We start from the raw sequence: 461,373 nt of genomic DNA, 5'->3' as shown, positions 1-461,373 counted from the left end.
CTGCAAGCGATTGCAATGGAGGCACTCCTTCTGAGGGAAACACTCTATATTCTTTTCCTTCAAGGTTTGATATTCACGATTGAGAAGGTCATAGACTTCATTTTCTATAAGGAGAAGATCTTTCTCCGATATCTGTGGTACATGAGTCTGTAAAAACTCCTTAAATAGTTTTTGTACCGAAGCTTTTGTTTTGATCTGATCATAGAGTTTTGGAGCTGTGACCGAAGGGTCGTCACTTTCATTATGACCATACTTGCGATAACAACAAAAATCTATAATCACATCGCAGCCGAAACGCTCTCTTACCTTTAGAGCATGCTCCATAGCTTCCAAGCACGCAAGGACATCTTCTCCGTTCACTCTGAACACAGGGATTCCGAGCATCTTGGCAATGTCTGTGCAATATGGAGTAGATCGAGACTCACGAGAATGCGCTGTAAAACCAATATGATTATTGATAACAATATGTAAAGTTCCCTCTGTGGAGTATCCTGGAATCTGGCTTAACTGAAAAGTTTCATAGACTACTCCCTGTCCTGAAAATGCCGCATCTCCATGAATCAGCACTGCCAAGGTTTTCTTCTCTTCTCCAAATTTCCCCTGATGCTGCATAGCTGCAACAACCCCCTCCACTACAGGATCTACAGTTTCCAAGTGGCTGGGGTTGGGGAGCAACACCAACGTGATCTCTCTACCATCGCGAAGATGCGTTGTAGAGACATATCCCTTATGATACTTTACATCCCCAACAGCGTCTAAACCGCGAGCTTCGGGATCATCTTCAAACTCCATAAACACATAGCGATAAGGCTTAGAAAGCACGTTTGTTAAAACGTTTAGTCTCCCACGATGTGCCATCCCTAAAACATAGTTCTCAATTCCAATAGAAACCCCGAATTCCCTCATATGCTCTAACATTGCAATAAGAGCCTCGCCTCCTTCTAAGGAGAATCTCTTTTGTCCTGTGAACTTTACCTGCAAAAACTCCTCAAAAAACACTGCCTTACATAAGTCTTTATAGCAACGCAGCAGCTTTTTAGGCTCTCTATGAGGCTTTTCTCCTTCCATAAGCTTCCAGACAAACTCCTGAATTTCTGGAGGACATGCAAGGGTTTCTACAGACAACCCGCGACAATAGTGTTTCTTTAATACCTGGATCAGCTCTTTAGCTTTTACGAAGGGTTGCGGCAACAGTCCACAGGAAGAAACTTCCTCTTCAAGGTTAATTTTGGAGAGTTTTTCCCGAATTAACGGAGACTCTTCAGAGGGTACTAGCGGGGAGATTTCACTTTGAAGATAGCCATAGCAACGATAGATCATGCAGAGAAACTGTGCTTTTTTCTCTTTCAAACCTATGCTTATGTCGGAGTTATAAGAAGAAGAGTTGGAGTCTAACTGCCCTAGCTGGTATCCTTCAAAAAAATGCTTCCAAGAAGGGTCTAGAGATTCGTGATTTAAAAATCTTTCATAAACAGACTCAATCCAATCCACATCCAAAGAATGGGCCTGCCCTGAGAACTTGGAATCCATAATAAAAAAATATTTTCTAGACGCAATAAGTTTGCTTAATAACAAATTTTTATTTTTCAAAAAACAATCTTTGTTTTTTCTAGGGTTGAAAAAAACCTCGGAATACTGTACACCTGCTCTCGAACATAGGAGGGGGACCCCCAGATGAAAAGTGAACGCCTGAAAAAGCTCGAGTCTGAGCTACACGATCTAACACAATGGATGCAACTCGGTTTAGTTCCTAAAAAAGAAATCGACAGGCACAAAGAAGAAATCCGTCATTTAGAGCATAAAATCCACGAGGAAAAGGCGCGTCTTCAGCTACTTAAGGAAAATGGAGAAGTAGAAGAGTATGTTACTCCGAGACGCAGCCCTGCAAAGACGGTCTATCCTGACGGTCCTAGCATGTCAGATATTGAATTCGTGGAGCCTACAGAGACAGAACTCGATATTGGCAGTCCTGGAGAAACTATAGAAATGGAATTCCCTGATGAGGATAGGGAAGAAGGAATTGTAGATATCGATTACTCTCACGAAGACGATGAAGATCCTTTCAGTGATAGAAATCGCTGGAGACGTGGAGGCATTATCGATCCCGACGCGAATGAATGGTAAAACTCCTCTAGCTCTTTACATTCACATACCTTTTTGTTCCAAAAAGTGTCATTACTGTAGTTTCTACACGATCCCCTATAAATCAGAAACTGTAGAGCTCTACAGCCAAGCCATTATCCTCGAAGGGGAGCATAAGCTTGCCCCCCTTCGAGACTCTCACTATATAGAGACAGTGTTTTTCGGTGGGGGAACTCCTTCCCTTCTTTCTCCTTCTCAGCTTAACAATATCCTCTCCAAGCTCGCACCTAATGCCAAAGAAATTACCCTAGAAGCAAATCCAGAAAACATCACTAAGGAGTATGTGGATGCTTTAAGGCACACTCCCATCAATAGAATTAGTCTAGGAGTACAAACCTTCGATGATTCCCAACTGCAGCTTTTAGGACGGACTCACTCCTCTTCTCATGCTATTGAGGCTCTCTCTCTCTTAACCTCCTGGGGCTTTTCCAATCTCTCTATTGATCTTATGTATGGACTACCTACCCAAACTCTAGAGGGCTTTCTTAGTGACTTAAATCGTGCTCTAAAGCTCCCTCTAACGCATCTCTCTCTCTATAACCTCACCATAGATCCTCATACCTCTTTTTACAAACATAGGAACGCCCTCGCTCCGACTTTTGCTAAAGAAGAGAGTCTTGCTGCTATGAGCTCCCTAGCGGAGGAGCTCTGTACCTCTCGGGGTTTATTACGCTATGAGATTGCCTCCTATGCTAGAACTTCCTATCCTTCTAAGCACAACCTATATTACTGGACAGATCGTCCTTTTTTAGGACTTGGCGTCTCGGCATCCCAGTATCTCCATGGGGTGCGCTCTAAAAACCTCTCAAGGATTTCCCATTACCTACGTGCTGTATTCAGACACCTTCCTCCTGAAGAATTTTCAGAAACTCTTCCAGAAAAGGAGCGCCTCAAAGAAGCTCTAGCGCTACGCTTAAGGCTTACAGAAGGAGCCCTGTGGAAGGATTTCCCTCAAGAACTTTGGAATGCTTTGAAGCAGTGCTCTTCTATACAACCTCTCCTTACCTACTCTGCACACTCCCTGGCATTAAATTCCCAAGGGAGACTGTTTCATGACAGTGTAGCTGAAGAGATTATGGCGTTAACTTTCTAAAGACACTATTGTGGGATAAAAAATACGAACACTGTAGGGACTTTGGTGATCTTTGCTTTAACCTCATTGAGATCCTCAGATTGCCCCCATATGCTTATGGATCTTGTACTCACAAATTCCTCCTCTCCTGTAAGGTCTGAAGCAATGCACAACTGAGCATAGGAAGGTAATGAATCTATAAGAAACTGCAGCGTGTGAACATTACGATAAGGAGTTTCTATACAGAGAAATGTCTGCCCCTTTCTCACAACTTCTCTGAGGTATTTTTCACGTTCTCTAGGGGATTGAGGGAGGTATCCTAGGAAAGAGAAGTTCTGTGCAGGGAGTCCTGAGAGCATCAAGGCCAACGTCATAGAACAAGGGCCAGAAAAAGCTCTTACAGGGATCCCCAAGGTTCTAGCTCTGTGTACCAAGCCTGCTCCAGGATCCGCAATACAAGGAAGTCCTGCATCAGAAACGACTCCCCAGTTTTCCTTATGCTTGAGAATGGGCTCCAAGTAGAAATCCCAAGCTTTTGTGTTATAGTGTTGCTTACTAAGGATCGCTAAGGGGAATTTATGCACCTCGGGGATTTTCCATAAGCTTAAAAAGGCTCTCCCTCCTCGATCGCTCTCTACGATAAGGCCTGAGATCTCCTTTTGGATAAACTCCCCCACCACTGAGGGAAGAAGCTCTACCTTGCGATTTCCTAAAGTATTAGGAAAGAGATACAATGTCATAATTTCGTCACCCTGAAAATCATAGTTTCTATAGCAATAATAGGATCCTGGAGGTTATTCTTAATGAGACTTTCAGTATAAAATAGAGAGCTTAGCACCTGATAGAGCCGCTCCTTCCCATAGGACACAAACAAACGAAATTTCCCCTCTTCAGGTTTCTCTTCAAGTCCCCGCAGCCCATACAGACATTGCGTTCGCAAAAAAGCTATAATCCCCAAGGGATCTTCACCATGCTCCTGCAATAATGCGTGCAGTTGCTGTAAGCAAGTTTCTGTATGTCTTTGCAAAAGCGAATCTCGTAATCTCCACAAGGACACCCGTTCTTTTTTTTCTATAAATCCTTCAATATCTGAGAACTCCAAGCTTGTTTTCTTGCCAATATGACAGATGAGCTTGTCGAACTCGTTGCAAATCTCACAAAAGCTTGTATCTACAAGCTTTTTGATAAAGGCCCTTGTAAGGGAAGGAGCACAGGATATTCCAAATCTCTCAGCCCTTAGGGACAGTAGAGCTCCGAGTCTCTGCTCACGCTCTACGGCACGCTCTCCGAATAAGCCAACAGCAAGAGCAGAAGGCAAAGCCTTCAACAGCTCTTGAAAATACGCCTGTTTCGTTGTAATAAGAAGAAATTTTAGATGAGGAAGGGGGGCTCTTGAGTACCCTATCAGGAACTCTTTAGTTGCTACTGTAAGCTTTTCTGCTGGGAAAATCCCTAGAGTTTCCAAGGTTGCAAACAACCCATAATTTTCTGTTTTTTGCGATAAAGCCCCAACAGAAAGTGTTTGAGCATCAACATCATGATACTCCCCAGAAACCAACAGCTCGATAAACATCTCCCTATCTTCTCCTGAAGCTGTACCAACTACAGCAATTGCAGGTAAGGACTCTCTGTATCTTTGAGAAAACGCATCGAAATCGGTGAGGTACGCTGACATATCCCTAAATCTTTAAAGATCTCAAGGATAACTATACCTAGGTATTCTGTAACTGTATAGAAGAACCGAAAATTCCTCTATATGAATAAAAAAACGGTAAAGAAACTCTTCTTTACCGTTAAAGACATTTCTATATTCTTCTTTCGGAAGAAATCCTATTTCGCCATCAATCTCATTAATTGCTGTCTCCAGCCATGCGCTGTTCTTACGCGGCTCTTAGACCCTACTTTTCTCGTAGCTGAAGAAGAGCAAACTTTCTTACAAGCTGCTGTGTGCTTGTGATTTTTATGACACGCTACAGCACAAGAAGCCTTTTTTACTGAAGAACTACGAGATACTCTAGGTTTCTTAGCTACAACTTTTTTCGTCGCGACTCTTTTTACTGCTTTCTTCGCAGCAACTTTTTTCACTGGAGACTTACGCACTGCAGGCTTGTGAGCAGCAGTCTTACGAACAGGCTTCTTCACTGCTGACGTCGCAGCCTTCTTGACTGTTCTCTTTACTGCTACTTTTCTAGCTGGAGCTTTACGAGAAGATGCAGCTTTACGTGTCGCTACAGACTTGCGAGATGATACAGCCTTACGAACAGGCTTCTTCACTGCTGACGCAGCTTTTTTTACTGTTTTCTTCGCAGCAACTTTTTTCGCTGGAGATTTACGCACTGCAGGCTTGCGAGCAGCTCCACAAGCTGATTTCTTGCTGCAGCGTCTTTTTTGTGTGCCTAACATTTTCATTCCTCTAATTAGACAGGTAATTACTTACCTGATCTATCGACAAGGAATCTGAAAACTTTAGTAAAAGAATGCTTTTATTTTATTTTTTTATAAACAGAGAAATAAAACTTATAATAAGAAATTAAAAAACAATTACTTGGAAACAAAATTTTCTAAGTAAAAAAGTATACTACGCACACCAAATCCTGAGGCATATTTAGGGAACAGACCTTCTTCCTTCTCACGAAATGCCGTTCCAGCGATGTCAAAATGAGCCCAAGCTACAGAAGCACCTTCTAAAAAGCGTTGCAAAAAGAGCGCGGCTGTAATCGCCCCTGCACGGTTATTCCCTATATTTTTCATATCCGCAATATCGGACTTCAAAGCCTTATCATAGCTCTTTACTAAAGGCATCCTCCAAATAGGTTCCGCCGTCCTTTCAGCAGACTCACGTAAATCTTCAAATAAGGCATCGTTGTTCGAAAATACTCCCGCAACATCCTCCCCAAGAGAAACCACCATGGCTCCCGTTAAGGTGGCAAAATCTAAAATCCTCGTAGGGTTGCAATACTTCAACGCATAGGAAATCGCGTCAGCAAGGATCAGCCGGCCTTCAGCATCAGTGCTCCCAATCTCTACAGAAAGCCCACTCATGCCTACGTAAACATCCCCCATCTTATACGCAGCATTTCCTATAGCATTCTCCGTCGCAGGGATAATTCCTGTTACATTGACTGGCAATTCTAACGCTGCTAATCCTGAGATAATCCCTAATACCGTAGCAGCTCCTGCCATATCTTCCTTCATGGTCAGCATCGCCTTGCCAGGCTTAAGGTCTAACCCACCACTATCAAAGGTCACCCCTTTCCCTATAAGCACCGTATGATCCTTAGACTTGGGCTTACCTCGATAACTTAAAATAATAAAGCGAGGATCTACAGAGGCCCCCTTGGATACTGCCGCAAGCAACCCCATTTTCTCTTTCAGAATTGCCTCTTTCTCCAATACCTTCACATCTAAACTAGGGAACTCCTTAGCAAGGCCTTGAGCGATCTCAGCCAGTCTCTTTGGTGTCACCTCATCAGCATTACGATTCACTAAATCTCGAGTGAGAAAGACTCCTTCAAAAATCGCCTCTTCCTTTTGGAAAATCCGATTGGCAACTTTAGGCACAATGCCAAAGACTGTCACTTTCTGAAGAAGCGGATCCCGAGAGGCAACCTTACTATAGCAAGGATAATCATAGTTTAATGAAAGTACCCCAGCTGAAAACCCTGTAAGGAACTCCTCTATGGAAATACGCAAATCTGAAACTGTAGGCAAAACTACATGTACTGTTACGCACTTTGCCTTGCGCAGCTCTCTAGTGAGCTTCGCATAGGTCTGAAGGACTTCTTCAAAAGATAACTCTTTACTCTCGCCCAACCCTAAAAGCACGACACGCTTTTCTTTGCCCTGCCCGTAGAGAAACTCAATCTCTCCAACCTTTCCTGTAAAATCCTTAAGAGAAGGAAGATACAAAGATTCATACTCCTCTAGGCCTGTAGCAGCTTCTATAGCGCCTTGCTTGCTGTTCCAGAAAGGCAAGACAATCGCGTCAGCTTTACCTCGTTTACTACAAGAAGCTTGAGCATAAAACAAAGCCATCGTTCCTTCTCCCTAAAATTCTATGATCTCTATTTTATCTTAATTAAAAAGGAACATCTTCACAGACGTATTGCTGTTCTTGTCCATAGCCTGCATACATATCCTTATCGCTAATAGACTCAGCATCTAAAGCTTCTCCATCAAAACCATAAGAAACAGCTTCATAAGGAGCAGCTGCTCCTACGGAATTACTGTCTCCCACAGATTGAGAACGCCCTCCCCCATCACTCTTCCCAAAAGGACTAAATTTAATAGAATCTATACTAATTACTAAAGAAGACTGAGGTGTTCCATCCTTACTTAGATAGCTCTCAAGAGCTATATCTCCTGCCACAATGACAGCAGAGCCTTTTTTTAGATAAGGAAGCATTTTATCATAACGGTTATGCCAAATATTACATTTGCACCATAGAGTTTCGTCTTTTGCACCAACACGTGTTTTAACTCCCAACCGAAAAACCACTACACGCTTCCCCTTAGAAGTCATTCTCTCTTCAGGATCCGTTCCTAAATACCCAGCAAAATATCCAAACATCATAAACTTAACCCTAAGATTCTTATCCTTGAGATCTTAATTCCAAAAGATACTTCCAATGAAAAAGCGCATAAAGTCACATAAGAAAAAAACTCATATGCTTCAAGCATACAAGCTAGACTCCACCATATCTATGCACGAATTCCTGTAGGAGGTGGTTGCATTCCTCCACCAGCTTGTGGCATTTGAGGCATCGTATCTACGGAAGGCTCTCTACCAGCACAAATATCTGCACAAACGGTTCTCCATTTTACAACAGTTTCAATAAACAACTGCGCAAAAGCCTTTAAAAGGTTCGCTTCTGCATACTTCATGTCAAGAACACAGTGCATGAGAACCAGCTGTTCTTTAACCGCAACACCAACTCCTCCACCAGCCATCTGGCCGCCTAACATAGAGCCTTCTAAAAGCTTTTCATATAAGGCTAACTTACGTTGAGTGTTATCTGGAAGGCCGTCGAGCAAAGGAGCGTAGACATAAAGGCGATCAGAATGTTCTTCATAAGTGAGGTGAAGAGAGAACTCACCGTCGACAAACAAAATGCATGTATTATTTTGATCAAAAGCAACATCTGGCAGCTTAAGCTCTTTAGCAAAATTTTTTAGATTTTCCTCTGCATTCTGTCTAGACATGAGGGAATCTCCTTATGATGAATTATTTTTGCTTAAAGTTATCATATTACTGAATTGTTAGTAAATGATTTCAAAAGCTTGAAATCAAAAACCTTCTTGTGTTTACAACTCCATTATGCTATTGGGTTAGCGATGCAGAATATCACGTACTACCGGGGAACTCCATATCCCCTAGGAGTAAAAAAACTCTCTGATCATAGCTATTGCTTTGCCATATTTTCTTTGCAAGCTATAGAAGTAATCCTTGCTTTAGCAAATCCTGATTTCGAGATTTTTGAATTTCAGCTTTCCCCCCGCACTCATAAGACGGGAAATATTTGGCATGTAGAAGTAGATGGCATTTCAGAGAAATGGTCATATGCTTTTCGTATTCGTCTTCCTAAAAAAAAATCCTTTCAAAGCAACTTCAAAGCCTATCTTGCAGATCCTTACGCCAAAAATCTCCACTCTCCTCAAAAATTCGGTTCCTGTAAAAAAAACGGTGATTATGCATTTTGCTATTTAAAAGAAGAAGAATTTGACTGGGAAGAAGATTCTCCTCTTCTTCTTCCTAAAAACGAGCTCATTATCTACGAAATGCATGTGCGCTCCTTTACACAGTCGCCTACATCTCAAGTCCAAGCTCCCGGAACATTTCTAGGGATTATAGAAAAAATCGACCATCTAAAAATGCTTGGAGTCAATGCTATAGAACTGCTTCCGATTTTTGAATTTGATGAAACCTCTCATCCCTTTAAATCCCCTCAATACCCTTACTTATGCAACTACTGGGGCTATGCTCCTGTGAATTACTTTTCTCCCTGTAGACGTTATGCGTACGCTACAGATCCCTGTGCTCCAATTCGAGAATTTAAAACGCTAGTGAAGGCTCTGCACCGTTCTGGAATTGAAGTAATTCTTGACGTCGTTTTCAATCACACTGGTCCTAACTGTTCTTTTCCCTGGATTGACCCTGCATCATACTATATCCTAGATCATGAAGGCTACCATACGAACTATTCTGGGTGTGGGAACACCCTAAACACCAATCGTTCTCCAACAATGCAGCTTATCCTAAGCTCTTTGCACTATTGGGTCAATGAAATGCACGTGGATGGCTTTCGCTTTGACCTTGCTTCGGTATTTTCTCGAGGCCCCAATGGAGAACCTCTATCTTTACCTCCTATATTAGAACTCATTTCCCATGATCCCTTACTTGCCAATACCAAACTAATTGCGGAGCCTTGGGATGCTGGAGGCTTATATCAAGTAGGCTACTTCCCTACACTATCGAAACGTTGGAGTGAATGGAACGGTCCTTATCGAGACAATATGAAATCTTTCCTTAATGGAAACCCTGATCTTATAGGAGCTTTTGCCTCCCGTCTTGCTGGATCTCAAGATCTCTATTCCCAAGGCTTCCCCGCCAACTCGATCAACTATGTGAGTTGCCATGATGGCTTCACGCTCTATGACACTGTAGCCTACATGCAAAAGCACAATGAAGAGAATGAAGAGCATAACCTTGATGGGACAAATGCAAACTATAGCTACAATTTTGGAGAAGAGGGAGAAACAAAAAATCCTTATATCTTGGAGCTCCGAGAACGTCAATTAAGAAACTTCTTCCTCGCTGTGCTTCTCTCTCAAGGGGTCCCAATGATCCAGTCAGGAGATGAATATGGCCATACAGCGTATGGAAATAACAATCGTTGGGCCTTAGATAGCCCCAAAAACTATTTTCTCTGGGACAAGCTTGTAGAACACGCTGACCTAAACAAGTTCGTTAGCGAAGCCATCGCCTTTCGCAAAAAGCATAAGGAGCTCTTTAATCAAGGTTTTCTAACGAACGATACTGTCTCTTGGCTGGATTCTTCTGGAAATCAGCAACAATGGCAGCCGAGCTCTTTTATTGCTTTCGAGCTCATCTCTGCACAGTTTAGCCTATATGGGGCTTTCCACACTGCAGAAAATGAAATGACTATCAAACTTCCTAAGCTCCGCCCAGATTTCCTTACGTATCAACTTATTGCAGATAGCTCTCGGGGATTTTTCTCCTGCACTTTAGAGCCACAACTTCGCCTTCTCCCCTATACTAGTCTAGTTGCCATCAGTTATGCAAAAAAGATTAACTAATATCGCTCTCGAGGCTTTCATTCCAAGACTCGATCACAACGAACTCTGCATCTTTATAAAATTTTTCTAAAATTTGCCGAGCATTATATCCCTCAACAGCTAGACGCTCAACATTTTCACGAAGCAGTCCATCTGCACTGATAAACAAGCCTTGGGGGCTATCTACAACTAGACGAGCTGTCCAATCTACAGCTTCTTCCACTCCATAAAATTGCTTAGTCACTCCGTAACCTATGTACCCTTCTTCATCTGCTTTAAGATGCCAGAAGTTTTGTGGATTTGTAGCTAAGAGCTTTTCATACAATGCTGTTCTTTCTAAAATTACACATGCAGACAGAGCTTCCTTATCAAGCTCGCGGAGATACTTAATAGAAAGCACAGATTTAAGGTAGTCCTCTATCGCAACTTCATTTGAAACCATGATACAATGGTTCGCAGTTCTGTGAATGTATAACGCTCCGTGATACTGTATCCCATTTAAAAACAAAGATGCAGAGCCATCCAAAGGTTCAATTTTTAAACATTGCACGTCGGAATATTGCTCTCCCCAATGGATACCATCATATAGAGCATGAACAGCGCAGCGCAACCCTTGGCTAGATGTTTGCTTATGTATGGAATCCCCATAAATGCGGTGAGGGCCTTTAGCTTCTATCAAAGCTGTTGTACTTTCATCCAAAAGAAGAACGCGTACTTTAGGTTCAGAAACCACAGCTTGTTCTATAAACGTATCTGAAACTCTAACCTCTGAGATTCCCGTCACGCTCATACCAAGGGAAAGACTTAAAAGTATGTACTGTAATTTTTTCACTGCCTGTCCTTCTCCTCTAATCTCTATAAATTCTGAGAATGTTTTTTTAAGTGATCATAAGCTAACTGAGTTACCATTCTTCCTCGTGGAGTTTTTTTTATAAGCCCTTTTAATATTAAAAAAGGTTCATACACATCTTCTAGGGTTTTGATATCTTCTCCAACAGCTACAGAAAGTGTCTTAATTCCTACTGGGCCACCTTGGTAATACTCAATCATTGTGGTAAGAAGCTTTACATCTACCTCATTTAATCCCCAATCGTCTATTAATAGCATAGCTAAAGCTTTTTCTGCTACGTCACCATTAATACAGTTTCCTTCGCGCATCTGAGCAAAATCTCGCACCCATTTCAGAAGATGGTTTGCAAGTCTTGGTGTTCCCCGAGATCTCCTTGCAATTTCCAACAGTGCAGCAGGTTCTGCTTGTATCCCCAAAAGTTTTGCGGAACGGGTTAAAATATCTATAAGGTCTTGATCAGAATAATATGATAACCTCGCACTAAAGGCAAAGCGCGTCCGCAAAGGCTCACTCAACATCCCAGAGCGGGTAGTAGCTCCTACGAGAGTAAAAGGAGCAAGATCGATGCGAACTGAACGTGCCCCAGGGCCAGAATCAATGGTGATGTCTATTTTAAAATCTTCAATTGCTGGATAGAGGTATTCTTCAGCAGCCTTCCCCAAACGGTGAATTTCATCGATAAAAAAGACATCTCCCTCTTGTAAGCTTGTTAACAATCCTATCAAATCGGAAGGTTTAACTAACTGTGGCCCTGATGCTGTAACTAATCCCTTTCCCACAGTAGCAGCAACAATATGCGCTAATGAAGTCTTCCCTAGCCCAGGGGGACCAAAAAACAAACAATGTCCAGGAACTTCTTGACGCTGCAAAGCTGCTTGCAAAAACAGATCTAAACGTTCCTTTACATGTGCTTGGCCATAAAATTCTTGAAGCCCTTTAGGCCTAAGAGAAAAATCTAGTTTTTTATCTGGATTTAAGACTGTAACTTGATAAGTCATATTGCGTCCTGTATTCTCCTAGTCTCCTAAAGGCTCTGGAATTTGTAAACAATTAAAAACATTCTCGGAGAAAAATAACGTTTGCTTTTTCCTATAGCATTATCTAACATCGCCGTTAAAAGACCTCACTGAGAAAGGTAAAACTAGGATAATCAAAGGGTTTTGTGTTGAATTATTGTGTGCATCTGTGGAAAACACAAAACTCTTTTATACCAATAATTAAGGTTTTAAATGAGCATAAAAGAAGATAAGTGGATTCGTGAAATGGCTCTAACCCAGGAAATGATTGAGCCGTTTGTTGACAGACTCATCAACGTAGATGAAAATACCAATAAAAAGCTTATTAGCTATGGTCTATCCAGTTACGGATATGATTTGCGCTTATCTGAAGAATTCAAAGTTTTTACTAACGTGTATAACTCTATTGTAGATCCAAAATGTTTCTCCGAGGATACATTTGTTTCCATCACTAGTGATGTCTGTATTATCCCTCCAAATTCTTTTGCTTTAGCACGCAGTATTGAGTATTTTCGAATCCCTAGGAACGTTTTAACTATGTGTATAGGAAAGTCTACCTATGCCCGTTGCGGAATTATTGTAAATGTGACCCCTTTTGAACCAGAGTGGGAAGGCCACGTCACTATAGAAATTTCCAATACAACGCCACTTCCTGCAAAAATTTATGCAAACGAGGGTATTGCTCAAGTTTTATTCTTTGAAGCTGATGCTCCTTGTGAAATCTCTTATGCTGAGCGACAAGGGAAATACCAAAAGCAACAAGGAATTACTATTCCTTTTGTATAGTTCTTCTCTATGAGAAAAATGTCTTGGCTGAAACTCCTAGGAGAAACTGTTCTTAATTCTTGGTGGGTAATTTTAAGTGTTTTTATTGGAGGGTTTATTTATGACCGAGCAAGTATACAGCTAAAACATGAAGAGTTACGTTTAAAAAAACGCGTATCTCTGTTACAAGAACAAATTACTCATGCACAAGAAAAACAGCAGTCTTTACAACAGCATCTTTGCCATTGGAATGATCCTATCGTTATAGAATCCGCTTTAATTCAAAAGCTTGGCTTAATCCCTAAGGGGTACACAAAAATTTGCTTTTTTCCTAGGAGTGAGACTCAAAACAACGAATAGCTATGGTTACTGCATTTATTTTTCTTATAGCTTTCTTAACGTTCTGTTCCGCTTTTATCTCTCTATCGCAAATCGCTCTTTTCTCTATTCCGACAAGTTTAATCTCACACTACAAACACTCAAGATCTCAAAGCCATCAGATGGTGGCTGCACAGTTATCCCATCCTCATCAACTACTGCTTACTTTAGTATTCTGTGATGTAGGGTTAAACATTGCCGTTCAAAACTGCGTGGCAAGCCTTGTGGGGGATCAGGCCTCCTGGCTACTTACTGTAGGGATTCCCTTAACAATTACGCTCATTTTTGGTGAGGTCTTACCTAAAGCTGTTGCTCTCCCCTACAACACACAGATTGCAAATTTCATTATTCCTGTAATTACGTTTTTCACTAAAACCCTCCGTCCTATTCTGTATTGGGCTATTGTAGGGATTAATCGTGCAGTGCAATGGATTCTCCCTGCACAGAAAAGGGAAGAGATTATCCAGCCTCAAGAGCTCCAGGAGGTCCTAAGGAGCTGTAAAGATTTCGGCGTGATCTCTCAAGAAGAAAGCCATTTGCTTTCAGGCTATCTTTCCCTTAATGAATGCAAGCTAAAAGAGCGCATGCAGCCGCGTCAAGAAATTCTATTTTATGATATCCAAACGCCTATCAGAAATCTCTATAAGCTATTTTCTGAAGAGCACTGCTCTCGTGTTCCCGTATGTAATGAGAACATGCAAAACCTTCTAGGAATTTGTACAGCAAAAACCCTATTACTTTATAGCAGGGTAATACGCTCTTCTGATGAGCTTCTCCCTTTATTACATAAGCCTTATTATCTTCCTGAGACTATCTCAGCAAAATCCGCACTATGCCACTTAGTTGCAGAAGATGAGACTATGGGGATCATTATAGATGAGTATGGCTCTATAGAGGGATTAATTACCCTAGAAGACCTTTTTGAAATTGTCTCTGGAGAAATTATCGATCAACGAGATGAAAAACTTCTCTATACAACCTCTGGGAAAGATGTCATTATCGCCTCAGGGAGTTTGGAATTAAGTGACCTTAGTAATATTTTTAATATCCATCTACCAACTCATAATAACATCACGACTCTTGGGGGCTGGGTCATAGAGCAGCTAGGAGTCATCCCTGCTGCTGGTGCAAAAATTATCTGGAATCATCTGTTATTCCAAGTTTTGGATGCTACCCCCAATCGAGTGCAAAAAATCTACATAAGAAAACTCTATGACTAACTCTCCTTTTTTCTGGCTAGGGATTAATTTTCTTTGTATTACCCTTCAAGGGTTCTACTCAATGATGGAGATGGCATGTGTTTCCTTTAATCGTGTGAAGCTCCAATACTACCTCATCAAAGACCATAAGAAAGCTCGCTATATTAATTTTTTAATCCGCCGTCCCTACCGCCTTTTTGGGACAGTTTTACTTTGTGTAAATATTGCCTTACAAATTGGCTCAGAGTCCTCAAGAAATTGCTACCGCACTTTTGGGCTTCCTCCTGACCTTGCTCCTTTCACGCAAGTCTTTCTCGTGGTGATCTTTGCTGAGTTGCTTCCTCTTACTATATCTAGAAAAATTCCTGAGAAGTTAGCTCTTTGGGGTGCTCCTATTCTGTACTATTCCCACTTCATTTTCTATCCCTTGATTAAGCTCCTTGGGGGGATAACTGAGGGAGTGTACTATCTTCTTAACATAAAAAAAGATAAGCTGAACTTTACTCTTAGCCGCGATGAATTCCAGAAAACCTTAGAAACTCATCATGAAGAACAGAACTTTAATGTCATCGCAACAAACATTTTTTCTCTCAGCGTTACCTCTGCAGATCAAGTCTATCAGCCCTTAGACCAAGTGACCATGTTACCTTCTTCCGCAGATGTCCAAGATTTGTGCCAAGTTATCGACACACTAAGCACAGAGTTTATTCCTATTTACCATAAGATCCGCAGCAACATTATTGGTATTGCCCTTCCTAAAGACTTCGTACACAAATCCCCACATGAACCTATCGTCCACCACCTCCACTCTCCGTGGTTCATTACAGGAAAATCTACACTCATCAGCATCCTTAAAGAATTTCGAGATAACCGCTGCTGTGCAGCGATTGTCTTAAATTCTTTAGGAAAGCCTATAGGAATCCTAAGCTTAAACTCGATTTTTAAAATTCTCTTTAACACATCAAATATTGCCCAGAAAAAGCCGAAAACAGCCCCAATAATAGAAAGAACTTTTCCAGGAAATACACGCCTCAAAGATCTAAAAAAGGAGCTTGGCATCCGTCTGCCAAGTTACGGGGCTGAAACTCTCGCCCAGTTAGTTCTGCAACTTCTTGATACTCCTGCAGAACCTGGGGCCTCCGTGATCATCGCGAATTTTCTTCTTGAAGTGAAGGAAATATCTCTATCGGGAATTAAAAATGTTTCCATCAAAAATCTCCCTTCATAAGAGCTTCATATGAGTCACGACCTTCTCTATAGCCTTTATAGCACGATCTACCTCTTCCATAGAGAGCCTATGACTAAAGGAAAATCTTAATGTTGCGGTTGCCAACTCCTGGGAAACTCCCATCCCTACGAGGGATTTAAATGCTGTGGTAGCTCCGGAAGAGCATGCTGAACCATAACCACAAGCGACGCCTTCCAAGTCCAAGGAGATTTGTAATACCTCTCCTTCTAAAGGAGGAAAGGCGATTGCAGAAACGTTGTTCACTCTAGGCTGGTTTTCACAATGGAGTATACTCTCTGGAAGTGCAGCCTTCACCCCCTGTTCAAAATGGTTCCTTAGCTTAAGTAGTGCATCTGCGATGTCTTTTTGATGTATGGCTAAGTTTTGAAAAACATATAATAAAGAGGCTATGCCCCAGAGGTTCTCTGTTCCCGAACGTAGGCCGTTTTGTTGCCCTCCGCCAAAAATACGTGGGGAAATCTTCACTCCTGGAGATACAAGTAACGCCCCTATTCCTGTAAGCGCATGGAACTTCTGCCCACTAAATGCCAACATAGAGACCCCCTTAGGGACGTGAATGACCTCCTTGCCAACGATTGCCGTGGCATCTACGATGAAAAGAAGATGATGTTGTAACGCTAGCTGCGCTATTGCGGCAATGTCTTGCTTTGCGCCGACCTCACTATTTACCCATCCTAAAACAATTGCAGATGTTGTGGGAGTAATAGCAGCTTCGATTTGCTGCAAAGAGAGGGCGCAAGCTCCCTCGTCAGGATCTAAATAAGAGACAGAAAGATCCGCATGTTTTAAAGGTTCTATCACTGCAGGATGCTCTATGCTAGAGGTAACGACATGACTTCCCCTAGGGAGACTGGAAATCGCTAAGTTGAGACTTTCTGTAGCTCCTGAAGTGTAGATCACCTGTCCATGAAAATCCAAAACTTTACAGATACAGGAAGTTGTTTCCCTCACCATATGGTGAGATTTTTTCCCCAAGCTATGAGCACTTGAGGGGTTAGCATAACACTCACCATCTACAAAACTCTGCTTTAGGAAGTCTATAAGGCCGGGCTCAGGAGAAGTAATTGCATTGTTATCCAAATAAATCATGAAAGTCCCACGTTCGATTATTGTATGCGGACTAACACGACGGTAATATTATCAGAACCCCCACGGCTATTTGCCAAAGAAATCAACGTATTTCCGCATTCTTCGAGAGTTTGATACTGAGTTAAAATTGTGCGAATATCCCTATCGGAAACCACGTTTGTGAGTCCATCCGAACACAAGCAAAATAGATCCTCCTGTTCGCAGGGGATATCCCGGATGTCTGGGACCACATAGGGACGACTTCCCAAAGCGTTAGTCAAAATATGACGATAAGGATACACTTTCTTTGATTGTTTAGGAAGCTTATACCGATGTTTTAACTGGTTTGCTAGGGAATGATCTTCTGTTAGGCAACACAGTTCTTCTCCACGTAACCGATAAATACGGCTATCTCCGATATGGCATATCCACGCTTTATTTTTACGAAACTGCATAAAACTTAGCGTCGTTCCCATTCCCTGAAGATGTGTCTCTACAAGACCATGCTCATAGATTATCCTGTTGATTTTAGAGAGAATGCCCTGTACACTCTCCTTGTACCATTCATCTTCACAAGCCATTAATTCGGCATACTTTTGACTCATAAGCTCGATAAGGTGCAAGACAGCCTCCTGAGAAGCTATATCTCCACCTAAACACCCCCCTAAGCCATCTGCAATGGCAACAAGTTGAGAAGATATATCTACTTTCCAGAAATCTTCGTTTCTTGCACGAACCTTTCCAATATCACTCAAGCCAAAATAATCAAAATTCACAATTTCATCGTAATTTTGGTAGTTATCCTTAGGATCTTTAAGATCTTTTCTCTCTTCCTTCGAAGATATACCAAAACTTTTTTATTTAAAGAAGGTGTTCTAAAATTCTCTTCAACATACACCTAAAACAAGGTATGAAAAACATAATGAGGGAAAGTACGCTTTGCTCTTTAGAAAAGCTGGGAATACCTTTTGCGATAAAATCCCTAGGGCCTTATAACCTGAAAAAAGAATTTACTTTGAGATCCACATGAAATCCCTATTGTTTGCGATTATTGTTTCTCCTTTTGTTCTTCTTCCTGGTTGCACTCTGATCCCTAAAGAACGCGTAACAAAGCATGCCCTACCAAAAGCTTCTTTAAAAATTCTTCAACCTTAAGTCATTCTTGTAAAGTATTGCCATCTCCTCTTCTTGCTTGTTTTTATTTTTTTCTTTGGTGTAACTTAGCGTAAAAGTATTGGGTGGCAAAAATCACATACGAAGTGTATTCGTAGCTTCGCCACGAGACTTCTAAAAGAGCTTCATGCGGATTGTAATCATGCGAAAAGTATTTGTTATAGCCTTTTCAGGACTATTATCTTTAGGTGCTTTGAATTTATCTAGTTGTGCCTCCCTACATACTCCTGGAAGCTACCACCCCAAACTTTATAAAACTGGTGGAAAGGCTCGAGGCGTTGTGGCTATGTTACCTGTATATTATCGTGCAGGGAAAAGTACAGCTGCCCTTCCTTGGAGCTTACAAACGGAGTTTTCCGAAGAAATTAGCAAGAGATTCCTCTCATCAGAAAAGCTCCTTCTAATTAAGCATAATGCTTCTCCTCAGGTAATCTCGCAATTTTATGCTCCCCAAGTGACGAATCTCCCCACAACAATCATTGGGCAATTTCTTCCTGCAGAGTTTATTGTTGCTACAGAACTCTTAGAGCAAAAAAGCACTCAAGATGCTTTTGGCAATGACTCTTTATCAGTCTCTGTAAGAGTCCGGTTGTTTGACGTTCGTCGTAATAAAATCTCTATGATCTATCAAGAAATTATTGAAGCAAACCAGCCAGCGATCTCTGTCATTAGCGACTATCATCGTTGTAGATGGCAAACTAAGCATTTTGAGTCTACCCCTATGGGGCTCATGCATCAGCGCCTCTTTAGAGAAATCGTTGCAAGAGTAGAAGGTTATGTTTGCGCAAATTACTCTTAAAACACCCTAGCTTTCAATGCAAACCTCTTTATTCTTTCTTCTCCTCTTTCTTCTCCTTGCAGCCATACTGTCAAAAAATTTCTTTGTTTGGCCTCCAAAATCTGATCAGACTCCCTTAAAAGCACGTCATGTTCTTAGTGCTGTAGTGTTATATTTCTTTGCGACTTTTTTAGCGCATGTATTAGCGGCTCCTTCTTCTCCGGAGCTTATTCATATTCTCGTGGGGATCACTTTAGCTTTTTCTTTTTTAACTTATATTTTTTTCCTTCCTATTGAGGTGTCACGAGCCATTCTATTTTCTGGAGACCAGCCTATAGCGCATGTAGGGAAAATGCTTCTTTCTTCCTTGCGCATGTGGGTCATTACTACTTCTGTAACGGAGCTTATGGGGATTCTTCTTAATAAATTTCTTATGTTGTCTCTTTCCCTTCAAGGAGTTCGGGCACAGGCAATAACAGAAGAGATTCAAAGCAGAGCTTCTAGCGACAGTCTCATTTTTATTCTTAGTATTGGCATTCTCATCCCTATCGGAGAGGAGCTTTTTTTTAGAGGGATCTTACAGACTTTCTTAAAGGGAAAACTTGGCAGAATATGGGCACTAGTTATGACCTCTGTAATCTTTGCTCTCAGTCATATTGAACACTCTTTAGGTAGCCTAGTATTTATTCCCATACTTTTTGTTTTTTCTCTATGTGCAGGATTTTTGTACGAAAAAGAACGCAATATCCTTGCGCCGATCTTTCTACATGTACTTTATAATCTTACGAGTTTGGGACTTTTGTTCTTGGGATAAAAAAAGAGTAAGTTGGAGAGTAAAACTTTTAGCAAAGAAAGCGCTCCTTAGAGCTGCTACCTTCCGGTCCTGACTCGATTCGTAGGCATCCTTTCTTAAAAGGTCCCCAACTTACCCTTTTATTCATACCATAACTTAGTTTTTTTCAAAAGAGCTGCATAAACTCCTATGTCGATCTACTCTTGATTTTCTTTTTCTTTACATTTTGCTAGCTCCCAAAGATAGGCAGCCTCTTCAATAGAGACGGGATGTGCCCCCTCTTGAAAGATATAAGGAGCACGACGGCGTAGCTTTGCAATTGCCTCATTAATGATCTCTCCGACAGAGCACATGCCCTCCCTTTCCAAAAGGAAACATAAGGCCAACGTCAATGTCAATACATCTCCAGCCTCAGAAATCACCTCTTTCTTAGGCTTGGCTTCCACAACTGCTTCTGAAAATTCTTGACATTCCTCCGCGAGACTTTCAGTAATAGAGAGCAAGGATTGTCTACGCATCCAAGGACAACGCCCCTCCAAGACCATAGAACGCACAACTTGAATTAAAGAGGAAAAGACCTTGTCTTCCATGATGCCTAACTTCCTTTACGTTTTTGTGCCACAGCCACATAAGTATGTTAACATTGAAGTCTTTATTTTTTTATGCCCTGAAGAAAAGGGAAGAGCATCCAAATCCTGAATCTTATGGAGAAAACCAAACTGAGGTTTGGTCTCTGCATGAAAAATTCTAGGAAATAAGCGCACTTTATAATGGGTAAATGCTTGACGTTGCTCTTCCAGTTCTCCTACGAACATTAAGTTTGCCCCTACACGCTCTTTCATCTCTTGAAGTAACTCATGGGTTTCTAAAAGGACATCTTCTGAGGCAATCTCAATGTAGGGAAATTCATATAATCCTGCCATCATTTCTTTAGGCTGTCTCTGCTCAATTACAACGCTATCTTCAAAAAGTATCACCGCCACCCACCGATACAAAGAAACTGTTCTCTTCCTTGCATGCCGAATGGGGAGTTTCTTATGCTTCCCTTCCTCAAAAGCTCCGCAAAACTCCCTAACAGGGCACACTTGGCATTGAGGAGAACGCTTGCAAACACATGCCCCCAATTCAATTAATGCCTCTGCAATAATCTGCGGATCTTTCGTGGGAAGTATTGCCTGAGCAATCCTTGAAATCCAGACCTTCGTGGATTCTAAGTCTATAGAGTTTTCTATAACAAACATCCGACTAAGTACACGTAAGACATTTCCATCAATTGCAGCTGTACGTTGCTTAAAGGCAAAAGCAAGGATAGCTTGGGTAGTGTAAGGTCCAATCCCTCGGATTTGTGATAGAGAAAAAGAGTCGTCAGGGATTTCCCCATGAAAATTTTTTACAATTATCTTAGCCCCTTCTAAAAGGAAGCGAGCTCGTGTATAATATCCTAGTCCTTCCCAAGCTTTGATGACTTCTTCTTCCCTAGCCTCTGCTAAAGCTTGAATCGTAGGAAATTTCTTCATCCACCGGATATAATACTGAACTACAACTTCAGCTCGAGTTTGCTGAAGCATAACTTCAGAAATCCATACCCCATAAGGAGTAGGATTTTCCCTCCAGGGGAAACTTCGTTTATTTTCTATAAACCATTTTTTTAAAACTTCAGAAGGGAACTTCTTCGTTCGTTCAGAAAAAGCTATCTTTGTCATAGTCGATTCTTGTAAAATTTATAGAGGTTGTTATTGTTTCATACAGGAATTCATACCATATGCATACGTTTTCCTGGATAGCTGAGAATCCAGAACGGCTATCATCCTTTCTCTGCGCTCGACTACCGAACCATAGCAAACTTACTGTGCTACGCTCGATTCGCTATCAACACTGCCGTATCAACGGCAGTATAGAGCGCTTTGAATCCTACAAAGTACAACCTGGAGATCGCGTGGCTATTTCCATAGTCCACAACCAACAACAACCTTCTTTACTTTGGGAGGATGCTCATAGCTGTATCTATGATAAGCCTCCCTACCTTACTACGGAAGAGATCGCAAAAACTTTAGGTAGGAATCTTGTCCATAGGCTAGATCGAGATACCACAGGATGCTTGTTGTTTGCAAAAACTCAAGATGCCATGCAGAAACTCTCAGATTTATTTAAACAACGAAATATTCATAAACAATATATTACTTTGGTTTTTGGCCTTCCCAAACAATGCTCTGGGACCTTAACTACATTTACAGCTCCCAAATACAAACGCTGTGGTGCTGTACTCTTTGGGACGACAACCCCATCCCAAGGGAAACTTACTATAACGAAATGGACAGTTTTACAGCGCTATAAACACTATTCTTTGCTTCTTTGTGAACCTATAACTGGAAGAACCCACCAAATCCGTCTTCATATGAAGCACTTGGGCCACCCCATTGTTGGAGATATTGACTATGGCTCAAAACAACAGCCTAAAGGAGTTTTTCGTCCTCTTCTTCACGCGCACTCTTTAAAATTTGTTTCTCCTTTTTCAGGAGAAACAATATACGTGACAGCTTCATCTAAAAAAAACCCTAGAGTACTTGCTGCACACCTACTTAAAGATTAAACATTCATGTCTGGGTCAACAATCTTCTTCATCAAAAGTTTGATTATAATGACCAGAATCAGTCCAGCATATTCTTTTTAATGCTAAGGAGACTATCCCTCCTCCTGATCCTCCAGTAGAAGACGTTTCTGCATTGCTAGGAGAACCTCCCGAAGATGGTTGTTGTGAAATTACAGTAGCTTCAGATTGCTGATTACCACCTACTGGAGTCGATGGTGGTGATATCCTAGGCGTCGCAAGTAGAGAGGCGGCAGGTGTTCCTGCTCGAGAGAGGGAAGGGCGGATACCTGCTGCTGCTAGCCAGCTCTGAGACATTCTTAATATCAACTCATCGCGCTCCGATACATTATTAGGATCTTGCAATATCGTGGCTCTTCTTCTTTCTTGCTTACAACACAAGTTTGCAATAGAGACAAACTTATCCTCAACTATCCTCTTCTTGTCACGAGGATCTGTCTCCATGCTACTCTGAGCCTTTTGGAGTTTCTTCTGACAAACTTCTGCCATAAGGAGCTTGATCTCTTGATATATAGGAAGATCCTCTTGATCTCGAGAAACCAAGTGATATCCACTTTGGACTAGCACTACAGAAATAATACTCATAAGCTGTTCTTTAGAAAGCCATACAGGACGCTCACCTCCTCCTGTAGCGTTAGCAAAAATCTTCGCAACTAGCTGTATCAAATTAGCAACTTGCATCACTCCTAAGTTCCTAGGGGTGTCCTCCTGATCTGATCTCACCTTAATGCGAGGTAGTGCATGTGCAACTTTGACAAGCTCAAACGGAGCACATACTAGCATACTCTCGGATAAAGGAGTGGTGACAATAACTTTCTCTGTAAGGAGATTTTCATCTAAATCACAAGAGGGATCCACAAGAGCTCTAACAATACACTCTCTCCAGAAAGGTATAGAAAGCACTTCACTGCTGTTTACAAAAGCACAGAGCCAAGCAGATTCACTTTCATGCTGCAAGATTTCTACAAAATCTGTAGAAACGAGGCTACAAGCAGATTCAATCTCATCTATAGGAGGCAAGTTTATACTCCCTTGCCCAGAGAGCACATCTACAACATTTATATTTAAATTACTCAGAGCCATTAAAATTACAGCCTTTCCGTAACGAGCCTCTAATTCCTCTAACTTTCTCCTCAGCTCATCATGTTTATCTGCACCACAAATCATCCCCCACCATCTGCAAAAACAGGAACCAAACTTCCCGCATCCACATTCACCATTTGCACAACCACATCCTGGGCATCCGCAATTTCCTGCACATTTATCACTACATTCCTGATAGCAAAATATCCCGGTCTGTCGTGCAGCTTTACTGGTTGCCGCAGTGTAAATCAACCCAGAAATAGTCATTGCAGCATTAGCAGCAGCACTATGATCCGAAGCACCTCCTTGAGATTGTTGTGGCATCGTAGAAGAAATCAAATTAGACAATGCTGCGGCTAAGGTCGAAAAACCTTGACTAGCAGACTCAAATGCATTCAATCCTGCTGCTAAACCTCCACCCCTTGAAGACATAGGCGTCGGCTGTTGCATCACCACCTGTGGATAAGTAATAAGTTGATTCCCAGAAATAATCGCAGGAGTCCTGTTTCCCCCCGCCTGCCCAACAGATCCAGCTGTCTGCACATAAGATAATAACAAGCGTAATACCTCCGGAGATATCTCAGTGTTCGCATTCCCTGCTGCTGCCCCAAGCATAGAGGAAATTACATTCCTAGAAGAAAGAACCTCTTGATCGTTAAAAGAAGGATTTGTATTCCCCCGACCTGTAGGATTCGTCATAATCCAAACTCCTTAATGTAAATATTTTATTTGACTACCAAAGTCGAAAACTACGGAACAGATTACAGAAACCCCCTTTATTGTAAAAAAATTTTTTTAATTTTTTAGGTCGCTTATGCTAAGAAGCTTCCGCAACTTCAGAGAAATATAGGAGACATGCACTAAAAAAATTATAACTGGCATATACGCTTTCTTTTAAGAGTCTGAGATGTTAAGAGAAAAAGAAGTTAGATAAGAATCTCATCCTCCTGAAAAAGAACTTTAAGAAGGAAATCCTTTTCTGAGTTTTGTCTAGAAAGAAGTTTGAGGCTACGACTTCTTAGCTGAAGTTGCAAAAACTCATGGAGGAAAGAAGAGAAGGCATTTAAGATATCTCTGAGTTGTCTTGCAAAACACAACGTGCTCTTAAGGCTTTATTCCTGCAGTGTGCCAGCCTCTGCTGCAAAGCGTTTTCAATGAGAAGTTGGAACTTCACTGTTCTACAAATGTGACTCCGTTCAGGATCTCCTGTATGGGGAACAATGGAATAGTCATAGTTTGCTAAGGCGATGCTTACCAAGCTTAAAAGCTGATGCATATGAAGCCATAAAGACCGCTGTCCTTCTTCTGTTGCAAGGTAGAGCATCTTTGCAACTAGCTGTACTATGTAGGCTACCTGCAATGCTCCTATAGATTTTTCTGAAGAGTCTTTATGGGAGAATACGGGAAGGTAAAGAAGAGCCACAACTAGCGCTCTAACTTCAAAAGTATTGCATATTTCAGAGCCATCTCCTAAAGGAACAAGAATACGCACCTTTTCGAATAAGGCGCGTTCATTCACCTCGCCTTCAGGGAAAGCAATTGCAGAAATAATACACTTTTTCCACACAGGATCATCTATGAAAGCTTCATAAGCTGCTGCTGCTGAGCACCAAGAATCTGGAGTTTGTACCACGAGATTATTTAAAAAGCTCTTTGCCACCTTGAGACAAGCGAGCTCCACCTCTGAAGAGAGAACTTTCTTCTCTCCAGATAAGACCTTCTCAGGCTCCACACCTAATGAACTTAAAGCTAAACAAAATAAAGGAAGACCATAGCGATCTTGGACTTTCTGCATGCTTTTTTTAAACTCTTGAGAAGAGTTCTGTAAACCACAGCACAACTCCCACCAACTGCAAAAAGACCTCCCCAGACTCCCGCAACCATGCGCCCCTTGAGGGCAGCCACAAACAGAACTTCCACAATTCCCAATACACAAAGAACGAGCTTTCCTTACACAGAATGCCCCACAACATCTGAATGCCCCACTTGCTACCGCAACGCAACCTATATGGGCCGTAGAGAATATTGCAGCTACAACAGAACCCCAAAACTCCAACGTAGAAACAGAGGAAATGACATATGCTATGGACAAAGCTAAGTTGGTCAATGAGGAGATTCCTTCTAAAGCAACCTTCCCTCCTACAACACATCCAGAACTATTACAAAATATACAATCTACCCGATCTATATCCTCCTCTTGCGCTACTCTAGAAGAAACCACAGACCGAGCTACTCCCCCCCCCTCCCCCAATTCCATCTACATTTTGCCTTACTAAATTTAATACCCTCTGTAGCGCTTCGGCATCAAAAGAATGGCTTCCTCCTGTCGTGAAGGCGTCTCCCCTATTTGCCCCAAAAACTGCCTGCACGATATTCTGTAACGTCTGTACAGACGATAGGTGCCCCTCTTCCAAAACAAAAGAGAAATTCTCACGTCCTCCTACAGGATGACTCATAATCTACGCCTTAATAAAAGGCTATTGTATGTAACATAAATTAAATTTGTAGATTACTTTTCAAAAAACTTTTTCTTTTTAAATAAACATTATTTTAAATCTTATGTTTTACTTGAAAATTCTCCTTAACAAAGAAAGGTTTCTTTGGTTTTAGAAGATATGTTGAAATTTTTATAGCTCTCTCTTTCTAAAATATCCCCCATATCTTCATCTCCCCCCCTTTAAAAAAGGACCTTCCCTAAGTTATGATTTCTACAATCTCACTATCTGCTGTCAGCCCCTCTTCTAAAACTTCTGTAGAAGCATTTATAGCGCTTGGCTGTTGGATGATTGTTTGCGGAGAGCGGATGCCTGCTGCTAAGAACCACCGATTTGACATACTCAAAATTAGAGCGTCGCGCTCACGTACATTCCTAGAATCTTGTAAAATCTCCTGCTTTTGTAAAGCTTTCCCAAAGCATTTTTCTGCAAGCTGAACAAACCTTCTCGAAATTTGGAAAGGTTGTTTTTCTCCTTGCCGATCTTTTCCCCGCATGTCCGCTTCAAAGAGCTCTTTTACCATAGTTTTGTCAAAGATCTTGCTTTCTTCTGCTGTGCCATCTCGTGACGCAAATGAAAGATTGGAACGCGCGAGTACAACTGCTACTAACGACATAAGTTTCTCTGTAGAGATCGATATAGGTCGATTGCCCTCATCTGTCGCAATCCAAAGTACCTTTGAGACTAGCTCTATCATTTCAGCTATCTGAAGAATCCCTAGGCTTGTCACTTTTTCCTGGCATACTATCTTAAGGCCATGCATAGACTCTGCCATGCATGAGATGTTATAATTGCTACAAACCTTCCCTCCTACCCCAGTAGAAATCACGCATACCTTATTCCCTAAAAGCTCCTCATTCATCTTCTCTGTAGGATATGCTAATGCCTTGACTATGCATCCTTTCCAAAAGTTATCCTCTGTTATAGAAGAGAACCGTGCCGCTGCTGCGCACCACATATCTGCTGTCTGTTGTTGTAAAATATTTACAAAATTTGTTGACGCTTTCCTACACGCCTCTTCTATCTCCTCTATAGGAGGAAGGGATACTGCAGCGCTTCCTGCAAGAATCCCTACCACATCCATGTTTAAGTGACTTAAGGCCATAAGCAATACAGATTTGCCATACACCTTTTCTAACCTTTCTAACTCTGTTTGTAGTGTCTGTGAAGTGCGATCTACACCACAAATTAATCCCCACCAATTACAAAAGCACCTTCCGAACCATCCACAACCACATTCTCCTTTGGAGCAACCACATCCCGGACAACCACAATTTCCTATACATGAAGGCCCACACTCCCTATGGCAAAATTGCCCTGATTTTCTTGCTGTCTCACTCGTTGCAGCTAAATAAATTAACTGTGCTAAAGATAGTGCCGTATTAGTAGCTGCCGCCGAAGTCTCCTGCAAATTTGTTGCAGAGAGTAGATTTGAAATTGCCTTACCTAATTCTGACATACTGTTTACCGCAGCAGCTAGCGTGGAATTTTCTTTTCCATTCAGTGTAGAAAGCACTGCAGATAGCTGATCTTTAGTATCCTTATTCCCTAAAGCTCCTAGTAAAGAAGAAAGATCATGAGTTCCCCCTAATATTCCTGAGCTTGTTATTCCTCCCATAGAGGAGTCTGATGTTCCTCTAGTTCCAGAACTTGGTTGCTGCACTTGTGATGACTGCTTCGCTAGATCTAATAATTTCTTCACATCTTCAAGAGACAATCCTCCTCCTCCTGAAGTCGCAGGAATTCCCCCTGAACCCGAAGTAGAACTCTGCGTAATAATACGCTGTATAGGACTTATTGATGTAGTTGTTGAGGTCGTGGTGGTAATAGTAAGACTGTCCCCTTCCAAAGAAAATGCTGGGTTATCCGAACCACTTGCTATAGAACTTGTTGGTGTTGTCATAATCCTTCTATTGTAAATATTTTTTTAACTTCTCCAATGAAGGACAGGCAGCGTAATGAAAACCCCTCAAAAATGTATATGATTTTTTTAAACCTTCATGTTTAGAGTAGAGGGAGAAGAAAGACATTTTCTTAATAATCGAAGAATCTGCTAACCTCCTCAGATAGAAAAAGGAACAAAGGTGAATGCATGTTGAAGATAGATCTTACAGGTAAAATTGCGTTTATTGCGGGTGTTGGCGATGATCAGGGTTACGGCTGGGGAATTGCAAAAATGCTCGCAGAAGCTGGAGCGACAATTATTGTAGGGACCTGGGTACCTATATATAAGATCTTCACGCAATCTTGGGAATTAGGGAAGTTTGATGAATCCCGAAAACTCTCTAATGGTCAGCTCTTACAAATCGCTAAGGTCTACCCTATGGATGCCAGCTTTGATTCCCCTGAAGATGTTCCTGAAAGCATTGCTGAAAACAAGCGTTACAAAGGTATTTCTGGCTATACAGTCTCGGAAATTGCTGCGCAGGTTGCAAATGATTTTGGCACTATTGATATTTTTGTGCATTCCCTAGCTAATAGTCCTGAGATCTCCAAACCCCTACTGGAAACTTCCAGGAAAGGATATCTTGCAGCAATTAGCACCTCTTCATATTCCTTTGTTAGCCTCTTAGCTCATTTTGGTCCCATTATGAACTCTGGGGGGTGTACCATCTCACTTACCTATCTTGCCTCTATGCGTGCCGTTCCAGGATATGGTGGAGGAATGAGCTCAGCAAAAGCTGCCCTAGAAAGCGATACAAAAACCTTAGCGTGGGAAGCAGGAAGGCGCTGGAACATCCGCGTAAATACGATTTCCGCAGGGCCTCTTGCTAGCAGGGCTGGGAAGGCCATTGGCTTTATCGAAAATATGGTCTCCTATTACTTAGAGTGGGCTCCTCTCCCAGAAGCCATGACTGCAGAACAAGTCGGAGCTGTAGCAGCATTTCTTGCTTCTCCTCTTGCTAGTGCCATTACAGGAGAAACTCTATACGTAGATCACGGCGCTAATGTCATGGGAATCGGACCAGAAATGCTCCCTAAACCTTAGCAATCGCGTTAAAATAGTGGTCTCCCGCCTCCCAAGCTGGAAGAATGCCCTTTTCTTCTGCTGGGGGCGCAAGGAAATCTGCGATCCCATGCAGTTCTTGGGGCGCAGAGTTCATGACAATCCTATAATCTCCCCTTAAAATTAGATCGGTATCATTATTGTCATCTCCTGATGCCATAATGAAGGGTTTTTTCCCTCCATAAAGACGCTCTATTACCCGATCTAAAGTGTGGCCTTTGGAAACATGCTTCTCCGTGATAAAGACAATACTGTACTTTGGGTCAAAGGGCCATCGTATAAGGACTAGGTTCACCAAAGCAAGGAGTCCTTGATTTCTAGAAAGGGATTTATAGATATCTCGAACAACATTTTCTTCTCCAAAAATTTTTGCCGCAGCAAATGAGGGGAACCCATAGTCAGTGCTTAAGTCTTTTACGTGTACAAGCTTTGTGCGCTCCTGAGCTGTTGGGAAATAGATCGGATCTAAAAGCTCATGCAAACACTGCGATTCCGAAGTAGGAGAAAACCGATAGCAGTAATCTTGATGCTGAGCTCCAGACTCTATAGACATAACTACTGGAAACCCTCCTAAAGCTTCCTGAAGGGAAGCAAGCACCTCACGACTGAGATTCTGAGAGTATATCCATGACAGGGATGTTGAGGACCATACAGAGGCACCATTTTGACATCCTAGAAGATAGGGGACAGGAAAGTTTTGAAATAACTTCCGGGCATAAGAAAAATACCTTCCTGTAAGAAAAAATAAGTCCCAGCCAGAGCGGTTCAAAGAAACTAAAGCATCAATCACCTCGGAATCCAATCTGTAGGCTTGATCTGTAATGGTTCCATCAATATCTGTGACTAATAACTTCTCCATGAATGCTTCCTCAGTCCTTTTCCCTTTGAGTTTTTCTAATCTAAATCCCCATAAGTATACACCCCTTCATATCTGAAACCCTAACTAAAAGCACATTTAAAAAAAAATGTATTCTTGTCTCTCCAAAGACAAGAATATGTCGCTTGCATGAATATAAAGCTTACGCTTTAATTTGACAGAGCGTCATCTCTACGGTAGGCGCTTTTGGACCAGCTGCAAGATGTGTTTCTATCATGTTCACTAGAGGGGCTCTGTAGAGTATGTTTCAAAAATTTTTTGATTTTCTTATTTATCTTTCAGATGATCTCGCATTAGTGGATGCCATCCAAGATCAGGTTTCCTTTCAAGAGATTTTCCCTCCAGGGAATCTGAAAATAGAAATCGCTAAAATGCTTTTATCTTTGTTTTTTTTGCTGACGATGTTTGGGATCGGTGCGTGGGCCTTTAAGAAATTTGTAAAATCTCGAGGGCAAGTCTTTTCTGGTTCCTCTATAATAAAAGTCCTTGATAAGAGAGCTCTCACTCCAAAAACGTATATTTACCTAATTCAAGTTGCAAATAAGATTCTCATTATTGCGGAAAACTCGGAAAAAACAACGATGCTTTCAGAGTTTCCTCCAAATACGGACATAGGTGAACTCCTCCAAAACCAAAAGGATAACCAACTCCCCTCTTCAACTTCAGAATTTCTAAATAAGGCTATTCAAAAAATCCACAAGCATCAAAATCCTTAGGATGTTTACAATATCCCAAGATAATTTGGAGAGTTCCTCTATGACAACATGGATATTAAATCAAAATAACCTTACAAGATTCCTTAAAGAATCTAACTTAGAACCTTACTTTGAAAAGTCTAGTGGTTTGATCTATATCAATATTCTTGCCAACGATCATGAACTCCCTCTATTTTTCGTTATCCGTAGTGAGGGAGAGGTTCTCCAGTTAATCTGTTATTTCCCTTATCAGCTTTCCGATACACATCAGGGCGCCACAGCACGACTTTTGCATCTTCTCAACCGCGATATTGATATTCCAGGATTCGGAATGGATGAAGAGCAAGGGCTGATCTTTTACAGGCTGGTGATTCCCTGCCTAGAAAAGTACATCAGCGGTCCTTTACTTCGGGTTTATATTGATACCGTTAAGATCATTAGCGATAGCTTCTCCCATGCAATAGGGCTAGTTTCCACAGGAAATATGAACTTAGATGAAATGAAGAAGCTTGCCAAAGAAAAAGCTCAGGAATCTTAGGGTTGTTTCGTCATGTCTGTATTGATTTTTTATGACACCGAAACTACAGGAACGCAAATTGATAAAGATCGAGTGATAGAAATTGCTGCCTACAATAGCTCCACAAAAGAATCTTTTGTCACTTATGTAAATCCTGAGATTCCCGTTCCTGAAGATTCTTCTAAAATTCATGGGATTACCACTGCAATGGTATCTTCTGCACCGACTTTTCCTGAAGCCTACCATAATTTTAAGCAGTTCTGTGGCAGTGCAAGCATTCTTGTCGCTCATAACAATGATAACTTCGACCTTCCTCTGCTTCAAAAAGAGTGCCAAAGATATTCCTTAGAGCCACTAAACTTGCGCACAATAGATTCCCTAAAGTGGGCAAAAAAATATCGCCCAGATCTTCCTAAGCATAACCTACAGTATTTACGACAAGTCTATGGCTTTGCAGAAAACCAAGCCCATAGAGCTCTAGATGACGTTATTACGCTACACAAGGTCTTTTCTGCTTTAGTCGGAGACCTAACCCCCGAGCAGATTCTAGCTCTTCTAGAAGAGAGCTTCCATCCTAGAGTCTTTAAAATGCCCTTTGGGAAATACAAAGGGAAGACGCTATCAGAGATCCCTGCCTCTTACTTAGAGTGGCTTGAAAATCAAGGTGCTCTCGACAAACCTGAAAATCAAGATATGAAAGCTGCGATTGCCCTACTGAAGCAACCTGTATGATACTTACTACTGCCTTCTCTCCCTGTCCGAATGATATTTTTTTATTTCGATCCTTTTTGAACAATGAGGTCTCTCCTGTCCTGAATCAAATTACAATTACTGATATTCAAACGTTAAATCAGCTTGCTGTAAAGCGTCAGTTTTCTCTTATGAAAATGTCGGCATCTTTATTCCCTGAAGTTTCGGACTACTACAATCTTTTAGAGGTAGGCAATACCCTTGGACATAATTGTGGCCCCATTCTTCTTTCCAAAGATCCTGAAGCCCCTCTTCTTACCATTGCCACACCAGGAGACGCTACAACTGCCCATACACTTTGCAAGCACCACTATCCTGAGGCAAGGTTAATCCCTATGCCTTATGGGAACATCCTCAATGCGATTCTTTCTGATGAGGTTTGCGGAGGAGTTCTGATTCATGAGGAACGTTTCAGCTACGATCCTTGTCTACATTTACGCGCAGATTTTGGAAAACTCTGGCAAAGAAATACAGTTTTTCCTCTTCCTCTTGGTTGCATTGCAATCGCTAAGGACGTCCCTCAACCTCTCGTGCAACACCTGACAAATTCTCTGAGAAAATCTCTTCTTGCCTCTCTACAAAACCCTGACTCTGCTGCATCTCTAGCAACACAATACTCTAAAAACAAAGACCTTCAGGTAATTCATCAATTCATAGCGACTTACGTAAACAAAGAAACCTTCTATCTTTCTAAAAGTGGAAAAAAAGCGTTTCACATGCTATGGCAGTACGATGTCTAGTCAACCTGTCCGCGCTCTTTGTTTCATCGCAGACCCCTGTGAATCTCAAGCATTATTTTCTCTTCTTCCCTTTACAGCCCTCTATCCCCCTAGGATCTTTCGTTATCACACCCCTCAGCTTACCCTAGATCTTTGCTTACTCCATGCCTGGGGAAGTTCTGCTGTCCACCATGCCATTCAAGACTACCCTCAAGCTCTAACCTCTTATGATCTTTGGCTCAACCTAGGCTTTGCTGGAGCCTGTTCTCCTGCGATCCCTTTAAGCACATGCTATCTCATAGAACACCTTGGGAAACTCCATCCCCACGACCAATCCCTATCTGAGGCTCCCCAGCTTATATTCACCCCCAAAGCAACAGCTCTTCAAACAACCTCTCTAGTGACTGCAGACGCTCCTTATATCTTGGGATTCCATAAAACTTTCCAGCTCGTTGACATGGAAGGCTACGCTATAGCTACTCTTGCGCACTCTCAAGGGCTTCCCTTATCCATAATAAAAATCACCTCGGATTATACTCTCCCTAGGAGGAAAACTTTCGTTCAAGAGCACAGCGCAGCCTTAGCCTCTGTTCTTGCAAAAACTTTACTATCCTCTCTTCCTGAAATTCTTGAAAGCGCTACGATTCCTAGAAAACAAGACCGCCTTTTAGATTCTACCCCTGATTAGGTCTAACAGCCTAATTCTCTCCTCAAACTGTAGATAGCTCCCACATTCTTGAAAACTCTGGACAGCTCCTGCAAAGCTCTTCTTTTGTCCCTTCGGCTATTTTCTCTCCATTTTCAAGATAAAGAATCCGATCGACATGCTCTAAAGTAGAAAGCCTATGAGCAATGATAATCTGCGTGTAGCGGCCTTTTAACTCTCCGATGATCTCCTTGATGTGGTTTTCACTAATCGCATCTAAGGAAGAAGTCGCTTCGTCTAAAATTAAAATAGAAGCCTTTTTCAATAATGCTCTTGCTATCGTTAAGCGCTGAAGCTGTCCTCCAGACAGGCTTTTCCCAGCTTCTTCTAGCAAGCTGTGAACCCCTTGGGGAAGGTTCGAGACAAAGTCATATGCATGTGCCTGATGAAGAGCCTCATAAACCTCCTCTTCAGGAATATCTCTTCCAAAAGTGAGGTTGTTCCAAACAGTATCGTAAAATAAATAGGGAGATTGCAGAACACACGCTATATGGTCTCGTAATGAAGATTTACTATAAGAAGTGATTGGCTCAGAGTTAATGAGAATCTGCCCCTCCGAAGCCTCATAAAGACGCGGCAGAAGTTTTGTTATTGAGGTTTTTCCTGATCCCGTAGGGCCAACAATCCCTAGTGCCTCGCCTTGTCTTAAGGTGAAACTAAGGTTCTTAATCACATGTTGATTCTGATGATAGCCAAAGCTGACGTTTTTAAACTCTAGAGAAGTTTGTATTCCAGGAAACTCAAAAAGAGCTGAGGATCCCGAGGTAATATCAGGATGAGCACAAACCTCATAAAATCGCTCCGCAGCTGCACAGCCCTTCATGATATTGACATTCTCATCACCAAACTTCTTTATAGGATCATAAATAAGATATAACAGACCACAAAAAACCAAGAGCTCATCGGCAGGGATGGCAAATTGATACATCCCAATAATAATTACAAAGGCAAAAAATAAGGAGGCGATCAAATGCAACAAGGGTCGTGGAAGTAAGCCATAAGCAGCACTTTTTTCTTCTAAAGAGGAGATCTGGTTATTCTGCTCACAGTATTTATTAAAGGAAAAAGTTTCTGTATTGAACACTTTCGCCGTAACTATTCCTGAAAGAAAATCTAAGAGAACCGAAGAAAAATTATCTTGGCGCTTTTGGATATCCTTAGCGAACAATTTAATTTTTCTTGCTATAATCACAATCGGCAAGAGAAATACAGGGAAACCTACACATACTAATAAAGAAAACTGCCAAGAAATAGATATGCACACAGCAAGAGCAAAAATTAATGTAATGGGAGTATGGACATAATTTAGCATTAAAGAGTTCACAGCCTGCGCTATAGTCGTGGAGTCCATAATCACTCTGCTGCTTAAGTTCCCCATATCGTGAGAATGGAAAAACGTCATGGGAAGCCGTTGTAAAGCCTGAAAGTAGTCCTGACGCAAATCTCGACTTATACGAATCAAGACTACCTGAGAAAGAAAACGCTGGAAAAACAACGATATGGCCTTAAAGATCGCAATGCAAATAAGAAAGACAGCCAACCCCCAAAAGTTTGTAAGATCTATATGCTGAGTAATAAAACGCGATGCCTTTCCCGTAATCGATACGGCTTTGTTGCCATGTTTGGCAATATAAGCATTTGCTTGCGTCACTGTGATCTGCCCTGAAGAGCCAGAAATCGCATTCCAATTATCGATAATATCTTGTTGATTTAACTTCGAGACCTTAGTAAGCTTCCCTGATTCGCGACTCCCAAATAAAACAAACGCATCAGGTCCCGTCTTTGCAATCATCCCTAAAGAAAAAATCTCTGCTTGGGAAGAAATTGCCAGTCCTACGATAGAAAATAGAGAACACGCAAGAACGAAAAGATGCTTTTTATGCCTCAGAACTGCTTTCAGGAGGAGTTTCATCATAAAGACCTATAGTTCGAAATTTCTGATAGCGTTTTTCTAAGAGTTCCTCGACAGATAGGTCTTTTAATCGCAACCACTCTTGAACAATAAAGTTCTGAACATGAAGATACACAGCAGCAGGATTATGATGAGCCCCACCAATAGGTTCCTTAATCACAGCATCTACAATAGCAAACTGCTTAAGATCTTCTCCATGCATTTTTAACATAGCTGCAGCTTCACTATTTTTCTTTGGATCTTTCCAAAGGATAGAAGCGCATCCCTCAGGAGAAATTACAGAATAGTAGGAATGCTCTAGCATTGCAACCGAATCCCCTACAGCCATGCCTAGAGCTCCTCCGGAACACCCCTCACCAATAATCACTACAATAATAGGAGTCGCCAATCTAGAAAACTCTAGCAAATTCTGTGCTATCGCCCATCCTTGCCCACGTTCCTCAGCATTAAGGCCAGGATAAGCTCCAGGAGTATCTATCAGACAAACTAGGGGAAGCCCAAACTTCTGAGCAAGCTTTCCGAGACGTAATGCCTTCCGAAAGCCCTCAGGATATAACATTCCAAAATTTCTATGCACACGAGAAGAGGTGTCACAGCCCTTTTCCTGGCCCACAAGGATAAAACGGTGCCCTTGAATTTTCGCAAATCCTCCTACCACAGCAGGATCATCACGAAATGTTCTATCCCCTCGCAGCTCAACAAAGTCCTCACACATTCCCTCGATATAATTCACCGTCCGAGGACGAGAGGGATGACGACAGATCTGCACCCTTTCCCAGGGAGTCAAATCAGAATAGATCTTCTCTTTTAACTTATCTAATCTTCGTTCCAACTTCTGGATCTCTGAAGAGGAGAGTAAAGAATTTTTTTTATTTTTTTCTTTAAATTCCGCTATGGTTTTCTCATATTCAACCACTTGCTTTTCATGTGGAAGAAGTTCCATAATCTAGTGCTCTCCTCTTACAAAAAGAACTATTTTAGTACAAATAATTCTTAAAAACAATTATCGATCATCTGTGTAAAAGAATTTAACACCTAAAGTGAATATTTTTTTTCAAAAACCAAGAGAACTTCAGAATCCCTATAGGGGATATTGATTAGGAAATTTCCTCCCCAGAAACTCTCTTCTCCTTGTAAAGAAAAAATTTCCATTCGAGGTGCTGCAGAAAGTACTCGGATAGCTCCTTGATCTCCGACAAGGAGCACATCGTTTGTAGGGCCTTTGTAAGAATCTAGGGAGTGAGAACGCAATTTAGGGCCATTTACGACTTGACAATGTTTTGCGCGGCAAAATACAGAAAAGCTTATCCTTTCTGAAGGCTCTTGGATAAAAGAGCGTACCTGGCACTGTTTTTCTGAAACATTAATTTGATGTCGGACTTTTACACCTAGATAGGCATCTTGTAGATAAGAAAATCCTGTGAGACGAGGGTATGGTACAGCTATAGAATTTAAAAAGGAAAATTCTGAAGAAACATTGTGTACAACACAAGAAAACTCCTTAGCAACTCCGCACAAGCCGAACCCTTGACAATCGCTAATCTCCCCATAACTAGGCCCGCAAGCAATGATTCCCACATCTCCCCAGCAATAGGAGCATACACTACTTTTACATCCTGATGCTGACACATATGCTGAAGAAGAATGTGTCCGCATCATCCAAAATCCCAAATTTGGATCGCTAAAAGTGTACTCTGGGAGGACTTGTTGATCCAAACGATAGAGAAAGGATTTGCTTAAAGAAGTCTTTTCTAAAGAAGAACGCGTGTTCTCCTGGCTCCAAAGGGAGGGAAATATTCCATGTTCATGGGTAAACATCGCTTGATGAAAAGCAGACATTTTCTCCGCATTGGATAAACTCTCATGATAAAATTCTGCGACTTGCAGTAAAAGCAAGCCGAGTTCAGCATGTTCTGCAGGATAAGGCAATCCCCCCCAAGGAAACCCCCCATGAGAAAACAACTTTACAGCACCGGAGAGATCTTGAGAAAGTTTGAGAAAACCCAACCCTAAATCCTGTCCTTCTTCTAAGGCAATAAGGAGGTATACTGCTCGGGCGATGTCATGAGCTTTGAGTAGGGGATGATACCGGAAATACTTAAGAACAGACTGTCTTAAGCTCTTATCTTGACATGCACAAATAAAGAGTTTTAATTGGAGGTCAAAGTTCGGATTTGGGAACACTCGGCCATATTCTTGCAAATTAAGCTGCGATCCCATCGCTATTCACATTTTATCTGAACGTACGTTCAAAACAATAATCACAAAAAAAATTAGAGTCAAGCCCCTAAAGATGTTTAGGGGCTATGTAAAGACCCAATAATAAGAGATCGGAGGAAGTAACAACTAAGATTGTTTATTAGGAGTTTCAATCAAGCGCTTCATTCTTTTTCCAGGCGTAAATTTCACAGCTTTTCTCGCTGGGATATGTATAGGCACTGCAGCATTTTTAGGATTACGACCAACTTTAGGCTTTCTTTCTACAACTTGCAACACACCAAAATCTCGAAACTCTAACCGATCACCTTTAACTAAAGCATCAGTCATCTTATCCAGAAAATTCTGAATTACTGTACGAACATGATTAGGATGGATCTTATGATCCTGAGAAATCGTACTAATCAGTTTCTTTTTAGTCATGGTAGCCATAGAAACGTTGCCTCCTATTAAGTGCCCTAATAAAGAACTTGGCCCTAAATAATAAACTTTTGAAGTCTAAGCTCATCATATGCATTCATTCATTGGATTCAAGAGATTTTTTAAAAAACACACAACTATATTAAAACCCCTAGAGAGAGAGAAAGACCTCTTCACTCCGTATTTTCTCTTAAACTAAAAAAAAGAAATAACAAAAACACACCTAAAACTATAGCAATACGTGACTTCTTTCTCTTAACTTGATACAGTATCTTTAGTGTCCTCGTAGCTCAGTAGGATAGAGCGGTTGCCTCCTAAGCAGCAGGCCATGCGTTCGAATCGCATCGAGGACGATGCTAGAGGATTTTCCTAGTTTCATTTGGAGCTCTTCTGGCCTTGAAACCCTTGTCTAGAAAGAAAATTGTGGATGCCTTCAGCGATCCCCTTAGCTAAGTGCATGCGATAACGTATGTCCAATAATGCCGAACGTTCCCGAGGGTTAGATAAAAAGCCTGTTTCAATAAGGATTGCAGGCATGGTAGTTTCCCGGATAACAGCAAAATTCCCTACACGAATCCCTCGAGATTTTAAAGAACCATGTTTCTTCATTGCAGCCAAAACGTCTTTCCCTAGGGCTTCTGATTTCCGACTTCTCGTAGCACTCCCCTTGCCATTATAAAAATAGATCTCCGTACCATACGCTTCAACATTAGGAGAATAGTTACAATGGATGCTTACAAAAACATCTGCTTTTCCTTGGTTCGCCAGCTGGGCTCTTTTTGCCAAATCCACATAAACATCTGAAGATCGCGTGAGCACGGGCTTATAGCCCATTCTCTTAAGGTAACTTTGCACATACAAGGATAACGACAATGTTAAAGATTTCTCCTCATAGAATAACTCCTTGCTTGCCGTTCCATGATCTTTTCCTCCATGTCCTGGATCAATAAAGATCACTTCACCCTTACGTATACGGCTAGGTTCACTAGAAAATAAGGAAAACGAGGCTCCTAAGAACATCCAGGAAAACAACGCAAAACGCTTAAACATAGGAAGCAAGTACCTCATTCACAACTTGCTTATCGCTAAAATATAACGTTTGGTGTTTAAAAATTTGATAGGTTTCGTGGCCCTTCCCTGCAATAAGCACGACATCTTTATCCGAAGCCATGGAGATAGCTCGCAAAATCGCTTTTTTTCTATCTTGCTCTACACAATACTTCTGCGAGGTAAAGCCTTCACAAATCTCATGAATAATCACCTCTGGATCCTCCTTTCTAGGATTATCCGTCGTGACTATAGAAAATCCATAACGCTCTGCAACTCGCGCCATAAGCTTTCTCTTAGAGCGATCGCGATCTCCTCCACAGCCAAACACTATTATCACCCTCCCCTGACACGACATTAGCTCTTTTAGAGTAGCTAAAACGTTGTCCAAAGCGTCTGGAGTATGTGCATAATCTATGTATATAGGACAAGGCCCTGAAAATACAGGCTCCAAACGCCCCTTGGGAAGGGGAGCATTCTCTAGAGCTACTAACAGTTCAGGAAGTTCCTGATTACTGCGCTCATGCACTGCTGCAATCGCAGCTAACGTGTTGTACACATTATAGCGCCCAATTAAAGGGCTTTTACAGAGGTAGCTTTTGCCCCTATGCACTAAGGTATAGCGCGTCCCTAGCAACGATAACTGAAGATCACAGGCACGATATTCCGCCGCCTCCTCGATACCATATGTTACACAACGCGAAGAAGCTATAGAACAAAACCGCGAGGCATAGGGGCTATCTGCATTAATCACCGCACAACCATTTTTAGGAAGCTGAGAAAAGAGCTTTTCTTTAGCAGTGAGATAATTTTCTAGCGTTCCATGGAAATCTAAATGGTCTAAAGTCACATTTGTTAAAATCCCAACATCAAATGACGTTTGCGCTGTTCGATTCAACTCCAAGCCTATAGAAGACACTTCCATCGCGACAGCCTTTCTACGGTTTTTCACCATTTCTGCAAAATACTTTTGCAATAAACATGCAGAAGGGGTGGTAAAGCTATCGTGAATACTTCCTTCTCCTAAGATATGCTCAATGGTTCCAATTAACCCCGCAGGCTTATGGCTATGATCCAACAAGGCCTTGATCATATAGGTAACTGTAGTCTTCCCATTCGTCCCTGTAACTCCAAACACCTCAAGTTTTTCCGAAGGCCTTCCGTAGAACTTTGCGGCAAGTTCAGCTTCTAATTGTTCCACACAAGAAGTAACAATCTGTACTATAGAAAGAAAGGGGTTGTAAAAAGAAGAGAGGATCGCAATCGCTCCACGCTCCACTGCGTCTGCAGAGAAGTCATTGCCATCATGCTGCTCTCCCCGACATGCGATAAAAATATCCCCGACACCGACACATCGAGAATCTCGCGTAAAGTTGCGCACCTCTAAAGTGGGAACTTTTCCATAAATTTTTGCAGATATACCTTGAAGGAGTTCTTTCAAGTTCATTTTCACCTAAAGAGCGCGCAAGAACTATTCCCTTACGTATTTCACTCTCCTATTTCTCTATATATCTAAATGCTCTCTATCTCTACTCTCTTTAGAGGCATTTTCAGAACCAACTATAAAAATCAATTCTATAACCCCACAAGTTTACTCACAACCTATAAAAGCCTTATCACCTCTATATCAGGGAAGGTCTTGTAAACAAAACGTCTCTTTTTGTCTAAGGCGTCTTTGCACGGTTCCACTCCTCATATAACACTTTTAATGCAAAAACTTCCTCTTTATTTGCGTGTTTCTCCTTATCTGGAGGCACTCCAAGATAAGAAAATACACGATCAACAACACGGGAAAATACCGGAGCTGCGCACCTCCCTCCCATATAATTTTTTGTCCCATCTTCGCGTAAGCCATACTCAGGGTCATCTATAGATATAAGAATAACAAACGGAGGGATCTCTTCTATCTGCTGTAGAGGAGCCACTCCTATAAATGAAGAAATATGCCTATGTTTATCATACTTTCCTTGTATCATTTTTTCTGTAGTTCCTGTTTTTCCTCCGCTAGAATGGTGCTTCAGGCCAGCGCGAAATCCTGTTCCCCCTGGAAGCGTAGTAAAGCGCATGGCATGAAGCACCTCCTGAGCTACCGAAGAAGAGAGCACTCGTTCTCTAGAAAAAGGAAGCACATACTCCTCTCCTGAAGGCTTCACAATCTTTTTTACAAGCGTAGGCCTCACTAAAAATCCTCCATTTGCAATGACAGCATATGCTTGAACCATTTGCATTCCAGTTGCCAAGATATTATAGCCCATAGCTAAAGAATATGGCGTGGATAACGACCACTCTGGAGAGCCATTAATATGGAAGCGTTGCAACGAAGGCACTAGCCCAGGAGTTTCTGCTGGAAGCTCTATGCCGGTCTTTTTCCCAAAACCAAATGCCTGGAGTTTTTCCTGATACCATGAGCTCCCCAATGATTGCACAATACGATCCGCAAGCTGTGCAACATAGACATTTGAAGATTTCTGTATGCCCATATACATATTTAACTTATTGTTCCTCACAATATCCTTTAAGGGAGACTTTTGCCTTCCTGGAAAGGAAGTTCGCGTCACATCGATTGCCTCCTGAGGATCAAAGAGCTTTCCTCTAGAGCTCTTTTCAACCTCTTCATTTGCCTGCAATGCAATCGCTATCGTAATGGGCTTCATGATTGATCCAGGCTCAAACGCATCAGTAACCATAGAAACTTTGGTGTATTCTACCCTTTCCTTATCGTTGAAAAACTGCTTATAGTTTGCCGGATCAAAGAAAGGATACTGCGCTAAAGCCAGAATTTCTCCTGTATAGGAGTTCATAAAAATCAACCTTCCTCCATGTGCACGAGCTTCCAACACCCCTCGTTCTAACTCCTGCTCTGCAATGGTTTGAATTGTAGGATTGATCGTTAAATAGATATCAGAGCCATCCTTCGGGATCTTTACAATGCGATCTAAATCCAAATGATTTAATGGCGAACGCAAGAGCTTACGCTCTCCTGCTTCTCCTTCAAGAACATGGTTAAAGTAGGCCTCAAGGCCCCCTGTAGGGAAGGCCTTCCCAGTCTTTTCGTCCTTCACTTCCCTAAGGGTGTGGAGAGCCTGCCCTAACAGGCTACCAAAAGGATAGGAGCGTTGGGAATCCGTTATGAAAAATAACGCGTTTGACGGAAGCTTATGCTGTGCCGCATAGGCTTTCCACCACAAAAGAATGCGATCATGAAGGGAACGATCTAACCAAAGAAACGCCTTGCAATGACGAGATCTCTTATCAAATTGCGCACGAAGATGCTCATAACTTCCTTCACCAACTAAGCTCCAGAGTTTCTTTGCGATCACATCACGGTGAACCTCCGGAATCGCAACAGAATCTAAACATAAATGAAACTTTGTCACATCAATTGCGAAAGGCTGAGGGAGGCCAAGATCTCCCTTACGCAAAGAAGTATTTGCGAAAAAGGTCCCCCGAAGAAAAGGATCCCGCACCCGAAATTCATGTTGTCCAATAGCTTCTGCAGCCCAACGCTCCCCTTCACAAATTTGGATTTTATAATAGCGCAAAATGAGAAGAGAGTAGCAAGAGAGCAATCCAAGAGAAATCAACGTTAAACGCTTACGGAGACTCATAATATAATCTGTGGACAGTATCTTCCTTAGGATATTCCAAGTATTGATATTCAGGAAGTGCTGCGATCTCTATTAAATGATCTGGCCTTTCAATTTTATGAAGTAAAAAGCTTAACGAAACATTTTCCTGTTCCAATTGACGCAAGAGCACCCATAATCTTGGGATATCCAAACGTAGCTTAGTAATGGTATTTTGCTTGTTAATGTAACAATATAAAAGGCTCCCAAAGTAAAAAAAACAAAAAAACAAACGAACAAAACGGCTTTTATTCATACAGAAGCTTTTTCAAAACAACGTAACTTCGCAGAACGAGATCTAGGATTTCTGCGGATCTCCTGAAATGTAGGCATTATCACCTTCTTTGTAACCACCCTCCCAAGTCCTGTAGCTTCTGCATGCCTAAAAAACTGCTTTACAGGGCGGTCTTCGGAACTACAGAAGGAGATAATCACAACTCTCCCTTGAGGAGCAAGCCAACGCATTGCAGACTCTAGCAATGTACGCAATTGTTGATCTTCTCCATTAACAAAGACACGAAGCGCTTGAAAAATAAGCGTTAGAGGATGGATTTTTTTTCTTAAACGATATGAAGGAAAGACACGAGAGGTGGCTTCCTTGAGATCCCGAACGGTCTCTATACGCTTATGCTTCCGAAAATGCACGATAGCTTTTGCTGCTTGTCTCCATAAGGGCTCTTCTCCATACTCGCGGAAGATCTTCCCTAGTTCTTCTTCTCGTAGACACTGCAATACCTCACTTGCAGAAATCCCCTGGGTAGGATCCATACGCATATCTAAATAATGCTCTTCCCCCTGGAAGCTAAATCCACGAGAAAGATCATCTAGCTGCATAGAAGAGACCCCCAGATCTGCAATCACCCCATCATAAACATGTTCTTCTAAACTATGAGAAAGATCTTGAAACGAGGCATGGCGTAAATGCACACGCTCTTTAAAAGGTTCTAGGGCCTGCGAAGATAAAGTTAAGGCTAAAGGATCTCGATCGGAAGCGTCATAAGAAGTAATGGAAGGATATGCAGTAAGAAACGCTTTAGCATGTCCTCCTGCCCCTACAGTGACATCACAGAATTTCCTAGGGGTGCTTTGGGAAAATAACGAGAGACACTCGTGCACTAAAACAGGAATATGGGAAGGGGCCATCTTTTTACTTCATTTTATGAATTTCCCCATCATCTCAAAGAATAGCAAAAGATTTCACTAGAAAAACAAACTTTCTCTTAAGGAGGATTCCGCATTCTAAAGACTATTGACTTTTTCCTATCCCCTATTATGATCTTAATAAGGGAATCAAAGGCTCTATCATGGTAGAAATTTTCAATTACAGCACCTCCATATACGAAAAGCACGCCTCCAACAACAAGATTGTTAGCGACTTCCGAAAAGAAGTTCATATGGAAGGGATTTCTATTCGTGATGTTGCCAAGCATGCTCAGATCCTGGACATGACCCCCAAACCTTCAGCATTAACTTCGTTGTTGCAGACCAATTGCAAAACTCAATGGGCCATGTTCTCCCCACCAGAAAATTTCTATAAACAACGGTTTTCAACACCTTATCTTGCGCCTTCTTTAGGTTCTCCGGATCAGCAGGACTTAGATATGGAAAGGATTTCTGCTTATTTAAAAGTGCTCACAAGAGGGAAATTTTCTTACCACAGTTGCAGTGTTCCTTTTTTATCTCATAGGGAGAAGCGGGAGAGCCACCAAGACTCCCATGAAGAAACTGAAGAAACTGAAGAGGATGAACGTATATCTCAAGGGAAAACCTTACTTAAAGTTTTAGATCTTGGTGTGAAGTCTTCAAATATTATGATCGATTACATTATTTCTCGGATTTTTCAATTTGTCCAAGGCTAAGGCTTATGCTAGATAATGAATGGAAAGCAATTTTAGGCTGGGGAGATCAAGAACTCGAAGATCTCAGAATCTCAGGATATTCTTTCTTAAGACAAGGACATTATCAAAAAGCTATTCTTTTCTTTGAAGCTTTGGTGATTTTAGATCCTTTAAGCATTTATGATCATCAAACTCTAGGGGGTCTCTATTTACAAGTAGGAGACAATGTTAAAGCTCTACTTGTCCTAGATCAAGCGCTTCGTATGCAAGGGGACCATCTCCCTACACTACTGAATAAAACCAAGGCGTTGTTTTGTCTTGGACGCATAGAAGAAGCCACCGCCATTGCCCACTACCTTGCCTCATGTGCAGATGCCGTTATTGCAGATGATGCAGAAGCTCTATTAATGAGCTACACTCTTAAAACTGTAAAAAAAATCCCTGCAGTTCGATAATTTTTCTCTCGCTCTCCTAATTTTCTCGACAGAGAAAAAGAAAAAACACACGGTTTCTTTTTAGAAAAACTGTTGATTGCTTATCAATAGCAATGCTACATTGGCATTTTCTTCCTTAAAGAGAAGATCGTCTGCTGAGATGAAGATGTTTTTAAACGAAAGAGAACAGCATGTTAACCTGCAACGATTGTAACACTTGGGAACAGTTTGTAAATTATGTAAAAACACGCTGTTCAAAAACAGCTTTTGAAAACTGGATTTCTCCTATTCAAGTAGTTGAGGAAACCCAAGAAAAAATTCGTTTAGAAGTTCCCAATATCTTTGTTCAAAATTACCTGCTTGACAATTACAAAAAGGATCTTTGTTCCTTCGTTCCTTTAGATATTCATGGGGAGCCAGCTTTAGAGTTTGTCGTTTCAGAAATTAAAAAACTTCCTCCCTCTTCCACTGTAAATGAACCACGGGAAGTATTTGCAGAATCCCCTGCAGAAGAAACTAAGGAGTTTCAACTTAAATTAAACTCTTCGTACCGTTTTGATAATTTTATCGAGGGCTCCTCCAACCAATTTGTTAAGTCTGCAGCTGTAGGGATCGCGGGGAAACCCGGACGTTCTTATAATCCGCTGTTTATCCATGGAGGTGTAGGGTTGGGGAAAACCCATCTTCTCCATGCTATAGGGCATTATGTACGTGAGCACCATAAAAATTTAAAGATCCATTGTATCACAACGGAAGCGTTTATCAATGATCTTGTATATCATTTAAAATCGAAATCTATTGATAAAATGAAAAATTTTTATCGTTCTTTAGATCTTCTACTTGTCGATGATATTCAGTTCTTACAAAACCGCCAGAATTTTGAAGAGGAGTTTTGCAATACCTTCGAAACTCTCATTAACTTTAGCAAGCAAATCGTGATCACTAGTGACAAACCTCCAGGGCAACTTAAGCTTTCTGAGCGCATTATTGCTCGTATGGAATGGGGGCTAGTGGCACATGTTGGCATTCCAGATTTAGAAACTCGCGTAGCGATCTTACAGCACAAAGCTGAACAAAAAGGCCTGGTGATTCCTAATGAGGTGGCGTTTTACATTGCCGATCATATTTATGGAAATGTGCGTCAGTTAGAAGGAGCTATCAATAAGCTTACAGCCTATTGTCGCCTTTTTGGCAAGGGAATTACAGAAAACACTGTTCATGATACACTGAAAGAACTCTTTCGCTCTCCAACGAAACAAAAAGTTTCCGTAGAGAGCATTTTGAAAAGTGTGGCTACGGTATTTCAGGTGAAAATTCAAGATCTCAAAGAGAATTCTCGAGCGAAGGAATTAGTCTTAGCACGTCAAGTTGCCATGTATCTTGCCAAAACCTTAATCACGGATTCTTTAGTAGCTATCGGAGCAGCATTTGGAAAAACTCACTCTACTATCCTCTATGCATGCAAAACGATAGAGCACAAATTGCAGGAAGATGACACATTAAAACACCAAGTAAATCTCTGTAAAAACCATATTGTTGGCTAACTTAAAGGAGACTCTATGTTTCGCAGAACAAACAAAAGTCCTTTTGAAGATGTGCAGACCTTATACGAAGATGAAAGTTCACTAAGGTCAAGCTACCCAACATATTCTCGATCTGAACGACTAGATACTCCCCCAAGCCTGTTTGATACGCCAAAAACTGCAGAAACTCGCCCTTTAATGCATAATGGACAGCAGCAAGAAACTCTCTCACCTCAAACTTCCTGGACACCACAAGGAGCCGCAGATGTTGACCCTCTTCTTCCTGAAGAACCTGAAACAACGTTAGGCGAAGGCGTAACCTTTAAGGGAGAGCTTGCTTTCGATCGGCTGTTACGTATTGATGGAACGTTTGAAGGGATCTTGGTATCTCAAGGAAAAATCATTGTCGGCCCTAAGGGTGTGGTAAAAGCAGATATTCAACTTCAAGAAGCCATTATCGAAGGGGTAGTAGAAGGAAATATCACCGTAGCAGGAAAGGTAGAACTTCGAGGAGAAGCAGTCGTAAAGGGAGACATCCAAGCTACTACATTATGTGTAGATGAGGGCGTGCGTATTCTTGGTTATCTTGCAATCTCAGGGGCTAAAGCTGCTCCTCAGGAAGAAATACACTTGTAATCCATACTGGCCCAGGAGCGTTATTTTCTAACCATGCACGCTGTCTCCATGTTAAAGGAAATGGAGAGAGAAGATGAAGGCTTCTTTCCTTTGAGCAGCTCTCCCATAGGCGTTTTTTTCTCCAAAGAGCACTATATCTTAGGTTCTTTATGCATAATGCCTGAGCTAACTCTTTCAACTCAGGAGCTGTATAAAGAAGCCCCTCCGGGACAAGGCCTAAGATCTCCCATTGCTTTCGAATGTGTACTGCAAACACTTCTCTAGTCAGAGCCTTTCCCCAGCAGACGTTTTTATATAAGGATAAGGCTACGGCTGTCAGAGGAAAGATGCAATGCATATGGATCTTTGAAAGAGAGGCACAGCGTGAACAAACATGACTTTCTTGATAAGATAGCCCCCCAAAACAGCGTGAGCATCTCCCCTCGCTAGATATACAGCGCAACATTCCTAAGCAGCGCTGGCAAAGGAGAGCTCCCTCTCCTTGACATCCATAGCAGAGCTTAGGAAAAAGAAGCTTAAAAAACAAAGATCCCAAGCGCATCATGGAAAATTTCTATTCCTAAAATTCTTCTCAATTTGTTACGTTGTTGCATGTGTGAACGTTCAACTTTTTCCCCTGCATAATGCTTAAACGACTCGTAGATACTCTCTGGAAAACCTGTCAAAAAGAGAAATTCCAACGTTTTACTCCTATAGCTGATGCTGTTGATACGTTTTGCTATGAACCTCTTCATATCACCACTTCTCCTCCTTTCATTCGCGATGCTGTAGATATCAAGCGGTGGATGATTCTTGTTGTCTTTGCTCTTTCTCCAGCAATATTTTTTGCCATCTGGAATTCTGGACTGCAGTCTTTAATCTATAGCTCGGGAGATCCCCGGCTTATGGAGACATTCTTACAGATCTCCAATTTTCAAAGTTATCTTTCCTTTGCATTTTGTGATATAAAAGCTCTGCCAATCTTGTGGGAAGGATGTAAAATTTTCTTCCCTCTTCTTCTTATCAGCTATGGAGTTGGGGGACTCTGTGAAGTCATCTTTGCTGTCGTGCGTAAGCATAAAATTGCTGAAGGGCTCCTCGTTACGGGGATCCTTTATCCTCTAACACTCCCTCCTACTATCCCCTATTGGATGGCTGCTTTAGGAATCGCTTTCGGTGTGGTTATTAGCAAGGAACTCTTTGGCGGAACAGGAATGAACATCCTAAATCCTGCATTGTCTGCTCGGGTGTTTCTCTTTTTTACCTTCCCAGAAAAGATGAGCGGAGATACTTGGGTCGGGAGCAATCCTACAGTAATCAAAGAAAGTCTTCTAAAAATGAATGCCTCCCTAGGCAAAACCTCTATTGATGGCTTTTCCCAATCGACATGTTTGCAAACCCTGAATTCCACACTTCCTGACGTGAAGAGGATTCACGCTGACGCCATTGCTACGAACATCTTGCATATCCCCGATATTGCCTGTCAAGATGCCCTTAATGCACAGTTTTCCCTATGGGCAGAGACTCACCCAGGAAAAGTTTTATCTAATCTTACTCTCCCTCAACTTCAGGAATTTGTTACAAGTCCTCTTCATGAAGGAGGCTTAGGATTGCTCCCCACACAATTTGATTCGGCATATGCCATCTCCGATGTGATCTATGGCATTGGGAAGTTTTCTACAGCAAATCTCTTTTGGGGAAATATCTTAGGTTCTCTTGGAGAAACTTCTACCTTTGCCTGTCTTTTGGGAGCGCTCTTTCTCATAGTTACAGGAATTGCCTCATGGAGAACTATGGTTGGTATCGGTCTAGGAGCGTTCATTACAGCTTGGGCATTCAAGGTGATTAGTATCCTGATTGTCGGCAATCATGGCGCTTGGGCTCCTGCAAGGTTCTTCATCCCAGCATATAAACATTTGTGTTTAGGAGGCTTGGCTTTTGGAATGATTTTCATGGCGACAGATCCTGTAACCTCCCCAACAATGAAGCTAAGCAAATGGATTTATGGATTATTTATAGGCTTTATGACGATTGTGATTCGCCTGATCAATCCGGCTTATCCTGAAGGAATGATGCTTGCGATCCTTCTAGGAAATGTCTTTGCTCCTTTCCTAGACCATCTCACCCTTAGGAAGTTTCGAAAAAGGAGGGTTTAGGCAGTGGCTCCCTCAGAATCCTCAAAATCCACACAAAAACGCAAAAATCAGACGTGGTACATTATTACCTTCATCTTGGGGCTCAGCCTATTTGCAAGTTTTGTATTATCTCTTGTGTATACTGTGCTTTCCCCCGTTCAGGAAAAAGCCAAAATCTTCGATCGTAATAAGCAGTTACTTATGGCTGCGCATGTTTTAAATTTCGATGGAAGTTTTCAGCTCTATAACAAGGGATCATGGCAACCTGCCATCTACGATAAAAGCTCTCATCTTCTCAAGCTTACCTCTGAAAAACCTTCCGCAGCATCCAGCACTACAATAGAATCCTATGTTCAAGACTTCGTTCGTCCCTTATTGACAAACCGAAAAGGAGAGATTTTCTCTTTTGAAGATGCCCATATAGATCTTCAGGAGTTTCTAGAGCAACTTCAAGATACCCCTGCGTACAACCTTCCCTATCTGTTATTTTTTGCTATTTTAAAAAACAGTGAAGAAGCACGTTCGATGACAAACTCACAGCTAAGCTCCTCCCCGGAGCATATTCAATCTCTTGTTCTTCCTATTTCAGGATATGGCCTGTGGGGTCCCATAGATGGCTATCTCGGCATTGCTAATGATGGGAATACTGTATTAGGAACCACCTGGTATGATCAGGGAGAAACTCCTGGTTTAGGGGCGAACATTGCCAATCCTGAATGGCAAAAGCAATTCTATGGCAAGAAGGTATTTCTAAGTACCAGCTCAGGAACAATAGATTACTCCCAGGCACCCTTAGGTCTCAATGTAATTAAGGGTTCCGTGCAAGCAGAGTTTGGGGATTCCCCAAAAGCTTTCTCTGCAATTGATGGGATTTCAGGAGCAACCTTAACGTGTAATGGTGTTAGCGATGCATACACACAATCCCTTGCTCCCTATCGTGCACTCTTAAGCTATTTTGCAACCCTCAAGGCCTCAGGTAAAAAATGACACTACAAAGGTCTTATAAAAGTTATTTCCTCGATCCTCTTTGGCGCAACAACCAAATCCTCACTTCTATTTTGGGGATTTGCTCTGCTCTAGCTGTCACTACAACAGTAAATACAGCAATAACTATGGGCCTTGCTGTAAGCATCGTTACAGGAAGCTCTTCCTTTTTTGTTTCACTCCTACGTAAGGTTACTCCAGATAGCGTAAGAATGATCACCCAGCTCATCATTATCAGCTTATTTGTGATTGTGATTGACCAGTTTCTCAAAGCCTTTCTTTTTACTATCTCCAAAACGCTGTCTGTATTTGTGGGGTTAATCATTACAAACTGCATTGTCATGGGAAGGGCAGAAAGTTTCGCAAAACACTCCCCACCGATCCCTGCATTCCTAGACGGTTTTTCCGCAGGGCTAGGATATGGTTGGGTTTTGGTCTTTATCAGCATTATCAGAGAGCTTTTCGGCTCAGGAACGCTCCTAGGCTACCGGATGATTCCCCTAGCTTTCTATGGATCTAGTGCTCATCCTGACGGCTATCAAAACCTAAGCCTTATGGTCTTAGCTCCATCAGCATTTTTTATCCTAGGGATCATGATCTGGATTGTAAACATTTTTGACTCGAAGAAAACAAAAAGGTAAGCCCATGTGGTTAGGTGAGTATACTTGGCTAAACATCTTTGGAATTTTCCTTCAAGCAACGTTTATTCAAAATATCCTTCTTTCAAACTTCCTTGGGATGTGCAGCTACTTAGCCTGTTCTTCTAAGGTCTCTACAGCAAATAGCCTGGGAATGTCCGTAGCTCTTGTTCTTACCATAACAGGAAGTTTAAACTGGTTTATCCACCAATTTCTTACAAAACCCAAAGCTTTAGTCTGGATCTCTCCCTCCCTTGCCTCTATAAATCTGAGCTTCCTAGAGTTAATTATTTTCATTGTCGTCATCGCAGCGTTTACACAGATCCTAGAGCTCTTCCTAGAAAAAGTCTCTAGAGAACTCTATCTTTCCTTGGGGATCTTTCTTCCCCTGATTGCTGTGAACTGTGCCATTCTTGGAGGTGTCCTCTTTGGCATCACTAGAAACTACCCATTTATTCCCATGGTGATTTTTTCTTTAGGATCAGGGTGCGGATGGTGGTTAGCGATCGTCCTTCTTGCCACGATAAAAGAAAAGCTTGCCTATTCCAATATTCCCCAAAACCTAAAGGGAATGGGAATTTCTTTCATCACTACAGGACTCATGGCGATGGCATTTATGGGTCTTACAGGGATAGATATCTCCCAACCCAAGAAGGTCTCCTCTTTTTACCAAGAAGAAACAGAGCAAGCACCTATACTACAAGAAGAAACACTTTCTTTATTAAAAAAAGCAAAGTCTAGAAAAAAGATAAGCTTACAAAAGTTAAAGTTCTTTTTTTTAAATAACAAAGGCGTTTCATAAACACTTCAGGGAATCTCTCGAGCACGAGAGGGTTTTGCTTCCTAAGGAAAGAGGCTCAGGACATTGGAGTAAAATAACGATCGCCAAGCACACGAAGACACAGCATAAACACAGGGAAGCAAGGGAAAGAGATAACCAAGCCCCTCCTGGGACTCGTAAAAAGACCATCATAAACATACAGATCATTGCAAAAGCTAACAGCACAGATATCACACGATAAAAGACCCTAGTACACGAAGACTCTTGCTCCCGAGAATCTACATATTGCTGATTCGCTACCCCTACTCCTTGTAAGCTTACGCACTCATGTGAACTTGCTGTCATAATCTATTCCCCATTCCCATGAGGGGTATTTACAGCTATCTGAGGCTTCCATACTACCCTTATAGAGTTCAATAGAAAATACCGATAACAAGCGCATGCCCATGCTACAAGAGTCAAACAACAAGAAACTATCCAGATGAGCAGTTGTATAGGAGCTGAAGTAACAGCAAATAACCCACAAGTTAACAAACCAATCACAATCGCAGAAAGCGCCAGTGTAATCGCATATAACTGCCTTATGCAAAGACGACGCGCAATAAACACAGGATCTTGTAAATGTGTTATGGTGGAGCCACTCGAGAAGACTGTGGACATAAGAATATTCTGAAAACCCTAATTTAATTAGAAAGATTTTAATGGTTTAGAAATTAAAAACCTACCCTATCTAAATTAAAAATCCCGTTCTTAAAGAAAAAATTAAAACTTTCATTGTAAAAACTGATAGAAAGCAAAGGAATTTTTTAAGAAAAACCTTTCAGAGAGTTTTTTTTGAAAATCTCCCATCATCAAGAGGTTCATTTAAACGTAAAACAACAAACCAACCCTCTTCTTCAGGAGAGGAGTTTAGTAATGAAGTATCTTGGATTAACTCCTGATTTACTTGAAGAATCTCTCCAGAGACGGGGCTAAGGACTTCAATAGCGGACTTTGAGGACTCCATAACCACGAGGATTTCTCCTTCTTCACAGCGTCTTCCTACAGAAGGTAAGTCTACATGGAGGATCTGCCCAAGGTTTTTTTGCATTTCTTCTGTTAACCCCAGGCGTACAACATCAGAATGCATAGGAAGAATCCATACGTGATAGTCAGAGAACAACATTTCCTTCACTCCTTATTCTATAAACCGCTGCAAGGAATTTCCTATCAGCTCCTCATCTAGTTGGCTCTTTAATAAAAAGAGTTTTTCTACCCCAGCAGGGGAATCACAAACATTATGAGATAAACATTGGTAATAATATAGCCCTTCGAGATCCCTAGTAATCTTGGAGAGCTTCCCAAGCTCAAGCTTAGAGAGCTCCTCAAAAGGCAAAGGAAGATTCTGATTCCCACGGGACAAACTCTTAGTACTTTTCTCTAAATTCCAGGGCAAGGAACCTGCCTGATATGTCCCCGTCCTATGCTCTTCGAGCAATTTCTCACAGCGCCTTTGCCAAAAGGCTGGTCCCTCTTCTTCTTGAGGATAGCGTATTCGCAATTCCGCAATCACACTCGCAATCTTTGAGGGGATCTTATGCGTTGAAGCTAATATTTCTGCTAATCCCTTTTTCAAGACTTCACGATAGGGAAGAACCTCTTCTTCTGCGAAACTCATCTCTACATGAAAGGCATAGTACCTCTCCTTATCTTGACTATACAGCTCTAGAGTTTCATTTTCATAAAGAAGCTGAGCAAGCTTTTCCCCTTCAATAATACCATCAAGAACACTATCTTTCCCTGCAGACAAAAAGATCTCCCGAGTTTCCAGAGGGCGCTGATTAAGCCCAGCCTTTATTCTTTCAGGATGTGCACGTAAGATCGCTTTTCGCGTAAATGCACAAATCTTATCCTTTATAGAAGGCTTAAGCTTTTGAAAATCCTTGTAGGAACTACATGTTTCCGCTTGGACAAATTCACGAAGGATTTCCTGGAAATGCTCGGGATTTTGCTGCCACTGAAAGACCTCCATCATCGGAACAGAAGCTTCAAGATCACGTAGCGCTATTGAGCGGTAGCTTAATGAAAACCGCCTTCCTACCAACCTCGGCTCCTTTGCTTTGATTTCTTGTATTGGCAAGGAAAAATGTGGAATACCAAGAGGATCTTTCAACGGTGCACCTACAAGATGCAAATACGTCTCGAAAGCCTCAAGTTCTTTTTGTGTCTTAAATTGTAACTCCCTAGGAAGGCGGAAGATCTCCACATGGGAAGTATCCCTCCCCATAGCAAAAAACCCTCCCAAAGGGAAATAATCAAAAGAAACGCTTCCTTGCATCTGCAAAAAAGCTCTTCTACACAAAAGGATATCACGGTACATTTTGAAGAATTGCCCTTCAGAAACCCCTAAAAAACGAAAATAGGACGCGACAAACTGATCAAAGCTTATTGCAAGCTTTGCATGCTTATGGAGCTTTGTAAAGGCCTGCTGTGCCTTATCATAGAAATCCTCTCGGGCCTCCTGCACAGAAGGATAGGTCATCTCTCTCTTCTTTTCATCCACAAGTCGCAGTAATGCCTCAACAGCAGCAGAAATATACGCTTCCCCCAGCCAATCTTGGAGGTTGCCGTAACTAAACAAACGCAAGTCCTTCCCTTGAGCTAACGCATGATCCTGAGGAAGGGAAAATAACTGCCTGCGATACTCCAGCATCTGCTTGAGTACATAATGAGGAAACTTTCTTTCTTCTAGGAATAACCTTATGCGCGCTGCAAACCCTTCAGAACTTACAGGATTTTCAAGAGCTTGAAATGTATGCAATGCCTCTAGCAAGTGTGGTGCTGAGGATTTCCATATTTCCTCTGCAGAAATAAAGGGAGCATCAAAACGCCGATACGGCTGATAAGTTTTTTCCTTTAAAAAAGCCGGAAACCCTTGGGAATAGACTTTAAGGAACAGCTGTTCTCCGAGCTTTGTTGTTAAAAACCGCTCCGTAAGCAACCCTTCATTCAAAAAGTTCCACTCATAGGGATTTCCTGTAAAGGGATACGCCTCATGAATAAAAAATTTCTTAAATGCAAAAAACTCACTCTCTCGAATTTTTCTCCCAGACGCTGTGGTAAAAACTACCTTCCGAGATCCCCCGTGTCTCTCACTTCCGGAATGGCGTCCCCAGCCGATACCAAGACCAGAGATACACACAACAGCAATAACAACACCGATAAACTTTTTCTGATGCTTATAAAAAAATCCTAACAAGGACTCCCCCTATTATGGAGATTCATGAAGTCCCAGTGTAAACAATCGTCAATAAAAAAACCAAGGGGGATCCCACTCCTATGTAACGAACTTTATATAAAAATTCTTGATAAAGGTTCCCCTAAAGCAAGAGAAGATTAAAACGGCATGAAGTTTAACTGAAGGTGGCCAATAACATGGTGTAAGGGGTGAAAATACCACGAAAAAATTTCTGCTTCTGAAACTTTCCTAGACAATGTACGGTCCTTCTCGAAAACTTTCAGAGCTTTCTTAGCCACTTCTTCTGACTCGATTACGACTAAGCTCTCGTAATCAAACTCATCACTTTTCATGCCGAAATTGTAACTTCCAATTGCGAATGTCGCGCCATCAACAATCATACATTTCTTATGCAGCTGAGTTTCACGAATAGCAAACTCATAAAAGGAAGCAAGAGCATTAGGCTTTTTCCCTTGCCAAAACGACTTTTTCCATAGGGAAGTGTGCTCTCCAAAGCTCACAGCAAAGTAGTTCATCCGATTTCCCCATGCATAGGCTTCTGTCATGCTGGGGCTCAATTCATGACATCCATTGGTGATTACCTCTAAACGGACACCTTGTTTGCCAACAGCATGAATAAGCCCCTGGATGATCTCTTTTTTAGGGACAAAATACATTTGGGCAATATGCAAAGAAGAACGAGCAGAACGTATTAACCGGACAAACTCCTGAGTAATTGCATTCGGTTGTCCCTCGTGAGGACCGCCGAAAATCACTCGCACTTGCGAAGGCTTTACAGAAACTACATCAGGATGTTCATCAAACGCTAAACATGTAGCTTCTAAAACTTCCTCAGGCATTTCTGGAACCTTTCCAGAAAATTCCTCAAGATTCTCCTGAAACCAAAAATGCTCAGCATAATACTCCCACATACGGAAGTATTTATGAAACTCTTCCCGCAACATCTTTCCTAAACTTACAGAACATAGAGTTACATCTTGATCCCGAAACGCTAATGGCCTGCGAATCCCACTTACAATAATCCTTGGAGAATCCGTATCTTCAGGATCTACATCTCCAGGAGTACACATAAAATCTTCAAAATTGCTTCCTCCTAAAATAAAATATTTCCCATCCACTAAAGAAAGCTTCACATGCATTTCCATGACATTGGGCTTTAAGACATTCGTAGAAGAAGGACATCCTGTGTATACGTAGAAAAACCTCTCAGGCCACGACTCCTTCATCTCAGCAAGAATACGACGATCCTCGCTATCAATAAACGTCGGCTGGATAATCAAATAGGTCTTTAATAAAGGCGCTTGGTGCATACGCTTATCTAGGCGCGTAAGCATTTCCTTAAGTAAGTTCCCCCCCGTCATACAAGGACAGAGCTCAACATAGGAATTTGCAGAATCTATGCATTGCATAAACATCTGGAATGCTTCAAGCCCATGATCGTGGACTAATACCTTCACAGGCTCTTCTCCAGAAACAGAGATCTCCTTCGCACACACATGCCCAGGAAGAGCACCTACTAATATTAATGCTAAAAGCAGATAAACCTTCCTCATAACCCCTCATGACAAAATATATGGATAAACGTTTCTTTAATCTCCCCTCTAGCCCTATGAAGCTCTTGTAAAGATACGTCCATACCTAAAGGGAAAAATGCATGAGCATCTATCTCTTGGGTAATCTCATCTAAAATCTCTGGAAGTAAAAACTTTTCATAAAACTCTCGAGAGCTTCCAGATAAAAACAAGGATCCTTGATGTAAAAATCCTTGGGAAACTTTTCTTTGAGCAGCTCCTCCGATCTTTTTTCCTCCCAACAAAACATCATATTTCGAGGTTTTTGCCATGCAAAAGTTCTCAGAAACCCTGCGACAGCAAAGCTCTTCTTCTTTAGCTAAAGCTCCCTGCACACGAAACACTTTATGAAACACTTTAAGAACTAAAGAATTTACTCTACAATAATTTGCCAAAACCTCAGAGGAATATCCAGGATACGAAGAAGACATCAATAAAGAAAAAGCATAATCTCCATGATGGAAAACAAATCCCCCTCCTGTAGGGCGTCGCGACATATCTAATCCTAAGGAGAAAGCCTCTTTAACAAGGATTTTTTCCGGACGCATGAAATATCCATAGGTCATAGACAAAGGATTTTCCCACTCATAGAGATGTAGGATCACCTCTCCTTCTTTAAGCCCTTCTAGCAAAGCTTTATCTTTTGCCATATGGGCTTCTGCAGAACCTATTCCAGAATCTATGATACGAATTTTCATAAAATAAACTTTATAGAAAGATGCTACTTCGCTCTTAAAAAGCGAAGCTATTGTATCATATTTGAAAGTTTGTGTACTATTTTCCAGTACATTTCAAAAATTACCTCCTTTTTCCTCTAACTAGATCGAAGAGTTGCATCATTATTTTAAATTTCGTATATGCTTTGCTTAAGGAAAGTTCTAGCCCGTCTTTTAGGTTTTTATGTTTGAGAAGTTTACTAATAGAGCTAAGCAAGTTATCAAATTAGCTAAAAAAGAAGCCCAGCGTTTAAATCACAACTATCTAGGGACTGAGCATATTTTGCTAGGACTGCTAAAATTAGGCCAAGGCGTAGCTGTAAATGTCTTACGTAACCTCGGGATAGATTTCGATATTGCTCGACAAGAAGTAGAACGCTTAATCGGCTATGGACCTGAAATCCAAGTGTACGGAGATCCCGCGCTTACAGGAAGAGTAAAAAAATCTTTTGAATCTGCAAATGAAGAAGCAGGGATTTTAGAACATAACTATGTTGGAACGGAACATTTACTTTTAGGAATTTTAAATCAAACAGATGGTGTAGCGCTTCAAGTATTAGAAAACCTCCGCATTGATCCTAGAGATGTCCGTAAAGAAATTCTTAAAGAGTTAGAAACTTTTAATCTTCAGCTTCCTCCTTCTTCCTCTTCTTCCTCCTCCTCAAGGGGAAGCTCTTCCTCCTCCTCGAAGTCTCCTTTAGGCCATACTTTAGGCGTAGATAAGAGCGAGAAATTATCTGCATTAAAAGCTTATGGCTATGACTTAACAGAGATGTTTCGTGAGTCTAAATTAGATCCTGTGATTGGGCGTTCTTCTGAGGTGGAAAGGTTAATTTTGATTCTTTGCCGAAGAAGGAAAAACAACCCTGTACTCATTGGAGAAGCTGGTGTAGGGAAAACTGCCATAGTGGAAGGTTTAGCACAAAAGATTATTTCCAATGAGGTCCCAGAAGCTTTACGTAAAAAGCGTTTAATCACTTTAGATTTAGCATTGATGATTGCGGGAACAAAATACCGAGGGCAGTTTGAAGAGCGCATTAAAGCAGTAATGGATGAGGTTCGCAAGCATGGAAACATCCTCCTCTTTATTGATGAGCTCCATACAATTGTTGGAGCTGGAGCTGCAGAAGGAGCTATTGATGCTTCAAACATCTTAAAGCCAGCATTAGCGCGAGGGGAAATTCAATGTATCGGAGCTACAACTATTGATGAGTACCGTAAGCATATAGAAAAGGACGCTGCTTTAGAGCGTCGTTTCCAGAAGATTATTGTTCAGCCTCCAAGCGTAGATGAAACTATTGAGATCCTCCGAGGTCTCAAGAAAAAATACGAAGAACACCATAATGTCTTTATTACAGAAGAAGCATTAAAGGCTGCAGCTACTCTTTCAGACCAATATGTCCATGGGAGATTCCTTCCTGATAAAGCCATAGACCTCTTAGATGAAGCTGGTGCTCGTGTACGAGTCAATACGATGGGCCAACCTACAGAGTTAATGAAGCTCGAAGCGGATATTGAAAATACACGAATCGCCAAAGAACAAGCAATAGGAACTCAAGAATACGAAAAAGCAGCGAGTCTTCGTGATGAAGAGAAAAAACTCCGGGAGCGCCTGCAAACCATGAAGCTTGAGTGGGAAAACCATAAGGAAGAGCACCAGGTTCCTGTAGATGAAGAAGCTGTTGCTTCTGTGGTTTCCTTACAAACAGGTATCCCCTCAGCGAGACTTACAGAAGCAGAAAGTGAGAAGCTGTTAAAATTAGAGCACACCCTCCAGCAAAAAATTATTGGCCAAAACGATGCAGTTTCTAGCATTTGCCGAGCAATCCGCCGTTCCAGGACAGGAATTAAAGATCCCAATCGCCCTACAGGTTCTTTCCTTTTCCTTGGTCCTACAGGGGTAGGGAAAACCTTATTAGCACAGCAAATTGCCATTGAGATGTTTGGGGGAGAAGATGCGTTAATTCAAGTGGACATGTCAGAGTACATGGAGAAATTTGCTGCGACAAAAATGATGGGCTCCCCTCCAGGGTACGTCGGCCATGAAGAAGGTGGCCACCTAACAGAGCAGGTCCGACGTCGTCCTTACTGCGTCGTTCTCTTTGATGAAATCGAAAAGGCCCACCCCGACATTATGGATTTGATGCTTCAAATTCTAGAGCAAGGCCGCCTTACAGACTCTTTTGGACGTAAAGTAGATTTCCGTCATGCCATCATCATCATGACTTCTAACTTAGGTGCAGATCTAATTAAGAAAAGCGGGGAAATTGGCTTTGGGTTCCGCTCCCCTATGGATTACAAGGTGATCCAAGAAAAAATCGAAAATGCTGTGAAGAAGCATCTTAAGCCAGAATTTATCAACCGTTTAGATGAAAGTGTGATTTTCCGTCCTTTAGAGAAAGATTCGCTCTCCCAAATTATTCATCTAGAAATTAATAAGCTCGATACACGTCTGAAAAACTACCAGATGGCTTTAGATATCCCAGATTCTGTAATTTCCTTCCTTGTTACGAAAGGTCATTCTCCAGAAATGGGAGCACGCCCTTTACGTCGGGTGATCGAGCAGTACCTTGAAGATCCTCTAGCAGAATTACTTCTTAAAGAGTCTTGCCGTCAAGAAGCGCGAAAACTCCGCGCCACACTGGTTGAAGATCGCGTTACCTTTGAAAAAGAAGAGAACGCGCATACTGAAGAAGTTTCCGTCTCTACACAAAATATGGATTCATAGGAATATCAATCACGCCACTCCCCAAACAGCGATCACCTTGATAAAAGGCTATTGTTTGTCCGGGAGTGACGGCTTTAATTGGTGTAATGAAACACACTCGTAAGCGATCTTCAGAGACAAACTCTATGGTGCACTGTTCATCTTCAGAGCGATAGCGAACCTGAGCAGTGCAGGTATGAACACTCTTAGGATCGACAAACCAATTTAACTCCTTTGCAAAAAGCTCTGTTCTATACAACAAGGGATGATCTTCTCCTTGCACGATGTAGACAAGGTTTTTCTCCATATCCTTACCAACAACATAACAAGGCTTACTTGTTCCTCCAAGATCTAAGCCTCGCCGCTGCCCGATCGTATAGTAATGTGCTCCCTCATGCTTCCCTAGTATCGTTTGAGTATCCCAATCTACAATGTCTCCTTCCTTTTTGGGAACAAACTGCTCCAAAAACTGTTTAAAAGGGCGCTTTCCGATAAAGCAGATTCCTGTACTATCTTTTTTCCTTGCTGTTGCTAGCCCTGCTTCTTCTGCTAGAGCGCGAACTTCGTTTTTTTTCATCTCCCCTAAAGGAAATAATACATTAGCCAATGCTTGTCTTGGTGTCCCCGAAAGAAAATAACTTTGATCTTTGTTACGATCTACCCCTCGAAACAAAGACACTCCAGAGGCATCCAAATTTGAACGACAGTAATGCCCTGTAGCAAGGAAATCCCCACCAAGCTCTCGAACTTTCTTCTGCAATAGAGCAAATTTAATTTCTCTGTTACAAAGAATATCAGGATTCGGCGTATACCCTAAAGAATACTCCTTTAAAAAGCGGGAGAATACAAGTTCTTGATACTCCCTAACAAAGGATACTGTGTAATAAGGAATATCTAATTGAGAGCAGACCTTCTCGACATCTGCATAATCTTGAGCAGAAAGACAAACATCATCGTGCGTCTTCTCTTCCCAGTTCTTCATAAATAACCCAACAACATTATACGAAGTATAACGTTTCAAAAGATAGGCAACGACAGAAGAGTCCACACCTCCAGACATTGCGACAACAACAGTTTTATTCATTGAAAAATATAAAATAATTTTAACAACACTATACTAACTTATTAATTGAAATAAAAAAACTAGTTCCTTAGATTTTGTTTTTTTAAATTAAGGAATTATTGTGTCAATTGCATCTGGAGGATACGCTCTAACTCCGCTTCCTAAAGAAAATTCTTTTTTCAAGGTAAATAAGAATGCAACGGTCATTCAAAAGAAAGTAGATATTTTAATAAATAGGTCCTTGAATACCTATGCTTTTGCTATTGCCCTTTTAATTCTTATTACTTTAGGAGGAGTTGCAATTACATGCCTTGGCTATTATACGCAAAATATTTTAGAAATTGCCTCAGGAATTGTTCTTGCGGTAATTGCGATTACATGCATTGTAGTTTTTTCTAGTTTAGTCGAGTGGGTGAATATTCTGCCTTCAGCGGCAGAACGGTCTTTGACTCTTATAAAAAGTAAGGCCTCTTCTTCTCAATCTATCCAATTAGTTCAAGAGGCTACACAACGCCTCGTTGCAGCTACTTTAGAACAAGACAATCTAGCAAAAAAATTAACAGAACAGGAAAAAGCTCTACGGTCAAAGAGCTCTTATAAAACCTAAAAATCTCATTTTATTAAAGAGAACATTAAAATCATGTCAACTCCAGTTCCATCTTATATAGCAGAGATGTCTAAGGTAGAAGATTTTTCCCCATTAAACACTAAAAATCCCTCTCCCTGGGAAACATGCAAAACATATTTTATAAAACGCTCTTTGATTTGCTTAGTTCTTACTATTCTTCTAGCTTTGGGCTCTTCAGCACTCGCTTGTTATGCTGTTTTAAACAATAACTGGTATGTATTAGGCATTAGCCTATCAATCACAATATCTTCCATTCTCATTGCTCTACTTCTTGCTTTCCCTATAAAAAATAAAATTTATGGAACAACACTTCTTGATGAGATTTCTCAAGATATCGACAATGTAGGAGTGCAAACACTTCAATCTTTTGAAGCGATGCTCCAACAAATACACTATACACAGCTTCCAGAGCTTAAACAACTGCACCGCTCTCTCTTAGTGAAAAGACAGGAAAACGTTCGGAAGCAACACGAACTCAAAGATCTTGAGACATCTTCATCTAAAGAACTTTCACCTAAAGAGCCTTCACCTAAAGAACCTTCACCTAAAGAACCTTCACCTAAAGAACTTTCACCTAAAGAACCTTCATCTAAAGAACTTTCACCTAAAGAACTTTCACCTAAAGAACCTTCACCTAAAGAACCTTCATCTAAAGAACTTTCACCTAAAGAACCTTCACCTAAAGAACCTTCATCTAAAGAACTTTCACCTAAAGAGCCTTCACCTAAAGAACCTTCATCTAAAGAACTTTCACCTAAAGAACCTTCACCTAAAGAACCTTCACCTAAAGAGCCTTCATCTAAAGAGCCTTCATCTAAAGAACCTTCAAAGTTTTCCTTTAGGAACCCTTTTAAACAATCTGCACAGCTTCCCCCTCTTCCCCCAGAAAGTCCTTCCCCAGAAACTTACAACCCCATCCCTATATTCGGGAGGACAACTTTTCAAACTAAAAGCTGCTTGAACAACAACAATAAACAAGGTGACTCTTCAGGGAGTTCAAATATATTATCGCTTTTTTCTGATTTTAATAAGGACGACGACGACGATGGCGTTTTGTCATTTGATGATGACGTCTTCGTAGAAAAAGAGCTAACGCCATCCAGGAACTACCAGACATTTGATTGTGAGGAACCTAGATACCAAAACCCTGGTTTCATGGGAAACATGTATAAGAGCATTTCACTGTGGTTCAAAAAATCAAGAAAGAAATAGCTGTTAGCTATTTCTTTCTACTTTCTTAATAAGATCGTTTTGCATAGAGATTGCGATACTAACAACATTTTTTGTATACTGAAGGAAATCAGAGAAGTAGCCGTACAGCTCTATTAGATCTTCTTGCATCTTATTGGCCTCGTTACTTTTAAGAAGCTTTTTCTCTTCTTCTTCCTTAACAAGAACCGCATTGCGCAAACGACTGTATTTCTGTGATAAGGCTTTTAATGTCTCATCCGTGTGCAATAGATCACTGCTATAGACATCATCCTCTTCTCTTATACGAAGCTCTGCTAGCCTTGCTCTTATGTTTTGCATGATTTCTCCAAAATCTCCGAAATCCCTAGCAAGACTACTTTTGAGAATAGCCATTCTCCTCTGCACATCCTTGTACTTCAAAGCTGTTTTTTTTTCTTTTTCTAAAGCATATTGAAGTGAAATTAATAATTGCGCCTGTAAATCTGAGATCGCCTTTAACTGATTGAAATCTAAAGACCGTTTAATCCCTTGAATAAGCTCTCGTCTATTTTTTTTAGTTTTACTTAGTAGATATCTTGTTAGGTAAGAAAAAACGACAACAAGAAGACCTCCAGATACAGCAACCGATGCCAAAACAGGTATGAAGAATGCTCCTCCAGAAGCAAAAATCGCTGCTAGAACAATAGCTGTAACTACGCTAACCATGAGTACTGTTGTTACAGCAACCCAAACTTTTTTCATATTGGGGCTGAGTGTTGGGACCTTGATAGAAAAGACTCCTCCTGCTGCAGATAAGCCATCGATAATATGCGAACAAATTTGGGTAAGGTGTAGGTTTCTATGTTCTACACCAGGAACATGAAGAGAAGAAGAATGTCCTTCTGTTATAAGTAGATCCTTTCGTTTCTCTAAAAGCTCTATACACTGCTTATGGTTGTCCACAATATCATCAACAATCTCTTTCAAAGAAGTATGCTCGTCTAAAAGAAGCTCGCGAAGAGAATCTCTGTTCTCACCTCTCTCAGCCCCTGAAACAAAATGCTTCTTGTAAGAAAAACTACTCGAAGAGTTTTCTAAAATCAAATGTTGCAGTGGAGGAACCTCTTTATCATCTAGACAAATTTCTTCTAAAATAGATGACGTATGAGAATCTACTGAAAGCTTATAGTTAGAAAGCAAATCCTTAACGCGATCAAAAAGTGGCCAAGTATTAGGAACATCAAAATTCAATTTAGGATTACACTTCTGAATTCCTTGATAATTCCATGTCTTTGAAGATATTAAATTATTGCGATTGCGCTCTTTCCAAGAGGTAACTGCATTCTTGACTAGAGAAACTGCTCCCCCCAGCAAAACAGCGCTCCCTAATCCCAGTAATACAACACTTATAGGAAAGCCACAAGAAACTCCCGTTACAAGAAGAACTGTTGCAGCAGCAATGGCAATAATTCCCAACACAATTCCCATAATCCGTAGAGCTGCTGCAGTCTTAGGACACCTCTCTCTAAAAGAAACCGGAACTCGTATAGGATTAATATGAGGGTTTTTTAATGAAGGATCTATGTTATGAGACATGACAAAAAAAATCTTAACTATATAAAACAATTATACACAGATAAGGGAAGAAAACTAAGAGCTTGTTTCGAGAATAATTTCAGGTCTAAACCAAATCCCTCAAAAACTCAACAACTTAAAGGCAACGCTACCCTTTAATGCTCTTAGGGATTTGTAGCAGCTCCAGAACCTGTGGAACCAGAACCTGAAGAAGTAGGGCTATCGCTCGCATTCGAGATAATTAAGGCTCCTACAATCATAGCAATGACAGTCACAACCATCGTGCACACGGAAATGCTTGCATGAGCTCTACGCTTAGAAACACAGGAAGGACAGGGCCAATCTGTTTCTGAAGAGTCACAGCGGCTCTGCTTGGCATCAAGATAGGAACCTATATTTGTATTCTCTTTTGCCAATACGTTGCCATAGAAATCCTCTACACGGCTAGCTTCAGCACTTTTCTCTTCTTTTTGAGGAATCTCAGATTTAGAAACACCTGATTTTCTTTCTCTTCTGGCATAAGAAGACTTTTCTGACCGAACTCGAGGATGTATAGAGGCTTTGCGTTTTTCCCTAGTAGCAGCAGCCTTTTCAATATCATAGCGCAACGTTGAAGTTACACGACCATCCCTAGCAAGTTTTACACCTTCTCGAGCTTCGAGAGTTTGTCTTGCTGATTTTCTTTTTGCAGCTTTTTGATCTTTAATTAACTCCTGCAAAAGAAGTGCTTTCTGGCTCTGCTCCATTGCTGAGAGGTTGGGAAGCAAAAACACAGGAAGAGAGACGTTACTTACTAGCTCTTGCAAAGAAGCCTCTTCTTCTTTTTCTTGAGCACTTTCAGAATTACTCAGAATTTGAGGACGGAACTGAATCTGAGGCTCTACTTGTGTAACACTGTCACCTGTTTGAGGAGATTTTGCTCTAACAAGAGCTTGTCTCGACTTTACTGTTTTCCGCGAGAGTGTTTCTACTGATTTATCACTTCTCCCTTGAAAAAAGGAAAAAAGCCCTTTTTTTTGACGTAAAGACTTAGCATCTTCACCTTGAACAAACTTCCTTGGCTGTCTTTTTCTGGCCTGAGGTTCTTTTTCAGCCTTTGATTCTGCAGAAGGCCTTACATAGGTCATACTTGAAGTTACCGCAACCCCAGAACTCGCATAACCCACATCATGAGAAAATATCAAAAAAACCGAAAGCAAAGCCAGTTGTGAGGTACGTTTAGAGGTCATCATGCCACTATAATCTCCTAGAGGAACCTATGAGATCAACATAACAACAATAGGGTTTTTTTCACAACTCGGACGTACAAATCTTTTATAAGCTTTAAAAATTAATGAGTTTGCGACTCCCACTCCTTAATATAAGCAAGAAGCTGATCTTTATCTGGAAACCCGTTAAAAAATCTTCTAGCTTCTAAAGACATCCCCAAATGCACAATTTTATTGACTAAATTCAAATGACTTTTATCTTGGCAGGCGAAGAGGAAAAATAAGATATGCACAGGCTTCCCATCTAGTGCCCCGAAATCTACAGGCGTGGAAAGAAATACAGGAACTACTATATCGTAATACGCATTCAATAGAAAATCTTTAGCATGAGGAAGAGCGATCCCTTCTCCAATACCTGTAGACATTAAACTTTCCCTATAGGAAAGCATTTCATAAAGTACTGTCGCATCCAAAGCAAACTTTTCTGCAACATACTTGGAAACATACTCTAGAATTTCTGCCTTAGAGTTTGCGGAGACATTACAAAGCACACCACCACGATATACCGCCTTATATAGGCTGTACTTTAAAAAAGGATCTCGCCTTTTTTCATACAGATCTTCTGGCTGTTCTTTGATCACAGAAGATTGATGGTGCAAGATCCAATCTTCAATCTCTTCACGATTAAACCACAGCTCGTTATTCATCTGATAGCTAGGAATAGAGCCTTCCTCTAGCCACTGACGCATAGTATGTTCGGAAACGTCTAATAGAGAAGCTACCTCTTCTAATTTTAGATCCATAACGCTACGTTCCTACAAATACATTCATAACTTCTTCTACAGTTTTTGCCTGTAAAAGCCCCTGCCTTCTCGATTCATCTCTTAATACCAGAGTCAGCGTGGATAACAACTTAAGATACTCCAAAGGCGCATTTTCTGGGCCTCCAATTAAAAACACCAAGCGAACAAGATCCCCATCTATAGAATCCCAAAGAATCCCCTGAGAAGGAATCCCTATCGCAATAAAAAACTCCGAGCTATTCTCTAACTTCCCATGAGGGATAGCAACCCCCATTCCAATACCTGTAGACATGATGCTTTCACGCTTCAACAGAGCTTGGAAAAATGCTGCCTTATTCTCAAGCAAACCAAGGGCATTTACATGATCTGTAAGCTCATAAAGAATTTCATCCCGAGAAAGCTTACCTAAAAAACGAACCAATTTTGGCGACAATAAAGAAAACAAGGAAAACTCTTGTTGCTTTTCACAAGAAGGCATGTTAGCATTCTCCAGTATGCCCGAACCCCTTTTCTCCTCGAGCTGTCGCTGTCAAGCTCTCTTCCTGATTTATAGAAACGAATCTTGCCTGTACTACAGAAGTAAACACAGCTTGTGCTATACGCATCTTGGGTTCAATGATAAACGTACTTTCCCCAAGATTTATTAAGATGACTCCAATTTCTCCTCGATAATCAGAATCTATGGTTCCTGGAGTATTTAATACGGTAATCCCATGCTTCAAAGCCAACCCACTCCTTGGCCGGACTTGCAATTCATAGCCTAAGGGAATTTCTACTCTTAGCCCTGTGGGGATAAGAACTCTCTGCCCTGGCAACAAAGCAATGGGTTCTTCAATATTGGCTTTCAAATCAGCTCCTGCGGCACCTTCCGTGGTATATTCAGGAAGCAAATCTTGAGCTTCTAATTCGCAAAATATAGTCATTCACACAGATAGTGTTATGTTACCAATGCAACATAATGTTTTATTCACTATCATCTGTCAACAAAAAAAATCTTTAAGTTTCTTAGAAAGATCTCGAGGTGTTTTATCTTTTCCACCCGAGTATTCTTGTACAGAAAAGTAGCTCAGCAAGTTCTGTAAAGAAGCTTTCAAGTCTTTTCTTTCTACGATCTTATCGATCATCCCATGTTCTAATAAAAACTCAGACTTTTGTGCTCCTTCAGGGAGGTCTTCCCCAATCACTTGAGCTACCACACGAGGCCCTGCGAAACAAATTAACGCTTTAGGCTCTGCAATAATAACGTCCCCCAAAGCAGCAAAGGACGCTGTCACTCCTCCAGAAGTTGGATTCGTGAGAATAGAAATGTAAGGCAATCCTGCTTCACTGAGCTTTGCCAGTGCAGCAGAAGTTTTTGCCATTTGCATTAAGGAAAACACAGATTCTTGCATCCGAGCTCCCCCAGATGCACAGACAATAATCACGGGGAGCTTAGAATGTATTGCTTCTTCTATTAGGCGGGTAAGTTTCTCTCCAACAACAGAACCCATAGAGCCGGCCATAAAATTAAAATCCATAATCGCAAGAGCTACGGGATACTGGCCTATCGTACATACCCCAACTAATACTCCTTCACTTTCAGTATTATCCTTTCTAGCTTTCTCTAAACGATTCACATAGGTATCCGTATCAGAAAAACTTAAGGGATCTCGAGATTTAAGATGAGAATAGAGAGGACGCCAGGAATCTTTATCTGCCAACAGAAGAATTCTTTCCTTTGCTGCAATACGATAGTGATATGAACATTTAGGACAGCAATTATAATTCTGTCCTAATTCATTAGCATGGATCATTTCGTGACAACTGGTACACTTCAACCATCCACTAAAACCATCTGCCTTAATCTTCTGCACTTTTATCTTGGGTTTGTCATAAGAAAATAAACGCACAAGCCACCTGTCAAGGATTTTTATGGGAAAATTTTAAATAAAAGTTATTAACTTTTCAATTAAAATTACTTATCCCAACTACTTAGCAGAAACTATCTCATTAAATCTATATTCAATATATTCCCAATTAATTATTTTAGGAATTGCTTGCAAATAATCTAACCGACAATTCTTATATTGAAGATAGTATGCATGCTCCCAAACATCAATTCCAAGAATGGGAAGTTTCCCTGTTGTAGCTTCTAGAGGGTCCTGGTTTACTGTAGCATGTAACATAAGCTCTTGTTTTGAGGGACAAAAACCTAGCCAAGCCCATCCTGATCCTTGAATTGCCACTGAAAATTCAATAAATTGCTTTAAAAAGTTATCTAAGGTCCCCCATACCTTTTCTATAGCCTTAAGAAGTTCATGTTTTGGGGGAACTCCTCCTCCCTGCCCTGGAGGAGCAAGCATTTCCCAAAATAGAGAGTGGTTGATATGACCTCCTCCATTAAAGCGCAGGCTGGGCTCTAAGGCAATCATTTGGTTAAGATCCTGACGGGCATCCGCGGCATTCATTTTATTAAGAACTTGATTAAGGTTATTTACATAACCTTGGTGATGCTTCTGGTGATGTAGCATCATGATTTCTGCACTAATCACAGGCTCTAGAGCATCGTAATCATAGGGGAGATCTGGAAGTACGTAAGGGATAAAGTTCATGAGGTAGCGTCCTTTCATCATAAAAATTCGATATCGAGGGAAAGCATAAATGAAACTTTCTTTCCACAGCGTATCTTGTTTACGCCTTTAAAAAAGCATCGTTTACGCTTTGTTTTTTGAGTCTAATTAGCTCACTTATATTCCCACAAGGGAATTACTGCTAAAGAGCAAAAAATAGATTCTTAAACTCTGAAATAAACCTCTCTAAAATTCCCATGCTCTCCTGTTCCCTTCGAAGTTGTTCTTCTTTATTTTGAGCACGTTCCATATAACGCTGAATAATTTCAAAGTAAAACTTAATCTTGGGCTCGGTTCCTGAAGGGCGAACAATCAATCTTCCTCCATGGGAGAAGTAATAGCATAGCATAGACATTCTAGGAAGCTCCAAGGGATAGGTTGTTCCTGAAACTACATCTAAACCAAAGTTTTTGTGGTAATTTTCATATTTTAAAAGTTCAAAGTTTCCTAGAGAGGGGAATGCCTTTCCTAGCTGTTCTAACTGTTGAAGTTTGCTGCGTATCTTCTCTTCTTCTTGCCGCACAAACGCTAGGGATTCCGTAGTATTCATAACGTATCCATGTAACTCATATAGTTCCAAAAGCACATCGCGAAGAGTTTTTCCCAAAAGCTTTTGCTGTAGGGCAGCTTCAGCAAGCAGTGCTGAAGAAGAAACCGCATCTTTATCCTCAACATACGTTCCACAAAGGTATCCGTAAGACTCCTCCGCACCAAAAAGAAATCGCTCAGAAGAGCCTCTCCAGCTCTCGATTTTCTCTCCAATATACTTGAATCCTGTCCCCACATTTACAAGATCGGCGCCGTAATGTTGGGCAATTGCTGTTAGAAGCTCTGTGGTAACCAAACTCTTTACAACCTTATCATTTTTCGTTAAAGGAGCTTTAGCACTTTGGCCTTTTAAAATATGGTCTGCAAGCACACACGCAATCTGATTCCCGCTAAAGCGGTAAGACTGTCCCTCTTCTAAGCAGACAATTCCCACACGGTCTGCATCTGGATCCGTAGCAATGAGCAGGTCATCCTGATGAGTAATTAGCTGTTGTATTCCTAAAGTTAGTGCTTCGGGATCTTCAGGGTTAGGTAAATGCACTGTAGAAAAGCTCCCATCAGGAATCGCTTGCTTCTCAACAAGCTTTACAGAGCAAAATCCCCAATCGTGAAGCACACGAGGAATCAATGGCACCCCCGTGCCGTGCAGCGGTGTATAGGATATCTGCAGAGCCCTTCCTGAAAGGCGATTTTCATTGGGATTTTGCTGTAAAGCTTGTATTGTACGCCTATATATTGTTTCATATTCCTCCCCTATCATATGAATATGGGGATCGCGGATAGAAGCTACAGAGAGCACTTCCTGAACTGCAGCATACTCTTTGACAATCTCTTCATCTAAGGGAGGCAACACCTGTCCTCCGGAAGCCATATACACCTTATAACCGTTATATTCTGGAGGGTTATGAGAAGCAGTAATCATCACCCCCGCTGCGGCTTGTTCTTGACGCACAGTAAAAGAAACCAACGCTAAAGGCTCTGGGCACTTAAAAAGAAGTACGTGGATCCCATTTCCTGCAAACACCTTCGCAGCTTCATGAGCAAACTCTTCGGAATGGTGACGAGTGTCATAGCCAACCACTACCTTGAGTGTGCTCGATGAGAGTAGCTGATGACGACGCAATACTAAGGATATCCCCTGGGAAGCTCGAGATACCGTAAACGTATTCATTCTGTTTGTCCCCATCCCCATAGGACTCCGCAACCCTCCCGTCCCAAAGGTTAGCGTTTTCCCAAACAGTTCCTTTAGCTGAGAAGGATCATCTTGAAGCAACTGTACAATGGCATCTTTGTCTTCTTGAGGAAAATCCCCATAGAGCCACATTAAAATATTCTTTGCTGTGGTGTCATCATAAAGAGCTTTCACACGTTGCTGCAACTGCTTCATTTAGGGACCTACCTCGCAATAGCTTTTGAAAGCTTCATAAACATAAAAGACCTCGGGTGGCAAGCATTTTCTCAAAAGCCAAACCCCGATTAAAGAATTGCATGTCCTGCAGAAGAAAACATCAAGAGTAAACCACTCTTAGCTTGGTTATCCCACTCATAGAGTTCTTGTGGATAGGGGCCGATAAAGAAAATCCCTGACCCACATCCTCTTCCCGATAAAGGAAGAAAAAGCTGGCAATCTTCATTTCCTTGAGGGATCTCTTCTCCAGGAAACAACCAGTAATCTCGCACTAAAGATAACTTGGGACGATGCACAAGTTCTGCAGCGAATGTAGAAAGACGTCGCTTCTGAATCACAAAGGAAATTTCAGGAATAGAACGAAACACACTTTCTCTCCAACGCACGTTTTCTAGATTATTTTTTGAAATTTTACGTACAAACTGTGAGATTGTTGTTTCCAATAACGAACAGTCTGCAGGAGTGATCAAAGCTTCAAATAAAATAGACCCGTGATTTTGGAAGTGTCGTAGGTGCTCGAGGTGTAAAACAAACCTCATACTCATCCAAACAAGGTGACAAACTCTAAAAGTACTATAGACTTTAAGCCCTTTTCCACCTATAAAAAAACCTCCAAAACAACTACATGTTCTACTAAGAATCCTTAAATACCTATGAACCCCATAGTAAATGTTAAAGAAATCGAATCTAAATTAAATTTTACCTTTACTCAGCCACAGCTTTTAGTGACCGCTTTTACCCATCCCTCTTATCGGAATGAGTCCCCTGTTCCGATAGAAGACAGCGAAAGGTTAGAATTTCTTGGCGATGCAGTGTTAGGTTTAATCGTTACGGAGCACCTCTTTCTTCTCTTCCCAAACTTAGAAGAGGGTGTGTTATCTACAATACGAGCTTCTCTTGTGGATGCCTCGGCATGTAGTGGTTACGCTGAAAGCTTAGGAGTTTGTGAGAACTTGCTCATTGGAAAAGGAGAGCGCCTACAAAATCAGCGTGGCAAGCTCTCCTCTCAAGCAAATCTATTTGAGGCAATTTTAGGTGCCATTTACCTTGATGGGGGACTATCCCCCGCAAGACAACTTACTGTTCCTCTACTTCCTTCTAAAGAAAAGCTTCAACCTTTGATGTTTGGGAACCCTAAAAACCTTTTACAGCAGTTTACTCAAAAACACCTACGCACCCTTCCGAAATACCAAGCAACTCAATATGTAAGTAAGGAGGGAGTCATGAGTCATCACGTCCAAGTCTTTATTCATGATGAACTTTGGGGAGAGGGTGTGGCGCACTCCAAAAAAGAAGCAGAAAAACTTGCAGCACAACACGCTCTGGATACACATGACTACAAAAAATAAAACACGATGGACATGCACAACCTGCAACGCACAAATGTTAAAGTGGCAAGGACAATGCTCCCATTGCCATAACTGGAACACACTTGTAGAAGAACTACCAACTACACATCAGGACTCCTCCTCCTGTGCTGTCTCCCTAAGTGATATAGAGCTTCAAGAGCAAGAGCGTCTGCAAATTGACAAAGCAGGTTGGGACAGAATCCTTGGAGGCGGTGCAGTACGAGGAAGCATCACGCTGCTAGGAGGAGATCCTGGGATTGGGAAATCTACTATACTTTTACAAACTGCAGAAAAACTCGCTAAACAAAACCTTAAGATCCTCTATGTCTGTGGAGAGGAGTCTGTAGCGCAAACTTCTCTTAGGGCCAGGCGCTTAAACATCACCCATCCCTTGATCTACCTCTATCCAGAAACTAATTTAGATCATATCAAGCAGCAACTCTCTCTCCTATCTCCCGATGTGCTAATTATTGATTCCATCCAGATTATGTTTGACCCCAAGTTAAACTCTGCTCCTGGATCGGTAATTCAAGTGCGTGAGGTTACTGCAGAGCTCATGCGCATTGCTAAGCAATCCCAAATTACCACATTCGTGATAGGCCACGTGACAAAATCCGGAGACATTGCAGGGCCTAAAGTTTTGGAACATCTTGTAGATACTGTTCTCTATTTTGAAGGAAATTCCCATGCACATTACCGCATGGTACGTTCCGTAAAAAACCGCTTTGGCCAAACCAATGAACTTCTTATCCTCTCTATGCATTCCGATGGACTTAAGGAAGTGCTAAATCCTTCTAAGCTATTCTTACAGGAGAACTCTATCACTACTCCAGGCTCTGTCGTTGTCCCTATTGTTGAGGGCTCGGGAATCCTACTTATCGAACTCCAAGCTCTCGCCTCTTCCTCTCCCTTCTCTAACCCTATTAGAAAAACCTCCGGCTTTGACCCCAACCGCTTTTCTCTTCTCTTAGCAGTCTTAGAGAAACGTGCACGAATTAAGCTTTTCTCAACAGATATATTTCTCTCCATTACTGGGGGACTCAAAATTACAGAGCCTGCAGCGGATCTTGGAGCTCTGCTTGCTGTAGTTTCTTCTCTGCAAAATACCCTTCCTCCGAAAGATTTTATCTGCATTGGGGAGGTGGGCCTAGGAGGAGAAATCCGCCAAGTTCCCCACATAGAGCGCCGTCTGAAAGAAGGAAAGCTTTTAGGCTTTAAGGGAGCTGTCCTTCCCGAGGGGCAAGCTGCATCTCTCCCTGAGGAAATCACCAAAAACTTTACCCTAAAAGAAGTTAAAACGATCCAAGATGCCATCCACCTCCTGCTCTAAGTTTTTTGAAGATCTCCGTGAAGGAAGACTTCCTTTAAAAATTGCCTCTCGAGATTCTAACCTAGCAAAAGCACAGGTAAACGAATGTCTTCAGCTTCTCCGCACTTCCTATCCCAAGCTTCAATCCCTACTCATTACGACCAAAACACAAGGAGATCGCGACAAACTTACTCCCTTGCATACTATAGAAAACTCCGACTTTTTTACTCGCGATGTAGATGCTCTTGTCTGTCAAGGTTCGTGCCATATTGCTATCCACTCAGCTAAAGATCTCCCCACACCTTCACCTCTCCCCCTCGTTGCTCTTACACGCTGCCTACATCCCGCAGATCTTTTAGTCTACGCGGATCATTATACAAAAGAGCCCTTCCCTTCCAATCCGCGCTTGGGGAGCTCCTCTATGCGTCGAGGAGAGGTTCTGAAACAACTCTTTCCCTTAGGGCAAATTTTAAATATTCGCGGAACGATCGAAGAGCGCCTACAACAACTTCACAATAATACCTACGATGCGGTTGTTTTAGCCAAAGCCGCAGCTTTAAGATTAGGGCTCTCCTTCCTTTACAGCGAACTCCTTCCTCCTCCTTATCACCCTCTTCAAGGCCGCCTTGCCCTTACCGCCTACGAATCCATTGATCTATGGAGAACCTTCCTCTCCCCAATTCATGATACAAACCTTAGATACTCCATCTAAACGCCCTATTTATCCCTAAATCTATAGCTTCTTGAAAGAATTGTCCCTTAAAAAAAATTTTAAAAACCCTCTCTAGAGGGTAGGTTTACTTTGACAAAAAACAAAAATCTATTTTAAAATGTTTCATTTAAGTTAGAAGACCTATGCCATTTTTTGTAATTCCTGCTCATAACCATACTGACCCTAGTGGTGCCACGAGTTTGGTGAGCGAAGCAAAAATTTATCTCCCGCTCCAGCATAAATGGGATCCTTTTTTCAAACTCACTCCAGTTATTGGTCTTGTGTATGCAGTTTATCTTGCTTACCGAGCATATCAGACAAAAGCATACGTTTGTTGCCAGACCTCTTATGTTCCAAATGGGAGGTGTGGCAATATAGAATGCAGTATGATCTTACGAAAGCCTTGGGGAGACTTTGTTACATCTGCACTTGGTGGAACCGGACTCTTAATTTTAGGAGTGATTATTTTCGTTATCGCATCTGTCGTGTACAGAGCTTTAAAGGCCTGCTGTTGTTAATATACTTTAGGAAACATTCTTTTCGGATGTCGCTAAGCAGTGTTCTTCATCTCCTTCAAATTGTTTTTTCTGTTCTTTGAAAGAAGTCTGTAAATTGGTTGTTTTTGAAGCAGAAAAAAAATAGCTTTTTCCTTAAGGTTAGAGGTTTTTAGCTCTCTTCAATAATAAGGCGATTGGATTACAAGCCTATGACTTATCCTCCCTACCAAGTATCTTCTCGAAAATATCGTCCTCAAGCCTTTAAAGAAATCTTAGGTCAATCTGCCGTAGTTACAGTATTAAAAAATGCCCTACTTTTAAAGCGTGTAGGGCATGCCTATCTATTTTCTGGGATTCGCGGGACGGGGAAGACCACACTAGCAAGAATTTTCGCTAAAGCATTGAATTGCTTAAAACTCAGCCCCGAAGGAGAGCCTTGCAATGTGTGTGCATCGTGTAAAGAGATTTCTTCTGGCTCTTCCTTAGATGTGATTGAGATTGATGGAGCTTCCCATCGGGGAATTGAAGATATCCGACAAATCAATGAGACGGTAATTTTTACTCCAGCAAAGTCTGCCTATAGGATTTACATTATTGATGAAGTACACATGCTTACAAAAGAGGCATTCAATGCCCTACTGAAAACATTGGAAGAGCCTCCACAGCATGTAATTTTCTTTCTTGCAACAACAGAAATTCATAAGGTCCCTAATACCATCTTAAGTCGCTGCCAAAAACTTCACCTTAACAGGATCCCTGATGCAACGATTGTAGAAAAGCTCTTTGCCATGGTGCAAGATACCCCCACACTACAGGCTTCTAAAGAAGCCCTCTTGCCTATAGCAAGAGCTGCTCAAGGAAGCCTCCGAGATGCGGAGTCTCTCTATGACTATGTTGTCGCTTTGCTTCCAGATAAAATGACTCCCCAGGAAGTATCAAGAGCTTTAGGCCTAGTCCCTCAGGATATCCTAAAATCCCTAGATATAGCTATAAGGAAAAACTCTCCTGCAGAGGCTTTAGCCCCTATTACCCAACTTGTCGACTCGGGAGTTGCCCCTACGGTGCTCTTGCATGACTTAACCCTCTTTTACCGAGACCTTCTCTTAAATCCGCAAGCTACTGATGATCCTGAACAAATCTTAGAAGTTCTTGATTACCTAGGGGAGTCTTCTCGACATATACACAATACAATCTTTGAAAAAATCTTTTTAGAGACTGTGATTATTCATATCATGAGGATCTTCCATAGACCGACATTGTCTCAGCTAATCTCCTCTCTTCCCACTTCTCCCTCCCTCCCTCAGGAACCTCCACCCCCCCCAAAAAAGCCACCCATAGCTCCGATCTCCCCTGAAAAACCTCATTACCAAGAGAGCTTTTTACCAAGTTTTTCTACGGAATCTGTTCCTCTATCAAACTCAAGAATCACAAAAGAGTCTTCTGAAAAACACGATTCTATTTTAGAATCTGCAGCAATAGATACGTTGCTACAATTTGCAGCTGTAGAATTTTCCGGAATTTTAACAAAAGAGTAATCCTTTATGGGAAGCGGGTACGCAAAGAAGAAAAAAGAAGCCAAAATGATGGAGCAGCAGCTTATGGAAATGGAGGCTTCTTTATTAGAGAAACGCTATGAGGGACAATCTGGGAATGGATTAGTGACTATAGTCATCAATGGAAAACATGAGATCATTTCTGTTCAGGTACAGCCGCAATGCTTAGATCCCGAAGATCCTGAAGCTATCGAAGATCTCTTTCGTGCAGCCTTTCAGAAAGCAAAGCAACTCCTCGATGAAGATATGTCTACAATGCGCTCTGTCTTTCCATTTTAATCTAGCAGAGCACGAATTTCTCTGCTTGTTTTTGCCTGGGCTGCCTTCTCTGCAAGCTCCAGGCATACTGCCATATCTAAGGTCGCAAGGTGCTGACGTAATTTTGAAATTAGCGGCATAGCTACAGAGAGCTCTTGAATGCCCAACCCTACGAATATGGGAGCAAACTGTAGTTCTCCCGCAGCTTCTCCGCATACACTCACGGGGATGTTTCTTTGATTAGCACACTGAGAGACATGACGAATCATCCTGATGATAGCAGGAGGAAGAGCAGTATCTAAATAGTCAGGAAGAGAAACATCTCGAGAAGCACCCAAGGTATATTGCAAAAGATCGTTTGTTCCTATAGTGACAAAATCACACTCACTGAGAATGTCTTCAATCATCCATACTGCAGAAGGGAACTCTATCATGCTGCCCCAAAGGAGAGATTGATATTCCTGTTCTTTTCTAAGTTCCTTTGCGATCTGTGCACAGAGAGTCTTTACTTCTATAATCTCATATACCTCTGACACACCAGGAAGCAGCACCTTCATTCTCCCATTCTCAGCAGCTTCTAAAATAGCCTCTAACTGCTCTCTTAACACCTGGGGCGTTTGTAGAAGATAGCGCACCGAACGTTCCTTGCTAGCGTGCTGTTTCGGACAGGGCTTGTCATGGCCAAAATCAAACAGACGCAAAACAGGCATGTCAGAAAGACATACTAGCTGTTTATATAGGGAGATCTGTTCGTGAAGAGTTGGCAGACGTCCTAAGACTATAGCTAGAAATTCTGAGCGGAACAGCCCTACAGAGGTATTAGGGAAGCTCTCAGCCAAGATTTGAAGGTCTTGAAGACTTCCAGCCTGAGAAGAAACAGAAGTTTTCACAGAAGTTTTTGAAGTGGGAGAAGAAGATACCCATACGGAAGAATCTTTTTGTGCATAGCGCTGCTGCAGCGTATGTGATTTGGGATTAAAGATGAGCTCCCCATGAATCCCATCTACCAAAACCAACTTTCCACTATACTCCTTTGTGTTTTCCCAGATTTCTTCGGGAAGGTTCGCAACATAGGGAATATTTTTTGCTCTAGAGACAATTGCTGTGTGTGATGTTACTGCTCCTAATAAAGAGACAAACCCACGGATATATGCTGGATTCGCACTGGCAACTTCTGAGGGAGTTAGCTCCTTAGCAAACACGATAATATTTTGATCCGATTCCCCCAAAGAGCTTTTATGCTGACAGCAAAGATGGCCAATCACACGATTCGAGATATCATGGATATCCTGAACACGATCAACAAGGCTAGAACTTTCACTTTGAACTGAAAATAAGGACTCTTCGATTTTCCCCATGACGGAAGAAAACACATACTCGGCATTTTTACGATCCTTACGGATGGTATTTACGACCTCCTCAGTAAGCAGAGGATCTTTGATAATCTCTAAGTGTGCTTGTAAAATTGAAGAAACTTCATGGAGCTCCTGCTTCCCTAAAATCTCCTGCTTTAACGCAACAATGTCTGACTTGGAGCGTTGTAGAGCTTTGTAGTACCTGTGAATCTCATGCTCCACTTCCTCCTGGGGAAGCGTAAGCTCATGAACTTGCAAAGGAGAGGTTTCTAAAAAAAACGCCCTTCCAAGAGCGATTCCAGGAACAATACTTTTCCCAAAAACACGATATTCTTCGCTAGTTTTTTGCATCATAGATCTAGAAGAAACATCACTCATGGATCTCTCCAAAGCCACTTTCAAAAGCATCTTGCAACTTCTTCAACACCCGCTGCGCATCTTTACCTTGAACACTTACCATAACCTCCCCTCCCTGAGGCACTCCCAACATGAGGATACTCATAATACTCTTCGCATTAATTGTTTTCTTCCCAAAGGTAAAGCTTACCTCACACTCTTCACCTTCAAGTAAAAGAACAAGAGTTCCTGCAGGGCGCACATGAATCCCAGAGGGGTTTTTCACTACGCATACAGCGAAGCATTCATTAGCATCTGCATGTGCACTACTATATACACAATCTTGAGCGTTACTATTCACTAAACTCCTCCTCACTATGCACATACCCTTCCAGCCAAGAAAGAAAAGAAGTAGCATATCCTGTACATAACTGTACTACCTCTAAATCTCTCGAGCTATAATGTTCTAGTTCCTTCTCACCAATACGTATGTTTGGAGAAGGAAGGTTGCGACACACTTCAGGATCTAAAAGAAAACACTGATATGTTAAGGGCTCCTCATAACCGTAAAAAGGAAAAAGCCCTAAAGAACAGAAGGTGTCATCAGCTATATAGTGTAAGCTCTCACAATGCTGGCGTAATTTTTGCTGAGCCTTAACTAAAGAACGATAAGAAAGAACCCCCTCATCTTCCCACTTTCCAAACCCATCATGTATGGAGAAAAAACGTTGATAATGCGTATCTCGTAACGGAGGAAAGTTCCTCTCTTCCGCATTAATTAAAGGAGGCTCCCCATGAAACCCATAGCGGCCATCCTCAAAGATATAAAACATTTTGACCTCAAAAGGCCCTTGGGGAACGCGAAAAATGTAGACCTCTAGAGTCTCTAACAAAGAAAAAAAACGACAAATTCCAGGGAATTCGTTATCCTCTAAGGACAGAATAGAACTCCAATATTCCTTAAAAAAATCTAAGCGGTCACGCTTAGATAATCCCATAAGCTCAAACCATCCCCTAGGCAAGCGAGGAGCCATCTGCGATATGCTGTCCCAAGAAATCTCTTTATGCAGCTGCTCTACAGAAAATACCTCCAAAGAAGAACCCTGGGAAATCCCCGATGCTAAAATATTTTCAAATCTTTTCATCTCTTCTCCAAGTTTTAAATCCTTGGATTACCCTAGGAAAAGCTAAATGTCAGCAATTCCAAAAGCAACATCCTCTATGTCTCTGCGCTCTGTATTGGCTTGCAGGATCCTTATCCCGAAACCATACGGGATGTGCTATTCTTATCCTTGTATGTCTTCATCCCTTTCTTTCTCGCCACCCAAAACAATGGATATCCCAAGGTTTATGCTGGCTTATCCCCCTAATCTGGACCCCTCCCTCGACTCTCCCCCACGAGGGACCTGCTTCAGGAACGTTCAACATAAAGTATGCAGGATATGGCGATGTTTATTATGGTGAAGCAACAGAGCTCTGTACGCTCTATGGTAGAAAAACAAATCCTCTTCCTTGCAAAATTTTCTCGAAAACCCGTCTACAACCGAATCTTACCTATCGCTTACAAGGAGCCCTACATCATACACCTCAAATTATTTTTAAGTCTAATGCTTGCTGCGAAGAACTCTTCAAACCCAACCCCTTAACTTTAAAACAAAAACTACGCCGCCATGCCCATACCTACCTATGCACACTATTCCCAAAAGGAAACTCCGGAGCCTTCGCCTCTAGTCTACTTTTAGGAACCCCCCTCCCTAAAGAATTGAGTTCCTTATTTCGACGTAAAGGGCTCTCTCACCTCTTTGCTGTTTCAGGATGGCACTTCTCTCTTCTTGCTGCTCTTCTAGGAGTGCTCTTTTCTACATTTCCCCTAAAGCTAAAAAACCTCCTAAGCCTTGGGATTCTCACCCTAGCTACTCTTGTGCTTCCCTCCTCACCCTCGGTATTTCGTGCTTGGATCTCTATTACTTTAACAAGCCTCTCCCCATACGTTCTAGGATCTTGCTCCGGCCTAAACCGCCTAGGATGCGGCTTCTTTCTTTGCTCATGCTTCTTCTCTTCGCTCTCTCCTGCTTTTGCTCTTAGCTTCCTTGCCACCTTGGGAATCCAGTTATTTTTCCTTCCGATCTTTTCCTTTCTCTATACCCCCTGGACTATCTTGATTCCCTCACGCTATCTCACGCTATGGCGTTATTTTTTAAGCACCCTCTCTCTAACTCTCTCCGCACAGACTTTCATCTTTTTCCCTATCATAGGTTTCTTCGGAAGCTTTGTTCTGGACGGCCTTATCTATAACCTCTTCTTTCCTCTAATTCTCCTGCCGATCCTCCTTCTTATCCTTAGCTCTCTTCTCTTTCCCTTCCTTGCTCCACTTACAGAAACTCTAATTTCCTGGGTTCTATCTCACCCCTATCTCCATAGCAAAGAAATCCTTTCCCCCCTCAGTTTCACAGCGCCCTCTCCTTTCCTTCTCACTGGGATTTTCCTAACCCTCTTTTTCCTAGGTGTATTCTTAATCAAGCTTGCCCCCTCGCACCACGAAAACTCTCCAACACTATTAAACTATATCTAACCTCTCTTGCCTGCATTCTTATGAGACTCATTAGATAAAAAATAAGATTCTTCCCTTTCTTATTAAGATTGACATTATCCTTCTCAAAAAGTAAACTAAGATATTAAAATTCTTTTCTAAAAAATTAAAAAATCTAAAAAAATTAAAAAACCTCTCCTTATGACTCCTCTCCCAGGTCTAGATCCCTCTCTCCCTCCATCATCCCCCTCTCCCCACCAACCCCGTCCCCCACACAGCTCTTCCTTAGTCACCACCTTAGCCCTACTTGTTCTAGCTTTTGCCTTTTGTCTCCTTGGTGCTTTATGCTTTATCTTTGGGGCCCCCTCTCCTATAGGCGTAATTGCTCTTTCCCTAGCGGGTGGCTTTCTTGTTTCTGCTCTTCTTACCTATATGCGCTCTTTTCTAAAGCCCCTTCCAGAAAAGCCTTGTATTCCTCAACTGCATCCACAAGCTAAACCCCGAGAAGAAGCTATTCCCCCTCCTAAGATGTCTCCTACTAAAATCCCCCCTCAGAAGATCCCCATTATCTGTCCCAGAAGTTGGACTTTAGATACCGTAGCGGAAAAACTTAAAAGTCTCTTTGACTTGCCTTCACCTTCTTCAGAGATTCCAGATAAAAAAGTCATGTTTTCTCTCAAGGGGAAATGCTTTCCACAATTTATTTTAAATTGCTTCGAAGGACATCCTTTTGACCAACCTCTTCCAACTTCTACTCGTGGAGCCTTTGTTGTTCAGGTAAACTCCTGCATGAGTTACGATAACAACATTGGCAGAACTTTGGCCATCCTTACACGTGTGGATAAATCTTGTTGGGAAACAATCTGTAAACAGGTTCCCTTAATTCAAGGGGTACGTACGCTACGTCATGGACAAAGTATTTGTGGAGAATGGGAACAAAAAGATAAAAAAGTACACTCTCCAGCAACACATTTAATCTTAGTATATCCTCCTACTTTGTCATCTCTTCTTTCCCTAGAACAAACTCGAGTTCTTAAGGAAAAAGCTTTAACTCTCGCAAATATTAATAAAGCACAAGCGTTTTGCGCCCTTGTTAAGACCTACACGAATATCTTTGAAACCTGTAAAAACAACGGCATAGAGCACCTTCAAATAGACCTTTTTGGAACTAAAGACCTCTATTCAGGGCAGGAAGATTATGATACTTGGCAATGCGGATGCCAGCTAGCCTTTCTTGAAAGCCTACGGCATCTGTTTATTCAGGGACAGGAAACGCCTCTTCTTTCGATAACTCTACAGAGTTACCAGGAAGTCCCCTTACTCCAGGGAGCACGCAAAGCCTTTCCTAAAGATTGAAAAAGATCTTTAAAAATCTGCAAGAGCTTTGGCTGCCTGCAGAAGTTTTTCTTTTTGTGGGAGCACTTCGTTTTCTAAGATCTTAGAATAAGGAACTGGCGCATGAAGACCGCAAACACGGCGGATAGGAGCATCTAAATAGAGATATGCCTGTTCTGCCATTGTGGCGACAAGCTCACTTCCAAATCCACAAAATTCCGAAGCCTCGTGGGTTACTAGCAACTTCCCTGTTTTCTTTACCGACTCAAGAACTGTGGCAAAATCACAAGGCACAATTGTACGCAGGTCGATCACTTCTACGGAAATCCCCAAAGCGCTAAGCTCTTGAGAAACCTCGACGCTTAATACTAACGTCATGCCCCAGGAAACTATCGTGAGATCTGTTCCAGGATGGACAATCGTAGCCTTACCAAAAGGTAAAACATAATCCGAAGAAAACACGGGACATGCACTGTAGATCCGCCGTTGATACAGAGCCTTATGCTCTAGAAACACCACAGGATTCGGATCACGAATTGCAGCCTTCAATAAGGCTTTTGCATCTGCAGCGTTGGAAGGATAAGCAATCTTTAACCCCGGACAGTGGGCTAAAAACCCTTCGATACTTTGAGAATGATACGGCCCACCTTGAATATATCCCCCTGAGGGTGCCCGAATTACTAAAGGCACCTCCCACTCTCCTGCAGAACGGTAATACATACTCGAAGCTTCAGAAAATAACTGGTTAATTCCAGGCCAAATATAATCTGCAAACTGAATCTCCGCCACGGGTCTATGGATCCCATCCAAAGCCATACCGATGGCTGTACCTATGATCGTAGCTTCTGCAAGTGGCGTATTAAAGCAACGCTGCTCTCCAAAATGCTTCGTGAAATTTCGGGTTACCCCAAACACCCCACCCTTATCTCCAGCGACGTCCTCACCAAAGACCACCACCCGAGAATCTCGAGTCATCTCTTCGATCAAAGCTTCTGAAATAGCATCCCGCATCACCTTTGGCTGGGTGTTCCGTAATGCCTGTGCTTCTTGAGAGCTCTCATAATCTATCAAAGCAACTGTATGGGGGGAGAAAACTTCGTGACTTGACCCTCCCTTACACGGAAAAGGCTTAGCCTCTGCAATTTGAAACGCCCGAGCCACCTCCTCCTCAGCCTGAGCATAAATCTCTCGCAACTCTTCAGAAGAACCTCCATAAAGCTCTACTACATCACGCTCTAAACGTTTTAAGGGGTCCCTTACATAGCTCTGCTCTAAATCTAAAGGAGAGCGGTATTTTGTATGATCATCAGAATTGCTATGAGGCTGCAAACGCACGACATCTACAAGAACTAATGCAGGCGTAGCGTTTTCCCTAGCCTGCTTCACAGCAGTTGAAAAGGTTTCAAGAAGAGCCATATAATCACTTCCATCTACCTCATGCACTGCTAATCCCTGATAGCTTCTCCCCAACTGAACAAAATCCATAGCACTCTGCTCCTTCCAAGGAACAGAAATCGCCCATTGGTTATTCTGGATCACTGTAACCAGGGGAAGCTGATGCAAAGCTACATAGTTGAGCATCTCATGAAACTCTCCCTGAGATGTTGCCCCATCCCCTCCAGAAACATAAACTACCTCATCTGTCTGAGCATGCTTCACAGCCCATGCGCGCCCAGCAGCTTGAAGGAATTGCGTACCCACAACACTAGACTGACAACAAATGCGTAGCTTTTTATGGGAGTAGTGATAAGGCATCATTCTTCCTGAAGAATGATTGCTTGAAGTTCGCGCAAGAAAGGCTGCGACAATCTCTGCAAGATCCCCACCTAAACCTAAAGGGAACCCTTGATCTCTATAATACGGAAATGACCAGTCTTTTTCAGGAAGCAAACTCTTCCCTGCAACAATCCCTGCAAGCTCATGTCCTGCACAAGACAGCTGAAATGTCCCTCCCGAATCACTCTGCCTTGAAAGTAGAAGCATCTTGTTTTCTGCTAGCCTCAAAATCCAAACTAGCTTCAACACCTCTCTTATCGAGGCTTCTACTTGATTTTGCAACAATACCATGATGTCTGTTCCCAGCCGAGTAACCTACACCTTTCTATACAGTGAAGTCAGAAAAAAAACCTTTGATTTTATCTAGAAAACCACGTTTTTTAGGAAAATTCTCAGCCTTTTCTGTAGAAGCAAATCGCTGCAATAACTCTTTCTGCTCTTCAGATAAATGCTGAGGAGTCTCTACAGAAATCCGAACCAACAAGTCTCCCCGTCCTTTACCATGAATATTAGGAAACCCTTGATTCTTGACCTTTAAAATTGTCCCACTTTGAATCCCTTCAGGAATCGTAAGACGGCAGGTCCCTTCAGATTTTAGTAAGGTGGGGATCTCTTTCTTCATTCCTAAAGCAGCATCTACAAACCCTATAGGCAGCTCTAAAAGCAAGTCATCTCCCCTACGCTCAAATACAGGGTGAGGTTCAACATCAATAAAAATATATAAATCTCCAGAGGGAGCCCCGTTTTGTCCTGCGTCTCCATACCCCTCCATCTTCAAGCGCATGCCTGGACCAACACCCGCAGGAATATGCACGTGAACATTGCGCTTCTCCTTCACACGCCCTTGCCCGCGACACTCTCGACAGGGATCTGTAATAATACGCCCTTCCCCTCCACACTCAGGACATGTAGAAGCCATGGAGAAAAATCCCCGACTTTGAACGACTTGGCCAGAACCTTTGCAGCGCTCGCAGCGCTTAATCCCTTGAGGGGTTGCAGCACCACTCCCAGAACAGGTTTCACACGTTTTATAACCAGAGACTACCAGTTCCTTGTCTACACCACTTGCGGACTCTTCAAAAGATAGTGTAATATGGACCTTCTTACTCGCCCCTTGCCGTGCTCCAGAAGGATCCGAACGCATTCCAAAAGCTTCTCCAAGACCACCGAAAATCCCCTCAAAGAAACTTCCGCTCCCTCCAAACTCTCCTCCAAAGGCTCCCATGAATGTCCGCAAGGCATCTTCCATGTTGCCCATACCGCCGGCTCCAAAGCCTCCAGCTCCAGCAAAAGGGCCTCCTTTTCCGAAGCGATCGTAAGATTCCCGTTTTTGAGGATCACTAAGCACTTCATATGCCTCAGAAACTTCCTTAAAACGAAGTTCTGCTTCTGCATCTCCCGGATTTTTATCAGGATGATACTTCACAGCCAGCTTACGATAGGCCTTTTTAATCTCTTCCTGGGATGCGGTTTTCGCAACACCTAGAACTGAATAATAATCCATACGTTAAACCAAATAACTCTAACGATTTTTTTGATTAACGACCACGATACTTGGCCGCAGCTTTAGACTTAGCGCGCTTTTTCACAGATGGTTTATCATAAAAACGATGGGATTTTGCGGCTTTTAAAATCCCCTCTTTGTCGATTTTCTTTTTTAAAATGCGTAGAGCGCGATCTACAGGCTCTCCAACTCGAACTTTAACACTGGGCATGCATTATCACCTTAGTTATGCAATAAAATATTGATTGTCTTGTAGATTAAAACAGTAAAAATAATTCATTATCTACGCTAAAGAACTTCGGATTGTAACACCACGCCTAATAGGCTTCAAGAGTTACTTCACCTTCATCCCTACAGATTCCTTTACAACAGACCTCTCTAAAACTCTAGAAAAAGCAGGAGCAACTGCGATAATCTGGCACAAGAGCTTCATTACAATCTAATAGCAACTGGGGAATTAGACTACGGTGCACTCTGTCAATAGAGGGACCAGTCTCTTCAACAAAAATCTTTTCTGAAAAATGTTCTATAAATAATTGAGGTTTTGGAGAAATTACATGATAGTAGCCATGCGCTAAACAATACTCTGAAGCTTCTGCATAAGAAAGAAGATGCCCAGGTCCTACGCCTTGGGTTTTTTTGAGCATAAAGTTGTGATCCGAAATTTCCTCACTTAAGGTTAAAACCCCCCCACGCTTACCCAAAGGAAGCATCAAAGCCTTCCCCTTATCTTCAGGAGTCAAGTACCCCTCTAAGGAGCTATAGCCAAGCAAGGGCATATTGCTTGCCATGGCAAGACCTTGAGCAAAAGACAATCCTATCCTAGTGGCGGAGAAATTTCCAGGACCAACAGCTACAGCAATTCCCTGAAAACTAAAATTCTGATTTTTACACAAAAACTCTAGGACAGGCCCTACATCAGAACCTACAGGTAAATCCCAATATTGAAGCACCCTTTGGCTATCTACATATGCCAAGAAAGGATGATACCCGGAAGTGTCTATTATAAGATATCTAGGATGAAAGTGCATGCATCAAAATCTAGAGCAAAGAAAAAAGCAATATAGCAACAAAAAAACTTTTAATCAAAACAAAATTTCAACAAAGAATAAACAATATGTTTATTTGTTTTGTTGTTTTTTTCAAAAAACAACCTCTTTTAAAAAGAGGTTGAAAAAAATTTATATAAATAAAAAAACAAGAAAACATAAGACTTTCTATAAAGAGAACTATAAAAATCTTAGAAAAGACGGTTTGCGTTAAACCCTCGTCTTTTTTAAGCTTTACTGTTCTATAGGTCTTATTAGAAGTTGTATAGATGCACTAATTTCCTCTATTTAGTATAACGAAAGACAAGATCTTTTTGAATTATCCCCCTTACTTCTACAAAAAGATCTCAGAGCATTAAATAAACGCAGCCGACTATTTAAGGACACTTGTGGACTCTACAATAAATACTGACACTCCAATTTTAGACCCCAATTCGGATGAGGTTGAGAAACTCCTAGATGAAACAGAGGATTCCGAAGAAAAAACTAACAATCGCTCCCTTCCTAAAGAACTATTTATTCTCCCTCTAAATAAACGTCCTTTTTTTCCAGGTATGGCTGCACCTATTCTTATAGAGTCTGGCCCATACTATGAGGTTCTTAAGGTCTTAGCGAAGTCCTCTCAAAAATATATTGGCCTTGTCCTGACGAAAAAGGAGAACGCAGATATTTTAAAGGTTGGCTTTAACCAACTGTATCACATTGGAGTTGCTGCACGCATTTTAAGAATTATGCCCATAGAGGGAGGAAGTGCTCAAGTTCTTTTAAGCATAGAAGAGCGCATCCGCATCATTGAACCGGTCAAAGACAAGTATCTCAAAGCTAAGGTCTCTTATCATCCTGATAACAAAGAACTTACAGAGGAGCTGAAGGCATACTCTATTAGCATTGTTTCCGTCATTAAGGACTTACTTAAACTGAATCCTCTCTTTAAAGAAGAGTTACAAATTTTCTTAGGACACTCTGATTTTACTGAACCTGGAAAACTCGCTGATTTTTCTGTAGCGCTAACTACAGCAACACGTGAGGAGCTTCAAGAAGTTTTAGAAACTACCAATATGCACGATCGCATAGACAAGGCTTTAATCTTACTAAAGAAGGAGCTGGATCTTAGCCGTCTTCAAAGTAGCATCAATCAAAAGATAGAAGTCACGATTACGAAAAGCCAAAAAGAGTTCTTTTTAAAAGAGCAGTTAAAAACAATTAAAAAAGAACTCGGGCTGGAAAAAGAAGATCGTGCAATTGATATAGAAAAGTTCACAGACCGGCTAAACAAGCGCCATGTTCCTGAATATGCTATGGAGGTTATCCAAGAAGAAATTGAGAAATTTCAGACTTTAGAAACCTCTTCTGCTGAATACGCTGTATGTCGGAATTACCTTGACTGGCTAACGATTGTCCCTTGGGGAATCTACAGCAAAGAGTACCACGATTTAAAGAAAGCTGAGATTACGTTAAATAAGGACCATTACGGCTTGGAAGATATCAAGCAACGCATCTTAGAACTTATTAGCGTAGGGAAGCTTTCTAAAGGACTTAAAGGAAGCATTATTTGTCTTGTTGGTCCTCCTGGAGTAGGGAAAACTAGCATAGGAAGAAGTATTGCCAAGGTTCTTCATCGGAAATTCTTTAGATTTTCCGTAGGGGGGATGCGTGATGAAGCAGAAATTAAAGGGCATCGCCGTACATATATTGGAGCTATGCCTGGAAAGCTCGTGCAAGCGTTAAAGCAAAGTCAGTCAATGAATCCCGTGATTATGATTGATGAAGTGGATAAAATCGGCACAAGTTATCATGGAGATCCTGCTTCTGCACTACTTGAGGTTTTAGATCCTGAGCAAAATAAAGACTTCTTAGACCATTACCTAGATGTACGTGTAGATTTATCTAATGTACTCTTTATCCTCACTGCAAATGTTCTGGATACTATCCCCGATCCTCTCATGGATAGGATGGAGATCTTACGGCTCTCAGGCTATATCCTAGAAGAAAAGCTTCAGATTGCCACAAAATATCTTGTCCCTAAAGCACGTAAAGAAATGGGCTTAACAGCTCGTCAGGTAGTATTTCAGCCTGAGGCTCTAAAGCACATGATTAATAACTACGCTAGAGAAGCTGGAGTACGTTCTCTTAATGGCAACATTAAAAAAGTACTAAGAAAAGTTGCTTTAAAAATTGTACAGAATCAAGAGAAGCCAAAAGCGAAAAATTCTTTAGTGAAGATTACCACGAAAAACCTTCAAGATTATCTTGGTAAACCTGTCTTTTCTAGTGACCGTTTTTACGAACATACACCGATCGGTGTTGCTACAGGTCTTGCCTGGACTTCTTTAGGAGGAGCAACGCTATACATAGAGAGTGTCCAAGTACCTTCAGGGAAAACTGATATGCATCTGACAGGTCAAGCTGGGGATGTCATGAAAGAGTCTTCACAGATCGCCTGGACCTACCTTCATAGTGCTTTAGAAAAGTATGCTCCCGGCTATCCCTTCTTTTCTAAATCTCAAGTACATATCCATATTCCCGAAGGAGCCACCCCTAAAGATGGGCCTTCTGCAGGAATCACTATGGTTTCTTCATTGCTTTCCTTACTTTTAGATACCCCGATCATTAACAACTTAGGAATGACTGGGGAGATTACTCTAACAGGAAGAGTCTTAGGAGTAGGGGGAATCCGAGAAAAGCTTATCGCTGCACGAAGATCCCGGTTAAACATTTTAATTTTCCCTGAAGATAATCGCCGTGATTATGAAGAACTCCCGGACTATCTAAAAAAGGGCTTAAAAATTCATTTTGTTTCGCATTATGATGCGGTCTTCAAAATTGCCTTTCCTCAGAAATAGCTCTGCAAAAAGCTGGAGCTATTTCAGGATCTTTAGCAAGTAAAAAAAGTCTGTATATTTACAAACAAAACACATCAGAGCAATCTACTTCTTTTTAGACGCTTTGTTTTCATATGCTATCGCTATCTTCTTTGATCGGGACCTTCTCATCGAGTAAAAAGTCTGCTGTCCAACTACAACCTATTCACAAATGTCAACGAATTCAGAAAATTACTTTAACAGCACTGCTTATACTGTTAGTCTTATCTCTCGTTGCAATGATAGGAGCCTTTATTTCTACTGTCTTCACCCCCGCAGGTATAAAAGTTGGTTTGATCCTGTTGGGAGTCTTCCTTACAACAGCCCTGCTTACGCTTTTTTGCCTCTGTGCCATCTTGAAGCCCAAAGCAATCTCAGGTAAGTCTGTAACCAAACCAGAGGTACGTCCTAAAGACCTAGACTTAACTAAGCTTGACACCCGCTATAACGCTCTCCTCCATGAAAAAATTAAAGAAGATGTTAAAAAATCAGAACAAGACAGCACCGAACGAGCAACTCCAACAGGAAAAACTCGCAAACTTAAAACGGCTCGTCCCTCAAGAAAAACTCGTATAAAGACCCCGATATCTTCGAGCTCTTCTGATTCTGACTCAGAATACCACTCGGTTTCGAGTTCCGATTCTGAGTATTACTCTGCGAGATCTTCTTCTACCTCTTCTACCTCTTCGAGATCAAGATCTCCTTCACCAACCCCCTCGAGTTCCTCCTCCTCACAATATGCATCTACAGATTCTTCACGAATTTCTTCGAGATCTCCTTCTCCTGCCTCTTCAACAGCATCCTCTCTGACTCCTCCCTCGACGCCGACACCAGTTAAACGAAGATTTCTTATACTTAAACGTCATAAATAATCGAGGCCGCGTTCTCTCTGTAGAGAAGAAGTTCTTGTAGAGTATATTTAGCCATATGATTTATTCTGCTTGTTTAAAAGTACATCCCATGAGTTCCAGAGAGTTGATTATTTTAGGTTGTTCTAGCCAACAACCTACCCGAACACGTAATCAGGGAGCCTACCTTTTCCGTTGGAACAACGAAGGCCTTCTGTTTGATCCCGGAGAGGGGACTCAACGACAATTTATTTTTGCAAATATTGCTCCTACAGTTGTCTCAAGGATTTTTATTAGCCATTTTCATGGGGACCATTGCCTAGGGCTGGGTTCCATGCTCATGCGCCTAAACCTAGATAAAATCTCCCATCCTGTGCACTGCTATTACCCAGCCTCGGGGAAAAAATATTTCGATAGATTACGTTATGGGACAATCTACCATGAGACAATTCAGGTGATAGAGCATCCTATTAACGAAGAGGGAATCGTTGAGGACTTTGGGAACTTCCGCATAGAAGCACGAAGATTACAACATCAAGTTGACACTTTGGGATGGAGAATCACAGAGCCCGACACTATAAAGTTTCTTCCAGAAAAACTCCGAGCCCGAGGGTTACAAGGGCCTATCATGCAAGAGCTCATCAAACATGGCTCTGTTCATCATTTAGGGAAAACCACATATCTAAGTGAGGTGAGCTACCAACGTCCCGGAGATAGCATTGCAGTGATTGCTGATACACTTCCTTGCCAAGCAGCAATAGATCTTGCAAGAAATGCGCGTCTTATGCTTTGTGAAAGCACCTATCTTGAAGAGCACCGTCACCTAGCAGAAAGTCATTACCATATGACAGCAAAGCAAGCTGCAACCTTAGCAAAAAAAGCACAAGCGCAACAGCTTGTGCTTACCCATTTCTCTGCGAGATATGTCAATACACAGGATTTTTATTTAGAAGCTGCTTCTATTTTCCCAAATGTGGCTGCTGCTGAAGAGTACTGCTCCTATCCCTTCCCTAAAAACCCAGCTTCTAAATAAAGAACGTGATTGAGATAATTAAAGAAAAGACCATGTAACGGCTTATGATCTCAGCCTTTTATTCTTTCCTAGACTCCCTCAAAGCAAAATCTGTATCTCTTCATACACTAAGAAACTATAGTATCGATTTCAGCAAGTTTAAAGAGTTCATTGAAACACATAAACAGTTGCCTACTACGCCTAAAATAACACTGCATATGAAGTTTCAAGAGACTTCTGATCTTCCTCTCTCCCTGTTGACTAAAGATCTTATCCGCCTCTATATTTCCTATCTTATAGAACAGGGAAAGTCTAAGCGTACCATTAAAAGACGTCTCTCTACACTAAAGAGCTTTTCACGTTATTGTCTCAAGATGCAACTTCTTTTCGAAGACCCGACAGAAAATATTCAAGGGCCAAAATTACCCAAAGAACTCCCCTCCCCAATTAGCTATGAACAGGTGGAGATTCTCATGACAATGCCAGATGTTTCCAAATATACAGGTCTTCGAGATCGCTGTCTTCTGGAGCTGTTCTATAGCTCAGGATTAAGACTTAGCGAAATCACCGCTATTAACCGCCAGGATATTGACTTTGAGGCAGCTTTGATTCGTATTTTTGGAAAAGGGAAAAAAGAAAGAGTTCTTCCCGTGACGCCCTGTGCAATACGATGGCTACATCACTACCTTTACCATAGCGAAAGGATGAGCATCCAAAAAGATACACAAGCATTCTTCTTGAACCGCTTTGGCACGAGGATTTCCCCACGCTCTATAGATAGAAAGTTCCAACACTACCTACAGCTCTCTGGACTCACAGGAAATATCACCCCTCATACGATCCGCCATACTATAGCCACGCACTGGCTAGAAAATGGCATGGATCTCAAAACTATACAGGCGCTTTTAGGCCACAGCTCTCTAGAAACCACTACAATTTATACACAAGTCTCCATTAAGCTAAAAAAACACACTCACGAAACCTCCCACCCTCTTGGGAAATAGCTAAGTCAAAGCTCTTGTGCTCTAAGTATCTCTTTGTTATTGTAGGTGCTATGAGCATAGTATTAGATAAAATCGGCAAGTCTTTAGGCTCCCGCATTCTGTTCGATGACGTTTCTATAGTTTTCAATCCTGGAAACTGTTACGGTCTTACAGGACCAAATGGCGCTGGAAAATCTACATTATTAAAAATCATCATGGGGATGGTAGAGCCTACAAGGGGATCTATATCTTTACCTAAAAAAGTCGGGATTCTCCGCCAAAACATTGATAGCTTCGGAGAGGTTCTTGTCTTAGATTGTGTGATCATGGGAAACTCTCGGCTATGGCAAGCTCTCCAACGTCGAGATGAACTCTATGCCCAAGAGTTTACAGATGCTATTGGAATGGAGTTGGGAGAGATCGAAGAGATTATCGGAGAGGAAAACGGCTACAAAGCAGAAGCTGAGGCTGAAGAGCTCCTTATAGGAATCGGGATCTCTAGTGAATACTTTTCTCAAAAGATGTCTACAATCCCTATAGATTTGCAGTTTCGGGTTCTTTTATGTCAGGCCTTATTCGGACAGCCAGAAGCGCTACTGTTGGATGAGCCTACAAACCACTTAGATCTTTATTCCATTAGCTGGCTAGGGAATTTCCTCAAGAACTATGATGGGACTGTGATTGTAGTAAGCCACGACAGGCACTTCCTGAATACAATCACAACACACATCGCAGATATTGATTACGACACTATTATTATTTACCCAGGCAATTACGATGCCATGGTAGAGATGAAAACAGCATCTCGAGAACAAGAAAAAGCAGACATCAAATCTAAGGAAAAAAAGATTGCTCAGCTTAAAGAGTTCGTAGCAAAGTTTGGTGCAGGATCGCGAGCAAGTCAGGTGCAATCAAGAATTCGTGAGATTAAGAAACTTCAACCTCAAGAGTTAAAGAAATCTAACATCCAACGTCCGTATATACGCTTTCCTCTATCTGATAAGGCCTCAGGAAAAGTGGTCTTTTCTCTAGAGGGAATTACTAAGAACTATGAGGAAAAAGCTGTAATTTCTCCATTTTCTTTGGAGATTTACCAAGGGGATAAGGTCGGCGTCATTGGAAATAATGGTTTAGGGAAGACAACCTTGATGAAACTTCTTGCTGGAGTTGAAAACCCCTCTTCGGGGGCGATTAAAGTAGGACATCAAGCAGTGTTTTCTTACTTTCCTCAAAACCATGCGGATGTTCTGAAAGACTGTGGGCAAGAGACGCTTTTTGAGTGGTTAAGAAATCGCAAAACAGGAATTAATGATCAAGAAATCCGCAGTGTTTTGGGGAAAATGCTCTTTGGAGGAGATGATGCCTTTAAGCAAATCTCTGCCCTTTCTGGAGGAGAAACTGCTCGTCTTTTGATGGCGGGGATCATGTTAGAAAACCACAATGTCCTCATTCTTGACGAAGCAAATAACCACCTGGACTTAGAGGCTGTGTCGGCCTTAGCTTGGGCGATAAATGATTATAAAGGCTCTGTAATTTTTGTTTCCCATGACCGGGGCTTAATTGAAGATTGTGCGACAAAACTTCTCATTTTTGAAAAGGAACGTATTGTCTTTTTTGATGGAACCATGGCAGAGTATACGGCAAGTATTAAGTCATAGCGCCTTTCCCTACAACAAAGCGAGTTTTCAAAGAAGAGGCCGTTTTTATGCTGCAGCACATTGTTCTTGGCTCTTCTTCAGCACGAAGGCAGGCCATTCTAAAAGACTTTCGGGTTCCTTTTATTAGTGTTTCTCCAGATTTTGACGAAAGACAAGTTGCCTTTTGTGGAGATCCTGAGAACTATACAAAACATCTCGCTTCTAAAAAAGCATATGCTGTGGCCGAGAAAATAGCGGATCCTCAGGCATATATCTTAGCAGCAGACACTGTAGTGATCTATCAGAATCGTCTCTTTAACAAGCCCAAAGATGAAGAAGAAGCCATAGAGATGCTAAAAACGTTGAGAAACCAAACGCACTCTGTGATGACAAGCCTGGTTCTTCTCCATAATGGAGCAGTATTTCAAGGAACAGAAACCTCTCAGGTAGTCTTTACATCTATCCCTGACGAACATCTGAAAACCTATCTTAACATTGTTGGAGGGTTAAATAAATGCGGAGCGTATGACATCGCACATGGAGGAGGCTTGCTCGTAAAAGAGATCCGAGGGTGTGCTTATAATATTCAAGGTCTTCCTATTCAAACCTTAAAACATCTCCTGCTACAAGTAAATATTGACCTATGGAACTTCGTCGTTTAGCTCTTTTGGGAGGATTTTGTTTCTATTTTCCTTGTTCTCTCTTAGGGCAATTTCCAAGTACGCTCAGTCAAAAGCTTTTATATACCAGCACACAATCTGCTCAAAAAGCACTCTCTCAATATGTTGACGCTTTGGAAGACCATCCCCATGACTACGCTCTCCTAAAAAAGATCGGCGAAAACCTACTAAAACAGGGGTTCCTCTCTACAAATCCCCAGGTAAGGAAAAGTGCGATTCTTGGAGCAGGCCTTGCAAATTCCGAAGAAGCCTTGGATATTCTTACCCACGCAATGAATACCGAGGACCCTGAGCAGCAGCTTCTTGTGCTCTCTGCCGCAACTTCACACCTAAGTAAAACCTCAGACTCCCTGTTATTTTCAGCTCTAGCTTCCCCCTATGTCCTAATCCGCTTAGAGGCTGCTTATCGCTTAGCAGCACTAAAAAACACCAAAGTTATCGATCACCTCCATGCACTTATCCCTCTTCTTCCTGAGGATATTCAGGCGTTATCTGCAGCGATCTTCCTACATCTAGAAACAGAAGAGTCCGATACGTATATTCGGAAACTGCTGACCTCTACAAAAAGTGCGGTTCGCAGCTACACAGCCATGCTGATAGGAGAATACCAACAAAAGCGCTTCCTCCCTTCTCTAAGAAACCTCCTTACTAGTGCCTTCCCTCAAGATCAGGAAGCAGCCCTCTACGCTCTAGGGACATTAAAGGATGGCCAAAGCTACACCGCCATAAAACGTCTTTTATATCGTCCTGATCCTGAGGTGTCTCTTGCAGCGGCTCAAGCTTTGATTCTTCTAGAAAAGGAAGAGGACGCTCTTCCTATTATGAAGAAGCATCTAAAGGAGGAGCGCCCCCAAGCTCTCTATCTTGCTAGGTTGATGTCTTCGGATGCGGCGGTTCCCCTACTTCTTCCAATTTTTCTCCATACGGAAAATAAAGAGGCAAAGCTCAACGCGGCTCTTGCCTTGCTCAAGCTGGGGAATGCTCATCCTCAACTTCTTGAGTTTATCACCTCATGGCTTATCCGACCTCACTATACCGAAGCATGGATGTTAACCTTTTCGAAAGGAAGGGCTCTACAAAGCTGGAAACACGTAGGAGTGGTTCTTCCTGATGATCCTAAAGAACGCACGCAAGTTTTAACCGCTATCCATCATGTTGAAGAGCAGATTCTCTCGTGGATTTTTGCCCTCCCTAAGGAGGCTTACCTTCCTTGCATCCAAAAGCTCCTGACCAGCAAGAACACTACACTTGCAGCAAAAGCGTTGCTCTTCCTTAGCCATACCTCTCATCAGGAAACTCTGGATTTACTCTCCTTAGCTTCTTCTCTCCCTGGAGAACTCATTATCCGCGCATATGCGGATCTTGCCTTATATAACATCACAAAATCCCCAGAGAAAAAACTCTCGTTACATCGCTATGCGAACCACCTCATCCAAGAAACCCTATTATTTATCGATACGGAAACTCCCTATCCCCAACCAAAAGCTCCCTACCTGCGCTACCAGATCACTCCTGAAGTGCGAGCAAAACTTCTCTTAGATATTTTAGATGCCCTAGTAATCTCTAAAACTTCTGAAGATATTGCCCTACTCTCCCGCCTAATCGTGCAGGGAAATGAGAAAAATCATCCTATCCTTGCAGGATTCCTTCTGAAAATTATAGAGTAGGTGCCACCTATGAGCTTTCGCTACATCTATATCCTATTGTCAGCTTCTGTTTTTTATACTTCCTCTGCATACGCCCTTACACACAAGGAAGCCGCAACAAAAAAAAGCTCTTATCTCAGCCAATTTAAAGACCTTACGGGAGCTCTTACTGTAGAAGATGGCGTTCTCTATATTCACAAAAACCTACGCGTTCAAGCAAACAAAACCTTTGTGGAAAACACCTCAGATCTAGGCATGAAGCTTGTCGCTCATGGCAACGTTATGGTGAACTACAGAGGGAAAACTTTCGTATGTGACCACCTTGAGTATTATGAGAATACCGATACTTGCGTGCTGACAAACGGAAGATTCGCGATGTATCCATGGTTTCTAGGAGGCGCTTCCGTAATGCTTTCTCCAGAAACTCTGATTATCCACAAAGGATACATCTCCACATCAGAAGGCCCAAGAAAGGACCTGTGTCTATCAGGGGATTACCTAGAATACTCCTCAGATGGCCTTCTCTCCATAGGGAAAACGACATTAAAATTGTGCAATATCCCTTTAATGCTTCTTCCTCCCTTTTCTATTATGCCTATGGAGATCCCCAAACCCCCGATAAATTTCCGCGGAGGTTCGGGAGGGTTTCTTGGTTCGTATTTAGGGATTAGCTACTCTCCCATTGCAAAAAGCCATTTTTCTTCGACTTTTTTCCTGGATAGCTTTTTCAAGCACGGCATTGGAGTCGGCTACAACATGCACTTCTCCCAAAAGGAAACACCCGAGAATACTTTCAATCTGATGAGCTATTATGCCCATCGCCTTGCCATTGACATGCCGAAAACCCAGGACCGCTACCGCCTACATGGGGATTTTGCATTTTCCCATAAGCAGACGCATTTTTATGGAGAGTACCACCTCAGCGATAGCTGGGAAACCGTTGCGGATATTTTCCCCAACAACTTTGTCCTGAAAAATACCGGCCCTACGAAAGTCTCCCTTTCATGGAGAGGAAGACTTTTCGAAAGTACCCTTACCTCCTCCTTTAAGGTAAACTCCTTCCAAAGTGTAAACCAAGAGCTTCCCTACTTCACTCTAAGACAGTTCCCCCTACAGATCCCCAAAATAAAACTGTTCTTAGAAAACACTCTAGAATGCGGATATTTAGATTACGCTTTTGGAAATCAAATCCCTGGCAAGGACTTCTCCTCATTAAGGGTCGCCTCAACCCCTAAGATCTACCGGAGTATTCCTTTACCTATAGGAGTGTTTACCCCTTCCTTATCAGGATCTGTGATCTACTATAGCCACCTTCCTGAAACCTCCTCTCAACACTACCAAGCCTCTGGGAAGCTCTCTTTAGATTATCGCTTTCTTCTATATAAATCCTGCATCAACAAAAGGCACATCTTAGAGCCTTTCATTACTATAGCTATGTACTCTCACCCCTTAGCGAAGAACAATGAACACTATATCTTCTCTATCCAAGATGCCTTTCACGAATTAAACCTCATCCAGATAGGTGTGAAATCCTCATTTTATCATAAGCTCTCCCTAGCACCGCATAAGGAAATTTCTGCGAAAATCTGGACCACACACATTATGGAAGGTCCCCATGCCCAAGAAGTGTTTCCTAAAACTTCAGGAGTCATTACCCTTCCTTTAGGGAGAAGGAGTCTTTTAAGCTTTGATACAGAATGGATCTGGAAAAAACATTGCTGGGATCACCTCAATGCCCGCTGGCAATGGGTGGGAAATGAAAACCTCGCCTTGGAAATAGAAGCTCTACATAGAAGCAAATACAGCTTGATGAAGTGTGATAGAGAAAACTTCATTTTAGATGTGAGCTACCCTATTGAGAAGTTCTTCCATACCCCCCTAACAGACCGTAGAAATCTGATTTTAGGAAAGCTCTTTTTCCGTCTGCATCCTTTATGGAACTATCGCCTTGCCCTAAGATACGGATGGCACCGCACAGACACCCCCAACTACCTAGAGTATCAGATGGTTCTGGGCACAAAAGTCTTCGAACACTGGCAGCTCTATACCGTATATGAAAGGCGCGAAGCCGATAACCGCTTCTTTTTCTTCCTAAAGCTTGATAAATGTAAGAAACCTAAGAAAACCCTGTGTTTTTAGGATACTAAGCTATTTTTATCCAAATGCGTGTTATAACGACGCTTGATTTTCTCCAACGCCACCTTAAACTTCTTGGCATCCCTAGGTTCTTCCATACGATCAATATAGAGAATCCCGTGAAGATGATCCGTCTCATGCATCACAATACGCGCAGGGAATCCCTCTAATGTCTCAGAAAATTTCTGCCCATCGAGATTCATGGCAGTTACGGTAACCCTATCGGGACGAAAAACTTCCCCGCGAAGTCCTGGGATGGACAGGCAGCCCTCATAAGCAATCACAAGATGCTCAGAAGGAGATGAAAGCACAGGATTGATGAAGACCTTAGGAAAATCACAGAAGATCAACTCCCCATCAGGGGTTTCTCCTTCAACACACATAACAAACAAACTTAAGCTCTTTCCTATCTGAGGAGCAGCCAAACCTACGCCCTTATGTGCAATCATGGTTTCATACATATCCTGAACAAGCGAACGAATATCCTCGGTAATTTCTGTGATTTCTTTCGCTTTTTCCCGAAGTACAGGGCTACCATAATACTCTAGTCTTCGAATCATATCCCAGTCTTCTCTTTAATTCTTACACCCTAGTGAACTTCTATCTTACTCCTCTCCCTTTTCCTAGACTCCCACCGTCTCTTCTCAGTGACTTTCAAAAGGAAAAGAGGAAAACTCGAGAATTTGGAAACTTAAGAATTTCCCGAAAAGACAGAAAGTCCTGTATATCCTTCTGTATACACTAAAGTACACAAAAGAAACCCAGTCTAATTTCCAGTTGATGTTTTAAGCTTCCCTTCCCCTCTAAGAGATGGAGGAGCGCCAAACATAGCTAGTTTTCTTCAGTAACTTTACTTTCTTGAATCTCTGAAGTGCCCTCCTGAAAAGAGGTCTCTGCAACTGCGAACTTTTTCCCTAAAAGATTTGTAGAAAACGAAAGTATCAAGCAGCTCAAACAAAATGCTACAGCACACCATGCTGTGACTTTCTTTAAAATATCAGGAGTAGACACCCCAAATACAGAATCTCCAGAATCTACTCCAAATGAAGATCCCAGTCCCATGCTTTTACTCTCTTGAATTAGAATTAAGCCGCAAAGAACAACACACAACAGAAGAAACACACATAAAAACATATAAAATACATAAGTCATAACATTCTCCTAATTACGCATAGCAACGCAAACCATGCAGCTTACGACTCTCTAAAAAGCACACAAGTTCTCACTCGAAGCCCATATTCTGCTCTGTATTCTCTTATAAAATCCAATTATTGACCATGTGAAAAATCACACCCAAATAAAAGAAAGAATTAACAATGGGAAAAACTCCTAGGCAAAAGCTCTCAGATAAAATCTAGAATAAAAAATTCAACATGCAGAATCTGCACTGCAGAAGTTTTTGATCACCTCAAAAAACTCTGTAGGTTTTAAGGAAGCTCCGCCAACCAACAAACCATCAACATCATGGCATTTCCCGAAAAGTGCGGCATTGTCAGCTTTTACGGATCCCCCATAAAGAATCGAAATCTCTGTAGCCTTTTCCTCAGAAAAGATTCTTGCTAATATACGCCTACAAAACTCATGAATCTCCTGCACCTCACCTGCTTCAGCAACTCTTCCTGTTCCGATCGCCCAAATAGGTTCATATGCAAGCACAACCTCAGCATCTTTGGGGAACTTTTCTAATCCTGACATCAGCTGCTCTTCCAAATAAGGATATGTCTCCCCCTTTTCTTTGGTTTCCAAACTTTCTCCGATACACAATACAGGAAGAAGCCCGGAGTTCGCAACAGCCTGCATTTTGGCAGCGATAATAGCATTGTCTTCATGAAACTTCTGTCGACGCTCCGAGTGGCCAAGCAATACAAAAGAAGTATAAAACTCCTTTAGCATGGCTAGGGAAATCTCTCCAGTAAATGCCCCTTCTGGCTCTTGAAAAACATTTTGAGCTCCCAACTTAAGAGTAGAATGAAACTTTTCTATTTGCAGAGAACAGCATTGGAGTGCAGTGAAAGGTGCAGCTATGCCCACATGACAAGGAGGCTCTTCCTTTTTTAATAAAGGACAAAGAGTCGTCATGTATTCTTCCGCACTCTGACATGTCTTATGCATTTTCCAATTCCCTAAAACGTAGCGCTCACGAACCATCCTCTTCCCCTTAGTAAAAGATCTTTTCACTATCTCAATCTATCATAGAAAAGATTTTTTCATAGTTTTCTATCTAGGGATTCTCTACCCTAACCTCCTCTAGTATTCACAATTCATAACATAGAGTTTTTTATGTCCGTCCCTCCTCAGGCTGTGACATCCCTAACAGAAAACATAAAAACCCTTTTAGAATCCCATTTCTGCCACATTGTAGTGAAGGGGGAGCTCAGCAATGTCTCTCTACAACCGAGTGGGCATCTCTATTTTGGCATCAAAGATGAAAAATCTTTCCTAAATGGGGCATTTTTTCATTTTAAAAGTAAATTTTTCGGCCGTCGCCCTAAAGATGGCGACGCCGTCATTCTCCATGGCAAGCTCACAGTATATGCCCCCAGAGGCCTTTACCAAATCGTCGCACATGCCCTAGTCTATGCAGGCGAAGGAGACCTACTACAAAAATTTGAAGAACTTAAAAAACGCCTGACAACAGAGGGCTACTTCGCCATGGAGAAAAAGAAATCTCTACCGAAAGCCCCCAAATGCATAGGTGTCATCACCAGCCCTACAGGAGCTGTGGTTCAAGATATCCTCAGGGTTCTTTCCCGAAGGTGTTATAACTATAAAGTTTTAATTTATCCCGTCACTGTACAAGGAGAAAGCGCGACAAAAGAAATCTGCAAAGCTCTCGAAGTCATGAATGCCGAAAACATTGCAGATGTCTTGATTCTTGCCCGAGGAGGAGGCAGTATCGAGGATCTGTGGTCCTTTAATGAGGAAGCTCTGGTCAAAGCTATACATGCCAGTAAGATTCCCATTATCTCTGCTGTAGGCCATGAAACCGACTATACCCTCTGTGACCTTGCTGCAGATGTTCGTGCTCCCACCCCTTCTGCTGCTGCAGAAATTGTCTGTCCAAGCAGTGAACAACAGCTCCAACAGCTCCAAGGCATCTTAAATCACCTTCTCTCCCACTCGCAACAGTTTTTCCAGGGGAAAAAAGACCAACTCCTTGTCTGGAAACGCCAGCTAAACCGTACAGAATTTTTCCGCACAGCCCAACAACAGCTCGATTTTGTAAGAATCGCGATCCATCGCGAAATGCTTGGGAAACTCCTCCACTATCAGCAACGCTGTGAGCACTTCTCTCGTTGGCTGCAAGGAGACCTTCTTAACAAGCTTTCCTTCCGCTTACAAGATGTCAAAAAAATGCTAAACCACGCCTGTACCCATAAGCTCTCTTCCTTACAAAACCACTACGACCTCACCAAAAAAAAATTTAGCACTCTCCCTCAGCTGCATGAGAGTGCGCAAAGGCTGATTTCCTTAAAGCAACAGCTAGACACCCTTATCTTCCGGCGTCTTTACCTCTATTCTCAAGCTTTTGCACATAAACGCAGTTTACTGAAACATGTAGAAACAACACTATACCAACAGCTTCATACGCATAGGCAAACCTTAGATCTCCTACAAAAACGCCTATTTTCCCATGCGCAAGTAGTGCTTGCAAACAACAAAGCTACCCATGCACATGTAAGAGATCGCCTATCCGCAACAATGCAGCAGCGCTTAGAGAGTGCAGCAGTCCTTTATAAAAATGTCTGTAAGCACCTCCTAGTTTTAAACCCTAAAAATGTTTTAAAACGAGGGTATGCAATGCTCTTTGACTTTAATGAAAAAATTGCTATTCTCTCTGTGAAAAGCTTGCAACCAAGCTCTCGAGTAAGGGTTCAACTACATGATGGCGAAGCTATCCTTGCTGTAACAGAGACCAAATCTTTTGAACCTACAGAGGGTTAGATGATGGATGAGATCCCTTTTGAAACAGCGATGCAACGATTGGAAGAAATTGTTGATTTGATGAATCAATCTTCGACCTCGTTAGATGCTTCTTTGGCTTTATATGAAGAAGCTGATGCTCTTATGCGTATTTGCGAGGCACGCATTCATCAAGTTGAACAGCGGGTTCGAGAGCTTTCAAAAAAGCGTCTTGAAAGCTCTTTAGTTAAAGAAGAAACTGCCGTCCACTAAAAAGTCATGACACAATTTGTTTCCGTGGATTTTCTTTTACAAGAGCTACAGGTTCTTCAGCAATCTTTAGAAACTCTTAACTCCTTAGAGGCAACATTAGAAACTTACGAAAGGATGTTTGCTTTAATCCATGAGGGTTTTTGCATGGTGTTACATCGCTGCCAACAAAGCCACCTACTTTCTTTGCACCCCCAGGGAGACCTTCTTAAAGACAACTCAGGAAATCCTGTTACAACAACCTTTTCTATAAATCCTAATAATTAAAATATGATGCATGCGTCTGATCTGCTGTTAAGTCAGATATCTTCTCCTCAAGATTTGAAAAAGCTTTCTATTTCTCAATTACCGCAGCTTGCGGATGAGATCCGAGGAAGGATTGTTTCTGTACTTAATCAAACTGGAGGGCACCTTGCTTCGAACTTGGGGATTGTAGAGCTTACAATTGCGCTACATTATGTCTTTTCCTCTCCTCAGGATAAGTTTATTTTTGATGTTGGCCATCAAGCCTATACCCACAAGCTCCTGACAGGAAGAAATACCTCAGCCTTTGATCATCTACGTCATGATGGAGGACTGAGTGGGTTTACCAATCCCCAGGAGTCTGAACATGATTTGTTTTTTTCCGGACATGCAGGAACAGCGCTCTCCCTAGCTTTAGGGCTAGCAAAAACTACCCCCGAGGAATCCCGCGCTCATGTTCTTCCTATTTTAGGAGATGCTGCGTTTTCCTGCGGGTTAACATTGGAAGCGTTAAATAACATCTCTACAGATCTTTCCAAGTTTATCGTCATTCTCAATGATAATAAAATGTCGATCTCAGAGAATGTCGGGGTGATTTCTCAGATGTTTGCCCGTTGGCTACACCATCCCAAAACGAACAAGCTTACAAAACACATTGAAAAGCTCTTAGAGAAAATTCCTCGTTATGGGAACGGTTTATCCAAACACAGCCATAAGCTCTCTCAGTGCTTAAAAAACCTCTTCTGCCCCATGCCGCTATTTGAGCAATTTGGCTTGTCCTACATCGGCCCTATCGATGGGCATAATGTAAAAAAGCTTGTTTCTCTATTTCAGACAGTTCAGGAACTCCCATTTCCGATTCTGATTCATGTATGTACCACAAAAGGTCAGGGACTACAGCAAGCGCAGAATAACCCCTCAAAATATCATGGCGTAGGAGCGAACTTTGATAAGAAAGAACACGATCCCTCCTTGGAAAAGCACCTTCCCGCGATCAGAACAAAACCGACCTTTCCTGAAGTCTTCGGGACAACGATTTGTGACCTTGGAAAAAGATTTCCTTGTTTGCATGTGGTGACTCCTGCAATGTCTTTGGGGTCCAAGCTTGAAGAGTTTAAAAAGACCTTCCCTGAGCGTTTCTTTGATGTTGGTATTGCTGAGGGTCATGCGGTGACTTTCTCTGCGGGCATAGCAAAGGCGGGGAATCCTGTGGTTTGCTCTATATATTCTACCTTCCTACAACGAGCCTTTGACAATATCTTCCATGATGTCTGTTTACAAAAGCTTCCTGTAGTATTTGCTATAGATCGTGCTGGGCTTGCATACCATGACGGCCCTAGCCATCATGGTATTTATGATATGAGCTTTTTACGTGCTATGCCCAATATGATTCTTTGCCAGCCAAGAAGCGGCATTGTTCTCCAGCAGTTGCTTTTTTCTTCCTTGCATTGGGACGCTCCAAGTGCGATTCGCTATCCTAATGTTCCTGTCCCTCCTGCAGATCCTCTAGCAGTGGAAGCTTTTGCCATGCGCTCTCCAGGAACAGCAGAGATTCTCTCCCAAGGGGAGGACTTCCTCATTATTGCCTTAGGAAACCACTGTTTCACTGCTCTATCTGTAAAACATAAGCTCCTGACTTTTGGCATTTCTGCAACTGTTGTAGATCCAGTATTTGTGAAGCCCTTAGATAAAAACCTCTTTAGCATTTTGCTCATGAACCATAACAAAGTGGTCCTTATCGAAGAGCACTGTGCCAGTGGGGGCCTTGCTTCAGAGTTTCATGATTTCCTTGTGACCTTCAATTTTAAAGTCGATGTGATTCATTTTGCCATCCCTGCAGCTTTTCCTGCACATGGAGATCAAAATACCCTACTTAAAGCTGTAGGGCTAGATGAAATGCTAATTATAGATCGCATTTTGACCTACTTTAATTTACGTACTAAGAGATTCACCCCTAGTTCTTCAAGAAGATAGAAGATTTTTCCTTAAAGGAAATAAAGCGCACCTTTGAAAGACATCTGAAAGACATCTTGGCCAAGCCCTGGTGTTCCTTCTCCTAAGGCTCCTATCTTTAACGAATAAAGCTTTGCATTTATAAAGAATAAAAGGCCATCGCAACTCACAGAGTTCAGATCCTAAAAAAACTCTAGACTTCCTACATGCTATATCTAAACACCATGAGCTTCCTAAACATAGCCTATAAAGCTCAAATTCGACCTTATGTTTGCGAAACACCCCAAAAAAACTTGAAGTGGTTTAGCCTAAAACCCTAAATATAAATCTAGAGCCCCCCCTACGTGTCAAGTAAGAGAATAACAAGAAACTTATACAAAGATGCTAAGGGAAGTCAAAAGACCAGATCAGATAAGATCAGTGGTGTCTTGCAATATCGATGGAAAGGAGACAAATACAACTCCGGAAGACACTCTCCAGTATGGAGAGTTATAGAACAAAGAAGAGGCAAACAAGGTTTATAGCTTTTTTTTTCACCAGTTGGGAAGCTCCATTGAGAATAATAAAACCAGGTGTCGTCCACATTAAACTCCTTTTATCAGCAGCGATTGCCTTATAGAAACTGAAGACCCTATAATAAAAACTGTAGCTCACATACAGTTAAGGGAGGCAATGATAACAGAAATCCCATTCTCTTTTGTATGTTTTTTCAAAAAAGCTTCGATTTCTAAACAGCTGAATACGAAAAAAAATTCTTAAGAGAACGACAACAGCTTAAACAGAGCTAGGTAATCTTCAAGGCTTAACGTTTCTGGGCGTGCTTTGTCTGAGATGCGTAGCTGCTGAAGAGCAGAGAGCAAAAGCTCTTTAGGAAACAAATCTTTAAGGGTATTGGTAAGGTATTTCCTACGTTGCTGAAATGCTGTGCGTGTTAGGGTGAAAAAATCCTTAAATACAGTTTCCGGCAAGGGAAAATGCTCCTTAACTTCCATATGGACAACAGCAGAATGCACCTGAGGCTGAGGATAAAAACAGGAAGCGCGGACTTTAAAGGCATAGCGTACATGTGCAAAAAACTGCAGGAAAATCGTTAGGGATCCGTAATCTTTATTTCCGGGCTGAGCGATGATTCTCCTGGCGACCTCATCTTGAACCATCACCGTAACAGACTTCCACATATGCGGAGCTTCAGAAAAGATCTTGATCAATAAGGGTGTGGTGATGTGATAAGGGAGATTCGCGATCATTCTTCCCTTCCCTTCCCATCCTAACTCTGAGAGCTTCTGCAAGGGATAGGTCCTAGCATCGGTAATTTCTAAATGGGAAAGGGGAAGCTCCGATAGCGTCGTTGCGAACTTGGGATCTTTTTCTAAAGCAATGACATGCGCTCCTGAAGAGACTAATCCCTCTGTGAGCGCTCCAAAGCCTGGGCCGATCTCTAATACCCACTCTCCCTCCTGCACCTGAGACTCTGACAAAATTTTTCTGATGATGTTCCCATCAATTAAAAAATTTTGAGAAAGGCCTTTCTTAGGACTCTCTCGGATTTCCGCAAGAAAACGTGTCAGCCTCTCTGGAGAACTTCTCGACAAAACCACGCCCCTCTATAATAAAGAAAACAAAGGAGGAGCTTCTTCAGAAAGGAGCTTCGCAATGATGGAAGCATCAAAGCCATAACGAGCTCGAAGTTTCTCTTTATATTGCTTTTCTAACTCTACAGCTTCAGAGGCAAATAGGCGCTGCTTAATCTGAGCTTCTAGCTCTTCCAATGGCGCTACAGACCCTACAGATTTATCTACCAAAACAAAAAGCTTATATCCAGATTTCGAAGCCTTAGGTAAACCACACCACTTCTCAGGATACGCCACTTCTAAAAGCTCTTGCTTATGGCTCTCTGAAAGTTCATCATCATTACGGCAAAACTCATCAGAACAGGTGAACTGTCCTCCCTGAGATAAGACAAGAGATAACAAACGCTCCTTATCCCAGCATTTGGTTTCATTTAACCGGGTACTGACCTTCTCCGCAATAGAGCTCGCTAAAGATTCTGTAGCCGCTTTAATCGTTAATACCCGATACTTCCACACAAACCTTTTTTCTGCCTCCCTAGCGAGTTTATCATAGGCCTCTTTAATCTTCCCTGGCGTTACCTTCAACATCGCTTTCGATCGTACCATCATTCCCATGACCCTCTGTGCTGTCAACGTACGCTCGATCACTTTGACAATATCCTCTGGAGTCATGTCAAAGTGGGAATAAAACGGAGTCAAATCCCGCCCTAAGATCTTCTCGATTTCCTGATTTACCGTTGTAGGATCCACATCGAGTTTTTTCTCCTTAGCATCGGCATACATGAGAAACTCATCAAGTATAGATTCTAAAACCACAGGCCACATCGCAGAGTAGTATTGTGAGCGTGCAGGATAGGAATCTATAAGGTGAGGATAGGAAGTATAAAAAAGAATATTCAATTTTTGAATGACATCTAAAGTGGTAACGACATTCTCTTCATCTACCTTAAACAGCACCCGATCATGGATGGCTAATCCTGTGGGATCTTTTTTCCCCAAGATGTTTTCGTAACTTGAAGAGGGGGATCCGCTATCCAAACCCAAAGCTCCAATTGGCACGCTTAGAAGGCTTGGGAAAAGAGCTATATATAGAACATAGGAATATCGTTTCATGAGTTTGCTGCCCTAAACCTTTGATCTGCTTAGGGGCTAACTATACGTGATTGGCCAAATTTTGACCACTTAGAGAACATTCTTTACTTTCCACAGGGAAAAATCCCTGCTACAAAGAGGAAAGGTATTTCTTTAACTCCCCTAAGTCCTGGATTTTCCTCCCCTTCTCTACATCTAACACATAAAAAACTGTAGTGGTTTGGTCGTCCTTAGGAATCAGCATGTGTTCATATTCAGGGAGAGAGGCCTCTAGGATATCTCTATCTTTCTTAGTTAACCAGACGATCGTAATACAGGGAAGATAAAGCCCTGCAAAACTTTGGAAGATGCGTTCATGCTCCTCCTCGTTTCCAAGGGAGATGATTAATTTGATATGCTTATGAGAAAAATAGTGCTGAGCTGCAAGTAGATTTCCTAAAGAGGAGAACTTATGAGTCCTCCAATAGGCTTGGGCGAACTGTAAAATTTCTTCAGCATGGGAAAGATAATGGCGTTTTTCTGTGAGCAAATGCAAGGAGAGCAGTCCTAAACAAATTAGGGCATTTCCAGAGATTAACTCACCATCAGAAAGTTGCGATTGCTGTAAGGGGAAGAAAGTATCTCTTCTATCGGTATTGTAAAAGATCCCCTCCTGAGAGCGAAAAGAAATCAGCACTTCCTGCATAAGTTCTTCAGCAAAAGCTAGCCAAAAAGCTCCACATCCCGACTCATAAAGAGATAAGGCTCCCAAAATCATTGCAGCGTAATCTTCCAAGCCTCCGCGATACTTAGCCTCGCCATCTCTCCATCTTCTCAAAAGCATGCGGTCTTTATACAAGCAGCTCGCAACAAACTGTCCGCATTTCTTTGCAATATGCAAGTATTCTGTATTCCCTAAAATCCTCCCCGCCTGTACTAAAGTCGTGATCATCCATCCGTTGTTAAACGTAATGGAAAGATCATCTTTAAATGGCTTTTCTCTGCCATCTCGAGATTTCTTTAATACCCCACATTGCTGAGCTAGCAGTTCGTCGAGATCCTCTTTAGAACAGAGATGTTTCTCTACAAACGCTTCTGTATCTAAATGGGTAGGAATATGAAGGATATTGCGTCCATTGCAAAATCCCTCGTGGGAAACCCCATAATACTCACAGAAAAGCTCTGTGTTTTCCCCTAAAGCACTGCGAACTTCCTCTCTAGACCACGTATAATAATTTTGCCCTTGACTTCCCCAATTTTCCGCATGCTCGGAGGTGTAAAATACCCCAGTATGGCGATCATAAAGCTCCGCAAGAATATAGGAAATAATCTGCTTTCCTATAGAACGATAGGTCTCATCTTTCCAGTAGGCCCAAGCCTCTAAATAACTCAAAGCCATAAAAGCATTATCTATCAAGCGCTTTTCAAAGCAAGGAATCAACCACTTATCATCTATAGTGCAACAGAAAAACCCTCCATCAAGATGGTCTCGGATACCTCCAGAAGAAACGAGATCTAAAGAGCGATGAACAAAAAATAAGCTTCTGCTATCACTATATTCAGAGCCATATCTTAAGAAAAATCTTGTAAGCAAACTTGGGAGCCTCTTAGGGAACGCCTTCACTCCCCCATAGTGGGAATCCACATCACAATATAATGCCTCTACGGTTTGCTTTAATGTGTGCTCGTCTACAAGCTCTTTTCTAGAGCACCCCTCTAAAAACGAGGCGATCTCCATAATTTTTGAGCCCTGATGAACAAGAACCTCCCGCTCTTCCTCATCCTCCCACATAATATGAAGCTTTTCAATGATTTGAGGGAATGAAGGCAGCCCGAGTTTTCCTTGAATGCTAATGTAGTTTGCTGAGAAAAACGGCAGCAAGTCAGGTGTTAAAAACACATTCAAAGGCCAAGAGGGAAACTCCTGGGGAGCTCCGGAAGTTGCAAGCATCTGCGCAAGATCAAAATATAGCTTCGCCAAATGCGGCAGCTCCTCCTTGTCCACCTTAATATTAATGAAATACTCGTTTAGCATCGCAGCCACTTCAGGATTGCTATAGCTTTCCTGAAGCATCACACGACACCACCGAGAATAAGCACACCCTATAGAAAGAAATATCGGCTTATCCTTAGAGGCTGCGAGCTGAAATGCCTCTGCTCCCCAAGGATACCAATTTACTGGAGTATGCGCATAAAGAAGAAGATAAGGAGATTTTTCCGTAATGAGCTTATTCGTATATAACGGCTGAGACATGTCCATACAAAAAAGTAAAACTCTATTCTTTATTTTAAAATAAAGTTTCGACTTTTAATATATTTTTTATAAAAACATTACAGTTTAAATAAACATCTCTTTTATTTAGAAACTTATGATAAAAGAGATGCTCCTAATTCATTTGTGAAAAGCATATCTGCTATGCTAAGAGCTTGAATCCATGTTATTAAGGTTTCAAGAAAGATTCTTGATTTCCTAGGGAAGGATCTCGTACACTATTTTTCGCGATGGAAGAGTGGCAGAGTGGTCGAATGCGTCTGATTCGAAATCAGAAGTTCTCTTACAGGAACCGGGGGTTCGAATCCCTTCTCTTCCGTGTTCTTTTTCGTAAAAGACTCTAATAAAGCACTATAAAACTCCTCTGAAAACAAGGACAGCATCCGTGTTCTTTGCAGCTCAGCAACTTTAAAATGAAACTTCTCTGCGCGTTTTTGTGCTGGCGTATAGCATAGCCCTACAAAAGGCACCTGCATCTGCTTGCAGGCTTTTTCTGTAGACTCTAAACGCTGAAGGCTATGATCTACATAAACGATCTGCGTAGGCAGAGGTTGTGCTGTAGAAAACAGGGCGAGCATTGCCTCTTCCATCGTGAGTTGGTTCGCAAGGATCCCCGTAAAGAATATGTTCTTTTCCACAACTGGAGTCTCCAAAGGCTTCCCTAAAGTTTTAGGGTGTGAGATCCACCCGTTCTCAAAAACCGTAGGGAACTGCGTAAAATCTAGAGAAAGTCCCTCTAAAATGGAAAGAGAACGCGGAATGAAAGGCAAGGGACATAGGGACACTCCCAAAACAGAAGCCCCAGAAAATGCTAGCTCAGAGAATACCGAAGGGAGGTCCGGAGTTCCCAGCTCAAAGGTTGCCAACATAGAAATTCCTAGCCATTCCCTTAATGCCTGCTCTCGAGCGATATCCTTTCTGACATTCTTCTCCAACTGTAGATTTTGATGCTCATACCAACGAAGATGCCCCAAAGATTCCTTAGCAAATATTAAGGTTTCTTCAATACAAAGACACACCACGCCCCCGTCCTTAATATAAGGATGCACAGCACGAAGATCTGAGATGTGAAGAATTGCAGCATGTATTGAAACCACGTTTCCGAACACACACATCGAAATGAAAAAAAGAAAACCCCTCATATCTACGCCTCCGAAAAATCATCCGCAAAAATTTTACGAAGAACGTAGTTTTTGTTAAAAATATTATTAACAAAAAAAAGGCCCTAAATACCCCCTCTGGGGGGTAGAGAGGATACTTAGGGTTTGACCTAAAAAACTCACTCGATCACAAAGACAACGCCTTAAGAGCGATCTCTTCAGAAAGCAATGTTAGTGCTTGTCTTTCTTGAAGCTCCGCAGCTGAAGAATAGGGAGGCATATAAGAAAACATATTTTCCGTAGCAGGATAATATACTAAACCTAAAAAATCCATCCCTTGCTTCATGCATGCATGGCCTATAGCTTTAAGAAGATCTGGGTTGTCACTTACAAAGATTACCTTTTGAGGCCATACGCCTTCGTGAGCAAACAACTCCAACAGCGTGCCCCCAAGTGATAGACCACAACAAAAAAGTATACCGCGATAAACAAAAGGAGTCGCAGATGGTGCGCTACCTCTTAAGAAAACATCTGTATAAAAAGGAGAACCAGAGACAAAATCCATGCCTTGCAGCGCTAGAGTTTCAGCTAATGCCAAAGCAGCTCTTGCTTTACATGAAGACACCCCCAAAAGCTTGCACGAAGAACTTGCGAGCCCTGCAAAAGCCTCAGGCAATGAGACCTCTACGCATTTTCTCACTTTAAACGTATCTACAGCTACGAGCTCTTCCTCTACCCTTTCCTGCGACTTCTCCTCACTTAAAGAACTTTGAACATGGTGACGAAATCGCCGTTCCGCCCACGCAGGGCTTCCCAAATATGGATGCTGAACCAACGCACGATCTACATCTATACAAACTAAAATTTCACTAGGATTCCGTTCTTTTTTAAGAGCTTGCAACACATCAGAAAAAGAGGAAACAATGTTCACAGGAACCCTAGCTGTCTTTTTTTTAATAGGAGCAGCATCAAGATGTCCTGGGAAAAAAACCCTTCCCCCCAAAAAAGCAACCGCAACACAAAGCTGTAAGCTTTTTACACATGCAAACATTAAAAAAAATATCTTTAATTTTCATAGCCTGCAAAAGGGTAACATACTATTATTTTTTTGAGGAATTTTTTTTATTGAGACTCTCTAAAGAGAATTTCTCTTTAGAAGAGCTCTAGAAACCCTTTTTATTAACATACAAACATGCCGGGACACAACGCCTATTGCAAGATTATCCTTTTGATTATAAGCTACTTATAATTTTAATTTATAAGCTGCTTAGCTTAAGTCTGTATGACTTCTTCTTAATCACTTCTTATCAGAGAAAAAATTATGTCTTGTTTTGGATGTCCTTGCCCTGGAGGCTCTTGTAGCCTTAATTATACTGGTAGGAGTTCTTCCCCAGAAGAAAGCACCTCTTTATCTAGTAGCGGATCAACGCCTCCCATTACAACGCAGCCAGGAAGAGCAGGGGGAAGAGAAACACACCTAGAATTGAAACTATCATGGGGTGAAGACTCTGTCTTAGCTTTAATTGAGAAAAGTGGAACTATCTTTGATAACTTTCTGAAGAATCCTCGTGTACAGCGTACTACTCATTATTGCAATGAAACAGTGACGCCTTGGTGTAGAGATCACTGCCCCTCGCTATGTAATTGGATTTGGGGATGTTGCTGCAGCTGTTGCGATGGATATGACAATCCTCTAACTCCTGAGCAAGCAAGAGAGTTTCTTCAAGAAATGAAAGATAAGTACGGCGTTATCGTTGTAGGGGCGACTTTAGGATCAGGAGGAGGAGAAATGCTCTTGCAAGCTCAGGGTAACGATCCAAATGCTCCTTGGAAACAGGCTTTTGAAGATCTTTGCCTATCCATTCACCAAGAACTAAGCAAAAAACTTAACCTCCAGATCTCTAAGGAGCTATATCAAGAAGTTAGCAAACCAGAAAATGCCCCCTCAATAGACGCTCCCATTGTAAAGGCTGTGGCAGAAGCTAAGGATGATCCTACAGCTCCTTCAAATCTTCCTACGTTTTGGGTACTTTATGACGATGGCGAAGCACAAGAAGGAGCTCAATCCGCAGGGGGTTCCTCATTACCAATATGTAAACAGGCTGTGAGATTAAACTTCAACAAGCTGCAAGTTCAACTCTCAAGAGCCTTTGCGACAAGTGTCTCGAGTGGGTACAAATACAAAGGGCCTTTAGGGGAAAAATCCGTAGAAGTAGTTGATCTCCTTAAAAAAGTCCTATCTTCCCTTACTAAAGGTTCTCATTTCCTAAACATTGAAGGAACTGGACTCAGCCTTAACAAAGAATTATATCTACAAGTGCTTGCTCTTTGTGTATTTGCTGTAGGTTATATCCCTCTGGACAAACAAGCCCCAGATACAATGCCGTTTGATCCACGACAACCTTCGCCATGGGCTCAGGTACTTGATCTCTTTTGGGATACAGCTACTGAAGTAGATCTATCACAAGATGATGATACTACAGATGGTGCACATGGCGGCGGCAGCGGCAGTGGGACTGCTCCACTGTGTTTCGATGATGGTAATGAGATATGGAGTCCTGAAGACCAAGAAGCACTACTCAGCCTAGCGCATAGAGTGAACTCTTTCGTTCTTGGTTAATCCGTGAATTTAGAGGGATAAAAACAAATTTCGATTAAGTTCAGCCTTTAAAAAATGGAGAACAAAGACCCTAACCACCATAAGAGTCCTCCTCCAAGAATGATCGCGCCAGCGATTCCCAGGTAGCTCCAAGAATGAATCGCTTTTTCTGGAGAGTTTCTTCCTCCCATAGACTCCAAATCTAAGAGCATCTCCATGTTCTGCTCTGAAAATTCCTTGAGGAGCTTCACAACATAAGGATGTTCTTGGAGGAGCTTCTCTCCATTAAGGCCTAAGTAGGAAGCGTATTTCTTTATGAATCCCTGAGCATATACTGGCGAGATCAGCTTCCCCAAGTACCCTTGTTCAATAGCTTCTAAGCAAGAACAACGTATGGAAGTTGCTGCTTCAACATCTTTTAATGACAGCGACTGTTCTTCACGTCGCGAACGAAAAATTTCCCCTAAATGCAAAAGTTCTTTATGCACGTGTTCTGTCATTCCTTACCTTCGCTACATTGCTTTATCTTTCATGGGAAGTTTTCCTTCTATGGGGCCACTTGCAGGAATATATATAAATACCGTTTAATTTGTATCTGGAAATCTACCCCGTAGTTTCGCATGTCCGCTCCCTTTGTCACGACCATATCTTTAGAGTCCCAAAAGAGACTAAAGCAGACGCTTGAAAAAAAGAATTTTGTGTTTTCCTATCCTCAATACACGATATTTCAAGCGAAGTCCCCGACAGTCTGCTGTACGTTATATTCTTCAGGGAAGCTTGTAGTTCAAGGAAAGGGTTCTCAGGAATTTATTGAGTTTGTCCTAGAACCTGAAGTCCTTCATGTAATCTCCAGTCACACCTTGGAACAGAACCTCCGCCCACGTATTGGAGTTGATGAATCTGGGAAGGGGGACTTTTTTGGCCCTTTATGTATAGCAGGTGTCTATGCTCCAGACAAGAGGATTTTGCAGGAGCTGTATAAAACTAAAATTCAAGATTCTAAAACTCTTCGTGACACAACTATTCTCTCTTTAGCGAAAACCATTCGCTCACTGTGCACTTACGATGTCATGACCTTATATCCAGAAAAGTATAACGAACTTTATGGGAAATTCCGTAATCTGAATGCTCTTCTTGCTTGGGGACACGCTACCGTGATTGACAACCTTGCCCCTTGCCCTGCACAGGAGGTTTTTGCTATTTCTGACCAATTTGCCTCCTCAGAGCAGCTCCTCCTTGAGGCTCTAAAAAAGAAAAACTCCGAGATTCTACTTATACAAAAGACCAAGGCAGAAGCAGATATTGTTGTTGCTGCTGCTTCAATACTTGCTCGCGAAGCTTTTATTACCTCAATGAAAAAACTCGAAGCTCTATATAAGGTTCAGCTTCCCAAAGGAGTAAGCGTTCGCGTACTTGAAACAGGGAAACATATTGTACACTCCTACGGAAAAGAAGCTCTAAGAAAACTCTGTAAGATGCACTTTAAAACCTATGCTGAAGTCTGTGGTTCTCACTAGCAACCCTAAAACAGGCTTCTTTATTTCTACGTATAATCACACCCTTTTCTATTCTTTCCTCTAATGACAATCCCGATAAAACACTGATATTCTTCACAGGAAATTATTTAGATGGTATTGTGAAGATCCAAGAACTTTTTTACCTCAAGGGAAGGGTGTTTTCCTTGAGAGCTACCTGTTAAAGACTACGAATTATGTTCAAACTCCTTTTTCAGCTCATCACATTTGCAGGCCATGTTCTCTCAACACCGATTTTCATTCTCCAAGATGCTCTCGGCATAGATCAAAAATCTTGTGAGTCTTCCTCTCCTAAAGCTGTCTCCTGCCAAACGCAGTATATTCAAGTTCAAGATGCGCCATTTTCACATTTGCAAGGCCAAACTCTGGGCTATCGTCAGTATGACGCTACTCTTCTTTGCACTCTTCCCCTAACGACACAATCGGGCCTCCTCTTCTCTACAGGCTACGTAGGAGCAAAGATCTGTTGGGAAGGCCCTACAGCCCCACCTTTAGGCACACCTCAAACCTTGGGACTGGCAACGTTCCAGGATAAATCTTACTATAGCTATATGCTCTTTTCCTTTGGGGCGTACACTTTAGCAATGAAAAATTGGCAATGGTCCGTAATCTTTTCCGGACTTATAGATCCGGAAAATGTAGAGGTGGGCTATGGGTTATATCAAGGGGTGCTGTCAGGGAAGTACCAAGCTACAGACAGGCTCTCTGCGGTCTTTGGAGTCATTAATGAAACAGGACTGCACCAAGAGAAGGCCTGGCCTCTCGTTGGTGTGACCTATAAGTTCGATGACAATCTCACGTTAAACTGCATCTATCCCACGAACTTCTCTTTGGAATACCGCTGCACTTCTGTCTGTGATATAGGTGCTGCCTACCGCCTTACAAGATTCCGTAAGAAACTCCCTAAGAATTCCCTCCCCTCTTCACAGGGGATCTTTGAGTATCAAGGCAGAGCTATCGAGGCGAACATCAAACTTACCCCCTGGCCGGGGAGTTTCATTCGTGGGTTTTATGGCTGGTCTTTAGGAAGTGATATTTCTCTTGCTGATGATCATAACAACAACAAAAATACCTATCCCTTTAAGTCTTCAGCATTCTTTGGTGGCTCGGTAAAAATCTCTTTTTAAAAAAAGCTCTATTCTCTGCTCCTCTCAATATTCCAATTGTATAAAAACCCTTTTTCAACTTAAACTTTCTCCGTAAAGCTTTCTTTTCCAGGTAAATATGGATTCTTGCACTACTTGCCAAACTTGTCAAAACGGTGCTAGTCTTTATCTCAATTACCTCTTCCCAGAACGGCTCATCGCCACGAAAGCACAAAACTACGCCATGCGCTATCCTAAAGTTGCTATGACAATAGAAGTTCTTGCTTCTGTAGTTTTTGGGGTCTTGAAGATCTTAACAATTCCGATCATGGCAATATCGGCTTCTGCTCTTCTTCTTTTACAAGCTGCAATTAAGGGATGCATGCACAAAGGCCAAGAAGCCCTCTCCTATCTTACAGCTTGGGGGATTAACCTTCTTGTTCTTGCGTTTCTCGTCATTATGATCTTTGCTGCCATCACGGTACCTCCGGAGGTTGTGTTCTTCTCCCTTTGTCTTGGGGTCTCCTTAGGAGCAAGCTCCACGCTGCTGCAAATTCATAAACGTCTCTTTCCTGTTTTAGACACTCCCCCACCACCATCTCCCATTCCTGTAGAAAATAAAAGTGAATAAAACAAATTTACTTTTTTAAAGAAATTAATAAAAAAAACAAACTCCTTAAAAAGAAGATTATAGATTTTTTATTAATAACGCTAAGGTTTATACTATTGGTATCTACAAGTGTTTTTTAAATAATTCATTCTCCACATCCTATGAGTTTCTCTTGTGATGTGGGAACTTCTATAGTAAAAAGAGTGTTAGTCTATGAGCAACTCTGTGGGTTCTTCAACTCCTCAGGCTCCTGCTTCTTCCTCAGTAGTTTCTCCCCAAAGTGGTGGAGCTCGAGAGCGTTTACAACGTCATACTCAAGGAATTTTTCAGAGGTTCTTTACGATCCCGGACCGCCATCCTAGAATGCGGGTGGTCTTTGACATTGCGATCATTGCGCTTTCTTTGATTGCGATCATTTCGATTTTAGCTGTTACCCAAGGGCAAGGGCTTCTTCTTTATGGGTTAATTCCAAGTGCTTTAGTTGGAGTGTTTGGAGTTACCTTATTAATTTCAGATCTTGCCACCTCTGAAAGACTTCAGAGAGTTGCCGATACTGCCACGGCAATACTACTTCCTCTGATTGTTTTAGGAATAGCGACAGCTCTTATTGCCTCTGCATGTCTCAGTGCAGGAGGGACAGCCCTGCTCCTTGCGAACCCACAGTTTATCATGGGGGTAGTGACCATTGGCTTGTTCTTTATATCTTTAAGTAAGGTGTCTTGTGCGCATATTAAAAGAGAGCTTCTGGATACAACAAAAAAAACAGAGACGATTTCGCGAGCTGTGTCTCCAGAGCCAAGTCTTAAAGATGCCAAAAAGATCGCCGAGGAAAGAAAAACTCCTCTTTCTCAAAAAGATATGTCAAGGCGTCATTTCGATACTGAGGCGCGAAAGCACCGAAGATCACGAGAAACCCTCAAGCGCTCCCAAGGGGGAGTTTCTTCCGAAGATATACAAAGGCCTCAAGAGTCCTCCTCCCCAAGAGTCAGTAGCGATTCTTCTTGCTCCTCCAGCTCGATATATTGTACTCCTCCTGGCTCTCCGGTCTCTCCCTATGCTACTCCTATCCCTATAGCTGAGTTACAACAAGAATCAAGCTCATCCTTCGCACCTATTGATCCTGCACCTGTAACATCAAGCAACGTTCAGATTGTAGTTCCTACTCCTGTTTATCCTCCAGTGCCCTCTTCAACTCCTATAAAAAGCTCTTTAGGAAGCTTCCGAACAACACCAGCATCTTCTAGTAAAAAACTAGATAAAGAGAAGCAAGACGATTCCCAACAAGACCAAGATAGCGATAAAGAGAAAAATAAGAAGAAAAAAGGACCAAAGAAGTCCCCTAGAAATAAAAAATAAAGAGCTTCTTTATCTATGGAATGACGTGGTTCTTTATTCAAAAAAGATCTGGAAAATAAAGAACCCTGAGAAAATTCCCTCTTTAAATAGAAAGTAGATAAAGCAGCTTATAGAAGTTTGGATAGCCTAAGGTATCCTAGAAAAAGAAGGGTGCATCCTTGAACACGACAAAACTCTAGAGTATACAGGCATGCAACACTAGAGTACCTTGTTACAGCGAAAGCACTCTCTTTAAAGCCCTAGGGAGCTATTAAGACTATTTACTTAGCTCTGAAAGAATCAGTTCATTTACTCTTTGGGGTGGAGCTTTTCCTGAAGTGCGCTTCATAATCTGCCCAACAAGAAACCCTAAAGCTTTGGTTTTGCCGTTTTTATAATCTATGACCGATTCGGGGTTCGCCTGAAGGACTTCAAGAACAATAGCTTGCAAAGCTTCCTCATCCTTCATAGGAAGCAACTCGGGGTTCTCTTTTAAAATCTCCTCAAAAGACTTTAATGGAGAAGAGATCATGATATCTGCAACATCCTTGGCAATTTTCCCTGTCAAAATTCCCGAGTCAATAGCATTGACAAGCTGAGCGACACTCTCAGAGGAAATCCCTGAATTAGCTAGGGTTATGCCGAGATTCTTACAGCGCCCTCCAAACTCTACAGTAATCCAATTGGATAACGCACGGAAGTTTTGGCAGTGTGTACATGCGGCTTCAAAAAACATCGCCGTGGGCTTATCGCTGATAAGAATCCCGGCGATGTCCTCAGCAAGAGCATACTCTGCCAAATACCTTAGGTATTTATCATGGGGAAGCTCAGGAAGAGAAGCACGCACCTCCTCTACATAAGCCTCCGTAAGCTGGAGCATAGGAAGATCTGGTTCTGGGAAATATTTGTAATCTTCCGCACGCTCTTTAAGACGCATCAATACGGTTTTTTTCTTTTCAGGATCCCAGCGGTAGGTAGCTCCCGGAACCACAACGCGAGGGTCCTCATCTGAACGCGTAATATACTCCTCCACCTGACGAATCTTCTCAGCCTCTAGAGCCTGAGCCATAAAGGCAAAGGAGTTCATGTTTTTGATTTCGACCTTATTACGAAGTTCATGACTTCCTTTAGGACGTACGGAGATGTTCACATCAAAGCGTACTGATCCCTCTTCCATATTACAATCGGAAATCTCAAGATACTCGATCAATGATACTAAAGCCGTAGCATAGGCTACAGCATCCTCAGCGCAGAACATGCACGGCTTTGAAACGATCTCTATCAGGGGAACGCCTGCACGGTTATAATCTACACCTGCAAACTCCCCGAAATGCTTTAACATCCCAGCGTCATCTTCAAGATGCGTCTGGGCAAGCTCAAACTCTTTCTCTTCCCCTCGAACGAACGTCTTGATCTTCCCGCCTCTGACAATAGGATGGTCAAACTGGGTAATCTGGAAATTCCTCGGGCTATCGGGATAAAAATAGGACTTTCTATCAAAACGACTGCGAAGAGAAATCTCTCCCTGAACTGCACAGCCAAAGCGCACAGCTTTTTGTACTGCAGCTTTATTCAATACAGGAAGAGACCCTGGCAACCCCGTACATACTGGAGAAATATTCGTATTGGGCTCATCTCCAAAACGATTTAACGCAGCACTAAACAATTTTGATTGGGTATTTAGCTCTACGTGAACTTCTAAGCCAATTACAGATTCCCAATTTTCGTAAGTATTCCCCATACCGCTCTTATCCTTTCTAATCTACTCTTTGCCCAAACCCACTAGGACATAAATTCTTAATTTGAGCATGCTCTTGGAAACTATAGCCTACCTGACATACCTGTATATCCTTGCCATGCTCTCCAATGATCTGCAGACCTAAAGGTAATCCTTCGCGAGAAAATCCTGAAGGCACAGCAATTGCCGGAAGATAAGCCAAGTTCATCGCTACAGTATAGATATCCTGCAAATATAGTGCTAAGGGATCCAAAATATCCCCCGCTTCAAATGCAGGGCAGGAACACACAGGAAGGGCAATCACATCACACCGTTCAAATGCTACAGAAAATGTTTGGACGATCTTTGCCCGTATGGATGCTGCTTTTTTATAGTACACACTCTGTCTCTCTGCAGAAAGAACGTAATTGCCAAGAAGAATCCTTCGGATGACCTCCTTTCCGAATCCTTCTGTTCGCGAACACTCATATACCTCTTGTATAGACTGCCGTTTCGCACGATAGCCATAGCGGATACCATCAAACCTCGCAAGGTTTGTAGCAGCTTCTGCAGAAGCAATAATGTAATAGATAGAGACCGCATGATGGAGAATATCCAAATCCACATCTACGATCTTACTCCCTTGACGCTCAAGCACTGCTAAAGAATCAAAAAAGTTCTTCTTAATATCTTCCCTTAATCCCTCTAAAAAGTTTAAGGGGACCCCAATTAACTTTGGGACTTCTAAAGATAAACCATCTAGAAAAGATGAGGTAAAAAGCTCTCGAGAAGTGGCGTCTTTAGGATCTTTCCCCCCTAAGACATCCATAGCTAGGGCAATATCTTCAACTACAGTGGTTATAGGGCCAATCTGATCCAATGAAGAGCCAAAAGCCACAAGACCATAACGGGAGACTGCTCCGTAAGAAGGCTTAAATCCTACTACACCACAAAACGCTGCTGGCTGCCGAATCGATCCTCCTGTATCTGAACCTAACGCAATAGCACAAAAGCGCGCAGCAATAGCCGCAGCGGATCCTCCTGAAGATCCCCCAGGGACCCTCGAGAGGTCCCAGGGATTGTGTGTCGGATGAAATGCAGAATAACGTGTTGTGGAGCCCATAGCAAACTCGTCCATATTGAGCTTACCTAGGATAATGCCGTCTTCTGCTTCTATATTTTCTATAACAGTTGCATGAAATGGCGCTTGATAATTCTCCAGCATCCGAGATGCACATGTGGTGTTTAAGCCTAATACATGGATATTATCCTTAACTCCAATAGGAACCCCTGCAAGTTTTCCTAGGGGCTCTCCCCTTGCTCGCTTAGCATCTACATGAGCAGCTTTTTCCTTTGCGCGCTCTTCACATAGGGAAATAAATGCGCCGATTTCCTTTTCATTTTCTCGGATACGAGAAAAGAACTCTTTGGTAATTTCAGAGGCAGATCTTTCTCCAGAAACTACAGCTTCTCTCAACTCTAAAGCACTCTTACTATACATGAACTCCCTCTGCTTACTTTATGACCGTTGGGACCTTAACCAAGCCCCCTAAAGATTCAGGAACATTATGTAGAAACTCCTGACGAGAGAAGCTCTCATCAACGACGTCTTCTCGCAAATCTTCAGGCCCTAAAACATAGGCGAAGAGCTCTTCGGTACTCCCCTCTCCTACCTCGACTTCTAAAGCGGTTTCCATAGCGCTGATCACTTCATTTAAAGAGTCTGCATATTCCTGAGCTAGGGAGTCATTCAAATTTAAAGCTGAGCTTTTTGCTAAGAGTAAAATTTCATGTTTGTCTATGTAAGACTTCGTCATCACTAATGACCCTAATGCCTATTTATTAAAAAAGAAGAAAACACAAGAGCTTGCATCAAAGCAAAAACTCTGCCTTTAAACTTAACTCTTTGTATGCAAAAAGTCAACGCCACCTCTGCCATCGAAATGAGCCCTAAGCTAAAAAAAAAAGTTTTTTAAATTATAAATAATGATTAAAAGAGGGAATTAAGTATACACCACTTAGGAGAAAAGCAATGCTAGGCAAACTCGTTCGAGGAATTTCCTCTCTTATAGTAGTTCTTTCCGCATTGAATGTAGGAATTAGAGGAATCTCTCATCATCAAGTAAACGTTATGGCAAGACTAGGACTTGAAGGTCCCTCTCTACTCGGACGCATCGTTTCCATCATCATTGGACTTGCTGGAGTAATTTGCCTATTAGGTTTTTTCGGTTGCTGCCGTAAAAAATCCTGCCATTCTCATTGCCACGGAGAAAGCTCTAAAAGCTGCTGTCATCACCATTCTGATAAAGAATAGGAATGAACTGTACGAGAGATCATCTCGCTATAGCTGTATAGCGAGATTAAAAAAAGTTACATTTGTTTTCACTTGTTTTTCCCATATTTTATATGCCAGCACATTTAAAATAGGAATGCCACTTCCTATATTTTTTTACCTTATTTTTTTATTAAAATAATTTTTATTTTGTTGAGTGTGAAATATGAGGCGTTTTCACTGGTTGCCAATTTCTTTGGCTCTTTCTGGATCTCTATATTCTACAGAAACCCAACCTGCAGACGAAACAAAGCCTAAAGAGACCAATCTCACCGAAAGCGACAACTATGACGGCGCCAAAGAACCTCAAAAGCCATTTGTAATTAAACAATCCTCAGAGCCCAAGGGAACAATATACACTCTTACTTCAGACGTCACTATCCAAAACGTCTCATCAGCTACGGAAGCCTCTTCACAAGCTGATCCAGAGCCAGAGTCGCAGTCGCAGCCTCAGTCGCAACCGCAACAGGATTCTTCTTCTAGTTCATCCACTACTACTACCGAAACGCCTACTACCACAACCCCTCCAACAACAACAACGGAGACAACAACTCCAACAACTACGACAGAAACTACTGCTCCCACTCCTACAACAACTACTACAACGGGAACACCTACGCCCACGCCTACTACTAGCATTGCCACGAGCATTTCTGCGCCTGCTCCCATTCTATCAATTACAGAAACTCCTACACTCACACTATCAACCACGGAAACAACAACTCCCACAACCACTACAGAAACCACAGCCCCTACGACTACGACAACTACAGGAACACCTACGCCTACACCTACTACTACGGAAACTCCTACACCGACACCAACGACAACGACTACGACAGAAACTAATGGACAAGGACAAAATCAGGAGAACAACGGAGGAGGAGGGAATGGACAGCAGCAGCCTCCTCAACAGCAACAACAAGAGCAACAACAAGAGCAACAACAGCAGGAATCACAAGTTCAAGAGAGTACTGTACAATCTGAAGCTAGCCAAGATCAAGCAAAGACAGATACAAGCTGTTTTATCAATAGCAAAGGAGATCTTACTTTTAAAGGCGGAGGATTTTCTCTTACTTTTGAAAATATAAGCCTGACAGGAAAAGGCGCTGCAATTTCTAATGATGTTCAGTCCTCTGATTCTAGCTCTGATTCTTCTGAAGAGGAAGATTCTCCTGAAGAAGAAGCTGCAGCAGAAGAAGAAAATGGTGAGGAAAATTCAAGAAATGGTTCAAACGGTGGAGTCTCTTCCAACAGCAATGGTGAGACTGGTCAGAATGGAACCCAAGGATCTGTCTCTTCTTCCGTTCCTTCCGCTACAGACTCTTCTGATTCTAGTGATGGTAAAAGCGAAGGTGACTCTGTTAATGGCAACACTGACAGCAGCGGAGAAAGATCTGAGCAAGCACGAGGTGAAAATGGAAACAATAGAGGTGATACTCCTGAGAGTGATGTTTCAACTAACAAATCCCCTTCTGTTAATAATGACGGTGTAAGCAGCATCCAAGGACCTAGAGCAACCACAAATCAAAGTACTAATGACGGTCGAGGTGATGCTGTTTCCTCTGACAGCGAGGGAAGAGAAACAGAAAATAGCGACAGCAGTGTTGGTAATGGTGTTGATGGAGAACAAGAAACCGAAGAAGAGGTTAAAGAACCTGTAATTGAAGAGCCTGCAGCTGGAGAACCTCAAGATGCTGCTTTAGTCTCTTCACCGGCAAAGGCAGATTCACCCAAAGAAGATACTCCTGAGCATCTGACTACTCTAACCTTTACAGATTTTGCAAATCTTTCCTTTATCAATGCCCCTGGGGATTCTGTTAAAGGAAAAGAACAGGAGGGAGCGTCTGCTTCAGGAGGTCAAGGAGCCATCTTTGTTACAAACTCTGGGAAAAGCCTTACAGTATTTTCTAACAATGATTCTGTGCTTTTCCAAGGCAACTGCTTTAAAACAGGCTCTGGAGGAGCTATAAGCACGGATCAACTCCGCATAGAAAATACTAAAACAAAGCTGACGTTTGAAAATAACATCGCGAAAACTGGTGGGGCGATCTTCCTTTCTGGAGGAGAGGGTTCCATTAACAAAAATGCCTCTATACTCTTTAGTGGCAACAAAGCAGAAGTCTCTTCTGAAGCTAAAGCTAAAAATGCAGATCAGCCTTCAGGAACTTCCAACCGTGATGGCTGTGGTGGGGCCTTATGTAGTTATATCGATACAAGTAATGGGGCCTCTCAAACTGGAGTGCATCTCTCTAATAACCAAGATGTGACGTTCTCTGGCAACACAGCCTCAGAAAAAGGTGGAGCGATCTACGCTACAAAGTTCACTTGTGACAATAACAAGGAGCTGATCTTCTCCAACAACACTGCAGGAAGTGAAGGTGGAGCGATCTATGCTAAGACTCTCATCATTACTGCTGGGGGAACCACAACGTTCTCTAATAACTCTGCGGGTCCTAGAATATCTCCTCCTGAAGCCTCTGAGAAACCAGAAGAGGCAGTCGAGCAAGCAGAAGATGACGGCCAAGTTGCTCAGAAAGTTTCTGGGAAAGGTGGAGCTATTGCTATTGAAGCTGGAGGATCTCTGACGCTCTTTGCTAAAGATGGAGACATTATTTTTAAGGGAAACACGATTACAACCTCTGATGGAGAGACTATCCCGAATGCGATCCACATAGGAAGTGGTGCAGACATCTTCTTGCAAGCCTCGAGTGGTCATACTATTTATTTCTATGACCCTATTACTATCGAGGATCCTAAAACATCTGACACGTCTAAGTTTGTAATTAACCCTCCTACAGTTACACCGGCTAAAGTTTCTTCTCCTGAATCTTCTTACTTACGTATGGCTGCCACAGCTGCTCAAGGTGCGGGAGCTGTAGCAAATACAGGAGCTGTTGTTTTCTCTGGAGAGCAGCTCTCTGCAGGATTAGCTGGAGGAGCAACAAGCACGATCAATCAAGCTATAGACTTGCAAAATGGAACGCTGGTGCTTAAAGACGGCGCAACATTAGCGGTACAGTCATTAACACAAAATCCCAACTCCATGATTCTTATGGATGCGGGAACAACTTTGGAGGCAATAGCACCAGCAGCAAAAGCTGGTGGTGCTGCTGCTACTGGCGGAAACTTGACGATCACAAATCTTGCTGTGAACCTTGATTCCGTTACTCCCACAAGTAAGCCTATAAAAATTGATGCGAAAGGCGGAACGCTGACGCTCTCTGGAGATTTACAATACCGTAGCTCAGATGGGATGTATCAAAATCCTTTGCTCGCCAGCAATATGAATGTTCAGCTCTTTGATTTACCTGAGAATGCCAATATTTCAAACTTTAGAATGGTCCCTTCGGGAGCTGGTGCAGATTCTGGATACCAAGGAACTTGGGCATTACAACCTACGAAAACCCCAGACGGGAAAACCGTACTTACAGCGGTTTGGAAAGCTGCAGGCTATCGTCCAAATACTACGCAAAGTGCGTTCTTAGTTCCTAATTCTCTTTGGGGTCTTTCTCGCGATGCTTTAGCGATTCAAGAGGCTATCTCTACGAGCATCAATGCTAAAATATCTCGAAGCTTATGGTCTTCTAGTGTTTCCAATTTCTTCCATAGAGACCGCCAGCAAGATCTCGGAAGTGGCTTCCGCCATATCAATGCTGGCTATCTTGTCGGAGGAAACATTGAAACGCATTCCCATAATGTGTTTGCGTTTGCTGTAGCTCAGCTTTTTGGAAAGTCTAAGGACTACAACTTATCTGACATTAAATCCCGGACATATGCTGGAGCTCTCTATGCTCAGCACATCCATCCTCTTGTGCTTCCAGAGTTCCTTAGGAATCACCTCTTCTCTAGAGTTCTTCCTAAGTTCCCTAAAGATGTGGACTCTATTATGAAGGCTCAAGTGGTGTATGCAAGAACGTACAACGACATGAAAACGAAGTACACTACGACTCCAGGAAAGAGCTCTTGGACAAACCATTGTGTCGCTGTAGAGGCTGCGAACTTCGTGCCTATGCAAACGCGGCATCACTTCGTAAATACGGTTTCTCCTTTTGTCAAACTCCAAGTTGTCTATGCAAACCAAGATAGCTTTGCTGAAGTTGCAGATACTAATAATGCGCGTACGTTCTCCAATAGCCACTTGGTTAATGTCTCGATTCCTTTTGGGCTCTGTATGGAGAAAGGATCGCCATCCTCTCCTCATACTCTATCTCTTAAGCTCACCTATAACATCGATATTTACCGTAATGAACCTAAGTGTCTCGTTTCGATGCCAACTTCTGGGATCTCTTGGACAACGTTCGCTACGGATCTTGCAAGACAAGGTGTTTCTGCTCAAGCCTCCTCAAGGCATAGAGTCAGCAAAAACGTTGAGTTATTCTCTCATGGAGGATGTGATCTTCGTTCCTCCTCTAGAGGTTACAATGCGGATTGCGGAGCAAAATACTATTTCTAAAAAAACGAAGAGCCCCTATCTTGGGGCTCTTCTTTCCTATAGTAAACTTTCTTAGCCTCTTGTATTTCTCTTGAATTCTTTTTTTCTTTGAAGTATGGGCTCAAAATATCTCCTAGTTCAACAAAAGCATGCACGTATGAATCCTATGTCTTCTCGGCTACTGATTTCTTCTACTTTACTCTCTTTTTCTTTGGGGTTTTCAGTATATGCTGCTAATGTAGACCTTAAGGAAAGTTTTAATGGATCCGATGGAGGAACATTCACACCTAAAGCAACCACGGATGCCCAAGGAACTACCTATACCCTTCTTAATGATATTTCTATCTCTTCTGCTGGAAATACAACTACCCAATTAACCTCTAGCTGTTTCAATGATACAGCTGGAGCCCTTACCTTTCTAGGTAAGGGCTATTCCCTTATATTCAATACGATCAATGCTGGGGCGAATCCAGGCGCTATAAAAACCACTACAGATAAAGCAATTTCGCTATCAAATTTCTCTTATCTTTCCTTTATCAAATCTCCTGCAAGTACTGTAAGCACAGGAACTGGAGCTATAGTTTCTGGAGGGGCGTTAACTATAGAAAACTCTGCATATCTCCTTGCGTTGCAGAATTTTTCGACTAATGAAGGTGGAGCATTTAACTCCAAAGGCTGTACCCTCTCGGGGATCTCTGGTTATGCTACATTTCAAGGGAACTCCTCAAGTAAGGCTGGAGGAGCGCTATACTCTTCTGGAGATCTCTCCATCACTAACAATTCTGGCCCTATACTTTTCACCCAAAACTCTGCACAAGAAACAGGTGGGGGTGCGATAGCTTCCACACAAACAACAACGATATCTAATAATGGGGCAATAGTCTTTAGCCAAAACACCGCCACAGGAACTAATGCCAATGGCGGAGCTATCAGCTGCACGACCACCACCGCTGGTGGTGGGGGAGGAGGAGCTCCAGCAGCGCCAGCACCAAAACTCACACTAGAAGGGAATGCTTCCGTAACGTTTAGTAACAATACTGCCCAAGGAAACGGAGGAGCAGTTTATGCAAATAGCCTCTCTGTAGAATCTAATGGCGAGGTTTCTTTTTTTAACAATACAAGCGGCAACACTACTACAGCAGGTAAGGGTGGGGCGATTGCAATTGCTGACAATGGAACACTGACTCTCTCTGCAGATAAAGGGAACATAATTTTTAATGGCAACACTGTCATTGCCACTGGCAATTCACCTACTACAACACACAACGCTATAAATCTTGCTAGCACAGCAACCATTACAAATTTACGTGCATCTTCAGGAAATAGCATTTTCTTCTATGATCCGATTACTAATGATCCAACAGCAGGAAATCCCCCTAACCCACCAGCAACGCCCCTAGTTTTGAATGAAGCTTCAAATTCTCAGTCTTATTCTGGATCTATTGTTTTTTCTGGGGAAAAGCTCAGTGAAACAGAGGCTGCAGAAGCAGCTAATCTCACCTCAACGATAAATCAACCAGCGACTCTTGCGAGTGGGAGTTTAGTCTTGAAATCTGGGGTGACGACGAAGTTTTCCGGTTTCACTCAAGATCCAAATGCTTTTGTTGTTATGGATGCGGGGACGACTCTAGAAACTACAGCTGAGGATCTCTCCCTCACACGTTTAAATATCAATGTAGATTCTCTAGATGGGACAAAAAAGGTCACCGTAAAGACCTCAGGATCTAATAAAAATGTGACGATTTCAGGTCCTATTAGTCTGGTAGATGCCCAAGGAAACTTTTACGAGAGTCACAATCTGCAAAATCCCCAGGTATATTCTCTTCTTGATGTTACGGCAAATGGCACAGGAACAGCAACCGTAGCTGCGATTCCTACGACAATAACTCCTGCAGAACACTATGGCTATCAAGGATACTGGTCCTTAGCTTGGACCCTATCGGGAACAACACAGTCTGCAAAGGCAACTTGGACACAAACAGGCTATACTCCCAATCCTGAAAGAAAGACTGCATTAGTTCCAAATAGCTTATGGGGGAACGCTATCGATATCCGTTCTCTTCACAAGCTTATGAAAAACCATACGGAAGATGCCTCTGTATATCAGCACTTCTGGGTGTCGGGAATGGCGAATTTCTTCCATCAAGATCGCAGGGATTCCCGTCAGGGCTTCCGTCACCTCTCTGGTGGTTGCGTTGTTGGAATTAACGCGTTGATGCCCTCGGAGGATCTTCTTTCCCTAGCTTACTGTCAGCTTTCAGGGAGAGATAAGGACCATGTTGTTACGAAAAACTACTCTGACATTTATGGTGCGACCCTACATTACCAACATACAGCAAGTCTCTTTAATATTTTAGATACCTTCTGGGGACATGCGCAAACACCACCGAAGATTCTTTCTTTAATCTCGCCAAGTCAACATGTCGTTTTCGATGCACATCTTACCTATACGCATGCTGACAACCATTTAAAAACCCTCTATTCTTCTCTCCCCATGGTTAAAGGATCTTGGAGAAACAACAACTTTGGTATCGAATGTGGTGCTGCCTTAGCTGCAGAAGCCTTGTCCTCTCTTCAGAAGATTTCTTATGCACCCTTTATTCATCTGCAATATTTTTATGGCCGCCAACAACGTTTCCAAGAAGTACGTTCTCCCGAAAGTCGTTACTTTACACCTAGCGAGCTGATTAACTTTGCGATTCCTATTGGGATCACATTCGAAAGAACATCAAAAATTACCCCCAGCAAGCAATCTCTCACGTTTACCTACAGTGTGGATGCCTATCGTAAAAATCCCGAAGGGCTTGTGGGGCTTGTTGTTAGCGATGCTTCCTGGACAGTCCTAGGAGCAAACCTCGCAAGACAAGCAATCTCAGCACAGCTTTCCAACCACTTCCTCTTTAATCCATTTTTTGAAACTTTTTACCAATGTGCTTTTGAATTTCGAGGCTCCTCGCGTCTCTATAACTTCGATATAGGAACTAGCTTTGTATTCTGATGGGATGTTTAAATATATGCTACGCCCCCTTATCCCTAGAGCTTTCTTCCTTGATTTCTTTCTTTTGTTTTTGTATTCGCTCAAATAAATTTTAAACCTCAAAGATTTTTATGAGAACTTCGTTTTCTTGGTTGTTTGTTCCTTCCTTAACCCTTTCTCTTCCCTTCTCTCTTTCTGCCGCAACCACGAACCTCTCCTCACAAAACAGCTTTAATGGAACAGGAACGTTCTCTCCAACAACACTCAACGATTCTACTGAGGATATTTTAAATTTTCTTGGAGATGTTTCTATCTCCAATGCTGGCTCTGGTACAGCACTAACTGCCAGCTGCTTTGGACAAACAGCTGGAGACTTTACTTTACAAGGAAACGGCTTTTCCTTAAGTTTTAACTCCATTACTGCTCAAGACTCTGTTGATGGGGTTGCTATTAGCGCTACAGCAACAAATCCAGGCAAAGCCTTATCTCTTTTAGGGTTTTCCAATCTCTTTTTTACGCTATCTCCAGCATCAGGAGGAGGAATAGGGACAGGAACAGGGAAGGGTGCAGTAAACTCTACAGGATCTGCTCTCCTTCAGGGAAACAAAAACGTCATCTTTTCTAAAAATACAACAACGGAAAACGGTGGGGCTCTTCATGCTGCAGGGACAGTCACCTGCACAAACAATGCTTCTCTTTCATTTCAACAGAACACTGCAACTACCAATGGCGGTGCCTTATACACTACGGGAGAAGTTATTCTTAGTGATACCTCGGGTTCGGTAACATTTATAGGAAACTCCGCAGCTTTAGGTGGCGCTCTGTATTGTCAAGGCAATGGCTTTATCACCAATAACTTCCTTGTTGATTTTGAAGGGAACAGCACTACAGGAACGACAGGAAACGGCGGGGCGATTTACTGCAGCCAAGCAACACCAACTCAGCCTCCTCAAGCTCCCGCAACGCCAGCTCCTGTATTGACAATATCCGGGAACCAGTACGTAAACTTCCTCAACAACTCTGCAACCAGCAATGGCGGAGCGATCTACACCAACAAGCTGGTTTTGTCTGCGGGAGGGCCGACGCTCTTTCAAGGAAATACAGTTACGAATGACACCACAGCGAAAGGAGGCGCCATTGCGATTGCAGAAAATGGTGTAATTAGCCTTTCTGCAGATTCTGGAGACATTACCTTTTCAGGGAACAAAACCATCACAGGAACTGCAGGTTCTCAGCAAACAACTACGAGAAACGCCATAGACCTTGGAAATGCTGCTACTTTTTCTCAACTTCGCGCCTCTGCAGGGAATGCGATCTTTTTCTATGATCCGATTACCTCTTCCACAACACAAACACCAACTCCAGCTCTGTCTACTTTAAATATCAATGGTCCAGATACTACAAACAATCCCTCCTACCAAGGAACTATTGTTTTCTCTGGAGAGCAACTGAGTACAGAAGAAGCGGCTCGAGCAGAAAATCTCAAATCAACAATTAAACAAAATGTGGAGTTGTCAGGAGGAAGTTTAGTCCTTAAACAGGGCGTGACTCTTGTGGCCTCTTCATTTACCCAACAAAGCTCCTCTTCTCTCATTATGGACACAGGAACCACATTGGAGAGTGAAGGGGATTTAACTGTTACCAATCTCGCTATTAATGTCGCTTCCTTGGATCCTAGTAAACAGGCCAAATTAAAAGCAGGCTCAAATAAAAAAATCACTCTATCTGGGACTGTGACTCTTTCCGACCCTACGGGGAGTGCTTACGAAAACCTGATGTTTGATAAAGACGCAACGTTTTCCTTTTTATCTTTGGAGGTCACACCTGCAAATGCCGATACTGCAGGCTTGAGTTTAACGCCATCATCTCCAGAGGGGCATTATGGCTATCAGGGGACGTGGTCCTTGACGTTAGGGAGCGGTCAAAATCCACAAGCAGCAACGTTATCCTGGGTGAAATCGGGGTATACTCCTAATCCTCAAAGGGTGACCTCTTTGGTCCCGAATAGCCTTTGGGGATCCTATAGTGACATGCGAGCTTTTCAAAGCGTCTTAGAAACATGTTGCTATCATGAACACGACGCCTGGGAACTCTGGGGAGCAGGAATTGCGAATTTCCTCCATCGCGATCATACAGCAACAAACCGCCAGTATCACCACACTAGCGCTGGCTATGTTCTTGGAGCCTCAAGGTCTTTATCTTCACAAACGTTAGTGAGCTTAGCTTTTGGTGAGCTTTATGGAAATGATAAGGACCGCTTTGTTGCACAAAATCATGCAACAATCTACGGAGGTTCTTTATACCTTCAACATGTTGGGCAGTACTCCCCCTTTAGGTTCTTTTTCAATAAGCTGCTCTCTGAAAAACATGCACAGAAGTGCATTTTCAAAGCTCAGCTTAGCTACAGCTATGCTGATAACTCCCTAACAACACGCTATACTTTTGCTCCTAAAGTTCAAGGGAGTTGGAGTAATGACTGCCTAGCTGCAGAGCTTATCAGTACGTTTCCAATGGATTTCTACAAAGGAACTCATGGGTTCTATAGTTTTTCTCCTATAGTAAAAGCAGAAGTGATCTATGCCCACCAAAAAGATTTCAAAGAATCCGGAAATAACGGAAGACATTTTGCTAGCAGTGATCTTCTGAACTTTTCGCTTCCCATAGGCTTAACCTTTGAAAGGAAGCTCCATGCAGTCACTCTCCATACTACGCTTCTTTACGTAGGAGATGTGTATCGGAGAAATCCTCATGGTCTTACTACCCTCATACAGAACAATGCCTCTTGGGAAACTTTTGGAACAAATCTTGCCAGACAAGCCTTCATTGCACGTGCGGGCGCCCACCTAGCCATGACACAAAACTGCGAAATCTTTAGCAAATGTGCTTTTGAGTTGAGAAGCTCTTCTCGAACTTATAATGTACACCTTGGCGGCAAGCTCTTTTTCTAAAAAAGAAGAAATGATTTTTTAGTTGTTTTTTTTTTTTTTTTTGTGCATCAGGAAAAATATTTTAATTTTTTATAGATATTGCCATGAAATGTTCTCTGCATAGGCTGTTGGTTTCTTCAGCCATAGCCCTCCCTTTTTCTAGTTTTTCTTTATTTTCTGCAGAAACCCCTTTAGGCTCTGCGGATAGCTACAGCGGAAGTGGAAATACAGTGCAGTTTACTCCTAAAGCCACTAATGACAGTGCAGGAACAACGTACTCCTGTACTGGAGATATGTCTATTTATAATGCAGGAAGCAGTGGAAGCCCACTCTCTTCTGCGTGTTTTCAGGAACAAGCTGGAGACTTAACATTTGATGGCAATGGCTATTCCATGTCCTTTAACACTATTAATGTGGCAGCAAGTAATCCTGGAGCTATAAATGCTAAAGGTGCGGATAAAACCTTGACTCTTATGGATTTTTCTACCCTATCCTTTATTGCTTCTCCATCAAGCACTACAGGAACTGGAGCGATTGAATCTGCAGGGACTATTAATCTTACGAACAATAACTATGTTACCTTCATAAATAACGCTTCCACAACTACTGGAGGCGCCACCTGCTCACAAGGAAACTGTACGATTTCAGGGAATCAAACTGTCCTCTTTGATAGCAATAAAACCTCTGGATCGAATATCAATGGCGGAGCTATTTGCTGCTTCAAGCAACCACCAGCAGTTCCTCCTCCAGCTCCTATACTCACTATCAAAGACAATAACGAAGTTACCTTTATAAACAATACTGCTTCAGGAAGTGGAGGCGCAATTTATGCACAAAGCCTTACCCTATCTAGTGAAGGTAAGGGTGTGCTCTTTACCAATAACACTGCAAGCGCAACGTCATCACCAAAAGGTGGGGCGATTGCGATTGCTGACAATGGAGAAATTAGTCTCTCTGCAGATGGAGGTAATATTACCTTTAATGGCAATACAACTAATACGACTGGAGGAGCAGGAACCCCTACTAGAAACGCTATTGATTTAGGGAGTCAAGCCAAGTTTACTGTCCTTAGAGCTACTGAAGGAAATTCGATTTACTTCTATGATCCTATTACAGGAGATTCTGCTGCTTCATCAGGCGACTTAAACATCAATAATCCTGAAAGTTCAGCAACTTACGGAGGCTCCATTGTTTTTTCAGGAGAAAAGCTCTCTGAAACGGAAAAACAACAAAGTTCAGGTGCAAATCTTAAGTCTACGTTTAAACAACCTGTAACTTTAAAAAGTGGCTCTCTAGTTTTAAAAGATGGCGTTACAGTAGATACAAATACATTTACTCAAGAATCAGGCTCTACCCTGCTAATGGATGCGGGTACTACCCTATCTGCAAGCACAGCGAGTGTTACAGTGACTAACCTTGCTGTGAACATGAGTTCCTTAAACGGAACAGATAAAGTGACACTTTCAGCTACTGCTAGCAGTCAAAACGTAACACTATCAGGTCCCATTACGTTAATGGATGATGGTGGCAATGCCTACGAAAATCCCGATCTAAGAAATTCTCAAGACTTTAGTTTTGTAGAGCTCTCTGCAGGTTCTACAGGAGGAGCAGGAACTGCAACTCCACCTGATAGTAACAATACTAATCCTCAGATAACAGAGCAAACTCCACAACACTATGGCTATCAAGGAACATGGGCTGTGAAGTGGGTCCCAGGCACTGGCGCGGGAGGAGGAACTGCTCCACAAACACAAACAGCAACTTTGTCTTGGGCAAAAACAGGATATATTCCCAATCCACAAAAACGAGGAAACCTTGTTCCCAATAGTCTTTGGGGAGTGTTTGTAGACGTTCGCTCTATCCAAGAGGTAATGAAAAGAAGTTCAGACTCTCTAAATGAAGGAAGGGGCATCTGGGCTTCTGCTATTGGAAACTTCTTCCATAGGGATAACATTAACAAGGGCTCTGAAATCCAACAGGGATTCCGTCATCGATCTGCAGGGTACATTATCGGAGCAAGCACACCTACAATAGAGGACAATGTCTTAAATCTTGCTTTTTGCCAGCTTTTCGGAAGAGATAAAGACCGCCTCGTTACGAAAAATCATATTACTTCGTATGCAGGCTCTATAAACTTCCAACACGAAGGTCGTTTAGACTACATCACAAACCTCCTTCCTCAAGGGTCTTATAGTGCTTGGGGGCCAATAGCTCTAATGCTGAACGCACAATTAACTTACTGTCATTCTAGCAATGACATGAAAACATCATACACACAGCCAACCCCCCAAGAAGTTCAAAGTAGTTGGGGAAATGATGGGTTAGGGATGGAAATAGGAGGGCTTGTTTCCATTCCTACTCAACATTTTCGATGGTTTTCATCCTACTCACCTTTTGTGAAAGTACAACTCACCTATGCTCACCAAGAAGACTTTAAAGAATCTGGAGAAGCAGCTCGCTCTTTCGAAACTAGCGATCTTTTCAACTTCGGCATGCCTATAGGAATAAAACTAGAGAAATCTATGGGATTGTCCTCATATGATCTTTCTATTGCTTATGTTCCTGATATTATTCGAAGTAATCCAGATTGCACAACTACGCTCATCATTAGTGGGGATTCTTGGCAAACCTTCGGAACAAACTTGGCTAGAAATGCTCTACTTATTCGTGCGGGAAATTACTTTACATTTTCCGACACTTGGGAAATGTTTAGCCAGTTTGCCTTTGAACTCAAAAGCTCTTCCAGAAGCTACAGTGTAGATCTTGGAAGTAAAATTCGGTTCTAACTCCTAGGGTTCTTTTCCTTAAAACCCTCTTATTCTTATTTCAAGAATAAGGGGGTTTTTCATTTACGAGTCCCTACAGTCATGTCTAAAAAACTCTTTGAATTGTGCTCTCGTCTTTTTACAAAAGATATTCGTAGCCCCATCTCACTACACGCATCATCAGATTCCTGGCAAATCTTTATGCCAGACACTCTGCTCGTTCGTATAGGAACCCCTGACATCCTCTCCAGAAATGTTTAATCCGGGAAACTTTGCATTCAGAGTCTCTTCACAAAACTATAGTGTAACCGTGAGAATAAAGTTCATGTTTGGCTTTAAATAGTTTTCTCTTGATTCTTGAGAACAAGGGCTTTTTGAATGCGACTGAAAGGGAAGCTCTTGCTTTCATTTTTTCCTTTTTGTTATGAATGCGATAATCTTTAAAGTAAAAATTTCAAGGTATGAAAGCCTCCCTTTCTTGTCTTTTTCTCTCCTCTCTAGGTCTCTTTTATTTCCCTTCTTTATGTGCCACTGAAACCCTTCTTTCTCCCCAAGATAGTATAGATGGGGAAAACACCACCTCCTTTACAGGAAACGCCACTACAACTGATACTACCTATACCCTCACTGGAGATGTTTCCTTTGCACATTTAGGGGAGACTACGGCCCTTACAAACAGTTGTTTTTCTAATGCCTCCGAAAGCCTTTCTTTCCTTGGAAACGGCTTCTCCCTAAGCTTTGATACGATAAAATCCTCTGCTGAGGGTGCTGCCATTAGCGTCTCTGCCTCAGATAAGCACCTATCCCTATCTGGATTTTCCAAGCTCTCTTTTCTTAGTTCTCCTACTAGCAGTTCCCCTGCTAATAATAGTGAAAAAGGAGCGATAAAATGTGGGGGCAATGTTGAAATTGCCGATACGACTTCCGTAGTGTTTTCAAAGAATGCCTCAGCAAATGATGGTGGGGCAATCTCTACCAAAGCCCTTTCTCTTTCTAAGAATTCTGCAGTTTCCTTTTCAGAGAATACTGTAGCCACAGGAAAAAAAGGCGGTGCGATTTATGCCTCTGGGCAGGTAGAGATTTCCTCAAGCTTAGCCACTGTTTCTTTTGTGAATAACAGTGCTGGAGTCAGTGGAGGGGCTATCTATACGGAAACAGGATGTTCCCTTATAGGGAACAACAGTCTTGTGTTTGATTCAAACAAAGCTACTGAAACTGATGGAAATGGTGGGGCGATTTACTGCATAGCACCTGCGGCAAGCCCAACAAACCAACCCTCAAATCCTGCTCAAAACAACAGTGGGGGTTCTGGAAGCTCTGGGGGAAGTTCAGCCCCAGCAAACTCTGCTCCTGGAACTGGAGGAAATCTTGATCCCTCTCAACAAACCAACGGAGCAAATTCAGGAGCCTCTACTGGAGCTCCAGCAGGAGGAGCTTCTAGTGGGGCTCCAGCATCAGGGGCTGGAGCCCCAGCAGGGACACCTGGAACTCCTGGATCAAGCTCTAGCTCTCCAAGTCCCTCCTCTCCAGCGAGTCCTCCCTCTTCTCCTGGAGGGACTACAGCACGAGTCCTCCTTGGGAAACATGCAAGCGTACCAGCTGTAGGGGCTGGAGCGACAGCTCCAGAGCTCATTCTCTCTGGGAACCAATCTCTGGTCTTTACGAACAATAGCGCAACAGCTAACGGCGGAGCGATTTACGCGAAAAATCTCACCTTATCCTCAGCAGGAACCGGAGCGTTTTTTGTAAACAACCGCGTAACTAATGCAACAGCTCCCAAAGGTGGAGCTATTGCCATTGCTCAAAGTGGCACAATTAGCCTTTCTGCAGAAGGCGGAAACATTACTTTTGATGGGAATATTGCCCATACTTCTGGAGTAACTCCAGCCTCTAAAAGAAATGCTATCGACCTTGCGGACTCTGCCAAGTTCACAAACTTACGCGCAACAGCAGGAAACAGCATCTTTTTCTATGACCCGATTACCAGCTCCACAACAGGAAATACCGGGAATACTACTACCGACATATTAACTATTAACCAGACAGACCCAACGACAAAGCAAGAGTATGGAGGGACGATTGTATTCTCAGGAGAAAAGCTCTCCAAAGAAGAGAAAGCTATACAAGACAATCTCAACTCTACATTTGCGCAAGCAGTCACATTAAGTAATGGGACTTTAGCTTTAAAGGAAGGTGTCACCCTCACAGTAAATAAAGCTTTTGTTCAAGAGGAGTCTTCTCTTCTCCTTATGGATGTCGGGACAAAATTAGCCTCAACGACAGAAGATATTACAGTCACCAACCTCGCGATAAACGTAAATTCTTTAGTTTCTGGAGATCCTACACGCCGTGCTACGTTGGAAGTTTCTGGATCAGGAAAAAGTATTAATCTTTCAGGGCCGATTACTCTTACAGATCCCTATGGGAATGCCTATGAGCAACATGAGCTAGGCGCCTCCAAAGTTTTTGATTTTGTTGAATTTATCACTCCTGCTGCATTAACAACTTCCAATTTTCCTATTGCTCAGGATACGCAAGAGCACTTTGGCCACCAGGGTACATGGTCGATTCTTTGGAGCAGTGCTCCTACAGCTCCAGGAGCAACACCAATAAAAACAACAGCAACTGTAACGTGGACAAAAACAGGATATGTTCCGAATTTGGAACAACGAGCCTCTTTAGTTCCCAATACGTTATGGGGGACGTTTATGGATATGCGCGCGGTGCATCATCTTCTGGGGATATGCTCCGTAGGAGAACAACACCGCCAGGGATTTTGGATCGCAAGCGTAGGGAACTTCTTCCATAGGGATGGGACAGAAAGAGCAAAGCGTTACCGACATATTGCTGCGGGTTATGCCCTAGCAGGAAGTGCCCTTACACCTAAAGAAGATGCGATTACCCTAGCATTCTGTCAGCTCTATCTTAGAGATAAGGATTATGACGTTACCAAAAATAAAGCGCAAACTTACGCTGGATCTTTGTTCTTCAAGCATTTGCATACCCTACACCCTCGAGATTTCTTTACTTTAGGAAGATCCAAGCTCCCTAAAGAACTGACGTCAAAACTCCCGGAGGAATTTCCAGTTCATACGGATATACAGGTGACCTTCGGCTATACAAGCAACACCATGAAAACCCGCTATACCAGGTATCCTGAAGCGGAAGGCTCTTGGGATAACGAGTTCATCTCGGGAGAAGCTAGTGCATATATCCCTGGAATACAGGTTCATCCTCTGCCTTTTCTTCCTATACTCTCTCCTGTGGTTAAGGTTCACCTTGCCTATGCCCATCAAGGAAGCTTTTCTGAGATTTCCTCAGAAGGTAGAGCCTTTACAAATAGCCGCTTACTGAACCTTGCTCTCCCCGTAGGGCTAAAGCTAAAGAGAGAATACACCCAGACTGACGGGGGCTATTGCCTTTCAGTATATTATGTTCCTGATGTGTATCGTCATAATCCCCACTGCTTAACGACATTACTCTACTCTGGGGACTCGTGGAAAACCTACGCTACAAATCCTTCTAGGCAAGCTTTCCTCATTCTTGGTGAAAACCACTTTATTTTTGATCCTCGCTGGGAAGTATTTGGACATTGCGCAGCGGAAATCCGCAGTTCCTCTCGAAACTACAGTGTAGATTTGGGAAGCAAAATCCGTTTCTAATGTGTTCTCCTAAGGTAGACTCTATATCTACCTTAGGTTCCTTTTCGGCATTTCCCTTGATTTCTTTTTTTATCCTTAAGTAAAGTTCCCCCTTCATAACTTAACAGTGATTAGAACATGCGCAGATTTCGTTTCTCATGTATTACCTGTCTCCTATCTTCCTACAGCCTTTCCGCTAGTGTGATCTACTTATCAGAACTGGACAGCTACAGCCCTAACCAAAACCTTCATCTTTTATCTCCGAGGATCTCTAAGGATTCCGGAGGGACCTCATACGTGTTCTCAAACAGTGTCGAGATTTCCCATGCCCTTTTCCCTCTAGATAAAACCGCAAATTGCTTTACCAATACGGAGGGAAATCTTGCCTTTATTGGAAATCAACACGCATTAATTTTTGACCATGTCCAATCAAACGCTATAGGAGCAACGATCAGCCACCAAGCCTTAGGTCATAGCGTCACACTCTCAGGCTTTTCCATGGTGTCCTTCATTCAAGCGCCCTCCTCCACAACCTCAGGAACAGGACAAGGGGCTCTCTATAGCTTAGGGCCTGTGCTTATCCAAAATAACCATAACCTTCTCTTTTGCAACAACACCTCAACAGGAAACGGCGGGGCGATTTACTGTCCGTTCCTTTTAGGCTCTAAGGAAGCTGTTCCCTCTGTTAGCTTTTCTGGAAATGAGATACTGACCTTTTCTCACAACAGTACCTCCCAAGGCAATGGCGGCGCGATTTACGCCCATCATCTGACGATTTCTTCAGGGCTATCCACACTCTTTAAAAATAACCATGCCCATAGTGATACCCATCCTGGAGGAGGAGCAATCGCCATTGCCGCTGGAGGAACGTTAGCGTTATCTGCAGATTATGGGAATATTATCTTTGAAGGAAACACTGTCTCCTCACAACCTAATAAACGCATGCGCAATGCGATCCATCTTCATCATGGAGCACGCATCACACAATTGCGCGCTACAGAAGGAAATCATATTTCTTTCTATGATCCCCTTATCCAAATTGGAAACCCTACGGAAGAGCTTGTCTTGAATGCTCCTGAGGGTTCACATAAGTATCGAGGAACACTACGTTTTTCTGGGGCTCAGTTCTCCAACAAAGAGAAAACTCTTGAAGATCTCACCTCTATTTTCACACAAGATGTCCGTTTAGCCTCAGGAACGTTATCTTTAGAAGATGATGCTGTAGTAAATATGCGCTCATTTACTCAAGAGCAAGATTCCTGTGTGCGTATGGATAAAAACACCATTTTACAATGTGATAAGGATATCTCCCTTGCGAATCTCTGTTTACACCTTACCAACACCCCTCCCCAACAAGCAGCAAGCATCATCTCCCAAGGGGGAAGGCTCTCTTTACAGAACCCTATCATGTTAAGTACTCCCCATCATAGCTTTTATGAGCATCCTGATTTACAACATAGCTTTACCGTAGATATCTTAGAACTCAAAGCAAAAGAGTCTGAAAATATTCAGGTTTCAAAAATAGAGGCTCTTCCTATAGGGAAGCCGGAATCCCATTACGGCTATCAGGGAAATTGGAATATCCAATGGAAGGATACCCAAGATCCTAAGGGAGAAGCTGCCATAAAAAAAGCTTCAATTACTTGGGAACCCACAGGCTATGTTTTACATCCCGAGCGTAAGGGAACGTTAGTGCCGACGAGTGCTTGGGATGTAGCCATGGACATGCGTGCTGTTTTTTCCCTCATAGAGTCTAGTGTTGAAAATCCTTTTTCCTCCTTAGGAGTCTGGTCTTCAGGAATTGTCAATTACTTTGAGCACAACGATGGGGATAAAGAAAGCCATAGATACGAAAGCCTCGGCGGGGTTTTAGGATTGAACTGCCGGCTGTTTTCCTCCCACCTCTTAGGGATTTCTGGAGGGCAGATCTTTGGAAAATCTCAGGATTTTTCTGTATCTCAAAATCTCTCTGTAACGCAATTTGGCTCTGTATATGCACAAGTTACAGATGAGGCGACATTAGCAACACTATGTTCTGCAAAAGTTAGCTTCAGCAGAACTTCTCATACCCTAAAAACCCACTACACCTTTACGGATTCCCAGGAAAGTCCCTGGTTGAGTACGTGTTGGTCTGGAGAGTTCGCTACAGGAGTCCCCATTACTGGAGGACATCCAAGATCCCCATGTAGAATTACTCCCTTTATCAAGCTTCAAGGAGTGTTCTATGACCAGCAGGCATTCGAAGAATCTGGAGAGGAAGCACGAAGTTTCGATGATATGCGTCTGATGAGCCTGTGGATCCCTACAGGGATAAAGTTCGAAAGACACGGATACAAAGCAAGAAACTCTATGAATTTCTCTTTAGCGTATGTTCCCAATGTCTTTCGTAAGCACTCCCATGGGGAAATTTCCCTCCTTTCCAACGGGATTTCCTGGAAAGCAGAAATGTTAGACCTAGAGCCTCAAGCTGTTCTTGTGCAATTTACAAACCACTATGTTCTCTTCCATCGCGTGGAGCTTTTCGGAAACGCCACCTGTGAATTAGGACATAACGCACAGAAATACCACGGCAGCGTCAGCATGAAAATTCTCTTCTAACTCTCCTAAAAGATCGGCATCTAGCTGCCGATCTTTTTCTCTCTTTGAGAGAAAATTCTATCCTCTTAAAACATCCAAATACACATGCATGCGGGGAACCCTCGCTCAGCATTGCTTTATTTGCTCAGGTCTTCTATGTATACAAGAAACTTCTGAGGGCGATTATGCATAAAGCTCTACCGTGTTGTTGGTTATTTCTGAGTTCTTCTCTGCTGGCGATATCTCCCTTAGAAATCCCTATAGATAGGCAGAATCTTCCCTCACTGTATGCCCTGTGGGAAGCTCCCGAAGGCACAACATTCGCACTTCAAGATCATCTTGTTCTCTCCCATTTAGATAGCTCACAATCTCCTCATCCTCTGAGCTGCTTTACCAATACCCAAGGGCCTCTAAGCTTTTTAGGAAACTCCTATTCAGGACATTTCCATTATCTAAATGCATCCTCGCAAGGGCTTGTTATCCATCAAACCTCCCTCTCTCCCGTGACTTTTTCCTCTTTTGATACCCTATCCTTTACTCACTGTTGGATCTCCAAAACCCCTAGCTCCTCATCTTTGATCTACTCTGAGGGCCCTGTACACTTTGTTAACAACTGCTATCTAAAGTTTCTACAAACATGCTCTTTAGGCTCAGGAGCAGCGATTTATGCTCCTAACCTCTCCATACAAAATACCTTAGGCTCTCTAAACTTCGAGAACAACACGACACAAAATCACGGAGGAGCTCTGGCGATTCTCTCCTCAGGAGAGATCTCCGAAAATTTCTCTCCTCTTCTTTTTTCCCAGAATTCTGCAGAAAATCATGGGGGAGCCATCTACCTTGAAGGGCCCTTTGAAATCTCAAATAACGCCTCTAGTGTGATCCTCTCTCAAAACAAAGCACAAAGTGGAGGAGCCATCTACACCCTTGGGGAGCTCACACTCTCAGGAAATACCTATCTTTCCCTACAAGGAAACACCGCCTCCTCAACATCCTCCAAAGAAGGCTGCGGAGGAGGGATCTATACCCCTTCAAAACTTACCCTATCTAAAAATCACTATAGCAGCTTCTCTAGGAATCTCGCAGATTCCTATGGTGGGGCAATATGTGCTCATCAGCTGACGATCGCTTCTACAGGACCTACAATATTTATAGACAATCACGCCTCCAAGGGAAGCGCGATTGCAATACAACCCTCGGGAGAACTTCAGCTCTCTGCAGATTTTGGAGATATACTCTTTCAAGGAAACACTTCATCTCAAACGGGGATCCATAATGCTATACATCTTGCTTCCCAAGCGAAGCTCTCCAAATTACAGGCAAGAAAGCACTCTACGATCTGTTTTTTTGATCCTATTACAAGTGAAGCCCCACGACAAACCTCACCTCTACCTACACTTACTCTCAATCCCCAAACGCCACAAGAAGCTTATATAGGAACGCTTCTCTTTTCAGGAGAAAAACTCCTTCCTAAGGAGCGTGCTCTCCCTGAAAATCTCACCTCTACTCTCCATCATAAAGTGGTTCTCGCAGGGGGGACCCTCTCCTTAAAAAAGGAAGCCCAACTCCATGTCTCTTCTTTTTCCCAAGCTCAAGAGTCATTGTTGATCATGGAGATCGGCACCTCACTCGCAACAACAAACCTCCATAATCCCCAAGAAGGAATTTCTATACAGGCACTTGCGATTCCCCTAAGCTCTCTTGATGGCTCACGCTCTGCACATGTAAATGTCACTACCCCCCAAGGAAAACTCCAGCTCTCGGGAAATCTTAAGTTTCTCAATACCTCCGAGGAAAATTTTTATGAAACCCACGACCTCCTAAACCACCCCAAGGTAACCTTTCCTCTTCTCAAGATCCCTTCCTCTAGCGAAAGGACAAAGTTCCACCTCGACCCTCAGGGAGACACTTCCTCTCCCTATGGATATCAGGGAACCTGGAAGCTCTTTTGGGAAGATTCTGAAACACAGACTTCTCTAAAAGCTATTTGGGAAAAGACAGGGTATCTTCCCCATCCGGAACGGCAAGCTTCCCTTGTTCCTAATACCCTATGGGGAATAGCCATGGACCTACGTGCAGTTCAAGATCATATCCATACATTAGATGTGGGAGCTTCACAAACCCTAATGGGATTATGGGGGGCCTCCTTCTCGAATCTCTTCTATACCCAGATTCCTGGAAACACCTACCATCATAATAGCTGGGGACATCTCTCGGGATTACATCTACATTACGAAGGGAACATGATCGGAGGCCTTGTTGCTCAGATCTTTAGCAAAAGCCATGACAACTTCATAAACTCCTGTAAAGCCACTACCCATATCCATGCTGCCTATGGGAAGATCTCCTCTCCATGGATCCACATTACCGCAAGCTTCGGCTATGCGGAAGGCTCCCAAGCCTTAAAAACCGCTTACAAAACCTTTACCTCTAAAGGCTCTGCCTCCTGGGGAAACCTCTGCAGATCTGGAGAACTTTCTGCAGCACTTCCGTGGATGTTTTCTGAAACACGACTTTTCAGCTCTATGCGGCCCTTTATCAAGCTCCAAGCATTTGAATCCAAACAAAATGCCTTTGAAGAAAAAGACAACCCAGAAGCCCGCCATTTTGAAGAGAGCTCGATAAGGCATGTCTCCTTACCCATAGGCATCACTTGCGAGAAGCGCTCCAAACACTACCCAACCCTCTACAAACTTGAAGTCGCCTATTCTCAAGATCTCTACCATGAAGCGGTTACAGGAGCCACAATGCTAGCGATCAACCAAGCTTCTTGGCTCACCCCTAGTGTGGCTCTTGGAGAACACGCTTGGATCTTTCTTGCCTCTGGATATAAAGGAGTGAACCGCCACGTGGGGATCTCAGCAAACTTCTCAGGAGAACTCCGTAAAAACTCCCGAATGTTTAACTTCAGCTGCGGAAGCAAACTCCTCTTTTAAAGAGCTCCTCGCTAAATAAAAACATCCCTAGAAATGCTTGGAAACTTTGCTCCCCAATGATGTGACTTTACCAGATAGGCTATGTTTTTTCTTTTCCTCTAAACGAGAGTTTAAACTTTTGACAGACTCGTTCTCTTCACCCAACTCTCGACACTTAGCTTCAAGAGACTCCTTCTCCCCAGCTAGCTCATTATAACTAACTACCCATGCCTCGTTTTTATTCACAACATGTAAGGAGAAATATAACGTCAGAATAATAAGTACAGCTACCACAGTAGAGATTGCTACCACTATATACTCAGAGAAACCAAAAAGAAGACTCCCTAAAAGGGCTACAGTTGCAAGTAGTAACTCCAGATTTCCTAGAACAAGAAACGTAACTTTAGAAGCCGCAAGACGGGAACAGCAAGAAGAGGTTACGCTCGTTGTGCTCGGAGGGGTTTGTGTTCGGGGGGGGGGGGGGAATGAATACGTCTTGCATGAGATACTTTATGATTAAAAGGATCTATTAAAGTGGAAAAAGTTTATTTTGTTTTTTTTGAAAATCAAGAAAAGATTTCTTTCTAGTTTATATTGCCTTCCTATTCATAATAAAAACCTAGAGAGCAAACTTCTTTGAAGAGTCTTAAAAAGATTTTATGTAAAGGTTAACCCTATCTACCACTACTCTTGAAAAGCTCTTTTGGACAAAGAGCTAGTCTAGAAAAGATATTAAGGATGTTTTTATACATACCCACACTTTGAGGCTTGGGATCCCCTTAGCAAAAAGAGTTAGGAGAGCCTGTTAAAGTAAAAATTTATGAAAAGACATGTCTATTCACAAGGAAGTCAACCTTACCCATAGGGAAAAGCGCCATTCTTCATAAAAAAGATTTAAAGCTTATCCCAAAGATGGAGTTTTTAAAACTCCAAAAAGCTTTTTTTTAAAAACACCTGGGGAGGTAAAAACTCCCTAAGCAACAAGAAGCTTACCAAAGCAAGAACCATAGCTAAGATAGATACAAAGTCCCATTCAAAATAAAGAATATTTTAAGACTCTTCAAAGAAGTTTTCTCTCTAGGTTTCTATTATGAATAGGAAGGCAATATAAACTAGAAAGAAATCTTTTCTTGATTTTCAAAAAAAAACAAAATAAACTTTTTCCACTTTAATAGATCCTTTTAATCATAAAGCATCTCATGCAAGACTTATTACCCCCCCCCCCCCCGAACAGAATAGCGCGCTTACAAAGCATTCTAAGTGCATTTTTTACCTTTTTCCTAAGAACACCCCTCAACTTTTTAATTTCTCGATGAAGACTTCTTTGTTGCTCAAGGAGTTCTTGTCCTTGGGCTTTGCTTGCAAAAGATAAAGCTTTTTCTGGTTCCTTCAAAAAAATTTAAAAATCTTTTACTAAGGTAAAAAAGTTATGACGACTTCACCATCCTCTGTTTATTCATCAAGCTATGAAGGAAATTCTCATAGTATAGAAGAAGTATCATCTCGTAAGCACGTGACTCCTGGGATTCCCACTGTTCCTGAATCTGAGTATGAAGGTCTGCCTTTGGAGGAAATTCCCAGTGACTTCCCTCCTCCGCCTTCTTCGACATATATCCCGCCATGTAAAACGGACACCTCCCCTTGCTACACACGCTTTGCAACCTCTAAAATTACGTTTCTAGCTCTTGGAGTCCTAGGGCTACTCCTTGTAGCTGTAGCTTTTTTGGGGGTTCTTCTTTGTTTTCTCCCTAGCTCTATAGTGATTCCAATCTTTGCTACGGGAGCTGTATTGATTGTTTTGTCGTTATGTTTCTCCCTATATGCTGTGACTAAAGGGATAGATTCACGTGTTTCTAGAGAAACCGTCGTGCTGAAGTTAGAGAATGCCTTCCTCGATGGGCAAAATAATGAACTCCTAGCTAAATATAACGAGCTTATAGATGAGTATAATGAGTTAGTAGAAGATCAGGAGAATCTCAAAAAAGAATATGACACGCTCCATGAGAACTATTCTGCGTTTTATCAATGTTACGTTGATCTTCAAAATGAACTAGAACAGCAAGAATGGGATCGAAAAGAAACAGAAGCACAATTAGCTGACAACCAACAAGATCTAGAAGCAAAAGAAGCTGAGCTTCAACAAAAACTTGTAGAGTTGCAAAATGCGCAAACCTCCCTGCAAAACGAAATCCATACACAACAACAACTCAAAAACGAACTCGCTAATTTAGAAAGCAGCTCAAAAGCATTAGAAAATCAAATTCAACAACTAGAACAATTACGCTCCTCTCTTGAAGAAGAACAAAAGAAAAAAGAAGAACTCCAAAAACAGCTAGACCAATCTACTCAACAACAACAACAACAACTAGAACAATTACGCTCCTCTCTTGAAGAAGAACAAAAGAAAAAAGAAGAACTCCAAAAACAGTTCTTCAATTTAGAAACAATGAAACAACAACTAGAACAACAGATTCAACAATTAGAGAGCGAGTCTTCAGCTTTACAAAGTCACAAAAATCAACTAGATAGTGAGAAACAACAACTTCAATCTACCTTGTCCTCATCACAACTATCCTTAGCGTCATCAGGTTCAAATGTAACAGAAAAAATCCGTACGGTTCTCTCAAAAACGGAAGGAAGCGGGGACCCAAGCAAAAGTAAGAAAAAATCCCTCCTCGCCAAACTCTCTGGAACACTTGGCAAGAAAAAAACTAAACTAAGCAAATCTTCTCAAGGTCCTAGTCAAGAACTTGAGGAAGATGATGAAGAATGGTAACCTTCATTTTTAGTATGGGGAATTCTTAGATCCTAGGCTTTTTTTTCTAAAAAAAGCCTTTTGAAATTTTAAGTACACTATATATCAGAGATAAGATTTAAATCTTTCTTCTAAAGGTTATTGCTTTTTTACTATTTTTTGACTATGGGTAGGGCTATCTGATTTCATTGTTAATGAAAATAGACATGTCCTTTCATAAGTTTTTTATTTGCTCTTCATTAGCATTCTCGCTTACCTCTCCTGTTTTTGCTGAGACTATCCCCATCCCATCTAAAAATTTCAACGGACAAGAAGGGCGTGTCTTTCCCTATACTACGCTTTCTAATCCTGAAGGAACTACAGCGATATTCTCCGGAGATCTGATAATTTCCAATATAGATAATGCCATTTCCGAAACATCATCAAGCTGTTTCTCAAATAAAGCAGGCTATTTTACCATCTTAGGACAAGGGTATACCCTATCTTTTAACCAAATTCGCTCTGCTTCTAACGGCGCAGCAATTAGCGACTCTGTTACAGATCTCACCCTTCCTTTAACCCTTTTAAATTTTAAGAACATACTCTTCATTAATAGCCACACACTAACCTCCACGGAGGCAGGAACTGGAGGAACCAGCAATACTGTCAAAGCGAATTCTGCTATGCTCTATTCGACAGTCCCTGTGATCTTTAAAGACAACCAAACTATTCTCTTTCAACAAGATCGCTCTGCAGGTCCTGGAGCAGGAATTAATGCTGCAAGCTTAACAATTACAGGAACAACTACTTCCTGTTCTTTTGACAGCAATGCTTCTAGTTCTTTCGGAGGAGCTTTAGCTAGTGTGGGGCCTGTAAAATTAGTGAATAACACTGCTCCGCAAACGTTTTTAAGTAACGGTGCTGCGTATTACGGTGGGGCTATATACCTTGGTACGTATCCTCCTGCAGGAGGAACAGGAACCTCAAGCACAGGAAGCTTAACAGCAAGCGCCAACTCTGGAAAAATCACTTTCCAAAATAACAGTGCACTTACCGGAGGAGCGATTTACTCTCTAGGGAACTTAACATTCTCTAACAACAGCAATATCCTATTTGCAAATAACACAGCCTCTCCAGCAAGCAACATAACCCTATCTTCAACCTCAACCCAGCCCCAAACCAACATTACAATTACTGGAGGATTCGGAGGAGCGATTTATTGCATAGCTCCGCAGGCTCCTACAGGTGGTGGCACTGGTAGCGGAACAACTACGGATCCTACGTTAACATGTACGGGACAAACTTCTTTATCTTTCCAAGGAAACTGCGCTGCTTCTGAAGGAGGGGCGATCTATGCTAAGAAGATCGTCATCTCTGACAATGGCTCTACACAATTTATCGGGAACGTTTCTGCAAAGGGAGGGGCGATCTCAGTAGCCAATTCTGGCACCTTAGCTCTTACTGCAAACGCAGGAAATATCATTTTTGATCACAACCTGACTGTAAATACAACTACAAATACAGGGACAACTAGCACTCATAATGCTATCCACTTTAACGAGGGAGCTACATTCTCTACACTTGCAGCCTCTGCAGGAAATTCTATATATTTCTATGATCCTATAACTACGGATATTTCTACGACAGCACCCCAACCCCCTGCACAACCTGCAGCTCTTACTATCAATCCTTCCTCAGGAAATTACCAAGGAAATATCGTATTTTCTGGAGAAAAATTACCTCCTAACGAAGCTGCGGAAAAAAACAACGTAACCTCCACAATCAATCAGCAAGTCACCTTCGAAAATGGGTCCCTTATTTTAAAAAAGGGGGCTGTTCTTAAAGTCTATTCCTTCACTCAAAATTCAGGGTCTACTGTAGTGATGGATCTAGGAACCACTCTAAGCACAACAAACCAACAAAATACAAACGGTGGCATCACCTTATCTAATCTAGCGATTAACCTTGCCTCTTTGGGAGAGAATAATTCTGCTGCTGTGGAAATCGCTTCAACTTCAGGGCAACTTAGCGTCACAGGTCCTATAACCTTTGTAGATAGTTCTGGGACTTTTTACGAAAATCATGAATTACTCAATGAAAATACTGTGGAGTATACAATTGCAACTTTTACAGGAAATACGAATCCTCCACCTAATATAAATGCAACTGATATCACTACAGTCACAGGAGCGACAAGCTCTCCCTATGGATACCAGGGAACCTGGAAGCTAGAAACATCTCCAGGGACACCAGCAAATACGCAAACCCTCACCGCCACTTGGACAAAAACAAGCTTCATTCCCGGCCCTGAGCGTTTAGCTCCTTTAGTTCCTAATAGCCTATGGGGGAACATCGTAGATCTACGCGCAGTCAATCAAGTGATGGAAACCTGCTCGCGAGGGCTTCCCTATGGGAAGGGGCTGTGCTTAATAGGAATTTCCAGCTTCTTCCACTGCAACCATACGCAAGCTGCGCGTAGCTATAGACATATCAGTGGGGGTTATGTTCTTCATGCCAATACGCAAACCCTTGCGGATTCCGTGTTTGGCTTCGGTTTTGGCCAGCTATTTGCAAAATCCAAGGATTACCTCGTTGCTAATGACAAATCTAAAGTGTATGTCATCACTGCCTACACAGGATTTACAAAGCCCTTCTTTAATATCTCTAATCTTTTTGCTTCGATGGCAACAAGAGCAAGCTACTGCAGAAGTAACGAACGCCTAACAACAAACTATACCTCCCTGGGGACAGCCCAGGCAGGATGGAGCAATAACGGCTGGCTAGGAGAACTTGAAGCAAATTTCCCTGTGGTGCTCTCTTCCAGAATCTTAAATCTTAAGAAGCTCATTCCCTTTGTTAAAGCGGAAGTTGCCTATGCCAATCAAGGGAGATTTAAAGAGAAAAACACCGAAGGCAGAGCCTTCGGGCATGGCCATTTAATGAATGTCTCAGTTCCTGCAGGAATAAAGTTCGATAAAACCTCCCATCATGCTCCAGATTTTTATAGTATTTCTTTATCGTGTATCTCTGATGTGTACCGCTACAACCCCAATTGCAGCACAGTGTTAATAGCAAATGGAGCCACCTGGACGACAGTGGCAACAAACCCATCCCGATGGGGGGTAAAAGTGCAGGCATCAAGCCATAACAAAGTAAATAACAACATAGAGATATACGGACACGGAGGATGTGAAATTCGTAGATCTTCTCGTCAATACACAGTAGATTTAGGAAGCAAATTTAGATTTTAATCTTTATAACGACAAGGTTGCCACATGCCTCCTTCTTTTAAGCACTCTTCTTTCTGCGTTTTCGCTTGTCTTTGTAGTGCAAGCTGGTCTTTTGGCTCGCATCACAACCACAATGTTGCTCTACCTATGTTTAATCAAGGCAACACTGTGACTCTCAGCTCCGACTACACATTCAATCAAGTTTTAGGAACAGAGTTTGCAACCTCATTCATAGGGAATGCTAACAATCTTACTCTTCAAGGAAAGGGGAATTCTCTAACGTTCTCCTTTTGTCAAGCGCCACTTGCTGGCTCTTCAGGATTTATTTCCGCTACGGAAACCCTAATCCTAAAAGGGTTCTCGAAACTCCTTTTTGATAGCAACCAAGCCTCAGGGGAAAACGGAATGATCCTCAGTAAAGACATCCTCTTTACTGACAATAAAAACCTAGTCTTCCTCAATAATAAATCCCCCTATTCTCCTCCTGCTGAAGTAACTCCAACAAATCCCCCAGCAAATCCTCCTACGCCCACACCGGCAACAAAAATAAACTTGGGGCAATCCATTTTTCGAGTAGATACCTCCTTAAAGATTCTAAATACTTCTGAAAAGATCTCCTTTCTCAATAACTGTGCAAACTTTGGCTCCGTAATTAGTTGTGTTAATAGCGCCACTTCTACAGTTACGATTGCAAACAACTCTGCAACTATGGAGTTTTCTCAAAACTTCAGTACGTGCAGTGGTGGGGTAATTCATAACGGAAAACAGGTTACATTTAGCGATAACACGGGAAACATCACCTTTTCTGGGAACTCCTGTGCGAATAGCTTGTCCGGGATTTCCGCCCCAACAGGGGAAACTTTTGCTTTTGGAGCCGGAGGGGCCATTTGTATCCCTAACGGATCTTTAATCCTGGAAAACAATTCTGGATCTTTTACATTTAGCTACAATGCCACTCCAGGTTCTGCTGGAGCGATTTATGCACAAACATGCGAGATTTCCAATACAGGCCCCTTAACTTTCCACAGCAACACAGCAGCACAGAAAGGAGGAGCAATTTGCGCTAAGGTGTTCGAGCTCAACTCTTATGGGATGACAACCTTTAAAAATAACCGCGCCACATCTGGAGGGGCGATCTTCGTCAGCCCTACTATAGGAAATCAAACAACTCCCCCTACAACTGAATCCACGCTGAAGATTTCCGCCTATAAGAATACGATCTCCTTCGATGGAAATATGCTCAGCTCTGTTCCTAGCGTGCGTAATGCGATCACCGTAAAAGAAGGAGGGAAAATCTTAGCTTTACAAGCGCAATCTTCCTCAAAATTGCTATTTTACGATCCTATTACACATGAACTTCCAACCACAACACAAGGAGGACAACAACAACCTGCGACTCTTGAAACCATTACCATTAATAACTCAGGATTTTCTGGATCTGTAGTATTTTCTGCTGAGAATCTTTCTTTAGGGGAAAGCCTCATTCCTGCAAATAAAACCAGCACTCTACTTGGAAACGTTCAAGTACAAGATGGAGAACTGCGCATTACACAAAATGCTATTGTCAATGTTTTAGGCTTTACCGCATCTACAGGAAGATTAACCCTAGGATCCGGAGGAACCTTGGGGGTAGCGACAACAACACCAGCAAACACCCCAGCAGCAGAGAGTTTCACTATCGGCAAGCTAGGAGTGGATATTCTTTCGTTTCTTTCTCCGAACTTCTCTTCTGCAACCATAGCAGGGCCATCCACTACTGGTGCTCAAACTCCAACAACCACCTTAACGGGCTCCTTAGAATTGGTGTACGATGATGATTATGACCTCTACGATAACTCCTTCCTAAAAACCTCCACTGCCATCCCTGCAGTAAACCTTACTGGAACAGGAACAATTACAAAAGACGCTTTTACTCCTGGGGAAATCCCTGTATCTAAACATTATGGCTATCAGGGAAGCTGGTCCTCCACATGGACACGACCTTTATTCGCCCCTACCCCTAGCGGAACCTTCCCAGGAGGAGCAGGAACACCTCCAGCAAACATGCTCTATGTTCTCTGGACACCTTCCCCTCAAGATAAAGCTACCTATATCTTTGCTCCAGAGCGCCGTACGGAGCTTGTCACCAATACCCTATGGATGTCGTTCTTGGCAAGCAAGGCCTTCTCAGATGCTCTGCAAGAAACCCTTCTAGCTCAAGAAGGGGGGGTCTCTATTGCACTAAGGGGAATTGGAAATTATATCCATCAAGGAATCCGCCAGGGACGCGAAGGGTACTCCGGAAGATTCGGAGGATATCAAGCAACTCTCGCCATGCGCTATCCAGATGATGCTACCGTAGGTATGGCCTTTGGGCAGCTTTATGGCAAAGCTAACGCCCATCCCTATAGTGCTAAAGTCTCCGAATCTATGACGCTATGCTCGTTCTTCGGAAGGTTCCCCATAGTTACGGAAAAAACCGAAGTGCGACTTTCTTGGGAAGCTGAATATGAGTATACTAGGAACCATCTCACGACAACCTATACTACACCAAATAGCACAAGACAATCCCAGGGAAATTGGTATAACAACACTTTCCATGTTGTGGTTGCTGCTGAACATCCCTTTTTGTATTGGTGTAAGTTAACAAATCGCCTTGCAGAAATCCTCAACCTCACAGGATTTATCTCCGCAGACTTTCTTGGAGGATGGCAGGCCGCCTTTACAGAAACTGGAGACCTAGCAAGAAGCTTTTCACGGGGTGCAGGATACAACGTCTCCCTACCTATAGGCTGCTCAACACAGGTATTTTCTCCGTTTAAAAAAGCTCCTTCAACGCTAACTCTAAAAGTGGCCTATACCCCAGACATTTTCCGAGTAAATCCTCATACTATAGTGTCTATTGTCTCTAACCAAGAAAGCACGAAAATCTTTGGAGCCAACCCTTCTCGTCATGGGATCTTTGTGCAGATCCATAATCTAGTTTCTCTTGCTTCCTATACCAAAGCTTTCCTAGATTACACCTTAGAAAATAAACGCGGATATACTCATCAAAGGGTCTCTACAGGTCTCCATAGAAAGTTCTAGCTCTCACTTTCTACGAAAAGGACATCAGCACTAGGATACAAACACTTTGTAGGAATCTTCATTCCCATTCCATGCCTACATCACCAAAATTCTAGACAATGAGAAGTACATACGTTATAGGAAAAGTTCATAGATACTCTATTTTGTACAGATTTATGCGATCGGTAGTGTTCTATCTCCTCTTCCCGTCGTTTTATTGTGCTACTCTGCTAGGAAGAGATACGCCTCTACAATGGCGTTCTTTTAAACAACATCCCAGCCTTTCACAAATCCTAAGTGCAATACCCTCCTCAAATCAAAATTCCCTTTGGGATGAATACACTCTATTAGGTGAAAACTACCCAGAAACTCTCCCAGGGTTTTCCCGTGACGAGACTCAAAATATCGTGCTTTCAGAGAAAAATCGTCAACTTTTACTGTATGGAATATTTTCAAATGACTTTGGTGGAGCGATCTACTGCAACAATATCGAAATCATTAATAATCCCTACGGCTTCTATGCTAGAGAAAATATTTCTTGTAAAAATGGAGGGGTAATTTGTGCTACAGGAACATGCTCAATAATTAACAATAATGATTTCTGGTTTTCTCAAAATCTAGCGTCCAGACTTAACCTATCTAATGTGAATCAAAATCAAGGAGGAGCAATCAAAGCAACAAATTGTGTTATCAAAAATAATTACGGCAGCTGCAATTTTTTGAACAACATTGCAACGAATCATGGAGGAGTAATATATTCCACGACAACCTCGATAACAAGTAATACTGGGGACATCATTTTTAGCAATAATTCCACAAGAGATAATGAAGGAGGAGCTATTTATGCGTCTACCTCCATCACGATCTCTGAAAATAAAGGAGCTATTGTATTTACTAAGAACCACGCGGGAAATGGTAGTGCATGTTATGCTTCCAATACCTGCTCTTTAACAAATAATTCTGGTCCCATAACTTTCTCTCATAATTTTGCTTTTTCTAAAGGAAGTAGTCGAAACGGCGGAGCAATCGAAGCTGAAACTGTTATTCTTGAAAACAATAGTTCTCCTATTACTTTCAAAGATAACCAATCCTTGGAAAATGCAGGTGCATGTCATTTCGCTTCACTTACAATTCGTAATAACGGTCCTGTAAATTTCTTAAGAAATATTGCATGCTGGGGAGGAGCCCTTCTTAACTATAGTATCACGAATGGCGGTACCTTAGTGTTATCTGCAGATAATGGTGATATCACCTTTAATGAAAATTATAGTTTTAATGTCAATAGTACAACTCCTCCATATCGCAATTGCTGTCACTGGACACAAAATTTAAATGCTATGCTCAGCGCACGTGCTGGCTTTAGCATTAAATTCTATGACCCTATAGAACACAAATATCTCACGAACACAGCTTGTCGTTTCAATCCTGAACCTTACCATCAAGGAACCATACTCTTTTCTGGAGCGACAGTAGACAAAAATCATACCGATGAAAAAAATTTCTTCTCTTACCTTCAAAACACCTACGAGCTTCATAACGGAGTTCTTGCCATTGAAGATAATGCTGGAATTGCCTGTTATCAACTTTTCCAACAAGGGGGAACGGTACGTCTAGGACAAGGGGGAATAGTTACAACGAATCAAAAAGCTTCAACAACCTCTAATGGCAGTAATATAATATTAAATAACATAGCAATTAACCTCCCTTCGATCTTAAAAGCTAATGCTCAGCCCCCCAAAATTTGGGTTTATCCTGCTAGCAGCACAACTAGTAATGTAACGACTTATACAGAAGATAATAATCCTACTATCACTCTCTCTGGTCCACTAAGCGTAACCAATGAAGACAATGCTAGCCCTTACGATAGCACAGATCTGTCATTGGCTTTAAAGCGAGTTCCTCTGCTCTATCTTTTGGATAATAGCACTCCAAAAATTGATACTACGAACTTAAATGTTGACGCTCTAAATTCTACCACTCATTACGGCTACCAAGGCCTCTGGACCCCTTATTGGATAGAGACAATAACAACAGCTGATCCTTCATCATCACTTACAGCAAATACACGCCATAAAATTCTTTACGCAGATTGGACTCCTGTAGGTTACATCCCCGATCCTAAAAGACAAGGAGACATTGTTGCCAATATCCTATGGCAATCTGCCTATGCCACTACTGCAAATCTCCGTAGTCTGTCTTTAACAGATACTAATGCAACCTTTTCTGCTGCAGGCCATGGCTTAGGACTTTTCATTCACCAAAGAAGTTCTAAAAACCTCCATGGATTTCATAGTCATGCTACAGGCTATGCTGTCAACACTACAGCAACTTCTGTAACAAATCATAAGATCTCTGTAGGATTTTCCCAATCCTTTTCTAGGCTAAAGGAATCCCAAACCCATAATACCATCATCTCTCATGACTACTTTGCTGGAGCCAAATTCGATGCTCCTTTCTTCCATGAAAAACTTTCTACCTTTCTTTCCTTTGCGTACGCATATACAGCCCATAAACTCACAAATGTTAAAGCTTCCCGAGCTCTATTTCATAGTCATACATTAGGATCTCAGCTCTCCTTAGCTCTCTCTCCCCAAAATGTGACGCGATCACTACAAACAACTCCCTTTGCTACGCTACAAGCAATCCATGCTTCAAACGAAGCATTCACTGAAGAAGGGGCACATGCCCGGAAGTTTTCTACTTTAGATCCTCTTATTAACCTTTCTATGCTTTTAGGGTTGCGCTCTTCATGGGAAAAATCTCATCATGTTCCTATGCTTTGGGAATTAGAGCTTGCTTACGTCCCAACTCTCTATAGACAAAAGCCAAAAATCTACACGATGTTACTTTCTAGCCTCGGAACATGGAATACATTTGCCGCTCCAGTAGCTTACAATGCACTCTATGCAAGAATGAAAAGCACCGCAAAAATTTTTGATTATATGAATATTTCCATCCAATACTCTGGAGAAATCTCTACCTCTACACAAAGTCATTTCTTACAAGCTGGTGGACAACTACAATTTTAAAAATATCGATAATTAACAGAATATATTCTTAATGAAATCATTACGTTCCTATTTCTTTAAAACCATTTGTATTGTCTTTGTGAATATGATTTCTTTCCGTACGTTTGCCTCTTTATGGAATATCCCCGATTTCATGAAAGACTTCCTAACAATCTTTCCCAGGGTAACTAATTTAACTCCTAAGTTCCGGGAAAATACTCTCCTAGGAGTTTCCCATTCTTCTACAGAAGATGTGATCCTGCACAATTATGATAACCTTACCTGTTATCTAGAAACTTCTTCCGCACCTGGGGGATACCTCTCCTGTCAAAACTTTACATTAACAAACTGTACGGGAGAAGTATTTTTCTCAGAAAATTCTTCAACTGCACAGGGTGGAGCTCTTTATGCTTCTCAGAAACTTACCATAACTAAAAACTCCTCTGAAACCATATTTAATAGTAACACAGCATGTAATGTCTATGTAACAAGCAACCAAAATAGAGGGGGGGCTCTTTATGCAGGTACAAACTTAGAAGTTAGCAACAATAAAAATTGTCTATATTTTACAAACAACTCTACCTTGGGAAATGGTGGGGCAATTTTCTCAGCTTCTGATAGCTCTATTCAAAATAATCAGTGTTCTATACTGTTTTTAAATAACTCCAGTTTTTCAGGAGACGGAGGTGCTATCTCCTGCTCCAACTTGAATATCTCAGGAAATTCTAGTCCCATCTATTTTGTCAAAAACAAATCTCACAAAGGAGGAGCTTTAGTATGTAGCGCTAACATCTCCATAGAAAATAACTCTGAAAACGTTATCTTTCATCAAAATATGGCAATAGGTAGCTCTGGTAATCGAGGTGGTGCTATATTTTGTAACAATTTTACAGTACAAAACAACCCAGGAACTCTTGTTTTCAACAATAATTTCGCCTCTAGAGATGGAGGAAGCTTATGTACTGCAAACTTTACAATCCGTAATAGTGGTCCTATATACTTTACAAACAATCACGCAAACTGGGGCGGAGCATTTATGCTTCGGCAAAATAGTATATGCTCTTTATTTGCGGAGCTGGGAGATATTATATTTAACAATAATACATCTTATGCAACCCTCTGGACAGGGAAACGCAATGCTATACACTGTACTGCCGGAGTTTCTCTAAGCCTAGGAGCAAGTGCAGGAAGAACGCTTGCATTTTATGACCCTATTGAACACGGTCATACAACCAGCACCCCCCTTGTTTTCAACCCTGAATCCTATCACCAAGGAACTGTACTTTTTTCAGGAGCTACAGTCCCTAAAGATCTTATAGGCAAAGAAAACTTCTATACAGAATCTAACAATACTTCAGAACTACGTAATGGTGTGTTAGCTATAGAACGCAGTGCTTGGTTAGGTGTTTTCAAACTTTCACAAACTGGAGGAACTTTACGTTTAGGAGGAGGGGGAACTCTTTCAAACAACACAAATGCCGCAACTGGATCTACAATTACAATTACCAACTTGGCTTTAAATCTACCCTCTATTCTATCTACAGGGGTAGCTCCAAAAATCTGGATTTATCCTTCTAGTAGTACACAAAATAGCGTGACTACTTATACAGAAAATGCCAATACTTCCATTACGATTTCCGGTCCTCTTTCTCTCCTCGACGACGATAACCAATCTCCTTATGACAGTGCAGATCTTGCAGAATCTCTAAAAAAAATTCCTCTTCTCTATTTAAGTGACGTAACAGCACAACGTATCAATACGGATAATTTCTTTCCTGAAGGACTTAATACAGGCACTCATTATGGCTATCAAGGTCTTTGGTCCCCCTACTGGGAAGAAACAAAGACAACAACAGATAACTCATCAGACCTCACTGCAAACACTTTACATCGCCATCTCTATGCTGACTGGACAGCAATAGGGTACGTCCCAAATCCTGAATATGCTGCCTATATTGTTCCTGCTACGTTATGGCAAACTTTTTATACTCTCCAAGCGGGATTACAAACCTTTGACAACTTTCAGACTCCCTCAAATTACTTGTTCCAAACACGAGGAAATGCTCTAGGACTCTTTGTACATCAAAATCCTAAGGGAAAAATTCCTGGATTCCGTATGGACTCTATAGGGTATAGCTTAGGACCTTCAACAAAAACAGCACATAACCACAAGGTCTCACTAAGTTTTGCAAAGTTCCATAGCAATGTTAAAGAGAAGAATTCTCAGAACAAGTCAGCATCGCACATTACCTTTGCTGCCTTAGAGCTCAAAATGCCCTGGTTTCACGAATGGATCTATACTTCTACATCTTTAGCCTATAGCTATGGTTCTCACCATATCTCAAGTATATTTCCCACTAGAAAAGAATCTGCAGAGGGAAAAACATTCAGCCATTCTTTAGGTGCCTCAGCTTCTCTTTACTTACCCATACAAGCTGTGACAAAACGCTTTTCAGCAACACCCTTTATAAAAATCCTTGGAGTACGTTCTTTCCTATCTTCCTTTACAGAGACAGGTAGCAAACCAAGAAAGTTCCTTACAGACCAGCCCCTATGTAATGTTACTGTTCCTTTAGGAGTACAAAGTTCTTGGCGAACGCAATTTCATCTTCCTTGCGAGTGGCATTTTGAAATTGCCTATGAACCTATGGTATATCAAAACACGCCTGATATCAGCACCACACTCATCGTTAGTGGAGGAACATGGACAACAGAAGGCCCTACCATTGCAAGAAACAGCTTCGTATTCAAAGGAAGTAGCCTCACCTCGATTTTTCCCAATGTGCATATCTTCTTGAACTACCAGGGCTCTGTATCTTCCTCTACTTCCTTGCATTATCTACAAGCTGGAAGCCAAGTAACATTCTAAGTTAAGAACTCTCCCCGCTTCTAGACTTTCCTTGAGAAGACCTTATTATGTCTTTAATAAGACCCGAAAGATTTCTAAGATTTTCTATATCTGATGAAGATACATTTCCTTCAGAAATTTCAACTGCATCTATTTTCCCTAGGGTTTTTTCCACAGCATCAGCAAGCATCGACGCCACTACCTCTATTCTAAACCCTGGAGATGTCTCTATAGCTATAGCTTCAGCTCCTCTTCCGGGTTCATTACCAACACGCGGAGGTAATGCCGGAACAGCAGATGCTTTCATAGAGGAAACCACATCCTCTGGACGTATCCAAGCATATTCTTCAGAAGCTCCTGGAGCTGGTACAGATAACCCCTTCAAAAATCTTGATTCTACCGGAACATTCTCAATTGGAGGCGTACCTCCACGAGGTGGAGTAGGAGGAGATCTTAGATTATCATAATCTTTTTCATTTCCTGAGGGTGTTTTAGGAAGAGGCCTCTCATACTCTGAAGGATTTCTTGGAGAAATTGGAGGAGACTCTGTATCACTAACGTCTCCTTCATATCCCTCCTCCTGATCAGGAAATACAGGAAGATAAATTTCCTTGGCTAATTCTGCATAAATTGTTTCTTTACTAGGGAAAAATATTCCAGGACGGGGAGGTAATGGAGGACTCAAATCTACTTCTTCATAAATAGATTCTGACGAAGACTCAGAATCAAGATCAGCACTTCGAGGAGGAAGAGGAGGACTTGGAGAACGATGGGGTTTTGCATAAAGAGCATTAAGCTCTGCAGCTATAGGGCCTAAAGTATGCGGAGGACGAGGAGATACCGGAGGAGGCGTAGGGGTGTCGCGTGAAAAAACTTCTTCCGCAGATTGATACACAACATCGCTCCATCCTGAAGAACTAGAACCACTTCTCCGATCTTGCCTATCTATATTAGAACCGGAGGAGGAAATACTTCTTATATTGTTATTTCCTGGCACGATTTGCAAATATATCCTATTATCATGACCATCCGTATCCTGGCCTTCTTGAGGCACATCTGCAGGATGCACAGAAATCTCCGGATCCTCTCCTTGCCATGAGGCTGCTGCTTTCGAAGAAATTCTGTCTGTCCCAGACCATTTCTCCAAAGAGTCTTCTAAATCTCTATGTCTACGTGAAGATTGAGAGCGTAACACTCTCACACTAGCTTTAGGGTCTATATCGCTACTGCTATCATCATCTCCTCCAGAACAACAACAACATCTCTTGAAAGCCTCTGCAGCAGCACGACGTGCATTACCTAAAACACACCGAATATTGACAAGAACTCTCAACACAACACGAAGGAGGAATGAAAATACATTACAAATACTTCGGAAAATTTTCTGCGCAGTTAAAGATGCAGAGCGTGATAATTTTGCTGACGTCCTACCTGAAGAGGATGCTGGTGTTGCAGCTCGAGACATCCGACTTATACTCTCATTCGCGTCTTTCAATACAGGGGAAAGCTTCCCGCCAAGATCCTTTAAAGACTCTTTAGCAGCTTCTCCTTCAGTTATGATATTAGCAACTTCTTGATCTGTTAAACTCGCGATATCTTCGTTACTTAGCCTTATAGCTGTTCCTCTTAAAACCTGAGTTCCCCCAGCTCCTCCTAAATCTGCAATTTGATCTTGTGTAGTCTTAATAAGATCTTCCAAATTCTTTCTGTCTTCCTCAGAAAGAACGGACTTATCTAATTCTTGGAGATTACTTAAACGAGAAGATAAATCCTCCAAACTTAATGGATCAACTTCAGGAGGCGGCGTTCCTTGAGGAAGAGGAGTCCCCCTATCAAAAATCTTGCGAACATTCTCGGCAAAATGTTGAAAAACTCCTTTAAAGTGGTGAGTAGCCCCTACATGAACACTCTCTGGAGATTGTTGAGAAACATTCCCTATTACTCCTTGAGCTCCCGAGCTTACACGAGCTGCCAATTCACTTGCTGAGGAAGCCCCTGACCCTGGATTTGACACAGACGAAGGTCCGCTCCCAGACACTGTGTGCTCTCCTACTCTTCCCTCATTGTTCGGTTGTTCTTGAGGGAATTTTCCCGGGCCTCTAGGACCTGTAGGTCCTCCTACTCCTGATGCCATGTTAAAAATCTCTGATATTTAAAAAAGTTGTTTATAAAAATATCTTGCCACACAAAAAAAGAGCCTGTCAGGATCTCTCCAAACACGCCCTATCGTTTAAATCAAAACCCCTACTTAGAAAACCCTACTGAAGGTAACCAGCTGCTTATATTGCTAGTAAAAATTCTCAAGACGTTAACAGCCTTAGAAGTAGGTGCAATATCTTTTTTCTCGGTTTCCTCTATTAACCTTTGGAAGTCTCTGAAGTACCCTTCTATAGTATCTTCATCTCCTCCTAAGGACGAGCCTTCGGATAAGTGGTTCACAGTTTCTTCAGAAAAGACAAAACTCCTCCCTGAGCCAAAGTGCCTCTCAACCCATTGAGCAGTTCTTAGTTCTCTATCAGCTTCAGAAAAATTTACTTCATATTTCCCCCGTGTACAAGGACACGTACGACGGATCCATTCCATGGATGCTTGACATGCAATTCTCACTTTCTGGGATGCAGAACGAAGGAAACCAAGAACTAAACGTAATAAAGTTGCAAGTAACCTCCTTAAAAAGTTACACGTTCCTTTTTGATCTACACCACTAGAGCTGACCTGTTCTGTTTTGAAGCTTTCTTGTGTACGTACGCTTCTTTCAGAACTTGATTTTTCAGGTTCTGAAACTTCAGAATCTACTTCTCGAGAAGCATCATCTAAAACTCTATCCAATTCTCGAATAGCATCTTCAATAGCCAGCCCTTCAGCTACAGCACGTTGAAGCTCTGCATCTGAGCACCTCATGACGTCAAGTTGTTCTTCACGATTAACACCATCTGAACCAGTTAATCTTTTTCGATCTCTCTCTACTGATCCTTTCCATTTTTTTAATTGTGCTCGTCTTGCTCCTGACGAGGACTGGCCTATGAGGTCTGAAAGTTTTTTTTCGACGTCCAACATCTCTTGTAAAGTTAGTCCCGTAACTGGACCCGTAGGCTCATTTGTAACTATCTCTGAACTCTCTGAACGACTTGTGATAACAGACCCACTTTCACCAGAATGCCCTGGCTTATCAGAAAAGATCCTCTCCACCCTTTCTGCAAACTTAGTCATACCTTTCGCGTCTGACTGTAATGCTCCTTTAAATCCTGAGGCTCCTGCTTCCGTTTGAGAGGGATTGTTTGATCCTGTTTCTGAAACTGAAGATCCTCCTCCAGGAATCTCTTCTCCTGAAGAACCTCCTTCTTTCTTCTCTACAACAATATGAGGCTCTCCTTGACTGTTTCTATGAAACTTCACCTTTAATTCTTCTAAGCCAGGAGAGCGAACTCCAAATTTTACAAAGCCTGGAAGTTGAGGCTCGGAAATGTCTAATTTAGGTTTCTCTCTCCTTCCGAATACGCCTTTAACTCCTTCCCAAATATCTTTTAAAGCATGCTTCACGCCTTTATTTGGTGACGTTGATTTTCCTCCTCCTGAAGAAGGACGACCTGGTTTTTCTTGACGAAAATGCCTCTCTAGTTTGTCACGTGCTGATAAAAAATCGCTAGAGAGTTTGTGTTCCCCTAAATTACCTGAACTAAGATTGTCCCCTTCACCCTCATTTTTATTAGAAAATCTATTCGGACCGCTTGCCCCCCCTGCACCGCCAACTCCAGAAGCCATAAATCCACCAAATACTTATTAAAAAAATGTTTTTTTATTTCTAATAATTATTTTAAACAACAAACGCGATAGTTTGTAATTAAAAAAATTAAAAAGAATCATAAATAAAAATACTTAAAAAAACAAAACAAAGAAGAACTAAGAATCTAGAACATCAAAGTCTAAGTCCTCACCGTCAAATAACGAGGAGTTATCTGCGGCAATTCCATCCACAAGGATGTCATGATCAATGACTTGCAGCGGCATGGATTTCTTGCTATATAGGCGTTTTTGTCTAGATCCCCAACGATCATGGAGTTTTACTAACTCATCATAGAGCCAGCTGACAAGCTTTTGGAGTAGGATCGCGCCTCCTATGGAAAAGGCTGCTCCCCCTATAGATAAAAATCCAGACATTGCTGGGGTAAATACAGGAATTAACGTAAGCAACATGATCCCTACGCCTACGCCGATAAGTATCCCTCCGAAAATTGCACTATTGACCTCCTTACCCTTTTCAAAAGCTCGAACCTCTTCGCGGATAGCTTGGTCTGTTTCCAAAACGGAGCGTTTATAGACAACCTCCCAAGCCTTATCGAACTCTTTGTCAGTATAGGTCATTCCTGCTTCTTCTAAACTCTTGCGGACATGTCTCTTTTCTCGCATTTCCTTCCAACGCAACCTACTAATTTTTAGCCGTGCCTTTAGCTGAAAAGCAACATAGGAAATTCCTGAGGAAACCAGAGGCAGCGATGTTGATGCTACGGTAGAACCTATGGAAGCGACTAAAAATGCCTGAACACCTACAAGCCCTCCAAACCCTGAAGCAAGCAGTGCCGCGCAGGAAGCTAAAAGTAAAATCGTTGTGAGAGCAAAAATTACCTTCTGACGTGAAGTTAATGATAATCTTTGATCTACCTCAACATCAGAAACTCTTTCTATACTTTCGCTGATATTTTCATAAATCCTAGGGATTCCGTAATCTTCATAATCTTCTTCTTCAGAAACAACTTTTATAGAGTCATCTCTATCTTGAATTCCCTGCTCATTTTCAGGAGATGAGAACCTTTGAGAGCGGATATCTTTCAATGAAGAATCTATCAGGAGATCTCCTTGAGCTTTTGCCTGTAAAAAGTTTTGCCATTTGCTCAAACTACTCTTTAGAAAAGTCCTTAACACTGTAGAGATCCCTACAGATATCAAGGGAGGAGCAAATACCAGAGCAATCATAGCTGGAATCCCTGACAACATTACCGTACCTATGATCGCAAGAAGGACACCAAGAACGATAAAACCAACGCCAAGCATTGCTAAGCTTAGGGAGATATTATGAAGTTTCCTAGCCTCTCGCATGACTTCTTCAGGAGTAAGTGCTTCTCCCCTAGCGACCTTTTCAGAACGCGCAAACTTCATATAGAGAAAATGAGACAACCCCACCAAAGTGGACTGCATTCCCCTAGAATACGCACTAGTTCCAAGATTCCCAAGAATGTTCCCATATCCTCCAGGGATAAAGTTCGATCCCAGCTTCATCGCTATGCCAAACCCAGAAAATCCTGCTCCAATAGCTAAGGCACTTTTCAGTCTTGTTTTCTCCTTCATTTTTGGGGCAATCAGATCGCGGATAGTATAGACTAGGTTTTTCATGACCGTGAACCCCCCAAGGCTCACTCCAGAAAAAGCTATTCCTAATAAAATACTCTGAGGAACTCCAGGAGCTAGGATCGTCAAAGCAATAACAACAACACTAATGGCAACTGTTAACACAGTCAGGCCTGCCAAAATCCCCACAGAATGAGAAAACAACCGCTTTTCTTTAGCTTCAGAAGTATTTGAAGGGGAGACAAAAGAACCCCTAGGAAGGTGTGGTGTAGGCGCCACATGAGGATCCAACCTTACAGGGAAAGATCCAGAGTCTCCGTAATTTTGCACACCTTGAATTGAAGACATAGAAATGAAAAAATAAACATCTATGTTTTCATTATAAAACAGAAAAGATCTAACAATCTACAGCATCAAAATACAAACAAACTCAAACAAAACACTATAAACCACTTATAAATTAAACAGAAAAACTCACAATAAATATCACTGTTGCTAAAGGAGGAAGTTCTATGTCTATTCCCCAAACTTCTCCGGAATCTCTACAGAGTATGGGAGGTCTTGCTCCTTTTCCTGAGCCGCCATATTCCTCATCGTCGGTATTAAAAAGTAGTGAGCAGCTCTCTATTCTCCCACAAGTAATTACATAGGAAGGGAAATATCCCGAGCTGAAGTGGTGCACGCAAAGAAGTGCTTGCGAGGGAGTATCAGAAAATCTGAAGTAGGAGATCACATTGTTACTTGTATCTTTAAAATCCACCCAACGGAAGGAACTCTCATCTTCCTTTTTCCATAAGCCAGGGGAGGATATATAAAGAGCATTAAGCTTTGCGATGCAAAGCTGCAGCGCTTTATGCTCGGGAAGTTCTAAAAGATGCCAATCTAAAGGACAATCTGGTGCCCACTCGCGCATCTGGCCAAATTCCCCTCCCATAAAGACCAACTTTTTCCCCGGCTGACACAACTGATAGCTAAACAACAGGCGCAGCTGGGCAAAGCGTGACCATAGATCCCCAGGCATTTTTCCAAAAAGGCTTCCCTTCCCATGGACTACCTCATCGTGGGATAGCGGCAAAAGAAACTTCTCATGAAACGCATACCAAAGGCTAAAGGTAAGGAGATTCTGATGATACGCACGATATATGGGATCCTTAGTGAAATAAGCAAAGGTGTCGTGCATCCATCCGAGGTTCCATTTGTAATCAAATCCTAGCCCTCCATGGCATACAGGTGCAGTCACATTAGGAAATGCTGTAGACTCCTCTGCAAACGTAAGCACCCCAGGGAAATACTCGTGAAGTATTGCATTAAAGTGTTTAAAGAACTCTATAACCTCAAGGTTCTCCTTCCCCCCAAAAACATTGGGAAGCCACTCTCCTTCTTTACGACCATAGTCTAAATACAACATCGAAGCGACAGCATCTACACGCAGGCCATCGATATGCATCTTGTCACACCAAAAGAGCGCACTTCCTAGGAGGAAGTTCTCAACCTCCTTAGAAAAGAAATCAAAGGTATACGTGTTCCAATGGGGATGAAGAGGAGAGGGATTACGAACACATTCATACAAAGGCTCTCCATCAAAGGAAGAGAGCGCAAAAGAATCTGTAGGAAAGTGTCCAGGAACCCAATCTAAGATAACACCAATATTCGCATTATGTAAATAATCTACAAAATACTGAAAGTCCTCGAGAGAGCCATAGCGCTGTGTAGGGGCATAAAATCCCGTAACTTGATAACCCCAAGATTCATTTAAGGGATGTTCCGTTATAGGCAAAAGCTCCACGAAAGTGAAATTCATAAGCTTACAGTATTCCACAAGCTTCGGGGCAAGCTCACGATACCCCAAAGGTCGATGTTCGTCCTTGTGCCACTGCCAAGATCCTACATGCATCTCATAAATCATCATAGGACGCTCCTGGACCTTCTCCCTCTCAAGCATCCATTTCTGATCTCTCCAGACATAGCGATCGGGATCAGCAACAATAGCCACCCCCTGGGGAGGGGTTCCAAAAGCCTTCCCATAAGGGTCTGTTTTGATAAGGATCTCTCCAGATGCTGTAACGATCTCCCACTTATAACATGCTCCCACATCCAGACCAGGGATAAACAACTCCCAAATCCCTTTCGAAAGCTTCCTAAGGGGATTGACTAAACCATGCCAAAAGTTAAAGTCCCCAACAACCGAGACCCTCTGGGCATGGGGAGCCCAAACAACAAACAGCACCCCAGAAACCCCAGCAACCTCTAAAGGAATCGCGCCCATCTTCTCATAGATGCGATAATGCGTCCCCTGATGAAAGAGAAAAGAATCTGTCTCTCCCCACACGGGAGGAAACGCATAGGGATCATGAGCAAGAAGCCCATTTTGATGATATACGCGGTAATCTTGAAGTCCTACCCCCTTAGGGACAGAGAGAGAAAATACCCCAGAATGATAAGGATGCGCGTACTGTATCTCCCCTTGAAACTCCACAACTACCTCTTCCGCCCCAGGGCGGAAGAGAATAATCCGATCCTGCTCGGGAGTTTCAGGGACGATCCCTAAAATCCCATGGGGATTGCTTTGCCTTCCCGACACGAGCAAGGTTAAATCCCAAGGGTCTAGAAGACGATCAACCATACAAAGAAAAACTTACTTACAGAAACAATCCCATAGATACGTTGTTCCTGCTTTTATCTCTACACTTTCCCCTAGAGAAAGGCTCTTTGCTCCGGGAAGTCTCTTCCCTTGCCATTCCCTCTGGCGACATGTCCCCCCTTCCGTCCCAGCACAAATTACGATCGAGGTAGACTGACTTGCAACTAGCACCACCCGACGAAGAGTTTTTTTAGACCACTCAAAAGAAAGCCTCCCGATCTGGGGAAGATGCACCCCTACAAGACGCCCGCAAGGAAACTCTGGGGGTAAGGAAGGAAGAATCTCTAAAAAGTTATCCTGAATACGCACAAAGATCTCCATCAAAATAGAGAAGCTCTTACGCAATAACGCAAAGGGAACCTCGGCATCCTCTTGAAACACCTCTGTTAAAATTCCCTGATGTTCCGCATCAAAACGCCGAGGAAGAAAACACTCCGAATATCCCGAGAGAAACAAAGAGTGTAATTTCGAGACAATTTCTGTTTTCTCTTTGGAAAGGATACTTTGCTGTACCTGAGTGAGGAGTTTCCCTGCCCCTAGAGTATACAAGGACGCATCCTCTTCCCCCTCAGGAACCATTGCCCCTAACCGCAACCAAAATGGCAGGATTTCCTTAAGATCTTGGCGCTGGCGGATCTTTTGCCAATCAGCATGCTTATGCACCCCTAGGGAGAGTAGAGGAAACCCAAAGGATGCCGAAGGCAACCCCTTGGGAGAAACCTCACACCTCCCCGAGGGATGAAGGTAGTATTTATAGCATTCCGAATGAACAGCAAGACCTCCACGATGCAAATCCTGGAAAACCGCAAAGTTCTTCAAAGGACCGGGAATCTTCATATCTCCCTCAAAGAGAAGGTAATGAGAAGCGGAAAACACTCTCCAACGCTCAGGGAAAACCTGAGCGTAAAGGAGAGAACCCGGGATGGGAAGATGCTTGCCAGGAACTCGCGTATACGGCTTGAACTTTTGCGTGATCGATATCATCATCACACCTGCTCTCCTGAAAAGCTTTCTTCTTTTACCTCCCGCAACACTACGGGAACCATCGTATTTATAGAAACCTCTCCCTTTATAGGAAAGCGCACCATATCAAAATATGGCGTATGTCCACAGGCCTCACCACAACTTACCTGCTCCACAAGCACCGTAGTTCTTGTCCCTAGGCGCTTCTCCATCTCCTTTTTAGCGACAGTTTTCGCTACCTCTGCTAAATACTTCTTGCGCTCTGCAAGAATCTGTGCAGGAACCTGTCCCTCATAACTATAAGCTCGCGTGCGAGGACGTGGACTATAAGGGAAAATATGCACCTTAATAAAACCCACATCTTCGACAATCTTCACAGTATCTTCAAAATCCTGATCGCTCTCTCCTGGGAAACCCACAATCACATCCGTAGTGAATGTATAGTGAGGATCGAAACTCCTTAACCTCTCTACGCAATCTAAAAACATGTTTCTCGTATACTTACGGTTCATCCGCTTTAAGATCGCATTGGATCCAGATTGCAATACCAAATGCGACGAGGGACAAGTATGCTTGCAAGATACTAATGCCTGACAGAGATCCTCCTGGACATCATCGGGATCTATTGAGGATACCCGAAGTCTTTCCAATCCCGGAAGCATATCGATTTTTCTAAGAAGAGAAGCTAGGGAATCCCCCTCATGGCTATAGTCTCCCACGTTAATCCCAGAAATGACAACTTCACGATAGCCTCCCTCTATAAGAGTACGGATCTCCTCAAGAATCTCTTGGGAAGGACGAGAAACAGAACGCCCACGCAAATAAGGGATAATGCAATACGAACAGAAAGAGTTGCAGCCATCTTGAACCTTTATAAACGCCCGAGATTTCCCTTCAAAGCTACGAATACAAAACTCCGGGAAATCTTCCATCTGGGGAAAGAGCTTTTCTATAAGCAGGTGCTTTTCCTTATTTGGAACAAGAAGACACTCCCTCCCTAAGGAAGCAAAAAAACTCTTGTCTGCCTCTCCTAAGCACCCCGTTACGACCAAACGTGCCTCAGGATTCTGCCGACACATCTGACGAATTGCATGACGCCCGGAGCTCTCCGCAGAGGAGGTCACGGCACAGGTATTGACAATACAGATATCCGCAGGAGTTTCAGGATCGGTAATTTCCTCACATCCCAGTAAAGTTAGCTGATCTCGGTAACCTTGAACCTCATACTGGTTCACGCGACACCCTAAACAGACCAGTTTAAAGGTTTTCTTTGCTTCGCTGTTCATCCTTCTCAATTGCATAATAGGTTAAAAAAAGAGGCATTTTAAAAGATCCTCCCTTTTCCTACCCAATAAAGAATACTTTCGCAGACATCTCCCCTTAAAAAATCATCTTTTCCTCAGGGGAAACTCCTTACATACTGCAAAGGGAAGAAATTTTTTTTGAAATTCCAAAGGCAAGTACGCCTTAGCAACAATATACTCTTCCCGTGGCTCCATGGAAATCACCAGGCCCGCATCGTAAAGCTCTGCAAACCTCCCATACTCCCCATAGGGGAAATGCAAGAGGGCTTCGCAGCAGCCCTCTTGAATAATCCTGGCCATAGCCTCAAGAAGATGTGGGATTCCCTCTCCTGTTTTTGCTGAGACCAGCACAGTTCTAGGAGAGAGCAGCCGTAATTTCCCAGAAACGCACCTGTCAGGAAGCGCATCGACTTTGTTTAACACTGTGATCATCTTAGGATGCTCTATATGCAGCTCCTTTAACAAAGCAAAGGTAGTCTGAATGTGCTCTTCCGCTAAAGGATGAGAAGCATCTACAACGTGCAGAAGCACATCTTCATGCAAAGCAGCCTCTAGTGTACTCTTAAATGCCGCCACTAATGTGTGGGGAAGCTTCCGTATAAACCCTACAGTATCTGTAACAAGAACACGCCGTCCCCCAGGAAGTACAGATGTTCTCGTTTTGGGATCCAAAGTGGCAAATAACTTATCCTCAGTGTAGGTATCGGCGGCAGTTAAAACATTTAATAACGAACTCTTCCCCGAGTTCGTATAGCCAATCAATGCAAAAGTAGGGATCCCACTGCGAACTTTAGCCTTTCTCCTTCCCTCACGTTGCTTTTCAATCTCCCGTATCTGCGCTGAGAGCTTATGGATCTTCTCCTGCACCATCCTCCGATCCAGCTCTATTTGCTTTTCTCCTTCTCCCTTGACAAACCCTCCAGCTCCTCCTCCAGATTTCTGTCGGGAAAGATGCCCCCACATTCTCTTGAGTCTTGGAAGTAAATACTTCGCCTGGGCAAGCTCTACCTGAAGTCCCGCCTCTAAAGATAAGGCCCTACTCGCAAAGATCTCCAAGATCAGCTCTGTCCGATCCAACACTGCCACCCCTAAGCGCCTCTCTAAATTCCTCTGCTGCGATGCAGAGATCTCCTCATCCACAATCAAGGTGCCTAAAGAAGGATAGGCCTCAAGGATCCCCTCTATTTCTAAAAGCTTCCCTTCATTTAAAAATGTCGAGGCGGAGGGAGTTCGTAAAATCCACGTGCGCGTGCTTATTACGGTAATCTCACAAGAGTCCGCAAGAGAAACCAACTCATCAAGATGCTCCTTAGCAATCTCTGGAGAGATTTTGTTCCCATAACATACCACAGCTAAAGCTTGAGAAGGATCCCTCTCCTTAGGAATCACACGACTACATGCAGGTTCTATCTTTTTCTTTTTTATTGGCTCCAAATGACCTCCATCCCATCATAGGCAAATGTCCTTCCAGGATACTGAAGGATCTCTTGTTCTACAACATGCCCAATATGTGTAAAGATCACATTCTGAACTCCTAGATGCTCTGCAAAGCTCTCCGCCTCCGAAAGGGTAAGATGCGAGGAAGCCCTCCCCATAAACCCTGAAGATGCAGATACAGAAAGAATTAGCGTATCTATATGTTCTAAATATCCAAAGATCTTCCGTTCATATCTTGAAATGTCGGTGAGGTAAGCAAGATTCCCAAAGCAAAACCCCGTCACCCCACAAGAACGCTGAAAATAAGAAACATACCTATAAGGAAGCCCCTCGAAAACTCCTTCCCCATAGGGCTCATTTAATAATCGAAAATCCAAAACCGCAGGGAGGGAGGCCTCCGCATTTTGCGGGGTAAGAAGATACCCCTTGGAAGATTGTATATAGCGGTAGGTACTTCCAGACATGACCACAGGTAACGGACGCTGAAAAGTCAAATACCACGACCGCAAATCATCAATCCCCCCAATATGGTCATAATGCTCATGAGTAAAAAACACTCCAGAAAGCTCTCGAATGCCATAGCGCAGCATCTGCTCGCGAAAATCCGGGCCCACATCAATCAGGTAATTCTTACCTTGATATTCAATCAACACTGAGGGACGCAGACGCTGTACTTTTCCTCCAGAGCATACAGGACATGAACAGAAGGGCACAGGGATCCCTTCGGGATTCCCTGTCCCTAAAAATATTAACTTCCCTGAAGTCTCATGTTCCATAATGCGCTCAAACGGCTTTCCTTCTTTAGTTGTACCCTGAGTTCGTATTAAGAAAAAGAAGGTTCTTGAGGACTTTCAGCAAGACCCGCTGTATTATCAAAAGGAGCCTGAAACGTAGGAGATAACGAACATGTTGGAGGAAAGCTCGTAAGAACAGCATATTTCTCTGTTCCTAACTGCACTTGCCGCAAAAAACTATGCTCTACATATTCCCGAGAGTATTTCTGCCAAGTCCGAATATGGCTCTTAGAAAAATACGTACACATCACGCCAAGAATCCCTAAAGCCAACCCTACACCTGTAACCACTACAGGAATCACCCAATGTGCTACTGCTAATGTCAAAGGCCCAGCAATTAAAAAGCCTAGGATTATGCTACCAAGAAAGCACATCGCACTAGCAAAAATACTCAACATGGCGCAGATGTCAAAATTACGCACGCGAGAGCAAACCTCAAACATCTTTTCCCGTAATTCTGTAGCCCTAGAGTCCTTTCCCTCTAACGCCCATAAGGAAGTAATCGGACCGTAAAGCCCCAACCCCCGAATCCGATGTTGCTTACAACGAAGCACCTTCAAAATGTCCGTTGAGACTCCTTGAGCGTCTACAACGACAACATCAACAAAACATGGACTCACAACCTCAGAGCATAAAGTACAGTAAAAATGACGTCCTTTATACTGCTCTTGATCTCCCACTCCAGGATAGCATGGAAAAGAACCCAGCATAATGTTTCTCTCCTAAAAAATCCCTGATACTTTAGCTACCTAAAAACAAGATCCCTTTAAAGGAACACTTGAATTTCCTATTGTGTTACGGTTGTAACCCCCAGGTTCTCTGTAGCTTTGCAAACTCACCACTCTCCTTAATCTCATGAAGCGCCTTAAGAACCTCTTCTTTATGCTCTGGGCGATCTTTCGCTATACCAATCCCATTACCTAAAACCCAAAAGCTCTCAGGGAGAGGATAAACCGTAGGATGTATCTCTGGAAACTCATTAAGGGCAAGACGCGCCACTGTAGGCTCAAATATCGCTACGGGAGATTTATTATAACGCACCTCCATCATCACTTCTAAGGCAGTATCAAAAGAACGGATCCGCACTCCCGGTAAGGTACGTAGAAACTCCTCATGGAAAGTTCCCGTCTGCACAGCAACCGAGGAGTATTTAGAAAGATCCTTATTGGGATGTTTATTTTTAGAAACCAAGGTAAGCTCCCGAAGCTCCTCTCCCTCATAGGGGATCATATGGATTTCCTTTAACCGATCCTGAGTTATCGACATCCCCGCAAGAATGGCATCTATGCGATGCTGCTTTAAATTCAAAATCAAGGCGTCAAAAGCAAACTCCTGAACCTCAAGTGTTTTCCCCAGCTTCCGACTCAACGCCTGAGCAAGGTCCACATCAAACCCAACTACCTTTCCTTGGCTATCAACAAACTCATACGGAGGATAAGTCGCATTGGTCCCCACAACCCATACATCCTGCCTCTTCTTCTCGTGGCACCCACAAAGCAATACTAATAGGCTTATCACACCTACAGTGATCAAAACTCGTTTGAATAGTTTCATTTTTTAATGCCCACTTCAAATTTGACAAATGTCCACTTCAAATTTGACAAAAGAACAAAGTCTACCTTAAAGTAAATAAAATTACCTAACTCAAAAAAAGCTAACGAGTTTATAATAATTTAAAAAATAACCAAACTTTCTTTACACTTTTTTTAAATTCCATGCTAGGAACTACGCCGACCTCTCCATGCCCTGCACCAGAGAGCAACAACAAATATCACCTTACTACGAATCCCTATGCTCCTCTGATTCTTCGAGTACTACGTGTTGTAGGCTATATCCTCTTGCATATTCTTACTCTAGGAATTTTACTCCTTATCCACTACTGTAAATACCACTGCTTCCAGGAGCGCGGGCTACCCCGGCCTCCATCCCCCTCCTACGCACCCTCAGAAAAAACGCTCTCCCAAGTGAAAAAAAAACCCGGTGGGAGGGAAACTCCTCCAACACCTCCCCCTCCTTTAGACCCCCAGGAACTTCGTATCCCCACTATGGCGCTTCCCAAGCTCTCTAAAATCCCCAAGATCCTCTCTAGACCCAGGCATATTATCCCAGGGTCTTTACAAGATATGGTGTGGCAACAAACGCAGGGGAAGGTCCCGATTGCAGCACAGATGCTTCTTCCTACGCATCTGGACATCAACCCCGACTTCTTAGCTTCCTATCCTACCCCTATTGTCAACGATCCTTTGATTCCTTTCAGGCACTACATCTCTGATCCTCAAGATCCTAGCATCCCTAGACACCAAAGTTTGTATGCTCAGCAAATGCATTATCTGAACCAGCACTACTACATTGTAAATGTCCCTGGGGATGGACATTGTTTTTATCGTGCCTATACTATCGGATGGCTATGCTCCATCTTTGAAAGAAGTAGACACAATCCCCAAGCTTTTGCTAACGAAGCAAATATGATTTCACGCCATCCATTCGCTCAATCTTCAGCACGTGCAAACCAACTATCCACAGAACTTGCCAACCTCCTTTACTTCTGCTCTCACCTCACTTCCTTACAACAACTCTTTGATAGCATTTTGCATTCTGAAAAGCATGTAGGGCTATGCATTGTCTATCTAAGGCATCTTGCTTCCTATGCTGTACATCAGCAAATACAGGTCTTAGGAGAAGAAAATGCCCGTGTAGCCTATATTTTGGATCTTGAAGAATTGCTTCCGGAAACTTTAGGCTACTTTAGAGAAAAGGCAAAAAAGTCCTTGTGGAGCAATATGATCTCATCCCGGCCTCTACCTCCCACTTCGGCTAAAGAACACGCCTGTCTACTCATAGAATTCCTCCCCTGGATCCTCTCCACAGAAGAAGAAAAGAGAAACCTAACGCCTCAAGAAAGAGAGGCTCAAGAGCTCTTGGAAAAGCGTTTTCAACGTCTATTTACTTCTATAGATTCCCATCTAAAGTTAAAAGAGCCGAAATTGGCAAGGGATCTAAACCAGATTTTAGCGAAGCTCTCCATACAAGAAACCATAAATTTTCAGTATTACCTAAATACCTTAGAACGACGCCATCCCCATGTGAAGAAACAGTATTCTCCACTCTTTTTATGGGTGGCATTTTTACATACATGCCCACATCTACAAAGCTCTCCTCTAGCTAAGAAAGCCATGAGTGCGTTTCAGCAAGCCCTAAAAGCATGTGTAGGAAACCAAAACTCTCTAACTCAGGCATTAAGTTTTGATAGCAATTCGCCTCAAGAAGCTTCTTTAAACAGCACTCTCGATCATTGTTGGCAACAGCAAATCACCGAAGAGGTCATCTTGCATCTTTTCACCACTATAAATAGCTTGAAAGATGCCCATCGGATACCCCAGCTAGAAAGGCTCTATCGTCGTTTGGCAATTTTAATGCACAAACGCTTAGTCTCGCTCCTTCAGAAAGACCCAACGATTATTGATGGACTCCTTAAAAACGTAAATTCCATAGAGAACAACTTACCTAAAGAGTTGCTTTCAGAATATAAGAATTTGTGTTCGTCCCCCTGTCTTCACATGCGGAAACAACAACATCTTAATGACGAACAGCAGAAAAATTGCAACAAGGGCGTGTACATGCTGTTCTTTATTTTGCAAAACCCTTCTCTTCTTTCACATCCTCAATGCCAAAACTTTGCAAAAAACGTTCTAAACCTACTTTTCCCCTACCTACAATGTGTGTTAAAAAAACCTGAAAATCTAGAGATTCTACAGGGATTAACCTCATCAATCTTAGGAAGCATCACCCTTCCCCCTCTTCCCCTTCCTGAGGATACATTTAGTCACGATATAGCTAGATATGCAGGGCAATTTGCACAATATTTCGCCTCTCATCCTGAAGTTCTACCTCTAAATGCTCCTCTTGCTGCCCAACTTCGAGAACTTGCCCAAACAGCTTTTGCTGATTTGGAAGAGACCGCGCAAAATCTCTATCAAGAAATCTCTCAACATCATCCTCAAGAATGGGAAAAATTTGTTGATCGGTTAAATATTCTAGGTTATCAAGGAAGCAGGTATCCTCAAGCCCGCCCTCCTTTAAAAGATTCCTTTGCTAACTCTTTGCCTATAGGATTTCTTCTGTTTAGCTTTTTAAAAAACTATCCTGGGCTTCTTCAAAGAGGGTCCCCCTTAGAACAACAGCTAAAGACTTTCTTCACTACGGCTTCTCAAAAATTTAGAGACACCCTTCATTGCATGCCCAAGTTCCAGGAAACATTTGCACGGGAACTACCGAAGCTAAAAGATTTTGTAAACACACAGGAGACGATTATCCGTGCATTATTTCGAAAAGCAGACGCGACACCTTTCCCACTTGTAGCATTTAGAAAGAGCTTTTTAGATTACCTCTGCTGTGTATCTGCTGAGGAGCTCCATCGGATTTTGAGTGAGGTCAACACGCAAGCTGAAGGCTCGCATGTTGCTGCGTTAGCAACTACCCTCAACAGAACTCCCGCCTTATGTCAAGTGCTGAATGACCCTGAGGTAAACCTTGCTGTTTCTGCTCAGACAGTAGAAAATCACGGCTTTCTAAGTGCGGGATTTGCTAATGAAAATGAAGCTGAGATTTTCCTTATCCGCTTCCCGAACCACTACGGCTGTCTCCTCCCTAAAACACCTAAACCCCCACAATAAATAGAAGTCTCTTGCGCTTCTTAAGGAGAGTTCCCATTCCAACATTCACCTATCCTTTACCACACTCCTTAAAAAAACATCCTAATGATACTCCCTCTCTTCAGCTCTCCCCAGAGGTTTCTCTAGGAGAGGGAGGGCTTCCTATTCTTATTGCAGGCCCTTGTGCTCTGGAGAGCTATGAACATGCTGTCTCTGCCGGCCTCGCTGTGAAGCAGGCAGGAGCAACAATCTTCAGAGGCTCTATACGAAAACCTAGGACGAGCCCTTATACCTTCCAGGGCTGGGATCCGGAGTGTGTCCTGTGGCATAAGGAAGCGCAGCGTATTCATGGTCTGCTTACAGAAACAGAAGTTCTCGATGTCCGCGATGTGGAGGTGATTGCGGAACATGTCGATATTCTTAGAATCGGCGCAAGGAATATGCAAAACTTCCCTCTCTTACAAGAGGTAAGTCTTGCACAGCGACCTGTGATTCTCAAACGCCACCCTTCCGCCACCTTGGAAGAGTGGTTATCTGCAGCGGAATATCTTCTTTCTTCTACCTCTTGTCCTGGGGTGATCCTTTGCGAGCGAGGCATCCGCACCTTTGAAACCTCCACGCGCTATACCCTAGATCTCAACACCCTAGTGCTCCTTAAGGAAATCTCCTCCCTGCCAATCATTGCAGATCCTTCACATGCTGCAGGGAAGAGCTCCTTAGTCCTCCCCCTTGCGGCTGCAGCTCTTGCTGCAGGAGCAGATGGGGTAATGATCGAGGTGCATCAAGCTCCCCAAACAGCCCTTTGTGACGGGAAACAGCACATTACGCCACAGCAACTCCAAGAGTTTTCTCAGAAGTTCCTCATGCCAGCCTACAGCTAATGCTTAAGTTGCTAAAAATGAAAATTTTATATTGCTGAGAAAATCCTATTTTCACTATGTGCTACTTAAAATAGAAAAACTGCGTGTTTTCTCTTGGAGGTTTAATGTTAAAACAAGCATGCAAATATTATGTCTTACAATGCCTACTCTATATCCTCTCTTGGATCATCCACTATAGCAGGGAACTCTTAAAAGGGATTCTCAACCACTCTGACGAGACGTTCTCACAAGCTGTGCTCTCTTCTCTTATCGATATCCTATTACAGCTTAAACACTCCCCCACCCTACGTCTTGAATAACTCTTAATCTTCCATCTCTTGGCTTGAGCCAAGAGATGGAGCCTTTATTCACCTTGGGCATCTACACGCTCATTGCATAGATACTGTCTGCGCCTTTTTAACATCCACATTCCCTCGGCAACACTAAAGGCAAGTAAAGAACACCCCCAGGAAAAAAGATCACTAAGGTTTAAAGGGGTGTAGTGGCCGAGAATGTAGCTTCCCCCGCCACAAAGAACAGCAGCCCAGCCCGAAAGAGACGCAGGGCGGTAGTTAAAAAATAAAGAAAATCCTATAGGGACAGAAAGACAACAGACAGAAAGGCTATAGCTTAGGATCAATACATCGACGATATTGGTAAAGCCGATAGCCGCAAGAGGAGCCGCAGCTGCTAAACCTAAAACTATATAACGATCGTAGCGCACGCGCAAAGCAGGGATCTCCTCACTGATGAGCTGTGCCAAAGCGCTAATTAGTGAATCTGCAGTAGAAAGAATCGCCACGCCAATTGCTGCAGCTATTACAGCAGCAACAGAAGGACCACAAAAATACCCTACGGTACCAATAAGGGGGCATGTCCCTAAAACTCCGACCTTTCCTCCAAGGGAGCCTAAGAACAACGGAACAAAGTTAAAAACCAAAATGATGCACCCTGCAGCTACTGCAGCGATCCTTAATCCCCTTGGGGAAGCTGCGGCCATACACCTTTGTACCATATCTTGCTCAATAAGCATAAAAAGCATCGGCATGACAATCCAATTGGACAACTTCCCCTTAGGAAGAGGCTGAAACTCCCGAACTACCTCTAAAGTTTTTGGAGCGCAAAACCATACAGCAACCCCACAACCCACAACGGCCACAAGAAGAAACAAAGCCTGGATCATATCAGTTTTGACAACCCCCCGAAAACCTCCTGTAGAAGTGTAGCATGCGAGGATCATCCAAAATCCCAATACTAGGGATCTGCCGTAGGGGAAGGTACAAAATAGCTTGTCCAAAGCCACTACCTGCGCAACGAGAATAAAAAATAACGACACTGCAGAGAGGAAAAAGGCGATCTTCCTCAAAGCCTTAGACCTATAAACCACCTCAAAAATCGCTACAACAGTAAACAAAGACCCCGAAGCAAGTTTTCTCCCCGGCCCCATCCCTAAAAGAATCAGGCCTAAAGATACCCCAAAAGGATAAAGAACCACACCATACCCGTAGGAAAACGCCTCTTCAGCAGCGCCAAGAAGTACCCCTCCTCCTATTTGCGTCGCAATGAATGTCATCATCAACGGAAAGACCTTCAAGCTCCTCCCTGCTAGGAAATAACTCTCGCGATCACTGGAAACTCCTGAGCCACAACGATGCCCAACATAAAAACAAAACACCTGAATCCCTAATAAACAAAACAAAAATACTGAAAAGTTCATATCCATATTCCTTGCCAACAAAACACTTCTTCCCCAAGCTCAACCAAGCTCAAGGGACCCTAAGGAAAAATAAAGAATGAAAAAAGAAGACTATGGATGGAGATAGCGCCCAGAATGGCGAAAACTTAAAGAAAATCCCAGGGAACTGCAGGAAATTTCAAATACAGTGTCGTCTTGCATGACACAAAGATCCTAGAGTTTTATCTACCCCTAAAGGATACGAAAACAGATATAAAAAATCTATAAAAATTCTTTTTGAAAGAAAACTTTACATTGTTAAAAGCAGGAATTAAAAAAACTATTATCATGAAAAACAAAACTATAAAAAAAAGATTTTCGTCGTTTTTAACATTACTTGTATATAACGGAATAAGTTTTTTAGATGAGCTTTTAGGGAGTTGTGAGGGGTTCTATGAGAAAGGCTCCATAGAGGAGAAAAGAGATCTCCTTATCGATAGTGTAGTTCAAGTATTGTATGAGTACAAACACCACCTTGCCAAAAGCCAGAAAAAAATTGATCATCCTAAGAACACCCCCAATTCTCCAACCTAGCCACTCTCTATAATCTTATTTATACAGAGCAAATATTGCCCCCGCTGCGGCGCTGCGCAGCGAGGGGGATTCATTTAGGCAACACTCTAAAAGAAAAGGGAGGGCATCGAGGTTTTCAGAAAACGCTAGACTTTCGAGAATGGCAAGTTTATCTTGCCAACGACTCTTAGGGTAAAATTGCAAAAGGGCATGCAAGGATTCTTGATCTTTTTTTTGGCCAAAGTCTGCAAGGGCATATTCAAATTGTGAAAGATAAGAGTCATTATGGGAGAACATCTCTGAAGTTTTCTCATCCCCTTCCTCCCAGAAGACTCCGGAAAAAAAGCTCCAGCCTTGTTGCTGTCCTGTGAGGAATTTTGTCGCCACAGCTCGGGATTGGCTATAGTGAGCCATGGTTAAAAGATGGATAAGTTTTTTCCCAATTTCACGCTTAATAAGATCTGCATATAGAGGGAAGCCCTCTACATGTAGTCCCCAACGGGCATCCCAGAGGAAATGCTGAATCGCCCAGCACATCTCGGGATTCTCAAGATACTCCGCAAGGATATCTCCAGCATTTTCAACATCTTCACGGCACACGAGCAGCAGCACAGCAAGGTTCGCAGAAGCTCTCCGAAAAGAGACACTAGAAAGAGCTTCTCTCGCCAAGGGAGCAGCACGCACTCCTAAGGAGCACAGAGCAACAGAGGCAGCCTCACATACCGAAGAGGAAGAAGAACGCAAGCCTTCCATAAGAAGCTGCTGTCCTAGAGGATCCTCATGGATATAAAGAACAGCTGCTGCCTGCAGCTGCACCTTAGGAAAAGGAGAGCCTTTTGCTAAGTTCCGTACACGAGATAAACACTCCTCATCAAAGGTAACCTCCCGGTGGCATGCCAACATAGCAAAAAGAACAGCCTCCTGAACCTCAGGGTGTTCCATAGATAGCAACTCTAAAAATCTTGAGCAATTTTTAGGAGCCTCCGAACGCAAAAGCATCTCACAAGCAAATAATGCCTGATCCAAGCCTTCTTGAAATTCCTGTGTATCCCAAGACTGGTCCTCTAGAGTCAATAGAACCCTAAAAGCTTCCCTACGTTCCTCTCCATCTATACAGGGGTTTCTTATACGCTCATGTAACCAAGAAGACAGCTCTTTCATATGCAAGGCAGCTGCCACTTGATACGCTGTAATCCTTACATGAACAGAGTCATCTCTGCGGGCAAGAAGATTTATCTCTCGTTTTAAGCGCTCCGAACCATATGCTGCCGCAACCTGAAGAGCTAAAGTCCTCACCACGACGCTATCATCACGAAAACCCCTTAAAAGAACAGGCTCTAAGCGAAAGTCCCGAGCAAGGCCAACCGCAAGGACACTCACAGCACGGACAGTAACTGAAGAATGCCTAATGCCACTTTCTAAAATCTGCAGCCCAAAATCCTCCATCACATCGCGGTCTTTCACAAGAGAAGGATAACGCTGACAGCATGTCTGAAAACTCGAAAACCACAAGCGATAATCTCCCCTCTGAACGAGGGCCTTAAGGATCCACCTTGCTTGTGCTAGGGAATACTGTTCTGAAGCGAGTAAGCGCAGACTCTCCTTTGAAGCTTCAGAAACATCATGGACAAGTAAATGCTGACGTAGCTCACCTCCTTGAGCTACGCAGGCGCCACAGGAAATTATGCAATAGCCCCCAAAGAGCGCCCACCTAAAAGATGAATGTGAAGATGGAATACGCTTTGTCCTCCCGGGGTCCCATTATTAATTACCACACGATAGCCATCAGCAATTTTAAATTCTTCAGCAAGCTGTTGGATAATTTTCCCTGCCTCAGCAAGAAGCCCTAAACTCTCCTCTGGGAGATCCTGAAACTTTTCAATATGCTTCTTGGGGATAATTAACAAATGCACGGGAGCCTGAGGAAAACGGTCTTTTATTACAATGAAATTTTCATTTTCGAAAACCTTTTCGCTAGCAACCTCCCCATCAATAATCTTTTCAAAAATTGTTGTCATACTCAACCCCTAGTTTCTAAAGTTACCTGCAAAGCACGCTGGCAACCTTCTCGACTTGACCATACAGAAAGGAACCTTCCCTTATGGCAAAATACTGCTCCGGGAATCTGAGACACCTTGGATAGCTCTTCTCCAAGAAGGCCTGCCCAACTCTCCGGAAAAGGGATACGCACTTCCATCCTACGCTCAAGATTCGGAGGGATCCCCCGCAAAATCCATTGATCACAGGAAGGGAAACACACAAACGCTGCGGGATGCGTAGCCCCCCCAAGGAAAAAGAAATTCTCCTGCCAAGCAAGGGGACGATCAAAAAACAAACACAAATCGCTCCCTTCCATAGCTTCTTTAACAACCTCACGACAAGCGCGATCATAACGAAATTTCTCCCGCAAACGACGAAGGAAATCTACAGTAAAGCGCAAAGCCAAAAAGAAGTCCTTATCAGAAAACTCTTCCTGTTCCTCACGAGGGTTATAAATCTTAATAATATCAGAGAAAGAACAAAATCCTTTTTCTGAGAAAAACCTTCCGTTATCCTGGTCATCAATCCCACGAACTAACGTATTATTAAAAAAGTGATATTCCTCAAAATCTAAATGCCCACTTTGCAAAAGATAATGCAAGACCATTCCTGCACTACTCCAAGGACCTTCATAAGAAAGCTGATGGTGATCAAAACGCTTGTCCTTTAAAGAATACACCCCTCCGACATCGCATACGTACTCGCATTTTTTCAATTCCTCAAAATTACGAGAACGAACGATCTTTTCCTCATCTACAAGATCAAAAATGATCAGAAGAGCACACGCAGTTACCTCATCAGCATGAAACGAACCGTCGTGTGTCCCTACACTTCTCGGAATTTGCATATTTGTTTTTCCTCTTAAGAACATTCCATTGTATTCAGAGGAAAATAATTCTCAATCGCAAAGACAATTCTTTCCATTTTCTTAAAAAGATTTTTCCTCTAAAACTAATTCTTCACTCCCAAATACGGACTCTATGGACTATAGACTTCATTCCCAACACGATACGATATCCCCAGATGGTTATCTTTATTCCCCTCTACGCAAACTCTCACATGATCTCTACGAAGGGGAAGTCCGCATTCATAAAATCCCTGAATACTTCCTAGGGTTCCATCTACCCCAAGACTGTATACAACTCAATGTAAAAAGTTCCTTAGCACAGTTAGGGGTCGAAGCAGTACTTACCCATTGTGAACTAGATAAGCGTCATAAAGAAGCTCGCCTCTCCGTACACTTCTCAAGTAAAGACCCTGTCGCTAACGCCATGCTTACCCTCCTCCAGCCAGGAAGTTTTATTGGAAAGCTCTTTGCTGCTGATGACCGGCGTCTTGTCCGACTTCCCCGATACTTAGAAACCATGATGAAAAGCTTAGATCGTGAAGGTCTGCCCCTTCTATGCTTTGGGAAAAAGCTTGAGAAGCTCATCACCTTTGATATTATTGATGATAGACTTGTGGTATCTCTCCCAACACTTCCTGGAATCATTACCTATGAAGACATGATCTACGGCTTTCTTCCCTTTATCAGTAAGGCTTTGAGCCGCCCAGGACTGCAAGTCAGGAAATTTCTTTCTCTCTATCAACACCATCAAAATCTTCCTAAGCTCCCTCAGCAGCACAGGATTCTTTTAATTAAAACAGAACCGTTACATATCCGTACAGTCTTTGCCCGCGTAGTCCAAGAACTTCTTCCTAAAGGTATACGCCATACAGCTGCAGATATTTTGGAACCCACAACACGAGAATCCGGAGATATCTATGAATTTTATGGCTCCACATCAGAGCCTGTAGAGAGGATCCCCTTAGAATTCTTTACTCTCGAGCCCTATAAGGAATCCTCCTTTTTCTCCAATCGCGATCTCCTTCAAACCTCCCTAGACTCCAAAGAGGCAGTCTTTAAGATCTTCCAAACAGCCCCGGGAAATCGTGAAAAAACCGCTCTCTTTATCTCCAAAGGAAGTGAAATTCCCGAGCTTACCCCAAACTCATGGATCACCTCTACAAACACCTCACTCCCCCCTCAAGAAACTACTCAACTTCGAGAGGAATATGTTCAACAAGAGCCGTACTATCCCTTTTTAGAAGCTATGGAAACAGGGACCATTACTAGCCAGGGAGTGCTTTTCACAAGGTATTTCCCCACTCCCTGGCTGAAGGGGATGTTTCTGTCACATTACGTGTCCCACACTCTCAAGCGGATCTATTTTCTTATCCCTTCCTATACCCATGGAATCTACTTCTCCCAAAGAGATAGAAACTTTCTCTTAGACCTCTACCTTGCGGGAATTTCTACATTTTGGGTGGATCAAGATTCCCATACTGTCTTACAGTATGTAAAACGCAAAAATAAAGACGTTGGGATGTTTGTCCCTCCACATAAACTCTCAGAGTTTCGCTCTGCCTATTTCATCGGCATTCATGGCTCTAGCCTCCTTTATGGAGACTCTGAGGAGCTCTTAAGATCCCTTCTTACAGGCATGAAAGAGCTCCTGAAAAGAGTTCCTCCCCCAGGATTTCCCAAAAACACTTCCCTGGCAGTCATAACTGGAGGTGGCCCTGGTATGATGGAGCTTAGCAACCGTATTGCTAAGGAACTCTCGATCCTTTCCTGTGGGAACCTTGCCAGTATAGAATACGAAACTGAACAGGCCAAGCCAACAAATTCTTATGTCGAAGCAAAAATGACCTACCGCCTCCATTCTTTAATAGAGAGACAAGCAGACTTTCATGTAGATCTTGCGGTATTTCTTATTGGAGGTGTCGGGACAGATCTCGAGCTTGCCCTTGAGCTTGTGAGCTTAAAGACTCAAAAAAAGTCTCCTACTCCTGTATTTCTCATTGGTCCTGAAACGTACTGGAAAGAAAAAGTTTCGTCTCTCTATAAGATTAATGATGCTGTAGGGACAATTCAAAATTCTGAATGGATTTACAACTGCCTCTTTTGCATTTCCTCAGCGGAAGCAGGAATACGCATATTTGAAGACTATGTTGCACAGAAGCTCCCTATAGGGCCGGAATATCCTGCTCCCCAGCAAGGCTTTGTCTCTGTTTAAAAGCCGTAAGACAAACGAAAGCCGTAATAGTTACACTGCTCCCTTACAAACTGGCCTTCTTTTGAAAACCCTTGATGGTATTCTAAAAATGCGCGAACTTTCCTGCCGACGTCTTGAAACTTCGCCCACTCCATCCCGAGAATATACGTCTGGTCGATACCGAAATGCTGCTCTTCCCAACAACGAAAATGCATGGCAAAAATGGGCTGAGCATGGAGGTTGCTTTCTCTAAGCCCAAAAGGGCGAAGCTCTGCGCCCCATTCACAGTACAACGGCCTCTCTGGAAATGTTAGATCTCTGCTAATAATATATCCGACTCCCCCATACAAGCGGATATGAGGAGTGTAGCGATAGGAAACAAAGAGATCTATGCCTTCGTCGCTTAAATTATACCTAGGGAACGCAGGATGTGTGAGGAGAAACTCATCACCAAGATGAGAAGAGAGATGCCATAAGCGTAGACGATAACTCCATTTATGAACCGCAAATCCTAACACTACAGAAACAAAAAAGTCCGAATTTACCATGCATGCTTCTGGGTGATCGAGATCAAAAACAGAGAAGACCCCCCCTTGCAAACCGATATCTAAATCCCCATGGAATCGAGACACATCAAAAAGACGTAGGAATACAAAATCCCCTCCGAAAATTGCGGAGCCCACACGGTTTCCTATGACCTTCTCATTAAATCGGATCCCTGCACTATTCGTGACCTGCCTAGGGTCCGCAATTAAAGGAGCAAACAAGAGAGTATTTTGCGGTAACCACACCCCTTCTTTCCCACATACGATGTATGTCCCTAAGGATTTCTCCTTAGGAAGAAGGGGCGTGTTTCCCTGACACAGAGATTCACGATAGGGACGCGCACATACCTCAATTGCAGAAATAAACGGCAGCTCTTTAATAAAGTTGATAATCGCTTCAGAAAGTATTGCATCTACAGGCAAAGAAAACAGATAGGCAGTGTTGTTCTCCACAATGACTTGTGTGCGGCTGTCTAAAAAGTGCATATCGAGTAGCGCTTGCGTGTAGCCTGTTAAGAAACAGCTATCTTCATCGCTCCAAAGGTTCTCAGGGAGTTGATCTGTACGTAGCGTTGCTTTATTTTGGTATTCACATTCGAGACAAGAAGCCCCAAGATTCCTAGGTGAAGAGCAGAAATATCCGCACAAAAACAAGCCAGACCAATAACAATAAAATCGAAAAGCTTTTCTCATGGTATTGGTAACCTATAGAAAATAGAGCATTTATTCCGCAATAGCACAAAAGTGTTCCCAAAGTATATCCAACATAAACCTGCTCCCAATGTTCTCTTTCTCTACAAAACTCTCCTTTTTCTCCTATTCCCTCAGGGGAAAACCTGCAGACTCTTCGCATAAGGAAAATCGTAAAAAATGAGGAAATGGCTATAAAAAAAGCTCCTCCTTTCTTAAGATGTCTAAACATCAGATCATGACATATAGAGAGAATCCTAATGGAAAGAAATCCCTATTTTTCACGTTTACAACCTCAATATGTTTTTTCTGAAATCCGGAAGAGACTATCCTCCTTCCGGAAGGAATATCCTCAGGTAGTTCTTGCAGATCTCGCTATTGGAGACACAACTCAACCCATAGACCCCCAAATCACCTCTACAATAGAACACTTTGTCCACACACAAAGCTCCTCGCAAAACTACCAAGGCTACGGTCCAGAAGCAGGGATCCTCCCTTTGAGAGAAAAACTTGCAACACTGTTTTATGAAGGGAACATTTCCATAGAAGAGATCACCATCTCTGATGGAGCAAAAAATGACCTTTTCCGTCTCTTTTCCCTGTTTGGTCCTGAGAAAACCCTAGCTTTACAAGATCCTACCTACCCTGCCTATATCGATATTGCCTATCTCACAGGGGTCAAAGAGATCATCAAGCTCCCCGGCACTAAAGAAAACCACTTTATTCCCGAGCTTCCTAAGCAACACCCTATAGATATTTTTTGTCTTTGTTTCCCCAACAACCCAACGGGAAGTATGCTCTCCCATGAAGAACTCCAGAAATTTGTTTCCTATGCTCGAAAGCATAACGCCATTATCATCTTCGACACCTCATACAGAGCCTTTATTACAGACCCGACCCTCCCTAAAAGTATCTTTGAAATCCCTGAAGCAAGATATTGTGCTATAGAGGTGGGTTCCTTTTCGAAATCCTTAGGCTTTACAGGAATGCGCCTAGGATGGACAGTGATTCCTAAAGAACTTTGCTATACGAATGGGCTCTCAATCCTTCAAGATTGGCAGCGTTTTCTTTCCGCCGTATTTAATGGAGCCTCCCGTCCTATTCAAGAAGGAGGTTGCTTAGGAATCGATCTTCTTGCCTCTTCCCAAGCTGTTGCCCATTACCAAAATCAAGGGCGCCAACTGCGAGAAGCCTTGTCTCAAGCAGGATTTTCCGTATACGGAGGAGCGCATGCTCCCTATGTTTGGGTAGAGCTTCCTCGAGGAGTTCCAGATAAGGATGCTTTTGACTTTTTCCTGCATCAGTATCATATTGTCGCTACTCCCGGCTATGCCTTTGGGGAGCATGGTAAAGGCTTTGTACGTTTCTCCGCGTTAGCAAAAGCTGAGGATATAGCTAGAGCCTGTAAACAACTTACCTCTACACCACTTTCTTCTACGGTCGTTCTATGATGATCCTGCGTAAGCTCTCTCACTACCTATTTTTTCTCTGCTTTATCTGTTCATTTATTTCTGTTGTGATTTGTGGCCGCCATTTTGAAAAGTCTCCTTCTCAAAAAATTGCTATATTCCATTCTTTCTCCCATCCTCTCCTCATAGACTGTAGCCAAAGTTGTGTAGAAGCCCTCTCAGCCCTTGGGAATATTCCTGAGATCATCACTGTCAATGCTGAAGATAACCTCGTCAAAGCACGTAAGCTTGCACGTTCTTTACATACGGACAAAAATATCGTTGCCATCATTACATTAGGAGTTTTGGCAACAAAAGTCATGAGCACAATAGAAACCAAGAAGCCCGTGATTTACGCTGCAGTCCCCAATGAAGAAAGCCTCGTCATCCCTAAGACACAAGAAAATATCCAAGGAATCAGTGATAATCTCGATATTAACCAGTATTGTTTTGCAATACAGGCAGTCACAACAAATGCAGAATCTGTTGTGTATCTTAAACCCTCAGATCCCTTTCCTTCTAACCTCCAGAATGAGATGATCAAAAAACTTCATGCTTCAGGGATTGAAGTGATTGAGATCCCGATTACCCAAAGCACTTTAAAGACTCGAGTGCGTCAAGCTCTCGATAAACGTCCTTCAGCAATTTTTATTCCTCTATCCTCCTTAATGCGTAAGGAGGGCCTAATGTTTATACAAGATATCCTAAAAGAAAAAATTCCCATCGTTACCGATGATCTTTCGTTAATTCCTGAAGGAGCCTGCATTGCCTGCGGTGTAGATTACAAGAAATCCGGGAAACTTGTAGCGCAGCTTACTCACCATATGCTCTACAATATCCAAGATCACGAAGCCCTGAGAAAAATCATTGCTGAGCCTTTAGCAAAAACCACAACTTTTAATGAAGACATCATCAAAAAGCTCGGGATCAAGATGAACAAGACAGAAAAAAAACAATTTCGTTCCATTATTTTTAAAGACAAGAAAACCACAAAGTCCGAAGAACCAAACATCTCTGCAGCTTAACTTCTCCATACATGCAGCTTCTCCTGCACCTTTTTGGGGATCATAAGCTTTTTCTTTCTTGAGCTCTCTCCGGAAACTAGTGTCACGTCTCGCTTGGGAATCCCTAAGGCTTTCGCTAATAAGGAAACCACCGCCTCATTTGCCTTACCCTTTTCTGGCGGCTCCGTAACACGAACTTTTAAAACCTCTCCCTGAAAGCCTACAATCTTATTCTCCTTAGCTTTCGGAGTGACCTGAACCTCTAGGATACACAGCTCCTCATCCACATGCCCCCTACTTACATACTCGGAGGTGTCCATGGGTTTCCTCTAGCCACACCGCCAAGGTATGCAAACATACGCGTGAAGCCCAAGGATACTTCAAAATCCCCTGAGCAAATCCAGGACCAGAGATGTCATAGTTGCCCTCTTTAAATACCTGCTCCAAGCGGCAACGATCCAAGTTAATAAACGGCTGACTACTTACAAACAACACGCGCTCAGGAAACTCTACATAATACGAGCTCAGCAATTTTAAGGTGTCTTTTCTGGTGGCGTGCTCTCCTTCCGAAGGGTCTGCAACCAAAAACACCACTTTAACATTAGAATCCCGCCATGCTTTAGGAAGCAACATCTGTGCCCAAATAAATTTCGCGACCTCTTCTTCAGAAGAAGGCATCCCCTGGGAAGCATCTTGTTCCCAGTTAGCCTCTGAAGGAAAGGGATTATAGCGAGAATCGAAAAAGTGCTCTTTAGCTTCAAGCATCGGATAAAGGCTTCTCTTTCCACAAAGGAAGATAATTTTCTGAAAGCGCACACCACGCTGCCACTCTCGAATCAAGAAATCCAAACGCTGACGCAAAGCAGGAAGAGGCCCTCCAAAAACCACAGCGCAATCATAGGTAGCCGCATATGCCGGGACTGCCTGTGTCATGCGAAGTAGAGAGAAATCATTATAAAAAGCATGCTCATCTTTCAGCTGGCATACAGGTAAGATCTCCCTAGAAAATCTCTCTTCTGACGAGAGCTTCCAGGAATCCACTACCTCAGCCAACTCCTTAAGCGACTCAACCTCAGAGAGATTGCAAACATCGAGAATGCGATTCACAATAGGAAGGGAATCTATTGTGGAGGAGTGCTCTTTCCATAAACAGCATCCTGCAGAAATGAGAGCAAACACCCCTAAAAATCCTGGCACTCTCCATTTCTTCATAAGACATCCCTCCATGCATCTATAACCTTTTAAAAAGTCACCATACAAAAGGGGTTTAAAAAAAACAATAAGCAAGAAAACTAAACTCACGTAAACTCAATAACATTCTAATTGTTCACATCTCAAACAAGTTTGCCCTTCTTCGTTCCCCTTATTAAAATAAAAAAGAACCTCGTTCTTCCTAATCAATCCCCGTATAAAAAAACCCAGCACGAAGATCCTTGCTGGGCTTGTAAATATGTCTTCAAACAAATGATGTTTTGTCTTGAGCTTTCTCTATTTTCGTTTTCGAGAATTCTTTGGAGATGACCCTTCCTGTGATTCCTTCTTCTGCTTATGGGAATCTTGTTGTGCTCCTGAGGAATCTTCTTCAGGACGACGAACTAACTCGTCATCCCCAAGATCTTGCCTTCCTTTCACCCTTACTGACTGACTTGGCCCTTGATTAGGACTTACCTCACTTACAGGAACACGTTTAGAAAGTGGACGAGGTCCCCCAGAAACGATCCCCAATCTCTTTAAGAAGAAAAAGAAGCCTAAAAGTACATGGTCGTATAACCGATTAAAGAGACTAAGCAGCCAATTGCAAATATTACAAAGCTCATTCCAAATTTTCATACATAAGCCACGAGAAGGTACTCTTTCCTCCAAAGGCTTCTCAGGAGCATTCTCATTTTGGACAGAATCTTCCAAATTGCTTATCAATGAATTTAATGTAAATAAAGGCGCTTGCAGCTTAGGAAGAAGACCTTCTTGATTGATTTTCCATCCAGATTCCTGGGTATACACAAGACCTAGGCGTTGCATCTTAGCAACAGAAAGTCCTTGGTCGTTGCATTTCTGAGCTACTGTGTCAGCATCAAAACCTGATTCCATCAATAGACGACAATAACACCCCAACTCTTCTAAAGAACTAAATAAAACATCATTGCATTTCTTCACGGCAGCTTTAAGATCCTCTAACGAAGAAGTTATGCTCTCTAATCCTTCCCTATCAAGTATAGAATAATCTCTTCTTTCCCCCTCTTTGGGCTTAGGATAAGCACTTTTAATTTTTTCCAGTTCCAAGAGTAAATCTTGAAACAACTGGCCCGCTTGATTCACCACCAAGGAAATATTTTCTGCCCTCTGCTCTGCTTGATCCAGCTGTTCCTTTACAATCTCCTCATTCACTCCAGACACCGCCACATCTACAACTCCTTGAAGCTGATCTGGAGACACTAGGCCATACACAACAGATTCTAGCTGCGAACTTTGGGTTACTAAATCTTTAGAACGCTGATCTATGAGTTTCTGCGTAGTTGTACAAGGAAGAAAAATCACAGGAGGAGTAACTCCTGGCTTCCCTTCTGGCTGAGGAGAATTCGATGCTCCCGAAGAGGTAGTATTAGAATTTACAGAAGACATACTCCACCATAAAAATAAAAAAACTTACCAACCAATTTAATTTTAACAATAAAAAATATTTTTATATTTCTAATAAGGTTAGATTCAATTAATTATAAAACTGTAATTAGAAGTTGATTCTTTACAAAAATCACGCAAATCGTTGATCTAGAAACATTCCTATGTTAAGATTCCGCAGCTAGCCGTAAGTTTAAAAAAACTTATAGAAATCAAGAATCTAAAAAAACTTTCCCATGAGAACATCCCAACTTTTCTATAGGACCTTAAAACATACAAAGAAAGATGCCGTTCTTTCTAATGAGCTCTTAGAAAAAGCAGGCTATCTTTGGAGAATAGGAAAAGGGATCTACACCTATACCCCCCTTCTGTGGCGAGTGGTGTTAAAATTTATGGAGATTATCCGGGAAGAGCTCAACGCTATTGGAGGTCAGGAGCTACTCCTTCCTATCCTTCATCCAGCAGAATATTGGCTACAAACAGGACGCTGGCACGCCTTTGTCTCAGAAAATCTGCTCTACCATCTCATAGATCGTGAAGGGAAAGAGCACTGTCTTGCCCCAACGCATGAAGAAATCGTTAGTGCTTTACTTGCTCAATGGCTCTCGGGGAAAAAGCAGCTTCCCCTTCATCTATACCAGATGGCACCGAAATTTCGAGATGAGATCCGCCCAAGATTTGGGTTGATTCGCTCGCGAGAGTTACTTATGGAAGATAGCTATACCTTCTCAGACTCTCCAGAGCAAATGGATGAGCAATACCAAAAGTTGCGTATGGCGTACAGTAAGATCTTTGATCGCTTAGGACTTGCTTATGCAATCGTCAATGCCGATGGAGGGAAGATCGGGAAGGGGAAATCTGAAGAGTTTCAAGTGCTTTGCTCTTTAGGGGAAGATACCATTTGCGTAAGTGGAGACTATAGCGCCAATATTGAAGCTGCTCCCGTTGCCCTTCCGCCTTATAAATACGATGACGAACTCCTCCCTATGGAAGAGAAGTCTACGCCGGGAGTAAAAACCATTGAGGCAGTTGGGGAGTTCTTCTCCCAGCCTCTACAAAAAATTGTCAAAACCCTCGTTGTGAAGCTCTCCTTTGGAAAAGAGGAGCAATTTGTTGCAATAGGGATTCGCGGAGACCGCCAGCTAAACCTCACTAAGGTGGTCTCTAAGTTCCATGCTGACGATGCCATATTTGCTTCTGATGAAGAAATCCTTACGCACCTTAAAGTAGAAAAGGGGTTTCTAGGACCTTTAAGTTGCCCTATACGCTTTTTCGCCGATGAATCCCTTCGTCCCATGACGAACTTTATCTGTGCGAATAATAAAAAAGATATGCATTGCATCAATGTCAATTGGGGAAGAGATCTTCCTGAACCAGAATATGCTGACTATCTCCTCGCTCAAGAAGGAGATCTCTGTCCTGTAAATCCTGACGTTCCCTACAAAATTTTTCAGGGGATAGAAGTTGCGCATATCTTTAATTTAGGGATTCGCTATACAGAAAGTTTCCAAGCAACATTCCAAGATGAAGAAGGCAAGGAGCGCCCCTGCTGGATGGGAACCTACGGTATTGGTATAGGAAGAACTCTTGCTGCCTGTGTAGAGCAGCTCTCTGATTCTCGGGGAATCGTCTGGCCTGAGATCATCGCTCCATTTTCTATCTCTATCTTATACAATGGCGGCGATACCCCTTCTGAGCAAGTCGCCTATTCCCTATATCAAGATCTTCAACAACAGGGATGCGAACCCCTACTTGATGACCGCGACGAGCGTCTCGGATTCAAGCTCAAAGATAGCGATCTTATAGGCATCCCCTACAAACTCATCATCGGCAAAGCATATCATGCCTCTGGAATCCTAGAAATTGAGTCTCGATCCGGAGAGAAGTTCTCTGTCCCCCCTGAGAACTTTATCTCTTGGAGCCACGAACACCTCCCTCGATTTCGTCGTATTCCCCAGTTCTCCTCTTAAATTAGCACTCCACAAAGACAAGCGCCAAACTTTCTTGACCTTCATAGAGCTTTTTCTTATAATGCTCTCAATTGCGGTTGTCCCCGGAAATAGAATGACTAAACCTTCCCCATCGAAACGAGATTCCAAAGTTCTTTACATTCTCTTAACGGCGATAGAACTTTATCTTAAAACAGGGCAGCCCGTAGGGTCAAAGACATTGAAAGATAGCTTACGTTCTCAGATGAGCTCGGCAACAATACGAAATTACTTTGTTGAGCTTGAAGCACGAGGGTTTCTAAAGAAGAATCACATCTCTGGAGGAAGGATCCCTACGGATTTAGCATATCGCTATTATATCGATCGCTTTGTCAATAGTGAGGAATCTCCGGAAATACCAGAATCTGTTCTCCTTAGGCTAAACGCGCTGACTGAAGAGAACCGCAATATCACCAAAGATCTGCAGAAAATTATCGAGCTCTTAGGAGAGGTCTTGAACCTCCCTGTATTTTTTTCCTCCCCGAGGTTTGAAAATGATTCCGTAACGAACATTCAGCTCACTCTTGTGGATGAGCAGCGCGCTGTAGTGATTCTTTCTACAGAATTTGGGCAGATATTTACGGACATTCTGTGGCTTCCCGAACCTTTTAAACCAGAATCTTTACGACGTGTGGAGCTCTTTTTACAAAATTATCTTAGAAAAGGGCCCAGGAAAACAGAACTTTCAGAAAAAGAAGAGCAAATCAGCATGACGCTTTATAACGAGATCGTTGTGCGTTATTTGATGCGCTATTGCAATTTTAGTGAGGAAGACCTGCATCAAACAGGGCTATCTCGGCTGCTTAGCTATGAGATATTCAAGGACTCGGAGTTCTTAGCTATAGGACTCTCTCTTTTTGAAAACCGTAGGTACATGAGTAAACTGTTGGAGATTAGCATGCGCAGAGACCAGCCTACAGCATTTATTGGTAGAGAGCTCTCAGACATTTTAGGGGCTCCCTATTCTGAGTGTAGCGTCATTGCCATGCCCTATTTTATCCATCGTACTCCTTTAGGGGCATTTGGTGTTTTGGGTTCAGAGCATCTTCCCTACAAGGAGATCTTCCCTACAATGAAGCTATTTTCAGACAAAATTAAACACAGCTTAAGTAGAAGCTTTTATAAATTTAAGCTATCCTTTAGGCGCCCCTGCCCCATGGATCCTAAGTTTTCCAAAGAACCTAGTTCTTTAACGGGGTATGCTTCTATAAAACTCTTACCCTCTAAGGAGACATCATGACTGAGATCCCATCCGATGATGAACACGACATTGCGGATTCCGAAAGCAAGGTGCACGAGCTGGAACAGGAAGTTGCGGCATTAAAAGCAGAGCTACAAGAAAAAAATGACAAGTATCTTCTCATGCTAGCAGAATCTGAAAATGCACGAAAGAGAATGCAAAAAGAACGCCAAGAACTCATGCAATATGCTGTAGAAAATGTCTTGATTGATTTCTTAGCTCCCATAGAGAGCATGGAAAAAGCGTTAGGGTTTGCGACGCAAATGTCTGAGGAAGTGAAAAATTGGGCCATAGGGTTCACGATGATCTTGGGACAGCTCAAACAAGTCTTTGCAGATAAAGGTGTTAAAGAGTATTCCTCCGCAGGACAAAAATTTAATCCTTTCCTACATGAAGCTGTGGAGATCGAAGAAACCACAGAATGCCCTGAAGGAACTATTCTTGAAGAGTTTTCAAAAGGATATAAAATCGGAGATCGCCCCATTCGTGTTGCAAAAGTGAAAGTAGCTAAAGCTCCTGCCGCTGAAGAAAATAAAGAAAATAACCCCTAAGATTTAGGTATTCACCATGAACAAAAAATCTAATAAAATTATCGGGATAGACCTAGGAACGACCAACTCTTGCGTATCTGTCATGGAAGGAGGTCAAGCCAAAGTTATCGTATCATCAGAAGGAACAAGAACAACTCCTTCAATCGTTGCTTTTAAAGGCTCCGAAAAGTTAGTCGGAATTCCAGCAAAACGCCAAGCCATAACAAATCCAGAGAAAACGCTAGCTTCTACAAAGCGTTTTATCGGAAGAAAATATGATGAAGTTGCTTCAGAAATCCAAACAGTTCCTTATAAAGTAGTTGCAAATGCAAAAGGAGATGCTGTTTTTGAAGTAGATAATAAACAATATACTCCAGAAGAAATCGGGGCGCAAATCCTCATGAAAATGAAGGAGACTGCAGAGGCCTATCTTGGAGAAACCATTACGGAAGCTGTAATTACTGTTCCTGCATATTTTAACGACTCCCAAAGAGCCTCTACAAAGGATGCTGGAAGAATCGCAGGTCTTGATGTTAAGCGTATCATTCCTGAGCCTACAGCAGCAGCTCTTGCTTATGGAATTGATAAAGCTGGAGATAAAAAAATTGCAGTCTTTGACCTTGGTGGAGGAACTTTCGATATTTCCATCTTAGAAATTGGAGATGGTGTGTTTGAAGTATTATCCACAAATGGAGATACCCACCTAGGAGGAGACGATTTCGATGAAGTCATTATCAAATGGATGATTGAGGAATTTCAAAAACAAGAGGGGATCGATCTTAGCAAAGACAACATGGCACTGCAAAGACTCAAAGATGCCGCAGAAAAAGCAAAAATCGAGCTTTCAGGGGTCGCCTCTACAGATATCAACCAGCCATTTATCACTATGGATGCGCAAGGGCCAAAGCACCTCGCATTAACGCTAACACGTGCGCAATTTGAAAAACTAGCCTCCTCTTTAATCGAAAGAACAAAGGCTCCCTGTTTACAAGCATTGAAAGATGCGAAACTCTCTCCTAGTGATATCGATGATGTTCTTCTTGTTGGAGGAATGTCTCGGATGCCTGCAGTACAAGCCGCTGTAAAAGAGCTTTTTGGCAGAGAGCCCAACAAAGGAGTCAACCCAGACGAAGTTGTGGCCATCGGAGCAGCAATCCAAGGTGGAGTTTTAGGTGGGGAGGTTAAAGATGTTCTTCTCCTTGATGTGATTCCTCTCTCTTTAGGAATCGAAACCTTAGGAGGTGTAATGACCCATCTCGTAGAAAGAAACACCACCATCCCTACACAGAAAAAGCAAATCTTCTCTACAGCTACAGATAACCAACCTGCCGTAACGATTGTTGTGCTTCAGGGCGAGCGCCCTATGGCAAGTGATAACAAAGAAATCGGAAGGTTCGACCTTACGGATATTCCTCCTGCACCTCGAGGACATCCTCAAATCGAAGTTACCTTTGATATCGATGCTAATGGAATTCTCCATGTCTCAGCGAAAGATGTCGCAAGTGGCAAAGAACAAAAAATCCGTATTGAAGCTGGCTCAGGATTGCAAGAGGATGAAATCCAAAGGATGATTCGTGATGCAGAAGAAAACAAAGAGGAAGATAAAAAACGTAAAGAGGCTTCAGAAGTAAGAAATGAAGCCGATAGCAATATTTTCCGAGCAGAAAAAGCGATTGCAGACTACAAAGCACAAATTCCAGAAAGCCTTACGAAAGAAATCGAAGAGCGTATTGAAAAAGTCCGCGCAGCACTAAAAGATAACGCTCCTATCGATACTATTAAAGCGGCTTCTGAAGATCTTAGCAAGCATATGCAAAAGATCGGCGAGGCGATGCAAGCGCAGTCTGCCTCTGCAGCAGCAGCTTCTGCAGCAAACGCTCAAGGACCAAATATCAACACGGAAGATTTGAAAAAACATAGCTTCAGCACAAAACCTCCTGCAGGAGGTGCAGCAAATGCTTCGTCGCCAGAGGAGCATATCGAAGATGCTGATGTAGAAATTATCGATAAAAACGAATAAATCTCTTTTTTCCCTATCCCCTCTTGGGGATAGGGAGCTTTTTTCCCTCCGAAATACTGTTCATAAAAGTATCTTTCTATTAAAACTCTACTCAGAGTGTAATAAAAATTCTAAAATCAAGGAAACTACAGGACCTTTAATTGAAAAAATCTAAAAAAAAAGCCGAAAAACGTAGATATAAAAAATCTTCCTCTAGAATCTTGATCCCAGGGACCCTCTTTGTTCACCCTAAAAAAAGATTTGGATTTGTTTCTCCTGATCACCCTGAAGCCCACCCCTACGACATTTTCATCCCAGAAAGAGATTTAAAACGAGCTCTAGATGGAGACCAAGTTCTTGTTTCTATCCCTTCATCTTCAACACATAAAGAAAAAATCAGAGGCAGCATTACTTCTGTTCTCTCCAGAGGAAAAGCTACTCTTGTCGGCACGATCACTGCATTAGACTCTCCTCTAAAAGCTAAGGTTTTCATCAGTTCCTTTGGGGAAACCCCCATAGCTGCGAAACTTCTTCCCGGAAGAACCTATAAGATTGGCGATAGGGTTCTTCTCCGTACCCCTCCGTGGACACAAAAGCCAGCAGCAAAAGAACCTCTTCCGTTAGAAATGAAAGAGTTTATTGGGAACATCAACAACGCTAAAGCAGACTTCTCCACAATTAAAGCGGAATACAATCTCGAGGAGGAGTTCCCTGAAGAGGCGCTACAAGAAGCTAGCCAATTTTCACAAAAACATATCACACAAACATTAAGAACACGCAAAGACCTCAGAGATCTTCTGTGCTTCACAATAGATTCTGTAACAGCTAAAGACTTCGATGATGCTGTATCGCTTACCTATGACAATAACAACAACTACATCCTTGGAGTCCATATTGCAGACGTTTCCCATTACGTCACCCCCCACTCCCATCTAGACAAAGAAGCAGAAAAACGGTGCAACTCAGTATATTTTCCTGGGAAGGTAATTCCTATGTTACCTTCAGCTCTTTCTGACAATCTCTGTAGTCTAAAGCCAAATGTTGATAGACTTGCTGTTTCTGTATTTATGACCTTCTCAAAAAATGGAAACCTGTCTGACTATCAAATCTTTCGTAGTGTGATCCGGAGTAAATACCGAATGACCTATGATGAAGTAGACAATATCTTAGAAAAAAAACAAACACATCCTATTTCAAAAACCCTCCATGCGATGAAGAGCCTAAGCAAAAAACTCGCTGACATTCGAGAGCAACGTGGCTGCATACGCTTTGTTCTTCCCTCCTATACGATGTCTTTAGATAACCTACAAGAGCCTGTAGCTCTTGTAGAAAACCACCAAACAGACTCACACAAACTCATTGAAGAGTTTATGCTTAAAGCTAACGAAATCATAGCCTACCATATTTCCCACCAGGGGATCACACTGCCTTTTCGTATCCACGAACCCCCAAATGATGATAACCTCATTTCATTCCAGGAAATTGCCAAAAGCATGGGATTTGATATCACCCTTACCCCCACGCAAGAGCCCGATTATCAATATCTCCTACAAACAACGACGTCAGGGCACCCTCTAGAGCAAGTGATCCACTCACAGTTTGTGCGTAGCATGAAAACCGCTTCATACTCTATAGAAAATAAAGGCCATTATGGGCTTAAGCTCGATTACTATACCCACTTTACCAGCCCTATCCGAAGGTATATCGATCTTATTGTGCATCGGCTTCTCTTCAACCCAATGGCGATAGATGAGACGCGTTTAGAATTAATCGTGCGCTCATGCTCCACACAAGAGCGTATAACAGCCAAGGCAGAATCTGCTTTTGAAAGTATTAAAAAGGCGCGATTTTTATCTAAGTTTCTGCAAGAGCAACCGAACTCTGTATATCCTGCCTATATCATTACCTACAGCAGTGAAGGGCTCACCTTTACTGTACCAGAATTTTACCATGAAGGCTTTATCCCTACTGCACAGCTCCCTAAAGAGTACACCTTAAAAAAGAAAACCCCTATAGACTCCCTCCCAAGCCACCTCAAACCTGGAGCCTCTCTGAAAGTCAAGCTTGCCTCTGTCAATCTTCTCACTCAGGAAATCATCTGGACCCCCGTCTCCAACAAGTCCGAAACTCCCAAAACTAAGGAAAAAAAGAAACGCCTCCCAAGGAAACCCAAGAAAAAATCTTAAACCTATGCTTCATGAAAGTTTCTTTGCACAAGAAAATGTGATTTCTCTAGCACAAGCCCTCCTAGGACATAAGCTGGTCTCCATACAAGACAATGAAACAACCTCAGGATATATCATAGAAACGGAAGCTTACCGCGGCCCCGACGATAAGGCATGCCACGCCTACAACTATAGAAAAACACAGAGGAATGCTGCCATGTATGCCAAAGGTGGCACAGCCTATGTCTACAGATGCTATGGTATGCATACGTTGTTTAACGTCGTAACCGGACCTGAAGATGTCCCCCACGCAATTCTTATCCGTGCGATCTTTCCTAAAGAAGGACTAGAAACAATGCAGCAAAGAAGATTATGGAAAAATAAGCCCTTACATCTCCTAACCAACGGCCCTGGGAAGGTCTGCCAAGCTTTAGGAATTACGCTACGCCATAATCACACTCCCCTAAATACCCCAAAGCTTTACATCGACAAAGAAAAAATTTTCGGAAAGATTGTTTCAACCCCAAGAATAGGAATCGATTACGCCGAAGAATATGTACACATGCCCTGGAGGTTCCTTCTTCAACCCGAAGGCACAATATAAAAATCTTATCTTAAATACTCCCTAACGATATAGTAAAGGAAACAACAAATATTCTCTTAAAGTTCATGAGAAAGTACTTTATTACAGGACTCATTATTCTCTTGCCCCTTGCCATCACAATCGCTGTAGTGGGGATGATCGTGAACTTTCTTACCCAGCCTTTCGTGGGTTTCGCATCAAGCTTTTTCGAGAATCTCTCCTTCTACTCCAAACATCGCGCCCTCCTCAAGTTTGTCCTGCAAATCATCCTTCTTTTTGGCATCTTCTTTGCTACAGTACTTCTCGGGTTTTTAGCCCGTCTTATGATCTTTAAATCAGTCCTATCCATATACGATAAAATCCTCCACCACATCCCCATCATAAAGACTGTATACAAAGCCGCACAACAAGTCATGACGACCATCTTCGGCTCGCAATCTGGATCCTTTAAACAAGTTGTTATGGTGCCCTTTCCAGGATACCATACGCAATGCATAGGACTTGTTGCAGGAGAAGCCCCAACAGCATGTAAAGGGCAAGAAGAAGAAAGCGACCCCCTAATCACAGTGTTTATCCCAACAACACCTAACCCAACCTCAGGGTTTCTCACCCTATTTAAAAAATCTGATATTACATTCTTAGATATGAAAATTGAGGACGCATTTAAGTACATTATTTCTTGTGGAGTGCTATCATCAGCAACGTCTTGTCCTATCCCTGAAGCGCTCTCTACGAATTCCAAGCCTTAATTTGTCATAGTGTTGAAAAAAAACTCTTTTTCCCTTATTCTCTTTTTTCTTGAAAGAAGTCTTTTTCACTTATTTTCTAGGAAAGTTAACATTTATTTTTTGAGTTATTTATGACACGAATGAGTAAACAAGCGCGTCGTAGAGCGACATGTCCTAAAAAACGCAAGCCCAAGTACGCATTAGTGCATCCTGCTCCTGCTCCAAGAGTTGCATATAAAGTGCATGAAAATGTTGTAGATAGCGTTAGCGTCTTTATCCCTAAAATCGGTTAGCCAAAGTTAAAGGAAGGTTATGTCTCGTCATCGTAGTTATGGTAAGTCTGTAAAGGGAGTTACCAAAAGAAATGTGCTTAAACGTTTCGAACGTATCGAAGTATTGCGTAAATTGGGGCGTTGGGATGATGCTACAGCAAAAAAAGCTACAGGGCTTCCTAAAACTCCCATTTTAAAATAAGTCTATTCTATTGCTTATTGGAGACTTTTTTGAAAAAAAGATCGCTTAAAGTCTATGTCTCCAACAAGCAAAAAAGTGTTCCGATACGCGCACAATCTGTAAAAAAGTTAGTTTCTGTTGTATTGGAGCATCTAGGAGTTGTTACCGACCAGGTATTTGTGTACTTCCTCGAGGATAAAGCTCTAGCCCAGCTTCACGATCAAGTCTTTTCGGATCCCTCTTTAACGGATACGATTACTTTACCTATAGATCCTCCAGGAGCGTCTTCTTATCCCCATGTTCTTGGGGAAGCATTTATTAGCCCAAAAGCAGCGCAGCGTTTCCTAAGGTGCGAGGACCTCTCAGAGCAGGTCTATGAAGAAGTCTCTCGATATCTTGTGCACTCTCTCCTGCACATGTTAAACTACGAGGATACCACCCCTGAGAAGAAACGAAAAATGAGAGTTAAAGAAAATCTCCTCCTATGTATTCTGAAAGAAGAATGTGCCTTACTTTCAGCTTAACATGTTTTACTCTCTGAGCTTTCTTCTTCTACTATTTTCTTTAACCTCTACAGGTCTTGCACAGCAGAAACCCTACTTCGGGTCAACTATCTTCTACGTTCCCCTGCTAAGCAGCTATAAGAAAAAAAGACCCCCCGTATTTTTTCCCATAGTGCTTGCCTCTTCTGCGACGGTCCTTTTAGTCCTTTATGGAGTGCTCGGACTCGGGATCTTTTCCGAGCTCCCTCGTTACCTCAAACATGCCTGGCTCTTCTGGCCCATCTATGTTAGTACATGTTTGTTTTTCTACATTTTTTTACCAACATGGCTCTTCCCCAAGCTGTCAAAAAGTTTTTTCAACTACCTTCGTCCTATAACAACCCTCTTACAATGGCTGTCGATGCCCTTCTACAAGCTCTGCAAAAAACACTTCTCAGAGTCTACAAAAGTCTCCAAATTTCATATCCAGCTCTCCGAGGCCATAGCAGAGTTTGATCACCTGATCGTAAGGGAAATTATGGTTCCTAAAGCAGATATTTTTGCTCTTCCCGAAGATATGTCTATCCAAGATGCCTTGTTAGCAGTTGTAGAGGAAGGCTATAGCCGTATCCCCTTATATAAAAAGAACCTTGACAACATCACTGGAGTCTTGCTCTCTAAAGACCTATTTCACCTCTCAACAACCCTGGGAGATATCCTTCAGCCTATTTCCAACTTGGCAAATCCTCCGTTTTACACTCCTGAAATTAAAAAGGTCTCTTCTTTGTTACAGGAATTTCGTCAAAAACACCGCCATCTAGCCATTGTAGTCAATGAATATGGGTTTACTGAGGGAATCGCCACTATGGAAGATATTCTTGAGGAAGTCTTTGGAGATATCTCCGATGAATATGATCTTCAGGAGGATCTTCCCTATAAAAAACTAGGGAACTCTTGGATTGTTGATGGGAAGATGACCATTTCCGATGCAGAAGAATATTTTCGCATTAAAATCGATCATGAAAAAAGCTACGATACCCTAGGAGGACATATCGTACATAAGATAGGAGCAGTCCCCCAAAAGGGGATGAAACTCCATCATGACAACTTTGATATAGAAATCATCACATGCTCCGAACGTAGCGTGGGGAAACTAAAGCTCACCCCAAGAAAACGTAAGCTACATCTTCCAGGATATTCAGGAATCAAAGAAAAAAACCTTGGCAAAAAACCTCAAGATTCCTCAGAGTGAGGAGGTGAGAAAATCTCATCACATTTAGGGGAACCCCATGGGTGAAATCAAAAAAGAAGACCGCGATTCCACGACCATCTTGCATCTTACAGGAAAATTAGACGGCATCACCTCTCCAGAAGTCCAAGAAAGCATCACACAATCTCTTACGTCAGGCGCAAAAAATATTGTCTTAGACTGTGCCCATCTCGATTACATGTCCAGTGCAGGCATACGTGTACTTTTGCAAAGCTATCATCAAGTTGGGAAAAACTCTGGAAAAATTGTGCTTACCTCTGTTCCTAAAACTATAGAACAAACCCTCTATGTCACGGGATTTCTTTCTTACTTCAAAATGTTTAACTCTGTAGATGAGGCAATACAATCCCTTAACAAAGACGAGAATTGAGAAAAACACTCTTCTTAGTATATGATGATGCTTTTTGATCATCTAATGCCTTCTTCTTACCATGCGTAGATCTGTTTGTTATGTTAACCCTTCCATAGCGAGAGCCGGACAAATCTCTACATGGAAATTCTTTTACTCCCTAGCGAACGTTTTGCCCGCAGGCACTAAGCTAAAATTTGACTTGTTAGGGAATGGAAAACCTACAGATTGGGAATGTCCCTCCGTAGATCTTTCTCGACCCAATAATGTCATCTATGCAGAAATTCCCGGAGGGGAAATCCTTACAGCGACACCTATTCCTGTAAAACTGAACCCTATTCCTCAATTTGAGTTTACTCTCCCTTATGATCTAGAAGCTGGAGAAAATTTTGTCATCGTTCTTGGCCCTTCTCCAGATCATCCCCAAACAGATGAAGCTGGAAATGGGGCTCAGCTCTTCTCGCAACGTCGAAAGCCCTTTTATCTCTATATCGACCCGACAGGAAAAGGGAACTATGACGAACCCGACGTATTCACGATCGATATCCGAGGAAATCTTCTACAAAAGATCCAAATTTTCACTCCCTCTTATGTTACGAAAAATAAACGTTTCGATATCACCGTGCGTTTCGAAGATGAGTTTGACAACCTCACAAACTTCGCCCCAGAAGAAACACGCATAGAGCTCTCCTACGAACATCTTAGAGAAAATCTCAACTGGCAGCTGTTCATCCCAGAAACAGGATTTGTGATCCTGCCTAACTTATATTTCAATGAGCCAGGAACCTATCGCATTCAACTCAAAAATCTCTCCACACAAGAAATCTTCACTTCTGCTCCGATAATATGCTTTCAGGATTCCTCTCCAAATCTAATGTGGGGGTTGTTACATGGAGAATCCGAACGTATAGATTCAGAAGAGAATATTGAGGCATGTTTACGCTATTTCCGAGACGATCGAGCATTAAATTTTTATGCTACCTCGCCGTTTGAAAACCAAGAGAACCTATCTCCTGAAAATTGGAAAGCGATTTCCCAAGCTGTCTCGGACTTTAACGAAGAAGACCGCTTTGTTACTCTCTCAGGATTCCAATTTATTGGAGAACCAAAGCATGAGGGCATCCGTCATATCCTCCACATTAAGGAAAGCAAGTCAATATCAAAGCACAAAGACTACAAGCATGTTCCCCTATCAAAGCTGTATAAGAGCATTCCAAACCATGAGATCCTTTCCATCCCCTGCTTCACAGCTTCACAACACTACGGTTACAATTTCGAAAACTTCCATCCTGAATTTGAGCGTGTTGTGGAAATTTACAATGCCTGGGGCTGTTCGGAAACCACTGCAGAGCTAGGCAACCCCTTCCCTATCCGAGGTATAGATACAATGGATCCCCAAGGGACTCTCATTGAAGGGCTCAAGAAAAATCTCCGTTTTGGCTTTGTCGCTGGAGGTTTTGATGATCGAGGAATTTATAAAGATTTTTTCGATAGTAATCAGGTGCAGTATTCCCCAGGGCTTACAGCAATTATTTGCACTAAATATAGCCGAGATTCTCTAATTGAAGCTTTATATCAGAGACACTGCTATGCTACGACAGGGCCTAGGATAAATCTTAGCTTTAACATTGCCTCGGCCCCTATGGGGTCAGAATTATCCTTAGGGACGAAACCAGGGCTTATGGTAAATCGGCATATCTCTGGCTCTGTAGCAGGAACGGCCTTGTTGAAAAGTTTAGAGATCATCCGCAACGGGGAAGTTCTCAAAGCGTTCTCTCCTCAAAGTAATAACTTAGAATACGAATATGATGATATGGAGCCCTTAGCTTCTGTAGCTTTGGAAGATCCTCAAGGGAACGCTCCTTTTGTCTTTTACTACCTTCGCGTGACCCAAGTGGATCAAGCGATGGCATGGAGCTCTCCTATTTGGATTGATCTCCATTAAAGCTCTAAAGTTACAGTAGGGTGTTATCGTGATGACGCTGTTCTTTTTGGTTTGTATCGCTACGGTCCTCATAGCCCTAGGAATCGGTGTGCTTCTTTTAGGTTCTTATCTTTTAGGCCGTCCTCTTTCTAAAGGATGTGGAAAAACTGACTGCTGCAAAAATCGAAATCCAAAACCGACATCTAAGGAATCTCCACCTCATGACAACGACAATACCCCACCCTCCACTTCTTCCTAAAACTCCCTGGTTACGGACCCTCTTTGAAGCCATAATCTCTGGAGAGCGCCTTTCCGAAGAGCATGCCCTCCAGCTCCTGCTTTTAAAAGATGATGAAGACCTTCAAGCCTTGTGGTCCCTGGCAGATCAAGTTCGTAAACAACGCGTTGGAGATGTCGTCTACTACTCCTCCACGCTTTATCTCTATCCTACAAACTTCTGTACCTACAACTGCACATTTTGCTCGTTCTATGCTAAACCTGGAGATCCTAAGGGCTGGTACTACACGCCAGAGCAGCTCCTAGAGCAGATTGCCCAGGTGCATAACCCTATTACGGAAGTACATATTGTTGCAGGGTGCACGCCCTCCTGTGATCTTCATTACTATACGAAGCTCTTTTCTTTAGTAAAACACGCCTATCCTGACGTGCATATCAAAGCTCTAACAGCAATAGAATATGCCTACCTAGAAAGCCTGCATAATATTCCCGTTAAGGAAATCCTTACAATATTGAAAGAAGCTGGGTTGGATTCTATTCCTGGAGGGGGAGCAGAAATCCTTGTAGATAAAATCCGGGATCTCCTTGCGCCTGGGAGGATCTCCTCAGCAAGGTACTTAGAGATACATAAGACCGCCCACGAGCTGGGAATCCCAACGAATTCTATTATGTTATGTTACCATCGGGAAACTCCTGAGGATATTGTTACGCACCTCAAGCTCCTAAGGGAACTCCAAGATGAAACTCGGGGATTTAAGAATTTTGTGATTTTAAAGTTTGCTAATATTAACAATGCTTTGGGGAGGAGATTGAAGAAACTCGGCGTTCCTCATGCTATCTCTCCTCGCACCTTAATGGCAGTATCACGTCTGTTCTTGGACAACTTCCTCAATCTAAAAGCAATGTGGAACTACCTAGGAATTGAAGAGGCCCTTCATATGCTTTCTTGTGGAGCAAACGATCTTTCTTCTACACATCAAGGGGAGAAGGTCTTTGAAATGGCATCATTAGGATATCCTGTAAAACTAGATATCGAAGGAATGGCAAACCTCATCCAAAAACAAGGAAGGATCCCTTGCCTTACGAACTCCAAAAATGTATAAACTTCGGCTGTGTAAACTACATCAATGCTTTGCCTTTTTCCTTGCCACTTCTTGAAAATTCCTATCTACAGCTACATTTAGCTCCCCCGGCTGAATTGTTAAAAAAAATACTCCATCACGAAATAGACTGTGCCCTCACTTCATCTATAGGAACGGTTGCACAGAAATTGCAATGCCTCCCTGGCTGGGGGATAGCTGCTCACAAGCATGTGCAAAGTGTTAATCTTTATACTTCTTCATCTTTTTTTTCTTCTTCAAGACCTAAAGTTGCCATAACAAATGAAAGTCTGTCATCTGTAGCTCTATTTAAAATTCTTTGCCATAACCTATGGCAAGTTCCTTCTCCTCAGATAGAACACCTTTCCCCATCAGAAATCATAAATCTTTCCCCAGATAGATATGACGGCCTCCTTTTAATTGGAGATGCTGCTCTTAAACATCCCCAAATCCCACAATTTACAACTCATGACCTAGCTCAGTGCTGGGATGAACTTACAGGGATGCCCTTTGTCTTTGCTGTGGTTCTCAACAGAACCTCTTGGGAAAATTGTTCCTCTTTAATACATCTCGCACTAGAGTCTGCTCTTTCTCATTTTGAGAATTCCCCTCAAGAAGTTATAGAAACAGCACATAAACGTACAAATCTTTCCCATAAAGATCTCCGGACATATTACTCTCTCCTTAGGTATCGCCTAGGGGAGGAAGACTACGCAGGGCTTAAGGCATTTCAACAATACTATGACAGGCTACTTCAAAAGACATAACCTCCAAGAGATGTTTGGGACGTTAGCTCCCAAATATGACAAAATCAATGGGATTCTTTCCCTGGGGACGCATCACCTATGGAACCGTGCGCTTATCCGCATGTTAGGAAGTGCTGACCATCTTCTAGATCTATGCTCAGGAACTGGTAAGGTAGCCCTGAGCTATGTTCGCACCTATCCAGGATCCTCAGCAACACTCATAGATTTCTCCTCAGAGATGCTGCAGATCGCTAAAAAACGTGCTCCACAAAATGTAGAGCTTACCTTCTTACATCGAGACGTCTCTACTCTCCCCTTAGAAAGCTCTTCGCAAACGCTAGCCTCCATGGCGTATGGCTTAAGGAACCTCTCTGAAAAAACAGCTGCTCTTAAGGAAGTGTTCAGGGTTCTTAAACCGGGAGGGAGGTTTGGAATCCTCGAGCTCACACAAGCTCGAGGGCTGCTTCACAGCATCCATTCCTGTTACCTTAAGATCATGGTTCCCAAAATCGGAAAGTTCTTCTCCCACCACCCTAATGCTTACCAATACCTAAGCGAGAGTATCCACAACCTCCCTAAAGATCACGAGCTAGAACAGCTATTCTTACAGGCAGGATTTCAGCTGAAGAAAAAAAAGAAGTTCTTCTCAGGAGTAGCGACAATATGGCTATTAGAAAAAACCTTAAAGTCTTCCCTTTAAAAAAGAATTGTGAACCTTCCCTCCTGAGAGGGCATGACAGAGAAAATATATCCCCGAGCTTGTAGCGTAAGAAGCGTCTGGTATACAGCTTCAGCTTGAGATTCACGCGTATACCACGGCTCTATTCCTGGCTCAAGAACACGCGTCATTCTTAAGGTAAACTCTCCCCCTCCAGAGGTAAAGCCCCGGCTCAAGATATCTTTATATAGATGGTCAGAGAAACTCATATTTCCCTTAACAAAATCCAACAACCACTTTGCACAAGAGGTAAGCATCCTCCCCTTCACAAGAGGACTAGAATTTCGACATAACTCCTTCTGGAGTGCGGGATCCTTCAAGAACTGCTCAAGCTTACCTTTTTGTTCCTGTTCATAATCCCAAGAGCCCTTTCCTTGAGGAAAATCATCGGAACGGAAAGGCTTTTCATATTCCCTAAAGACCTTGAGCTCCTCTGCTCGCTTTTGAATGCGCTCACGGATACACTCCTTCTCATAAGCTGTCAGCCTCACCATAGGCTGATTTCGCCTATTCATCTCGGGAAGAAAAGCCCCTTGTGATCTTTGCGAAGGAGCAGCTAAACTCATAGAATCTTCACGATCAGAACCCCCAGAAGACGTCTCCTCCTGACTTCCCGAGGCAGCTCCTGAATCTCTATTCTCAAATAAAGAAGGAATTGCCGTAAGGATCTCATCTTCATCATCGTCACGAAGGATTTCAGCGTCCTCACTTCCTAAACTCTGCACAAACGTTATGGAATCCAGTTTGTCTTCTAGCCACTTCAGCTGCTTCTTACTCCCTAATACTGAAGCCCATTGTAAGAAAGCCTCACACACCACCCCACACTCAGGAATTTCCGTAGTGATTTCTGGATCCATGGAGCGGATTCTTAGGCCTGGATTTAAACATCTTTTTCTAATTTTATTGTAGTCAGGATCATAGTAAACATTATCCCACTGCAAAGCAAAGAAGTACTCCTGATACAAACAGAGCTGCAAAAGATCTTCTAAACCTCGGACAATAACGTCGTCTTTGTTTTTAAACTCGCCATAGTCAAGCCGAGATACATATAGCGGTCCCTGAGGAAGGCGAGAGTTCTCAACTAAAAGAGGAAAGTGCTTAATGTCCCCACCTTTCTTTAAAGGATGGTAAACTCGCACTAACCCTTTCCTCCCCTCATTGTCCTTAGGGTGGGGATAATCCACATCTACCATAGTGCTAGGAAGGACCTTCACCGCTTTCAACCCTAAAGAACTTGCAATTGCGTTGGCTTGAATTATCCTATAGCAATCCTTCATAGCGTTATGTGCGTCTGCATCACTACGAAAGGCCTCACAGAAATAATTAATCTGGGCATTACTAAATAACGAAATCGGGAAAAACAATGATCTCGGAGACTTTCTAAAATCACGGAGAATCTCTGTTCCACGGATTAAAGCAGCAGGAAATGGCTCAGAAACAAAATGTTCCAACATAACAGAAATGTAAGATAAGGCCTGATCGCCTAAAGAATATTTCTTAAAAGGCTCTAAAAGTTCCTTATTATAAGAAGAGATTTCCGAAGAAGGGGGAAGTGCCGCACGTGTCAGGTTCCACTCTCGAATCCCATGATAATACGCATCCTGAACAGGATTTCGAGACTTCGGAAGGACTTTTGAAGATAACCATATTGCAAAAATGACAGAACAAACGCTAGCTAAGGTACTAATAACAAGAAACACAGCAATCGTTAAAGGAAGAGAACCAAAACATAACTGGGCAATCAAAAATAGAATAAGAAAAACAATACATAAAATTTTAACAACCAGCCCCGCCTGTGCCTTCCGAGAAGCGACAGTATTTTGAGGCATATCCACATAGTAGTCTAAACTAAATAACCTATGCCTTTGGAAATTAAAAATCGCAGTCATAAATTATTTTAATAAAAAATGGGCTACTAACTTAAATCTAATATTTTAAATCAAAATGAATTTAAAATATTTATAAAATAAATCCTGTAAAAAAAGAAAGAGCAAGAAACTACAGATTCTTAAAGAAAATGTAAAGATAGAGATATTAAGAATTTATGTTGCTTTTTTGCGGCCACGCTTGCCAGTCTTAGGCTTCAAAGAGACTTCTTCCTCCTCATCATCATCGTCGTCTCCACTGAAAAGGTCTTCGCCAGACTCAGAATCGTAGCCAAGCTTTGCAGAAAGCTCTTTTAATGACGCAAACCTCTCAGAGAGATTTGCAAGGTTCAACTGATCTTCAAGTCTCGTTGATCCACGAAGATTCGCCAAAAACTCTTCCTCTGTATCGAACTTCTCAGAAAAAGTAATCGAAGAGGCCGAAGAGATCTCCGGTAAAAATAGAAACCGCCGTGCTATCGCAGGGACCTTAGTATAAATGTCACTAGAAATCGTGGTTTCTGTCTCTACTTTTGCAGACTGCTTCGGAGGGCGCCCCCGCTTAGGACGCGGATTCAAAGCTTCATTGGAGTAATACACCTTAGCCTTATTGGCAAGCAGCTGACGCGCCTGGGTGATTTCTTTGCTCACCTTAGCATCGAACAAATGGATCTTTAACTGTTCTAATACATGCTTAGTGAAATCCAAATCCTCTTCAAAGACAAAATGAAACTTATTATTTCGCAACCATTCAATAATTCGGATCCGCGAACGCTCAGCATAAAACTGCTGCCATTTCTCTAACTCAGATTCGTGATCGTAGACAAACTCTAAAAACTGCTCTCTTGCATTTTTAGATTGAAGAATCTCTAAAAACTTTTCCTTAGTATCAATATCATAGATCTTTTCATTAATGAACGTCTCCATGATCTTTTTAATTTCATAAAAAGTTAACTTGGGGATTAAACAATACCGTTCAGCATTGTCCTCGAGCTCCTGATAAATCTTATCAAGATCTTCCTGATCTTTATCTAAATCAATATAAAGAATAAACCCCTCGACACGATCAAGATAGAAATCCCGCTCATCGTCAGATTTAGAAAACGCGTCCATAAGGCGAAGAGCACGAAGCAAAAGGGGATTTTGTGGGACAGGATACTCAGTCATAAGCTGCGATTATAAAAAAAACGTAGTTAGAGAGCAAGATCTATCCTGCACTCTAAAATCCCTAAAATAAAGATCATCCTTCCTCATGTCAACTATCCTAAACTATACATCTTTCTCCATGCTAGAAGATAAGGCCTCCCCCTGGTTTTCTAGCCTCCCCGACGATTCTATAGTTACAGGACCTTCCAAATATATACGCTCTCCTTCTATAAAAACTTTCATGCTCTCCTGGGATACATGGACTATAACCTCACCCTGTTTTACAAAACCACGAAACAAAGCTGTTTTTACAGCAGCAATGCATCCCGTCCCACATGCAGCACTTTCTCTCTCTAGTCCACGTTCATACGTACGTATTCTTAATTGCTGCTCGCTAAAAATTTCCACAAAATTCACATTTGCTCCCGAAGGAGCAAATGTAGTATGGTAACGCAACTCCCTCCCAAGCACTGCAACATCTATAGAAGCAATCTCGGGGCAAAATACCACAAGATGAGGCACTCCCGTATGGATAAAAAATACCTGTACTTTCCCTAGTCCACTTAAAACGATTTCATGAGATGAGAAGTTCCATTCCGGCAATGTCATATCTACAAGAACTCGCTCCCAAGAAAAATATACTCCCGAGTATACCCCTTGATCTGTAGCTATAGTGATCTGTGGCTTCTCTAACTTCTGTGCAAGATAGGCAATAGCACAACGTAAGCCATTCCCACACATTGTAGGACGAGAACCATCGGCATTAAAGATGGCCAACTTTGCATCTGCTATCTGCGAGGGTTCTAAATATAAAAATCCGTCTACATGTGCTTGAGTGCACAGCAGACGGATTAAAGCAGGAGAAGAGGGAGAGCCTGTTTTAAGGAAAAAGCGATTTCCCGCTCCAGAATATATAGGATATCTACAAGTCATTGAAAGAAAAGAGGATGCCATCTAGCAGCCCAAAATCTTTAGCTTCATCTGCAGTCATCCACATGTCCCTATCTATGGCTTTTTCTATCACATCTCTAGGTTGATGAGTGGCTTCTACATACACATCAACAATCCTTGCTTTGGTTTTAAGGATCTCCCTAGCGTGGATATCTAAATCTGTAGCCTGTCCAGTAATCGGTCCACCAATAGAGGGCTGGTGAATCATAATCCTAGAGTGGGGAGTTGCAAAACGACGCCCAGGAGCAGCACATAAACTTAAAACTGAACCCATAGACGCTGCCAATCCCGTAACTACAGTAGTCACTGGGGATGTAAGCATCTTAATCTGATCCCAAATCGCGAATCCAGCATCTACAGATCCCCCAGGACTATTAATAACAAAGGTAATCGGCTTACCTGGATCTGTCATTTCTAAGTACCATAGTTTGCGGATAGCATCTGCTGCACTTTTTTCCGTTACAGGCTCACAAAAAAATACCCGACGATTAGATAAAATCTGTTTCTCTAAACAATCACGTAACCTCAATGCTTCTCCATCAGGCATAGAATTCATCGTCTCCTATCATTCCAATGTTTCCAAATCAATTTCTGGGTAGAGAGGAAAACGCGACAATAGATCACTGATTCTTCCCCTAGCTTCTTCAAAGATACCTTCAGCAAGCTCTCCTACGTCTTTACCATTAGCATTACGTTTTACGCAAATATTTCGCAAAACTTTTACAATAACCGCTGCTACCTCATCCATCTCATCTACACCCATTCCCAAGGTCGTTATCGCTGCGGTTCCTAAACGTATACCAGAAGGATCCCATTTCCCTTGAGCATCTGAATATAAGGCGTTTCGATTTACAGCAACGCCAACTTCACTTAAAACATTCTCCGCTATGCTCCCAGAAATCCCCAGAGACCTCAAATCGATAACCACGATGTGATTATCTGTGCCTCCAGTAAGCACGCGCAATCCCTCTCGCACAAACCCTTCAGCTAACCTCCGGGCATTCTCTACAATCTGATGAGAGTATTTTTTAAAATCTACAGATAAAGCTTCTTTAAAAGCTACGGTTTTAGCTGCAATCACATGAGGGAGGGGCCCTCCCATCATCAAAGGGCACGCCTTATTTATAATATCCTCGTACTCTTTAGTCGCAAATACAATCCCACCACGAGGTCCTCGTAATGTTTTGTGGGTTGTTGTTGTGACAATATCTGCATAAGGAATAGGATTTTCTTCCCCTACAAAAACGCCACCAGCAACAAGACCTGCAAAATGTGCCATATCAGCCCAAAGAACAGCTCCACAATCCTCTGCAATCTGCTTAAATTTCGCAAAGTTTAATCTACGTGAATATGAGGAATACCCAGCAATAATCACTGTAGGTTTGTATAATTTAGCCAACCGGGCAATCTCATCATAATCAAAAAGCTCAGTATCAAAATTTACCCCATAAGATATGCAGCGCATCAATTTAGACATCACGCTCATTCTTACGCTACCGTGAGTTAGATGCCCTCCTGCATTTAAAGAAGGTCCTAGACATACGCTAGACGCCATATCTCTCTTTAATTGCATATACTCTTCTTCTGAAAGATCATTTATGGTCTTATAACCCAAGGCTTTAACAGCAGGAGTTTGAATTTTATGAGTAAGTACCGCCATAAGAGCAAGTAAGTTTGCATCTGAGCCAGAAAGTGGTTGGACAAAAGCATACTCAGAAGAAAATAGCTCTTTTGCAGTTTCCGCGCATTCCCATTCAATAGCATCCACATTCTCGCAGCAAGAATAAAAACGTCTAAATGGGCTCCCCTCACAATATTTATCTGTGAGCAAGTTTCCCATAGCCACTTGAACGGAGAGGGATGAATAATTTTCAGAAGCAATCATCTTTAAACAAGATCGCTGACTCTTTAACTCATCAATAATCTTCTTCCCGACAGAAGGGAAACAATTTTTTAAATGAGCAAGAGCAGCTGTATAAGCTACAGCAGCTAATTTTTCTCGTTTATTTACAGAACGACCTTCTAAAAATTCATGATTTGATATAACCATTTCTCCCCCTCAAGGTTCTCTTATATAAACAACACTTGTAAACGCAAGATCAGCGTAACTTGCAAACTGAAAAATGTCAACTAGGCCCCAAAACATAAAAATGAAGCATAAAATCAAAAGATCTACCTATGCGTTTGTCTCCGAAAACCCCAGGACACTTTATCTAGGTCTTAACAAAAAAACTGCCAAAAAATACTACGCTCACCACCTCCCTATTCTTCAGCTTGTTCCCTTTGCAAAAACTTCTCCACAACTGAAAAAAGCCTTTCGTTACCTACCTTTAACCACACATATCCTTCTTACAAGTCCCTCTTCCTCTGCCGTATTTCTTTCAAAAGCATGTAAACGTTTCTCTAAATCTTTGCTTCAAAAAAAGTGCTATATCTGCATTGGTAAAGCAACACATGAAACCATAAGAAACGTTCTTCCTAAAGCACCAACACTACTGGCATCCGAAGAGATTAGCGAAGGCGTCTTCCCAGTAATCCGAACCCTGCCTACAACTTCTTATCTCCTATACCCCCACTCTTCACTTTCTCGCCCAGCTATTAAAGATTTCCTTAAAAAAAACTCCTGGCATTTTTTCTCTTATGCGCACTATACCGTCAAACCACGACCAATAAAAAAACACCTATTTTCTCAATATGAACATATAATCCTGACTAGCCCTTCTACTGTACGCGCTTACGCTCAATTATTTCCTCAGCTTCCCCAGAAAACCCATTGGTGCCAGGGCCCTATTACACTTCAAGAATTTCAAAATTTTTATTGCTCAACACCAAGACTCTTAAATCAATGGGCTCTAGAAATGACACAAAATGGTTCCCTGGTATAGAATATTGAGCTCTACATAAAATTATGGAAGAACATGGCGGCCTCTATTGAACGAATCGACTCCCCCGTTTCTCTGTTTCCTCCAGAAAGCCAGCCTAAAAAAAGGCTATGTAATGTTGTGTTCCTAGTGATGTGTTTTACCCTGGCACTGCTAGCATTTACAGCAGGAGCTTTAGCCTTAGGGTTTTGCGTTCATCACCTATGTCTGTTATCCTTGCTTATCCTCCCCATTCTAGCTTTGCTTGCTAAGGAGACCCTGTCCTCGGCTGTGTATGAAGTCTATGTGGCTCTTGGGGTGCTTCCCTCCCTCTCAAAGAAATTAGCCTAATTCTCTTTTCCGACTAAATAAAGTAACTAAAAGAAAAAGTAGCTAAAAGAAAAAATCAGAAATGTTATAATGTTTTTAAGTTATATAATAATTAAAGGTTTATGGAGAACAACGGGACTTTATCTTTAAGCTTTGCAGGACAGATACGCGCTGTACCTTTTGCCAAAGAAGAACTTGCCATACAAAGGCAGAAGTTTGTTACCAAAATTACCTGTTTGATACTTCTAGCCATTTTAACCGCAGCGACCTTCTCCTTAGGTGTGGGCCTTACCATAGCTTTGACTAACCCGGCTTTTCTTGTACTATTTATCGCGACAGCTTTGCTTACCGTCATTGGTATAATGTCCTACCTTCACCTCACAGCCAAACCCACCCCAGATTGGGAGAAAGTTTTGCTCAGCTATTTCTCTTCAATCCCTGCCCACACCGTCTGTGGTATGGATGGGCAATCTACGCAGCAGCAGAACTTTGATTTCTACTGCGTAAAGTCTAATCCTAAGTTTAAGCTAGGCATCCAGACAGATTCCGCCCCATTTTCTGCTACACCACGAGTGCTTCCTAAAAAATGTGAGGGGGGGGCCATGATTTTCAACACCATAGACCCTCACTCTGCAACGATTGCCCAAACAACAAACCTTTCTCATGCAATCTATGCAAAAATGCATAAAGATTGGCTAACATGTGATACTCGAGATTGCAGTATAAACGCCCCCGAACCTTTCTTCCCTACAGAAGCTCGAGTAGCTCTATGCAAGCATTTCAAGGAATGGCCTTCCCCAATGTACTTAGGTCATGTGCGCGGCCCTAAAGTGGATGAGTTCCCAGAAGAAGGTGAGGAGACTACAGAGCATTACTACACTAGAGCCTTCTGTGCATACGTAAAATGCTTAGAAAAAGCTATAGAGGAAAAAGTTAGCGTTGTAGCTCTTCCTCTGTTTTCCTCTGCCTATGAAATCTCTCGGAATGAAAAACGTCCAAAGTCCACCTCCTATACCTGGCCTATGGAATGCAATCTTTTCTGTAAAAAAGCTTTACTAGAGGCAATTCACGATACTGCCCTGAAGTTTAAAAATGCGTCTCTCCTTGTCTTACTACAGGATCCTTATGCGCCTTTAGCAAAGGCTGCCCCTGAAGAGGAGACTTCTAATTAATTTTTTTAACAGGGAGAGTTTCGTATTTTTCACTAAGAGAATCTCCCTTTAAAGAAAAAACGAGCTTTACTTCTTGCCAAAAAAGAGATAAACTGGCTTTTTTCTTCGTATTGTTGTTTCCAATTTCATCACTTTGCAAGTGTATTTTTAGAAACCATAAGCTAAGCAAGGAATAATTTTCATGCATGACACCCTTCAAAGTATCTTAGCCATTCAAGAGCTTGATATTAAAATGATTCGTCTTATGCGGGTTAAGAAAGAGCATCAAAAAGAGCTTTCTAAAGTTCAATCACTCAAGGCAGATATCCGTAGAAAGGTTCAAGAGAAAGAATCAGAAATGGAAACTCTGAAGAATCAGATTAAAGAGGGTGAAAATCGCATTCAAGAAATTTCCGAGCAGATTAACAAACTTGAGTCTCAGCAAGCTGCAGTTAAAAAAATGGATGAATTTAATGCATTAACCCAAGAGATGACAGCAGCGAATAAGGAACGTCGAGCTTTAGAGCATCAGCTTAGTGATCTTATGGATAAGCAAGCGAATAGTGAAGATCTCATAGTTTCTTTAAAAGAGAGCTTGGCATCAACAGAAAACAGCAGCAACATTATTGAAAAAGAGATTTTTGACAGCATAAAAAAAATCAATGAGGAAGGCAAACAGCTTTTGGAGAAGCGCATTGAACTTAAAAATGCTACAGATCCTGAGCTTTTTCATATTTATGAGCGTCTGTTGAACAACAAAAAGGATCGTGTTGTTGTTCCTATAGAAAACCGCGTATGTAGTGGTTGTCATATTGTTTTAACTCCTCAGCATGAAAATCTCGTAAGAAAAAGAGACCGCTTAATTTTTTGTGAACACTGTTCTAGGATCCTCTACTGGCAGGAATCTCAAGCTGCGACGCAAGAGAGCTCCATAACAAAACGTCGTCGTCGTCGTGCAGCTGTATAACAAGTTATTCGGAAGAGAAAGGCAACCGCTGTTTATGCTTTTTCACAATGAAAAAACATAAAGAGAGGAAAGTCTGGACTTCATAAGAAAAGATACTGGAGAAACTCCAGGGGCCGTGAGGCTACGGAAAGTGCAACAGAAAACATTCCGCTATAAAATGAAAGTTTTATAGACAGGCTGAAAATTCCTACTTTAGGAGTAGGAGCTATTAAGGTGACTTAATAGACATGCAAACCCTATCTGAAGCAAGAGAAAAAAGCTTTTTTGTTTCTGCAAAATTGAGAAGTTTTCTTCTCATAAGTTTTTTCATAATCGCTCGAGGGATTTAGAGATAGATCCCCTAGATGAATGGTTGCCCTCAGGGAGACGTTTGTCCACCCTGCAGACAGAATCCGGCTTACTCTCTCTTCCGAACTTTTTTCTGAATCTACAACAAACCAGCTTTTGCGAGCGTATGAACATGGAGCAAACCTACGACAGAATTCTGGGTGATATTGTTCACAACAGGAAGAGCTGTAATAGGATTTCTTGCTTCCATAATTTGTAGTGCTGTAGTGACATCGGCCTCTCTTTCTACAACACGAGGACGTGCTGTCATCACCTCTTTAAGCGCCAAGGACAGAACCTCCCCACCATAATGCGCTAGGGCTCTGCGCAGGTCTCCATCAGTAAAAATTCCCAGCAACTCATAGTTCGGAGTGACAACACATACACATCCACAACCATATGAGGAAAAGATCTCCAAAGTATCATGCACTGTATCTTCAGGAGCGCAAAAAGGCACCTCCGTTTTAGGAAACATATAATCCCGGACTCTTCCCTTTGCTTTGAGGCCGATCTTTCCACTAGGGTGATTTTCTCCATAGGTGGAGAGGGTCACTCCCCGTCCTTGCAAAAGCATCATTGCAAGGAGATCTCCAAAGAGCATCTGGCATGTTGTAGAGGTCGTGGGGATAAGATCAAACGGGTCTAGTTCAGGAACTACGGGCAAAACAACCACGAAGTCAGCAGAAATTGCCAAGCTAGAATACGGAGAGGAAGTAATGGCGACTAAAGTTACTCCTCGGGTTTTTAAATAGGGGAGGCTATCTAAAAGCTCCTGGGTCTCACCACTTTTTGAAAAGAGACAAACGATATCTCCCTCCTGGACCACCCCAATGTCTCCATGAAGAAGATCCCCATGGGAGAGAAACAACGCCCGCTCACTTAAAGACTGTAGCGTCGCAACGATCTTCCTTGCAACATAGCCACTTTTACCTACACCTGAGAAAAATATCCAACCAGAATGATGGAGTATCCTCTCTGCTAATTTGGCAACCTCTTCTCCATGGAATATCTTAAAAAACTCATCTAAAGCGTCTTTCTGTTTGTTTAGGATCTCATGGCATATATCTATAAAAACCGCAGAGGAACTCATTATGGCTAAATCAAAAACTCAAACTCATGTTAGCTCATGGTAACAGACTCTAAACGATTTTTCAATGAGGTTAAAAATTCGCTTCCATATATGCCATCAAGAACACGATGATCAAAAGTAAGTGTAACGTACATCATTTTTCTAATCGCAAGAGAGTCATCCTCTCGGACCACTACACGCTTTTGGATAGTGCCTATCCCTAAAATAGCCACCTCAGGATAACGAATAATCGGCATCCCCATCAATGCTCCTGTCATGCCAAAATTAGTGACTGTGACGCTCCCCTCCTGCACTTCAGAGGGATCTAAGCGATTCTCTCGAGCACGAGAGGAAAGATCTGCAAGGGCCTTAGCAATACTTACTAATCCCTGATCTTGGCAGTTGCGGATGACAGGGACAACAACTCCTTCCTTGTTGAGGTTTACAGCAACACCCACATTTATGGATTTCTTTACTACAATAGTATGGCCATCTAAAGACCCATTCAATAAGGGAAACTGCTCTAAAGTCTTTGCAAGACACTGCACAATGAAGCTCGTAATGGTCAGCTTCACATGATGGGTAGCAAAAAAACGTTCTCTCTCCTCAGCAATTAAATTCATAAGATCCGTAACATCTACGTCTACAACTAAGGAAGCATGGGGAACCTCATCTGAGGACTTCGACAAAGAAGAGGCAATAGCACGACGTAAAGGAGACATCGGAATGCGATTCTCTTTACTTTGATCTTCCGAAGAACGGGTTTCAATATACGCCTCTAAATCCTTCTTCGTGACTCTCCCATCACTTCCCGTTCCTGGGATCTGCTGCAGCTCATGCATAGCGATCCCTTTACATTGAGCTAAACTTAACACCGAAGGTGAAAACCATCCCCCTGGAGTTGCTGTAGGAAGCTCTTCTCCAAAGGTACAAAGCTCCTCCTTAGGAGGGGCTTCTTCAGATGCTTCCAAAGAAGATTCCTCTAACAAAGCTAAAACATCCCCAGAAGCAACCTCATCTCCTTCATTAACAAGTTGCTGAGCTAAGATTCCCGCTTGAGGAGAAGCAAGTTCTGTAGCGATTTTATCAGTCGACACCTCAAGTAGAGGCTCATCTTTTTTGACGAACTCTCCAACATTCTTTAGCCAACGAACTACAGATCCTCCAGACCCAGCTTCTCCTATTTTAGGGAATCGAAACTCAAACATATAATGCTTACCCTTTCAAATTATACAGATTCAGTTGTCTCCCGTGCCACAGAATACTCTTCGGTATGCAGCTTCTCACCTTCCATAGAAGCGACATATGTGGCAACAACAGCATCCCCTAAAATATTCATAGGGGTGCCTATAATATCTCTTAAGCGGTCAATCCCAGCCAATACAGCGATCCCCTGAATAGGCAAGCCAACAGAGACCAATACAGAGCCCAAGGTAATCATTCCCCCTCCTGGCACCCCTGCGCTACCTACAGCAGAAAATGTTGCTGTCACGACTAACAGCACCAAACTGCTCAACGATAAGGGACAGTTGTATGCCTGAGCAATAAAAACCGCTGCCATGCCTTGGAAAATTGCCGTGCCGTTCATATTCACAGTAGCGCCTAGGGGCAAAACAAAGCCAGAGACTTCTGCAGAAACCCCAAGATTTTTTGAAACACACCGCATGGTGACTGGGAGTGTTGCTGAGCTGCTCGCTGTGGATACGGCACAGGAAATCGCATCCATCATAGAAGAGAGAAACTTCCAAAAGGACATCTTACAGCCGAAACGCACAAGTCCCCCAAAAACTAAAAGGGCATGGAAAATGCAAGCGAGGTAGTAGGCAATGATAAATTTGCTCAGCTGCCATAGAATCACCAACCCATGACTTCCGGAAATCCATGCGATGCTCGCTCCCACACCGTAGGGAGCAAACGCCATGATCATATTAACCATGCACAACATAATCTCAGAAAACCCATCAATAAACTTCTCTACTGGACGTCCTTTCTCTCCAGAAATCCTTAAGGCAATCCCTAAAAAAATCGCAAAAATGATGATTTGCAAGATATTCCCTTCAACAAAAGAGCGTACAGGATTAGAAGGAAATATCTGAGCGACTAAAGATAAAAAATATGAAGCACTCCTTGCTGGAGTCTGCATAGAAGGTTGTTCCGCGAGCGTGTGGGAAAGATCACATCCTTGTCCGGGGTGAAATATCTCAGCAAAACCAAGCCCAATCACAATGGCAATTGCTGTCGTTCCTAAATATAGACCGACACTTTTCAATCCAATACGACCGAGTTTTTTTAAATCACTGATTGAAGCAATGCCTAAAACCATTGAGCAGAAAACTAGTGGGTACACCACCATGCTCAATAAATTTAAAAAAATGTCCCCAATGGGTTTAAAAAAGATTGCTTTATCTTCTAAAACTAAACCTAAGGCAACCCCGACAAACAATCCTATAAAGATTTTCATCCATAGTTTCATTCGTTACCCCTATTTTTGTGTATTTGATCAATGGTGTCTAAGAGAGAACAAGCTTGGCTATTTTCGACTTCTAAGCTCATACGTACTTTACCAATTGGCAACAAATCCTTTTCACAAGATACGTCACACAACTTCACACTATCTTTTTCCGTACATAAGATCCCTTGTCCCTGGCGCAACACCATTTTCTGACAAAAGTAATATAATTCTTTTTTTGTAATTCTTGCGTGATCTGGAAGAATATAGGTCCCTAAGATCTTTACTCCAGCATCCCTTAGCATCTGCAAAAACCCCTGAGGAAAACCTAAACCACAAAACACCCCCACAGGTAAGCCGCAAAGCCCTAAATTTGCAATGCTCTCCCCTTTATGAATCCACTCAACTGAAGCAATTGTAGGCTTCACTAATACCTGTGAAGCGGGAAACCCACTTAAAAGCTCTTGATGCTCTGAAGAACAATTCCCATTCACAATAATTGCATCCACCTTTTGCAAACGCTCTGGAAAATCTCGTAATCTCCCCCTTGGGAAAAACTCCCCTGCCCCTAAAGGATCCTGACCATTCACTACAGCAATCTCCATATCCTTATGCAATTTGCGGTACTGAAGGCCGTCATCCAGCAAAAGAATATCGAACTGCTTCTCAGCTTGAGCTGCAGCTACCCTACGGTCCTTATGAACCCAAACAGACCTTGGAGGAAGCTTCTCAGCCATTAGCAAGGGCTCATCTCCAACATACGCTGCAGAATGTTTACGAATATCCACAACGGTGAGTTTCCTTTTTCTACTACAAATACTCTTATATCCTCGTGACAATACCGCACAGGAATACCCTCGAGATTGCAGCTGCTCCGCTAGCCATAAAACTACAGGGGTTTTCCCAGCACCCCCAAGAACAATATTTCCAACGCTAACAACAGTCGCTCGAGAACGGAAAGGGGTGGGGCGAAAATATCTGTGTCTAAGGGAAACTAGCAAGGAGAAACTCTTGGACAAAACCTTTCCGACAAGTCCCTTCCCTAAGAACTGTCCTAAACTTATGGAAAGAACCATACGACGATACAACATAAAAAAGGGCGAAGGAATTCGCTCTCTCATGGCTTCATCCTTAAATTAACGACTTTCTTTTTGAAAATCGCGATATTCAAAAGCCACGATCTTCCATAGCAGGAAGTAAAGCATTACAAGAAAAAGATTAAAAATCAAGTTTACAGAATATTATAGAATATTCTTTTTAAAAAGATGTATTAGTATAATTAAAAAAACATTTTTAATTGACTATAAGCTCCCTACATAGAAACCATGCGCTGCCGAAGCACTTCATAAGCTATTGCAGCCACTGAAGTAGATAGATTTAAAGAATCTGCTTTTCCTCGCATAGGCAAAGTGATTTCTTTAAATCTTTCGTGAAACCAGGGCTGCATGAGGCCGTCTTTTTCTGAACCAAAGACTATTGCTGTGGGAGCAAGGAAAGTTTCTTCAAAATATAGCTTCTTAGCTCTGGGGCTCGTGACGTAGACCTCCCAAGATTCTTTGCGAATAAGCTGGAGAACTTCTGGAAGGGAGGCACATAAAACAGGAAGAGTAAACACAGTTCCAAGGGAAGAGCGAATGACATTAGGATTGTATAGATCTACGATAGGATCACAGAGGATCACTCCGTCCACTCCCACTCCATCTCCGGTTCTTAAGAGTGCTCCAACGTTTCCTGGTTTTTCTACCTGCTCAATGATGAGATAAAACGGGACAGGATTTCTTCTGGAAGCTAAAAATTCTTGCGTACTTAAAAAGGTTTTCCGTACTACCGCAATGACATGACCGGAGTTCTCCTTATAAGAAAGCTCTGACAAAGACTCTTCGTGGAAAAAAAATATCGCTATAGAGCGCTTTGCTGCCTCTTGACACAAACTTTCTTCCTCTTCAGAGAGATTTGCAGTACATAGAAGATGCTGAAAAGGATACCCAGCATCTAAGGCTTTTCGGATCTCCCGCACCCCTTCCACAAGAAAGAACTCTCCCTTACGAGATTTAGTTCGTTTTAACGCTAAAGCCTCTTTGATTTTAGGATTGTGTTTTCCTAAGAACTCCATATAGCACAACTCCCTGAAGGCAAGGCATTACTTCCTTCTCCGCAAAAACTTTCCCCACAAAACCACTGCGAAGGGGCAAGCTTTGGCAGCCCCCGTTGCGCTAAGCACTTTAAAAATTCTGGGGTATGGCCCGGGGTGTGTGAAGAGATCACCACCAAACGCGAAGAGGAAGAGAGCAGCTGAGAACATAAAGATAATAACTTAAAGAAATCCTTATCGATTTTAAAAACCTCTCCACCTGGGCCTCGACCGTAGCTAGGGGGATCTAGGACAAGGATATGATATTCCTTCCCTCGGCGAATCTCCCTTTGTAAGAAGGCCATGACATCCTCAATCACCCAAAAGATCCTCTTCTCAGGCAAATGATTTAGTTCGGTATTTTTCTGTGCCCATCTTACTACAGCTTTGGATGCATCCACATGAGTGACCATTGCTCCGCATTTTGCAGCAAAAATTGAGGTAATGCCCGTATAAGCAAATAGATTTAACACACGACATTCTGGAGTGGTCTCTATAGCACGGCGAAGTTGTGGCCAAAATCCGGCATGTTCAGGGAAAACCCCAAGATGCCCAAAAGGAGTCGTTTTCAAACAACAACGCACTCCTTGCAAAAGAATCTCCCATTCCTGAGGGAGATTCTTTCTTATTTGCCACTCTCCTCCCTCTCCCTCTCGGGAAAATCTCGCTGCTGCCTGAGACCATAGCTTAGGAAACTTCTTAGGCCAAATCGCTATACTGGAGGGGCGAGATAGTACCACGGGGCCAAATTTCTCTAGTTTTTGCCCATCTCCACTATCGAGCATAACATAATCCATCTTCCCTACCTACATACTGCTAGACGTTGTAACGTGTCTACCTGGACCTTTGTAGACATATCCACTTCAATATTTACCAGGCTGTTCACACTTTTATAACCCAAACTCGTTCTCTGCAGCGTTTCTGGGATCACCCCTACAGAAAACTCTGTTTCCTTAACTGAAGCTAATGTTAAACTAATGCCATCAATAGCAATAAACCCCTTGTCAAATAAGTAAGGGGCAAGATAGGCAGAAACCTGAAACTCATAACGATTTCCTCGAATAGATATAATTTCCCCCGTACCGCACACATGTCCTGAGACCATATGCCCTCCAACGGGATCCCCGAACCTTAGGGCATTTTCTAAATTCACCCTATCCCCTAGGCAGCATTTTTGAAGCGTTGTGCAAGCTAGTGTTTCTGGAATCACATCGAAAAACATTATGGAGCGTTCTTTTCGTGTCATTGTTAGACAAACCCCGTCTACAGCTACGCTACCACCTTCTATTACCCTATCAAGAAATTTTAGAGTGCCTTGGATTCCCAAAACAACATGCCCCTCCTGAGGTTGTAAAAAACAAATTGTGCCAACTTCTTGAATGATCCCGGAAAACATTGTTCCTCATAAAATTAGAAGAAATAGAAATTTAATAAAGAGCATATCAGTTTCTTCTAAAAATACAGAAAATGATTTAAAAAAAATTCTCCTCCTTTAAGAAAAAAACTTTGCAACTATACTTACTTAGATTACCCTGTTTTTAAAACCTTGTATTCTTTGACTACCTTTAACTTAGGAGGTAGCTCCCATGCAGTGTCCTTTTTGCAATCATGGGGAATTAAGAGTTATAGATTCTAGAAATGCTACCGAAGCAAACGCAATAAAGCGTCGTCGTGAATGTCTGAAGTGTTGTCAACGCTTTACTACCTTCGAAACAGTAGAGCTCACTCTTCAAGTATTAAAGAGGGACGGGCGCTATGAAAGCTTTCAAGAAACTAAATTAATTAATGGATTAAAAGCTGCTTCTAGTCATACTCGTATAGGCCAGGATCAGGTTCATGCGATTGCATCTAATGTAAAAACAGAATTGTTAGGGAAACAAAATAGGGAAATCTCTACCAAAGAAATTGGCGAACTAGTAATGAAATATCTTAAAAAGGCTGACATGATTGCTTATATCAGATTCGCTTGCGTTTACCGTAGGTTTAAAGACGTCGGTGAATTGATGGAAGTCCTATTGTCCGCAACTCCCGATATGGAAAAATAGTTTATAATAAAAGGAGAGACTTTATGCCCCTATCAGAAGATGAGATAGAACAATTTAAGCAAAGACTTTTAGAAATGCGAGCTAAGCTGTCCCATACTTTAGAAGGCAATGCTCAAGAAGTTAAAAAACCAAATGAAGCTACAGGCTATTCTCAACATCAAGCAGATCAAGGTACCGATACATTTGACCGTACGATTAGCCTTGAAGTCACAACGAAAGAGTATGAACTTCTCCGACAAATTAATCGTGCTTTAGAAAAAATCGAAGAAACCTCCTACGGCATCTGTGACGTAAGCGGAGAAGAAATTCCTATTTGTAGACTTATGGCAATCCCATATGCTACAATGACTGTCAAAGCTCAGGAACAATTTGAAAAAGGTCTTCTTTCTGAGAGTTAGTTTTAATGGCCTCGTCATCTCGAAATATATTTATAACTATCCTCTCCTTCGTTCTCTTTGACTGGGCCACAAAATTTGCTGTCCTACTAGGATATAAAAGCTGTGCTTCTCACCCCAAATTATATACTCATAATTGGGGGGGGCTGTCCTTCTCCATCTTTCCCACTTTCAATGAAGGCGCCGCCTTTGGTCTTTTTACAAATTATAAAAAATTTTTATTAATCTTTCGTCTATGTGTTATTGTAGGCATTCTTGCCTATCTTTTTTTTAAAAGAAAATCTTTATCATCTCTCACACGCTTTGCACTCATTTTGCTTTGCTCTGGGGCTATAGGGAACGTAGGAGATATCTTTTTCTACGGTCATGTGATTGACTTCCTTGCTTTCAGTTATAGAAGCTTTGCATTCCCCACATTCAATTTCTCTGACGTCTTTATTTCTTTAGGAACACTATTATTAGTATATAAACTTTATTTTCCTAAAAAACAAAAGACAAATAGTATATAAAGTTTGTTTTCCAAATAATTCTAATGACTGGAGATTAACCGTTATTATTTAAGGGATGAAATTGTTATGATGGCACTCTTATCGTCTTTTGATGATTTTTTCTGGTCCTACATTGCATTTGTAGTGATTATTTTGCTGGGGTGTACCTTATCTTGGAAGTCTCGCTTTTCCCAGTTCACAAAGTTTCCTCAGTTCTGCCGACTTCTACGTCACTATACACAAACAGCTGAAAATGGCGACTCCCCCTCCGAAAAGGGTGTCCATCCTTTAAAGGTATTTTTTGCTTCTGCTGGAGGCAACATAGGAATTGGGAACATTGTCGGTATTGTCACTGCTGCATGCATAGGAGGCCCAGGAGCATTATTTTGGGTGTGGATAGCGGGAATTTTTGGTTCTATAGTGAAGTATTCCGAGGTGTATCTTGGAATTAAGTTTCGCAAGGTCGATAGCGACGGCGTGTATCAGGGTGGGCCTATATATTTTCTTAACAAAGCTTATAAAACTCCCCTGATCTCCTATATTGTTGCCGTGTTATTATGTATCTATGGCGTGGAGATCTACCAGTTTTCGGTAATTACCGAAAGTTTAGCTTCGTGTTGGGAAATCCCTAAGTTCATCCCCATGCTTGCTTTACTCCTTCTTGTTATCTATGCCGTACAGGGGGGGCTACAGCGAGTAGGGAAAATCTGCACCAAGATTCTTCCTGTATTCATGACGATTTACTGTGCTAGCGCTCTTTATATCCTCTTTAAGGAGTATCAGCATATCCCTCAGATGCTCTCTTCTGTGTTCACCTCTGCATTTACAGGACATGGTGCTCTTGGAGGATTTGCAGGATGTACAGTCATTACAACCATCCATCAAGGGATCTCTAGAGCTGCCTATTCTGGGGATATAGGCATTGGCTTTGACTCTATTATCCAAAGTGAAAGCTCTGCCAAAGATCCAAGTTCCCAAGCGCAGCTTAGTATTGTGGGGATTGCTGTAGATAACCTGATTTGCACGTTAAGCCTCCTTATGGTGTTGGCTTCCGGGTCATGGTCTTTAGGGTTTGATAATGCCTTGCAGGCGGTAGAGCACACCTTAACCTCCTACTTCCCCGCGGCAAAGTACTTCCTCCCAGCGTTCTTCTTTGTCACAGGATATACAACCATTATTTCCTACTTCCTCGTTGGGAAAAAATGCGCGAAATTTCTCTATGGCAACTATGGGACGAAGATCTACACCCTCTATGGGTTCATCGCTCTGCCTGCGTTTTGTTTCCTAAATCAGAACACAGCCCTGCTTATCATGTCGATTTCAGGAGCTCTGTTGCTATGCTTTAACCTACTCGGAGTCTATCTCCTGAGAAAAGAAATCCGGTTCCCAGAAAAGGAGGTCTCTCTATCTTCTAAAAGCCTCCCCTCTCTATCGGAATAACTCTTTTTAAACGACACATTTACATTATCTTTACAAAGCCTTCATATGAAGGCTTTGCTTCTTTTGTTTAAAAAAATTTAAATCACGTCTCATTATTTTAGAAATAAACACACAATAAAAAGTAAAATAAAGAAATAAGAAATAATAAATTCTTTATTTTATGAACAGCTACCTCATAGGCGCCTTAGTTTCTTGCTGCGTTCTTCTCTCTTCAGGCATGATTGTGATTTTCATTATGGCAATTTTCTGTCTACATAATGTGAATAAGATCTTAAAGAAGGTAAACCGCCTAACAACGCTGTTAAACTTTGAAGCAAAAGTTTTAGCTCCTCTTTTCCTTGGGAAAAAATTGTTTTTCCGGTGGTGGAAGAAGAAGTGTGCTCCTGTTCACGAAAGTGAAGAAGAAGAGGAGCAAAGCGGGTGGATACGCTCACTATTTCAAGGGGCAAAATGGACAGCTGCAGCGCTGTTGTTATGGTCAGCATTTCGTAATAAAGATTAACTCTCAGGGGGGCTTATGTTTGGAAATCCTTATCGCAAACCTAAAAAAGTGAAGCGAAAGCATTTTTCCTGGTTACGGGGTGTGCTCTTTGGGGGGATCCTTGCTACGCTACTTACTAGTCTGTTTACGCCAAACAGCGGCTCGCAGCTAAGGAAAAAGCTCACAAAATTTAAAAACTCAGGAACAAAGAAAGGCAAAACTTTAATTAAAAATTCGAAGCAGCACACCGAAGCTTTTGCAAAACAAACAAAACAGCTTGCAAAAAACATCGCAAGAGAAATCAAAGAGTTTGCCCAATCTATGATTGACGAAAGCAGAGAGTAATTTTTTAAGCTCTTGTATTTTCCCTCCCACATAGCTTCTCAAAAGATCCTGGATTCTTCTTTCTAGGATCAAATTTTTATTTCCATATATTTATTTTGCTCTTCTCTGTAGTTTAGATCCGCTTAAAACTTACTAAACTCGAAGCACATATGAAATTCTCTCTTTTTCTCTTTCCCTTTCTTCTCTCTGGGACTTCTTACCTTCTCGCTGAAGATGAACTCCTGATTCCTCTTACACGAAAGCATTCCGGAGAAAACCCTCAGGTGTTCACCTTTGTGAGCTCCTCTAAAAATAAAACTACCTACGCGATCCTTAACAGCTTCACTCTCTGTGATTTTCCAGGAAGCCAAATCCTAAAACCAGGAGGGGGATTCCGGAATCTTTGTGGGGACCTCTTCTTTTTAGGGGCAACACCATTTTCCTCTTTAAGCTTCAAAAACCTCCATCTAAGCGCTATAGGATCTGGGGTCTTTTCAGAAGCGTCTGCCTCCTTTGAGAATCTCCGCACACTTCTTTTCACTAATACCTCTAGCTATGGAGGGGCTATCTCAGCAAAAGGAGACATCACCTTCAAAAAAAATCACTCTATAGAGTTTCTTAACAACCGCAGTTTGGGATCGGGAGGAGCGATTCTCCTTTCAGGACCTCGGCAACAAACCCTAACCTTTCAAGAACAACAAGGAGGGATTGTCTTTACCCAAAACACTGCTATCTCCGTTGCTGGCAACTCAGATTCTGGAAATGGCGGGGCGATTTGCAGTACCCATCCGGGATCTAAGGTTTTATTCCAAGGCAACAGAGAGATCCTCTTTCAACAAAACTCTGGAACACTTGGAGGAGCAATCAATGTCGACTTAGGCTCCCTAAAATTTCTGAACAACCTCTGCCCTGTGAGTTTCCTAGATAACCACGCACAATCGGGAGGGGCAATTCATGCTACAACATGCTGCTTTCTTTCCCAGAAAGGTCCGATCACCTTTGAAGGCAACCGCTCCGAGAAATCCGGCGGGGCGATCTGCTCTCAAAACCTTCTCTTTGAAGACAATGATCGCGTGCTCTTTAATAGCAATTCCTCCCTAACCGGAGGGGCCATCTCTGCTCTCACCTGCTCGCTAATTGCTAAAGGGAACATAACCTTTATGAATAACACTTCAAAAACCTCTGGGGGAGGTGCTATTTACCTTTCTGGAACTGCGCCGAGTCTATTCCTGCATGCTAAAGAGGGAGATATTATTTTTTCCCACAACATCATGACAACGGACACCAAAAACTCCTCTACCCAACAACGTAATGCAATTTACATTAAAAATGCTCCTGCTTCCCAGGAGTTCCTAGCAAGCAAAGGGCAAAGAATCCTCTTTTACGATCCTATTTTATCTACAACACTTAGTACAAAATCTCTAGTGTTCAATAAGCCTAAAGATACGACCACCTATACTGGAAGCATCGTTTTCTCTGGGGCGAACCTCAGTGAGGAAGAAAAGAAAAATAATGCCAATAAAACCTCTATCCTGAATCAGCCTTTGGGACTCTATGATGGAACATTATCGTTGGAAGGAGAAGCGACTCTTATCGTAATGAACTTCTCACAATATGGAGGTGTTCTCGCTTTAGGGCCAGGGACTTTGCTTTCTACAAAAAGCTCTGATCAACCAGGGTTTCTCCAAATCTCCCGGCTAGGGTTTAACCTGGAAAATACCTCTTCTACACTCCCAGAGAAAATCCGCACTACAGGGGATGCAAAGATTCTACTCTCAGGAAACCCAGAGATTTATGATCCCCATGGGCTCTTTTACGAGAATCATGAGAAAGCCTCTTCTCAATACACCCTCTCCATCATCATAAGCTCAGGAAAAGAAATCACCCTACTAGATGCTCCTCTACCGCCACTACACAGCCTCGCTCCGAAAACCTCTCAGCCTCTGAATTTTTCAGATCGTGAATACTCAGGATACGGCTATCAAGGCTGCTGGAAGTTTTCCTGGTCTGAAAAAGATACGAAAAAACAAAAAACCCTAATGGCATCATGGATTCCTACAGGAGAGTACATCCTCGATCCCCAAAGGAAAGGGATCTTAGTTCCCACAACATTGTGGTCTACATTTTCTGGACTACATGCAGCAAGAAATGCCCTTCTTGATTCCTACCATAATAATAGCTCGGTCCTTCCGATCAAATATCTTTCGATCTTTGCTAGCCCTATATCCAGCATTATGGAGCAGGATTCCTCCAGCTCCCTACAAGGATTTTCCGTAAAGTATGGAGGACATAGTTTAGGCTTTAGGCTGCCCTATTCTCCAAATACTATGTTCTGTGGGGAAGTTTTCCCAGCTATATGGACAAACCTCCTTAAAAAACTCTCAGGATAAGAGCTCCTCCAAAATGCTTATGGGGATGGTGGCGTTTGTGAAAAGCTGGGAAGCACTCTCTCTAAGCTCTTCTTTTAGCTACGCTGAAGACTCCCAATTTATGAAAACCCCTTCTCTTCTTAAGCTCTCCCAAGGCTCCTGGAGAAACCAAGGTTGGGTAGGCTCTTTAGGAATAGCATACGCTTACCCTAGAGGAGTTCGTTATGTGAAAATCACCCCATTTGCACATTTGGAATCGACCTTCTTAAAGCAAACCCCTTTTATAGAAACTGGTTATGACCCTAGATACTTTGCCTCTTCGGAGCTCTATACGCTTTCCTTGCCTGCAGGTTTCGCTTTAGAACTGCGCTTCCTAGGAAAGAAAACCTCAGCTTTAATCCAAGCAAGCCTTGCCTACATCAAAGATCTCTACAGAAATAACCCTAGTTCTAAGGCGACGTTAATCTTAAATCAATACGGGTGGGACATACCAGAAGTTGCCATAGGAAAGGAGGCCATGACCATGAAAATTCACACGGTAGTCAAACACAAGGCAATCTCAACATATATAGGAATTACAAGTACGCAACGTGAAAATGGAAATATTTCAGGAGATGCCCACATCGGCTTAACCTTAGGATTTTAAAAGGAAATAATTCAAGTTTCTCTATTTTTAGCTGGGTTTGTATAACCCAGCTTTTTCTTCCCTAACTCATTTTCCCCCTAGCTTTTTATCCCTTGCCTAATTTGCTGTTCTGATTTATCTAAGGCGTATCGAGTCTGTGATTACATCCTAAGGTTTTTTCCCTATGAAATGGTTATCTGCTACAGCCATTTTTGCTGCCGCAATTCCTTCAATAACAGCATTTGGTGAGCCTAATTCTGTCGATCTTACAAAAAACTACAACGGGAAAGGACACGGCTCTGATAGCAACTTCACCCAGAAAAATGAGAACTCTAGCGGAACAACATACTCGGTATTAGGAAACGTCACCTTCTCAGAATTCACGAATATCCCTAAAACAGATGCAAATACAATATCCTCTTCAGGAACTCCATCAACCTCAGAGATTAAGGGTGGTGGGGCGTTTCACAATAGCCAAGAAAACGCTCCTATTACGTTTATTACAAATGCAGGGAATCCTGGCTCTTTGACCTGTACAGAAATTAAGATGACCGGACAAGGCGCTGCGATCTATTCCTTGGGTCCTGTGTTAATCGATGGCCTTAATTCAGTAGCGTTTAACAACAACCTCTCTCAGCAATCTGGAGGGGCGATCTTTGCTTCTTCCCTTACTATTACAAACATTATTAACTCCATTACCTTCTCCTCGAATTCTGCTTCTGTCCCTGCTCCTGTAGAATCAACCACGCAGACACCTACAGAAACTTCTTCTACAACAACTACGGGGACTCCCGCAGCTACACTGGCAACGACAACGCAGACACCGAAAACCACTGTACCTCCTGCATCTTCTTCTAGACTCAATACTCTTATCTTGAGTTCCACAGACGCCTCCCCCGCCGCCTCCGCAGAAGCTCAAAGCTACACCCAAGAAACTGCAGGAAACGGAGGAGCAGTTTACTCTAAAGGAGAGGTAATTCTTTCTAAATACAACAATGCTCTATTCAATAAGAACTCTGCAGTAGTAGATTCCAAAGCTGAAGAAGCCATGTCTTCTACAGGTACGGAAAACACGGACAATGCCGATCTCATACGAGGATCGGGAGGAGCAATTTTCTCAACAGGGGGCATTACCTTCCAAGACAGCTCAGGAACGACAGTTTTCTCTCAAAATTCCGCACAGAATTCTGCTGGAGCGATCTATGGTGTTTCTACTATTACCTTTGATAACCTCAATACCTTGAAGTTTCAATCAAACACTTCTAAAAAAGATGGTGGAGCGATTTATTCCAAAGAAGATGTTACGTTTAATAACCTTGTCGAAACACGCTTCATAAAAAATAAATCTGGGGATTTTCAAGCTACAACTCCCCCTGAAGCAGCCTCTAAATCCTTACCTGAGGAGAAAAAAGTATCCGCATCTAGCACTTATCCTATACATATCCAGAAAACCTTTCTTTCCTCTTCTGCTTCATCTGCAGAAAAGAATAAGGCTGATGCAGCAGAAAATAACGGTGTTGCTGCAGCTGCAGCTGCAAAAGCAGCAACAAAAGCATCAGCAGAAACTCCAGGGAAAGAGTCCCATGGTGGAGCTATTTATGCTAAAAAGAACGTCTCCATTACTGGCATTGCCTCTATGTTGGCATTTATTGAAAATCAGGCTACAGGAAATGGAGGAGGGGCCTATATTGAAGGAACCTTAACTTGTACAAGCTCCCACAGACTGCAGTTTGTAAAAAACAAAGCGAAGCAAAGCGGTGGAGGATTATATTGTAAAAGCGACGTTACACTGAAAAACCTTACGGGACAAACTCTATTTCAAGAGAACTCTGCAGAACAAAATGGTGGAGGGATATGTTTAGACACAGAAAAATCTCTCATCCTAGATACCTTGGATAACTTTGTTTTGCAGTCTAACACCTCTTCTCAAAGCGGTGGAGGAGCTTATATCCCTAAAGCATTCACCCTTACCCATACTTCTCCCGAACCAGATGCAGAGTTTCTTCCTGTATATGGTGCTGCTACAATCACAGGAAACACCGCAGAACAAAATGGTGGGGGAATCTTGTCCAAGAGTATAAGCTTTTCGAAGCTAGCCTCCATTACTATTGATGCAAACAAAGCCACAAAAAACGGTGGAGGTCTCTTTAGTGGAACAGAAGTGCAAACAACAGCCTCTTCTCAACCTGTAGCAAGTCCATCTCCACAGCCTACTGCAAGTCAGAAAAGTCCCGCTCCCTTGAAGGCAAATCAAGCTCGGGAAGAAACGCCGGTAGCAAGTGATCCCGATTGCAAGTTTGACTACACGACAAATATTTCCATTACCAACAATACAGCTGGGGAAAGTGGTGGTGGCCTCTATGGAAAAATCGGAGAGTTTAGCCGCATCGATGCATTAACTATCCAAGGGAACTCTGCAACAAAAAGTGGTGGGGCCCTGTATTTTGAAGAAAGCCTTAATGTCTCAAATATCGTCAGTGGGACACTTTCCGGAAATACAGCAAAGACAAATGGTGGGGGCATTTACACAAAATCTATATCCCTAGAAAACCTCCCTGGAGAAATTTCCCTAACCGAGAACAAACTTGAAAATCCCTCGTCTACAACGATGCTAGGAGGAGGTATCTATTCTGAGACTTGCACTCTGAAAAATATTTCCGGAACGTTCCTCTGCTCCAAGAATAAAATTAACGATACCTCCACTACAGACGGAACTCAATCTCCTCCCCAGCAACAGCAGCAAACTCCTCTACAACTTCAAGGTGGAGGAATTTATGCTAAGACTTCCTTCACATTGCAGAACTGCTCAGGGGAACTGATATTCTCTGAAAACTCTGTAAAAACAGCACAGCAAAGCACCACAAAACAGATCTCTGGAGGGGCAATCTACTCCCCTAAGGTCTCTATCAGTGGGTGTACACAGCCTATCAGTTTCTTATCTAACTCTGCAGCAACTAGTGCCACAGATCCTAGTAGTGATACGACAAAAAAAGATAGCATTGGAGGAGCGATTGGCGCGACAACATCTATAACTCTATCTGACAACTCTTCTATCACTTTCTCAAAAAACTATGCAGAAATGGGAGGAGCCATCGGATGCTACAATAGCGAAACTAATGGAAATGGAAATGGCAAGGTGACTATTTCCAATAACAACCTCATCAGATTTGATGGCAACAGCGCACTCAAACGTGGTGGCGCCATTTATGCAGGGACATTGGAAATCCCTAATGGCAACGTTACCTTTCAAAATAACACCTCAAAGTATGACGGAAGTGCTATTTATTGTACAAAATCTGCAACTATTACTGCTGGCTCCACAATCCTCTTCTTGGGGAACACAGTCACAGCTGCTGCAACAACTGCTGCCAGTGGTTCAGGGAATACTAGCATAAACAACCTTGGTGCGGCAATTTACGGTGATAATGGATCTAGTGATGTCCCCATTACCTTAAAAGCATTGAGTGGGGATATCATATTTAAAGATAACCAATGTACAGCTAATGGCAGTACAAAGTACTGTAGTATTGCGGGAAATGTACAATTAGATCTCAAAGCAACTACAGGACGCACTATAGCATTTTATGATGCAGTCAACATTAGTACGAAAAATAGCCAAACACAGAATCTCGATATTAACAAAGCAGAAAACGGCACGACCTATGAGGGTACAGTGCTATTCTCCGGGGAATATCATGAGAACAAATCCTTCATCCCACAAAAAGTTACTCTCCATAATGGAACTCTGGTTCTTGGAGAAAATGCAGAGTTAAATGTTATTTCCTTCAAACAAGAAGAAGGAACTACAGTAGTCCTTGGTCCAGGAGCTATACTTTCTAACCACCAAAAAGAAGCCGGAAACATCTCACTAAACAATGTCGTTATAGACTTTAGCGGTGCGATCCCTACAAAGGAAAATCCTACTGCGTCTGCTCCGACCTTGAGACTAGTCACCCGTACACCACCACCGCAACCTCAAGTAAACGACACCATTACTTTATCCGGGACGCTATATCTTGATGATCCTCACAATAATGTTTATAACAATCCCTATCTAGGAGAAGACAGAGAAATCACTCTATTCAACGTGTCTGGGGGGACAATCAATGCCAATGATTTGCAAATCACAGGAAACCTAGGAGCAAAAAAAGGCTACATGGGAACATGGTCCTCTTCTCCCACCTCAGACGCCTCGGGGATCAAGCTAAAGTGGACTTTTGATAAATTTCTCCGTTGGGAATACATCCCTAGAAAACATAATTTTTATATTAACTCTATTTGGGGAGCACAGCAGTCTCTAGTAGCTGTTAAACAAGGCCTTATTAACAACATGTTAAGCAATGCAAGATTTGACGATGCTGCATTCAATAACTTATGGATTTCGGGAATAGGCACGTTCTTAAGGAAAGAACAGGGAGATTCCCCTTCCTATACATATCATGGCCGTGGACTTACTGTAGCTATTGACGCTAAACCTCGTCCAGATTTTATTTTAGGAGCTTCTTTCAGCAAGATTCTCGGGCATTCCCACTCTGAAAATAACCTAAACAACTACAAACACAAGAGTTCCGATCACTCCTTGCAGGCATCTTTATATACAGGACAAGCCTTTTATATTCCTTTCCGCTACAGCTTAAAACGCCCACTACTATTCCAAGGGATTCTAACTTACGGATACATGCAACATGATACCACAACAACCTACCCCTCGATTAACGAAAAAAATATCGCAAACTGGGGAGATCGCGGTTGGTTATGCAATGCTCGCTTTTCTTTTGATTTAAAAGAGCCTTCCCACAGTTCTACATCAAGATTTTCTATCTATGGAGAAGCAGAATATACAGAAGTCCGACAAGAGAAATTTACAGAATTAGACTATGACCCGCGATTTTTTGGTCCCTGTGCTTATCGAAATCTCGCCTTCCCTATAGGAGCATTTATTGAAGGAGCACTATCTACATATAACATTCTTCTTTACCACAAGCTATCTGCAGCATTCCTCCCTGTCTTCTATAGGAATAAGCCCATTTCCAGTTATAAAATTCTTTCTACAGGGCAGATAGGAAATATTTTAGGTGTCATACCAACAAGAAGCGCTGTAAATGTGGAATACAGCCAACAAATGTATCTTGGTTCCTACTGGACCATTTACGGCACGTACTCTGCCGTAGCTTCCCAATACACACTCATTCAAACTGTGAACGGAGGCCTAAGATTTGTCTTCTAGGCAAACAAAGATGCGGAGAGAGTGGGATTCGAACCCACGGTACGCGTTAACGCACACACGCTTTCCAAGCGTGCTCCTTAAGCCACTCGGACATCTCTCCAAAAAAAACAAGACGATGAGAAGATATCTCATCATCTCTATTTTTCGCAATATCTCATGATTCCAAGAGAACTTTATTCTTTGGCTTTCAAAGAATTTTCTCTATATTAAAGCATCCTTTCAATAAAATAGCTCTTCCCGAAGTAATTTATTTTCATAATGCGTAAAATACTCATCTTTTTTTGTGTTCTTTTTTATTCCATAGAAATTTTTGGAAATACTTCCCAAACAAAGCCATGTATTTTGGTAAGTATTGCTCCCTACAAATTTCTCGTAGAAAAGATTGTTGGGGAAACCTGCCAAGTGTATTCTATCGTTACGAATCACTATGACCCTCATACCTATGAACCTTCCCCGAAACAAATAGAAAAAGTCCGTCAAGGGGAGCTATGGTTCCGTATTGGGGAAACCTTTGAAACACTTTGCAGCAAAGGCCTCTCTTGTGAACAAATAGACCTTACCAAAAATCTTGATCTCTTGCCAAAAGGTTGTCACAAACACGCTACCTTCGATACCCACACCTGGCTAAGCCCAAAAAACCTCAAACTCCAAGTACAGGAAATCGTGAACACGCTAAGTGTTAAATACCCCCACAATGCTCAAGAATATCATGCTAGAGAAGCTGAGCTACTATCTACCTTAGACTCCTTGGATCAAGAGATCTCTGCCATTACTTCCTCTACAAAAAAACGCCATATTTTGGTCTCGCATCCTGCCTTTGGATATTTCTGCCGTGATTATGGCTTCCATCAAATTCCTATAGAAAAAGATAACCATATGGATCCCTCCCCTAAGGAAATCTCCCATCTCCTTACCAACATCCAAAAGCACAAGCTTTCTTCTATTGTCCTTCTCCAATATGCGGGACGTCGTAGTAGTACAATGCTTGCAAAGCGCTTTCAGATGGAGATCGTCACTCTAGATCCTTATGAAGAAAACGTCCTGTGCAATCTCAAAACCATAGCGACAACTTTTGCTAATCTATGAAATACTCTATTCGTGCGGAAAACTTATCCTTTCGTTATCTTCCTAGAGAGCCCAAGGTCGTAGATACTGTTTCCTTCGATGTTCATGAGGGAGACTTTATCGGCATTATTGGTCCTAACGGCGGGGGGAAATCAACCCTGGTAAAGTTGATCATAGGATTTCTACAACCTACGGAAGGGAATATTCATGTTGCCTATTCTAATTCTCACACTCCCTACACTATAGGATGGGTTCCTCAGCACTTTGCCTATGACTCTCATTTTCCCATTTCCGTTCAGGATGTGGTACTTTCCGGAAGGTTAGCAACGCTTCCTTGGCACGGAAGGTATCAAAAAGCAGACTATGCTGCTGTTGAAAAAGCTCTGGATACTGTGAGTCTCTCCCATAATCTCCATACCTGCTTCTCTCACCTCTCTGGAGGACAGATGCAGCGGGTACTTTTAGCAAGAGCTTTAGTATCTCATCCTAAAATCTTAATTCTTGATGAACCTACAACAAACATTGATGCCGATAACCAACAAAAAATCCTTCAAATTTTAAAAAAGATCAATGCTTCCTGTACGATTCTTATGGTCACCCACGACCTCCACCATACAACACATTTCTTTAATAAAGTCTTTTATATGAATAAAACCCTGACAACACTCACTGACACTTCTTCCCTCATCAATCAATTTTGTTGTCACACAACTTCTCAGGATCACATCCATGCTTAACACCATATTTAGCAGTTCTCTTCCACTTTTCCTACTTCCCTCTTTCCTTGCCGCTTTGGGGGCCTCGATTTCTGGAGGTATCGTTGGAACATACATTGTAGTGAAGCGTATCGTTTCTATTAGCGGGAGTATCTCCCACGCAATCCTAGGAGGAATAGGGCTCACCCTGTGGATACAATATCACCTAAACCTTACATTTTCTCCTCTATACGGAGCTCTGGTTGGCGGCATACTCTTAGCCCTCTTCATTGGAAAAATCCATATGAAATACCAAGAACGCGAAGATGCTCTTATCTCTATGATTTGGTCTTTGGGGATGGCAGTAGGGATGATCTTTATCTCTCAGATTCCCTCAGTAAATAGCGAGCTAATAAACTTCTTATTTGGAAATATCCTTTGGGTTTCTACCCAAGATCTCTATAACTTAGGAATTTTAGACGTTATTGTTTTAAGCACTACAGCCATATGCCACACGCGCTTCCTCGCCCTATGCTTTGATGAGAAATACATGGCCTTAAGTCGCGCTTCTGTCACACTATGGTATTTCCTTCTGCTCATTCTCACAGCCATCACTATCGTGATGTTGATCTACGTCATGGGGATCATTCTTATGTTAAGTATGCTCGTTCTTCCTGTCTCTATCGCCTGCAGGTTCTCCTACAAAATGACGCACATCATGGGGGCTGCTGTCCTACTAAACATCATCAGCTCTTTTGCAGGAATTACCCTTGCTTATGTTCTCAACATCCCTGTAGGACCTGCAATTACCACACTAATGGGATTGATTTATATCGTAAGTCTTTGTTTGAAACAGCCCAGCAACTCCTCTATACCTTCTCCTGTTAATCCAGATAGCAACACAAAGGTGCACGAAGGAAAGCTCTCTTGAAAGCTCTCTAATCTTTCCTGCTGCTCTTCAGGGAGAAGCTCATCGATCTTATTTAACGCTACTACCATATCCTTATGCGAGAGATCCTCTTTGTAACTCTGTAATTCTTGAATCAAGATCTGCAGATCCTCTTCTGGAGTATTACGCTCACTCTTAGAAATATCCACGACAAAAAGCAATAAGCGAGTTCTTTCTATATGCTTTAGAAAATCTAAACCCAACCCACGATTATTATGTGCTCCTTCAATGATCCCAGGGATGTCTGCAAGCACCCAAGGTTTAAGATAAAGATCGTTCCCAGGACGTGAAATCAGCCCTAGAGAAGGAGTTAGGGTAGTAAAAGGATATGCTCCTACTTTAGCTTCCGTGCTTGCTAGTGTATTAAACAATGTCGATTTTCCCGCATTAGGGAACCCTACCATGCCAATATCCGCGATAAGCTTTAGCTCTAACTCCACTTGACGACACTCTCCAGGAGTCCCTGGAGTAGCTTTGGTGGGGGCACGATTTGTCGAGGTTTTAAAGAAGGTATTCCCCTTTCCTCCTCGCCCCCCACGACAAACCACAAGACGTTCTCCGTGTGACGTGAAGTCATAGAGAACCTCTCCCGTCTTCGCATCACGTAGCAACGTCCCCTCAGGAACTTTAAGAACAAGATCCTCGCCATTTCTTCCCGTACGGTTATTTGTGGCACCGTTTTGTCCATCGCTTGCTTTTAAAAAGCGTACATTTCTATAGATATCTAAGGAGCACTCATTGGTGACTGCCTCAATAATGATGGATCCTCCCATACCACCATTTCCCCCGTAAGGCCCTCCTTTAGGAAGGCATTTTTCCTTTCTCCAAGAAACAACACCGTTCCCTCCTTTCCCCGCCTGCAGCTCTAACGTTACCTGATCTACAAACATAATCCGACTCTTATACACATGTACAAAACAAAAAGCTCCATTTCATGCCTGAGCAAAAAATAGAGCTTCTACCTTCTTAAAAAATCTTAAGGGAAGGGCGTAATCCTTACTGAGAAACCACAGAAATATACGTGCGGTTTGTTTTTTTCATCACTACAACTCCATCTGCTAATGCAAATAGAGTATCATCACGACCCCGACCAACATTTTGTGCAGGGTGCCACTTCGTACCTCGCTGACGAACAAGGATACTTCCTGTTAAGACTCTTTGCCCAGCACCGACTTTAACCCCCAGACGCTTAGATTTAGAATCTCTACCGTTACGGCTTGCTCCCTGACCTTTCTTATGTGCCATTTCAAAACTCTCTAATTACAAACCTTAAATCACCAATTCTTTAATCCTTACCCGATGGTATTTTTGGCGATGTCCATGTTTAATGTGATAATTTTTGCGTTTTTTATATTTGTACGCAGTAATTTTCTCTCCCTTAACGTTGGCAAGACACTCTGCTTTAACTACAGCATTTGCAACCGTAGGGCTTCCAACAACGGATTTAGATCCATCAAAGGCAAATAGAACTTCCCCGAAAAGCACTTCTTGATTTTCAGAAACGTTATCTAATAACTCTACATCAATAATATCGCCTTGACGAACCTGATATTGCTTACTTCCCGTGAAGATAATTGCGTAAGGATCCATGCTATACTATTCTCTCTTATGATTATTCCCTGTATTGTGTGCTAAACACTATGTGCCCAAGTAATTTAGCAAACTAGAGGATTATAAAAAATATAAAGTCCGAGGTTTTCTCCCCTGGACATGCGGACATTTCCAATATGGCCAGAGCCGGGATCGAACCGACGACACAAGGATCTTCAGTCCTCTGCTCTACCAGCTGAGCTATCTAGCCATTTTATCGAGGAATCATAAAGAAATATTCGTTTTAATAGCAACGAGATTTCCATATCTTTCAGATCGGATTCAGGATCTTCCTTACTCTTTTTTAAGAAAAGTTTTTACAAACCTTAGAAAAAACTCCCATTAAGCTTTGATAAAAAAGTTTATCACAATAAAAAAGTAGAAAAATACATGGGATTTATCTATAACCTCTTCGTGGGTTCTACTTTCTTATTTGGCGTTTTTACCCCTCGTAAGTCTCTTCATGAGTATGTTCCCAGCAATTATCTTGCGTTTACAGGAGATGTATGAGTCCAGCGAATACGTCTAAATCTAAGTCTAAGAAGCTCCCACAATGGATTTGCCGTACCGGCATAGGTCAAGATAGCCATCGTTTCCTTCCTGAAAGCTCTACAAAACCGTGCATACTTGGTGGAGTAATTTTTGAGAACACTCCGGGCTTCCAAGCAAATTCTGATGGGGATGTGATTTTTCATGCTGTCTGCAATGCAATTTCTTCAATTACGCACAAAATTATTTTAGGAGAAATTGCAGACAAGCTTCTACATACTCGAGGCATTACTGACAGCAGTGTATATCTCGAAGAGGCTTTAAAATCTTTAAAGCCTACGCAAGCTATTTCTCATATTGCGATTACTCTTGAGGGTAAGCGCCCGAAGTTTCGTTCTAAGTTCTCAGAATTACGTCAAAGCATTGGCAATGCCTTAAAAATCCCTTCAGAATCCGTAGGAATTACAGCAACTTCAGGAGAGGGGCTGAGTGATTATGGTTGTGGTGATGGTATACAGTGTATTTGCATTCTCACGGTCATGGAATATCGTGGTCAATAAACATCGACTATATAACGCTGTTCTTCTTTAAGAGCATGAACATGCTCTTTTCCTAGAATGTCCTCTAAGGCTTTTTTCACTTCTATCCCAAGAGCCTTTCTTCCGCAAATAAAAAAGAGTGCTCCCTCCTCATAGGCTTCGCGGACTCTCTTGCTTTGAGTTCTTAAGGCATCTTGAACATAAATCTTCTGCTCGCTTTCTCGAGAAAAAGCTAAAAACATCTCCAAAGACCCTTGGTCTATAACTTCATGCCAGAATTCCTGATAATAAAAATTCGCGTTCTTCTGACGCTCTCCAAAAAACAATAAGTTTTTCTTAGGGTTCTTTAGAAACACCCGCTGTTCTACAAATCCCTTGAAGGGTGCGATTCCTGTCCCTGAACCGATCATCACGATAGGCCTATCTTGACTCCTTTCCGATAAAGTAAAATGTTTTGTGGGCTGAACATATACATAAGGAGCATCTTTTCCAGGGCATAAGGTTTCACAAAGAAATGTCGAACACACTCCATAGCGACGATGGAACTTCCCCTCATATGACACCCTACGTACCAATAACTCTATCTGCTGAGGAGACACATAAGGGGAGGAAGCAATAGAATACAAGCGTGGTAATAAAGGAAACACACTATTCACAAACTCCTCTAAAGGGATCCTAGGGAGGAACTCCTTTAGAGCATCATAAAGAGTGGTATTTGGAGCAAGTTCTTGAGGGAAATAAGAAAGAAGCTTTGCAGGAAGCTTATTAATATCTGCATATTTTTCTAAGAATTCCTCTATGGGAAGAACACATGCTCCTCGAATATAGGACACAAGAGTTCCCCGAGAAACCCCTAGAAAACCTAAAACTTCATCAATAACTTGAGGAGAATTTTTTGGAAAAACCCCCAGAGCATCCCCAACTTTATAAGAAAGGTTCGTGCTCTGAGTATTAAAGACTATGCGATATACAGGATCCCCTAAATCTAAGTCTCCTGATGGATCACAATAAAAAAGTGGCTCACATACATCTATAAGAGCTTGTTGAGCATTAAACTTTTGAAGCAAATGCATTAAGTAAACAAGTTACGCAGCTTTTATCTTAATATCAACACCTGCAGGGAGAGAAAGCATTTTTAAAGCATCTATAGTTTTTCCTGTAGGATCTAAAATATCTACGAGACGCTTATGTGTGCGGATTTCAAATTGCTCTCGAGATTTTTTATCGACATGTGGAGAACGGAGTACAGTATAAACCTCTCGTTTCGTTGGCAAAGGAATCGGACCAACAACTCGAGCTCCTGTTCTTTTTGCTGTTTCAACAATATCTGCTGTAGAACGATCGAGCTGTCCTTGATCAAATCCTTTCAAGCGTATGCGAATTTTTTGCTTCTGCTGCTTCATATCATCCTTATTTCTTAACGATCTCTTCTTGAATTTTTTGAGGAACTTTTGCAAAGAAGGCCGGCTCCATCGTAGATGTCGCTCGTCCCGAAGTTAAAGATCTTAAAGACGTAGTATACCCAAACATTTCACTTAAAGGAATTTCAGCGTTCACTTGAGCCATACCTCGAGAAGATTCCTGACCAAGAATCTTTCCTCGACGACGGTTAAGATCTCCAATTACATCCCCTAGATGTTCCTCAGGAGTAATCACAGCAACCTTCATAATAGGCTCTAAAATTACAGGCTTAGCTTTCCTACATGCATCTTTGATTGCCATCGAACCACATATCTTAAATGCCATTTCACTTGAATCGACTTCATGGTATGAACCGAATACAATACTAATCTTGACATCGACTAAACTATATCCAGCTAGAACCCCTGTATTTAATCCCTCTTCTATTCCTTTGATGACTGCAGGGATATATTCTTTGGGGATCACACCCCCTACAATCTTGCTAACGATTTCATTACCTTTTCCAGGCTCATTAGGCTCAATCTCAAGACAGACATGCGCATACTGACCACGTCCTCCAGACTGCTTAATATACTTCGTTTCGCAGTTGCCGTTAACCGTAATTGTTTCCTTATAGGATACTTGAGGTTTACCCACATTCGCTTCTACTTTAAACTCGCGGATCATGCGATCACGGAGAATATCCAAATGAAGCTCTCCCATTCCTGAGATAATAGTTTGCCCTGTTTCTTCATTTGTAGAGACTCGGAACGTAGGATCTTCTTCAGACAAAGCTCCTAAAGCTTGAGCTAATTTTTCCCTATCCCCTTTAGACTTCGGCTCAATCGCCATATCAATTACGGGCTCAGGGAAATCTATTTTTTCCAAAACAATCTCTTGGTTATCGTCACACAAGGTATCCCCTGTAACCGAAAACTTCAAGCCAACACAAGCGCCAATATCACCTACTGTGAACTCATCTCTATCAGTTCTTTCATTGGCGTGCATCTCGAGCAAACGAGAGATTCTTTCTTTCTTGTCTTTTGTAGAGTTTAAAATGGCGGAACCTTTTTTTAGTGTTCCGGAATAAATGCGAATAAAAGTAATTCTCCCGACGTATGGGTCTGTCATAATTTTAAACGCCAAAGCCGCAAGAGGACCATCTTTTTTCGGCTCAAGAACAACCTCTTCACCTGTTTTTAAGCTAATCCCACGAATACTTCCCCGATCAAGAGGAGAAGGAAGCCATTTAACAATGACATTTAAAAGCTGTTGCACCCCTTTATTCTTAAAGGCGGTCCCACAAAGAACTGGATTAATTTTATTGGCAATGACGCCAACACGCATTACCTCATGAATTTCATCTTCAGTGATAGAATCGGGATCTTCTAGAACTTTCATCATGAAAGCTTCATTGCTTTCATCTACGGTAGCCAACTCTTCTAACAGAGCGGCGCGAAGTTCTGCACAACGCTCTTTTAATTCCTCTGGGATCTCTCGTTCTTCCCACTTTGCTCCAAGAGTTTCATCAAGAAAATACAAAGCTTTTTGGGAAATTAAATCTACCATTCCCACAAACTGGCTCTCTGAACCAATAGGACAGTGAACAGCAACTGCATTTGCCCCTAATTTTTCCTTCATAGATTCTATGGCAGCAAAATAGTTTGCCCCCATACGATCCATCTTATTTACAAAGGCAATTCGGGGAACGCCATACTTATTTGCCTGCCGCCAAACGGTTTCTGATTGAGGCTCCACCCCAGACACAGCATCAAAAACAGCAACAGCACCATCAAGAACACGAAGAGAACGCTCTACCTCGATTGTGAAATCAACGTGGCCCGGAGTGTCAATGATATTAATTTTCTTCCCAAGCCAGAATACTGTGGTTGCAGCAGAGGTGATCGTGATTCCTCTCTCTTGCTCCTGCTCCATCCAGTCCATGGTGGCACCGCCCTCATGCACCTCGCCGATCTTGTGCGTCCTACCAGCATAAAAAAGAATTCTTTCTGTCGTTGTAGTCTTTCCAGCATCAATATGAGCCATGATGCCAATATTTCTAATATCGCTTAAATCGAATTCTTTACCACTCATGAACCTTTACGATCTCCTTAAAACAACTTCGACTTACCACTTATAGTGAGCAAACGCCTTATTAGCTTCAGCCATACGATGGGTGTCCTCACGCTTTTTAATCGTCGCCCCTTGCTTGTTAAAACAATCCACAAGCTCTGCTGCCAACCCAACTTCCATAGACTTTCCTGGTTTAACCCTCGCATGCTTGATAATCCACTGCATAGCCAAGCAATTCCTTCTTTCTGGCGCAACCTCTACAGGAACCTGATATGTAGCTCCACCAACACGTCGAGAACGCACTTCTAAAATAGGCTTTGCATTCTCAAGAGCTTCTTCAAAAGCTTCTAGAGTATTCTCCACACCAAGCTTTTTAGAAAAGCGCTCTAAAGCAGAATACACGATTTTTCTGGCTATGCTCTTTTTCCCATGCAACATAACTTTATTGATAAACCTCTCCAAAGTTACGCTCCCATAAACAGGATCCCCGGGAATATTTCGCTTTTCTGCGGCATGCCGTCTTGACATATTACTTAACCTCTACCTTCTGTCTTCCTGAAAACTATTTTACTTAGGACGCTTTGCGCCATATCGAGAACGACTTTGCTTTCTATTTTTTACTGCGGCACAATCTAACGCACCACGAACAATATGATAACGTACGCCAGGCAAATCCTTCACTCTTCCGCCCTGCACAAGCACAATACTGTGCTCTTGTAAGTTATGTCCCTCTCCACCGATATAAGCAATTACCTCTTGGCCATTGGAAAGACGGACCCAAGCGACCTTTCGCAAAGCTGAGTTTGGTTTTTTAGGAGTTTTTGTCTTTACTTGAAGACATACCCCTCGACGCTGAGGACACTTCTGCAATGCTGGAGACTTCCTTCTTCCTTCAGAAGATCTTCGTTTTTTACGAATTAATTGATTGATGGTTGGCATGTATTCTCTCGATTCAACCTTACTACTACAAGCAGGAAAATATAGAGTATGCTTCTCTTTGTTGGCAAGGCCTTATTTTTCTAATGAATAGGAGAGAAATTTCCTTGTTTCAAAAATGAAATATTCTTTTCAGAAAAAACACAACTTTAAATAACTTCCTTAAAAAAAGGATAGGCTATTTTTTATTCTAGTTATTCTAGCTTCTTTCTTCTAAAAGAGATTGTGCACAATTCAGACAATATTCTAGAGAGCCTTGGTTCATATAGCCGAAAAGAAACCCCGTGATAAGTTTTGGAAGAAGTTCTTTACTACAGGGGTAACTCACTTCTTTTTCTTTATAAAGAATGCGCAGAGTATCTTGGCTATAGATAAATACTGTAGGAACCATGCGTGCAAGGAACCGAGAGGCTTGAGCTATATCGGGGATCTTGAGAAAAGCCTGTTCTGAGAATTCTGAAAGAAATATTACATCTACTAACTCTAATAACCCCCATAGGCGTGATAAAAACATTGCGTTGACCTGAAGATCGCAAAGATCTAAAAGCACAAGATTATGTTTATGATTCGCCTCTCGGAGAGCTTTCTCTAAACAGTCTCCATAAAGCAGAAGCTGTCCATCGATAAGCACATGGCCTTTTAAAGAAAGAAGGTCTGCATAAATATTCTTTTGAGAAAAAGTCTGAGTGATCTGGGAAGCGTAAACTAAAGTATCTAGATAAGGAGGGCACCGAAGAATTAACCGCAGCTGCTCTACGTGTTGCAAAGCAGGGCCTTCTTCTGAGACTTGAGGTACTGGACTCTCAAGATTCCTCCTACAAGAAATTCCCAAACTTGAGAGCTGCTCTGGAGAGAGATTTAGAGGCTCCTTTCTTTTTATAACAACATTAGCTTCAGGAAATGTCATTTTATAAAGTGAAAAAATCTCTTGAATCTTTAAAACATCTACAGGATATACCTCTCCAATTTCAAAGGAGCATTTGTGGATAAATTCGCTATTTACTTCGAGAACCGCATCTACAAAAGGGCTTCCTAGGAAGGTCAAATGTTTACGTTCTTCCCAGGGAAAGGCTTCCTTTCCCCATAGGAAGCTCGTAGCTAAGGTGCTATAGAAAAAAAACTTATAGAAATGGGAACGCCACATAAACATCCTGATTAAGGATTCTCTTTACTACACCAAAATCAATATTTTATTTTAAGTGTTTTCTTAGGAGTTCCTTAGGTATACTATTATGTGATATGTGTAGGTTTAGGTTAGGATTTTCATGACCATAGCGTGTGCTTCTTCTCAATTTTTACCTAGGAATCATCAAACAGAGCTTTTATCAGCTTCGCGTTCAGTGGTAATGATTGCTTCAGCTTTGATCTTTTTTCTATTTGCTATGGGACTTTGTGGCCTAAGCTTCGTATCTCAAGTTACTCTTCCCTTTTCTGGAGCATATTTCATTATTGGTTCTCTATTAATTTTTATTGCTTTGGGGATCTTGATTGTCAATACAGTCTATGATTTGTTCCATTATAGTCATCCTACTCCCCTCAATGTGGCTTATCCATAAAAAAAATTCTTGCTAACTCATTTGTGATTAGGAAGCTTTTCTTTTTTTAGAAAAAGTCTGCTCAAGTTCATTCACTTTGTGTCGATGTTACGAATACCTACTAAAACGAGGCAGATATTCGTAATGAAAACTATCGTTCGTCTTTGCTTTCTTTTTCTTTCTTTACTTCCGAATCTTTCTTTTTCCTTGGAGTATTTACGTGAGGAAGATATTCAAACCACTGTGGATAAGCTTATAGAGCACCATGTGGATACACAGGAATTGAACGAGAATATCTTATCTCGTTCAATTATGTGTTATATCCAATCTTTTGATCCCTTTAAATCTTATCTTACGAAAAAAGAAGTCTTCGCATTTACTCAATCTCCAGAAATTAAGAAACAGTTATTAAAAAGTTACAAGGCAAATGATTTTCATGTGTATCGCAATATAAACCATGTCGTTCAGGAAAGTATCCTTCGTGCACGTCAGTGGAGAAAGGAGTGGTGTTCAAATCCCGAACAACTAGTCCTTGAAGCTTCTTCTTATGAAATCCCTAAGAAAAACTCTCAATGGGCGACCTCACTTTCTGAATTAAAAGAACGTCAACGCCACAATCTTCTTTCTCATATTGCACTCTATTTATCTGGGGCTCCTAAACAACGCTATCAAAATAAAGAAGCTTCTCTTGTGGCTTTGTGCATACGCCAGCAAGAAAACATTGAAAATGCCTATCTTGGCTTTGATGATTTTGGAACTCCGATGTCCCCAGATGAAGAAGCGCATCATTTCCATGTTCGTGTTATCAAATCTATCGCCCATAGCTTAGATGCCCATACGGCCTACTTTAGTAAAGAAGAAGCTTTAGCAATGCGGATTCAGCTTGAGAAAGGGATGTGTGGGATCGGTGTGGTTCTTAAAGAGGACATTGATGGTGTGGTTGTAAAAGAGATCTTACCCGGAGGCCCTGCAGAAAAGAATGGGCAGATGCATGTAGGAGATATTATCTATCGTGTAGATGGAAAGAGCATTGAAAATCTTTCTTTCCGCAAAGTTTTGGACTACCTTCGTGGGAAGGAGGGCTCTTCGGTGATTTTAGATATGCATACCCTCTCTGGAGACACTACCGTATCTTTGAAGAGAGAAAAAATTCTTTTAGAAGATCGCCGTGTAGATGTTTCTTATGAGCCCTTTGGCAATGGAGTAATTGGGAAAATTACTCTCCATTCCTTTTATGAGGGAGAGCATCAGATCTCTAGCGAACAAGATTTACGACGGGCCATTCAAAATCTTCAAGATAAAAATCTTCTAGGTCTAGTTCTTGATATTCGAGAAAACACAGGAGGATTTTTATCTCAAGCTATTAAAGTTTCTGGCTTATTCATGACAAACGGTGTTGTTGTTGTTTCTCGTTATGCAGATGGGAGTATAAAGCGATACCGTACTGTCTCACCGAAAAAGTTCTATGATGGTCCTCTTACCATTTTAGTTTCTAAGAGTTCTGCCTCTGCAGCAGAGATTGTTGCTCAGACCTTGCAAGATTATGGTGTTGCCGTGATTGTTGGAGATGAGCAAACTTATGGCAAGGGAACTATCCAACACCAAACGATTACAGGAGACCCTTCTCAGGAAGATTTTTTTAAAGTCACTGTGGGGAAATACTATTCTCCTTCAGGGAAATCCACACAGCTTCAAGGAGTTAAATCCGACATTCTTGTTTCTTCACGCTATGCTGAAGAACCCTTAGGAGAAAAGTTTTTAGACTATGCTCTTCCTTCGGATACATGTGAAAATGTTTTGAAGGATACTTTAGACGATATAGATAGCCATACGCGTCCTTGGTTTCAAAAATATTATCTTCCTAACTTACAAAAGCAAGAAACTGTCTGGAAAGAAATGCTTCCCCAACTTGTACAAAATAGCAAACAGAGATTGGAAATGAACAAAAACTATCAAGCGTTTCTCTCTCAATTAAAGTCTCTTAGGGAAGAGTGTGACTCCTATGGAACGAATGACCTACAAATGGAAGAATCTGTAAATATTTTAAAAGATATGATTCTTCTTCGTTCTCAACAACTTCTTTTGTCCTCTAAATAAGGAGGCTTATTACCTCCTTATCTTCCTATAAAGATCGTTAATTCATAACAATGTTTGCTACTTGTTCCAAAGCTCCTGATGCAGACACACCCCCACTACCTCCACTTCCTGGACGTCTGATATCTCGATTTGAATCTACAAAGATTTGATTAGATCCATCTAATAGCCCATTGTCAAACTGATCTTCTAAAACCCCTGCCCAATCTCTAAAAACTTTCCACTTCTCTAAAGAGCACGACTCTCCCAAACAGAAGGAGGTAATTAATAATTTAATCAAACCAACTACAGCAGGAATGATAAAGAGAAACGCGGTATTACCAATATGGCTGTGAAGAGTCAACAATAGAACCAATCCTCCTGCGACAAGGATGACTCCCAAAACCATAATTGTAATTTGCACAGCTCGGGACTTTACAAACGCAGAGTTTCTTACTGGATCTACGATCTTTTCCCGCACCCAATTAAGCATCACATTTACCATAGATACTTTTACAACATCTGGGATCCTGTCTACTTTTACTGAGATACTGTCCACTGTATTAGGAGCTGCTGGGTTTAATCCAGTCGCTGGATTAACGTCATTTCTTGGGGCGTCAATACTGGATGCCATACTTTCTTCTCCTCAAAAAAAAATTTGAAAATAAAAGTTTACACAAGTAAACATTTTATTAAAAAATTTAAATGACATACTGCTGTACATTCTCTTAGTTTTCCTGTGCAAAGAAAAAAACCGCCTAGAAGAAATCTCTTCTAGGCGGCTCTTTTTTAATACAAATGGTGTAACGAGTAGAAAACTCGTTTAATCACATTTTAATACACGTGGGTGTTTTCTACGTCTGATACTGGAGAAGTGAGTGTATCAGAAGAAAGAACGGCTTCTCCTCGAGCATCTCCAGGAGCAACGCCTTTCAACGTTACAGAAAACTCTACAGATTCTTTTGAACCTAATTTGGGTAAGGCATCAAAAATTACTGTATTTCCAGAAATCGTTCCTTTGGTTGGGCCAGAGGAAGATATAGGTTGAAGTTCTTTAGAAAATTTCAGGATTAAAGAAACATTCGTATCTTCTGCAGAACCACGGTTTGTTATACAAATGCGGTATACTGTATTTTCTCCAACACAGATAGGGTCATTTGTATCGATTACACACATGTGAGTAGCAGCTAAGCCTTTCCAATATGTTGTTGCATCTGCACAAGAAGTACAAGCTCCACAATCAGATTGGGAGTTTACAACAACCTGGCTGGTGATCTGTCCAGGGACTTGAGCTTTTACCAATACTTTAAACTGTAGAGTTTCTCCTGGGCAGAGTTCTTTGATACACCATACGGCTTTGTTACAAGAGATTTCTGCACCTGCAGCTTCTAGGATCAATGCAGATCCAGGAAGGTTATCTTCAACAACAACATTACGGAGAACAAGATCCCCAGGGTTAGATACTGTGATTGTGTATTCTACAGGTTTGCATACATAAGCCCAATCAACTCCAGATATTGTGACATTGACACAAGGCTCATTAATTACTGTCATGACGTTTGCAGAACACTTATGGCCTCCACAATAGCTCACTGTAGCGACATTAGTCACTTGTCCTCTTTTTTGAGGGCAAAATTCCACACAAAGGACTTTACTTTCACCGGGGTGCATATCACCGAGGTTGAAGGAAAGAACCCTTTGTCCAGAAGCGTGAGAGAATCCGTCTGGAACAGGGTTATCTACAACAACGTTACGAGCAATTGCGGAGCCTGTATTGCTTACTTCGATTTTGTAACGTACGGGGCAACTTAGGCATGCGCAATCTGGGCCTTCTTGCTTAATACAAATTGCAGGTTGGCCGCATTTTGTGTAGGAGCGGATTTCTGGACATGCACATACTGTCGCTGCGGTAAAACAGCAGCCCTCTTTTATTGGCTTTACCCAAACAGTAATTTTGCATCTTTCGCCTTGTCCTAAACGATCGATTTTCCACATCAATTTCCCATCTGCGGTTAGTGTAGTTTCAGGATCGCTGCTAACAAATTCCGCTTCACAAGGAAGTTGTTGTGTGATGACAACATTTACGCAGTCTTTTTTTCCAATCGCTAAAATTTCAATAGGATATGGAGATCCGACTGTTGCATATTCAGGAACAGATTGACTTAGTTCTACATTGCAATCGTCATTCACTTTTATGGAATACATCTTACCGAAGCAAGATTCTTGTCGGCTCTCTACTTGTTGGCAATTCTTCTCTTCACAAGGGAAGAACTCTTTATCACAACATGAAGGGTTAGATCTGCTGTTGTGTTTTGTAGCTTTTGAATGTTTTTTGTTACGATTATGCTTGGCTTCTTTTTTATGATCTGCTGCAGGCTTAGATTCTGCATTTGCAATAATTTTAGTCATCAGAGACTCTGCTACAGCGGCCTCTATTCCCCCGCTGGCAAAGGAACTCGTCATACTAGTTAGCGCAAGAACCGTAACTACTCGTCTGATGAGTTTGGTCATAGGGATCTCCTATCTATCACATAGTTAGTTTTTCTTCTGCCATCGGGTAAAGAATCTAAAGCTTGCAAGGATCCCTACCCTTAACATTCAGTTTTACTAGTACAAGGTAGTTAGAAAGTATGTCTATTTCCTAACTACCCTATTAATTTAAGTAAACAGATAAGGTCTCCCCTTACTGTCTGCAGCTACCGTTAACAGATGAACAGCCTTTAGCCTGTGGGCCTTGTTGTTGTCCTTGATCTCCCCCACAAGGTTTTGAGCATGAAGGTTTGTAAGATCCACAGGAATTGCTTACATTTTTGCAAGGAACACAGGAGGAAGGAAGAGAACATGGATCTTCAAAACAACAGTCTATAATACGACAGCAGCTACTTAAGCTGAAAATGCCAAAAATTGCAGCAAGTAAAACAGCTTTTTTCATAAAAATTTAACTCCTTTCTAATTAGAAGAATTATGAACTCTTATTAACTATTAAAAACCCCCAAAGCTTTTAATAATTAAAAAAACACGTTCATATAAGCTATATTACAAATGAAAATAAAAAATTTATCAAATCATTTTTGTAAAATCATATTTTTGAATAATCCACTTTTAAAGTGCATTCAGTGAAAAAACAACGTGCTGAAAACATCTATGTTGAGAGGTTTTGAGTCTCAACGTCTTTATAATGAAAAAATTGCATATAGAAATTCTAAACTAAAAGAAAACAACCCTATAAAGCTCAGGTTGTTATGTATAAGCGCTAGTTATAAATGAGGAATTAAATCGTTGAATGATAACAAAATAATTTTCTAACATTGAAGAAACTAAGACAGGGGAAAAATGCGAGGATTTTCTTTTCTTATCCTGACTCTCCTACTTTCTGTATTTTCCGTAGGGTGTTCGTATATGCCACCTGAACGTAGCTACGTCTTAGCCAAAAGAGCGCATCCTTTGGTTCCTAAAGCTACGCGCTGGGAGTTCTCCCTTGCCAAAGCAATTTTACAAGCTTCTCACTCACGACTTACTTGTTTTAAATAAGGTTACAGCTCAAGTTTACAATTGAAAAAGTCCTCAGCGTTCAGTGCCTTATCAATAAGCGCCTGAGTCTTTTTCGGTACGCCTCCAAGTACCTGCTGCGCATGAAAAAGTCTAGCTCTTGCGCGGGATTTTCCTAGAATCTCCAAGGAGTCAAACAGAGGCAAGCCCTGTTTCTCTCCTGTAATAGCCACGTATAGCAAAGGAATCACAGCCTTCTTATGAGGGACTTGGAATGCTTCTGCGAGCCATTTGGAGCCAAGATAAAACTGATCTTTTACCCAGAGATCAGCTTTTTCGAGATATTTGATGTAGCTATAGAGCAGGATTGCTGCTTTCTCTGCAGAAATTGTAGGGGGGACGAGCTTCTCGATGGTATATTCTGGGGTTGTAGAGAAGAAGAATGCTGAAAGTTCAACGAAGTTTGCGAGCGTGGTGATTCGTGACATGCATAGGGGAAGAATTTTTAAGAGAAAGTCATCATTCACCAACCATTTCTTTAGCTCTATGAGCAATGCCTCTGGGGAATCCTTATGGTTAAGGTAATATTTGTTCATCCAATCCAGCTTGCGTATGTCAAACACTGCTCCTGATGTCCCAATACGCTTGGGATCAAAGTTCTGGATAATATGCTCTAAGGAATAGATTTCCTCATCCCCTTCCATGCTATAACCCATTAACGTTAGAAAGTTTATGAAGGCTTCCTTTACATATCCCGAATCACGGTAGTAAAAAATAGATGTTGGATTTTTTCTTTTAGAGAGCTTCGAACCATCTGGGTTAAGTAGTAGAGGCATGTGGAGAAACACTGGGGGCTGCCAACCAAAAGCTTCATAAAGCAGAAGATGCTTAGGGGTAGAACTTAACCATTCCTCTCCTCTGAGGACATGAGTAATTCCCATAAGGTGATCGTCAACAACGTTTGCAAAGTGATACGTAGGGAAACCATCAGATTTTACCAAAACCTGGTCATCTACATCTGCCCAGGGGAAAGCGACTCTTCCTTTGCTATAATCTTCAAATACGCACTCCCCAGTAAGGGGCACTTTCAGACGGATTGTATAGGGCTGTCCGGCACGCTCTCTTGCATTAACCTCCTCAGGAGAGAGGTAACGATACCTACGGTCATAGCCCCCTCGGTATCCTAAGGTGCTCGCAACTGCACGCATTTCCTCAAGTTCCTTTGGAGTTGCAAAGCACTTATATGCATAATCCGTCTTTAGCAACAGCTGTGCATACTCTTTATAGATTTCTGTGCGCTCGGATTGCCGATAAGGGCCGTATGGTCCCCCAACATCAGGGCCTTCATCCCACTGGATCCCACACCATTGTAATGCAGAAAAGATATTTTTTTCGTAGTCTTCACGACTTCGGGTTCTATCAGTATCCTCGATCCTAAGGACCATTTTTCCTTTGAATCGCTCTGCGAAAATTTTATTAAATAGCGCCATGTAGGCTGTGCCCACATGAGGGTCTCCTGTAGGAGAGGGAGCGACCCTAACACGAACATTTTCCCAATTCATTCTTTCCTATCCTTAGATGAGGGAGCCTTCATACCTGGAAATAATCTATTTCTTCAAGAGAAATCCTCTTAAGTGCTGCTCATCTAAATTTTCAAAAATAAAAAAACCCCGAAGTAAAAATCTACTGGGGTTTATTAAAAAAGTTAATAGATAGATAGAAATGAGACAGGGGAACTATAGCGCTCGAAAGAAAGAGAAATCGCGGAATTAAAAATATCTTAATATATCGAAAGAAGTTAAGAAGAGGATTCAGAAAGAGTTACAATTTTCGTTGCAGCTGTAGAATTTTCTTGTGCTTCAGATTCAAAACTTGCCTCTGTTTGCTGATCTGCTTGCCGAGCTTTTTTAGCTAATTGCTTATTCAAATACTCTGTTTTGTACCTTTCGATCTCTGAAAGCTGTATTACCCAGGCAGCACCCTTACGCTCCCCTCGCATCGTTCCTGTGCGTGTGGCATAATAAATCTTTTGTACAGGCACTCCTAAAATCTCAGCAACTTGATTTACAGAGAAACACCCTTTCTCATTATCAAATACGAGTTCGCCCTGATATAAGGATTTCTTCCTAGAATAACGATTTTGTTTGTATTCCTCTAAATCCCGAAGGTTAATCTCCCAACGCGTACCCTTGGACGCTTTTAATTTTTTTTGCTTAATTGCAACATAAATTGCTTGCCTGGTGACATTATGCAATTTTGCCGCCTGAGTAATGGATACCCAATTAGAATCTTGTGCTTTAGAATCTTCTTCAGGCTCTAAACACTGCTCATGACCACATCTCACAATAACAATCCCCCCTTCGCAACATGTTTTTCAAATTAAAGTAAGTGGCTAATTTTCTTGCTTTTAGAAAGCATTTTAAAGAAACATTTTCCTAAGAAAAGCTTTATTAATCAAGACTTATGTTAATAAAAAGTTTTTTCAATATAAAATCTTAATAAAATAAACTGCCCCAAAACTTAATTATCAAGATTTCTTAACAAAATAAGAGTTTACTTTGAATTTTTACACGCTATAACAAGCTAGAACACTCTGCAGCATCCTGGCAAGACAGCAACTTAGATACCAAGCACTATATGGAGCTATCCGAAGTGATCTCTGATAGCTTCGGCAATAAGGTCTTCAGCCTCAACACATAAAGGCTCAACGTGGTTAAGATATACCTGCTCTATGGAAATCTTCTTTCCACGAGCTTGAGCCCTTTTATCCTCAGGGAAAAATGCCGCAGCAAAACATGTATCTTTAGAAAAAAGACCATCCCCGATTAGCTGACGATTTTCATCCACACTACAAGTAAACAATTCGGGGCACCGCAATGCATGACTATGCTTTTCAGAATCTATATTCCATCCCAGGCACTTGGTTAATTGTGCCCCTACGGGTCCTAGCCACTGCTTTGCTACAGCAGCTAAAGATCTTGCTCCGCGATCTTTTATCACAAACCAAGAAACTCCGTCCCTATTATCTGTGATTTCCTGACTTAACGCTTCTGCCTGTACGCTCGCTCCTAGAGAATACCCATAGGCGATGATTTCCTTGGCTTTAGGCCCAGAATCTTCATCTCTTAAATAACGCAGACATCCCTGATATGCATGCACTAGGTTGCTTACAGAAACGGGCCCCTTACTATAACACACACCAGGATAATTAAAGAACAGCAAGTTAGCGTGAGCTTTCTTTGCTATACTCACAATCCCACGAAGATCATGTTGAATTACATATCCCTCTATAGACTCTGCGTTCCCTAAAGAAACCAGCATCCAGCGATTTCCTCGAGCTCCAGGGAAAGTAAGCTTCAAAGTATCAATGCGCAAGTGGTCATATTGCAGCACCACTCTATCTGCTGATGTCACATCTTTTTTCTCTAACCACCTATAAATTCTTGCTACATACATACTTTGCAGCATGCTATTCACTCGACAAAGAGGGCGAAATAAAAACCCTCCAGCAGAGGGAATCACGATATTTTGACACACTCTTTCCAAAAGCCAATAGATCCCTAAGGGAATGAAGAAAATCAAAGCAAGAAAAAGCTTAGCTATACGCATAAGCACATCCAAAACTGCATGCTTACGAGGAGACGCGCTCCTCTGTTCCCAACTTTTACGACTGCTTTCTGAAGAAAACATGTAAACAGTAGGTTTTGGATGTAGGTCAAAAAATGGTTGTACTGCTCTAACTGAAGCCATAGAAAACAAGAAAGGTTCCCTCCCCAATATTATACAGGGAATCCTAAAAAATATCAGGAAGAACCTTAGTGATCTCTATCAAATTGTGATCTTTTCTAGTGTCAAATCCCTATTGTCATAAAAATACTAGACAAAAATCTAGCGCCTCCCTCTCAATTTTCAAACGTAGAGGACTTAAGGAAGCTCTTAGCGGCTACTGCGATTGCATCAATAAGCTCATCATAGAGATTCTCTGCATGGCCAAGAAGAGGCATCCCTATCGGTACTTTGGGCTTTGGAGTATTAATCAGTGTGCCTTCTTTTACAAAGGCCGAAGCAAAGCTTAAATTGGGTTCAAATTTTCCATCAGAAGCAACGACTTGGCTTCCGATTTGTGAAGAATATATAAAGATTTCAGGACAACACACGGTTTCGCTAATTTTTGCGGGATCCATGTCCCACCCAAACCCTTGAGTTAGCCACACGCCAAATTTTCCGAATAAAGATTTTCCGACCTCCCTCATTGAAGTAAAAGTCCTATCTTTAATCAGTATCCATTGCACTCCATTAGATCCATCTAGAACTTCATCTTTTAAGGCTTCTGCCTGTACCGCTCCTCCTAAAGATATCCCATATCCAAGGATTTCCTTTGCCCCAAGTCCCTGTTGGGGATCTTTAAGGTAGCGCACACATGCTTGATAAGACTTGACTAATCCTTCTTTGCTTACTGGCCCTCGACTACTTACAACACCTGGATAGTTAAAAAATAGCAGGTTTGCCTCAAGCTTTTCTGCAAGGTCTACTAGGGGGTTTCTACAACCTAACAGCTTAAATCGGTTCTCCATACCAAAGAAGTTCCCGTCTGATACAAGAATCCACCGTGTGGGCTTAGCATTGTTCAAGTGTAATTCTATAGAGTCTACAAGTACATGGTCATACTGTATAGGAGTACGCTCTATCTTTTTAATGCGAATATCCCTAGCAATATTATGAAAAGGATGAACAAGATCTTTTCTACCTATGTAACCGAAGATTCTTAAGAGCCTCCCTAAACACCCTCCCATAAAAGCTGCAGGAAGGACAAGAGCCTGACAAAACCCATTTAAAAACATTACCAACCCCAAGGGGAAGAAAACCACTGCTAAAAGCAGCTTAATGAGGGAAATTACCAGAGTACAAATCAACACCACGGTGGGATGCTGAAGTTTAAACGTCTCCCATCTCCGTACTCTTTCTGAAGAATAGTAACACACTTTAGGCTCTGGGGAAGGCTTAGACAAATATGCTATCTGCTCTTGAGACAATACTGCGTGAGGGACCAAAGTGATCATAATCTCTACCTAATTGCAATTAGGCAGAAAGCATACGCAAACTAGACAAAAAAAATCTAAAAAACCTAGAACTAAGACTTTTCTTTAATAACGCGAAAATCTCGTATAAGCAAATGAATCACTCCCGAGGAAGAAGAGATCCTTGGGGTATAAACGATCTCTAATGGAAGATGCCATTGAAATTTTAGCTCTAATATACGTTCTCCCATACCGAAAGCAATGGCTTCAAGATTTCTTTCTCCCTGGCCAACAAAAAGTTTCAGATGGTTTCCTGGGAGCAGTTTAGGATAGCGCACCTGATGAACTGTAGTGTAAAATACAGGAACAGGGTTTCCCTTACCAAAAGGCTCGAAGAGTTCTAATGAGGCGAGAAGGTCGTAGTCGATTTCATTAAACTCTGCATGAGCATCCAAGGGGAAGGTAATGGTAGTATCATCTTTTTTCAGAGAAGAGTTCACTAAGTGGATAAACTTCTTCCTGAAATCTTCGATGTGATTTTCTTTTAAAATAATCCCTGCAGCAAAGTCGTGCCCTCCGTAGGAAAGAAATAGGGAAGAACACTTTTTCAAAATCCCAAACAAAGAAAAGGCCCCTACGGTCCTTGCTGATCCCTTTCCTATCCCATCTTGAATAGAAATAATCACCACAGGCCTATTATAGGCCTTTGCTAGCCTTGCCGCAATTATAGGAATTACCCTAGCATGCCACTCTGAAGATGCCAATACAATAGCTGCATGTTTTAAAATCTTGGGGTCGTCCTCAAGGATCTTCTGAACACTTTGAAAGACTTCTGCTTCTATTCTCTGCCGTTCACGGTTAACCACATCAATTTTTTTAATCAAATCATCTGCACGTTTAGGATCTCGTGTTAACAGCAGTTCTACTCCCTCTGCAGGATCTGCGAGCCGAGCTAAGCTATTAAGTTTCGGGGCAATCTTCAATACAATATCTGTAGAAGTCACCTTGCTTTTCTCTACTCCTGATAATGCACACAGCTTGTTTAATCCTAACCGTCTTCCTCGAGAGATCTCTTTAATTCCATACCGAACCATCATACGATTCTCTCCTAAGAGCTCTCCCATGTCCGTTAGCGTCCCAAATGTCACTAAATCTAAAAAACGTTTTAGGTCGATTTGCTCCTTTTTTAAATCCCCCTTAGAAACCAGTGCATTATATACTCCTTGCGCTAGCTTAAACGCTACGCCAACACCTGTAAGTCCACGATTTGGATACGTGTTGCCTTTCAGTTGAGGATTTAACGTCGCTACACAATGTGGAATTTTCCCTGTGGGCATATGGTGATCTGTAACGATAACATCGATTCCTTGTTTGGTAATATCACTAATTTCTTTTCCAGCAGTAATTCCACAATCGACAGTGATGAGCAAAGAGGCATTTTCCTCCTTTAACTTTGTAATCAATGTTAAAATCTCCCCAAGCTGCTTCAGCATCCCCCCAAGGAAGAAATAACTTACCTTAATACCTATCATCTGGAAAAACTCTACGAGTAGAGCGACTCCCGTCATCCCATCTACGTCACTGTCTCCATAAATCACAACATGCTCTTGCTTTTCCCTTGCTAAAAGAAGCCGGTCTACAGCTTTGGGCATATCGCAAAATAACTTAGGATCATAAAGACTCGATAAATGGCTATATAGGAAACTATGGATTTCCTCGAGGGAATGAAACCCTCGAGAAACAAAAATCTGTGCTACAATAGGGTTCAAGTGAAATTCTTTTATCACCTTTGAGCGGAAAGCATGATCCTGCTTAGGATATACCCACTTTGGAGAACCTTGAGGCACATGTACATTTTTCATCATTAAGGTATCAGCCCCAATAAGGCCTTTTTTTTAAGATTTTCTCTTAATAAAATCGACAAGCAATCGTAATTTTCTTTATTGCTTAAGCTTCTCTTTCCGAACCATGAATAACAAAAGAGGAGGGGCAATGTATAACGACGATAGAGTTCCTAGCAGGATCCCGATTGTCATAATGAAAGCAAAGTTAAAGACGGCGCCCCCACCAACGAACAACAATATCAGCAACACTGATAGTGTTGTCGCTGTCGTCATTACTGTACGGCTCAAAGTCTTTTGCAATGCATCATTTATTAATTCCGGCATAGGGGTAAATAATCTTTCTTGACGATCCTCACGAATCCGATCGAAGATAATCAACGTGTTGTTTAATGAATAACCCAATACAGTCATTAAAGCTCCAACAGCCTGCAAGTCTATTTGGATCTTCTGTAGGAAAAAGTGAGTAGCAACAAGCACCGCACATGTTGCGATTAAATCGTGCATCAAAGCACACACAGCACTAAATGCATAGCGCCATTCAAAACGGAAACTTACATAAAGCAAGATGATCCCCATAGCTCCTAAAAGCCCCAGGAGAGCTTGCTGCCTCATTTTATTAGAAAATTGCCCACTCACTTTTGTCCAAAAGTTTTGTATCTCCTTCAGGCTCTCTGAAGAAACATCTACTCCTGTCTCTGACAATAACCCCACTGCAACAGCCAATTCTGGATCTGAAATTTCTTCTCTTGCAAAAGAAGGATTGGCTCGAGACAGAGCTTTACGGCTAAAATACACTTTGAGCTTCTCTGAAGACGAAAGGACCTTAATACGATAATCTCTAGAGGACAACCCTGCCAGCTGTAGCTTATTTGCTACCTGCTTCTGGATTTTAGAAAGATCCGCATCATGATTTTCTGCCTGTACTGTAAATGCATAGCCTCCCTTAAAGTCCATACCTAATACAGAGTTCCATGCACCAAACCCTAAAGCTACGCCTCCTAGAACTATAACACTTCCAGAAACCAACCAAAGCTTCTTGCACTCTTTTAAGAAATCATGTCTGATCCCGATGAACTTGTTCATCATGTGCAACTGGGTTTCTTGCGTTTTACGTATCCACATGACGAAGAAAAATTTCGTCATAAACAATGCCGTAAACATCGAGGAAAAAATTCCTAAGATCAATGTTAATGCAAACCCTTTAATCGGCCCTGTGTCTAATAGCAAAAGCAATACAGAAGCCAACACTGTAGTCAAATTGGAATCAAAAATTGCCCCAAAGGCTTTTTTATATCCCGTCTCTATGGAAAGAGCCAAACTCCGCGATAAAAGAAATTCTTCTCGAATCCGTTCAAAAACAAGAACGTTCGCATCCACAGCCATTCCCATAGCAAGGATTATCCCGGCTAGGCCAGAAAGCGTCAAAGGAGCATCCAAATATTGCAGCGCAGCCCAAATCAATAACATATTCAGGATAACAGCTCCCGAAGCAATCACCCCTCCAAATTTGTAATACACGCTCATCAATATGATCAGCACTGCTAGCGCTAAACAAGCGGAAAAAGCCCCTTGCACTCCCTGTTGTTTCCCAAGTTCTGAAGAGATGGTCTCCTCACTAAGAACCTCGGGGACAAAAGATATGACTCCAGATTTCAAATCTGCAGCGAGCCTACTTACTTCTCGATGAGTGAAATTTCCAGAAACACTAGCATGTTCTCTTAAAGGTGCATTTAATACGGGACTGCTAATCACTTGCCCATCAAGAACCACAGCCATACGCCAACCGCGATTTCCTGAATATTGGCTCCGTGGACTTCCCGAAACACCATCCTGACAAAATGCTGATGTCCATGCATAAAAGCTCTCTGTAGGAGAACTATTTGAGCTTTGCGAAACTCCCCTATCCTTCACTGAGAAACTCAAAATATACCCCTCTCCTGGGGAAAACTCAGGACGGATATCCTTTAAGGAGGCTCCATCTAATGCGTAATTCCTAAATACAATCATTAAAGGATTCACTTTGCTCTCTACATCCCTTTGAATGGCAATCATAGAAAGCTGGGTATCCAATTCAGAAGAACTCGGAGCACTCTCTTCTAAGGAAAAAGCTAGTCCCTCTTGCTTGAGCTTCCCGATAGCCTCACGAACACTAGGAGGCAAAGTCTCTTGAGACCCATAAAAAACCTGACTCGCCAAGGCATTTATAAATTCCGACGAGAGCTGTCCCTGAGATTGTGCTGAAAACCACAGGTAATCTAAAAATCTCTGCACTTCATAGCGGAACGTATTATAGGGAGAGAATTTCTCGTTCACTACATGGAAACTCATCTTTGATGTCCCTAAAATCTCTGCAGGAGACACCTTCGCAGAACCAGGAACACTTAGGTATATGTAGTCGCCTTCTCGACGGATTTCCACTTCAGAAACCCCTAGTTTATTTAAGCGCGAGTAAAGCTCATCAGAAACCTTTAAGATGTTCTCCTTATCAGAAAGTCGCTTGCCTTGATGATCTTTGAAGGAAAGCATGAGCTGTTTTCCCCCGATAAAATCCACGCCTAAACGCAGGGCATTCTCCCCCCTAGCATACTTTCTGAAGTTCAATTTTAAGTTCTCGACCAGGGCACTTTGGTGAGGAATTGGAGCCCGCAAACGCTCTTGAGGATTCATAGAGCAGCTTGCCTGACGATAGAGCTCATGCCATTGAACTAACTCATTTTGGCGGTTCTTCTCTATAACATTAAGCCTCTCTAGGCGATCTTTTATCGTACTAACTTCTAAACAGGCATTACCTTCTTGAGAAAAAACAAAGTCTTCTCCCCACACATCCACATGGAATTTTAAAGGATGACGGATTTCTAAAACTTGATCTTCTCCTATAGCCCAAGAGGAAGATTCCATATGAGAAAAGCATTGATAGAGCTTTTGTAAATCATATTCAAAAGCTTGGCGTTCCTCCCCAAAGCTTTCTTGGTATTTCGCCAAAACTGTACGCAATCCTTTAAATACCACATAAATCGCACCTCGATAGAAATGCTGGCAATCTTCCTTGGGGGAAAAGATAAAACACCCTAAAGCGTCCTCTTGCGTCGGAGGGCGGCTGTAAATTGGGAAGCACTCTGGAGAAAAATCACAGGAGATTGGGGAAGGGCGATTTTTCACTAGCGTAGTTAAATGAGCAACAAGATTTTGCGTCACTTTCTCTTGCATTAAGACAATTTTCCCACAAGCTTCCTTGTCTATAAACTCACAAGAAAACCCTTCTGGGCACTCTTCCAATTTTCGATTGAGCTTCTGGGAAATCCGTTGTTTCTCTGTAGCTAGCCAGCCATCTAAATCCAAGCGCAATTCAGGAGAAAGCGTCGCTCTTTTCTCTAGAAGTTCAGGATGTAGGGAAAAGCGCACACTTTTTGTCTTGGGAAGAAAGGTAACTGAAGAGAAAAATAGGGATGAGCGATCACAATGAAGTACATTCTCTTCGACACACAATCTCTCAGAAACTCGGCTCTTCTGATGCACTTTGCGCAACTTTCTATGCAGGGAAGTCAATTCCTCTAGCTTTTCGGAAGAGAGCTTGGAATTCTCACTCAAAGACAGCTTCTCTAGCCTATGAAGAAAAGCTAGGACATCCTTATCTGAAAGAAACATCATCCTTACAAAGGAAGAAAAATTCTTCTCGGGGAAAATCTGGAATCCAGAGGAAAGGCGCCCTACATAATGCAGTACCTGTTCATTAGAAACTGTTTCCCATGGAGAAGGGTAATCACAGGAACACTCCAAGGGAAGCTCTTCAAAAACTTCGCGAACTTCTGAAAGCACAGCTTGTGAGACGGCTTGGTTATCATGCGCATAGGAAACAAAATAAAAATCCTTTTCCTCAACAGGAGCCACCTGTGCCCCAGAAACTTGCACTACAGCAGTATCTACACGGGAGTCATGCCCAAGCACATAAAGCTTTGCGGATTTTATCGGAACGCTGGGCTCTCCATGCGCTAAATTCGCAATAAAAACTTGCGCATCTTCTATATTACGAAAATGCACATCAAACACACCCTGAGTTTTTGCGTGGGGTTCAATTTTTGCTTTGATATTTAAAGAAGAAAGAACCGCAGAAATTCGCGTTCTTACCTCCCGGCACGCTTTTGAGGACTGTTTTACAAACTGTTTAATGATATGCGTTGCTTCCTTATGATCTATAGGTTTTTGCAATGGACGCATATAATAAAAACATGTTGGCAATACATAGTATAAAGCCAAAGAAAAGACGCAAATAATTATACTAAAATTTCGCCTAACATTAGATTTCACGACAGGCTCTTCTTCCTTAAATTATTAAAACCAAAATACCAATTAAAAAAAAAATCGTCAAACGAAGAGGGGGACGGATTGTAGAGACACAATTATCGCCTTCCTTCCCATCCCCGTTTTTAGCTACATTACGACACAACAACGGCTTTCTTCTGACAGCTCTGTAAAATTGATTCCTGCATAGTTTAACTTCTGCTGGAAAGAACGTAAAGGCGCAACACTCCTAGGATCTGTAAGTACCAAGGTAATCGGCCAACACTCTCCCTCCATAACTAAAGTTTCTGAAGCTAGGGATTCCGCAGCTTGCATAAAAGCAATTTTTGACAAGTTGAGAGTATAGGTTTCCTCTTTTGAAGAAAGACTTTGTGGGACTCCGAGAATTGGAGTTAGTATGCATAACCCTACATGATTTACAACACGCGAGGTCTTTGCTGTTTCAACAGCTTTAAGAAAACCTTGTAAGTAGCACTTCGAATAGGACCTAATTTTATCCTCATCGGAAATATCGTCATCGGAGATCCCTGGAATATTTACACAAATAACCCACTGCGGGAAAGGCTTCCCTAGAGATTCTGGACATAATACTTCTAAGGGAGCTAGTAGCGCATCCTTTTTACTTATACTATGCCTTAATTGGTTATGAAATTCCCCAGGCAAGTGAAAAGCCTTTTGAGAAAGCGTATTTTTCCCCTGACTTTGCGTATAGATCGCTTTATAGTCCATCTCTTGCAGTAAAAAAATCCCGTGATTCTCCCCTTTTCTTTGTCGAAAGATTGCTTGAAGAGCAGCCTTAGACCCCTCACAGACATATAAGGGTTTTTCAGGATGGCAAAAATATCCTGGGGCGACTTTTTTCCAAGGCCGTAATAAAGAAAGAAAAGAACCCCAAGAAATCTGGGCTGCAGATTTTCTACTGGATATCGGCAGGGAAACCTCAACTCTTCCCTTAAGATATTGATGATATGCAAGAATAAAAAAACACAGCCCAACAAGAGACAATGCTAATGATGGGATAAACGTTTGACATGCGCCAGCAGCAAAGACTGCACACCCTATTAAGCTTAACCCTATACATGTAAAAATGGCTGTGACCATTTTTTTTGCAGTCTGTTTAACTTTGGGTAAATAGAGAACTTTATGATTCCCTCGAGAAATTTTCAGCCAAGGAAACGAAGGTCTAACAACAAATCCACCGCCAATACGAGAAAACTTCATAATTTAATTCTCACTAAAACTTTATTTAACAGGCACATAAAAACTCGAATTAAATATAACAAAACATCCAATAAAAAACCGCGTTATTTCAAAGTGAGAAAAAAGATTTTCAAAAAGCCTTCACAACAGATATATTAGAACAATATGTCTAAAAACTTTTTATTAAAAAAGACTTAAAAAGTTATGAATGTCAACTTGTCAAGATATTCTAGTTTCTTCTACTATGTCTTTTAGGCTCCAGCCAACAAGCAAAGTTCTATGGGTATATCTCTAAAATAATTTCTCAATTATTACATTAATTCGTTTGAGAAAAACTCAGGAATCTCATCTAGAGAATTGTGGCGTACTATAATACTATATGGATGTATCTCTAGCTTCGGATCAGATAAGTGCTAGTCTTGCTTTAGGAAAGCCTCTCCCTAAACATGTTGCGATTATTATGGATGGCAACCGAAGATGGCTTAAGCAACGTCGTCATCTTTGTTGCAAAGGGAAAACTTCTGGTCACTACTACGGGGTTCAGGTGCTTCCGAAGATTGTTTCTTCTGCGGTCACCTTGGGAATTAAAGTCCTAACACTTTTTGTGTTTTCTACTGAGAATTTTTCTCGCTCTCAGGAAGAGGTCAGAGAATTATTTTTACTGTTTCATTCTCAGTTGGGTAAACAACTTCCTTTTCTTATGAACCAGGGGGTCCGACTCCGTTGTATCGGGGATCTTTCAAAACTTCCTCAAAATATCCAAGAACAAATTACTCATGCAGAAAAGCAAACAGAAAACTCTTCTTGTCTAGAATTGGTCCTAGCTATTAATTACGGAGCTAAGGACGAATTAGTCCGCGCTTTTAAGAAACTTCATTACGACCTTACGCGCCAAAAAATCTCTTCCGAGGATCTCTCTGAGTCTCTAGTTGGGTCGTACTTAGACACTGCAGGCCTCTCAGATCCTGATTTATTGATTCGTACGGGAGGAGAAATGCGTGTGAGTAATTTTTTATTATGGCAAATAGCGTATACAGAACTATACGTTACGGAAGTTTTATGGCCAGATTTTACACCTCAGCATTTCATTGATGCAATTAAAGTCTATCAACAAAGATCTCGACGAGGAGGGAAATAGTGAGAGATAGATTGCCTAAAAAATTCAAACCTTTAGTTTATGGAGATCTTTTTCAACGTGTTGTCGTACACTCTCTCGTGCTTACCTTTCTTGTTCTCCTACTCTATAACTCATTAATCCCTCTAACCTCTTTGGTATTAGGATTTATTGTCGCAATCTGTAGCACTGTAGGGACATATGAGTACTCCACAATGGCATATGTGAAATGCCAATACCCTTTTAAAACCTATGCTTCCCTTGGTTCCTTTATTTTTATTGCCATGAGCTTCCCTACGATCCGCTGGAGTCACCTCCTCCCCGAATATGTTTCAGTCTTACCTTGGACTTTTCTATTAATTTGGCTAGTAATTAACATCTTCAAATCCCGAAAACTCTCTATAGGTCCTCTGTTTGTCTCTGGGATTACCTTATTTTCTATTCTCTATGTTGCTGTCCCTATCCGTTTGTTTCTTCGTATCCTTTATGGCTTTGTAAACTCTCCAGAGCCCTATTTAGGGGTATGGTGGGCATCCTTCCTTATTGCGACAACAAAAGGCGCAGATATTTTTGGCTATTTTTTCGGTAAGGGTTTTGGGAAAAGGAAAATTGCCCCTACCATTAGTCCAAACAAAACCATTACGGGTTTTGTGGCAGGATGTTTAGGAGCGACGTTAATTAGTCTAGTGTTTTTCTTCCAAACTCCTGAAAACTATATGAGTTACTTCCCTTATCCTGCATTGCTCATTCCCCTCGGAATGATTTTAGGGGTCTGTGGCTTTTTCGGAGATATCATAGAGTCCATGTTTAAACGTGATGCACATCTTAAAAATAGTAATAAAATCCAAGCGATTGGTGGGATGCTAGACACGTTAGATTCTCTTCTACTTTCTACGCCTTTAATTTATCTCTTTCTGCGCATCATAAACATCAAAGAGTTCTTAGGATGATTATCACTATAGATGGCCCTTCAGGAACAGGGAAAAGCACGATTGCCAAAGCCCTTGCAGATCGTTTAAATTTTAACTACTGCAATACAGGAGCTATGTATCGTACTCTGGCCTATGCGCGCTTACAAAAACCCTGGGACTCTCTTCCCTTGCATGCTTTTCTTGAAAATCCTCCCTTTTCCTTTACCTTCGCTACAGGACAACCCTTAAAAGCATTTTTCCAAAATCGACAACTGGGTTCTGAACTCACAACTCAGGAAGTTGCCAATGCTGCTTCGCAGCTTTCGCAATCTCCTGAAATTCGTAAGTTCATGCATCTTTTGCAAAGACGCTATGCACAATTGGGCAACTGTATTTTTGAAGGAAGAGATTTAGGCTCTAAAGTCTTCCCCAATGCAGACGTTAAGATCTTTCTTACTGCACATCCTGATGTGCGTGCACAAAGGCGCCTACGGGATCTTCCTGAGAATTCTTTATCTCAAGAGATGTTAAAAGTTGAGCTACTACAAAGAGATGCTGCAGATTCCCAACGTCTCCACGATCCTCTTGTTGTCCCTGAAAATGCCATCATTATTGACTCTTCGGATTTGACAATAAGCCAGGTTCTGGAGAAAATTTTGTCGGTATTATTTTCTTCTCAGCCATGATCTTTTATATTTGTAAATTTTTTACTCGAGTAGTCTTTTCTCTTCTGTATCGGTTAAAAACTTTTGGAGTAAAGAAGAACTTCATTCGCGGCCCAGCGATCATTGCAGCAAATCATAATTCCTTTTTAGACCCTGTAGCGCTTCAACTTTCCGTTTTTGGCTGTCTTCATCACCTTGCTCGCTCTACGCTCTTTGGCAACCGCTTCACTACTTGGCTTTGGAAACAATGGGCCTGTCATCCAGTTCATCGTGGCGGGGGCAACTCTGCAGCTCTTAGAATCTCTTGTCAGCTCCTTCATGAGGGGAAAAAGCTCGTGATCTATCCTGAGGGTGCGCGAAGTCCTGATGGAGAATTACAAGAGGGGAAAATTGGCATAGGGATGATCGTGATGAAAGCACGTGTTCCTGTGATCCCAGCATATGTTGGAGGGTCTTATGAAGCTTTTAGCCGTCATAGGAAATTCCCAAAAATTTGGAGAACAATCACTACAGTATTTGGGACACCTCTTTACTTTGATGACCTTTTTAATCATCCAAACCTTTCACATAAAGAAGCCTATAAACTTGCCACCGAACGCATCATGCAAAAAATTGCAGAGTTAAAAACATGGTATGAAGCCGGTTGCCATGGAGACATCCCATAAAATATGCACTCTCTCCTCTCAGAACTTTCAGTTTTATGTCACCAAGCGCTCTCTTTAGCCTTTCCGGAAGTGAAAGGATGGGAGCCTGAAGTTACTCCTTCTACAAAGGAGCTGTTTGGCCATTACCAGTGTAACGATGCTATGAAGCTTGCTCGTGTATTAAAACAAGCTCCTAGAAGTATTGCTGAAGCAATTGTCTCCCACCTCCCTCATAAGGAATTCTTTGATTCTATAGAAATTGCCGGCGCGGGATTTATTAACTTTACCTTTTCTTCTAAGTTTCTTACTGAGCGTCTCAACTCCTTTTCCTCTACCTTAGCTTCTGGTCTTCGCGTAGAACATCCGCAAAACATCGTTATTGACTTCTCCTCTCCAAATATTGCTAAGGATATGCATGTGGGCCATTTGCGTTCTACCATCATTGGAGAGTGCCTCGCTCGGATTCTCTCTTATGTAGGCAACTCGGTCCTACGTTTAAACCATATTGGAGATTGGGGAACAGCCTTTGGAATGCTGATCGCTTTTATTGAAGAGTCCCCTGAGGAAGCGAACTTAGACAACCTTAAAGACCTTACGGAGCTTTATAAGCGTGCCCATAAACGCTTTGCTGAAGAAGAGGCCTTTAAAAAACGCGCTCAGCAACGCGTAGTGGCATTGCAAGCACAAGAGCCTCAGGCCCTAGCGCTTTGGAAAAAGATCTGTGAGATCTCTGAAAAAGCTTTCCAGCAAATTTATGATATCTTAGACATTACCTTAGAAAAGCGAGGGGAGTCTTTCTACAATCCTTTTCTACCTGAAGTGATACAAGATTTAGAGAGCAAGCACCTTATTACGTTATCTGACAAAGCAAAGTGTGTGTTTCATGAGGGCTTTTCTATTCCCTTTATGGTGCAAAAAAGTGATGGGGGCTATAACTATGCTACGACAGATCTTGCAGCCATGCGCTACCGCGTTGAGCACGATCATGCAGAGAAAATCATCATCGTCACAGACCTCGGGCAGTCGTTACATTTCCAGCTTCTTGAAGCGACCGCAATCGCTGCGGGCTACCTCCATCCAGGGATGTTTTCCCATGTCGGTTTTGGCTTAGTCTTAGATGCTGAAGGGAAGAAGTTTAAAACCCGTTCTGGGGAAAATATCAAGCTTCAGGAGCTCCTTGATACTGCTATAGAAAAAGCTAGGGAAGCTTTACTCTCTCATCGTCCTGAAGTGACAGAGACTGAACTAGAAGAGCTTGCTCCTATTATTGGCATCAATGCCATTAAATATGCAGATCTCTCTTCGCACAGAGTGAGCGACTATATTTTTTCTTTCGAGAAGATGCTCCGCTTTGATGGCAATACAGCAATGTTTCTCCTGTATGCCTATGTAAGGATCCAAGGGATTAAGCGACGCTTACACCTTCAGGAACTCTCCTTATCTGGCCCTCTTAGTCTCCAAGATCCTGCGGAAGAGGCTTTAGCACTGTCTCTATTACGTTTCCCTGAAGCGCTACAACTCACCATTAAAGAACTCTGTCCCCATTTCCTTACGGAGTACCTCTACACCCTCACGCAGAAATTCAACAGGTTTTTCCGAGACTGTCATATTGAAGGCTCTCCACTTGAAAGCGAGCGTTTAACCCTATGTGCCTTAACAGAAAAAGTCCTAGCAACAGGGATGCATCTTTTGGGACTAAGGACCCTCTCCTACCTATAATGTGCTGTCTCTTTTGTAAACACCTGAATCTTTGCTCCTAAGCTCTGCAGTTTCTCGACCCAATTGTAATACCCACGATCCAATATATGGGCATTCTCTATTAAGGAAGATCCATGTTCTGCTACAAGCGCAGCCATAACATAGGCAAATCCTGCCCGAAGGTCAGGGATAGTAAGGTGGGCAGCACGTAATGGTGTAACTCCATAAATTACTGCGCTGTGGGGATAATTTCCCGTAGTGTATCGACAAGCTTTGGAACTCAGGCACTGATGAAACAGCTGACATTTTGCTCCCATCTGTTGTAGTCCCTTTAAATACCCTAAGCGATTTTCATGTACAGTTTCATGAATGACTGAGGAGCCCTCAGCTTGCGAGAGCAGTACAGCAAAAGGCTGCTGCCAATCTGTTAGGAATCCCGGATGCACATCGGTCTCTATAACAACTCCTCCCTGCAGAGGTTTTTCCTGGAAGAACTCTATTCCGGAATCTAAGATGGTAAACCCTCCACCTATAGAACGTAAAGTCTTCAAGAATGGGATCAGATGTTCTTGCTTAGCATCTCTTACAAAAACTCTTCCTCCCGTAAGGACTGCCGCCATCCCAAATGAGGCCGCCTCAATTTTATCTGGGATCATGGTATGCTCTACATCTCGAAGCCCTTCAGCACCAAAGATCTCGATTGTTCTATCGTTATCTGTGGTGATCTCTACACCGGCTTTTTGTAAGAATAATATAAGATCTAAGATCTCCACCTCCAAGGCGGCATTTTTGATAATCGTCCTCCCCTGCGCACAAGCGGAGGCTAAAATGAGATTTTCAGTAGCCCCAACAGAAGGATAAGGAAGATCGATGTATGCCCCTACGAGCCCCTTCTGAGCTTGGGCATAATACCCCCTAGCATCTAGGGAAACCTCAGCACCGAGTTTCCTCAAACCCTCAAGATGGAAGTTTACCATCCGCGCTCCTATAGCATCTCCTCCTAAAATCGGCACGCGAATCCCCTTGGGACATCTTGATAACAATGCCCCAAAAAGCAATATCGGGATTCTATTCACCTGGGAAAACACTGCCGGCACTTGAGAAACTCGAATCTCTGGAGTGTGGATCTCGATCACCTCAATATCCTTATCCCAATCCACCTCTGCCCCTAAGGACCTGCATAACTCCACTGTTAATCGTACATCCTCTATGTCGGGGACATTTCTTAAAACCGTCCTCTGCTGAGAAAGTAATGACGCAACTAACAACTTCGTCGTGGCATTTTTTGCTCCGGAAATTCTCACCTCCCCAAAAAGCTCTCCCCCTCCAAAGACCTCCGCTGTCAGCATCTCCTTATCTCCCATGTTGACTATCCTGTTAAAGAACTTAACGTTCTTTAAGGTTAATTCCAAGGAAACTTTTTTGAAACTAAAAAATTAATAATTAAAAACAAAGGTTATTAAAAACAAATTTCATCTTAAAAAGATAAAGAGAAATATAAAAATATTGTTTTAAAATTTAATTACAAAAACAAATTATTTTATTTTCTCTATAAACTATGACCTCTCCTATTAATGGCCCATCTATAACAACACAAATTACTTCAACAGAAACGACGACAACAACAACGACAGTTGGGTCTTTAGGGGAACATACCGTAACAACAAGTGCTACGGGTCAGCCAGAAACAACAGCCCAGACTACAGGTACAACAGCAGAAACAGTTATTTCTGATATTTCCAGTCAGGAAGGCTCTCCTAGTGAAGTCTTATTTTCATCAGAAAGAAGCATTTCAACAGAACCTCCAACAACAGGTGGAGCTGGAGCTTCTGCAGCTGCAACCCATACCTTGGGAATGCAAAGATTAAGACCTTCCTCAAGCTCTTCAAGTTCCTCCACTATTTCAAGTTCCGATGATGCAGGAGAGACCACATCAACCCAACAATCTCCAGATTTGGGAGACTTACAGGGCCTTCATGGATCTGAAAGGTCTGAAGGAACAATGGGAGCTGAAGGCCCTGGAGGATTACCAGAAACCGCAATTCCTCAATATGACCCTTCAAGCAAAGCATCTATTATTAATTTCCTAAAGAGTCCAGCTGTTCAACAGCGCATGCAAACTAAAGGTGGGCACTTTGTTTTTATAGATGAAGCGCGGAGCAGTTTTATTTTTGTAAGAAATGGAGACTGGAGCACAGCAGAATCTATAAAAATCACCAATGCAAAAACTGGCGAGAATATCACACAACCTAAAGATCTCGAAATGTGTGTCGCAAAATTTTGCGTGGCATATGAAACTATACAAAGTGACTGGGCAACAAATATCCAACCGAGAGTCTCGGAGCGTGCAGGGGGAGCTCAAGGAACTTACGATCACCTTATGCTAAGCTTTAAGTTCAAAACTGCCGTTCTTTATGGCCCTTGGAACTCTAAAGAATTAAGTTCTGATTATACACCATCAGTATGGCGTCGCGGAACTAAAGTTGACACAGGTCCGATCTGGAAAGACGTAGGTGGTCTCCAAGGAATTAATTGGAAAACAACACCTAAACCTGATTTTGATGATGCTAGCTTCACAAGAGAAACACCAGGTGCAGGGCAAAGCTCTGGAGCACCTGCACCATCACCATATGCAGCTCCTATTATTAATGTTAACCTTGGTGGTATCTCAACAAACGTTTCTGTTGGAGGCACAACAGCGACAACAACTGTCAATACTGGAGGGACAGCAAGTCAAACTGAAGAGACAGAAAGCACAACAACAGAGGAATCCAATAACAGCTTTGAAACAGCAAGTGAAGGAGACGATATAGAAACAGCAAGTACGTCTTCTGGAGGAACCATTGAAGAACCAACTCTGCATTATGAAGAGGAAGGAAATGGAGAAGACGACATGTCCCCTCCTCCTCCTCCTGGACCTCCACCAGCATCAAGCAGTGGCTCAGGAATTACTGGCATGTCAGGATCCACTCTCAAGGACGTTCTGAAAGCAGTTGCTGCTCATAACAAGGTTGTTTGGGGAGCAGACGGAGAACACATTTCAGGAGCTAACCAAGATCTAGGTACTGTTGTCCGCAATGCTGAGCATGGGATTTTTAATCAAACCGTTATACAAAATGGAGGAAATTCTGTTTCTGGAGCTGATCAAGGTGGTTCTGATGGGGGTGCCGGAGGAGCAAGCGGCTCCGGAGGAGGAAATAGAACAAGAGGCTCTGGTCAAGGAGAGGATGGCGTTGTTGATAATAGAGATCTCTTAGGGAAAATCCGCGCTCACCTCGATTCAGTATATCCTACAGAAAACCTTACGCCAGACGGAACCACACTGGGAGATATTATCAAAAATGAAGAGGGCAGCGGAGGAGCATCCGAGGGATTTGTCACAGCAAATCCACAAGCAGGCCCTGCACGAATGGCAACACGTGTAGTTCAAAATACAGGAACCTCAGAAACAGCTTCTTCTCAGCAAGCTACTGCTAGTTCTGGGACAGAGGAAGCGGCATCTTCATCAGGAGCGTCTGGATCCCAGAGTTCTTCGGACCCCAGCTCTGCAGGAAATGACACAGGAAGAACTCAACGGGGCGGAACAGGAGACGGAAGTCGCGTGAATACCTCTTCTACAACTTCTCGTATGGTAGGGAAACAATTCGAGAGTTCTCAAGATAACAGAGATCTCTTAGCAAAAATTCGTGCCCACCTCGATGCAGTATATCCTACAGAAAACCTTACGCCAGACGGAACCACACTGGGAGATATTATCAAAAATGAAGAGGGCAGCGGAGGAGCATCCGAGGGATTTGTCACAGCAAATCCACAAGCAGGCCCTGCACGAATGGCAACACGCGTAGTTCAAAATACAGGAACCTCAGAAACAGCTTCTTCTCAGCAAGCTGTGCCAAGTAGCAGTTCCTCACGACTACAACAAGCTTCCGAACGCCTTCAAGGTGCACTTGGAGACCCTGCAGGTCGCAGTACAAGAGCAGATCTACACAGTGCAGCGCGAGAAGTCGCAGATTCTTTAAGCACTATGGCAGGCATAGTTCGTCTGAATACTCCACCATCAGTACTCACATCAGATGATTCTTCTAGTACAGGAATGGGACTTTTAGCTGCAGCAAGAGATGTAGCGCAATCTCTGACTAAAACCTTAGATAATTTTAACTAGAGTTTCATCCCAAGAAGACGAACTACGCCATGTTATGATAGACCTCATCCACATCACTGACCTGCTCTAACCACTCAATAAGGGCAAGATTGGCCTTACCGTATTCTTCATTACAATCCACAAGGCGCAAAGGAAGATATATTAACTTATCTTCTACACAATGCACTCCCTGAGATAGGAGGTTTTCTTTCACAGCAGCAAGTTCTGTAGAATCGCAAATAACTAAAAAATGCTCCTCATCTTCATTATCAAGGTCCTCAGCTCCAGCATCTATAGCTTTCGCTAAGAGCTCTTCCTCTTTTATAGACGCTTTAGGAACATAGCAGGCTCCTTTTCTTGCAAAGTTGTAAAGTACACTCCCCGGCTCTACAAGAGACCCTCCTCGTTTGTTTACTGCTATGCGCATATCTGAAGCTGTGCGATTTTTATTATCTGTCATCGCCTCAACGATAATCCCCACACCACCATATCCATAAAGCTCATAGGTCACTTCCTCATAGGTATTCTGTTCTGCGGAAGAGGCTTTCTTGAGATTTCTTTCGATGTTTTCATTAGGGATATTATGATCTTTAGCTTTCTGTATAATCATACGCAAACGCGCATTAGTCTTTGCATCTGCACCGCCAAGCTTCACTGCAGAGATCAGCTCTTTAATAATACGGGAAAAGATCTTCCCCTTCTTGTGATCTGCACGTTCTTTCCTATGCTTTGTGTTCGCCCACTTGCTATGCCCTGCCATCTTCTCCCTAATTCCTAATTTATTTTCCTCGAAGTAATACCTTAATATGCGCCTTTTCCCATGCTACAGCACGCTCATACAAAGGGAAGCGCTGCTCATACTCCTTAAATTTCTTCCCATGAAAAATCGTCCTTCCCGATAAAGAATATTCTCTAGGAACTACACTATGCGCCATCTCATGATAGACAAGATACTCCATAAAAAACCGAGGGATCTCCTTTCTATCTAAAGACTTATGTATCCGAATTAACTGCTCATCCTCATGAAAACTCCCTAAAACCACTTTGCGCGCTCTTCCAGAACGAGTTCTACCAAACCACCCTATCCTCAAATTTAAAGCATTCTTAAACAACCTGCGATTAAGATCTTGATAGATCTCCTGTAAATCATATACCTCTCCTCGGGAGAAGTCGACAGGGAGCGCGGATCTTAATAGAAGTTTCTTAGAAGTGGTAGACGCAGGCATGAGATGATGGCGATATAAAGACTGGCGTAAAAGCTTATGTAGGTAGCCCCTAAAAATTTTAACAAAGACATCTTAGCTGGAAGAGTATACAGCAAACTCTTAAAAACGTGAACGTTTATAAATCCTTTTCCATGGTGATCTTTGCTAAATAGCCGAGTTCATCTTTGTAAAAGCGTCGTTGCCTTCCCACCTCGACAAATCCAAATCGTTGGTATAGAGAGATCGCAGGATTTTCCTCATACACTTCAAGATAGAGAACCTCAAGGTTAAAGCGGCTCTTTGCCAAATGGCAAAGATTATTCATTAAAGCGGTGCCGATGCCTTTATTTCTATAAGGCTCGCCAACAATAATAGAAATCAGAGCATGATGGGCAACCTTAATGTAGGGATTTAATATTAGAGTTGCCACACCTGCAACTTCTCCCTGATATACAGCTGTTAAACTGCTATGATAGCGATAAAAACTCACCCAAAAGTTCACAGCATCTCGAATTTCTGATTCTGTCTTTAAGGGAAATCCCCGGAGAATCTTGGGATCATTCAACCACTGCTGCATATACGTCCCATCCGTAGGGACGGTAAAACGAATCTCCAAGCCTGGGATCCCTGTCTTATGTTCTGTAGTCATAGGGCTTCTCCATATTCTGCTAGATACACCTTAATAAACTCATCTAAGAGCTCTCCATCCATCATAGCCTGGATGTTGCCGACCTCATATCCCGTGCGGACATCTTTAACAAGAGTATAAGGCTGAAAAACATAATTACGGATTTGTGAACCCCAAGCAATTTCTTTTTTATCTTTTCTTTCAAGAAGCCGGCGTTCTAAACGTTCCTGCAACTCCCTTTGATACAACCTCGCACGTAAGACCTTCATACAGCTCTCCCGATTTTGTAGTTGGCTGCGTTCATTTTGACACGAGACAACAATTCCCGTAGGGAGGTGGGTAATGCGTACAGCAGATTCTGTCACGTTGACATGCTGTCCCCCCGCTCCCGAAGAGCGAAATGTATCAATACGTAAATCATTAGGGAGAATCTCTATCTGAATCTGGTCATCCACTTCAGGGAAAACATCTACAGAAGCAAAGCTTGTGTGTCTCTTGGCATTGCTATCAAAGGGCGAGATTCTCACCAACCTATGCACACCACTCTCAGCCTTAGCATACCCATAAGCATACTCTCCTGTAAGCTTTAAGGTAATATGCTTGATCCCTGCAACCTCCCCATCTAAGCGATCTATCACATCAACTTTCCAATGATGTCTTGATGCCCAACGAGAATACATACGAAAGAGCATCTCTACCCAATCACAAGATTCCGTTCCCCCTGCACCTGCGTTTATGGAAAGAAAACAAGAATTTTTATCTACCTCTCCCGAAAGCAGCCTTTGGGTCTCCCATACTGCCAAGCAAGATTCACAAAAAGCAAATTCCTTTTCTAATTCCTTGCCTACCTCGGGGTCAGCACAAGCTTCATTATCGTTAAGAAAAAACTCAATTGTTTCTATTTTCTTCTGCAGCTCAGAATATTCGCTAAGCTGTCGCTTTAACGCGGCGATCTGCTCTGAGATCTTCCCCGCCTTAACCACATCCTCCCAAAAATTCTCTTGAGCGCTCTGTTTCTCTAGCTCCCGAAGGGTGGCTTCTTTCCCTTCCAAGTCAAAGAGACCTCCCTGCTAACGCAAATCCAGAACGAAGAGTTTCTAAACGTTTTTCTAAATTTTCCTGCATGGACACATACCTGAAACCGAATTCACGGGCATTCTAGGAAAGAACCCCTATAAAGTCAATTAACCCCTATTTCCTCTTAACATAAGGGACAAGATTTCCCCTTTAAAAACTAGACTTAGCACGAATTCTATGTTTTTTACTTTGACGAGAAACCTTCTTGAAAGATAAAAAAGTTGCGTCGAAGAGCTTAGGTCTCTTCTTACCACCTTTACTAGGAGTAACCAATGAGTCAAAAAAATAAAAACTCTGCTTTTATGCAACCTGTGAAAATTTCTTCTGAATTAGCAGTTATAGTTGGCGAGGGACCTATGCCAAGAACCGAAATCGTAAAAAAAGTCTGGGAATATATCAAAAAACATAATCTTCAAGATCCTAAAAATAAAAGAAACATTCTCCCCGACGCCAGCCTTGCTAAAGTATTTGGAACACACAATGCTATAGATATGTTCCAAATGACAAAAGCTATTTCTGCACATATAGTAAAGTAAATACTATAATCACATTTTAGAGATTCTAGCTTTAAATTTGCGTCTTCCTCGTTTTCTTATAACGAGGAAGTCTTTTTAATAGGGTGGCATTGTGTTACTTCCGCTTTCTTTATTTGCTGCACTTCCTTTGGGCATGTGCGCTTGGGCCTCCCTCATCGAACCAAACCTTCTTATCCCTTCTCATATTCCCTGGAAGCTTGGGAAAAAGTTCTCCTTCCTCTATGGATTCCGGATTGCCCATATCTCTGATCTGCACTTTTGCAAAAACTTCCCACAAAAATTCCTAAAAAAGATTTCCATGAAAATTAAGGAGTTTTCTCCAGACCTTATTGTTTTTTCTGGTGATCTTTTGTGCCGCGCACGCGTAGAAGATGGCGAACGCTTAAAGGCTTTCCTCAACACCCTAGAGGCTCCCATGGGGATCTTTGCCGTTCTTGGCAACCATGATTATGAAGCTTATCTCTCTCGCAATTGCAAAAGTGAAATCTCCGTTATCCCTCAAGAAAACAGTGCTCCCCTAAAGCGCGCATTTATTTCTATCATTCAGGCGTTTCTTCCCTCCTCCCCAAATCAATATGCCCCTAACCATACCCCACAACACCCCAACTCTCAACTCCTTACTCTCCTCCAAGACACCCCAGTTAGGGTTCTACACAACTCCTGCCATCTCATTCCTGACAAACTCAACATTGTCGGTCTGGGAGACCTGTTTGCTAAGCAGTTCTGCCCTGAGGATGCCTTTGCCCACTACAACCCAACCTTGCCAGGGCTTATCCTCTCTCACAATCCCGATACCGTCCCTATGCTTCTCCACTACCCCGGAGAGCTCATCCTTGCCGGCCACTCTCACGGCCCACAAATCTCCCTTCCTTGGCCAAAATTCGCAAAAAAAATTTTAGAAAGACTTTCAGGATTAGAGCACTTCCATTTTGCTCGAGGATCCTTTACTCTAGAAGGCAACAAACAGCTCTATGTAAATCGCGGCTTAGGAGGCTTAAAGAGAATTCGTTTCTTCTCTCCTCCGGAAGTATGCTTTATTCATTGCAATCATGATTAAGTGTTCGTTAATTCTACTCGGTGGGGGTCAAGGAAAGCGTTTCGGCTCCCCCCTCCCAAAGCAATACCACCCTTTCCGTGGACTTCCTCTAATTTTACACTCTCTAAACACTCTTATTCACGTCCCGCAGATACAAGAAATCATCGTTGTCTGCCATGAGAAGTTCCAAGAAGTTTTCCGAAATTACCCTGTCCTTTTCGCCACCCCTGGGGAACGTCGTCAAGACTCTGTGTCTTCTGGCCTTCAAAAAGTCTCCCATCCATGGACCTTGGTCCATGATGGAGCACGCCCTTTTGTCTACCTTGAAGAGATTTCTAAACTCCTTGAAGCATGTTTGCATAACGATAGTGTCGCTCTGGCATCCTCCCTGCCTTACGCGATTAAACAGCGCTCCCCAGTGAAAACCCTAGATCGCGAGGCTCTTGCTCTTGTCCATACACCCCAATGCGTAAAAACAGATGTCCTTAAGCAAGGGCTTCTTCTTGCCCAACAACGCAACCTTACCCTTGTCGATGATACGGAAGCTGCGGAAATCCTTAGTGTCCCGACAAAGCTGATCTTCGCTACGCATCCACAAATTAAAATCTCCTATCCTGAAGATCTCACCATAGCAAGCTCCCTAGCATGAAAAAAATCGTTCTTCTTCTTGCTTATCAAGGTACTGCCTACGCAGGCTGGCAACGGCAACCTCAGCATCTCACTATCCAAGAAGTCCTGGAAACCCTCTTTATGCCAATTCTACACTCCCGCGTTCCCATGGTAGCCTCAGGAAGGACAGACTCCGGCGTCCACGCCTACGGGCAGGTCGTGCACTTCTCCCTCCCTGACCACCCCCTAACTTCAGATCCTTGTAAACTTAAAAAGCTCCTAAACGCAAGACTCCCTAAAGATATTGTGGTACGCGATATTGCCCTTACAGATGCATCCTTCCATGCGCGATATTGCGCTATCGCTAAGGAATATCACTATACCCTCTCCAAAAACATAAAACCCCTCCCGTGGCAAAGAAACTTCAGCTATTCTCCTCCCCACCGCATCCGCGCAGATTTAATGCACCAAGGAGCACAATACCTTATTGGAACTCACGACTTTGCTTCTTTTGCCAATCTTGGAAGAGAATACACCTCTACAATAAGAACTCTCTACAAAGTAGCTATAGAAGAAACAGAACACACCCTCACCTTGATCTTTAAAGGCAACGGCTTTCTATATAAGATGGTAAGAAATCTTGTTGGGGCTCTCTTAGATATCAATAAGGGAGCCTATCCCCCTGAGCACATTTTGAACATGCTCAAAGAAAAAAACCGTAGAAAAGGGCCTCCTTCTGCTCCTGCGCATGCCCTATCCTTGCATCATGTGTGCTATCGTTCCCCTTATAACTTCTTCTGCACGCCACATTGCTGCATCAGCTCACAAAAAGACGTATAAAAGAAAAATTCCCGAGAAGCAAACTCAGGATAAGTTTCTTGAGAAAGTATAGCTAAGGGGCTCACCGCAACCATCGTCGCAGGAATAGAAGCTAATGCACGAAGGCCCTTTAAGGAATCCTCAAAGCCGACAATACGCGCTCCTTCAAAGGCAAAGCGCTGATAAGCATAGCGATAGCTATCCCCATAGGGCTTCGGGCGGGAATAACACTCCCGAGTGACCCAAAAAGAAAAAAGCTTAAATACTGCATGCTCCCTACGCAAACGCATGACAGCCTCCCCAGGGGAGTTCGTCACCACACCCAAAGGTCTCTCCAAAAAAGACAAACGTTCTAAGAACTCCTCTACTCCCGGCATGAGAGGAGGGACTCCGTGCACTAAAGAAGCCTCATAAATCTGATATCTCCTCTCGAAGATCTTTGCAAGGCACTCCCCAGCCTGAGGAAACTGCAAAACAAGCTCTCTGGAAAACTGCTCTCTTCCTAGGGAAGAATAGCGATAATACGTAGGGAAATCCCAAGGGATCTCCAAGGAAGTTTCTGTACAAGCTTCCAAAAACGCACGATAAAAGAGTGGTTCCGTATCTATCAATAATCCATCTAAATCAAAAAAGAATACGTGATAATCTTCTATATGCATATCATCCCTAGAAAAAGGCTACTATAAGGAATGGACCTCTTAAAAACAATTTTTTGTCTTAGCTTTCTTCCTCTTTTATCAAGCTGTTCCTCAAAAAACTCCTCTTCTTGTGAAACGCTTGCTGAGCGGATCTTCTCTCAAAAAGGATGTCCAGTCCTTCTCCACCCTCCTCAGGAAAAGCGCTCACCTCCGTGCTATCCTTGGCACCCCTATCCTAATCCCGTTCTAACACGGTATGCTTTTCTCTGTCAGGGAAGAGAAGCTTGTATAGAGACCCCCGAGGGGATTCTTTATGACTGTAACGGCTTCAACCACAGCCTTAAAGAAGAGAGGTTTAAAACCATCCATCCCAAACTTATCGAACTCTCAAGGAAATTACAACAGTCCTATCCTCGGCTCTCTATTGTCGAGGGGCTATGCTGCCAGAAGCACTTTCGCTTTCTACAAGCCTCTAAGAAATCCCCTTCGGAAAAACATCTCTCCGGCCATGCAGCGCTTATCACGATCCCTGAAGAGCTTTCCCTAGAGGATCTATGTAAAGCTCTCAAAGCTAAACACCCTATTAGAGATCTTAGGGACCCCTCAATCTTAGAAATTTCTGAAGCCCGTCTTTCTCTTTACAGAGAGGGGGACACAAGCTCCCTCCTTATAGAAATCTTGGACTCCTGATAAACCCTCTCGGAAATTTCTCTTGCCTTATTGCCTTAGAACCCTTACAGTTATGCCTCTGCTTTATGCCGGTGTGGCGGAATGGTAGACGCGGTAGACTCAAAATCTACTCTTAGCAATAAGGTGTTGGTTCGAGTCCGATCACCGGCATAGAGTTTCTCTTTTTTCAAGTTGCCAATAAATTGCTTTGTGGTTTTTTTAAAGAAAAGCTGTACAACAAAACTTTGGCTTCCTTATGAACGAAGATGCCCTTCTACTTTTATTGAGAAAAAAAAAGGGGCTCTTTCTTGCCATTCTCGATCTTACAGAGACTGAAGGAGCTTTATCTACTATAGAGCTTGAGCGGGTGTTAAAACAAAAAAAAACCCTACTCGCCTGTATTGATAAAATCGATCTTCAAATCCAAGAGTACCATTATAGCTTTCCCTCTCCCCTCCCTCAAGAACTCCAAGAGGAACTTGTTGAACTTCGCCAGGTAATTAAAAAAATCCTCGAAACAGATAAGCTCAATTACCTCCAAAGAAAAAAGGAACTCGGGCTATATGAATGACCAAGATTCCCTAAGTCCCTTATCTCTATCTTCTCCTGAGGAGCTTTTAGAAATCAAATCGCGAATTACGCAATCCTATAACGAAGCCAACACTATCCTAAAGTCTATTCCTGATGGGATCCTTCTCATCTCTCAAGAAGGAGAAATCCTGATCTGCAATTCCCAAGCAAAAGAGATTCTAGGAATTCCTGAAGATCTCGATATCCTAAAACAACCCTTCTCTACCGTCTTCCCCGATACCTTCTTTGGCTTTTCTCTCCAGCAAGCACTTGATTCTTTTCCTGTTCCGAAAACCTTGCGTCTTTCCCTACGCCATGATGCGATCGAAAAAGAAATCGAACTCTTCGTAAGGAAAAACGAAAGTAATGGCTATCTCTTTATACAAATCCGCAATAGCTCCGAATATAAACAGTTAGAGAGCGCCATAGAAAGATACAAAAATATTGCAGAGCTAGGGAAAATGACCGCCACCTTAGCCCACGAAATCCGCAATCCCTTAACTGGCATTGCGGGATTTGCCTCCCTTCTTCAAGAAGAGCTCTCCTCCCCCCGTCATCAAAGAATTCTTGCTTCCATTATCTCGGGGACCCGCTCTCTAAATACTCTAGTCTCCTCCATGCTAGAATACACAAAATCCCAACCGCTAAATCTCAAAACCGTAGATCTTCAAGAGCTCTTCTCTTCTCTTATCCCCTCACTATCCGTCGCTTATCCCTCCTGCATTTTCACTCGAGACTCCTCTCTCCCTCTCCTACGCTCTATAGACCCTGACCGTATTCTGAGCGCCATCTGGAATCTCGTCAAAAATGCCTTCGAAGCAAGCGAATCTACCATTACCGTCTCTCTCCTTGCGTCTGGAGACATTTCCGTATCCAACCCTGGAGAACTCTCCACAGATGTCAAAGAAAAACTCTTCACACCCTTCTTCACAACTAAAGTTCATGGACATGGCTTAGGTCTTGCAGAAGTACAGAAAACTATGCGACTGCATGGAGGAGAAGTGTTCGTGGAATCAAAAGCCTCTAAGATCACCTTCATATTGAAACTCCCCCCCTCCTAACTAGATCCTTAGGATTCCTTAGGCTCCTTCCTAGGATACTTCTTCCTACAATGCGCAACATAGGCTTCTATCCCCATCTCTCGCGCTTGAAGAATTTCTTCAGCATGTACTGGATGAGAGAATGTCGTAAAGGACCTTTCCAAGGTTAGCGCTTGTACCATCTCGACAAGCGCTTCCCAATCTAGATTCCCACAGTGAGTGTAGTCCAAACACCCTAAAGGCCGAGAGCTTCCATCTACAGACCCCACCCCACCCAAAGCTAAAGGAACGGCTCCAGAAAAGCACGAAACAGTCTTGAGAAACTTAACTTCCTCTTCTTTCAACTGATGGAAGCATCCTCCTTCATTAAAATGGAACCTGCGCATACAAGACAACAGTGTAGGATAATACTTATCTTTATTGGTACAGGGAACCCCAGGATGGGTATTCTGCAACCAGCGTGTCGCACACAACACAGCTTTTGCAAGACGTGCATTTTCTTTGTAAAACCCATCGAAAATTTCTCTGCAGTCAAACCCTGAAGGATGTTTTTTGATCTCTTCCTCAACTTTCTGGGACAAGCTTACCACCTCATCCAAGGACATGGCCCCCAACAAAGAAAGAAGAAATGTGCGCATATAAAGAAAGTTAAGCTTCTCTTCTTTTTGTTGTTGTGATGTTTCTTTTTCGGCTTCCTCTTCAATACACACCCCTGGAAGCAAAAAGCTACATGAAACCTGGCACCCTAAAGCACAAAAAAATCTCGGAGAAGCATAGGCTAAGATCTTCATAACATCGCCAGAGAGGATCTCTGCCTTGCATTCCCTCTTAATATAGGGGGAATACCTAACAATGTGTTCCCCAGCACAAAGTAGAGCCTCAGAATGACTCGACGCAGCAGTCTCTTGAGACTCTCGTAATAACTTCTCCAAATTCCGGACTTCCTCTCTCAACCTTTGGGATTCCTTCTCATAACCTTCACGATTCTTCTCTAGTTTTTCTTTTTCTATCTTCCAGACATCACAAGCTTTTTTGTATTTCTCCTGTAAAGCTGTAAGCTCCTTTTGAGCTAAGAGCCTTTCTTTTTCCTTCTGTTCCAGTGCTTTCTTCATCGAAGAAAGTTTTTTCTGCAAATCCTCATTGACATTAGAAAACGCAAGATTTTCCTTTTCCAATCTTTCTATTTCCAGAAGCAAGCTGTGGTTCTCTTCTATTTTAGGAAAATGTGACTCTAAGACTTGCTCATATTGCAGAAGAAGAGCTTCTGCATCCATGGCTACCTGTGAAGTACTCTCCAGTTCCCCATCTAAAGAGAGCAACTCTTTCTTCAATAGCACTATTTGCTGCTCTAAGTGCTGAGCATTTTCTAAAGATGCCGCTAAATCCTCTTCCGTATGATTGAATACTGTCTGAAGGGCCTGCAAGGCAAATGTCGTGCTGTTAAGTTCTTCCGTTAACTGCTCAATGGTAGCGGAGTGACTTGATGATACCTCAGAGAGTTTCTCTTGTAGTACCTGTATCTCCTTTTCTAAAGCTTGATTTTTTTGCTGTAAGGACAAAAAATCACATTTTAACTCAGCAAGATTCTTCTCTAAAGAAGACTTTTGCATACAGACATTTTCATAATTTTCTTTAAATTTTACTGTCTCCTCCTGAAACTCCTTATTCTTCTCTAACTCCTTTTGCAGCCCGAGCACCTGCTGCTGAAACTCTTGCAAAGCATCTTGCAACCCTCCCTTTTCTATGCTCTGATCTTCAAGCTTTTTACGGAGGTTATTCATTTTGGAATATAATAGTTTCTCCAAAGTCCCTTTTCTTATAATCGCTGCCTCCAAAGCCTTCTTATTTTCCTCCATCACCCCCTCAATCACTCGAACCTTCTGCTTCTGTTCCGCTTTCTTAATCTTCAGTTTGGCGACCTTCTCAAGCAAGCTCGTGTACTTCTCCTTATATTCACGATACAAAACCCATTTTTCTGAAGACTCTTCCTCCAGATCACGAAGCCTCTTATGGATCTCCCTTAATGATTTTCTCGTCTTCTCCTCGTTCCTATCGATCCCCAAAAGCTCATCGTTTATCCTCTCGACTTTCTGAAGCAATATTCCCTGCTCACGAATCAATGTATCCACTTGTCTCCGGGTCTCCTCACAAAATCCCTCAGCTCCCTTAAGCTCCTGATGAATCCTCTGCAACTGTTTCGAAGAAATCCCATATCTTCTGTGAATCTCGCAAAGCTCTCCAGAAAGTTCTTTCCTGCGCTCCTTGCAACTACGAAGCTCTTGCAAATACAAGTCCCTGCTCTGCTGCAGCTTGGCGATCTCCTCCTCCTTATCCGCCCCCTCTGCAAAGATAGGCCCTTCATATACGCGATAAAGCCTTTCCAGCTCTTCCGCAACCCTACTTTGCATCTCCCGAAATTCTACAAGCTTAAAAAGAATCTCTCCCCTTCCTGTAGACTCCGTAAGTTTGCGATACAGCCCCAGCTCACGACGACGCAACTCCCTGTCAAATTTCCCTAGCTGCAGTTCCTTCTCACGAATAAAGTTCTCTATATCCACCTCACGATCAAAGCCAAGCTCCTGCAAAGCCTTGATGCGTGTCTTCTCCAATAACGTCCGCAACTGCTCCTGCAGCTCTTCAATAAGAGGATCTTCAGCAACAGCAACCCTAGGAACCCGACAGCATTCAAAAAAACATAACACGCCACTCAAAAGAAATAACGCCACCCCAACAAGGATCACGCCAAGAACAAAAGCATAAGAAAGATTCATAACTCCAGAAAGAGCCAATACCCCGCCCACAATAAAAAGCGCGGAAAGACAAACCATCGCAATCTTAATCATATTGCGAGCACACGTACAAGATGCCTGTGTTACTTCTCCTCTTTCTAAAGGAGTTAAGGGAGAAAATATTTCAAAAGAACTCGCCATTTTTCCACTCAAAAAAAAATTTGAAAATGTGTGTAAGCAAAATAATCGTTGGTATGCTTAAGAGAAAGGAGAAAAACGTATCTGGTATATTTTTTATGAACTCTTTGCCTCCATTTTTCACATGAAGTAAAAAGGCAAAGAAAGCTCAAAGGAAGGTTCATGAGTATAGAGCATATTCTTATTATAGACGATGATCCTCTTCTTCAAGAGTTTCTCTTTGAGCTCTTATCCTCCCGAGGCTATTTCCCCTCAGTAGCTGAAAATATCTCCATAGCGAAGAAAAAGATCAAAGCAAACCGTTATGATCTTATTATTTCCGATATGAACATGCCCGATGGAACGGGAATGGATGTGATTCATCTCACAAAGCAGCGCTCTCCAAGAACGCCGATTCTTATGATTACAGCCTATGGCTCCATAGAAAACGCAGTGGAAGCCATGCGCCAGGGGGCCTTTAATTACCTAACAAAGCCGTTCTCCTCAGAAGCCCTCCTTGCCTTCATCTCAAAAGCCGAAGAGCTACAAAACCTTGTTCAAGAAAATCTCTTTTTAGCCTCCCAAACGACAACGAGCTCCTACCCTCTCATTGCCGAAAGCCAAGTGATGAAAAATCTTCTTGCCAAAGCAAAGAGAGCCGCCCAAAGCTCCGCGAATCTCTTTATTCACGGGGAATCAGGATGCGGAAAAGAAATCCTCTCATTTTTTATTCATACGAACTCCCCAAGAGCACACCGCCCCTATATCAAAGTCAACTGCGCAGCAATCCCAGAAACACTCTTAGAATCTGAATTCTTCGGACACGAAAAAGGTGCTTTTACAGGAGCAACAACAAAAAAAGCCGGTCGCTTTGAGCTGGCTCATAAAGGAACTCTCCTCCTTGATGAAATTACAGAGATCCCCCTGAACCTCCAAGCCAAACTCCTAAGAGCTATCCAAGAAAAAGAATTTGAACATCTCGGAGGAACAAAAACTGTTTCCGTAGATGTTCGCATCCTCGCCACCTCTAACCGCGACCTTAAAGAGGCCATCCAAGAGAAAATCTTCCGTCAAGATCTCTATTACCGCCTGAATGTGATCCCTCTCTACCTCCCTCCATTAAGAGAACGTAAAGATGACATCCTACCCCTAGCAACCTACTTCCTAAAGAAATTCTGCCACCAAAATAATGCGCCAGCAAAGACTCTCTCCTCAGAAGCAAAAAAACTCCTTATCGAATACCCTTGGCCCGGGAATATCCGCGAGCTCTCCAATGTTTTGGAGCGCGCTGTAATCTTAGAAAGCAGCACTTCCCTGACGAAGGAAATGCTCTCCTTAAACTAAGGAGTTTTACTTGAGTTTCTCAAGATTATCTGATAAGCTTGCGAGACTCTCTTACGCACCGATAGCTCAATTGGATAGAGTACCTGGCTTCGGACCAGGTGGTTAGAGGTTCGAGCCCTCTTCGGTGCGTTATGCCTTTCCCTGAAAAAAGCTATTCCCTTTATAATAAATTTAGGAGATCTCTTTTTTCTTCATTCTTTTTTATGTTCAGCAATTTAGGGAGTCTTAATGAAACCAAAAAGACGCACAAAAGCTTCATCTAAGGAACTTCCTCAAGTTCAGGTGGAGATTACCGGAAGGTCGTTTCATGTTTCTAAGCCTTTAAAACAGCTAATTTTAGAAAAAAGCCAACAGTTGCCCCTCTCGGCTTTTGTACATGTGGTGATCTCCTCCCACAAGGACAAGCAAGGGACAGAAGTACATATCGTGCTCTCTAAAGGCAAGGAGACGATACAAGTGAAGGTCTTCCATCCCAATGTCTATACAGCAGTGATTCAGGCATTTAAAAAGATCCGTACAGGATGTAGCAAGCTACAGCTAAAAAAACACGATCGTATCAAGCACCGCCATAGTCTCGCAGAAGAAGAGCTCCTTTGCATAGAAAAAGAAGACGAAAGTATTGAGAACTTTGAAGAGGAGTGGCTTCCTTTTACCCCAATGGATGCTTGGGACTCTCTGAAAAACTTCGGTCACGTCCTTACAGCTGCAAAAAAGAAAGTCTCCAAGAAAAAAACTACGATCCCTATGCTATCTGAACAAGAGGCTATTCAGAAATTGGCCTCCTCTAAAGAAGCCGCTCTTCTCTTTCTAAATGAACAAGAAAATAAGATCCAATGCGTCTATAAACAGCACAACGGCACCTATGTCCTCATTGACCCCACCCTCAGAAGAAATTCTCTCCCCTAAAAAAGATCCCTCCTTTGAAACAAAGCTATTTGACCCAATCCGCAATAAAGCTTTAGAGTGTACGCCTGAAGAGAGAGTCCGCCAAGACTTGCTTTTTCTCCTTATTCATAAGCTCAACTACCCTGAGCACCTCCTCATCGTAGAGAAGGAACTTAGAACTCTCTTTCCCCTTCTGGCTAGGAAAAGGGCGCGCCTTCCCAGGCGTCGCCCAGATATTCTTGTCATCACGCCCAAAACCTATACAGATCCTACAGGAGAAACTTTCCATCTTGGCGAACCCAAACCCCTGTTACTGATAGAATGCAAAGCGCAAGTGATAAACCAAAATACACTCATCCAATTGCTTAGCTATAACTACATTATTGGTGCTAGCTGCTTAGCAATCGCAAGTAAAAAAAAACAACTTACAGGATTTTTAAACCCTAAAACACAAAATTTAGACTTTTATCCCGGTCTTCCGGAATATTCTCAGCTTCTACGTTATTACTGCTCCTTAAACACCTTAGCTCCACAGCCTTAAACTCTAACCCTATGCGCACTTTCACCTCCGGAATAGTTCTGCAAAACACTCCCTTCGGGAAAAACCATCTTCTCGTGACACTCTTCTCCCCAGGGGGACTCCTAAAGTTCTTTGCAAAACAAGGGCTATCCTTAAACTGCACTTACCGCGATGCCCTACAACCTCTTGTCTTCGGAAACTACACCTTAAGGGGAAGCTCAGCAAAAACCCGCACCCTCATAGAAGGAGAAGTTCGTTACGACTTCCCAGAGCTAAAGCAAAGCTATTCCCTCCTGCATGCAGGAGGGAAAATGATCCAAGCTGTGCTCTCCTCACAATGGAACGAAAAGCCCTCTCCAGAGCTCTTCTCCCTCTTGTTCAATTTCCTCTACCGCCTCCACAAAAGCCAAAATCCTGATTTTTTCGCTGCGATCTTTCTTCTCAAGCTCCTACAATACGAGGGAATCCTGGACCTTTCACCCTCATGTTCTCTGTGTAACACCCCACTAATCGATACCACATGCTACCGCTATCAAGGACAAAAATTATGCAAAAAACACGCTCCCCAAGAAGCCATTACCCTAGATAAAGATGAAGAACATATTCTCCAAGCTATTATCTATGCGAAGCATTTCCAAGAGCTTCTGCAACTCGCAGACTTTCCCATAGCGATTACAGAAAAAATTTCTTTTATGTTTGAAACCTCTTTGCATAAAGAGACACACTTAGCGCAAGGAGATCGTGCCTCCAGAACTTTTCACATGAAACACTAATGTAATCGGAGACGTCCCAACGGAAGAGTTGTGATAAGTCTTATGCCATACGCCTCGTCCCGAACGAATCAAGTCCCCCTCTACCAAAACCTTTCCCTGTAATGTGGTGGTAGTATGAACAATGACACCGACATCTCTAGGAAGAACTAAAGAAATCGGCTGCTTTTCATTGCAAATGAAGATGGTAGAATTCTGAAACCACTTCCCGCGAAAATCCATATCCATCTGGCAGGTCGTACATGAAATATGTATCGAGGTCAAACTCGGATACTCACCTTTAAAATCTGCATGTAAATAACCAAAAGAGCCCAGATAAGAAATTGTTTCTAGCTTGGGAAAATTGCCAGTAACATCAAACTTGACATGTTTTTTTCTCTGCGCATGTATTTTCATTGTTTCCATATCGGGGAACTCCCCAGAAAAATTTAATTTATGCACATAAAATGTCTCTTCTTCAGAGACATAATGAGGAACAGCATAAGCCACATTCCCTAACAGAAACATCCCCATGAAAATACAACACAAAGCTCTCAACAGTGACCTCGTCATTACCAATACACAAACACACATCTTAAGAAAAAAATAGAAGAAAAAGAAGTGCTCTCGCGCACTATATGCGAAAGAGGGGACTCGAACCCCTAAGGAAAGCTCCACTACCACCTCAAGATAGCGCGTATACCAATTCCGCCACTTCCGCAAAAGAAATAAGACAATAAGCTTACTGAGGTTCTTCCCTTTACCTCAAGAAAAAAAAGTTTTCCACAGAGAAAAAATCCTGTATACTGGGAAGCAAAATGCAAAGAAAAGACACGAGATGCGTTGCGCAGCATACTGTACAGCTTCCCACTATAATCTACATATCCTCTTTCACTTACTAAAGCCGCGCTTTACTACGGTACTATCTCGAGAATATGTGATGACCTCTAGTGAGGACTCTTTAGATCAAATTTCGGTCTTTTTCCCTTACGGCGTTGCGGTGTTTTGGGGATGGGAAGAAGATGAAGAACATAAGCTCTTACAAACCATCATTCCTGCCTCACCAGAAATCCTCCCCCAACCAGAAATTGACTGTTACAACTTTTTCTATGGAGATAAATTACAAATCCGCAGAGACCGCCTTATTCTTGCAGACACAACATTAAATACAAAACTTGCGATTTCCTTTGGCTTAGCGCAATCTGTCAAGCTTACTTTCTTTGAAGAAACAATTTACAAAACTATAGAAGATTCTAAAAAACTCCCTCAAGATCTTGCCGCTAAAGGGAAAATCTCCATGCCCCGAAAAGCAATCGCAAAAAAAATCGGCAAGCTCTTCCTAGACAAAGCTACAGTAAACCTCCATTCAGACATTCTCGATGAACCTGATTTCTTTTGGGAACATCCCAAAACGCAACCGATTTACCTCGATGTTCTTAGCTGCCTAGATATTGACTCCCGTATTAATGTTCTCAATCACAGGCTCACTATTCTAGGGGACGTTTTAGAGATCCTAAATGACCAGCTCAATCACCAACATACCTCCTCTTTAGAATGGACCATCATTTATCTCATTATGATAGAAGTCTCCGTAGCTCTACTTAAAGATGTTTTCAATGTGTTTTAAACTTAGAAAAGCCCTGCTCTATTGTGCACTCTCTCTTATTCGTGTGTATCAATGGACTGTCTCCCCTCTTCTTGGCAACTCTTGTAGATTTTTCCCTTCATGCTCCCACTATGCCCTACAAGCCCTTCATACCCACGGACTTCTATATGGCCTTTGGCTCACCCTAAAAAGACTAGGGAAATGCGCTCCCTGGCATCCCGGAGGAATTGACCTCGTCCCTATGACGACTTTGGAGGAAGCTTTAGAACCTTCCCAGGCAACAAGCGATGATGTGACAGCTGATTCCTCCGCATCAACTCCTCAATAGATACCCCCTCTCTACGAGAAATTACCCAAAGGGAATCTCCCTCCTTCACTATATACTCCCGAAAAAGAGAGTTCTCCTCCACAGGAGGAGAGTTCTGAGACAATTCCGGTTGCTCTCGAGGGGTTTGAGCATAGCGAGAAAGAAATTCTTGACACTTAGGAAACCCACGAGGAAGCAAACAAAGTATTTTCTGAACATCTTCATTTCGAAACTCATGTAAGATCGCCTCTGAATCATGCTCTAGCAAAAGCAGTGCAGCTAAAGGCTCTTCCCTATAGACATAGGCCAACAGAACCTCTTGACGCTCCTTCTCAGAGATTGCAGAAAAGCGCTTCTCCGAAGAACATAATGAAAAAAATACCTCGCTGCCACCACGAATGACCATCCTAGCCAAAGAAGCCACAGAGATCTCCCGATCTGCACCAGCCAAAAGGGTCCGCAAATAAAGAAACTCTGGAGTGTGGCAAAAACTATATAAGCATTCCTCATCTACCTTACCCTCCCCTAAAGAACTGGCAACTCTCTTAAATAAACCGCGAGAAGTAAACGGGAATTTCCTTAAGGAAAGATACTGTACTACCCCAGGGAACTCCTGCTCTTTCACATTGGGAAGCAGCCAAGTACGCGTCTGATCCTGAAGCTCTGTAAATGTCAGCTCGTGAGATAACGCAGGAGAAATATCCACATCAAACTCCTGAATTGCTACACTTAATGCCCAAAGCTTTACAGGATAGCCAAAAACAAAACGCTCTTCAGAAAAAAAAGAAGAAAGCTCCTGAAAAGTAGAAGTCGCAAGCTGGTGCAAAAAATTTTCTGGAATCTGCGCTTTATAGCGGTTTTTCGCAATCAAGGGACCTGAAAATAAACACAGTTTATAAATGTCTTTTCGAAAGATGACAGAATAAAATAACAAAAGAAACAAAACATTCAGCCCAAGACTTAAGACTAAAACCTGTCTAAGCCTTGTTACCTGCTTTCTTGCAGTCATGTAAACTCCATGCTGTTTGTTCCCTAAGGATTAAAATGCTTGCCACTATACACAACTCCTCGTAAAATCTCTCCTAAAAGTAGCCTCTGACCAAAGTATCATGCATGTCCCCTTATCCTTATTGCAAACATACTTCTCTGCGCCCTTACGTATTAAGGATCTTCTCAGTGCGTGCGATCGTATCGGCATAGAAGCCGAAGTGCATATTGAAACGTCTGCTTCCTTTTCTTCTGTCATTACAGCAAAAATTTTACAAGTTTGTCCCCACCCTAATGCAGATAAACTAAAAGTAGCAACCCTCTTTGATGGTTCTCAAGAGTATCAAATTGTTTGTGGAGCACCAAATTGTCGCGAGGGAATTGTCGTTCCCCTAGCCCTACCCGGAGCGAAACTTACAGATTCCCAAGGGAACGTTCTTACTATAAAAAAATCCAAAATTCGCGGAGTAGAATCTCAAGGGATGTGCTGTGGAGCAGATGAGCTCGGCCTTCCTGAAGAACTCGTGACACACGGCCTTCTTGAGCTTGCAAACGACACTCCACTAGGAGAGGATGTCGCAACAATCTTTAGTGAAACCATCTTGGAGATTTCCCTCACTCCTAATTTAGGCCACTGCGCCTCTCTTTTTGGACTCGCAAGAGAAATCTCCCATGTAACCTCTGCAGCTCTTACTCTTCCTAAAGAGTTTTCTTTGCAGCCCATGCCATTACAAGAGGTCCCTTCACGAAATGATTTTTCCGTATGCCCGCTCTTTTGCTATATAAAGATTTCAGGGATTCCCCCTGCGTCTCCTTCTCCTGCACATCTGCAGAATGCCCTGCGCTCTTTAAAACAGAAATCTGTCAATGCCCTCGTAGACGTCACTAACTACCTTATGTTTTCTCTTGGGCAGCCTCTACATGCCTACGATGCGCGCTCTGTACATGTAGGCTCTTTGCACGTACAATATACAGAGTCTGCATGTTCCCTAACGTTGTTAAATAACGAAACCGTCATGCTTCCTAAACAGGTTCCTGTAGTGTGTGATGATGAGCGGATTTTAGCTCTTGCTGGTGTGATGGGAAGCTTAGAGAGCGCCGTTTCCGATGAAACAACAGAAATTATTTTGGAAGGGGCCTACTTCCCCTCAGAGGTCTTACGGGCTTCTCAAAATCTGGTCCCAATACATTCAGAAGCTAGCTATAGATTTTCTCGTGGGGTGGATTACAATAACGTTGTTCCTGCGTTTTTTGCTGCGATACACTACTTGAAAAAGATGTTTCCAGAAGCAGAGTTCTCCCCAATTTATGTGATGGGAGAAGCCCAACGTACGCAAAAAACTCTCCTCCTAAGAGCCTCTACAGTGGAAAGAATCCTAGGAGAGACGCTGACAACAAAAACCATACATGCAAAGCTCAGCTCTTTGGGATTCCCTATCCGGGAGGAAACAGCAAAGCATCTTCGCGTAGAAATCCCTTCGTACCGCCACGATATTCAAAGAGAAATCGATCTTGTTGAGGAAGTTTTTAGAACACAGTCTTGGCATGTAGAAGCTCGTAAGCCTACGCCATGCTATACCTCTATTTATAAATTAAAACGCCACCTTGTGGATCTATTAGCAAACTCTGGCCTTCAGCAATTTTTCACTTGTGATCTTTTAAAGCCTGAGCTTGCAGCTTTATGTGATGCGGAGCACCTCATTACCCTCCAGGGCTCTAAGCATGCGACAGCCCTAAGGCCTTCCCTACTTCCTGGACTATTAGAAAGCACCGCGACAAACCTTAACAGACAAGCAGGGGGAGTGTACGCTTTTGAGCTAGGAGCAGTATATAAAAAAGTTGCCTCCCAATACCAAGAAACTCAAACGTTAAGCATTCTCCTTTCTGGGCAAGCAGAGGCTCCCTCATGGCTTCCTTCTCAAGGGCCCCTTTCCTTCTTCTCAATCAAGAGTTGGATAGAAAAGATCTTAAATCACCTGGGGATCTCTTCTCAAGCTTATACTCTGGAACCCAGCAACCACGCATACTTCCATCCATACCAACAAGGTCTTCTGCGTTTGCATAAGCATACCCTGGGAATTTTAGGGACAGTACACCCCAAACTTACAAAAAAAATGCAGATCAAACATCCTGTATTTTTTGGAGAGCTCTCTGTGGACCTTCTCAACCAGGGACAAAAGAAAACTTCTTCTCAGTACGTCCCCTATCCGATTTACCCCTCTTCGTTCCGGGATGTGACTCTTGCTGTCCCTGAGGAGCTCCCCGCAGATGCCTTACGTAAGGAACTTTTACGTAGCCCTTCCAAATGGCTTGAAAGAGTTTCTATTATCAGTATATATCAAAATAAAGCTTCCTCGAATCAGGAAAAGCATGTCTCTTTACGGTTAGTATTTCAAGATCGCAAGAGAACATTGTCAAACCAAGAAATAGACGAAGAGTATGAGCGCTTAGTTTCTGGACTGACGCAGCGGCTCAAAGATAAAGGAATGATCCTCACATGAAACACGTATTTTTTTGTATTCTACTTTCACTATCGAGCTCTGCATATGGTTCTGCTCGTAAAAGTGATCCTTCTGTCATGAAAGAGACCTTTCGTAACAACTATGGTATCGTAGTTTCCGGAAGAGAATGGACAAAACGAGGATGTGACGGCACCATTACGAAAATACTAAAAGATGGATCTACTTTACATGAGGTTTATGTAGGGGGGCTACTTCATGGAGAGATAACATTAACCTTTCCCCACACAACAACGTTTGCTGTAGTAAAGACCTATGATCAAGGGAGACTCACATCATACAAGACGTTCTTTCATAATGGCCAGCCTGCCCAAGAAGAGCTTTTCCATGAGGATGACTCCTTCACAATAACACGTTGGCCCGACACTAAAGATAACAATACCATCACAGATCCTTATTTCGTAGAAACGACCTATCAAGGAAGGGTTCTTGAAGGAAACTACCGTTCTTTCAATGGCAAGTACGCCTCTACTATCCATAATGGTGAGGGTGTACGTTCTATCTTTTCCCCTAATAACGACCTTCTTGCTGAAGAAGCTTTTTTCGAAGGTGTGATGGTAAAAAGAACTACCTTCTACCCTAACCGAGATCCAGAAACAATCACGCATTTCGTCAACGGTCAGCCTCACGGCTTGAGATTAACGTATCTCATGGGAGGGATTCCTAACACTATCGAGGAGTGGCGCTCAGGAACTCAAGATGGCACGACAACAACGTTCAAAAATGGCTGTAAGACCTCTGAAATTTCCTTCGTCAAAGGGCAAAAGGAAGGCATAGAGCTGCGTTATAATGAGCAGAACGTCATTGCTGAGGAGGTTTCTTGGCGCAACAATGCCCTTCATGGCATGAGAAAGGTCTATGCTGGAGGAGTTTATAAGTGCGAATGGTACCATCGTGGGCGTTTGGTTTCCAAGGCGAAGTTTGAGCGTCTCAATGCTGCAGGGTAAGTCTCTCTTTCTATGAACGACAGCCTTCTTGTCTCTAAAGAGCTTAAGGACTCTTTAGCTCAAGCTTGCTCTCAAGGGGTTCCGATAGCAAAAACTCCTCCCTTGCAATTGATCGTACACTTTCATAACAGCTATATTGTAAAGACAGAGCTTACTGTAGCGCCGATATTTTCGTGCTTATGTTTGGGGGCTGCATCACACAAAGCTATGGAAGAGGTTCTTCTATGGTGTGCAAAATATGCACAAAAACTTCCCCCAAAGAAGCCTTCCTCCTATATCAACATAACCACCCTCCCAGAAAAACGTCGGGAAATTCTCAACGCTCTATTAAAGATCCCTTTTGGCGAGACCCGCACCTATGGAGAGATTGCTACACAGACAGACTCCCATCCAAGAGCCGTAGGAGCCGCCTGCAAGTCCAACCCATTTCTTTTACTGTTCCCCTGTCATAGGGTGCTCGGCAGCCGCCAGGAGCGCAATTATGTGGCAGGAAGCCAGATCCAAGAGACCTTACTCAACTTCGAAGCTCAGGGTTAATCCTGGACACGGGGATCTAAGGCGTCCCGAACTCCATCTCCAATTAGGGCAATCACAACAAGTAGTACCGTAAGCATAAATGCTGGAGGCCAAAGAATCGCGCTTTCTGACGGGAACCCTGCAACGCCCTCACGCATAAGATTGCCCCAAGATGCGGAGCTCTCTTCTCCTAAGCCTAAGAATGTCAAACCCGCTTCGCAACTAATCATGGCCATTATAGAAAAGGGCAACAAGGAAATCACAGGGACTATCGCATTAGGTAAAATCTGATGAACCATAATGTGGTAATGACTATAGCCTAAGTTTCTTGCTGCTAAGACATAGGCCATATTGCGCTGCTTTAATGTCTCCACGCGGATATATCTGCTAAACCCTGTCCAGCCGAAACATCCTAAGAGGACAGTATCTAAAATTAAGGATTTCTTCTGTGTGATAGAAATCACAAGCATCAAGATAAATAACATCGGCATAGTTTCCCAGATTTCCGTGAAACGTGACAAAGCCATATCTACAGCACCACCGAAATACCCCGAGATCAACCCAATAATGATCCCCAAAGTGAATGCAATTGCAACTCCTATTCCACCTACAACCAAAGCAATCCGAATGCCAAAAATTAATGAAGACAATAAGTCCTTGCGGTTGATTCGTGTGAGCTGCCACCAAGCAACATGCTTGTTCATCTCTCGAGATCCTCCTGCGTCATCTTCCCAATGGAAACAACTAAACAAAGGATGTAGCAGGATCTTCATATTCTGGGACTCCTTCTCTATCCAAGCAAGCTTATCTCGGATGAAGTTCTCCGCCCCTTGTAGCTTAGCATGTTCCTCCAAAATCTTACGGACCTGCAGTAAGTTCTGACGATAAGGCTCTGCAGTCCTTTCTATATCCGCATATGCCTTGATAAGACTCTCGGGCTGTTCCCATTCATGATACAAAGCAAGGTTCAGTTCGTGTTGAATGCGAAGCAAAGACATTAAATAAGGCCTATACTCATCTATCACAAATTTCCACGAACAAAGGACATCTTCGTGAGACTCCTGAAGTTTCTGCAGCCTGTGCTGTAGCCTCTCCAGACAGATCTTCTCATTCTTCTTTTCTAAATTCCGCAATGTTGGCATGGGCATATTCCGCAACCCTTCAAATGCCACACGATACTTCTGTACTGCCGCATCTTGCCGCTGACGATACGCAAACTTTATTAAAATCCCCAGCTGCTCATACGTACTCATATACCGCCGTTCCATTTCCCAGGTACGGATATCCTTGGGCATTATGGTTACTGCTTCGATATTTGTCCTAGTCATGTTCTCTTGGATCTTCTCCGCACGAAGCTTCTTCAAGGAGGCACTCGCAGCAGGATCTTGAACATGCCCTGAAAGAACCCAAGCAAAGCCTACGCACTGCCCAATCATCAAACAACATAACACTACCTTACGCACCCATCCCCGCAGGAACTTAAACGACAGCACTACGAAGGGGAATACCACCATGAACACATTAAAAAATAGATCTAGGGGCTTAGTGTAGAATCCAGGGAAAAACAAATATCTAAGCAAAGGAGAAAAGGTTTCTGAGTGCCACCGCACTAGCAAAGGCTTGCTACTGGCAAATATAGGAGCATAGATCCCCACAATGGCGATGCAGACAAAGCACTTCCATGCTAAAGAGGCAGAAAGACTCTTGCGATACGCCAAACAGAACCTGCGGAAAAAAGAAACAGAAGGAGGCATCTTTTTAGATCCTCCTACTATCAAATTGCACTCGGGGATCTAAAATTACATAGAGAATATCCCCTAAAAGATAGCCTACCAGGGATAATGTCGACCCGACAAATACAGAAAACAACACTACATTGTGATCTCGATTTAAAATCGCCTGGTAAAAAAATTTCCCAAAGCCATCTATATCAAATAAGGTCTCTACAACCAAAGCTCCTCCTAAAAGTGTTCCTAAAGAAGAAGCCAGAGACGTCACTAAAGCCGCAGCAGCATTTTTCCCTACATGCTTCAACAGAATCTCCCTAAGGGGGATCCCCCTCGCCTTTGCTGCACAAATATACTCCTGCCCCAAAATTTCAAGAAATATCGATCGGCTCAATCGTGACTGTGCAGCGAAGGCGCCATAACTCACAGCACAAAATGGCAAAAAACTATGTGCAAGGATGTCCAAAAGCCTCCCAAATGAGCTCAACTCATTAAAAACCTCTGGGGAAGATTTCAAACCACTATACGGCATAGGGATCGAGGTAAAGGGAATATTTCTATTGATCACAAAATTATCTAAAATCCAAGGGACCGCAACAAACACAGGAATCGAAAAGAGAATTAAAAAGATAAAGTTTAACCCATGATCTATCCAATGATTCCTTTTTAGTGCCATGATCATTCCAAACACCTGACACAATACAAACCCAAAAACCATGGGGAGCACAGAAAGAGTTAGTGAACAGTGTAATCTCTTAATGACTTCTGAAATTACAGTTTTATGTGAGTCGTTGCGCAACGTCCCAAAGTCTAACCGACAAAATTTCGAAATATAACGGAAAAAACGCGTCTCAAAGAAAAAGATCTTCCATTTCTGCTTTGCCGTGTAAGAAAAGGCCTCCACCCCTCCTCGTTCCTTAAACCATTGCTTCAATACTTGGAGCTTTTCTTCAATATTCTCTTCAGATAGCTGCTTTACTAATAAAGAGTTACTCTTAGAGACCTCCTGATTATACTTCCTTTGCTCTGGAGTTAAGTTTACTCCTACAAAGCCCTGAAGTATACCTCCACGAATAAACAGATCTGCAGCAACATGACGATAAACTAACGGCTGAGAGGAATCACTAGCTTCAAATAACAATATCGGCATGATAAATTTCGCCCGATCCCCCCATAAGATCTTTAATTGCGAAAAACTCTTCTTTGAAGTTTTGTTCCCTTGAGAGCTCCTGACTATCTCCTCAATACCCAGCTTCACCTTTTTATGAGGGATTCTCGGGCGAGCATTAAAAAATATCGGTAAGGTCAAGCCATAATGCTCACGAAATTGCAAATAGCGATCAGGGCCCTTATACGTTCGAATTTTATCTGACTTTCCAGCCTCTCCACGAGAATCTACAGCCTGATCTTCGATAACGTCTCCAGGAGCAGCATTCAAAATGATAAAATTAATAGAAATGATCGCGAATAACGTCAGAGGAATCAAAATCAAACGTTTTAAGATATACTTAAACACTTGTCCTCCTATCTATCTACCCAAACCATCTGAAGGTTGACAGTTTCATCTTGAGCCTCAGGAATCAGATCTTTTCGTGCAGTCGGGATAAAGACGTTTTTCACATAATCCTTATAGAGCAATGAAAACTTTCGAGAGAAGAGAAAGGCATAAGGAGCTTCCTCATGGATCACCTCATGGAACCGATGATACAAATACAAACGCTCTTGAGGATCATACTCATAACTAAGCTTTTCTATAATCCTATCCGCCTCAGCATTACAAAATCCCACAATGTTTGCTGAGCCCTTTTCCAAGGCTCCCTCGGAATGCCACAGCGCCCTGGGATCTTCAGGAGGTGGACCTAAAGACCACCCAAGCATAATTGCATCAAAACTCTTTTCTTCAAAAGCTTGAGAAAGATCCGCCGTATCTAAACCAAGTAAACTACACTCAATCCCAATCTCTTTACACGCTGTGGCGATATATTCTGCTATCGTCCTTCCCGTCAGGCTTTTTACAAAATAAGAAAGACGAAACTTAAAGGGAACTATAACCCCATCGATTACCTTTTCACGAATCCCATCGCCATCAGAATCTATCCATCCTTCCTCTTCAAGCAGGCGTGCAGCCTCCTCTGGAGAGTAATGCCATCCTTCCACACAAGGATTATATGAAGGGGAGCAAAAAGCAAATGGCCCCGTAATCGTATAGCCACGGCCATCTAAGCACTGTTCTATGATTCTGTCTCTATCTATTGCCATGTTCATAGCTTGGCGCACTTCACGACTCTGGAAGAATAACGACTGACAATTCCAACCTACATAAGTATAACAGCGGTCCGAAGCAACCAACTCACGGATTGCCTCACCCTTTGAGACCTGCTTGCTATACGCAGCACTTTTCATAAAGGATTCAAGGTTATCTCCCTGATTTGGGGGAAGATAGACGATGTCTAACTTTCCTGCTTTAAAATCTTGAAACAAAGAGTCTGAGCTATCTTTGAAATAAATAGACCGCTTTTCTACAAGAGCCTCTAGAGGATCATAGTGGTCGGGATTACGATAAAGAACTACCTTCTCATCATCCATCCCGCCGAAATAAAAAGCTCCACAACTGACAATGTAATTATTTGCCCAATGTTTTGAGAAATTCTGTGCCCACACGGAATCTTTGCGATAGATATCCGGATCTTGGCTATCTTGAATGATCTTTTCCCCATTGGCAAAATACTGATAAACAAAACAAGGTAGCGGTTGCAAACTCAGAGTATTAAAGAATGCAGAATATAAGACTTTCTTTTCTTCCTCACCCTTTTCATTAATTACTGTTCGCGCTCTCCAACGGACAACAAATTTTAGATCATCCTCTACGGAAACAGAAACAATATCTTCAAAATACGACCGCAAAGCTACAGCACGCATCTCTGCTAAATAAGGGTTCATCACAGCATCATAATAGAACTTAAAATCATGAGCCGTGAGCGGATGAGGTTTGGAAAAACTCTCAGCAAGCTGCACATGTTTAGGAAATAAACTTGCATCAATCCCATGCCAATAGACCTGAGGACGCAAATAAATATGGAACTCTTTATCTCCAGAGCCATCTTCAACATCATGCTCTTCTATTTTTAGAGCCAGCCCTGGGCAAAAAACTTCATACTTCCCTATGTGCGCATTTGCTAATGAAGGAATACAATGCTCATATAAATTCACAATATAATCAAACCCATTAAAGGGACTTAAATTCTCAGGTTTTCCTACATGTGCTGTACGCAATTCTCCCTTGGGAGCAAAATCTGCACTTAATAAACCTGGCAATGTCTGCTGTCTATAGGGATCTAGCGATAATAAATTAGGATACTGAAAATCTCCACATAATGCCGCCCTCAACTCATCTTCAGAAACATAAGAGGGAGCCGCAGGAGATGCTACTGTTGCTTGCAGAGAAATTTGCTTCACTAGTCGCGCAAGCTCTCGGATGTCTTCCTGAACGTGCTGTATGCTCTTTTTGACACTTTTTACATCCTTTTCGAGCAAATCAGAAGACCAATACAAAAGAAATAAAGAAAAAACAACAATGCCTTTCACAAGTTTATCTAATAGACATCTACTCATATATAGCACATCCCTTGATCAAGCTCCTTTAGCATTCTCATTGCTTCAAAAGTCCAGTTCCTAAGCCTTCAAACCCTTTAGGCCTAAACCAAAATAATGTACTATAGGGAAAGAAACGCACCTAAAAAAATAAAAAATTATGAATTAGAAAAAGAAATATAGAAAAGAAAAATAGACGAGGAACTCGTCTATTTTTTTTATAAAGAATACCCTTAATCTTGGGATTCAGCATCAGGAGTTTGTTGGTCACCATTGTTACCGTTGTCGCCTTTTTCTTCTCCATTATCAGGATTGCCACATTCTACGTTTTCACAAAAATTAGCAAATAAAGAAGTTTGTACACCAGGAACAACAAGAGCTAAAAGAAGTGTTAATATTAGCTTTTTCATATCAATTCTCCTTGTTAAATTGCTCCGCGCCTACATGAAGTAAAAAATCGTGATTAAAATCCTTCAATAAGATCCCGCGGAAACAACGATTTCAATGAATTATATGAAAATAGGAGAATAGTTATCAATTTAAAAACTAACGTCAATTTATGAACGTAGTTTTAGGTTTCTCCGGTAATAAATATACACCACACAACAACACTAATATTCCTAGAATTAAAGAACCAAGAGCTACAGCTACAGGCTCTAATCCTAAAGCTAAACACCCCTGAAAAAAGCTGGCAGAGAAAGGCGTCGAAGTAAATACAACATACACTGCGACAGAAGCCAATAACGATGTCAGTAATCCTATAATCGCTATCGCACAAGCAATCTCATGCCGCGTGCGTACGGAAAACCTCGCTCGCCAAGAAATGCTCATCCTATGAAGAAATGCGGCTTGATCTACAGGCTCAGTATACACTCTATCCACTTGTACCTAGAAAGCACTAAAACCATTAAATTATAAATAAAAAAGCAAAAAAAAAAAAAACTAATAACTATTATATTCTATTCCGTAAAATTTAATTAATCTTTGAGATTTTTTGTAATCTCTTTTCTTTAATTCCTCATAAATACGCAAACCTTGCGCATTCATCCCTTGTTGGAAGTAGAGAATCCCTAGTTTTGACATAATTTCCACATCATTAGGTTTGAGTTTCAAGACGGCTTCGTATTCTTGAATTTCCTCTAAGGGCATTTGCAAATCATGGTAGCTGTAAGCAAGTTGAGCATGTACCCAGGCATTCCCTGGGGCATATTCATTTAAAATTTTAAACTCTTCAATCGCACGCCGTGCAGAAGCAAAGAATTTCTCCTGAATATCTTCTCCGTATCTTCCTGGGGGCACCCAATAATTTGCGTCAAATTCGGGATATTTCCTAGGGTCTGCATAGAGCCCAGAGAGTGCTACGTAAGCATCTGCTAGGGAGACATGAGCTCCTAGGTCTGTAGGAATCATCTGTACGACTTTAACATTGGCTTCTATAGCTTTTTGTAATAGACATTCTCGAAAAGCAAAGCAGTCTTTCCAAAAGCAAAAACAACTCATCTTCCTAAGAAAATCCTGTCTGGGGAGGAACTGTATGAGGCTAAAGACTAATGTGTATTCTTGATTTTGTAAATTTATAGAGAGTTTTGTTGCTGCGGCAGCTTGATGAGAGAGCTCCTCTATTGCAGAGTGTTTCCCTTGCATTAAGGGAACAACTTCTTGAAGGTACTGTGAAACCATCTCTTCAAAATCGTCTAATTTTCCAGAGAGAAAATACAAGCGAATCACGAGAAAGATAAATAGGGTAAGGAAAAAGCAAGCAAGGCAAAATGCTGGGACTAGTGTTTTCCCTGAAAACAAAAAGAAGTATAGAAATACGACAAGCTCAATAGCCATCAGTACGATGGCAACACAAAAATATACGCTGTGGCGCAAGAGATATTGATGTAAACGTCGGGTTGTTTTCTGACATAAGGCTTCGACACCTGCATGGAACTTTGAAGTCTTCATGAATCACTAAACAGAGAACAAAAATTTAATGGAAAATTATGTGATTCCCCGTTTAAATGCAACAGATGAGGAAATAGCTGTCCCTAAGGTTTCTATGTCTCCTTCCGCGTACATATTAGCAAATTTCGGTGGCCCTCGACATGCTGAGGAGCTGGGAAGTTTTCTCACTTCCCTTCTTACTGATAGAGATGTTACGGGAAATTTCCTCCCCGACTTTCTCCATAAAAAGTTATTTTCCTTTATTGCCAAAAAACGGGTCTCTAAGGTTCTCCCTCAATACCTTTCTTTAAAGAACTGGTCCCCCATTTACCAAGACACTGAAAATCTTTCCCAAGCGTTACACGGTCTTTTAAAGGCTCCTGTGATTCCATTTCATCGCTACTTACCTGCAACACATCATACCACATTGGAAGCTCTACATACCCTTCAGCCACGCTCCATTATCGGAGTCCCTCTATTTCCACATTTTACGTATGCCATGACAGGGAGTATTTCTAGATTCTTCACTCTTCACGCCCCGCAATATAACATCTTATGGATCTCACAGTTTGGTTCGCATGATGCGTTCATCTCTTGCATGGAGGCCCATGTAAATAGCTTTCTTGACATGCAGGGGATCCCTGAAGAGAACTGCTGCTTCTTATTTTCCGTACACGGCCTTCCGAAAAGAATGGTCTCCCAAGGAGATCCTTATCAAAAACAGTGTGAGCACTCGTTTTCTCTACTTTCTTCTCGTTTCCCTAAAGCAGAGAGTATCTTATGTTACCAATCAAAATTTGGCTTTGGGAAATGGCTCTCTCCCTTATTAAAAACGCTAAGTTATGAGCTGAAAAGCCAAAAACCTTACGTTCTTATTCTCCCTTTTGGCTTTGTTTCTGATCACCTTGAAACTCTCTATGAGATCGAACATGAATACCTTCCTATTCTTAAATCTCGAGGTTATAAAGCCCTGAGGCTTCCTGCCATCTATAATGCCTCTTCATGGCCACGCACCCTTGCACAAATTATCTCTAGCTCCTTTCCTTCGGAATCTGAGCTATTGATTAAATAACCTCGTTAAGGTAGGCGGTTTGCAGTTCTTATCATCTGATATTTCCCTGACCGTATACTTTTTGCCAGGCCTAAATTAAACCCTTCTAGCAAATCTTCATTTGTCCCTTTTAGTACCGCCAACCTCAGGCCATCTTCATTTAATGGCTCGGAGATAATCTTCAGGCGATCCTTATATGCTGTTTGGATTAATGCCGTAACTTCAATTACAGGGGCTAAAAGTGCATCATAACAGTTAGAAACAAGAGATTCCAAAGCAACAGGGACATGTTGATACAAGTGAATGACCGCATCAGGGATGTCTTGGGCAATAAGGACGGAAGAATCAAACTTATACACCCCAATTAAACGCCCTTTAAGGTCGTTTATAGATTTGTATGGAGAATTTTCTTTAACAACCACAACAGGACCGGTTAACAAAATCGGCTCAGAAAACTGATAATGATCTTGCATTTCTATTGTGGGTAAAATCGATGTGAATGCCCCTTGGGTCTTCCTGTCATCTAGGTTTTCAAAAAGATGAATCCAATCTTGATTGACGATGATGATATTTAAGCCTTCACGATGATTTATCTCCGCAACCAAATCATTTAAGAACGCATTAATACTTGAAGTATAAATTCCAAATTGCTTAGGGAACCATGTCACATCACGCCCTACAGGCTGTTCTTTCTGATGTCGGGAACATCCGGAAAAAACAACACTTATAGAGAGAAAACACAAAATAACACTGAGCTTCCAGGAAAATCTAAATTTCAAAATGATGCCTCTTTTGTCTCTGTTTTTGCATCATATTCTAGATAAGAAATTTTTATCTACTACGTGATCTTCCTTCCTATCTGCTCCTATTTTGACAAAACATCTTCTCTAAGAGGCCTCTCCATAATGGCCCCCTTTTAGTACTATGCGGTACAAACATATTCAGAAAGAAACGTGTTTCCGAATTTTCTTCGTTTTCTTAGGGAAAGTCCCTCTACAGCAATCTCCTCCCGGGAAGAGTTCTCTAAAAACAGTAGCCCTCCTTGACGCAACAGCGCATGTGTGGCGATGCTACGCAAAAGCCCCTCTATATAAGAAGAGTCTAAATCATAGGGAGGATCGATATAGATCAAATCAAAAGAAAGATGCTTCTTTGCTAATCTTTGCACCGCTACATATGCCTCATGTTTCATTACCATGACTGCATCTTCCGCCTCTAGCAACCGGCTATTTGCATGAATCAAACGCACAGCTTGCAAAGAATTATCCACAAAGACCACACGTGAAGCTCCCCGACTTAAAGCTTCAAACCCTATAGAACCCACCCCTGCAAAAAGATCTAAAAAATCTGCTCCTTCAAGATAAACAGCACAGATGTTAAATAAAGATTCTTTCACTAACCCACATGTGGGTCGAATTGAACGCTCTGAAAATGTCTTTAAAGAACGCCCTTTATACTTACCGGCAAGAATTCTCATTGGATTTCCTGGGGAGAAAAATCTACATAATCCGCAGCAACTAGGAGATAACGAATCCCCCGCACTTCCCCAAATCCCTGAAACCCTTCTGGAAGATTATGCAAGTGACCAAACACACAGGTTGTTACCTTCCCGTTAGCTTCTAAAAGCTTAGAGACCGGCCCTGGAGACCCGTCAGAGCTGATGGGAGGATAGTGCGTCATGACAATGATTCGTTCTACTTCTTCAGGAACCGCAGCAAGAGCGCGCTCTAAACGGCCTAACTCCCGCAAGAAGATCTTCTCATCTCGTTCTGTATAAGGTGTTTCTAAAAAAGATGGGGGATCTATGCGGATTTCAGGGTGATTCCAAAGTCTTACCCCCACGATGGCAAGAGTAGAGGTAAGCAGCGAAAATCCCTGTGATAGGTAGTGTACATTTGGAGGAAGTGCTTTAGAGATCTTCACTTGTGATGCGGAGCTCCAGTAATCATGATTTCCGCGAATCATATACTTCATTCCAGGCAATTTCCCTAAAAAAGCAAAGTCTTTCTCTGCTTGAGCAAGGTCCATTGCCCAGGAAATGTCTCCTGGGAGCAAAACTACATCTTGAGGAGAAACTGTAGCGACCCAGTTTCTTTGGATCTTTGCGTGGTAATCCAGCCAAGGACCTCCGAACACTTCCATAGTTTTTTCTGGAACTCCAAGAGAAAGATGAAGGTCTGCCAAGCTGTAGATACGCATACGCTCGTCTCGTGCACAAAAGAGAGAAAGTCATTCACTGTAAGGGCTCTATTGATAAAAAGCAAATCCCTCGTTGTTCCCTTTTTTCTAAAAGACGTAGTTATCAGGAAGTTTGGTCCCGCGAGGGATAATAGTAATTCCATCTCGGACAAACAGCTTCCCATCTGGGGAGTCATAGTGAGAATAACCCTTAAGATTAGACAGCTTCACGCCGTTCCCTATAGAACAATTCTCATCTATAATCGTTTTGTAAATCTCACAATCCTTTCCGATTCCTAAAGCTCCTCCATGCATAGAGTCATAGCCCTCATTGCCCATGACAATTGTATGGTCTAAAATGGAGTTGCTCCCAATCATCCCGCGAATCCCTACAACACTGTGGGAAACTCGGCTAGACTCAATCACGCTCCCCTCACAAAGTAAAGAGTTCGAAATCATTGACTCTACAACTACAGCTCCAGGTAAATGATGGTTTTTACTATAGATCATACCCCGGGCATCGTAGCAATTAAACCCCTTTACGGAGGAGTGAGGTTTTTGTGCCAGGGCGATGTTTGCATGGTAGTAGGACTCTATCGTGCCAATATCTGTCCAATACCCATCATACAAAAATGCCTGTACTCTTCCCTTTTGCATTTGCGCATGAATCAGATGCTTCCCAAAGTCCTCTCCCTCTTCTTCTGCTAACAGCCGAAATAAGCTCTCCTTTCGAAACATATAGATCCCCATAGAGCCTAGGAACTCCCCTTCAGACTCTAAGAGGTTGTGTTGTTTGCGGACGTCAGGAGTAAGGCGAAACCGGTTTAATAACTCCTCATCTTGTGGCTTTTCGTAAAAATCTATCACCTTTCCTTCTATATTTATCCGAAGAAGGCCCATTCTTCGCGCATCCTTTTCTGATACCGGCTGCGCAACAAGAATCATATCTGCTTGGGAAGAAATCATGGATTCCACGATTACATGGAAATCCATGTTGTAGAGCTGATCTCCAGAAAGAATCAAAAAGTAATCCAAATCTAAATCTTTAAGATAAAGGAGGTTTTGTCGAATTGCATCTGCGGTTCCTCGATACCAAATTTGGTTCCCCTGACGTCCTTCAGGGACTAAAAGATGGATATGATCCTGAAGCACACCATGGTAAAAATAGGTCTTAAATAGATGCTGTTGTAAGGTGTAGGTAAGATATTGCCCAATTACAAAAATCTTAGAAAATCCAGAACTAATAGCATGAGAAATCGGAACGTCGATAAGCTTATACCTTCCTCCAAAAGAAACGGTAGGTTTACACCGACTATCTGTCAATGGAGACAGCCGCTTTCCTTCCCCACCACATAAAACAATCACCCCAACCCTATCTCGATAACGATAAGACGTTTTTCCTCCTGAAAGGTGATTCTGAAACCCATTTATCATGTATTTAGCCCTCTCTCGTTTTAATTCTAAAATATAAACAAATAAAAAGGCTATACAAACGTATTTAAACTAAAATCAAAATAAAAAAGAAAAAGAACAGCAAGTTATTAATATTAAGCTTAACTTACTTCTTCTAAGCTCTCGACAATTTTTTCTGCATAGGCCGCGTCGCTTTCACTCAGCTCCCCACTCTCTATTAAGGTTTTTACTAGAGAAAATAAGGTAAATACCGAGCTGACTTTAATCCCCTGATCTTTAAGGAACTCTTTTCCTCCTACAAGTCTATCTAAAAACACAAATGCCTCACGGACAATCAATCCTTGTTCTTTTAAGGCTGTTGCAGTTTCTAAAATGGAGTTTCCTGAGGAGATCACATCGTTGATGATAAGGCAAGTTTGCCCTGGAGTAAAGCGCCCTTCTACCTTAATTGTGTCGGAGAAATTTGGATTTTTAAGTTCTTTTCTGCGCAGCACCATGGCAATGTTGTACTGTAGAGAAATGCTAGTTGCTAGGGTCAATGCCGTATAAGGAACACCACAAAGCAAGCTACTGTTAAACTCTTGACGCAAGCGCCAGATTAACGTCGCCATAGTTTGCAAAATTTCTGGGGAGGAAATGATCAAGCGCATGTCTACGAAAACCGGAGTTTCCTGCTCCTGAGATAATACGTAGTTCCCAAATTTAATCGCCCCAATTTGGTATAACTTAATTACCGCATCATCACGTAGTTGCGTTTCATCATAACTTACCACAGTACATCTCCGCTTTGACAAAATACAAAATCCCGGCTTATAAAAGCAAAATATGCTAACTTGCCTATTTCTTGGAATCCCTCTACCTAAAGATTTCTCCCCTAAAGTCCATCCCCCTATAGTAACTACTATCTTTCAGGGAAAAACATTTTTAGGAGTGCGCAGTAAAGAAGGAGATCCCCTTGTTCTTGACGATATCGACTTAATATCTTGCAGTCTTCAAGATTTTCTATATGAAAGCATTCCCCTACATTACCAATCCCTATACAAGAACATCTCGCTTGTGATATTCCCAGAAATCTTAATCGGAGCGCCCCAAGATGCCTCTTTAAAATCAGAAATAGCGCTATCTCATCAAGAGTTGCTATCTAAGTAGACTTATTCTTTCAAAGAAAGCAGAAATTCAGCGTTACTATTCGTCTTCTTCAGCCGACCCAAAAGCAGATGCATCGCATCTGTAGCTGTCAAATCTGCTATCGCTTGACGGAAGAGATACACCTTTTCTAACTCACAAGGATGATATAGAAGTTCCTCTTTTCTAGTGCCGCTCTTAATCAAATCTATTGCAGGATAGATTCTCCTATCTGATAAACGACGGTCTAATACTAACTCCATATTCCCAGTACCTTTGAATTCTTCAAAGATTACCTCGTCCATTCTCGAGCCTGTATCTATTAATGCAGTCGCTAAGATCGTTAAGGATCCCCCACCTTCGATATTCCTGGCAGCACCAAAAAAGCGCTTGGGTTTATGTAACGCACTCGCATCCACTCCTCCAGTCAAAATCTTCCCAGAGTGAGGCTGTACTGTATTGTACGCACGTGCTAAACGCGTAATTGAATCCAAAAGGATCACAACATCCTTACCATGCTCTACTAAACGGCGAGCCTTTTCTATGACCATCTCTGCCACTTGAATATGCCTTTCTGGCTGCTCATCAAATGTTGAAGCCACGACCTCTCCGCATACCTGTCGAATCATGTCCGTAACTTCCTCAGGGCGCTCATCAATCAGCAATACAATCAACACAATGTCAGGATTATTCACAGCGATCGCATGTGCTATGCTTTGTAATATCACCGTTTTCCCAGAACGTGGAGGCGCTACAATCAACCCTCGCTGCCCTTTCCCAATAGGAGCCGTTAAATCCAAAACACGCTCAACAAGTTTGTCTTTCCCCATCTCCATAACGATCCTTTCGTTAGGATATAGAGGTGTTAAGTTCTCAAAAAGAACGCGCTCTTTTGCTTTATCTGGCGTCGACCCATTAATTTTATCCACTTTCAATAAGGCAAAATACTTTTCCTTTTCCTTTGGAGAACGTATAGTCCCAATGATCGTATCGCCCTTTTTCAAATCAAAACGGCGGATCTGTGCAGGAGAAACATAAATATCTTCAGCAGAAGGCAAATAATTATATGTAGGGGAGCGTAAAAACCCAAAACCATCAGGAAGGACTTCTAACACCCCCTCGCCAATTAAGAGCTCATCTGGACGCTCAGACTTCGCCTTAACAATCTCAAAAACCACTTGAGATTTTGTTAGGGAACCAATGTTTTTCACCCCATATTGACGAGCCAAAACATTGAGTTCCTCTATGCCCATCCTTTGCAACTTCGCAATTTTTGTAGTTGTCACAGGCAAGGCTTCTTCAGGTTCGCTGACAACAACAGAACTCTCTCCTACAAAAGGTTTTTCTTGTGCAGAGCTTGCATACTTTTTGTTTTCTTTCACCTTAGGCAAGACTTCTGAAGAACGTTCTTCTTTCATATTGCTCCCTTTAAAGCGTAAAAATATTCTTCGACTTTCTGATGGAATTCTTCTTTAGAACCATTATTTTCAATAACAATATCTGCTTGGGCAGCCTTTTCAGCAAAATCTGAAAAACGTGCACACCTCTGATAAAAATTTTCTCCAGAAAATCCTGTTTTCTTAATAAATCTTCTTCGACGTACATCTTCATCCGCAGCAATAAGGATAACCTTATCAAACCAATCGGCATAATGTATCTCATATAATAAAGGCACCTCAGCTACAAATAAAGGGTACCGCCTACTTTGTGCAGCTTGATCATATTGCTCCTCAATTATCCGACAAACTTCAGGATGTAAGATCTTTTCCAAACCTTCCAAAAGAGAAGGACTTTTAAAGACCTTCTCTGCCATGGCTCGCGAACTTAACGTTCCATCGACAATAACTTCTGGTCCTAAAAGATCAACTATCTGACAACCTATGTGCGTATGGAGAATAAGGAAACTATGTGAAATTTTATCAGCACTAACAACAAAGGCCCCTAGCTCCTGAAAAATCCGCGACGCTTCAGTTTTCCCAGAAGAGAGATCCCCCGTAATGGAAACCTTCAACAACTTTAACATTCTGCCCAATTTTTTCCAATTAAGATATTTACTACGAGCGGAACGGTCAGGGTCATTGCAGCTTCCATCTTTTCTTGAACAAGAGCACACATTTCCTGCATTTCCCCATCGGGGACTTCAAAAATTAATTCATCATGGATTTGAAGTAACATCCTACTCTGAAGCTTTCTGTCTTGGATCTCCTTAGAAATCTCTAGCATGGCACATTTTATTAGCTCTGCAGCACTTCCTTGTATTCGGGTGTTCACTGCTAAGCGTCCTGAAGAAGCCCGTATTCCAGGATGCTCATCCCAATTATCAATAACCCTCTCGCGTCCTAGCATGGTTGTTACTTTAAGGTCGTGAGACGCTGCTGCAATCGTTTCTTCTACGAAGCGCGCCACTCCAGAGTACCTCTCGAAGTATGCCTGAATCAACTCCTGCGCCTCACTAAGAGGAATCTTTAAGATTTTAGACAAGCCATATGCCTGTTGGCCATAGATGATGCCAAAATTGACTGTTTTCGCATACATACGCTGCTGTTTTGTCACCTGATCTAAAGGCACAGAAAAAACCTGAGATGCCGTAAACGCATGAATATCCTCTCCCTGATGAAATGCATGTAGCAATACCTCATCCTGACTTAGATGAGCCAGTAGCCGTAATTCGATTTGAGAATAGTCTGCCGCTAAAAAGGAGACAGTTTCACATGGCACCAAAAAGGCCTCCCGCAAAGAAAGCCCCCGAGAAGATCTTTTAGGAATATTTTGCAAATTAGGATCCCGACAGGCGAGTCTTCCTGTTGCTGTTCCCATCTGCTCAAAAGTTGCATGAATTCTTTGTGTTTGAGGAGCAACTTGCCGAGGCAAAGCTTTGACATAAGTTGAAAGCAACTTTTCTAAAGCCCGAAACATGAGGAGCTTTTCAATAATTTTATGTTCCTCACGTAGTGCTTCTAAAACTTCTGCCCGCGTAGATTTCGCTTTATCTAAAGGGGTGATCCCTAGTTTATTATACAAAATATTTGCCAGCTGCTTTGGAGACTTAATATTAAATGGCTCCCCTGCCAACGTGTAAATCTCTTCCGTAAGAATAGCGAGGTCCTGCTCTAAAGAATGCTCTAAACTAACAAGTTTTTTGCTATCCAAAGGCATTCCATTTCTTTCCATGGAAAATAGCACGTGCTCTAAAGGCATTTCTAAATTAAAGAACACGTCTGTAAGTTGTTTCTTTTGTAGTTCCTCAAGCAAGCTCTCCTTAATCTGGGGAAGGAGTGCTACAAGCTCACCAAAATACTTCTCAGGGTTTTCTGGAAGCTGAACAAGAGGCAAGGCATGATGTCCCCATTCTTTCACATACCTAGCTGCCACTGCTGCCCATCCATGGCTAACAAGCAACGATTGAAACGATGTTCTTGCTCCGCCATGAATGAGATGCTCCGCTAGAGCAAGGTCACAGCTCACATTATAAATAACAATACCTGCATTTCTCAGCGCATGCAAATCACGCTTGATATTGTAACCATAAAATGAAAGATCCTCTCTTGAAAAAAACTTGCACAATATCTCTAGAAGCTCTTCGGGACGTTGCTTAAGCTCTACATATACCACGCGGTTTCCATCCGATAGTGCGATCCCCTGCAAAGCTAAAGAGACAAGATGCTTGCCTACATAGGCCGCTGCGATCGCTAAGGACTTCTTCTCAAAGCTCTGCAACACATCTATGAGCTCTTCCGGCTCTACAACTACGGAAACATTAATCTCTGAGAGGACAGCATCTTCTCGGTGCACTAAAGTCTTAAATCCCTGCTGCATATAAAACACCTGTAGCTTCTCCTCATCTACGGAGAGGTTCGGGAAAGTCAATGACGCTATGGAACAGGGCAAAGAGACATTATGATCCAACACGGCTAATTTCTTACTTAGCTGCAATATCTCCTTTTGTTCTTTAAGCATTGTTTGGTTAGATCCTTTGATGTGCTCGAGATTCTCTAAAATCCCCTCAACACTACCGAACTGCTGAAGAAGCGCTGCAGCTTTCTTTGGCCCACATCCTTTGACCCCTGGGATGTTATCCGAGGTATCCCCAACTAAAGCGAGATAATCTGGAATACACTTTGGAGGCACCCCATAACGCTCCAAAACTTCTTCCTCTCCGAAAATTCCCTGTTCTTTCCAGGGGTTCCATAGCCCTACTTGAGGCCCTGCCAACTGCAGGAGATCTTTATCTGCTGTGCAGATACACACATCATACCCTTCATGTACTGCCCGTGTAGTAATACTTGCGATCACATCATCCGCCTCAACAGAATCCACCTCTATGTGAGCCAGCCCACGTAATACACAATACTCTTTCACCAAGGCAATCTGTATAGAAAGGTCTTCGACTTTCTTTTCTCGGTTACTTTTATACTCTGTATAGATCTCTTGACGGCTTTGCTTATTATTAGGCCCATCAAAAACCGCAACCATGTACTGAGGAGAAAACTCCTTGATCAATTTGTTTATAGAACGAACAAAGCCAAAAACCACCTGAGCTCTCTCTCCCAGAGGGGTTTTCATCTCTGGAAGGGCAAAATATGCTCGAAATACAAATCCCGAAGCATCTAAAACAAACAACCTCTTTGAAAGCTTCTCTTCGCTCTGTCCCATGTACATTTATCTCATTATCTAAAAATATGCGATTTCCCTAGCATGCTCTTCTGAGGAAACACTCCAGGTAAGCTTCCCAGTAATTAAAGGACTTGACGCTGCTGCCGTGGCAATTTTCTTCCATAAACCGCCCCCTTCAATTCCCACAACACGATAGCTCTCCTCTATCCCACATGCCGTAACAAGCTCTTGTAATACATGCTGCTTTGTTACATTAATCACATCAACAAATCCCTCTTCTAAAGCCTGCTGAGGGGGGAAAATCCGAGCACCTAAGGTGCGTTCAAGCTTGTCTTTAGTTAATAACGGACGATGGGATGCCACAACATCCACAAACTGCCCATAAAGAAAATCTATTACTCCCTGACGTTCTTTCCTTGCTTGAGCTGTCCATGGAGTATAGGGGTTTAAAGGTGCCTTTTCTTCTCCTGCAGTTAAGACATCACTTTCGATCCCATGTCGATTCAGGCCTTCTTTCACGTTAAAATAGGGCCCTGAAAGTACACCCACAGAGCCAATTAAAGATGCAGGAGATGTATAAATTTTATCTGCAGTGCAAGCGATATAATAGCCTCCAGAAGCACAAAGGCCATTGACAAACACGTATAAAGGCAAGGAGCTTTTTTGCTTCCAGAAATTTAACGTAGCATAAATCCGGGACACCTCAAAAACCTCTCCTCCTGGACAGTTCATATCGAGAATTACCCCTTTCACACGATCCTTAAAAGGCTCTTTCTCCAAAGCCAAAAGCGCCTCTTCTAGAGATTTTGCTGAGCTCTTTGCAGAAGTAATGCTATCTTTTATATCCAAGACAACAATAATTGGAGCAGTCTTCCCTAATTCTCTTACTACCCCTTGAGCATCGGGTAAGTTTACAAAATTTGTCGGGCTAAAATTGGCAACAGAAGCAACAAGTCCTAACAAAAGCATAAAAGCAAGCACCACCCCTAAGGATAGCCCTATAATGGAAAAAAAGGCCTTAGAGAAACAACGCCACAAGATTTTCATAAACACCTAAAAAACTCTTAATCATTTTTAAGAAGATAAAATAGGATATCAAAAGAAAAGCTTAAAGGTGAAAAGTGGTCTACAGAGGGAAAAGCTTAAGGATTTTCTCAAGCCTTTCCTATAAAAATCCCTATATCACACCTACAGTCTCTGGAGACTGCTTCTGAGTTTGCTGAAGTTGCTCTTCATCTTCTTCTATAGCAGCAGAAGACAAAGACTGTTGGGGAGCATCTGCAGAGGTTGCTAAAACCTTTTGCTTATACTCCCGAGCAATATATGCAACGACAATAATCCAAACGACGATGATTAATAGCAAAACTGTAGCGATGACATTCAAAGAGGCTGCTACAGAAGAGAAGACTATCAGCAGGCCTTGATAAACTAAAGACCCTCCAGATTTTCCCACCCTAGAGATCACACCATCGATAGCCGCCTTCCCATAGTTTTTATCATCGTGAGAAAGCGGGATGAATGCCATTTCCTTAGTCTGATCGAAAAAGGTGAATTTCGCTCCACGAGCAAGAATATTTTGCACTCCTCCCATCCAGGCTGCAAGAGCCAAAGGAGCCATGCCAAACACCCCGCCAAAAATCATAATATCCCTTTTTACAGCAAAAATGGCGCCGAAAAATAGCACTCCCGTAACCAACATTACAATAGGAGTAGCTAGAGCTCCAGCAAACCATCCCCAACGGCGGATACTTTGTCCCGCAATCAAGAACGAAGCAATCACAGACACTATCCCAATAAGGGTGGTAATTCTTCCCATATAGCTATTGAATTCCACATGAGAACTATAAATCTGACTTACAAGGTCTTTCCACACCACTTCGAAAAGATGAATCACTAGGTTATAGGACAACACGATCACCGCAATTCCCAACAAATACCGAGAGCGAACTAAATGCAAGAATAAACTTTTTGCAGGAGCTTTAACTTTCTTTTTCGCTTTGGCGCCTGCAACACTCTCTTCCCCTGACAAGGAATTTGCTATCCCTGAAGAGTCGTACCCCTTGGTGATCTTATGAATTCTACGATATAACAAGATGATAATGAGCCCCGCACATGTAATAAACCCAGTAAGGTTCAACATCACCTCATGCCAAGGATCACACGCAAATGCACAGTGTAGAATTTTATGTTTCCCCATCGCGCAGGAAATTTCTCCAGCACAAATTGAGGACAAGTTTAACCCTGTATGCAACAAGGCATAAGAACGGGCAGCCTCTTTAACCGTCGTAATCTGATTTGCTAACCCCCAGAATAACGTGGAGAGAACCACAGAACTCCACAGCTCTGACATAACATAGTACAAGCTGTAGCTCCAGAAGCGGATCATCACAACAAACCCACGCAATCCCTTAGGAAGAACTCCCTGCAACCAATTTGCCACTCCATGCAAATGTAGTTTGTCCCCCATCGGGTAAATAAAGACTACGAAAATAAAGAAAAATCCAAGGAACCCTCCTACTAACAGATAGAACACGACATCCCTAGAGTAGCGCCGGCTAAGCAGACCATACACCATTGTAATGAGTACAGCCCCAGGAACTATCCCCCAAACCTTTAAAAAAGGGATCACCTCAGCCCCAGCGCTGGAGCCGACAATCACCAATGTATCCTTCATACTTTTTAGAAGACAGTAGTTAAAGCCAACAAAGAATGCGAGAAAGAAGAGGGGAACAAATTTTGGAATTTCTGATCGATAAATAGGGCACAAATACGCCCACAGCCTTGAAGAGGGTTTCACTTCCGATGACTGCATAAACTCCTTCCGAATATTATGGAATAAAAAGACTTGACAACGCAAATTTTATGCCCCAAGAACTCCGCCTGATGTGAAAACCGCTTATAACACTGGTTATATTGCATGCAGCGAGGCATAGATTAAAGACTATAATAAAAAAACAAGACACCAATTGTACTTAAAGCACCCGTAAACTTCAAGAGGTTCATGTGACAACCCCTGGCTATTTCTTACAAAAAAATTGTTATAAACTAGCCTAAACACTGCTTCTTGTAGTCTAAGACTCTCTCAAGAAAGTAAAAAAAGCCCAAAATCACGAGAGGCGTCAAGCTCATGACTGGGATCTGCCCTCCAGCAGTCACCCCTAATAAGATGATAAACTGGACAACAGTAAACACTTTCCCCCAAAATAGGGCTTTATAATCATATCCCTTCCAACCACGCACTCTAAGCAAATAGATAATAAAAATTAAAAGAAAGATATCTCTAGCACAAATAAAAAGGAGATGAGTGACAGAAAGCGCTCCCTCAAAGTAGAGAGTAATAACACATACAAATACAAAGATTTTATCCGTAGCCGGATCAAGAATCGATCCTAAACGGCTTGTGACTTTATAGCGACGAGCTAGATACCCATCCAAAACATCACTCACCATGGCACCAAAGATAATTAGGAGACGGAAATACAACTTCTCTTGAAAAAAGAATAGAGCTAGCCACAAACGTGATAGAGAAAGTAAATTACAAAATTGTCTCATGATTTTGGCTAACTAACGCGACTTTTCCAGACGATTTACAGCCTAATTAGAAACCATTATAAAACAAGGTCTCTCTACAAACAAGCATAGAGTACTTCTCCCCTCTACACTCTTATCAGCTGCTCTGCCTTATACAACTAAAAAAAGTCAAAAACGCGTTAAATATTTTTTTAGCAATCTTTCGGAAAGAGAGGGATTCGAACCCTCGGTACCCTTTAGGGGTACGCGTCCTTAGCAGGGACGTACTTTCGACCACTCAGTCATCTTTCCTTACGTAAGTCAAATATACCTTGCTATGTTCCCACTTAAATTTCAAAAAGACAAAGCTGGAACTAGATAGCAAGCTCTATTCCGACCCATTATATGGCAGATGCATATTAATTACTACCCAGTATACATGTCATCAACAAAATCATTAAAATAAGGAGGTTTCCTCATCCGCCTCCTTGAACTAGAGCTTGAGCATATATACTTAATGACCTAACCTAGGTTAAAAAATAAGGCACCTGCATGAATCGCGGATCATCGGCTCAGACAGAACCTCCTCCCCACTCTCCTCCTCTCTCTCCACCTAACTCTAAAGAATCAGAAATGATTGTTTTGGGCTGCATGCTAACAGGAGTAAACTACCTCAACCTTGCTGCGAATCAACTCTACGAAGAAGATTTTTATTATCTAGAACACAGACTGATTTTTAGAGTGCTGCAGGACGCCTTTAAACAAGACAAGCCCATAGATGTTCACCTTGCAGGGGAGGAGCTTAAGCGTCGCAATCACCTTAAGGTAATCGGCGGTCCTACTTACCTGATTACCCTAGCAGATTTTGCAGGAACAGCAGCTTATATAGAAGAATATATTGAAATCATCCGCTCTAAATCAACCTTAAGAAAAATGATTCAGGCGGCAAAGGAAATCGAAAAAAAAGCTAGTGAAGAGCCCAAAAACGTCACAGAAGCTTTAGACGAAGCCCAAAGCGCCTTTTTTAAAATCAGCCAAACAACAGCTGTGGCACCTTATGTCCTTGTTGCAGATAAACTCCGAGGTCTTGTTGCCGCCAAGGAAAAGCCCTACCTAGAGCAGCTTCAAGAAAAACAAGAGTTTTTTCAACAGCATGCGCAAACTAGCGAAGCATCTTTTTTCTCAGGGATCCCCACACATTTTATTGATTTGGATCGGTTAATCCATGGGTTTTCCCCTTCAAATTTAATGATTTTGGCTGCGCGCCCCGCCATGGGGAAAACTGCTCTCGCTTTAAACATTGCAGAAAATCTTTGCTTTCAAAATCAAATTCCTGTTGGAATTTTCTCTTTAGAAATGACTGTAGATCAGCTCATCCATAGAATTATTTGCTCTAGAGCAGAAGTCGAATCTAGGAAAATCAACATTGGCGATCTTTCAGGTCATGATTTTCAAAGAATTGTTTCTGTAGTGAACGAAATGCAGAAACAGACTTTACTCATAGATGATCAGCCTGGGTTAAAAGTTTCTGATTTACGTGCTCGGGCACGGAGGATGAAAGAGAGTTACGATATCCAATTTCTCATTATTGATTACTTACAACTACTTTCTGGCTCGGGCACCCTAAGGTCTACGGAAAGCCGTCAAACAGAAATTTCAGAAATTTCACGCATGTTAAAAACATTAGCTCGAGAGCTAAATATCCCTATTTTGTGCTTATCACAGCTGTCTCGAAAAGTTGAAGACCGAGCAAACCACCGCCCTATGATGAGTGATCTCCGAGAAAGTGGAAGCATTGAGCAGGACTCAGACTTGGTGATGTTTCTATTACGTCGGGAGTACTATGATCCCCATGACAAACCCGGCACAGCAGAACTAATTATCGCTAAAAACCGCCATGGCTCTATAGGTTCTGTCCCATTAGTTTTTGAAAAAGAACTTGCCCGCTTCCGTAACTATGCTGCGTTTGAGTTTGCAAACTAGCCAGAGATTTTACTACATGCAATAAATTTCTATAGCTTTTAGTCAATCTCTCTTAGAGCATAAATCGTTAGTAGACCACAAAACCCTTTTGTAGTAGGATCTTGCTGCATAGAGCTTTTTTCAGCAAATTTCGGCCTCTGTAAAGAAAGAATTCTTGCGTGCCAAGATGATTTGTGCTGATAAGGGCTGTGCATATACTAACCATATACGTTGCTATGTCATCTGTTAAAAAGAAACGAAGACTTAAAATCGCAAATCACAAGCGTAAGAAGCGAAGTCGAAAAAATCGTCATAAAACCAAGTAATTTTTGACTCATGTGGACTTATCCAGTTAATTATGATGTCATTGTAGTTGGTGCTGGACATGCGGGTTGTGAGGCTGCTTATTGTGCTGCCAAGATAGGAGCTCTTGTTCTTATGCTCACATCTAATTTGGATACTATTGCAAAATTGAGTTGCAATCCTGCCGTTGGAGGGATTGGCAAGGGTCATATTGTCCGAGAGATTGACGCTCTGGGTGGCATTATGGCGGAAGTTACAGACCAAACTGGGATACAATTTCGTATTCTCAATCAAACAAAAGGCCCTGCTGTTCGTGCGCCTCGGGCTCAAGTGGATAAGCAGTTATATCATATTCATATGAAGCGCCTTCTGGAGAAAACTGAAAATCTCCACATTATGCAAGGAACTGTGGTATCCTTATTAGATAAGGAATCTTGCATTTCTGGCGTCACAACAAAAGAAGGCGTCACATATTTGGGGAAAACTGTAGTTCTTTCCTCTGGGACGTTTATGCAGGGGTTAATCCACATTGGAGAGCGTAATTTTTCTGGAGGTCGTTTAGGAGATCCAGCTTCTTTAGGATTATCTGACTCCCTGAGACAAAGAGGTTTTCCCCTTGGCAGGCTAAAAACAGGCACTCCCCCGCGGTTATTGGCCTCTTCTATTGATTTTTCGTCGATGGAAGAGCAGCCAGGAGATCCTGGCGTCGGTTTTGTACATAGAAATGAGCCGTTTGTCCCTCCTTTACCTCAAATATCTTGTTATATCACCCATACTACGTCTGCTACAAAGCAAATTATAGAGGAAAATCTTCATTGTTCTGCGCTTTATGGAGGACGCATTGAAGGAGTTGGGCCTCGCTATTGTCCTTCTATTGAGGATAAGATTGTCAAATTCGCAGATAAGGAGCGTCACCACATCTTTTTAGAACCTGAGGGGCTCTATACCCAAGAGATCTATGCTAATGGCTTATCTACTTCCATGCCGTGTGATATACAGCGTCAAATTATTCATTCTGTTCGTGGCTTAGAAGCTGCTGTGATCATGCGTCCTGCATATGCTATAGAATATGACTATATCCACGGGAATGTGATTCATGCGACGTTGGAAAGTAAGATTATAGAAGGGCTATTTTTATGTGGTCAAATTAACGGGACAACAGGCTACGAAGAAGCTGCAGCTCAAGGTTTAATTGCAGGGATTAACGCTGTTAATAAAGTCCTTAATAGATCTCCCTTTATCCCTTCCCGTCAGGAGTCTTACATTGGAGTCATGTTGGATGATCTTACGACGCAAGTTCTTGATGAGCCCTATCGTATGTTTACGGGAAGGGCAGAACATAGGCTATTGCTAAGACAAGATAACGCTGGAACACGCCTTGCACAATATGGGTATGATCTAGGGCTTTTATCCAAAGAGCGCTATGAGTTCTTTCAGAATCAGAAAGTACGTTTAGAAGAAGAAAAACAGCGGTTACAAAAAACATTTAAAAAATATGAGAATTCTGTAGTATCCCTAGCCAAGGTATTATGCCGCCCCGAGGTATCTTATGACGCTTTGCAGAAGATTTTCCCTGAGGATGTTCAAGATTTAGGCCCTGTATTAAATGCTTCTTTAGAGATGGAAATCAAGTATGCAGGGTATATCAGTCGCCAACAAACGTTAATATCAAACCTTGCTAAATCTGAAGAAACCGCAATCCCAGAGGATTTAGACTACCAAGCTATTGTAGGGTTAAGCTTAGAAGCTAAGGAAAAATTTACTAAGTTCACTCCTAGGACGTTAGGATCTGCATCACGTATTTCTGGGATTTCCTCTGCAGATATTCAAGTTCTTATGATTGCTTTGAAAAAGCATGCGCTCTCTTCCTAAATGTATACTTCTAGATTTCCAAGGTCTGCCGATCTTCAAGCAACTACAGATTGAAGAAGCTCTTCTTCGTGTTGCAGATCAAAATTTTTGTATCTTCAACAGAGCAGTCTCTGACTCTGTAGTCTTGGGGATCTCTAGAGATCCAAATCAAGATACGTATCTTTCTCGCCTACAAGAAAACAACATCCCTGTTATCAAACGCTATAGCGGAGGAGGAACAGTATTTATAGATGAGGATACTTTAATGGTTTCCTGGATTATGAATTCCGACCAGGCCTTCGAAGACCCTCAAAGTATATTATCCTGGACGTATGCTCTTTATGCACCCATGTTCCCAAACACCTTCTCTATTCAGGAAAACGACTATACCCTAGGAGAAAAAAAAATTGGAGGGAACGCTCAGTATATCCAAAAACACCGTTGGGTGCACCACACAACGTTTTTGTGGGACATGAATCTAGAGAAACTAGAATATTACCTTCCTCTTCCGAAAAAGCAACCAAAATATAGAAACCAACGCTCCCATAAGCACTTCCTCACCACACTTCATCCATGGTTTCCAGACAAGGAAGCGTTCTTTACTCAGCTAAAAAACCTCATACAACCGAGATTTTCTTGGCAAGAGCTTACAGACTCCGATCTTGAAAATCTCCTTGCGCGCCCCCATCGCAAATCTTCTATGCATCTATACACATAGAAGCTTAAGCTATTTATTGCGCTGCGTTGACAATCTCCGTACGTGCGAAGAAATAAGCGATTTCTATAGCGGCATTTTCTTTGCTATCCGAGCCGTGAACAGCATTGATCCCAATAGATTCCCCAAATCTTGCGCGGATAGTCTCTGGAGAAGCTTCTTGGGGATTTGTTGCTCCCATAAGCTCTCTGTTACGCACAACAGCGTTTTCTCCTTCCAGAACCATCACTACAACAGGGCCTGAGATCATAAACTCTACAAGCTCCTGGAAAAAAGGGCGCTCTCTATGCACAGCATAAAACCCCTCAGCAACAGCTGTAGACATCTGCAGCATTTTCATAGCAGCAATACGTAACCCTGCGCTTTCAAATACTGTAAGGATTTCTCCTATGTGTTTCTTGCTTACAGAATCCGGCTTGATAATTGATAATGTTTGTTCCATGCAGTATATTCTCCTTAACAAGGCTCAATATTTTGGGAACAAGTATATCATGATTTCAAGGAAAGTCTAGCTCTTGTTCGAGTTTTGCAAGCTCTTTTTTAAAGCTATCGGAAGCACTTCCGTTAAAGAAGCTCCCTTTGGGAGCTCCTTCAGAGCTTCTGCTATCATATGCTCTGCCATAACTTTACTATATCCTAACCCTACGAGAGCCTGGACGCCATCTTCCCTATGTGAAAGCTCTAAAGGCTGCCAGGGGCTTGTCTCCCCCCCGCCTAAAGGCAATACACTCGGAAGCTTCTGTTTTAAATCCAACATTAGCTTTTCTGCTGTTTTCTTCCCGATTCCTGGGATAGAAGAGAGTGCTTTGACATCCTCATTATGAACTGCGCAGCATAACTGCTTTATAGGGAGGGAGTTTAAAATGGCATTGGCAAACTTGGGGCCTATCCCAGAAAACGAAATCAGCATACGAAAGCAATCGCGCTCCTCCCGAGAACAAAAACCATACAGCGTATGTTCTGTTTCTTTAAGGACAGCATGGGTATAGATCAGAACTTCCTTCTGAGAAGCCGCTATCAAATCGCATCCCCATCTTTCCGTAACAAAAATGCTATAGCCCACTCCCTGACATTCTAAAGTAACGACTCCGGAGCGTACACAAATAAGAATCCCACGAATATAGTCATACATTATAACACTCCTAGACTCGCATAGCTATGCATATGTGTGTGGCATATCGCCAAGGCAAATGCATCCGCAATATCTTCACAATCAGGTTGTACCAGCTCAGGCAATCCCAACATCTTACTCACCATGAGCTGCACCTGCTGTTTGCTAGCCCCCCCTCTACCCACAACAGCTTTCTTTGCCACATTAGGGGTATATTCAACTATAGGGATTTCCTTCAAAGCTGCAGCTAGCAACACTACGCCCCTTGCCATTCCTAACTTTATCGTGCTCTGAGGATTTTTAGAAACAAACTGGGTTTCTAACACTAAGACATCAGGAGAGACATCCTCTAGAACTTTAGAGATCTCTAAAAATAGCTTTTTATAGCGCTGTGATAGTAGAAGCTTCGGGGAAAGACGCACCACGCCATAACTATGAGCAGAGAGCTGATAGCGCGCCTCTACACGAAGAATCGCATAACCTGCAGCGATCGTTCCTGGGTCAACTCCCATAATTAATTGTGTCACGTAAGGCTTCCTGGATAAAAATTTTTCGCTATATGCTCTCAGCACATATTCACAACATAAAAGCAGTTTCTATGAAATACACTTTTATCCCAAGAACTATCCTTACCGTATGCCTTCAAGTGCGTAATCTCTTCTCCTTCCTATAAGATCACCACGAACGCAGCTCTCTTCTTTTTAGGAGAAAGTTCAAGACTTACGGGCTCCATCCCCTCCTGACTGCACATAACGAACGAATCTACAGAAATTGCTCTTCAATAATCTCTCGCAAAAGTCCCTCTTCTCTTGTCCTCTGCAACAGATCCTCTTGCAGTTGTGTAAGCTGCATTGCCTCCTTAGGCTCTGGGCTTTCCTCCTCCTGCTCTTCTCTTAACAAGGATAGCCTCTCTTTATGCAAAGTCTTCCCTCTTCCCTCTGAGGTTGCTTTCTCAAGCTGCTTTTCTAACTGCTTAATCTTATGCTCATAACATAAACAACGCCCTGCACTTACCTCTGTCTGTTGCACACTCGCAATCAGATCCTTCTTCAGCTGATCAATCATATCCCCTTGTAAGCGTGCATGTTGAAGCTTCTCAGCTAAACGGTTCTGCAACCATAAGTTCTCACTATGTAGCTTTGCTATTTCCTTCTGTTTTTCCTCTTCTTGAAAGGCCAACTTCTCTTTTAACTCTACAAATTTCTCTTCCCATTCTTCTCTCTTATCTTCCTGCTGGGGAGCCTGTTCCCTCTCTTGCAACATAAGTAGCTGACTGCTCATCTTGCTGCATACTTCTGACAACAAATCACACACATGTTGCAATTCTAAAATATCTACATCTTTCCAACGGCACAACAATACAAGCATAGAACGCGAATACGAACGATAAGAAGAAGATTTTGAAGACCAGAAAGAAGAGAAATGCAGCTTTAAAACCGAAAAGAGCCGCAAAGGATACCTCTAGGTTTGCCTATCTCTAGACTCCATAACATATCTAAAGAGTTCTTGTCTTAGTTGCTCTAAAAAATCTTTCAAAAAATAAAGGAATCCTTTTGACCTAAAGGAAATAGAAAATAAAAGAAAAATGCTCAGAGTGGGACTCGAACCCACACGGGCCTACGCCCAAGGGATTTTAAGTCCCTAGTGTCTACCATTCCACCATCTGAGCTAAGAATTAAGAATTCTTTCGTTCCCCTTAATAGAGACTTCTAAATCTTCTAGGGGAACCTCTCGGGAAGAGCTTATCACAGAGTTTTTTCTAAATCAATGGTTTTTAGACCATAATCTAAAAACTATCATCCCTTAAAACTTACATATCCGTTTCTGGAGATAAAGAAACAGAAGGAGTATCTTTAGGCTGCTCTAAAGCAACCTCTTCAGGGAAATGAGCCACATCATTCGTGGAGAGCAAAGCACTAATTACTTCATCACTCTCCTGTACTAATGCTTGTAAGGACTCATTAAGATCCGCAGAAGAGACCGTTGTGGTATCTTCCACTGCTTGAGAAATCACCTCAGAAATCAACTTAGAAGGAGGTGGTAATAAGGAAAACTTCTTCTCATTTGCAGGGTTTTCTGAAGACCCTTCCCATCCTTCTTCCGTTACACTTCCCAACATTTCCTGAGAAGAATCCACAACCTCAGAAATTTCTTTGATGTTCTTACGAGAAGAATGTCTTTTCTTTTCTTTCCAACTCTCGCTCCCCTTATGAAAATCCTTATCTTTGCGTCCTTCTTTCTTCTCTTTCTTCCCTGCATTAAAAGAAGGCGCTCCAGCATCCACAGCTACCTCCTCTACAGTTCCAGAATTTACACTGTTAGAAGACGCTGCAGTCGAGGAAGACTTCGTTAACTTAATTAAAGCCTCTCTCCCCCCTGCAATTTTAATTCCGCGATCCAGACCTATAGCTTTCAAATTGATCTTCGCATCTCGGATTTCCATAACTTCATAATCCCCCGCGGGGACCATAAAAGGCTTGCTTTGATCACAATTACGGAAAAAACAAATTCTTCCTAAGGAAACAACCTCTATTGCTTCAACAATAAAGGGATCTTGAGAAAAGTGTTTTGTATTTCGTACTGATAATTTATATCCTTCACGAGAAGTAATAACGGTTTCTATAACTGGTTCTCTTGTAAAATACACTGATTATAAACCTTTTATTTAGAGTTTTGCGCTACATACTCTAATAAATCTACAATGCGCGTTGCATATCCTATTTCATTATCGTACCAAGAAACCAACTTGAAGAAACGATCATTCAAGGCAATTCCCGCAAGAGAATCAAAGATAGAAGAAAATTCAGAGCCAATATAATCGGAAGAAACAACCTCTTCATCTGTGTAACCTAAAATCCCTTTTAAGTTAGTCTCTGAAGAATGTTTCATCGCACTACAAATTTCCTCATATGTTGTAGACTTTGCTAACCTCACGGTAAGATCTACAACAGAAACGTCAGCAACAGGAACCCGAAAGGCCATTCCTGTGAGTTTATTCTTTAATTCAGGAAGACAAAGAGCAACAGCCTTTGCAGCCCCCGTAGATGCAGGAATAATATTTTGCAAAGCGCTACGACCACCTCGCCAATCTTTTTTCGAAGGACCATCAACTACAGGCTGAGTCGCTGTAGCTGCATGAACTGTCGTCATTAATCCTTCTTCTATACCAAAGTTATCTAACAGTACTTTAGCTATTGGAGCTAGGCAGTTTGTTGTGCAAGAAGCATTAGAAATAATTAGATCTGTAGCTGGATTATATGCATGATGGTTTACCCCCATGACAAATGTAGGGACATCTCCCTTTGCTGGAGCAGAAATAAGCACACGCTTTGTTCCGCTTTCTAGATGTTTTGCAGCGTCTTCTTTCTTCGTGAATAATCCCGTACTTTCTACTACAACATCTACACCGAGCTCTTTCCAAGGGAGCTTTTGAACATCACGCTCTGCTAAAAAACGAATTTTCTGTTTCCCAGAAATTAAGCAACCATCCTCATAAGAAACCTCACTAGAAAATCTTCCGTGAGTAGAATCGTACTTAAATAAGTACGCCAAAGCATCGCCTGGGACAAGGTCATTAACAGCTAGGACTTGAAGATTAGAATTTCTTTTCAAAATTTGTCTTAAGACTAATCGCCCAATGCGCCCAAAGCCATTAATTACAACATTCATCTTTATCCTAAAATCGGAGCAAAATTTATTCTAGTTAGCTAAAAATTCTATAATACACTTTTGAGCATTATCACCAACCCTATTTTGTAGTTTCAAAATGCGTGTATAACCACCCTGTCTTTCTACAAAACGAGTTCCTAACTCTTCGAATAATTTTTTAATCACTACACGATCAACATTATAACAAGAAGTGTTGCCTTCCTTTGCTTGACGCGCCTCTTTCGGAGACAACTTATTGTAGCGAACCATCAATCTACCAATAGCCAACCGTCTCGCGGCCAAGGTGTTTTTCTTAGCCAAGGTAATCATCTTATCTGCATGACGACGCAATTCCTTAGCTTTTGGAAGTGTAGTTTCTACTCTTTCCAGATGAATGAGGGACTTCAACATGTTAGCCAACATACAACGATTATGAGAAGAAGTCCGTCCAACTCGAAATTTTTTTCTAGCATGCTGCATAATTTACCCCTTAGTACCCTTTACGCGAATTTTTTCGGCATACCACTTCATCTTTTCTTTTACATTATCTAAACCAATACCAAACTGACTTAGATCCATGCCTAACTCAAGCTTCATCTCTTTAAGCTTATTCTTGATTTCACATAGAGATTTTTTCCCAAAATTTCTAAATTGCAACAAACGAGGCTCAGGCATAATGACAAGCTCTCCAATAGTCTCAATATTTGCATTAGATAAACAGTTTGTCGACCTTACAGAAAGCTCTATCTCGTTAATTCCTAAAATCAGCTTATGAAGAATGTCATCTTTATTTTCTTTTTCGATGGAAACAGCTTCTTCAAAGACGATACGCTTCTCATCCATCTTTTCAAAAATAGAGAAATGCTTTGTCAAAATTTGCGTAGAAAATGCAAGAGCTTCTTTTGGAGTAATTCTGCCATCTGTTTCTACTTGTAAAATCAACCGATCAAAGTCCGTGTCCTGACCTACACGGGTATCTTCTACATAGTAATTCACTAAACAGACAGGAGAAAAAGCCGCGTCTAAAACAATCTCATTCACGCCCTTATCTTCCAAAACAATACGCTCAGAAGTAGTATACCCTCGCCCAAAAGCAACCCGCAAAGTAATGTCTAATTGCATTGGCTGGGTTACAGTAAAAATCACCTGCTCTGGGTTTACAGCTTCAAACCCTCCCTCTTGCAATAAATCTCCAAGAGTAACTTCTTTTTGCCCGCCAACAGCAGCTAAATCTGAAGCGTCAATAGAAATACTGGATTTCAGCAATTGTGTAGACCTTCCTTCTTCAGACCCTTGCATTGGATGCTTTTTCAATAAAGCGCTCTTCAGGTTCAAAATAATATTAGTTACATCCTCTATAATACCTTCTATGGCCATATACTCATGCAAAACTCCGGTCATAGAAAATGAAATAATTGCTGGAGCTTCTAAACCGATTAATAAAGCTCTTCTTAAAGCATTGCCAAGAGTATGACCCATCCCTTTTTCTAAAGGCTCGGCAACAAAGCGAGCGTGCGTATCCGTAGAAAATCCTTCCATCGAAAGCATTTTAACCGATTCTGGCAACTCAAACTTGTCGTAAAGTAAATTTTGCAAATTCTCTGACATCCCTTTCTCCTTCCCTAAAACTATACCCTGCGCCTTTTTCTTGGACGACACCCATTATGAGGAACAGGAGTTTCATCACGGATAACAGAAACAATTAAACCAGAAGAAATCAAAGCTCGAACAGCGGACTCCCTACCTGCACCGGTACCTTTTAAGCTAACTTCAACTTCCTTTAAACCAAAGTTCATTGCAATCTTAGCAGCATCCTGTGCAGCAACTGTTGCTGCAAATGCAGACGACTTACGAGAACCTGAATAGCCCACCTTCCCAGCAGAAGCCCACGAAATTACATTTCCTGCAGGATCTGTGATAGATACAATCGTATTATTAAAAGTCGCCTTAACGTGGACTACACCCGAGGGAACATTTTTAGACTGTTTTCTTTTTATGCTTTTTTTCGCTTGAGCTTGATTTTTAACCAAAACACAACTCTCCTAATTAAAAATTATTTCTTCTTACCAGCGACTGTTTTACGCTTCCCTTTGCGGGTGCGTGAATTTGTCTTTGTTCGCTGCCCTCGTACAGGCAAAGAAAGTCTATGTCTTTGGCCTCGATACGCATGAATAGCTATTAACCTTTTAATATCAGATTGAACTCTTCGACGTAGATCACCCTCAACAACATATTCAGATTGTAAAAGAGCATTCAATCTTCCAACTTCTTCTTCAGTGAGCTCTGACGTCCTAGCTTCAGGATCCAAATTCAACCTTTCAATAATTTCCTTGGAAAGAGCTGGCCCTATTCCGTAAATATATGTAAGACTTATTTTCAACTTTTTCTTCGCAGGAATATCAATTCCAATGATGCGTGGCATACGTAGAGCCTCCCTTAAAATAGTGTAAGCATCTTAGGTCAAAAATTGTTATTTTTCAATGCCTTCCTTTAGAACGATCGGTTTTCAAAAACCCATCATAACGCCGCATAAGCAAGAAGGCATCAACTTGCTTCATTGTATCTAAAATTACCCCAACAATAATCAGCATAGCAGTGCCACCAAGAAAATAACTTACGTTGGAATCTACATGCAATACGCGGCCCAAAATTGAAGGAAGGATAGCTATAACAGCTAAAAATACAGCCCCTAATAGAGTTACGCGGTTCATTGTATATTCCAAATAGCCCTGCGTAGCCTTCCCCTGGCGTATTCCAGGAATAAACGCATTATTCTTTTTCATTTCAGAGGCAATCTGTTCAGGATGAAATTGCGTTGCAGTCCAGAAGTAGGTAAAGAATATGATCAAGAAAACATATAATAACGAATATACCCAACTCCCTGGAGATAACATACTTGCAACTCGTTTTATCCACGAGGACTCTGAGGACATAAATTGCCCAATAGTCGCGGGGAACATCAACAATGATGAGGCAAAGATTACAGGGATCACTCCGGCATAATTTACTTTCAAAGGAAGATACGATCCTCCTCCAGGGACTTCCCTTCTTCCAATCACCCTACGGGCATATTGTACAGGGATTTTTCTCACTCCTTCGATAATCAAAATCGTTGCGATCAGGACAAAAACAAAGACCGCACAGAGCAAAAGAATAGAAACCAATCCTAAGTCTGAGGGATCCTGAGATCCTAAGTGCAACTTATTAACAATAGAGCCTAGCACAGAGGGGAATGAAGCTAAAATCCCCAAAGCAATAATCAAGCTAATCCCGTTGCCTATACCCTTATCAGAAATTTGTTCTCCTATCCACATTAGCAAAAGTGTTCCCGTAGTCATCACAATTACTGTTGTCATATAGAAAAGTAGAGGCACTCCAAAAATTTGCGGAGAGACCAATATAGGCAAAACAATCCCAGGAATGGTTAAATTCATTCTCAAAGCGAACTTTGCGAACAAGAGGGACTGAACTATAGCCAACCCTACAGTAAACATACGAGTAAGTCGTCCAATCCTTCGCTTTCCTTGATCAGGGGACTCTCGAAGTTCTCTTTGCAGGGAAGGCATGAATACAAGAAGCAATTGGACAATAATAGAGGCTGAGATGTAGGGAACAACACCAAGAGCGATAACTGTCATTTGAGCAAAAGCACCGCCAGAAAATATGTCGGCTAATTGAAATAAATTCTGACTAGAACCTAAAAGTTGCTTAAAATATGCAACCGCACGCTCTCCATTAATTCCCGGGACAGGGATAAATACCCCTACCCTACAAGCTGCAAGCAAAGCAAAAGTATAAAAAAGCTTCTGCCGCAATTCAGAAATCGAAAAAATTTGTTTTAGTGTTGTCATGCGCGGATAATTATCCCTTTTATTAAGCAGCGCTTAAGACCCTCTGAACACCCTGAGACAATACAACTGCAGAGTCTTTCCATAAAAATGCTTTTGTTAGTTCTCCCTTAAGAATAACCTTTACACGCACTGCGTCCTTGCTAATTACTTTTCGATCTTTCAAAGCTTCCAGAGTAATTTCTTCTCCTTCCTGAAAAACTAACTGCAAGCGCGAAGTAGTTACTTCCTCCACGCACTTATCAAAGCGTGCATGGGAAAATCCTCTTGTAGGAGCCCTTCTATAAAGAGGAACCCCGCCTCCTTCATAACCAAAGCGGCGCTTATATCCCGAACGGCTTCCATCTCCTTTATGCCCTCGACCACTCGTTTTCCCATGGCCAGAAGAAGGCCCTCGACCTAATAACTTTGTTTTTCTTCTACGTGGTGAAGGATCTCTTAAAGACTCAAGTTTAATCATGTGTTGCGGCTCTCCTTCTTCTCAATACTTCTTTTCGAACAGAAAGTTCTGTAAGAGCTTTAAATGCAGCTTTTACTTGATTCATTGGGTTGTTCGATCCCAAACTTTTAGCAACAATATCTTTTACCCCAGCCATCTCTAAAATCAAACGAATGCGAGAACCAGCAACAATTCCCGTTCCTGGCTTTGCAGGCTTTAGCAACAATTGAGCTCCATCATGATGCACAAGAACTTCATGAGGGATAGAGCCATTTTCTAAAGCAAGTATCTCTATTAAATTTTTTCTTGCAGCCTCACCACCCTTACGGATAGCATCTGTAAGTTCGTTCGCTTTAGCAAAACCGTATCCCAGGCGCCCCTTTCCATCTCCCACTAAAATCAAAGCAGAAAAACTAAATTTCCTTCCGCCTTTTACCACTTTAGAGCAGCGATTAACAACTAGGACCTTCTCTTCGAGCTGATCTTCTTTATGAGAATTCTTTGATAACGTCATCTCTTTTTAACCTTTCATTAAAACTGTAATCCACCCTCTCTAGCTCCATCTGCCACCATAGCAACAATGCCATGATACTTGAAGGAACCTCGATCAAACACAACGCGTTCTACTTGAAGGTCTTTGCCTAGCTTGGCAATTTTACTACCCAAAACCTTAGCACATTCCTGATTCTTACGTGTGAAGCCTTCACTCTTACATACTTTAGACACAGTAGAAACTGAAGCCAAAGTCCTTCCAATAGAATCATCTATGAGCTGCACATAAATATGCTTGTTTGTTTTTACAACAGACAAACGAGGTTTCAAAGATGAGCCTTTTAGGGCCTTACGCACTCTCAAAGCTCTTCGCGTTTTCTTCAAAGATTTTTGGAATAACGAACTTTCCATAATTAAACTTTCGCCCTATATCTTACTTTTTGCTTGTCTTTGCTGCTTTCCCAGCTTTTCGACGAATATATTCATTTTCATAGCGGATGCCTTTACCCTTATAGGGTTCTGGAGGCCGTTTAGCACGAATTCCAGCAGCAAATTCTCCGACCAACTGCTTATCAATACCTTTCACAGAAATTAACACATTTTTCTCTACAGCTACTTGCAAAGACTCCGGTATAGGGATTTTTACAGGGTGAGATACCCCAATAGAAAGATCTAAAACAGACCCTTGTACTGCAGCTCTAAAACCAACCCCAATCATTTCTAGACGCTTTTCAAAGCCTTGGTGAACTCCTCGAACCATATTAGCAATGAGCGCCCAATATAAACCTTGCATACAGCTAGGTTTATCAAGAACATGAGGAGCAGCCTTGACAAGGATGGATTTATCTTGCAAGACAATATCCACCGCATCAACCAATTTTTGTGTTAAAGAACCTTTAGGACCTTTGACAATAATTTCATTATTTTGAATGGAAACCTCGACTCCTTGAGGGAGCGCAATAGGTTCTCGAGCCTTACGAGACATTCTCTTACCGTCCTATAAATTATTTCCTATTACCAAACTAAACAAAGCAATTCTCCACCAACGTTTTTCATTCTCGCTGTAGAGCCATCCATGACTCCTTGGGAGGTAGAAAGAATAGAGATACCCATATTCCCAAACACATAGGGAATCTTCGCCGCAGAAACATATATTCTTCTAGAAGGCTTAGAAACACGCTTAAGTTGGTGGATTACAGATTCTCGGTTTTGATTATACTGCAAGAAAACCCTCATTAAGCGTTTACGGTTTTCTTCTTTGACTAAATAATGGGCAATAAATCCCTTGCTCTTAAGAATTTTTATAATAGCTTCGCGCATTTTACTGTGTTCTAAATCCACATACACATGTTCCGCCCTTAGAGCGTTTCGAATACGCGTTAACATATCTGCTATAGTATCACTTGTCATGCCCATACCAAACTACCTCTCCCTTATTGTGCCTTCTTAAATCTTAGCCCCATCATCTCCAATAGAGCCAAGCACTCCACATCTGTTTGTGCAGTGGTTACCCAGGTAATGTTCATTCCTTGAGCACGCTTCACAAGATCTAAGTTTACCTCGGGGAAAATCTGCTGATCATCTAAGCCTAAAGAATAACAACCTCGACCATCGCCCTTGGTAGAAAATCCTCGAAAATCTCGAATTCGAGGAGAAACTATATTACAGAAACGATCCATAAATTCATACATGCGAACTCCGCGAAGCGTAACCTTAGCGCCAACTCCTTGGCCTTCACGAAGCTTGAAGCCCGCGATAGACTTCCTTGCCCTAGTTACTAAAGGTTTTTGCCCGGAAATCATAGCAAGCTCTTCTAAATGCGCCTGAAAAAGATTTTTATCTTTAGAAGCTTCAGCAAGACCCATACTTATTACGATTTTCTTTAACACTGGAATCTGCATGACATTTGCATACTTAAACTTCTCCTGCAAATTCTTGCGAATTTCTTCAGTATAAAAATTTTTTAATCTGCTCATACTAACCTTTTCTCTCTTTCACTAAACGGTATAGCTTAGTGCTACCATCTGAGCATCTTTGCCATAATTCTCTTCCCTTTTCAGAAGCTTTAACGAAGAGTCTTGCAGGCTCTCCATCTATGCTCAAACGTACATTGGAAATATGTATAGGAGTTTCTATACTAATACGCTTACCCTTAGGATTTTCTTGACTACGTTTAATATTTTTGGTGCGAACATTTACACCTTCAACAACTACACGATCTTTACAAAAAGAAAGAACTTTTCCTTCTTTTCCTTTATCGTTTCCCGCCAATATATGAACTGTATCGCCAATACAAATACGTCTTTTCATAACCTATTCCTTAAATTACCTCTGGAGCTAAGGAACTAATTTTAATAAAACCTCGATCTCGAATCTCCCTAGCCACAGGCCCAAAGATACGAGTTCCTTTAGGGTTCCCTTTGTCATCGATAATCACACAACTATTGGTGTCAAATCTTAGAGACGAACCATCTTTTCTTAGAATATCACAGCGAGTGCGAACGATTACGGCTTTAACCACATCCCCTTTCTTTATAGAGCTATCAGGCTCAACCTCTCTAACGGAACAAACGATAACATCTCCAACTGTAGCATAACGTCTTCGGGATCCACCCAAAACCTTAAAACACTTGACCCTTTTCGCCCCAGTATTATCGGCAACCTTTAATTGACTTTCTTGTTGAATCATAATCCATCTACCCGATGCTATATTGGTAATCTGCCACTAATTTATACATTCAATAACACGCCATCTCTTCAATTTAGATAACGGCCGAGTTTCTTGAATCCTTACTTTAGCTCCTTCAGTAACCCCATCTAAATCATTGTGAGCGTAAAACTTTTTCGAATCACGAACCACTTTAGCATACTGAGGGTGTGCACAAATTCTCTCTACACGAACAACAACGGTCTTATCCATTTTGGCGGAAACGACAACACCGATTTTAGTCTTTCTAGCGCCTCTTTGCTGGTTAACCATGAACTTTACCTTTTCTTTCCTGTTTGACAGTTAAAGCCCGAGCTATATCTTTCTTAAGCGAAACAAACAGATGTGCTTTTACAACTTTATTCTGCAGCAAAGCCTCTGCTCTTAAACTGTACAGCGCTTTTTTACTTTCATGAATAAATTTATCCAAATCTGCGTTACTCTTATCTCTAAGCTCGGCGAGAAGATCCTTTTTTTTAGCCATAATTCTACACTCTCTCTACTCGCTTAACAAAGCGTGTTTTTAATCCTAATTTCGCCGCAGCCCTTCGCAGCGCATCTTGAGCATCTTCTCTTGAAACGTTAGCGACTTCAAATAAAATCCTACCAGGACGAACAACAGCTACCCAATGATCCGGAGCTCCCTTACCTTTACCCATACGAGTCTCTGCAGGCTTTTTCGTTACACTTTTATCTGGGAAGACGCGAATCCAAACCCTTCCTCGACGTTTCAAATGTCTATTGATGGCAACCCTACAAGCTTCAATCTGCCGACTTGTTATCCAGCCTCGTTCTAAGGTCTGCATGCCAAATTCGCCGAAATCAACAAAAGTAGCGCCCTTGCTTAAACCAGCAAACTGACCCTTTTGCTGCTTACGAAATTTTGTTCGCTTAGGCATTAACATAACAACACACCTTTATTTTGACTCTATGATGCAGCCGCAGGCGCTGCAGGGGCATTTCCAGAGACAGCTTCGTTACGAGGCGCTGCCGACGCAGTTTTTTCCCCAAGATTAATCCAAACTTTTACACCAATAATTCCATACGTGGTTTCTGCAGAGGCAGTAGCATAATCAATATCTGCTCTCAATGTATGCAAAGGCACTCGGCCATTCTTGTACCACTCAGACCTAGCAATTGCTGCTCCCGCTAATCTTCCAGACACCTGGATTTTTACCCCAACAGCTCCTGCATCCATAACGGACTGCATTGCCTTCTTCATAGCACGACGAAAAGAAACGCGACGCTCTATTTGTCTCGCGATATTATCTGCAACAAGCTTAGCATTTAATTCTGGACGCTTGATCTCAGCAATTTCTACCCAAACTTCTTTTCCAGTAAGTTTTCTAAGCTCTTCCTTAAGAAGATCAACCTCTGTTCCCTTCTTTCCAATAACAAGACCTGGACGCGCAGTTTGAATTGTTACTTCAATTTTTCCGCTCATACGACGAACAATGAATCCTGCAGCACCTTGACAAGAAGGCTTTTTCCTTAAAAACTCTCGGATTTTTACATCCTCAATAAGGAAGTTCCCAAACTCTTGTTTGTTTCCGTACCAAAGAGAGCGCCACTTTTTTGTAACACTTGTGCGAAACCCTATTGGGCATCCTTTTTGACCCATAATCTTCTCCTATCGCTCCTTCTCGCCAACAATAACTGTTAGATGGCTAGTACGTTTCAAAATAGGGGACCGCCCTCCCCGACTTTTAGCTTTTGCGCGTTTATATGTAGGACCCGCATCAACACGAACTTCAAGTACATTTAACTTTTCACGCTTCACATTGTCGTGAAGCTCAGCATTAGCAACGGCACTATCTAAGACCTTCTTAAAGCATCTTCCAGCTTTCAGTTGAGAAAACTGCAATTGCTCTTGAGCCTCTTTAACACTTAATCCCCTCATTAGCCCTGCAACCAATCTAGCTTTACGAGGTTGTACCCGGATATAACGGGCGGTCGCTTTAAACATAATGTCTCCTTCAGACTTACCCTTTTTTCACAGGATGACTCTTAAATATCCTTGTTGGGGAAAACTCTCCGAGCTTGTGGCCAACCATAGTTTCCGATACAAATACTGTGAGAAACTTTTTTCCATTATGCACTTCAAACGTATGACCAATCATCTCAGGAGTAATGATCGAACGACGGGACCACGTTTTAATCGGAGACTTTTTCTCCTCAAGATTCATTGCTCGAACCTTTTTTAATAGATGGTGATCAACAAAAGGACCTTTTCTTAATGACCTACTCATAAATCCCTATTTCCTTCGATCTTTGATTATCCACTTATTACTCTTGCGCTTATTTCGAGTTTTTAATCCCTTAGTCACTTTCCCCCAAGGAGTACGAGGAATGTATCCGTTATGTCGGCCTTCTCCTCCCCCGTGTGGGTGATCCACAGGGTTCATTGCTGTACCACGCACTGTAGGGCGAATTCCTTTCCAGCGCTTTCTACCAGCCTTCCCCTCAACCCTTAGATTATGGTCCGCATTTGAAACTTCACCGATGGTTGCTCGACAACTCTCGTTCAACATTCTAAACTCACCGGAAGGCATTTTCAGAGTAACGTATCCTGGAGTCTTTGCAATAATTTGCGCAGCCAATCCCGCAGATCGAACCAACTTTCCTCCTGAACTGGGGCGCATTTCTATATTATGCACAGCTAAGCCTAAAGGCATGCTCTTTAACGTCATGCAGCAACCAACTTTAAAGGGGCTTCCCTCTCCAGAGATCACTTTATCCCCACGCTTAAGCCCTTTAGGAGCCAAAATATAGCGCTTTTCTCCATCTTCATAATTCAATAAAGCAATGTATGCCGAGCGGTTAGGATCATACTCTATAGTAGAGACTTTCGCCGGGATTCCATCCTTATTTCTTCTAAAATCAATAACTCTATAAAGCTTTCTCACTCCTCCGCCACGATGACGACAGGAGATGTGACCTAAATTATCCCTCCCGCCACTGCTTTTTTTGAAACGCGAGAGCTTTTTAAGCGGCCTAATACTTCTTTTAGAAGCTATGCCCAATAAGTCTCCTCGAGTTGTCAACTCATCAAAAGCCGGAAGAACTAATTGTCTGGTTCCTGGAGTTACTGGCTTAAACTTTTTAAACATGACTTTCCCTTTACAATTAGATAGAGTGACCAGACTGGAAGGTTACAATAGCTTTTTTAAAGCCTGAAGTTTTCCCTTTTCGATTTCTTCGTCCCCGAAGAACCCGAGCTGGCTGAGGCTTTACACATATGGTATTTACACTTCTTACCTTTACATTCTTATCAGCATAAATCATCTCTAAAGACTTCGCTATAAGAGGCTTAGAAGCGCTACTATCAACAATAAAAACAAACTTGGGATGCTTACAAAAACTCCCTCTTTTCTTGCCTTCTCCAGAGCCTATACTTAACCCTTCTAGCATCTTCGCTTTTTCAGTTACGTAATGCCGCTTAATTACATCATAAGGATCTTTCATATCCCAAGTTTCCCTTAATCTTTTGTTTCAGAAACAAGACGCTTAGACAGATCTTGCAAAGCTTTTTCAGAAATCACAACATTATGAGCTGCAGCAAGATCATAGCCATTAAGATTAATGCCATAAACAAATCCTCTCAAGGCCGAAAGATTTCTTAAGCTTAACCTTAGATTTTGATTGAGCTCTACATGAGCAAGATGATCTATAAATAAAACTCCCCGACACTCTACGCCACACCTTTTAAGGAATTGCAAGGCCTCTCGAGTTTTAGGAGCCTGCAAACTAGAAATAAACACACTATCTTCAGCCACAATCAACTTCTCAAACTGAATTTTTTGAGACAATAAGAGCCGAATCGCAGCTCTTCTTTCTTTGCGGTTTATACGTGTGTGCTGATCGAATTTAGGTCTAGGACCAAAGACTATTCCCCCTCCACGAAACTGAGGAGCAGCAAGACATCCCTGTCTAGCATTTCCCGTCCCCTTTTGCTTAAAAGGCTTCTTTGTTGAATGGCTAACTTCTGAACGATTTTTGGTATTTGCAGACCACTGTCTTTTATTCGCACGAATTGCGGTAAGATAATCCTTTACTAACTGAAGCCCTCCCTCCTCTTGCACAAAAAAAGAGTCGGACACCTCAACCTCACCGGTCTTTTCCCCTGAAAAATCAAATTTTGATAACAACACCATGATTAAGACCTCTTCTGTACCCCTATTGTCCGCTAAGCCCTAGAAGAACGCTTAACCACAACAACAGAACCCTTGGAACCAGGGATTGCCCCCTTAACCAACAATACCTTTCTTTCTAAATCTATTTTTATAACTTCTAAATTCTTTATCGTGACGTTTTCGCTTCCCATATGACTAGGACGCTTGCTTCCAGGAAAACACCGCCCTGGGGTAGACCTCATCCCAATAGACCCTGCATGACGATGGAATCCAGATCCATGACTCCCTGGACCTCCTCGAAATCCATACTTCTTCATGACCCCTTGAAAGCCCTTCCCTTTCGAAACTCCACTAACATCTACAGCGCCGACTCCCTCGAACACTTCGATTCCAAAGGCCGCCCCTAAAGAGGTGGACCCAATAACTTCTTCAGAAACGCGAACCTCCTTTAAAACACGAAAAACCTGATCTCTAGATTTCTTTAAGTGCCCAAGCTTTGCTTTGGTGTAACGTTTTTGAAGAGTCTTTAATGGAGCTGACTCTTTTCCTGAGCCCATCTGTAAAGAGGTATATCCATCCTTCTCTAAAGTTTTAATTTGAGTCACAACATTCGGCTCTATACTAATTACAGAACAAGCTACAAGACTGCCGTCTTTATCAAAAACATGAAGCATTCCTTCCTTTTTTCCCATCAAGCTCATATGAGACTGCATAAAACTACCCATTAATAAGACGACTTGCCTGATCTTAAGCAGCCAGACAAATCCTTGTTCGTACTTCTCTGTTTACTTGTAGAATTCCCTAAAAAGAAAAGGAGCCTTTTCCTTAAGAAAATAAAGGGAGAGGTTATCAGAGGGGGAAGATTTTTACAATGGAAAAAAGTAACTAGAGGTCATTAATGCGAAAGATAAAAACTTCTTTTTTTTAAACCTCTTATCCGAAAAATAAAAACTAGCTTCTAAAAAATTAGAAGCTAGTTAAAAAACACAAAAAAAATTAAAAATAAAATTACTAAGAAGATGATCCTGTAGATTGCCAGACCTTCCATAGCGCTAAGCTTGAAGATGCTGTAGTTATGGCTCCTACGCAAGCAAGATTGCATGCTGCGCTCATTGGCCAAGGGATAAGTTTCAAGAAGTCTGCCACGAGTTCAAGGGCTTTCTCAATTATTGTAAGAATAATATTTCTTAAGCGCTTGACATAAGAGCTTCTCATAGCCTGTACTTCTTGTGCAGAACCGCTTTCTTCCTGACCGACTTCTTTCTGATTTAACCTTTCTAGGCAACGTTGATAAGCACGTCGTTCCCTGATAATAGATAGACCTCCTCCAACAACTCCTGCAGCATGGTTTGCAGTCATAAGGATGGATATCCCAGTACCCAAACTTGCTTTAGCTTCTGAGCTAAGGAAAGGATTTCCAGCAACTTTATTTGCCAATAATGTCGGCTTTAAACCACCGAAAGTAACAGCAAAAGTAGTGCCACTAATAAGATCACATACAGTTTTCGCTGCGGCCAAACGAAAATCACTTTTTGTATAAAGAGCATTTGGTGAAAGCTCTTTATTAGAAGGATCAAACTCAGCTCTAGCTGAAAAACTCTGCCTCATAAGCAAACAGCACTTCCGCGCATTTCTGATAATATTAGGAATGACTCCGCCAACGACATTCCCTAGTCCCATGACATCACGAGTGACCTTTGTACAATCTACAATGTTTTTCGCTGTTTTGACTGCAGACTCACTGCCTCCAGTTTCTTGAAGAATCCCTTGGGTCATCTCTGCAACTGCCTTCCCTAACTTGGCAGTCTTGTCAAGACCTCTGCTGGTCTTGACAAACCTAGACAAATGGTTATTGCCATTTGTAAAAAATTGTGAAAAACAATTTCTTGCTATTTGACCGGAGACTCCTGCGGCCCTTGATATACATGTTAAACTCATAGGCCTCCTCTTTCTTGGTATATATAATGAAAAGCCATCATAATACCATAAAACACATTAAAACCAAGTGCAGGCCAAGAAAAAACGCTACTTACAATAAATTAAAATATTAATTTTGCATTAAAAGAAAGATAGCCGTTTAAAAAACTTTTTGAATCCATAAGGGCTTTCCCTTCTGGCTGTACTTCAATAAGTTTTAGGGCACCTTCGCCACACGCAACTAAAACCTCTTGGTTACGTGCAATGAGCGTTCCTGGAGAGCCGAAATGCCCTGATTCGGAAAATAGCCGTGCGCGGCGAATCCCCAGGCGTTTCTTTGGCTTATCGTTTATGGAAAAGAGCGTCCATGCTCCTGGAGCTGGTGTTACTCCACGGATATGTGCGTAGACTTCTTTTGCTGGTTTCTCCCAAAGAATTTTTCCGTCTTCTTTAGATAATTTTGGAGCTATTGTAGCTTTTGTAGAATCTTGAGGCGTTAGGATAAGCTCTCCAGCCTCAATTTGAAGTAAAGTCTTTTTTAGAACCTCGGGGCCTTGCACTGCTAAGGCTTCAGAAAGTTCTCCGGCAGTCATATCTGGCCCTATGTGTACATGTGTCCTAAGGGCGATATCACCTGTATCCATACCCGCATCCATACGGATGACAGTATTTCCAGATTCTGTGGCGCCATCTATAATGCAGCGCTGTATAGGGGCTGCGCCACGATACGCGGGGAGGAGTCCCGCGTGGAGGTTATAGCAACCATAACGAGGAAGATCTAGTACTTCCTGACATAGGATTGCTCCAAAAGCCACTACGACAAAAACATCTGCATGAAAAGCTTGAAGCTGAGTGATAAATTCAGGAGCAGAAGCTTTTATAGGTTGAAGCAGAGGAATCCCATGGGCTGAAGCTAATACCTTCACAGGGGAGGGAATGGGCTGTGCAGAACGCTTTTGGGGTTTATCTGCTCTTGTGACCACACCAATAATACGAATCCCCAGAGAAAGCAGCCCCTCTAAAACACGAGCAGAAAACTGCGGCGTTCCAAAGTAGACAACTTTAAGATCCAACTAAAGCTCCCGTTTTTTCGAGATTTTCCTCTTGAAAAGCCTGCTTATCTACACTTCCTTCGATCCCCCTCTTGCTTGGGTTTCTACAGAAATCCACAAAATGCAGCACTTCAGGAATATGATTAAACTCCTGTTGAGCTTCTGCTAGTGCCTCAGAGAAACAAGTATCTGCACGATAAATCTTTTTAAAAGCTTTAATCAAAGCTAATCTTGTCGCAAAGGGAATCCCCCTTCTTTGCAGTCCAACTTTATTAATGCCTCCAAACTGATAGGGATTCCCACTGCCTATAGTATAGGGGGGGATATCTCGACGTACACCACTTAGGGCTCCGACCATAGCATGCGCACCTATACGTACAAACTGATGCACTCCTACCATCCCGCCGATAATGGCATAATCTCCTATCTGGACATGTCCTGCGAGCTGAGCATGGTTACTTAACACTACATGATTTCCCAAGACGCAATTATGTGCGACATGAGCACAAGGCATAATTAAACAATTGTCCCCTATGGCAACTGTGGTGCCTTCAAAGGTCGAAGAGGTAATGATTGCGAACTCTCGAATTTCACAATTCTCCCCGATTGTTACAAATGTTTTTTCCCCTCGAAACTTTAAATCTTGGGGTTTATTTCCAATCATTGCTGAAGGCCAGATGGTTGTTCCTTTGCCTATTGTGGTATGCCCATCAATATACGCATAAGACTTCACAACAACATCATCACATAAAGTCACTGTAGATTTGATTATAGCATACGGCTCTACAACAACATTCTTACCAATTTTTGCCCCAGGCTCAACAATTGCAGAAGGGTGAATGCTCGTCATATTTCTCCGTTACCTATAGGGATTCTTTATCTACTAAAGCGAAGCTCAACTCTGCTTCTGTAGCAAGCGAAGAATTCACATACGCTTGCGCAGTCGCCTTGCCCCCCTTAGATGATATCAAGGAAAATTGTGCATTTAGAATTAGAACATCTCCAGGTAACACAGCGTGTCGAAACTTCGCTTTTTGTATACCTAAAAATAATGCTATTCTTTTGCTTTTATCATGTTCAAGGACCAAGCCTAATAATACACCAGCAGCTTGTGCTAAAGATTCTAAAATTAACACTCCAGGCATAATGGGAGCCTCAGGAAAGTGCCCATTAAAAAATGGCTCATTTATGGTGACATTTTTTTGAGCCTGTATGCTCCGTTTTTCTATGTCGTAAGACAAAACTTTATCCACAAGTAAAAACGGATAACGATGTGGAAGTAACTCTAATAACTTTCGAATTTTTATTGTCGGCGGACTCATTTTTTCTTCTTTTTACACTTGCAACACTTTTAGGATTTCCTTCCCAAAAGCAACGTTTGAGGTATGTCCAGACCCTACGGCAATCACATGAGCTGCAAACGGCCTTCCTATCAAAGACAGGTCTCCTAGCAAATCTAAGATTTTATGCCTCACAGGCTCATCCGGAAATCGTAGTTGTCCTCGGCTGATGATACCATCATCTTTAAAAACTACTGCGTTTTCAAGACATCCCCCACCAATCAAACCTTTATTCATTAAAAAACACAACTCATTATATAGAGCAAATGTTCTACAAGGAGCAATGTTTTCTCGAAATGACTCTTCTGTAATTACAAGAGAACGATACTGCGTTCCTATTGTGGGGCTCTGAGGATAATGTAACGTATAAGAAATTGTGAGTTTTTCTGCAGGGAAAGCAGCAAGAAATGTTTCTTGATGTTGGTAGTATACAGGCTGACTCAACCGTGCTACAGGGATAGTTTCGTCTAATTCACAAGTCCCAGCGGAATCAATTAGCTCCATAAAGACGCGTGAACTCCCATCACCTATAGGGATTTCCTCTTCGCTACATTGTACAATGACATTATCTACATTACTAGAACGCAGAGCTGCCATGAGATGTTCTACAGTAGCGATACTTACAGATCCCTGGGACAATGTTGTGCTTCTCCCTGTAGCGCATACGTGCGACAACAGTGCGGGGATATCCAAATGCTCTCCGCTAGGAGTACATCGGCGAAATACCACCCCAGTATTTGCTTTTGCAGGGAGTAAAGAGAGCTTGGCAGACTTTCCAAGGTGGATCCCCACTCCAGAATAGCTAACTTCGCGTTTTAACGTTTTCTGAGCTCGTTCTAACATGTAAAAACCTGACACAGAGTCTCCGTATATTATCCTTTTTCTTTTTTAGCAAGCAAGCGATATCCGAAGACACGGAATCCAAGATATCCAGATAAGCATAAAGCAATACTTAACATCACCCAATCGCCACAATATGTATAGAGAGTAGGATAAGTAAACAGTGGCACAGAAACTTGAAGCACTCCTGGCGAAGCTTTTTTCTTTCGTGTCTCGTAGGGAAGCTGTTTTATTACTCTTCCTAGAGCATCTGCGGCAACTGTTACTCCAGTTTGGCATGCACGAACGCAAGGCATCCCCAGTTCTTGATTACGCAAAATCCCATGGGAGAAGTGCACTTGAGGGAGGCGAGAATTAGGGTACCACCCATCATTTGTTAAATTAATAAGAAGTTGTGCTCCCTGCTTTTTATAGTTACGTAAAAGGTGTCCAAAAGTCTCTTCGTAGCATATAGATACTCCTAATGTAGGGGCCCCTGAGACACGCAATACTCCTGAACGCTTTCCTGGGACGCGTATGCAAGATAATGCGTACTCAGGGAAAAACTTCTTACAAATCCATATGCCTAGTTTCCCTCCGGGAATATATTCCCCTCCAGGGACCAATACACGCTTATCATATCTCTGATTCTCTTCTTGTGTAACAAGCTCTGCAGCGTTATAAAAATAGTATTTCCCTGGATGTTCTTCCCAGCGCTCCATCCCAATCAATACAGGGCACTGGAAATAGTGCGAAAGGCTATTTGCCCAATCGAAATTTGTGAGGAACTCCTTCTTTTCAGGAAGATGTAAAGGTGCGAGGATTGGGAGGCTCTCTTCATAGGCATAGATTTGTCTATTTCCATCAAAAGGTACCGCGACTTCGGGGAAGATCAACAAGTCTATAGGATGTTTCACTTTTAAACTCAGCTGGATCAGCTGGTGCCATATATGCATAGGGGAACGGTTCCAAGGTCCTTCTGGGGAAGTCGCGGGTTGGATCACAGCCACATGAAACTGTTTCGTTTCTTCTGAACTTCTTCTTTTTAGATATTCGTAATGGATCCCTCCTAGGCATAAGGGAAGCCCTAAAGCCACTAGCCAGTAGTGTGCGGCATATTTCCTTTTGAGCAATAGACAATAAAAACTGATTCCTATTGCAATGAGAGAAAAGCTTTGCCCTGCCCAACCAAAAAATCCTCCAAACTGCCTTCCATAGGCGCACGCCGTCATGGGGAGTCCGAGATAATCCAAAGACATCCCTGAGCATAAACCGTAAAACCTAAGTATTTCCAATGCCACCCATAAGCCAGGAAGGCACCAAAGCAAAGAGAACCTTCCCTTACGGACAAGAGCAATAAGAATACAAGAAAAACAGGTAAAAATAAGCGCGAGAATCCCAATCAACATAGCCCAGACGGCATAGATAAACTTTCCTACATATATATCTGAGAGCATCCAAGAAAAGTGCACTCCTTCTACAGAAAGTGCCCAGATAAATAGCATTGCGCGCAAGACTTTCCAAGAGAGCCTAGCACCTCGCAATGGCTCTAAGCTATACCATAAAAGTCCATAGCCGCAGGAGAGTCCTAGGAGACAACATGTCTTGCTGAGATCTGGCTGTGCACAGGCCATGAGGATCCAAGAAATCACAAATCCAAAGACTCTATTCACAAAGTTCCCTATGTTTTCTCTTTCAAGCGTGTTTGGCGACGCTTATCGGCTTCGTTGTACCTGCGGATTTCTTCTGGGGTTTCTGGGACAATATGGTGTATGGGTGCGGGTTGATTGTTGTTGTCCATAGCGACAAAAGTAAAATATGCCGAAGTGATATGCCTTTGCTCTTGACGATAGATATTTTCTGCCCAGACCTTCACGCCTACTTCTAAAGAAGTACGCCATGTTCTGTTAACTGCAGCTTTACAAATGAGAATTTCCCCCATGTAGGCTGGGGCATAGAAACGCAAAGCATCAACGAATGCGGTTACGCAGATTCTTTCTGTATGGCGCTCTGCAACAACGAGAGCCAAGCGATCTAGCAAGCTCATTAGCAAGCCTCCGAATACAGTATTGTTTGCATTAAGATCATTGGGAAAGATTTTATATATGTGCCCTTCTATGCAGCTAAAAGACACAGGTTTTTTTTTAAGGCCCATGCGCGCTCTCCAAGAACTCCTAAGAACTCTGTCGGATAGTATCGGGCAATTTAAAGAAAATCAAGAGATTCCCAAGGGATCTTTTAAGAGTACGACCTTGGCACCCTAAATAACTATAACCCTATAAAAGGATTATTGACTTGGGTAAACCTAGTTCCCTTTTGTCTATGTTTGATCTCATGACGAATGGAAAAAAGCAAATCGGAATCAAAGTCCATCTTTGCTGCCCATTGCAAATATGCTAAGGGAATTTCTGAAAAACACCTGCCCTTGTGTTTCCCTAAGGGCATATACTTCATTTTTATCGGCTTAGCTAAGACTTGGCGGATCTGCTCTATCGTGTGGAAGCGCTTGCACAGGTGTTTAAAAATGCTGATGTTGATTTCAACATCCTTCATGGCGCGGTGGTTCCCATCATAAGGAACATTGAAATGAACAGCCAAAGATTCTAGGGAGTTATTTGGGCTATCTCCATATTCCTTTGCTAAACGTAGCGTATCTATCACATGATACTTTGTAGGAAAGGTTTCCCCTAGCCTTTCGACTTCCTGAGCCAACACCTGCAAATCAAATCCAACGCTATGTCCTACGATATTATCATCATCTTTCAAGAATGCCTTGATCTTTGGATATACCGCAGCAAACTTGGGCTGATTTTTCAACATCGCATTGGAAATGTGGTGGATCCTTTGGGACTCTATCGAAACCTCTTTTTCAGGGTTGATAAGAAACTCTATAGAATCTAGAATGCGTTCAAAAGTAAAGCGAACTATGGCAATTTCAATAATACGATCCTTCTTAACATCTAGCCCTGTCATTTCACAATCTAGGCAAACAAAAACCGCGTTCTTTAATAACACCATAACCCCTTGGTATCTTAATCTTTATGCTAAAAGCGTAGGTGCTGCTTCTATACGTACCTCTCGCTGTTCTAACATCAATGTTTCTATATAAATACGTAGAGTTTCACGAAACTGTGGTGTGTGGGCATGATCTGCCCACTCCACACATATTACATCATCTTCTTCTGCATCTTGAAACACAGAGCTTGTGTCCTTATCTAACCGATAGAAATCGTAATGGCACAACCTTCGAGTAGGACTTTCATACACATGTAGAAGAGAAAAAGAAGGACTCGCGACATCTCTGGCGTATGCTTCTCCTAGGTATCCCTGAACAACGCCACGGACAAACTCTGTTTTTCCTACTCCGTAATCTCCAAATAACAACAGCACCACTCCTGGAGAAAGACGCTTTCCTAACCAAGCCCCCAGCGCGATGGTCTCTTCGGAAGAACTCGTTATTCTTCTGTATCTACCCATTGGCTAATATATATGTGAAATGCAGAATCATCAGCTAATCCTTCTATAAATTCGGCAATTTTCTCCTCTTCTAGCGCATCTTGCAATAACGCCAAAAAAGAATTCTCCAATTGGAATCTATTTTGATTTTGCACTTCTTTTAAAGTCATTGGCCGCAAATAGCCAGAAACAAAATCTTCTAAAAGATCTGATAAATTATGGAACAATTTTCCAGTAATCACGGAAGCAAACACTGTTTTTACAATAGGCTCTTTAGGAGGAACTATATACTCACGGATTACTTTGGGATCATCGGAAACAAGAAAACGTTTTACTCGCACACCTCCCTGCCTCTCTACGTTTTGAGGGCAAGAAGACAACCAGTCATAAATCGCATCTTGAGGATTCTCATAGACATTGTCCGCAAATACCTTCCCAGTAAATGGACAGATATATATCCGCTTCGTCTGTTCATTTACTTCTGGCTTTCCAGAACAAATTTGTATTTCTGTTTCTCGCCAAATCTTTTTATCTGCTTCAAGAATGCGAATGGCATCTTCAACGTTCTTAAAAATGATTTTATCGCGAACAAAAACTACTGGACGCAACCCCATAGCTTGCTCTAGATAAAAAAGATACGTAGCCAGTAATTCTGGCTTTTTTCGGCTTTCTAAAAAATTTAAAAGCTTTGGCTTAATTTCTTCAGAAATCTCCATGCTTATTCCTTTTTCTACAGTATTGGGGATAAAAACCTCCCCGTAGGGGCGCCCTTGTCTCGAAAAAACGCTTAGATTTCCCCTATATAAAAAGAACGATAGTATCAGAGACGAGAATTATGTTGAATAGAAAGGTAGATTTCTCCAAACCTCCTAAACTAGAGAGGATTTTTTAAAAGTTTCTTATTTGTGTTTTTTATTTCCTATTGTCTACAATTTTGTGCAATGCAGCTATGGCGGAACCGGTAGACGCGCTAGATTCAGGTTCTAGTGAGCTTAAGCTCATGGAAGTTCAAGTCTTCTTAGCTGCATAAATTAAGACATTACTTGAGAAGGGGTAGAATACTTATGGTAAAAATCGTGTCTGCGGAAAACTTTGATGCCTTTATTGAAAAGGGACTTGTTCTTATAGATTTTTTTGCCGAGTGGTGTGGCCCTTGTAGAATGCTTACACCTGTTTTGGAAACTATTGCATCGGAACTCCCTCTCGTATCCATTGGGAAGATCAATATTGATGATAATGCTCAGCCTGCAGAAAAATATGAAGTTAGCTCTATTCCTACATTAATTCTCTTTAAAAATGGAAAAGAGGTAGCGCGTACGGTCGGTCTTAAAGACAAAAACTTTCTAATAGAGTTAATTAGTAAACACGCTTAAAAAGCTTATAAGGCAAAATTTGCATAATTTTGCCTTATAACTTCGTACAATACGATCCCTACAGTTGTTGCTAAATTTAGGGATCGTGTTCCTTGCAGCATGGGCACAAAGTAGCACTGCTCGTGATATGCATTTAAGACTTCTTGGGGAAGTCCCTTAGATTCCGAGCCAAATACAAAGGTCCCCTTTAGGGGAAGAGAGGCGTGAGCATAATACTTCTTTCCCTTTGTAGATAAAAAAAAGAGCTGCTTTTTTTCGGTATCCTGTAGGGCTTCTTCTAAGGAGTCGACAACTCTTAATTTGAGTTTCTCCCAGTAATCCATCCCCGCACGTTTGACAAATTTATCCAACAAAGAAAACCCCAGGGGCCGAACTAAAATGAGTTCCGCTCCGAGGGCAACACAAGTTCTACCGATGTTCCCTGTATTTTGTGGGATATCCGGAGAGAATAAGATTACTTTCATGAGGTTGGGGATGGGCTCTCCTCTGTGGCTGCAGCCATACCCTCTTCATTTGCTCGGATCAAATTAATCTCAAAGATTAATAGGGAATTTGGAGGTAGCTGACCTGAAGTTCCATAGGCAAGATCAGGGTGGATATAAAGAATCCGTGTTTCTCCCTCTCGCATACCTTGCATTCCTAAAGCAAATCCTGGAATAGTTTGATTCAAAGGCAATAAAATAGGTTCCTTATTCGTATCAGAGCTGCTAAATACCTGCCCATTCATAAAGGACCCTTTATAGTGCAATAATGCTGTGGGTTTCCCAGAAACTACTTTTCCTGCTCCCTCTTTGATAATTTTGTATTGTAGCTTGCAGGGCTGAACCTCTACAACTCCAGCATTTTTACTATTCTCTCTTAGAAATTTTTCTGCTAAGGAAAGATTCTCTTTTGCTTTCCTCTCAAAGATGTGCTTTTGCATTTCTGCCATTTTCTCTTCATATTCTGATTCTGTTAACGGAGCGTCTTTACATGATAGCTCCCCTTGCAATCCCTTGGCAACCTCTGCAATGTCAAACATGACATCCTCAGATTTACGTAGCTGTCTGGCAAGTAAATGACCAAAAGTTCGTGATAGCTGTTGGTTCTCTGTCAATTCTACAGCATTCTCTTCAGGCTTCTGATTTTGATCAGAACGTGAATCGCAAGAAGAAAGAGAAACTGTCACTATTGTGACCAAAAACAAAGTCCATCGTTTGCGCATGTATGTATCCTCCCTATCGTTTACCTTTCGCCAGACATAAATGTACCTTAATTAAGAAGTTACCTTAATATGTAATTCTTTTAATTGTGAAGTCATAATTTCTGAAGGAGCCTCCATCATTAAATCTGCCGCCTTCTGCGTCTTAGGGAAGGCGATCACTTCCCGAATTCCTTCAGCTTGCGTCAATACCATAACTATACGATCCAGCCCCAATGCAATCCCCAAGTGCGGAGGCGTTCCAAAACTTAAAGCTTCTATGAAAAATCCGAATTTTTCCTTTATGCTTTCTGGTGACATTTTTAATAAAGTGAATATTTTGCTTTGCAGATCTGCATTATGGATTCTCTGAGATCCCGAGGCGATTTCGTAGCCATTAAGAACAAGGTCGTAACTTGAGGAGCGCACAGATAGTGGGGAGTCCTCTAAGAGCGGGATATCTTCTTCTAAAGGTGCTGTGAAGGGATGGTGCTCCGAGCTTAGCTGCCCATCCTCCAGAGAAAAGAGAGGGAAATCTGTGATCCAGACAAAATTATATTGTGTCTCGTCATACAGCTGTCGTTCTTTTGCGATTCTTCTTCGCAAGTGATCAAGAGCTTGGTTCGCTACAGACTCCTGAGCTGCGATTAGCAAAAGCATATCTTGATCCTTTGCCTCGAACTCTTCAAACATTGCATTGAACACCTCTTCAGAGGCAAACTTTGCTACGTTAGAAGAGATGCCGCCTTCTTGTTTCTTAATCCATACTAGCCCCATCGCCCCATAACGCTTGACAAACTCTGTATAAATATCTAACTGCTTTCTGGAAATGTCTGCGCCTCCAGGGACACAAAAGCCTTTAATTTTCCCTCCCTGAGCAAGCTGATCTAAGAAAATAGAAAAAGAAAAGCGTTCAGCATGTTTCCGGCAATCTTTTAAGCGTAGATCGAAGCGCAAATCAGGCTTATCTGTACCATAGAAATCTTTCGCATCTTGATAAGTCATGCGTGGCAAAGGCAAGGAAATTTTTATCCCCTTTACAGCAAAAAGCTCCACAATAAGCTCCTCAATGATGGGGAAGAGATCTTGGGGATCTCCAAAGCTCATCTCTATATCGATTTGGGCAAACTCAGGTTGACGGTCTGCACGAAGGTCCTCATCCCTAAAACAGGTGGCGATTTGAAAATACCTATCCAACCCACCAATCATCAAAAGTTGTTTAAATAGCTGTGGGGATTGAGGTAAAGCATAAAACTTCCCAGGATAAATCCTTGAGGGGACTAAGTAATCTCGAGCTCCCTCAGGAGTAGATTTCCCCAGTACTGGGGTAACAACCTCAATAAAGCCTTGGGAATGCATATATGAACGGCATGCCAACATCACCTGATGTCTACAAATGAGTCTATCGAGGATCTCTCCACGGCGCATATCTAAATAGCGGTACTGCAAACGCAGCTCCTCGTTCACATGGATATGCTCATCTGCTATAGAGAAAGGCAAATTTTGAGATTTCGACAGCACCTGCAGTTGATGGATTTCCACCTCTATTTTCCCCGTGGCAAGGTTCAAATTCTCCATTCCACTCAGACGTGCGCAAACTTTCCCTTCAACAGCAAGCACCCATTCGGAACGAACAGCATCCAATCTCCTATGTAAATCAGCATTGTCCTCTTCGCGACAAACGATTTGTGTAATCCCATAGCGATCGCGCAAATCGATAAAGACAACACCACCATGATTGCGATAACGATGGACCCAACCTGAAAGCCTTACCTGCTCCCCAAGGTGATCTAGGGATAACTCGTTACAATGATGTGTTCTGTATCTCATATAACAACCTCTGTTCTAATTCTCCCTGTGATCCGGAGAATTCTTGCCGTGAAAACATATTTTTAATTGTAAATTGCTGCTCCTGTAGCTCCCTCGCTCCAATAATACAAACATATGCCACCTGTTCGTGACTTGCAGCATGCAGTGCAGCTTTAACTTTCCTATGGGACCACTCTACTTCTGTAGGGACCCCCAAACTACGCAAGTGCTGTGACCAGGAGAAGCAAAGAGCATCCGCCTCTGTTTCTAAAGGAAGCAAACGCAACATCGGTTTCTTCTTTAAAGACATCCCTCCTTGAGCTAGTAGTGTTTGAATGACGCGCTCTAACCCAATGCCAAAACCACAGGCAGGGAGTGAGGGGCCTCCGGAAGCTGCAATTAAACCATCGTAACGCCCTCCCCCGCCCAGGGCATAGGTGTGTCCTTGAAATGTTGTAAATGCTTCAAATACTAAATCTGAGTAGTAATCCAAGCCTCGCACCAAGCGTGGATTTACGGTAAAAGGGATATGAAGATTTGAAAGTGCCTCTAAAATTTTATCGAAGTAAGCACGATCTACCTCTGACACGTACTCTAAAATTGGCGGGGCATGACGAATGAGTTCCTGATCTTCCGGCTCCTTAGAATCTAGGATCCTTAAGAGGTTTGTTGTGAATCGTTCTTGGCTTAATGGAGATAAATGAGAAAAGTGCTCTTTAAAGTAAGTCCGCAGCGCAGCAGTATAATGTGTTCGCGTATTCTCCCCTCCGAGAAAGTTTAGCTGTAGGTGCATGCATTGCAGACCAACGTTTTTGTAGAACTCCCAGAGCAGGGAAAGAATTTCTGCGTCTCGTAGGGGATGCCTTATCCCGATCGCCTCTACCCCAAACTGATGATGCTGACGATATCTTCCCATTTGCTGGCGTTCATAGCGAAACATCGGAAGAATATAATAAAATTTATTATCTCCGCGATGCTCTGCGGTATGTTCTATAAATGAGCGCACCACAGGAGCTGTTCCTTCAGGCCTTAGTGTTAATGAACGTCCTTTTTTATCTAAAAAAGTGTACATTTCTTTTTTTACGATATCGCTATGGTCTCCAACATGCAAGAACACCTCAGTCTTTTCAAATACAGGCGTGCGGATTTCGCTAAACCCATACAAAGCACAAAGCTTTCTTATAGTGTCTTCTATGGTTAGCCACAGAGAAGAATCTCTCCACAGTTGCTTCGCCTGAGTGACATTGGGAAAGATATCAAAAACCCCTTTTGGTAAATCTACATTCACAAGAAACTTTTTAATTTAGATTATGAATATGATTAAGCTAGGGTAGCCAAAATCTAGATAAAGAGCAAAATTAAACCCATCCCTCTGACCAAACTTGACCTTCCGCACGCACGGGCTCAATAATTTCCTGTTTAGGGAAATCATTTAAGATTCCCTGTATAGGCCCTTCTAAACCTTTATGCAGCTCTCCCTCATAACGAAGGTCCCCTCGGATAAAGTTAAGCAGCAAACTCAAGATGACACACCGAAACCATTTCATATACGACAAAATTTAGTGCCTGGGAATTCTTAGAAGAAGAAACTTTATGAAAACTCTAAGCAAAAATATAGAGATAATTTCTATAAAAAATAAAAAATCCTAAATAAAGTTATATAGTTTCATCACTTTATCTTTACACTAGATTCCGATTCCTTTCTTGTTTTTTTGCTGATTCCTATGCTAACCTGAGCTTTTGTATTTTTTCTTTATAATAAAAGATTTCGAATAGGCCCCCTGATGAATATTTGGAAAAAGTTCTTACAACCGCCAAAGCATATTCAAGAGCTTCAAGATGCGGAGTTAATCAAAAGAAAATACAAGTACTGGAGAGTGCGTATTTTCTATAGCATGTTTGTAGGATACGTCTTCTATTACTTCACAAGGAAAAGTTTTACTTTTGCTATGCCTACTTTAATGACAGATTTGGGCTTTGATAAGGCGCAATTAGGCATTATTGGAAGTACTCTGTACATTTCCTATGGCATCAGCAAGTTTGTTAGTGGTGTGATTTCTGACCAATCTAACCCTCGGTATTTTATGGCAATTGGTCTGATCATCACAGGTTTAACGAATATTTTTTTCGGGATGTCCTCTTCTATCTTACTCTTTGCTTTATGGTGGGGAATTAACGGATGGTTCCAAGGCTGGGGATGGCCTCCATGTGCTCGTCTGCTTACACACTGGTACGCAAAGTATGAAAGAGGAACATGGTGGAGTGTATGGAGTACCTCACATAATATCGGTGGAGCATTGATTCCTATTCTTACAGGTTTCGCTATAGATTGCTGTGGTTGGCGAGGAGCGATGTTCATCCCAGGGCTTCTATGTATCGGCATGGGATTTGTTTTGATCAATCGCCTTCGTGATACGCCACAGTCCTTGGGGTTGCCTCCCATAGAGAAATACAAGAAGAATCAGAAGAAAACTCCTGACCAAGAGCATGTGGCAGACATTTTAGAAGAGCAAGCAGAGCAGGAACTTTCTACTCGGGAGATTCTCTTCTCTTACGTTTTGAATAACAAGTGGATTTGGCTTCTTGCTTTTGCTTCGTTCTTTATTTATGTCGTACGCATGGCTGTAAATGATTGGAGTGCTCTGTTCCTTATTGAAGTCAAGAAGTATGCTGCTGTAAAAGCCAACTTCTGCGTCTCTCTTTTTGAAATTGGAGGGCTCTTTGGAATGCTCTTGGCAGGATGGCTCTCTGATAAAATCTCTAAAGGGAAACGCGGCCCTATGAATGTGATTTTTTCTTTAGGCTTGTTATTTTCGATTATTGGTATGTGGTATAGCCATTCCTATACTTGGTGGTGGCTGGATGGAAGTTTTCTTTTCATTATAGGCTTTTTCCTTTTTGGACCACAGATGATGATCGGTCTCGCCGCTGCGGAGCTTTCACATAAAAAAGCTGCCGGCACGGCGAGTGGTTTTGCCGGATGGTTTGCGTATTTTGGTGCTGCCTTTGCAGGGTATCCTTTAGGGAAAATCGCTCAGGATTGGGGCTGGCAAGGGTATTTTCTTGCGTTGTTATTGTGTACTCTTGTCGCACTCTTATTGTTCCTGCCCACCTGGAACGCAACGGAGAACAAAGCATAATTGGGGGTACGCTTGTCTTGGATCCCACTACACTGCCATTCGCAGTATTCCATACTTGATGCAACATGTCCTATTAAAGACCTTGTTGCTCAAGCTAAGGCATATGATATCCCCGCAATAGCACTCACAGATCACGGAAATCTCTTTGGAGCCATAGACTTCTATAAAACATGTGTGCAGCAAGAGATCAAGCCGATTCTTGGTTGTGAGTGTTATATTGCTCCAGGCTCTCGGTTTGATAAAAAAAAAGAAAAACGCAGCCGTGTTGCTCATCATCTCATTCTTTTATGTAAAAATGAGCAGGGGTACCGTAATCTTTGCCTATTATCTTCTTTAGCATTTATTGAAGGATTTTACTACGTCCCAAGGATCGACAAGGAACTACTGAAGAAGCACTCTGAAGGTCTTGTGTGTTTATCTGCGTGTCTTTCTAGTTCTGTATCTGAAGCTGCTTTAGAATCTGAAGAGGCCCTTGAAAAGGAGCTTCGCTGGTATCAAGAGCTTTTCAAGGAGAACTATTTTTCTGAAGTACAGCTTCATAAAATGTCTGAGGAAAAAATAGCTAGCTTACCTGAGGAATGGTTAAAGCAGGAGTATTATAACTTCATAGACAAGCAAACACGTGTCAACACGGCAGTACTGGAAGTCAGTAAGCGCTTGGGCATCCCTTCTGTCGCGACAAATGACATTCACTATCTACATCCTGAAGATTGGCAAGCGCACGAGATTCTTCTTAACATCCAATCTGGAGAGACCATTAGGACGGCAAAGCAAAACACCTATATCCCCAACCCTAAAAGAAAAACCTATAGCAGTAGAGAATTTTATTTTAAGTCTCCTCAGCAGATGTTGGAGCTGTTTGCAGATGTCCCTGAGGTGATTGCAAATACTTTGGAGGTCGCGAAGCTTTGTGATGTGCACTTTGACTTTTCAAAAAAGCACTATCCTATTTATCTTCCCGAAACACTAAAGACCAAAGAACATTACACCGAACAAGACCGCTATGAAGCCTCTGCGCTCTTTTTAAGACAGCTTTGTGAAAAAGGCCTCTCGAAGTACACTCCTGAAGTCCTTGCGCACATTGCCAAGAAGTTCCCGAATCAAGATCCTTTGGAGTTGGTCAAGCAAAGAATGGAAATGGAGATGTCCATTATCATTCCTAAGGGGATGTGTGACTACCTCTTGATCGTTTGGGACATTATCCATTGGGCAAAGGCACATAATATTCCTGTAGGTCCTGGACGAGGTTCTGGAGCTGGGTCTGTAATGTTATTCCTCCTAGGCATTACAGAAATTGAGCCCATACGCTTTGATTTATTCTTTGAGAGGTTTATTAACCCTGAGAGGCTCTCCTATCCTGATATCGATATCGATATATGCATGGAAGGCCGCGAGGAAGTGATCAACTATGCCATAGAAAAACACGGGAAAGATAACGTCGCGCAGATCATTACGTTCGGCACAATGAAAGCCAAAATGGCCATTAAGGATGTAGGGAGAACTTTAGATATGCCTTTATCTAAAGTGAATACTATTGCGAAGCACATTCCTGAGCTGAACGCGACCCTAGCAAAAAGCCTCGAAACAGATCCCGACTTACATCAACTCTATATTGATGATGTAGAGGCTGCTCAAGTAATTGACATGGCAATGCGTCTTGAAGGTTCTATTCGCAATACAGGAGTACATGCTGCTGGTGTGATCATTTGTGGAGAGCCTCTCACGAATCATATTCCTGTGTGCATTTCTAAAGACTCTTCTATGATCACTACCCAATTCTCTATGAAGCCTGCGGAGAGCGTTGGAATGCTAAAAGTGGATCTCCTAGGGTTAAAGACCCTAACGAGTATCCACTTGGCGATGTCTGCAATCTATCAGAAAACGCAGAAACGGCTTCATATGGAGACCCTCCCTTTGGATGACAAAATGACCTTTTCTCTTTTGCATCAAGGCAAGACTATGGGAGTGTTTCAGATGGAATCTAAGGGGATGCAGGAGCTTGCAAAAAACCTCCGGCCAGATTCCTTTGAAGAGATCATTGCGATTTGTGCTTTGTATCGTCCTGGGCCTATGGATATGATCCCTTCGTTCATTAACCGAAAGCATGGGAAGGAAAATATCGATTATGACCATCCTCTGATGGAATCGATTCTTAAAGAGACTTATGGAATTATGGTCTATCAAGAGCAAGTCATGCAGATTGCAGGAGCTCTTGCGAATTATTCTCTTGGGGAAGGTGATGTTCTCCGTCGTGCTATGGGGAAGAAGGACCATCAACAGATGGTTCAGGAGCGTTCGAAGTTTTGTGAGCGTGCGGCAAACAATGGGATAGACCCTGATATTGCTACGATAATTTTTGACAAAATGGAGAAGTTTGCTTCCTATGGCTTCAATAAATCCCATGCAGCAGCGTATGGACTAATCACATACACTACGGCATATCTTAAGGCGAACTATCCCCAAGAATGGCTTGCAGCCCTACTCACCTGCGACTCTGACGATGTAGAAAAAGTTGGGAAGCTCATCCGCGAAGCGCAAAGTATGAACATTCCTATCTTACCTCCGCATATTAACATCTCCAGCAACCACTTTGTCGCGACAAATGAGGGGATTCGTTTTGCTTTGGGAGCGATTAAAGGCGTTGGGAAGAGCTTTATAGAACATCTCGTTAAGGAGCGCGAGCTTCATGGTCCTTATCGGAGCATTCAAGATTTCATCCAACGTTCGAACTTTACGAAAATCTCTAAGAAAAATATGGAAAGTCTTGTAGATGCGGGATGTTTCGATTGTTTTGAACCCAACCGCGATCTTGCTTTAGCTTCTTTAGATGCATTATATAACACGGTTTCTAAAGAAAAGAAAGAAGCTGCCACAGGCGTGATGACCTTCTTTTCTTTAGACTCTATGCATGAACAGAATCCTCTTCCAGTTGCGGCCCCTAAAGATGTTGTTTTTAGGACAAAAAAAGAGCTCTTAAAAAAAGAAAAGGAGCTCCTAGGGATTTACCTTACTGAGCACCCTATGGATGCCTTCCGGGAAACTTTCCCGAGGCTTTCTGTTGTTCCCTTTGGGGAGTTTGAAAATCTTTCTCATGGAGCAGTAATCCGCACGGTGTTTATCATCGATAAAATAACGACGAAGTTCTCCTCTAAAGGGCAGAAAAAGTTCGCAATTCTTAGGGTAAGTGATGGGATGGATTCTTATGAGCTTCCTGTCTGGCCTGAGATCTATTTACAATATCAAGAATTGTTAGAAGAAGATCGACTTATTTATGCGATTCTTGTAATTGACAAACGTAGTGATTCCTTGCGACTCACGTGCCGTTGGATGACAGACCTCGCCTCCGTGAACGACCAGGTTCTGCAGGAATGCGAAAATACATTTGACAAAATCAAAGTGCAAACACAGAAAACTTCCTACATCAATTCAAATCTTCAAAAAGATTCTGCAATCAAAACAAAGCCCAAAGGGGCGACCTCGGAAGAAGGCACACGGTCTATTTCTCCACTTACGCTATCTTTAGATATGGACAAGCTTAAACATAGTCATCTATGTATCTTAAAGGCGATCTTAAGAAAATATCCTGGTTCTAGAGCACTATCTTTAGTATTTACCAAAGGCCATAAGCGCATCGCGTCTATTTCCCCCGATACGGAATATTTTGTCTCTGAGGAGATCTCGGCATTACGTCTTGAGCTTGATACAGAAGGACTTCCTATTCGGGTCATTACGGTTTGATCCTTACATAGCTACAAAAGGCTTCCCTGTCACTCCGTTGATATATTCTATACGCACGCTATTATCTGAAGAGACTAAACAAACCTTATACACAGGGACATACACTGTAGAGCTACGTAAAATCAAAAAGTTCTTTCCAAACACCATGCGTACCAAGCGATGGATTTTATCTTCAGAATAGTGCACAGGAGAACACACTGCTCCTGAAGGTTTCCTTAAAAAGACTGGAAGAGCATGCAAAGTTGTCACACACCCTTTTACAGGCTGAAGATGCTGAAAATGCGTACTAATTAAGCTTCCAGAAGCAAAAACCAATCTCTTCTTATGGCACTCTTTAATCGCCTTCTCTGCTCTGACATTCTTCATAGACAACACATGCAACAGAGCATCTCTAGTTGCAGATCCCCCTAGAGTTGCCAAAGCTTGCATGACAGAAATATCTTGTTGGTCTGCATGAAGTAGTAAGCACTCTTGAAAACCCTTAGAACAACTCCATGTTCCTGTATTTAAGACCATTTCCCCATTCGTCAAGCTCCAAAGGATCTCCCCTTCTTGACTGACAAGACTCTTCTTTCCTGTATCTTCTTTAGAAAAACGCACACGCATAAGCACATGAGGAACAAGATGGAGTTCCACAAAAGCATTGCCATCACGAGATTCTGGGAATAATGATAACGCTTGCTCTGGAGAAATATGACGCTCAAATACCTCTAACTTTTCATAACCTGAAAGTCTCCTTACCAACCTACAGCTTTTAGAAAACATGATCATCCCTTGATCTGAAGCAAATTGCATCGCCTGACGCGCTACAGGAACGTTGTCCCATAAAAAAACTCCAGAAAAAAGAGAGCCAATAAAAACAAAAAAACTTAGAAGCATTTTTTTCATAAAAACACCTTTTTATCTATTTTACAAAATAAAAAAACGTTTTATCAAATAAAAAATTAATAAATCTCAAACTAAACATAAACAAGGCATTTGACAAATTCTGTTTTTCTTTTTTATGATGACGTTTTTTGTTTTACCCTGTTGCTCTATCATGAAATCCTTTATTTCGTTGTTGCTGTTTCTCTTTATCAATATAGGATGTTACGCACGTCCGATCTCTTTTGAGCCATTTTTAGGGAAGCTCTCCTCACAAAAGTTCACGCCGAAATATTCTGCTGAAGAGTATTTTTCTCAGGGTCAAGTTTTTCTAGAACGCCAACATTATAGAAGGGCATTGTTATGCTTTGGGATGATTTCCCATCACTTTCCCTCCCATACTTTACATTCTCAAGCGTTGTTTTTTACTGGCAAGTGTTACTTTGAACTGGGGCAGCCAGACCTTGCGGATAAAGCTTTTGCTATCTATCTACAACAGCCTGATGCAGAGTATTCTGAAGAGCTGTTCTCTATAAAATATGCTATTGCAGAAAGCTTTGCACATGGGAAGCGCAAACACCTTTTTCTTTTGGAAGGGTTCCCCAAATTGGGGAATGCTGATGAGGACGCCCTAAGAATTTATGATGAGGTGCTAACAGCATTTCCTAATCAAGACTTGGGGGCGCAAGCACTCTATAGTAAAGCAGATCTACTCATTGTGAAAAAAGATCTTGCAGAAGCAATAAAAATCCTGAAGAAGCTCACCTTACAGTTTCCTTTTCATTCTTTATCTCCTAAGGCATTTGTGCGTTTGTCGGAGATCTACCTACAGCAAGCACAGAAGGAGCCTCATAATGTGCAGTACTTGAGCTTGGCGAAGATAAATGAAGAAGCTATGCTTAAACAACATCCTAATCATCCTTTAAACCAAGTGGTTTCTGCGAATGTTTTGCAGATGTGTGAGCGTTATGCTGCAGGGCTGTACTCCACAGGGCGCTTTTATGAGAAGAAAAAGAAACATTCTGCTGCAAAAATTTATTACCAAACAGCTCTTGAGCATTACCCACAGACCTCTTTAGTGGCGAAATGCAATAAACGACTTCAGAGAATCTCCAAATACTTTTCTTAAAAAAGGTTTGGCATGCGTGAGTTTCTCTTTAGGTTAGGAGTGCTGAGTTTTTTTATTCCCCAGCTCTCTTCATGTGGATATCATGTTCTTCAACATGAACATCTTTCTCCACTAGGGCAAGCCCTCTTTACTGAGGGGGTCTGTGTGGACCCCGTCAGTAAAGACTGCCGAGGGCTATTAACCTCAGCATTAATTCGGGAGCTCAGCACACGCTCTATTCCCTTGAGCAATGGCACTGCAGGATACCGGTTACATGTTAAGCTTATAAATGCTGTTGACGAGAATATAGGTTTTACGTATGCCCCAGGTAAACTTGGAGACACCCCCCCGAAGCATTTTATTGTGTCCAATGAGGGGCGTATCTCCATATCTGCTCATGTGCAGCTCATCCATTGCTGCACAGGGCAAATAGTGATAGATCGCTGTATCTCTAGGGAATCTGTATCTTTTGATTTTCAGCCAGACTTAGGAACTGAGGATTTCCAACAGCTCTCTTTAGGGCAATATGAAATGCATAGTGAAGCGATCAAAAGTGCTCAAAGAACGTTATATACACATTTAGCAGAGGCAATCGTTCAGCAGGTATACTATGACCTCTTTTGAAGGGGAAGCTGTCTTTCCCGCAGTATTGAGTGAGCTGCATAACATGTTGGACCTGATACGAAAAACAGGGGAAAAAAAAGCCTGTCCTCAAGAAAAGCTTCTAAAATTAGAGCTTGCCTGTGAGGAACTCTTGGTAAATATTATTTCCTATGCCTATCAAGGAGAAGGTTCTCCTGGAACCATCATACTCTTTTGCCACGAGGGAACAGACAGCTTTGAAGTGATCATTAAAGATCATGGCTCTAGCTTTAATCCCCTTACAGCCTCTATAAATATTCAAAAAAATCTTCCCTTAGAAGAACGTAAGCTGGGGGGCCTGGGAATTTTTCTAGCAAGAAACTCCGTAGATGAGTTTTCCTATCTCAGAGAAAACAATAGCAACATTGTCAGCCTAAAGGTGTACAAGTAACTTGTGAAAAGTTAGGAATCTTGAGAGAAGCGAAATGAGCGCAGCATCATTTCTGTATCTTTGATCTCTTTAAGGTAGATCTGCAATGCTTCTAAGATAAGTGGGGATTGGTTATACGGTCCTGAAGCTTCAAATGCCAATTCAGGGACGAAGGTATCTCCGGGTTGATACAAGGCAATGTATCCTCTGGTAACGGCCTCTCCATGAACAAGTTCAGGGACAAGCCAAATTGCAAAATCTGTATTAAATAAAGTGAGTTTATCTTCAGATTCTGCAATGATAAAATCATTCGCTTGCCGATTGAAGAAGTCGGCGGAACTCTCGGGAGAGCGCGACAGAACGTCAGCAATATCTACATAACCCTCTGGGAAAGCTGCACCTATGTTGCATATCGACTGACGATAAAACTGCTCTAAAAAATCCAAATTCATGGTGCTTTTCCTCTAATTTATGGTAATTCTTTATTTTAAGGCGCGTCAAGAGCTTTCTCTACTCCTTAACCCTTTCCGACCTAAGTAACCTATCCTTAGAAAACATGTTTTACTCTTCCTTTTGCTGTTTCTTTTTTCTATGGTTGTGTTCCTCTTGCTTTGGGGCGCACTCTTTCCCCTCTACCCGAGGCACCTCTACAGCCATCCTCCATGCAGACACGGGGAAAGTCCTCTATGGGGAAAACCTTGATCTGAGAATCTACCCTGCCAGCATGACGAAGATCGCCACTGCCCTCTTTATCTTACAGCGCCATCCTGAAGTTTTAGAGCGCCTTGTGACAGTAACGCGAGATGCTATTGTCTCCATCACTCCTCAGGCAAAAAAACAATCTGGATACCGCAATCCCCCCCACTGGCTAGAAACTGATGGTGTTACAATACAGCTACAAGCGAAGGAAGAGGTCTCCGGCTGGGACCTCTTTCATGCTCTGCTATTAAGTTCTGCAAATGATGCTGCAAATGTATTAGCTGTAGCCTGCTGTGGCTCTGTAGCAAAGTGTATGGAGCAGATCAACCTGTTCCTCTCTGAGCTTGGCTGTAAGCATACCCACTTCAATAATCCCCACGGCTTACATCATCCCAACCACTACACTACAGCTCGGGATCTTGCCACCATCATGCACCATGCCCTGCAGGAGACGAAATTCCAACAGGTGATCAAAACTACCCACTACACAATGGCAGCAACAAACCTTAGTGCAGAGCGCTCCCTAACTACAACGAACAAACTGATGCTTCCAAGGTCGATGTACTACTACCCCGCAGCACTGGGGGGAAAAACAGGAACAACAAAGAGCGCAGGGAAAAATCTCGTGATGGCAGCACAAAAAAACAATAGAAAAATCATCACAGTCACAACAGGATACTCAGGACCTGTTGGGGAGCTCTATCAGGATGTCATAGCCTTATGCGAAGCGCTCTTTCATGAACCTCTCCTAAGAAAATACCTTATCTCCCCGAAAGAAAGCTATACCTTAAAGATAAAGAACCTCGGGAACATCACTATCCCTCTTTCTGAAGGGGTGTACTATGACTTTTACGCTTCTGAAAAGGATCCTATGCTGTCAGTATCTTTCCTTCCCACAACACAACCCCTCCCTATTCATAGGGGCGAGCTCTTAGGAGAATGGGTCTTCTGTCAAGGAGAGAAGCACGTGCTCTCTAAACCTCTTTATGCTCCCTATACAATTACCCCAACCTTCCTACAAAAGCTGAATCAGCTGAGTATACGTATCCTGACTTCCTATCGCACGTATATCCTTCTTGCTCTAGGGATCTTATATACTTCTAGGAAAACCCGATCTCGCCGGCGAAGATCTTCTATGTATTCCTAAAAATGTCTTTCAGGTTCTTGTGCAGCATGGAACGTTCCTCAAGGAAACCCAGGACCACCACGAAATGTTGAGGCAAGCCGTCATAATTGCTGTGTGAGTTATGCAAGATTTCTTGATCTCAAGAGCATTTATCCTTAGGAAGCGCTCTTTCGAAAATAGGCAGCAAAAAAGCCGTCTCCCTTTCCAACCTCTAGACGAAGGGAAATTCGCTTTTCTTCTTTCCACCCTAAGGAGCGCATATAAGCACATTGATGTTCATTTTCAGCTTTCAATATGGAGCACGTAAGGTATACTAACCTCCCGTGACGGCGGACATACTGCGCAGCACAGGCAAGAATCTCTCTCTGCACACGGCAGTAGTTCTTCAGAAGTCTCTCTGAAAATTGCCATTTTTTCTCAGGATGCCTGCGAAAAATCCCACATCCCGAACATGGGGCATCTACAACTACCGTGGCGAAACTTTCTTGGCGTAGGTTCTCCTGAGCAAGCTGTAAGGAAAAATTCCTAGCCCCCGCTCGAAGGAGTCGGCTTTTAGCTTTTTGGAGTACCTTCCTGCGGCTATCATGCAGGACGACATGTTTTGCTTTTTGTGCGAAGATCAAGCTTTTCCCTCCAGCCCCTGCACAAAAGTCCAAGACGCATTCTGTTTTTGCCATGGGGATTCCCAGGGCAAGGTATTGTGAATGTTCGTCTTGGAGTTCAAACAAGCCCTGCTTAAAAGCAGGGGTGCTTTGTAAAGGATAGCGCTGGTCAAAATGTAGCGCTTCGGGGACTAGCTCCCCAGGGGAACTCGGATATCCTAAGATTTTTTGCAGCTCCCCTACAGAGGTTTTCTGTGTGTTTACGCGCACTGTAATGGGAGCTTCCGTAAGCCATACTCTCGCTAACCTCTGAGCCTCAAGCTCTCCAAAATCCCTAACCAATATACGAGCGAGATCATCAGAAATCGAGTAGCGCACAGGCCAGGGAATTTCCTGATAGGCTTCAAGATCTTCCAATACCCCTTCTTCAATTTTAGCAACTAGAGACTGCGGGGATGGCTTCTCTCCAGAACGAAAAATCAAAAACTCCAGCAGACGTCGATGGCGCATCGTTAAGAAGACGATGTTCCTTAGCCACTTGCGGTCTTTAGCTCCTAAAGCGCGGTGCTGCTGACAATAAAAAGCTACCCGATCAGCCTCAGAGATGGGAGAAGTATATAGCTGCTGCAAGAGCTGATAGGCATGATGATGACGAAAAGAAACCATAACCCTTAAGAGTATAAAGCCTTTTGTCTATTTTTCCTACAGGGAAGAGGGCTTCCTTAGGGCTTGAGCATAAAGAGCTTTAGGAGCTTATGCCTCCATGAAGAGCGAGGGCGGTAGTACTCTATGGAATGTTTTAATTTTGAGAACACTTCCTGATCAAAATCTAAGAGCCAGCGTGCAAGTAAAATACGCATCATCTTGATCCATAGGGAGAGGCTGCTATCACGGATACTGTAGATATTTCCGATATGCTCTGGGGTAATAGTATCTTTCAAGGAAGCCAGAGCCCGCGTCACGACTTTGCGCACCACCTCAGAGAGAAACCCTTGGATTAACGCGAGATCCCGAGGTTCTAGAGAGTTTTGCCAAAACTGTGCGAGAGCCTTTCCTTGTGGGGAAAGCAGCTGCTGGTCCAAGATATCGTTAGAGGGGGAAATCATTTCCATAATGAGAGTTTGAAAATCCCCACGGTTCGAGATAAAGAGAAGCTCAAGATTATGAAGAAACTGAAAACTCGGGTCTGAGAGGGGAAGAAGGGGCTGCGCACGCTCTGCTAAAAAAAGCTCTAAAAGCTCTAGACTTAACAGAGGAAATGTCGCTTGACTTTCTAATACGGTAAGCAAAGCCTCCATGACCATCTGTACACCAGCTTCTAAGGAGAGATTTTCTCGGGCTACCTCTTGTACTGCTGTTGATGTGCTAGGAGCGTCTGCCTGCACCTCATGGGAGAAATCCTCCCATGAGGAAAAGTTTCCCTTCCTAGAAAACACTTTACGTGTTGCTTGAGAGATCTTTTCTAGGGGTCTTTGTCTCTCCAAGTGCATCCATGTCCGTAATGTCAATAGCTTCTCTATGGTAGCATTTTTTTTCTTGTACACCTCTGGACGAAATATCCGACAAAAAACTCCTATGTGTCGCGATTCCTCTCTAAGGCGCACGTCTATAATTGCTAGCAACCTCCCCAGCACAGAATAAGGGACTGCAAAAGAGGAAAAGAGCAGCTGTAGCGCCTTTTGGAGCGTTACTGTGCGAGTATCGTATCTTTCAGATAGGGATTTATCTATAGGCCATGCTTCTAAGAGGTGCCTTTTTTTATCATACACTAGAATTCTAGATGCATCACGAATGACTAGCTCGATCACACGAAGGTAGTAGTTTAAAGAAAATTGGAAATCTAAAAGCATAGTCATGGCGTTTCGGAACTTTTTCTCCTTTATTCCTTAAAGGGGAGATTTTTCTATATGTATTTCCTCTCTAAAGAAAAGTCAAAGTAATCTATACATGCTTAATCTTTCGGTTCAATAATGGAGAGCTGTTCATCACATAAAAGCTTGCAAATAACATAGTTAAGCTTTTTTTGATATCCCTCAGGGTTTGTGCGGAAATCCTCTTCAAGTACGGGGAGGTTTGTCTCTAAGATTGCTGAGACAATGTCATAGTTTACCTCTGCAGCATATTCTCCCAACCACATTTGGATAAACTCTCCTAGTTCTCGGCTGCGATCTTGACGCACCATATACAGAAGATCCTTAATGAGAAGAGTTTCATTTGTTCCTCTTTTTGCCAACTCATCCAACCGTATTGCCCAAGCCATCACCTGACTATAATTTCTCGTGCCGTCATATTGGCTTAAATTTTCAATTGCGGAGAAGCTCTGCATGCCTCCAAAGGGGGGAAAGCAGACTATCTTCGTAACTCCTCGGATGCTTGCCAAGCCATCAGTACGCACATGGGAATATAACAACTCAGAGAGGCCTAGAGAAATGCTTTCCATAGAGCCTATACTATCGAAAGAAAGTGCATTATAGGTCCGTTCTTCTTCTTCCTTTTCTAAGGGAAGCCCTTCTTTTACTAGAATTTCAGCGACCCATTTGCAGGCACAGCGTAATAAAAATGAAAAGGCTACGGTTGCTTCAGGACTTAGGGGATCGGTACCGCAAAGATCTATTGGGGAGGAAGGGTGCTCCCGACGCAAAAAAGAAAAGAGACGCAAATAAACACGAGAAAAGAAGCTCCTACAAGCAATTAACGCGTTACGTAAATCATTGAAATGCTCAGGATCCTCAGCAAGCTCGGGAAGATTTGTTTCTTCTAGAAGGGTATTGAGGGTTTTATCTACATTTCTAGATCGCCTGTGTGACTTTCCCGAGAATAGATTCCTTAGGATCCCCGTAACACTTCTTTGAATGCGCACCAAAATTGCTGTAATAAACCCTTCTCGGGGTTCATACTCTACCCTATTAAGAAGATCGCTTTGTGTACTCTCTGAAGGTGTCGTCTCAGGAATCCCGCTATCTACGATGGTCTCAATTGCCTGCGTAGCACTCTCGGAAATCCTATCATCTAATTCTGGATCGCCCTCTTCTGAGGAAGCCTCATGTAAATGATCTGAAATTGGTTTGAGATCATGATCATCACCCGATATAGGGGCCCCCATGGCTTCTTAATATCCCTCTTCGTGTTTACCAACAATAACATCATTAGTTAAAACATTTAGAGCATTTAAGTAAGCACTATGGTTTGCTTTATTCATCTCCTTTAAATCTTTCCAGCTGGTGGAGACTTCTTCTTTCATCCGTTCTATATCATATTTTCCAGCACTAGAGGACCTAAGACCATTTCCATATCTATTTAGTGTAGCCATTACCTGACGTGTCAGTGAAGCCCAAATGTTTGGCATAGATCCAGGATGTTGAGATCGCATAGTATCTAACTCTCCAGCAAGCTCTAACATTCTTGGCATCATTCCCTGAAAGGGATCAGGAGTGTCTGTAACGTTAAAATCCTCTTCTCTCCCTTTAATAAAATCTACCATAGAAACTTCTGGGCGCAGATGCGGTCCCTCTAAAACCATACTTACAAAAGTCTTTAATAGAGCAGAACTAGATGTAACCAAAACTGCTGGCATTTCTATGTTCCTAGCAGCATGCCCAAGAAGATCTATGCTTTCTTTTCGAATGTCATCAAATTGGCTAGGCAATGGTATTCCAGTCGAAGACATAAAAATTTGATCTTGTAATGAGGCTTCTAAACCTTTCATAAGAACAGTTACCCCATGAACTCTATATCCTAAAGGGTCTGTTGTTTCATAATTTGTCCATTGTGCTTGGAGCCTCTGGGAAGCCGTCTTGGGTCCAGAAGGTCTTCCATCTTCATGACCTATGATCTCTCTCTTTAATCTCGATACAATATCTGTTGGAGGCTGAGGAGCTGGACGCTTGACTCTTGCTCCTGATGCACTAGGGACCTGCTGAGGATTAAGAGAACTCATAGAAGGACTAGTGGACGTGGGTAAAGATGCTGAAGATGATGAGGAAGAAGAACCGCTGGGACTTCTTCCAAAGAGTCTTCTAAAAAAATCCCCTATTTTTTCTGATAAGCTTTTCTTACTTGTTGTGGAGGGAGAACGCGAAACTGTGTGCTCTCCAAGATTTGCAGCTGCAGCTCCCTGGGCACCATCATTATTATCACTAGATCCAGGGATACCACCCATAGGCCCTGGACCATCCCCTCTACTAGTAGGATTAACCATTTTTCCCCCCAATATTTTTTTTAATTTTAAAAATAAATTATAATTAAGGAGAAATGTTTTTATTATAAACAAAAACAAAATCGGATAATTTTTAATTATAAAACAACTAAAACACACACATTTAAAACAAAAATACAAAAATCTATTTCCTCTTCCAGGAAGGAAGCTTGGGGGAAGCGCAATAGGGAGACAAAAAAGAAATTAGGAAAGAGCTGGGGAAAGCATTTCTATGCCTGGTAGGGTATGCTTCTCTAAAAATTCTAGAGAAGCTCCCCCTCCAGTAGAGACATGGGTGACTTTTGTAGCACAACCTGCCAAAGCAACTACGGCAGCAGCGTCGCCCCCTCCGACAATAGTAATTCCAGAGGAATGTCGCCCTAAAGCGTGGGCGATTTCTATAGAGCCTTTATCAAAGGGAGGCACTTCATATACCCCTACGGGGCCATTCCAGAATACTGTTTGAGACTCTTCAATAATGCGGATAAACTCTGCGAGGGTTTTTGAGCCGATATCATAAGCCGCAAGCCCCTGAGGAATCCCTTGATCTATGGAGACTTCTGTGTAGCTTGTTCCTGGGACGCATGCTTCTGCAACGCGAACATCTTGAGGCAAGACAATCCGAACGTTACGTTGTGCCGCGATTTTCATCACCCTCTTAGCGAGTTCTATCCCAGACTCTTCAACAAGAGAACTCCCAAGAGATTTTCCCATAGCCTGCAAAAAGGTAAAGCCCATGCCTCCGGCAAGAAGCAAGGTATTTACCTGAGCAAGTAGAGCCTCGATTACTCCAATTTTAGAGGAAACCTTTGCTCCCCCTAGGATAGCTGTGAATGGACGCTTAGGGCTTTCTAATAAGTGTTTCCCTAAAAATGTGAGTTCTTTCTCCATTAACAGCCCTGCAGCGGCATGTTCCGGAAACACCTGCGGGACGACATATACAGAGGCATGTTTCCTATGTGAAGAGCCAAAAGCATCATTTACGTACATATCTCCGTAAGAAGCAAGTTCAGCAGCAAAGACAGGATCTTTTTCGGGATGCTCCTCGCCTATATGAAAACGTAAATTCTCAAAGAGCAAAGCCCTACCGGGAGCGAGCTGAGCCACCGCTTGGCGAGCGACCTCTCCGATGCAGTCTGGCACAAAAGGGACATGGAATCCCAAGTAGGACTCCAAGACATCCCTGACAGGGAGTAAGGAATAGGCCGCGTCAAACCCCGAGCCTTTAGGTCGTCCTAAATGGCTCATTAATATGACGGCGGCATCTTTTTTCAATAGATAGCTGATCGTAGGGATTGCACTACGTATGCGGATATCATCAAGGATCTTTCCTTCTTTCATAGGGACATTAAAATCCACCCTTAGAAGCACCTTTTTCCCTTCAGGAGAGAGATCTTGCACCTTCAGCGTGTTCATATTTCACACCCTATGAAATCAGCTTTTTTTTGTATTTTTAATGAAATAGTGCTCTTAAAGCAAAGAAAAAGAGCATAGAAAGAATCGCACCTGCAGGTAATGTAATGAACCATGACGTCACGATGTCTTTGATAATGTTTAAATTAATCGCTTGTGTTCCTCGTGCTAAGCCGATTCCTAAAACCGCTCCGACAACAACATGCGTTGTCGATATCGGCAATCCTAGAGCAGAAGAAGCCGCAATGGTTAAGGTCGCTCCCATTCCTACAGAAAAACTCCGAGAAGGTGTCAGCTCAGTAATTTTACACCCTACGGTCTCAATCACTCTCCAGCCCCAAATTGCCACTCCGAGGACAAGCCACACGCCCCCACCAGCCATCAGGAGAGTTAACATACGGGAAGTGTAGAGTTGGGGATAGGCATGGCGCAACACTCCCATAACAGGAGCCACGGCATTAGCCACATCATTAGAGCCATGAGCAAAGGCCATAAAGCAAGTAATGATAATTTGCAAATACGCAAAGATTCTTTCTACGACAAGGTACTTCTTCCCATAATCTCCCCCTCGAGCCTTTAAGCGGTAAGTCAATCCTCCTACTTTTGGAGAGTCAGAAATATATACGCAGTGGGGCGTATGGACGTAATGCAAGGTGATGCAATATGCACACGCTCCTAAGACGGCGACTCCTACTAAAGACCATGGAGATACAGTTTGCGCTACGACCTGACCCAAGACAATAATGACCCCCAAGGTGACAATTACAAGCGCTGCCAAAAACGGCGCTATGCGAATCATTGCTTGAACAGGATCATTCTTATAGAAGATATGCCGACGAATGAAGGAAAAGACCAGATAAGCCCCTCCTCCTCCAATTAAGGGAGAAAGTAACCAGCCTATCAAGATAGTCCCTACAGAATCCCAATGTACAATAGAGCCTTTCCCTAATACTATGCCGAAGCCTACAACAGCACCAACAATAGAGTGCGTAGTAGATACAGGCCAGCCGAAAAGAGAGGCAATCTGCAGCCAAACGCCTGTAGAGATCAGGGCTGCAGTCATGCCATAGATGTAATCTTTAGGGGCAAGGCTAGAAACCGAAACAAGGTTGTTCTCTATTGTCCCAACAACCCGATCCCCGAAGAATACTGCCCCTAAAAACTCAAAAATTGCCGCGATAATTACTGCCTGTCGCAAAGTCAGAACGCCAGATCCTACACTTGGCCCTACAGCATTTGCTACATCATTAGCCCCTATATTCCAAGCAGTATAACACCCACTCAGAAATACGAAAACGATTAGGATGAATAGCATGCTTACTTTTCTTCTAGTGTCATATTAATTCTATGTGCAAGTTTTTCGGAGCGGTCAGAAATTCCTGCTGTTCTTCGTATGATCTGCAACCATAAGTAAAACTCCTTTTCTGGAATGACAAACTCATCAGAAAAAAACACCCGCATGAGTTCTCTCTGGACAACATCAGATTCATGTTCTGCCTTGACGATTTTTCCTACAAGAGTACGCGCTTTATCTGCTTTTCTTCCTCCGAAGGAACTCTCCAATAGCTGATTGAACTCATGAAGTAGAGTCGTTGTTAACTCAAAAGTTTCTATATTTTTCTCTAAAAATTGAAAAAAGATCTCCTCCATAGAGGCATAGCAACGCAAATGCCGAACAGTAAGCAAAATAGCCACATCTTCTACAGCATCTGCAATACTATCCTGAATGGAAATAATTTCTAGAATGCCTGCACGCGATACAGGCATAAACAACCCCACAGGCAGATGATTGCGCATATCATTTTTTATACAATCAGCCTTGTACTCTTTTTTAGAAATCCCCTTGGCAATTTCTAGGACATCTTGATATCGGCCATCTCGAAGAGCTAAAAATATTGGAAGCATCTGATGTACACAGGAAGCAACTACTTCTAAATGAGCTTGCAGCGGAGCGAAGGGAGATTGTCCGAATAAACGTGCAAGGGTTTGCATAAGAAAGCCTTTTCCGCAATAATAGCTTGAATTAAAGATCTTGTAAATGACTTATGGCTCAGCACCCCATCTTACAAGTAGAGAATTTAACTATTACTCTTACGAAACAGCGGAAGCGCTATACCCTAGTACAATCCCTATCTTTTGAGCTCTATGAGCAACAAACTTTAGCTATCATTGGAGAATCTGGATCAGGGAAAACCCTTACTGTGCACGCACTTCTTCAACTCCTCCCCCGTCCTCAATTTGCTGTTTCTGGTTCTATCCGCTTTCAGGGACAGGAGCTGCTATCTGCCTCCAAAGCGACTTTAAGGAAGATCATAGGAGCACAAATTGCAACGATTTTCCAAAATCCCCATGCGAGCTTTAACCCTGTTTTCACCATAGAACAACAACTGCAAGAGATTATCCGTACGCATCTACATCTCTCTCGAGATGCAGAGAGAGAAACCCTTCTCCAAGCCCTTTATGAAACAGGATTTCATCAGCCAGAAACCTGCCTAAAACTCTATCCCCATCAGCTTTCAGGAGGGATGCTACAAAGAGTTGGCATTGCTATGGCGCTCCTATGCTCTCCCAAAATTTTAATCGCGGACGAGCCTACAACTGCACTAGATGTTTCCATACAATACCAAATTCTGCAGCTACTTAAGACTCTGCAAGAGAAAACCGGCATGAGTCTCCTGATGATCACCCACAACATGGGGGTAGTTGCAGAAATTGCTGATCATGTCTTGGTCCTGTATGGGGGATGCATGGCAGAAAAAACTTCTGCCACAGAGTTATTCCATAATCCTGCCCATCCCTATACCCAAGATCTTCTTAAAGCACGCCCCTCTGTACAAGGGGCTGTGCTGAGATCTTTTATGTCTATCCCTGGCCACCCTCCACATTATACGGCCTTGCCTTCAGGGTGCGTTTACCATCCTCGATGCTCTCAGATGGTCTCCTCCTGCCAAAAGCAGACCCCAAAAGAGAGTCTAATACAAAAAGGACACAAAGTGCGGTGCTGGCTTTATGACTAAACTTCCCCTAATTCAAGCTCAAAATCTCTCTACATACTACTACAAGCGTTCCTGCTGGCTGCGGAGAAAAACCCTAGCAACAAAGGCCATTGATAATCTTTCCTTTTCTCTTTATCCTAACCGTATTACAGGTTTGATTGGAGAATCTGGATCAGGGAAAAGCACCCTAGCTTTAGGCCTCGCAGGTCTTTTGCCTTTTACTTCTGGCTATTTATCTTTTAGTGGGACTCCCATAAAAATTTCTTCTAAGCAAGGGAGGCAACAACTCTGCTCTCAAACTCGCATGGTCTTTCAAAATCCTCAGGCATCTTTAAATCCTAGAAAGACTATTTTTGACAGCTTGGGGCATTCTCTTCTCTACCATAAACTCATCTCCAAGGACAAACTCCATGCTAAGGTTGCGGAATCTTTAGAGCTTGTAGGGCTTTCTAGTTCTTATATGTACTACTACCCCCAGCAACTTTCAGGGGGGCAACAGCAGAGGGTCTCTATTGCTCGGGCTCTTCTCGGAGCACCGAAGTTAATTATCTGCGATGAAATCGTTTCCGCCTTAGATCTTTCCATGCAAGCGCAGATCTTAAATATGCTTTTAGATCTTCAGGCACGCCTACACTTTACTTATCTTTTTATTTCTCATGACCTCGCTATTGTCCGTTCTTTATGCTCTGATATCTTAATTATGTATAAGGGACAAATTGTAGAGTCCGGGCCTACAGAGCAAATCTTTGCATATCCTCAACACCCTTATACTGAAATGTTATTAAGATCTCAGCTTCCCGACTCCCCAAGCCAAAGAATCCCAAACCAACTCGCACAATACCAAGCCTGTCCACAAGACCGAGCTGAAGAAACAGGCTGTATTTTCTATTCTCGCTGTCCTTATAAAGCAGCCCAATGCAAAACAGGGCCGATTGCAAACACTACCGTAAACAGACATTCCTATCGTTGCATAAAACACTCCTCCACACCCACAGATACCTAAAGGGTTTCTTCAGGGAACCCTTTAGGCTGTGATCGTTAGAAATATTTTTACAGTTGTTTTAGACTTAAAAAAGATTTTGGTTCTTACGTAAGAAGGCGTGTTTTTACATTCCCTTAAATGAGGGGCTGTCTTTTAAAAGCCGCTCTTGTAGCGTTTCTAGCTCCTCAGCATTATGAAGATAAAAAGAAACGCAGATATCTTCCCCTGAGGGTTGGACTTTAACCTTATAGCCACACTCGTTGCTCAAGCGCTTTTGCACTTCCGCATACTTTTCCTTAGGGTGGGGATAGGAAGTTTTTTCCTTAGGGCCTTTTGTAACAAGCTCTTGCTTGCCATGTTGTTGCATAAGAGATTTCGCAAGAAGTTCTGCTTCCCTTACTGCCAATCCCTCTTTTATGATCTCTGCATTCAGCTGCTCCCGCAAAGCAGGATCTTCAAGAGTAAGGATTACCTTGGCATGGCCCAAGGTGACCTCTCCAAGGGAGATGCTCTTTTGAATCGTTTCGGAAAGTGTCAAAAGACGAAGATAGTTCGCTACTGTTGAGCGCTTTTTCCCAACCTTACTTGCGACCTTATCCTGAGTTAACCCAAATACATGAATGAGTTTCTTAAAGGCCTCTGCCATTTCCAGAGGATTCAGGTTCACCCTTTGGATATTCTCAATGAGAGTAGCTTCTGCAGCAACATCATCTGCCATCATGCGCTTCAGCACAACAGGAATCACTGCATAGCCAGCTTTTTGCATTGCTCTCCAGCGTCGCTCTCCAGCGATCAGCTCATAATACAAAACATGCTCTCCGTTGCGGATCTCTCTTACTACGGGGGGATGGATCAACCCTACAGACTTCAAAGAGGCGATCAGTTCATCCAACTCCTCATTAGAAAACACCCTACGAGGCTGAAAAGGACTCACACGAATTGCATCAATTGCAATTTCTATAATAGTATCTTTTTCTGTGCTTGCAACCTCATCTACGCTCATGGGATTCCTAATTACATATCTTTGAAAAGAACCTACTCTATCTAAAAGTAGATTATTATAGGAGTTTTCTATCAAAAGAGCTTCTAGAAGAAAAGTTTTTTTTCCACGGAGAAATCCCTTCTCCTCTTTCCTCTCAGAAGTTTACGAAAAAAAAGTTTCCCTATACACTTAAAAGTTTTAGGACTCTATAGTGAGCATTATGCAAAGGATCCTCTCTGCTCTATGGAAAAAAGTTTGCTCGTACTCTTTTCTTATGGGGTTGCTTTGTGCTCTTGCTGTGTTTCTCTCTGTGAGGATTCTTTCCAACACGACTTCTTACGCTAAAAATAAACGCTCCCACATTCTGATGCTGTCTAAAGCTGCTGAGCACGCTTCTTATCACGGTGTGCTCCCTCCGAAAACAGCCCTTGATAGTTTGGAGTATGCTTACCACCTAGGCAAGGAAGCAGCATACCCTTATGCGAGTTTTCTCTCGGCATGTTTTTATTTGCATAATGATCCCCTCCGCGGGGCTTATTATGCAAGCCTCGCATACAAGCATGGCCTAGGGAAGCATCTTCCCAGTCCGATACAGGCACTGCTAAAGGAAACCACAGAAGCACAAGCCACAAAGCACTATGAGCTTGCCTTAAGCAAATCTTTGGATCTCCTAAGCATGATAACGACCACCCCTGACTATCCTACGTTGCAGTTTCTGACGCTCCTCCGCATCATAGAGCTTAAGGAACTCCTCCATCAAGATCCTAAGCAGGATTTTGAAACACTAAAAAACCTCCCTCTATTTGCACAACTTGAGCAGTTTTATAGAGATGGAGAATGGACATTAACACAGCGCTTTGGCATATGTTCGCAACAAGCGCGTAAAACCTCATAAAGCTCTCTATGCAACCAGAAACAGAAATTCTTGAAACTTCAGAAGCCTCCTCAGAACCAAGTTCTTCTCAAGAAGAGCCCTCCAAGACTCCTCCTCTTGTGATCTCTGGGACCCTAACCATATACCCTGAATCATGATTTATGCTGGGGGTGCTTGCTTTTCGCTCTGTAGTGTTTTCTCGCGTTCCTAAGCACTTAGACTCTCTAAAACACTACCTTCTCCTGCTCAAGCAACATGCTCCGCTCCTCCTCCCTGGAGATCCTCTTCCTCCCTCACGTACAGCTTTTATGCTGACCTTTGATTTTGCCTCTATAGACTTCTATACCTCTATTTTTCCTTTTTTACAGCTCCACCAGATCCCTGCTGTTGTAGGAGTTGCCTGGCGCTATGTCCCTCCCACTACAGCCATGGATCTTCCCTTGTCGTACCGCCTAACACCCTCGGGGACTTTGGCATTCCAAGATGAGGTCTTCTCAAAACATATGCCTTTCTGCTGCCAAGAAGAGCTCCTTGCCATGGCCTCCTCTCCCCTAATCCAACTTGCTTCTTCGGGATTTGCTGTTAGGAACCTTCAGCGTTCTCCTTCTTATCTTGCTACAGAGGTGTTCTTATCCAAACACTACCTTCACTCGATGCTTGGCCAACCCCCTAAAGCCTTTCTTTATCCTTTTGGGAAAGCTGATAAAAATAGTAAAGCATACGTGGAGAAACACTATGATTTTTCTTTCGTTTTGGGGAACACTCTAAATATAAAAAAGACAAAAACTCATGGGATTTTTCGCTTTGACCTCTCTCCAAACCAGTATAGCATCCCTAAGCTCTGGAACAGCCCTCGCTATTTAAAAAACTGGTTCCTCTTTCAGTGGGGAACATCCCGGTTTGTAAAGGGGAAAAAACCCTCCCTATAAAAAGAAAGTCATTCTAAGGATTACCTCCTTAGTTGTGCAACAGCATCTTGCAACGCACAGATAAAGGTATCGATATCGTGCTTATCATTATATACTCCTAAAGAAGCCCTTAACACATGTCCTGTTCCCCAACGCGCCATGGAGGGCTGGGAACATAAATGTCCCGTACGAACAGCAATTCCCTGTAGATCTAAGAGAACCCCTAAATCTAAAGGATGGGCTTGATCAATTTTCATACTCAGCAGCCCTCCTCGCGGGAATCCTAACTCAGGCCCTAAAACGTGAAGCCCTGGAATATTCTTTACAAGCTGCTCATGCATATAAGCAATAAGCTCTGCCTCATGACTATAGATCGCTTCTGGAGACAGCTTATTTAAATAATCCAATGCTGCTCCGAGCCCTACAACACCAGCAACATGCGGCGTTCCAGCTTCAAATTTTAACGGGGACGGAAGATATTTTGGATCTTGAGGATCATAAATCTCTACCATCCCTCCGCCACCTTCTACTGGTGGCAGAAGCTCTAGAAGCTCCTTCTTGCCATACAACACCCCTAACCCTGTAGGGCCATACACCTTATGGGAAGAAAAAACATAGAAATCTACATCCCAACTACGAACATCCACAGACTGATGGCCCATACTTTGCGCCCCATCCACAGCCAACCACGCATGATAACGATGCACAAGAGCCGCAATTTCCTTTATAGGCTGTATTCCCCCAGAGACATTGTGTATCCCTGGGATGCTCACAAGATTTGCCCCTTCCTTTAATAGATCTTCCAAATGGTTTAAATCTATAAGCCCGGAGTCTAAAACAGAAATTTTTTTTACCGAAGATCCTCGCCTACGACAAGCGATCTCCCAAGATATCACATTTGCATGGTGCTCCGTTTCTGAGACTAAAACAACCCCTCCTGAGCTCCACAAATCATTTACTGCTATTGCCAGTGTGTTTAACCCTGCTGTTGTTCCTCGTGTGAAGACGATCTCCTCCTCAAACGCCGCCCCAAGCCAATCTCGGATCTTCTGGCGCACTAGAGAAAACTCCTGAGAAGCTTCTCGCGAAGAGCTGTATATAGAACGCCCAACAGAAGCATAGGAAGTCGTATAAAACTTGATAAGGGCATCAAGAACATCTTGGGGTTTATGTGTCGTGGCGGCAGAGTCCAAATATACAAAAGACTCCCCATTCTTCTCCTTAGAGGCAAAGATAGGAAAGTCTTTCTTTATCTCACGCATAAACCCCTACTTCTTAAAAATATAACCCCTTAAATACTTTAGATAGCCGAGGGAAGGTCTCTGGAGTCGGGGTTAAAGATTTCAGGAACCCCTGAACTAATCGTTCCCTAGCCAGCTTAAGAGGAAGCCCCCGAGAACGCATATAAAACAATAGCTTCTCATCCATAGAGCCTACAGTAGCTCCATGAGAAGCCTTCACTTCATCCGTAAGGATCTCTAAACGAGGGTATGTAGAAACCCGAGCCTGGTCATCTAACAACAATGTATCATGTCTTTGATATGCATTTGCATATTCTCCCTGCGGGGTGATTTTGATCCCCCCTTCAAACAAAAACTCTCCACTATCCAAGACTGAACGGATTTTTTGTTGCGACGTTGTATGTTTCGCATCATGATGCATGAGATTCCTCACCCAAGTCTTTCTTGGAGAACGTGCCGCCACAACAGACTCCGCATGAGCATAATCTCCCATGAGGTAAAATGTATTTTCAAACAAACCATAACTACGAGCGTCTTCAAGAAGATGATGTACAACAGCACACGCCCCTCCAGCTTGTATCGTGGCAATATGTGACCAGCTAAATTGACTCTCATGCGCATATCGTGGATCTATAGAGATGATCGCCTCTGCCTTTTCTGAAACGAAGACCTCTGTTACTCCATTGACCATCATCTCTCGCACCACTGTCCTACAGTCTACCTCTATATGATGAAACACATGAACTGCAGCACACGCTTCGCGCCCAAAAACCACAATAACCTTTGGAGAAAACAGTAAATTCCCCCTCGCTACAGGATAGATAATATGATGAACAAAGATTTGTTCATCTATCACCTTACCGTCGGGAATATAAATTACCACGCCATCTTGGGAGCTCTCTGCATTCACAAAAGCTAGGGGATGCTCCTCCACACGCAAACGTTGCATAAATGTTGCAAAGCTCTCTAAAGCCTCTTTGTAAGGAAACACCTCCACACCCTCAGGCAAATAAGACAGGGAATCCTCATATTTGCCATTCATAATCACACACTCATAAGATAACGAGCGCTTCCCAAGCAGCTGCTGCCTCATTACCTCTGTGCCCCCATAGGCATAACTATATTCCTGGGGAGTATGCGCTATCCCTCGAATCCAGGGGAAAAAACAAAAGATCTCTTTATACGGCTCCCGATGATTATGATATTTATGGCATGCAGTCACTGCGCGATGAATGTTAGAATCTTCCTTAACTAAGGAAACATTTTCTACAAAAGTTAACATACAATGTCTCTATCTTTGAAAAGCTCGGTTCAAAATCTCTTGATAACTCTTATATTCAAGATCCTGCATTAAAGCCCCTCCTCCCGACAAAGCAATATTGCCATCCAAAAAAAGATGTACGATATCTGGATGTAAGAACTGTCCTAATTTCGGGTTGTGCGTAATGATACACATAGAATTTTCCGGATGGATCTCTCGATACCTTTCTAAGGTCTTGCAAACCGCACGTAAAGAATCCACATCTAACCCCGAATCAGGCTCGTCCAAAACTGCCATCTTCGGTTCCATAATCAACATTTGAAAAATCTCGTTTTTTTTACGCTCTCCCCCAGAGAACCCCTCATTAACGTTTCTTTCGAAAAAATGATCCAACACCTCAAACTCATAAGTCTCCTGCAGAGCAGAGAGTAGCATTTCAAAATCTTCTGTAGTTACAGCCTCATATTGATACCGACGACACGAATTATAAGCATCCCGCAAAAACAACTTATTGTTTACTCCAGGGATCTCCGGAGGATGCTGGAATCCCACAAACAACCCTGCGCGTGCACGTTCTTCGGGGGACAGTGTAAGTAGATCCTGCTTTTCTAAGGAAATCTTCCCCGCAGAGACACTTAAACTTGGGTCTCCGGATAACACCTTGGCAAATGTCGATTTCCCTGCACCATTAGGTCCCATGATCATATGCAACTCGCCAGGGCTAATATGCAAACTAAAATTATCTATGATTTTGACATCGTCGCAGTGCACATGCAAATTTTCTATCCGCAACATCTTTCAACTAACCTACGCTATTTTCTAACTTAATATATAGGAGCTTCAAGGCCTCCTGGGCAAACTCCAAGGGGAGCTTCTCAATAATCTCCTTACAAAATCCATGCACAACCAAACTCATGGCAGCTTCAGAGTCTAACCCTCGGCTACGCAAATACAACAGCTGATCATCTCGTAACTTTGAAGTGGTTGCTTCGTGCTCGATAGAAGAGGTAGAGTTATGCACTTCAATTCTAGGGTCTGTATAGGCTCCGCAATGCTTCCCTATAAGCATAGAATCACATTGCGTGTAGTTACAACTGTGCGAAGCTCTCTCCCCTACAGAAACAAGGCTCCTAAAAGTATTATGAGAAAACTCTGCAGAGATCCCCTTGGAGACAATTGTTGAGGTGGTATTCTTGCCGACATGGATCATTTTTGTTCCTGTATCCGCCTGCATCTTCCCATTAGTTAGCGAGATAGAATAAAACTCCCCTACGCTCTCTTCTCCTCGCAATATACAGCTAGGATACTTCCATGTAATTGCTGCTCCCACCTCTACCTGGGACCAGGAAATCTTCGAACGCACGCCAGCACACAAGCCCCTTTTCGTAACCAAATTATAAATGCCACCCTTTCCTGTTTTCCGATCCCCAGAATACCAATTCTGCACTGTGGAATAGCGGATCTCAGCATGACTTTTCGCAACCAACTCTACAACAGCAGCATGTAGCTGATGCGAAGAAAACGCTGGGGCCGTACACCCTTCAAGATAACTTACAAATCCCCCCTCTTCGACAATAATCAACGTCCTTTCGAACTGCCCTGCTTCTTTATCGTTAATCCTAAAATAAGTTGAGATGTCCATAGGACAACGCACTCCCTTAGGAACATAGACAAAAGAACCATCGCTAAAAACCGCAGCGTTTAAAGCTGCGAAATAATTATCGCGATAGGAAACCACACTTCCTAAATATTTTCTTATAAGTCTAGGGAACTCCTGTATTGCTTCACTAAGAGAACAAAATACTACCCCAGCCTCATCCAAAGCTTCTTTAAACGTTGTCCCTAAAGACACAGAATCAAATACGAAATCTACGGCAACATTTTGCACATTAAGAAGACGCTTTTGCTCATCTATCGGCAGCCCTAACTTTTTAAAGGTTTCTAAAATCTCTGGGTCTGCATCCTCTAAGCGGCCTATAGGTTTTTTCTGTTTGGGAGCAGAAAAATAGACCATCTCATCGTAATTGATTGGATCCATCTGCACTCGCGCCCAAGCAGGACTTTGCATCTCCTTCCAGTACCTATATGCTTTTAGACGAAAATTCGTGATGTAGGAAGGCTCATTACGTCTTGCGGAGATTTGTTCTATAGTTTCCTCCGAAAGCCCACGAACTACAGCCTCAGATTCTATAGGCGTGGTAAACCCATAAGGATACTCCCTTTCTTCTCCCAAAAACGCATCTAACATATGATCCATAGATTCTCTCCACAAGTGGAAGCCTCGTTATCCTCCAAACACAAAAACAGAGCAAAAGGCAACAATTTCTCCAAACTAAAAAAGAAGGCCTGAAAATAGAACTTCTGTTCAATTCACCAAGCCCATAAGAAAAGAAGAAGAGTCAGCCCTTCTTCCCATAGAGATCACGCTTTTGTGAAAAAAAGTACAAGACTTTCAAGCACGCGCTCATTTTAATAAGATGCGCATTTTTTTGTCTTCTTTTTTCTTTATGTATATATTTTTGCTTCTCTTTCTGTTTCTATGGCATGAAATCTAACTTTCGCGCCGCATCCAATGATGAAGGATCTGCAGTTAAGGCTTTTTCTAATAAGGGAGCGAACATCGAATGTTTCTCTGCTAAGAACTTGTGTTCTGTCAGAGCTTTTTCTTCCAGGCCTTGCATGTGGTATAAATATCCTAGCAGATAATGGGAGCGCTCATGTTCTAAATTAATCGCTAATGCGCGATGAAAAGCATCATGAGCTCGCGAGGCCTGCTTCAGATCCATATAGGCAAGTCCTGTATAGAAATGAGCATCAGCATCCTCTTCATTTAAGAATAACGCCTCCTGAAATGCTTTTAGAGCAAGTCGAGTTTTATCTAGAATGAGATAGCACAATCCCAAATTGTAATGGCCATCTGCTAAATCTGGACGCAGCTGTACCACACGTTCATACGCTTCTGTAGCCTTGTCCCATTTTTTATTTCTAGAAAGCAAAAATCCCAATTTTACCCAAGCTTTCCAATACAAAGGATTTTTCTTCACTGTAGATTCAAGAAGCTTCATTGCCTCCCCCTCTTCAGCCATATCTGAAAATACTATAGCTTTGTTATATAAGCTTTGAGAATTTGCTGGGTCCAGTTCAAGGACGGCATCAAAACAATGGATGGCTTCCTGATGCCTTTGCAAACGATGATAGACTCCCCCCAGACTAAACCAACACTCTATATCTTCCGGGTGCAATGTAACGTAAGCACGATACTGCTCTATGGCCTCTTCATATTGATGATTACGATCTAAAGCAGCTCCATAACAATAACGCAAATAGCTATCACCAGGCTCTGTCTCTAAACCTTGGGCGCACCAAGACAAAGCTTCGGATACCTTTCCAGTCTCTAATGCAATAATTCCTAAATAACAATAGGCTAGAGCTGCCGTAGGGTCTAACTCTAATGTTTCTTTTAATCTCTGTGTAGCTTGCTCATACTCCCCACTTAGAAAAAAATTAATCCCAGAGCAAAGAAACTCTTTTGCTAAGTGTTTCGCAGCCTCTTCCATGAACTCTCTCCTAACACAACGTTGATCTCTACTTTTTCACAAGCAAAAATCGTGCCAGGAGAAACGCTCTCTAGGAAAACCTCTCCCTTTGAATTTTTTCCCACCGCTCGATCATACGTACCGCCATGGGAGCTGCATCTCGTCCATATTCTCCTAAGCGTAAATACACAACCACTACAAGCTCTGGAGTCTTTAGCTCACGATCTGAAAAGCTTACTGCAGCAAACCACACATCTTTCATTTTTGTAGTGCCATGCTCGCGATCTAGACCTACCCGCAAAATCGATTCTGCCGTGCTGGTCTTCCCAATCACCCGAGATAAAAGTTCCGGAGAAAAGCGCTTTTGAATTGCCCGAGCTGTGCCAAAGCGTCCCCAAATCACCCTATGCATCCCTTCCTTTAACACATCAGCAATAGGTTCAGGCATAAACACTTCTCGCTTCTTTTTGGCGCTTTGGCAAGGCTCGAAATCCTCAGGCAACAATAAGTTCGGAACATACAATGTCCCGCCATTGACTAAAGCTGAGATCATAGTTGCCACCTGTAAAGGAGTCACTACTAACGTATGCTGTCCTATAGCAGTTGCATATAACCCCGAACGGTTATAAGAAATATCCTTAGGGAGTTTTCCCGCATACTCCCCAGGCAAGCCCACACCAGTTTTTTCACCCAACCCTAGTAAAGATGCTGATTCACATAGATCCTCAGGGTCAGCAAGATACTCCCCTACAAGCAAAGAGAAATACGGGTTACTTGACATCTCTAAAGCAGAGACTAAATCAATATACCCACGCCCTGAAAAATCATTTCCTGGCAAACATCCCCCGCGGAAAAAGGTTGGAATAAGAGAGCCATCTTTAAAAAAGCCTACATGAGGAGAAAATGTCGTATAGCCAAAAGAGTTCTTATCAATAAGAACTAAAAGCTTCGAGAGGTCATCATAAGATGTACTCACAAAATACTGAGACAGTACAGAATAGGCAGAAACTAGCTTAAAAATTGACCCTAGAGTTGTTGCTTGCCCAAATGCATAGGGACGCAAATACCCATAACCATATACAGGATAAAACGATGCAGCTAAATCTTGCTCCGTTTGAAGAGAGTTTTTCACAACAGTTAAAGGATACTTCCCTAATAAAGGACGTTGAAGATCAGCAAACTCTCGGAATATGGAAAACAGTCCCGGCAAGTTATAAGAGGAAGAGGCTAAATGTTCTTTTAAATAGAGGTAATGTTTATGCCAAGGTAGAGCCTTATGCGCACCCCGCAATAATTCTTCCCGCCATACAGACAAAGCCTCATAATAAGACCTCATCCCCCCAGAGCAATGCCCAGAAATAATATAAGCAAGAAATGCATTTAAATATTGTTCACGAAATTTTGCATATTGAATTTTTCTTTCTTCTTCTAAGTAATCTACATAGGGAGTGGGATAGCGTTGTTTTTTAGAGTTTTCCACTTTACGTTTCCCTGAAAGAAACTGAGCAAAGTTCTCCTGTCTCCAAAAACCAAAATCGATTTCCGTAAAGATCTCTTCAACAATTTTAGATAGCGCTTCACGAAACACCACATAGTGCCCCTGACACTCCGTAAATTCCAACAATGGGAAAGAAGAGAGCTGTGAAAACAGCTCGGGGGTTCCCCGAGAGGGGTCCACAGCTAAACGTAAAAGATCTACATACAAAATCTTATCATAATTTGCCGGAAGTTTTTCAAAATCCTTTAGCAGACTCTGTCTGATCTTCTCAATCCCTAAAGCATGCCGTTTTAAACACTCCGTAATCCATACTTGTTGTTTTACGGAGATTACCTCCTTAATAAGAATATTCCCCTCTTTTCTTGGAAATACAGCATCAAAAATCGATGCGCATGAACACTCTACCTTACCATAACCAAACAGCTCTAAAAGCGCCCGAACACGACTTTGCACCGCAACAGCATCCCCTAGGGAGCTTTGCTTCACAAGTGCTTTCACTGTAGAGTTCTCAGGAAGCACAAAATCCAAGTAATTCTCAAAAGTTAATGGAAGCTCTTCCTCTATAATTTCCCCTGTGGGAAGCCCCCGCTCTCTATGTAAATTGACCTTCCGATCAAATAGCTCTGCGATATGCTCTTTCCCTTCCAACCAACGGTAGATCTCAGATCGTGTAGCTACACGATCTGAAGACACTTTCATATTCACAAAATCGTTATTGCAATACCGAGGAGATGACGCCATAGCCAAAATATCCCCATTATTTGGATCCAAGGCAAGAATCGCCCCTCCCTTAATCCATGGGTATAACGGTGGTAAAAGCTCTTTTTTCTTCCTAGAGCTCGCACTACGAAAAGGCTCCGTATACTCATGCTCCAGAAGCAACTGCTCTGCAAACGCTTGTAAATCTGCAGACAAAGTTAACCGAACTTTCTCTCCTGGAACTCCAGAAGAAATCTCCTCCAAGTCTTGGATAAATTCCCCCCGACGATCTACCAAAACTGTTTTTTTCCCAATTTTCCCCCGCAATTGCGCATCATACAACGCCTCTACGCCTAACTTCCCAACCAGCGCATTTAAACTATAGGCGCGGCTTTCTAGAGAATCAAGCAGCGTACTCACTTGATCTATACTGGACAAACCAAAGGGGAAGTTTGGTTCCTCCCCCTCGTCATATGCACGAACACACTCCCGAAGCTGGCTTAACTCTTGGGTGACCTTCCTATACTCTTCTATACTTATCGGTCCAACATACCCCACAATATCTGCAGCAGTTTTCCCCATAGGGTAGTACCTCCGCAAAACACTATCTACATGTAATCCAGGCCAATCCTTAGCTATCATCTTCAATTTCAAATAGGTACGCTCGGGAACATTTGCCTGCACAAGATAGGGAACAGAACCTAGCACAGATGCTTTAGAGTGCAAAGCATCTTCAACAGCATTCGCGTCTAAATGTAGCTCTTGAGCAAGAAGCTCTGCCAAACGATGAATGTACTCCTTACGCACCAAAACAGGCTCTTTTTCTCCAAGTTCATTGATTCTCCAAGCCCGTGTTGGCATATCACGAATAGCACTATAGGCAACGCTCACATCATACTGCATTTGGTTTCGAGCCAGCACCTTCCCAAAGCGGTCACAAATTGTAGCTCTTTCCATATACTCTGGGATTACACGTTGCTGAGGTTTAAAAGCTTCCTCTACTTTCTTATCATGCTCTATGACAGTTAGGTGCCACAAACGCAATGCGATTATAATAAAGGCAAGAATAAACCCTGACAGCAGACGATTTGTCTTTTCAGGGACAGTAAGGTGTTTAGAGCGTTTTCTGAGCAATTTCATACACACATCTTCATCAAACTAAATTTCTTGGCTATACAACCAAAACCCACATTTTTAATCTAACAACAAACTCATATGAATATGATAGGACGAAAAGCACATAAAAAGAAGAAAACAATGCAACACAGCCTTTTCAAGGGGGTTTTCTGTTTTATGAAAAACTCTTCTCAAGAAAAAACATATACAAAAAAACCTCTTCCCTCCTATAGAACTCTTAGAGGTCCTTGTTTGAAAACACTGTCTGAATTCACACATTTTTCTTATCGTCTTTACTATAAAAAGAAAAGTTTGTTATGTTTTCGATTAATGAGCTGTGTGTTCATGCTTAAGGCTGTTTTCACTTGCAAGACCCTCCTAACAGTCATAAAATGCCTACAGGAATCTTGTCTGGCTTTAACTTGAACGTAAGTGCCGCCAGAAAACAAGAAAATATAGCGAGCACAAAAAGAATTAAGCATAATCTTAGAGGTGAGTATGAAAAAACTCTTAAAATCGGCGTTTTTATCCGCCGCATTTTTTGCTGGTAACGCCTCCTTACACGCTTTGCCTGTAGGGAACCCAGCAGAGCCAAGTTTATTAATTGATGGAACGATATGGGAAGGTATGTCAGGAGATCCATGTGATCCTTGCGCTACTTGGTGCGACGCGATTAGCTTACGCGTAGGATTTTACGGAGATTATGTTTTCGACAGAGTCCTCAAGACAGATGTATCGAAAATGTTTTTAATGGGGACAGCCCCTACATCACCTAATAATGCTGCAGATTCAAGTACAACAGCCGAAAGAGCAAACCCAGCGTATGGAAAGCACATGCACGATGCGGAGTGGTTCACAAATGCAGGTTACATTGCGTTAAATATCTGGGATCGCTTTGATGTTTTTTGCACTTTAGGAGCCACTAGCGGGTATTTTAAAGGAAATTCTTCATCTTTCAACCTTATTGGTTTAATTGGGATCTCTGGAAGCTCTCTTGAGGGCAAATATCCAAACGCAAATATTTCTAACGGCGTAGTAGAGCTATATACAGACACAACCTTCTCTTGGAGCGTTGGAGCTCGCGGAGCTTTGTGGGAATGTGGATGTGCAACTTTAGGAGCTGAATTCCAATACGCACAATCGAAACCTCGCGTTCAAGAACTCAACGTTCTTTCTAACGTAGCACAATTTACTGTACACAAACCTCGGGGATATGTAGGCCAGACTCTGCCTCTTCCACTCTCTGCAGGAACGGAAACTGATTCTAGTGATAAATTGAAAAATGCCACGATCAACTACCATGAATGGCAAGTCGGTGCAGCATTGTCATATAGACTGAATATGCTCGTTCCTTACATCGGTGTTCAGTGGTCTAGAGCTACTTTTGATGCAGATACTATCCAAATTGCGGAACCAAAATTAGCTTCGCCAATTTTCAACTTGACAACATGGAATCCAACATTATTAGGACAAGCAACTACAGTAGATGGCACAAACAAGTTTGCTGACTCCCTACAAATTGTTTCTCTTCAAATTAACAAGTTGAAGTCCAGAAAAGCTTGTGGTGTTTCCATGGGAGCAACTTTACTTGATGCCGATAAATGGGCAATCACTGGAGAGCTTCGTTTAATTAACGAAAGAGCCGCTCACCTTTCTGCTCAATGCAGATTCTAACAGCGCGCTGATACGCTGTTCTAGTTGTTTTTCGCTACCAGGACAGAATGTTCTGGTTTCTAGCCCAGAAAATCTCATCTTCTGGGTTTTTTTATGCGCAAAAATTTCTCCCTCTCTATAAAGAAATAATTTTTGATTTATCTTGCACGCTCTTTTGTAGATTCCTGATTGCGTTAAAAGCTGGTCTGCTTTACCATCCTTGATTACATTTGATTTTGCGCCCGTAGCTCAATGGTAGAGCTGTAGCCTTCCAAGCTACCGGTGTCAGTTCGATTCTGATCGGGCGCTTCTTCAAATACTCAACCAAGACTGAAATCTTGGCTCAAGTCAAGATGCCATTGTTAATATATTCTAATTTGTAATAGAGGTACAAAGCTTGGAGTCTCTGATCTGCGATATTTCCTTAAGGGATCTTATAGAAGCTGGTGCGCACTTTGGACACCAGACTCGAAGATGGAATCCCAAAATGAAAATTTACATCTTCGAGGAAAAAAATGGATTGCACATTATCAATCTTGCCAAAACTTTGCAACAATTGCGTCATTCTCTTCCCTTCATAAGACAAGTTGTTGAAGGGAATAAGTCCATTTTGTTTGTCGGAACAAAAAAACAAGCAAAATGCGTAGTTCGAGACGCAGCAATTGAAGCTGGGGAGTTTTTTGTTTCCGAGAGATGGTTAGGAGGCATGTTAACAAACATGGCGACAATCCGAAATTCTGTGAAAACCTTAGATAAAATTGAAAGAAACTTTGAACATAATCCTTCGTTTTTCACAAAGAAAGAAATCGCTCTTTTGGCAAAGAAACAACAAAAAATTATAAAAAACCTTGAAGGCGTTCGCTACATGAAAAAGCTCCCAGGGCTTTTAATTGTGGTGGATCCTAGTTATGAGAAAATTGCAGTTGCGGAAGCAAGGAAGTTAAATATTCCCGTACTTGCATTAGTAGATACGAACTGTGATCCTACGCCAATTGACCACGTGATTCCTTGTAATGACGACTCCTTGAAAAGCATCCGTTTGATTATAAACGTCATTAAAGAAAACATCATTCAGGTAAAGAAAAAGCTAGGAATAACCATAGTCTCTCCAATCAAAATTTCAGCTGGTGGTTTCCCCTCTTTCACAGAGGAATTTGATGATTCCCACCCAGAAGAAGAGGAGGACACGAATTCAGATCAATGTGAAGACCTATTGGCAAAGAAATTTGATAATGCGGAGAACCTATGAGAGACTTTTCCATGGATGCCTTAAAATCTTTAAGGCTTAGAACCGGCGTAGGGCTGACAAAATGCAAAGAGGCTTTAGAATCTAGCCAGGGAAATCTTGAAGAAGCCGTAGTATATTTGCGCAAGATTGGCCTGGCTGCTGCGAGCAAAAAAGAGCATCGAGAAACAAAAGAAGGCATTATTACCGCCTTGGCAGACACCCATGGGGTTGCTTTGGTAGAAGTAAATGTTGAAACAGATTTTGTTGCGAATAATCATGTTTTTAGATCTTTTGTAGAGGATCTCATAGAAGAAGTTTTACGCCATAAGGTCAACAGTGTAGACGTCTTAGCACAATTGCCGTCGTTTCGAGATCCCTCCCTCTCGATCGACGACATGCGGGCAGTGACCATGCAGGCTGTAGGAGAGAATATTCGCGTTAGTCGTATAGCATACTATCCTACAAACACCTCCAAAGAAAGTATAGGAATGTATTCTCACGGAAATGGAAAGTCTGTTGCGATTGTGATCCTTTCAGGCTCTCCGAAAGCAGGGTGTCTGGCAAAAGAAATTGCCATGCATATTGTTGCTGAGCGTCCACAATTTTTAAGTAGAGAAGAGGTTCCACAAGAGGTTATTCATAGGGAAACAGAAGTGATTTCTTCCCAAACAGAAGGGAAGCCTCAAGCGGTAGTGGATAAAATTATTTCTGGGAAGTTAAACACCTTTTTCAAAGAAACCTGTCTTTTAGAACAACCCTTTGTAAAAAACCCTGAGGCTACAATCTTCCATCTATTAGAAGATATGTCAAAAACCTTAGAGGCTCCCATTGCAGTAAAAAACTTTACTCTATGGAAATTAGGAGCGTAGGCGTATGTCTAAGCGAATAAAACGTGTTTTGTTTAAGATCTCTGGAGAAGCTTTATCTAAAGATACGAATACAAGAATAGATGAGGTACATCTCTCGAGGCTTGTATCTGATATCCGAGCTGTTCGTAATTGTGATATTGAAGTTGCTCTTGTAATTGGCGGGGGAAACATTTTAAGGGGGTTTGAGAAGCATAGGGAGCTTCAGATAAATCGTGTATCTGCAGACCAGATGGGGATGCTTGCTACATTGATTAATGGTATGGCTGTAGCTGATGCATTAAAAGCTGAAGACATTCCCTGCTTGCTAACTTCAACAATTTCATGTCCTCAATTAGCAGATCTTTATACTCCACAAAAGTCTATCGAAGCTTTGCATCAAGGAAAAATTTTGATTTGCACGACAGGAGCAGGTTCTCCGTATCTCACTACAGATACAGGCGCTGCATTGCGTGCGTGTGAGCTGAATGTGGACATTTTGATCAAAGCAACAATGCATGTAGATGGCGTCTACGATAAGGATCCTCAACTATTCCCCGATGCGGTAAAGTATGACTTTATTTCTTATGGGGATTTTTTAGCGCAGCAACTTGGAGTTATGGATGCTTCGGCGATTTCTTTGTGTAAGAATGCCCATATTCCTATTCGCGTATTTAATTTCGTTCAATATTCTCTGGAGAGAGCTGTTTTTGATCCAACCATTGGGACTTTAATTGGCGAAGAAGAGGTAAGTAATGTCGACATTGCGTGATGCTGAAACAAAAATGGCCTCTACACTTGAGTTTTTTCAAAAAGAGATTAAAACTTTTAGAACTGGGAAGGCTCATCCTGCGTTGGTAGAAACCGTAACTGTAGATGTTTACGGGACTACAATGCGTTTATCGGATATTTCTTCAATTTCTGTTGCTGATGCGCGACAATTGGTGGTTTCTCCTTATGATGCAAATAATGCTTCAGCTATTGCTAAGGGCATTCTTGCTGCGAATTTAAATCTTCAACCTGAAGTTGAGGGTGCGATAATTCGTATTAGAGTCCCGGAGCCAACAGCGGAGCTTAGGCAAGATATTATTAAACAGCTTCGTCGTAAGTGTGAGGAGGCGAAAATACAAATTCGCAATATCCGCAGAGAAACGAACGACAAAGTAAAGAAAGATTCAACCCTTACAGAAGATGCTGTGAAGGGTGCTGAGAAGAAAGTTCAAGAGCTTACGGATAAGTTTTGTAAGCAAATTGATGAGATAGCAAAACAAAAAGAAATTGATATAGCTTCTTTATAAAGTTATCTTTTTATTATAAAAAATGTTCCCAGCAAATTAAAAGCAATCTAAAGAGAAAAGATTGCTCTAAAGAGGGAAAACTTGTAACATTATTGCCGTCTTGGCCCCATCGTCTAGCCTGGCCCAGGACATCGGATTTTCATTCCGGTAACAGGGGTTCGAATCCCCTTGGGGTCAAAGTGTATTTTCAGTAAGAATTCTGGGTCTTTAGCTCAGCGGTTAGAGCACCTCACTTTTAATGAGGGGGTCGAAGGTTCAAATCCTTCAAGACCCAAAGAGTTGTTTTTGGGAATATTCATTTCTTTAAAAATTATTTTCTCCTTTGTGAATTTTTTGTTATGGATAAGGGAAGTTAAGCTTTAAGGAGCTTTTTTCTTATGGGACTTCCTGCATCAGCGTGTTGTTATCAGTGTCAGAATCCCGCGACAATATGCTATACGGAAGTTTCTAGGGACAAGCTGATACGTGTGTATGTCTGTGCGGATTGCCCCAACCCGAATCCGTATTATAACCCTGAGGAGAGTTTTGAGATTTCTGCTACAGGTTTTCCCATTATTTTAACGTGTGGGAACTGCAACATGACGTGGAGCTCCCGAAAGGATGCTCTGTTAGGATGTCACCAGTGCTATACGAACTTTAAAAGTTTACTGGTTTCCAAGCTGCAGCAGCTTAAAGCAGTATCGTCATCATGTTCTTTAGATAAGTCTCGGGGGTGTTTGCATGTGGGTCGTGCACCGGGCGAAGAGAGCAAAACAAATCCCCTTCTAAAGCTGATAGCGTTGAACGAAGCACTTCAAGATACGTTGAAACGTGAGGATTATGAGCAAGCTGCTATCCTCCGAGATCAAATTAACACCTTGAAAAAACAAGAAGATTCCCATGACGCTTCCTAGTGATGTTCTGAAGAGCTTTGTAGAGATGAAGTCTGCTCTTCCTAAGGGCTCTCCCTGGCCTATAACAACGCTGTCCCTATGTCGGAACCTTTCTGTAGCAAAGTTTCTGCCAAGTTTATCTAAGGAGAGTAAGATAGAGCTCTTAGAGCTGATCTCATCACGCTTTCAGGAAGCTGAAGAAGAATTTTTCATTCTTCCTCTTAAGGAGATGCCACTATGGCAAAAGGAGTTTCTTCTTGAGCACTTTGCCTTTCCTTATGATCTTTTTGGAAACCATGAGGCTGAAGCTCTTATTACAAATCGTTCTGGAGATCTTCTTATTGTTGTGAACTTCCAAGATCACCTCATCCTCCATGCTATAGATTTCTATGCAGATCCTGAGAAAACCTTAGAAAAGCTCGTAAAACTAGATATTTTCCTTCATGACAAGCTTTCCTTTGCTTTTTCTTCGGAGTTTGGCTTCCTCACTGTAGATCCCCAGCGTTGTGGGACTGCCCTCCAGGGACGATGTTTTCTACACGTTCCTGCTCTCATGTACTCTAAGGAGCTCCCCACGCTGTTAGAGCCCTCTACGGAAATCTCCTCTTCAGGCCTCCTTCCCTCTTCACCTGCGGACTTTTCTGGGAATGTTGTCGTACTTACCAATACGTGCTCTTTAGGGCTTACTGAAGAGCAGATCTTATCTTCCTTAAGGATTTGGGCATCTAAACTCCTTGTTGCTGAAGCTGCCGCAAAAAAGCGCTTTAGCGATGAAAACAACGGTGAGTTGAAAAACCATATCTTACGTGCTTTAGGTCTCCTTACACATTCTTGCCATTTGGAACTTCAGGAAACTCTAGATGCTCTGAGCTGGCTACAGCTTGGTATAGAGCTAAACTGGATCAAAAATCCCAAAAATCATGCGATAGAGAAGCAGGTTTTATGGGAGGCTCGTAGGGGACATCTTGCCTTGCAGGAGCCAGAAAACTCCCGAGTTCTTCAAAAAGAACATGTCATGCACCTGCGAGCGCACAAACTGAAGACTCTTGCTGAAGATTTCCTTCCTGAAGAGTTTTAACTCAAACTTGTAAAAAATCAAAATTTAGCAAGATAAAAAGAGGCTTTGCCCAAAGCCGGGATCGAACCGACGACCTACACGTTACGAATGTGTTGCTCTACCAACTGAGCTATTTAGGCGTAGGGAAATCTTAAAAAACAGAAATAAAAAAGCCAAGAAAAATGAAAGTCAATACGGCAAGACTCCCTTCTTCTCGGCTTTCCCCCTGAATAATACCAGAGTTAGAAGCTATTCCATGGCGTAGAATACCATCCTACTTTTACTTATACCATCATTCGGCTTCCATTTCCAGTATTTTAAAATCATTTTCTTCTTGGAGCCGTGGAGGTCGTTGACATTCAGGAGCAGGACGCGGGGCAACTTGCATAGATCCCGCTTCTGCTTCCCAGTTATATCTATAGCCCTCTTTGTTTGTAAGATCTGAGCCCTCTTCGAAACTGCTAATCACCTTAGGCTTGATAAACATCATAATATTGCGTTTTTGCCTTTGGTCTATAGTTCTACTAAACAGTCCCCGTATTAAAGGAATAGAATTCAAAAGAGGCACTCCAGAAACAATTTTTGTTGTCTTATCACGAATGTGGCCACTCATTACAAGGAAACACCCATCAGGAACTTGCATTCTTGTTGCTGCGTATGTCTTGTCTGTAACGGGAGTCAGAGTCCCTTGAGCAGAGTGCAATTCCGAGATCGTCTGTTCTATTTGCAATGTCACGACGTTATTTGGTGCTACCGTGGAGGTCACGACAAGATTCACGCCGATATCTTCATATTCGATATTTTGCGTTACAGATCCTGTTTCTTGAATAATCGTGCTTGTCGTTTGATAAGGGATGTTCTGCCCAACGAAAAACGATGCCTGCTGGGTATCCTGAGCCATGATTCTAGGATTGAGGACTATGATCGTATCGCCATCTTGATCTAAAGCGCTAAGTAAGCCTCCTAAAGTTAGGAAAGATTTTCCCTTATGGCTAATGACATTTCCAATGATCCCTAAGCCAAAAGCTGACGATGACGACATCATATCTGAAAATCCTGTCATCTGCGCTGGAGTCGGTAAGGACAAAGATCCTGGTGTAGGAACTCCCGGAGGAACTGTAGCCTTAGCTGTGTTTGATATTACTGAGTTACTCAATAACCCTGAAGCATAGGCAACCTTACTTTGCTCATTGCCTAGCGCTACCCATTGTACACCAAAATCCCAGGATTTTTCCAAGCTAGTATCTAAGATCAACACCTCTATATACACCTGCTTTGGAGGCAAATCCAAACCGTTAAGCAGGCTAACAACTCTGTCCACATTAGCTTGATTTCCTACAACCACTATGGAGTTATTTACATCTAGCCACTGGACGCTATTTAGCGTGTTGATAAAATCTTCATCCATTGCTGTGGTAACATATAAATTATAGCCAATATCTTGAATGGCTTGAGCTATTGCTGCACCATTTTGATATTTTAATTTATACATGAAGAAACGCAAACGCTTGGGGCTAGCTACTCCTGATCCCCCCAAAGCTAAAGAGGGACTCGAAACATCATCGAGAGTATGTGCCATCTCAGGAACATCCAGAGACTTTAACAGCTGCTTAGCTTTCCCTGTAAGCCGTGGAGAAGAAACTATAAAAATTTTATTCGTTCCTGGCTGAACAAAAATTTGAAAAGCCTCTTCTTCTGCGACAGCTCCTAAGACATCTTGGCAATAGCTCACTAGCGCTGCAGGATTCGCATACTGCACATCATACTCTGCCATGTCTATAGAAGTCCCAGGCCCGTCTAAAGCACTTAACAACTCTCCGACCTTTTCAACATTTCCTGCGATATCAGAAACGATAAGGTGCCTTGTGGAATCTGAAGCGCTTACAATAGCATCATGGGAGAGCAACGGTTGAACAATAGTTACTGCTGCAGAAGGGCTCACACTATAAAGGCGAAAAACCCGAGTAACCACAACAGCTTCACAGGTATCTTTAGTAGTTCCATCGGTAACTACTGTGGAAAGTTTGGATATATGCGGGTTGCGATAAATCAAGACGTTGTTTCCCTGCTCAACAACTTTAAGATCATGCATCTTCAATACTTGAAGCAAGATCGTCGAGAGGTCATCCACAGAGGTCGGATCGTGGGAAACAATGGTAACATTAAACTGCAGATCATTACTATCAAAGACAAAATTCGTTCCGGAGATCTTACTTACGAACTGCAGCAGCTCCAAAACGGAAATATCTTCGAAATTTACAGTGTAGCCATTATCTTTGAGATCTTCACAAGTCAGCTCTCGTGTTTTTAATACATCTAAAACTTTAGATTCCTTCTCACTATCTTGATGATGTTGAGGCGAGGAGATTTTTTCTACAAAAGCTGGAGACTCTAACTTTTTTGGAGAATGTACAGAAGCATCTGCATCTACATGAATCTGCGGATCCTTATTAGAATTGGAAACCTTTTGGCTTTCTTCGATTTGTTTTTTTATGCTAAGATTAATCGCATTTACTGCTTTACGAGCATAATTTTGCTTGTCTTCCCAGAACTTTTTTTCTTTTTTTTGCTCTTCCGAAGCTTCTTGGGAAGGTTTCTTTGAAGACCCCATTTCCCTTCTTAGTGGGGAGAGCGTCTGGCCTCCTTCTTGCAGAACCTTCTGTTCTCTAGGGCCTTGCGTCGACTTAGGAAATGACGTCGTCACTCCGGGCTTTTTGACATTCCTCACCTGATAAGAGGGTGCCTTGACTACCTTAGAAGCTTTTTCCCCCTGTGGTTGGGAAGCCCTCCTAGAGGAAGTTTTCACTGTATTCTTAGGACAGGCAGAAAGAAGCTTCTCCTTATGAAGGCTTTCTTGCAGCAAAGGCTCTCCAGCAGAAGTATGCGACGATGCCTGGGAATTCACACTAAGCAAAGTCATATCTAAGAAAAGTAAAGCACCAAATATTCCGATTTTTTTCTTATTCTTACTGATGACCTGAAAAATCTTTCTGCCAATATTCGATGTCACAATTTTCACCGGATTCTTTTTAAGCTAATAAGCGTTGAAGGAGAAGAGCTTTCGTTGACATTTCCTGGAGTCCCATAGCGCACATGCTCTATAGGGCAGAATATAGCTGTTTGCCTTCTATCTTGCAACTCTGCGAATGACAATGCGTTTGAATCTTCTGCGTGTAATGTGCGCAAGATCGCCTCATCACCTATTTCCCATGCAACCTTGCTTTCCTGAATTTGTAAAGAATTAATTTTCCCTAATCCTGGAGAAGAAGTTTTATAGTTTCGGGAAATCCCACGTGTTTTTAGCCAAAAAACTGTTTGGCCACAAGCGATCCACGAAAATACATCCGCATTTGGAAACATGGTAACACAAACGATACTCACGCCAGCTTCATCTATAGGAATTTGCATGTGCTTTAGCTGTTCATTGATCTTGCGTACTCTCTCTATCGGGGGGAGCTCAGGATCCTGCTGCGCTACTAAACTCTTTAACGCCGACAAAGCCAAGGTAGCATTGCTCGTGGTACTATACCCTAACCACAAATGAAACACCTCATCAATGAAAAACGCATCATAATACGCATAGGGATGTGAAGAGTATCCTAGCTGATACAGGCTCCCCGCCACAAACGAAGGGAAACTCAATTCTTGCGGTGCAAGCCAGACACCTTGTTCTCGCAACTGCTCTCCTACATTGATTGCATAATCTTTCTTACGAAAATCTTGCGTTATATCTTCAGAAAGACGGTAGTCTTGCAAATCTTGCAAAAATTCTTTCGCAGAGCTGTAACGAGCTTTTGTAGAAGGCTGTAACGCTTTCGCAAGAATCCTTCCAATTTTCGCAGGAATAAGAGAAAGATGTACCTTCCCAAAAGAAAGGTTCCCCAAGATCAGCTCATATGCTAATAATCCCAAGGCATAGACATCAGAAGCTTCAGAAAAAGGTTCTCCCTGCCGCAACTCGGGGCTCATATAATAAGGTGTCCCCAACACTGCAGAGCGCCCGGAGATTTCTTCTACTCCCCAAGCTGCCAAACCAAAGTCTATAAGTTTGACCTGCCCTCGCAAAGACAGCAAGATGTTTTCAGGCTTGATATCCTTATGGATTACTCCCTGACTGTGGAGGTAATCTACAGCCTTAAGAATCTCAATAAGAATATCTATAGCGCGGGTTAAGGGAATACATTGGGAGAGGATGTAATGTCGCAATGTAATCCCTTCGATATACTCCATAGCAACATACAAATGGTTCCCCCATTTGCCATAGTTATAAAACGTTACAATATTCGGATGTGACGCCTGACGGAGAATATGGATTTCTCTAAGGAAACCCTCCACACGACGGGAATCAAAAACATAAGGTGGAGAAAGCACCTTCACCACGACAGGCTGTAGCGACTCAGGATGCTCACTTTGATAAACTGTGCTCCCCTCTTTACGACTAAGAATCTTTTTTTGTGGATACCCACCTACGGATAAAGTCTCCGGATCAGCATTGGCACGACAATCCATAGCTAAATTCCTTTAGACCTCCAACACTCGAATACCCAAAACATCCCCCAAGGCAAGGATCTCCCCCCTGCCAACCTTTGCGCCATCAAGGATAATATCTACACCTCGAGAAGGATGCACTCCCAAGTTCAAAATGCTCCCTGGAGCGAGCTTCAAAAACTCATCCACAGCAAGTCCATACCTTGCAACTTCAGCAACAAGCTTACAATGTCCTGGAAGGGGAGCTGCGGGAGCCTCGTGGTCCTCTGGAAGAGGAGCATCTTCAGGCTGTACATTAGGGTAACTTGTAATCTTAAAATCTCCAGATTTTGGGTCTAAGAAGCGTCCCCCGAAAAACTGCTGTTTGTGTATAGAAAGCATCGCTCCGCTCTCTGCCGTATCAGGGTCATACAAACAGCTATCTAAAAGAATAAACGATCCCATAACTACCTGTTTCCACTCTTCCTGGGTAAGATGACAATAGCCCACCTCTACAGAAAGAGAAAGCAAACGAGTTTGGTCTATACTATGCACATCAAACTCTTGCTGCATCCCAGAGAAAAATTTCTGACAACTATGATACGTTGCTTCAGGAAAGAGTAACTGAAAACGAAAAAGATGTGCATCTAAATAGCAAGAAATCTCTATAACCTGGACCGTGCCTTGGATTTCCCTTGCGGAAAAGCTCGCTTCTCCTGTGAGCTTTGCCGCAAGAGAAGGAACCCATCCCAACTCCTCAAATAGCTTACATACCTCTGCAGAAAAATAATAATGGAATCCTAAAAGCCGATCTTTTTCATAAAAATATGATGCCAAGCTGGAGTCATTAAACACCGCAACCATAAGCCTTTGGAGCTCTTCTTCTGATGTCAAAAAAAACATCTCTCCATGTTCCCAGGGTTGCACCAACATAGGCTGGATAAACACACGTGCACCATATTCCGAGGCCGCCTGAGCCGCAGCTAAAGGACCTCGGTAATTTATGGTAATCTCGACATCTTCCAAATGAAATTTTTCTTTGAGTTTTTGCTGACACGCTTCCTTGGGAAATCTAGGAATTGCAAAGCGCTCTTCTGGACGCTCTAAAGAACAAAGAAAGTCATTGCGATGTTTTATCCAGCTTGCGCTGGGTTCCGCAGCCACTGCCATAAAGGGTTCCTCTTACAATCGCGCTTCTTCTATTTTATAAGGAGATTCCTGTTGCTCTTGTTGCTGTTGATTTTGTCCCTCACGCTCTTGCTCCTTATCCTCATTATAACGAATTGCAGAAGCAATCATATGCAATGGGGTCTGAATTTCCTCTTGTCGAGGCAACTGCACCACTTGAGATCCTACGACAAACTCTGCCAAGCGCAAGTTACGAGCATATAAAGCGCTTACCAAACTCGAGAGCTGCTCTGCATTATTTGAGACCAACTGCGCTGCTTGCACGGCTTGAGAAGGATCCTGGAAATTCGAAATGTTCACAGAAAGCTCTTCTCCAGATTGCATTAAAGTCAAATTTGCACCTACAAAAACTTCAGGAATTTGATGTGTTGCTTCTAAAACAAGCTCTACCATCTGCTGTCCTTCCAACTCAGAGATCGTCATAGAACTTACTGTAGATAAAATCACCTCTCCTACCCAGCTTAAATCTACAGAGGCTACAGCTACTGTTGAAGACATGGATTGTACTTCCTGAACCGCAACGCTAGGAAGATCAAAAAGAGCAATGCCAGCAGCAACTTGTTCATTGACGAAGAATTTTGCTCCTTCTTCTTCTTCTGCCGCACTATCCTCTTCTTTAGAAGCTACAGCAGAGCTTTTTTCCTCTATGCGTTTGCCATCCTCACTACGCCCCTCGCGTGCTTGCGTTTTCGAAGAAGAAGATGAAGAAGCACTCTTCTCCTGACGCGATGATTGCTGGCTGCCCTCTAAGGAAAACACCTTAACTTCACGACTATCTTGAGGTCCTAAGGCATCTTCTCTGCGCTGTGGTAGATGATTTTCTGTTTTGCAACTGTACTCTGAAGTTCTATTCAATTCCATGACACTAACTCCCCCCCGTTTCACGTTGTTTTTTCTGACGCAACTGATGAAGCAACTGCCCCATCTCATCTTGCTCTTTTTCTTCAGCCCGAGCTTCCTCTTTAAGAGCCTCTTTCAACCATTCTTCCTTATGCAGACGCGTTTTTTCTTCCTCTTTTCGTCTTTTCATGAGGTTGACTTCTGCTTTCTCGAGTTCTTTAGCAGCAACCAGAACGGCATCCTTCTGCTTATTTACCTTTTCTTCCTCTTCAGCAAGCTGCACAGCGACGATCTTTATATAGGACTTTATCTGTAAAATCGCATCGCTTGTTGTGCCTTCATCCAGCAATTCTCGTAATTGTTGGATTTTCTGCATATAATGATTTTTAACCTTGTCCCTTTCGGCTTCTTTTTCTCGCAGTTTTTCTTGTTCAATCTCTAAAAGACGCCGCTTCTCCTTAACAATTTTTTCTGCTCTATCTACACGATCCTTTTTAACAATAAGAACAGGCTCTAACGGGTATTTTGCCACAATCCCCTACTCTTTAACGGAAAATCGCCCGCAGCTGCTGCGCTGCTTCCTCGTAATTGGTCTTTTCATGAATATCTTGCTTCAAAAAGCGATTCAGCTTGTCAATATGATCTATTGCAAAGTCCACTTCGCGATCCGAACCACGTCGGTATTCCCCAATCCGAATTAACATCTCATTCGCTTTGTACTTCGCCAACACCTCACGAGCTTTTCCTATGATGCGGCGCTGTTCTTCAGGAACAATCGCCGTAAGCAATCGGCTTATGGAAGCCAACACATCGATCGCAGGATAGTGGTATGCCTGTGCCAATGCGTTGGAAAGAACAATATGTCCATCTAAAATAGATTTTACCTCGTCCGCAACAGGCTCGTTCATATCATCTCCTGCAACAAGGACAGTATAAAATGCCGTAATCGTGCCTTTGTCAGACGCTCCTGAACGCTCAAGCAATCTTGGTAAAGTGGAAAATACTGATGGCGTATATCCCGCTCTTGCTGGAGGCTCTCCCGCAGCTAAACCAACTTCCCGTAAAGCTCTGGCAAATCGCGTGACAGAGTCCATCATTAACACGACAGTTTTTCCCTGATTACGGAAATATTCTGCTATTGCAGTACCAACATATGCTGCGTTCAACCGCAATTGCGAAGATTGATCCGAAGTAGACACGACAATCACAGAGCGCTTCATGCCTTCTTCTCCGAGATCCCCCTCGATAAATTCACGGACCTCACGTCCCCGCTCACCGATCAAAGCAATAACATTGATATCAGCTTCTTCTGCATTTCTTGCGATCATCCCTAAGAGAGAAGATTTTCCTACACCCGCACCTGCGAAAATCCCTATACGCTGTCCCCGCGCTACAGTAAGCATCCCATCAATACAACGCACTCCCGTAGATAAGATCGTTCGTAATTTTTCCCGGTGTAAAGGATCTGGAGGGGGGCAGAAAATAGGATAGGTCTCATCCACATTCACTAGAGGACCTTTAAATTCTGTATCTATAGGTTCTCCAAGCCCATTTAACACACGTCCTAATAGCCCATCTCCAGCACGGATGTGTAAGGGAAGTCCTGTGGGAACCACCTCAGAAGCAGGGCTCACGCCCGTGAGTTCTCCTAAAGGAGAAAGAAACGCAAAGTTTTGCGTAAAGCCAACAACTTCTGTAACTAAGGGCTCTAGCCCATGACGCTTTACTAAACAGACTTCCCCAACGCGCACGTTGGGAACGACAGCTTTGATTAGCATCCCCACGACTTCAATAATACGTCCCACTACAGTCGTAAGATTGACATCGCCTAGCCGCGCCATCAAACAGTCGAAGTCTGTTGTTAACTGATCCATGTTAACCTAGTTGTGTCGTCATAATTGTTTTTATACTACTTACAGAAGTTCCTACAATGCTCGCAAAAAGTTCGGCTCTTTGTGTGGCTCTTTGCACAGCATATTGCACCTTTAAGAAGTTCGCTAAATTTTCTCTCTCTCCGTTTCTGTCGGAGAAATACAACAGAGCTCTATTTAACACTTCCTCTCCAGAAGAGATCCAATTGATCACCTTTCTCGTTAAGGAGTGCTCAGCATCTTCTTCCTTATCTTTCTGTAAATCTTGTTGTGTGCTTTCCGCTATCGCTCCAAGATCTTCATTGATTAAATCCATGACCACCCCAACAGCATGAAAATGCTCCTGCTCTAGGTTTTTGGGAGTTTGCCCTTCTTCTAAAGACACACGAAACTCCCCGAGACGCTCTCGGAGATTGTTAATTTGTTCTTTGAGCTCTTCAGAATCAAGGGCTTCTTGCAATTCAGGATCTACCAATGAAGCGTTCTCATCCTGCATCATCGCCATAGGATTCGGTAAAGCATTTGGCGCGATAACATCTGAAGAGAGTTTTGCCTCTCCTCCTAAAGTAAATGCAGGAATCTCCTTTTTCAGTTCACTTGCTAGCGGAGTCCCTAAAGATTCTTTCACAGAGGAAGACTCTTGCTCCCCATCAGAACCTGCAAGGAACTGTATAGGATCTATCATAAGACACCATATATGTTATATTCGACTAACCCAAAGGCCCTGCGCTTTTTGCGACTAACGTCTCATGCCAATCTAATACGGACTGTGCAAGACTTCGTGTAGATTCCACTTCACAATGTGCCAATACCTGATCAGCAAGTTTTAAGCTCTGCTCTAAACTTTCACGGCGAACTTCAAAAGAGCTTCCCTGCTGCAAAACGATCATCATATGTGTTAGGGAAAGAAATGCTTTAATGCTCCAATTATCATTTTCTTTTTCTGCCAAAGCTCTTAGTTGCTCTTCTGCACGGATCAGATCCATCTTATGCAATGAAATTAACGCCATGCCCAAATCACATCCATGATGCTCAGGACGAAGAATATGTAAACTTTGAAAAATCTTTTTTGCGCTATCTTCATCACCTTGTTTAATTGCAACAAGGCCTGCTTCAAACAATAAAGCAAAATCTGCTTCAAATACTTCCAAATCTGCCATAAGTTTTCTCTTATATTATTAACTTCCTTTCACTGCTCTTGCCATCGTGATCATTTCCGTATTCACGGCAGTCAAGATGTTCGAAACAGATTCCATATACTGGGACAAAATCTGCATGCGAAATTGCAAGTTAAACATAGTTCCTAAGTCAACAGTTCCTTGCGTTGACGTCTCGAGCTCTGTTAAATATTGCTGTACTCCTTGAACGTATTTACATACGCCGTTGAGCATCTCATTAAAGTTAAATGCGGAACAACTGCTTCCCGTAGTAGTCATAAAATCTCCCCCTTACTTGGTTTACATCATTTTACGGTTCATCCGCCCAAGAACTTTCTGTAAGGCGAGATATCCCGCGAGCAGGGCTTGCTGCTTTTCAAAAGACTCCTTATGAGCACCCTCTCGTAATGCAGCATTTAATTTCTGCACTTTATCCTGTACGCTAGCTTTGATTTCTTGAGCTTTGCCCAAATCTTGCATATCTTTTTCTAAATCAAACAGCGTAGGAGATTGTTTTTCCTCTTTAGCTGCAGAATTTTCCATATTAAACATAAACTATTTACCCAAATACAAAAGAATTAATAAGTTTTGATCTATTTATTGTAGTCTATTTTATATTTCAACCCTTCCTTCTCTAGAAAAATCGCATTTGGTTGTATACTCGTTACTGTCATCCCATCGATAAGATCACCACGAGTTAAAATTCTGCCATTCACAACAACGTTGATGCTGATATCTCCATATTTAGAATATCCTGTCACACGATAACGATTAGGATAGCGAAGATTTAAATTGACTATGCCTTCTTCCGCAGGAAGCATCACTGCAAAGTTCTTCACTAAACGTACGCCGGGAATATTGGAAAGCTCTTGTACTACCGTGCGAAACTTCTCTGCGGAGTCATTATTTACATAGCCTGTAAGGATCACCTCACCATTAACAAAAGACACATGAATATTCGCAAAGCCGTTTTGAAGTAGTTGCCCTGAAATAACCTTTAACATTTGCGACTCAACAACCACTTTGTTCTCAAGCAAAGAAAGATAGTTGAAATGAATGTTTAGGTAATCTACGAGGCAACTCGCCTGATCTGTAGTTTTCACATATCCCGTAATGACAAACTTCCCAGGTTCTGGAGAGCTCATGCTAACACCCTTAAACTCAGGACGCTTCGACAAGAAGATGTTCATTTCTTGCCATACAGCCTCATCATCGATGACGTTGTCATCGATGGATTTCACAAACGCTAGCGTGTCTACTTTGTACAAAAGCTCGCTTTTATCTATGCTATTCTTTACATGTCCTATTAAAAACAACTGTCCATTGGTTTCATTAAACGTATAGCGCACTGTAGGGAATTGCTTTACGATTCTTTCTAGGTCTTCGTTGTAATTGACATGTTCCAAAGGAACGATTTCTTTGGTGTGAAACAGCGAAGCTGTCCCCACACCAAATAAAATTGCCAACCCCCCAATAAACAACGTCAAAATAAACGAACCCGTAGGGAGAGTTGCCCGCTTTTGTTTTTCTTCTTCTTCCTCCAAAGCCTGTTTAGCAATAGCTTCAGCATCTTGAGGTCTGCCAAATAAGCCATAATCCTCGGGAGCAAAAGTCGCAACAATGGTATTGGAGGGAGCCTGATGATCCACCAAAAGAAATAGCGTTGTTCCTAAAGCCACAACTTGGTTCGCAGTTAACGTAGAGGAATGCTCGATTTTCTTACTTTCTACAATTACGCCATTCTTACTCCCAAGATCTTCTATCATGATCACATCATCAGAACCCACAGAGATCTTCGCATGCTGATGTGATACGCTAATATCGTTAAACACAATATCTGCAGATGCTGGGTCGGATCCTATAATGTACGACCTTCCCTCTTCTAAAGAAAACTCCGCGCCAATATTTGCTCCTGCAAGAACTTTCAGCAGGAATCTCGGAGGAGGGGAAAGATCTACTGAGACGCTTTTATGCGTTCCCTCTTCCACCTCAGCAAGAAAAATCCCTTGATCAAACCGAAATAAATCTTGGATGTTAAAGGGAGCCAAGACATGATCTTTATTGTCCTCATGCTCTTCTTCTCCCTGGCTTTCCTCTTTGGGAGCTCCCTCTTCAAGCTCTTTATTCTCCTCAGGATCTGCATCCTCTACAATATCAGGATCCGCATTCTCATCCCCCTTTTCTTCTTGAGAGGATTCTGCTGCAGGCTGAGAAGAAGAAGCCGCTGCAGGCTGGGGCTCCTCAGATGGAGCTTCTTCAGGACGTGCTTGCTCAGCCTCAGCAGGGTTTTGGGGCGCGTCTGGCACAGGCGCAGCTTGGCTTGCAGAGGCTTCAGGCTTTGGAGATTCTGCTTGTGAAGAAGGCGGGGGAGAAGCTTGTGGTGGCACCTGCTCTTCAGGAGAAGCTTCGTTTTCTTCCATAATACTCTTGGACTCTTGGGGTTGTTCTTTTTCTTTTTGAGGAGCTTTCGCTTCTTTTACAAAAGTTTCTGATGCTTTAAGATCTTCGGGACTCTTTGAATGTGCTCCGCTCCCTTCAGCTTTCGCTGAAGATAAAAATGCTTCCGCAAGCTCCTGATCTTTTGCTGTCGGCGCCGAACTTTTCTCTGAGGCTACAGAAGCTTGTTGTGAGGAAGGCTCTGCCGCCCTCTGCGCTTGCTGTCTATTACTATCGGCAGAATTTCCCGAAGCATTAGAAAAATCTTCTGCTGGTAAGGAAAAATCATAAACAACATCATCAGCATCAAAGATCTCAGGGAAAAATGTGTATTGGTTGCTCCCTAAGGAAATGATATCCGAGCTTTTTAATGCTACAGTTCCTGAAATCTGCTTACCATTTACTAAGATAGGAACAGAAGCATCCACATTAGTGATTGTATATCCATCTGCTGTCTTTTGAATTTTCGCTTGCGATGGAGCTAACGCTGGATCCTCAATAGGAATGTCATTGGAAGCTTCGTCCTTCCCTATCAACCAGCTCTCCCCTTGATCCAAGACAAAAACCACACCAGACAAGGGGCCTTCGTTAATAACTAACCGTGCTGCCATGTGTACTTTCCCCTATGTGCCTACTGCTTTTGTTCCGAGTTTAATCCCAAATCTTCCAACCACGCTTCCGAAAAATTCATGAAACACTCTATATGCCGAGCGAAATCTTCAGGAGACACCTCCCCTGAAAACTTCCGGATCATCATAATCTGACCCTCAGGATCTAATCCTAACGAACTTCCCCCGGTTTCTCTTCCTAAAAAGTTCGCAACCATCATTTGTAGGTAAATCTTTTTTGTATCTGCAGAAGGCGGCAAGGTCCCTAAGGATGTACTTAAAACAATGTCACTATCTGCATTTTGCTGAACACGCACTTTTATTACCTCGCCTATAGGCAAAACATATGCCCCATCTGCATCAAATTCCAGGGTTGACGTTATACCCATATACGTGGCAAAATTTTTTATTAATTTCTCCAACATAGCTTGTTGTCTTTTTCGTACAGAAGCTTGCGATCTCTTTTCTTGAGAAGGCCTCCTTCGCTCTTAAATCAAGTTATGCCAACACAAACTTTAAAAATAAAAACGATTTCTTGTTTTTATAAACAACATCATGAACTTTTTTTTTTATCTTTTTCACTGTAAAGAACTAAGCTCTAAGAAAAAAAATAAATAGATTTTATGCGCAAGCTAGCAATAACTTTTAAAAACTAGAGCCTTAACATGCTTTCTAAGAGAATTGCAATATCCCCTGATGAAAGCTTAGAGTATTTTTGATAATCGTATATGTCAAGAATTGAATTAGATGTTAAAAAATCAACAGCTTACAAAAAAATTCGAGCATGAAGATAAAACTGCATTCTGAAATACGTGAGAACATTTTTTCTGATATATTTGCCAATGTTTCTTTGCTGCTGACAATAAAAAAAGATTTTCTTCGTGCATACACGGAAGGTTGAACGTAAGCTGACTTTGGATTTTCTTGCTGAGAAATTCCATATCAAAATATGAGATCCCCCTAGAATCTTGTTGCGATACACATGTCCTAGGGACGGTAAAATCAAAAACAACACGCTGGGGAATCTGCGCTAAATTTTCTAAGGGGATCTCATAAAATGGCTTGGAAAGCTGGGATGAACCAAAACAAATAACCTCATAAGGATCAGAAAAAGACAAATCTTCATAGGAGATCGCCCTATAGGGAAGCGTAATCCTATGCTGTGAGCAAAACACGATATTCTTAAATCCTACGGCATACAAACTCGCTGCAATCTTTCTATTAATAGCAGAGTACCCCACAAATAAAAGAGAGGAAGCTCGAGACTTCCCATAGGCCTCTAAGGTTTCTAAAACTAAAGACTCCATAGTTACCTGAGATCTAGGGAAAAGAGTTCGTGACCGCAGAGCTTTACCTTCTTTAAGTGCCTTCTGAAATAAAAAATGCAAAGCAAAAGGAAGTTGACGGACTGAGGAGGCTTTAAGATAAGCTCGCTTTACCTGTCCTTGAATTTCTGTCTCGCCCAAGATTAAACTCTCTATCCCACTAGTAACACGAAAGAGATGCTCGAAACATGCTCTCCCTCGATATCCATAAGGCTGAACTCCTAATGCAGAAATTCGCGAAAACAAAGCGGTCTGAGCAGCCTCTTCACTTTCAGAGCAATAATAGAGTTCTGCTCTATGGCAGGTTAAAAGCAACACATAGGCACCACGAACCCCAAGCAACCTCTGGGCAAGATGTGCATCTTCTTCCAGAGCGGCTAAGGAAACAATCACGCGCTCACGATCTTTTAACGCAGCATTTCGATAGCAAACTCCGACAACTCCTAACATCATAGCTCTATTCTAAAAGAAACAAAAACCCCTGCTTATATAAAGTACGCTCGTTGTATAGACAAACAATACATTAGTTACCATGAAATCCTATCTCCCTAATAAAAAGACAGGACAAACTATTTCTTCCTGCTTGAACCGGAAAAAGAAAATATAGTAGGATCTCCAGAACACTGTGGATCTTTATTTCATTTGCCTAAATCCTATATCGCTTTATCCACGTAAAGTTTATCTATGAGAAACATAGATACACAAATGCGTTTTATCAAGACTCACTCTCATGACAACATACTCGGAAGCTAGCATCATTTCCCTAGCCTCTTTAGAGCATATCCGCCTGCGCGCGGGAATGTACATAGGCAGACTAGGAGACGGCTCCCAACCCGAAGATGGTATTTATACTTTATTCAAAGAAGTTGTAGATAATGCCATTGATGAATACATCATGGGGCATGGAAGCTCTTTAGAGATTACCTCTAAAGAGAATACGCTTACGGTTCGTGATTATGGGCGAGGGATTCCCTTGGGGAAGCTTATTGATTGTGCCTCTAAAATCAATACGGGAGCAAAATATACTGAAGATGTCTTTCATTATTCTGTAGGGCTGAACGGCGTGGGGCTTAAGGCTGTCAATGCTCTATCCAGTGAATTTACTATTCGCTCTATACGCAACAAAAAATCTCTTAAAGCATATTATCGCCAGGGAGTGCTTCAAGAAACTCAACAAAGTTCTACAAAGGATCCCAACGGCACGGAAGTTTCCTTCACTCCAGATGCAGAAATTTTTGCCAACTTTCGTTTTCAGCAGGAATTCCTAATCAAAAAAATCCGTCAATATACCTATGTGCACCCTGGACTAGAAATCTTATTTAACTCGGAATCTTTTGTCTCTAAAGAGGGCCTCAAAGACCTCTTTCATGCAGAAGTTCCTCAAGGAGCGTTGTATCCTCCTATTTTCTTCCAGAAAGATAAGCTCTCGTTTATCTTTTCCCATTTAGACACCCATACAGAACGCTATACTTCCTTTGTTAATGGCCAGGAAACTCTAGATGGAGGAACACATCTGAGTGCCTTTAAGGAGGCTGTAGTTAAAGGGATCAACGAGTTTTTTGGGAAGAACTTTGCCACAAACGATATCCGCGAAGGACTTATGGGATGCCTTGCCATAAAGATTTCTTCTCCTATTTTTGAATCACAGACCAAAAACAAACTAGGCAACACCCAAATCCGCACGCCCTTAATTAAGGAAATCAAGCAAGGCATTATAGAGTATCTACGTAGCGATAAAGCCACGGCGCATCTCTTATTGGAAAAGATAAAAACCAATGAGAAAACACGCAAAAGCATACAACTTATTAAGCAAGGGATCAAAGAGAACCAAAAAAAGACCCATTATAAAATTCCTAAATTACGTGATTGCAAATTTCACTACCATGAGCAATCTCTTTATGGTGAGGCCTCTTCCCTATTTGTTACAGAAGGAGAATCGGCCTCTGCATCGATTTTAGCTTCCCGAGATCCTCATACCCAAGCTGTATTCTCTCTTCGAGGAAAGCCTATGAATGTCTTTTCTTTAGAAGAAGCAAAGATGTATAAAAATGATGAGCTGTTTTACCTTGCGACAGCTTTAGGCTTTGCTAAGCATGGCCCTCAACAGCTACGTTATAACAAAATTATTCTCGCGACAGATGCAGATGTCGATGGGATGCATATCCGTAATCTGCTCATCACATTTTTCTTAAAAAGCTTTCTTTCTTTAGTGACAGGAGGGCATGTATTTATTTTAGAAACCCCCTTGTTTAAACTCCGCAATCACGAACAGACTATTTATTGCTATTCGGAGCAAGAAAAACTTGCAGCCATACAAGCTCTTGGGAAAAAGAGCGCCTTAGAAATTACAAGATTTAAAGGACTAGGGGAAATCTCCCCCAAGGAATTCAAAGCGTTTATTGGTCCTAAGATGCGCTTAGCTCCCGTAACAATTTCTGATCCTTCAGGGCTGCCTTCTCTATTGCAATTCTACATGGGGAAAAATACAAAAGAACGAAAGCAGTTTATTTTAGATAACCTCATTACAGATGTGTAACCATGCATGACGTTTCCGAATTGTTTAAAACGCAATTTATGCATTACGCCTCCTATGTAATTTTAGAAAGAGCCATCCCTCATGTCCTTGATGGCCTAAAGCCTGTGCAACGGCGTTTGTTATGGACGTTGTTTCGCATGGACGATGGGAAAATGCACAAGGTCGCCAATATTGCTGGAAGGACCATGGCGTTCCATCCCCATGGGGATGCAGCCATTATTGAAGCCCTCGTTGTTCTTGCAAACAAAGGGTATCTCATCGAAACCCAAGGAAATTTTGGGAACCCCCTAACAGGAGATCCCCATGCTGCTGCGCGTTATATCGAAGCGCGGCTCAGTCCTTTAGCGAAAGAGACTCTGTTCAATACTGATCTTATGTGCATGCAAGACTCCTATGACGGTAGAGATCAGGAACCCAAAACCCTTCCTTCGAAGCTTCCTTTACTCTTATTACATGGGGTAGATGGCATTGCCGTAGGAATGATGACGAAAATCTTCCCTCACAACTTCAGCGAGCTCATACAAGCACAAATTGCACTATTAAAAAACCGTCCCTTTACGTTGCTTCCAGACTTCCCCTCAGGAGCCCTCATGGATGCAACACAATATCAAGATGGTTTAGGTTCTGTGCTTCTCCGTGCGAAGATTCAAATCTTGGATGACAAGACCTTGTTAATTCAAGAAATCTGCCCCTCAACAACAACGGAAACCCTCATTCATTCTATAGAAAATGCTGCGAAGCGAGGCGTGATAAAAATCGATTCCATTCAAGATTTCTCTACAGATCTCCCGCACATAGAAATCAAGCTTCCTAGAGGGGTCCATGCTGAAGCTCTCCTCCCCGCGTTATTTGAACATACAGAATGCCAAGTAGAACTATTTTCACGCCCCACGGCAATTCACCATCACTCCCCGATAGAGTGTTCTGTCTCAACAATATTAAAATTCCATACAGAGGCACTTCAAGAGTATCTCCAAAAAGAACTGCAACTATTATTAGAGCAATTAGAGCGCGAGCACTATCATAAAAGCTTAGAATACCTCTTTATAAAACATCGCCTGTATGACCCTGTCCGAGAGCGTCTCTCTAAAGCAACACGAGTATCTCAAGAGCATATCCATCAAACTATTCTTTCTGTTTTGGCTCCTTGGCTTCCTGAGCTTCCCGCTCTCCCTACAAAAGCAGACACAGGTCAGCTAGCTTCTTTAACGATCCGTAAAATCCTTTGTTTCCGAGAAGAGACCTATAAAAAGGAGATCTCTGCCTTAGAAAAAAAACAACTCGCTGTAAAGAAAGATCTCAGCAGAATTAAAGAATACACCATAAAGTATCTTCAAGATCTCCTAAATCGTTATGCTCATCTAGGAAAAAGAAAAACTCAAATTACACAATTTAAAAACCAAAGAAAAACACTTTTAACTATTTAAATAAAAACAAACTCTTTTAAGAATCTGCAGATTTATAACGAGATTCTAGCGAATATAGAAAAATATTTCTTATTCGGAGTAAAATATGCTTAAATGTAGAGGCAGGAATATGGAACCTCGTCATATATCTTCCCAAAATATAGAAGCTCAAGCGGTACGCTCCCCACAAGCTAAGGTCCCCGAAGATCTTTCTGCAGCAAATATGTCTTTTGAAGGCTCTATAAAAACTCTAGATCAGCTCCGCCAAGCACTGATCCAAAAAATGGGGGCAGAGAAAGGTCAAGAGATGTATGACAAATTCTTGAATTCTATTTTAATTTCTTGCTTTGGCACAGTACATAAAGATATGGACCGAGCACAAAAAGCATCCAAAAGAATGCGCTCCATATATAGAGAATAATCATGCAGGCAACGTTTTTCTTAGCCTCTCCCTTGGATGACGCTGTCTCCTGCAGCTTTCTACACACTCCCAAACGCTGGGCCCCCCTAATCAACCACGATCTTTACCTTGACCTTATCCTTTACAAACACACTCTCTATCTAGCAAAACGCCTTGAAAAATTTCCTTTACCTATAGATATATGGCAGCAAACTCTTGCTCATGTACGTAGTCTTCTTACCCAGAAGTTTTGCTATCCATCTCCTCCTTCTGTAGTTTTTCTTGCGTGTTCTCATTATCGCATGATCTCTTCCGAAGAACTTCTTCTTAAGAAGTGTGAACTTTAAGCCTCTCCTGAAAAGCTGTCTCTCGGAGAAACGTTCTCCGTAAAATTCTTTTTAAACAAAGATCTTTAATAAAGAATTCTCCTAGAAGCATAACTTTCCCGATATTAAAATATATGAAACAACAAACTCTTTGTAATATGACAGAGGCTTTATCCTTCACAGTTACAGAACCAACGTTGATGCGCTTGGATAAGTATTTAGCAATGATGTATCCCGAGTATTCCCGAGCGTTTTATCAAAAACACATTGTAAATCACAATGTGTTTATCAATGGAGAAGTTCAGACGAAAGTGTCCTCTCGTCTCTCTGAGGGAGATGTCGTTACTATACACATTCAAGAAAAAGAAGAGCTTTCAGAACTCCTCCCTGAAGAGATCCCTCTGCATAAGGTATATGAAGATTCCATGATTATTGTTGTGAACAAACCCCGAGATATGGTGGTTCACCCCTCTCCCGGTCACCATGCCGGGACAATAGTGCATGCCCTTCTTCATGAAATCGGAGAGCGATTAAAACAAGAATTCCCTGAAGAGCCCTGGAGGCCGGGGATTGTGCATCGTTTAGATAAAGACACCTCAGGACTCCTCATTACAGCAAAAACCCTAAAGGCAAAAAAAATTTATGGAGAGCTTTTTGCAAAAAAGCTTTTACAAAAACGATATCTTGCAGTTTGCGTTGGCAAGCCTTTGCAAACTCAAATTCATACGCGCCTTGCGCGTCATCCACAAAAAAGAAAGGAATTTACCGTCTCGTCTGTAGGGAAAGAAGCTACAACACACTGCCAAGTTCTTGCTTATAATGGCAAACTTAGCCTTGTTCTTCTCTCCCCAGAGACAGGAAGAACTCACCAACTTCGCGTGCATATGAAGCACTCGCATTCTCCGATTTTGGGAGACCCTATCTATGGCTCTTCTTCAGCAAACCGAGTTTATGGCCTTGACAAACAACAGCTCCACGCCTATAGCTTAGATTTCATCCACCCAGAAACGCATCAACCTCTAAAACTCACCGCTGCGTTACCTGAAGATATGAAGGCTTTAATACTAAAAGAATTCCAAAATAGCTTTATTATGGATAAAAAGCTCCTGGGTTTTATTTAAAATCAAGAATTGGTTTCTTTATTTAAAAAATATTAAAATCATTTTATTGAGTTCGATTTTTACCTATCTCCTAAAAATGCGAATTCTCCTAAAAATGCGAATATAGTTATAGGATTGCTTTATGAAAGACTTTTTAGCCTATATTATCAAAAATCTTGTCGACCGTCCGAATGAGGTTCATATTAAAGAAGTTCAAGGAACCAACACCATTATTTACGAACTCAGTGTAGCAAAACCTGACATTGGGAAAATTATTGGCAAGGAAGGGCGTACAATCAAAGCGATCCGCACGCTACTTGTTTCCGTAGCTAGCAGAAACAATGTAAAAGTCAGCTTAGAAATTATGGAAGAAAAGTAGGGAGCTTTTCTTCCATAGAAAAATCAACTGTATTTTTTAGCAGAAGCTGTCAAAGTATCGGACCGAGCAGGATTCGAACCTGCGGCCATTCGCTTAGAAGGCGAATGCTCTATCCACTGAGCTATCGGTCCAAATCTTCCTACCTAAACGCCTTTTACACATGATAGCAAATGGCTTGTACCCACAAGTATAAGTCTCATGATAAAAAAGTCAATTGTGACTCTTTCTCTAAACTTTATCGTGTTCCTCGAAGAGCGTGTTCTTAAAAAATTAGACTTGTTTCCAAGAAAACTCTATAGTACCCCTAGGATAGAGTGAATGGAGTAAGACAAGTGAACAAAGACAAAATGATTCTCATCGCAGGCCCTTGCGTAATAGAAAGCGAAGAAGCAGCACTACAGACAGCAGCGAAGCTTCATGAACTGTTGGCCCCCTATGCAGATCGGATCCGATGGATATTTAAAAGTAGCTATGATAAGGCAAATCGTTCTTCTCTAGCTTCGTATCGGGGACCAGGGATCCGAGAGGGATTAAACATCCTTGCTAAGATAAAAGCTACATATGGCGTGGAGATCCTCACAGATGTGCATTCTCCCCAAGAGGCGCATCAAGCTGCAGAAGTGTGCGATATCCTTCAAATTCCTGCTTTTCTTTGCCGACAAACAGATCTTCTTGTGGCTGCAGGAGAAACTGGGGCCTGCGTAAACATAAAAAAAGGGCAATTCCTCTCTCCTTGGGATATGCAAGGTCCTATTGATAAGATCCTATCTACAAGAAATGACAATATTATGCTTACAGAGCGTGGATGTTCTTTTGGGTATCAGAACCTTATTGTAGATATGCGTTCGTTAGCCGTGATGAAGGGTATGGGCTTCCCCGTAATTTTTGATGGCACGCATGCTGTACAACTTCCCGGAGCGCTAACCACACAAAGTGGGGGACAGACAGAGTTCATCCCTACGTTAACACGTGCAGCCATCGCTACGGGAATTCATGGGTTATTTATTGAAACGCATCTGCAGCCTGCTATGGCAAAAAGCGATGCAGCCTCCATGTTAGATATAGAAACCTTTGCTTCTTTATTGCCCATCTGGGATCAACTCTTTACTTTTGTACAATCCTTAAATCTTCTTCCTGTATGACAAGATTTATTGTGTGTGGTTTTTTGGGTCTTCTGGGGATGTTACTTTTGGCGTGTGGGACGCTCTTTATCATGCTCAATTTTAGTAAATTCTGTGAGCCGCCTTGTGATAAGAAACGTACAGAAGCTGTCCCTCCTTTTTTAAAAATTAAAAAACTTGGAATACGTAAGGAAATTTGCTCTGCTCACCAAAAGTTTTTTCACTGTGACATTATTAAGTCACATATAGAGCTGCGTATCGCCCGCAAGGACGTCTCCTGCAAAGAGTTTCTTTCTCGAATTTCTGGGAACATCCGCACTCAGGAGTTAGATAGAATCATGCTATTTCAGGGCAACTCAGGTCTTTTAGATTACCTAGACGGGATGTTAAGTATTCACAATTGCTGTTTCCGCATTGACTCACTGAATGAGCCTCTAGACCCAGAAGATCGTATCTCTGGAGGCATGAAAACGTTCTCTCTATCTTTACTAAGGAAATAAGACTTATGCCTATACTCTCCGTGCGTAATCTTGTTAAAAAATACAATAAAAAACCCGTCACTAACGATGTTTCTTTCGATATCAACCCTGGAGAAATTGTAGGTCTTCTTGGTCCTAATGGTGCAGGGAAAACGACAGCATTTTATCAAACTGTAGGGTTAATCCGCCCAGATGCAGGACAGATCCTGTTTAAAAACATTGACGTAACACGGAAAACCATGGACAGTAGGGCTCGTTTAGGGATTGGTTATCTTGCACAAGAACCCACAGTATTTAAAGACTTAACCACAGAAGCCAACTTATCCTGCATTCTTGAAATTATCTATAAAGGGCGTAAGCAACAATCCCACTTGCTTCACACTCTTGTTGAAGATTTACAATTAACCACATGCTTGCATAAAAAAGCCGGCTCCCTATCTGGAGGGGAACGTCGAAGATTGGAAATCGCTTGTGTCCTTGCATTAAATCCTAGTGTGCTTCTTCTTGATGAGCCTTTTGCAAATGTCGACCCCTTAGTAATTCAGAATGTAAAATACCTCATTAAAATCTTAGCCGGAAGAGGAATTGGCATTCTCATCACGGATCATAATGCTAAGGAACTCCTCTCTATTGCGGATAGATGCTATCTTATTATCGATGGGAAGATTTTTTTTGAGGGCTCTGCATCACAGATGATCACCAACCCCATGGTAAAGCAACATTATTTAGGGGACTCGTTTACCTATTAGCCAAAAGACAGCACGCAGTTTTAATCTAGGAACTCTTCATCTGAAAGAACCTCTTGAGCTATAGCTTTTATTGTAGCAATCCCCTCGGGGAAACCCAACGTAAGAAGCAATTCATTTATAAACTCAAGTTCTGCATACAGCTGGTCATTTAGGAATTCCAGGCGTGCTAATTTTTGGTGCACTTGTGTGGGATGCATAGAGACTTCTCCTCATACTGTTTCATAAAAAGAAAGAAGCAAAAACTATGCCACCATTTTTTGAGCTATAAAAAACCTCTATGAGGGATCCTTTAACCTATTAAACTTCTTGCTAGGCTTAGGTACATTTGATTCAAAATCTGCAAGGAAGTTGCAACAACTGTCCATTCTTGCTGCATAGAGGTTAAATGCATCTGAAGCTCTAACTGGAAATTCTGCCCTAAATCTGCGAATCCTTGTTGATCTGCCTGAATCGTCGCCTGAAGTGGGAACATCCCTCCATTAATAGAATTCCCTACCAACCCTGAAACTAAAGCATCTTCTAAAATTTCTAAACGAGACTGCCACTGTTCCTGACCACCCGTAACCTTAAACGTCCCAGCAACATCGCCAGCACTAACACTTAAAGGACTTAGATATACCTGCAAAAGAACTAAGGATCCTGAAATTGTATTTAAGTTATCTTGATATAAAGCTAAAGAATCTAGAATCGTCGTACGTTGTTCATTTGTAATGGTGTTATCCTCAAGAACACGCTCTTTTTGTTCTTTAAGAGTGGTTAAAGCCTTCTGTGTTGCTGCTAAATATAAAGCTGCTTGATCTCGTTCTCGGTCTAGTTTTGCCTGGGCACTCTCTTGAGATCCTGGGAAGGTGTTATCTCCTCCAGACCCAGACCCAGCTCCAACAGCAGGCTGTTGCCCTACATAACTCGCAAAGTTAAAATATGTCGCTCCGTTTACATATTGCGCTATAGCTTCGATCATCGCATTGCCCACAGAAGAACCCAAATTGCTATAGTAAAGTTCCCCATAGATACTGTTTAAGAAGTCCACCTCTTTTGGCATATAACGATCTATAAGAACTGAAGCCACAGCCGAAGGAAGAGGCATAGCGCGCACTTCACTTGCTTGAGCAACAAGCTGCTGTGCATAAAGATTTTGCTCTAATGAATTAAACTGCTTCTGCTCATTTTGCAACTCCTCAACTTGAGACTGAATAGTTTCTGACTCTACAGCTGCTAAAGCCTTGTACCGAAAATAAGCACGAGCAGTAGTTTCTGCAAAACTTTGTGCCCAAGATGTCACTTTTGGAAGAAAACCTGTCGAGCCAAAATTTAATAATACTTTGTTAACGGATACTTTAGAATTGTCATTACTATAAATAGTATAATTCTCGTATGTATTTGTACCTGTTGTACCTAAAGTAAATTGCCCACTATTAGTTACTATTTGGTCCATGGCCTGCTTCATTCCATATGCCAACCCAAAGCCTGACCCTGTTATCTCTTCTGCTGCTGCATTTATAGCTTGTCCTACCTCAGTCATTGTTGCTGAAGGTTTATTTGCTAGCACTGTAGCTGCGACAAAATACGCCCATACAGCTCCTAGATACTGATCAATTCGAAACCTTTTCAACGATTCTACAGCATTGTTCACGAGCTGCTTCTGGTTTGCAGTTAATTCTTTAAAACGAGAGTTTATAGCTCGAGCTGTTTGTAAAGCTCCAGAGATAGAAGCACTGGTTACGTCTATATTCGCAGTGCTTAAATCAATAGGCGCAAAAGTCCCCATCAAAGAGGTCATGAAATTTGTCACCAAAGAAAACACTGTTCCTTGATGCTGATTTACATATACACTCCCAGCAATAACAGTATCAAAGGAATTCAGAGCACTCACCTGATCCTCATACAAATCCGAGATATTCTGACAGAAAAAGATTTTATCATTTCTTGAAAGCTCAGACTCACGAATCACTGTAGCGAAATTCTCTCCAGCATTAGCAACTTCTAAAAGTTCTTGCTCAGTAAACTTGGACATATGGCTAGATAGCTCTAAAAGCTTTTGCTCTATTGGTAAAAAAACCTCAAACTGCTCAGTAGTAAGCAGAGCTTTGATCGCAGTCAAAATATCTTGAAATCCCTCTATACGAATATCTGCGAAGGTTTGCACTAAAGTTTGTTCATTCCCAAATTGATCAGCTAATTCATTCGTAAACTCTACTTTCTGCGTTCCCGTTAACGTCTCCGCTCTTTGCATTGCTGTAAATATCTGTTTAGGAAGACTATAAAGTAGAGTAAAATCCTCATTTGTTAGGTTTGTTCCCGCAGCGACTAACCTCTGAACTTCAGCTTGAATTTTATTAAATTCCTCCCGATTGCTCGAGCCATTTACAAATGCCATGATTTTAGTTAACACAGTATTAATCCCTGTGATGAGATTTTTCGCCCAGTTTTGCTTTATGCCATTATAATACGTAATTTCAGATGTAGAGCCCGGCGTCCCTGTCCCTGGAGTTGTGGCAACTACAGAAATAGAATCAGAAAAAGATGAAAGAGGCTTTTCACGCCTCGCAACTGCACATAGTGATTTCATTCCTGTGCTCTGCTCTGCGTCATATTTATGCATCCTCTCTTGCAAATGACGATAGCTCTCGTTAGATTTCTGCTCTAAAACTTGCAATAACCTCTGAACAATAAATTTTTCTGAAATAATGTTCTCATAATGAAATACTTGCTCTAATAACTGCTGTGGCTGCTGTACAGGAACTTTTAAAGAAAGATCTGTAGGAAGTCTTCTGCAAAGCGCTAAAATAGAAGAACTATTCATCATGGCAACGTCCATTCATGGTTGACAACATTATTTTTTATTAACATTACCATGATTTTTTTTATTTTTAATTAAAATAAAAATGCTGTTTTCTTAAAAAACGAACAAACAACACCATAAGAAAAATAAAAAAATCAAAACAAAAATAGTTTTATAGAAAAATCTTCAAAAGAAAGAGAATAAAAGAAAAACAAAAGATAATTTTTTCTATGTCTTCTTTTTCTTCTATTTCATTATGTCCAAAAACGAGCTCTGGAGAGGGTGTGCATGTGATTAATTTAAATCACAAATATTCAAGGTTTAATCCTCATGCACAACCTGCAATCAACATAGAAGAATTAAATTCAGGGATTTATGCATTAAAGCATTTAGCTCTTGCCTTACAGTCAGCCCAAGCTTCTCCGGAAACTTTTATTAATGCGAATAACACAGCTTTTCCTGTTTCTCGAGCGACATCTTCTTTTAAAAAACCTATAAAAAGTTCTGCCCCTATACCTAAGACAATTACAGGAACTACAGTTGCCGCAATTCAAGAAAACGCGGCGTTGGCTTTAATTCCTGAAGCTCTCCAAGGTCTGAATGAGTTGATTTCAACAGTGACTGCGATAGATTTAAGTAGGCTATCCACAATTGCTACAACACAAATACTTCTTTCAAGCTATCAAGGAAAAACTTCTTTATCAGATGTAGAACAAAGAGCAGTATTCTCTGGAGTTTCAGTACCATCTCCAGAAAGCCTTGCTACATATGTCAAAACTGAACAAGCAGCAGAGATCCAGCAAGGACAGACAGAACTAAGGGCAAAATTAGAAGCATCAAACACACCAGAAGAGACTATTACACAGGCCCTAGCAGCTTATGAAACCTCCTATGTTGAGACCTTTATTGCTGAAAATATTGAAGAACATCTGCTGGTATACCGCACTCATATCGGAAGCATCATCAAGGACATGAATCAGGCCTTACTAAGTATCCAATTACAGATTCCTGCAATGACGCCCGAAAATGTCAAAGAAATCAATGGACAAACGATGCTACAAGCTATTTGTAGTGGGCTTCAAGATGCCATGACTCAAGAACCTTCTTTAGGAGGAGACTCTGAAGTCATTCAAATGATTCAAGTTCTTTCTCCTTTGCTTACAAAGCAACCTTTAACAGATGCCGACTTATCTACAATTTACAGAGCTACAGAACTCCCCAACAAAACCGCCTTAGATCGCTATTTGACTGCATCACAAGCAGCAACATATAGAGATAAAATTACAGGAACCTACCAAACCTTAATTCTTAATCTTAATGAAGCACGTAGAGCTATAGATACTCAAAGAAAAGCTGTTGAAGAACAACTTGCTCTGTTTCAAGAAACCAACGCTACCATGACAGCATGGATGGAGTGTGCATCGAAACTAAAAACCGCTTTTGAGGGACAATATGGCTCCTCTATGTTAACCGTTTCTATGGAGCTCGATGCTGCTCTTATCAGTATGTCTTATGCTTATGAAAACCTAACCTCTGAAGAAAAAACACTATTAAATAACTACGTTAATCAGTTCTTAAATATCCGAATTATTTCAGGAGGAGATGTTGTTTTCGGCTGGATCTCCAAAACTGAAGTTTACCAAATACTTGCGGACTACTGCATACATAATGCCGTTACTACAACAGATCAAATGAAAACTTACACTAAAACTCAAGGAAGAGAACTTGCTCAAAGGCACTTTTTTTCTGACATCGGGAGCAAAGTACAATCTATAGCTGACGATAGCAGTTTTGCAAATTACTATATCGAAAAAAACGGCAACTACTACCCCGACTTAAATAAATATGTAACTCAAAATTTATTAAGTGTGGGGAGTATATCTGATACCTTTGTTTCTCAAGCACAAAGCTTACTACAACAATATTCTGCAGCAGCTAACGCCCATATCCAATCGCTACAACAGCAAATTGCAAGCTTAGAAACCCAATATGAGAATCTAGATCCCGGGACAGCTTCATTTACAAATCAAAGAACAGAAGCTGTCCAAGAATGGTTACGCGCTAACAGTTTAGGATCTGCATTTATTTACATGATTTTAAACTCTCAATTACCGAAGCAAGCAAACTTTCTAGAGCCTTTAATTAAAGAAATTAATTTTAACAACCTAGCAGCAAACGCCCTTAACAATCTGTTATCTATCACTAATAGCTTTGCCATTACCTCTGTCTACTACAATTTCTCGTCCTATTTAATAGAAAGTAAAGAAGGAGCAGACCTCTTTTGTGGTGATTACTTCGATACTATCGTAGGAATGTCACGCGAACGTGAATACATCACTAGAGATTCTGAGCAATGTAAACGTGCATTAGCACTTGCAAACTCTCTACTTGAACGGATAAAGAACCTTGAAGGCGTCGATAAGGCACAGCTGGCAGTGATGATTAACTCAGTTACTCGCTACAAATACTCCCTGGCGATTACTTTAAATCAGCTTACGGTCTTAGATTCTCTATTTGTAAGTGTAACTGTTGAACCTCAAAAAGAGGGGAGCAGTCAAGATACCTATGATAAAGATACATTTAAAATTACCAGCTTTAAGGATTGGATTCCAACTCTAGCGGCTCTAGAAGGATTTATTGCTAATGGCTTTCCAGATATCACACCGACAGGGGGATTGAGCCCTATATTTTCTCAAGTGCAAACGGACCAACAAAATTATACAACACAAAGCCAAACGCAACAGTTGAATTTGCAAAACCAAATGACAAACATCCAGCAAGAATGGACATTAGTTTCCACATCTATGCAAATTCTAAATCAAATTCTTACACAGTTGGCTGGAGCAATTTATAATTAACGTATAAATTACAAGCTTTTAAAAGCATCCAGTAAAAAAACGCACCTCTCTGGTGCGTTTTTTATGCTATACTCGCTTCTAAGAAAACTCTTATCAAGAAAAATACCGAAGCAAATACATACCTGGATAGGTATGTATTTTATCTAGCTAAGATACGCTGCGTATAGAGACCCAAGGTTGACCAGAACCTGTTGGATAAATTGTGTGCGTGTATCAAAAGAAAGCATCTTACGTTCTGCAGCAGCTTTAGTTCCATCCACGAACTCCTGCATAAGCTTCCCTAAGTACTTCTGCATAGACTCACTAGGAAGCTGAACATAAGGATACCCAAACTTAGGAGGCTTATTCACCTCTGACATAAGCGCTTGTTTAATCTCAGCATCATTCGCATTAGGATTATTTTGAAGTACTGTGGATAAGCTCTCCAAAGCTCCTACACGGGCATAGATATCTCCGTAAGTTTTGCTATCTTCAGCTATGCTTCTAGCTACACGCTGACTGAGATCCTCAGAACCCCTAGCTCGCGTTTCTGTTCTCCTAGGAACAGGTTGCGACAATGCAGACTGTGTTGCTGCATCTAAGGCGTTTCTACCACGATCATTTATAGAGCTTAGCGTATCCGTTAGAGACTGATAAGCACTATAGCCATCTGCAAACCTCTTGCTGCTTGTGCTGGAAGAGGCACTGTAAAGCTGTTTTACAGATTTCGCTACAGGAGCTGCTGCGGCTTGCGGAACACCAGCAGAGACCATAGCAGCAGAGGCAATCTGCCCCATAGCATCAATTAAGCCTTCTCGAGTTTTTGCTTCTGCCATAGTTTGCAGAGCTTCTTCTACAGCAGCTTGTGCTTCTTCTTCTGTTGTAGCAGAATCATTAGCAGCTACAGCTTCTGCTTCTGTCTCTGCTTTTTGAGCCTCTCCTCCAACAGTAGTTCCGCTTTGGAATAACTCAATCATCTTTCTTAAGCCAGATAGCACAGTCGCTGTGCTTTCGCTTTCTGCATCATCTAATAGCAAAGCAACTCTCACGTTCCCAACAGAAAAAGAACGATGCTGAGCACTTCCTGCAGAAGCTGCGCCTCCTGAAGAAGGAGCTTCTGCAGGCTTGATATTTTGAAGAGCTGCTTCTGCGGCTGTCACACGCGATAGAGCTGTCTGTAAAACGGGAGAATTTGGATATGTTTGTAGAGCGTTTTGAATTGTCTCCTTTGCTTGGGTTATTTGCGCATTCGCAGCGTCAATATTTGCCTGGGAATTATTTGCCATAGCTTGTTGTACACTACCATAGGCATCTTCCCCAGCATTGTAAGCATCTATCAACACTTTAGTAATTGCTTTTGTCTCTTCCGTGACAGTGTCCATTTGTGTTTTTAATGCTTCAGCAGAAGCTGGGACTCTCCCTAAAGGAGGGCTCTCCTCTGCATTCATTTCATCTAGCTTTGCTTCCACTGCAGCAGCATTTTCTTCACTTTTAAGTAGCGCAGCATTCACAAGGTCAATATTAGCTAATGAACTCGCAGAAGATTGATATTGTTTGTTCTCCTCCAATAATCTAGAAATCTCTTCCAAATCTGCGTATACTTGAGTTACTTTTGTATTTTTCTCTCCCCACTCTGCAGCTGTAGTCTTCTGTTCTTCAGTAGCAGTATCCTCTGCAGCAAGTTCATTCATTTTATTCACAGCTTCTTGTAAAGAGACAGCTGCTGCTTGCACTGCACTATAATCTGTCGAAGTTAAAAAGGTATTATATGCTGTTTCAGCTTGTGTTTTATAATCATCAAAAGTAGGCGGAGGCGGGGTTGGATCAACAGGATCTGTAGGGTTAGTCGGGTCTGTTGAATCTACAGAAGGAGAGGTGTCAGGCGAGGTTGTAGGGGTAGAAGATGCAACACCAAGAAGTCTATTGACCAATGAAGACAAGGCATTACGAGCAGCACTTAAAAAACTCCACGTCTCAACTGCTTGAGGCGTAGGGCCCTCTGTTTTTTTCTCCTGCGTCTTAGAAGCCGCTTCTGTAGAAGAAGCTGAACTCGCATCTTTAGAAGCGAGAGGTTCTATAGGAATCTGTTCATGCTCATTCGTGCCAAGAGGATTAACCATAAAAAAAACAACAAAACTTTTATTTTATTATAAAATAAAAACTAAAAAGCTCACATTTTTAAAAAACGTGAGCTCTTTAGTTAAAGAAAGATTAAAAGATATTTCTTTTAGAAAGCAGAGATTAGCCCAAGGTCAAACTTTCTAAAGGTAAAGTCGCTTCCTAAACGATCATCTGCAGGACGAGAGTACGCTCCATAAGCTCTGAAAGATAAAGAATCTGTCAAGCTATACATAAGCAAGCAAGAAGCTCCTTTGTAGTTAGTGAAACCATTAGCCTCTTTAGGATCGTAATTGCCAACAATTGCCTGGGCAAACCAGTATTTTAGAGAATTTCCTCGACCTATTCCAGAAACATCAATTTCAGGAAGTGCCAAAGCTTCAACATACTCATAACGAATTGTTGCAGACCAATCCCCAGCTTTCTTGAGTCTTCCAAAAGTTCCTCCAACAAACCAGGCAAGATTTTGCTTTTCATTCAAAGTCGTAGGAGAAGCTTTTGCTAATGTGTTTGTTAACACTGCCCCATAAAGATATAGAGGTTTTTTCTTTCCTTGGAACCAAGGCAGCTGGCTGTGTTTCCCAAGCAACGCTTGCCACACACAGTACTTATACTTTGTCTGTACAAGAAGGGTATCCGAAGAAGAGAGCTCGCTAGGCAAAAATGAGTTCCAGTCTATAACGCTACATTTTACAAAGAACTGTTGAGGGAGATTGTTTAAGATACCTTCCACTGCCCAAGCATAATGCTTCTTAGTCATATTTACAACAAAGGGCCCTCCGTGAACTATCAACTGATATGGGAGGTTCTCACTCAAACGTTGGCTATAGTAAAGATGCACACCATCGAAGTTACTGTTGAATTGTACATCTGATTGGAATAGATCTCCCAAGCTTGATCTTCCACATTCTACGAAGATATCGGTAATAGGGCTTTTATAAAGACGATATCCTATAAAGGCTCTGTTAATATCCATTCCTGCTGCGGTACTCTCCCCTCCAGCAATTGCTGCCCAATGCATGCTAGATGTTAACCAACTTCTTTCTGTCGTGTAATCGATATAAAGATTAAACTCGCTGCGGTAGCGATTCTGAGGCAAAGGAGTATAGGATGTTGTCGGGGGGTTTACAATATCTTCCCTAGCAAACAGCCATCGTGCACGAACATCACCAGCTAATCTTAAAATGCCATCCCGCTTACGAGCTTCTATGAATCCTCGCTTATTTAAGTATTCTTGAACATCCCCTAATGTTGCAAAAGCCTCGTTGCTCTTATTCGAAACGGAGCGTTCAGCATACCCATAAGTTGTTGAAGTTAAAACAAGTATAGAAGTCAACCATTGATATATTTGTTTTTTCATAATGCCCTTAGCGCTATCAAGTTAAGTAGAGAAGTCTGTTAGAAAAATTCCAAGAGCGGGGAGAAAAAACAGAAATGTCTATCACTAAAACTCAGTTATCTTGCGTAAGGCTATCACCTTGCAAAAGACTTCGCTGCCCTCTCCAGTACTGAAAGGAAGTCAAGTTAACAAGATCTTCTACGCGAAGAAGTTTGGCAAAACCAAACAAAAAAGCCAAGAAAATGAAACCTTCGGCAAAAAAAGCTGCCGCTTGCATAAAGATGGTGTTTAACGGAAAGGCCAAAGGCGTTAGGGGCTTTAAAAAGATAATGTAAGTTGTTCGCGTCATGATGTTTATCCCAATCGTAGTGATGCATGCCAGCAAGGTCGTTCCTAGCACCTTCCAGGAAAGTCTCAACGCTTCGACAAGTAAATTGGCATAGCTTGGCAACCTTTTTCCTAAATAAAACCACAGGAAGTAAAGTTGGACCCAAGCAGTTATAGACGTTGCATAGGAAATCCCCGAGACATCGTGCAATAACCAACAGCCAAAAATTAAGCTCAAAACAATATTTGCGATAGCATTTCCTATTCCGATAAGCAAGGGGGTAGCATAACTCCTTTGAGCATAAAATAATGCTGAGATGATCGGCGCTAGAGCCATGGGGATAATGCCACCACTATATCCCCATAAGACTCGGACAACAGCATGCACAGCATGGGAGGGAAATAGGCCGTGTTCATACAACACTCGCGTTCCTGGCAGCGCAAATAAAACCATTCCTGCTGTCATGATGATCATGACAGAAATCAACAGGTTTAATGTAAATTTTAACAGTAGATGTCCTCGCTCGTGATCTTCGCTTTGAACACAACGTGAAATTGCTGGAAGAAGCACAGCAAATACACCAAGGCCAAAAAGATTTACGGGAAGCTGATAAATCCTTAAGGAATACATAAGATAAAGCGGTCCAATCACATCAACGTAGCGCGCTAAACAAATATCCGAAATAAGATTAACCTGATAGATCCCCGAAGTTAGGATTCCTAAAGATAGCGGGGCTAATAAAGCTTTTATGCTATCTTTTTCTTTTGGCGGTGTCGTTGCTTGTGATAAAAAGTTCCTCACTCCTGGGACAGTTACTAACCACTCAAGAACAAAACCTCCCACAAGCACCCACGCCAATCCAATCACTCTCTGTCGTAGGCTGGCATGCCGAACACAGACTACAAAAGCAATCCAGATAATATTGACTACGGCAGGAGCCAACCCAACGCTGAAAAACTTGTTTTCACAATGTAGCAAGGCTCCATTTATCGTATACATAGTAAGGAAAATCCCACAAGGGAGCAAAATCATTGTGAGCAGCAGCGTGTCCGCAGTTTCCGCTTCTGCTTGATTTAACCATACCCACAATACAACTTCTATGAGGATCGTAAATACCAAAGCTCCGCCAGTAACAAACCGAAAGAAACTACGGAAAAAAAAGGCCGCACGGTTAGTATCTTGAGCACGAAGAAACTCGAAATGAGGGATAAACGCCTGTCCAAGGACAGAGCCTCCGAGAACTTTTCTTAAAAAGAAGACTGTTCTAAAACCGAACCAAAACGCAGCCACTAAGGGATCTGCACCAAAATACGTAGCCATGGCGATTTCCCGAAACATTCCCGTAATTCGACTACAAGAAGTCCCTGATAAAAGATTAAATATAGAACGAATGATAGAACCTTCGCAGTCTTTTTTATTCATTAAAATCCCCATCTGCCTTAATACTTGAAGCTATTCATAGCACATCAAACTTTTAGAAACATTATATGATAAATATCCTCCCTCCTCCGCAATTTCCTTTATTAGGAGCGCACACCTCCATCTCTGGAGGTCTTCAAAATGCCCTCTATGAAGGACGTGAAATCGGAGCTTCCACTATCCAAATGTTTACTGCAAACCAAAGGCAATGGCAGCGCCGCCCTCTTTCTCAGGAAGCTATTGCCTCTTTTCACCATGCCCTAGAAGAAACCGAGCTTTCTTACATCATGAGCCATGCTGGATACTTGATTAATCCTGGAGCTCCCGACCCGATTGTTTTAGAGAAAAGCCGTACTTGCCTATACCAAGAAATTAGAGATTGCATCAGCTTAGGAATCTCTTTTGTAAATTTCCATCCTGGAGCAGCAATTTCTGACTCCAAAGAATCTTGCATGGATAGAATTATTTCAAGCTTCTCTTTAGCTCGTCCCCTCTTTGAATCCTCCCCTCCCCTTGTTGTTCTCCTGGAAACCACAGCAGGTCAAGGCTCTTTAGTGGGTAGTTCTTTCGAAGAATTAGGATATCTTATTCACGGTCTCAAAGACAAAATCCCCATGGGGGTATGCTTAGACACTTGCCATATCTTTGCTGCCGGCTACAACATTTCCTCCTCTGAAGGATGGGAGCAGGTTCTTAAACAATTTGATCAACACATCGGTTTGTCCTATTTAAGAGCTTTACACTTAAATGACTCCATTTTTCCCCTTGGGAAACATAAGGACCGCCACGCCCCTATAGGAGAAGGCTATATCGGAAAAGAATGCTTTAAATTTTTAATGACAGATCCTAGATTGCGCAATATTCCTAAATACCTAGAAACCCCCGGAGGGCCAGACTTGTGGGTCAAGGAAATTCAGATGTTGCTTAGCTTCTCAAAATAAAAAAAAAGAGCGCCTAAGGGTTTCAATAGACGCTCTTCCCAAAAAACTTTCAACATCAATTAATTTTTTTATGTTCTGTGAGAGAGAAACTCACACACAACAGCAACATTAATAGGCAAAGGAAGCTGGGCTTCTATTTGGTCTTGCTCTGGAGACAGCAAAAGCTCCCCTTTGCAATTCGCTTTGTCTAAAGAAATATAGGAAGGCAAAGAGCTCTCATCCTTTGCTTCTAGAGCATCTTTAACGGACTGCAGCCTTTTGGATTTTTCTTTCAAGGAAATCTGCATTCCAGGACGCACAAAGAAAGATCTACGATCCACGCGTTTTCCATTTACCAACACATGCCCATGAGCCACCAACTGCTGAGCAGCAAAAATACTTCTAGCAAAGCCCATGCGGTAAACCATATTATCTAAGCGACACTCAAAACGCTCTAAAAACAACTTGGCAACATCGCCTTTATTTACAACTTCCCTGAAAGCTTTGACTAGCTGCTTTTCTAAAATCATTCCAAAGCAAGCTTTCAATTTTTGTTTTTCTTCTAGCTGCAAGCCGTAATCCGATTTCTTTTTCCTTTGCATGCCGTGCTGCCCCGGAGGGTGGGGTTTCTTCAGCAATGGATTTCGGCTTCTTCCAAAGATATTAGCACCAAAACGTCTTGCTATCCTATTTTTAGGGCCGCAGTATCGAGCCATGTATTTTGTCCTTATATTTTGTAATAAACTTGCCGCTCAAAGTCCAATATGAAGTCAGCGGCATTGCAACTTTTAATTATTCTTTATTTACCAGACGTGCCACGCAAACATAAACATAACGTTGCCACATCTTCTCGACGAAAGACCAAAGAGCATTTTAATTCCACAGGTTTTTTTCTACAATGGAATTATTTCCAGGAATTTAGTAGAGTATTTCCATGGAAAAAAATTATTACGCACTAGCTTACTACTGTATTACACCTGTGGACAATCCACATGAGGAAATTGCTTTGCACAAGAATTTTTTAGAAAGCAAAGATGTTTCTTGTCGCATTTATATTTCTGAGCAAGGCATCAACGGGCAGTTTAGTGGATATCAACCTGATGCAGAAAGTTACATGTCTTGGCTAAAAGAGCGCCCTGCGTTTTCTCAGGTTAAATTTAAAATTCATCATATACAAGAAAATATCTTCCCGCGGATTACGGTGAAGTACCGCAAAGAACTTGTTGCTGTTGATTATGCTGTAGACTTTTCCTTACAAGGAAAACATATTTCTCCACAAGAATGGCATGAGAAACTCGAAGAAAACCGTTGTCTTGTTTTAGATGTTCGCAATAACTATGAATGGAAAATAGGACATTTCGAAAATGCTGTTTTACCGGACATTCGGACATTTCGAGAATTTCCTGCATATGCCGACACTCTTCTTGAAAAATATAGCGCAGATACCCCTGTCATGATGTATTGCACTGGAGGAATCCGCTGTGAGTTATATTCTGCGATTTTATTAGAGAAAGGGTTTTCTACTGTCTATCAACTCGATGGAGGCGTAATAGCCTACGGTCAAAAGGTCGGCACAGGGAAGTGGCTCGGGAAGCTATTTGTTTTTGACGACCGGCTGGCGATACCTATTGATGAAACCCATACGGATATTGCTCCGATCTCTACATGTTCTCAATGTGATCAGCCTTGTGACACCTATTACAACTGTGCAAACACAGATTGTAACAACCTCTTCCTTTGTTGTGAGAAGTGTATCTCTACACAAAAGGGCTGCTGCTCTCAAGAGTGTGCTCATGCCCCTCGTATCCGAAAGTTTGATTGCTCCCGAGGAAACAAACCTTTCCGCAGGGCTCATCTTTGTGAGATAGAAAATCAAGAGATGTCAAGTTCTTGTTGCTGCTCTATATAAACAGCTCTTTTTTTTTCCCAAAGAAAAAATAGTTTCTATTTTTCTTTGGGAGTTTTCTTAAAACTTAAGAACTTTTTAAAGATAAAAAGTATTTCTTTTTCCTTTTCGTTTCATTTTGGGCCAGTTCTATATGTTTCAATTCCATTCCTTGCATGGATAAAGTAGAGATAAACTCCTGAGAACTTTCAGGAGAACCTAAGCAAATCACACATAGACTAGGAAGCTTTTGTAGTGCTGTCTGGATATATTCTGCTTGTGTAATTTCCCAGGCTTTTTGAGAGGATGTTTTTGGATTTTTTGTTGGAGAAATTGCTGTAGGAACACAGTATGAAATCAACCTTGTAGTCCATCCGGGCTGTAATTTTTGATCTAAGACAAATACCATGCACCGCATGGTCTTAGGAAATAAAGCGAGTATACGCCGGACTTCTTGATAACTACGAGCTTCTGTGAAATAACACTCGGGTTGCAAAGAGCTTGGAAGCTTTAAAAAACTTCCGAGCTGCTTCCTTAACACTGTTGCTAGTAATAGACGATATAAATGCTCTTTCCATATCCATAACGTCCACACGCCAACAAAAAGCACCAGCCATCCCATAAAGAAAAAACTTTTCTCTGGAGACAGCCTCAACCCACATCCCAAAACCCTTACAATCACAGCAGCAACAAGAACCCCAAAAAAATCTAAGAAATTATTTGCTGCAAGAATCTGACCTCGCTTGTGTTCGGGACTGGCATACTGCACATAAGCATGTAGAGGGACCTGGTAAATCCCCCCTAGAAACCCTAAAAGCAACAAAAACATCATCACAAAGACTAAAGAAACTGCTGACACAGCCAAGCCCATAAACACGAGAGAAATCCCTATAGCAGCAAGAGGAGTATACCCCAACTTGATATCCTTTCCTGAGATCCATCCTGTAATATAGGAGCCACAGCCCACCCCCAAGGCAACAAGAGGAAACAGATATCCCCCATAATGCTTAGGGTAGTTCAAAGTAAACTCTACAAAAGAAATGATTTCTACTTGTGTATATGCACCAACAAGAAGGAAAAATGCCACAAGCACAATCGATACGGTTAAATAATGCACCTGTCGGGTATCTTTCAAAATTTGCCAAAGGTCTTTAAAATTCACACAGACGATTTTCTGATGGCGATTTTTTATGTTGCTAGAGCGAATGCGAAAGGCGATGCCTGTGCTAATTATGGAAGAAATCACACCAAGCATTGCAGGCCAAACATAATTATTTACTTCAAAATGATGCATAAAATCGACTAAGAGAGGCGCAAAGCACGATCCTAAAATACTTCCTGTATAAGTAGCTGCAGTCATAATTCCATTTGCTTTAGAAAGCTGGTCTAAGGGAAGCATTTCTGGAAGGATTCCCATTTTTGCTGGGCCAAAAATGGCGGTATGACACGCCATAAAAATAAGAACAACATACCCCCCAAATACAGACTGCACATAAAAGAAATATGCCCCAAAAACCGTACAAAATATTTCAATAACTCGAGTAACTAAGATAATGTTTCGCTTCTGATAGCGATCTGCTAAACTTCCAGCTAGAGGAGCAAGGAGAAGAAAAGGAAGGGCAAAGAAAAAACTCACAAAAGATAAAACTTTAGCATTCTCTGCCAGGGTTTTCCCTTCCAAAAGAAAGAAGACCAACAAAAACTTATATAAATTATCGTTTATAATCGTCAGAAAGTGAGTTATTACCAAAGCGCGAAACGATTTTTTGCGAATAGAAACATTCATGAATGCGACCAAACACTGTCAGGCAATTTTTAGCAACTCCCCAAAACACCTTTTAGCGAAGCTTGCAGAGGATATTTCCTCCTCAAACCAACAACCTTTCACAAAACGATGGATTCTTGTTGCAAATACAACGACGGGACACTGGGTTCGTAAAGAACTCGTCAATGCTTCGTCTGACCATATCTTCATGGGGTCAACTATTGTCTCCTCTACAGACGCCGTTGTCAAACATTTATTTTCCAGCATCTGTCAAAGAGATCCTTCTCTGCCAGATTATACCACACTTCCCCTATTGATTCACGAAGCTCTTATAAATAAAGATCTTCAAGAGGTTCATAATTTCCCCCAGATGTTTCTCTCTCCCACTTACAGCATGGCAAAACAACTGAGCTCCACATTTAAAAAATTCTTCACATTTTCCCAGCTCCCCTCTGGAGAGGCACATCTTTATCATAAGCTTTTTTCTTATCTGGAAGGGCTATTTTCCTCTTATAAAGAACTTTTTCCAAAAATTCTTTCAGGTCTTCGTTCTCAACCGCAAAATCAATCTTTGCATATTTTCGGGTGTTCTTCTCTTCCTAAGCACCTCACAAATTTCTTTATAGATTTGGGGGAATTTTTCCCTGTGCATTTTTATTGTTTTTCTCCCTGCAAAGAATACTTTGGAGATGCCTTATCAGATAAAGCTATAGATTTCCTCTGGAGAACGCTCCCTGAGCATAAAAATACAACGGCCTGGGAACAATACATATTAGCGGATAGACAAGCCCTTTTAGCAAATCTTTCTCATAAATCTTCTATCTCTCAAAATTTTTTCTTAGATCGAGATATAGACTCTTTAGAAATGTTTCTTCCTATAGAGGGAAATTCCTCCTTACATCAGGTGCAGGACGCGATTCTTCATCTTCAACCACTCTCTCCTGAAGAACTGACAGAATCACAACAAACTCTCTTTGTTTATCATGCACACTCCCATATCCGTGAAGTTCAAGAAGTTTTTCTTAAGATCGCTGTTCTTTTAAAACAAGGGGTTTCTCCTGAAGAGATTTGTATTGCCTCTTCGCATATAGAAACATACACAGTGTATCTCCAAGCTGTTTTCCAGCCGCATATTCCTCTATACTTTACTCAACCTCCTTCTCACTATGGAAAGTTGCTAAAAGAAAAACTTTTGCTTTTATCTTCTCTTCTCACGCAAAGAAACTTACAATGTCTCTTACAGATACTGATCCATCCTGACCTCCCTCACCCCATAGAGCCAGAAAAAATCCCTCTTATAGTACGCAGCCTAACCAAAGCCTGGGCAACCCTATCCTCTAAAAACCACAACAAAAAATTCCACACCCTTGCCGATCTTATCCTGGACGCTTATCCCTTCCAAGAAGAGTTCGGGAAAATAAGTCTTTTCGACATCTGGGAAACCACGCTGCCTTTAATTTACCATATCCAAGATTTCTTAAATCTTTACATAGATACAGACACCCTCTCTTATCAGCAGCATTTTGAAAACATCTTTTCATTTTTAGAAACTGCTTTTTCTTTATCTACAGAAGAGCTCTCTTTGATTACCTCTTTGAAACACAGCCTTTTTCCAAAGTTTTCCTCGCTGTCTTGTCCTTTCTCCTTTTTTATTGATTTCTGTTTAGATTTTCTTTCTCGTTTTCTTAGCAGCAGCCCTCTTTATGATAAGCCCGGCCCTTTTGTAGGAAGACTATCTGAACTCAGCTTAATCCCTAAACACTACACCTTTATCTTAGGCGCAAACAAAAACGTCTCCTCTCTCAACCCTATTGAATTTTCAAAAGCTACAGCACATGAGGAACTTGCTTTTTCTTCATCAGAAGACGAAGAAAACTTCCACTTTTTACAATTCCTCATTTCTACAAAAAAAGAACTGCACATTAGCTACCTCTCTTCTCCTGACTCCCCCGCCTTACCTAGCGCTTTCCTTAAGCACATACAGGACACTCTTAAGCTTCCTTCCATAGCGATACCAGCAAAGCCTTATACCCCTGTCGCCTTCTTCCAACCAACACAAAGACATATCTCTCAAGCTTACCACTACAACCTCGCCAAAGCCTTTTGCGCCCCTAAACGTCCTTTTCCTCCGCTTTTTGGCTTCTCTAAAGAATCTCCTAAGTTGCCCCACCACCTCTCCTTAGCTCAACTCGTTTGGGGAATTACCTCACCTTTAGATCTCTTTTTAAAGACTCATTTTCATCTTAACCCACGTCCTCCTAAGCTCCTTGGAGTCCATCCTAAACTCTCTCCAACAAAACATAATATCTCACGTTTCTGGGAAGAAATATGCTTAGAAAAAGAAAGTTCTCCCATGCATAACCTCTCTCCTTTTTTAGAAAGTGTATTTTCTCAATACCAAAAGCAAACTCAGCTATGGTTCCACAATATCCAAAACTCTCAAGATCTTCCTTACACTGCAGTGCTTTCCCATGCGTTATTTCAAAATCTTCCTTCTAAAAGCGTTTTGCTTCCTCCCGTTACCCTAGAGCTTGAACAGCACCCCCTACACATCCATGGGAAAATCCCAGGTGTGTTTTCCCATGGACTCTACCTATGTGCTATAGACCCCAATACTATCGTAAAAAACTCCCCAAAACTTCCCGACACTCTACATGAATTAAAAGAACTGTTAGAAAGATATCTCTCTTCTGCACTCTTACAAATCTCTGGGCAGCTTCCCTATCCCTCCCATATCCGTAAACTATACTCTTTCCATGCTTATGAAGAGCTTCCTTTACCTTTTTCCGATCCCCAAGACTACCTAAGAAATGCTATAGACGTATATCACACTATGTGTTCTACTCCTATCCCCCTACTCTCTGCTGCATGTTGGAAGCTCCTTAATAACCCAGAAAAACTGCAGAAAGAAATACAACGCACTATAGAGGAAGATGCCCAGACTCCAATATTCTCTCTCTTTTGGAATTTCCATCATCGCGACATCCCCCAAGAGCTCCTAAATCTAGATGAACATGTACGCTTAAAAATCCTATCTCTCCAAGGTCAACATGGAAGCTTTTAATATCTTTGATCCGCTCACCTCTATCCAAGGGAAGTTTTTTTTAGAAGCTTCTGCAGGCACAGGAAAAACATTCACTATAGAACACATCATCCTCCGCGCCCTTCTAGAGGATACCTTATCCCATCCCGATAAGGTTTTAGCAGTAACCTTCACTAATGCAGCAACAAACGAGTTAAAACAACGCATTCACGCCACCCTAAGAAGCTGTCTCGAAACTCTTTCCCATTTTGATATCACCCATAAAGATCTCCCCCCCTATCTTTCCTCCCAAGCAGATGTAAAGCTGCTTTACATGAAAATTCGCAATGCTATGGCGACGGTAGATCAGATGTCGATATTTACGATTCATGGCTTTTGTAATTTCGTATTACAACAATATTTTCCTGGAGTCCAATTACGTCCTCAACACCCCGCGCTTACACATACACAGGTAATTTCTCGTCATATCCAAGATTACCTTAGCCAAGACCTTTGGAAACAGGTGATGAGTACAGAACAGTTCCGCTTGCTTACCATCCGCTATAATGTCACCTCTAAACACACAATTTCTCTCATAGAAAAGCTGCTATCTAGTTATGGTGAGGAATCCCCCTCTCTCCTCCCTTCATTACAGCACGTACAAGAAACCCTAAATCTTTGGCATCGTCAGCTCTCGTCGCACCTTCAAAACTTTCCCAAGGAAAATTTTTACTCTCAACTTTTACAGTGTGCTAAAGGCTTTAAAAAACAGCCCTTTTCCATAGATGAAGATCTCTCTGTATTTGTAGATTTACTCTATTCTCCTCTTCCCTCTCCAAAGCTTTTTTCCTTTACTAAGCTTGCTCAAACCTTCCAAGAAAAACACCGTTTGATGCGCTATCGTCCTTGTGCAGCTTTAGATCTTTTACAAAATGCTTCTTGGCAAAAGCATACAGAAGCATTTTGTAATGTGGATCTTATCTTTAATACCTTACTCTATGACATTCAAAACTATTTAAAGCGGCACTATACCCCATGGATTTCTCCTGATGAGAGCATTGTGGTTTTAGAAAAGCTACTTTCCTCCCCTGAAGCCCAAAGGATCGTTTCTTCTTTAAGGGAACGCTACCAACTAGTCCTTATCGATGAATTCCAAGATACTGATAAAAAACAATGGAATATCTTCTCTTTACTCTTTGCTCATGAAAATTTCTCTGGATCCCTATTTCTCATTGGGGACCCTAAGCAATCTATTTATGAATGGAGAAACGCTGATCTCCCAACGTATTTAAAAGCCAAGTCTTCTTTCCCTAAACATTCTCAGCTTTACCTCTTAAATAACTACCGCTCCACCCCCAAGCTTATGCATGCCATCAATCACCTGTTCCAAAAGATTTCTCCGTTTTTAGAAATCTCTGGGTATCCCCCTATAGAATACTCTCCTCTCATCCCTAAAGCGCTCCATGAATTCTCTTCTTCCCATGCCCCTATACATTTTTTCCCTTATGAAGATCGCGTTTCCCAAGCCTTATGGATCTCTTCTGAAGCTCTACACTTACAGAAGCACCACCAGATCCCTCTAGGGAACATGGCAATTTTAGTCTCAGACTCTTCTCAAGCTTTTGATTTTATTACGCACTGCTCTCTTCCCGTATCTTTTTCTAAGAAAAAGTCTGTTCTTCATCTTACTGAAACCTACTTGCTAACTCTAGCGATGCTAGAAGCTCTTCTTTTTCCCGAAAACTACGAACGAATAAGCCGCGTTTTGCTTAGCAGCTTATTTGGATTGTCAGCATCTCAAATCTCTCAGGAAAAAGAACGTTTCACAACATATTTCCTTTCCTTACGCTCTCATCTTTTCCAACATGGCTTGTTGGCTACTTTCTATTTTCTCTGCTCAACTCAAGGAGAAACCCTCCTAAGCACCCCACAAGGGGATCTTATCTTTCAAGAAATGGAAAAGCTTTGCAGTTATTTAGATTCTCTTTCTTCCCATCCTTACCAGCAACTGCTGCATCTGCAATTCTTCTCAGAAACAGGAAGGTGGGAAGAAGAGCTTGCTTTATCTTTGCATGCTCAAGATCCGAACACATTAAAGATCACCACGATCCACTCATCTAAAGGGCTGGAATATGACGTTGTTTTTTGTATTGGCCTAGATACCCATAAAAAAAACAAGTCTCCTTCAGAGTCTCTAAGAGAAATGTACGTTGCCTGTACAAGAGCAAAAAAACAGCTTTATATTCCCCTCTCTTTGCAAAAGCAGCACTCCTCTGCTCTTTCTCACTATCTTCAGGCTGTAGGCTCTTATGCTACTCTTGAAGAACTTGTAACCCACCTCATACAAGAGCAACCAGAACTGTTTTCTTATTCCTCAGAAGCACCATCTTTCTCTCCTTTAAATTTTGATTTCCTTCCTCCGGAAACGTTCTCCTTATCCTTGCCCTCCCCAAAAAAAATTTATTCTTTCTCTTCAGTAAAACTACTAGATTCTCAGGATCCTCCAGAATCCTTGCATTCTTCTATAACTCTCTCTAAGACCCATCTACCTCTAGGAAAAAAAACCGGACTCCTGATGCATAAAATCTTGGAAGAGGCGCTCCTAATGCCACATAGTGATCTCTCCCGAATACGTTCTATCATCTATCCTCTCGTACAAAATACCCACCTGGAAGGTTATGAACCCATGATAGAACAGCTGCTAACTACAGTATTTTCTTTTCCTTTAACGTTTTCATCTCAGACATTTACTTTGGAAGAGATCTCAAAAAATCACATGTTTAAGGAGGTCTCTTTTCTTTTCTCTCAAGAAGAAGAGCTGTGGCAGGGGGTTATCGATCTCTTTTTCAAACATCAAGATCATTATTACATTATCGATTGGAAAACTTCCTTTCTTGGAGAAAATACTTCTGACTATACCCCAGAACGGCTCCGAGCTTATATCCAAAAAGAAAAGTTAGATTTGCAAGGATACATTTATATAGATGCTGCTCAAAAGTTCCTTCGACAATTTGATATCCACCACAATGTAGAAATGGGATTTGTATTTCTTCGAGGTCTGGACACCTTAGGAAACGGATTTTTTCCCCTAGAAGCTAGGTTTTCTACTCCCACAATAATCCAAAAATATCCGGTCTATCATTAGGATTAAATTCCATTGGGGGTAAAATAAAAAGATGCGACAACGTAGATATTTGTGATTCCAAAGGCTCTGCTTTGATATTAAAAGCACATGCTCCATCTCTAGGGGGGATCACCTTAGAAACCTTAGCGACAGGAAGTCCTGGAGGAAATACTCCATCTAATCCTGTGGTAACAAGAATATCTTCAGGACACAGGGTTTTACCTTCTTCGAAACAAAACCCTTCTCCTCGTAATACCATTGTTTCCTGTTTCCATAAGGGCCCACCTACTCCAGAAAGCGTTCCCCGAAGAGACTCTTGGTTGTCTCCTTCAGATTGAATAGATTCTGACAGCTCTCTAAGCTGGGAGAGCTTTTCATACTTGTCTTTTTCAAGAATGTAATTATGGGGCAACCATTCCAATAAGCAAGATAACTCGTTTATCTTCTGTTGTATCCACCAAATCTGAATATTCCCTCGCATTGCAATTACAGAAGGCTTCATGCCTTCATCCGTAATTAACCGTACACGAGATTGCTTTTCTCCTACATAATCCACAAGACCAACTAGCACCTTTCCCGAAAGCACAGGAGAATTCTTCTTTACTCCTTTGTCCTTCCCGACATCTACCCAACACGAGCTTGCCCAATGTGCAGGATCACGATAAATAACCCTTCCCTCAATAAGATTTTGGAAATATGGAGATAAGATTTCAGAAAATAAAGGAGGTTGCTGCTGAGAAACCTCCTTAGATAAAAACTTCTGTTTTAAGGTGGTAATGTATTCCTTTAATAAAAGATTTTCTACATCCAAAACAGAGTGTTGTGACGAGGAAAGCTCTGGTTTAGGAAACACCCGAGAATACAGAGCTACAAATCCCCCTTGTAAAGACTCGCTAATTTCTTTAGGGATACTCCAGCATCCCAGCACCCCACAACAAACGAAAACATAAATAGCATATTTCGATTTCTTATTGCGAATCAGATAACTCATAGGCTTGAGCAAAACTTTGAACTACATGATGAATATTTTTATCTGTAAGTCCATTTAAATTAAACCTTCCGCCTTCTGTTGTATATATTGCTTTCTGCTCTCGCAAAAATGCTACCTGCTTCTGAGAAAATCCAGGATATCCGAAAAATCCCTTCTGAGATGCGATAAAATCAAATGTATGTCCTGTAACCTCTCGCATCGCTTGGACAAATTTTTCTCGCAACTTCGCCAAAGCCTCTCGAATCCCCCCTAACTCCGACACCCATTCCTGCTTCAAATACGGATTACTTAAAATTGTCGCGACAATCTCCGCTCCATGCCTACACGGAGAGGAATATTCCCCTCGAGCTTTTTCCTGCAAACAAGAAGAAATTTTTAGCAGTTCTTCCGAAGATCCCCCATGAACCGCAAAATACCCTACGCGCTCTCCATAAAGGCTAAAATTCTTACTAGCACAAGTAGCAACAAATACAGGATTCCCAGCAGAAATACAAATCTGTATGGGCTTTCTATCCTTTTCTAGACCTTCAGAGAAACCCTGATAAGCTGCATCAAAAAAAGTAATGAGCTCTTTTTCCTTAAGAAGAACTGCAAGTCTTTCCCACATATTCTCTGTTAAATCCTTACCTGTAGGATTATGACAGCAACAATGAAACAGAACTAGAGAATGTCTTTCTGCTTCCTGCAAGAACTTTTCTAACTCTTCAAATAACACACTTTTCGTATCTGCATTATAGTAAGGATAACGAACAACATCCAAACCCTCTTGAGAGAAAATTCTTATATGATTCCCCCAAGTCTGTTGGGGAATGTATACCTTCCTAGAAAGCTGAGACATAGAAAACAGCTTTGCTCCTAAATGCAGCGCTCCCGTGCCTCCCAAAGCCTGACATCCCACCATCTCCTGAGGATCTACTGAACCAAATACCAACTCTCGCATTTCCTCTAGAAACGCAGGCAGCCCCAAAATAGGAAGATACCTCTTGTTGCTCTCTTCTTCAGCAATTACAGCTTGCGCTTTTCGGATGCTCGCCAGCCCCCCGTAACGCTTTTGAGGTTGCTCATATACACCAATAATAAAATTCACTTTCTCTTTGCGGTTGTCTTCTGCGAATGCATTGTTTAAACCAAGAATAGAGTCCGCAGCAAAAACGGGTAATCGATCAAAAAAATTCATATTTAACCAAGAGTTTTCATGTAACAAAGATTGATTCTAAACCCCTTCGCGTGGTAATTTTTCTCCTCTTCGGGGTATTAGCTCAGTCGGTAGAGCGCAACAATGGCATTGTTGAGGTCAGCGGTTCGACCCCGCTATACTCCATCTATTCATCAAAGATAGACACTATCTTTGCAATCCTATATTCCCTGCCCTGAAGCTGTACTCTTTCATCTATGTTTTTCCCTAACAACATTTGTGCAAGCTTAGATTGTAATGAAAGAATGTTCTTTTCAGAATCTGCATCCCAGGAACCTAGTAACGTATACTCTATACTCCCTTGAGCATCCTCTAAAGTCACCCTACAACCAACCCCCACCTTATGCGTATGTACATCTGCTTTCGTCAGAATTTTCGCTTTATTTATCTCTTCTGAAAGCACCCGGATTTCCTCCTGTAGGCGCGCCCTTCTTTCCAAAGCAAACTTATATTCCGAATTCTCTCTCAAGTCCCCAAGAGCTCGAGCATCTTCGATTTCCCTAGCATTATCCACCATCTCCTTCCCAACAAGAGATTGTAGCTTCTCCTTCATGCGAGAGAAACTCTGCGACGTCACCCAAAAGACATCTTCTTCCTCTAACGCGCTTCTTCCTCTTTTTAATGAAGGCTGAACCACCTCAGCAAGCCCCTGAAGAATACTCAAATCCCCAGAAGAAAACTGAGGGATTTTCGTTGAAAGCAAAAGAAACTCCTTCAAAAAAGCTTCTGAAGCATTTTCAATCATCTCACGAATTACAAGGAAACGCTGTCCTACTAAAAAGTTATAAAGCTTTTTCCCCAATTCCTTATAAGGTGTCGATGCCACTTGATACATAAAGGTCAAAGTAGCCTCTAAAAACATCCTCTGCATCTCTTTATCTCGAGGATCAAAAATCCCATCTTCATGAGCTCCAAACTTCATGAAAAACCATGAGAAAGCTCCAGGGAACATCATAGGCTGATGCACACATTCCAATATTTTCTGTTTAAGAACCTCGAGACTCCCCTCATCTCCCCTTAAAGCCTTATATACAGACTCCCGAAGTATTGGCGAGGAGGTGTGCAAAAAAATCTGCAAGAAGATCGCTTTCCACTCAGGGGAAAACTTCTTCACCAAAGATAAGAAAGATTTTTGCAAAGCAACAATGGGAATCTTGTCTAAGAAACGCGCCACCTCATCTTCCGATAAAGACGCCACATATTGACCATTAAGAACAAAACCTTTTTCCCCCAAATACTCAGAGAGCAATAAATCCCTCTGGATCTCCATAGCCTTATCTTCCCCTACAGGAAGCTCTTTTAACATTTTGATTAATGCTTCTCTGGTCGGTGCCTTTTTTAACTCACTATGCAAATCTCGAACAAACTGGTATAGCAGGGCGATTCTTTCATTATTATCATGGGCGAGCCCATACTTACGCGTTAACTGAGACAAATGAGAATCTCCCAAAGGGGAACATATATACGGATCTTTCGCAGAATCCGGAGATGTAATACGGATGTCTTTTTTTATCTTTGCTTTCGCAGACTGCCACCAACGCCCCCACTCAGCCTCAGGAATCACCAAATCCACAAGCTCATCCTTTATCTCTTTGGCGGTTTTTGGGCCCAAATCCCTCAGCAAAATTTCTATCACCTCTACGGGATGTTCTTTAGCGTACTCCTCAAACTTATCAGGATCTCCAAACCTTCGAGATAAGAAGTGCTCTTTACTTAAAGGTCGTAACGTTTTAAAGGCAGTTTCGAAAGAAATGTCCTTAGCCATCATTACTCCCTCGAACTCTACCAAGATCTTCTGTTGGAGGAAAGAAACTCCCATAACCTCTCCAACACCCCAGCCTCCATGATGAAAGACAAAATTACCTTCTCGCAGATGCATTAGAAACTCAAAACGACTCAGGCTATATTGGAAATCTCTTCCATCACGCAAACCTACAACCCAAAGAGCTTCATTGAAGTTCTTATGGTTTAAGTACTTTTTGTTTACATACTCCAAAGCACTGTCATAGAACTCCCGACTATTTGAAGTTTGCAAATCTAAGATTAACTGAAGAACCCTGTCTTTCTCTTCCCCTTCTGGGATCTTCTCCCACAAGGGAAGCACCGTATCTGCGATTTTCCCAAACAAAGGAGCTAAAAAAGAGTTTTTGACTTTTTGTAGAATCTGAACAAGCTCATCACCTTTTACAATATCATTAAAACAATACTCTTCCCAAAGGCTGAAAAAGTTCGAAGGCTGCTCCTCTTCAATAAAGACTTGCAACTTTTCTAAATAGTCCACAACGTCTCCCATTTTTAACCGGAAAATATACGCTGAACTATAAAAAAGAGCAACATCTCACACAAAAATAATAAAAGTTATTTTATAATAAAAAAAAGTCGTGAGAATTGTTATGAATAGTAAATCAGCACAAAAAATAATAGATTCTATAAAACAAATCCTAACCATCTATAAAATAGACTTCGATCCCTCCTTTGGCTCTGCATTAACTCTAGATTCCCAAGAAAATTACGAGTACCTCCTTCAAAAAACTCAAGAAAAGATCCAAGAGCTAGACAAAAGAGCTCAAGACATTCTTAATCAAACAGGAATGACTCGAGAACAAATGGAAGTATTTGCTAATAACCCCGACAACTTTTCTCCTGAAGAGTGGTTGGCTCTAGAAAACATCCGCGCCTCCTGTAATGAATATAAAAAAGAAACAGAAGCCCTAATTAAGGAGGTCACTCAAGACTTAAAACCAGAAGCTCCTAAAGAAACAAAAAAAACAAAAACCACACCTAAGAAAAAAAATAAGAAAAAAAACTGGATTCCCTTATAAAAACGCCTATAATCCCGAGGTATGAAAATAGTTATATCTCAGGGATTAGACTTATCTTTACAGGGATCTCCTAAAGAATCTGGGGTTTATAGCAAAATCCTCCCAGATTCTGTAAGTGTAGATCTCCGTCCCTATGAGGCCCTGCCCCTAAAAGTTATGGTTCATCCTGGAGATGAAGTTCTCCCTGGAACACCAATAGCAGAGTATAAAAACTTCCCAGGAACATGTATCACCTCTCATATTGAAGGCACAGTCACAGAAATTAGACGAGGGGAAAAGCGAGTACTTCTAGATGTTTTAATAAAGCCAACAAAACCACAGTCTGATCCCCAAAAAGATGCTCCTTCTTATGATCTATATGCCCTTTCTCAAAGAGAACTTTTAGATCTCTTTAAACGAGAAGGATTGTTTGCTCTATTTAAGCAGCGCCCTTTAGATATCCCAGCGCTCCCCACACAAACCCCTCGAGATGTGTTCATTAATCTCGCAGATAACCGTCCCTTTGTTCCCACTCCAGAAAAACACCTAAAAATATTCCCTTCTAAAGAAATAGGATTCTTTACCTTTACCACTGGAGTGCGCGCAATTGCCAAACTCTTCGGCTTACACCCCCATATTGTTTTTAGAGACCACACGCCACTTCCCACTCATGATTTAACCCCTTTCGCTCATCTACACACGATCACAGGTCCCTTCCCTTCAGGATCTCCATCGGTACACATCCAAAACATTGCTCCCATCATTCATGAAAAAGATCTTGTATTTACTATTTCCTTCTCGGAGGTCTTATCTATTGGCCATTTCTTCCTTAAGGGGTGTGTCCAAAGAGAACAAATCCTCGCTCTAGCAGGAACAGGACTTACTCCAGAGTTCCGCAAACATGTCATCACAACAAAAGGCTCTTCTTTCTCTAGTCTATTTAGCTCTAACAATATAGAGAAAAACTCCTCTTTAATTTCTGGAGATCCTCTAACAGGAAGGCTATGTCAGGAAGATCATCCCCATCTAGGAGCCAGGGATCACACTATAGCAGTACTAAACAACCCAACGCAAAGACTCCCCTTTAGCTTTTTAAGGCTGGGTTTGCATAAAATTACTTTTACAAGAACTTACCTTTCAGGATTCTTCAAAAGAAAACGCGCCTTCATAAACCCCAATACCAGCCTTCATGGAGAAACTCGCCCAATTATAGATACGGAAATCTACAACTCCGTCATGCCTATGCGCATTCCCGTGGTTCCTCTAATCAAAGCACTCATCACAAAAAACTTTGACCTTGCATGTGAACTCGGGTTTTTGGAGATCTGCCCAGAAGATTTTGCTCTTCCCACACTTATAGACCCGTCCAAAACCGAAATGTTTTCTATTGTTAAAGAAGCGCTTACAACTTACGCTAAAGAATCTGGGATCTTTTCTCAACATGAGGTTCTCTGAAGAACTCTCGTTCTTCATAAAGATGCTTTAAAACCTTGGGTGTAGCATAGCTAACAATCATGTCCGCGCCCGCGCGTTTGATGCCAACTAAAGCCTCCATAAGAACCGCATCTTTTTGCACCCACCCCCTATGTGATGCGGCTAAAATCATGGCGTATTCTCCACTGACTTGATAAGCAACTATAGGAAGCTTTGACTGACTTCTCACACGAAAGAGCACATCTAAATAAAGCCCTGCAGGCTTTACCATTAACATATCTGCACCTTCCTTCTCGTCTAAAGAGCTCTCTAACAAAGCCTCTAAAACATTTTTGGGGTTCATCTGATAGCTCTGTTTATCTCCCTGAGCATGAGAAGACAGCGCATCTCGAAAAGGATGATATAAAGAAGAAGCATACTTCACACTATACGAAAGAATTAAGGTCTGCACAAATCCCACTTGATCTAACTTAGAGCGAATGTAGGCAATTCTTCCGTCCATCATATCGCTAGGAGCCACTATATCCGCTCCCATCTCTGCATGCAAAGTAGCAATATTTCCCAAAATATGCACACTCTCGTCATTAAGGATCTCTCCCTCTGACGAGAGTATACCATCATGTCCATGAGTAGTATATGGATCTAAAGCGATATCACTAATTACACAAAGATCTGGGAACCTTTTTTTAACCTGGCTGATCCCACGACACAAAATATTTTTAGGATTTGAAGAATAAGAACCGTAGGCATCCTTAAGCTCGCTAGGAACTACAGGAAACAGCATCACAGCTCTAAGACCATATCTACAAAGCCTTTCTATTTCTTTTAAAAGGAGATCAATGCTCCATCGATATACTCCAGGCAAACTGGGAACTTCTTCCTGAACATTGTTTCCATCCTTAATGAAAAATGGACAAATAAAATCCTGAGGCAAAAGAGCAGTTTCAGCTACAAGCTCTCGTATTGCTGCGGTTTTCCTGTTTCTTCTGGGTCTTCGGGGGAGATCTAAAATGCGCATAATTTATACTTTCAACGCTTTCCACATTCCAAGAATAAAGAGATAGCTATATTTATATAATTCTCTTCTTCTTTAGGGGTGGTGGAAATTGTTTAAAACTGGAGGTTTTCGAGAGAAAAACGTGGGGTTTTTATGTTTAAAACTCTGTCGAAAACGTGTTTACTTTGTTAAAAACAGAAAATATTGCATGTTTACAAACACAAGATCAACCTTTTTTAAACAGATTTTTTAGCCAAAAGTAGTTCTGTTTTTCTTGGTGGTGTGGCAAAATTTTTTAATTTTCTAGGTTTCCCATGTCCAGAGATCATCAACTTTCTTGTAAACAAAAAGAGTGTTTATCGAATTACGTTACAAGTTTAGATTCTGATATTTTTGCCTTGAAGAATCTTCCTGAAGTGGTTAAGGGTGCCCTATTCTCCAAATATTCTCGGTCTCTTTTAAGTTTACGCTCTTTGTTGGTAAAAGAGTTTCTTAATAGCCAAGATGGTGAAGGGGTGAATCCTGAAATCTTTGATCAGGGAGTACAGGGAGCAGCAGATTTTTATCAAAGGGTTTTAGATGGTTATGGAGATGACTCTGTTGGAGAGTTAGGAGGAGCCCATGTTGCCATAGAGAATGTTTCAGTTTTGGCTGCTAAAATTATCGAAGATGCTCGTATAGGAGGATCCCCCTTAGAAAAGTCCACAAGATACGTGTATTTTGATCAAAAGGTTCATGGAGAGTATTTATATTACCGAGACCCAATTTTGATGACCTCAGCCTTTAAAGACCTGTATTTGGACACCTGTGATTTTCTATTCGAAACGTATTCTGCTCTTATTTCTAAAGTGCGAGCATATTTTGAAAAGCTGTTTCCTCGAGCTCATGGAGTTCCAGAAGCAGTATATGCTACGACTCTACGCGCAAAAGTTTTGGATTGCATCCGAGGCATTCTTCCTGCTTCTACTTTGACAAATATGGGGCTTTATGGAAACGGAAGATTTTGGCAGACGCTTCTACATAAACTTCAGGGGCATAACCTAGCTGAGATACGACAGATAGGAGAAAATACATTAACAGAACTTATGAAAGTTATTCCCTCTTTCGTTTCTCGATCCGAATCTCACCATCCTCACCATCAATCTATGGTACAATTCTGTCAGAACGTTAGAAATCAACTAAAAAGTTTAGCCCAAGGGATCACTTTCGAGGATCAGTTGGAAGAACAGCCAGAACCAAGACCCCTGGATGTCAAGTTGGTATATGGAGACCCTGATGGGATTTACAAAGTTGCTGCAGGGTTTTTATTTCCCTACACCAATCAACCACTGTCTACGTTGATTCATAAATGCAAGAAAATGCCAGCAGAAGATCTTATAAGAGTACTAGAGGCTGGAAGTTTAGGAAGAGAGCACCGTAGACACAAGTCCCCAAGGGGATTAGAGTGTGCAGAGTTTGGTTTTGATATTGTTGCGGACTTTGGCATCTATCGAGATTTACAACGCCACCGTATTCTCACACAGGAAAGACAGCTTCTTACTACTCATTATGGCTACGATCTTCCTGAGGAACTTCTAGATACTCCCATGGAGTCAACGTTTCGAGAAGCCATGGAAAAAGCCTATGATGCATATTGTGAGATTTCTCAAGAGTTCCCCGAAGAGGCGCAATATGTGGTTCCTATGGCGTATAATATTCGTTGGTTTTTCCATATCAATGGTCGCGCTCTTCAATGGCTCTGTGAGCTTCGCTCACAGCCTCAGGGACACCGCAACTATAGATTCGTCGCAATCAATATGGCAAAAGAGGTGATAAAGTTTGAACCTCTATACGAAGTCTTCTTTAAATTTGTTGATGAGACTGATGTAGATTTGGGTAGGTTAAAGCAAGAAATGCGCCAGCAATTAGCTACATAGGTTTTAAAGAGAATCTTTGCGTTTACAGGAACTCCTCTCTGCTGTTATTTTTATTTCTTTTCAGGTGGAAAATGAAAAGTCTTATTGATAACAACTTAGTGAGATTTAGGAACATTTCCAAAACGAAGCAGGGGATTTTTGTAAATTTTAAAGTAAAAGGAGAGCGAGGCGGAGCATCGTTTACGGCTTCTATAGCTGTAGATATAGACTCTGCAGATGTTTCTTCTGGAGATTCTTTAGAGGTCATCATAGAAAAATGTGCTCAAATTGGAGTCTCAGAATTTCAAAAATGCGAATTTCAATTTGAAGGGATCACCTGCTTATAACGACAAGTTTTATCTGGGTGTAGCGCAGACTGGTAGCGCACTTGCATGGGGTGCAAGGGGGCGGAGGTTCAAATCCTCTCACCCAGAAAGAGCTTTTAATTAAAGCGTACGCGCATAAAGTTAATAAGAGCTTCAAGTTCTGAGTGATCTTTAAGGTCGTATTTGGAGAGAGTCTCTAGGATGCTGAGGCATGTATTTGCAGAGGTTTCCAGCAGTTTTAGCGCTTCGTTTTCCCCAAAAAGTACGATATAGTTCAGGCCGATGTGTTCGCGGTCTTTTTCATAATCAAGAAAGTCGTCTTTGATTTGAAAAAGCAGGCCAAAATGGCGCGAGAATTCTATAATTTGAGGCAAGAGATTCGGACTTCCCCCACCAAATAACCATCCGGAAACACTCGCGATTTCAAATAAAGCCCCAGTTTTTTTTACCATGATCGATTGAACGTGTTCTCTTCCCTTATTGGAAAAAAACATGTCGTCGTATTGCCCACCTAAAACTCCAGCACATCCGATATTTCTGTTTGTAACCTCTAGAATAATATCATAGGCGACATCTATAGCCTGAGGGTTATAGCCCTGTTTCTTGAGTTTTTTCGCATTCTTGTGAAAATGAGAATATGCTGCAGGAATGAGAGCATATGATGCTAATAATGCCAGAGCTTCACCAAATACTTTATGAACAGTAGGTCTACCCCGGCGTTCATCATCATTGTCCATACAAGGCAAATCATCCGCGATCAGCGTGGAGGTATGAGCGAACTCTACAGCTAAAGCAGAGTCCATCACATCGCAATGTTTTCCAATTCCATGTGCCAGCATGCATACAAGAAGAGGGCGAATTCGCTTCCCGCCAGTTTTTAGAGCATACTCTACAGGAGCGCGGATTGTCTTCTCGGATTCTCCAAACTCATCTAAGGATTCTTCTATCGCAGCTTCTATCGCAGGACGATAGGTATCAAAAATTTCAAAAACTTCCATATGGGGGTTATATTGTTTTTCCTGGACCAATCATACTGTAAGCTGGAATATGGTGCCCAGGATTAATCACTGTGTTACATCCTACAGAAGCATTTTTTCCCAAAAAGCCCCCAAGCTTACGACGTTGAGTATCTATTTTTAGGGATTCTGAACGTACTGTGATATTTTTCCCATCTAGACGGAAGTTTGCACAACGCACTCCTGCACCAAGATTTACTCCTGCACCGAGAACAGAATCTCCTAAATAGGCAAAATGTGCAGCTTTAGCATGGTTTCCAAGGTACACATTTTTTGCTTCTGTACAGTGTCCTAAAATACAATGATTGCTGGTAATGACTCCCCCACGTAGGTAAGCTCCATGACGGATCTGGGTATAGGGACCAATAATGCAGGGACCTATAAGATATGCCCCAGATTCTACATATGCATTTTCTGCAATTTCTATTTGACTTTCATTTTTTAAAAATACTCCGGGCTCTACAGTCCCATGAATTCCAGAAAAGCAATACGTAGTTAGAAACTCTTCCATTAAAGATAAAATCTCCCAAGTGTAGATAGACTTGGAGATGAGCTCAGGAAAAAGAAAATCTTCGGGGGAAAAAAAAGAAGAAGCCAGGCAGTTCATACGATATATCCTGGATTTAGATAGCAAAAACGAAATAACATTCTCTGTATGGAAAGATTTACTTACAAGAGAGAAAGAGAAAGTTTATGAAAGAAATTCTTGAGAGTCTTCTGTAGCAAAGAGATACCCGATTCCGCGAATTGTGGAGATTTTCGAGCCATAAGGGCCGAGTTTTTTCCTTAAAGATGCAATATGGACGTCAACGTTTCTTGGGGTAATTTCTTTTATATTTCCTTTGATTTCTTCTAAAAGGTGCTTTCTCAGGCACAGCTGCCCTTGGTTCATTAAAAGCCTTTTAAGAATTCCTGCTTCTGAAGGAGTTAAGTGTGTTTTCCCTTCAGGAGATTCTATTGTTAAGCTTAGCACATGAAATGTACGATCTCCAAAATGCAAAGTTTCAGGAACTACGGGATGCGTAGAAGAATTATGACGTAAAAAGGCACGAATGACCGCATCCATAACTTTAGCTGTCAAAGGACGTAATAAATATCCTGTTGCTCCTTTATCCAAAACTTCAACTACGCTCTCTTCTGAAAAGAGATCAAACAAAACAATAAGATCTGATTGGGAGGAGAATTTATGAGAAAATATGGTTTCAGGAAGCAGGAGATACTCACAGAAAATCACAGAGGCAGACGTCTCCATAGAAAAAGATGGGGAGATAACAAGATGGTATGGAGAGTCGTAAGAGCATAAATTCTTCAATTCAAGAGACAAGCTATGATCTTTAGTAACTAAGAGGATAGTTTTATTCATAAACAGGTGAAGTTATAAATAGATCTCAACAATTTTACGTAATACAAAGTAAATTATTTTTCAAAGATCCTTTAAAAAAAATTCTTTTTTAGAAGCTTAAAAATTTTTACATAAACTCATCTCTATATATAATTTAACTTGAATTTGTTGTATTCGATCCTAATTTATAATGTCTCTTTTTAAGAGTCCTCAGGGCTTCATGTTTCGCTACTTTCTATTTTGTGCTTTTTTCCTTGCATGTTTTTTTTCCGGAAGCGGGTTGTATTATTTATGTTGTTCATCGAGGTGTTCTAGCTCATCTGGAATTTGGAAGTCCCAAGCGCTATCGCGAGACCAATATGAAGAAATTTCTGCCTTTTGTCAGAATCTTCCTTCTTCGCAACAACATCTGTACGTCCAGTGCTCTCAGGGCTTTTCTTTGCAAAAGCAACTAAAGTTTGACCTTGCAGAAAAAGCGTTCTCTCGAGTTGCTGATGAGATAGAAGACAACGCTTTGTTTAAAGAAGAGGTAATGTGCGGGAAAATCATAAACGCATTTTTTTTGAACGCTTTAGATGAGATGGAAGCGCGATTAAGCCTTTTTGAAAAAAGTGAACCACGATCTATTTACCTTCCTCTTGTCCAAGCTTTATATGCGTACCAAAAAAAAGACTACAGTAAGGTTCCTGAGCTTTTATCTTGCTGGAAGGAAAATCAAGCTGAAAACTCTTCTTTTTGGTTGAATACAAATTTTCAGGTGTTATTTGCAGATTTTTTTTTCGATCATCTTGAGGCGCACTCCTTAATAGAAACCGGAAGGTTTTGTGAGGGACGAGAGATTCTCAACCAGATTGTAAAAGCTCTATTAAAACGAGAACATGAATGGAATACAAAGGCTTACGACTACACAATGTTGTTGTTAAGTCGGAGTTATTTTTTGGAGCTAATTTCCTTAGAGTCAGAAAGTGTTTATCCAGATTACTACGATATGATTTCATTCTATTTGAAGAAAATCCATATCCTGGAACTCTGCCCCTATGCTCAATTACTTCCTGAGCAAGAGTTTATTTCTACTGTTGTCGAGCATTTATTTATACTTCCAAAGCAGCGAAGAGCCTCCTCTATGCAGATTTTAGAGTTGTGGCAACATCACTATTCCCAGCCACAGAACCAGATAGTAGTAGAAGCCTTGCTAGGAAATATCAATACAAACCTAGAAGATGCGGTATGGTTTTGTGAGGAGTTGGCCTCTTCTTCAGGTTTAAATTGCCTAAGGCAAGCTCTTGTAGGCTCTTTAGGGGCTGTGCTTTCAGAAAAAGTCAAGAGCACACAAAATCTTGAAGCAAAACAGAGCTTGAAATTACTACAAGTTCTAGAGCCGAATATTTCTATAAGCAAAAAGCTCTCTTTATCCTTAGCTGCGCTACAAGACATCCTTTTACAGGATGATAAATATCATACAAAACTTAGAGATTATTTAGGTTTGTGGGAGGAAATCCAGTCCTATGATATTGGTAGGCAACAATTGGTACACCACCTTGTAGAAGGGGCTAAGGAGCTTTGGGAAGGAGGGGGAAAAGACGAGAAGGCGTTAAATCTTTTACGTATCGTCTTAGAATTTACCAATTACGATATAGAATGTAAAAACATTGTCTTTCTTTTTGTGAAGCAAGCATATAAGCAGGCGATGGCATTTCATGCCATTCCCCGTCTTTTAAAGTTGGGAATTTTTATCAAAGAAACTGGGATTTCTCCAATTTCCATCAGAGAAGAAGATCTTGCGAATTTTCTTGAAGATGCGGAATACCTTTTTTCACATGGAGAGTACCAGAAAAGCTATCTTTACTGCTCTTGGTTATCTGAAGTGGCTCCTTCTCCCCAGGTGTATCGGTTGCTGGGCTTCTGCCTCATGGAAGAACAACGCTACCAAGAAGCTTGGAACTGCTTTTTAGAGCTTCCTCCTCAAGAAAAACTTCGTAATTTGAAAGTGCAAAAAGCAATGGCATTGTGCCAAAAACATCTATCCAAAGATCTTTCTCTCAGTTATAAATACTCTCGAGAGTAGCTCTTTTATGATAGAATCTTCCCCAAAGATCCCAGATGTTCTTAAAGATTTGCTACAACAGCATGTCGTTTCCCCTTTAGATGTTGTTTTTGCACGTAGACACACCCCTCCAAACACTGAAAAAGCAATGCTATTTTTAGCGGCCTCTTCAGCTTTATGGCGGCATGGCTATCCCTTCCTCTGTCTTTTAGAAGATCGCTTGGTGCCCTCAGTTCCTGGACTCTCTGAACAAGTTTTTTTTCAAGGGTTTCAGGAGTTTTCCGAAAACTCTTCTGAGGAGTTATTTGTTGTTGCTGAAAAAAAGTTGTATTTGCGCTCCCTATATGAGACGCGCAAAAAACTTTTTCAGAAACTTACCAGAGTGTCTTTAGCACAACCTATGTTCCCGAGCTTAAAACACCTCCCTAAAGAGCTATCTCAAGCACAAGCGCATACATTGCAGCAAGTTTCTCAAAGATGTTTTTCTATAGTTTGTGGGGGGCCTGGGACGGGAAAGACGTTTTTAGCCATACAGCTGATAGTAGCATTAATTAATGAGAATCCCCATATGCGTATTATTGTGGTTTCCCCTACAGGGAAGGTTGCAGCGCATTTCCGCAAGGTTCTTGCTAACTATTCTCTACCGGACACAGCCATTTCGGTCCATACGATACATCATTTTTTACAAGAATATGCCCATCAACAATACAGCACAATGAATGTTCTTATTGTTGATGAGGGCTCCATGGTAGATTTTCACTTGCTTCATAGTCTTGTACAAACTCTTCCTGGGCGCTATACCCCATGTGGGAAGGTACAATCCGCGAGTATGATCATTTTTGGAGATAAAAATCAGCTTCCCCCCATAGGAATTGGTGCGGGGAATCCCCTACAAGATTTAATTGAGACTTTCCCGGAAAGCACGATGCATCTTGAAGTCTCTTACAGAGCAAAAACCCAAGATATCCAAGAGATTGCCCAAGCGATCTTGTCACACCAGATGGTCCCCTTCTCTCCCCTTCCTCCTTTTTCCGTAGCTATAGAGCTTTTTGCAGACGCTTTTCAACGAGCATTATCTAGAGGGGTAAGCTTGTGTGTGTTGTCTCCTATGCGCTTGGGAGTGTGGGGATATGTAAATTTAAATCGTTTTATTCATCATGAACTTCAAAAACGTAATCCCCTCTTGCCTGTCCCAATTATAGTTTCCAACCGTTATGAAACTTGGGGATTATGTAATGGAGATACAGGAGTTCTTTCTGTTCAACAACAAAAGCTCATGTTCTCTCAAGAGATAGTTATAGATGCTCAGGCATTCTCTAACTATACCTATAACTATGCCATGTCCGTCCATAAGAGCCAGGGAAGCGAATACGATGAAGTTCTCGTTGTCGTGCCTAAGGGATGTGAAATCTTCGAATCTTCTTTGCTCTATACTGCTGTGACACGAGCAAAAAGTAAACTCTCTATTTGGGCTGATGCTGAAACACTAACGAAAATCATAAAAAAACCCCGAAAGTATAGCTTTCAGGGTTTAGATAAAGCATTAAAGCACTGATGAAAACTTAGCCAATAAAGTCTGCAACAAAATTAAGCGCAGATCCTATAACTCCAAGAATAGCAACAACTGCTAATGCATGTTCCCCTAGTAAAGAAGGAATAATTTCACGAAGAAGTCCTAAAACTTCTCGGATTATATCAATGAAGTCACAGAAAAATTCTAAAATTGCATTACGCAACCCTATAAAGCGGGCCCGTCTAGCTTCGCCGTTTCTTCCTTCTTCTTGATCTACAACTTTACTATCCTTTCCAAAAGAATAGGAGTACACCCCTAGACCGTTTTCCACTAGAGAGAACCCAGAAGATAAAATGGCTGCCCCAGTACCGATTTTTCCTCCTAGGCCAGCAGCATGTTGACCTAAGTCTACCAGTTGCGCTTCATGTAGGAAATCATTCACTCTTATTGTTTTCGAAACCAAACGACATACTTTAGATAAAATCGTTAAAGGAGATCGCATTTGCATTGCTAATAAGCCCTGGTTCGGAGAATTTCCATCACCCTTTTGTGCTTGGCGTGTAAGAATGAAAGAACCATCGGGAGCTGTTTCGTAAAATAAAGACCCAGAGAAACATTGTGTCCATAATGCTGCACAACCCACCATGTTGTTAACACCTTGTGCAACAGAACACACGTTTTCTAGCCTTTCTAGGGATTGATGTGGAGCATTTACATTTACAGAAGATACAGAAGAATCCACTAAAGCGATTTGACTTCTAGCAAGCATAGAACAACTAGATGCGAAGTCAAGCCCATCTCCAATAAGATTAGAAACATTACAAGAAGACAAAGCCTTAGATCGTATGTGATTAAAAGCTGAACGACAAGAACCAGGGAGCAAAGCTCTCATGGCTGAGCTACAAAAAGAAATAGACATATAAAATTACCTTAAACGTAAAAAAGTTGGGTTACGCTTTAATTTTGCACATAGCTCTTGACTTAATGCGAGCAGCTTTATTGCGCTTGAAAATGCCTCGCTTTGCAGCTTTATCTACAATGCTATACACGGAGCAAAGACTGCGCGAAATCTCATTAGAATTCTCTGTTTTCAAGGTGGTCTCAAATTTCTTAAGAATGGTTTTTACCCTAGACTTAAAGCTTTGATTTATAAGGTTCCGCTTTTGTGCAGTTTTTACACGTTTTTCTGCAGAAGGCTGTTTTTGAGGACCTTTATTTTTGTTAGACTTTTTTGGCGCCATTATCTCTCCAGAGTAGCACTATTTTCAGTGTAAACAAATCCTATAAATTGATATAAATTTTGAGATGAATAATACTCGATTTTTGATTTTATCTAAGATTTGGATGGCATTCTAAAAAAAAAGGAATTAATAAAAAAGAAAAAACCAAAGAAGCTTGTTTTTCCAAGAAAATTAAGGATTTTTTGAGCTTTAAAACATAATTTTTTCAAAAATTTCTGACAAAAAGTTTTTTGACTGGCCTAAAGGTTTGATTTATATGTTGCTAGTGAAAAAGTGGTTCCGAACTAATCTTAGGGGTCGTACGTACTTCTTTCCTCTAGCTATTCTTCTTTCTCCCTTTATTTTTTACCCATTTCTTTCTGATTTTCAAAAAAATTATAGCGGGTTTGTTTTTGCTACCATTTCTTCTTTGGGGTGGTTTTTTGCAGTGCGTTATAGGGAAAACCAATTAAAAACAGCAGCAGAACACCTTCTTCAAGAAAAAATTCGAAAAATCACCGAAAACAATGAGGGTTTGCGTCAAATTCGCGCTTCTCTTCAGGAGCATCAACAAGAAGCCAAACAGCTAAAATTGCAAAATCAGAATCTTTTAAACCAGCTATTTCACGCTCAAGAAATTTTTTCGAAAACAAAAGGTGAAAAACATCATTTGGAGGCTTGTGTTTCTAGATTAAAGGAAGAGACGCAACGTCAGCAATTGCAATTACAATCTTTAATGCAGGAGTATAAAGAGAAAGAGGAAGAGAGCATAAAATTAAGTCGAGAGTTGGCTGAGATGACAGCGTATCAGCAAGCGTTAAATGATGAATACCAGGCAACGTTTATAGAGCAGCACTCGATTTTAAATAAACGGCAGGCCTATATTGCAAAGCTGGAGAGTAAAGTTCAGGATTTGATGTATGAGATCCGGAATCTTTTGCAATTGGAGTCAGACACTTCAGATGCTCATGTTCCAGGTACGCCCTGTATTGCTAAAGATGTGCCTTCGCAAATATCTTATGAGTTAAAGAAGATCGTATTTAAAGCGGAAAATATAGAGGCGGCTTCTTCTTTAACAGCTTCTCGCTATATGAATAATGAGGTGGGAATACGCAACTATTCTTTAGAGTGTCGAGAATTATTTGATGGCTTGCGAGAGGAGAGCTTGGGAATGGTTTTTATATATGCGCCTCAATCTCGTCGGGCCGTGTTTGCCAACTCTTTATTTAAAACATGGACAGGCTATAGTGTAGAGGATTTTTTCAAAAATGATGGCATTGTGGTTTCTGACATCAAGCAGTGGGAGTCGGATTTGCAATCTCGTGTTACCCAAGAACGGCGGGGGAAATTAATTATAAAAACAAAAACTCAAGGGTCCTTACCTTTTTATTATTGCTTGACTTCTTTAAGTAAAGGGCCGTTATATCGTCATGTTTTAGGGATTCTTTATCCTGCATGAAAAGAAACTTTCTAGGATAAAAGGTTAAATTTTGTATGCACTACTTAGTAAAAAACCTAGATTTCCTATTTTTCTTTGGCTAAACTTTTCTCCAAGGCTAGGACCTCTTTTATATTTTTGTCACAAATAGTATGTCACGCATGAATACACAAGATAGCCCAGCAATGGACGCTTCTTCGGAAGAAGAGGCACAAAAAAAGCTAGAAGAGCTTGTTTCTCTCGCTAAGGAGCAGGGCTTCATCACATATGAAGAAATTAATGAAATTCTTCCTATGTCTTTTGATTCTCCAGAGCAAATTGATCAGGTATTGATATTCTTAGCTGGAATGGATATCCAAATCCTGAATCAAATTGATGTAGAGAGGCAAAAGGAAAGAAAAAAAGAGGTTAAAGAGCTAGAAGGCCTTGCCAAGCGTACAGAGGGCACCCCAGACGACCCTGTGCGGATGTACCTGAAGGAAATGGGGACAGTTCCTCTTCTTACTAGAGAAGAGGAAGTAGAGATTTCTAAAAGGATAGAGAAAGCTCAGGTACAAATAGAACGGATAATCTTACGTTTTCGTTATTCCACAAAAGAAGCGATTTCTATAGCGCATTATTTAATTACTGGGAAAGAACGTTTTGATAAGATTATTTCTGAAAAGGAAGTCGAAGATAAAGCGCATTTTCTTAAATTACTGCCTAAATTGATCGGTTTACTTAAAGAAGAAGATTTATATTTAGAGACCTTACTTTTATCTTTAAAGCAGCCGAATTTATCTAAACAAGAAATTGCTAAATTGAACGAGGATTTAGAAAAGTGTCGTATTCGTACGCAGGCGTATCTTCGTTGTTTCCATTGTCGTCACAATGTCACTGAAGATTTCGGTGAGGTTGTCTTTAAAGCATATGATTCTTTTTTACAGCTAGAGCAGCAAATTAATGATTTAAAAATTCGTGCTGAACGAAATAAATTTGCGGCAGCAAAGCTTGCGGCAGCAAAGCGCAAGCTGCATAAGCGTGAGGTCGCTGCGGGAAGGACTCTTGAAGAGTTTAAGAAAGATGTCCGGATGTTGCAGCGTTGGATGGACAAGAGTCAAGAAGCTAAGAAGGAAATGGTAGAGTCTAATTTGCGGCTAGTGATTTCTATAGCTAAGAAATATACAAACCGTGGGTTATCTTTTTTAGACCTGATTCAAGAAGGGAATATGGGTTTAATGAAGGCTGTGGAAAAGTTTGAGTATCGTCGGGGATATAAGTTCTCGACATATGCCACGTGGTGGATTCGTCAGGCTGTAACGCGGGCAATTGCAGATCAAGCGCGAACGATTCGTATCCCTGTACATATGATAGAAACAATCAATAAGGTATTGCGTGGTGCGAAAAAGCTCATGATGGAAACAGGGAAGGAGCCGTCTCCAGAGGAGCTTGCTGAGGAGTTAGGGTTAACTCCAGATCGTGTTCGGGAAATTTATAAAATTGCGCAGCATCCGATTTCTTTGCAGGCAGAGGTTGGTGAAGGAGGTGAGAGCGCTTTTGGGGATTTCCTTGAAGATACTGCTGTGGAATCTCCTGCGGAAGCTACGGGCTATTCCATGCTAAAAGACAAAATGAAAGAGGTCTTGAAAACTCTGACTGATCGAGAGCGTTTTGTTTTAATTCATCGGTTTGGTCTTTTGGATGGCAAACCAAAAACTCTCGAAGAGGTTGGCTCAGCCTTTAATGTTACTCGTGAGCGTATTCGTCAGATTGAGGCTAAGGCTTTAAGAAAAATGCGTCATCCTATCCGCTCGAAACAACTCAGAGCCTTCTTAGACTTACTAGAAGAGGAAAAAACCACTTCTGGCAAAGCAAAAAATCTTAAAACAAAATAGCAATATATTTTTGAGCTAGGATAAAAGGTTTTTCTCATCGTAAGAAAAACCTTTTTGCTTTTATGAATTATGCCATTGCGGCTGTCTGAGATGCAGAGTCTTCGAGGGATTCTGTAGGAGCTTTTGGGCTTTCTTCTGTTAAGCGTTTTTCAAGTTCAGCAAAGAGCTTGGGATTTTTTTTGAGCTCTTCGCGGACAAATTCTCTTCCTTGTCCTAATTTCTTATCTTGATAATTGAACCAGGAGCCTTTCTTCTCAATGATATTGCGCTCTACAGCAAGATCTAAGATACAGCCAGCAGAAGAAATTCCCTCATTAAAGAGAATGTCAAATTCAGCAACTTTGAATGGAGGGGCGAGTTTGTTTTTAGCAACCTTTACTTTGATACGATTTCCGATATCTGAGCTATCATTACTTTTTATAGAGCCTATACGGCGGATATCTAAACGTATGGAGGAATAAAACTTCAATGCCCGTCCTCCGGTTGTGGTTTCAGGATTACCAAAGCTTACGCCAATTTTTTCACGGATCTGGTTGATAAAGATCGCACACGTTTGACTACGCGCTAAGGTTGAGGTGAGTTTTCTTAACGCTTGGGACATCATCCGCGCTTGTAGGCCTACATGGACATCTCCAATGTCACCTTCTAGCTCACTTTTAGGAACCAGAGCTGCGACAGAGTCTATAACGAGAACATCCACAGCTCCTGAGCGTGCGAGCAATTCCGCAATGCTAAGGGCATCTTCTCCACAATCTGGCTGGGAGATCATGAGGTCGTCAACATTTACGCCAATAAGTGCTGCATAGCTAGGATCTAAAGCATGTTCTGCATCGATATAAGCTGCTATTCCGCCTTTTTTCTGGGCATTTGCAACGATGTGGGTCGCTAATGTGGTTTTCCCTGAAGACTCTGGGCCGAAGATCTCCACAATGCGTCCTTTGGGGACCCCTCCGATGCCTAAAGCTAAATCTAAAGATAACGCTCCAGTTTTTATCACAGAGATTTCATGAGTTGCGGAGTGCTTCCCCAGGCTCATAACAGATCCTGAGCCAAATTGCTTTTCTATATATGCAATCGCGGCTTCTAAAGCTTTTTTCCGATCGGGTAAATTCATAAGAAGATTCCTTTTTTCATATTCCTAAGCAGCCCGTAAATAGAAGAGTCTTTTTTAAGAGAGAAAGCTTAAGGAGACTCTGTTTACGGACAGAGAGGTGTTTATTATGTATTGGTTGATGGAAGCTATTTAGTAAAAGCAGCAATGGATTTAGGTAAGGAGACATCGAAGTGCGCAGGGAAAAGTCAGAAGTAAGCATGTGTAGGTAGGAAATAGAAATCATGGGGTATCCATTTGCGTGACACCGTCATCATACATGGGTAGGGGGTTATTGACAATTGTCTCCTGAATTCTATTTGGGGAAAGAGGTTTTTGACATTAGCAAAGATGTAATTGTGATAGGGGAACATCATGGCGCTCTCGAGGCAGTTTGGGAAGATATTGCTCGAGGTATCCAACCCCTATGGAAATAAGGTGGCTATGTAAAGAAAGCCAGCGGTCATAAAACCCTCCGCCATAGCCAAGACGGTAGTGTTCATTATCAAAAATGAGGCCAGGAACAAGAACATGGGTGATAAGGGTAGGGGATATTATAGCAAAATTCTGATGAGAAAGGTCTTTAGGGTGCGAGAGAGTCTTTAACGCCTGCATAGAGGGGATGCGTACAGGGAAAAGTTGGTCTCCAAGAACTTTAGGGAATGCTAGGGAGTCGTTTTCCAGGAGAATTTGATTTGCCAAGGTCATATCGATTTCTGAGCCGAAAGAAAAAAAAGACATGACAACGCTATTTTTAGGAAGCTGTTGGACGAAAAAAGCTACGTTTTCTGCGGCCTGTATTTTGCGCTCCGGAGGTAGGTGCTGACGCAACTGGGAAAACGCTTTGCGTAGGAGACTTTTTTCTTTTTTAGGATCCATCCTTAGCTTAAATTTTGCTAATGCAACAAGGGTTTCCCATCTTGGTAGGAGATTTTCTTCGTCACCGTTCCGGAAGGGGTAAAGAAGGTCGCGGTTCCGCAGCCTTTTTCTATCTTCGTATAGGGGAGGCGATCTTCAGGACGGAAATACTCTCCTTTAATTAAAAGGCCATTATCATACTCTTCTGTGACCATCACTTGCCCTTCGGGATAATATATCGTCAACAGTCCAGATTTCTTATTATTTATAAGCTCTTTGCAGCTCTCTACAGAGCCCTGGGGGTACCAGGTTTTTACTGTTCCCTGCAACATACCCTCATGCCAATTTAAAGAAAGCTTTGCCTTCCCTGAATCGGGATAAAAGAAGAGCTCTTCTCCCTCTTTTTGCCCATGCATGAGAGTATAGGTTTGTATAACATTCTTCCCAGAATTGTTATACACGGTGACTTTCCCATAGGGCTTACCTTGAGAAATTGTCATGGTTTTTACAATGGCATATTTTCCATAAATTGCTTGAAGGCCTTCTCCTTCAGAAATTGTAGAGAAAATCTCCTTGGTTTTGGGATGCATGTACGTACCTTCAATCAAGAGGTCGTTATCGTACTCTTCAAGAGCAAGTTCCTCTCCAGACTTCTCTTCATAATATCTGGCTAAACCATGTTTTTTCCCATTGTTGTAAAGCTGCTTTTTTATTAAAACCCCTGTTGAGGAAAAAGTAAGAAACTCTCCATGAGCAAGGCCTTTGCGATAAGCTTGTTGCTTCCAAACGTGCTGGTTAGGATGGTAGTAATATGAGAGTCCTTCCAAAACCCCTTTCTCGTAGTTAATCGTGGCTTCTAGCTTGCCCTCATCATTATAAGCATAGGCTGTCCCATCAAATAACCAACTAGACTCTGCTGAAGGGTGTAAATCTGCGATGCCTCCGAGAACCTGTGCTTGGATTTTGATCTTTCCGTTTGCGTGCCATTCTCTGTACCTCCCATAGGCTCGGTTATTCAGACATTCTAAGTACTGCCTGAGCTGCCCATTTGCATGGTAGGTGGTCAAACATGAAACCTGATCTCCATGGGTGTTTTTATAGATTCTCATGACCTTTTGATAGGGTTGCGGCGCTAGAAAATCCATTTTCATGTACTTCTTCAGCTTGTCTTTAGAGCAGATCGTTTCAGAAAGGCCGTTTCTATCTATGATGTTGATGCCTGTGAGGGTGAGCTTTTCATATACCCCAGCACCTCTACAAGGGACTCCGAGAACAACGAATAATAAAAATGCACAAAAAGGTTTTTTCATATCCATCTGCTTATTGCCTCAGCTTGTATTAACCACACCTCATTGTTTAATGGTGTGGTATGTCTTGTCATTTCCCAATAGGTAAAAAATGCTAGGGGCGCTTCGGGATTGTTTTGGGAGTCGAGGAGATGGAAAATCGCTTTGATATCTTCAGTGTCAGCTTCTATAGCTTGAGAAAAGTTTAGAAAAACTAGATCCTGGTGAACCTTTTTATGGTTCCATTGCAGGTGGGGAGCTTTTGAAAGAGCGTGTTTTCTTGCCCAAACTTCCTTGCTCTGGGCAAGAAGAGAATGTTTGGGAAGGGATTGTAGCCTTTTAGTTTCTTTTTGTAAGAAAACGATCTTTTCACTAGCCGCAGCAAGACGCTCAGGATCGATGTTGCTCCGGTTTTTAGTTAATAGAGCATTGCGTCTGAGAATGCGTTGTTGATGATCTCGGGCCGTTTTTAACTTAAGAATTTGAGAGTTGAGAGCTTCCCAACGTGAGGCTTTGCGAGAGTGGTATGAGAACACCATTAGTGTAGGAAGAGCTCCAAGAAAGGATAAAGCAATGAATAATAGGGAGGATAACCATGTTCTTTTCATGAGGCCTCCTGAGAGATTAAATTAAACCGCACTTCAAAAGTTTGAGAGTTTTTTTGTATCTCAGAAACTTGTTGGAGATTAGGGTGTTTGGTAATTTTTTTTAGAAACGCAGAGATCTCTTCTGAAGAACCCTGGCCTTTAAGTAAAACTTCCGCTGTATAAGGGTGCGAGGGATTTTGTTCTGAGGGAAAATTTGTCAGTTTATAAGTAAAGTGAGAGAATTTCAGCGTAGGGAAATTTCTTCCCAAGGCAGCAAGAAACTTTAAAGTTTCCTCGCTCGTAGGAATAGTAGGCTGCAGGGCGTAAGCTTGAGAAGAAGCCTCTTTTATAGCGCGAAGGTGCTCTTCGGCTGCATGTAAAGATCTGGGGAGGGCAGGTTCTCCAGGGCAGGATAAGAGATACTGTTTCTGCGTGTGATTCGCTATAGATTTGAGCTTGACTGTAGAGGCAAGGGAGACAATAAGCATAGACAATGCTGCCATCTTGCCAATCACCACGGAGGTACGCTTTAGCCAATGTTTTTGGGACCCTGAAGAGGCATGCGTGGGATCATAGGGAAACCGCATCGCTTTGCTGGATGTGCTATGTAAAGCAGAAGCTAATGCATCACCATATTCTTCCCAGTGGGGTTGTAGGTGAGAGGGAATAATCCCACAGGGAGACAGGGGAAGATCGAGCTTCTGAGCAAGTAGAGAAGCAAGCTCTTCAGAAACTTGAGAAAGATGCACAGCGGTAGGGGAAGCTTCCGGAAAGGCTTCTTTCACGTAGTTCAAAGTTGCTAGGATATCGTCGCAGATTTTTTGTGAAGAGCTGTGAGAAAACGCTCTAGATGATAACACTGCTCGATTTTTCACAAATAAACATAATGTTTCCTGTTTATGAGCATACACGAGAAAATAGAGAGAAAGCTCCTTTAAACAAGAACATTCAGCAAGATAAAATATATCTGCAGAATGACATGATAGCGTGTTAGGGAAAAGATGAGCCTTTTCTAGAGAAAGCAGCTCCTCATGAATTGTGGTTTTTTGTGTAATCCATAGAGTTGTTGCCGTTTCCCCCTGTGAGAGCTTTGTAAGCTTGGGAGAAATTACCAAAGACTCCCGAGGAAGCGCAGAGCTCATACCAAAATTAGCCAAAGCTAGTTTTAAAATATTTTTTTTGTTTTTAAGTGTAGAGCACGAGCTTTTGACGAGAACATCAGAACTCCGCAACGAAAAAGAGACTGGAGAAGTAAAGTATTTTTTAGGAATTATAGCTTTTTCTGTTTCTAGAACCCTCTGACAATGACAAACAATCCATTCTTTGCATGT

The 461,373-nt window shown here is 42.0% G+C and carries 408 protein-coding genes, 17 tRNA genes, 2 other RNA genes and 3 pseudogenes (2 of these 430 running past the window's edge); 189 read left to right on the top strand and 241 right to left on the bottom strand.

The genetic code is table 11. The annotated features are described in order from the left end of the window. A protein-coding gene (locus G5S_RS03370; protein ID WP_041467025.1) for a 2-oxoglutarate dehydrogenase E1 component crosses the window boundary here: on the bottom strand, positions 1-1,530 show its 5' portion. Its footprint begins 1,185 nt before the window's first position; the window shows 1,530 of its 2,715 coding nt (coding positions 1-1,530); the start codon lies at positions 1,528-1,530; the stop codon falls past the left edge of the window. Between the two features lie 144 nt (positions 1,531-1,674). Between G5S_RS03370 and G5S_RS03365 the strand changes: the two genes are divergently transcribed. Further along, complete coding sequence (locus G5S_RS03365) at positions 1,675-2,124, top strand: hypothetical protein (protein ID WP_013712786.1); 450 nt, start codon at positions 1,675-1,677, stop codon at positions 2,122-2,124. Continuing rightward, positions 2,114-3,235 carry a radical SAM family heme chaperone HemW gene (gene hemW, locus G5S_RS03360; protein WP_013712785.1) on the top strand — a complete coding sequence of 374 codons (1,122 nt, stop codon included), beginning with the start codon at positions 2,114-2,116 and terminating at the stop codon, positions 3,233-3,235. The genes G5S_RS03365 and hemW overlap by 11 nt, the downstream gene beginning before the upstream one ends. Positions 3,236-3,240: 5 nt before the next feature. Here the strand turns inward: hemW and G5S_RS03355 are convergent, their stop codons facing one another. The 6 genes from G5S_RS03355 to G5S_RS03330 all read right to left on the bottom strand — a co-directional run bounded on the left by G5S_RS03355 (position 3,241) and on the right by G5S_RS03330 (position 8,416). Beyond that, entirely contained in the window at positions 3,241-3,954 is a 714-nt protein-coding gene (locus G5S_RS03355; RefSeq protein ID WP_013712784.1) for an SAM-dependent methyltransferase, read from the bottom strand. Next, the gene (locus tag G5S_RS03350; protein WP_013712783.1) at positions 3,951-4,889 is read right to left on the bottom strand and encodes a hypothetical protein; all 939 of its coding nucleotides are present in this window, start codon (positions 4,887-4,889) and stop codon (positions 3,951-3,953) included. Before G5S_RS03350 ends, G5S_RS03355 begins: the two co-directional genes overlap by 4 nt. A gap of 155 nt (positions 4,890-5,044) precedes the next feature. Beyond that, positions 5,045-5,617, bottom strand: a complete 573-nt coding sequence (locus tag G5S_RS03345; RefSeq protein WP_013712782.1) for a histone H1-like repetitive region-containing protein — start codon at positions 5,615-5,617, stop codon at positions 5,045-5,047. A 138-nt stretch (positions 5,618-5,755) separates the two neighbouring features. Next, the gene (locus tag G5S_RS03340) at positions 5,756-7,249 is read right to left on the bottom strand and encodes a leucyl aminopeptidase (RefSeq protein WP_013712781.1); all 1,494 of its coding nucleotides are present in this window, start codon (positions 7,247-7,249) and stop codon (positions 5,756-5,758) included. A gap of 43 nt (positions 7,250-7,292) precedes the next feature. Further along, a complete protein-coding gene (locus tag G5S_RS03335; RefSeq protein ID WP_021756571.1) occupies positions 7,293-7,787 on the bottom strand; it encodes a single-stranded DNA-binding protein in 495 nt (164 codons plus the stop codon). Positions 7,788-7,915: 128 nt separating this feature from the next. Continuing rightward, positions 7,916-8,416 (bottom strand): type III secretion chaperone Slc1, encoded by a 501-nt coding sequence (locus G5S_RS03330; RefSeq protein WP_013712779.1) that lies wholly within the window; start codon positions 8,414-8,416, stop codon positions 7,916-7,918. Between the two features lie 132 nt (positions 8,417-8,548). Between G5S_RS03330 and G5S_RS03325 the strand changes: the two genes are divergently transcribed. Continuing rightward, positions 8,549-10,531 carry an isoamylase gene (locus tag G5S_RS03325; protein WP_013712778.1) on the top strand — a complete coding sequence of 661 codons (1,983 nt, stop codon included), beginning with the start codon at positions 8,549-8,551 and terminating at the stop codon, positions 10,529-10,531. Here G5S_RS03325 and G5S_RS03320 read toward each other — a convergent pair. Next, positions 10,524-11,300, bottom strand: coding sequence for a SpoIID/LytB domain-containing protein (locus G5S_RS03320; RefSeq protein ID WP_370884737.1), 777 nt, complete (start codon positions 11,298-11,300; stop codon positions 10,524-10,526). The two genes, G5S_RS03325 and G5S_RS03320, sit on opposite strands and share 8 nt — an antisense overlap. Positions 11,301-11,365: 65 nt before the next feature. Continuing rightward, a complete protein-coding gene (gene ruvB / locus G5S_RS03315) occupies positions 11,366-12,358 on the bottom strand; it encodes a Holliday junction branch migration DNA helicase RuvB (protein WP_013712776.1) in 993 nt (330 codons plus the stop codon). 231 nt (positions 12,359-12,589) lie between these two features. Between ruvB and dcd the strand changes: the two genes are divergently transcribed. The 4 genes from dcd to G5S_RS03295 are packed head-to-tail and all read left to right on the top strand — an operon-like array spanning position 12,590 to position 15,946. Continuing rightward, the gene (gene dcd, locus G5S_RS03310; protein WP_013712775.1) at positions 12,590-13,162 is read left to right on the top strand and encodes a dCTP deaminase; all 573 of its coding nucleotides are present in this window, start codon (positions 12,590-12,592) and stop codon (positions 13,160-13,162) included. Positions 13,163-13,171: 9 nt separating this feature from the next. After that, positions 13,172-13,501 carry a hypothetical protein gene (locus G5S_RS03305; protein ID WP_013712774.1) on the top strand — a complete coding sequence of 110 codons (330 nt, stop codon included), beginning with the start codon at positions 13,172-13,174 and terminating at the stop codon, positions 13,499-13,501. Between the two features lie 2 nt (positions 13,502-13,503). Beyond that, positions 13,504-14,739 carry a hemolysin family protein gene (locus tag G5S_RS03300; protein ID WP_013712773.1) on the top strand — a complete coding sequence of 412 codons (1,236 nt, stop codon included), beginning with the start codon at positions 13,504-13,506 and terminating at the stop codon, positions 14,737-14,739. After that, positions 14,732-15,946 (top strand): CNNM domain-containing protein, encoded by a 1,215-nt coding sequence (locus G5S_RS03295; protein WP_013712772.1) that lies wholly within the window; start codon positions 14,732-14,734, stop codon positions 15,944-15,946. The genes G5S_RS03300 and G5S_RS03295 overlap by 8 nt, the downstream gene beginning before the upstream one ends. Here the strand turns inward: G5S_RS03295 and G5S_RS03290 are convergent. Continuing rightward, positions 15,941-17,056, bottom strand: a complete 1,116-nt coding sequence (locus tag G5S_RS03290; protein ID WP_013712771.1) for a cysteine desulfurase family protein — start codon at positions 17,054-17,056, stop codon at positions 15,941-15,943. The genes G5S_RS03295 and G5S_RS03290 overlap by 6 nt on opposite strands. 17 nt (positions 17,057-17,073) lie before the next feature. After that, the gene (locus G5S_RS03285; RefSeq protein WP_021757228.1) at positions 17,074-17,811 is read right to left on the bottom strand and encodes a PP2C family protein-serine/threonine phosphatase; all 738 of its coding nucleotides are present in this window, start codon (positions 17,809-17,811) and stop codon (positions 17,074-17,076) included. 250 nt (positions 17,812-18,061) lie between these two features. Between G5S_RS03285 and G5S_RS05065 the strand changes: the two genes are divergently transcribed. From G5S_RS05065 to G5S_RS03275, 3 genes are all read left to right on the top strand, one after another. Next, the gene (locus G5S_RS05065; RefSeq protein ID WP_013712768.1) at positions 18,062-18,190 is read left to right on the top strand and encodes a hypothetical protein; all 129 of its coding nucleotides are present in this window, start codon (positions 18,062-18,064) and stop codon (positions 18,188-18,190) included. A 160-nt stretch (positions 18,191-18,350) separates the two neighbouring features. Beyond that, positions 18,351-19,007 carry a CT253 family lipoprotein gene (locus G5S_RS03280; protein ID WP_035408919.1) on the top strand — a complete coding sequence of 219 codons (657 nt, stop codon included), beginning with the start codon at positions 18,351-18,353 and terminating at the stop codon, positions 19,005-19,007. Between the two features lie 16 nt (positions 19,008-19,023). Beyond that, a complete protein-coding gene (locus G5S_RS03275) occupies positions 19,024-19,800 on the top strand; it encodes a CPBP family intramembrane glutamic endopeptidase (protein WP_013712766.1) in 777 nt (258 codons plus the stop codon). An 11-nt stretch (positions 19,801-19,811) separates the two neighbouring features. Here G5S_RS03275 and ffs read toward each other — a convergent pair. The 3 genes from ffs to mutY form a co-directional block, all read right to left on the bottom strand. Beyond that, an RNA gene (ffs, locus tag G5S_RS04990) (signal recognition particle sRNA small type) lies at positions 19,812-19,911 on the bottom strand. A gap of 65 nt (positions 19,912-19,976) precedes the next feature. Continuing rightward, positions 19,977-20,369, bottom strand: coding sequence for a MazG nucleotide pyrophosphohydrolase domain-containing protein (locus tag G5S_RS03270; RefSeq protein WP_013712765.1), 393 nt, complete (start codon positions 20,367-20,369; stop codon positions 19,977-19,979). A 15-nt stretch (positions 20,370-20,384) separates the two neighbouring features. Then, the gene (gene mutY / locus G5S_RS03265) at positions 20,385-21,482 is read right to left on the bottom strand and encodes an A/G-specific adenine glycosylase (protein ID WP_013712764.1); all 1,098 of its coding nucleotides are present in this window, start codon (positions 21,480-21,482) and stop codon (positions 20,385-20,387) included. A gap of 59 nt (positions 21,483-21,541) precedes the next feature. Between mutY and G5S_RS03260 the strand changes: the two genes are divergently transcribed. Next, a complete protein-coding gene (locus tag G5S_RS03260; protein WP_013712763.1) occupies positions 21,542-22,369 on the top strand; it encodes an RluA family pseudouridine synthase in 828 nt (275 codons plus the stop codon). A 15-nt stretch (positions 22,370-22,384) separates the two neighbouring features. Here the strand turns inward: G5S_RS03260 and G5S_RS03255 are convergent, their stop codons facing one another. From G5S_RS03255 to G5S_RS03240, 4 genes are all read right to left on the bottom strand, one after another. Continuing rightward, complete coding sequence (locus G5S_RS03255) at positions 22,385-24,169, bottom strand: hypothetical protein (RefSeq protein ID WP_013712762.1); 1,785 nt, start codon at positions 24,167-24,169, stop codon at positions 22,385-22,387. 364 nt (positions 24,170-24,533) lie between these two features. Further along, the gene (locus G5S_RS03250; RefSeq protein WP_041467024.1) at positions 24,534-25,691 is read right to left on the bottom strand and encodes a hypothetical protein; all 1,158 of its coding nucleotides are present in this window, start codon (positions 25,689-25,691) and stop codon (positions 24,534-24,536) included. Next, positions 25,678-25,926 (bottom strand): hypothetical protein, encoded by a 249-nt coding sequence (locus G5S_RS03245; RefSeq protein WP_041467023.1) that lies wholly within the window; start codon positions 25,924-25,926, stop codon positions 25,678-25,680. Before G5S_RS03245 ends, G5S_RS03250 begins: the two co-directional genes overlap by 14 nt. A 238-nt stretch (positions 25,927-26,164) precedes the next feature. Continuing rightward, the gene (locus G5S_RS03240) at positions 26,165-27,868 is read right to left on the bottom strand and encodes a hypothetical protein (RefSeq protein ID WP_013712758.1); all 1,704 of its coding nucleotides are present in this window, start codon (positions 27,866-27,868) and stop codon (positions 26,165-26,167) included. A gap of 189 nt (positions 27,869-28,057) precedes the next feature. Between G5S_RS03240 and G5S_RS03235 the strand changes: the two genes are divergently transcribed. After that, positions 28,058-28,954, top strand: a complete 897-nt coding sequence (locus G5S_RS03235) for an enoyl-[acyl-carrier-protein] reductase (RefSeq protein WP_013712757.1) — start codon at positions 28,058-28,060, stop codon at positions 28,952-28,954. Here the strand turns inward: G5S_RS03235 and G5S_RS03230 are convergent. Further along, positions 28,944-29,831 carry an HAD-IIB family hydrolase gene (locus tag G5S_RS03230; RefSeq protein WP_013712756.1) on the bottom strand — a complete coding sequence of 296 codons (888 nt, stop codon included), beginning with the start codon at positions 29,829-29,831 and terminating at the stop codon, positions 28,944-28,946. The genes G5S_RS03235 and G5S_RS03230 overlap by 11 nt on opposite strands. Before the next feature lie 260 nt (positions 29,832-30,091). Between G5S_RS03230 and G5S_RS03225 the strand changes: the two genes are divergently transcribed. Genes G5S_RS03225 through G5S_RS03205 form a run of 5 tightly spaced genes read left to right on the top strand, consistent with a single transcriptional unit; the run spans position 30,092 to position 33,218 of the window. Continuing rightward, entirely contained in the window at positions 30,092-30,565 is a 474-nt protein-coding gene (locus G5S_RS03225; protein ID WP_013712755.1) for a FliO/MopB family protein, read from the top strand. A gap of 40 nt (positions 30,566-30,605) precedes the next feature. Beyond that, positions 30,606-31,082, top strand: a complete 477-nt coding sequence (locus G5S_RS03220; protein ID WP_013712754.1) for a type III secretion system chaperone family protein — start codon at positions 30,606-30,608, stop codon at positions 31,080-31,082. A gap of 12 nt (positions 31,083-31,094) precedes the next feature. Further along, positions 31,095-31,793, top strand: a complete 699-nt coding sequence (locus tag G5S_RS03215; RefSeq protein WP_013712753.1) for a putative quorum-sensing-regulated virulence factor — start codon at positions 31,095-31,097, stop codon at positions 31,791-31,793. Further along, positions 31,790-32,551, top strand: a complete 762-nt coding sequence (locus tag G5S_RS03210; RefSeq protein WP_013712752.1) for an MqnA/MqnD/SBP family protein — start codon at positions 31,790-31,792, stop codon at positions 32,549-32,551. The genes G5S_RS03215 and G5S_RS03210 overlap by 4 nt, the downstream gene beginning before the upstream one ends. Beyond that, positions 32,544-33,218, top strand: coding sequence for a phosphorylase family protein (locus G5S_RS03205; protein WP_041467022.1), 675 nt, complete (start codon positions 32,544-32,546; stop codon positions 33,216-33,218). Before G5S_RS03210 ends, G5S_RS03205 begins: the two co-directional genes overlap by 8 nt. Before the next feature lie 22 nt (positions 33,219-33,240). On the opposite strand, the gene G5S_RS03200 is transcribed toward G5S_RS03205, so the two are convergent. The 4 genes from G5S_RS03200 to G5S_RS03185 all read right to left on the bottom strand — a co-directional run bounded on the left by G5S_RS03200 (position 33,241) and on the right by G5S_RS03185 (position 37,797). Beyond that, complete coding sequence (locus tag G5S_RS03200) at positions 33,241-35,148, bottom strand: ABC transporter ATP-binding protein (RefSeq protein ID WP_041467089.1); 1,908 nt, start codon at positions 35,146-35,148, stop codon at positions 33,241-33,243. Then, complete coding sequence (locus G5S_RS03195; RefSeq protein WP_013712749.1) at positions 35,114-36,091, bottom strand: acetyl-CoA carboxylase carboxyltransferase subunit alpha; 978 nt, start codon at positions 36,089-36,091, stop codon at positions 35,114-35,116. Before G5S_RS03195 ends, G5S_RS03200 begins: the two co-directional genes overlap by 35 nt. Positions 36,092-36,183: 92 nt before the next feature. Next, positions 36,184-37,368 (bottom strand): hypothetical protein, encoded by a 1,185-nt coding sequence (locus G5S_RS03190; protein ID WP_013712748.1) that lies wholly within the window; start codon positions 37,366-37,368, stop codon positions 36,184-36,186. Positions 37,369-37,494: 126 nt separating this feature from the next. After that, a complete protein-coding gene (locus G5S_RS03185) occupies positions 37,495-37,797 on the bottom strand; it encodes an HU family DNA-binding protein (protein WP_013712747.1) in 303 nt (100 codons plus the stop codon). Between the two features lie 267 nt (positions 37,798-38,064). On the opposite strand from G5S_RS03185, the gene G5S_RS03180 reads away from it, so the two are divergent. Next, positions 38,065-38,138, top strand: a tRNA-Arg gene (locus tag G5S_RS03180). A gap of 22 nt (positions 38,139-38,160) precedes the next feature. Here the strand turns inward: G5S_RS03180 and G5S_RS03175 are convergent. From G5S_RS03175 to rsmH, 5 genes are all read right to left on the bottom strand, one after another. Then, complete coding sequence (locus G5S_RS03175) at positions 38,161-38,805, bottom strand: N-acetylmuramoyl-L-alanine amidase family protein (protein WP_013712746.1); 645 nt, start codon at positions 38,803-38,805, stop codon at positions 38,161-38,163. Between the two features lie 22 nt (positions 38,806-38,827). Next, on the bottom strand, positions 38,828-40,279 hold the full coding sequence (locus G5S_RS03170; protein WP_013712745.1) for a UDP-N-acetylmuramoyl-L-alanyl-D-glutamate--2,6-diaminopimelate ligase: 1,452 nt from the start codon (positions 40,277-40,279) through the stop codon (positions 38,828-38,830). 217 nt (positions 40,280-40,496) lie between these two features. Continuing rightward, positions 40,497-42,440, bottom strand: a complete 1,944-nt coding sequence (locus G5S_RS03165) for a peptidoglycan D,D-transpeptidase FtsI family protein (protein ID WP_013712744.1) — start codon at positions 42,438-42,440, stop codon at positions 40,497-40,499. Continuing rightward, on the bottom strand, positions 42,427-42,714 hold the full coding sequence (locus tag G5S_RS03160) for a hypothetical protein (protein WP_013712743.1): 288 nt from the start codon (positions 42,712-42,714) through the stop codon (positions 42,427-42,429). Before G5S_RS03160 ends, G5S_RS03165 begins: the two co-directional genes overlap by 14 nt. Continuing rightward, positions 42,711-43,601: a 16S rRNA (cytosine(1402)-N(4))-methyltransferase RsmH gene (gene rsmH, locus G5S_RS03155; RefSeq protein ID WP_013712742.1), complete on the bottom strand. Its 891-nt coding sequence runs from the start codon at positions 43,599-43,601 to the stop codon at positions 42,711-42,713. Before rsmH ends, G5S_RS03160 begins: the two co-directional genes overlap by 4 nt. Positions 43,602-43,762: 161 nt before the next feature. On the opposite strand from rsmH, the gene G5S_RS03150 reads away from it, so the two are divergent. From G5S_RS03150 to G5S_RS03135, 4 genes are all read left to right on the top strand, one after another. Next, the gene (locus tag G5S_RS03150) at positions 43,763-44,317 is read left to right on the top strand and encodes a DUF5399 family protein (protein WP_013712739.1); all 555 of its coding nucleotides are present in this window, start codon (positions 43,763-43,765) and stop codon (positions 44,315-44,317) included. A 5-nt stretch (positions 44,318-44,322) separates the two neighbouring features. Beyond that, on the top strand, positions 44,323-44,751 hold the full coding sequence (locus G5S_RS03145) for a tetratricopeptide repeat protein (RefSeq protein WP_013712738.1): 429 nt from the start codon (positions 44,323-44,325) through the stop codon (positions 44,749-44,751). A 170-nt stretch (positions 44,752-44,921) separates the two neighbouring features. Beyond that, complete coding sequence (dnaA, locus tag G5S_RS03140) at positions 44,922-46,274, top strand: chromosomal replication initiator protein DnaA (protein ID WP_013712737.1); 1,353 nt, start codon at positions 44,922-44,924, stop codon at positions 46,272-46,274. 15 nt (positions 46,275-46,289) lie between these two features. Then, the gene (locus tag G5S_RS03135) at positions 46,290-46,889 is read left to right on the top strand and encodes a bactofilin family protein (protein WP_013712736.1); all 600 of its coding nucleotides are present in this window, start codon (positions 46,290-46,292) and stop codon (positions 46,887-46,889) included. On the opposite strand, the gene G5S_RS04915 is transcribed toward G5S_RS03135, so the two are convergent. After that, positions 46,855-47,433 carry a hypothetical protein gene (locus G5S_RS04915; protein WP_049770610.1) on the bottom strand — a complete coding sequence of 193 codons (579 nt, stop codon included), beginning with the start codon at positions 47,431-47,433 and terminating at the stop codon, positions 46,855-46,857. The genes G5S_RS03135 and G5S_RS04915 overlap by 35 nt on opposite strands. A gap of 79 nt (positions 47,434-47,512) precedes the next feature. Between G5S_RS04915 and G5S_RS03125 the strand changes: the two genes are divergently transcribed. The 4 genes from G5S_RS03125 to nqrE are packed head-to-tail and all read left to right on the top strand — an operon-like array spanning position 47,513 to position 51,427. Next, complete coding sequence (locus G5S_RS03125) at positions 47,513-49,024, top strand: Na(+)-transporting NADH-quinone reductase subunit B (RefSeq protein WP_013712734.1); 1,512 nt, start codon at positions 47,513-47,515, stop codon at positions 49,022-49,024. Positions 49,025-49,027: 3 nt separating this feature from the next. Continuing rightward, complete coding sequence (gene nqrC, locus G5S_RS03120; RefSeq protein ID WP_013712733.1) at positions 49,028-49,990, top strand: NADH:ubiquinone reductase (Na(+)-transporting) subunit C; 963 nt, start codon at positions 49,028-49,030, stop codon at positions 49,988-49,990. Continuing rightward, entirely contained in the window at positions 49,987-50,628 is a 642-nt protein-coding gene (nqrD, locus tag G5S_RS03115) for an NADH:ubiquinone reductase (Na(+)-transporting) subunit D (protein ID WP_013712732.1), read from the top strand. Before nqrC ends, nqrD begins: the two co-directional genes overlap by 4 nt. Positions 50,629-50,632: 4 nt before the next feature. Then, positions 50,633-51,427: an NADH:ubiquinone reductase (Na(+)-transporting) subunit E gene (gene nqrE, locus G5S_RS03110; protein WP_013712731.1), complete on the top strand. Its 795-nt coding sequence runs from the start codon at positions 50,633-50,635 to the stop codon at positions 51,425-51,427. Here nqrE and G5S_RS03105 read toward each other — a convergent pair. The 6 genes from G5S_RS03105 to G5S_RS03080 form a co-directional block, all read right to left on the bottom strand. After that, entirely contained in the window at positions 51,422-51,751 is a 330-nt protein-coding gene (locus G5S_RS03105) for a hypothetical protein (RefSeq protein WP_021757206.1), read from the bottom strand. The genes nqrE and G5S_RS03105 overlap by 6 nt on opposite strands. A 3-nt stretch (positions 51,752-51,754) precedes the next feature. After that, a complete protein-coding gene (locus G5S_RS03100) occupies positions 51,755-52,066 on the bottom strand; it encodes a hypothetical protein (RefSeq protein WP_021756540.1) in 312 nt (103 codons plus the stop codon). A gap of 160 nt (positions 52,067-52,226) precedes the next feature. Continuing rightward, positions 52,227-52,571 (bottom strand): glycine cleavage protein H-like protein, encoded by a 345-nt coding sequence (locus G5S_RS03095; RefSeq protein WP_013712729.1) that lies wholly within the window; start codon positions 52,569-52,571, stop codon positions 52,227-52,229. A gap of 12 nt (positions 52,572-52,583) precedes the next feature. Further along, complete coding sequence (locus G5S_RS03090; RefSeq protein ID WP_013712728.1) at positions 52,584-54,644, bottom strand: hypothetical protein; 2,061 nt, start codon at positions 54,642-54,644, stop codon at positions 52,584-52,586. A gap of 137 nt (positions 54,645-54,781) precedes the next feature. Next, positions 54,782-56,197: a phospholipase D-like domain-containing protein gene (locus G5S_RS03085; protein ID WP_013712727.1), complete on the bottom strand. Its 1,416-nt coding sequence runs from the start codon at positions 56,195-56,197 to the stop codon at positions 54,782-54,784. After that, positions 56,194-56,913 (bottom strand): lipoyl protein ligase domain-containing protein, encoded by a 720-nt coding sequence (locus G5S_RS03080; protein WP_013712726.1) that lies wholly within the window; start codon positions 56,911-56,913, stop codon positions 56,194-56,196. Before G5S_RS03080 ends, G5S_RS03085 begins: the two co-directional genes overlap by 4 nt. 202 nt (positions 56,914-57,115) lie before the next feature. Here G5S_RS03080 and G5S_RS03075 point away from each other — a divergent pair, with 202 nt between their 5' ends. Further along, positions 57,116-59,659 (top strand): ATP-dependent Clp protease ATP-binding subunit, encoded by a 2,544-nt coding sequence (locus tag G5S_RS03075; RefSeq protein WP_013712725.1) that lies wholly within the window; start codon positions 57,116-57,118, stop codon positions 59,657-59,659. Here the strand turns inward: G5S_RS03075 and mnmA are convergent. Then, the gene (gene mnmA / locus G5S_RS03070; RefSeq protein ID WP_013712724.1) at positions 59,637-60,722 is read right to left on the bottom strand and encodes a tRNA 2-thiouridine(34) synthase MnmA; all 1,086 of its coding nucleotides are present in this window, start codon (positions 60,720-60,722) and stop codon (positions 59,637-59,639) included. The two genes, G5S_RS03075 and mnmA, sit on opposite strands and share 23 nt — an antisense overlap. 100 nt (positions 60,723-60,822) lie before the next feature. On the opposite strand from mnmA, the gene G5S_RS03065 reads away from it, so the two are divergent. Both G5S_RS03065 and G5S_RS05050 read left to right on the top strand, forming a co-directional pair. Further along, entirely contained in the window at positions 60,823-61,308 is a 486-nt protein-coding gene (locus G5S_RS03065; protein ID WP_024010399.1) for a hypothetical protein, read from the top strand. Positions 61,309-61,341: 33 nt separating this feature from the next. After that, a complete protein-coding gene (locus tag G5S_RS05050) occupies positions 61,342-62,541 on the top strand; it encodes a hypothetical protein (RefSeq protein ID WP_049770609.1) in 1,200 nt (399 codons plus the stop codon). A gap of 3 nt (positions 62,542-62,544) precedes the next feature. Here the strand turns inward: G5S_RS05050 and G5S_RS03055 are convergent, their stop codons facing one another. The 9 genes and pseudogenes from G5S_RS03055 to G5S_RS03015 all read right to left on the bottom strand — a co-directional run bounded on the left by G5S_RS03055 (position 62,545) and on the right by G5S_RS03015 (position 71,190). Continuing rightward, positions 62,545-64,095: a hypothetical protein gene (locus tag G5S_RS03055; RefSeq protein ID WP_041467021.1), complete on the bottom strand. Its 1,551-nt coding sequence runs from the start codon at positions 64,093-64,095 to the stop codon at positions 62,545-62,547. Between the two features lie 143 nt (positions 64,096-64,238). Next, on the bottom strand, positions 64,239-65,306 hold the full coding sequence (locus G5S_RS03050) for a hypothetical protein (protein ID WP_013712719.1): 1,068 nt from the start codon (positions 65,304-65,306) through the stop codon (positions 64,239-64,241). 98 nt (positions 65,307-65,404) lie between these two features. Further along, positions 65,405-66,085, bottom strand: a complete 681-nt coding sequence (locus G5S_RS03045) for a PTS sugar transporter subunit IIA (protein ID WP_013712718.1) — start codon at positions 66,083-66,085, stop codon at positions 65,405-65,407. 4 nt (positions 66,086-66,089) lie between these two features. Then, complete coding sequence (locus G5S_RS03040) at positions 66,090-66,563, bottom strand: PTS sugar transporter subunit IIA (RefSeq protein WP_013712717.1); 474 nt, start codon at positions 66,561-66,563, stop codon at positions 66,090-66,092. Position 66,564: 1 nt separating this feature from the next. After that, positions 66,565-67,008 carry a dUTP diphosphatase gene (gene dut / locus G5S_RS03035; protein WP_021756530.1) on the bottom strand — a complete coding sequence of 148 codons (444 nt, stop codon included), beginning with the start codon at positions 67,006-67,008 and terminating at the stop codon, positions 66,565-66,567. 40 nt (positions 67,009-67,048) lie between these two features. Then, a pseudogene (accD, locus tag G5S_RS03030) lies at positions 67,049-67,974 on the bottom strand (acetyl-CoA carboxylase, carboxyltransferase subunit beta). 78 nt (positions 67,975-68,052) lie between these two features. Then, complete coding sequence (locus tag G5S_RS03025) at positions 68,053-68,676, bottom strand: superoxide dismutase (protein WP_013712714.1); 624 nt, start codon at positions 68,674-68,676, stop codon at positions 68,053-68,055. Between the two features lie 160 nt (positions 68,677-68,836). Continuing rightward, on the bottom strand, positions 68,837-70,630 hold the full coding sequence (locus tag G5S_RS03020; protein WP_013712713.1) for a phospho-sugar mutase: 1,794 nt from the start codon (positions 70,628-70,630) through the stop codon (positions 68,837-68,839). Between the two features lie 89 nt (positions 70,631-70,719). After that, positions 70,720-71,190 carry a DUF5070 domain-containing protein gene (locus tag G5S_RS03015; protein WP_013712712.1) on the bottom strand — a complete coding sequence of 157 codons (471 nt, stop codon included), beginning with the start codon at positions 71,188-71,190 and terminating at the stop codon, positions 70,720-70,722. Between the two features lie 114 nt (positions 71,191-71,304). Here G5S_RS03015 and rnc point away from each other — a divergent pair, with 114 nt between their 5' ends. The 6 genes from rnc (at position 71,305) to G5S_RS02985 (ending at position 76,350) form a co-directional block, all read left to right on the top strand. Then, on the top strand, positions 71,305-72,000 hold the full coding sequence (rnc, locus tag G5S_RS03010; protein WP_013712711.1) for a ribonuclease III: 696 nt from the start codon (positions 71,305-71,307) through the stop codon (positions 71,998-72,000). Then, a complete protein-coding gene (gene radA, locus G5S_RS03005) occupies positions 71,984-73,330 on the top strand; it encodes a DNA repair protein RadA (protein ID WP_013712710.1) in 1,347 nt (448 codons plus the stop codon). Before rnc ends, radA begins: the two co-directional genes overlap by 17 nt. Further along, positions 73,308-74,021: a hydroxymethylbilane synthase gene (locus tag G5S_RS03000; protein ID WP_013712709.1), complete on the top strand. Its 714-nt coding sequence runs from the start codon at positions 73,308-73,310 to the stop codon at positions 74,019-74,021. The genes radA and G5S_RS03000 overlap by 23 nt, the downstream gene beginning before the upstream one ends. Before the next feature lie 143 nt (positions 74,022-74,164). Beyond that, positions 74,165-74,539: a hypothetical protein gene (locus G5S_RS02995; protein WP_041467020.1), complete on the top strand. Its 375-nt coding sequence runs from the start codon at positions 74,165-74,167 to the stop codon at positions 74,537-74,539. 188 nt (positions 74,540-74,727) lie between these two features. Continuing rightward, entirely contained in the window at positions 74,728-76,053 is a 1,326-nt protein-coding gene (dnaX, locus tag G5S_RS02990; RefSeq protein WP_013712708.1) for a DNA polymerase III subunit gamma/tau, read from the top strand. A 6-nt stretch (positions 76,054-76,059) separates the two neighbouring features. Continuing rightward, positions 76,060-76,350 (top strand): YbaB/EbfC family nucleoid-associated protein, encoded by a 291-nt coding sequence (locus G5S_RS02985; protein ID WP_013712707.1) that lies wholly within the window; start codon positions 76,060-76,062, stop codon positions 76,348-76,350. Here the strand turns inward: G5S_RS02985 and ptsP are convergent. The 3 genes from ptsP to G5S_RS02970 are packed head-to-tail and all read right to left on the bottom strand — an operon-like array spanning position 76,347 to position 79,165. Then, positions 76,347-78,062 (bottom strand): phosphoenolpyruvate--protein phosphotransferase, encoded by a 1,716-nt coding sequence (ptsP, locus tag G5S_RS02980; protein WP_013712706.1) that lies wholly within the window; start codon positions 78,060-78,062, stop codon positions 76,347-76,349. The genes G5S_RS02985 and ptsP overlap by 4 nt on opposite strands. Then, positions 78,055-78,405: an HPr family phosphocarrier protein gene (locus G5S_RS02975; RefSeq protein ID WP_013712705.1), complete on the bottom strand. Its 351-nt coding sequence runs from the start codon at positions 78,403-78,405 to the stop codon at positions 78,055-78,057. Before G5S_RS02975 ends, ptsP begins: the two co-directional genes overlap by 8 nt. Then, positions 78,374-79,165, bottom strand: coding sequence for a hypothetical protein (locus G5S_RS02970; protein WP_013712704.1), 792 nt, complete (start codon positions 79,163-79,165; stop codon positions 78,374-78,376). Before G5S_RS02970 ends, G5S_RS02975 begins: the two co-directional genes overlap by 32 nt. Between G5S_RS02970 and G5S_RS02965 the strand changes: the two genes are divergently transcribed. Together G5S_RS02965 and G5S_RS02960 are read left to right on the top strand one after the other, a co-directional pair. Beyond that, positions 79,138-80,592 carry a ComEC/Rec2 family competence protein gene (locus tag G5S_RS02965; RefSeq protein WP_013712703.1) on the top strand — a complete coding sequence of 485 codons (1,455 nt, stop codon included), beginning with the start codon at positions 79,138-79,140 and terminating at the stop codon, positions 80,590-80,592. The two genes, G5S_RS02970 and G5S_RS02965, sit on opposite strands and share 28 nt — an antisense overlap. Before the next feature lie 159 nt (positions 80,593-80,751). After that, positions 80,752-81,906: a hypothetical protein gene (locus G5S_RS02960; protein ID WP_013712702.1), complete on the top strand. Its 1,155-nt coding sequence runs from the start codon at positions 80,752-80,754 to the stop codon at positions 81,904-81,906. Positions 81,907-81,915: 9 nt separating this feature from the next. On the opposite strand, the gene G5S_RS02955 is transcribed toward G5S_RS02960, so the two are convergent. From G5S_RS02955 to G5S_RS02940, 4 genes are all read right to left on the bottom strand, one after another. Then, positions 81,916-83,952, bottom strand: coding sequence for an alpha-ketoacid dehydrogenase subunit alpha/beta (locus G5S_RS02955; RefSeq protein WP_041467019.1), 2,037 nt, complete (start codon positions 83,950-83,952; stop codon positions 81,916-81,918). Between the two features lie 34 nt (positions 83,953-83,986). Then, the gene (gene dnaJ / locus G5S_RS02950; RefSeq protein WP_013712700.1) at positions 83,987-85,165 is read right to left on the bottom strand and encodes a molecular chaperone DnaJ; all 1,179 of its coding nucleotides are present in this window, start codon (positions 85,163-85,165) and stop codon (positions 83,987-83,989) included. A gap of 34 nt (positions 85,166-85,199) precedes the next feature. After that, positions 85,200-85,376, bottom strand: coding sequence for a 30S ribosomal protein S21 (gene rpsU, locus G5S_RS02945; RefSeq protein ID WP_013712699.1), 177 nt, complete (start codon positions 85,374-85,376; stop codon positions 85,200-85,202). Positions 85,377-85,551: 175 nt separating this feature from the next. After that, positions 85,552-86,196, bottom strand: a complete 645-nt coding sequence (locus G5S_RS02940; protein ID WP_013712698.1) for a tRNA threonylcarbamoyladenosine biosynthesis protein TsaB — start codon at positions 86,194-86,196, stop codon at positions 85,552-85,554. A 407-nt stretch (positions 86,197-86,603) separates the two neighbouring features. Here G5S_RS02940 and lon point away from each other — a divergent pair, with 407 nt between their 5' ends. The 8 genes from lon (at position 86,604) to G5S_RS02895 (ending at position 98,020) form a co-directional block, all read left to right on the top strand. Next, positions 86,604-89,057: an endopeptidase La gene (lon, locus tag G5S_RS02930; RefSeq protein WP_013712696.1), complete on the top strand. Its 2,454-nt coding sequence runs from the start codon at positions 86,604-86,606 to the stop codon at positions 89,055-89,057. Between the two features lie 113 nt (positions 89,058-89,170). After that, positions 89,171-89,947: a hypothetical protein gene (locus G5S_RS04905; protein WP_049770605.1), complete on the top strand. Its 777-nt coding sequence runs from the start codon at positions 89,171-89,173 to the stop codon at positions 89,945-89,947. 88 nt (positions 89,948-90,035) lie between these two features. Then, on the top strand, positions 90,036-90,956 hold the full coding sequence (locus G5S_RS02920; protein WP_041467085.1) for a ribonuclease Z: 921 nt from the start codon (positions 90,036-90,038) through the stop codon (positions 90,954-90,956). A 44-nt stretch (positions 90,957-91,000) separates the two neighbouring features. Continuing rightward, positions 91,001-91,939 (top strand): tyrosine recombinase XerC, encoded by a 939-nt coding sequence (locus tag G5S_RS02915; RefSeq protein WP_013712693.1) that lies wholly within the window; start codon positions 91,001-91,003, stop codon positions 91,937-91,939. A 50-nt stretch (positions 91,940-91,989) separates the two neighbouring features. Further along, the gene (locus G5S_RS02910) at positions 91,990-93,576 is read left to right on the top strand and encodes an ABC-F family ATP-binding cassette domain-containing protein (protein ID WP_013712692.1); all 1,587 of its coding nucleotides are present in this window, start codon (positions 91,990-91,992) and stop codon (positions 93,574-93,576) included. Positions 93,577-93,623: 47 nt separating this feature from the next. Beyond that, complete coding sequence (locus G5S_RS02905) at positions 93,624-94,217, top strand: Maf family nucleotide pyrophosphatase (RefSeq protein ID WP_013712691.1); 594 nt, start codon at positions 93,624-93,626, stop codon at positions 94,215-94,217. Then, on the top strand, positions 94,199-95,902 hold the full coding sequence (locus G5S_RS02900) for a HEAT repeat domain-containing protein (protein ID WP_013712690.1): 1,704 nt from the start codon (positions 94,199-94,201) through the stop codon (positions 95,900-95,902). Before G5S_RS02905 ends, G5S_RS02900 begins: the two co-directional genes overlap by 19 nt. Before the next feature lie 9 nt (positions 95,903-95,911). After that, complete coding sequence (locus G5S_RS02895; protein ID WP_013712689.1) at positions 95,912-98,020, top strand: CT351 family outer membrane beta-barrel protein; 2,109 nt, start codon at positions 95,912-95,914, stop codon at positions 98,018-98,020. On the opposite strand, the gene def is transcribed toward G5S_RS02895, so the two are convergent. The 3 genes from def to tpiA all read right to left on the bottom strand — a co-directional run bounded on the left by def (position 98,017) and on the right by tpiA (position 100,165). Next, complete coding sequence (gene def / locus G5S_RS02890; protein WP_013712688.1) at positions 98,017-98,577, bottom strand: peptide deformylase; 561 nt, start codon at positions 98,575-98,577, stop codon at positions 98,017-98,019. The genes G5S_RS02895 and def overlap by 4 nt on opposite strands. 271 nt (positions 98,578-98,848) lie before the next feature. Next, a complete protein-coding gene (gene secG, locus G5S_RS02885; RefSeq protein WP_013712687.1) occupies positions 98,849-99,169 on the bottom strand; it encodes a preprotein translocase subunit SecG in 321 nt (106 codons plus the stop codon). Positions 99,170-99,385: 216 nt separating this feature from the next. Further along, positions 99,386-100,165, bottom strand: a complete 780-nt coding sequence (gene tpiA / locus G5S_RS02880) for a triose-phosphate isomerase (protein ID WP_013712686.1) — start codon at positions 100,163-100,165, stop codon at positions 99,386-99,388. A 132-nt stretch (positions 100,166-100,297) separates the two neighbouring features. Between tpiA and xseA the strand changes: the two genes are divergently transcribed. From xseA to G5S_RS02860, 4 genes are read left to right on the top strand one after another with little or no spacing between them, the layout of a single operon-like run. Beyond that, positions 100,298-101,962, top strand: coding sequence for an exodeoxyribonuclease VII large subunit (xseA, locus tag G5S_RS02875; RefSeq protein WP_013712685.1), 1,665 nt, complete (start codon positions 100,298-100,300; stop codon positions 101,960-101,962). 3 nt (positions 101,963-101,965) lie between these two features. Beyond that, the gene (locus G5S_RS02870) at positions 101,966-102,193 is read left to right on the top strand and encodes an exodeoxyribonuclease VII small subunit (RefSeq protein WP_021757178.1); all 228 of its coding nucleotides are present in this window, start codon (positions 101,966-101,968) and stop codon (positions 102,191-102,193) included. Between the two features lie 6 nt (positions 102,194-102,199). Continuing rightward, a complete protein-coding gene (locus G5S_RS02865) occupies positions 102,200-102,457 on the top strand; it encodes a hypothetical protein (protein WP_013712683.1) in 258 nt (85 codons plus the stop codon). A gap of 3 nt (positions 102,458-102,460) precedes the next feature. Beyond that, on the top strand, positions 102,461-104,407 hold the full coding sequence (locus G5S_RS02860; protein WP_013712682.1) for a 1-deoxy-D-xylulose-5-phosphate synthase: 1,947 nt from the start codon (positions 102,461-102,463) through the stop codon (positions 104,405-104,407). 734 nt (positions 104,408-105,141) lie between these two features. Here G5S_RS02860 and rsmA read toward each other — a convergent pair. The 3 genes from rsmA to G5S_RS02845 form a co-directional block, all read right to left on the bottom strand. Then, positions 105,142-105,978 (bottom strand): 16S rRNA (adenine(1518)-N(6)/adenine(1519)-N(6))-dimethyltransferase RsmA, encoded by an 837-nt coding sequence (gene rsmA / locus G5S_RS02855; RefSeq protein ID WP_021756499.1) that lies wholly within the window; start codon positions 105,976-105,978, stop codon positions 105,142-105,144. 12 nt (positions 105,979-105,990) lie between these two features. Then, positions 105,991-107,001 carry a hypothetical protein gene (locus G5S_RS02850; RefSeq protein WP_230672923.1) on the bottom strand — a complete coding sequence of 337 codons (1,011 nt, stop codon included), beginning with the start codon at positions 106,999-107,001 and terminating at the stop codon, positions 105,991-105,993. A 178-nt stretch (positions 107,002-107,179) separates the two neighbouring features. After that, on the bottom strand, positions 107,180-109,282 hold the full coding sequence (locus tag G5S_RS02845; protein WP_041467018.1) for a thioredoxin domain-containing protein: 2,103 nt from the start codon (positions 109,280-109,282) through the stop codon (positions 107,180-107,182). Between the two features lie 250 nt (positions 109,283-109,532). Between G5S_RS02845 and G5S_RS02840 the strand changes: the two genes are divergently transcribed. Continuing rightward, a tRNA-Ser gene (locus tag G5S_RS02840) sits at positions 109,533-109,619 on the top strand. A gap of 130 nt (positions 109,620-109,749) precedes the next feature. On the opposite strand, the pseudogene G5S_RS05080 reads toward G5S_RS02840, so the two are convergent. Both G5S_RS05080 and G5S_RS02830 read right to left on the bottom strand, forming a co-directional pair. After that, a pseudogene (locus tag G5S_RS05080) lies at positions 109,750-110,415 on the bottom strand (DUF2608 domain-containing protein); the annotation flags it as partial. 172 nt (positions 110,416-110,587) lie between these two features. Further along, the gene (locus G5S_RS02830; RefSeq protein ID WP_035408896.1) at positions 110,588-111,451 is read right to left on the bottom strand and encodes a DUF2608 domain-containing protein; all 864 of its coding nucleotides are present in this window, start codon (positions 111,449-111,451) and stop codon (positions 110,588-110,590) included. 270 nt (positions 111,452-111,721) lie between these two features. On the opposite strand from G5S_RS02830, the gene G5S_RS02825 reads away from it, so the two are divergent. Next, positions 111,722-113,020 (top strand): hypothetical protein, encoded by a 1,299-nt coding sequence (locus tag G5S_RS02825; protein WP_013712675.1) that lies wholly within the window; start codon positions 111,722-111,724, stop codon positions 113,018-113,020. A gap of 47 nt (positions 113,021-113,067) precedes the next feature. Here G5S_RS02825 and G5S_RS02820 read toward each other — a convergent pair whose 3' ends face one another. Then, positions 113,068-113,499, bottom strand: a complete 432-nt coding sequence (locus G5S_RS02820) for a helix-turn-helix domain-containing protein (protein WP_013712674.1) — start codon at positions 113,497-113,499, stop codon at positions 113,068-113,070. A gap of 120 nt (positions 113,500-113,619) precedes the next feature. Between G5S_RS02820 and rnhC the strand changes: the two genes are divergently transcribed. From rnhC to G5S_RS04900, 4 genes are all read left to right on the top strand, one after another. Further along, positions 113,620-114,516, top strand: a complete 897-nt coding sequence (rnhC, locus tag G5S_RS02815; protein ID WP_013712673.1) for a ribonuclease HIII — start codon at positions 113,620-113,622, stop codon at positions 114,514-114,516. Positions 114,517-114,710: 194 nt separating this feature from the next. Beyond that, positions 114,711-115,661, top strand: a complete 951-nt coding sequence (locus G5S_RS02810; RefSeq protein ID WP_013712672.1) for a hypothetical protein — start codon at positions 114,711-114,713, stop codon at positions 115,659-115,661. Positions 115,662-115,758: 97 nt separating this feature from the next. Then, positions 115,759-116,250, top strand: coding sequence for a DUF5422 family protein (locus G5S_RS02805; protein ID WP_013712671.1), 492 nt, complete (start codon positions 115,759-115,761; stop codon positions 116,248-116,250). Positions 116,251-116,442: 192 nt separating this feature from the next. After that, positions 116,443-117,585, top strand: a complete 1,143-nt coding sequence (locus G5S_RS04900; RefSeq protein ID WP_013712670.1) for an IncV family inclusion membrane protein — start codon at positions 116,443-116,445, stop codon at positions 117,583-117,585. 256 nt (positions 117,586-117,841) lie between these two features. On the opposite strand, the gene gatB is transcribed toward G5S_RS04900, so the two are convergent. From gatB to G5S_RS02785, 3 genes are read right to left on the bottom strand one after another with little or no spacing between them, the layout of a single operon-like run. Beyond that, entirely contained in the window at positions 117,842-119,305 is a 1,464-nt protein-coding gene (gene gatB / locus G5S_RS02795) for an Asp-tRNA(Asn)/Glu-tRNA(Gln) amidotransferase subunit GatB (protein WP_013712668.1), read from the bottom strand. 16 nt (positions 119,306-119,321) lie between these two features. Continuing rightward, the gene (gene gatA, locus G5S_RS02790; RefSeq protein ID WP_013712667.1) at positions 119,322-120,782 is read right to left on the bottom strand and encodes an Asp-tRNA(Asn)/Glu-tRNA(Gln) amidotransferase subunit GatA; all 1,461 of its coding nucleotides are present in this window, start codon (positions 120,780-120,782) and stop codon (positions 119,322-119,324) included. Positions 120,783-120,795: 13 nt separating this feature from the next. Continuing rightward, entirely contained in the window at positions 120,796-121,098 is a 303-nt protein-coding gene (locus tag G5S_RS02785; protein ID WP_013712666.1) for an Asp-tRNA(Asn)/Glu-tRNA(Gln) amidotransferase subunit GatC, read from the bottom strand. 215 nt (positions 121,099-121,313) lie between these two features. Here G5S_RS02785 and G5S_RS02780 point away from each other — a divergent pair, with 215 nt between their 5' ends. The 8 genes from G5S_RS02780 (at position 121,314) to G5S_RS02745 (ending at position 143,871) form a co-directional block, all read left to right on the top strand. Further along, positions 121,314-121,595: a DUF378 domain-containing protein gene (locus tag G5S_RS02780; protein ID WP_013712665.1), complete on the top strand. Its 282-nt coding sequence runs from the start codon at positions 121,314-121,316 to the stop codon at positions 121,593-121,595. A 184-nt stretch (positions 121,596-121,779) separates the two neighbouring features. Then, positions 121,780-126,069 carry a polymorphic outer membrane protein middle domain-containing protein gene (locus tag G5S_RS02775; protein ID WP_013712664.1) on the top strand — a complete coding sequence of 1,430 codons (4,290 nt, stop codon included), beginning with the start codon at positions 121,780-121,782 and terminating at the stop codon, positions 126,067-126,069. 94 nt (positions 126,070-126,163) lie between these two features. Then, positions 126,164-129,046: a polymorphic outer membrane protein middle domain-containing protein gene (locus G5S_RS02770; RefSeq protein WP_080557002.1), complete on the top strand. Its 2,883-nt coding sequence runs from the start codon at positions 126,164-126,166 to the stop codon at positions 129,044-129,046. Positions 129,047-129,156: 110 nt separating this feature from the next. After that, a complete protein-coding gene (locus tag G5S_RS02765) occupies positions 129,157-131,973 on the top strand; it encodes an autotransporter domain-containing protein (RefSeq protein WP_013712661.1) in 2,817 nt (938 codons plus the stop codon). An 83-nt stretch (positions 131,974-132,056) separates the two neighbouring features. Then, positions 132,057-134,738, top strand: a complete 2,682-nt coding sequence (locus G5S_RS02760; protein WP_013712660.1) for a polymorphic outer membrane protein middle domain-containing protein — start codon at positions 132,057-132,059, stop codon at positions 134,736-134,738. A 440-nt stretch (positions 134,739-135,178) separates the two neighbouring features. Continuing rightward, the gene (locus G5S_RS02755; protein WP_013712658.1) at positions 135,179-138,379 is read left to right on the top strand and encodes a Pmp family polymorphic membrane protein autotransporter adhesin; all 3,201 of its coding nucleotides are present in this window, start codon (positions 135,179-135,181) and stop codon (positions 138,377-138,379) included. 117 nt (positions 138,380-138,496) lie between these two features. Beyond that, on the top strand, positions 138,497-140,956 hold the full coding sequence (locus tag G5S_RS02750) for a polymorphic outer membrane protein middle domain-containing protein (RefSeq protein ID WP_013712657.1): 2,460 nt from the start codon (positions 138,497-138,499) through the stop codon (positions 140,954-140,956). 164 nt (positions 140,957-141,120) lie between these two features. Then, positions 141,121-143,871: a polymorphic outer membrane protein middle domain-containing protein gene (locus tag G5S_RS02745; RefSeq protein WP_155559906.1), complete on the top strand. Its 2,751-nt coding sequence runs from the start codon at positions 141,121-141,123 to the stop codon at positions 143,869-143,871. Between the two features lie 27 nt (positions 143,872-143,898). Here G5S_RS02745 and G5S_RS02740 read toward each other — a convergent pair whose 3' ends face one another. Further along, positions 143,899-144,162: a hypothetical protein gene (locus G5S_RS02740; RefSeq protein ID WP_013712655.1), complete on the bottom strand. Its 264-nt coding sequence runs from the start codon at positions 144,160-144,162 to the stop codon at positions 143,899-143,901. Between the two features lie 1,117 nt (positions 144,163-145,279). Here G5S_RS02740 and G5S_RS02730 point away from each other — a divergent pair. The 5 genes from G5S_RS02730 to G5S_RS02710 all read left to right on the top strand — a co-directional run bounded on the left by G5S_RS02730 (position 145,280) and on the right by G5S_RS02710 (position 158,736). Further along, complete coding sequence (locus G5S_RS02730; RefSeq protein ID WP_013712654.1) at positions 145,280-146,626, top strand: hypothetical protein; 1,347 nt, start codon at positions 145,280-145,282, stop codon at positions 146,624-146,626. Positions 146,627-146,811: 185 nt separating this feature from the next. Continuing rightward, positions 146,812-149,835, top strand: coding sequence for a polymorphic outer membrane protein middle domain-containing protein (locus G5S_RS02725; protein WP_013712653.1), 3,024 nt, complete (start codon positions 146,812-146,814; stop codon positions 149,833-149,835). A gap of 24 nt (positions 149,836-149,859) precedes the next feature. Beyond that, on the top strand, positions 149,860-152,880 hold the full coding sequence (locus G5S_RS02720) for a polymorphic outer membrane protein middle domain-containing protein (protein WP_013712652.1): 3,021 nt from the start codon (positions 149,860-149,862) through the stop codon (positions 152,878-152,880). A 155-nt stretch (positions 152,881-153,035) separates the two neighbouring features. Further along, a complete protein-coding gene (locus G5S_RS02715) occupies positions 153,036-155,888 on the top strand; it encodes a polymorphic outer membrane protein middle domain-containing protein (protein ID WP_049770602.1) in 2,853 nt (950 codons plus the stop codon). 31 nt (positions 155,889-155,919) lie between these two features. Continuing rightward, positions 155,920-158,736, top strand: coding sequence for a polymorphic outer membrane protein middle domain-containing protein (locus G5S_RS02710; protein WP_013712650.1), 2,817 nt, complete (start codon positions 155,920-155,922; stop codon positions 158,734-158,736). Between the two features lies 1 nt (position 158,737). Here G5S_RS02710 and G5S_RS02705 read toward each other — a convergent pair whose 3' ends face one another. From G5S_RS02705 to G5S_RS02660, 10 genes are all read right to left on the bottom strand, one after another. After that, on the bottom strand, positions 158,738-160,849 hold the full coding sequence (locus tag G5S_RS02705; protein WP_041467016.1) for a hypothetical protein: 2,112 nt from the start codon (positions 160,847-160,849) through the stop codon (positions 158,738-158,740). A 110-nt stretch (positions 160,850-160,959) separates the two neighbouring features. Next, positions 160,960-162,477 (bottom strand): hypothetical protein, encoded by a 1,518-nt coding sequence (locus G5S_RS02700; protein ID WP_013712648.1) that lies wholly within the window; start codon positions 162,475-162,477, stop codon positions 160,960-160,962. A 138-nt stretch (positions 162,478-162,615) separates the two neighbouring features. Then, positions 162,616-164,406, bottom strand: a complete 1,791-nt coding sequence (locus G5S_RS02695; RefSeq protein ID WP_155559905.1) for a hypothetical protein — start codon at positions 164,404-164,406, stop codon at positions 162,616-162,618. A 112-nt stretch (positions 164,407-164,518) separates the two neighbouring features. Continuing rightward, positions 164,519-166,681 (bottom strand): 1,4-alpha-glucan branching protein GlgB, encoded by a 2,163-nt coding sequence (gene glgB / locus G5S_RS02690; RefSeq protein WP_013712646.1) that lies wholly within the window; start codon positions 166,679-166,681, stop codon positions 164,519-164,521. Between the two features lie 12 nt (positions 166,682-166,693). Continuing rightward, the gene (locus G5S_RS02685; protein WP_041467082.1) at positions 166,694-167,683 is read right to left on the bottom strand and encodes a hypothetical protein; all 990 of its coding nucleotides are present in this window, start codon (positions 167,681-167,683) and stop codon (positions 166,694-166,696) included. Positions 167,684-167,685: 2 nt separating this feature from the next. Continuing rightward, positions 167,686-168,948: a tRNA (N(6)-L-threonylcarbamoyladenosine(37)-C(2))-methylthiotransferase MtaB gene (gene mtaB, locus G5S_RS02680; protein WP_041467015.1), complete on the bottom strand. Its 1,263-nt coding sequence runs from the start codon at positions 168,946-168,948 to the stop codon at positions 167,686-167,688. Positions 168,949-169,050: 102 nt separating this feature from the next. Continuing rightward, complete coding sequence (gene hflX / locus G5S_RS02675; RefSeq protein WP_370913662.1) at positions 169,051-170,391, bottom strand: GTPase HflX; 1,341 nt, start codon at positions 170,389-170,391, stop codon at positions 169,051-169,053. Next, a complete protein-coding gene (locus tag G5S_RS02670; RefSeq protein WP_013712642.1) occupies positions 170,388-171,179 on the bottom strand; it encodes an MBL fold metallo-hydrolase in 792 nt (263 codons plus the stop codon). Before G5S_RS02670 ends, hflX begins: the two co-directional genes overlap by 4 nt. A 47-nt stretch (positions 171,180-171,226) precedes the next feature. Further along, positions 171,227-171,907 carry a VIT1/CCC1 transporter family protein gene (locus tag G5S_RS02665; RefSeq protein WP_013712641.1) on the bottom strand — a complete coding sequence of 227 codons (681 nt, stop codon included), beginning with the start codon at positions 171,905-171,907 and terminating at the stop codon, positions 171,227-171,229. 85 nt (positions 171,908-171,992) lie between these two features. After that, positions 171,993-172,751, bottom strand: a complete 759-nt coding sequence (locus G5S_RS02660) for a transporter substrate-binding domain-containing protein (protein ID WP_013712640.1) — start codon at positions 172,749-172,751, stop codon at positions 171,993-171,995. A 161-nt stretch (positions 172,752-172,912) separates the two neighbouring features. On the opposite strand from G5S_RS02660, the gene G5S_RS02655 reads away from it, so the two are divergent. From G5S_RS02655 to G5S_RS02645, 3 genes are all read left to right on the top strand, one after another. After that, a complete protein-coding gene (locus G5S_RS02655; RefSeq protein WP_013712639.1) occupies positions 172,913-175,870 on the top strand; it encodes an OTU domain-containing protein in 2,958 nt (985 codons plus the stop codon). 11 nt (positions 175,871-175,881) lie between these two features. Further along, positions 175,882-176,730 (top strand): 3-deoxy-7-phosphoheptulonate synthase, encoded by an 849-nt coding sequence (gene aroF / locus G5S_RS02650; RefSeq protein WP_013712638.1) that lies wholly within the window; start codon positions 175,882-175,884, stop codon positions 176,728-176,730. A gap of 104 nt (positions 176,731-176,834) precedes the next feature. Continuing rightward, the gene (locus G5S_RS02645; protein ID WP_013712637.1) at positions 176,835-177,029 is read left to right on the top strand and encodes a hypothetical protein; all 195 of its coding nucleotides are present in this window, start codon (positions 176,835-176,837) and stop codon (positions 177,027-177,029) included. Between the two features lie 44 nt (positions 177,030-177,073). Here the strand turns inward: G5S_RS02645 and G5S_RS02640 are convergent, their stop codons facing one another. Further along, positions 177,074-178,426 (bottom strand): sodium:solute symporter family transporter, encoded by a 1,353-nt coding sequence (locus G5S_RS02640; RefSeq protein WP_049770629.1) that lies wholly within the window; start codon positions 178,424-178,426, stop codon positions 177,074-177,076. A 306-nt stretch (positions 178,427-178,732) separates the two neighbouring features. On the opposite strand from G5S_RS02640, the gene G5S_RS02635 reads away from it, so the two are divergent. Further along, the gene (locus G5S_RS02635; protein ID WP_058787523.1) at positions 178,733-178,978 is read left to right on the top strand and encodes a hypothetical protein; all 246 of its coding nucleotides are present in this window, start codon (positions 178,733-178,735) and stop codon (positions 178,976-178,978) included. 15 nt (positions 178,979-178,993) lie between these two features. Here G5S_RS02635 and G5S_RS02630 read toward each other — a convergent pair whose 3' ends face one another. Genes G5S_RS02630 through G5S_RS02620 form a run of 3 tightly spaced genes read right to left on the bottom strand, consistent with a single transcriptional unit; the run spans position 178,994 to position 181,844 of the window. Further along, positions 178,994-180,640, bottom strand: coding sequence for a HEAT repeat domain-containing protein (locus G5S_RS02630; protein ID WP_041467013.1), 1,647 nt, complete (start codon positions 180,638-180,640; stop codon positions 178,994-178,996). Continuing rightward, positions 180,640-180,975, bottom strand: a complete 336-nt coding sequence (locus tag G5S_RS02625) for a histidine triad nucleotide-binding protein (RefSeq protein WP_013712633.1) — start codon at positions 180,973-180,975, stop codon at positions 180,640-180,642. The genes G5S_RS02630 and G5S_RS02625 overlap by 1 nt, the downstream gene beginning before the upstream one ends. A 2-nt stretch (positions 180,976-180,977) precedes the next feature. Next, entirely contained in the window at positions 180,978-181,844 is an 867-nt protein-coding gene (locus G5S_RS02620; RefSeq protein WP_013712632.1) for an MYG1 family protein, read from the bottom strand. 133 nt (positions 181,845-181,977) lie between these two features. On the opposite strand from G5S_RS02620, the gene G5S_RS02615 reads away from it, so the two are divergent. Continuing rightward, positions 181,978-184,056: an LOG family protein gene (locus G5S_RS02615; protein WP_013712631.1), complete on the top strand. Its 2,079-nt coding sequence runs from the start codon at positions 181,978-181,980 to the stop codon at positions 184,054-184,056. On the opposite strand, the gene G5S_RS02610 is transcribed toward G5S_RS02615, so the two are convergent. Next, complete coding sequence (locus G5S_RS02610) at positions 184,053-185,273, bottom strand: DUF1207 domain-containing protein (protein WP_021756454.1); 1,221 nt, start codon at positions 185,271-185,273, stop codon at positions 184,053-184,055. The two genes, G5S_RS02615 and G5S_RS02610, sit on opposite strands and share 4 nt — an antisense overlap. A gap of 257 nt (positions 185,274-185,530) precedes the next feature. Between G5S_RS02610 and G5S_RS02600 the strand changes: the two genes are divergently transcribed. Both G5S_RS02600 and G5S_RS02595 read left to right on the top strand, forming a co-directional pair. Further along, the gene (locus G5S_RS02600; protein ID WP_013712629.1) at positions 185,531-186,721 is read left to right on the top strand and encodes an LL-diaminopimelate aminotransferase; all 1,191 of its coding nucleotides are present in this window, start codon (positions 185,531-185,533) and stop codon (positions 186,719-186,721) included. Beyond that, entirely contained in the window at positions 186,721-187,743 is a 1,023-nt protein-coding gene (locus G5S_RS02595) for an ABC transporter substrate-binding protein (protein ID WP_041467077.1), read from the top strand. Before G5S_RS02600 ends, G5S_RS02595 begins: the two co-directional genes overlap by 1 nt. Here G5S_RS02595 and G5S_RS02590 read toward each other — a convergent pair. The 3 genes from G5S_RS02590 to G5S_RS02580 all read right to left on the bottom strand — a co-directional run bounded on the left by G5S_RS02590 (position 187,740) and on the right by G5S_RS02580 (position 190,341). Then, positions 187,740-188,009, bottom strand: coding sequence for a DUF167 family protein (locus G5S_RS02590; RefSeq protein ID WP_021756451.1), 270 nt, complete (start codon positions 188,007-188,009; stop codon positions 187,740-187,742). The genes G5S_RS02595 and G5S_RS02590 overlap by 4 nt on opposite strands. 7 nt (positions 188,010-188,016) lie before the next feature. Beyond that, complete coding sequence (locus tag G5S_RS02585; protein ID WP_013712626.1) at positions 188,017-188,934, bottom strand: hypothetical protein; 918 nt, start codon at positions 188,932-188,934, stop codon at positions 188,017-188,019. Positions 188,935-189,210: 276 nt separating this feature from the next. Beyond that, positions 189,211-190,341 (bottom strand): CT392 family protein, encoded by a 1,131-nt coding sequence (locus G5S_RS02580; protein ID WP_013712625.1) that lies wholly within the window; start codon positions 190,339-190,341, stop codon positions 189,211-189,213. 233 nt (positions 190,342-190,574) lie between these two features. Between G5S_RS02580 and G5S_RS02575 the strand changes: the two genes are divergently transcribed. The 17 genes from G5S_RS02575 (at position 190,575) to ubiE (ending at position 206,832) form a co-directional block, all read left to right on the top strand. Continuing rightward, the gene (locus G5S_RS02575) at positions 190,575-192,308 is read left to right on the top strand and encodes a proline--tRNA ligase (protein WP_013712624.1); all 1,734 of its coding nucleotides are present in this window, start codon (positions 190,575-190,577) and stop codon (positions 192,306-192,308) included. A gap of 94 nt (positions 192,309-192,402) precedes the next feature. Next, positions 192,403-193,566, top strand: coding sequence for a heat-inducible transcriptional repressor HrcA (gene hrcA / locus G5S_RS02570; protein ID WP_021756447.1), 1,164 nt, complete (start codon positions 192,403-192,405; stop codon positions 193,564-193,566). Beyond that, on the top strand, positions 193,563-194,117 hold the full coding sequence (locus G5S_RS02565; RefSeq protein ID WP_013712622.1) for a nucleotide exchange factor GrpE: 555 nt from the start codon (positions 193,563-193,565) through the stop codon (positions 194,115-194,117). Before hrcA ends, G5S_RS02565 begins: the two co-directional genes overlap by 4 nt. Before the next feature lie 16 nt (positions 194,118-194,133). Continuing rightward, positions 194,134-196,116, top strand: coding sequence for a molecular chaperone DnaK (gene dnaK / locus G5S_RS02560; protein WP_013712621.1), 1,983 nt, complete (start codon positions 194,134-194,136; stop codon positions 196,114-196,116). A 140-nt stretch (positions 196,117-196,256) separates the two neighbouring features. Next, positions 196,257-198,281 (top strand): ribonuclease R family protein, encoded by a 2,025-nt coding sequence (locus tag G5S_RS02555; protein ID WP_013712620.1) that lies wholly within the window; start codon positions 196,257-196,259, stop codon positions 198,279-198,281. 4 nt (positions 198,282-198,285) lie between these two features. Next, positions 198,286-198,864 carry a DNA-3-methyladenine glycosylase gene (locus G5S_RS02550; protein ID WP_013712619.1) on the top strand — a complete coding sequence of 193 codons (579 nt, stop codon included), beginning with the start codon at positions 198,286-198,288 and terminating at the stop codon, positions 198,862-198,864. Positions 198,865-198,929: 65 nt separating this feature from the next. Then, on the top strand, positions 198,930-199,592 hold the full coding sequence (locus G5S_RS02545) for a DUF502 domain-containing protein (RefSeq protein WP_013712618.1): 663 nt from the start codon (positions 198,930-198,932) through the stop codon (positions 199,590-199,592). Between the two features lie 110 nt (positions 199,593-199,702). Beyond that, the gene (locus G5S_RS05030) at positions 199,703-199,864 is read left to right on the top strand and encodes a hypothetical protein (RefSeq protein WP_021757131.1); all 162 of its coding nucleotides are present in this window, start codon (positions 199,703-199,705) and stop codon (positions 199,862-199,864) included. 19 nt (positions 199,865-199,883) lie between these two features. Beyond that, entirely contained in the window at positions 199,884-200,045 is a 162-nt protein-coding gene (locus G5S_RS04980; RefSeq protein WP_013712617.1) for a small basic protein, read from the top strand. A gap of 29 nt (positions 200,046-200,074) precedes the next feature. After that, a complete protein-coding gene (ybeY, locus tag G5S_RS02540; RefSeq protein WP_013712616.1) occupies positions 200,075-200,548 on the top strand; it encodes an rRNA maturation RNase YbeY in 474 nt (157 codons plus the stop codon). 1 nt (position 200,549) lies between these two features. Then, positions 200,550-201,758 (top strand): hemolysin family protein, encoded by a 1,209-nt coding sequence (locus G5S_RS02535; protein ID WP_013712615.1) that lies wholly within the window; start codon positions 200,550-200,552, stop codon positions 201,756-201,758. Positions 201,759-201,795: 37 nt separating this feature from the next. Next, entirely contained in the window at positions 201,796-202,146 is a 351-nt protein-coding gene (locus tag G5S_RS02530; protein ID WP_013712614.1) for an anti-sigma factor antagonist, read from the top strand. A gap of 61 nt (positions 202,147-202,207) precedes the next feature. Further along, a complete protein-coding gene (locus G5S_RS02525; protein WP_013712613.1) occupies positions 202,208-204,070 on the top strand; it encodes a DUF3604 domain-containing protein in 1,863 nt (620 codons plus the stop codon). A 31-nt stretch (positions 204,071-204,101) separates the two neighbouring features. Then, the gene (locus G5S_RS05075) at positions 204,102-204,308 is read left to right on the top strand and encodes a hypothetical protein (RefSeq protein ID WP_013712612.1); all 207 of its coding nucleotides are present in this window, start codon (positions 204,102-204,104) and stop codon (positions 204,306-204,308) included. After that, positions 204,271-205,389 carry a CofH family radical SAM protein gene (locus tag G5S_RS02520; protein ID WP_013712611.1) on the top strand — a complete coding sequence of 373 codons (1,119 nt, stop codon included), beginning with the start codon at positions 204,271-204,273 and terminating at the stop codon, positions 205,387-205,389. Before G5S_RS05075 ends, G5S_RS02520 begins: the two co-directional genes overlap by 38 nt. Then, the gene (locus tag G5S_RS02515) at positions 205,362-206,153 is read left to right on the top strand and encodes a menaquinone biosynthesis protein (RefSeq protein WP_013712610.1); all 792 of its coding nucleotides are present in this window, start codon (positions 205,362-205,364) and stop codon (positions 206,151-206,153) included. The genes G5S_RS02520 and G5S_RS02515 overlap by 28 nt, the downstream gene beginning before the upstream one ends. Further along, positions 206,128-206,832, top strand: a complete 705-nt coding sequence (gene ubiE, locus G5S_RS02510) for a bifunctional demethylmenaquinone methyltransferase/2-methoxy-6-polyprenyl-1,4-benzoquinol methylase UbiE (protein ID WP_013712609.1) — start codon at positions 206,128-206,130, stop codon at positions 206,830-206,832. The genes G5S_RS02515 and ubiE overlap by 26 nt, the downstream gene beginning before the upstream one ends. On the opposite strand, the gene G5S_RS02505 is transcribed toward ubiE, so the two are convergent. The 5 genes from G5S_RS02505 to G5S_RS02485 all read right to left on the bottom strand — a co-directional run bounded on the left by G5S_RS02505 (position 206,829) and on the right by G5S_RS02485 (position 212,862). Then, complete coding sequence (locus G5S_RS02505; RefSeq protein WP_013712608.1) at positions 206,829-208,739, bottom strand: hypothetical protein; 1,911 nt, start codon at positions 208,737-208,739, stop codon at positions 206,829-206,831. The genes ubiE and G5S_RS02505 overlap by 4 nt on opposite strands. A gap of 153 nt (positions 208,740-208,892) precedes the next feature. Beyond that, the gene (locus G5S_RS02500) at positions 208,893-209,882 is read right to left on the bottom strand and encodes a UPF0158 family protein (RefSeq protein ID WP_013712607.1); all 990 of its coding nucleotides are present in this window, start codon (positions 209,880-209,882) and stop codon (positions 208,893-208,895) included. A gap of 102 nt (positions 209,883-209,984) precedes the next feature. Continuing rightward, entirely contained in the window at positions 209,985-210,815 is an 831-nt protein-coding gene (dapF, locus tag G5S_RS02495) for a diaminopimelate epimerase (RefSeq protein ID WP_013712606.1), read from the bottom strand. After that, entirely contained in the window at positions 210,784-211,359 is a 576-nt protein-coding gene (locus G5S_RS02490) for an ATP-dependent Clp protease proteolytic subunit (protein WP_021756433.1), read from the bottom strand. The genes dapF and G5S_RS02490 overlap by 32 nt, the downstream gene beginning before the upstream one ends. Positions 211,360-211,377: 18 nt before the next feature. After that, a complete protein-coding gene (locus G5S_RS02485) occupies positions 211,378-212,862 on the bottom strand; it encodes a glycine hydroxymethyltransferase (protein WP_013712604.1) in 1,485 nt (494 codons plus the stop codon). A gap of 100 nt (positions 212,863-212,962) precedes the next feature. On the opposite strand from G5S_RS02485, the gene G5S_RS02480 reads away from it, so the two are divergent. The 5 genes from G5S_RS02480 to rnpB all read left to right on the top strand — a co-directional run bounded on the left by G5S_RS02480 (position 212,963) and on the right by rnpB (position 216,537). Continuing rightward, on the top strand, positions 212,963-213,697 hold the full coding sequence (locus tag G5S_RS02480) for a uroporphyrinogen-III synthase (RefSeq protein ID WP_049770599.1): 735 nt from the start codon (positions 212,963-212,965) through the stop codon (positions 213,695-213,697). 33 nt (positions 213,698-213,730) lie between these two features. After that, positions 213,731-214,024, top strand: coding sequence for a hypothetical protein (locus tag G5S_RS02475; RefSeq protein ID WP_013712602.1), 294 nt, complete (start codon positions 213,731-213,733; stop codon positions 214,022-214,024). Positions 214,025-214,125: 101 nt separating this feature from the next. Continuing rightward, positions 214,126-215,175, top strand: a complete 1,050-nt coding sequence (locus tag G5S_RS02470) for a hypothetical protein (RefSeq protein ID WP_013712601.1) — start codon at positions 214,126-214,128, stop codon at positions 215,173-215,175. 181 nt (positions 215,176-215,356) lie between these two features. Continuing rightward, entirely contained in the window at positions 215,357-216,121 is a 765-nt protein-coding gene (gene cdsZ / locus G5S_RS02460; RefSeq protein WP_013712599.1) for a zinc ribbon domain regulatory protein CdsZ, read from the top strand. A 9-nt stretch (positions 216,122-216,130) separates the two neighbouring features. Continuing rightward, positions 216,131-216,537: RNase P RNA component class A (gene rnpB / locus G5S_RS04940), an RNA gene on the top strand. An 11-nt stretch (positions 216,538-216,548) separates the two neighbouring features. Here rnpB and G5S_RS02455 read toward each other — a convergent pair. From G5S_RS02455 to G5S_RS02425, 7 genes are all read right to left on the bottom strand, one after another. Next, positions 216,549-217,538, bottom strand: a complete 990-nt coding sequence (locus G5S_RS02455; RefSeq protein ID WP_013712597.1) for a KpsF/GutQ family sugar-phosphate isomerase — start codon at positions 217,536-217,538, stop codon at positions 216,549-216,551. Between the two features lie 29 nt (positions 217,539-217,567). Beyond that, the gene (locus tag G5S_RS02450; protein WP_013712596.1) at positions 217,568-218,725 is read right to left on the bottom strand and encodes a dihydrolipoamide acetyltransferase family protein; all 1,158 of its coding nucleotides are present in this window, start codon (positions 218,723-218,725) and stop codon (positions 217,568-217,570) included. A 20-nt stretch (positions 218,726-218,745) separates the two neighbouring features. Further along, complete coding sequence (locus G5S_RS02445) at positions 218,746-219,990, bottom strand: dicarboxylate/amino acid:cation symporter (RefSeq protein ID WP_013712595.1); 1,245 nt, start codon at positions 219,988-219,990, stop codon at positions 218,746-218,748. Further along, complete coding sequence (gene lpxK, locus G5S_RS02440) at positions 219,987-221,087, bottom strand: tetraacyldisaccharide 4'-kinase (protein ID WP_013712594.1); 1,101 nt, start codon at positions 221,085-221,087, stop codon at positions 219,987-219,989. The genes G5S_RS02445 and lpxK overlap by 4 nt, the downstream gene beginning before the upstream one ends. Positions 221,088-221,278: 191 nt before the next feature. Continuing rightward, on the bottom strand, positions 221,279-222,079 hold the full coding sequence (locus G5S_RS02435) for a TrmH family RNA methyltransferase (protein ID WP_013712592.1): 801 nt from the start codon (positions 222,077-222,079) through the stop codon (positions 221,279-221,281). After that, entirely contained in the window at positions 222,067-222,894 is an 828-nt protein-coding gene (locus tag G5S_RS02430) for a class I SAM-dependent methyltransferase (protein WP_013712591.1), read from the bottom strand. The genes G5S_RS02435 and G5S_RS02430 overlap by 13 nt, the downstream gene beginning before the upstream one ends. 5 nt (positions 222,895-222,899) lie before the next feature. Continuing rightward, complete coding sequence (locus G5S_RS02425; protein ID WP_013712590.1) at positions 222,900-223,493, bottom strand: riboflavin synthase; 594 nt, start codon at positions 223,491-223,493, stop codon at positions 222,900-222,902. 190 nt (positions 223,494-223,683) lie between these two features. Between G5S_RS02425 and nrdR the strand changes: the two genes are divergently transcribed. The 9 genes from nrdR (at position 223,684) to G5S_RS02385 (ending at position 235,491) form a co-directional block, all read left to right on the top strand. Beyond that, the gene (gene nrdR / locus G5S_RS02420) at positions 223,684-224,142 is read left to right on the top strand and encodes a transcriptional regulator NrdR (RefSeq protein ID WP_013712588.1); all 459 of its coding nucleotides are present in this window, start codon (positions 223,684-223,686) and stop codon (positions 224,140-224,142) included. Between the two features lie 23 nt (positions 224,143-224,165). Next, a complete protein-coding gene (locus G5S_RS02415; protein ID WP_013712587.1) occupies positions 224,166-224,540 on the top strand; it encodes a TraR/DksA family transcriptional regulator in 375 nt (124 codons plus the stop codon). A gap of 5 nt (positions 224,541-224,545) precedes the next feature. Then, on the top strand, positions 224,546-225,046 hold the full coding sequence (gene lspA / locus G5S_RS02410) for a signal peptidase II (RefSeq protein ID WP_013712586.1): 501 nt from the start codon (positions 224,546-224,548) through the stop codon (positions 225,044-225,046). 66 nt (positions 225,047-225,112) lie between these two features. Next, the gene (locus G5S_RS02405) at positions 225,113-226,465 is read left to right on the top strand and encodes an amino acid carrier protein (protein WP_013712585.1); all 1,353 of its coding nucleotides are present in this window, start codon (positions 225,113-225,115) and stop codon (positions 226,463-226,465) included. A gap of 160 nt (positions 226,466-226,625) precedes the next feature. Continuing rightward, positions 226,626-226,967, top strand: a complete 342-nt coding sequence (locus G5S_RS02400) for a hypothetical protein (protein WP_013712584.1) — start codon at positions 226,626-226,628, stop codon at positions 226,965-226,967. A 15-nt stretch (positions 226,968-226,982) separates the two neighbouring features. Continuing rightward, positions 226,983-227,291, top strand: coding sequence for a YtxH domain-containing protein (locus G5S_RS02395; RefSeq protein WP_013712583.1), 309 nt, complete (start codon positions 226,983-226,985; stop codon positions 227,289-227,291). Between the two features lie 149 nt (positions 227,292-227,440). Continuing rightward, positions 227,441-229,660, top strand: coding sequence for a Pmp family polymorphic membrane protein autotransporter adhesin (locus tag G5S_RS02390; protein WP_049770598.1), 2,220 nt, complete (start codon positions 227,441-227,443; stop codon positions 229,658-229,660). Next, on the top strand, positions 229,605-230,285 hold the full coding sequence (locus G5S_RS04895; RefSeq protein WP_049770597.1) for an autotransporter outer membrane beta-barrel domain-containing protein: 681 nt from the start codon (positions 229,605-229,607) through the stop codon (positions 230,283-230,285). Before G5S_RS02390 ends, G5S_RS04895 begins: the two co-directional genes overlap by 56 nt. 163 nt (positions 230,286-230,448) lie before the next feature. Next, complete coding sequence (locus G5S_RS02385; protein ID WP_013712582.1) at positions 230,449-235,491, top strand: polymorphic outer membrane protein middle domain-containing protein; 5,043 nt, start codon at positions 230,449-230,451, stop codon at positions 235,489-235,491. A gap of 13 nt (positions 235,492-235,504) precedes the next feature. Here the strand turns inward: G5S_RS02385 and G5S_RS02380 are convergent. Next, a tRNA-Ser gene (locus G5S_RS02380) sits at positions 235,505-235,591 on the bottom strand. A 158-nt stretch (positions 235,592-235,749) separates the two neighbouring features. On the opposite strand from G5S_RS02380, the gene G5S_RS02375 reads away from it, so the two are divergent. The 3 genes from G5S_RS02375 to G5S_RS04970 are packed head-to-tail and all read left to right on the top strand — an operon-like array spanning position 235,750 to position 238,182. Then, on the top strand, positions 235,750-236,577 hold the full coding sequence (locus G5S_RS02375) for a metal ABC transporter solute-binding protein, Zn/Mn family (protein WP_013712581.1): 828 nt from the start codon (positions 235,750-235,752) through the stop codon (positions 236,575-236,577). Then, positions 236,574-237,293 (top strand): metal ABC transporter ATP-binding protein, encoded by a 720-nt coding sequence (locus tag G5S_RS02370; RefSeq protein WP_013712580.1) that lies wholly within the window; start codon positions 236,574-236,576, stop codon positions 237,291-237,293. The genes G5S_RS02375 and G5S_RS02370 overlap by 4 nt, the downstream gene beginning before the upstream one ends. Beyond that, positions 237,286-238,182 carry a metal ABC transporter permease gene (locus G5S_RS04970; RefSeq protein ID WP_024010318.1) on the top strand — a complete coding sequence of 299 codons (897 nt, stop codon included), beginning with the start codon at positions 237,286-237,288 and terminating at the stop codon, positions 238,180-238,182. The genes G5S_RS02370 and G5S_RS04970 overlap by 8 nt, the downstream gene beginning before the upstream one ends. Here the strand turns inward: G5S_RS04970 and obgE are convergent. The 4 genes from obgE to G5S_RS02350 all read right to left on the bottom strand — a co-directional run bounded on the left by obgE (position 238,080) and on the right by G5S_RS02350 (position 240,001). Beyond that, entirely contained in the window at positions 238,080-239,090 is a 1,011-nt protein-coding gene (obgE, locus tag G5S_RS02365; protein WP_013712579.1) for a GTPase ObgE, read from the bottom strand. The genes G5S_RS04970 and obgE overlap by 103 nt on opposite strands. Before the next feature lie 106 nt (positions 239,091-239,196). Beyond that, the gene (gene rpmA / locus G5S_RS02360) at positions 239,197-239,445 is read right to left on the bottom strand and encodes a 50S ribosomal protein L27 (protein WP_013712578.1); all 249 of its coding nucleotides are present in this window, start codon (positions 239,443-239,445) and stop codon (positions 239,197-239,199) included. Between the two features lie 24 nt (positions 239,446-239,469). After that, a complete protein-coding gene (gene rplU, locus G5S_RS02355) occupies positions 239,470-239,790 on the bottom strand; it encodes a 50S ribosomal protein L21 (RefSeq protein ID WP_013712577.1) in 321 nt (106 codons plus the stop codon). Positions 239,791-239,928: 138 nt separating this feature from the next. Beyond that, a tRNA-Phe gene (locus G5S_RS02350) sits at positions 239,929-240,001 on the bottom strand. 295 nt (positions 240,002-240,296) lie between these two features. Here G5S_RS02350 and ispF point away from each other — a divergent pair. Next, positions 240,297-240,839, top strand: a complete 543-nt coding sequence (gene ispF / locus G5S_RS02345) for a 2-C-methyl-D-erythritol 2,4-cyclodiphosphate synthase (protein WP_013712576.1) — start codon at positions 240,297-240,299, stop codon at positions 240,837-240,839. Here the strand turns inward: ispF and G5S_RS02340 are convergent. The 6 genes from G5S_RS02340 to G5S_RS02315 form a co-directional block, all read right to left on the bottom strand. Continuing rightward, positions 240,833-241,891, bottom strand: coding sequence for a ferredoxin reductase domain-containing protein (locus G5S_RS02340; protein ID WP_013712575.1), 1,059 nt, complete (start codon positions 241,889-241,891; stop codon positions 240,833-240,835). The genes ispF and G5S_RS02340 overlap by 7 nt on opposite strands. 12 nt (positions 241,892-241,903) lie before the next feature. Beyond that, entirely contained in the window at positions 241,904-242,221 is a 318-nt protein-coding gene (gene rpsJ / locus G5S_RS02335; RefSeq protein WP_013712574.1) for a 30S ribosomal protein S10, read from the bottom strand. A gap of 7 nt (positions 242,222-242,228) precedes the next feature. Continuing rightward, positions 242,229-244,313: an elongation factor G gene (gene fusA / locus G5S_RS02330; protein ID WP_013712573.1), complete on the bottom strand. Its 2,085-nt coding sequence runs from the start codon at positions 244,311-244,313 to the stop codon at positions 242,229-242,231. A 33-nt stretch (positions 244,314-244,346) separates the two neighbouring features. Further along, positions 244,347-244,820, bottom strand: coding sequence for a 30S ribosomal protein S7 (gene rpsG, locus G5S_RS02325; protein WP_013712572.1), 474 nt, complete (start codon positions 244,818-244,820; stop codon positions 244,347-244,349). 39 nt (positions 244,821-244,859) lie between these two features. Beyond that, positions 244,860-245,231: a 30S ribosomal protein S12 gene (gene rpsL / locus G5S_RS02320; RefSeq protein ID WP_013712571.1), complete on the bottom strand. Its 372-nt coding sequence runs from the start codon at positions 245,229-245,231 to the stop codon at positions 244,860-244,862. A gap of 196 nt (positions 245,232-245,427) precedes the next feature. Further along, on the bottom strand, positions 245,428-246,372 hold the full coding sequence (locus tag G5S_RS02315) for a carbohydrate kinase family protein (protein WP_013712569.1): 945 nt from the start codon (positions 246,370-246,372) through the stop codon (positions 245,428-245,430). Positions 246,373-246,493: 121 nt separating this feature from the next. Between G5S_RS02315 and G5S_RS02310 the strand changes: the two genes are divergently transcribed. Together G5S_RS02310 and tsp are read left to right on the top strand one after the other, a co-directional pair. Beyond that, a complete protein-coding gene (locus tag G5S_RS02310) occupies positions 246,494-246,784 on the top strand; it encodes a hypothetical protein (RefSeq protein WP_013712568.1) in 291 nt (96 codons plus the stop codon). A 123-nt stretch (positions 246,785-246,907) separates the two neighbouring features. Further along, entirely contained in the window at positions 246,908-248,860 is a 1,953-nt protein-coding gene (tsp, locus tag G5S_RS02305) for a tail-specific protease Tsp (RefSeq protein ID WP_024010315.1), read from the top strand. 37 nt (positions 248,861-248,897) lie between these two features. Here the strand turns inward: tsp and G5S_RS02300 are convergent, their stop codons facing one another. The 3 genes from G5S_RS02300 to G5S_RS02290 form a co-directional block, all read right to left on the bottom strand. Continuing rightward, a complete protein-coding gene (locus G5S_RS02300; RefSeq protein WP_013712566.1) occupies positions 248,898-249,470 on the bottom strand; it encodes a cysteine-rich outer membrane protein in 573 nt (190 codons plus the stop codon). A gap of 200 nt (positions 249,471-249,670) precedes the next feature. Further along, entirely contained in the window at positions 249,671-251,347 is a 1,677-nt protein-coding gene (omcB, locus tag G5S_RS02295; RefSeq protein ID WP_013712565.1) for an outer membrane complex protein OmcB, read from the bottom strand. A gap of 172 nt (positions 251,348-251,519) precedes the next feature. After that, complete coding sequence (locus G5S_RS02290) at positions 251,520-251,768, bottom strand: small cysteine-rich outer membrane protein (RefSeq protein ID WP_013712564.1); 249 nt, start codon at positions 251,766-251,768, stop codon at positions 251,520-251,522. Positions 251,769-252,169: 401 nt separating this feature from the next. Between G5S_RS02290 and G5S_RS02285 the strand changes: the two genes are divergently transcribed. Further along, the gene (locus G5S_RS02285; RefSeq protein WP_013712563.1) at positions 252,170-252,367 is read left to right on the top strand and encodes a hypothetical protein; all 198 of its coding nucleotides are present in this window, start codon (positions 252,170-252,172) and stop codon (positions 252,365-252,367) included. Between the two features lie 2 nt (positions 252,368-252,369). Here the strand turns inward: G5S_RS02285 and gltX are convergent, their stop codons facing one another. The 7 genes from gltX to G5S_RS02250 all read right to left on the bottom strand — a co-directional run bounded on the left by gltX (position 252,370) and on the right by G5S_RS02250 (position 264,707). Then, on the bottom strand, positions 252,370-253,887 hold the full coding sequence (gene gltX / locus G5S_RS02280) for a glutamate--tRNA ligase (RefSeq protein ID WP_013712562.1): 1,518 nt from the start codon (positions 253,885-253,887) through the stop codon (positions 252,370-252,372). A gap of 236 nt (positions 253,888-254,123) precedes the next feature. Further along, complete coding sequence (locus G5S_RS02275; protein WP_013712561.1) at positions 254,124-254,669, bottom strand: helix-turn-helix domain-containing protein; 546 nt, start codon at positions 254,667-254,669, stop codon at positions 254,124-254,126. 299 nt (positions 254,670-254,968) lie between these two features. Continuing rightward, a complete protein-coding gene (locus G5S_RS02270) occupies positions 254,969-256,075 on the bottom strand; it encodes a CPn0927/CPn0928 family alpha/beta hydrolase fold protein (RefSeq protein ID WP_013712560.1) in 1,107 nt (368 codons plus the stop codon). Between the two features lie 152 nt (positions 256,076-256,227). Continuing rightward, the gene (locus G5S_RS02265) at positions 256,228-257,385 is read right to left on the bottom strand and encodes a CPn0927/CPn0928 family alpha/beta hydrolase fold protein (protein ID WP_013712559.1); all 1,158 of its coding nucleotides are present in this window, start codon (positions 257,383-257,385) and stop codon (positions 256,228-256,230) included. A 71-nt stretch (positions 257,386-257,456) separates the two neighbouring features. Beyond that, complete coding sequence (gene recJ / locus G5S_RS02260) at positions 257,457-259,205, bottom strand: single-stranded-DNA-specific exonuclease RecJ (RefSeq protein ID WP_013712558.1); 1,749 nt, start codon at positions 259,203-259,205, stop codon at positions 257,457-257,459. A 78-nt stretch (positions 259,206-259,283) separates the two neighbouring features. Then, positions 259,284-263,492, bottom strand: a complete 4,209-nt coding sequence (locus G5S_RS02255) for a protein translocase subunit SecDF (protein ID WP_013712557.1) — start codon at positions 263,490-263,492, stop codon at positions 259,284-259,286. 123 nt (positions 263,493-263,615) lie between these two features. Beyond that, the gene (locus G5S_RS02250) at positions 263,616-264,707 is read right to left on the bottom strand and encodes a hypothetical protein (RefSeq protein ID WP_013712556.1); all 1,092 of its coding nucleotides are present in this window, start codon (positions 264,705-264,707) and stop codon (positions 263,616-263,618) included. 358 nt (positions 264,708-265,065) lie between these two features. On the opposite strand from G5S_RS02250, the gene G5S_RS02245 reads away from it, so the two are divergent. From G5S_RS02245 to argS, 5 genes are read left to right on the top strand one after another with little or no spacing between them, the layout of a single operon-like run. Beyond that, positions 265,066-265,824: an isoprenyl transferase gene (locus G5S_RS02245; RefSeq protein WP_013712555.1), complete on the top strand. Its 759-nt coding sequence runs from the start codon at positions 265,066-265,068 to the stop codon at positions 265,822-265,824. After that, complete coding sequence (locus tag G5S_RS02240; RefSeq protein ID WP_013712554.1) at positions 265,824-266,750, top strand: phosphatidate cytidylyltransferase; 927 nt, start codon at positions 265,824-265,826, stop codon at positions 266,748-266,750. The genes G5S_RS02245 and G5S_RS02240 overlap by 1 nt, the downstream gene beginning before the upstream one ends. Continuing rightward, positions 266,747-267,397, top strand: coding sequence for a (d)CMP kinase (gene cmk / locus G5S_RS02235; RefSeq protein WP_013712553.1), 651 nt, complete (start codon positions 266,747-266,749; stop codon positions 267,395-267,397). Before G5S_RS02240 ends, cmk begins: the two co-directional genes overlap by 4 nt. Then, positions 267,394-268,041 carry a lysophospholipid acyltransferase family protein gene (locus G5S_RS02230; RefSeq protein WP_013712552.1) on the top strand — a complete coding sequence of 216 codons (648 nt, stop codon included), beginning with the start codon at positions 267,394-267,396 and terminating at the stop codon, positions 268,039-268,041. Before cmk ends, G5S_RS02230 begins: the two co-directional genes overlap by 4 nt. A gap of 3 nt (positions 268,042-268,044) precedes the next feature. Continuing rightward, positions 268,045-269,739 carry an arginine--tRNA ligase gene (gene argS, locus G5S_RS02225; RefSeq protein WP_013712551.1) on the top strand — a complete coding sequence of 565 codons (1,695 nt, stop codon included), beginning with the start codon at positions 268,045-268,047 and terminating at the stop codon, positions 269,737-269,739. Here the strand turns inward: argS and murA are convergent. After that, the gene (gene murA / locus G5S_RS02220; RefSeq protein WP_013712550.1) at positions 269,730-271,067 is read right to left on the bottom strand and encodes a UDP-N-acetylglucosamine 1-carboxyvinyltransferase; all 1,338 of its coding nucleotides are present in this window, start codon (positions 271,065-271,067) and stop codon (positions 269,730-269,732) included. The two genes, argS and murA, sit on opposite strands and share 10 nt — an antisense overlap. A 209-nt stretch (positions 271,068-271,276) precedes the next feature. Here murA and tarP point away from each other — a divergent pair. Next, positions 271,277-273,811: pseudogene (gene tarP, locus G5S_RS02215) on the top strand (type III secretion system actin-recruiting effector Tarp); the annotation flags it as partial. A gap of 91 nt (positions 273,812-273,902) precedes the next feature. On the opposite strand, the gene G5S_RS02210 reads toward tarP, so the two are convergent. From G5S_RS02210 to prfB, 4 genes are all read right to left on the bottom strand, one after another. After that, positions 273,903-274,619: a YebC/PmpR family DNA-binding transcriptional regulator gene (locus G5S_RS02210; protein WP_013712548.1), complete on the bottom strand. Its 717-nt coding sequence runs from the start codon at positions 274,617-274,619 to the stop codon at positions 273,903-273,905. A 19-nt stretch (positions 274,620-274,638) separates the two neighbouring features. Continuing rightward, complete coding sequence (locus G5S_RS02205) at positions 274,639-275,085, bottom strand: SprT-like domain-containing protein (protein ID WP_080556998.1); 447 nt, start codon at positions 275,083-275,085, stop codon at positions 274,639-274,641. Between the two features lie 115 nt (positions 275,086-275,200). Further along, on the bottom strand, positions 275,201-275,713 hold the full coding sequence (locus G5S_RS02200) for a GNAT family N-acetyltransferase (protein WP_013712546.1): 513 nt from the start codon (positions 275,711-275,713) through the stop codon (positions 275,201-275,203). Then, positions 275,710-276,817, bottom strand: a protein-coding gene (gene prfB / locus G5S_RS02195; RefSeq protein ID WP_148290532.1) for a peptide chain release factor 2 whose coding sequence is annotated in 2 segments (ribosomal slippage) — positions 275,710-276,754 and positions 276,753-276,817 — 1,110 coding nt in all. Because the reading frame shifts where the segments join, the coding sequence is not laid out codon by codon here. Before prfB ends, G5S_RS02200 begins: the two co-directional genes overlap by 4 nt. Positions 276,818-277,041: 224 nt before the next feature. Between prfB and G5S_RS02190 the strand changes: the two genes are divergently transcribed. The 4 genes from G5S_RS02190 (at position 277,042) to truA (ending at position 279,790) form a co-directional block, all read left to right on the top strand. After that, positions 277,042-277,305, top strand: a complete 264-nt coding sequence (locus G5S_RS02190; protein WP_013712544.1) for an SWIB/MDM2 domain-containing protein — start codon at positions 277,042-277,044, stop codon at positions 277,303-277,305. A gap of 91 nt (positions 277,306-277,396) precedes the next feature. After that, complete coding sequence (gene lpxG / locus G5S_RS02185; RefSeq protein WP_013712543.1) at positions 277,397-278,362, top strand: UDP-2,3-diacylglucosamine diphosphatase LpxG; 966 nt, start codon at positions 277,397-277,399, stop codon at positions 278,360-278,362. Then, positions 278,355-278,990 carry a 2-C-methyl-D-erythritol 4-phosphate cytidylyltransferase gene (gene ispD, locus G5S_RS02180; protein WP_013712542.1) on the top strand — a complete coding sequence of 212 codons (636 nt, stop codon included), beginning with the start codon at positions 278,355-278,357 and terminating at the stop codon, positions 278,988-278,990. The genes lpxG and ispD overlap by 8 nt, the downstream gene beginning before the upstream one ends. Continuing rightward, the gene (gene truA / locus G5S_RS02175; RefSeq protein WP_013712541.1) at positions 278,987-279,790 is read left to right on the top strand and encodes a tRNA pseudouridine(38-40) synthase TruA; all 804 of its coding nucleotides are present in this window, start codon (positions 278,987-278,989) and stop codon (positions 279,788-279,790) included. Before ispD ends, truA begins: the two co-directional genes overlap by 4 nt. Here the strand turns inward: truA and G5S_RS02170 are convergent. Continuing rightward, the gene (locus G5S_RS02170; RefSeq protein ID WP_013712540.1) at positions 279,736-280,428 is read right to left on the bottom strand and encodes an HAD family hydrolase; all 693 of its coding nucleotides are present in this window, start codon (positions 280,426-280,428) and stop codon (positions 279,736-279,738) included. The genes truA and G5S_RS02170 overlap by 55 nt on opposite strands. A 30-nt stretch (positions 280,429-280,458) precedes the next feature. Here G5S_RS02170 and G5S_RS02165 point away from each other — a divergent pair, with 30 nt between their 5' ends. The 4 genes from G5S_RS02165 to G5S_RS02150 all read left to right on the top strand — a co-directional run bounded on the left by G5S_RS02165 (position 280,459) and on the right by G5S_RS02150 (position 282,707). Then, positions 280,459-281,097, top strand: a complete 639-nt coding sequence (locus G5S_RS02165) for a hypothetical protein (protein WP_013712539.1) — start codon at positions 280,459-280,461, stop codon at positions 281,095-281,097. A 67-nt stretch (positions 281,098-281,164) separates the two neighbouring features. Next, positions 281,165-281,247, top strand: a tRNA-Leu gene (locus G5S_RS02160). 85 nt (positions 281,248-281,332) lie between these two features. Continuing rightward, positions 281,333-281,647 (top strand): hypothetical protein, encoded by a 315-nt coding sequence (locus tag G5S_RS02155; RefSeq protein WP_013712538.1) that lies wholly within the window; start codon positions 281,333-281,335, stop codon positions 281,645-281,647. Further along, on the top strand, positions 281,640-282,707 hold the full coding sequence (locus G5S_RS02150; RefSeq protein ID WP_013712537.1) for a two-component system sensor histidine kinase NtrB: 1,068 nt from the start codon (positions 281,640-281,642) through the stop codon (positions 282,705-282,707). The genes G5S_RS02155 and G5S_RS02150 overlap by 8 nt, the downstream gene beginning before the upstream one ends. A gap of 8 nt (positions 282,708-282,715) precedes the next feature. Here the strand turns inward: G5S_RS02150 and G5S_RS02145 are convergent, their stop codons facing one another. Next, on the bottom strand, positions 282,716-285,616 hold the full coding sequence (locus tag G5S_RS02145; protein ID WP_041467010.1) for a coiled-coil domain-containing protein: 2,901 nt from the start codon (positions 285,614-285,616) through the stop codon (positions 282,716-282,718). Between the two features lie 159 nt (positions 285,617-285,775). Between G5S_RS02145 and G5S_RS02140 the strand changes: the two genes are divergently transcribed. From G5S_RS02140 to recO, 5 genes are all read left to right on the top strand, one after another. After that, positions 285,776-286,936: a sigma-54-dependent transcriptional regulator gene (locus G5S_RS02140; protein ID WP_013712535.1), complete on the top strand. Its 1,161-nt coding sequence runs from the start codon at positions 285,776-285,778 to the stop codon at positions 286,934-286,936. Positions 286,937-286,991: 55 nt separating this feature from the next. After that, positions 286,992-287,065 (top strand) — tRNA-Arg (locus G5S_RS02135). 99 nt (positions 287,066-287,164) lie between these two features. Next, entirely contained in the window at positions 287,165-287,842 is a 678-nt protein-coding gene (locus G5S_RS02130; RefSeq protein ID WP_013712534.1) for an HPF/RaiA family ribosome-associated protein, read from the top strand. Further along, positions 287,799-288,362 carry a type I restriction enzyme HsdR N-terminal domain-containing protein gene (locus G5S_RS02125; RefSeq protein WP_013712533.1) on the top strand — a complete coding sequence of 188 codons (564 nt, stop codon included), beginning with the start codon at positions 287,799-287,801 and terminating at the stop codon, positions 288,360-288,362. Before G5S_RS02130 ends, G5S_RS02125 begins: the two co-directional genes overlap by 44 nt. An 11-nt stretch (positions 288,363-288,373) precedes the next feature. Continuing rightward, positions 288,374-289,114: a DNA repair protein RecO gene (gene recO / locus G5S_RS02120; RefSeq protein ID WP_013712532.1), complete on the top strand. Its 741-nt coding sequence runs from the start codon at positions 288,374-288,376 to the stop codon at positions 289,112-289,114. On the opposite strand, the gene G5S_RS02115 is transcribed toward recO, so the two are convergent. Together G5S_RS02115 and G5S_RS02110 are read right to left on the bottom strand one after the other, a co-directional pair. Beyond that, on the bottom strand, positions 289,067-289,624 hold the full coding sequence (locus G5S_RS02115; RefSeq protein WP_042280527.1) for a hypothetical protein: 558 nt from the start codon (positions 289,622-289,624) through the stop codon (positions 289,067-289,069). The genes recO and G5S_RS02115 overlap by 48 nt on opposite strands. A 105-nt stretch (positions 289,625-289,729) precedes the next feature. Beyond that, a tRNA-Leu gene (locus tag G5S_RS02110) sits at positions 289,730-289,811 on the bottom strand. Positions 289,812-289,928: 117 nt separating this feature from the next. Here G5S_RS02110 and G5S_RS02105 point away from each other — a divergent pair. Together G5S_RS02105 and yidD are read left to right on the top strand one after the other, a co-directional pair. Continuing rightward, positions 289,929-290,717, top strand: a complete 789-nt coding sequence (locus tag G5S_RS02105; protein WP_013712531.1) for an RMD1 family protein — start codon at positions 289,929-289,931, stop codon at positions 290,715-290,717. Beyond that, entirely contained in the window at positions 290,707-291,024 is a 318-nt protein-coding gene (yidD, locus tag G5S_RS04965; protein WP_080556996.1) for a membrane protein insertion efficiency factor YidD, read from the top strand. The genes G5S_RS02105 and yidD overlap by 11 nt, the downstream gene beginning before the upstream one ends. Here the strand turns inward: yidD and G5S_RS02100 are convergent. Then, on the bottom strand, positions 290,936-292,012 hold the full coding sequence (locus G5S_RS02100) for a LysM peptidoglycan-binding domain-containing protein (protein WP_013712529.1): 1,077 nt from the start codon (positions 292,010-292,012) through the stop codon (positions 290,936-290,938). The genes yidD and G5S_RS02100 overlap by 89 nt on opposite strands. A gap of 100 nt (positions 292,013-292,112) precedes the next feature. On the opposite strand from G5S_RS02100, the gene pheT reads away from it, so the two are divergent. The 3 genes from pheT to G5S_RS02085 are packed head-to-tail and all read left to right on the top strand — an operon-like array spanning position 292,113 to position 295,993. Next, positions 292,113-294,491 (top strand): phenylalanine--tRNA ligase subunit beta, encoded by a 2,379-nt coding sequence (gene pheT, locus G5S_RS02095; protein WP_013712528.1) that lies wholly within the window; start codon positions 292,113-292,115, stop codon positions 294,489-294,491. Then, positions 294,488-295,456, top strand: a complete 969-nt coding sequence (locus tag G5S_RS02090) for a toxin-antitoxin system YwqK family antitoxin (RefSeq protein ID WP_013712527.1) — start codon at positions 294,488-294,490, stop codon at positions 295,454-295,456. The genes pheT and G5S_RS02090 overlap by 4 nt, the downstream gene beginning before the upstream one ends. 12 nt (positions 295,457-295,468) lie before the next feature. Then, a complete protein-coding gene (locus G5S_RS02085; protein ID WP_013712526.1) occupies positions 295,469-295,993 on the top strand; it encodes an MGMT family protein in 525 nt (174 codons plus the stop codon). Here the strand turns inward: G5S_RS02085 and G5S_RS02080 are convergent. The 6 genes from G5S_RS02080 to G5S_RS02060 form a co-directional block, all read right to left on the bottom strand. Beyond that, on the bottom strand, positions 295,990-297,726 hold the full coding sequence (locus G5S_RS02080; protein ID WP_021756365.1) for an ABC transporter permease: 1,737 nt from the start codon (positions 297,724-297,726) through the stop codon (positions 295,990-295,992). The two genes, G5S_RS02085 and G5S_RS02080, sit on opposite strands and share 4 nt — an antisense overlap. Before the next feature lie 4 nt (positions 297,727-297,730). Continuing rightward, positions 297,731-299,215, bottom strand: coding sequence for an ABC transporter permease (locus G5S_RS02075; RefSeq protein ID WP_013712523.1), 1,485 nt, complete (start codon positions 299,213-299,215; stop codon positions 297,731-297,733). An 8-nt stretch (positions 299,216-299,223) separates the two neighbouring features. Continuing rightward, positions 299,224-301,311, bottom strand: a complete 2,088-nt coding sequence (locus G5S_RS02070; RefSeq protein WP_013712522.1) for an ABC transporter substrate-binding protein — start codon at positions 301,309-301,311, stop codon at positions 299,224-299,226. Between the two features lie 212 nt (positions 301,312-301,523). Continuing rightward, on the bottom strand, positions 301,524-301,700 hold the full coding sequence (locus tag G5S_RS05010; protein ID WP_013712521.1) for a hypothetical protein: 177 nt from the start codon (positions 301,698-301,700) through the stop codon (positions 301,524-301,526). A 142-nt stretch (positions 301,701-301,842) separates the two neighbouring features. After that, the gene (locus tag G5S_RS02065) at positions 301,843-302,121 is read right to left on the bottom strand and encodes a hypothetical protein (protein WP_042280649.1); all 279 of its coding nucleotides are present in this window, start codon (positions 302,119-302,121) and stop codon (positions 301,843-301,845) included. 111 nt (positions 302,122-302,232) lie between these two features. After that, positions 302,233-303,240: a tetratricopeptide repeat protein gene (locus G5S_RS02060; RefSeq protein ID WP_013712519.1), complete on the bottom strand. Its 1,008-nt coding sequence runs from the start codon at positions 303,238-303,240 to the stop codon at positions 302,233-302,235. A 94-nt stretch (positions 303,241-303,334) separates the two neighbouring features. Here G5S_RS02060 and hemH point away from each other — a divergent pair, with 94 nt between their 5' ends. Then, positions 303,335-304,291 carry a ferrochelatase gene (gene hemH / locus G5S_RS02055; protein WP_013712518.1) on the top strand — a complete coding sequence of 319 codons (957 nt, stop codon included), beginning with the start codon at positions 303,335-303,337 and terminating at the stop codon, positions 304,289-304,291. A gap of 5 nt (positions 304,292-304,296) precedes the next feature. Here the strand turns inward: hemH and G5S_RS02050 are convergent, their stop codons facing one another. The 5 genes from G5S_RS02050 to G5S_RS02030 all read right to left on the bottom strand — a co-directional run bounded on the left by G5S_RS02050 (position 304,297) and on the right by G5S_RS02030 (position 308,634). Continuing rightward, positions 304,297-305,049, bottom strand: a complete 753-nt coding sequence (locus G5S_RS02050; protein ID WP_013712517.1) for a transporter substrate-binding domain-containing protein — start codon at positions 305,047-305,049, stop codon at positions 304,297-304,299. Positions 305,050-305,192: 143 nt separating this feature from the next. Continuing rightward, positions 305,193-305,747 carry a 16S rRNA (guanine(966)-N(2))-methyltransferase RsmD gene (gene rsmD / locus G5S_RS02045; protein WP_013712516.1) on the bottom strand — a complete coding sequence of 185 codons (555 nt, stop codon included), beginning with the start codon at positions 305,745-305,747 and terminating at the stop codon, positions 305,193-305,195. Beyond that, positions 305,744-306,469 (bottom strand): metallophosphoesterase, encoded by a 726-nt coding sequence (locus G5S_RS02040; protein ID WP_013712515.1) that lies wholly within the window; start codon positions 306,467-306,469, stop codon positions 305,744-305,746. The genes rsmD and G5S_RS02040 overlap by 4 nt, the downstream gene beginning before the upstream one ends. 87 nt (positions 306,470-306,556) lie before the next feature. After that, the gene (locus G5S_RS02035) at positions 306,557-307,882 is read right to left on the bottom strand and encodes a sugar phosphate nucleotidyltransferase (RefSeq protein ID WP_013712514.1); all 1,326 of its coding nucleotides are present in this window, start codon (positions 307,880-307,882) and stop codon (positions 306,557-306,559) included. A gap of 119 nt (positions 307,883-308,001) precedes the next feature. After that, a complete protein-coding gene (locus G5S_RS02030) occupies positions 308,002-308,634 on the bottom strand; it encodes an orotate phosphoribosyltransferase (protein ID WP_013712513.1) in 633 nt (210 codons plus the stop codon). Positions 308,635-308,686: 52 nt separating this feature from the next. On the opposite strand from G5S_RS02030, the gene G5S_RS02025 reads away from it, so the two are divergent. Continuing rightward, complete coding sequence (locus tag G5S_RS02025; protein ID WP_013712512.1) at positions 308,687-309,010, top strand: hypothetical protein; 324 nt, start codon at positions 308,687-308,689, stop codon at positions 309,008-309,010. A gap of 2 nt (positions 309,011-309,012) precedes the next feature. Here G5S_RS02025 and rho read toward each other — a convergent pair whose 3' ends face one another. From rho to G5S_RS01990, 7 genes are all read right to left on the bottom strand, one after another. Further along, positions 309,013-310,404: a transcription termination factor Rho gene (gene rho / locus G5S_RS02020; protein ID WP_013712511.1), complete on the bottom strand. Its 1,392-nt coding sequence runs from the start codon at positions 310,402-310,404 to the stop codon at positions 309,013-309,015. Beyond that, on the bottom strand, positions 310,401-311,009 hold the full coding sequence (gene coaE, locus G5S_RS02015) for a dephospho-CoA kinase (protein ID WP_041466881.1): 609 nt from the start codon (positions 311,007-311,009) through the stop codon (positions 310,401-310,403). The genes rho and coaE overlap by 4 nt, the downstream gene beginning before the upstream one ends. Continuing rightward, positions 311,003-313,639, bottom strand: coding sequence for a DNA polymerase I (polA, locus tag G5S_RS02010; RefSeq protein WP_013712509.1), 2,637 nt, complete (start codon positions 313,637-313,639; stop codon positions 311,003-311,005). The genes coaE and polA overlap by 7 nt, the downstream gene beginning before the upstream one ends. A gap of 18 nt (positions 313,640-313,657) precedes the next feature. Further along, positions 313,658-314,647 carry a S49 family peptidase gene (locus G5S_RS02005; protein ID WP_024010288.1) on the bottom strand — a complete coding sequence of 330 codons (990 nt, stop codon included), beginning with the start codon at positions 314,645-314,647 and terminating at the stop codon, positions 313,658-313,660. Positions 314,648-314,777: 130 nt separating this feature from the next. After that, a complete protein-coding gene (npt2, locus tag G5S_RS02000; protein ID WP_013712507.1) occupies positions 314,778-316,412 on the bottom strand; it encodes an NTP/H+ exchange transporter Npt2 in 1,635 nt (544 codons plus the stop codon). Between the two features lie 233 nt (positions 316,413-316,645). Further along, entirely contained in the window at positions 316,646-317,152 is a 507-nt protein-coding gene (locus G5S_RS01995) for a CDP-alcohol phosphatidyltransferase family protein (protein ID WP_013712506.1), read from the bottom strand. 182 nt (positions 317,153-317,334) lie between these two features. Then, positions 317,335-317,422: transfer RNA gene (locus tag G5S_RS01990), tRNA-Ser, on the bottom strand. Between the two features lie 240 nt (positions 317,423-317,662). Between G5S_RS01990 and dnaB the strand changes: the two genes are divergently transcribed. The 3 genes from dnaB (at position 317,663) to G5S_RS01975 (ending at position 321,944) form a co-directional block, all read left to right on the top strand. Then, a complete protein-coding gene (gene dnaB / locus G5S_RS01985) occupies positions 317,663-319,093 on the top strand; it encodes a replicative DNA helicase (RefSeq protein WP_013712505.1) in 1,431 nt (476 codons plus the stop codon). A 315-nt stretch (positions 319,094-319,408) separates the two neighbouring features. Next, on the top strand, positions 319,409-321,247 hold the full coding sequence (mnmG, locus tag G5S_RS01980) for a tRNA uridine-5-carboxymethylaminomethyl(34) synthesis enzyme MnmG (RefSeq protein WP_013712504.1): 1,839 nt from the start codon (positions 319,409-319,411) through the stop codon (positions 321,245-321,247). After that, a complete protein-coding gene (locus G5S_RS01975) occupies positions 321,231-321,944 on the top strand; it encodes a lipoate--protein ligase family protein (RefSeq protein ID WP_013712503.1) in 714 nt (237 codons plus the stop codon). Before mnmG ends, G5S_RS01975 begins: the two co-directional genes overlap by 17 nt. A 13-nt stretch (positions 321,945-321,957) precedes the next feature. Here the strand turns inward: G5S_RS01975 and ndk are convergent, their stop codons facing one another. The 40 genes from ndk to G5S_RS01775 form a co-directional block, all read right to left on the bottom strand. Continuing rightward, complete coding sequence (ndk, locus tag G5S_RS01970) at positions 321,958-322,383, bottom strand: nucleoside-diphosphate kinase (protein WP_013712502.1); 426 nt, start codon at positions 322,381-322,383, stop codon at positions 321,958-321,960. Between the two features lie 66 nt (positions 322,384-322,449). Beyond that, positions 322,450-323,073, bottom strand: a complete 624-nt coding sequence (gene ruvA / locus G5S_RS01965) for a Holliday junction branch migration protein RuvA (protein ID WP_013712501.1) — start codon at positions 323,071-323,073, stop codon at positions 322,450-322,452. Then, positions 323,073-323,579: a crossover junction endodeoxyribonuclease RuvC gene (gene ruvC / locus G5S_RS01960; RefSeq protein ID WP_013712500.1), complete on the bottom strand. Its 507-nt coding sequence runs from the start codon at positions 323,577-323,579 to the stop codon at positions 323,073-323,075. Before ruvC ends, ruvA begins: the two co-directional genes overlap by 1 nt. A gap of 235 nt (positions 323,580-323,814) precedes the next feature. After that, positions 323,815-324,504 carry a hypothetical protein gene (locus tag G5S_RS01955; protein ID WP_013712499.1) on the bottom strand — a complete coding sequence of 230 codons (690 nt, stop codon included), beginning with the start codon at positions 324,502-324,504 and terminating at the stop codon, positions 323,815-323,817. A 134-nt stretch (positions 324,505-324,638) separates the two neighbouring features. Further along, positions 324,639-324,721, bottom strand: a tRNA-Leu gene (locus G5S_RS01950). A gap of 141 nt (positions 324,722-324,862) precedes the next feature. Continuing rightward, a complete protein-coding gene (grgA, locus tag G5S_RS01945) occupies positions 324,863-325,699 on the bottom strand; it encodes a GrgA family transcription factor (RefSeq protein WP_013712498.1) in 837 nt (278 codons plus the stop codon). Between the two features lie 14 nt (positions 325,700-325,713). After that, a complete protein-coding gene (gene gap, locus G5S_RS01940; protein WP_013712497.1) occupies positions 325,714-326,721 on the bottom strand; it encodes a type I glyceraldehyde-3-phosphate dehydrogenase in 1,008 nt (335 codons plus the stop codon). A 30-nt stretch (positions 326,722-326,751) separates the two neighbouring features. Next, on the bottom strand, positions 326,752-327,180 hold the full coding sequence (gene rplQ / locus G5S_RS01935; protein ID WP_013712496.1) for a 50S ribosomal protein L17: 429 nt from the start codon (positions 327,178-327,180) through the stop codon (positions 326,752-326,754). Positions 327,181-327,183: 3 nt separating this feature from the next. Next, positions 327,184-328,308, bottom strand: coding sequence for a DNA-directed RNA polymerase subunit alpha (locus G5S_RS01930; RefSeq protein WP_013712495.1), 1,125 nt, complete (start codon positions 328,306-328,308; stop codon positions 327,184-327,186). Positions 328,309-328,328: 20 nt separating this feature from the next. Further along, positions 328,329-328,730, bottom strand: a complete 402-nt coding sequence (gene rpsK, locus G5S_RS01925) for a 30S ribosomal protein S11 (RefSeq protein ID WP_013712494.1) — start codon at positions 328,728-328,730, stop codon at positions 328,329-328,331. A 23-nt stretch (positions 328,731-328,753) separates the two neighbouring features. Next, positions 328,754-329,122 carry a 30S ribosomal protein S13 gene (gene rpsM, locus G5S_RS01920; protein ID WP_013712493.1) on the bottom strand — a complete coding sequence of 123 codons (369 nt, stop codon included), beginning with the start codon at positions 329,120-329,122 and terminating at the stop codon, positions 328,754-328,756. 55 nt (positions 329,123-329,177) lie between these two features. Further along, on the bottom strand, positions 329,178-330,551 hold the full coding sequence (secY, locus tag G5S_RS01915) for a preprotein translocase subunit SecY (RefSeq protein ID WP_013712492.1): 1,374 nt from the start codon (positions 330,549-330,551) through the stop codon (positions 329,178-329,180). Positions 330,552-330,573: 22 nt separating this feature from the next. Continuing rightward, on the bottom strand, positions 330,574-331,008 hold the full coding sequence (rplO, locus tag G5S_RS01910) for a 50S ribosomal protein L15 (protein WP_013712491.1): 435 nt from the start codon (positions 331,006-331,008) through the stop codon (positions 330,574-330,576). Further along, positions 331,001-331,501 carry a 30S ribosomal protein S5 gene (gene rpsE, locus G5S_RS01905; protein WP_013712490.1) on the bottom strand — a complete coding sequence of 167 codons (501 nt, stop codon included), beginning with the start codon at positions 331,499-331,501 and terminating at the stop codon, positions 331,001-331,003. The genes rplO and rpsE overlap by 8 nt, the downstream gene beginning before the upstream one ends. Positions 331,502-331,518: 17 nt before the next feature. Beyond that, complete coding sequence (gene rplR, locus G5S_RS01900) at positions 331,519-331,890, bottom strand: 50S ribosomal protein L18 (RefSeq protein WP_013712489.1); 372 nt, start codon at positions 331,888-331,890, stop codon at positions 331,519-331,521. Positions 331,891-331,912: 22 nt separating this feature from the next. After that, entirely contained in the window at positions 331,913-332,464 is a 552-nt protein-coding gene (rplF, locus tag G5S_RS01895; RefSeq protein ID WP_013712488.1) for a 50S ribosomal protein L6, read from the bottom strand. A 29-nt stretch (positions 332,465-332,493) separates the two neighbouring features. Beyond that, positions 332,494-332,895, bottom strand: coding sequence for a 30S ribosomal protein S8 (gene rpsH, locus G5S_RS01890; RefSeq protein WP_021756343.1), 402 nt, complete (start codon positions 332,893-332,895; stop codon positions 332,494-332,496). Positions 332,896-332,912: 17 nt separating this feature from the next. After that, entirely contained in the window at positions 332,913-333,455 is a 543-nt protein-coding gene (gene rplE / locus G5S_RS01885) for a 50S ribosomal protein L5 (RefSeq protein WP_013712486.1), read from the bottom strand. A gap of 1 nt (position 333,456) precedes the next feature. Further along, entirely contained in the window at positions 333,457-333,789 is a 333-nt protein-coding gene (gene rplX / locus G5S_RS01880; RefSeq protein WP_013712485.1) for a 50S ribosomal protein L24, read from the bottom strand. A 10-nt stretch (positions 333,790-333,799) separates the two neighbouring features. Next, positions 333,800-334,168, bottom strand: a complete 369-nt coding sequence (rplN, locus tag G5S_RS01875; protein WP_013712484.1) for a 50S ribosomal protein L14 — start codon at positions 334,166-334,168, stop codon at positions 333,800-333,802. A gap of 36 nt (positions 334,169-334,204) precedes the next feature. Then, complete coding sequence (gene rpsQ, locus G5S_RS01870; RefSeq protein ID WP_013712483.1) at positions 334,205-334,459, bottom strand: 30S ribosomal protein S17; 255 nt, start codon at positions 334,457-334,459, stop codon at positions 334,205-334,207. Beyond that, the gene (rpmC, locus tag G5S_RS01865; RefSeq protein ID WP_013712482.1) at positions 334,452-334,670 is read right to left on the bottom strand and encodes a 50S ribosomal protein L29; all 219 of its coding nucleotides are present in this window, start codon (positions 334,668-334,670) and stop codon (positions 334,452-334,454) included. The genes rpsQ and rpmC overlap by 8 nt, the downstream gene beginning before the upstream one ends. 4 nt (positions 334,671-334,674) lie before the next feature. Beyond that, on the bottom strand, positions 334,675-335,091 hold the full coding sequence (rplP, locus tag G5S_RS01860; protein ID WP_013712481.1) for a 50S ribosomal protein L16: 417 nt from the start codon (positions 335,089-335,091) through the stop codon (positions 334,675-334,677). A gap of 23 nt (positions 335,092-335,114) precedes the next feature. Next, complete coding sequence (rpsC, locus tag G5S_RS01855) at positions 335,115-335,807, bottom strand: 30S ribosomal protein S3 (RefSeq protein WP_013712480.1); 693 nt, start codon at positions 335,805-335,807, stop codon at positions 335,115-335,117. Positions 335,808-335,816: 9 nt separating this feature from the next. Next, positions 335,817-336,152 carry a 50S ribosomal protein L22 gene (rplV, locus tag G5S_RS01850; protein ID WP_013712479.1) on the bottom strand — a complete coding sequence of 112 codons (336 nt, stop codon included), beginning with the start codon at positions 336,150-336,152 and terminating at the stop codon, positions 335,817-335,819. Positions 336,153-336,168: 16 nt separating this feature from the next. After that, positions 336,169-336,435: a 30S ribosomal protein S19 gene (gene rpsS, locus G5S_RS01845; protein ID WP_013712478.1), complete on the bottom strand. Its 267-nt coding sequence runs from the start codon at positions 336,433-336,435 to the stop codon at positions 336,169-336,171. A gap of 6 nt (positions 336,436-336,441) precedes the next feature. Next, positions 336,442-337,296, bottom strand: coding sequence for a 50S ribosomal protein L2 (gene rplB, locus G5S_RS01840; protein ID WP_013712477.1), 855 nt, complete (start codon positions 337,294-337,296; stop codon positions 336,442-336,444). Between the two features lie 16 nt (positions 337,297-337,312). Then, positions 337,313-337,651 (bottom strand): 50S ribosomal protein L23, encoded by a 339-nt coding sequence (locus G5S_RS01835; protein ID WP_013712476.1) that lies wholly within the window; start codon positions 337,649-337,651, stop codon positions 337,313-337,315. 14 nt (positions 337,652-337,665) lie between these two features. Further along, entirely contained in the window at positions 337,666-338,340 is a 675-nt protein-coding gene (gene rplD / locus G5S_RS01830; protein WP_013712475.1) for a 50S ribosomal protein L4, read from the bottom strand. Positions 338,341-338,372: 32 nt separating this feature from the next. Then, positions 338,373-339,032 carry a 50S ribosomal protein L3 gene (gene rplC / locus G5S_RS01825; RefSeq protein WP_041467009.1) on the bottom strand — a complete coding sequence of 220 codons (660 nt, stop codon included), beginning with the start codon at positions 339,030-339,032 and terminating at the stop codon, positions 338,373-338,375. Positions 339,033-339,330: 298 nt separating this feature from the next. Further along, complete coding sequence (locus tag G5S_RS01820; protein WP_013712473.1) at positions 339,331-340,257, bottom strand: CT529 family inclusion membrane protein; 927 nt, start codon at positions 340,255-340,257, stop codon at positions 339,331-339,333. A 101-nt stretch (positions 340,258-340,358) separates the two neighbouring features. Beyond that, on the bottom strand, positions 340,359-341,309 hold the full coding sequence (gene fmt, locus G5S_RS01815) for a methionyl-tRNA formyltransferase (RefSeq protein WP_013712472.1): 951 nt from the start codon (positions 341,307-341,309) through the stop codon (positions 340,359-340,361). Further along, positions 341,299-342,138: an acyl-ACP--UDP-N-acetylglucosamine O-acyltransferase gene (gene lpxA, locus G5S_RS01810; RefSeq protein WP_013712471.1), complete on the bottom strand. Its 840-nt coding sequence runs from the start codon at positions 342,136-342,138 to the stop codon at positions 341,299-341,301. The genes fmt and lpxA overlap by 11 nt, the downstream gene beginning before the upstream one ends. 13 nt (positions 342,139-342,151) lie before the next feature. Then, the gene (gene fabZ, locus G5S_RS01805) at positions 342,152-342,610 is read right to left on the bottom strand and encodes a 3-hydroxyacyl-ACP dehydratase FabZ (protein ID WP_013712470.1); all 459 of its coding nucleotides are present in this window, start codon (positions 342,608-342,610) and stop codon (positions 342,152-342,154) included. A 12-nt stretch (positions 342,611-342,622) separates the two neighbouring features. Next, positions 342,623-343,471 (bottom strand): UDP-3-O-acyl-N-acetylglucosamine deacetylase, encoded by an 849-nt coding sequence (gene lpxC, locus G5S_RS01800; protein WP_013712469.1) that lies wholly within the window; start codon positions 343,469-343,471, stop codon positions 342,623-342,625. A gap of 29 nt (positions 343,472-343,500) precedes the next feature. Further along, positions 343,501-345,120, bottom strand: a complete 1,620-nt coding sequence (lnt, locus tag G5S_RS01795) for an apolipoprotein N-acyltransferase (protein WP_041467008.1) — start codon at positions 345,118-345,120, stop codon at positions 343,501-343,503. Between the two features lie 8 nt (positions 345,121-345,128). Beyond that, a complete protein-coding gene (locus tag G5S_RS01790) occupies positions 345,129-345,602 on the bottom strand; it encodes an acyl-CoA thioesterase (protein WP_013712467.1) in 474 nt (157 codons plus the stop codon). Between the two features lie 113 nt (positions 345,603-345,715). Then, positions 345,716-346,465 carry a putative quorum-sensing-regulated virulence factor gene (locus G5S_RS01785; RefSeq protein ID WP_013712466.1) on the bottom strand — a complete coding sequence of 250 codons (750 nt, stop codon included), beginning with the start codon at positions 346,463-346,465 and terminating at the stop codon, positions 345,716-345,718. A 21-nt stretch (positions 346,466-346,486) separates the two neighbouring features. Beyond that, the gene (tsaE, locus tag G5S_RS01780) at positions 346,487-346,924 is read right to left on the bottom strand and encodes a tRNA (adenosine(37)-N6)-threonylcarbamoyltransferase complex ATPase subunit type 1 TsaE (protein ID WP_013712465.1); all 438 of its coding nucleotides are present in this window, start codon (positions 346,922-346,924) and stop codon (positions 346,487-346,489) included. Beyond that, positions 346,903-347,619 carry a DUF2709 domain-containing protein gene (locus G5S_RS01775; RefSeq protein ID WP_013712464.1) on the bottom strand — a complete coding sequence of 239 codons (717 nt, stop codon included), beginning with the start codon at positions 347,617-347,619 and terminating at the stop codon, positions 346,903-346,905. Before G5S_RS01775 ends, tsaE begins: the two co-directional genes overlap by 22 nt. 227 nt (positions 347,620-347,846) lie before the next feature. On the opposite strand from G5S_RS01775, the gene G5S_RS01770 reads away from it, so the two are divergent. Both G5S_RS01770 and trxA read left to right on the top strand, forming a co-directional pair. Further along, positions 347,847-347,930: transfer RNA gene (locus tag G5S_RS01770), tRNA-Leu, on the top strand. 37 nt (positions 347,931-347,967) lie between these two features. Further along, entirely contained in the window at positions 347,968-348,276 is a 309-nt protein-coding gene (gene trxA, locus G5S_RS01765; RefSeq protein ID WP_013712463.1) for a thioredoxin, read from the top strand. Between the two features lie 5 nt (positions 348,277-348,281). Here trxA and G5S_RS01760 read toward each other — a convergent pair whose 3' ends face one another. The 5 genes from G5S_RS01760 to G5S_RS01740 form a co-directional block, all read right to left on the bottom strand. Then, complete coding sequence (locus G5S_RS01760; protein WP_013712462.1) at positions 348,282-348,740, bottom strand: tRNA (cytidine(34)-2'-O)-methyltransferase; 459 nt, start codon at positions 348,738-348,740, stop codon at positions 348,282-348,284. Then, the gene (locus G5S_RS01755; protein ID WP_013712461.1) at positions 348,737-349,480 is read right to left on the bottom strand and encodes an FKBP-type peptidyl-prolyl cis-trans isomerase; all 744 of its coding nucleotides are present in this window, start codon (positions 349,478-349,480) and stop codon (positions 348,737-348,739) included. The genes G5S_RS01760 and G5S_RS01755 overlap by 4 nt, the downstream gene beginning before the upstream one ends. A gap of 51 nt (positions 349,481-349,531) precedes the next feature. After that, positions 349,532-351,286, bottom strand: coding sequence for an aspartate--tRNA ligase (aspS, locus tag G5S_RS01750; protein WP_013712460.1), 1,755 nt, complete (start codon positions 351,284-351,286; stop codon positions 349,532-349,534). Then, positions 351,261-352,553: a histidine--tRNA ligase gene (hisS, locus tag G5S_RS01745; protein WP_013712459.1), complete on the bottom strand. Its 1,293-nt coding sequence runs from the start codon at positions 352,551-352,553 to the stop codon at positions 351,261-351,263. Before hisS ends, aspS begins: the two co-directional genes overlap by 26 nt. A 70-nt stretch (positions 352,554-352,623) precedes the next feature. Beyond that, complete coding sequence (locus G5S_RS01740; RefSeq protein WP_041467007.1) at positions 352,624-352,812, bottom strand: hypothetical protein; 189 nt, start codon at positions 352,810-352,812, stop codon at positions 352,624-352,626. Between the two features lie 237 nt (positions 352,813-353,049). Here G5S_RS01740 and pgtP point away from each other — a divergent pair, with 237 nt between their 5' ends. Both pgtP and dnaE read left to right on the top strand, forming a co-directional pair. Continuing rightward, positions 353,050-354,405, top strand: coding sequence for an MFS transporter (pgtP, locus tag G5S_RS01735; RefSeq protein ID WP_013712458.1), 1,356 nt, complete (start codon positions 353,050-353,052; stop codon positions 354,403-354,405). Between the two features lie 12 nt (positions 354,406-354,417). Further along, on the top strand, positions 354,418-358,143 hold the full coding sequence (gene dnaE, locus G5S_RS01730; RefSeq protein WP_013712457.1) for a DNA polymerase III subunit alpha: 3,726 nt from the start codon (positions 354,418-354,420) through the stop codon (positions 358,141-358,143). Between the two features lie 3 nt (positions 358,144-358,146). On the opposite strand, the gene G5S_RS01725 is transcribed toward dnaE, so the two are convergent. Then, positions 358,147-359,031 (bottom strand): hypothetical protein, encoded by an 885-nt coding sequence (locus G5S_RS01725; protein WP_013712456.1) that lies wholly within the window; start codon positions 359,029-359,031, stop codon positions 358,147-358,149. 151 nt (positions 359,032-359,182) lie between these two features. On the opposite strand from G5S_RS01725, the gene G5S_RS01720 reads away from it, so the two are divergent. From G5S_RS01720 to G5S_RS01710, 3 genes are read left to right on the top strand one after another with little or no spacing between them, the layout of a single operon-like run. Then, entirely contained in the window at positions 359,183-360,136 is a 954-nt protein-coding gene (locus tag G5S_RS01720) for a tetratricopeptide repeat protein (protein ID WP_041467070.1), read from the top strand. A 12-nt stretch (positions 360,137-360,148) separates the two neighbouring features. Then, positions 360,149-360,739: a hypothetical protein gene (locus G5S_RS01715; protein WP_013712454.1), complete on the top strand. Its 591-nt coding sequence runs from the start codon at positions 360,149-360,151 to the stop codon at positions 360,737-360,739. Then, complete coding sequence (locus G5S_RS01710) at positions 360,726-361,148, top strand: ATP-binding protein (protein ID WP_021756331.1); 423 nt, start codon at positions 360,726-360,728, stop codon at positions 361,146-361,148. Before G5S_RS01715 ends, G5S_RS01710 begins: the two co-directional genes overlap by 14 nt. Before the next feature lie 11 nt (positions 361,149-361,159). Here G5S_RS01710 and G5S_RS01705 read toward each other — a convergent pair whose 3' ends face one another. After that, positions 361,160-361,579: a hypothetical protein gene (locus tag G5S_RS01705; protein ID WP_013712452.1), complete on the bottom strand. Its 420-nt coding sequence runs from the start codon at positions 361,577-361,579 to the stop codon at positions 361,160-361,162. A 104-nt stretch (positions 361,580-361,683) separates the two neighbouring features. On the opposite strand from G5S_RS01705, the gene G5S_RS01700 reads away from it, so the two are divergent. Further along, positions 361,684-362,973, top strand: a complete 1,290-nt coding sequence (locus tag G5S_RS01700) for a D-alanyl-D-alanine carboxypeptidase family protein (RefSeq protein ID WP_013712451.1) — start codon at positions 361,684-361,686, stop codon at positions 362,971-362,973. A 134-nt stretch (positions 362,974-363,107) separates the two neighbouring features. Here G5S_RS01700 and G5S_RS01695 read toward each other — a convergent pair whose 3' ends face one another. From G5S_RS01695 to G5S_RS01665, 7 genes are all read right to left on the bottom strand, one after another. Further along, positions 363,108-364,220 carry an RsmB/NOP family class I SAM-dependent RNA methyltransferase gene (locus G5S_RS01695; protein WP_021757049.1) on the bottom strand — a complete coding sequence of 371 codons (1,113 nt, stop codon included), beginning with the start codon at positions 364,218-364,220 and terminating at the stop codon, positions 363,108-363,110. Positions 364,221-364,276: 56 nt separating this feature from the next. Further along, positions 364,277-365,410 (bottom strand): hypothetical protein, encoded by a 1,134-nt coding sequence (locus G5S_RS01690; RefSeq protein WP_024010778.1) that lies wholly within the window; start codon positions 365,408-365,410, stop codon positions 364,277-364,279. 95 nt (positions 365,411-365,505) lie between these two features. Then, positions 365,506-366,657 carry a TmeB family type III secretion system effector gene (locus tag G5S_RS01685; RefSeq protein ID WP_013712448.1) on the bottom strand — a complete coding sequence of 384 codons (1,152 nt, stop codon included), beginning with the start codon at positions 366,655-366,657 and terminating at the stop codon, positions 365,506-365,508. A 6-nt stretch (positions 366,658-366,663) separates the two neighbouring features. Then, positions 366,664-367,752: a SemD/SinC family type III secretion system effector gene (semD, locus tag G5S_RS01680; RefSeq protein WP_013712447.1), complete on the bottom strand. Its 1,089-nt coding sequence runs from the start codon at positions 367,750-367,752 to the stop codon at positions 366,664-366,666. Between the two features lie 201 nt (positions 367,753-367,953). Further along, entirely contained in the window at positions 367,954-369,165 is a 1,212-nt protein-coding gene (locus G5S_RS01675; protein WP_013712446.1) for a phosphoglycerate kinase, read from the bottom strand. A 37-nt stretch (positions 369,166-369,202) separates the two neighbouring features. Further along, positions 369,203-370,477 carry an inorganic phosphate transporter gene (locus tag G5S_RS01670; protein ID WP_013712445.1) on the bottom strand — a complete coding sequence of 425 codons (1,275 nt, stop codon included), beginning with the start codon at positions 370,475-370,477 and terminating at the stop codon, positions 369,203-369,205. A gap of 2 nt (positions 370,478-370,479) precedes the next feature. Continuing rightward, positions 370,480-371,154, bottom strand: coding sequence for a TIGR00153 family protein (locus G5S_RS01665; RefSeq protein ID WP_013712444.1), 675 nt, complete (start codon positions 371,152-371,154; stop codon positions 370,480-370,482). A gap of 53 nt (positions 371,155-371,207) precedes the next feature. Between G5S_RS01665 and G5S_RS01660 the strand changes: the two genes are divergently transcribed. Further along, on the top strand, positions 371,208-372,179 hold the full coding sequence (locus G5S_RS01660) for an ABC transporter ATP-binding protein (RefSeq protein WP_013712443.1): 972 nt from the start codon (positions 371,208-371,210) through the stop codon (positions 372,177-372,179). Further along, positions 372,172-373,161, top strand: coding sequence for an oligopeptide/dipeptide ABC transporter ATP-binding protein (locus G5S_RS01655; RefSeq protein WP_013712442.1), 990 nt, complete (start codon positions 372,172-372,174; stop codon positions 373,159-373,161). The genes G5S_RS01660 and G5S_RS01655 overlap by 8 nt, the downstream gene beginning before the upstream one ends. 103 nt (positions 373,162-373,264) lie before the next feature. On the opposite strand, the gene G5S_RS01650 is transcribed toward G5S_RS01655, so the two are convergent. Further along, on the bottom strand, positions 373,265-374,143 hold the full coding sequence (locus G5S_RS01650) for a ParB/RepB/Spo0J family partition protein (RefSeq protein WP_013712441.1): 879 nt from the start codon (positions 374,141-374,143) through the stop codon (positions 373,265-373,267). Between the two features lie 199 nt (positions 374,144-374,342). On the opposite strand from G5S_RS01650, the gene G5S_RS01645 reads away from it, so the two are divergent. From G5S_RS01645 to G5S_RS01640, 3 genes are read left to right on the top strand one after another with little or no spacing between them, the layout of a single operon-like run. Beyond that, on the top strand, positions 374,343-375,017 hold the full coding sequence (locus tag G5S_RS01645) for a hypothetical protein (RefSeq protein WP_013712440.1): 675 nt from the start codon (positions 374,343-374,345) through the stop codon (positions 375,015-375,017). Between the two features lie 8 nt (positions 375,018-375,025). Next, complete coding sequence (locus G5S_RS05060) at positions 375,026-375,154, top strand: hypothetical protein (protein ID WP_013712439.1); 129 nt, start codon at positions 375,026-375,028, stop codon at positions 375,152-375,154. A gap of 3 nt (positions 375,155-375,157) precedes the next feature. Continuing rightward, positions 375,158-375,925 (top strand): polysaccharide deacetylase family protein, encoded by a 768-nt coding sequence (locus G5S_RS01640; RefSeq protein WP_041467005.1) that lies wholly within the window; start codon positions 375,158-375,160, stop codon positions 375,923-375,925. 20 nt (positions 375,926-375,945) lie between these two features. Here G5S_RS01640 and G5S_RS01635 read toward each other — a convergent pair whose 3' ends face one another. The 6 genes from G5S_RS01635 to G5S_RS01610 all read right to left on the bottom strand — a co-directional run bounded on the left by G5S_RS01635 (position 375,946) and on the right by G5S_RS01610 (position 385,279). Further along, positions 375,946-377,166: a SufS family cysteine desulfurase gene (locus G5S_RS01635; RefSeq protein WP_013712437.1), complete on the bottom strand. Its 1,221-nt coding sequence runs from the start codon at positions 377,164-377,166 to the stop codon at positions 375,946-375,948. A gap of 13 nt (positions 377,167-377,179) precedes the next feature. Next, a complete protein-coding gene (locus tag G5S_RS01630) occupies positions 377,180-378,427 on the bottom strand; it encodes a SufD family Fe-S cluster assembly protein (protein ID WP_013712436.1) in 1,248 nt (415 codons plus the stop codon). Between the two features lie 9 nt (positions 378,428-378,436). Then, positions 378,437-379,201, bottom strand: coding sequence for a Fe-S cluster assembly ATPase SufC (gene sufC / locus G5S_RS01625; RefSeq protein ID WP_013712435.1), 765 nt, complete (start codon positions 379,199-379,201; stop codon positions 378,437-378,439). 7 nt (positions 379,202-379,208) lie between these two features. Continuing rightward, positions 379,209-380,663, bottom strand: a complete 1,455-nt coding sequence (gene sufB, locus G5S_RS01620; RefSeq protein ID WP_021756314.1) for a Fe-S cluster assembly protein SufB — start codon at positions 380,661-380,663, stop codon at positions 379,209-379,211. Positions 380,664-380,943: 280 nt separating this feature from the next. After that, complete coding sequence (locus G5S_RS01615) at positions 380,944-381,963, bottom strand: tetratricopeptide repeat protein (RefSeq protein ID WP_013712433.1); 1,020 nt, start codon at positions 381,961-381,963, stop codon at positions 380,944-380,946. A gap of 70 nt (positions 381,964-382,033) precedes the next feature. Continuing rightward, a complete protein-coding gene (locus G5S_RS01610; RefSeq protein ID WP_013712432.1) occupies positions 382,034-385,279 on the bottom strand; it encodes a penicillin-binding transpeptidase domain-containing protein in 3,246 nt (1,081 codons plus the stop codon). A gap of 474 nt (positions 385,280-385,753) precedes the next feature. Here G5S_RS01610 and G5S_RS01600 point away from each other — a divergent pair, with 474 nt between their 5' ends. From G5S_RS01600 to G5S_RS01555, 10 genes are all read left to right on the top strand, one after another. Further along, positions 385,754-386,929, top strand: a complete 1,176-nt coding sequence (locus tag G5S_RS01600) for a major outer membrane protein (RefSeq protein ID WP_013712431.1) — start codon at positions 385,754-385,756, stop codon at positions 386,927-386,929. 217 nt (positions 386,930-387,146) lie between these two features. Next, positions 387,147-387,217 (top strand) — tRNA-Gly (locus G5S_RS01595). Positions 387,218-387,305: 88 nt separating this feature from the next. After that, positions 387,306-388,157, top strand: coding sequence for a 30S ribosomal protein S2 (rpsB, locus tag G5S_RS01590; protein ID WP_013712430.1), 852 nt, complete (start codon positions 387,306-387,308; stop codon positions 388,155-388,157). Beyond that, positions 388,154-389,005: a translation elongation factor Ts gene (gene tsf, locus G5S_RS01585; protein ID WP_013712429.1), complete on the top strand. Its 852-nt coding sequence runs from the start codon at positions 388,154-388,156 to the stop codon at positions 389,003-389,005. The genes rpsB and tsf overlap by 4 nt, the downstream gene beginning before the upstream one ends. 4 nt (positions 389,006-389,009) lie before the next feature. Continuing rightward, positions 389,010-389,753 (top strand): UMP kinase, encoded by a 744-nt coding sequence (gene pyrH, locus G5S_RS01580; RefSeq protein ID WP_013712428.1) that lies wholly within the window; start codon positions 389,010-389,012, stop codon positions 389,751-389,753. Then, entirely contained in the window at positions 389,737-390,279 is a 543-nt protein-coding gene (gene frr / locus G5S_RS01575; RefSeq protein WP_013712427.1) for a ribosome recycling factor, read from the top strand. Before pyrH ends, frr begins: the two co-directional genes overlap by 17 nt. A gap of 102 nt (positions 390,280-390,381) precedes the next feature. Then, positions 390,382-390,456: transfer RNA gene (locus G5S_RS01570), tRNA-Glu, on the top strand. A 24-nt stretch (positions 390,457-390,480) separates the two neighbouring features. Further along, a tRNA-Lys gene (locus G5S_RS01565) sits at positions 390,481-390,553 on the top strand. Positions 390,554-390,656: 103 nt separating this feature from the next. Next, entirely contained in the window at positions 390,657-391,172 is a 516-nt protein-coding gene (locus tag G5S_RS01560) for a UvrB/UvrC motif-containing protein (RefSeq protein ID WP_013712426.1), read from the top strand. Continuing rightward, positions 391,159-392,229, top strand: a complete 1,071-nt coding sequence (locus G5S_RS01555) for a protein arginine kinase (protein ID WP_013712425.1) — start codon at positions 391,159-391,161, stop codon at positions 392,227-392,229. The genes G5S_RS01560 and G5S_RS01555 overlap by 14 nt, the downstream gene beginning before the upstream one ends. 46 nt (positions 392,230-392,275) lie before the next feature. On the opposite strand, the gene G5S_RS01550 is transcribed toward G5S_RS01555, so the two are convergent. From G5S_RS01550 to hemA, 14 genes are all read right to left on the bottom strand, one after another. Next, positions 392,276-392,348, bottom strand: a tRNA-Thr gene (locus G5S_RS01550). Between the two features lie 152 nt (positions 392,349-392,500). Beyond that, the gene (locus G5S_RS01545; RefSeq protein WP_013712424.1) at positions 392,501-395,227 is read right to left on the bottom strand and encodes a secretin N-terminal domain-containing protein; all 2,727 of its coding nucleotides are present in this window, start codon (positions 395,225-395,227) and stop codon (positions 392,501-392,503) included. After that, positions 395,224-396,717 carry a serine/threonine protein kinase gene (locus G5S_RS01540; protein ID WP_013712423.1) on the bottom strand — a complete coding sequence of 498 codons (1,494 nt, stop codon included), beginning with the start codon at positions 396,715-396,717 and terminating at the stop codon, positions 395,224-395,226. The genes G5S_RS01545 and G5S_RS01540 overlap by 4 nt, the downstream gene beginning before the upstream one ends. Before the next feature lie 12 nt (positions 396,718-396,729). Further along, positions 396,730-397,845, bottom strand: a complete 1,116-nt coding sequence (gene sctQ / locus G5S_RS01535; protein ID WP_013712422.1) for a type III secretion system cytoplasmic ring protein SctQ — start codon at positions 397,843-397,845, stop codon at positions 396,730-396,732. A 12-nt stretch (positions 397,846-397,857) separates the two neighbouring features. Beyond that, positions 397,858-398,724 carry a DUF5421 family protein gene (locus tag G5S_RS01530; protein ID WP_013712421.1) on the bottom strand — a complete coding sequence of 289 codons (867 nt, stop codon included), beginning with the start codon at positions 398,722-398,724 and terminating at the stop codon, positions 397,858-397,860. 4 nt (positions 398,725-398,728) lie between these two features. Continuing rightward, positions 398,729-399,235, bottom strand: a complete 507-nt coding sequence (locus G5S_RS01525) for a hypothetical protein (protein ID WP_013712420.1) — start codon at positions 399,233-399,235, stop codon at positions 398,729-398,731. 13 nt (positions 399,236-399,248) lie between these two features. Continuing rightward, on the bottom strand, positions 399,249-400,577 hold the full coding sequence (gene sctN, locus G5S_RS01520; RefSeq protein ID WP_013712419.1) for a type III secretion system ATPase SctN: 1,329 nt from the start codon (positions 400,575-400,577) through the stop codon (positions 399,249-399,251). Between the two features lies 1 nt (position 400,578). Continuing rightward, entirely contained in the window at positions 400,579-401,259 is a 681-nt protein-coding gene (locus G5S_RS01515) for a CT668 family type III secretion system protein (RefSeq protein WP_013712418.1), read from the bottom strand. 25 nt (positions 401,260-401,284) lie between these two features. Further along, positions 401,285-401,734: a CdsG family type III secretion system protein gene (locus G5S_RS01510; protein WP_013712417.1), complete on the bottom strand. Its 450-nt coding sequence runs from the start codon at positions 401,732-401,734 to the stop codon at positions 401,285-401,287. Positions 401,735-401,752: 18 nt separating this feature from the next. Beyond that, positions 401,753-402,010, bottom strand: a complete 258-nt coding sequence (cdsF, locus tag G5S_RS01505; protein ID WP_021756300.1) for a type III secretion system protein CdsF — start codon at positions 402,008-402,010, stop codon at positions 401,753-401,755. A 21-nt stretch (positions 402,011-402,031) separates the two neighbouring features. Continuing rightward, the gene (locus tag G5S_RS01500) at positions 402,032-402,283 is read right to left on the bottom strand and encodes a DUF5398 family protein (protein WP_013712416.1); all 252 of its coding nucleotides are present in this window, start codon (positions 402,281-402,283) and stop codon (positions 402,032-402,034) included. Between the two features lie 41 nt (positions 402,284-402,324). After that, positions 402,325-404,778 (bottom strand): type III secretion system inner membrane ring subunit SctD, encoded by a 2,454-nt coding sequence (gene sctD / locus G5S_RS01495; RefSeq protein WP_013712415.1) that lies wholly within the window; start codon positions 404,776-404,778, stop codon positions 402,325-402,327. Positions 404,779-404,798: 20 nt separating this feature from the next. After that, positions 404,799-405,200, bottom strand: coding sequence for a type III secretion system chaperone (locus tag G5S_RS01490; protein WP_013712414.1), 402 nt, complete (start codon positions 405,198-405,200; stop codon positions 404,799-404,801). 333 nt (positions 405,201-405,533) lie between these two features. Then, positions 405,534-406,553 (bottom strand): glutamyl-tRNA reductase, encoded by a 1,020-nt coding sequence (gene hemA / locus G5S_RS01485; RefSeq protein ID WP_013712413.1) that lies wholly within the window; start codon positions 406,551-406,553, stop codon positions 405,534-405,536. A gap of 277 nt (positions 406,554-406,830) precedes the next feature. Between hemA and G5S_RS01480 the strand changes: the two genes are divergently transcribed. The 6 genes from G5S_RS01480 to G5S_RS01455 all read left to right on the top strand — a co-directional run bounded on the left by G5S_RS01480 (position 406,831) and on the right by G5S_RS01455 (position 412,247). Next, positions 406,831-408,636, top strand: coding sequence for a toprim domain-containing protein (locus G5S_RS01480; RefSeq protein WP_013712412.1), 1,806 nt, complete (start codon positions 406,831-406,833; stop codon positions 408,634-408,636). A gap of 2 nt (positions 408,637-408,638) precedes the next feature. Then, complete coding sequence (locus G5S_RS01475) at positions 408,639-410,063, top strand: DNA gyrase subunit A (protein WP_013712411.1); 1,425 nt, start codon at positions 408,639-408,641, stop codon at positions 410,061-410,063. A gap of 109 nt (positions 410,064-410,172) precedes the next feature. Next, the gene (locus G5S_RS01470) at positions 410,173-410,463 is read left to right on the top strand and encodes a CT656 family putative T3SS effector (RefSeq protein WP_021756295.1); all 291 of its coding nucleotides are present in this window, start codon (positions 410,173-410,175) and stop codon (positions 410,461-410,463) included. Positions 410,464-410,465: 2 nt separating this feature from the next. Then, positions 410,466-410,789, top strand: coding sequence for a hypothetical protein (locus tag G5S_RS01465; RefSeq protein ID WP_013712409.1), 324 nt, complete (start codon positions 410,466-410,468; stop codon positions 410,787-410,789). Positions 410,790-410,926: 137 nt separating this feature from the next. Further along, positions 410,927-411,889, top strand: coding sequence for an RluA family pseudouridine synthase (locus G5S_RS01460; RefSeq protein ID WP_041467069.1), 963 nt, complete (start codon positions 410,927-410,929; stop codon positions 411,887-411,889). A gap of 121 nt (positions 411,890-412,010) precedes the next feature. Continuing rightward, complete coding sequence (locus G5S_RS01455; protein ID WP_013712407.1) at positions 412,011-412,247, top strand: KH domain-containing protein; 237 nt, start codon at positions 412,011-412,013, stop codon at positions 412,245-412,247. A gap of 58 nt (positions 412,248-412,305) precedes the next feature. On the opposite strand, the gene G5S_RS01450 is transcribed toward G5S_RS01455, so the two are convergent. Beyond that, positions 412,306-412,378, bottom strand: a tRNA-Arg gene (locus G5S_RS01450). A gap of 201 nt (positions 412,379-412,579) precedes the next feature. Here G5S_RS01450 and kdsA point away from each other — a divergent pair. Genes kdsA through lptB form a run of 3 tightly spaced genes read left to right on the top strand, consistent with a single transcriptional unit; the run spans position 412,580 to position 414,596 of the window. Then, positions 412,580-413,389, top strand: coding sequence for a 3-deoxy-8-phosphooctulonate synthase (kdsA, locus tag G5S_RS01445; protein ID WP_013712406.1), 810 nt, complete (start codon positions 412,580-412,582; stop codon positions 413,387-413,389). Further along, a complete protein-coding gene (locus tag G5S_RS01440) occupies positions 413,386-413,868 on the top strand; it encodes a DUF1137 domain-containing protein (protein ID WP_013712405.1) in 483 nt (160 codons plus the stop codon). The genes kdsA and G5S_RS01440 overlap by 4 nt, the downstream gene beginning before the upstream one ends. 5 nt (positions 413,869-413,873) lie before the next feature. After that, positions 413,874-414,596 (top strand): LPS export ABC transporter ATP-binding protein, encoded by a 723-nt coding sequence (lptB, locus tag G5S_RS01435; protein WP_013712404.1) that lies wholly within the window; start codon positions 413,874-413,876, stop codon positions 414,594-414,596. 20 nt (positions 414,597-414,616) lie between these two features. Here lptB and G5S_RS05025 read toward each other — a convergent pair whose 3' ends face one another. Both G5S_RS05025 and G5S_RS01430 read right to left on the bottom strand, forming a co-directional pair. Continuing rightward, complete coding sequence (locus tag G5S_RS05025) at positions 414,617-414,793, bottom strand: hypothetical protein (RefSeq protein WP_013712403.1); 177 nt, start codon at positions 414,791-414,793, stop codon at positions 414,617-414,619. Between the two features lie 92 nt (positions 414,794-414,885). Then, on the bottom strand, positions 414,886-417,402 hold the full coding sequence (locus tag G5S_RS01430; RefSeq protein WP_041467068.1) for a CT620/CT621 family type III secretion system effector: 2,517 nt from the start codon (positions 417,400-417,402) through the stop codon (positions 414,886-414,888). 206 nt (positions 417,403-417,608) lie between these two features. On the opposite strand from G5S_RS01430, the gene G5S_RS01425 reads away from it, so the two are divergent. Further along, a complete protein-coding gene (locus G5S_RS01425) occupies positions 417,609-420,236 on the top strand; it encodes a CT620/CT621 family type III secretion system effector (protein WP_013712401.1) in 2,628 nt (875 codons plus the stop codon). A 143-nt stretch (positions 420,237-420,379) separates the two neighbouring features. Here the strand turns inward: G5S_RS01425 and G5S_RS01420 are convergent, their stop codons facing one another. The 3 genes from G5S_RS01420 to G5S_RS01410 all read right to left on the bottom strand — a co-directional run bounded on the left by G5S_RS01420 (position 420,380) and on the right by G5S_RS01410 (position 425,422). Next, complete coding sequence (locus tag G5S_RS01420) at positions 420,380-422,335, bottom strand: hypothetical protein (protein ID WP_013712400.1); 1,956 nt, start codon at positions 422,333-422,335, stop codon at positions 420,380-420,382. A 107-nt stretch (positions 422,336-422,442) separates the two neighbouring features. Next, on the bottom strand, positions 422,443-423,693 hold the full coding sequence (locus G5S_RS01415; RefSeq protein WP_013712398.1) for a hypothetical protein: 1,251 nt from the start codon (positions 423,691-423,693) through the stop codon (positions 422,443-422,445). A gap of 91 nt (positions 423,694-423,784) precedes the next feature. Further along, positions 423,785-425,422 carry a lipid II flippase MurJ gene (locus G5S_RS01410; RefSeq protein ID WP_013712397.1) on the bottom strand — a complete coding sequence of 546 codons (1,638 nt, stop codon included), beginning with the start codon at positions 425,420-425,422 and terminating at the stop codon, positions 423,785-423,787. Between the two features lie 65 nt (positions 425,423-425,487). Between G5S_RS01410 and G5S_RS01405 the strand changes: the two genes are divergently transcribed. Next, positions 425,488-426,360, top strand: a complete 873-nt coding sequence (locus G5S_RS01405; protein WP_013712396.1) for a deoxyribonuclease IV — start codon at positions 425,488-425,490, stop codon at positions 426,358-426,360. Between the two features lie 68 nt (positions 426,361-426,428). On the opposite strand, the gene rpsD is transcribed toward G5S_RS01405, so the two are convergent. Beyond that, positions 426,429-427,055 carry a 30S ribosomal protein S4 gene (gene rpsD / locus G5S_RS01400; RefSeq protein WP_013712395.1) on the bottom strand — a complete coding sequence of 209 codons (627 nt, stop codon included), beginning with the start codon at positions 427,053-427,055 and terminating at the stop codon, positions 426,429-426,431. A 218-nt stretch (positions 427,056-427,273) separates the two neighbouring features. Here rpsD and trhO point away from each other — a divergent pair, with 218 nt between their 5' ends. After that, positions 427,274-428,248 (top strand): oxygen-dependent tRNA uridine(34) hydroxylase TrhO, encoded by a 975-nt coding sequence (gene trhO / locus G5S_RS01395; protein WP_013712394.1) that lies wholly within the window; start codon positions 427,274-427,276, stop codon positions 428,246-428,248. A 64-nt stretch (positions 428,249-428,312) separates the two neighbouring features. On the opposite strand, the gene G5S_RS01390 is transcribed toward trhO, so the two are convergent. After that, positions 428,313-430,010 (bottom strand): MFS transporter, encoded by a 1,698-nt coding sequence (locus G5S_RS01390; RefSeq protein ID WP_013712393.1) that lies wholly within the window; start codon positions 430,008-430,010, stop codon positions 428,313-428,315. Between G5S_RS01390 and G5S_RS01385 the strand changes: the two genes are divergently transcribed. Both G5S_RS01385 and recB read left to right on the top strand, forming a co-directional pair. Beyond that, positions 430,009-433,053 carry an exodeoxyribonuclease V subunit gamma gene (locus G5S_RS01385; protein WP_013712392.1) on the top strand — a complete coding sequence of 1,015 codons (3,045 nt, stop codon included), beginning with the start codon at positions 430,009-430,011 and terminating at the stop codon, positions 433,051-433,053. The two genes, G5S_RS01390 and G5S_RS01385, sit on opposite strands and share 2 nt — an antisense overlap. After that, positions 433,040-436,156, top strand: coding sequence for an exodeoxyribonuclease V subunit beta (gene recB / locus G5S_RS01380; protein ID WP_021757016.1), 3,117 nt, complete (start codon positions 433,040-433,042; stop codon positions 436,154-436,156). The genes G5S_RS01385 and recB overlap by 14 nt, the downstream gene beginning before the upstream one ends. Here recB and G5S_RS01375 read toward each other — a convergent pair. Both G5S_RS01375 and G5S_RS01370 read right to left on the bottom strand, forming a co-directional pair. Further along, entirely contained in the window at positions 436,116-437,126 is a 1,011-nt protein-coding gene (locus G5S_RS01375) for a rod shape-determining protein MreC (RefSeq protein ID WP_021756282.1), read from the bottom strand. The genes recB and G5S_RS01375 overlap by 41 nt on opposite strands. Further along, a complete protein-coding gene (locus G5S_RS01370) occupies positions 437,104-438,303 on the bottom strand; it encodes an aromatic amino acid transaminase (RefSeq protein ID WP_013712388.1) in 1,200 nt (399 codons plus the stop codon). The genes G5S_RS01375 and G5S_RS01370 overlap by 23 nt, the downstream gene beginning before the upstream one ends. Positions 438,304-438,374: 71 nt before the next feature. Between G5S_RS01370 and G5S_RS01365 the strand changes: the two genes are divergently transcribed. Then, positions 438,375-438,447 (top strand) — tRNA-Ala (locus G5S_RS01365). A gap of 1 nt (position 438,448) precedes the next feature. Here the strand turns inward: G5S_RS01365 and G5S_RS01360 are convergent. Then, the gene (locus G5S_RS01360) at positions 438,449-440,602 is read right to left on the bottom strand and encodes a GreA/GreB family elongation factor (RefSeq protein ID WP_024010775.1); all 2,154 of its coding nucleotides are present in this window, start codon (positions 440,600-440,602) and stop codon (positions 438,449-438,451) included. Between the two features lie 112 nt (positions 440,603-440,714). Here G5S_RS01360 and G5S_RS01355 point away from each other — a divergent pair, with 112 nt between their 5' ends. Together G5S_RS01355 and nqrA are read left to right on the top strand one after the other, a co-directional pair. After that, positions 440,715-441,143 carry a hypothetical protein gene (locus G5S_RS01355; RefSeq protein ID WP_013712386.1) on the top strand — a complete coding sequence of 143 codons (429 nt, stop codon included), beginning with the start codon at positions 440,715-440,717 and terminating at the stop codon, positions 441,141-441,143. Positions 441,144-441,164: 21 nt separating this feature from the next. Next, positions 441,165-442,577, top strand: a complete 1,413-nt coding sequence (gene nqrA, locus G5S_RS01350) for an NADH:ubiquinone reductase (Na(+)-transporting) subunit A (protein WP_013712385.1) — start codon at positions 441,165-441,167, stop codon at positions 442,575-442,577. Here the strand turns inward: nqrA and hemB are convergent. Beyond that, positions 442,537-443,574: a porphobilinogen synthase gene (hemB, locus tag G5S_RS01345; protein WP_013712384.1), complete on the bottom strand. Its 1,038-nt coding sequence runs from the start codon at positions 443,572-443,574 to the stop codon at positions 442,537-442,539. The genes nqrA and hemB overlap by 41 nt on opposite strands. Positions 443,575-443,867: 293 nt before the next feature. On the opposite strand from hemB, the gene G5S_RS01340 reads away from it, so the two are divergent. From G5S_RS01340 to G5S_RS01330, 3 genes are all read left to right on the top strand, one after another. Beyond that, on the top strand, positions 443,868-445,469 hold the full coding sequence (locus G5S_RS01340; protein ID WP_013712382.1) for an FAD-dependent thymidylate synthase: 1,602 nt from the start codon (positions 443,868-443,870) through the stop codon (positions 445,467-445,469). A gap of 71 nt (positions 445,470-445,540) precedes the next feature. Next, positions 445,541-445,795 (top strand): hypothetical protein, encoded by a 255-nt coding sequence (locus tag G5S_RS01335; RefSeq protein WP_013712381.1) that lies wholly within the window; start codon positions 445,541-445,543, stop codon positions 445,793-445,795. A 13-nt stretch (positions 445,796-445,808) separates the two neighbouring features. After that, positions 445,809-445,882: transfer RNA gene (locus G5S_RS01330), tRNA-Pro, on the top strand. An 8-nt stretch (positions 445,883-445,890) separates the two neighbouring features. Here G5S_RS01330 and G5S_RS01325 read toward each other — a convergent pair. The 3 genes from G5S_RS01325 to G5S_RS01315 all read right to left on the bottom strand — a co-directional run bounded on the left by G5S_RS01325 (position 445,891) and on the right by G5S_RS01315 (position 448,153). Further along, the gene (locus G5S_RS01325) at positions 445,891-446,772 is read right to left on the bottom strand and encodes a polyprenyl synthetase family protein (protein ID WP_013712380.1); all 882 of its coding nucleotides are present in this window, start codon (positions 446,770-446,772) and stop codon (positions 445,891-445,893) included. Between the two features lie 7 nt (positions 446,773-446,779). Then, on the bottom strand, positions 446,780-447,397 hold the full coding sequence (locus G5S_RS01320; protein WP_041467004.1) for an LbetaH domain-containing protein: 618 nt from the start codon (positions 447,395-447,397) through the stop codon (positions 446,780-446,782). A gap of 84 nt (positions 447,398-447,481) precedes the next feature. Next, positions 447,482-448,153, bottom strand: a complete 672-nt coding sequence (locus G5S_RS01315; RefSeq protein ID WP_013712377.1) for a winged helix-turn-helix transcriptional regulator — start codon at positions 448,151-448,153, stop codon at positions 447,482-447,484. Positions 448,154-448,352: 199 nt separating this feature from the next. Here G5S_RS01315 and G5S_RS01310 point away from each other — a divergent pair, with 199 nt between their 5' ends. Together G5S_RS01310 and recD are read left to right on the top strand one after the other, a co-directional pair. Continuing rightward, positions 448,353-450,197: a DUF1347 family protein gene (locus G5S_RS01310; RefSeq protein WP_013712376.1), complete on the top strand. Its 1,845-nt coding sequence runs from the start codon at positions 448,353-448,355 to the stop codon at positions 450,195-450,197. 7 nt (positions 450,198-450,204) lie between these two features. Then, positions 450,205-451,731: an exodeoxyribonuclease V subunit alpha gene (gene recD / locus G5S_RS01305; protein WP_013712375.1), complete on the top strand. Its 1,527-nt coding sequence runs from the start codon at positions 450,205-450,207 to the stop codon at positions 451,729-451,731. A gap of 7 nt (positions 451,732-451,738) precedes the next feature. Here the strand turns inward: recD and G5S_RS01300 are convergent, their stop codons facing one another. Continuing rightward, positions 451,739-452,608, bottom strand: a complete 870-nt coding sequence (locus G5S_RS01300; RefSeq protein ID WP_013712374.1) for a hypothetical protein — start codon at positions 452,606-452,608, stop codon at positions 451,739-451,741. Positions 452,609-452,639: 31 nt separating this feature from the next. Further along, the gene (rpsT, locus tag G5S_RS01295; protein WP_013712373.1) at positions 452,640-452,930 is read right to left on the bottom strand and encodes a 30S ribosomal protein S20; all 291 of its coding nucleotides are present in this window, start codon (positions 452,928-452,930) and stop codon (positions 452,640-452,642) included. A gap of 256 nt (positions 452,931-453,186) precedes the next feature. Here rpsT and G5S_RS01290 point away from each other — a divergent pair, with 256 nt between their 5' ends. Together G5S_RS01290 and G5S_RS01285 are read left to right on the top strand one after the other, a co-directional pair. Then, complete coding sequence (locus G5S_RS01290) at positions 453,187-454,368, top strand: hypothetical protein (protein ID WP_041467003.1); 1,182 nt, start codon at positions 453,187-453,189, stop codon at positions 454,366-454,368. A gap of 131 nt (positions 454,369-454,499) precedes the next feature. Further along, the gene (locus G5S_RS01285; RefSeq protein WP_021756989.1) at positions 454,500-456,221 is read left to right on the top strand and encodes an RNA polymerase sigma factor; all 1,722 of its coding nucleotides are present in this window, start codon (positions 454,500-454,502) and stop codon (positions 456,219-456,221) included. 67 nt (positions 456,222-456,288) lie between these two features. Here G5S_RS01285 and recA read toward each other — a convergent pair whose 3' ends face one another. The 5 genes from recA to G5S_RS01255 form a co-directional block, all read right to left on the bottom strand. Next, complete coding sequence (gene recA, locus G5S_RS01280) at positions 456,289-457,335, bottom strand: recombinase RecA (RefSeq protein ID WP_013712370.1); 1,047 nt, start codon at positions 457,333-457,335, stop codon at positions 456,289-456,291. 318 nt (positions 457,336-457,653) lie between these two features. Then, entirely contained in the window at positions 457,654-458,190 is a 537-nt protein-coding gene (locus G5S_RS01270) for a 5-formyltetrahydrofolate cyclo-ligase (protein WP_013712368.1), read from the bottom strand. 17 nt (positions 458,191-458,207) lie between these two features. Then, positions 458,208-459,485 carry a toxin-antitoxin system YwqK family antitoxin gene (locus G5S_RS01265; RefSeq protein WP_041467002.1) on the bottom strand — a complete coding sequence of 426 codons (1,278 nt, stop codon included), beginning with the start codon at positions 459,483-459,485 and terminating at the stop codon, positions 458,208-458,210. Then, positions 459,476-460,063, bottom strand: coding sequence for a hypothetical protein (locus G5S_RS01260; protein WP_013712366.1), 588 nt, complete (start codon positions 460,061-460,063; stop codon positions 459,476-459,478). Before G5S_RS01260 ends, G5S_RS01265 begins: the two co-directional genes overlap by 10 nt. Continuing rightward, positions 460,060-461,373, bottom strand: the 3' portion of a protein-coding gene (locus G5S_RS01255) for a hypothetical protein (protein ID WP_013712365.1). The gene runs 84 nt beyond the window's last position; the window shows 1,314 of its 1,398 coding nt (coding positions 85-1,398); its start codon lies off the right edge, out of view; it ends in the stop codon at positions 460,060-460,062. Before G5S_RS01255 ends, G5S_RS01260 begins: the two co-directional genes overlap by 4 nt.

The sequence above is a fragment of the Chlamydia pecorum E58 genome, assembly GCF_000204135.1.
In the GTDB taxonomy this organism is placed as follows: Bacteria; Chlamydiota; Chlamydiia; order Chlamydiales; family Chlamydiaceae; genus Chlamydia; species Chlamydia pecorum.
Note: the sequence above shows the minus strand (reverse complement) of the source record. Positions and strands in the feature narration are given on the sequence as shown.

Excerpts from the sequence above, each read along its gene's own strand:
- G5S_RS03365 (WP_013712786.1), top strand. The coding sequence starts at position 1,675 with ATGAAAAGTGAACGCCTGAAAAAGCTCGAGTCTGAGCTACACGATCTA.
- hemW (WP_013712785.1), top strand. The coding sequence starts at position 2,114 with ATGAATGGTAAAACTCCTCTAGCTCTTTACATTCACATACCTTTTTGT.
- G5S_RS03355 (WP_013712784.1), bottom strand. The coding sequence starts at position 3,954 with ATGACATTGTATCTCTTTCCTAATACTTTAGGAAATCGCAAGGTAGAG.
- G5S_RS03350 (WP_013712783.1), bottom strand. The coding sequence starts at position 4,889 with ATGTCAGCGTACCTCACCGATTTCGATGCGTTTTCTCAAAGATACAGA.
- G5S_RS03345 (WP_013712782.1), bottom strand. The coding sequence starts at position 5,617 with ATGTTAGGCACACAAAAAAGACGCTGCAGCAAGAAATCAGCTTGTGGA.
- G5S_RS03340 (WP_013712781.1), bottom strand. The coding sequence starts at position 7,249 with ATGGCTTTGTTTTATGCTCAAGCTTCTTGTAGTAAACGAGGTAAAGCT.
- G5S_RS03335 (WP_021756571.1), bottom strand. The coding sequence starts at position 7,787 with ATGATGTTTGGATATTTTGCTGGGTATTTAGGAACGGATCCTGAAGAG.
- G5S_RS03330 (WP_013712779.1), bottom strand. The coding sequence starts at position 8,416 with ATGTCTAGACAGAATGCAGAGGAAAATCTAAAAAATTTTGCTAAAGAG.
- G5S_RS03325 (WP_013712778.1), top strand. The coding sequence starts at position 8,549 with ATGCAGAATATCACGTACTACCGGGGAACTCCATATCCCCTAGGAGTA.
- G5S_RS03320 (WP_370884737.1), bottom strand. The coding sequence starts at position 11,300 with ATGAGCGTGACGGGAATCTCAGAGGTTAGAGTTTCAGATACGTTTATA.
- ruvB (WP_013712776.1), bottom strand. The coding sequence starts at position 12,358 with ATGACTTATCAAGTTACAGTCTTAAATCCAGATAAAAAACTAGATTTT.
- dcd (WP_013712775.1), top strand. The coding sequence starts at position 12,590 with ATGAGCATAAAAGAAGATAAGTGGATTCGTGAAATGGCTCTAACCCAG.
- G5S_RS03305 (WP_013712774.1), top strand. The coding sequence starts at position 13,172 with ATGAGAAAAATGTCTTGGCTGAAACTCCTAGGAGAAACTGTTCTTAAT.
- G5S_RS03300 (WP_013712773.1), top strand. The coding sequence starts at position 13,504 with ATGGTTACTGCATTTATTTTTCTTATAGCTTTCTTAACGTTCTGTTCC.
- G5S_RS03295 (WP_013712772.1), top strand. The coding sequence starts at position 14,732 with ATGACTAACTCTCCTTTTTTCTGGCTAGGGATTAATTTTCTTTGTATT.
- G5S_RS03290 (WP_013712771.1), bottom strand. The coding sequence starts at position 17,056 with ATGATTTATTTGGATAACAATGCAATTACTTCTCCTGAGCCCGGCCTT.
- G5S_RS05065 (WP_013712768.1), top strand. The coding sequence starts at position 18,062 with ATGAAATCCCTATTGTTTGCGATTATTGTTTCTCCTTTTGTTCTTCTT.
- G5S_RS03280 (WP_035408919.1), top strand. The coding sequence starts at position 18,351 with ATGCGAAAAGTATTTGTTATAGCCTTTTCAGGACTATTATCTTTAGGT.
- G5S_RS03275 (WP_013712766.1), top strand. The coding sequence starts at position 19,024 with ATGCAAACCTCTTTATTCTTTCTTCTCCTCTTTCTTCTCCTTGCAGCC.
- G5S_RS03270 (WP_013712765.1), bottom strand. The coding sequence starts at position 20,369 with ATGGAAGACAAGGTCTTTTCCTCTTTAATTCAAGTTGTGCGTTCTATG.
- mutY (WP_013712764.1), bottom strand. The coding sequence starts at position 21,482 with ATGACAAAGATAGCTTTTTCTGAACGAACGAAGAAGTTCCCTTCTGAA.
- G5S_RS03260 (WP_013712763.1), top strand. The coding sequence starts at position 21,542 with ATGCATACGTTTTCCTGGATAGCTGAGAATCCAGAACGGCTATCATCC.
- G5S_RS03255 (WP_013712762.1), bottom strand. The coding sequence starts at position 24,169 with ATGACGAATCCTACAGGTCGGGGGAATACAAATCCTTCTTTTAACGAT.
- G5S_RS03245 (WP_041467023.1), bottom strand. The coding sequence starts at position 25,926 with ATGAGTCATCCTGTAGGAGGACGTGAGAATTTCTCTTTTGTTTTGGAA.
- G5S_RS03240 (WP_013712758.1), bottom strand. The coding sequence starts at position 27,868 with ATGACAACACCAACAAGTTCTATAGCAAGTGGTTCGGATAACCCAGCA.
- G5S_RS03235 (WP_013712757.1), top strand. The coding sequence starts at position 28,058 with ATGTTGAAGATAGATCTTACAGGTAAAATTGCGTTTATTGCGGGTGTT.
- G5S_RS03230 (WP_013712756.1), bottom strand. The coding sequence starts at position 29,831 with ATGGAGAAGTTATTAGTCACAGATATTGATGGAACCATTACAGATCAA.
- G5S_RS03225 (WP_013712755.1), top strand. The coding sequence starts at position 30,092 with ATGTTTCAAAAATTTTTTGATTTTCTTATTTATCTTTCAGATGATCTC.
- G5S_RS03220 (WP_013712754.1), top strand. The coding sequence starts at position 30,606 with ATGACAACATGGATATTAAATCAAAATAACCTTACAAGATTCCTTAAA.
- G5S_RS03215 (WP_013712753.1), top strand. The coding sequence starts at position 31,095 with ATGTCTGTATTGATTTTTTATGACACCGAAACTACAGGAACGCAAATT.
- G5S_RS03210 (WP_013712752.1), top strand. The coding sequence starts at position 31,790 with ATGATACTTACTACTGCCTTCTCTCCCTGTCCGAATGATATTTTTTTA.
- G5S_RS03205 (WP_041467022.1), top strand. The coding sequence starts at position 32,544 with ATGTCTAGTCAACCTGTCCGCGCTCTTTGTTTCATCGCAGACCCCTGT.
- G5S_RS03200 (WP_041467089.1), bottom strand. The coding sequence starts at position 35,148 with ATGAAACTCCTCCTGAAAGCAGTTCTGAGGCATAAAAAGCATCTTTTC.
- G5S_RS03195 (WP_013712749.1), bottom strand. The coding sequence starts at position 36,091 with ATGGAACTTCTTCCACATGAAAAGCAAGTGGTTGAATATGAGAAAACC.
- G5S_RS03190 (WP_013712748.1), bottom strand. The coding sequence starts at position 37,368 with ATGGGATCGCAGCTTAATTTGCAAGAATATGGCCGAGTGTTCCCAAAT.
- G5S_RS03185 (WP_013712747.1), bottom strand. The coding sequence starts at position 37,797 with ATGGCTACCATGACTAAAAAGAAACTGATTAGTACGATTTCTCAGGAT.
- G5S_RS03175 (WP_013712746.1), bottom strand. The coding sequence starts at position 38,805 with ATGTTCTTAGGAGCCTCGTTTTCCTTATTTTCTAGTGAACCTAGCCGT.
- G5S_RS03170 (WP_013712745.1), bottom strand. The coding sequence starts at position 40,279 with ATGAACTTGAAAGAACTCCTTCAAGGTATATCTGCAAAAATTTATGGA.
- G5S_RS03165 (WP_013712744.1), bottom strand. The coding sequence starts at position 42,440 with ATGAGTCTCCGTAAGCGTTTAACGTTGATTTCTCTTGGATTGCTCTCT.
- G5S_RS03160 (WP_013712743.1), bottom strand. The coding sequence starts at position 42,714 with ATGAATAAAAGCCGTTTTGTTCGTTTGTTTTTTTGTTTTTTTTACTTT.
- rsmH (WP_013712742.1), bottom strand. The coding sequence starts at position 43,601 with ATGGCCCCTTCCCATATTCCTGTTTTAGTGCACGAGTGTCTCTCGTTA.
- G5S_RS03150 (WP_013712739.1), top strand. The coding sequence starts at position 43,763 with ATGGTAGAAATTTTCAATTACAGCACCTCCATATACGAAAAGCACGCC.
- G5S_RS03145 (WP_013712738.1), top strand. The coding sequence starts at position 44,323 with ATGCTAGATAATGAATGGAAAGCAATTTTAGGCTGGGGAGATCAAGAA.
- dnaA (WP_013712737.1), top strand. The coding sequence starts at position 44,922 with ATGTTAACCTGCAACGATTGTAACACTTGGGAACAGTTTGTAAATTAT.
- G5S_RS03135 (WP_013712736.1), top strand. The coding sequence starts at position 46,290 with ATGTTTCGCAGAACAAACAAAAGTCCTTTTGAAGATGTGCAGACCTTA.
- G5S_RS04915 (WP_049770610.1), bottom strand. The coding sequence starts at position 47,433 with ATGATGCGCTTGGGATCTTTGTTTTTTAAGCTTCTTTTTCCTAAGCTC.
- G5S_RS03125 (WP_013712734.1), top strand. The coding sequence starts at position 47,513 with ATGCTTAAACGACTCGTAGATACTCTCTGGAAAACCTGTCAAAAAGAG.
- nqrD (WP_013712732.1), top strand. The coding sequence starts at position 49,987 with ATGACACTACAAAGGTCTTATAAAAGTTATTTCCTCGATCCTCTTTGG.
- nqrE (WP_013712731.1), top strand. The coding sequence starts at position 50,633 with ATGTGGTTAGGTGAGTATACTTGGCTAAACATCTTTGGAATTTTCCTT.
- G5S_RS03105 (WP_021757206.1), bottom strand. The coding sequence starts at position 51,751 with ATGACAGCAAGTTCACATGAGTGCGTAAGCTTACAAGGAGTAGGGGTA.
- G5S_RS03100 (WP_021756540.1), bottom strand. The coding sequence starts at position 52,066 with ATGTCCACAGTCTTCTCGAGTGGCTCCACCATAACACATTTACAAGAT.
- G5S_RS03095 (WP_013712729.1), bottom strand. The coding sequence starts at position 52,571 with ATGTTGTTCTCTGACTATCACGTATGGATTCTTCCTATGCATTCTGAT.
- G5S_RS03085 (WP_013712727.1), bottom strand. The coding sequence starts at position 56,197 with ATGAGGAAGGTTTATCTGCTTTTAGCATTAATATTAGTAGGTGCTCTT.
- G5S_RS03080 (WP_013712726.1), bottom strand. The coding sequence starts at position 56,913 with ATGAAAATTCGTATCATAGATTCTGGAATAGGTTCTGCAGAAGCCCAT.
- G5S_RS03075 (WP_013712725.1), top strand. The coding sequence starts at position 57,116 with ATGTTTGAGAAGTTTACTAATAGAGCTAAGCAAGTTATCAAATTAGCT.
- mnmA (WP_013712724.1), bottom strand. The coding sequence starts at position 60,722 with ATGAATAAAACTGTTGTTGTCGCAATGTCTGGAGGTGTGGACTCTTCT.
- G5S_RS05050 (WP_049770609.1), top strand. The coding sequence starts at position 61,342 with ATGTCAACTCCAGTTCCATCTTATATAGCAGAGATGTCTAAGGTAGAA.
- G5S_RS03055 (WP_041467021.1), bottom strand. The coding sequence starts at position 64,095 with ATGTCTCATAACATAGATCCTTCATTAAAAAACCCTCATATTAATCCT.
- G5S_RS03050 (WP_013712719.1), bottom strand. The coding sequence starts at position 65,306 with ATGATGACCTCTAAACGTACCTCACAACTGGCTTTGCTTTCGGTTTTT.
- G5S_RS03045 (WP_013712718.1), bottom strand. The coding sequence starts at position 66,085 with ATGGATCTAAAATTAGAAGAGGTAGCTTCTCTATTAGACGTTTCCGAA.
- G5S_RS03040 (WP_013712717.1), bottom strand. The coding sequence starts at position 66,563 with ATGCCTTCTTGTGAAAAGCAACAAGAGTTTTCCTTGTTTTCTTTATTG.
- dut (WP_021756530.1), bottom strand. The coding sequence starts at position 67,008 with ATGACTATATTTTGCGAATTAGAAGCTCAAGATTTGCTTCCTGAATAT.
- G5S_RS03025 (WP_013712714.1), bottom strand. The coding sequence starts at position 68,676 with ATGAACTTTATCCCTTACGTACTTCCAGATCTCCCCTATGATTACGAT.
- G5S_RS03020 (WP_013712713.1), bottom strand. The coding sequence starts at position 70,630 with ATGAAGCAGTTGCAGCAACGTGTGAAAGCTCTTTATGATGACACCACA.
- G5S_RS03015 (WP_013712712.1), bottom strand. The coding sequence starts at position 71,190 with ATGAGGTTTGTTTTACACCTCGAGCACCTACGACACTTCCAAAATCAC.
- rnc (WP_013712711.1), top strand. The coding sequence starts at position 71,305 with ATGAACCCCATAGTAAATGTTAAAGAAATCGAATCTAAATTAAATTTT.
- radA (WP_013712710.1), top strand. The coding sequence starts at position 71,984 with ATGACTACAAAAAATAAAACACGATGGACATGCACAACCTGCAACGCA.
- G5S_RS03000 (WP_013712709.1), top strand. The coding sequence starts at position 73,308 with ATGCCATCCACCTCCTGCTCTAAGTTTTTTGAAGATCTCCGTGAAGGA.
- G5S_RS02995 (WP_041467020.1), top strand. The coding sequence starts at position 74,165 with ATGCCATTTTTTGTAATTCCTGCTCATAACCATACTGACCCTAGTGGT.
- dnaX (WP_013712708.1), top strand. The coding sequence starts at position 74,728 with ATGACTTATCCTCCCTACCAAGTATCTTCTCGAAAATATCGTCCTCAA.
- G5S_RS02985 (WP_013712707.1), top strand. The coding sequence starts at position 76,060 with ATGGGAAGCGGGTACGCAAAGAAGAAAAAAGAAGCCAAAATGATGGAG.
- ptsP (WP_013712706.1), bottom strand. The coding sequence starts at position 78,062 with ATGAGTGATGTTTCTTCTAGATCTATGATGCAAAAAACTAGCGAAGAA.
- G5S_RS02975 (WP_013712705.1), bottom strand. The coding sequence starts at position 78,405 with ATGTGCATAGTGAGGAGGAGTTTAGTGAATAGTAACGCTCAAGATTGT.
- G5S_RS02965 (WP_013712703.1), top strand. The coding sequence starts at position 79,138 with ATGCTAAAATATTTTCAAATCTTTTCATCTCTTCTCCAAGTTTTAAAT.
- G5S_RS02970 (WP_013712704.1), bottom strand. The coding sequence starts at position 79,165 with ATGAAAAGATTTGAAAATATTTTAGCATCGGGGATTTCCCAGGGTTCT.
- G5S_RS02960 (WP_013712702.1), top strand. The coding sequence starts at position 80,752 with ATGACTCCTCTCCCAGGTCTAGATCCCTCTCTCCCTCCATCATCCCCC.
- G5S_RS02955 (WP_041467019.1), bottom strand. The coding sequence starts at position 83,952 with ATGGTATTGTTGCAAAATCAAGTAGAAGCCTCGATAAGAGAGGTGTTG.
- dnaJ (WP_013712700.1), bottom strand. The coding sequence starts at position 85,165 with ATGGATTATTATTCAGTTCTAGGTGTTGCGAAAACCGCATCCCAGGAA.
- rpsU (WP_013712699.1), bottom strand. The coding sequence starts at position 85,376 with ATGCCCAGTGTTAAAGTTCGAGTTGGAGAGCCTGTAGATCGCGCTCTA.
- G5S_RS02940 (WP_013712698.1), bottom strand. The coding sequence starts at position 86,196 with ATGCACTTTCATCCTAGATATCTTATAATAGACACTTCCGGGTATCAT.
- G5S_RS04905 (WP_049770605.1), top strand. The coding sequence starts at position 89,171 with ATGCTATCGCTATCTTCTTTGATCGGGACCTTCTCATCGAGTAAAAAG.
- G5S_RS02920 (WP_041467085.1), top strand. The coding sequence starts at position 90,036 with ATGAGTTCCAGAGAGTTGATTATTTTAGGTTGTTCTAGCCAACAACCT.
- G5S_RS02915 (WP_013712693.1), top strand. The coding sequence starts at position 91,001 with ATGATCTCAGCCTTTTATTCTTTCCTAGACTCCCTCAAAGCAAAATCT.
- G5S_RS02910 (WP_013712692.1), top strand. The coding sequence starts at position 91,990 with ATGAGCATAGTATTAGATAAAATCGGCAAGTCTTTAGGCTCCCGCATT.
- G5S_RS02905 (WP_013712691.1), top strand. The coding sequence starts at position 93,624 with ATGCTGCAGCACATTGTTCTTGGCTCTTCTTCAGCACGAAGGCAGGCC.
- G5S_RS02900 (WP_013712690.1), top strand. The coding sequence starts at position 94,199 with ATGGAACTTCGTCGTTTAGCTCTTTTGGGAGGATTTTGTTTCTATTTT.
- G5S_RS02895 (WP_013712689.1), top strand. The coding sequence starts at position 95,912 with ATGAGCTTTCGCTACATCTATATCCTATTGTCAGCTTCTGTTTTTTAT.
- def (WP_013712688.1), bottom strand. The coding sequence starts at position 98,577 with ATGATTCGAAGACTAGAGTATTATGGTAGCCCTGTACTTCGGGAAAAA.
- secG (WP_013712687.1), bottom strand. The coding sequence starts at position 99,169 with ATGACTTATGTATTTTATATGTTTTTATGTGTGTTTCTTCTGTTGTGT.
- tpiA (WP_013712686.1), bottom strand. The coding sequence starts at position 100,165 with ATGGTTCGTGAGCGCTACGTTTTAGGGAATTGGAAAATGCATAAGACA.
- xseA (WP_013712685.1), top strand. The coding sequence starts at position 100,298 with ATGTCCGTCCCTCCTCAGGCTGTGACATCCCTAACAGAAAACATAAAA.
- G5S_RS02870 (WP_021757178.1), top strand. The coding sequence starts at position 101,966 with ATGGATGAGATCCCTTTTGAAACAGCGATGCAACGATTGGAAGAAATT.
- G5S_RS02865 (WP_013712683.1), top strand. The coding sequence starts at position 102,200 with ATGACACAATTTGTTTCCGTGGATTTTCTTTTACAAGAGCTACAGGTT.
- G5S_RS02860 (WP_013712682.1), top strand. The coding sequence starts at position 102,461 with ATGATGCATGCGTCTGATCTGCTGTTAAGTCAGATATCTTCTCCTCAA.
- G5S_RS02845 (WP_041467018.1), bottom strand. The coding sequence starts at position 109,282 with ATGTCTCAGCCGTTATATACGAATAAGCTCATTACGGAAAAATCTCCT.
- G5S_RS02830 (WP_035408896.1), bottom strand. The coding sequence starts at position 111,451 with ATGTTTGCATGTGTAAAAAGCTTACAGCTTTGTGTTGCGGTTGCTTTT.
- G5S_RS02825 (WP_013712675.1), top strand. The coding sequence starts at position 111,722 with ATGTCTTGTTTTGGATGTCCTTGCCCTGGAGGCTCTTGTAGCCTTAAT.
- G5S_RS02820 (WP_013712674.1), bottom strand. The coding sequence starts at position 113,499 with ATGACAGAACACGTGCATAAAGAACTTTTGCATTTAGGGGAAATTTTT.
- rnhC (WP_013712673.1), top strand. The coding sequence starts at position 113,620 with ATGTCCGCTCCCTTTGTCACGACCATATCTTTAGAGTCCCAAAAGAGA.
- G5S_RS02810 (WP_013712672.1), top strand. The coding sequence starts at position 114,711 with ATGTTCAAACTCCTTTTTCAGCTCATCACATTTGCAGGCCATGTTCTC.
- G5S_RS02805 (WP_013712671.1), top strand. The coding sequence starts at position 115,759 with ATGGATTCTTGCACTACTTGCCAAACTTGTCAAAACGGTGCTAGTCTT.
- G5S_RS04900 (WP_013712670.1), top strand. The coding sequence starts at position 116,443 with ATGAGCAACTCTGTGGGTTCTTCAACTCCTCAGGCTCCTGCTTCTTCC.
- gatB (WP_013712668.1), bottom strand. The coding sequence starts at position 119,305 with ATGGGGAATACTTACGAAAATTGGGAATCTGTAATTGGCTTAGAAGTT.
- gatA (WP_013712667.1), bottom strand. The coding sequence starts at position 120,782 with ATGTATAGTAAGAGTGCTTTAGAGTTGAGAGAAGCTGTAGTTTCTGGA.
- G5S_RS02785 (WP_013712666.1), bottom strand. The coding sequence starts at position 121,098 with ATGACGAAGTCTTACATAGACAAACATGAAATTTTACTCTTAGCAAAA.
- G5S_RS02780 (WP_013712665.1), top strand. The coding sequence starts at position 121,314 with ATGCTAGGCAAACTCGTTCGAGGAATTTCCTCTCTTATAGTAGTTCTT.
- G5S_RS02775 (WP_013712664.1), top strand. The coding sequence starts at position 121,780 with ATGAGGCGTTTTCACTGGTTGCCAATTTCTTTGGCTCTTTCTGGATCT.
- G5S_RS02770 (WP_080557002.1), top strand. The coding sequence starts at position 126,164 with ATGGGCTCAAAATATCTCCTAGTTCAACAAAAGCATGCACGTATGAAT.
- G5S_RS02765 (WP_013712661.1), top strand. The coding sequence starts at position 129,157 with ATGAGAACTTCGTTTTCTTGGTTGTTTGTTCCTTCCTTAACCCTTTCT.
- G5S_RS02760 (WP_013712660.1), top strand. The coding sequence starts at position 132,057 with ATGAAATGTTCTCTGCATAGGCTGTTGGTTTCTTCAGCCATAGCCCTC.
- G5S_RS02755 (WP_013712658.1), top strand. The coding sequence starts at position 135,179 with ATGAAAGCCTCCCTTTCTTGTCTTTTTCTCTCCTCTCTAGGTCTCTTT.
- G5S_RS02750 (WP_013712657.1), top strand. The coding sequence starts at position 138,497 with ATGCGCAGATTTCGTTTCTCATGTATTACCTGTCTCCTATCTTCCTAC.
- G5S_RS02745 (WP_155559906.1), top strand. The coding sequence starts at position 141,121 with ATGCATAAAGCTCTACCGTGTTGTTGGTTATTTCTGAGTTCTTCTCTG.
- G5S_RS02730 (WP_013712654.1), top strand. The coding sequence starts at position 145,280 with ATGACGACTTCACCATCCTCTGTTTATTCATCAAGCTATGAAGGAAAT.
- G5S_RS02725 (WP_013712653.1), top strand. The coding sequence starts at position 146,812 with ATGTCCTTTCATAAGTTTTTTATTTGCTCTTCATTAGCATTCTCGCTT.
- G5S_RS02720 (WP_013712652.1), top strand. The coding sequence starts at position 149,860 with ATGCCTCCTTCTTTTAAGCACTCTTCTTTCTGCGTTTTCGCTTGTCTT.
- G5S_RS02715 (WP_049770602.1), top strand. The coding sequence starts at position 153,036 with ATGCGATCGGTAGTGTTCTATCTCCTCTTCCCGTCGTTTTATTGTGCT.
- G5S_RS02710 (WP_013712650.1), top strand. The coding sequence starts at position 155,920 with ATGAAATCATTACGTTCCTATTTCTTTAAAACCATTTGTATTGTCTTT.
- G5S_RS02705 (WP_041467016.1), bottom strand. The coding sequence starts at position 160,849 with ATGGCATCAGGAGTAGGAGGACCTACAGGTCCTAGAGGCCCGGGAAAA.
- G5S_RS02700 (WP_013712648.1), bottom strand. The coding sequence starts at position 162,477 with ATGGCTTCTGGAGTTGGCGGTGCAGGGGGGGCAAGCGGTCCGAATAGA.
- G5S_RS02695 (WP_155559905.1), bottom strand. The coding sequence starts at position 164,406 with ATGTCTTCAATTCAAGGTGTGCAAAATTACGGAGACTCTGGATCTTTC.
- glgB (WP_013712646.1), bottom strand. The coding sequence starts at position 166,681 with ATGGTTGATCGTCTTCTAGACCCTTGGGATTTAACCTTGCTCGTGTCG.
- G5S_RS02685 (WP_041467082.1), bottom strand. The coding sequence starts at position 167,683 with ATGATATCGATCACGCAAAAGTTCAAGCCGTATACGCGAGTTCCTGGC.
- mtaB (WP_041467015.1), bottom strand. The coding sequence starts at position 168,948 with ATGAACAGCGAAGCAAAGAAAACCTTTAAACTGGTCTGTTTAGGGTGT.
- G5S_RS02670 (WP_013712642.1), bottom strand. The coding sequence starts at position 171,179 with ATGGAACATGAGACTTCAGGGAAGTTAATATTTTTAGGGACAGGGAAT.
- G5S_RS02665 (WP_013712641.1), bottom strand. The coding sequence starts at position 171,907 with ATGCTGGGTTCTTTTCCATGCTATCCTGGAGTGGGAGATCAAGAGCAG.
- G5S_RS02660 (WP_013712640.1), bottom strand. The coding sequence starts at position 172,751 with ATGAAACTATTCAAACGAGTTTTGATCACTGTAGGTGTGATAAGCCTA.
- G5S_RS02655 (WP_013712639.1), top strand. The coding sequence starts at position 172,913 with ATGCTAGGAACTACGCCGACCTCTCCATGCCCTGCACCAGAGAGCAAC.
- G5S_RS02645 (WP_013712637.1), top strand. The coding sequence starts at position 176,835 with ATGTTAAAACAAGCATGCAAATATTATGTCTTACAATGCCTACTCTAT.
- G5S_RS02640 (WP_049770629.1), bottom strand. The coding sequence starts at position 178,426 with ATGAACTTTTCAGTATTTTTGTTTTGTTTATTAGGGATTCAGGTGTTT.
- G5S_RS02635 (WP_058787523.1), top strand. The coding sequence starts at position 178,733 with ATGAAAAACAAAACTATAAAAAAAAGATTTTCGTCGTTTTTAACATTA.
- G5S_RS02625 (WP_013712633.1), bottom strand. The coding sequence starts at position 180,975 with ATGACAACAATTTTTGAAAAGATTATTGATGGGGAGGTTGCTAGCGAA.
- G5S_RS02620 (WP_013712632.1), bottom strand. The coding sequence starts at position 181,844 with ATGCAAATTCCGAGAAGTGTAGGGACACACGACGGTTCGTTTCATGCT.
- G5S_RS02615 (WP_013712631.1), top strand. The coding sequence starts at position 181,978 with ATGGACTATAGACTTCATTCCCAACACGATACGATATCCCCAGATGGT.
- G5S_RS02610 (WP_021756454.1), bottom strand. The coding sequence starts at position 185,273 with ATGAGAAAAGCTTTTCGATTTTATTGTTATTGGTCTGGCTTGTTTTTG.
- G5S_RS02600 (WP_013712629.1), top strand. The coding sequence starts at position 185,531 with ATGGAAAGAAATCCCTATTTTTCACGTTTACAACCTCAATATGTTTTT.
- G5S_RS02595 (WP_041467077.1), top strand. The coding sequence starts at position 186,721 with ATGATCCTGCGTAAGCTCTCTCACTACCTATTTTTTCTCTGCTTTATC.
- G5S_RS02585 (WP_013712626.1), bottom strand. The coding sequence starts at position 188,934 with ATGAAGAAATGGAGAGTGCCAGGATTTTTAGGGGTGTTTGCTCTCATT.
- G5S_RS02580 (WP_013712625.1), bottom strand. The coding sequence starts at position 190,341 with ATGTCTTCTGTAAATTCTAATACTACCTCTTCGGGAGCATCGAATTCT.
- G5S_RS02575 (WP_013712624.1), top strand. The coding sequence starts at position 190,575 with ATGAGAACATCCCAACTTTTCTATAGGACCTTAAAACATACAAAGAAA.
- hrcA (WP_021756447.1), top strand. The coding sequence starts at position 192,403 with ATGACTAAACCTTCCCCATCGAAACGAGATTCCAAAGTTCTTTACATT.
- G5S_RS02565 (WP_013712622.1), top strand. The coding sequence starts at position 193,563 with ATGACTGAGATCCCATCCGATGATGAACACGACATTGCGGATTCCGAA.
- dnaK (WP_013712621.1), top strand. The coding sequence starts at position 194,134 with ATGAACAAAAAATCTAATAAAATTATCGGGATAGACCTAGGAACGACC.
- G5S_RS02550 (WP_013712619.1), top strand. The coding sequence starts at position 198,286 with ATGCTTCATGAAAGTTTCTTTGCACAAGAAAATGTGATTTCTCTAGCA.
- G5S_RS02545 (WP_013712618.1), top strand. The coding sequence starts at position 198,930 with ATGAGAAAGTACTTTATTACAGGACTCATTATTCTCTTGCCCCTTGCC.
- G5S_RS05030 (WP_021757131.1), top strand. The coding sequence starts at position 199,703 with ATGACACGAATGAGTAAACAAGCGCGTCGTAGAGCGACATGTCCTAAA.
- G5S_RS04980 (WP_013712617.1), top strand. The coding sequence starts at position 199,884 with ATGTCTCGTCATCGTAGTTATGGTAAGTCTGTAAAGGGAGTTACCAAA.
- G5S_RS02535 (WP_013712615.1), top strand. The coding sequence starts at position 200,550 with ATGTTTTACTCTCTGAGCTTTCTTCTTCTACTATTTTCTTTAACCTCT.
- G5S_RS02530 (WP_013712614.1), top strand. The coding sequence starts at position 201,796 with ATGGGTGAAATCAAAAAAGAAGACCGCGATTCCACGACCATCTTGCAT.
- G5S_RS02525 (WP_013712613.1), top strand. The coding sequence starts at position 202,208 with ATGCGTAGATCTGTTTGTTATGTTAACCCTTCCATAGCGAGAGCCGGA.
- G5S_RS05075 (WP_013712612.1), top strand. The coding sequence starts at position 204,102 with ATGACGCTGTTCTTTTTGGTTTGTATCGCTACGGTCCTCATAGCCCTA.
- G5S_RS02520 (WP_013712611.1), top strand. The coding sequence starts at position 204,271 with ATGACAACGACAATACCCCACCCTCCACTTCTTCCTAAAACTCCCTGG.
- ubiE (WP_013712609.1), top strand. The coding sequence starts at position 206,128 with ATGACAGGCTACTTCAAAAGACATAACCTCCAAGAGATGTTTGGGACG.
- G5S_RS02505 (WP_013712608.1), bottom strand. The coding sequence starts at position 208,739 with ATGACTGCGATTTTTAATTTCCAAAGGCATAGGTTATTTAGTTTAGAC.
- G5S_RS02500 (WP_013712607.1), bottom strand. The coding sequence starts at position 209,882 with ATGACTGAGTATCCTGTCCCACAAAATCCCCTTTTGCTTCGTGCTCTT.
- dapF (WP_013712606.1), bottom strand. The coding sequence starts at position 210,815 with ATGGCATCCTCTTTTCTTTCAATGACTTGTAGATATCCTATATATTCT.
- G5S_RS02490 (WP_021756433.1), bottom strand. The coding sequence starts at position 211,359 with ATGCCTGATGGAGAAGCATTGAGGTTACGTGATTGTTTAGAGAAACAG.
- G5S_RS02485 (WP_013712604.1), bottom strand. The coding sequence starts at position 212,862 with ATGGTTATATCAAATCATGAATTTTTAGAAGGTCGTTCTGTAAATAAA.
- G5S_RS02480 (WP_049770599.1), top strand. The coding sequence starts at position 212,963 with ATGAAGCATAAAATCAAAAGATCTACCTATGCGTTTGTCTCCGAAAAC.
- G5S_RS02475 (WP_013712602.1), top strand. The coding sequence starts at position 213,731 with ATGGCGGCCTCTATTGAACGAATCGACTCCCCCGTTTCTCTGTTTCCT.
- G5S_RS02470 (WP_013712601.1), top strand. The coding sequence starts at position 214,126 with ATGGAGAACAACGGGACTTTATCTTTAAGCTTTGCAGGACAGATACGC.
- cdsZ (WP_013712599.1), top strand. The coding sequence starts at position 215,357 with ATGCATGACACCCTTCAAAGTATCTTAGCCATTCAAGAGCTTGATATT.
- G5S_RS02455 (WP_013712597.1), bottom strand. The coding sequence starts at position 217,538 with ATGAGTTCCTCTGCGGTTTTTATAGATATATGCCATGAGATCCTAAAC.
- G5S_RS02450 (WP_013712596.1), bottom strand. The coding sequence starts at position 218,725 with ATGTTTGAGTTTCGATTCCCTAAAATAGGAGAAGCTGGGTCTGGAGGA.
- G5S_RS02445 (WP_013712595.1), bottom strand. The coding sequence starts at position 219,990 with ATGAAACTATGGATGAAAATCTTTATAGGATTGTTTGTCGGGGTTGCC.
- lpxK (WP_013712594.1), bottom strand. The coding sequence starts at position 221,087 with ATGAGAGAGCGAATTCCTTCGCCCTTTTTTATGTTGTATCGTCGTATG.
- G5S_RS02435 (WP_013712592.1), bottom strand. The coding sequence starts at position 222,079 with ATGGAGTTCTTAGGAAAACACAATCCTAAAATCAAAGAGGCTTTAGCG.
- G5S_RS02430 (WP_013712591.1), bottom strand. The coding sequence starts at position 222,894 with ATGGATTATGTTATGCTCGATAGTGGAGATGGGCAAAAACTAGAGAAA.
- G5S_RS02425 (WP_013712590.1), bottom strand. The coding sequence starts at position 223,493 with ATGTTTTCCGGGATCATTCAAGAAGTTGGCACAATTTGTTTTTTACAA.
- nrdR (WP_013712588.1), top strand. The coding sequence starts at position 223,684 with ATGCAGTGTCCTTTTTGCAATCATGGGGAATTAAGAGTTATAGATTCT.
- G5S_RS02415 (WP_013712587.1), top strand. The coding sequence starts at position 224,166 with ATGCCCCTATCAGAAGATGAGATAGAACAATTTAAGCAAAGACTTTTA.
- lspA (WP_013712586.1), top strand. The coding sequence starts at position 224,546 with ATGGCCTCGTCATCTCGAAATATATTTATAACTATCCTCTCCTTCGTT.
- G5S_RS02405 (WP_013712585.1), top strand. The coding sequence starts at position 225,113 with ATGATGGCACTCTTATCGTCTTTTGATGATTTTTTCTGGTCCTACATT.
- G5S_RS02400 (WP_013712584.1), top strand. The coding sequence starts at position 226,626 with ATGAACAGCTACCTCATAGGCGCCTTAGTTTCTTGCTGCGTTCTTCTC.
- G5S_RS02395 (WP_013712583.1), top strand. The coding sequence starts at position 226,983 with ATGTTTGGAAATCCTTATCGCAAACCTAAAAAAGTGAAGCGAAAGCAT.
- G5S_RS02390 (WP_049770598.1), top strand. The coding sequence starts at position 227,441 with ATGAAATTCTCTCTTTTTCTCTTTCCCTTTCTTCTCTCTGGGACTTCT.
- G5S_RS02385 (WP_013712582.1), top strand. The coding sequence starts at position 230,449 with ATGAAATGGTTATCTGCTACAGCCATTTTTGCTGCCGCAATTCCTTCA.
- G5S_RS02375 (WP_013712581.1), top strand. The coding sequence starts at position 235,750 with ATGCGTAAAATACTCATCTTTTTTTGTGTTCTTTTTTATTCCATAGAA.
- G5S_RS02370 (WP_013712580.1), top strand. The coding sequence starts at position 236,574 with ATGAAATACTCTATTCGTGCGGAAAACTTATCCTTTCGTTATCTTCCT.
- G5S_RS04970 (WP_024010318.1), top strand. The coding sequence starts at position 237,286 with ATGCTTAACACCATATTTAGCAGTTCTCTTCCACTTTTCCTACTTCCC.
- obgE (WP_013712579.1), bottom strand. The coding sequence starts at position 239,090 with ATGTTTGTAGATCAGGTAACGTTAGAGCTGCAGGCGGGGAAAGGAGGG.
- rpmA (WP_013712578.1), bottom strand. The coding sequence starts at position 239,445 with ATGGCACATAAGAAAGGTCAGGGAGCAAGCCGTAACGGTAGAGATTCT.
- rplU (WP_013712577.1), bottom strand. The coding sequence starts at position 239,790 with ATGGATCCTTACGCAATTATCTTCACGGGAAGTAAGCAATATCAGGTT.
- ispF (WP_013712576.1), top strand. The coding sequence starts at position 240,297 with ATGAGTCCAGCGAATACGTCTAAATCTAAGTCTAAGAAGCTCCCACAA.
- G5S_RS02340 (WP_013712575.1), bottom strand. The coding sequence starts at position 241,891 with ATGCATTTGCTTCAAAAGTTTAATGCTCAACAAGCTCTTATAGATGTA.
- rpsJ (WP_013712574.1), bottom strand. The coding sequence starts at position 242,221 with ATGAAGCAGCAGAAGCAAAAAATTCGCATACGCTTGAAAGGATTTGAT.
- fusA (WP_013712573.1), bottom strand. The coding sequence starts at position 244,313 with ATGAGTGGTAAAGAATTCGATTTAAGCGATATTAGAAATATTGGCATC.
- rpsG (WP_013712572.1), bottom strand. The coding sequence starts at position 244,820 with ATGTCAAGACGGCATGCCGCAGAAAAGCGAAATATTCCCGGGGATCCT.
- rpsL (WP_013712571.1), bottom strand. The coding sequence starts at position 245,231 with ATGCCAACCATCAATCAATTAATTCGTAAAAAACGAAGATCTTCTGAA.
- G5S_RS02315 (WP_013712569.1), bottom strand. The coding sequence starts at position 246,372 with ATGTGGCGTTCCCATTTCTATAAGTTTTTTTTCTATAGCACCTTAGCT.
- G5S_RS02310 (WP_013712568.1), top strand. The coding sequence starts at position 246,494 with ATGACCATAGCGTGTGCTTCTTCTCAATTTTTACCTAGGAATCATCAA.
- tsp (WP_024010315.1), top strand. The coding sequence starts at position 246,908 with ATGAAAACTATCGTTCGTCTTTGCTTTCTTTTTCTTTCTTTACTTCCG.
- G5S_RS02300 (WP_013712566.1), bottom strand. The coding sequence starts at position 249,470 with ATGGCATCCAGTATTGACGCCCCAAGAAATGACGTTAATCCAGCGACT.
- omcB (WP_013712565.1), bottom strand. The coding sequence starts at position 251,347 with ATGACCAAACTCATCAGACGAGTAGTTACGGTTCTTGCGCTAACTAGT.
- G5S_RS02290 (WP_013712564.1), bottom strand. The coding sequence starts at position 251,768 with ATGAAAAAAGCTGTTTTACTTGCTGCAATTTTTGGCATTTTCAGCTTA.
- G5S_RS02285 (WP_013712563.1), top strand. The coding sequence starts at position 252,170 with ATGCGAGGATTTTCTTTTCTTATCCTGACTCTCCTACTTTCTGTATTT.
- gltX (WP_013712562.1), bottom strand. The coding sequence starts at position 253,887 with ATGAATTGGGAAAATGTTCGTGTTAGGGTCGCTCCCTCTCCTACAGGA.
- G5S_RS02270 (WP_013712560.1), bottom strand. The coding sequence starts at position 256,075 with ATGGCTTCAGTTAGAGCAGTACAACCATTTTTTGACCTACATCCAAAA.
- G5S_RS02265 (WP_013712559.1), bottom strand. The coding sequence starts at position 257,385 with ATGATCACTTTGGTCCCTCACGCAGTATTGTCTCAAGAGCAGATAGCA.
- recJ (WP_013712558.1), bottom strand. The coding sequence starts at position 259,205 with ATGAAAAATGTACATGTGCCTCAAGGTTCTCCAAAGTGGGTATATCCT.
- G5S_RS02250 (WP_013712556.1), bottom strand. The coding sequence starts at position 264,707 with ATGAAGTTTTCTCGTATTGGCGGTGGATTTGTTGTTAGACCTTCGTTT.
- G5S_RS02245 (WP_013712555.1), top strand. The coding sequence starts at position 265,066 with ATGGATGTATCTCTAGCTTCGGATCAGATAAGTGCTAGTCTTGCTTTA.
- cmk (WP_013712553.1), top strand. The coding sequence starts at position 266,747 with ATGATTATCACTATAGATGGCCCTTCAGGAACAGGGAAAAGCACGATT.
- G5S_RS02230 (WP_013712552.1), top strand. The coding sequence starts at position 267,394 with ATGATCTTTTATATTTGTAAATTTTTTACTCGAGTAGTCTTTTCTCTT.
- argS (WP_013712551.1), top strand. The coding sequence starts at position 268,045 with ATGCACTCTCTCCTCTCAGAACTTTCAGTTTTATGTCACCAAGCGCTC.
- murA (WP_013712550.1), bottom strand. The coding sequence starts at position 271,067 with ATGCTGACAGCGGAGGTCTTTGGAGGGGGAGAGCTTTTTGGGGAGGTG.
- G5S_RS02210 (WP_013712548.1), bottom strand. The coding sequence starts at position 274,619 with ATGGCAGGGCATAGCAAGTGGGCGAACACAAAGCATAGGAAAGAACGT.
- G5S_RS02205 (WP_080556998.1), bottom strand. The coding sequence starts at position 275,085 with ATGCCTGCGTCTACCACTTCTAAGAAACTTCTATTAAGATCCGCGCTC.
- G5S_RS02200 (WP_013712546.1), bottom strand. The coding sequence starts at position 275,713 with ATGACTACAGAACATAAGACAGGGATCCCAGGCTTGGAGATTCGTTTT.
- G5S_RS02190 (WP_013712544.1), top strand. The coding sequence starts at position 277,042 with ATGAGTCAAAAAAATAAAAACTCTGCTTTTATGCAACCTGTGAAAATT.
- ispD (WP_013712542.1), top strand. The coding sequence starts at position 278,355 with ATGATTAAGTGTTCGTTAATTCTACTCGGTGGGGGTCAAGGAAAGCGT.
- truA (WP_013712541.1), top strand. The coding sequence starts at position 278,987 with ATGAAAAAAATCGTTCTTCTTCTTGCTTATCAAGGTACTGCCTACGCA.
- G5S_RS02170 (WP_013712540.1), bottom strand. The coding sequence starts at position 280,428 with ATGCATATAGAAGATTATCACGTATTCTTTTTTGATTTAGATGGATTA.
- G5S_RS02165 (WP_013712539.1), top strand. The coding sequence starts at position 280,459 with ATGGACCTCTTAAAAACAATTTTTTGTCTTAGCTTTCTTCCTCTTTTA.
- G5S_RS02155 (WP_013712538.1), top strand. The coding sequence starts at position 281,333 with ATGAACGAAGATGCCCTTCTACTTTTATTGAGAAAAAAAAAGGGGCTC.
- G5S_RS02150 (WP_013712537.1), top strand. The coding sequence starts at position 281,640 with ATGAATGACCAAGATTCCCTAAGTCCCTTATCTCTATCTTCTCCTGAG.
- G5S_RS02145 (WP_041467010.1), bottom strand. The coding sequence starts at position 285,616 with ATGGCGAGTTCTTTTGAAATATTTTCTCCCTTAACTCCTTTAGAAAGA.
- G5S_RS02140 (WP_013712535.1), top strand. The coding sequence starts at position 285,776 with ATGAGTATAGAGCATATTCTTATTATAGACGATGATCCTCTTCTTCAA.
- G5S_RS02130 (WP_013712534.1), top strand. The coding sequence starts at position 287,165 with ATGAAACCAAAAAGACGCACAAAAGCTTCATCTAAGGAACTTCCTCAA.
- G5S_RS02125 (WP_013712533.1), top strand. The coding sequence starts at position 287,799 with ATGTCCTCATTGACCCCACCCTCAGAAGAAATTCTCTCCCCTAAAAAA.
- recO (WP_013712532.1), top strand. The coding sequence starts at position 288,374 with ATGCGCACTTTCACCTCCGGAATAGTTCTGCAAAACACTCCCTTCGGG.
- G5S_RS02115 (WP_042280527.1), bottom strand. The coding sequence starts at position 289,624 with ATGGGGATGTTTCTGTTAGGGAATGTGGCTTATGCTGTTCCTCATTAT.
- G5S_RS02105 (WP_013712531.1), top strand. The coding sequence starts at position 289,929 with ATGCGTTGCGCAGCATACTGTACAGCTTCCCACTATAATCTACATATC.
- yidD (WP_080556996.1), top strand. The coding sequence starts at position 290,707 with ATGTGTTTTAAACTTAGAAAAGCCCTGCTCTATTGTGCACTCTCTCTT.
- G5S_RS02100 (WP_013712529.1), bottom strand. The coding sequence starts at position 292,012 with ATGACTGCAAGAAAGCAGGTAACAAGGCTTAGACAGGTTTTAGTCTTA.
- pheT (WP_013712528.1), top strand. The coding sequence starts at position 292,113 with ATGCATGTCCCCTTATCCTTATTGCAAACATACTTCTCTGCGCCCTTA.
- G5S_RS02090 (WP_013712527.1), top strand. The coding sequence starts at position 294,488 with ATGAAACACGTATTTTTTTGTATTCTACTTTCACTATCGAGCTCTGCA.
- G5S_RS02085 (WP_013712526.1), top strand. The coding sequence starts at position 295,469 with ATGAACGACAGCCTTCTTGTCTCTAAAGAGCTTAAGGACTCTTTAGCT.
- G5S_RS02080 (WP_021756365.1), bottom strand. The coding sequence starts at position 297,726 with ATGCCTCCTTCTGTTTCTTTTTTCCGCAGGTTCTGTTTGGCGTATCGC.
- G5S_RS02070 (WP_013712522.1), bottom strand. The coding sequence starts at position 301,311 with ATGAGTAGATGTCTATTAGATAAACTTGTGAAAGGCATTGTTGTTTTT.
- G5S_RS05010 (WP_013712521.1), bottom strand. The coding sequence starts at position 301,700 with ATGAAAAAGCTAATATTAACACTTCTTTTAGCTCTTGTTGTTCCTGGT.
- G5S_RS02065 (WP_042280649.1), bottom strand. The coding sequence starts at position 302,121 with ATGAGCATTTCTTGGCGAGCGAGGTTTTCCGTACGCACGCGGCATGAG.
- G5S_RS02060 (WP_013712519.1), bottom strand. The coding sequence starts at position 303,240 with ATGAAGACTTCAAAGTTCCATGCAGGTGTCGAAGCCTTATGTCAGAAA.
- hemH (WP_013712518.1), top strand. The coding sequence starts at position 303,335 with ATGTCTCCTTCCGCGTACATATTAGCAAATTTCGGTGGCCCTCGACAT.
- rsmD (WP_013712516.1), bottom strand. The coding sequence starts at position 305,747 with ATGAGAATTCTTGCCGGTAAGTATAAAGGGCGTTCTTTAAAGACATTT.
- G5S_RS02040 (WP_013712515.1), bottom strand. The coding sequence starts at position 306,469 with ATGCGTATCTACAGCTTGGCAGACCTTCATCTTTCTCTTGGAGTTCCA.
- G5S_RS02035 (WP_013712514.1), bottom strand. The coding sequence starts at position 307,882 with ATGATAAATGGGTTTCAGAATCACCTTTCAGGAGGAAAAACGTCTTAT.
- G5S_RS02025 (WP_013712512.1), top strand. The coding sequence starts at position 308,687 with ATGCTAACTTGCCTATTTCTTGGAATCCCTCTACCTAAAGATTTCTCC.
- rho (WP_013712511.1), bottom strand. The coding sequence starts at position 310,404 with ATGAAAGAAGAACGTTCTTCAGAAGTCTTGCCTAAGGTGAAAGAAAAC.
- coaE (WP_041466881.1), bottom strand. The coding sequence starts at position 311,009 with ATGTTAAAGTTGTTGAAGGTTTCCATTACGGGGGATCTCTCTTCTGGG.
- polA (WP_013712509.1), bottom strand. The coding sequence starts at position 313,639 with ATGGGACAGAGCGAAGAGAAGCTTTCAAAGAGGTTGTTTGTTTTAGAT.
- G5S_RS02005 (WP_024010288.1), bottom strand. The coding sequence starts at position 314,647 with ATGAAAATCTTGTGGCGTTGTTTCTCTAAGGCCTTTTTTTCCATTATA.
- npt2 (WP_013712507.1), bottom strand. The coding sequence starts at position 316,412 with ATGCAGTCATCGGAAGTGAAACCCTCTTCAAGGCTGTGGGCGTATTTG.
- G5S_RS01995 (WP_013712506.1), bottom strand. The coding sequence starts at position 317,152 with ATGAGACAATTTTGTAATTTACTTTCTCTATCACGTTTGTGGCTAGCT.
- dnaB (WP_013712505.1), top strand. The coding sequence starts at position 317,663 with ATGAATCGCGGATCATCGGCTCAGACAGAACCTCCTCCCCACTCTCCT.
- mnmG (WP_013712504.1), top strand. The coding sequence starts at position 319,409 with ATGTGGACTTATCCAGTTAATTATGATGTCATTGTAGTTGGTGCTGGA.
- G5S_RS01975 (WP_013712503.1), top strand. The coding sequence starts at position 321,231 with ATGCGCTCTCTTCCTAAATGTATACTTCTAGATTTCCAAGGTCTGCCG.
- ndk (WP_013712502.1), bottom strand. The coding sequence starts at position 322,383 with ATGGAACAAACATTATCAATTATCAAGCCGGATTCTGTAAGCAAGAAA.
- ruvA (WP_013712501.1), bottom strand. The coding sequence starts at position 323,073 with ATGTATGACTATATTCGTGGGATTCTTATTTGTGTACGCTCCGGAGTC.
- gap (WP_013712497.1), bottom strand. The coding sequence starts at position 326,721 with ATGAATGTTGTAATTAATGGCTTTGGGCGCATTGGGCGATTAGTCTTA.
- rplQ (WP_013712496.1), bottom strand. The coding sequence starts at position 327,180 with ATGCAGCATGCTAGAAAAAAATTTCGAGTTGGACGGACTTCTTCTCAT.
- G5S_RS01930 (WP_013712495.1), bottom strand. The coding sequence starts at position 328,308 with ATGTCAGAGAATTTGCAAAATTTACTTTACGACAAGTTTGAGTTGCCA.
- rpsM (WP_013712493.1), bottom strand. The coding sequence starts at position 329,122 with ATGCCACGCATCATTGGAATTGATATTCCTGCGAAGAAAAAGTTGAAA.
- secY (WP_013712492.1), bottom strand. The coding sequence starts at position 330,551 with ATGACAACACTAAAACAAATTTTTTCGATTTCTGAATTGCGGCAGAAG.
- rplO (WP_013712491.1), bottom strand. The coding sequence starts at position 331,008 with ATGATTAAACTTGAGTCTTTAAGAGATCCTTCACCACGTAGAAGAAAA.
- rpsE (WP_013712490.1), bottom strand. The coding sequence starts at position 331,501 with ATGACGTTATCAAAGAATTCTCATAAAGAAGATCAGCTCGAAGAGAAG.
- rplR (WP_013712489.1), bottom strand. The coding sequence starts at position 331,890 with ATGGAAAGTTCGTTATTCCAAAAATCTTTGAAGAAAACGCGAAGAGCT.
- rplF (WP_013712488.1), bottom strand. The coding sequence starts at position 332,464 with ATGTCTCGTAAGGCTCGAGAACCTATTGCGCTCCCTCAAGGAGTCGAG.
- rpsH (WP_021756343.1), bottom strand. The coding sequence starts at position 332,895 with ATGGGCATGACAAGTGATACTATAGCAGATATGTTAACGCGTATTCGA.
- rplE (WP_013712486.1), bottom strand. The coding sequence starts at position 333,455 with ATGAGCAGATTAAAAAATTTTTATACTGAAGAAATTCGCAAGAATTTG.
- rplX (WP_013712485.1), bottom strand. The coding sequence starts at position 333,789 with ATGAAAAGACGTATTTGTATTGGCGATACAGTTCATATATTGGCGGGA.
- rplN (WP_013712484.1), bottom strand. The coding sequence starts at position 334,168 with ATGATTCAACAAGAAAGTCAATTAAAGGTTGCCGATAATACTGGGGCG.
- rpsQ (WP_013712483.1), bottom strand. The coding sequence starts at position 334,459 with ATGGTTAACCAGCAAAGAGGCGCTAGAAAGACTAAAATCGGTGTTGTC.
- rpmC (WP_013712482.1), bottom strand. The coding sequence starts at position 334,670 with ATGGCTAAAAAAAAGGATCTTCTCGCCGAGCTTAGAGATAAGAGTAAC.
- rplP (WP_013712481.1), bottom strand. The coding sequence starts at position 335,091 with ATGTTAATGCCTAAGCGAACAAAATTTCGTAAGCAGCAAAAGGGTCAG.
- rpsC (WP_013712480.1), bottom strand. The coding sequence starts at position 335,807 with ATGGGTCAAAAAGGATGCCCAATAGGGTTTCGCACAAGTGTTACAAAA.
- rplV (WP_013712479.1), bottom strand. The coding sequence starts at position 336,152 with ATGTTTAAAGCGACCGCCCGTTATATCCGGGTACAACCTCGTAAAGCT.
- rpsS (WP_013712478.1), bottom strand. The coding sequence starts at position 336,435 with ATGAGTAGGTCATTAAGAAAAGGTCCTTTTGTTGATCACCATCTATTA.
- rplB (WP_013712477.1), bottom strand. The coding sequence starts at position 337,296 with ATGTTTAAAAAGTTTAAGCCAGTAACTCCAGGAACCAGACAATTAGTT.
- G5S_RS01835 (WP_013712476.1), bottom strand. The coding sequence starts at position 337,651 with ATGAAAGATCCTTATGATGTAATTAAGCGGCATTACGTAACTGAAAAA.
- rplD (WP_013712475.1), bottom strand. The coding sequence starts at position 338,340 with ATGGTGTTGTTATCAAAATTTGATTTTTCAGGGGAAAAGACCGGTGAG.
- rplC (WP_041467009.1), bottom strand. The coding sequence starts at position 339,032 with ATGCAGTCTCATATGAGCTTGATGGGAAAAAAGGAAGGAATGCTTCAT.
- G5S_RS01820 (WP_013712473.1), bottom strand. The coding sequence starts at position 340,257 with ATGAGTTTAACATGTATATCAAGGGCCGCAGGAGTCTCCGGTCAAATA.
- lpxA (WP_013712471.1), bottom strand. The coding sequence starts at position 342,138 with ATGACGAGCATTCACCCTTCTGCAATTGTTGAGCCTGGGGCAAAAATT.
- fabZ (WP_013712470.1), bottom strand. The coding sequence starts at position 342,610 with ATGAGTCCGCCGACAATAAAAATTCGAAAGTTATTAGAGTTACTTCCA.
- lpxC (WP_013712469.1), bottom strand. The coding sequence starts at position 343,471 with ATGTTAGAACGAGCTCAGAAAACGTTAAAACGCGAAGTTAGCTATTCT.
- G5S_RS01790 (WP_013712467.1), bottom strand. The coding sequence starts at position 345,602 with ATGGGCCTTAAAAAAAAACCTGTGTCTTTTAGCTGCATAGAAGGGCAC.
- G5S_RS01785 (WP_013712466.1), bottom strand. The coding sequence starts at position 346,465 with ATGGTGTTATTAAAGAACGCGGTTTTTGTTTGCCTAGATTGTGAAATG.
- tsaE (WP_013712465.1), bottom strand. The coding sequence starts at position 346,924 with ATGGGTAGATACAGAAGAATAACGAGTTCTTCCGAAGAGACCATCGCG.
- G5S_RS01775 (WP_013712464.1), bottom strand. The coding sequence starts at position 347,619 with ATGGAGATTTCTGAAGAAATTAAGCCAAAGCTTTTAAATTTTTTAGAA.
- trxA (WP_013712463.1), top strand. The coding sequence starts at position 347,968 with ATGGTAAAAATCGTGTCTGCGGAAAACTTTGATGCCTTTATTGAAAAG.
- G5S_RS01760 (WP_013712462.1), bottom strand. The coding sequence starts at position 348,740 with ATGAAAGTAATCTTATTCTCTCCGGATATCCCACAAAATACAGGGAAC.
- G5S_RS01755 (WP_013712461.1), bottom strand. The coding sequence starts at position 349,480 with ATGCGCAAACGATGGACTTTGTTTTTGGTCACAATAGTGACAGTTTCT.
- aspS (WP_013712460.1), bottom strand. The coding sequence starts at position 351,286 with ATGAGATACAGAACACATCATTGTAACGAGTTATCCCTAGATCACCTT.
- G5S_RS01740 (WP_041467007.1), bottom strand. The coding sequence starts at position 352,812 with ATGAAATGGTTTCGGTGTGTCATCTTGAGTTTGCTGCTTAACTTTATC.
- pgtP (WP_013712458.1), top strand. The coding sequence starts at position 353,050 with ATGAATATTTGGAAAAAGTTCTTACAACCGCCAAAGCATATTCAAGAG.
- G5S_RS01725 (WP_013712456.1), bottom strand. The coding sequence starts at position 359,031 with ATGAAAAAAATGCTTCTAAGTTTTTTTGTTTTTATTGGCTCTCTTTTT.
- G5S_RS01720 (WP_041467070.1), top strand. The coding sequence starts at position 359,183 with ATGAAATCCTTTATTTCGTTGTTGCTGTTTCTCTTTATCAATATAGGA.
- G5S_RS01715 (WP_013712454.1), top strand. The coding sequence starts at position 360,149 with ATGCGTGAGTTTCTCTTTAGGTTAGGAGTGCTGAGTTTTTTTATTCCC.
- G5S_RS01710 (WP_021756331.1), top strand. The coding sequence starts at position 360,726 with ATGACCTCTTTTGAAGGGGAAGCTGTCTTTCCCGCAGTATTGAGTGAG.
- G5S_RS01705 (WP_013712452.1), bottom strand. The coding sequence starts at position 361,579 with ATGAATTTGGATTTTTTAGAGCAGTTTTATCGTCAGTCGATATGCAAC.
- G5S_RS01700 (WP_013712451.1), top strand. The coding sequence starts at position 361,684 with ATGTTTTACTCTTCCTTTTGCTGTTTCTTTTTTCTATGGTTGTGTTCC.
- G5S_RS01695 (WP_021757049.1), bottom strand. The coding sequence starts at position 364,220 with ATGGTTTCTTTTCGTCATCATCATGCCTATCAGCTCTTGCAGCAGCTA.
- G5S_RS01690 (WP_024010778.1), bottom strand. The coding sequence starts at position 365,410 with ATGACTATGCTTTTAGATTTCCAATTTTCTTTAAACTACTACCTTCGT.
- G5S_RS01685 (WP_013712448.1), bottom strand. The coding sequence starts at position 366,657 with ATGGGGGCCCCTATATCGGGTGATGATCATGATCTCAAACCAATTTCA.
- semD (WP_013712447.1), bottom strand. The coding sequence starts at position 367,752 with ATGGTTAATCCTACTAGTAGAGGGGATGGTCCAGGGCCTATGGGTGGT.
- G5S_RS01675 (WP_013712446.1), bottom strand. The coding sequence starts at position 369,165 with ATGAACACGCTGAAGGTGCAAGATCTCTCTCCTGAAGGGAAAAAGGTG.
- G5S_RS01670 (WP_013712445.1), bottom strand. The coding sequence starts at position 370,477 with ATGCTATTCATCCTAATCGTTTTCGTATTTCTGAGTGGGTGTTATACT.
- G5S_RS01665 (WP_013712444.1), bottom strand. The coding sequence starts at position 371,154 with ATGCAAACCCTTGCACGTTTATTCGGACAATCTCCCTTCGCTCCGCTG.
- G5S_RS01660 (WP_013712443.1), top strand. The coding sequence starts at position 371,208 with ATGGCTCAGCACCCCATCTTACAAGTAGAGAATTTAACTATTACTCTT.
- G5S_RS01655 (WP_013712442.1), top strand. The coding sequence starts at position 372,172 with ATGACTAAACTTCCCCTAATTCAAGCTCAAAATCTCTCTACATACTAC.
- G5S_RS01650 (WP_013712441.1), bottom strand. The coding sequence starts at position 374,143 with ATGAGCGTAGATGAGGTTGCAAGCACAGAAAAAGATACTATTATAGAA.
- G5S_RS01645 (WP_013712440.1), top strand. The coding sequence starts at position 374,343 with ATGCAAAGGATCCTCTCTGCTCTATGGAAAAAAGTTTGCTCGTACTCT.
- G5S_RS05060 (WP_013712439.1), top strand. The coding sequence starts at position 375,026 with ATGCAACCAGAAACAGAAATTCTTGAAACTTCAGAAGCCTCCTCAGAA.
- G5S_RS01640 (WP_041467005.1), top strand. The coding sequence starts at position 375,158 with ATGCTGGGGGTGCTTGCTTTTCGCTCTGTAGTGTTTTCTCGCGTTCCT.
- G5S_RS01635 (WP_013712437.1), bottom strand. The coding sequence starts at position 377,166 with ATGCGTGAGATAAAGAAAGACTTTCCTATCTTTGCCTCTAAGGAGAAG.
- G5S_RS01630 (WP_013712436.1), bottom strand. The coding sequence starts at position 378,427 with ATGTTAACTTTTGTAGAAAATGTTTCCTTAGTTAAGGAAGATTCTAAC.
- sufC (WP_013712435.1), bottom strand. The coding sequence starts at position 379,201 with ATGTTGCGGATAGAAAATTTGCATGTGCACTGCGACGATGTCAAAATC.
- sufB (WP_021756314.1), bottom strand. The coding sequence starts at position 380,663 with ATGGATCATATGTTAGATGCGTTTTTGGGAGAAGAAAGGGAGTATCCT.
- G5S_RS01615 (WP_013712433.1), bottom strand. The coding sequence starts at position 381,963 with ATGGAAGAGGCTGCGAAACACTTAGCAAAAGAGTTTCTTTGCTCTGGG.
- G5S_RS01610 (WP_013712432.1), bottom strand. The coding sequence starts at position 385,279 with ATGAAATTGCTCAGAAAACGCTCTAAACACCTTACTGTCCCTGAAAAG.
- G5S_RS01600 (WP_013712431.1), top strand. The coding sequence starts at position 385,754 with ATGAAAAAACTCTTAAAATCGGCGTTTTTATCCGCCGCATTTTTTGCT.
- tsf (WP_013712429.1), top strand. The coding sequence starts at position 388,154 with ATGAGAGACTTTTCCATGGATGCCTTAAAATCTTTAAGGCTTAGAACC.
- pyrH (WP_013712428.1), top strand. The coding sequence starts at position 389,010 with ATGTCTAAGCGAATAAAACGTGTTTTGTTTAAGATCTCTGGAGAAGCT.
- frr (WP_013712427.1), top strand. The coding sequence starts at position 389,737 with ATGTCGACATTGCGTGATGCTGAAACAAAAATGGCCTCTACACTTGAG.
- G5S_RS01560 (WP_013712426.1), top strand. The coding sequence starts at position 390,657 with ATGGGACTTCCTGCATCAGCGTGTTGTTATCAGTGTCAGAATCCCGCG.
- G5S_RS01555 (WP_013712425.1), top strand. The coding sequence starts at position 391,159 with ATGACGCTTCCTAGTGATGTTCTGAAGAGCTTTGTAGAGATGAAGTCT.
- G5S_RS01540 (WP_013712423.1), bottom strand. The coding sequence starts at position 396,717 with ATGGATTGTCGTGCCAATGCTGATCCGGAGACTTTATCCGTAGGTGGG.
- sctQ (WP_013712422.1), bottom strand. The coding sequence starts at position 397,845 with ATGGCAGTGGCTGCGGAACCCAGCGCAAGCTGGATAAAACATCGCAAT.
- G5S_RS01530 (WP_013712421.1), bottom strand. The coding sequence starts at position 398,724 with ATGGAATTGAATAGAACTTCAGAGTACAGTTGCAAAACAGAAAATCAT.
- sctN (WP_013712419.1), bottom strand. The coding sequence starts at position 400,577 with ATGGATCAGTTAACAACAGACTTCGACTGTTTGATGGCGCGGCTAGGC.
- G5S_RS01515 (WP_013712418.1), bottom strand. The coding sequence starts at position 401,259 with ATGATAGATCCTATACAGTTCCTTGCAGGTTCTGATGGGGAGCAAGAG.
- G5S_RS01510 (WP_013712417.1), bottom strand. The coding sequence starts at position 401,734 with ATGGCAGATTTGGAAGTATTTGAAGCAGATTTTGCTTTATTGTTTGAA.
- cdsF (WP_021756300.1), bottom strand. The coding sequence starts at position 402,010 with ATGACTACTACGGGAAGCAGTTGTTCCGCATTTAACTTTAATGAGATG.
- G5S_RS01500 (WP_013712416.1), bottom strand. The coding sequence starts at position 402,283 with ATGTTTAATATGGAAAATTCTGCAGCTAAAGAGGAAAAACAATCTCCT.
- sctD (WP_013712415.1), bottom strand. The coding sequence starts at position 404,778 with ATGGCAGCACGGTTAGTTATTAACGAAGGCCCCTTGTCTGGTGTGGTT.
- G5S_RS01490 (WP_013712414.1), bottom strand. The coding sequence starts at position 405,200 with ATGTTGGAGAAATTAATAAAAAATTTTGCCACGTATATGGGTATAACG.
- hemA (WP_013712413.1), bottom strand. The coding sequence starts at position 406,553 with ATGATGTTAGGAGTTGTCGGAGTTTGCTATCGAAATGCTGCGTTAAAA.
- G5S_RS01480 (WP_013712412.1), top strand. The coding sequence starts at position 406,831 with ATGACAACATACTCGGAAGCTAGCATCATTTCCCTAGCCTCTTTAGAG.
- G5S_RS01475 (WP_013712411.1), top strand. The coding sequence starts at position 408,639 with ATGCATGACGTTTCCGAATTGTTTAAAACGCAATTTATGCATTACGCC.
- G5S_RS01470 (WP_021756295.1), top strand. The coding sequence starts at position 410,173 with ATGGAACCTCGTCATATATCTTCCCAAAATATAGAAGCTCAAGCGGTA.
- G5S_RS01465 (WP_013712409.1), top strand. The coding sequence starts at position 410,466 with ATGCAGGCAACGTTTTTCTTAGCCTCTCCCTTGGATGACGCTGTCTCC.
- G5S_RS01460 (WP_041467069.1), top strand. The coding sequence starts at position 410,927 with ATGACAGAGGCTTTATCCTTCACAGTTACAGAACCAACGTTGATGCGC.
- G5S_RS01455 (WP_013712407.1), top strand. The coding sequence starts at position 412,011 with ATGAAAGACTTTTTAGCCTATATTATCAAAAATCTTGTCGACCGTCCG.
- G5S_RS01440 (WP_013712405.1), top strand. The coding sequence starts at position 413,386 with ATGACAAGATTTATTGTGTGTGGTTTTTTGGGTCTTCTGGGGATGTTA.
- lptB (WP_013712404.1), top strand. The coding sequence starts at position 413,874 with ATGCCTATACTCTCCGTGCGTAATCTTGTTAAAAAATACAATAAAAAA.
- G5S_RS05025 (WP_013712403.1), bottom strand. The coding sequence starts at position 414,793 with ATGCATCCCACACAAGTGCACCAAAAATTAGCACGCCTGGAATTCCTA.
- G5S_RS01430 (WP_041467068.1), bottom strand. The coding sequence starts at position 417,402 with ATGATGAATAGTTCTTCTATTTTAGCGCTTTGCAGAAGACTTCCTACA.
- G5S_RS01425 (WP_013712401.1), top strand. The coding sequence starts at position 417,609 with ATGTCTTCTTTTTCTTCTATTTCATTATGTCCAAAAACGAGCTCTGGA.
- G5S_RS01420 (WP_013712400.1), bottom strand. The coding sequence starts at position 422,335 with ATGGTTAATCCTCTTGGCACGAATGAGCATGAACAGATTCCTATAGAA.
- G5S_RS01415 (WP_013712398.1), bottom strand. The coding sequence starts at position 423,693 with ATGAAAAAACAAATATATCAATGGTTGACTTCTATACTTGTTTTAACT.
- G5S_RS01410 (WP_013712397.1), bottom strand. The coding sequence starts at position 425,422 with ATGAATAAAAAAGACTGCGAAGGTTCTATCATTCGTTCTATATTTAAT.
- G5S_RS01405 (WP_013712396.1), top strand. The coding sequence starts at position 425,488 with ATGATAAATATCCTCCCTCCTCCGCAATTTCCTTTATTAGGAGCGCAC.
- rpsD (WP_013712395.1), bottom strand. The coding sequence starts at position 427,055 with ATGGCTCGATACTGCGGCCCTAAAAATAGGATAGCAAGACGTTTTGGT.
- trhO (WP_013712394.1), top strand. The coding sequence starts at position 427,274 with ATGGAAAAAAATTATTACGCACTAGCTTACTACTGTATTACACCTGTG.
- G5S_RS01385 (WP_013712392.1), top strand. The coding sequence starts at position 430,009 with ATGAATGCGACCAAACACTGTCAGGCAATTTTTAGCAACTCCCCAAAA.
- G5S_RS01390 (WP_013712393.1), bottom strand. The coding sequence starts at position 430,010 with ATGAATGTTTCTATTCGCAAAAAATCGTTTCGCGCTTTGGTAATAACT.
- recB (WP_021757016.1), top strand. The coding sequence starts at position 433,040 with ATGGAAGCTTTTAATATCTTTGATCCGCTCACCTCTATCCAAGGGAAG.
- G5S_RS01375 (WP_021756282.1), bottom strand. The coding sequence starts at position 437,126 with ATGAGTTATCTGATTCGCAATAAGAAATCGAAATATGCTATTTATGTT.
- G5S_RS01370 (WP_013712388.1), bottom strand. The coding sequence starts at position 438,303 with ATGAATTTTTTTGATCGATTACCCGTTTTTGCTGCGGACTCTATTCTT.
- G5S_RS01355 (WP_013712386.1), top strand. The coding sequence starts at position 440,715 with ATGAATAGTAAATCAGCACAAAAAATAATAGATTCTATAAAACAAATC.
- nqrA (WP_013712385.1), top strand. The coding sequence starts at position 441,165 with ATGAAAATAGTTATATCTCAGGGATTAGACTTATCTTTACAGGGATCT.
- hemB (WP_013712384.1), bottom strand. The coding sequence starts at position 443,574 with ATGCGCATTTTAGATCTCCCCCGAAGACCCAGAAGAAACAGGAAAACC.
- G5S_RS01340 (WP_013712382.1), top strand. The coding sequence starts at position 443,868 with ATGTCCAGAGATCATCAACTTTCTTGTAAACAAAAAGAGTGTTTATCG.
- G5S_RS01335 (WP_013712381.1), top strand. The coding sequence starts at position 445,541 with ATGAAAAGTCTTATTGATAACAACTTAGTGAGATTTAGGAACATTTCC.
- G5S_RS01325 (WP_013712380.1), bottom strand. The coding sequence starts at position 446,772 with ATGGAAGTTTTTGAAATTTTTGATACCTATCGTCCTGCGATAGAAGCT.
- G5S_RS01320 (WP_041467004.1), bottom strand. The coding sequence starts at position 447,397 with ATGAACTGCCTGGCTTCTTCTTTTTTTTCCCCCGAAGATTTTCTTTTT.
- G5S_RS01315 (WP_013712377.1), bottom strand. The coding sequence starts at position 448,153 with ATGAATAAAACTATCCTCTTAGTTACTAAAGATCATAGCTTGTCTCTT.
- G5S_RS01310 (WP_013712376.1), top strand. The coding sequence starts at position 448,353 with ATGTTTCGCTACTTTCTATTTTGTGCTTTTTTCCTTGCATGTTTTTTT.
- recD (WP_013712375.1), top strand. The coding sequence starts at position 450,205 with ATGATAGAATCTTCCCCAAAGATCCCAGATGTTCTTAAAGATTTGCTA.
- G5S_RS01300 (WP_013712374.1), bottom strand. The coding sequence starts at position 452,608 with ATGTCTATTTCTTTTTGTAGCTCAGCCATGAGAGCTTTGCTCCCTGGT.
- rpsT (WP_013712373.1), bottom strand. The coding sequence starts at position 452,930 with ATGGCGCCAAAAAAGTCTAACAAAAATAAAGGTCCTCAAAAACAGCCT.
- G5S_RS01290 (WP_041467003.1), top strand. The coding sequence starts at position 453,187 with ATGTTGCTAGTGAAAAAGTGGTTCCGAACTAATCTTAGGGGTCGTACG.
- G5S_RS01285 (WP_021756989.1), top strand. The coding sequence starts at position 454,500 with ATGTCACGCATGAATACACAAGATAGCCCAGCAATGGACGCTTCTTCG.
- recA (WP_013712370.1), bottom strand. The coding sequence starts at position 457,335 with ATGAATTTACCCGATCGGAAAAAAGCTTTAGAAGCCGCGATTGCATAT.
- G5S_RS01270 (WP_013712368.1), bottom strand. The coding sequence starts at position 458,190 with ATGGATCCTAAAAAAGAAAAAAGTCTCCTACGCAAAGCGTTTTCCCAG.
- G5S_RS01265 (WP_041467002.1), bottom strand. The coding sequence starts at position 459,485 with ATGGATATGAAAAAACCTTTTTGTGCATTTTTATTATTCGTTGTTCTC.
- G5S_RS01260 (WP_013712366.1), bottom strand. The coding sequence starts at position 460,063 with ATGAAAAGAACATGGTTATCCTCCCTATTATTCATTGCTTTATCCTTT.